This is a genomic window from Streptomyces sp. NEAU-sy36, from assembly GCF_013423905.1.
Classification (GTDB): domain Bacteria; phylum Actinomycetota; class Actinomycetes; order Streptomycetales; family Streptomycetaceae; genus Streptomyces; species Streptomyces misionensis.
Genome location: NZ_CP058977.1, coordinates 226034 through 680641 on the forward strand (window position 1 = coordinate 226034; position 454608 = coordinate 680641).

Here is a 454608-nt window from a genome sequence, read left to right on the forward strand (position 1 = left end):
GCGCGTCGAGGTCGCGCACCGCCCCGACGGACTGCACCTGGAGATCGTCAACTCCCGCCCACGGGAAGCGGTCGCGCCCTCGCCGGGCGCCGGGCACGGGCTGCTCGGCATGCGCGAGCGGGCCGCGATGCTCGGCGGCCGGGTCACCGCCGCCGCGACCCCGCAGGGCGGCTTCGCGGTCACGGCCTTCCTCCCCGGCGGCGGCACCCGGCCCGACGGCACTCCGCCCGACGGGCCGTCCCCGGCCCCCTTGTCCACGACAGGAGAACAGACCCCATGACAAGCGGCGCCGGCACCATCCGCGTACTCATCGCCGACGACCAGGAGATGGTGCGGCAGGGCTTCACCGTGCTGCTCGACGCGCAGCCCGGCATCGAGGTGGTCGGGCAGGCGGTGGACGGCCGCGACGCCATCGCCAAGTCCGCCGAACTCGGCCCGGACGTCGTACTGATGGACATCCGGATGCCCGAACTCGGCGGTATCCAGGCCACCGAGCACATAGCGATGGCCCAACCGGGCGTCAGGGTCCTGGTGCTGACCACCTTCGACCTGGACGAGTACGTGTACGACGCGCTGCGCGCGGGTGCCTCCGGGTTCCTCCTCAAGGACGCCTCCGCCGACAAACTGGCCGAGGCGGTACGGGTGGTGGCCGGCGGCGACGCCCTGCTCGCGCCCGGTGTCACCCGGCGCCTCATCGCCGAGTTCTCCCGGCTGGACGGCGGCCGCCGCTCCCCGCTGCGCCGGCGCGTCGGCGAGCTGACCGAGCGGGAGACCGAGGTGCTGGCGCTGATCGCGCAGGGGCTCAGCAACGTGGAGATCGCCGGGCGGCTGGTGGTGGCCGAGCAGACCGTGAAGACGCACGTGGGCCGCATCCTGGTGAAGCTGGGGCTGCGCGACCGCACCCAGGCCGCGATCTTCGCCTACGAGTCCGGACTGGTCCGCCCCGGCACCCGGTGAGCCCCCGTCCCGAAGGCCGCGTGTAGTACCTGAGACGGACCCCGCGGAACCCCTCTCCAAGCTGACGACCGGCCCCGGTCCGCCGCCTACCGTTTTCCCCGTGACCGAGACGACGCACACCCACCCGACCCCGCCGGCCGGGGCCGGCCGGCCGCGCAGCCCGGAGTTCCGGCTGGCGGCCGACGCCCTCGCCGGGCTGCGGCAGGACCTGTTCCACGGGGCCTTCGCCTACCGCCCGCTGCCCCGCCTCGGCCCCGGCAGCCGGCTGGTGCGCGGCCGCTCGGGCCGGATGCGGGAGTACGCCGCCTGGGCCCCGCACGGCCTGGTGGCCTTCCTCGGCCTGGTGGCCATGTGGCTGGGCATGCTGCGCAGCGACATCTCCGGAGCGCCGACCCTGCTGTGCGGGCTGCTGACCCTGGTGCCGGTCCTGCTGACCCTGGTGCGGCCGGCCGGAGCCTTCTGGCTGTCCCTCGCCGCGTCCCTGGTCAGCGGGGTGGTCAGCGAGGACTACTGGGGCGGGATATGGACGCCGGGCACCTTCTTCTCCCACCTGGTGGTGCTCACCGTCGTGGCCGTCCGCACCCGCCCGCGCACCGCGGCCTGGATGTGGGTGCTGACCGGGGTGTACGGCGCCTTCGCCGCCAGCCTCCTCGCCCGGGTGGACGGCCGCAGCCAGGTCGCCCAGATGCAGCTGCTGTCCGCGCTGGTCCTGCTGGTGGTCGCCGTACGGCAGACCCGCAGGCAGGCCGCGGAGGAGGTCACCGCGCAGCAGTCGGTGACCGAGCACGAGCGCTCGCGCCGCACGCTGCTGGAGGAGCGCACGACCATCGCGCGCGAGCTGCACGACGTGGTCGCCCACCACATGTCCGTGGTGGCCATCCAGGCGGAGGCCGCACCGTACCGGGTGGAGAACCCGCCGCCGGAGCTGGAGAAGGCGTTCGCCACCATCCGGGAGAACGCGGTGGCGGCCCTGACCGAGCTGCGCCGGGTCCTCGGGGTCGTCCGCGCCGAGGACTACGAGGCCCCTGACGCCCCGCAGCCCACCCTCGCCGACCTCGACGCGCTGCTCGCCAACGTCCGGGAGGCCGGTCTCGACGTGACGAAGGCGGTGACCGGCGCGGTGCGCGGACTGCCGCCGGGCGTGGAGCTGTCCGCCTACCGCATCGTGCAGGAGGCGCTGAGCAACACCCTGCGGCACGCGCCCGGGGCGAGCGCCCGGGTGGAGATCGGCTACGTCCTCGGCGGCCTGGGCCTGCGCGTCGTCAATGGCCCGCCGCCCGCGCCGAGCCTGGTGAAGCCGTCGCCGGGCGCGGGGCACGGGCTCACCGGAATGCGGGAGCGTGTCACCATGCTGGACGGCGAGATGACGACGGCCCGGACGGACGAGGGAGGCTACGAGGTGACGGTCTTCCTCCCGGTCCCGGCCCCGGAGACCGAGGGCGGCGCATGACGATCCGCGTACTGGTCGCGGACGACCAGATGATGGTCCGCGAGGGGTTCTCCGTCCTGCTGAACGCGATGCCGGACATCGAGGTCGTCGGCGAGGCCGTCAACGGCCGGGAGGCGGTGGACCGGGTGCGCCAACTCGCCCCGGACGTCGTCCTGATGGACATCCGCATGCCCGAACTGAACGGCATCGAGGCGACCCGCGAGATCGTGGCGGCGGACGCCGCGGCCAAGGTGCTGGTGCTCACCACCTTCGACCTGGACGAGTACGTCTACCAGGCGCTGCGCGCGGGTGCCTCCGGGTTTCTCCTCAAGGACGCCTCGGCCCGTCAACTCGCCGACGGCGTAAGGGTGGTGGCGGCCGGTGAGGCGCTCCTCGCGCCCTCGGTCACCAAGCGCCTGATCTCCGAGTTCTCCCGCCTCCCGGAGGCCAGGCACCCGCTGGCCGTCGCCCACACGGCCTACGGCGACCTCACCGAGCGCGAGACCGAGGTCCTGGTCCTCATCGCCCAGGGCCTGTCCAACGCGGAGATCGCCGAACGCCTGGTGGTCGCCGAGTCCACCACCAAGACCCATGTCAGCCGCATCCTCGTCAAACTCGGCCTGCGCGACCGCACCCAGGCCGCGGTCTTCGCGTACGAGGCCCGCCTGGTGACACCCGGCTGACGCGCGCCCCTGGTCAGAACGCGCCCCGCGGGTTAGCGTCCCCGCATGTCAGGGCCACACGACCTCGCTTTCGACCCCTGGGACCCCGCGTTCCTCGCCGACCCCTACCCGGCCTACGCCGAACTGCGTGCGCGCGGCCGGGTGGTCCGGTACGAACCGAGCGACCAGTGGCTGGTGCCGCACCACGCGGACGTCTCGGCGCTGCTGCGGGACCGGCGGCTGGGGCGGACGTACCGGCACCGGTTCTCGCACGAGGAGTTCGGCAGGCAGGCGCCCCCGCCGGAGCACGAGCCGTTCCACACCCTCAACGACCACGGGATGCTCGATCTGGAGCCGCCGGACCACACCCGCATCCGGCGCCTGGTGTCGAAGGCGTTCACCCCGCGCACGGTGGAGCGGCTGAAGCCGTACGTGGAGGACCTGGCGAACGAGCTGGTGGCGGGGCTCGTCCGGGACGGCGGCGGGGACCTGCTGGCGGACGTGGCGGAGCCGCTGCCGGTGGCGGTGATCGCCGAGATGCTGGGCATCCCCGAGGCGGACCGGGGGCAGCTGCGGCCCTGGTCGGCGGCGATCTGCGGGATGTACGAGCTGAACCCGTCGGAGCAGACCGCGGCGGAGGCGGTCCGCGCCTCGCTGGAGTTCTCCGAGTACCTGCGGGAACTGATCGCGCAGCGCCGCGAGCACCCCGGCGAGGATCTGGTCTCCGGGCTGATCGCCGCGCACGACGAGGGCGACCGGCTGACCGAGCAGGAGATGATCTCCACCGCCGTACTTCTGCTCAACGCCGGTCACGAGGCCACCGTCAACGCCACGGTCAACGGCTGGTGGGCGCTGTTCCGCAACCCCGGCCAGCTCGCCGCCCTGCGCGCCGACCACTCCCTGGTGCCGACCGCGGTCGAGGAGCTGATGCGCTACGACACCCCGCTCCAGCTCTTCGAGCGCTGGGTCCTGGACGACATCGAGATCGACGGCACCACGATCCCGCGCGGCGCCGAGATCGCCATGCTCTTCGGTTCCGCCAACCACGACCCGGCCGTCTTCGCCGACCCCGGCCGCCTCGACCTCACCCGCCGGGACAACCCCCACATCTCCTTCAGCGCCGGCCTCCACTACTGCATCGGCGCCCCCCTGGCCCGCATCGAGCTGGCCGCCTCCATGACCGCCCTGCTCCGCCAGGCACCCACCCTCGCCCTGGCGGCGGAACCGGTCCGCAAACCGAACTTCGTGATCCGGGGCCTTCAGGGGCTGCGCGTGGAGGTGCGCTGATCACCCGTCCGGCTGAGCGGCGGCCGTTTTGGCATATGCCTCCCGGCGGCTCAGCGCCCCCGCGCGCCGACCGGCAGCACCAGCGTCCACGCCCCCTCGACCGCCCGCCAGGCCCGCCCCCGCACCGGGCCCCGCACCACCGCGTCCGCCCGGTAGTGGAAGTCGGGCCCGCTGACCCTGACCGCGCGCCCGGACGCCCGCAGGTGACCCCCGGCCGGCCGCCGGACCTCCACCTCGGCCAGACCGCCGGCCGGCCTGAGCGAGACCGACTCCACCGGCTGGTCCAGTTCCACCACCGTCTCCCCGTCCACCTCCACCCGCAGCCGGGCCGGTCCGGGCGCGGGTATCGCGGCCAGGCGGGGCGGGCGCGGGCTCAGGGTGCGGACCAGGGAGCGGTACCAGGGGCGTCCGGCCGCCGCCACCGGCTCCGGCACCGCCGCCCGCACCGGTGCCGGGGGCACGGTCAGCCCGGTCAGCACCAGCCCGTCCGCGTCGTCGGCCAGCAGGTCGAGGCGGCGCTCCTCGCCGTCCAGGACCGCCCGCGCCGCCGCCACGGCCCCCGTCGGCACGCCCAGGGACTCCGCCAGCGCCAGCCGTTCCCCCACCGGGACCATCGACAGCGCGCATCCGGCCAGTTCCCGTTCCCGGTGCAGCAGGGTCACCGCGCGCACCAGGGCGCGGTCGTCGCCCACCACCACGGGGCGCCTGGCACCCCGACGGCCCAGTGCCCGGGCGAATTCCGCCGGGCCCTCCGGGAGACAGACCTTGGCCGCCGCACCCGCGCTGAGCACGTCTTTCGCGATCCGTACGGACTCCCCGTCCGCTTGTCGGGCCGCCGGATCGATGATCACCAGCAGCTGTTCGGACGTCGCGAAAGTCGCCACCTCGGTCCTGCCTCGCTTCCTCGGGTAGCATCTTTGTGCAAGAGCCCCTTGCGCTATTGCGCCAGGGGCTTCGTCTATTCCGGGGCATCCGGTCCGACGGTTGTGCGGCCAACGACGGTCGCGGTGGCACGCGGCGGTGAACCTTACGCCCACGCCCCTGACCTTGGACATGCCCCGCCCGGAAGGGGTGTACGCGCGTGCCCGCACTTGTGCTGCTCGGTGCTCAGTGGGGTGACGAGGGCAAGGGGAAGGCCACCGACCTGCTCGGTGGATCAGTGGACTATGTGGTGCGATACCAGGGCGGCAACAACGCCGGCCACACGGTCGTCGTCGGCGACCAGAAGTACGCACTCCACCTCCTCCCTTCCGGCATCCTCTCTCCCGGATGTACGCCGGTCATCGGCAACGGTGTCGTCGTCGACCCGTCGGTCCTGCTCTCCGAGCTGAGCGGTCTGAACGAGCGCGGCGTCGACACCTCCAAGCTCCTCATCAGCGGCAACGCCCACGTCATCACGCCGTACAACGTGACGGTCGACAAGGTGACGGAACGCTTCCTCGGCAAGCGGAAGATCGGCACCACCGGGCGCGGCATCGGCCCGACCTACGCCGACAAGATCAACCGCGTGGGCATCCGGGTCCAGGACCTGTACGACGAGTCGATCCTCCAGCAGAAGGTGGAGGCGGCCCTCGACGTCAAGAACCAGATCCTCACCAAGCTCTACAACCGCCGCGCCATCGCCGCCGACCAGGTGGTCGAGGAGCTGCTGGGCTACGCCGAGCAGATCAAGCCGTACGTCGCCGACACGGTCCTGATCCTCAACCAGGCCCTGGAGGACGACAAGGTCGTGCTGTTCGAGGGCGGCCAGGGCACCCTGCTCGACATCGACCACGGCACGTACCCCTTCGTCACCTCCTCCAACCCGACCGCCGGCGGCGCCTGCACCGGCGCCGGCGTGGGCCCGACGAAGATCAGCCGGGTCATCGGCATCCTCAAGGCGTACACCACCCGCGTCGGCGCCGGCCCGTTCCCGACCGAGCTGTTCGACGAGGACGGCGAGGCGCTGCGCCGGATCGGCGGCGAGCGCGGTGTGACCACCGGCCGTGACCGCCGCTGCGGCTGGTTCGACGCGGTGATCGCGCGGTACGCGACCCGGGTGAACGGCCTGACCGACTTCTTCCTCACCAAGCTGGACGTGCTCACCGGCTGGGAGCAGATCCCGGTCTGCGTCGCGTACGAGATCGACGGCAAGCGGGTCGAGGAACTGCCGTACTCCCAGACCGACTTCCACCACGCGAAGCCCGTCTACGAGAACCTGCCGGGCTGGAGCGAGGACATCACGAAGGCCAAGTCCTTCTCCGACCTCCCGAAGAACGCCCAGAACTACGTCAAGGCGCTGGAGGAGATGTCCGGCGCCCCGATCTCCGCGATCGGCGTGGGTCCGGGCCGGGACGAGACGATCGAGGTCAACTCCTTCCTGTAAGCCGGAGGAAGGCTCCGGTTCACCGTGCGGCAGCGCCCGCCGGTCCGCCTCCACGCGGACCCGGCGGGCGCTGCCGTGTTCCGGCCCGGATGACCCATCCTTGACCTGGACATGGTCATTTACTGGTTTGCGGCGATGAGGGGCGCGAGCACGATCTACGCGGGTAGCCTCCGCCTTTGGAACGCCCCTCCGCCCGCACCAACTCCAGTCTCAGGAGCCTTGAATGACCCACAGTCGCATGAACCGCCGGGAGTTCGTGAAGAAGTCGGCCGTGACCGGCGCCGCCGTCGCGGCGGCGGGCGCGGTCTCCGGCGGTACCGCCGAGGCGGCCGACCGCGGTCACCACCCCGAAAAGGCTCCGCGCACCTGGTCGTTCTCCATCCTGGGCACCACCGACCTGCACGGCCACGTCTTCGACTGGGACTACTACGCCGACGCCCCCTACACCGACAAGGCCGGCAACTCGGTGGGCGTGGCCCGTGTCGCCACCCTCATCAAGCAGCAGCGCGAGGCCAAGGGCGAGCACCGGGTGCTGCTCGTCGACGCCGGCGACATCATCCAGGGCACCTCCCTGGCCTACTACTTCGCCCGCGTCGACCCGATCACCGGAACCGACGGCAAGCGCGGCCCCAGGCACCCGATGGCCACCGCCATGAACCACATGCGCTACGACGCCGCCGCGCTCGGCAACCACGAGTTCAACTACGGCATCGACACCCTGCGCAAGTTCGAGTCCCAGTGCGACTTCCCGCTGCTCGGCGCCAACGCCCTGCACGCCACGTCGCTGCGCCCGGCCTTCGAGCCGTACACCGTCAAGCGCATCGAGGTCCCCGGCGCCCCCGACATCAAGGTCGGCATCCTCGGCCTGACCAACCCCGGCATCGCGATCTGGGACAAGGACAACGTCGGCGGCAAGCTGGTCTTCCCGGGCCTCGTCGAGCAGGCGAAGAAGTACGTGCCCCGGCTGCGCGCCCTCGGCTGTGACGTCGTCTTCCTGACCGACCACTCCGGCCTGGACGGCTCCTCCTCCTGGGGCGACGAGCTGCCCTACGTCGAGAACGCCTCCAACCTGGTCGCCGAGCAGGTCCCGGGCATCGACGCGATCCTCGTGGGCCACACCCACGTCGAGGTGCCGTCGTACACCGTCAAGAACGAGCAGACCGGCGAGGACGTGCTGCTGTCCGAGCCGTACTGCTGGGGCTACCGCCTCAGCGTCTTCGACTTCGAGCTCGAACTCCGCCACGGCCAGTGGAAGGTGACGGGCAAGAAGGCGCAGACCCTCAACCCCAACGGCGTGGCCGAGGACCCGGAGATCAAGAAGCTCCTGGAGGCCGACCACGAGCTGGTCGTGAAGTACGTCAACACGCCCGTCGGCACCTGCACGGCGGACCTCTCGGCGGCGGACTCCTGCTGGAAGGACGTCCCGATCATGGACTTCATCCACAAGGTCCAGATGGAGACGGTCAAGACGGGCCTGTCGGCCGCCGACGCCGCCCTCCCGCTGATCTCGGTGGCCGCGCCGTTCAGCCGCACCGCCGAGATCCCGCAGGGCAACGTCACCATCAAGGACATCGCCGGGCTCTACATCTACGACAACACCCTGTACGGAAAGAAGCTCACGGGCGCCCAGCTGAAGGACTACCTGGAGTACGCGGCGAAGTACTACCACCAGGTGCCGGCGGGCACGAAGGTCGACACCGCCACGCTGACGAACGCCAACAGCTTCTGGGACTACATGTACGACACGGCGGCCGGCGTCGACTACGAGATCGACATCGCCCAGCCGGAGGGCTCCCGCATCAAGAACCTCTCCTACGACGGCGCCCCCGTCGCCGCCGACCAGGTCTTCGTCGTGGCCGTCAACAACTACCGGGCCAACGGCGGTTCCGGCTACCCGCACATCGCCTCGGCGGAGATCGCCTACAGCTCCACCAACGAGATCCGGCAGCTGATGATCGACTACGTCACCGCCACCAAGTCCCTCGACCCGGCCGACTTCGCGGTCACCAACTGGAAGCTGACCCAGGACGGCACGCCGGTCTTCTGACGTGCGCCGGCCTTCGCGCGTCCACTCCCGGCCCGGCCCGGCCGCGGGGTGGGCGCCGGGCCGGTCCGGCGGCGGTGGGGCTCAGCTGAAGACGATCATCGAGCCCTGGGCCAGCGACCGGGTCGTGGCCGCGTGCAGGCCCAGCCAGACGTGGCGCTCGCGGGCGAAGGGGCTGGGGTCGTAGGGCGTCGGGGCGGCCGGCTCCTCCAGCTCCGTGGGAGCCGTCGGCGGAGCCGGGGGCGCCGGCGGGTTGGCCGGGTCGATGCCGATGCCCGGGGCGATGTACTGGAGCTCGCGCAGCAGCGCCTGGGAGGAGCCCAATGGCCCGCCACCCGCGAGGAGTTCGTCGTTGGACAGGGGGTGCGGGAAGTCCACCGGGACGTACGCGCCCGCGTGGTCGTAGTGCCACACCAGATGTGACTGCTGGGCCGTGGACTCGAACATCTCCAGCAACTGCTCGTAGTCGCCGCCCAGTTCGTCCACCGGGGTGACCGGCAGACCGCAGGCCTGGAGCAGATAGGCGCGGCGCAGGAAGTGCAGGGCGTCGTAGTCGAAGCCGGCGACCGGGGCGACCTCGCCGGACAGCCCCGGCATGTACTGGTACACCGGCACCGGCGGCAGCCCGGCCGCGGCCAACGCGTCGTTGTAGTGCGCGAGTTCCTCGGCGAACGGGTTGTCCGGGGTGTGGCACAACACGTCCACGAGCGGTACCAGCCACAGGTCACAGGCCAAAGAGAGCTCCTCGCATCGGCGGCCGCGCGGACACGCACGGCGGCAGGTGGTCTGGGAAGCGTAATCGGTGCGCCACGCCTCCCATACCCCCACGTCCCTCAGCTGTCGGACAGATCCTCCAGCAACGCCAGCGAGTGCGCGTTCGCCGCCGCCACCGTCGTCCGCGCCGTCTCCGTGTCCCGCCGGGCCAGCGCCTCGACCAGCTCCGTGTGCCCGGCCCACAGCCGGCCGCGCAGCGTGGGCAGACGGCGCAGGTGCTGGACCGCGCAGACCCAGGCCTGGACCCGCAGCCGGTGCAGGAAGTCGCCGAGGTAGGGGTTGCCGAACAAGGCGCCCAGCTCGCGCCAGAAGCGCAGGTCGTAGCCGATCAGCACGGTGAGGTCGCCCGCGGTGGCGGCACGCTGGGCCTCCTCGCCGCGGCGGCGCACCGTGGCCAGGGTCGCGGCGGTGCGCGCGTCCTCGGCCGGGGCGGCGAAGGCGGGGTGACCGGCCGCGAGGGCCTGGAACATGCCGTCCGTGACCAGGTTGCGGGCCTCGATCATGTACCGGTAGTCCGCGAGGGAGTACTCGGGCACGCGGAAGCCGCGGTGCTGGTCGGCCTCCAGGATGCCCTGCGCGGACAGGTCCACCAGCGCCTCGCGGACGGGGGTGGCGGAGACGCCGTACTGCTCGGCGATCTCCTTCACGGTGAACGCCCGGCCCGGTCGCAGCCGCCCCGCCAGCACCTCGTCACGGAGCGCGTCCGCGATCTGCTGCCGCAGGGTGCTGCGGGTGACGGCGGTGCCATTGCCGGGCATGGCCGGTCTCTCCTCACGCGTACGGGTGACGTGCTCGCACGTTTGACCAATTCTTACGGGTCTTACGAGCACGTCACCTTACGCGTTCGGCCGGGGCCCACGGCAGCTTTGGACCGTCACACCGTGTACTCGTCGGCGACGGCCAGCGCGGCGTCGAGGGCGGCCAGGCCCTCCTTCAGCTCGGCCTCGCCGATGTTGCACGGCGGCACCACATGGGTGCGGTTCATGTTCACGAAAGGCCACAGACCGTGCTTCTTGGCGGCGGCGGCGAACGCGGCCATCGGCGCGTTCGCCTCGCCGGCCGCGTTGTACGGCACCAGCGGTTCGCGGGTCTCCCGGTCCTTGACCAGCTCCAGCGCCCAGAACATGCCGGTGCCGCGGACCTCGCCCACGCTCGGATGGCGGGCCGCCAGGTCGGCGAGGCCGGGGGCCAGCACCGTCTCGCCGAGCCGCTTGGCGTTCTCCACCACGCCCTCCTCGGCCATCACGTTGATCGTGGCGACGGCGGCGGCGCAGGCCAGCGGGTGCCCGGAGTAGGTCAGGCCGCCCGGGTAGGGACGCTTGCCGAAGGTCTCGGCGATCTCCTGGGAGATGGCGACGCCGCCGAGCGGGACGTAGCCGGAGTTCACGCCCTTGGCGAAGGTCATCAGGTCCGGGGTGACGTCGAACAGATCGGCCGCGAACCACTCGCCGGTACGGCCGAATCCGGCCATGACCTCGTCCAGGATGAAGACGATGCCGTACTTGTCGCACAGCTCGCGCACCCCGGCGAGGTAACCGGGCGGCGGCACCATGATCCCGGCCGTGCCCGGGATGGTCTCCAGGATGATCGCGGCGATCGTGCCGGGGCCCTCGAAGGCGATCGTCGTCTCCAGGTGCTCCAGCGCCCGTGCGGCCTCCTGCTCCTGCGTCTCGGCGTAGAAGCGCGAGCGGTACAGGAAGGGCGCCCAGAAGCGCACGACACCGCTGGTGCCGCTGTCGGAGGGCCAGCGGCGCGGGTCGCCGGTGATGTTCACGGCCTGCTGGGTGCCGCCGTGGTACGAGCGGTAGGCCGAGAGCACCTTGGGGCGGCCGGTGTGCAGCCGGGCCATGCGCACCGCGTGCTCCACGGCGTCGGCGCCGGCGTTGGTGAAGAAGATCTTGTCCAGGTCGCCGGGGGTGCGCTCGGCGATCAGCCGGGCCGCCTCCGAACGCGCCTCGATGGCGAACGCGGGCGCGAACGTCGTCATCTTCGCGGCCTGCTCCTGGATGGCCGCGACGACCTTGGGGTGCTGGTAGCCGATGTTGGTGTAGACGAGCCCGCTGGTGAAGTCCAGGTACCGCGTGCCGTCGTAGTCCCAGAAGTACGACCCCTCGGCGCCGGCGACGGCGAGCGGGTCGATGAGGTCCTGCGCGGACCAGGAGTGGAAGACGTGCGCGCGGTCCGCGGCCTTCACTGCGGCGCCGGCTCCGGAATTGGGCTGAGGGGTCATGCGGGCGAGCGTAAATGTCCGCGATGCGGAAGCGGTATCGGCGTCCTGTTCCGTGGGCGGGCGCAATCCACGACAGGTTGTCGACATCGGGCGCCGTGTCCTGTTACGGAACCGTGGAGAGCGAGGCTCCGACGCGCCCGGGGACGCGATTATTCTCGGGCCCGTTGCACAGCCGACGGGGTGGGAAGGGCGGGCGGTCATGGAGGAACTCGGGCCTGGGGATCCGCTGGAGATCGGGGGGTACCGGCTGCTGGCCAGGCTCGGTTCGGGAGGCATGGGTCAGGTCTACCTCGCCCGGTCGGAGCGGGGCCGCACGGTCGCCGTGAAACTGGTCCGCGAGGAGCTGGCCGCGCGCGAGGAGTTCCGGGCCCGCTTCCGGCGGGAGGTGGCGGCCGCGCGGCGGGTCGGCGGGTACTGGACGGCGCCGGTCCTGGACGCGGACACCGAGGCGGCGGTGCCGTGGGTGGCCACCGGGTACGTGGCCGGGCCCAGCCTGCGGCACGTCGTCGGGCACGAGCACGGCGCGCTGCCCGAGCGGTCGGTGCGGATCCTCGCGGCCGGGCTGGCCCACGCGCTCAAGGACATCCACGCGGCCGGGATCGTGCACCGGGACCTGAAGCCGTCGAACGTGCTGGTCACCATCGACGGGCCGCGCGTGATCGACTTCGGCATCGCCCGCGCGCTGGAGACGACCGGCGCGGGCGGCGAGCACCTCACCGTCACCGGCTCGCTGGTCGGCTCACCCGGGTTCATGGCACCCGAGCAGGTACGCGGGGACCGGGTCACCCCGGCCTGCGACGTGTTCTCGCTGGGCTCGGTGCTGGCCTACGCGGCGACCGGGCGGATGCCGTTCGGGAACGCCGGCGGCGGCATCCACGCGCTGATGTTCCGCATCGCCCGGGAGGAGCCCGACCTCGCGGGCGTGCCGGAGGGGATCGCCGACCTGGTCCGCGGCTGTCTGCGCAAGGACCCGGCGGCCCGGCCCTCCCTGGACGACCTGCTGGACCGCACCGGCGCGCAGGACACGGTGCACGGCGGCCGCTCCCGCGACCCCTGGCTGCCCGGGTCCCTGGTGGCCCAGCTGGGGCGGCACGCGGTGGAGCTGCTGGAGGTCGAGGAGCCGGCGGGGGCCAGGACGGGGACCGGCGCCGCCGGGCCGGAGTCCGCGCCCGGTGGCGCGGGCGGGCCGGACGCGTCGCCGGAGCACGCCGCCGTCCTGGACGGGGGAGAGCCGGCCACGGAGGGCGGGGGCGCCGAGCGGCTGGCGACCGTGGTGCCGGGCCGGCCGGCCCCGCCGGGGTGGCCGGCCGCCCCCGGGACGTACGGCCACCCCCAGCAGCACCCCCAGCAGGGCGCGCGGCCCCCGTACTTCGCGCCGGACGCCCCCGAGCCCGTCGGCCGGACCGGGTATCAGGGCCCGCCGTACCAGCCGTACCAGCCGTACGGGACCGAGCCCGGGGAGCCCGAGCGGCGCAGCGGGCGGTCGACCGCGCTGCTCGTCGTGATCGCGCTGGTCGTCGCGCTCGGGGCCGGCGGTTCGGTGTACGCGCTGCTGAACAGCGGCACCGACGGCAAGGACGGCGGTACGGCCGCGCCCGCCCCCGTGTCCGGCTCCGTGTCGCCCACCGGCTCGGGCGAGCGCGGCCCGGGTCCCGGCTCGGCCTCCCCCTCCGCGGGCGGCGCGGTCCCGGACGCCTACCTCGGCACCTGGCGCGCGACCATCGACAACGCCGCCGGCACCAGCACCCGCCGGCTCACCATCCGCCAGGGCGGGGTGGGCGACAGCGTGCTGACCCTGGTCGCGGACGGGCCGGACTACCACTGCGTCTTCGCCGCCCCGCTGAGCCAGGCGCCGCTCGGCCGGGGGCCGCTGGAGATCGGGCCGTCCACCGTGACCAGTGGTGAACCCGCCTCCTCCTGCACCCCGGGCGACGCGACCGAGGTCAGCCTGCTGCCCGACGGGCGGCTGCGGCGGGTGCAGCAGGGCGGCGGCGAAAGCCTGACGTACGCGAGGCAGTGAAGGCGCCCAACCGCCTTGTGCGCCAAGGTGGTTGAACGTCCGGCGAACTTCCGCGGACGTGTCCGGTTCGTGCCCTTGCGCGCGCGTACCGTGGCTTCCCCATCCGGCTCCGGGGAGTTGCGGGGGCACCCACATGGAGTGGCTGAGCGCGGAGAACGTCGTCGCCGTCGGTACGGCGCTGCTGGGCATCGTCGCGTCCGCGGGCATGGTCTGGTACGAGCGGCGGGTGCCCCGGCGCAAGCGGATCGGCTACCGCGTCCAGATGGACAACGCCATAGGCGACGACGTGCGGTCGGGGCGGGCCAACCGGCGGCTCGGGCTGTTCGACGAGGTGCCGGGCATGTCGGACGCCACGCTGGTGCTGCTGCGCATCGAGAACGACGGCTCGCTGGGCATCGACCGCGCCGACTACACCGGTCCCGAGGACCACGGCCTGACCGCGGTGTTCACCGACCGGACCGTGCGCGGGGTCTCGGTGACCCAGCCGAGCGACACCGGCCATCTGATGGACCACTTCACCGGGGAGCACGGCTTCGGCTACGAGGGCAACACCCTGCGCATCCCTCCCGTGCCGCTCAACAAGGGCGACCACTTCAAGCTGCTGGTGCTGCTGACCGGCGGGGACGTGGGGCGCGGGATACGGCTGATCGGCGGCATCCGGGACGGCGAGGTGCACCCCAACCGCAGCGCCACCCCGGACGACAAGCCGCCGCTGTTCAGCCGGGCCTCGCGCGGCATCACCATCATGCTCACGGTGTGCGTGGTGACCCTGGCCGCGATCGTGGTGGCCCGCGACGACACCCCGCCGCCGATCGGCTGCGAGAAGGGCACGCTGACCGTGGTCGGGTCCACGGCGTTCGAGCCGGTGGCGCAGGAGGCGGCGAAGAAGTACGAGCAGGACTGCCAGGGCTCCGTCATCACCGTCGACGCCCATGGATCGACCGCCGGGACACGGGAGTTGGCGGCCGAGGGGGCCGCGCGCAAGGGCAAGGGGGCGCCGCCCGTCGTCGCCCTCTCGGACGGGCCCCGGCCCGGTGATCTGTCCCGGCTGCGGGAGAACCGGGTCGCGTTGTCGGTGTTCGCGCTCGTCGTCAACGACGACGTGGGGCTGCGGAACCTGTCCACGGCGGACGTGCGCCGCCTGTACCGGGGGGAGATCGCCAACTGGGCGCAGCTGGGCGGGCGTTCGCTGCCGGTGCGCCTGGTCAGCCGGGACGCCGACTCCGGGACGCGGCAGGTGTTCCAGCGGCGGGTGCTGGGACAGGGCGAGATGGCGAACACGTCCGTCGACTGTGTGCACACGGACTATCCGTCGGCGCCGGTGGCGCGGTGCGAACTGGACTCCACCCACCAGGTGCTGACCGAGGTCGCGCGGCTGCCCGGCGCGATCGGCTACAGCGAGCTGAACTCGGCGACCGGGGCGAAGGGGCTGCGCGTGCTCGCCCTGGACGGGGACGCGCCGTCGGTGGACGCGATCGAGCACGACCACAGCCGGTACCCCTACCGGGAGATCGAGTACGCCTACACCTACGGCCGCCCGCCCGCCGACTCCCTCGCCTCCAGCTTCCTGACGTACCTGACCCGGGGGAACGGCCAGGACGTCATCCGCACGCACGGACACGTGCCGTGCTGGACCCCGGAGGGCCTGAAGCTCTGTGCCTAGGGCCTCTCGTCTGGATCATGCCGGGCTCGCGGGGTCTGGCACGCACATCTGCGGCGTTGTCGTCGGTCGCCAACGCTCCGCGTTGACTCCCTCCTCCGCCTTGCATCTGCACGCACCAGACCCCGCTCCTTGATCCGGCCTGATCCAAACGAAAGACCCTAGGGGCGGTGCGGTCCGCCGCCCCGCGCGGGTGACCCGTTCCGGTCCCGGCTCAGCGGGGCTCCGGGGGCCGCTGCCGCGGCATGTTCGGGCGCGCCCCGCCCACCGGCGGCAGCGGGAACCGGCCGCCGTGGCCGCCCGCCTCCTGCCGGGGCACGCACCCCACCACCCCCTGGAGCCCCATCGGCGCCGCGCCCGCGCGGAACGACCCCATCCAGTCGGCCGTCTCCACCCGCACCAGTTCCGTCACGTCCTCCGAGAACCGCCGCAGCAGCACCACGCACCGCTCCGCCGCCTCGCTCGCCGTCCCCTCCGCCGGGCCCAGCACCTCCCGCATGCCCTCCGCCGCCCAGTCGAACTGGAGCGCCTGCAAGCGCCGCTGCACCGCCTGCGCCGTCGCCACGTCCCGCATCCAGCCGGACGTCACCCCGAAGTACCGGTCGACACCGGCGCAGGCGGCCGCCAGCAGCAGCGCCAGGCACCCCCAGCGGGCCGCGCCGGCCGTGATCCCGGTCAGGTCCAGCAGCGGCAGGGCCACCCCGGTCACCGCGCCCGCCGCCGCCCCGGCCCGCAGCACCCGCGCCCCGCGCCGCTTCCACAGCCGGTCCCGCAGGTACCAGTCCGCCGTGCGCAGCGCGCCGTGCTCCACCCAGCGGTACAACTCGTCCAGCCGCTCGCCGGGTTCGCCCCAGTCGCCGGGCGGCAGGGCCCGGCCGGTCAGATCGCCCGGCCGGGGACCGGGCGCGCCCTCGCCCCGCCCGTCCTGAGGCGGCCCCTCGGGCTGCATCTCCGGCTGACCCACCCGGCACTCCCTACTGATCACGACCGGTCACGTGGCGTGACATTCCCTGGCGACGTGCGTCACCCTTCCTACCGCCCAACGGGTGGCCCGGTCGGGACTTTCCCTGCTTTTCCGCCCGGAAGAGGGCCTTGATCAGGTATAGATCCGTCGTCTCCCTCACTCGAAAGAGTGGCGGCGCGAGGGCCGCCTGGACCACGTAGGCTCGTGCCAAGGAGAAAGACGTAGAGGAGCTGATCGTGATCCCCGGTGGTGGCCAGCCCAACATGCAGCAGTTGCTCCAGCAGGCGCAGAAGATGCAGCAGGACCTGCAGCGGGCGCAGCAGGAACTGGCGGAGACGGAGGTCGACGGGCAGGCGGGCGGCGGCCTGGTGCGGGCCACCGTGACCGGCGCCGGCGAGCTGCGCGGACTGAAGATCGACCCCAAGGCGGTGGACCCGGAGGACACCGAGACCCTCGCCGACCTGATCGTGGCGGCCGTGCAGGCGGCCAACGAGAATGCGCAGGCGCTCCAGCAGCAGAAGCTCGGCCCGCTGGCGCAGGGCCTGGGCGGCGGCACGGGCATCCCCGGTCTGCCGTTCTGAGGCCGTCCCCACTAGCGTACGTACCGAAAGGTCTCCAGGAAGGGCAGTCCGTTGTACGAAGGCGTGGTCCAGGACCTCATCGACGAGCTGGGGCGGCTGCCCGGCGTCGGTCCCAAGAGCGCGCAGCGGATCGCCTTCCACGTGCTTCAGGCCGAGCCGACGGACGTGAAGCGGCTCGCGCAGGCGCTCCTGGAGGTCAAGGCGAAGGTCCGCTTCTGCGCGACGTGCGGCAACGTCGCGCAGGAGGAGCTGTGCAACATCTGCCGTGACCCGCGCCGCGACCCCTCCGTGATCTGCGTCGTGGAGGAGCCCAAGGACGTCGTCGCGATCGAGCGCACCCGCGAGTTCCGCGGCCGCTACCACGTGCTCGGCGGCGCCATCAGCCCGATCGAGGGCGTGGGACCCGACGACCTGCGTATACGGGAACTTCTCGCGCGGTTGGCCGACGGGTCGGTCACGGAGTTGATCCTGGCCACCGATCCGAATCTCGAAGGCGAGGCGACGGCCACGTACCTCGCCCGCATGATCAAGTCCATGGGCCTGAAGGTCACCCGCCTGGCCAGCGGCCTCCCGGTGGGTGGCGACCTGGAATACGCGGACGAGGTCACCCTCGGCCGCGCCTTCGAGGGGAGAAGACTCCTAGATGTCTGACGCCACGCTGCACGCCACGTCGCAGGACCCCGACGACTTCGCGGTCCAGATCGCGGACCAGGTCGAGAGCTTCCTGGTCGCCGTCACGGAGGTGGCCAAGGGCGACGAGCCCGGCTCGGCCGTCCCGTTCCTCCTCCTGGAGGTCTCCCAGCTGCTGCTGGCCGGCGGCCGGCTAGGCGCCCACGAGGACATCGTCCCCGACGAGCGCTACGAGCCCGACCCGGGGCCGGAGGCCGACGTGGACGCCCTGCGCGAGAACTTCGCCCGGCTGCTGGAGCCGGTCGACGTCTACTCCGAGGTCTTCGACCCCTACGAGCCCCGCAAGGCCCCGGTGCCGGCCCGGATCTCGGACGACCTCGCCGACGTCATCACGGACCTGCGCCACGGTATGGCCCACTACCGCGCGGGCCGCACCACCGAGGCGCTGTGGTGGTGGCAGTTCTCCTACTTCTCCAACTGGGGCTCGACGGCCTCCGCGGTGCTGCGCGCCCTCCAGTCGGTGCTCATCCACGTCCGGCTCAACCAGCCCCTGGAGGAGCTGGACGGACTGGACACCGACCAGACCCCGATGGGCGACGAGACCCTGGAGTTCGAGGCGGGCCGCGTCATGGCCGAGGAGATCGGCGGCCCGCTGGGCATCCGGCCGGGGATGTGAGCCGGCCGGGCCGCGGCCCCGGGCTGTGACCCGGGGCACGTTTCGCGTGGCCCGGCGCGGGGCGGGCAGGAGGCCCTGCGGAAGCGGGCGCCCGGGGCCCCATCGGCGGATGTCTCACCATGCGGCAGCAGGGTGGTGGATTTCGGGCGCTCGTTAGACTGAGCCGACACAAACGAACCGAGCGAGGAGCGCACGTGGGCCTTGTCGTGCAGAAGTACGGAGGCTCCTCCGTAGCCGATGCCGAAGGCATCAAGCGCGTCGCCAAGCGGATCGTGGAAGCGAAGAAGAACGGCAACCAGGTTGTCGTCGTCGTTTCCGCGATGGGCGACACGACGGACGAGCTGATCGATCTCGCCGCGCAGGTTTCTCCGATGCCTGCCGGGCGTGAATTCGACATGCTGCTGACCGCCGGAGAGCGTATCTCCATGGCGCTGCTGGCCATGGCGATCAAAAACCTGGGTCACGAGGCCCAGTCCTTCACCGGCAGCCAGGCCGGCGTCATCACCGACTCGGTCCACAACAAGGCCCGGATCATCGACGTCACGCCCGGCCGCATCCGGACCGCGCTGGACGAGGGCAACATCGCGATCGTCGCCGGTTTCCAGGGCGTCAGCGCCGACAAGAAGGACATCACCACCCTCGGCCGCGGTGGTTCGGACACCACGGCCGTGGCCCTCGCCGCCGCCCTCGACGCCGAGGTCTGCGAGATCTACACCGACGTCGACGGCGTGTTCACCGCCGACCCGCGCGTGGTGAAGAAGGCCAGGAAGATCGACTGGATCTCCTTTGAGGACATGCTGGAGCTCGCGGCATCCGGCTCCAAGGTGCTGCTCCACCGCTGTGTGGAGTACGCCCGCCGCTACAACATCCCGATCCACGTCCGCTCCAGCTTCAGCGGGTTGCAGGGCACGTGGGTCAGCAGTGAGCCGATTGGGGACAAGAAGGTGGAGCAGGCCATCATCTCCGGTGTCGCGCACGACACCTCCGAGGCCAAGATCACGGTCGTCGGCGTGCCGGACAAGCCGGGTGAGGCCGCCTCGATCTTCCGGGCCATCGCCGACGCCCAGATCAACATCGACATGGTCGTGCAGAACGTGTCCGCCGCCTCCACCGGCCTGACGGACATCTCCTTCACGCTGCCGAAGAGCGAGGGCCGCAAGGCCATCGACGCCCTGGAGAAGAGCCGCGGCGGCATCGGCTTCGACTCGCTGCGCTACGACGACCAGATCGGCAAGATCTCGCTGGTCGGCGCGGGCATGAAGACCAACCCGGGCGTCACCGCCGCCTTCTTCGAGGCGCTGTCCGACGCGGGCGTGAACATCGAGCTGATCTCCACCTCCGAGATCCGCATCTCCGTGGTCACCCGCAAGGACGACGTGCCGGAGGCCGTGCGCGCCGTGCACACCGCCTTCGGGCTGGACTCCGACACCGACGAGGCCGTCGTCTACGGAGGCACCGGCCGATGACCGCCAAGCCGACGCTCGCGGTCGTGGGAGCGACCGGAGCCGTCGGCCGGGTCATGCTCCAGATCCTGTCCCAGCGCGCGGACGTCTGGGGCGAGATCCGTCTGTTCGCCTCCCCCCGCTCGGCCGGCCGCAAGCTGTCCGTGCGCGGGGAGGAGGTCGAGGTGGCGGCCCTGACCGAGGACTCCTTCGCCGGGGTGGACATCGCCCTGTTCGACGTGCCGGAGCCGGTCGCCGCCGAATGGGCGCCCCTCGCCGTCGCGCGCGGCGCGGTGGTCGTCGACAACTCCGGCGCCTTCCGCGCCGACCCCGACGTCCCCCTGGTGGTGCCCGAGGTCAACGCCCACCGGGTGCGCAACCGCCCGCACGGCATCGTCGCCAACCCCGGCGCCACCACCCTCACCATGATCGTCGCGCTGGCCGCGCTGCACGCCGAGTACGGGCTGCGCGAGCTGGTGGTGTCGTCGTACCAGGCGGTGAGCGGGGCCGGGCGGGCCGGTGTGGAGACGCTGCGGGCCCAGCTGTCCCTGGTCGCCGGCACCGAGCTGGGCACCGCGCCCGGTGACGTACGGCGGGCCGTGGGCGAGCGGACCGGCCCGTTCCCCGAGCCGGTCGCGCTGAACGTCGTGCCGTGGGCCGGTACGGCGGCCGAGGACGGCTGGTCCTCGGAGGAACTGCGGGTGCGCGACGAGACCCGCCGGATCCTCTCCCTGCCCGGGCTGCCGGTCTCGGTGACCTGTGTCCGGGTGCCGGTGGTCACCACCCACTCGCTCACCGTCCACGCCCGCTTCCAGGGCGAGACCGGTGTCGCCGGGGCCCGCGAGATCCTCGCCACCGCGCCCGGCGTGGTGCTGTGCGACGACCCGGCGGCCGGCGAGTTCCCCACCCCCGCCGACGTGGTGGGCACCGATCCCGCCTGGGTGGGCCGGCTGCGGCGGGCGCTGGACGACCCGACCGCGCTCGAACTCTTCGTCTGCGGCGACAATTTGCGCAAAGGTGCCGCACTGAACCTCGTACAGATCGCGGAGCTCGTCGCCCGGGAGTCCGCCGGGTGACGCGTGATGCCGCTTTGTAGGATCTGTGTGAGAAATATGGTCGGTTCCATGGTCGAAACCGCTTGAGCCGTCCCTCTCGGCGACAGAAGATGTGCCTCCCCGCCCTCCGCAACCGCGCGCAGGGCGGGGAGCGTCTTTGCGGTCACTCTTCGGGGCGAGGGGTGAGGGGCGTGGGGACGCCGCGAACGGACCGGGTGCGGGGATGCCCGTCCATATCGGACATAGGGGAAGAGCGGGACGCATGACGGCACTTGAGGCACCGCCGGCTGTCGCACATGTGACGCCCGGCACGTACAACCCTGACGGGGGCAGACGTGTCCAACTGGCGTGGCAGAGGTACTCGAACTCACCGCGGCCCGCGGCACGGCGGCCCTTCGGCCGCCGCGTGCGGCACTGCGGCCCCGTACGCCCGGCGGCATGCCGGTGATCGCGCCCATGCCCGCCGCGCGGCCCGCCCGCATACCCGGTCAGCGAGACGGCGCTGAGGACACCACCGCGGGCACGGCCACCGAGGCCGTCGCCGGCACCACCGTCGACCATCTCACCGAGACCTACCGGGCGCACTACCGCTCCCTGCTCGGTCTCGCCGCGCTCCTCCTCGACGACACCGCCTCCTGCGAGGACGTCGTCCAGGAGGCGTTCATCCGCGTCCACTCGGCGCGCAAACGCGTCCGCGACCCGCAGAAGACCCTCGCCTACCTCCGGCAGACGGTGGTCAACCTCTCCCGCTCCACGCTGCGCCGGCGCATCCTCGGCCTGAAGCTCCTCTCCAAGCCGATGCCGGACATGGCGAGCGCGGAGGAGGGCGCGTACGACCAGCTGGAGCGCCGCGACCTCATCAAGGCGATGAAGGGGCTGCAGCGCCGCCAGCGGGAGGTGCTGGTCCTGCGCTACTTCGCGGACATGACCGAGGCCCAGGTCGCCGAGACGCTCGGCATCTCCCTGGGCTCGGTGAAGGCGTACGGCTCGCGCGGGATCGCCGCGCTGCGGGTGGCCATGGAGCAACCCGTATGAACGAGGGACTGCACCGCGACGCCACCACCACACGTCATCGCACGCTGGGAACGAAACTGTGAACCACGGCCCCGACGACAGGAACACCGAGGGGCTCGCTCCGGCCGCGGACGACGTCCAGGGGCCGCGGGACTCCTTCGGTGAGGGCGAGGGCTCCGGCGGACCGGACGGCGGCCCGGAGTCCGGGGAACCGGCTCCGGCGCTCGGCGGACCCGGGTCGGACGAGGCGGTGCTGCGACTGCTGCTGCACTCCGCGGTCGACGGCATCGAGCCGCGCACCGGCTCCCTGGAGCACCTGCGCCGGGCGGTGCCCGCGCGGCGGGCCCGCAAGCGTCAGGCCGCCGTCGGCATGGCCGCGGCCGCCCTGTTCTTCGGTACGGCCATCCCGGCCCTCGTCCATGTCTCCGGCTCCGGCGGCAGCGACCCCGACACCGCGATGGCCGGCCAGTCCTCGCAGGCCAAGTCCGGCACCGGGCACGGCCGGGACAAGGGCGGCGAGACGAGCGGCGGCAAGGGCGCCGACGGCCGGCCGGCCCAGCCCGGCAAGGAGCCGGGCAAGCCCGGGGAGAAGGGCAAGGCCGGCGGCGCGGGCGCGGGTTCGGCCGCGGGCGCCGATCCGTCGGCCACCCTGGCCGCGGGCGTCCCGGTGTGCACGGCGGCCCAGCTGGGCTCCGCCACGGGCAGCACGGACGCGCCGGACTCCGCGGGGGTCGTCTACGGCACGTTCCACGTCACCAACGTCTCCGCGAGCGCCTGTACGGTCGACGGCGCGGGCACGGTGGGCGCGAGCGCGCAGGGAGCCGCGGAACCGGCGAAGATCATCGTCGTGCGGCATGCGGCGGGGGACGCGGCGACCGGGCTGCCCGACCCCTCGCAGGAGGTGAGCGGGCTGGTCCTCCAGCCGGGTTCGGCGTACGAGGAGAAGTTCGCCTTCGTGCCCTCCGAGACCTGTCCCACGGGCGGCGGCTCGACCGGCGGCCCGGCCGGCGGGGGCGCGACCCCCGACCCGACGCCGACCGCGACGGACGGCTCCGCCGACACCGGCGGCCCCTCCGGCGCCACCACCCAGCTGGGCTCCGGGGACACCCCGCCCAACGGCAACATCCTGCTCACCCACACCGCCCAGGCCGGCTCCCCGACGGCGTCCACCGTGGTGACGGGGGAGTGCGCGGGGACCGTGTACTACACGGGGCTGCTGGCCGGGTCGTAGCATCCGGGCCCGCCCGGCCGCGAGCGGCGAAGCTGGCTCAGCCGGCGGAGGACACCGTGACCGGCGCCGCGTCCTCCTCGGGCACCAGGCCCAGCTCGGCGTCCCGCGCGGCCTCGATCTCGCGCCGCAGCAGCCGGAACCACATGAACACCGTGAACCCGGCGAAGACGAACCACTCGCCGGTGTACCCCAGGTTCTGGAACGCCTTCAGGTCCAGCCCGGTGCCGTCGGGGGCCGCCGCCGGCACCGCCTTCATCCCCGCGTCGGCCTTGTCCAGCGTCACCCACGCGTCGTAGAGGCGGTACGGCACGAGGTTGACCAGCGAGGCCGAGCTGATCGCCGCCGTCTGCCCCGCCGGCAGCCCGCCCTGCGCGCTCACCCCGTTGTCCCCCGGCGTCTCGGACGCCTGCAGCGCGCCGGTGACGGTGACCTCGCCCCGCGGCGGCGCGGGCGCCTTCGCCGCGTCGGCCTTGCCCGGCAGCCATCCGCGCACCACCGGCAGCGCCTTGCCGGTGCCGGTGCGCAGCAGCGTCAGGACGTAGAACCCGTCCTTGTCGTCGAGCTGCCGGCCGGGCACGAGCAGCTGCGTCCCGTACTGTCCGTGCGCGGTCACCCGCCGCCCGGACGTCGCCTTGTCCACCGGCAGCATCGAGTCCAGCGGACGTGCCGCCTCGGAGCTGTCGGAGGCTGCCTGCCGGTTCGCGGCGTGCTCCTCCTGCACCCGCCCCTCGAACCGGCTCAGCTGCCAGGACCCCATGAAGATGCAGAAGGGGATGGCGAGCAGCACGAAGACGTTGATGCCCCACCAGCGCGGAGTCAGCAGAAACCGGTACACGCCCTCCACGGTACGGCGCCCGCCCCGCCGCCCGGACCGCAGGGTCAGTCCTTGACGGCCTTCAGCGAGTAGATCAGCGGGAGCCGCGGGTGGTCCGCGGGGAAGCGGTGGTAGCCGTCGCGCACCTCGAAGTTCTCGAAGCGCGGGAAGAGCGAGACGTCGTGCTCGTGCAGGAACTCCAGGCGCAGTCCGGTCGCGGCGAGCGCCGAGACGACGTCCCCGAGCGTGTGCTGCCACTCCACGCTGCGGTTGTGCACGGTGACGGCCTCCCGGTCGGCGTAGGTGCCGGGTTCGTCGTACACCTGTGCGTCCCGGGAGAAGTAGTCGCGCACCACCCGGCTGCCGGTCGCGTCGTCCAGGGCCTCGGTGATCGGGTGGAACTCGGCGAGGTAGAGGAAGCCGCCCGGCGCCACCAGGGACGCGGCGGTCTCGGCCCACCGCCGGATGTCCGGCAGCCAGCACAGCGCGCCGAGCCCGGTGTACACGATGTCGTACGACGCCTCGGGCACGGCCCGGACCGCGTCGTACACGTCGCCGGTGACGAAGGCCGCGCGCTCGGGCCCGTACCCCAGGTCGGCCGCGAGCGAGCGGGCCGCCTCGACGGCGGGCCCGGAGAAGTCCAGGCCGACGACGCGGGCGGCACCGCGGTGCGCCCAGGAGAGGGTGTCGAGGCCGAGGTGGCACTGGAGGTGCAGCAGGCTCCTGCCGGTGACGTCGCCGACCTCGGCGGTCTCGAAGTCCCGCGGCACGTCCGGGCGGGCGCGGAAGCCGTCCAGGTCGTAGTAGTCGCTGTCCACGTGGACGGGCACCCGCTCGTCCCACATGGCCCGGTTGTCCTCCCGCCAGCCCTCGGGCGCGGATGTGGACGGCGTCTGTGCGGTCATGCGCGGAAAGTTATCCACAGGCTGTGCCCACCCGCCACACAATTGTCCGCGCGGCCAGGCAGTATGGGCGCATGACTGGGGCGATGAGTGAGAGCAGGACGCCGGACACCTCGGGTATGCCGGACTGGGAGAAGCGCTTCCGCGCGCCGCGCGTGTCGCTGCCCGACTGGGCGGAGGACGCACCGCACCGCTCGCTGTTCGTGTCGAACGCGACGGGCACGTACGAGCTGTACGCGTGGGACCGCGCGACGGGCGAGCAGCGCCAGGCCACGGCCCGGCCGAACGGCACGACGAGCGGCGTGCTCTCCCCGGACGGCGCCTGGATCTGGTGGTTCGACGACAAGGACGGCGACGAGTTCGGCGTCTGGCGCCGCCAGCCCTTCGCCGGCGGCGCGGACGAACCGGCCGTCCCGGGCCTCGCCCCCTCCTACCCGGCCGGCCTCGCCCTGGCCCGCGACGGCCGCACCGCGGTCGTGGGCCGCTCCACGGACGAGGACGGCACGACGATCCACCTGGCCCGCGCGGGCGAGGAGCCGGTGGAGATCTACCGGCACCGCGAGTCCGCGGGCGTGGGCGACATCTCCCACGACGGCTCGCTGCTCGTCATCGAGCACACCGAGCACGGCGACGCGATGCACGCGGCGCTGCGCGTGCTGCGCCCGGACGGCACCCCGGTCGCCGAGCTGGACGACACCAAGGGCGGCACCGAGGAGCTGGGCCTGGAGGTGCTGGGCTTCGCGCCGGTGGAGGGCGACAACCGGCTGCTCGTCGGGCACCAGCGCCGAGGCCGCTGGGAGCCGCTGGTGTGGGACGTGGTGTCCGGGGAGGAGACGGACCTCGCGCTGGAGCTGCCCGGTGACGTGGCCGCGGAGTGGTACCCGGACGGCTCGGGCCTGCTGATCGTGCACAGCTTCGAGGCCCGCAGCGAGCTGTTCCGCTACGACCTGGCGAGCCGTGAGCTGACCCGTGTCCCGACCCCGCCCGGCTCGGTCTCCGGGGCGACGGCCCGCCCGGACGGCAGCGTGGAGTACCTGTGGTCGTCGGCCGCCGAGCCGCCGGCGGTGCGGTCCACCTCCGGCGGGGTGGTCCTGGACCCGCCGGGGATGGCGTGCCCGCCGTCGGTTCCGGTGGAGGACGTGTGGGTGGAGGGCCCCGGCGGCCGCGTCCACGCCCTGATCCAGAGGCCGGCGGGGGCCACCGGCCCCCTGCCCACCGTCTTCGACCTGCACGGCGGCCCGACGTGGCACGACAGCGACTCCTTCGCCGCGGGCCCGGCCGCCTGGGTCGACCACGGGTACGCGGTGATCCGCGTCAACTACCGCGGCTCGACCGGATACGGCCGCGCGTGGACGGACGCGCTCAAGCACCGGGTCGGCCTGATCGAGCTGGAGGACGTGGCGGCCGTCCGGGACTGGGCGGTCTCCTCCGGCCTGGCGGACCCCGCCCGCCTGGTCCTCACCGGCGCCTCCTGGGGCGGCTACCTCACCCTCCTCGGCCTCGGCACCCAGCCGCAGGCGTGGGCGGTCGGCATCGCGGTCGTCCCGGTCGCGGACTACGTCACGGCCTACCACGACGAGATGGAGGCCCTGAAGGCCATGGACCGCACCCTGCTGGGCGGCACCCCGGAGGAGGTCCCGGAGCGCTTCGAGGCGTCCTCCCCGCTCACCTACGTCGACCGGGTCGAGGCCCCCGTCTACATCTCGGCGGGCGTCAACGACCCCCGCTGCCCCATCCGGCAGATCGACAACTACGTCAAGCGTCTCGAATCCCGCGGCGCCACCCACGAGGTCTACCGCTACGACGCCGGCCACGGCTCCCTGGTCGCCGACGAGCGCATCAAGCAGGTCTCCCTGGAACTGGACTTCGCCAAGAGGCACCTCCCGGCGTAGCCGCCCCACCCGGCCGGAGCACCACCGAACGGGCCCGCCCGCCGCGCCGGCGGCGGGCCCTGGGCCGCCCGTCGTGTCACGCGTCCGGTCGGACGACACCCAGGATCGGCATCGAGCCCGCCCCCGCGACCGTCACCGTGCGGCCCGGGCGGGGGGCCTGGATGATCGCGCCGTCGCCTATGTAGAGGGCGACATGGCTGGCGTCGTCGAAGTAGATGACGAGGTCGCCGGGGCGCATGTCCTTCACCGCGATGTGCTTGAGCTGCTTCCACTGCTCCTGCGAGGTGCGCGGGATGGGACGGCCGGCCGCGGCCCACGCCTGGGAGGTCAGGCCCGAGCAGTCGAAGGAGTCCGGGCCCGCGGCGCCCCACACGTACGGCTTGCCGATCTGGGCGGTGGCGAACGCCACGGCCTTCTCGCCCTCGGCGGACGCCGTGCCGTGGATCTTCTTGAGGATGCCGGTGTCCAGCCAGGCGGTCTGCGCCTTGAGCGCGGCCTGCTGCTCCAGCTGGGCGAGCCGCTCCTTCTGCTTCTTCTCCAGCGACGACTCCAGCTTCTTCGCGGCGTCGATCTGCTGCTGGATCTTCTTCTTGGCGTCGGCCTTGGCCCTGCGGTCCGCGTCCAGCTTCTTCCACTGGGCGGCGGCGTCGTTCGCGTAGTCCTGCAACTGCTGCTGGGTGTCGGACAGTTCGCCGATCAGATGGTTGGCCGCCTGCTGCCCCTGGAGGACCAGGCCGGCGCCGTCCAGGACCTGTCCCGGGTCGTCGCTGAGCAGGAACTGGGCCGTGGGCGGCAGCCCGCCGCCGCGGTACTGCTCCCGGGCCGCCGCGCCCGCCTGGTCCTTGAGCTTCGCCAGCTTCTGCTGCCCGGCCACGATCCTCTCGGCCAGCGCGGCGATCTCGGCGGACTGCTTCTTCGCCTTCTCCTCGGCCGCGTTGTACGCGTCGGTGGCGACGGCCGCGTCGTGGTAGAGCGTGTCGAGCTTCTGCCGGACCTGTTCGAGGTCCTTGTCCGGCACGGGAGTTGGGCTGGGGCCGGGCGCGCCGGCACCCGGTGGCGGTGCCGGGGCGGCGAACGCCGCACCGGGCGCCGCGAGCACGGTCACCGCGCAGACCACGGTCAGGGCGGCCGCGAGCAGACCACGCTTGCCCGTACCCATACCTACCCCCCAGCTGATTTACCGTCAGTAACATACGGATGCCTGAGGGATCGTGCCACGGCCGCGCGCAAAGCGACAGAGGCCGTGAGGAAAGTCGGACTTTCCCCCATGCCTCGAACGCCCCGGCCGCCACGACGACCACCCCGCCCGTGTGACGAACGGCGCCCGGGGATCGTTCCGTTGACGGCCACCCGAAAGGGTGGTTTCAGTTCCGGGGCGCCAACGCCTCCCACGCCACGGTCACTTCGCCCTGCCGCCAGCGGCCCGGCGCGTCGGTCACCGGCCAGTCGCCGGTGAGGGAACGCACCGCACGCATCCAGCGCTGGCGCGCCCCGTACGAGGCGTACGGCGCGGCCCCCGCCCAGGCGCGGTCGAAGTCGCGCAGGAACGCGTGCACCGGTTCACCGGGCACATTGCGGTGGATCAGCGCCTTCGGCAGCCGTTCGGCGAGGTCGGAGGGGCGCTCCAGCGAGCCGAGACGGGTGGCGAAGGTGACCGTCCGGGGCCCCTCGGGGCCGAGCGCCACCCACACGTGCCGCCGCCCGATCTCGTCGCACGTCCCCTCGACCAGCAGCCCGCCGCGCGAGCCGCCGCCCGCGGGGGCCAGCCGCGCGCACAGCCGCTCCCAGACGGCGGCGACCTCGGCCTCGTCGTACTGCCGCAGCACGTTCGCGGCCCGGATCAGCGTCGGGCGCCCGGGCACCGGCACCTCGAAGCCGCCGTGCCGGAAGACCAGCCCGTCCCGCTCGTAGGGCCGGGCCGCCGTCACCCGCTCCGGTTCGATCTCGACGCCGACGACCCGGGTGCGCGGGGCGACGGTGCGCAGCCGGCCGAGCAGCTCGACGGCGGTCCACGGAGCGGCGCCGTAGCCGAGGTCGACCACGACCGGTTCGCCGGCCCGGCGCAGCTCGGCGCCGTGCGCCGCGGCGATCCAGCGGTCCATGCGGCGCAGCCGGTTCGGGTTGGTCGTCCCGCGCGTCACGGTGCCCACGACGGGCGCCCCGCCGCCCGGGCGCAGCCGGGAGCGGGGGAGGGTGGTGCGGGAGGCCATGCGTACGAGGGTAAGGGGCGCGGCCGGCCGGACGGAGTCGAGCCCGCGAAGGTAATGATTCGGTAAAGCCGCTTGTTCCGGAAATGGCCGGCGCCCCCGCCGCTGTTGCACCACCGTGGAGGGCGCGGGCGAGTCCTCCTGACGGCATGCCCACAAGGAGGACCGCCACGTGAGCCAGTACACCGGCAGGCTCGTGCGCCGCTCCCCGTCCGCCGCTCCCCGGCTCCGGCTGCACCGCAGGCCCCGCCGGGTGGCCATGCTCTCCGTCCACACCTCACCGCTGCACCAGCCCGGCACCGGCGACGCGGGCGGCATGAACGTCTACATCGTGGAGCTGGCCCAGCGGCTGGCCGCGCTCGGCATCGAGGTCGAGGTCTTCACCCGGGCCACGGCCGGCGACCTGCCCCCCGCCGTCCAGCTCGCCCCCGGCGTCCTGGTCCGGCACGTCGACGCGGGGCCGTACGAGGGGCTGGCCAAGGAGGAGCTGCCCGCCCAGCTGTGCGCCTTCACCCACGGGGTGATGCAGGCATGGGCCGGCCACCGCCCCGGCTACTACGACCTCGTGCACTCCCACTACTGGCTCTCCGGCCACGTCGGCTGGCTCGCCGCCCAGCGCTGGGGCGTGCCCCTGGTGCACGCCATGCACACCATGGCCAAGGTCAAGAACGCCAACCTGGCCGCCGGCGACCGTCCCGAGCCCGCCGCCCGGGTCATCGGCGAGATGCAGATCGTCGCCGCCGCGGACCGGCTGATCGCCAACACCGCCGAGGAGGCCGGCGAACTCGCCCGGCACTACGAGGCCGACCCCGCCAAGGTCGCCGTCGTCCACCCCGGCGTGAACCTGGAGCGCTTCCGCCCCGCCGACGGCCGGGCCGCCGCCCGCGCCCGCCTCGGCCTGCCGCCGGACGCCCTGATCCCGGTCTTCGCGGGCCGCATACAGCCCCTGAAGGCCCCGGACGTGCTGCTGCGCGCGGTGGCCGTCCTCCTCGACGAGCGCCCCGAGCTGCGCTCCCGCATCCTCGTCCCGGTGGTCGGCGGCCCCAGCGGCAGCGGCCTCGCCAAGCCCGAGGGACTCCAGAAGCTCGCCGCCCGGCTCGGCATCGCGGACGTCGTGCGGTTCCGTCCGCCGGTCGGCCAGGAACAGCTCGCGGACTGGTTCCGGGCCGCCTCCGTGCTGGTCATGCCGTCGTACAGCGAGTCCTTCGGGCTGGTCGCCATCGAGGCGCAGGCGGCCGGCACCCCGGTGCTCGCCGCCTCGGTCGGCGGACTGCCCGTGGCCGTGCGCGACGGCGAGACCGGCTTCCTGGTCGACGGGCACGAACCGGCCGACTACGCCCGCGTGCTCGGCCGGTTCGCCGACGAGCCCGCCCTCACCGCGCGCATGGGCGAGGCCGCCGCCCGGCACGCCCGGCGCTTCGGCTGGGACGCGGCGGCCGCGGCGACCGCCGACGTCTACACGGCCGCGACCCAGTCGCACCGCCGTCGCGTACGCTCCCATCATGGGTGATGTCGAGAAGGCCGGACAGGTGATCGAGGCCGTCCTCCAGGACGCCGAACTGGAGTGGGAGCGTCCCGAGCCCGGGAACTACGTGGTCAAGCTGCCCGGCACGCGCAAGCTGTCCACCACGGTCTCCTTCCTCGTCGGCCGGCACTCCCTCTCCCTCAACGCCTTCGTCGTCCGCCACCCCGACGAGAACGAGGCGGGCGTCCACCGCTGGCTGCTGGAGCGCAACCTCAAGCTGTACGGCGTGAGTTACGCCGTCGACCGGCTCGGCGACGTCTACGTCACCGCGCGCCTGCCGCTCGCCGCCGTCACCCCCGAGGAGATCGACCGCCTCCTCGGCCAGGTCCTGGAGGCGGCCGACGGCGCCTTCAACACCCTTCTGGAGCTGGGTTTCGCCACCTCCATCCGCAAGGAGTACGCCTGGCGCGTCTCCCGCGGCGAACCCACCCGCAACCTGGACGCCTTCAAGCACCTGATCGACCGCCCGGCCGAGTGACCCCCGGCGGTGACGCGCCGCGGCGCGCCCCGCGCCGGTAGCGGCCCGGCGGCACCCCGACCAACTTCCTGAAGTGCCGGGTGAGATGGGCCTGGTCGTAGAAGCCGGTCAGGGCCGCGACCTCGCCCGGCGGCAGCCCGTCCAGCAGCAGCCGGCGGGCCCGGCCGACCCGGCGGGACATCAGGTACTGGTGCGGGGCGATGCCGTACGCGCCGCTGAACGCCCGGACGAGATGGGCGGGATGGGCGTGCAGCAGCGCCGCCGCCTCGGCCAGGGCGACGCCGTCGACGAGCCGCGCGTCCAGCAACTCCCGCAAGCGGCGCGCGAGCCGGGGGTCGCGCCGGGGCCGCGGCGGATCCGTGCAGTGGCGCAGGTGGTCCCGCAGCCGCTCGCCGACCAGGGTCAGCCTGCTCTCCGCCTCCAGCTCGTCGCCGGGGCGGGCCAGGGCCGAGTGCAGCTGTCCGACGCGCCGGCGCAGCACGGGATCGCGCAGATCGGGCCCGTCGACGGCGGCCCCGATCAGCTCCTCGCCCAGCCGGCTGCTGTCGAGGTACACCACCCGCTTGCGGAAGCCGCCCGGGGTCGCCGGGGAGCCGTTGTGCGGCACGTGCGGCGGCAGCAGGCTGACCGTGTCCAGCGGGGTGCCGTGCTCATGACGGTCCAGGTCGTAGCGGACCGCCCCGTCGTCCACGATCAGCAGCGTCCAGGCGTCGTGGACGTGCATCGGGTAGGCGTACTCGGTGAAATGGGCGTGGAACACCTCGGTGACGCCCGGCACGCGGGGGCGCCACGCGTTCACTTCCTCCCCCGGGACCTCGCTCGCGGCCCTGCTCACGGCCATGCAAACAACGTACAAGACGGCGCCGGGCGGCGGTCGGCAGTCTCGACCCATGAGTTCCCTGAGCGCCGAACCCGTCCGTTTCGACACCAAGATCGCCGTGCTGCTGCGCGCGGACCTGGCCCCCTGGCAGCGCCTGAACGTCACCGCGTTCCTGGTCAGCGGCCTGGGCGCGACCCTGCCCGAGGTGGTGGGGGAGCCGTACGAGGACGCGGACGGGGTGACGTACCTGCCCATGTTCCGGCAGCCGGTGCTGGTCTTCGAGGGCGAGAAGGAGACCCTGCGCGCGGCGCACGAGCGGGCCCTCGGCCGGACCCTGCCCTGCGCGGTGTTCACGGCGGACCTGTTCGCCACCGGCAACGACCGCGACAACCGCGCGGCCGTACGCGCCGTGCCGACGGCCGATCTGGACCTGGTCGGGCTGGCCGTGTACGGCCCGCGCAACGGCGTGGACAAGGTGCTGAAGGGGGCGCGCATGCACCCGTGACACGCGCCCCGGCGGGACGTGCCCGTGCCGGCCGCCGCGCCCCGGCGGGACGGGCCGGCCGGACCCCCGTACCGGCCGCCGCCCCGCTGTCGGCCGGTCAGCCGAACATGCCCGGCCGGTAGTCGCCCGCCGGCTGCCGGACGATGACGTTCAGCCGGTTGTAGAGGTTGATCATCGCGATCAGGCCGACGAGGGCGGCGAGCTGCTCCTCGTCGTAGTGCTTCGCGGCCTCCGTCCAGGCCTCGTCGGTCACCCCGCCGGCCGCGTCCGCGATCCGCGTGCCCTGTTCCACCAGCTCCAGCGCGGCACGCTCGGCCTCGGTGAACACCGTGGCCTCGCGCCACGCCGCGACCAGGTGGAGCCGCTGGGTGCTCTCGCCGGCGGCCTCGGCGTCCTTGGTGTGCATGTCGGTGCAGAACCCGCAGCCGTTGATCTGGCTGGCGCGGAGTTTCACCAGCTCCTGGGTGGCGTGCGGCACGGTGGAGTCCGTGAGCACCTTGCCCGCCGAGTTGATGTACTTGAAGAACTTGGCGCCGACGGGGCTGGTCATCAGGTTCAGACGAGCATCCATGGTTGGTGCGCTCCTGTGGTGTGGTCGGTGCTGGCTACACCTCATTGACGGGAGCGGGCCGGGGAATGTGACAGCGCCGTATGTGACCCGTGCCACTTTTCACCCGGTCGGGCGCGGGGCGCCGGCTGCCGGGCTCGGGGCGTCAGGCGCTGGGCTCGGGGGCGGGTGCCGCCGCGCCTTCGGCGAGGGCGCCGCCGCGGGCACCGGCCTCGTCCGTACGGTCGTCCGTGCGCAGCCCCCGCATCAGCAGCCCGTAGCCGAGCCCGGCGGCGGTGCCCACGACGGCGCACGTCCCCCACAGCCACTCGGCCCCGAACCGGTCGATGACCTGCCCGGACATCAGCGGCGCGACCAGCGCGGCGACGGACCAGGACAGGCTGTACATGCCCTGGTAGCGCCCGCGTCCGTGCACGGGGGAGAGCCGTACGACGAGCCCGGTCTGGGTCGGCGCGTTGACGATCTCGGCGAGGGTCCACACGCACACCGTGGCCATGAAGGCGCCGACCGACCCGGCGAACGCGGTGAGCCCGAAGCCGTACCCCGCGAGCAGCGAGGAGAGGACCAGCAGGCTGCGCGGGTCGCGGTGCTCGATGAACCGGGTGACGGGGATCTGGAGGGCGACGATCAGGACGCCGTTGACGGCGATGGCGAGGCCGTAGTCCGCGGGCGAGAACCCGGCCCGGCCCATGGCCACCGGCAGCGCCACCGAGCCCTGCTGGAAGATCAGGGCGACCAGGAAGGACAGCCCGACCACGGCCATGTACCGGCCGTCGCGCAGCACGGTGCCCAGGCTGACCCCGGCCTCGGCGCCGGCCCCGGACCGCTTGGCCGGAGCGTCCGGCCGGGACTCGGGGACCTTCAGGAAGACGACGAGGGCGCAGGCGGCCGTCATCCCGGCCTCGATCAGGAACCCGGCGAGATAGCTGAACTCGGCGATGAAGCCGGCGGCCGCGGAGGAGACGGCGAAACCGAGGTTGATGGCCCAGTAGTTGAGCGAGAAGGCCCGCACCCGGTCCTCGGGCCGCACGATGTCGGCCATCATCGCCTGCACCGCGGGCCGGGAGGCGTTGGAGGCCATGCCGACGAGGAAGGCGACGCCGGCGATGGCGACCGGACCGGTCATGAACCCGAGCAGCGCGACGAAGACGGCGGTGGCCGACTGGGCGACGAGCAGGGTGGGCCGCCGACCGAGCCGGTCGGCCATGACCCCGCCGCCGAGCGCGGAGACGACCCCGCCCAGTCCGTGCAGCGCGGCGACGAGACCGGCGTACGAGGCGGAGTACCCGCGGTCGAGGGTGAGGTAGAGGGCCATGAAGGTGGCCACGAAGGCGCCGAGCCGGTTGACGAGGGTGCTGGTCCACAGCCACCAGAACTCACGGGGAAGCCCGGAGACGGCTTCCCGGGCAGCACGTCCGAGACGGGCGGCGGGCATGAGGGGACCCCCTGAAGTTGTAAGTGGCCGACAGCGCAAGCACAACTTACATAGGGGGTCTGACAGTGACCACTCGATTAACAGATGCCGTCAACGATCCACCCACTGGTCGGCCGCGTCGCCGCCCACGGGGCGTGGATTACGCTCTGAGGCATGGCCGACGCACCGTACAAGCTGATCCTCCTCCGCCACGGCGAGAGCGAGTGGAACGCGAAGAACCTGTTCACCGGCTGGGTGGACGTCAACCTGAACGAGAAGGGCGAGAAGGAGGCAGTCCGCGGCGGCGAGCTCCTGAAGGACGCCGACCTGCTGCCCGACGTGGTCCACACGTCCCTCCAGAAGCGTGCGATCCGCACCGCCCAGCTGGCCCTGGAGGCCGCCGATCGCCACTGGATCCCGGTCCACCGCAGCTGGCGCCTGAACGAGCGCCACTACGGCGCCCTCCAGGGCAAGGACAAGGCGGCGACGCTGGCGGAGTTCGGCGAGGAGCAGTTCATGCTCTGGCGCCGCTCCTACGACACCCCGCCGCCCCCGCTCGCCGAGGACTCGGAGTTCTCCCAGTTCGACGACGCCCGCTACGCGACCCTCCCGCCGGAGCTGCGCCCGCGGACCGAGTGCCTGAAGGACGTCGTCGTCCGCATGCTCCCCTACTGGTACGACGCGATCGTCCCCGACCTCCTGTCCGGCCGCACGGTCCTCGTCGCCGCCCACGGCAACTCCCTGCGCGCCCTGGTCAAGCACCTGGACGGCATCTCCGACGCCGACATCGCGGGCCTGAACATCCCCACGGGCATCCCCCTCTACTACGAACTCGACTCCTCCTTCAAGCCCGTCACCCCGGGCGGCAAGTACCTCGACCCGGAGGCCGCCGCGGCCGCCATCGAGGCGGTCAAGAACCAGGGCAAGAAGAAGTAAGCGCCTACGAGTAAGCCCCCTGCCTGCGGGTTCGCCGCGGGGAGGGGGCTTTTCTCTTGCTCTGGGCCGTCTGTGGGCCGCAGGTGCTGGAGGGGGCCGTCCGGGCGGTCTCGAAGACGGCGGCCACGGCCTTGCGGGTGCGCCGGCGGCCCGAGTGCCTCAGATACGCGGTGAGGGCCGGGGGCCGGCTTGCCCAGGATTCCCGGAAGAAGTGAGCGGAGCCCGCCGCTGGACAGGTGATCTCTGCGCGGGGGCGCCTGTCTCACAACGGCCAGGCATCGGCCATCACGAAGGAGACCACCGTTCCCCCGAAGCGGCTGGGCCCCGAGTGCCATGACTCGGCGATGGAGTCGACCAGGAGCAGTCCGCGCCCGTGCGCGTCCTCGGCGTCGGGCCGGCGCAGGCGAACATTCGCCGGGAAGCCGGGATTGTGCACCGCCACCCGCAGCGAGGTGCCATCCCGGAACCACTCCACCCGCACACGCCACTCCCCCTCCGACCGCCCGTAGAGGATCGCGTTGGTCACCAGCTCCGAGATCATCAGCGTGCAGTCGTCGACCGAACAGGCCGGGTTGTACGGAGCGATGAGCTTCCGGAACCAGCGCCGGGCCCGGGGTACGGACTCCGGAGTCGGATCCAGGATCATCGCTCCCAACCGCGGCGAGCCCTCGCAGGGATAGCGGTCGATCACGTAGGTCATCCGCGCTCACTCCTTGCCGCTGCCGTCGCAGTCGAGGCAGCGCCGCTTCGACGTGGCACGGGTGCGGTCATTGGCGGCGGCGAGGGCCACCGATGTGCGCGAACCAACACGCCCCCAGTCGCGCCCACGACATCCCCGGCAAGCTAAGTGCGCGCCCTGATCCGGCCGCCGACTGATCACGCCCGTACCCCTTCCGTAAGTGGCCTTAGCCAGTTACTGGATAGTGGCATTAGCCACTTGCGGCGCGCAAGCCGTTCACGCGAACTACCCCCCAGTCAGGCGAGGGGGTACCCCTGCTCGAACGCCCAGCGGTGCGGCGGGTAGGTCGCCTCGGAGAACTCCAGGGGCCGGTCCTGGAGGTCGTAGACCACGTGGTGGACGACCAACACAGCCGAGCCTGCGTCCAGTTGGAGTGCGACCGCTTCTTCGTCGGTGGCGGTCCGGGCGCACATGCGGTCTTCGGCGTAACTGCCCTTCCGGCCCGTCATGTTCTCGACGTACATCAGCGTCCCTTCCTGGATCCGCTCGGGCTCCAGGAGCTTGGGCGCACGCTGGCCGACCTCCGGCGCGAACCAGGATGTGGACAGGGTGATCGGCCCGTCCTGGTTGTTCGTGACCCGCCGGCGGTGCACCGCCCGACGATCCTTCGACAGGCCCAGGGCCTCAGCGACATGATCGGGCGCATCCAACCACCCGGTGGATGTGATCACCGCGTACTCACCGGGCGTGTAGATCTTCCCGGTCTGCCGAGCGCGGCCGTACAACTCCCGTGCGCGACGGTTCACTTCGAGGCTGCGCACGTAGGTTCCCGACCCCTGGCGCTTCTCGACGAGTCCCTGATGACTCAGCGCCTCCAGCGACCGGGCCGCAGTAGGCCGCGACACCTTCCAGTCCGCAGCCAGCTGCCGTTCCGACGGAACCTCGTCCCCCGCTCGCAGGTCACCCCGAAGGATCTGATCACGGATGTAGTGCGCGATCTGGAGATACTTCGGCTGAGCCTCCTCGATCTGCGGCATGTCCCCTCCTCGTAAAAGTGGCTATGGCCTCCGGCCACTATAGGGTGAATGGCCAATACCAGAGCCCGTAATGTGGAGCACATGACGCGGTTGATCGTCGCAGCAGGGGGAGGGGGCGACGCTGTCGCCGCCGCAATGCTCCACGCCGCCCTGTACGGCGACGAGGGCCAGGCGGTGATCCTCACCTACGCCTGGGACCGTCTCCTGGTCGACCCGGTCCCGGGCCCCCGCGGAGCCGACAACTTCACCGGGCTCGAACCTCTCACCCGCTCCGTCCGGTCGGTGCCGGCCACCGCCGAGCCGATCCCACCGGCAGGCTCCACACTCCCCCGACTCGCGGCAGCGCTCCCGCACACCTTCGCCTTGCTCGACCCTCACCACGGCGCCGAGGGCATCGCACGGCAGATGGAGGAACTGGTCGACCACCTGACCCCCACGTCGATCGACCTGCTGGACGTCGGCGGCGACATCCTCGCCCAGGGCGACGAACCCACCCTGAAGAGCCCACTCGCCGACGCGCTCACCCTCGCCGCCTGCTGCCAGGTCAACGCCCCGATCCGACTGCTGATCGCAGGCCCAGGACTGGACGGCGAGATCCCACCCGCCGATCTACGCCCGTTGCTGGGACCTCTTGTCCACACCTTCACTTCCAGAGATGTGGAGACGATCAGCAGCGTCCTGGAGTGGCACCCCTCCGAGGCAACCGCGATGCTCGCCGCGACGGCCCGAGGAGTCCGCGGCATCTGCGAAGTGCGCGACGCCGGCCTCCCCGTCCCCCTCACCGACGAGGGAGCCACCGTCCACGAAGTCGACCTGGACGAAGCGGTCAGCCGCAACGCCCTGGCGCGCGCCGTCATGACGACCGCCGCCCTGGACGAAGCCGAGGCGTACAGCCGGGAGATCTGCGGCTTCTCGGAGATCGACTACGAACGCAACAAGGCAACCTGGCTCAACGGGCCGGCACCGGCGAAGCTGGAACCCGACGACGTACTGTCCCGGCTCGACCAGTTCCAGCGCGAGGCCCAAGCCCGCGGAATCACCCACACAACCTTCCGCCGCATCACCGAGGCCCTGAACCTCAGCGGCTCCCAACGCGAAGAGCTACGCCAACTCCTCATCAGCAGCCGCCCGGAGCAGTACGCAGCTCCCTTGTGGCGCATCCCAGCCGAGGACTGAGTTACAACCTTCTCTACGGGTTCAAGGCGGCTCGCTCCGCTCACCGCCGGCCGGGCCTGCGCTCCTGTCTCCGCCCCGCTCCAGCCCGGCCAGCGCCCGGGCCGCGCGCACAGTGATCCCTGCTTGCCGTAAGGGCAAACTTGCACGCTCCCGATGTGCCGCGAGATAGCGAGTCTCTATTACTCGTTCGAACGGCGAGCCAGTCCGCTTATTTATTCCGGAGCCCAGCCCAGCTCTCGACTGTAGTTCCGAAGTTTCCTGAGACAGTAAGCCGCGATATTTCCCCGATTTTTAGCGACCATGAAGTCGCTAGCCCGCCAGGTGTACTCCAGACAAATGGCCTCCTTCTCAAAGTTGAGGGAGTTGTCTGGAATTAGAGGGCAGAAGTCCAGCTTCTTTTCTGCCGTGGTCGTGTAACTGAGACCTTGCGCAGAGGCGAATGCGGTCAACGCCTCAGCTAGAGCATAGTTCAGCGCCTTGTCGCGACCGGCGGTGAAGCCAGACTCGGCGAGGTATTGAAAGGCGAGGAGTGACGTTGTGGTCGGCGTTCCCTTGGTCTCCAAAATCGCTTTGGACTGCCCTAGCAAGTACTTACCAAGGTCGCAACGCTCAATATTCCTTGTCACTACTGAATCGCCAGGGAGGCGCACTCCGAGGCTGTTCAGATTTTCCTTAACTTCCTCTGGTCCATATCGGCGCAAGATGCCGACAGACGCACTGGGGGGTAGGCTAAAAGCTCTCGCATCCAGTCGGACGATCGTGCTGGTTAGTAGGCCTCGCCTGGCCTTCCACCACTTCCCAACCTCGCTGTCAGGCGAAGAATCCAGCAGGGCGCTGCCGTCAAGGAGTCCGAACTGATTACTGCTGGTCAAGTGCGTAAGGATTCCTGCATCGGAACTTTCGCTGGCAAAAACGATGGCAAGTCGCAACGACTTTCGCATCTCCCTGCGTATGCTGGTAACAAGTTTGGCGAAGTCGTCAGAGATTTCCCTAAGAAATCCACCTAGGGACGTGAATCCACTTGGATCGTAGCTGCTTGGCTCAACTCCCAGATCTTCAAGCGAATCGATAGAGTTTACGAGGCGGAGGGTCGTTTTTGCGATCTCTTGCCACGTCTCCCGGGGTGGGCCAGAGATGGCCACGGGGAGATCGATGGGGGGCTTTCCTGCGATATCGCTGTAGGCCCGAGACATGGCTTCCGAGAGTTCCCTTTGAGTGTCCGGCCACAGGATGAGGGCCTTGGAACCACCTTCGGGGTGGCGCAAGAAACGTTTGATCTCCGCCAACTCCTCTCCTGAGGGTGGACTCCCCTCGCGATGGTCGATATTGATGGGGACGATACGCTTATCGTTCACTGCAAACTTACTCAAATGATGCGCAGTTTCACGCTGCAGTGCATCGGCGTTAACGCTCCCGGAGAAAAGGATGGTCGGCAGGAAGAGGCCGGGAAGAAACTTGTCTAGATTGTTTGCAAGGGTTGTCTTGCCAGTTCCCGAAGGGGCGTAGATGGGAAGAAATAGTCCTTCCCCACGCGCCATTAGCCCACGCGCCGCATCTTCTAGAAGATTCTGGGTCTCGACTTCAGGTGTCACGAGTAGCGAAGCGAGTTCCGCCCCGAGGTGCGAGGCCAGCGCTTCGTAGCGAGCAGGGAAAATGAGTTGCTCTAGCAGATGCAGGCCTGGACTCGCGTTCACGTACAACTCCCGCTTGACGCATTGTGTGTTGAGCGTGGCAGGGGTCAAGTATGTCCTCAGGTGCCCCCTGGCGTCAGACCGGTGATCGGATTGGCACTCGGTGACGCCAACTCGACACTGCGGGCCAAGACGGGAGGTGAGCGCGACGGGTGGGCCGAGGCACCGTTACGCCGGGCCAGCCGCCATGATGCTCTGGCCGACGACATCGGCAGCGTGGCTGAGGCCGGTGAGGGTGCAGCGAGGTATACGCGTGCGTGGTCGCTCCGTGCACCTACCATCGGGGCTGACTGTCGTCGGCTGAGGTTCGGGCTGGGTGCGTCGAAGGTGCCGGCCGCCAGTCGAGCGCGCCGAAGCTGGGCCGTCTCTGGGCCGTCCGAGGCCACTCAACAATGACCAACGACGACCACCAGACGCACGGGCCAACCGTCTCTGAGCAGCGAAAACGCAGGTCACCAAGATCCCCGGCAAGACCCAGGGCAAGAAGAAGTAACCGCGCACGAATGAGCCCCCTGCCTACGGCTTCTTCGGACGGCCCAGCTTCGGTGCACGCTGCTGACGGCCGGCACTTCCCGCTGGGGGCATCTCGCTGCCTCTGGCCCTCGCGGCGAAGGGGCCGTGCACTCTCCCGGCTCCGGTGTCTGCCCGCACTCCGCACTTCCCTGGACACAACCCTTTCAACGCCCCCGTGCCCGCGCCCCTCCACCCCCCGTGCGAGACTCCCTGCCTGGTCAGAGGAGGGGCAAGGGCGTGGAGAAGTCCGAGGCGGGGCAGCTGCTGGAGCGGGCCCGCGAGATGTGGGAGGCGCAGGAGTGGCTGCGTTCGGCCGAGTTGTACGAGCAGGTCCTCGCCCGCTATCCGGACGAGGGCCCCAGCGCGGAGTGGTGGTACGACGCGGCACTGGCGCACAAGTTCCTGCGCAACTGGGCAAAGGCGTACGAACTCGGCCGTGAGGCTGCCGCCCGATCGCCGCGCGGCGAGCAGGACCCGGCGTTCTGGAACCTGGGATCGCCGCCACGATCCAGCGGGACTGGGCGACCGCACGTGACGCCTGGGAGGGCTTCGGGATACCCATGCCGGAGGGCGAGGGCGAGATCAACGGCGCCTTCGGTCCGGCATGCGTACGGCTGGACACCGGTGGCGAGCGCGAGGTGGTCTGGATCCAGCGGCTCTGCCCGACGCGCGGACGGGTGATGAACGTCCCGGCCACGAAGGGCCGTCGGTTCGGCGAGATCGTCGTGCACGACGGGGAGCCGAACGGCGAGCGGACGTACAACGGGCGGCGCGTCGCCGTCTTCGACGAACTGCTGCTCTTCGAGGCTTCCTCGCTGCCGACGCTGCACACGACCGTGCACGCGGCGGACGCATCCGACGTCGACGCCCTGGTGGACTCGTTCTTCGCGCGCGACTTCGGCGCCGAGCCGGCGAGCGGCTTCCACATGCTGTGCGCATGCTGCAGCGAGGGCCGGGTCGACTACGACGAGACCGGCGTGCGGACGCACAGCGGCTCGCAGACCGTCTGGCTGGCCGCCCCCGAGGCCGAGGCCCGGGAACTGCTGGACGCGTGGGCGGCGGGCGGCGAACGCGGCTGGGAGGGACTGGAGCTGTTCGGCTGAGCTCCCAAAAGTGAGCGGCATACGCGGCGAACGGCCGCCCCCGGGCGGTGAGACCCGGGCGGCGGCCGTTCAGGGGCGGTGCGTCAGTTGGAGAAGTACAGGTACTTCCACGAGCCGTACGTCGTCGTGTTGACGTTGTCGCCCGAGGAGTTGTTGATGTACGACGAGCGCATGCGGGCCTTGATGCCGGAGGTGCCGGGGGCGCCCAGGCTCACGGCCGACTTGCCGTTCGAGGCCAGCTTGAAGTACTCCGGGCTGCCGTCGGCGGTGTACCACTTGCCGCCGTAGTAGACCTGGAGGTCCATGCGCTGCATGCGGCCCGGGTAGTACGTCATGGTCGTGGTGAGCAGCGGGTCGGTGTTCTTGTGGAACCAGTAGTACGTCGTCGACCCGATCTTGGCCGTCTTGTAGTACTTCGTCACCGCGGTGGAGGTCTTCACCTTGGCGTAGCCGGTGGACTTGACCGTCCTCGGCTTGTAGCGGGAGTCGCCCTTGAAGACCGCGGTGACGTCCGTGTCGCGGGTCATGTCGACCGTCGCGGAGATGTTCCCGTGGGAGTCGACCTTCCCGGACTTCAGCAGCTTGTTGGGCTTGTCGCCGCCGTAGGGGTTGGCCCAGATCTCGACCGTGCGGTTCTTGTAGGTCGTCCCGAGGTGCGCCGTGAACTTCACGTCGGCGCCGTAGGAGTAGACCTTGCCGTTGTTGTTCAGGCTCAGCGAGGCCGTGGCGCGGGAGACGTCGACCTTGTCGGACGCGGTGACCGCGGAGTGCGCGGCGTCGCCCGCGTAGGTCACCTTGTAGGTGACCGTGCCGCCGGCGGACGGGGTGTCGGTGAAGGAGTACGTGCCGTCGGTGCGCACCGTGACCGCGGGCAGTGCCTTGCCGCTCGGGGAGTCCAGGTCGACCCGGGTGACCTGGAGCTTCGCGCCGGTCGGCAGCGGGACCGTCGCGGACAGCCGGCCGGTGACGGTGAGCTGCTTGGCGCGGGTCGCGCTCGACGGGGCGTTGACCGTCAGGGTCGGGTTGTTCAGCGCCGGGCCGGTGAGCACCTTGAGGGTGTAGCCGGCGTTCTGGGCGGGCGAGCCGACCAGCGCGAAGATCCGGGAGTCGTCCGGCGCCCAGGCGAGATCCGCCGTGCTGGACGTGCCCTCGTCGTAGGTGCGCAGCGGCAGGGTGGCGCCCGGCTGGTACGTCATGATCTTGCCGCCGTTGACCTGGGCGACGAGTCCGTTGGAGGCGACGTCGGCGAACTGGCCGCTCGGGTAGGAGCCGGCGGCCTTGAACGTGCCGTCCGCGTAGGCGTCCCGGTCCCGGCCGTTGACCAGCACCTGCTTGCCGCCGGGCACCAGGTCGATGTCCCCGATGCCGTTGTTCAGCGAGTAGTCGCCGTTGTGCCAGGCGACCAGGGCGGCCTTGCCGCTGGAGACGTCGAGCACGGCCATCGAGTCCGAGGACAGCCCGGTCTCGGCGACGCCGAGGATGCCCGGCTGGGTCGGGTCGGTGTCCAGCAGGGCCTGACCCCAGATGCCCACCGAGGTGCCCTCGGTCGGGAACTGCTCCAGCGACACCGGGTCGGTGCCGCTCGCCGGGTCCACCGAGGGGTCGACGGAACCGAGGTCGCCGTCCCACTGGTCGCCGTAGGAGAACCAGACCTTGCCGCCGCTGAACGCGACGTAACGCGGGCCGGTGTTGGTGGCGACGGTGTAGCGGGCCTTGACGGTGAGCGTGTTCGCGTCGATGGCCCAGATCTCGTGGATCTGCGGGGCGGCCGCGTACACGGTCGCCCCGTCGTCCGAGACCGCGAGGTCGCTGACGCCGGTGACCCCGGCGACCGAACCGAGGACGGCACCGGAGTAGTCGGTGGCCGTGACGGTGCCGTTCGTGCTGTCGCCGACGAACACCCGCTGCGCGGCTCCGTCCACCGCGAGGCCGCCGGGCGAGGTGACATGGGCGGCCGGAGCGGCCGAGGCGGTGCCGGCCGCGCCGAGGCTCAGCGCCGCCGAGCCGAAGAGGACCGCGAGCGCCGTCGCGGTCGAGATGCTGCGCATACGCACAGTGCTGCTACCCCCACAAGGAAACCCGGTGCGTCACCGGGGAGATGAGTGCGCCGCGCAGCACCCGGGCACGACCGCCGTTTCACGGTGATGCGCGGGGCGCGGCTGCTGGAGGCAGCGTATGGCATGGCTGTGACAATTGTGGAGGGGGTTTCCCGTGTGGGGAGATCCCCTGCAGGCGCGGGCCCGTCGAAGGACGCGCGGGAGCGCGGACTTCGCGAGCGCCGACCGGGCGGATACGGGTCGGCACGGGCGACACGGGCGACACGGGCGACACGGGCGACACGGGTCGAGCGGGCCGGTGCGGAGCCCGTCCGCACCGGCCCGCTCGCCGACCGTCCTACGACGAAGCCGCCGTAGAACCGTCCTACGACGAAGCCGCCATGGAACCGCTCCACGACGACGCGGTAGCAGGCCGTCCTACGACGATGCCGTCGTCAGCCGCACTGGCAGGGGCCGCCCGACTGGCAGCCGCAGCCGCAGCCGGAGCCGCAGCCGCACGCGGCGACCAGCGGCAGGCTCCTGATCTCGGCGACCTGTTCGGTCTCGCGCTCCTGCGTGGGGTCGGGGGTGGTGCTGGGGGAGTCGGTCATGGGTCCCTCCTAGACGCCGGGGCCAGGTGGCGGGGGCAAGACTGCCCTCACCCATCTCATGCCCGCGCCCCCGGGCGCATCAACGGCGCACGGAGGCGCCCCCGGCCGGTCCTCAGTCCGGCACCGCCGGGCGGACCCGGCCGGGTCACGCCCCTTCGACGCCCGTCACCGGCTGGATGTCCGACTGGAGTTCGTCCGCGTGCTCGCCGGTGACCAGGTAGACGACGCGCTTGGCGACGGCGACGGCGTGGTCGGCGTAGCGCTCGTAGTAGCGGCCGAGGAGGGTGACGTCGACGGCCGTCTCGATGCCGTGCTTCCAGCGGTCGTCGATGAGGTGCTGGAAGAGGGTGCGGTGCAGCAGGTCCATCTCGTCGTCGTCCTGCTCCAGCTGGAGCGCGAGGTCGACGTCCTTGGTCACGATGACCTCCGCGGCCTTGGCCATCAGGCGCTGCGCGAGCTGGCCCATCTCCAGGATGGTCGCGTGCAGGTCCTGCGGGACGGCCCGCGCGGGAAAGCGCAGCCGGGCCAGCTTCGCCACGTGCTGGGCCAGGTCGCCGGAGCGCTCCAAATCGGCCGACATGCGCAGCGACGTGACGACGATCCGCAGATCGGTGGCCACCGGCTGCTGGCGGGCCAGCAGGGCTATGGCCCGGGCCTCAAGGTCGTGCTGGAGTTCGTCGACCTTCTGGTCCGCCTCGATCACGCTTTCGGCGAGCTTCAGGTCGGCGTCCAGCATGGCGGTCGTGGCGCGTCCGATGGCCGAGCCGACCAGCCGGGCCATCTCCACCAGACCGTCGCCGATCGAGTCCAGTTCCTCGTGGTACGCGTCCCGCATCAGGGTTCCCTCTCGTACGTGTGCTTGGGGGGTTCGGGGTCGTTGTCCGGGGGCCCGGCGGCAAAACCGGCGGCGCGAACCCCACGCTCCCACGTTCCGCCCCGTACGCGTCCGTTTCCGGCTTCCCAAATGAACCGGTACTGGCTCCAAGGTGAACTCTGGGCGACGAGTGTTCGAGGTCGCACCCTCACGGCTGTGGGCACGTCCTGCCCCATGCCTAACCTGGACGCATGGACGTGAACGCGGCGGTCGCCGCAGCGGCAGCGATCGCCGGAGTGCTCACCGGCGTCATCGCCATGCTGGCGTTCCGCTGGAGCGAACGCGACCAGAAGCGACCGACCAGGACTTCCTTGCACACAGATCCCGTACTCCCGCCCGGCGTGGACACCGTTCTCTCGGTGCTGCGCTCCTCCGCCGTCGTCCTCGACGAGGCCGACGCCGTCGTCAAGGCCAGCTCCGCCGCCTACGCCCTCGGGCTGGTGCGCGGCGGCAAGCTGTCCATCGAGCCGATGCTCCAGATGGCCAGGGACACGCGAAGAGACGGCGAGATACGCCAGGTCGAGCTGGATCTGCCCCGGCGCGGCAGCGGACGCGGCGAGGCCCTCGCCGTCTCCGCGCGCGTGGCGCCGCTCGGGTCCCGCCTGGTCCTGCTGCTGGTCGAGGACCTGACCGAGGCCCGGAGGATCGAGGCCGTACGACGCGACTTCGTGGCCAATGTGAGCCACGAGCTGAAGACGCCGGTCGGCGCCCTGTCCCTGCTGTCCGAGGCCGTCATGGACGCCTCCGACGACCCCGAGGCCGTGGAGCGCTTCGCGGGCCGCATGCAGATCGAGGCGACCCGGCTGACCAACCTGGTGCAGGAGCTCATCGACCTGTCCCGGGTGCAGAACGACGACCCCCTGGAGGACGCCGAGTCCGTCCAGGTGGACGAGCTGGTCGCCGAGGCCGTCGACCGCTGCCGGCACCAGGCGGGCACCAAGCAGATCACCATGGCCGCCGGAGGCACCGCGGACCTGCACGTCTGGGGCAACCGGGGGCAGCTGGCCGCCGCCCTCGGCAATCTGGTCGAGAACGCCGTGAACTACTCGCCGGCCCGCACCCGCGTCGGCATCGCCGCCCGCCGGGTGAGCGCGCCCGGCGGTGACATGATCGAGCTGGCCGTGACCGACCAGGGCATCGGCATCTCGGACAAGGACAAGGAGCGCATCTTCGAGCGCTTCTACCGCGTCGACCCGGCCCGCTCCCGGGCCACCGGCGGCACCGGCCTGGGTCTCGCCATCGTCAAGCACGTGGTCGCCTCGCACGGCGGGGAGGTCACGGTCTGGAGCGCCGAGGGCCAGGGTTCCACCTTCACCCTCAGACTGCCGGAGGCGGGCGCGGCCCGCGACCGCGCGCAGCACCACGAGCCCGGCCTCGACGAAGAGGCCGGCGGTCCCACCGAGTCATCCCCGTACGAACCGCTTCCCGCCCCGGAGGTCCTTCCGTGACCCGAGTGCTCGTCGTCGAGGACGAGGAGTCCTTCTCCGACGCCCTGTCGTACATGCTCCGCAAGGAGGGCTTCGAGGTCGCCGTCGCGGCGACCGGCCCCGACGGCCTCGACGAGTTCGAGCGCAACGGCGCCGACCTCGTCCTGCTCGACCTGATGCTGCCGGGGCTGCCCGGCACCGAGGTCTGCCGCCAGCTGCGCGGCCGTTCCAACGTCCCCGTGATCATGGTGACCGCGAAGGACAGCGAGATCGACAAGGTCGTCGGTCTGGAGATAGGGGCGGACGACTACGTCACCAAGCCCTTCTCCTCCCGTGAGCTGGTCGCCCGTATCCGCGCGGTGCTGCGCCGGCGCGGGGAGCCGGAGGAGGTCACCCCGGCAGCGCTGGAGGCCGGTCCGGTCCGCATGGACGTGGACCGGCACGTGGTGACCGTCGGCGGCTCCAAGGTCGACCTGCCGCTGAAGGAGTTCGACCTGCTGGAGATGCTGCTGCGCAACGCCGGCCGGGTGCTGACCCGGATGCAGCTCATCGACCGGGTCTGGGGCGCCGACTACGTGGGCGACACCAAGACCCTGGACGTGCACGTCAAGCGGCTGCGCGCCAAGATCGAGCCGGACCCGGGCGCGCCGCGCTACCTGGTGACGGTGCGCGGCCTCGGCTACAAGTTCGAGCCGTAGGCCGCGGGCCGTCGCCGTACGGCGACCAGCGGTACGCCGAAGGGCGGCCCCCCGGTGCGGGGGGCCGCCCTTCGGCTTGGCCGTACGACCGCTCAGTGGCCCGCGGCCGACTGCGACGCGGAGTCGCTCGGGGTCACGTCGGTGCCCGCGCCGGCCGTGGCGGTGTCGCTCGCGGTGGCCGACGGGTTCGCGGTGCCGTGCTTGCCGGGCTTGGCGCTGCCCGAGGCGGTGGCGCCGGGGGCCGGGGAACCGGTGGCCGCGGGCGCGGGCATCTGGTTCGGGCCCCACTTGTCGAAGTAGCTGGTGGCCGGGACCACGAAGGCGTTCAGGCTCACCGCGCCCGTCTTGCTGAAGGTGAAGGTGACCTTCTGGGCGTTGCCGTCCTGGACGCTGCCGCGGCCGCCGGGGATCTCGGCGGAGGCGTTGCCCGGGCCGCCGAGCATCAGGGAGCCGTGGGCCGGCACGGTCAGGCTCTGGCCCTTGGCCGGGGTGAGCTTCACGGTGTCGCTGGTGCCCGGGATGGTGACCGACTGGAGGGTCTGGTCGGTGGCGCCCTGGTTGAACAGCCGCGCCGAGACCACGGCCGGACCGGTCGCCTTCGGGTCGGGCTGGGTGACGATCACGGCGTTCTGGATCTTGATGTCGCCGACGGTGGTCGCCGCGTTGTCCGGCTTGATCTGCAGGGTCTGCGAGTCGTTGCCGGCGCCGCAGGCGGCGAGTGAGGCGATCGAGAAGACAATGGCAGAGGCGGCGAGGGCGCCGCGTCGAAGGCTGCTGCTCACGGCGGCGGCAACTCCTTGAACGCAGGGGCGGCTTCCTTGTAAAGCCGCCCTAAGTGTCTGTCCGGCGGCCCCAGGTTACCGAGCCGTTCCGGCGCGGCCGCACCCGACCCTCCCCCTGGCGTCCGGCATCCCGCCAGGTGGGGGTACCCGGCGTCGCCCTCGGCACGCCGGTCACTCCTGTCACAAGTGGCTCATCAGCCACTTTGCCGAGGCCGGGTACGCCATTCGTATAACCGGGCGCAAAATTTCCGTGAAGGAATGCGTGATCAACCCTGATATTGATCACGGCATCACCCGTCCGGCGGCCCTCGATCAATTTCGGAAACGGCCCGCACCGCCCCCTGGCCACCGAACGGAGTAGCGGAAGTCGTACGCTTGGAACCGGACAAATCGGGACGTTCATCCACTTGGAGTGGGCGCGCAAGGTGTGTAACGTACGCGTTTCTCCCCGTCCGGACAGCCCCTCCCACCTGCGAATTCCCGCCTTCCGAGGCCCCGCGCAGCACGTTCCGGTTGCACTTGTCAAGCCCCGAGATATGCCCTGACCTGCGAAAACGCCATTCAGAAGACGCCGTATCCGTGTTACCCTGGATAGCCACGGAAGGGGTACCTGTCACATGACGTTCAAGGTTGGCGACACCGTGGTCTATCCCCATCACGGGGCCGCGCTGATCGAGGCCATCGAAACTCGCCAGATCAAAGGCGTGGACAAGACCTACTTGGTGCTGAAGGTCGCCCAGGGTGACCTGACGGTACGTGTGCCAGCGGACAATGCGGAGTTCGTCGGCGTGCGTGATGTGGTCGGTCAGGACGGACTGGACCGGGTCTTCGAGGTGCTGCGCGCGCCGTACGCCGAGGAGCCCACGAACTGGTCCCGTCGCTACAAGGCAAACCTGGAGAAGCTCGCCTCCGGCGATGTCATCAAGGTCGCGGAAGTCGTGCGTGACCTGTGGCGTCGTGAGCGCGAGCGCGGACTGTCCGCCGGTGAGAAGCGCATGCTCGCCAAGGCCCGCCAGATCCTGGTGAGCGAGCTCGCCCTCGCGGAGAACACGAACGAGGACAAGGCCGAGGCCCTGCTCGACGAGGTGCTCGCCTCCTGACGTGCCCGCGCCGTGGGTGGCGAAGGCAGGCCGGCTGACCGGCTGACCCGCCTGCGCCCCGCACACTCGTAGCACGCAGCACAGCGAAAATGCCGCGGTGCCCGATGACACTGAACCTGTCGCCGGGCGCTGCGGCATGTTTCGTCCCCGCGGCGCCTACGTGCCGTACACGGGAAGCCCCCCGAAAAGGAAGCAGGCCCCCCGATACTCGGTGTGCCGGGCCCGGGTGGATGGCTCGACCAGGGTCACGGAAAGGGTCCGGTCAAGGCGTCGCGCCCGGCACTCCTCCAGGCCATACCCAACTAGGTCGAGCACACAAACCTGACAGGAACCGATGTCTGACGAATCGCGTCCCTCGCCCGCGCAACCGCCCCTCGCGCCCGCCCGCACCCCCGTCGCCGCCGTGATTCCCGCCGCCGGCCGGGGCGTACGGCTCGGCCCCGGCGCCCCCAAGGCGCTGCGCGCGCTGAACGGCACGCCCATGCTCATCCACGCGGTCCGCGCGCTGGCCGCCTCCCGCCATGTCTCCCTGGTCATCGTCGTGGCCCCGCCGGACGGTTCCGCCGAGGTCAAGTCCCTGCTCGACGCGCACGCGCTGCCCGGGGGCACGCCCGGCGGCGGCCGGGGGAGCACCGACTTCGTGGTGGTGCCCGGCGGGGAGAGCCGCCAGGAATCGGTCCGGCTGGGGCTCGCCGCCCTGCCGCCCGAGTACGGCGTCGTCCTCGTCCACGACGCGGCCCGCCCCCTGGTCCCGGTCGACACGGTCGACGCCGTCATCGAGGCCGTGCGCGACGGCGCCCCCGCCGTGGTGCCCGCGCTGCCGCTGGCCGACACCGTCAAGGAGGTCGAACCGGCCACCGAGCCTGGTGCGCCCGAGCCGGTCGTCGCCACGCCCGAACGGGCCCGGCTGCGCGCCGTCCAGACGCCCCAGGGCTTCGACCGCGCGACCCTGCTGCGCGCCCACGAGACCGTGACCGACGACGTGACCGACGACGCCGGCATGGTGGAGAAGCTGGGCCTGCCCGTGGTGACCGTGCCCGGCCACGAGGAGGCGTTCAAGGTGACCCGCCCGCTCGACCTGGTCCTCGCCGAGGCGGTCCTGGCCCGCAGGAGGCTGAACGATGGCTTCTGAGACCACTCCGATGCTTCCCCAGGTCGGCATCGGCACCGACATCCACGCCTTCGAGGAGGGCCGCGAGCTGTGGTGCGCCGGCCTGAAGTGGGAGGGCGAGGGACCGGGACTCGCCGGGCACTCCGACGCGGACGTGGTCGCGCACGCCGCCTGCAACGCCCTCTTCTCCGCGGCCGGCCTCGGCGACCTGGGGCAGCACTTCGGCACCGGACGGCCCGAGTGGTCCGGCGCGTCCGGGGTCACGCTGCTCACCGAGGCCGCCCGGATCGTGCGCGCGGCGGGCTTCACCATCGGCAATGTCGCCGTCCAGGTGATCGGCCCCCGGCCGAAGATCGGCAAGCGCCGGGACGAGGCGCAGAAGATCCTCTCCGAGGCGGCCGGCGCACCGGTCTCCGTCTCCGGCGCCACGACGGACGGCCTCGGCTTCCCGGGGCGCGACGAGGGGCTGATGGCGGTGGCGACGGCGCTGGTCGCGAGGGTGGCCTGAACCCCGCGCCCTCCTGGTGCGGGTGAGCCGAGCGCGTGCGAGGGTACCCGGAGAGTCACGTCCACGGCTTTCCGGAGGTACCCATGCCCGCCGCCCTGTCCGACCGGCTCAAGTCCCTGCTCGACGGCAAGGTGTTCATCGTCGTCGGCACCGTCCAGCCCGACGGCAGTCCCCAGATGTCCCCGGTCTGGGTGAAGCGGGACGGCGACGACCTCCTCTTCTCCACCACGGTCGACCGCCGCAAGAAGAAGAACCTCGACCGCGACCCCCGCGTCACGGTGACCGTCATGGACCCCGAACAGCCCTACGAGTACGCCGAGATCCGCGGCACCGCCGAGACGACCGCCGACGGCGCGCAGGACCTCATCGACGAACTGAGCCTCAAGTACACGGGCAAGAAGTACGCCGAGTTCAACCCGGACTCGGTGCACGACGCCGATCGGGTGGTGGTGCGGATCACCCCGCGCAAGGTCGTCGGCCGCCTCTGAGAGGCGACGCGCGGATACGCCGGCGAGGAGCGCGCGGCGCGGTAAAGAGGGGAAGGGGCGTGAGGCACTGGCCCGCGCCCACTACCCTGGAGTGGTGACTATTCGCCTGTACGACACCAGCGCCCGGCAGATCCGTGATTTCACCCCGGTCAACCCGGGTTGTGTCTCGATCTACCTGTGTGGCGCCACCGTGCAGGCGGCCCCCCACATCGGGCACATCCGCTCGGGCCTCAACTTCGACATCATGCGCCGCTGGTTCGAGTACCGCGGCTACGCGGTGACGTTCGTCAGGAACGTCACCGACATCGACGACAAGATCATCGCCAAGGCCCACGAGCAGGACCGCCCGTGGTGGTCCATCGGCTACGCAAACGAGCGCGCCTTCAACGACGGCTACACGGCCCTGGGCTGCCTGCCCCCGACCTACGAGCCGCGCGCCACCGGTCACGTGACCGAGATGGTCGAGATGATGCGCACCCTCATCGAGCGCGGCCACGCCTACGAGGCCGACGGCAGCGTCTACTTCGACGTCCGCTCCTGGCCCTCCTACCTGGAGCTGTCCAAGCAGGACCTGGACGAGATGCGCCAGCCCGCCGAGGAGGGCATCACCGGCAAGCGCGACCCCCGCGACTTCGCCATGTGGAAGGCCACCAAGCCGGGCGAGCCCGACTGGGAGACCCCGTGGGGCCGCGGCCGCCCCGGCTGGCACCTGGAGTGCTCGGCGATGGCCCACAAGTACCTGGGCTCCGTCTTCGACATCCACGGCGGCGGCCTGGACCTGATCTTCCCGCACCACGAGAACGAGATCGCGCAGGCCAAGGCCTTCGGCGACGAGTTCGCCCGCTACTGGGTGCACAACGCCTGGGTCACCATGAGCGGCGAGAAGATGTCGAAGTCGCTCGGCAACAGCGTCCTGGTCTCCGAGATGGTCAAGCAGTGGCGCCCCATCGTGCTCCGCTACTACCTGGGCACCCCGCACTACCGCTCGACCATCGAGTACAGCGAGGACGCCCTGCGCGAGGCCGAGTCCGCCTTCGCCCGCATCGAGGGCTTCGTGCAGCGGGTCACCGAGCTGGCCGGCAAGACCGTGGAGCCCGCCGCCGAGGTCCCGCCCGCCTTCGCCGAGGCGATGGACGACGACCTGGGCGTCCCGCAGGCCCTCGCCGTGGTGCACACCACCGTCCGCCAGGGCAACAGCGCGCTGGCCGCCGACGACAAGGACGCCGCGGTCGCCCGCCTCGCCGAGGTGCGCGCCATGCTCGGCGTCCTCGGCCTGGACCCGCTCGACCCCCGGTGGGCCGGCGAGTCCGACCAGAGCGAGGACCTGCACGGCGTGGTCGACAGCCTCGTACGGCTCGTCCTCGACCAGCGCGAGTCCGCCCGCGCCCGCAAGGACTGGGCCACCGCCGACGCCATCCGCGACCAGCTCGCCCAGGCCGGCCTCGCCATCGAGGACAGCCCGCAGGGCCCGCGCTGGACGCTGGGCGCGCGCTAGCCGCCGGGCCGCCCGGCCCTTGATCGATTGTGCCGCCCGGCCCCCCGGGCGGCACACTGCATAAGACGTACGTACGAACCAAGCTCACGGAACGGATGACTCATGGCCGCGAACAACCGCCGCATGTCCGGCAAGAAGGGCGCGCAGGTCGGCAGTGGCGGCCAGCGGCGCCGGGGCCTGGAGGGCAAGGGCCCGACCCCGCCCGCCGAGATGCGCAAGGGGCACGCCAAGCAGCGTGCCGCCGCGGCCAAGGCCCGGCGCGCGCTGGGCGGCCGCCCGCAGCAGCGCAGGGGCGGCGGCCGGTCCACGTCCGAGCTGGTCGTCGGCCGTAACCCGGTGGTCGAGGCGCTGCGCGAGGGCGTGCCCGCGAACACGCTGTACGTGCAGCAGTTCATCGACAACGACGAGCGCGTCCGCGAGGCCCTCCAGCTCGCCGCCGAGCGCGGCAACATCAACCTGATGGAGGCCCCGCGCCCCGAGCTGGACCGGATGACCAACGGCCTGAACCACCAGGGCCTGGTCCTCCAGGTCCCGCCGTACGAGTACGCGCACCCGGAGGACCTGCTCGACGCCGCCGCCGACGGGGGCGAGGACCCGCTGGTCGTGGCGCTCGACGGGGTCACCGACCCGCGCAACCTCGGCGCGGTCGTCCGCTCCGTCTCCGCCTTCGGCGGGCACGGCGTGGTCGTGCCCGAGCGCCGCTCGGCCGGTATGACCGCGGGCGCCTGGAAGACCTCCGCCGGCACCGCCGCCCGCACCCCGGTGGCCCGCGCCACCAACCTCACCCGGGCGCTGGAGCAGTACAAGAAGGCCGGGCTCACGGTGGTCGGTCTGGCCGCGGACGGCGAGGCCGAACTCGGCGATCTGGACGCCCTCCAGGGCCCGGTCGTGATCGTGGTCGGCAGCGAGGGCAAGGGCCTGTCCCGGCTGGTCGGCGAGACCTGCGACTTCCGGGTGCGCATCCCGATGCCGGGCGGCGCCGAGTCCCTCAACGCCGGTGTGGCCGCGGGCATCGTGCTGTACGAGGCCGCCCGCCGACGCGCCTGAACACCCGTCCGGAACTTCACCCTTACGCGGGAATTCCGGCGTCCATATGGCGTGCGACGCTGCTTTGACGGGGCCCGGACACATCCGGCCGGTCAAAGCAGTGTCCTAACTCCACGTCACTCGGTTAGATGAGTGTGGACACCAGAACACCCCGCACACCCACGGGGGACCGCTCGTCGGGATTCGACGACGCTCCCGCGCTGAGCATGGTGAAGGTGCCGAGCGATCCGGCGCAGGTCATCGTCAACCACGCCAGCTTCCGCGTGCAGCTGGGCGCGTCGGCCCGGCGCACCCGGTCGCCGCGGATCGCCCGTCACCTCAGCACCGGCCAGGACACCGCCCGGATGCCCGTCGCGGCCCCGGCGGGCAGGGCCGGCGCCGGCCGTCGCCGTCCCCTCGTGTGGAGCGGCAAGTCCGCCCCCGACGACACCGGCGCCCACCGGCTCCTCCAGGCCGTGCGGGGCAGCATCGTCGGCCACGCCGACGAGCCCGACACCGGCGCCACCCGGGTCATCCCGCGCGTCGGCACCACCGACTACGACGACGCCTACGACGCGCTCGGCGAGACCGTCGAGACCCCCGTCGTCGGCCACCAGCGCACCGCGGCCGACGACGGCGGCACCCGCCTGCTGCCCCATATGCGCACCGGCTCCTACGACCAACAGCCGTACGTCCGGCCCGGATTCAGGTCCGACGACGAGTACGACGAGTACGACGGGTACGACGAGGACACCGGGTCCCACCCGCTCGCCGAGGAGTACGACCCCGACGCCCCGCGCTCCGCCAAGCGGGCCGCCGACGATCCGGGCAGGCACGCCTACTACCCCGGCCGCCGGATGAACCTCGGCGTGGTGCTGCTCCCACTGCGCATCTTCCTGGGCTTCATCTCCATCTACGCCGGCATGGGCAAGCTGTGCGACCCCGTCTACTTCGACGGCGGCAAGCGCGGTTCCATGGTCACCTGGCTCAACACGCTGCACCCCTGGGACGTCGCCGAGCCGCTGCGCCAGGTCGCCCTGCACCACCCGGTCGGCTCGGGCCTCGTGATCGCGTTCCTCCAGGTCGTGGTGGGCGTACTGACGATCCTCGGCTGCTGGCAGCGGGTCGCCGCGGTGGTCGGCGCGCTGCTGTCGGCCGCGCTGATCGTCACCGTCAGCTGGAAGACCGTCCCGGCGTACGACGCCCCCGACATCATCTATCTGGCCGCCTGGTCCCCGCTGATCATCGCCGGTGCCCCCGTCTACTCGGTGGACGGCCGGCTCGCGGGCAGCGCCTGGCGGCGGCTCGGCCCGCGCGCCGACATCTGGGAGCTGCGCCGCTACGTGCTGCGCCGCGGCGCACTGATCACCGCGCTCACCGTCGGTCTCACCCTGCTGGTCGGCTCGCTGCTCGGCGGCGCGGTCCGCGACTCCAGCCGGGTGGTCGTCCCCGGCCCCGGCGAGGCCCCCCGCAACAACGTCCCCGGCTCCCCGCTCCCGGGCGAGCCCGGCACCCGGCAGAAGCACACCCCCTCGGCCCCCGCCTCCCCCTCGGGCGGCGCCACGACCGGCGCGAGCCCGTCCGGCGCGGCCGGCACCCCGGGCGCGACGCACAGCGCGGGCGGTACGACGACCACGCCCAGCCAGACACAGGGCACCACGGGCCAGCTCCCGCCCCGCCAGTCCGCGCCCACCGGCGGCGCCCCCAGCACCACGGCCGGCCCCACCAGCACGGGCGGCACCGCCACCTCCGGTGGCACCTCCCCGGGCGGTGCCACCACTTCCGGCGGCGGCTCCACCGGCGAACCGGGCCTGGTCGGCGGCCTGTTGGGCTGAGGTGACGCCACGGAAGAGGGCCCCCGCACCTGCCCGGTGCGGGGGCCCTGTCCTGTACGGCGCGCGCTCGGTGCTAACGGCCCAGCCCGGCCAACTCCTTGGCCGCCTCGGTCAGATCCTTCGCCGTGTCGATGGCCCGCCAGTACGCCCCCTGCGGCAGCGGGAACCCGGCGAGCTTCCGCGTCCGGGCGAGACCCGGGAACGTGGTGCGCTCGTGGTCGCCCCGCTCGGGCAGCAGCGCGGTGAACTCCGGTGAGAACACGTACACACCGGCGTTGATCTCGAACGTGGACGGCGGCGCCTCGATGAAGTCGGTGATGTGGCCGAAGCCGTCGGTCTTCACCGCGCCCCAGGGGATGCGGGGCCGGGCCAGCGCCAGGGTCGCCACGGCGTCCCGCTCGGTGTGGAAGTCGGCCATGTCCCGCAGCGAGAAGCGGGTCCAGATGTCGCCGTTGGTGGCGTACCAGGGCCGGTCGGGGCGGGGGAGGTGCGCGGCGGCGAACTTGAGTCCGCCGCCGCGGCCGAGGGGCTCGGTCTCCACGACGGTGCGCACGGAGACCGGCAGCTGGGCCGAGTCCAGCCAGTCCTGGAGGACGTCGGCGAGGTGGCCGCAGGAGACCACCACGTCCGTCACACCCTCCTCGGCGAGCCAGGTGAGCTGGTGGCCGATGATCGGGGTGCCCGTGCCGGGGATCTCGACCATCGGCTTGGGCCGGTCGTCGGTGTACGGACGCAGCCGGGAGCCCTGGCCGCCGGCCAGGATCACGGCTTGGGTGGGGCGCGACGCGGCGTTCGGATGGGTCATGAACCGCACTGTACGTGGCGCCCCGGGCGGGGTTCAGCCGCGTGCGGCCAGCACCCCGGTGGCGAAGGAGGTGTCGCACACCGGGCGGGCGTACGACTGGGCGCGGGAGGCGCCGTAGATGCGCACCGCGGCCTTGCCGAGGGCGCGGGCGATGGCGGAGCAGTGCCGGGCGAGCGACGGGCGGCCGTTGACGGCCTCTTGGAGGTGGGTGAGGACCACGCCGGGGTTCTTCTCGTGCAGCTCGCTCATCAGGCGGTCCCGCAGCACGTCCTCGGGGGCGTGGGCGACCGCCTTGGGGGCGGCCTCCGCCGAGATGACGTCCGAGGCGGTGAGCACGGAGCTGGCGGGGCTTCCCGTCCAGTTGACCCGGGTGACCGCGAGGGTTCCCGAGAGCACCAGGACGACGGGCAGGACGAGGGCGAGGGAGCGGCCGACCCGGCGGGCAGGGCCCCGGTGGCTGCGTCGCGTCTGAGTGGTGATGGAGTGCTTCACGCGTGTGAGGGTAGCGGTCGGTAATGCCACCGGGACGTTCAGTCACTCTTACGGGGGATGAGAAACGACGGTTTTCGGGGTAGGGGGTTGACGGCCACGCCCGGAACGATCATGCGAAGAGGGCCCAGCGGCGCACCGCGGGGCCCTCTCGTCGGACGGTGCTCAGTCGGACAGCCGCTCGCCGGTGGAGGTGGAGAAGACGTGCGTCTCGCCGGGCCGCGGCACGACGTGCAGCGTGGCGCCCTTCTCCGGCACCTGGCGGCCGGGCACGCGCACGACCAGCTCCTTCGACTCGCCGCCGAGGTCGGCGCTGCCGTAGACGTAGCCGTCGGCGCCCAGCTCCTCGACCACGTTCACCGAGACGGCGAGGCCGGCCGGGGCGTCGGCGGTGTCCTTGCTGAGGGCGCTCGCCGCGCCGCCGTTGTGCTCGACCACGTCGAAGTGCTCCGGGCGCACGCCGACGGTCACCGTACGGTCACCCTTGTCGGTGGCGGCCTTGAGGGCGTCCCGGTTGACGGGCACCACGCTGTTGCCGAACTTCACGCCGCCGTCGGTGATCGGGACCTCGACCAGGTTCATGGCCGGGGAGCCGATGAAGCCGGCGACGAAGAGGTTCGCGGGCTTGTCGTACATGTTGCGCGGGGTGTCGATCTGCTGGAGCAGACCGTCCTTGAGGACCGCCACGCGGTCGCCCATCGTCATGGCCTCGACCTGGTCGTGGGTGACGTAGACGGTGGTGATGCCGAGCCGTCGCTGGAGCGAGGCGATCTGGGTGCGGGTCGAGACACGGAGCTTGGCGTCCAGGTTGGACAGCGGCTCGTCCATGAGGAAGACCTGCGGTTCGCGCACGATCGCGCGGCCCATCGCGACACGCTGGCGCTGACCGCCGGAGAGTGCCTTGGGCTTGCGGTCCAGGTACTCGGTGAGGTCGAGGATCTTCGCGGCCTCCTCGACCTTCTGCCGGATCTCCGCCTTGTTGACACCGGCGATCTTGAGCGCGAAGCCCATGTTGTCGGCGACCGTCATGTGCGGGTACAGGGCGTAGTTCTGGAACACCATGGCGATGTCCCGGTCCTTGGGCGGCAGGTGGGTGACGTCGCGGTCGCCGATGCGGATGGCGCCGCCGTTGACGTCCTCCAGGCCCGCGAGCATCCGCAGCGAGGTGGACTTCCCGCAACCCGACGGGCCGACCAGGACGAGGAACTCGCCGTCCTCGATCGCGATGTCGAGCTTGTCGACGGCGGGCTTGGTGGAACCCGGGTAGATCCGGGTCGCCTGGTCGAACGTGACAGTGGCCATGGTGAATGGGCCCCCTTCTACCGGCAGGAACGTGCCGGACGATCCGTTGTAGGAAGGTGGTTGGCGTAGTCCACGTGAGTGAACTGAACCGAGACGGTACCCGGCGATCACCGGTCTGTCAGTACATGGGCGACTGTGAACTTCGGGGAAATTTTCGACAGGCCCACGAGGCGACGTGGGTACACTGCACAGGCAGGTCCGCACAGACGCGGACCAGGCCTCCTTAGCTCAGCTGGTCAGAGCGCCGCTCTTGTAAAGCGAAGGTCGTCGGTTCGAATCCGACAGGGGGCTCTTGGTTTGAACAGCGCGAACGCCCCGGCCGATGATCGGTCCGGGGCGTTCGACATCTACGGGTGACATCAACGCGGGCGGTCACTCACGCTCGACACGGCGCCTGAGCAGGCGATCCATGTGGCTGATGGCCTCGCGCTGCGTGTCCGACGCCACGTGCGTGTAGACGTCCATGGTGATGCTGATCTGGCTGTGCCCCGACGAGCACGCATGTCTGCGAACCGTCAGTGCAGGTGATCGCCGCACCAGCGCAAGGCCAGCCGGGCATCCAAGTTGCTTCGGGACGAAGCGGTCGCTCCGTTAAGGTGCGCGGCATGACCGACGACGCCCCGGCCTGTCCCGCGTGCAGCCAGCCCATGAGGTCCGGCGGGTTCGTCCTCTCCCAACGGAGGAACGACGGCCGGCGGACCTGCCGGGCGCTATGGATGTGTACCGGTCGGCATGTCTGGTGGCGCTGGGCCGACCAGCCCGACGCGCCTTTGGAGGTCTGCCCGGTACCGGGACTGTTCCGCTGACATCAAATGCTGACATCAGCGACCCCGGACGGTTGCAACACGCAGCAGGCGGTCATGGCACCGGTGCACGAGGCGGGCCTCCGGCCAGGCCGGGGAGAGATCGAACTTGCGAAGCGAAGGTCGTCGGTTCGAGTCCGGCAGGGGGCTCCGCTGAGGCCGAGGCCCAGGTCAGAGCGTTACTGACCTGGGCCTTTCCGGGATTCGTGGGAACCGGACGGGCCGGGTCTTCCTGGATAGGGCGCGCGGCTCAGGTGACGGCGGCTACCCCGTCGCAGACCGGCCGGCCGGACTGTACCGCGAGCACCTCGTAGCTGCGTGTCCCGTTCGTGCCGGTGGGGCGGAGGTGGAGGGAGCACGGGGTGTCGGGGACCGTGTAGCCCGTGAACCTGCTGGAGAAGTGCGTCACCCGGGCGCCGCCGGTCTGGTCGCGCACCAGCTCCAGCAGGGCTTCGGCGAGGGTCATCCCGGGGATGTGGTCCACCGGCGCGCCCCGGAAGGTCAGCTGGTCCGGCCGTGGACGGAACTCCCGGGCGGACGACCCGGTCCATGGCGGCGCGTCCGGCGCCGCCTCCCCCGGCGTGCCGCGGACGAACCGGTACACGGCCGGGGAGAGGAACGCGAAGTCCACCTGTCCGGTGCCCAGCGAGCGGTCGTCGGTGCGGACCTCGCCCCTGAAGCCCGCGCCGACCAGCTGTCCGCGGCGCAGGTCGGGGCCGAGGCAGTCGAGGCCGATGGTGATCGGGGTGCCCGGCGGCAGGGCGAGCGGGCCGGTCTCCGCGGGCGCGCAGGACACGGACCGGAAGACGCAATGATGGCCCCGGGGCACCCGGTACGCCTCGTGGGCGACCGCCAGGGCCGCGAGCCGTACCGCGTGCGCCAGGACGAGCGGCTGGTCGCCGCTGTCGTAGCGGGCTTCGATCTCGAAGCGGTGCCCGGCCCGTCGCCGCCAGCCGGCCGGGGTCAGGCCGGACGCCGGGTCTGCCAGGTCGTCGGGGATCGCGTGGACCGTGGTCGCCGGCCGCTGCTCGTCGCTCGTGACGGACATGCCGTCCTCCTCTCGTCCTCAGTGCCCGCGTCGCCGCAGCGACGCGTCGGCGAGTTCCGGTGGGCTCCAGCCGCCGTCCTCCGGGTTGAGGGTGCGACCCGGCGGGACGATCTCGTCGATCCGGTCGAGGACGTCCCGGGGGAGCCGTACGTCGGCCGCCCCCAGCTGGCTCTCCAGTTGTTCCATCGTGCGGGGCCCGACGATCGCCGAGGTCACGCCGGGATGCTCCAGGACGAAGGCGAGGGCGAGATGGATCAGGCTGAGGCCCGACTCCTCGGCCAGCACGGCCAGTCGCTCCACCGCGTCGAGCTTGCGCTGGTTCGCCTCGGTCGACATGTCGTACCGCTTGCCCCAGCGGCCGGCCCGCCCGGTCCGGGCGATCTCCTGGCCCTTGCGGTAGCGGCCGGTGAGCCAGCCGCCGGCCAGCGGGCTCCATGTGGCCGTGCCGATGCCGTACCTGAGACAGGTGGGCAGCACGTCCGTCTCGATCTCGCGGGCGAGCAGCGAGTACGGGGGCTGTTCGCAGACGAAGCGTTCCCGGTGGCGGCGTTCGGCGGTCCACTGGGCCTCGACGATCTGGTGGGCGGGGAACGTCGAGCTGCCGAAGTAGCGGATCTTCCCGGCCCGTACGAGGTCCGTGAGCGCGCCGAGGGTCTCGTCGATGTCCGTGTGCGGGTCGGGCCGGTGCACCTGGTAGAGGTCGATCCACTCGGTGCCCAGGCGGCGCAGGCTGTTGTCCACCGCCTGGTGGATCCAACGCCGCGAGTTTCCGCGCGAGTTGGGGTCGACGCCCATCGGGGAGTGCACCTTGGTCGCCAGGATCACCCGGTCCCTGCGGCCGGACATCGACAGGGCCTTGCCGACGATCTCCTCGGACTCGCCGCGGGAGTAGGAGTCGGCCGTGTCGATGTAGTTGATGCCCGCTTCGAGTGCGCGGTGGATGATGCGGACGGAGTCGTCGGCGCTCTTGTTGCCCCAGGAACCGAACATGAGGGTGCCCAGGCAGAGGCTGCTGACGCGGACGCCGGTGGTGCCCAGGTGGCGGAACTTCATGCGGTGACCGCCTCCTGTGCCGTCCAGCCGGCCACCCGGGCCGCGACGTGGCCGGGCCAGTCGTAGAGGAAGTAGTGGCCACCGGTGAGGTGTTCGACCTCGACCGGGCCCGTGGTGTACGCCGACCAGCCGGGCAGCCGGTCGGGGTGCGTCATCTCGTCCTCGCGGCCCGCCAGGACGTGCACGGGCACGTCGATGAGGGGCGGCGGGTCGGTCGGGGTGTAGGCGTGCACCATGGCCTGGTCGTTGCGGATGATGTGCAGGAAGCCGTCGGCCATGGCGCGGCTGAGTCCCTTGGGGACTCCGCCCACGGAGCGCAGTTCCGCGAAGAGTTCGTCGTCGGGCAGCTTGGCCACCCGCTTGCCCCACTCGGTCTGCAGGTGCGGTGGGTTGCGGCCGGACACGATCAGGGTGTGCGGGGTGGGCAGGCCGGCGCGTTCGAGGTGGTGGACCATCTCGTAGGCGATCAGGGCGCCCATGCAGTGGCCGAGCAGGAAGAACCGGTCCGTGTCGAGCCGGTCGAGGAGCAGTCCGGCCAGGTCGGCGGCGGCCTGCGGCACCTGGGTGGCGAAGTCCTCCGAGCGGCGGGTGCCGCGCCCGGCGGGTTCGAGGGGGACCACGTCGATGTGGTCGGGGAACGTGCGCTGCCAGGGCCGGAAGACTCCGGCGGAGCCTCCGGCGTGGGGCACGCAGAACAGCTGGGTGCGGGGTGCGGTCACGGTGTCGCTCCTTTGCCTGCTGGTCCGGTTCACTTGTGCTGGACGGTCGCGGAGACGGGAACGACCGTGATCTCGGCGGGGCGTTCGCTGCGCAGCAGCAGCGGTCGCAGCGCCTCGTGGACCATGTCGTCGGTGACCAGGACCGGTTCGGAGGCGTGCACTTCGAGGTCGATGCGTGTCTCGCCGTCCGCGCCCCGGCTGACCCGGGGAATCGCGCGGGCGACACCGGGGATGGTCTGCGCGGCCTGCCGGACGGTGAAGAGGGAGACCTTCTCGCCGCGGACCACCACGAAGTCGGAGAGCCGGCCCTCGTAGTACAGGTAGCCGTCGTCGTCGCTCCGGAACAGGTCGCCGGTGGCGATCAGACCCGGCTCCAGGAGCGGTTGGCGCGCGGCGGGGCCGACCTTGCGCAGCAGTGCCGTGTCGGTGGCCACCAGGAGTTCCCCGACGCCGTCCGGCCCGGGTTCGCGGATCGTGGCGCCGACCCCGGCGAGCGGCAGGCCCACCGAGGCGTGGCGGTGCGCGGGTTCGGCGTGGGCGGCCAGCGTGGCCACCCGGGGCCCGGCCTCGGTGAGGCCGTAGGTGACGTACAGCTCGCCCGTGGGGTTGAGCGAGAGAAGACCGGCGACGTGCACCGGGTCCATCCGGTCGCCGCCGACCGCGAGCGACCGCAGCGGGGACGGCAGCCGCTCCCCCGTCTCCACCAACTGGCGTGCGATGGTGGGGGTGATGGAGGACGAGGTCACACCGTGCCGGACGACGGCCGAACGGTAGCCGGCCGGGTTGAACGGCGGTCCGGAGATGACGAGCCCGGCCCCGGTCACCAGGGCGGTCAGGGCCTGGGCGACGATCGCGTACGAGTAGTAGAGCGGCAGCGTGATCAGCAGCCGGTCGTCGGCCCGCGTGCCCACCGCCGCGGCGTGCCGGCGCGCGTTGCGCAGGAGCGAGTCGACCCGGTGCAGACAGGCGCTGAACATGCCCGAGGTGCCCGAGGTGAGCATCAGCGCGTGGCCCGGCGCGTACGCTCCCTGCGGCCCGCCGGCCGGCAGGAGCACGGCCTGCTGCTCGCCGACCTGGTGCACCCGGTCGGCGCCGTAGCGGGACGGGTCGACGCGTGCGGCGACGAGTGCCCCGGCGCGCAGATGTCCGGCCAGCGCGTTGACGCGGGCGGACGGGGTCGAGGGGGCGACGGAGATCGGGACGCAGCCGCCGAGGAGGACGGCGAAGTACTGCTTGAGCAGGTGGGTGCCGTTGGCGAGGGCGATGACCACGGGGGTCCCCTCGCGCAGACCGAGGCGCGCGAAGTCGGCCGCGACGGCGTCGAAGTCGGGGCCGTCGGGCACGTCGCCGGGCCGGCCGAGGTCGAGGGTACGGGCGAGCAGCGAGACGACGTCGTCCCGGCTGATGCCCAGGTCCACGGCGGAAGGTCGGGTGAGCATGGGAGAGGACACCTCGTTCAGCTGGCCGCGGCGACGGTCGTGGGGACCGGTGCCGCGAGGCGGGCGAGCGCGGACTCCGTGTGCGGCTCGGGAGCGCGGACGGACTGCAGTACGGCGCACCGGACGGCGTGGGTGTCACCGTCCTGCCGGTGGGTGCCGAGCAGGACGAAGCGGGCGCTGCCCCGGCCGAACCAGCCGGCGGCCACGTCCAGGGCCGCGCGCAGGGCCGCGGCCGGCGGCATGGAGAGGGTGAGCGTCGGCCCGCGGAACCCCTGCCGGATGCAGGCGAGTCCGGCGAGCGAGCCCGGGTTGGCGCCGGCGAACTTCAACGGCGACAGCCTTCCCCGGGGCGTGGCCCGGGCGATGAGGCGCATGGTGTCGAGCGTGCACACCTCGCTGATCGCGATCATGCCGACCAAGTCGCCGATCTCGGACAGGTCGCCGATCTCCGTCAGGCCGGTGCGGCAGTCCCGTGCGGCGGCCTCGGCGGCCTCGGCCATCAGCCAGGCCAAGGGGTCGGCGAACAAGGACGAGCCGTTGCGGGAGTGGCGCTCCGGCGCGTCGGTGACGATCTCCGCGTACCCGACAGGGGCCAGGGCGGCCGGCGTACGGGAATCAGTCATCGTCGCCTCCTGGCACGGAGAAGAGCAGCGCGGTGTTGAAGCCGCCGAAGCCCAGCGTCAGGCTGAGTCCCGAGCCCGGAGGTACCGGACTCGGCGCGCCGACCGGCAGGGGCAGGGGGAAGTCCTCCATCGGGGTCTCCAGGCCCTGGACGGCGGGTACCTCGCGGTCGGTGAGGGCTTTGATCAGGGTGATGGCCTCTATCGTCCCGCAGGCGCCGAGGCTGTGGCCCAGCGCGCCCTTGGTGCCGTAGACGACGGGGCCGCGCGGGCCGGCGCCGAACAGCGCCCGCAGGCTGGTGGCCTCCACGGCGTCGTTGACGGGGGTGCCGGTGCCGTGCGCGCTCACCACGGCGATGTCGTCGGTGCTCAGGCCGCTGCCGGTCAGGGCCCGTTCCACGGCCAGGCAGACGCTGCGGCCGCTGGGGTCGGGGGCGGTCATGCCGGCGGCGTCGTTCGCGGAGCCCGCGCCGCGCAGTACGGCGTGCACCCGTGCGGACCGGCGTCGGGCGTGCGCCGCGGACTCCAGGACGAGGACGCCTGCACCCTCGCCGAGGACCATGCCGTTGTGCCTGGTGTCGAACGCGCGCAGGGCCTCGGCGCTCATCGTGCCGAGCAGGGAGTGGCCCAGCCGCTTGGCGGCGGTGACGACGTCGACACCGACACAGACGCAGACCTCGCGGTGCCCCGAGCGGATCAGCTCGGCGCCCGTCAGGACGGCGTCGGACCCGGCGGAACAGGCGGTCGTGACACACAGCGGCGTGCCGGGGAAGCCGATGTGGTCGGCCGTGCGGCGGGCCCAGTCGTAGAGGGAGGGGACGTCGGGATCGTCGAGGTTTCCCGCGTAACTCGTCCCGAGGATCAACTCGGTGTCCGGGCCGCCCGGTGGAATTCCGGCGTCGGCCAGCGCCGCCCGCGCGGCACGTACGGCGAGTTCCTGCTGTCGGAGGTGCGGGTCAGCGGATAGCGGAACGGTCGGCACCATGGCTGCCAGCGGACTTCGGACGGGAATTTCGGAAGGTGTGTCGGCAATTCCCGACTTTCCTTCGAGCAGCTGTTTCCATACGTCGTCCACGGAATTCCCGAGAGGTGTCTCCCAGCCGATTCCGGTGACGTACGGCTCCAGCGTGGCGGTGTCGGCCACATCGCTCCATTCGTGTCTCACGCGCCGTTCGGCGCTGTCCGAGGCATCGGTCAAGCGGTGGCTGCTGCTGCCTTCAGGCTGTCTACCAGCGAGGTCAGGGACGCGACGCTGGCGAAGTGCTCCGGGGTGAAGTCGTCGTCGGAGATGGCGACGTCGAAGGCCTCCTCAAGCTGGACGCGCAGTTCGACGAAGCCGAGGGAGTCCACCCCCAGTACGTCCCGCAGGCTGTCCTGCTCGCCTATCTGCTCGACCGGGACCTCTACGTAGATGTCCGAGACGAGTATCTTCTTGATGGTGTCGGATGCAGACAAGGGTGTTTCCTTTCAGCGTTCTCCGAAGTTGTTCAAAGCCTACGAGCCGGTTATTTCCTGAGGGTTTCCGAAAAGCTCGGAGGTGATTACTTCGAGGAAGTCCGGCGCTGCGAAAGCGCGGCACCGGCCAGGATCACCACGGCCCCCACGGGCTGGTGCCAGTTCAGCGTCTCGCCCAGCACGACGACGCCGGCGACGGTGGAGACGATGGGGACGAGGTACGTCACCATGGACGCCACGGTGGCGCCCGCGTCCCGCACCAGCCCGTACTGGATCAGGAACGCGACCCCCGTGCCCACGGCGCCGAGGGTGAGCAGGGACAGCGACTGGGCGAGCGGGAACGCGTGCGGGAACGACGTCAGGAACGGAGTGACCAGGGCCAGTTCGACGGCGCCCGCGGTCAGCTGGGCGGCGGACAGCGACACGCTGGAGTGCCCGGAGTCGGTGAGGAAGCGGCGGACGTACACCCAGCCGGCGCCCATGCTCAGCGCGGCCGCCAGGGCCAGGCCCGCGCCCAGCGGGTCGCCGACGTCGGCGCCGTTCCAGATGCCGAAGACCACGAGGACACCGAGGAAGCCGATGGCCATGCCGGCCAGCCGGTTCCGGTTGGGCCGCTCGCTCGGCAGCGCGGTCATCGCCACGAGCAGGGTGAACAGCGGTGTCGTGGCGTTGCAGATCCCGGCGAGCGCGGAGGTGATGCGCTGCTCGGAGTAGGCGAAGAGGGTGAACGGCAGGGCGTTCAGCAGGAAGCCGGCGGCGGCGAGATGCAGCCACAGCGTCGGCCGGCGGGGCAGGGTGTCCCGTTTGACCACCAGCACGGCCAGCAGCGCGACGGCCCCGAACGCGACCCGTCCCAGGGCGACCTGGAGCGGCGCGAACACCTCTCCGCTGATCTTGACGAAGAGGAAACTGAGGCCCCAGACCAGGGCCAGGAGCAGGAAGCGGATGCGCCAGTCGAGGCCGGGGCGGTGACCGGCGGAAGGTGAACCCGGGGACGGGTCGGCGCCCCCGGTCTCGGTTGCGCTCTCGGCCGTGTCGTAGGCCGCGCGTTCGGTCGCGGAGGAGGCTGATTCCATGACCACCACTCTGGAATCAAGGGAAGCCCACGACAAGCGAGGTTTTGTGAGCTCAGTTTGTAGCATGCATTCACCATGCTGAACCTGGATCGACTCCGCAGCCTGCAGGCCGTGGCCGCCCACGGCTCGGTCAGCGGGGCGGCCGCGGTGCTGCATCTGACGCCCTCGGCCGTCTCCCAGCACCTGCGCAAGCTCGAACAGGAAACCGGCCACCAACTGGTCACCCGCACCGGCCGCGGGGTGGAACTCACGGCCACCGCACTGCTGTTGGCGAAGCGTGCCCGGCACATCCTGGCCCTGGTCGACGAGACCGAGGCCGAACTCCAGTCGTACAACGACCATCCCGTGGGCCGGCTGACGCTGGGCGCCTTCCCCACCGCGGCGCGCGGTGTGGTGCCGCGGGCCCTGCGGCTCCTCGCCGAGCGGGCGTCCCAACTGGAGGTGCGGGTACGGGAGGTGGACCACGACTCCCCGCTGCCACAGGTGGAGCGCGGCGAGCTGGACGTCGGCATCGTCCAGGACTGGGAGCACATGCCGATCTCCTGGCCCGGGAAGCTGAGCAGGCGCCTGCTCATGGTGGACACGGCGAGGGTGGCGCTGCCCGCGGACCACGCCCTGACCGACCGTCCCGCCGTACGCATCAGCGAACTCCTCGACGCGTCCTGGATCAGTCGGCCCCAGCGCTCGACCTGCCACGAATGGCTCATGCACACCATGCGGGAGCAGGGCGCCGAACCCCGTATCACCCACGTGGTGGCCGAACATCCCACCCAGATCGCCCTGGTCTCCGCCGGCGTGGGCCTCGCGATGGTCCCCAGCCTGGGCCTGGGCCACCTCCCGACGGACGTGGTGGCCCTGCCGGTCGAACCCGCGCTCACCCGCAGGATCTACGCGGTGTGGCGGCGGGAGGCGGCGGTGCGACCGGCGGTACGGGTCGTGGTCGAGGCGTTGACGGAGATCGGGAGGGAACTGACGGCTTGACACCCGTCCACCGTGGCCGGTGGTCTCCTCCTCGAACCACCCGGAGGGCCGGCTCGACCAGGGTGGCGAGCCGGGGCGCTTCACCTTCGGCGCCGACGGTGCGAGCGGCGTCGTGGGCTTCGGACCGGCGCGGGACCGCCCATCGGGCCGCCCCGCGCCGTTTCCGTGCTGGTCAGCCCGTGCGCAGGACCGCCTTCAGGGCCTCCCTCAGGGCCGTCTCCGGGTCGGGGACCGCGGCGTCCGCGCGCCAGGCGACGAAGCCGTCCGGGCGGACGAGTACGGCGCCGTCGGCGGTGACGCCGTGCAGTGCGGCCCAGTCGGTGCCCTCGGTGTCGTACATCAGGTCGGCGTCGGCGCCCGGGCCGATGCGGTAGGCGTCCAGGCGGACGCCGTCCGTGGCGGCGACGCGCCGGGCGGCGTCGTACCAGCCCGCGTCGTCGGGGGCGTCGGTGAGCAGCACCATGGAGCGCTCGTAGAGGTCGAGGGTGGACAGCCGCCGGGCGGCCTGGCGCAGCCACAGGTGGGGGGCGCGGGTGCCGGGGCGGCCGGTGAGGGCGACGTTGTCGGGGATGATCGGCGCCGAGGGGTCGGTGCCGAGGGCGGCGCCCTGCGGGTAGTGGTAGCCGAGGACGACGTTGAGGATGCCGCCGCGCTTGGCGCCGCCGACGCCGGGGGCCGGGGCGAAGCCGGGGTGGCTGTGCTCGACGGAGCGGGCGGAGGCGCGGGCGCTGGTGGCGACGGCGACCGGGCGGCGCTCCGAGCCGTAGGTGTCGAGGAGGGCGGGGGAGGCCCAGCCGTCGAGGACGGCGGCGAGCTTCCAGGCGAGGTTGTGGGCGTCCTGGATGCCGGTGTTGGAGCCGAAGGCGCCGGTGGGGGACATCTCGTGGGCGGAGTCGCCGGCGAGGAAGACCCGGCCGGACGAGTAGGAGTCGGCGACCCGTTCGGCGGCACGCCAGGACGCCATCCCGGTGATTCTCACGTCCAGGCCGGGCACGCCGACGGCGGCGGCGATGTGCCGCTGGAGCCGCTCCTCGGTGAACTCCTCCAGGGTTTCGCCGAGTTCGGGGTGCCAGGGGGCGTGGAAGACCCAGCGCTCCTTGTTGTCGACGGGGAGCAGGGCGCCGTCGGCGTCCGGATGGGTGAGGTAGCAGCAGATGAAGCGGCGGTCGCCGACGACGTCGGCCAGCCGGGTGGAGTCGAAGGTGACGCTGACGTTGGCGAACAGGTCGCCGGGGCCGCTCTGGCCGATGCCGAGGGCGCGGCGGACGGGGCTGCGGGGGCCGTCCGCGGCGACGAGGTAGTCCGCCCGGACGGTGTAGCGCTCGTCGGTGGAGCGGTCGCGGACGACCGCGGTCACCCCGTCGGCGTCCTGTTCGAAGGACTCCATCTCGTGGTGGTAGCGCAGGTCGCCGCCGAGTTCGCGGGCGCTGTCCACCAGCACCGGTTCGAGGTCGTTCTGGCTGCACAGGCACCAGGCGGTGGGGCTGAACTTCTTCAGGCCGCCGCCGGGGTCGATCTCCCGGAACAGCCACTCCCCGGCGTCGCCGACGAGGGTCGGGGTCTGCAGGATGCCGTGGTTGTCGGCGAGCAGTGAGGCCGCCGCCTTGATGTCCGGCTCGATGCCGGCCACCCGGAACAGCTCCATCGTCCGGACGTTGTTGCCCCGCCCGCGGGGGTGGTGGGAGGTCCCGGCGTGCCGCTCGACGAGCAGATGGCGTACGCCGAGGCGGCCCAGGAACAGGGATGTGGACAGGCCCACCAGAGAGCCGCCCACGATGAGGACGGGGACCCGGTGGTCGGCTGTGTGATGCATCGAGGCCTCCAGAGCAGGGGTGCGTACGAGCGCCTGTCCCTTTCATGCCCGCTATCCACATGATTGGGGCCATTTGCGCCCTGGATCACCCACGTGGTTCCTACGAGTCGCGGGCTCACGGACAGCGGCACAGGATCAAGAAGCGCTGACGTCGCGTCACGGCGGTGACCGGCGCACCCGAGAACCCCCGCCAAGGAGATGTCCGCACCATGACCACCACCTCTGAACGTCTGTCAGAAGCGCCGGCACGGGACGTGTCGCGTGTCTCCCAGTCCGTGTTCGACGGCTCGCGGCTCCGGGTCGTTCTGCTGGTCGACGTCTACGAAGGCGCGCAGCAGCAGTTCCTGGAGGCGTACGAGCAGCTCTGCAACCAGGTTGCGTCCGTGCCCGGCCATGTCAGCGACCAACTCTGCCAGTCCATCGAGAATCCATCCCAATGGCTCATCACCAGCGAGTGGGAGAGTGCCCCGCCGTTCCTCACCTGGGTGAACAGCGAGGAGCACGTGCGGATGGTGGAGCCGCTGCACTCCTGCGTGCGCAACACCCGCTCGCTGCGCTTCCACATCGTCCGCGAGACGGGACGGGCGTACGCGGGCGACGCGCCCGCCCGGGGCCGGCTGCAGAGCGAGGTGCGCATCGGTGACGGGGTGATCCGGCACGCGCTGACCTTCACCGTGAAGCCCGGCACCGAGGACAAGGTCGCCAGGCTGCTCGCCGACTACGCCCCGCCGGAGCCGCGGGTGGACGACTCCACGCGGCTGCTGCGCACCTCGCTGTTCATGCACGGCAACCGGGTGGTGCGCGCCATCGAGGTGCGCGGCGACCTGATGGCCGCCCTGCGCCACGTGGCGCGCTCGCCCGAGGTGCGGGCCGTGGAGGAGGCCATCAACCCCTATCTGGAGCAGGACCGGGACCTGGACGACCAGGAGTCGGCGCGGCTGTTCTTCACTCGGGCGGCGCTGCCCGCCGTCCACCACGTGATGGCGGACGACCGGCCCGAGGGCACCCGCCGGGCCCTGTACTACCCGGCCCGGCCGGGGTGCGGGATGAAGCTCGCGGAGCTGCTGGCCAAGGCGGACTCGGCGGACGCGGACGACCCGGCGAGCCGCGTGCTGCGCAGCACGCTCTTCGAGCGCGAGGACGTCGTGGTGCGGCTGGTGGACCTCGCCGACGAGGGCGCGGACGTGGACCCGCTGCCCGGGGACGCCGCCCTGGCCGCCGGGCTGCGCGAGCTGCTGGCCGGTGAGGCCGCCCCGATGGAGCTGGTCACCGACCGCCGTTCGCCCACCGTCTGACCCCCCGGCCACCCCACGAGCCCCCAGAAGCCCGATCACACCACCGGAGGACTGTCGTGATCCAACCCCGTCCGAGAATCGTGGACCTCAGCGAGGTCGAGCCCAACACGCGGCGCGGCGGTGATCTGCGCGCCATGCTCACCCCGGCCACGGTCGGCTCCACCAGCGGCTTCATGGGCGTGGCCATCGTGCAGCCCGGCGACCGCATCGGTGAGCACTACCACCCCTACTCCGAGGAGTTCGTCTACGTCGTCTGCGGCCAGCTGGAGGTCGACCTGGACGGCGAGCCGCACGTGCTGCGCCCGGAGCAGGGGCTGATGATCCCCATCGGCATGCGGCACCGGTTCCGCAACGTCGGCAAGGTGGAGGCGCGGATCGTCTTCCACCTGGGTCCGCTGGCGCCGCGCCCGCAGCTCGGGCACGTCGACACCGAGGAGACGCCGGCGGCCGAACCGGCGGGTGCGGGTGCCGACGGGGGAGGGGTCCGGTCATGAACCGGCGCGTGGCGGTCACCGGCATAGGCATCGTCGCCCCGGGCGGCATCGGTGTACCCGCGTTCTGGGATCTGCTCGCCACCGGCCGGACCGCGACGCGGGGCATCACCTTCTTCGACCCCTCCCAGCTGCGCTCGCGGATCGCGGCCGAGTGCGACTTCGATCCGGCGGCGCACGGTCTGGACGCCGAGCAGGTGGAGCGGTCGGACCGGTACATCCAGTTCGCCCTGGTCGCGGGCGAGGAGGCGGTCCGCGACTCGGGGCTGGACCTCCGGCGGGAGGACCCGTGGCGGGTCGCGGTGTCGGTGGGCACCGCGGTCGGCGGCACCACCCGCCTGGAGAACGACTACGTGCTGGTCAGCCATGGCGGCGAGCGCTGGGACGTGGACCCCGAGCGGGCCCGGCCGCAGCTGCACCGGGCCTTCACCCCGGCAACGGCGGCCTCCGCGGTGGCGGAACGTTTCGGCGCCCAGGGTCCGGTGCAGACCGTCTCCACCGGCTGCACCTCGGGTCTGGACGCCGTCGGCTACGCCTTCCACACCGTCCAGGAGGGCCGGGCCGACATCTGCATAGCCGGTGCGTCGGACTCGCCCATATCCCCGATCACCATGGCGTGCTTCGACGCGATCAAGGCCACCTCGCCGAACAACGACGACCCCGCGCACGCCTCCAGGCCCTTCGACAACAACCGTGACGGCTTCGTCATGGGCGAGGGCGGCGCGGTGCTCGTCCTGGAGGAGCTGGAGCACGCCCGGGCCCGCGGCGCGCACGTCTACTGCGAGCTCGGCGGCTACGCCACCTTCGGCAACGCCTACCACATGACCGGTCTGACCAAGGAGGGCCTGGAGATGGCGCGGGCCATCTCCACCGCCCTCGACCAGGCCCGGCTCGACCCCACTGCGATCGACTACGTCAACGCGCACGGCTCCGGCACCCGGCAGAACGACCGCCACGAGACGGCGGCGGTCAAGCGGGCGCTCGGGCAGCACGCCTACGACACCCCGATGAGCTCCATCAAGTCCATGGTGGGCCACTCGCTCGGGGCGATCGGCGCCATCGAACTGGTCGCCTGCGTGCTGGCGCTGGCCAAGCAGGCCGTGCCGCCGACCGCGAACTACGAGACCCCCGACCCCGAGTGCGACCTCGACTACGTGCCGCGTACCGCCCGCGAACGGAAGCTGACCAGCGTGCTCTCCGTGGGCAGCGGGTTCGGCGGCTTCCAGTCCGCGGTGATCCTGACCCGGCCGAGGGAGTGAGGACACGATGAGCGAACCCCAGGACCGGCGCGCGGCCGTCACCGGCATCGGCGTGGTCGCGCCCAACGGCATCAGCACCGACACCTTCTGGAAGGCCACCCACGAGGGCCTGAGCGTCCTGGACCGGGTGACCCGCGAGGGCTGCGAACACCTGCCGCTGAAGGTGGCCGGCGAGGTCCGCGCCTTCGAGGCGGCGGACACCATCGAGGAGCGTTTCCTCGTCCAGACCGACCGGTTCACCCACTACGCCATGGCGGCGGCCGACTTCGCGCTCGGCGACGCCCGGCTCGGCCCGGCCGACACCGCCGAGTCGCCGTACTCGATCGGTGTGGTGACCGCCGCCGGATCCGGCGGCGGCGAGTTCGGCCAGCGCGAACTGCAGCGGCTGTGGGGCAAGGGCAGCCGGTTCGTGGGGCCGTACCAGTCCATCGCCTGGTTCTACGCCGCGAGCACCGGCCAGGTCTCCATCCGCCGCGGCTTCAAGGGCCCCTGTTCGGTCGTCGCCTCCGACGAGGCCGGCGGTCTGGACGCCCTCGCGCACGCGGCCCGGGCGGTGCGGCGGGGCACCGACGCGATCGTGGCCGGGTCCACCGAGGCGCCGCTCGCGCCGTACTCGGTGGTCTGCCAGCTCGGCTACGAGGAGCTGAGCCGGGAGAGCGACCCGGCCCGCGCCTACCGGCCGTTCACCGACGCGGCGTGCGGGTTCGTGCCCGCCGAGGGCGGCGCGATGCTCGTGGTGGAGGCCGCCGCCGCGGCCCGGGAGCGCGGCGCCGACATCCGGGCCTTCGTGGCCGGGCACGGGGCCACCTTCACCGGCGCCGCCCGCTGGGCGGAGTCCCGCGCGGGCCTCGCCCAGGCCATCCGGCAGGCGCTGGCCGAGGCGGAGTGCGCGCCCGAGGAGGTCGACGTGGTCTTCGCCGACGCCCTCGGGGTGCCGGCGGCGGACCGGGCGGAGGCGCTGGCGATCGCCGACGCCCTCGGCGCGCACGGCACGCGGGTGCCGGTCACCGCGCCGAAGACCGGTACCGGCCGGGGCTACTGCGCGGCCCCGGTGCTGGACACCGCCGCGGCCGTGCTCGCGATGGAGCACGGACTGATCCCGCCGACCCCGAACGTGCACGACGTCTGCCACGACCTCGACCTCGTCACCGGCCGCGCCCGCGCCGCCGAGTCCCGCACGGCGCTGGTCCTCAGCCGCGGCCTCATGGGGTCGAACTCGGCGCTGGTGCTGCGGCACCCCGCCGCCCGGTGAACAACGCGGTCCACCGGGCGGCCGGCCACGGCAACGGCGCAGAGAGCACAGCAAAGGAGAAGAACGACATGTCCAAGATCACCGTCGAAGAACTCGCAGCGCTCATGAAGAAGGCGGCCGGCGTCACCGTCAGCCCCGAGCAGCTCCACGACAAGCCGGACACCGGCTTCGACGCCCTCGGCGTCGACTCGCTGGGCCTGCTCGGCATCGTCGGTGAGCTGGAGAACGAGCACGGCACGCCGATGCCGGTGGACGCCGAGCGCTGCAAGACCCCCCAGCAGTTCCTCAACCTCGTCAACAACACGCTGATGGCAGGAGCCTGACATGGCAGGACACACCCAGAACGAGATCACCATCGCGGCCCCGCTCGACCTGGTCTGGGACATGACCAACGATCTGGAGCGCTGGCCCCAGCTCTTCAGCGAGTACGCCGCGGTCGAGGTGCTCAAGCGGGAGGGCGAGAAGACCACCTTCCGGCTCACCATGCACCCGGACGAGAACGGCACCGTCTGGAGCTGGGTCTCCGAGCGCGAGCCCGACCGCGCCACCCGCACCGTCAGGGCCCGCCGGGTGGAGACCGGTCCGTTCGCCCACATGGACATCCACTGGGCCTACGAGGAGGTCCCGGCCGGCACCCGCATGGTGTGGACGCAGGACTTCGCGATGAAGCCCGAGGCGCCGGTCGACGACGAGTGGATGACCGACAACATCAACAAGAACTCCAAGGTCCAGATGGCCCTGATCCGCGACAAGATCGAGAAGGCCGCCGCCGGGCACCGGCCCGCCCCGGCGCTCGCCGACTGAGCCACGAGGAGGACCGAAGGCAACGAGGAGAGGACGAACACCGTGCACCAGGCCCTGATCGTCGCCCGGATGGCCCCGGGTTCAGCCCCCGACATCGCCAAGATCTTCGAGGAGTCCGACCGCGGGGAACTGCCCCGCCTCGTGGGCGTCACCCGGCGCAGCCTCTTCCAGTTCGGCGATGTGTACATGCACCTCATCGAGTCCGAGCGCGAACCGGGCCCGGCCATCGCCAAGGTCACCGAACACCCCGAGTTCAGGGACGTCAGCGAGCGGCTGACGGCGTACGTCAGCGCGTACGACCCGGAGACCTGGCGGTCTCCCAAGGACGCGATGGCGCACCGCTTCTACGTCTGGGAGCGCCCCTGAGCGCGACTGTCCACCGGACGGCCGTCGGCCGCCGGGCCCGCGGCGAAGCGGGCCCGGCGGCCGACGGCCCGGGTGTGTCCGTCACCCCTGCACGTGGCACTCGAAGGCGTGCAGGTACGGGTTGACGGGCCGGATGGTGTCCACGGTGAGAGAGGCCGCGGTGAGCCGGCGCACCATGCTGTCGGTGGTGTGCTTGGCCCCGCCGACGTTGAGGAGCAGCAGCAGGTCCATCGCGGTGCTGAACCGCATCGACGGGGTGTCGTCGACCAGGTTCTCGATGACCACGACCCGGGTCCCGGGCCCGCCCGCCTGGACGACGTTGTGCAGCAGCCGGGCCGTGCTCTCGTCGTCCCACTCCAGGATGTTCTTGATGATGTAGACGTCCGCGCGGACCGGGATCGCCTCCCGGACGTCGCCCGGCACGATCTGGGCGCGGTCGGCGAGGTCGCCGCCCTCGCGCAGCCTCGGCAGCGCGTTCTCCACCACCCGGGGCAGGTCCAGCAGACTGCCGTGCATCCGCGGGTACTTGTCCAGCAGGCAGGCCACCACGTGTCCCTGGCCGCCGCCGAGATCGGCGACGGAATCGGCGCCGGACAGGTCGAGCAGGGCCGCGACCTCGCGCGCCGACTGCTCGCTGGAGCGGGTCATGGCCCGGTTGAAGACGTCCGCGGACTCGGGGGCGTCCTCGTTGAGGTAGGTGAAGAACTCCTTGCCGTACAGGCCCTCCACCACGTTGCGGCCGGTGCGCACCGCCTCGTCCAGCTTGGGCCACGCGGCCCAGGTCCACGGCTCGGTGCACCACAGCGCGATGGCGCGCAGGCTGTTCGGGTCGTCCTCGCGCAGCAGCCGGGACATCTCGGTGTGCGCGAAGGTGCCGTCGGGCCGCTCGGTGAAGACGCCGTAGCAGGTCAGGGCGCGCAGCATGCGGCGCAGCGGCTTGGGTTCGGTGCGCACCGCGGCCGCGAGGGCCTCGGCGGACATCGGGGTGTCCCCGAGCGCGTCGGGCACGCCCAGCCGGGCGGCGGCGCGGACCGCGGCGGACAGGGCCGCCCCGAACACGAGCTCGCGCAGCCGCATCGGCGGGGGCGGGGCGGTGGGGGCCTGAGGGGTGGTCTGGTTCGGCGGTGCCGTCTCGGCGGTGGTCATCTGCCGGCTTCCTTCGTTCTTCGGTCTGCGTCGGTCCAGCAGGGGCAGTGGTCGGGCGGTCAGCACAGGCCCGAGGGCTTGGAGGCGCGGCAGGCGTTGTGCTGGAAGGTGTTGCCCTTGCCCTTGGTCTCGGTGTTGACGAGGTCGGCGGGCCCGTTGCCGTCCAGCGAGTTGTCGCTGATGCGGTTGTCGTCGTTGGTGACGCCGACGAAGCTCTTGAAGAGCACGATGCCGCCGGACAGCGGGGACCTGCCCGTGTTGCCGACGACCCGGTTGCCGTCCACCACGGTCTTCTCGGTGCCGGTCAGCACGATGCCGGAGCCCTGGATCGCAGGCAGCCGGTCGGTCTTCGGGCAGGACTTGTTGTTCCTGCTCACGTCGTTGTACGCGACCTCCAGGGCACCGGCCTTGGGTCTGTTCTCGTCACCGACGACGAACACACCGGCGCAGTTGCCGGTGATGTAGTTCTCGGCGACGGCGAGGTTGCGCAGGCGGCGCACGGTGACGCCGATCCGGTTGTTCTCCAGCCGGTTGCGCTCGACCACCGTCCGCCGGGTGTCGAGGGCGCCGGCCTCCTCGGTGATGGTGTTGGCGAGGAAGACGCCCGCGTCGCCGTTGCCCTGGGCGTAGTTGCCGAAGATGTGGCCGCGCACGGAGCGCTCCTGGGCGATGCCCCACACCGCGTTCTTCACGGCCTGGACGCCGCGCACGGTCATGCCGTCGGTCGCCATGCCGAACACCCCGGCGCGGGCGAAGCCGGTCACCCGCAGATCGGCGACGGTGACGCCCTCGACGTTCTTCTTCTTGGTGCCGATCACGCAGATGCCGTTGCCGCCCTCGGCGCAGCTCTTGGTCGCCTTGGTGTTCGCCTGCGGCGCCTTGCCCGCGACCGTCCTCACGGCCGGCTCGATCACCGTGCGGCCGCCCAGGCCGCGCAGGGTGACCCGGGGCGTGTTGATCGTGACGCTCTCCTTGTAGGTACCGGGGAGCACCAGCACGGTGTCACCGGGCTGCGCGCGGTTCACCGCCTGCTGGATCGATTCGCCCTGGCGGACCACCAGGGTCTGGTGGGCGGCCGCCGCGGGGGCGGCGCCGAGTCCCGCGCCGATCAGTGCTGCGACGGCGCTCGCGGCATAAGCGATGTGACATCTCTTCATACCAGGTACGTTATGACCCAATAATCCTTATTTGTACGGATAGGCCATCCGGCGGCGTGTCAGCGGAAGGGGCCGCATACTGGCGACGTGAGCCGGGTCAAGCCCTTGCGCCGTGGACTCGGGGCGGTCGCGCGGTACGTCCGCGGCGCCCCGGGCACCTACGTCTGGCTGGCCGTCCTGTTCGTCACGACCGTCGCGGTGCACCGCATGTCGCCGGGGTTCGAGCAGCACTTTCTGCGCCGCAGGTCGACCAACATCCACGAGCTGTCGCGCACCCCGCTGCGGGTGCTGGTCACCAGCGCGATGTGGATCGACGGCGGGCGGTGGCTGCCGTACGCCGTGCTGTACACGGTCTTCCACGCACCGGCCGAGCGGTGGCTCGGCACCGCCCGCTGGCTCGCGGTGTGCGCCTGTGCGCACGTGCTGGCGTCCCTGGTCAGCGAGGGCCTGCTGCTGAAGGCGATCAAGGACGGCATCGCGCCGCACTCGGCGGTCAACACCCTGGACATCGGCGTCAGTTACGCGCTGGCCGGCGTCGTCGCCGTCCTCACCTACCGGATCGCCCCGCCCTGGCGCTACGGCTATCTCGCCGTCGTCCTCGCCGTCTTCACCCTTCCGCTGGCCGGGTCGCCGACCTTCACCGACGTCGGGCACTTCCTGGCGATGCTGATCGGCCTGGCCTGCTACCCGCTCACCACGAGCCGCGCGAAAGCACGGAATCCGAAGGAGACACCGACCACTCCCACGGGTTAGGTTCCCGGCCATGAGCAGCTCGGTGAGCAGTGTCGTGAACGGTGGCATCTCCTTCTGGTACGCGGACGACGGCCTCCCGGCGGTACGGGAACCGCTGTCCGGGGACGCCACGGCCGACGTGGTGATCGTCGGCGGCGGATACACCGGTCTGTGGACCGCCTACTACCTGAAGAAGGCCGCGCCCTTCCTGCGGATCACCGTCCTGGAGCAGAAGTTCTGCGGTTACGGCGCCTCGGGCCGCAACGGCGGCTGGCTGTACAACGGCGTCGCGGGCCGCGACCGGTACGCCAGGCTGCACGGGCGGGAGGCCGCGGTACGGCTCCAGAAGGCGATGAACGACACCGTGGACGAGGTGATCGCGGTCGCCGAGGCGGAGGGCATCGACGCGGACCTGCACAAGGGCGGCGTCCTGGAGGTGGCCACCACCCCCGCCCAGCTGGCCCGGCTGAAGGCGTTCCACGAGCACGAGCTGTCGTACGGCGAGAAGGACCGCGAGCTGTACGGCGCCCGGGAGACGGCCGAGCGGATCCGGATCGCGGACGCCGTCGGCTCCACCTGGACCCCGCACGGCGCCCGGCTGCACCCGGTGAAGCTGGTGAAGGGTCTGGCGGCGGCGGTGGCCGCGCTCGGGGTGACGATCCACGAGTCGACCCCGGTGACGGAGATCCGCCCCAAGCACGCCGTCACCCCCTACGGCACCGTCCGCGCGCCCTACGTCCTGCGCTGCACCGAGGGCTTCACCGCCTCCCTCAAGGGCCAGAAGCGGACGTGGCTGCCGATGAACTCCTCGATGATCGCCACCGAGCCGCTGAGCGAGGAGCAGTGGGCGGCGATCGGCTGGGACGGCCGGGAGACGCTGGGCGACATGGCGCACGCCTACATGTACGCGCAGCGCACCGCCGACGGCCGGATCGCGCTCGGCGGGCGCGGGGTGCCGTACCGCTTCGGCTCCCGCACGGACAACGACGGCCGCACCCAGCGGGCGACCGTCGAGGCGCTGCGGGACGTCCTGGTGCGCTTCTTCCCGTCCCTGGCCGGTGTCGCGGTCACCCACGCCTGGTCCGGCGTCCTCGGCGTGCCCCGCGACTGGTGCGCCACGGTCACCCTGGACCGCTCCACCGGCCTCGGCTGGGCGGGCGGCTACGTCGGCTCCGGCGTCGCCACCACCAACCTCGCCGCCCGCACCCTGCGCGACCTGGTCCAGCAGGACTCCGGGCAGGGCGGCCGCACCGAACTGACCGACCTGCCCTGGGTCGGCCACAAGGTCCGCAAGTGGGAACCCGAACCCTTCCGCTGGCTCGGCGTCCAGGGCATGTACGCCACCTACCACACGGCCGACCACCGCGAGCGCCTCCACCCCGCCGGCGAATCCTCCCGCCTGGCCAGGGCCGCGGACTGGGTGGCGGGGCGCCACTGAGAGGGCGGGACGGCCCGCGGCCGGCCGTGGAGTCAGGCGACCGGTTCGGACACCGGGGTCTTCGGCCGGCGGCCGTGCTTGGGGGCCCGGGCGGTGACCAGCAGACCGGCGACCAGGCCGGCCAGGAGCATGATGGCGGCGGCCCAGCCGATGGCGACGGTGTAGCCGTGGACGACGCCGGCCGCGACCGTGGCCGGCCGGTGCGGGCGGGCGGCGATGTAGGCGGCGGCGCTGGTGGTGGCGAGGGTGTTGAGCAGGGCCGTACCGATCGAGCCGCCCACCTGCTGCGCGGTGTTGACGGTCGCGGAGGTGACCCCCGAGTCGCGCGGCGCGACCCCCGCCGTGGCCGTGGCGAACACCGGCATGAACGTCAGCCCCATGCCCAGCCCCAGCAGCAGCAGGGACGGCAGGATCTCCCCGGCGTAGGAGGAACGGACGGTCAGCCGGGTCAGCAGCAGCAGGCCGCTCGCCGCCAGCAGCATGCCCGGCACCATCAGCAGCCGCGGCGGCACGTGGTGCAGCAGCCGCGCGGAGATCTGGGTGGACCCGGTGACGATCGCCGCGGTCATCGGCAGGAAGGCCAGCCCCGTGCGCACCGGCGAGTAGCGCAGGATGACCTGGAGGTAGTAGGTCATGAACAGGAACAGCCCGAACATGCCGATCACCGCGAGCATCATCGTCAGGAAGCAGCCCGCCCGGTCCCGGTCCCGCAGGATGTGCAGCGGCAGCAGCGGGCTCGGCGCCCGGGCCTGCCACCACACGAACGCCGCGAGCAGCAGCGCTCCCGCCCCGAGCAGCCCGAGCACCAGCGGGTCCGTCCAGCCGCGCGGCTCCGCCTCGCTGAAGCCGTAGACGATCGCGACCAGGCCGCCGCAGCCGAGCACCGCACCGGGCACGTCGAGGCGGACGTCGTCGTGCCCCGGCCGGTCGTGCAGCAGGGCGAACGCGCCGAAGACCGCGAGCGCGGCGATGGGCACGTTGACGTACAGGCACCAGCGCCAGGTGAGGTACTCGGTGAGCACCCCGCCGACGATCAGCCCGATCGCCGAGCCGCTGCCGGCCAGCGCGCCGTAGACGCCGAACGCCTTGCCGCGCTCGCGCGGGTCGGTGAACGTCGTGGTCAGCAGGGACAGCGCGGAGGGCGCGAGCACCGCCGCGAAGACGCCTTGCAGCGCGCGGGCGCCGAAGAGCATCCCCGAGCCGGTGGCCGCGCCGCCGAACGCGGAGGCGACGGCGAAGCCCACGAGCCCGATCACGAAGGTGCGTTTTCGGCCCATGAGATCGGCGACCCGGCCGCCGAGCAGCAGCAGACCGCCGAAGGCCAGCGTGTAGGCGGTGATCACCCACTGCCGGTTGCCGTCGGACATGTGCAGGGCACGCTGGGCGGAGGGGAGCGCGATGTTCACGATCGTGGCGTCCAGGACCACCATCAGCTGGGCGAGGGCGATGACGACCAGCCCCCACCAGCGGTGCGGATCCGTACCCTCCGCGGCGGCCCGGGACTCACCCGTTCGGCCGAGACTCATCTGGCCAGAAGACCATGAATCGGTACGTACCGCATCCGGGTGCGGGCTCGGGGCCTCAGGGCTCCAGCACCACCTTCCCGACGGTGCCGCGGTTCTCCAGCGCCCGGTGCGCGGCAGCCGCCGCCGCGAGCGGGAAGCGGGTGACGGCGGGCCGCAGCCGCCCCCGCGCGGCCTGTGCGAGCGCCCGCTCCTCCAGCGCCCGCAGCCCCCCGCCCCGCCGCACGAGCTCCGGCCCGAGCACCGTCTCGGAGACGCCCTCCACGACGTACCCCCGCCCGTCGCCGATGCCCTCCGCCGACCAGCCGAAGACCAGGTGCCGGCCGCCCGGCCCGAGCAGCGCCACGGCCTCCCGGGCGACCGCGCCGCCCACCCCGTCGTAGACGATCGTCGCGGCTCGTCCGCCGAGTCCCGCCCGCACCTCGGCGGCCCAGCCGGGCGCGGTGTAGTCGACGGCGAGCGCGGCGCCGTCCGCCCGTACCCGCCGCGTCTTCGCCGGGCCGCCCGCGAGTCCGACCACGGTCGCCCCGGCCGCCACCGCGTACTGCACCAGCAGCGTGCCGATGCCGCCCGCGGCCGCCGGTACGACCACCACGTCGTCCGGCCCCGGTTCGGCGCACCCCGCGACGCCCAGGGCGGTGCGGCCGGTGCCGATCATCGCGACGGCCGCCGCGAAGTCCAGCGGCTCCGGGACCTCGTGCAGCCGCCCGGCGTCGGTGACGGCCAGTTCGGCGTACCCGCCGGGCGCGAAGCCCAGGTGGGCGACCACGCGCTTGCCGAGCCACGTCGCGGCCACCCCCTCGCCGAGCGCGTCCACCACGCCCGCCACCTCCCGGCCGGGCACGGTCGGCAGGGCGGGCCGCTCCGGCAGCGGGCCGCGGTGCCCCGCGCGCAGCGCCGTGTCGAGCAGGTGCACCCCGGCCGCGGCGACCGCGATCCGCACCTGCCCCGGGCCCGGGACCGGATCCTCGGCCTCCTCGTAGGTCAGGTTCTCGGCCGGACCGAAGGCGTACAGGCGTACGGCGTGCATGGGGACCCCCAGGTGAGCGACTGCCGCAACTCTCCGACCTGAAGCGCGGTTGAGGTCAAGGGCCGGCCGTGGCGGTGTTCGCGCGGGCCGGGGCCGTTGTCGGTGGCGGGGTGCAGCATGGACCGCATGGCGAGGGAAACGACCGGCGGCAGCCGGATGCGGCGCGGGGCACGGCGGCCGGAGCTGCGCCTGCCGCCGCTGGAACCGTGGGACGGCGGCCCGCTGGAGGCCGACGGCGACTACGACGGACTGGAACTGGGGGACGCGGATCTGAGCGGGCAGGACGCGGCGGGCGCCCGGTTCATGGACTGCGCGCTGCGCGGCTGCGCGCTGGACGGGACCCGGCTGCGCCACGCCCGCGTCCTGGACTGCGTGCTCACCGCTCCCCGCGGGGTCGGCACCGATCTCGCCGAGGCCACCCTGCGCGACGTCGAACTGACCGAGCCCCGGCTCGGCGGCACCCAGCTGCACGGCGCCGTGCTGGAGCGGGTCGTGGTGCGCGGCGGCAAGCTCGACTTCCTGAACCTGCGCACGGCCCGCCTGCGGGACGTGGTCTTCGAGTCCTGCGTGCTGGTCGAGCCGGACTTCGCGGGCGCCCGCCTGGAGCGGGTGGAGTTCGTGGACTGCGCGCTGAAGGGGGCGGATTTCGGCGGGGCCACCCTCAAGGACGTGGATCTGCGCGGTGCCGCGCCGCTGGAGATCGCCCGGGGCCTCGAACGGTTGTCCGGCGCGGTGATCAGCACCGGGCAACTACTGGATCTCGCACCGGCGTTGGCGGCTGCCGTCGGGATCCGCGTGGAGTAGCCGGCTAGGGTCTTTCGTTTGGATCAGGCGCGAGCCCGGCATGATCCAGACGAGAGCCCTAGGAGACGCGGGGGAAGCGGGCCTGCAGGGTCCAGACCGCCGGGTTGTCGCCCAGCTCCTCGTGGAGATCGACGAGGTCGGCGATCAGGTCGTGCAGGAAGTCCCGCGCCTCACGGCGGAGTTCGGCGTGCGAGAAGGACAGCGGGGGCTCCTCCAGGGGCTGCCAGTCGGCGGTGATGTCGACCCACCCGAAGCGGCGCTCGAAGAGCATCCGGTCGGTGGACTCGGTGAAGTCCAGCTCCGCCCGCTGCGGCCGGGCGGCGCGGGAGCCCATCGGGTCCCGGTCCAGGCGTTCCACGATGTCGCACAGCGCCCACGCGAAGTCCAGCACCGGCACCCATCCCCAGGCGGTGGACAGCTCCCGGTCCGTCTTCGTGTCCGCGAGGTACACGTCCCCGCAGAACAGGTCGTGCCGCAGCGCGTGGACGTCCGCGCGGCGGTAGTCGGTCTGCGGCGGGTCCGGGAAGCGGTTGGAGAGGGCATAGCCGATATCGAGCACCCACCGATGGTGTCACGCCGCCTGGCCTGTCCCCGCCCCTAAGATCGCTGACATGTCCAGATCCGTACGTGCCGTGCCGGCCACCGCGGCCGTGCTGGCCCTCGTCCTCACCGGCACCGCGTGCGAGGGCGGGGTGCACGGCACCCCGGGCGGCTCCGGTCTGCGCGACCCGTACTTCCCGAGGGCGGGCAACGGCGGCTACGACGTGGACCACTACGCCCTCACCCTCGACTACACCCCCGCCACCCGCCGGCTCACCGGCACCGCGGTGATCACCGCCCGTGCCACCAAGGACCTGTCGGCCTTCGACCTGGACCTCTCCGGGCTGCGCGTGGACTCGGTCGGCGTCGACGGCCGGGACGCCCGTTTCAACCGCGCCGGGCAGAAGCTCACCGTCCGCCCGCACGACGACCTGCGCGAGGGCCACACCTTCCGGACGACGGTGCGCTACTCCGGCGTCCCGCGCACCCTCACCGATCCCGACGGCTCCGAGGAGGGCTGGCTGCCCACCGCCGACGGCGCCCTCGGCCTCGGCGAGCCGGTCGGCTCCATGGCCTGGTTCCCCGGCAACGACCACCCCTCCGACAAGGCCACGTACGACATCACCGTCACCGTGCCGCAGGGCCTCCAGGCCGTCTGCAACGGTGAGTTGGCGAGCCAGTCCACCCACGGCGGCCGTACGGCCTACCACTGGCACACCGCCCAGCCCATGGCCGGCTACGTCGCCACCGTCGCCATCGGCCACTTCGTCGTCACCCGCAGCGAGGGGCCCGGCGGACTGCCCGTCCTCACCGCCGTCGACCCCGGCCAGGTCAGGGCGAGCGCGGCGGTTCTCGCGCAACTGCCCGGCATCGTCAAGTGGGAGGAGGACACCTTCGGCCCCTACCCCTTCTCCTCCGTCGGCGCGATCATCACCCGCCCCGGCGCCGCCGGTTACGCCCTGGAGACCCAGAACCGGCCCGTCTTCCCCGGCGCCCCCGAGACCGGCACCCTCGTGCACGAACTGGCCCACCAGTGGTACGGCGACTCGGTCACCCCGAAGTCATGGCGCGACATGTGGCTCAACGAGGGCTTCGCCACCTACGCCCAGTGGCTGTGGCAGGAGGACCACGGCGGGGACAGCGCCCAGCGGACCTTCCTCGACTACTACCACCGCGACGACGACACCCTCTGGGCCTTCCCGCCCGCGCGGCCGTCGAGCGCGGAGCACATCTCGGGCACGCCCGTCTACCAGCGCGGCGCCATGGTCCTGCACAAGATCCGCCAGAAGGTCGGCGACAAGGCCTTCTTCGCCTTCCTGCGCGCCTGGCCCGCGGCCCACCGCCACGGCAACGCGAGCACGGCGGATTTCACGGCCTACGTCCAAAAACGTTTCCCTGGCGTGGACTTCAGCGAGATCTGGCGGGACTGGCTGTACGGGGAGGGGAAGCCGGCGCACCCGTAGCGCACGCCCCCTCACCTGCCCCCGGCCGACGCCCACGCCTCCAGCATCCGGGCCAGCCCGCGCGGCCACACCGGCTCCCGCGCCCGCGCCAGCTCCCGCGGCGACCACCAGTGCCAGGCGAGGACGCCCTCGGCCGCGAGGTCCGCGCCGCCCGGCTCGCGCCGCGGTCCCCGCGTGACGTAGACGTGCTCGTGCTGACGGACGGGCACGCCCGCGCGGGTGAAGTCGTTCTCCCAGGTGCACAGCAGGGTGCCCGGTGACAGATCGGTCCAGCCCGTCTCCTCCGCCAGCTCCCGCAGGGCGCCCTCGCGCGGCCCCTCGCCCGCCTCCAGGCCGCCGCCCGGCAGAGCCCAGTGGATGCCCGCCTCGGCGTTGTCGTAGCGGAACAGCAGCACCGCGCCGTCCGGGTCCACGACGGCGATCCGGGCCGCCGGCCGCAGGGCGCGCAGCGGCTTGCGCAGGACGGCGCAGGGACGGCCGAGGGCGCGGTCGGCGCGACGGTCGAGCAGGCCGTAGCCGAGCGAGGTCCAAAAGGCCAGCCCCGCCGGGTTGTTGTCGAGCACGGCGAGCCGCACGGCGGCGGCACCCCGTGTGCGCAGCCGGTCCTCCAGTCGCTCGGCGAGGGCGCGGCCGTACCCCTTGCCGTGCTCGGCCCCGTGCACCAGCAGCAGCCCGATCCAGGGGTCCGGGTCGGCCGGGTCGGGATGCCGGGCGAGCGTGATCGCCAGCCCGAGGAGCCGTCCGTCGCCGGCACGGGCGAGCAGCACCTCGGCTCCCGGGACGGCCAGTTCCCCGGTCAGGGCCTCGGCGACCTGGTGCGGCCGGATGTCGTCCGGGTCGGGGAAGTCGCCGGTGAGGCGGTGGAAGGCGCTGTTCGACGCGTACAGCGCGGTGAGTTCGGACAGCAAAGGGCCCGGGATGTCCTGGCCGGGGGAGAGGGGCGCGAGGATCATCGGGGCAACCTACCCCCGCGCTCGCGCGCCCGCGCCGGAATTTCCGCCCTCCCCGGCGGTCCGCCGGGGAGGTGCGAGAACGGCTGCCTCAGACGTTGACGCCGAAGTCCTGGGCGATGCCGACCAGGCCCGAGGCGTAACCCTGGCCCACCGCGCGGAACTTCCACTCCGCGCCGTTGCGGTACAACTCGCCGAAGACCATCGCGGTCTCGGTGGCGGCGTCCTCGGACAGGTCGTAGCGGGCGATCTCGGCGCCGCCGGCCTGGTTGACGATGCGGATGTAGGCGTTGCGGACCTGGCCGAAGTTCTGGCCGCGGTTCTCGGCGTCGTAGATGGAGACCGGGAAGACGACCTTGTCGATGTCGGCGGGCAGGGCGGCCAGGTTGACGTTGATCGCCTCGTCGTCGCCCGCGCCCTCGCCCGTGCGGTTGTCGCCGGTGTGGACGATGGTGTTGTCCGGGGTCTGCTTGTTGTTGAAGAAGACGAAGTGGGCGTCCGAGTAGACCTTGCCCTGCGCGTTGACCGCGATCGCGGAGGCGTCCAGGTCGAAGTCCGTGCCCGTGGTGGTGCGGACGTCCCAGCCGAGGCCCACGGTGACGGCGGTCAGGCCCGGAGCCTCCTTGGTGAGCGAGACGTTGCCACCCTTGGACAGGCTTACAGCCATGTGGGGTCCTTCCTAAGACGTGAAATGCGTGCCGACGAAGCTACCGTCACCCGGGACAACGCGGAGGGGGACCCTGATGGTTCCGCACCCCTTTACCTTTTTTACCCGCACATCTCCACGGTCCGGGAAATCCGGGTGACGCGCACGGGCCCGGACCGGGAACATGGAAGGCATGTCCGGTCCTTACCTCGTCCGCGGCTCCGTCTCGCTCCCCGAGGCCGAGCTGATGTGGCGTTTCTCCAGGTCGTCGGGGCCCGGCGGGCAGCATGTGAACACCAGTGACTCCCAGGTGGAGCTGCGCTTCGACCTGGCGGCCACCGAGGCGCTGCCGCCGGTGTGGAAGGAGCGGGCCCTGCAGCGGCTGGCCGGCCGGCTGGTCGACGGGGTGGTGACCGTACGGGCATCCGAGCACCGTTCCCAGTGGCGCAACCGCGAGGCCGCCGCCGTACGCCTCGCCGCGCTCCTCGCGGAGGCGACCGCGCCCCCGCCCAAGCCGCGCAAGCCCACCCGGATCCCGCGCGGCATCAACGAGCGCCGGCTGCGGGACAAGAAGCAGCGCGCGCAGACCAAGCGCGGGCGCTCGGGCCGGGACTGGGGGTAGGGCCGGCTGTCCCATCCGCCGCCCCGGAGCGCCGACACGCACCGCGCCCTCGGTCTCGGCGGCCGAGCCCGGGGGGCCGGCCGACCACCGTGGTCGGGCGGGTCCGCCTCGACGTGCCGCGCTCGCGCCGCGCCCGGGGCGAACAGCCGCTGGAGAGCCGGCGGCCGGGCCCCCCGGCCGAGCCGGACCCCGCGCAGGACGCGCTGCTCGCCGACTCGGCGGGAGCGGCGCTGCTCGTCGTCCTCGACACGCCGGGGACCGCGGAGCGGCCGGCGTTCGTGCTGCACGACCTGTCCGGGGTGCCGTTCGAGGAGGTCGGCCGGATCGTCGGGCGCGGCCCCGCCGCCGCGCGCCAACGCTCCGCGTTGACTCCCTCCTCCGCCTTGCATCTGCACGCACCAGACCCCGCTCCCTGATCCGGCCTGATCCAACGAAAGACCCTAGGCCTTTTCGCCGTCCGGCCCGTCCTCCAGCCCGAGCACTCCGACCACCTGGCCCCCGCTCGTCTCCCCGGTCTTGCGGAAGCCCAGGCGGAGGTAGAACTCCTCGGGGCCGTCCGGGCCCGGGTGCCACGTCACGTACAGATCGGACCCGCCCCGGCGCCGGATCTCCGCGCCGACCGCCGCGACCGCGAAGCGCCCGTACCCGCGGCCCTGTTCGTCCGCCGCGATGTTCAGCCGCCACAGGCCGGAGCGGCGCACGCTCCCGTCGCCGTACCAGTCGATGTCGAGGAAGGCCATGAGGAACCCGACCGGCCGGGAGCCGTCGAGGATCAGGCGGGGCCAGGCCACCCCGGCGGGGTGGACGTACGCCTCGGCGAGCGAGCGCTCGACCGGCTCGACGGCGTGTTCCTGGTCGGGCCGGACACGGATGCCGAGGGCGGCCTCGAAGTTGCGGGGCGTGATCTCTTCCAGCTGCGGTGCCATCCGCGCACCCTAGGCGGTGGGGCGGCCGCGCCACCACGGAAATTCGCGGCGCCTCAGCCCAACTGCCGGTAGCGGCCGCGGAAGTACGTCAGCGGCCCGCCCTCCGCGCTCGGCACCCGCGCCGTCAGCACCCGGCCGATGACCAGCGTGTGGTCCCCGGCCGCCACCCGCTGCTCGGTCCGGCACTCCAGCGTGGCGAGCGCGCCGCCCACCAGCGGGGCGTTCGTGGCCTCGCCGCGCGTGTAGGGGATGTCCTCGAAGAGCAGCCGGTCGCTGATGCGGCCCCGCATGGCGAAGCGGCCCGCGATGTGCCGCTGGCTCTGGGCGAGCACCGACACCGCCCACAGCGGCTGCTCGGCGAGCAGGTCGTCCATCCGCGAGCCCTCCCGCAGGCTGACCAGGACCAGCGGCGGGTCGAGGGAGACGGACATGAAGGCGGTCGCGGTCATGCCGACGTCCTCCACGTCCGGTGCGGCCGGGTCGTCCGGATCGAGCGGCGGTTCCTGCGCGGTGACCAGGACCACACCGGCGGCCAGTCGGGACAGCGCGGCCCGGAACTCGTCGTTGCTCACCCCCTCAGCATGCCCGGAAGCCGTGGGAGTGGTGGGGGAAGGCGTCTTCAGCACGCCGGAAACGCTAGTCTGCGGCTCGCGGGCACCGCATCGGGCCTCCGCCCGAGCCGGGTCCTAGGACCAGCGGCGGACGGACACCCCGCGGAACCACACCGCACATGACCGCGGTACCGGCAATGGGTGAACACGGGAAGAACGCGGAAACACTGCCCAATTGTTCACGTTTTGCTGTGACTTGAGTCACAAGGCGCAGGAATTGTTGACCCTGTGTACCGGGTGGGCAGCGCGCTGTGATTCAGTGGCGGTGAAACTGCTGGAGCAACCACGAGGCGCCGAAGACGACGACCCTTGATTCGCTGCGAGGTCTCGGGGGGAGGGCGAGCATGGAGACCGAGTCGGAGCCGTACGTCCGTCTTGCGTCCCTGCGGCAGCTGCACCAGGTCATGGCGGACATGAACACGGCACGCAGCCTGGCGGACACCTTGCAGACCGTGGCCGACGGCGCGGTGAACGCCCTGGGCTACGAGATGGCGTGCGTGAACCTCGTGCGCCCCGACGGCGACCTCGTCGTGGCCGCCTTCTCCGGCAACTCCGCCGCCGAGGCCCTGATCACCGGCCGGGTCGGCTCCCGCGACGCCTGGGACCGCCGCCTGGGCATGGGCGAGCGCTGGGGCGACCTCGTCTTCATACCGCACACCGAGGGCTGGGTGCTGGACGACGACGACGTGCCCCAGTGGTTCACCGACGGGCCCGCGCCGCGCTTCGAGGACGAGTGGCACCCCTCCGACCGGCTCTTCGCCCCCATGTACACCCCGGGCGTGCAGGGCTCCACCTGCGGCGAACTGCTCGGCGTCATATCCGTGGACCGCCCGCGCAACGGCCGTCTGCCCGGCGCCTGGGGCCGCGAGGCCCTCCAGATGTACGCCTTCCAGGCCGCCATCGCGATCAGCAACGCCCGGCTGCGCTCCAACATGCAGCGCGCCCTGGTCCGCCTGGAGCGCGAGCAGCAGGCGCTGCGGGCCAGCGAGGAGAGTTTCCGGCAGGCCTTCGAGTACGCGCCGTCCGGCATGGCCATCGCCGAGATGGGCGGCGAACAGCACGGCCGCATCCTGCGCACCAACGACGCCCTGTGCCGGCTGCTGGGCCGGCCGGCCTCCGCGATGCGCCGCTACGCCTTCTCCGATCTCGTCCACCCCGAGGACATCGGCACCCTGCTGCGCACCTCGGCGGAGGGCGGCCGCGCCGAGCTGCGCCTCGGCCGCCGGGACGGGTCGTACGTCTGGGTGTCGCTGCGCAACAGCGTGGTCGCGGACGCCGCCGACGGGCCCCGCTTCCTGCTCACCCACGTCGAGGACATAGAGGAGCGCAAGCGCCGCGAGCTCCAGCTCGCCCACCGCGCCTCGCACGACTCGCTGACCGGCCTGCCGAACTCCGCCGAGCTGCGGTCACGGCTCTCCGCCCGGCTGTGCCGCCGCCCGGCGCACGCCGGCGCCCTGGAGTCCCTGGACGCCGCCTACGGGCATCCCGCGTACGACGGCCCCGCGGGGCACGGCTTCGACTTCGCGCCGGGCGCGGAGGTGTACGACGCCTACGACCACCATGTGCACACCGTGGCCCCCGAGGGCGACCAGGACGACGGCACCAAGGGCCTCGCGGTCCTCTTCTGCGACCTGGACGGCTTCAAGTCGATCAACGACCGGTTCGGTCACAACGCGGGCGACGCGGTGCTGATCGAGGTCGCCCGGAGGCTGTCCCAGGGCGTGCGCGACGGCGACACGGTGGCCCGGCTCGGCGGCGACGAGTTCGTGATCCTCGCCGACGGCCTCGGCCGCGCCGACGCCGAGGACCTGGCCGTACGGCTGCGCAACGAGATCATCCAGCCGATCCGGGCCGAGGGGCGGGCGGTCCGGGTGGGCGCCAGCTTCGGCATCGGCTGGGCCCACTGCGGGATGACCGCCGACGAGGTCCTGAAGTCGGCCGACGAGCGGATGTACGTAGAGAAACGATCTCGTCCCAAACAACATCGACGTGCGGGATGAACCGCAGGTCAGCGAGTTGATGCGGTCTAGGTCACCCGTTTGGCTCAGACGGTGGGGGTAGGCTCGCCTTTCCAGCCATGACCGCATCCGTTCGCACCTGTTGAGGAGTACCAAGGGATGACGCCCGGCGACAACGGCGCGAGCACGCCCGAGGAAGACGACCCGTTCGGCTATCTGTACGCAGACGGCCAGGCCCGAGGGGCGCAGCCGCCGTCCGGCGGCTACGGCTACCCGAACTCGGTCAGCAGGGTGCGCACGGTCGGCGAGCGTCAGTACGGCCAGCAGCAGCCGCCCTACGTCCCGCCGCAGGGCGCCTACGGCCAGCCGAACGCCCACTACCAGGCCCCCGAGACGCTCCCCGGCGCCACCCCGCCCGGCAGCCGTCCCCCGGCTCCCCGGTCCGGGCCCGGCCGCCGCGGCCCCAACACCAAGGGCCTGCTGATCGGCGCGATCGCGGTGGTCGCCGCGGTGGTCGTCGGCATCAGCATCGCCATGTTCAACGGCAACCCGGACGACAAGAACTCCGACGACCAGGCAGGCGCCACCCCGGCCCAGTCCCAGAGCGCGGACCCGACCCCGACGAGCAGCGCCTCCAGCGGCCAGCTGCCGAAGGTCGACGCGGCGGACAGCTCCGTGCAGCTGTCGGGCGGTGCCGCGCCGGCCACGGAGGTCCAGGGCGCGCAGGGCGCGGGCGGCAAGTACGTGGGCGGCCTGAACCAGGTCGGCGCCTCCGCCACCTGGAGCGTGGACGTCCCCTCGGACGGCGCCTACACCCTCTTCACCCGGTACAGCGCGACCGGTGAGGACCAGTCGATGACGGTCACCGTCAACGGCAAGGAGTTCGGCAGCAAGCTCGGGCTGAAGAACTGGCGGCACGCCGCCGACGGCGACTTCGCCCAGGGCTGGACCCGCTCCTACGTGTGGCCCACCCTCAAGAAGGGCAACAACATCATCTCCATCTCCTGCCAGCCGGGCGACAAGTGCAACGTCCTGCTGGACCAGCTCTGGATCAAGAAGGGCCAGGTCACCGGCTGACCGGGCGCGGCGGGGCCGTCAGGGCGCGCTGAGCACCGTGGTCACCGGCACCCGCGCCCGCAGCTCCTCGTACACCGCGGGGTCGAACTCGCCCGCCGCGGGCGCCCGTACGGTCGCCGCCGACAGGGCCACCGCCCGGGACAGCCGGTCCGGCCAGGGGAGCCGTTCGACCAGGCCCGACAGCAGGGCGGCCACCGCCGAGTCGCCCGCGCCGGTCGGGTTGCCGTGCACCCGCGACGGCGGGCTCGCGCGCCAGTGGCCGTCGGGGGTGGCGGCGAGCAGGCCGTCCGGGCCCAGGGAGGCGACCACCGCGTGGGCGCCGCGGCGGCGGGCGTCCCGGGTGGCGCGCAACGGATCGTGGGAGCCGGTGAGTTCGGCCAGTTCGTCGACGTTCGGCTTGATGATGTCGGGGCGGGCCGCCACCCCACGGCGCAGCGGTTCGCCGCTGGTGTCCAGCAGGACCGGCACGCCGAAGGACCGCGCGGTGCGGACGAGGCCCGCGTACGCCCCCACGGGCACCCCGGGCGGCAGGCTCCCGCACAGCGCCACCGCCGAGGCGCCGGCCAGCAGGCCCTCGTAGCGGTCGAGGAACGTGCCCCACTCGGCGGGCGCGATCTGCGGGCCCGGCTCGTTCAGCTGGGTGGTGTCGCCGGAGCGTTCGTCCACCACCGCGATGGTGCGCCGCGTCGCCCCCGCCACCGCCACCAGCGCGTCGGTGAGGCCCCGGGTGCCGACGAGCCGGTCGCGTACCGCCCGGCCGGTGCCGCCGCCCGCGAACCCGGTGACCGTCACCTCGTGCCCGAGCGCGGCGAGCACCCGGCCCACGTTCACGCCCTTGCCGCCCGGGCGCTCGATGACCTCCGAGACCCGGTGCGAGGCGTGCGGGCGCAGCGACCGCACCCGGTAGGTGATGTCGAGAGCGGTGTTCAGCGTGACCGTGAGGATCACCCGGGCTGCCTCCCTCGAAGCCGGCGTTCCGGCGCCGCCTGACGTTTCCGGGGCCCGATCATGCCAAACAGACGGCGACCGGCCCAGTCGCGGGACGGTCGCCGGCACCGGGGAAGCCGGGCGTATCAGGCCAGTTGGGGAGCTACGACCCACGCACCGCGGCGCATCACGCCCTTCACCGCGAAGTCCGCGTCCAGCAGCACCAGGTCCGCGTCCTTGCCCGGCTCCAGGGAGCCGACCCGGTCGGAGAGGCCCAGCAGCCGGGCCGGGTTGGCGCACAGGGCCTTCACCGTGTCCTCGACCGACAGCCCGTCCACGGTCACCGCGCGCCGGAACGCCCGGTCGAGCGTGAGCGTCGAGCCGGCGATCGAACCCCCCTCCACCAGCCGCGCCACGCCCTCGCTGACCTCGACCTCCAGCGGGCCGAGCATGTAGCGGCCGTCGCCCTGGCCCGCCGCGTCCATCGCGTCGGTGATGAACGCGACCCGGTCCGCGCCCGCGTGGTGGAAGGCCAGCTCCAGGGCGGCGGGGTGCAGATGCGTGCCGTCGTTGATCAGCTCGACCGTCACCCGCTCGTCCTCCAGCAGCGCGGCGACGGGGCCGGGGGCGCGGTGGCCGAGGGCGGGCATCGCGTTGAACAGGTGGGTGGCGACCGTGGCGCCGGCCTCGATGGCCTCCACCGTCTGCTCGTACGTCGCGTCCGTGTGCCCGATCGCCGCGATCACCCCGTGCTCGGCGAGCAGCCGCACCGAGTCGATGCCGCCGGGCAGCTCCGCGGCGAGGGTGAGCATCCGCGCCTGGCCGCGCGCCGCGTCGATCAGTTTGCGGACCTCGGCGGGCTCCGGGTCGCGCAGCAGCGCCTCGGAGTGGGCGCCCTTGCGGCACGGCGAGATGAACGGCCCCTCGAAGTGGATCCCCGCGATCTCCCCCTGCTCGGCCAGCTCGCTGAGCAGCCCCGCCTGCCGTACCAGCAGGTCCATCTCGTCGGTGACGGTGGAGGCGACCAGGGTGGTGGTGCCGTGCTCGCGGTGGGTGCGGACCGCGGTGAGGATCTGCTCGGCGGTCCCGGAGAAGGAGGCGCCGCCGCCGCCGTGGTTGTGGATGTCGACGAAGCCGGGGACCAGCCAGTGGCCGCTCACGTCGACGACCTCGGCGCCGGCCGGGGCGGCGGCGGTGATGCGCGTGCCGTCGACGGCCACCTGGCCGCCGTGCACCGTTCCGGTGGGCAGGACCACGTTCGCGCCGGTGAGCAGCCGGGGCCGCGGGGCGCTGTCGGGGGCCGGAGTTTCCCGCTCGTTGGCCATCAGGTGCTTACCTCCGGAGTCGTAGGGATGGTGCCGGTCAGCAGGTCCCGCGCGAGCAGCCCCGCGCCCAGGCAGCCGGCGTTGTCGCCGAGGGCGGCGGGCACGATGGACGGCAGTTTCTGGAAGGTGACCCGGCGGCGGACGGCGTCCCGCAGGGGCTGGAACAACACTTCCCCCGCCTCGGCGAGCCCGCCACCGATGATCAGCGTGCGCGGGTCCAGCAGGGTGAGCGCGGTGACCAGCCCGTCGGCGAGCGCGTCCACCGCGGTCCGCCAGACCCGGCCGGCCTCCGGGTCGCCGGCCGCGACGGCCCGTGCGCAGTCGGCCGCGTCGGCGTCCGGGTTCCCGCCGGCCGCCGCCCAGGCCTCGCTGACGGCGGCCGCGGAGGCGTACCGCTCCAGGCAGCCGCGCTGCCCGCACGGGCAGGGCGCGCCGCCGGGCCGCACGACGACGTGCCCGATCTCGCCCGCGAAGCCGTGCGCGCCCGACTCCACCCGGCCGTCGATCCCGATCGCGCCCGCGATGCCGGTGCCGAGCGGCACGAACAGGAAGCGGTCGGCGCCCCGGCCCGCGCCGATCCGGCCCTCCGCGAGGCCGCCGGTGCGCACGTCGTGGCCGAGCGCGACGGGCACCCCGAGCCGCTCGGCGAGCAGCGCGCGCAGGGGCACGTCCTGCCAGCCGAGGTTGGCGGAGTAGACGGCGGTGCCGTGCTCCTCGTCCACGATGCCGGGCACCGCGATACCGGCCGCGGCGGCCGGGGTGCCGTAGCGCTCGGCGCCGTACGCGCGCAGTTCGGCGGCGAAGTCGAGGATGCCCGCCACCACCGTGTCGGGGCCGCGTTCGCGGCCGGTGGCGCGGCGGGCGCGGTGCAGCAGGGCGCCGTCGTCCCCGACGAGGGCGGCCTTCATCCCGGTACCGCCCACGTCCAGGGCGATGACATGTCTCACGGGGACAGTGTGGCCCGGTGACCCATGAGAGGTCTAGTCCACTCGCGTGGTGTAGACCTTAGGATTCCATCTATCGAACAGTCGGACAGCAGGGTTGGGACTTTGACGGTGCGTCGGCGTACGGCAGGAATGATCGCGGTGGTGTCCGCCATGGGCATGACCGCGCTCCTCGGCGGCTGCGGGAGCACGGGCTCCTCCGACGTGACCCTCAGACTCGTCGCCGCCGACTACGGCGACTCGCCCGCCAACAGCTCCAAGAAGTACTGGGACTCGCTGGTCAAGGCGTACGAGGCGACGCACTCGGGGGTGAAGGTCGAGGTCAGCGTCTACTCCTGGAACGACGTCGACCGCAAGGTCAAGGAGATGGTCGACGCCGGCCACGCGCCCGACCTCGCGCAGATCGGCGCCTACGCCGACTACGCGGCCGCGGGCAAGCTCTACGCGGCCTCGGACCTGCTCTCCATCCGCACCCAGGCGGACTTCCTGTCCCAGCTGGCCGACGCCGGCCAGTGGAACCACACGCAGTACGGCATACCGTTCGCCGCCTCCACGCGGGTGCTCTTCTACAACAAGACGATGTTCGAGAGCGCCGGACTCACCCCGCCCAGCAGCTGGGACCAGCTGGCGGCCGACGCCAAGGTGCTCAAGGACAAGGGCGTGAAGTACCCCTTCGCGCTGCCGCTGGGCCCCGAGGAGGCGCAGGCGGAGACCATGCAGTGGATGCTGTCCGGCGGCGACGGCGGCTCCGGCGGCACCGGGTACACCGACGACATCGGCACGTACACGATCGACTCCCAGCAGAACGTCTCCACCTTCACCTGGCTCAAGGACGACCTGGTCGACAAGGGCCTGACCGGCCCGGTGGCGCCCGGGAAGCTCAACCGGGCGCAGGCCTTCGCCGCGTTCGCCGACGGCCAGGTCGGCATGGTCAACGGGCACCCCACGCTGATCCAGCAGGCCGAGCAGAAGGGCGTGCGGTTCGGGATGGTGCCGACGCCGAGCCGCGGCGGACGGGCCCGGTCGTCGGTGGGCGTCACCGACTGGATGATGGCGTTCAAGCAGAACGGCCACGCCGAGCAGGCCGGTGACTTCCTGAACTACGTCTACAGCGAGAAGAACGTCCTCGACTTCTCCCGCACCTACGGTCTGCTGCCGGTCACCAGCTCCGCCTCCAACGCCATGAGCGCGTCGGACGCGGCGCCCGACAAGGCCCTGCACCCCTTCCTCGACGAGCTGGCCACGTCCGAGCTGTATCCCGTGGGCAAGACGTCCTGGGCGGCGGTCAGCGCGGCCGTGAAGCAGAACATCGGGCAGGCGGTCGCCCCCGGCGGCAACCCCGCGGGCGTCCTGACCCGCCTCCAGGCGACGGCCACCGCGGCGGACAGCGCCGCCAGCGCGAACTGAGCTACGGTTCCGGTATGGAACTGGGCGACCGCGAGCGGGCCATCCTCGCGCTGGAACGCCGGGGCTTCACGGGCCCCGGCGCCAAGGAACGCGCCATCCGCGAGCAGCTCCACCTCTCCCCGGTCCGCTACTACCAGCTCCTCAACGCCCTCCTGGACGACGAACGCGCCCTCGCCCACGACCCGGTCACGGTCAACCGGCTGCGCCGGGTCCGCGACACCCACCGGGCGGAACGCTGAGCCCGGCCGGCACCGGCCGCTCACACCGGGGAGGACGCCCACAGGAGTGATGGCGGCCCCCGCTGGATAGTGTCGGTACATGGACCCTCTGCCGACCCCAGCCACCCAGGCCGGCCGGGACGGGCTGGCCGCGTTGCTGGCCAAGCCCCGCACCGCGGTGATCGGCCTGGACTTCGACGGCACCCTCGCCCCCATCGTCGCCGACCCCGAACAGGCCCGCGCCCACCCGGACGCCGTCCCCGCGCTCGCCGCCCTCGCCCCCAAGGTCGCCCACGTCGCCGTGATCACCGGCCGCCCCGCGGGCGTCGCGGTCCGCCACGGCGGCTTCGCCGGCGTCCCGGGCCTCGCCCACCTCACCGTCCTCGGGCACTACGGCGCCGAGCGCTGGGACGCCGTCACCGGCACCGTCTCCGCCCCCGCCCCGCACCCCGGCGTCGCCGCCGTCCGCGCCGAACTGCCCGGCGTCCTCGACCGGGCCGGCGCCTGGCAGGGCACGTGGATCGAGGAGAAGGGCCGCGCGGTCGCGGTGCACACCCGCCGCGCAGCCGACCCGGAGGCCGCCTACGAGGCGCTGCGCGGGCCCCTCACCGACCTCGCCACCCGGCACGGACTGATCGTCGAGCCCGGCCGGATGGTGCTGGAGCTGCGCCCGCCCGGCATGGACAAGGGCGTCGCCCTGAGCGAGTACGTCCGCGAGACCGGCGCCGAGGCCGTCCTCTACGCCGGCGACGACCTCGGCGACCTCCCCGCCTTCGCCGCCATCGAGAAGCTCCGCTCCGAGGGCCTGCCCGGCCTGCTGGTGTGCAGCGGCAGCTCGGAGGTCGCCGAACTGGCCGAGAAGGCCGACCTGGTGGTCGACGGCCCCGAGGGCGTCGTACGGCTCCTCGGGGCGCTGGCGGGTCAGCTCGACTGATCCGTCAGGGCGTGCAGCTGGTCCAGGAACCACTGGGCCGGCGGCAGCGCCGTGGCCGCCGCGGCCAGCCGCTTCGACCGCTCCGCCCGCTCACCGTCCGGCATGCTCAGCGCCGCGTGCAGCGCCTGCGCCGTGCCCGTGATGTCGTACGGGTTCACCACCAGGGCGTCCTCGCCCAGCTCCGCGTACGCCCCCGCCTCCCGCGACAGCACCAGCGCACAGCCCTCGTCGGAGACGACCGGCACCTCCTTGGCGACCAGGTTCATGCCGTCCCGGATGGGGTTGACCAGCGCCACGTCGGCGAGCCGGTACGCGGCCAGCGAGCGGGCGAAGTCGTCCTTCACATGGAGCACCACCGGCGTCCAGCCGTCCGTGCCGTAGCGCTCGTTGATCTCCTCGGCGACCCGGCGCACCTGTGCCGTGTACTCCCGGTAGACGGCGAGGTCCTGCCGGGACGGGTACGCGAACGCCACGTGGACGACCCGCTCGCGCCACTCGGGGTGCGCGTCCAGCAGCTGCCGGTACGCCAGCAGTCCGCGCACGATGTTCTTGGACAGCTCGGTGCGGTCCACCCGGACGATCGTCCGGCGGCCCTCGCCGATCTCCGCCCGCAGCGCCGCCATCCGCTCGTCCACGTCCGCCTCGTGCGAGCGGGCGCGCAGGAAGTCGGCGTCCGCGCCGAGCCCGTGCACCCCGATCCGGGTGCCGGTGGGAATCCCGGGCCCCAGCACCGCGTGGCAGCACTCGGTGAACGCGTCCGCCCACCGCTGCGTGAGGAACGCCGCCCGGTCCGCGCCCAGGATGCCGGTCAGCAGCTCGGCCGCGATGTCGTCCGGGAGCAGCCGGAAGTACTCCGCCGGGGCCCACGGCGTGTGCGAGAAGTGGCCGATGCGCAGGTCGGGGCGGAGCCGGCGGAGCATCCGCGGGGCGAGCGCCAGGTGGTAGTCCTGGATCAGCACCGCCGCGCCCTCGGCCGCCTCCTGGGCCAGCGCCTCGGCGAACGCTTGGTTGTAGGCCTCGTACGCCGCCCACTGCCGCCGGAATCCGGCGTCGAAGACGGGCTCCAGCGGCGTCTGGTAGAGCATGTGGTGCACGAACCAGAGCACCGAGTTGGCGATGCCGTTGTACGCGTCGGCGAAGACCTCCGCGTCGATGTCCAGCATCCGCACCCGCTGCCCGCCGGTGTCCGCGACCGGCAGCAGCCCGCCGTCCGCGCGCCGGACCGCCTCCCGGTCGCCGTCGCCCAGCGCGGCGCACACCCACACCGCGTTCGCCTCCGGCCCGATGGCCGAAAGGCCCGAGACCAGACCGCCGCCGCCCCGTTTGGGACGCAGCACCCCGCCCTCGCCGACCGTGTACGAAACCGGGCCGCGATTGGACGCGACCAGCACCTCAGCACCGTGCGTGGAAGCCATGGTCCTCAACCTAGCCCGGCCCGGAAACACTCAAACGTACGGACCGTCCCGGAAAGCGGCCCTGAACAGCCCTACCTCCGGTTTCACGCCACCCGGCGGTGGGCGTACTCGGCGATCTCGGTCATCGGCGGGCGCTCCTCGGTGTCCACCGAGTAGGTGCGCGGCTCGAAGCCCGTCACCCCCCGCTCGAACTGGGTGAGCGAGGGCCGCACCAGATGGCCCCGCGCCAGCCGCAGCTGGGCGGTGCGGTAGATGGCCGCCGCCATCCGGCCGAGCGCCTGCCCGTCCTGGTGCCGGTGCTTGCGCACCCCCACGTCCACCTGGGCCAGCGCGTCCAGGCCCACCAGGTGCAGGGCGTCCACCAGCATGCCCAGCTCCACCCCGTACCCCACCGGGAACGGCAGCCGCTCCAGCAGCGAGCGCCGGGCCGCGTACTCCCCGCCCAGCGGCTGCACGAACCCGGCCAGCTGCGGCCAGTGCATGTTCAGCAGCGGGCGCGCCATCAGCTCGGTGACCCGGCCGCCCTGCCCCGCCGACCCGGCGAGCGGCCGGTCGTACATCGCCTTGACCAGCTGCACGTCCGGTTCGGTGAGCAGCGGGCCGACGATCCCGGTGACGAAGTCGGCCGAGAACTCCCGCAGGTCCGCGTCGACGAAGCAGATGACGTCCCCGCCGGCGACGAGCAGCGAGCGCCACAGCACCTCGCCCTTGCCCGGTACGGCGGGTATCCGGGGCAGGATCGCGTCGCGGTGCACCACCCGCGCGCCCGCCGCGGCCGCCACCTCGGAGGTGCGGTCGGTCGACCCGGAGTCGATCACCAGCACCTCGTCGACCAGCGGTACCCGCTCCACCAGCTCGCGCCGGATCACGGCGACGATCTCGCCGACGGTCTCCTCCTCGTTGAGCGCGGGCAGCACCACGCTGACCGTCTGGCCCGTGCGCTGCTTGGCCGCCAGGAGCTGGTGCATCGGCCGATCGTGCACGGACCAGGAGCGGTCGCTCAGCCAGCGCTCGACTTCTTCCAGCACGGTCCCGGGCTCCTCACGGTTGTCTCGCGGTACGGACGACTATCTCAACTGTCCAGGCCTTCGGTTACAGTCTTGAACAACGCCGATGACCATCGCATGTCGGGGGTCCACGCGCGCCGACAACCGCATACACAACCGAATACCGCTCATCCAGAGGGGCAGAGGGACACGGCCCGATGAAGCCCCGGCAACCCTCCAGCCGGTTCTCGTCTTCGAACAGCGAGGCTCCCGGCTAGGGAAGGTGCCAAATCCGTCTCGCGGCGAGATGCGTCGTGAGGAAGATGAGGAGAAAGGGCCTCGCCTCCCATGGCTGTGCAGACAGTTGCCACCACCGGCAGTTCCACCGTCGACCTCGGCCCCGCCGCCGCCCTGAGCTGTCGGGAATGCGGCCACCGCGTCCCGCTCGGCCCGGTCTTCGCCTGCGAGGAGTGTTTCGGGCCGCTGGAGATCGCCTACGACTTCTCCGCCTACGACACCGAGGAACTGCGGGCGCGCATCGAAAGCGGCCCCGCCAACATCTGGCGCTACGCCCCGCTGCTGCCCGTCCCGGCGAACGTGGCCGACAAGCCGAACATCAACCCCGGCTGGACCAAGCTCGTCAAGGCCGACAACCTCGCCCGCGAACTCGGCGTCACCGGTGGCCTGTACGTCAAGGACGACTCCGGCAACCCGACCCACTCCTTCAAGGACCGGGTGGTCGCCCAGGCGCTGGAGGCCGCGCGCGCCTTCGGCTTCACCACCCTGTCCTGCTCCTCCACCGGCAACCTGGCCGGCGCCGTCGGCGCCGCCGCCGCCCGCGCCGGCCTGCGCTCCTGCGTGTTCATCCCGCACGACCTGGAGCAGGGCAAGGTCGTCATGGCCGCGGTCTACGGCGGCGAGCTGGTCGGCATCGAGGGCAACTACGACGACGTGAACCGCTTCTGCTCCGAGCTGATCGGCGACCCGGCCGGCGAGGGCTGGGGCTTCGTCAACGTCAATCTGCGCCCCTACTACGCGGAGGGCTCCAAGACCCTGGCGTACGAGATCTGCGAGCAGCTCGGCTGGCGGCTGCCCGACCAGATCGTGGTCCCGATCGCCTCCGGCTCCCAGCTCACCAAGATCGACAAGGGGCTCCAGGAGCTGATCGGGCTGGGGCTCGTGGAGGACCGGCCGTACAAGATCTTCGGCGCGCAGGCCGAGGGCTGCTCGCCGGTGTCGACCGCCTTCAAGGCGGGCCACGACGTGGTGCGGCCGCAGAAGCCGGACACCATCGCCAAGTCCCTCGCCATCGGCAACCCGGCCGACGGGCCCTACGTCCTGGACATCGCCCGGCGCACCGGCGGCGCCGTGGAGGACGTGACGGACGAGCAGGTCGTCGACGCGATCAAGCTGCTGGCCCGGACCGAGGGCATCTTCGCCGAGACCGCGGGCGGGGTGACCGTCGGCGTGACGAAGAAGCTGATCGACGGCGGCGTCCTCGACCCGGCGAAGACCACCGTCGTCCTCAACACCGGCGACGGTCTGAAGACCCTGGACGCGGTGGCCGGCACCGGCCTGACCGCCACCATCCGCCCGACCCTGGACTCCTTCCGAGAGGCTGGCCTCGCATGAGCGTGACCGTTCGCATCCCCACCATCCTGCGCACCTACACCGGCGGCCGGGCCGAGGTCGCCGCCGAGGGCGCCACCCTCGCCGAGGTCATCGAGGACCTGGAGAAGAACCACACCGGGATCGCCGCCCGCGTCCTGGACGACCAGGGCAAGCTGCGCCGGTTCGTGAACGTCTACGTCAACGACGACGACGTCCGCTTCGAGCAGGGCCTGCAGACCGTCACCCCGGACGGCGCGGGCATCTCGATCATCCCGGCGGTCGCCGGCGGCTGCTGACCGAATGACCGATCATTACCTTCGGTAAGGACGGTTACGGAAGGTTCATCGGATTGCCCTCTCCGTGAGAGAAGCGGAGGGGGCAATTCTGTGTGATTGAGCGCGGTACAGTTGGGGAACACGCCCCGGATCACCGAGGGGAAGCCCTCGATTCCTCACCGCGAGCCCGATAAGAAGTAGCCAAAGTGCACGGGTTTTTCGCGGCTTTTGTGTTGTTTTAAGGGGCCCGACTTGCCCTGAACTCTGGTGAATTCTCCCCACATTCCGGATCGGTCGCGTCCAGAATTCTCGTCCAATTGACCTGTTGCAGACGGCAGTTGGACAGATACATTCAGCCGCGGTCGACGCGTTCCGGCGCACGCCCCCGACCGATTGGGGGGTGAGGTCTGACCCGGGTCCGCGAAGTGTGGATCTGTGCAAGGGCCAGTAATAGGGGAGTTAGGCATGGCTCAGGGCACCGTCAAGTGGTTCAACGCGGAGAAGGGGTACGGCTTCATCGCGGTCGACGGTGGTGCGGACGTCTTCGTCCACTACAGCGCCATTCAGATGGACGGCTACCGCACCCTGGAGGAGGGCCAGCGGGTCGAGTTCGAGATCTCGCAGGGTCAGAAGGGTCCGCAGGCCGACATGGTTCGCGTCACCGCCTGAACGTTTCTCGACCGCAGGGCCCGCACCTCGCACGAGGTGCGGGCCCTGCGGCATGTCCGGCGGCCGGTGCGTTCGCCCGGGGCTGACGGCGGGCCCGTACCCGCCAAGGCGCTTGCACTCGACCATGCCGAGTGCTAATCATTGCGTTAGCACTCTGAAGGTGAGAGTGACAAAGAAGGACCGGGTCGGTGAGGCCCGCAGGCCAGGTGGGGCAAGGAACCGCAGGCCGGCGAGCCGTCCGTCGCGGGCGCGGGCGCGGTCCGAAGGAATCACCCCCAGTCCTGGAGGGACCACTTCACATGGCCAAGATCATCGCGTTCGACGAGGAGGCGCGGCGCGGCCTCGAGCGCGGCATGAACCAGCTCGCGGACGCCGTCAAGGTGACGCTCGGCCCCAAGGGTCGCAACGTCGTCCTCGAGAAGAAGTGGGGCGCCCCCACGATCACCAACGATGGTGTCTCCATCGCCAAGGAGATCGAGCTCGAGGACCCGTACGAGAAGATCGGCGCCGAGCTGGTCAAGGAAGTCGCCAAGAAGACGGACGACGTCGCCGGTGACGGTACGACCACCGCGACCGTGCTCGCCCAGGCCCTGGTCAAGGAAGGCCTGCGCAACGTCGCCGCCGGCGCCAACCCGATGGCTCTGAAGCGCGGTATCGAGAAGGCCGTCGAGGCCGTCTCCGCCGCCCTCCTGGAGCAGGCGAAGGACGTCGAGACCAAGGAGCAGATCGCCTCCACCGCGTCCATCTCCGCCGCCGACACCCAGATCGGCGAGCTGATCGCCGAGGCCATGGACAAGGTCGGCAAGGAAGGCGTCATCACCGTCGAGGAGAGCAACACCTTCGGTCTGGAGCTGGAGCTCACCGAGGGCATGCGCTTCGACAAGGGCTACATCTCCGCCTACTTCGCGACCGACATGGAGCGCATGGAGGCGTCGCTCGAGGACCCGTACATCCTCATCGCGAACTCCAAGATCGGCTCCGTCAAGGACCTGCTCCCGCTCCTGGAGAAGGTCATGCAGTCGGGCAAGCCGCTGCTGATCATCGCCGAGGACGTCGAGGGCGAGGCCCTGTCGACCCTGGTCGTCAACAAGATCCGCGGCACCTTCAAGTCCGTCGCCGTCAAGGCCCCGGGCTTCGGTGACCGCCGCAAGGCCATGCTCGGCGACATCGCCATCCTCACGGGCGGCGAGGTCATCTCCGAGGAGGTCGGCCTCAAGCTGGAGAACGCGACCCTGGACCTCCTGGGCCGCGCCCGCAAGGTCGTCATCACCAAGGACGAGACCACCATCGTCGACGGTGCCGGCTCCTCCGAGCAGGTCAACGGCCGCGTCAACCAGATCCGCGCCGAGATCGAGAACAGCGACTCCGACTACGACCGCGAGAAGCTCCAGGAGCGCCTGGCCAAGCTCGCGGGCGGCGTCGCGGTCATCAAGGCCGGTGCCGCCACCGAGGTGGAGCTCAAGGAGCGCAAGCACCGCATCGAGGACGCCGTGCGCAACGCCAAGGCGGCCGTCGAGGAGGGCATCGTCGCCGGTGGTGGCGTGGCCCTGCTCCAGGCCTCCCAGGTCTTCGAGAAGCTGGAGCTGGAGGGTGACGAGGCGACCGGCGCCAACGCCGTGCGCATCGCCCTGGAGGCCCCGCTGAAGCAGATCGCCGTCAACGCCGGCCTTGAGGGCGGTGTCGTGGTGGAGAAGGTGCGCAACCTGACCCCGGGCCACGGCCTGAACGCCGCGACCGGCGAGTACGTCGACCTGGTCGCCGAGGGCATCATCGACCCGGCGAAGGTGACCCGTTCCGCGCTGCAGAACGCCGCCTCCATCGCCGCGCTGTTCCTCACCACCGAGGCCGTCATCGCCGACAAGCCGGAGAAGGCCGCCGCGGCCGCTCCGGGCGGCATGCCGGGCGGTGACATGGACTTCTGATCGGCTCCGGCTGATCGAGTGGTTCCCGCCGAGGGCGGCATTTCCTGTCGGACGACAGGAAATGCCGCCCTCGGGCGTGTCCGGGGTCACAACGCGTGGCCACCGGCGGGGGAATGCGGGCCGTCGCGCGACCGCTTACTTAAGGGTCTACAACAATGCACGTTCACATACCGGTTGGTCAGAAGCCTTAGGAGTCCCCCACGTGACCGTCGACACGCCCGCCGCCTCCCGCGCGGCCCAGATCCTCTCCCGCCCCGTCACCCTCAACGGCCTCACCGTGCCCAACCGGATCGCGATGGCGCCGATGACCCGGATGTTCTCCCCGGGCGGCGTCCCCGGCGAGGACGTGCGCTCGTACTACGCGCGCCGCGCCGCCGCCGGCGTCGGCCTGATCGTCACCGAGGGCACCTACGTGGGCCACGAGTCGGCCGGGCAGAGCGACCGGATCCCGCGGTTCTCCGGCGAGGAGCAGCTCGCGGGCTGGGCGAAGGTCGCCGAGGACGTGCACGCGGCGGGCGGCACCATCGTGCCGCAGCTGTGGCACATCGGCATGGTGCGCAAGCAGGGCGAGCCGCCGTTCGCCGACGCGCCCGCCGTCGGCCCCTCCGGCATCCGCCTGGACGGCACCGAGGGCCAGGGCAAGGCGATGACCCGGCAGGACCTCGACGACGTCATCGGCGCGTTCGCCGAGGCCGCCGCGGCCGCCGAGCGCATCGGCTTCGACGGCGTCGAGCTGCACGGCGCCCACGGCTACCTCATCGACCAGTTCCTGTGGGAGCGCACCAACCGCCGCACCGACGCGTACGGCGGCGACCCGGTCGCCCGCACCAGGTTCGCGGCGGAGCTCGTGGCCGCCGTGCGCGAGGCGGTCTCCCCGGAGTTCCCGGTGATCTTCCGCTACTCGCAGTGGAAGTCCGACAACTACGACGCCCGCCTGGCCGAGACCCCGGAGGAGCTGGAGGCCGTCCTGACCCCGCTCGCCGCGGCCGGCGTCGACGTCTTCCACGCCTCCACCCGCCGCTACTGGCTCCCCGAGTTCGACGGCTCCGACCTCAACCTCGCGGGCTGGACCAAGAAGCTCACCGGCAAGCAGACCATCACCGTCGGCTCGGTCGGCCTCGACGGCGACTTCACCGGCGCCTTCCGTGGCGAGGGCTCCCCGGTCAAGGCCATCGACAACCTCCTCGACCGGCTGGAGGCCGACGAGTTCGACATGGTCGCGGTCGGCCGCGCGCTGCTCCAGGACCCGCAGTGGGCGGCCAAGGTGCTCGCCGGGCGCTTCGACGAGCTGCGGCCGTACGACGCGGCGTCGCTGAAGACGCTCAGCTGAGGAACCCTCGACCGAGCAGCCCGCAACGGAGGACGCCCCCGGCCGAGGAAGCCCCTCGGCCGGGGCGGTCCGGACGGGGGCGCTAGAGGTTGTTCATCGGCTCGATGTCGACGCGCACCGGCGTCCCCCACACGCGCAGCACCTCGTAGTCGGTGAACTCGTGCACCAGCCGGTAGGCCATGGCGGGCCGCGCGCCGCGCCGTTGCGCGGCGAGATAGGCCTCGGCCTCCCGCCGGTCCCGCCGGGGGGTGCCGCACAGCTGCCACTCCTGCCCGTTCCACAGCTCCGGCAGCCACCGCTGCTGGGGCTGCGGGCGGTCCTCCCGGACGCCGTACCGCGAGGGCGCCGAGGCGGCCGGCTGCGCCGGGCCCGGCCGTCCCTGGTACTCCGAGCGGCGGGCCGCCCGGCGCCGGGTCTCGCACAGCAGGCACAGATCGGGCGCGCTCTCGTCCACCGGCCCCTGCGGGTGCTCGGCGCACCGGGTGGCCGGCGCGTTGGTGCCGGCGCTCTCCTCCAGCAGATCCAGCGCCCTGCGCAGATCCGCCCTGATCTCCTGGAGCCGTCCGTCGGGGGTGTCGGCGGCCAGCGCCTCTCCGTGCTCCCCGAGCACCCGAAGGGCCCGGCCGAGGGCGGCCAGCTGGGCGTGGTTCATGGCGGTTCCCGGTCGATAGGCGGCATCCGTGGGTCCTCCCAGTGTCCAGGACGAGGGCCCGCCGTGGTGGACTGGGGCGTGGTGACTTCGAGCAGACGACTGGCCGACGTGCTGGGGCGGGTCAACGACACCTACCCCTGGGATCACAACGCGCACTTCCACCCCTGGCTGCTGCGGCGGTTGCCACGCCGCTTCGGACGGGCCCTCGACGTGGGATGCGGGGCCGGGGAGCTGGCACGGGCGCTGGCCGGGCGGGCGGAGCGGGTGACCGCGGTCGACACCGATCCGGAGATCCTGGAGCGCGCGCGGGAGTCCGGCGGGGCCGTGGCCAATGTCGAGTACATCCTCGGCGCCGCCCCCGACGGGCTGCCGCCCGGCCCCTACGACGTCATCACCTGTGTCGCCGTACTGCACCACCTCCCCTTCACCGAGGCCCTCACCCGGTTCCGGCGGGAGCTGGCCCCCGGCGGGACGCTGGTCGTCGTGGGGTGTGCGCGGGACGAGGACGTGCGGGGGGTGGTCTCCCTGGCGCTCAACCCGCTGTTCGGCCTGGTGAAGAACCGCGGTCGGGCGGCCGTCCGGCGGCCCGTGGGCATGACCGCGCCCACCCGGCAGCCCGGGATGACCTTCTCGGAGATCGCCGGACAGGCCCGTCGGCTGCTGCCCGGAGCCCGGCTGCGGCGGCGGTTCTTCTGGCGGTACACCCTTGTGTGGCAGGCCCCCTGAGCGCCTCGTCGCGGCCGCCAGGCCGAAGAGGTACGTCGTGAGGAAGCCGACCGCGTAGCCGCCGCCCGCGTGGACCGCCGCCGTCGGGCCCGGGCCCCGGTTGCCCGCGAGCGGCGGGAAGCGGGCCCAGCCGGACGGGCCGATCGCGGTCGCGTCGACCCTGGTGCCGAGCATCGCGAAGCAACCGATGAACGCCTCGCCCGCCGCGCCGCCCGCGCGGCCAGCACCCCGAGCCCTCCGAACGCCGTCACCTTCGCCACCCCCGGGTGGACGACGACCGCCGCGACCGCCGCGCCCAGCACCGGCGTGCCGCCGAACTCCCGGGCGGTCTGGTAGCCGACGAGGACCGCGGTCAGCGCCATGAAGGCCCCGGCCACCGTGGACAGCGCCGGGGTCAGGCCGGGGAGCGGGCCGGTATTTCAGGAGCACGCCGTTCAGGCCCGCGAGGGCGCCGCGGCCGGTCAGGGCGGGGACCAGGGGACGAAGGCGTCGGCGACGCGGCGCAGGGCCGCCCCGGGGTGGGCGCAGGTCTGTGCGCCGTCCGCGCCGCCATCTGAGGGGTGACCGCCTCCACCACCCCCGGGCCCCGCACGATCTGGCAGGCACCCCCGTCCGCCACCACCCTCAGCACCCCGGGCACCGCCCGCGGCCCCGTGTCGTCCACGGGGCCGCGTCCGCGAGGGACAGCCGCAGCCGGGTCGTGCGGTGCGGGGCCGCCAGGACGTCGGCGGGGCCGCCGGCATGGGGGAGGGCGGCGGTCGCGGCGGAGGCGGGGGCCTGGTGCGCCCCCGGGCGTGCGGGTCAGCCGCTCGCCCGGGCGAGCGCGGCGCGCAGATGGCCGCCGGAGTCCTCCAGAAGACGGGCGGCCGTCGGGCCGTCCACGTCGGCGAGCAGGGTGAGGATCGCGTTCTTGACCTCGCCGCCGGACTCGGTCAGGGCCCGCTCGATCTCCTCGTCGCCCGCGCCCGTGGCCAGCGCGACGATGCGCCGGGAGCGGGCGCGCAGCTTGGCGTTGGAGGCGCGGACGTCGACCATCAGGTTCCCGTAGGTCTTGCCGAGCCGGATCATCGTGATCGTCGACAGCATGTTCAGCACGAGTTTCTGCGCCGTGCCCGCCTTCAGCCGGGTGGAGCCGGTGATCAGCTCCGGGCCCACCACGACCTCGATGCCGTACTCGGCGGCGGCCGCCAGCGCGCTGTGCTCGTTGCAGGCCAGGCCGATGGTCAGGGCGCCCTGGGCGCGGGCGTGTTCGACGGCGCCGACGGCGTAGGGGGTGCGCCCGGAGGCGGAGACGCCCACCACCGTGTCGTCGGCGGTGAGCTTGAGGGCGTCGAGGTCGGCGCGGGCCAGCTCCGCGGAGTCCTCCGCGCCCTCGACGGAGCTGACCAGCGCCCCGGGGCCGCCCGCGATCAGGCCGACGACCTGGGCCGGGTCGGTGTTGAAGGTGGGCGGGCACTCGGAGGCGTCCAGGACGCCGAGCCGCCCGGCGGTCCCCGCGCCGGCGTAGATCAGCCGGCCGCCGCGTGCCATCCGCTCGGCGACGGCGTCGATGGCGGCGGCGATGTCCGGCAGCCGGGCGGCGACGGCGGCGGGCACGCCGCTGTCCTCGCCGTTCATCAGGCGGGCGATGTCGAGGGTGGGCAGCCGGTCGATGTCGGCGAGTTCGGGGCGGAAGGCCTCGGTGGTCAGCGAGGCCAGCTGGCTGCGCAGGTCTTGGGTGGTCATGGGAGCGGCTCTCTCGGTCTCGGATGCCGGTTCGGGTGCTGGTTTTCCCCCGTGCGGTCGCTCACCTGGAGGCGGAGCGGTGCCGGTGCGCCAGCGCCTCGTACGACGCGGCCAGCGCGGGCGCCGCCGTCTCGTACGTGCGCTGGGCCACTCCCACGAACAGGCAGTCCACCACGAGCAGTTGGCTGGTGCGCGAGGACATCGCGGCCGGCCGCAGCTCGGTCTCCCGTGAGGTGGACGTGGTCAGCACGTGGTCGGCGTACTGGGTGACCGGTGAGTCGGGGCGGCCGGTGATCGCCACCGTCGTCGCCCCGCGTTCGAAGGCGACCCGCAGCGGCTCGATGACGTCCCCCGTCGAGCCGGAGTGGGTGATCGCGATGGCCACGTCACCCGAACGGAGCTGGACGGCGTTGGTCACCGCGAGATGCGGATCGCTGTGCGCGTGCGCTATGAGCCCTATGCGCAGCAGCTTCTGGGTGAGGTCCTGGGCCACGAGCCCGGACGCGCCTATCCCGTACACATCGGTGCGGCGGGCGCCGGCGAGCGCGGTGACGGCCGCGCCGAGCTGGCCGGTGTCGAGCCCGGCCGCGGTGTCGGCGAGGGTCTGCTGCTCCTCGTAGGCCAGCTTGGCGACGACGTCGGCGATGGGGTCGTCCACGGCGATGTCGGTGGTGATGGCGGGCGCGCGCCCGGACTGCTGCTGGGCGGCCAGGCCCGCGAGGGCGAGGCGCAGGTCCCGGTAGCCGGGGTAGCCGAGCAGGCGGGCGGTGCGCACGACCGTGGCCTCGCTGGTGCCGGTCAGTTCGGCGAGGCCGGTGACCGTGAGGGCGGCGCAGCCGGCCGGGTCGCCGGCGACGGCCTCGGCGACGCGCTGCATGGACCGGGTCATCGACGGAGCGAGGGTGCGCACCTTGGCGGCGAGCGAGCCCACGGGACTGCCGAAACTTTCCTTCACGTCCTGGGTCACCTCTGAAAGATATTTTCGGTTCGGTGTCCGGGTCAAGAGTGCGCACAATGGGTCGTATGGAGCCCATCAGTCCCCTTGAACAGGCCCTGCACGCGGCCCGCGCCCTGGTCCTCGCCGATCTGGTCGCCGGCCGGGTCGCGGAGGCCGACGTGGTGTCGCTGGTCGAGGACTCCGTGGCGCAGCGCCGCTGGTGGGTCGAGCAGTGGCCGGACGGCGTGCGCTACGTGGCCGGCCTGGTCGCACAGGACGTGCAGGACGCGCTGCTGGAGCGGTACGGCCGCTGGCCGCTGTGCCCGGCCTGCGGCTCGGGCGACCCGCACGCGCTGGACGTGGAGCCGGAGCTGGGCCCCGACCCGCACTGGGTGTGCCACAAGGCGGGTGTGAAGGTCGCGGCGGTGGGTTCGCTCGCCTCGGCCTTCGGCGGGGCGCCGTCCGCGTGAGGCGTCCGTGACGGTGTACATCGACCCGCCCACCTGGCCGGGGCACGGCCGCCTGTGGTCCCACCTGGTGAGCGATGTGTCGTACGACGAACTGCGCCTGTTCGCCGACGGGCTGGGGGTGCCCCGGCGGGCCTTCGAACGCGACCACTACGACCTGCCGGCGCACCGGTACGCCGACGCGGTGGCGGCCGGCGCGGTGGAGGTCAGCAGCCGCGAAGTGGTGCGGCTGCTGCGGGCGTCGGGGCTGCGGCGGCCCAAGGGGCTGGTGCGGCGGGGGATCTCGTAGGCGCCCCGGGCCCGCACCGGCCCGCGTTCACGCGTGCAGCCCGTAGGCCAGGAGCCGGTCGTCGAGCGCGCCCAGCGGCTCGAACCCGGCGCGCGTGAGGACGTTCTGGGAGGCGGCGTTGTCCTTCCGGGCCCGCGCGTACAGCGTCCGTACGTCGTCGCGGGCCAGCGCCCATCCGGCCAGTGCGCGCAGCGCCTCCGTGGCGTACCCCCGGCCGCGGGCGTCCTCGACCAGGTTGTAGCCGATCTCCACCCGCCCGTCCTCGTCCGGGGCGCCGTGGAAGCCGAGGGCGCCGACCGCGCGGCCGTCCTCGGCGCGGACGAGGACGAAGGAGGTGAACTCGGGCCGGTGGACACCGGCTTCGTACGCCTTCACCAGCATCCGGGCGGCGTCCCGGGTGCCCTCCTCGGGGCCGTCGCCGAGCCAGTCGAAGCCGCCGTCGCCGCCGAGGGCGAGATCGCGGGCGGCGGCCGGGCGGACGCCGGTGAGGGTGAGGCGCTCGGTGGACAGGACGAGGTTGTTGTACCAGCGCCATCCGGTGACCGGGTCCCGGCCGGGCAGCTCGCCGCGGCCGGTCGCCCACAGCAGGGTCGGCCAGGGCTCCGGGCCGGGCTGGACGTGCGGGAAGATCGTTGTCAGGACCGACTCGGCGAGTTCGGCGGGCGGCTCGTAGGCCAGACCGAGGCCCTCGGCCATGTCGTGGGTGTGGAGCAGGACTTCGGCGACGCCCATCGCGGCGAAGCCGTGGCGGTCGGCGGCGCGGAACGGGTAGGGGTGGAAGGCGCGGACGTCCGGCGGCGCGGTGGCCACGGCGGCGGCGAGCAGCGCGCCGGTGGCCTCCAGGACCTGGAGCAGTCCCGCGTTGCCGGTGCCCTCGTCCGGCTTCAGCTCGAAGGGTATGTAGGCGTCCCGTGCGCGTCCGGCCAGGTTGGCGGCGTACGCCACGAGGTCGTCCGCGACGTGCACGGCGGTGGTGTGGCAGTCCCACTCCACCCGCCCGGCCCGCACGCCGTGCCAGTCCCGCCCCACCGCCTCCCGCAGTACGGCCACACACCCGGCCACGGCCTCGTTCACCTGGTCGCCGCTCATCGCTCGCATGGCCGCACCCTAGAGGGCGGCCACGGTCAGGGCGAGAGCATTTCCAGTTCGGCGGCGAGGTTGTAGCGGGCCGTGGCCTCCCAGTGCTCCCGGCCGTACGGCGTGCGGAACAGCCGCGGCAGGGCCAGGAGTTGGCGCAGGATGTCGGAACGCCCCTGGTGGAAGGCGTCGTTGGGGACGAAGTGGTACTCCTCGCGGACCTCGGCGGTGTAGACGGCGTACGCCGACGGGGGCGCGGCGAGGATCGCCAGGTCGGCGTCGCACAGCACCTGGCCGTCGCGGTCGTCGTCGGCCGGGTCGTGCGTGACGGTCAGCCGCACGAGCCGGGCCACCTCGGCGGTCTTCGCCTGCGGCACCCCCGCCTCCGGCAGGGCCCGCTCGGCCAGCCGCGCCGACCGCTCCTCGTTCTCCGAGCGCTCCGGCAGATAGACGGCGTCGTGGAACCAGGCGGCCAGCCGTACGACGTCCGGATCGGCCGCGTACCGCGCCAGCGTGTCGACGTGGTCGAGGACCGCGGTCAGGTGCGCGAGCGTGTGGTAGCGGCGCTGGGGCTCCTGCCAGCGGGCGAGGAGGTTGTCGGCGTAGGGCGCGGGGTCCGGCCCGCCGCCCGGGGCGCGGGCCGCCTCCAGGGCGCGGGCGAAGCGGGTGCGGAGGGCGTCGAGGTCGGCCATGGGCCCATTCTCGCGTTCGGGCGGTGCGGGCGGGGGATGGCACCCTAGCTTGGGCGCATGACTGATCTGCGCGAGGGACGGGATCCCGAACTGCCCGGGCGGCTGCTGACGATCGAGCGGGACGCCCTGATACCGCTGCTGCGTGCCCGGCCCGCCGCCGACTTCGCCCTGCCGGTGCCCGCGTGTCCGGGCTGGACCGTGCGGGATGTGCTGGCCCACTGTTCCGCCGTGCTGAGCCGGGTGGTGGAGCGGCGGTTCGAGAAGGGGGTGTTCTCGCCGGAGGCCAACGACCGGGACATCGCCGAGCGCGCCGCATGGACCGACGGCCAGGTGGTGGACGAGCTGGAACGCGGGATGACCGAGGCCGGCGCGGTGCTCGCACGCGGGGACGGGCGTCTGGACGCCGTCGCCCTCGGCGAGTGGGTGCACGCGGGGGACGTCCGGGAGGTGCTCGGCGCGCCGGGCGCGTACGCGGGCGCGGGCCTGCCGTACGCCCTCGATCTGCTGGCCCGGTACACCCGTGTGCTGGACCACGTGCCCCTCCACGCCGACCTGGACGAACTGGACGAGCCGCTGCGGCTGGGCGCCACCGCCCCGGGTGCCCCGCCCGCGCGCTACATCGGCGACGCCCCCACCCTCGTACGGCTCTACTCGGGCCGTTCGGTCGACGGCCGCGGGTACGAGCTGGCGGGCGCGACGGTGGCGGAGCTGAACGTGTTCGGCTGAGCGGCGGCCGGGCGGTTTCCCGGTGGCGTACTGGCGCCTTCCCGTCGGCGTACCCTTAAATTGGACTAGACCTTTAGTCGGATCTTTGGCCGCGATGAATGGGGTGCCATGAGCAAGCGTGCAGTCCTGGAGGTGATCGCCCTCGACATCGAGGACGCGGTCGCCGCCCAGGCCGGGGGTGCGGATCGCCTGGAGCTGGTCACCGAGATGGCGGCCGACGGGCTCACCCCGTCCGCCGCCACCGTCGCCGGCATTCGCGCCGCCGTGGACATCGAGCTGCGCGTGATGCTCCGCCTGGCGGACGGGTTCGCGGCCGGTGCCGTGGAGCGGCTGCTCCGCGTGGCGGACGAGATGCGGTCGGCGGGCGCCGACCAGTTCGTGCTCGGCTTCCTCGACGCGGACGGCGCGGTGGACCTGGCCGCCGTGGAGCGGGTCGTCGCCGCGCTGGACGGCTGCCGGTGGACCTTCCACCGCGCCATCGACCGCGCCGCCGACCGCGACGCCCTGCGCAAGCAGCTCGCCGATCTGCCCGGCCTCGACACCTACCTCACCGCAGGCTCCGCCACCGGCGTGGACGAGGGGCTGCCCACCCTGCTCGCCGAGTTCGGCCGCCAGGGCGAACCCGGCTACGACCAGACCATCCTCGTCGGCGGCGGGCTGCGCCTGGACCACGTCCCGCCCCTGCTCGCCGCCGGCCTCGACGCCTTCCACATCGGCGGCGCGGCCCGCCCCCAGGGCTGGCGCGGACCGGTGTCCGAGGCATCCGTCAAGGAGTGGCGCCGGGTCCTGGACGGAGCGGCCGGCTAGGACCTCACCGGGCACCGGGCACCGGGCCCGGGACGCGCCGCGTGAGCCCTGCCCCGACGCGGGCCGCCCCGCCCCCGGCCGGGAGACCAGTACGGGAGCGGGGCGGTCAGGGTGCGCCGGGCGGTCGTCAGTCGACGTCCACCGGGCCGTCGTCCGACTTCTTGTTCTTGCCCGAGTGCAGCTGGAGCAGGCTGTTGTTCCGGTTCTCCTCGGTGCGGTGGCCGTCGGACTCCTGGCTGCCGAGGTTCTGCCGGACGGAGTCCAGGATGGTCAGGCCCTGGGAGACCAGGCCGGCCGCGATCTCGCCGAGGCCGTCCGCGCCGTTCAGGACGTTGACGTTGGCGCCGGACAGACCGCCGGCCGCCTCCTTCACGATCTGCGGCAGCTGGTCGATCAGCATCCGGTCCAGCGCGACCCGGTCGTACGAGGCCGCCGCCTCCGCCTGGATCTTCATCCGCTGGGCCTCCGCCGCCGCGAGGATGCGCACCCGCTCCGCCTCCGCCTCGGCCGGCTTCACGACCTCCGCCACCAGCTGCTTCTGCCGCAGCAGCGCCTGCCGCTCGGCCAACTCGGTCTGCGCGTCCAGCACCTCCCGCTGCGCGTGCGCCTGCGCCAGCGGACCGGCCTGCGCCGCCTGCGCCTGCGCACGGTCCACCTCGGCCGAGTACTCGGCCTTGACGACGGCGGTCTGCCGGGCGTACTCCGCCTGCCGGCGGGCCGCCTCCTGCTCCGCCTCCACCGCCGCCTGTGTGGCCTGCGCCTGCGCGATCTGCGCCTGGCGCTGGATGGCCGCCTTGTGCGGGGCGGACATCGCGTCGATGTAGCCGGTGTCGCCGTCGTCGATCGACTGGATCTGGAGCGAGTCCACGATCAGGCCGATCTTGGCCATCTCGGTCTTGGAGGTGTCCAGCACCTCCGCGGCCAGCTTCTGCCGTTCGGTGACGATCTCCTCGACGGTCATCGAGCCGATGATCGCGCGCAGGTGGCCGGCGAAGATCCGGCCGGTGAGCACCGACATCTGGTCCTGGTCGGAGAGGAAGCGCTGGCCCGCGTTGATGATGCTCTCGTGGTCGTTGCCGACCTTGAAGGCGATGACCGCGCGCACGTGCAGGGCGATGCCCTGCTTGGTCACACAGGTCTCGGTGACCTCCGACTCGCACATCGCGAGGGAGAGGAAGCGGGTCTTGCGGAAGAACGGCACCACGAACTTGCCGTGGCCCGTCACCACTCGGAACGGCGCGCCCCCCAGTCCCCGTCGCCCGCCCGAGATCAGCATCGCCTCGTCGGGCGCGGGTACGCGGTATCCGAACATTTTCTCGTACTCCTCAGCAGGCGTCGGCGGCGCCGCCGCCGAGCGCGTCCAATGGATCGGCCCACTCGATGACGCCGACCGCGCGAGAACCCCGTGATTCGATCACGAGGACCGTCGCGCCCGGCGGAAGGGGCTCCTCCGACCAGGCGAGGAACGTCTCGGAACCGCCTCTGACCCGGACCAGGATCTCGCCCGGTCCCGCGGAGCCACGCGTTCCGATGAGGACCTTCCCCGTGCAGCCGATCACGGCCTCGTCCTGCGGCATCACCGGCCGTCCTCCCTCGCCCTGGCCTCAGGATTCCGACGATAGCCCCAGTCGGGCCGGGGACCAACGGGTGGGAGGGAACGGCCGTGTACCGGTCTAGACGAGTTGCTCCGGCAGGGGTGCCGCATGGGTCACGACCAGTCCGGAGACCGCTCGGGTGAGGGCCACGTACAGGCGCCGCAGCCCGGTCCGCTCGTCCGGTTCGCCGTCCACCACGGCCTGCGGCTCGTCGAGCACCACGTAGTCGTACTCCAGGCCCTTGGCGAGCGAGGCCGGCACCAGGGTCAGCCGGGTCTCGCGGGTGGTCTCCTCGCCCGGCGCCAGGTACCCGATGCCCGCCGCCGTCAGCGCCTCGGCCAGCGCCGGGATCCGGGCATCGGCGGCGATCAGTCCCGTCGAGCCCTCGTTGCGCAGCAACTCATCGCAGGCCGCGACGACTTGCTCCGTGGTGTCGATCGGGCGGACCTCGAAGAAGCCCGGGTTCTCACGGACGGAGGCGACCGGGGTCAGACCGGGCGCGATGTGCGGGAGCAGCCGGGAGGCGTACGTGATGACGTCGGTCGGCACACGGAAACCGGCCGTCAACTCCTCGATGACACCGTCCGGTTTGCCCAGGTGGGCCAGCGCCTCGTGCCAACTCCGCGTCGCCCAGGGCGTCGTGCCCTGCGCCAGGTCGCCCAGCACGGTGGCGCTGCCCGTGGTGCAGCGGCGGCCCACCGCGCGGTACTGCATCGGGGAGAGGTCCTGCGCCTCGTCCAGGACCACGTGCCCGAGCGAGTGCGTGCGCTGGATCAGGTCGGCCGCCTCGTCGATCAGCACCGCGTCCGCGGCCGACCACTTGGCCGACTTCACGCTGCGCGCGGGCTTGGCCCACAGGATCGTCTTCTGCTCGTCCTCGTCCAGGACGCCCTCGGCGTGCTCGGCGAGGAACTCCGGCTCGCAGAGCAGCCGCAGCACCAGCTTCGCCGGGTCGACGGCCGGCCAGATCGCCTTCACGGCCGCCTTCACCGCGCTGTTGCGCGCCACCGCGTCCTGCACCCGGTCGTCCGGTGCCTCGCCGGCCCGCTCCATCTGCACCAGCACCGCGTGCGCGATCCGCTGCGGCAGGGCCTCGCGGGCGGCGCCGTACCGGATGTCCCGGTCCAGCAACTGCCGGACCAGCTCCTCCAGTTCGTACGCCGGAACCCGCCAGCGCCGCGACCCGCGCACGACCACCACGGGCTCGGTCGGCATGGTCACGTACGAGTACAGGGCCCGGCGCAGCACCTCGGCCATCCGGGCGTCGCCCTTGACCACCGCGGCGGCCGCCTCGTCGGTGCCGCGCACCTCCACCTGCGCCACCAGGTCGTCCACGGTGGCCTGCTGCACGGACAGCTCGCCGAGGGCCGGCAGCACCTGTTCGATGTAGTGCAGGAACGACTTGTTCGGGCCGATGACCAGGGTGCCGGTGCGGGCGAGGCGCTCCCGGTGCGCGTACAGCAGGTACGCCACGCGGTGCAGGCCGACGGCGGTCTTACCGGTGCCGGGACCGCCCTGGACGCAGACCGTGCCGCCCAGCCCGCTGCGGACGATCTCGTCCTGCTCGGGCTGGATGGTGGCGACGATGTCGCGCATCGGGCCGACGCGCGGGCGCTCGATCTCCTGCTGGAGCAGCTTGCTGGTGGTGGCCGCCTCGGCGGGGTCGGACAGCCGCTCGTCCTCGTACGCGGTCAGGTCGCCGCCGGTGTAGCCGAAGCGGCGGCGCAGCCCGATGTCCATCGGGTCCTTCTTCGAGGCCCGGTAGAACGGCTGGGAGACCGGGGCGCGCCAGTCGATGACCATGGGGTCGCCGTCGGCGTCGTGCACGTGCCGCCGCCCGATGTAGAACTGCTCGCCCTGCGCGCCCTCGGCCTGCTCCGCCCCCGGTGCGTGCAGGTAGTCGAGCCGGCCGAAGAACAGCGGGGTGTCGCTGAGGTCGGCCAGCGCCTTGATGCGGTCGTCGATCTGGCGGCTGAGCACTTCGGCGTTGACCCAGTTGGCGGTGACGTCCCGGATGTCCAGCGCCTCCACGTCCTCCCGCATGGCGCGCAGGGCGGCGCGGGATTCGGCGAGGTGCGAGCGCTCGCGGGAGAGGGGGTCGACGGCCTGGTCGTGGGCGGACGTGGACAAGGGGGTGCCTCCGGTGGTCCTGCTACGGGCGGTACGACGGTGACGAGGTCGTGCGGGACGACGTGCCGTCCGGTTTCCGGCCGGACGGCGGCACTCCGGGGAGGGGAGGCGGGCAAGGGGGAGGATTGTAGTGAGGCGCCGTGGCGAACGCCAATGAATATCCCGCGGCCGGTCCGGCCGGTCCGCGGGCCGCCGCGGACGGCGCCGGGCCTGCGTCAGTCCTCCCGGTCCGGCTCCCACAGCCGCACCAGGGCCCCGTCCCCGGAGACCGTGTACCAGGCGCCGTCCCCCGCCGGGCGGGCGGGCCCGGAGACGGGAACGGGGTAGGAGATCTCGCCGCGAAGGGGCATCTCACGCGCGTCGACCAGCCAGTGGCGGGCGCCGCCGTACCGGGCGTCGCACTCGGAGGTCCCGGCGATCAGGGTGTCCTCGTCGACGAAGGCCGCGTCGTGGTCCCAGTGAACCCGGCCCTCGCCGGTGCTCCCCGGGTGGTCCGGCACGGTGCCCTGGGCGTCCAGTTCGCGCAGCACCGAGCCGTCCTCCGTCCGGTGGAGGGCGAGGGACCACTGCCCGGTGTCGACGGTCAGCAGGCGCCGGCCGGACGGGCTCGCCGCGAGGAGGATCCGCTCGACGCCGATGCGCTCGGCGGCCAGCCGCCGCCCGTCCCAGTGTCCCCACAGCACGGGCGACCCCTCCTCGCCCTCGCCGACGCTCAGCCCCATCCGCGCGGGGTCCGGGCGCGGGGTGTGCTCCGATCCGGACGCCACGGTCATGGTCCGCGCACGCCCCGGCACCCTGCCGTCCGCGGCGTCCAGGACCACCCACGGTTCCTCGTCGCCGGCCGAGGACGCGTCCAGGTCGACGGCCACCACCTCGGTGTCGCCTCGCTGTACGAGGAGCCTGCGCCCGGGCAGGTGCAGCACCCGCGGAGCCTGTGCGGCCGCGGGGTCCAGCGGAGCGGCGACGGTGGTGACGAGACGAGCGGCGATGGTCACCGTTTCCCTAGGGGACGGGTGCGGGCCGGAGTAGGGGCGGGGTCCACCCGGGGGCGTAGGCGGCGGCTCGGGGAATTGGGCCTGTGGGCCGATACCCCCGCGAGGCGGACGGTTCCACCATGGAGACATGAGCGCAGCAACCGTTTCCCCCTCCTCCGCCCGGCCCCCGGCCGGGGCCACGGCCGTGGACGGCGCCCCGCGTCACCTCCTCGGCAGCGCCCTGCGCGCCCTGAAGGTGTTCGCCGAGGCGGCGTTCGGCGTGGTGATCCTCGGCGAGTACGGCGAAGAGGCTGGCATACGCCGGGCGTGACGGCGCCCGCCCCCGTGCCGGTCAGCCCTCCGTCTCCGACAGCAGTTCGTCGGCGTCCATGATCCGGTAGGCGTAGCCCTGCTCGGCCAGGAAGCGCTGGCGGTGGGCGGCGAAGTCCTGGTCGATGGTGTCGCGGGCGACGACCGAGTAGAAGTGGGCCTGGTGGCCGTCGGCCTTGGGCCGCAGCACCCGGCCGAGCCGCTGGGCCTCCTCCTGGCGGGAGCCGAAGGTGCCGGACACCTGGATGGCGACCGTGGCCTCGGGCAGGTCGATGGAGAAGTTGGCGACCTTGGACACCACCAGCACGTTGATCTCGCCCTCGCGGAAGGCGTCGAACAGCTTCTCGCGCTGGGCGTTGGAGGTCTCGCCCTTGATGACCGGGGCGTTCAAGTGCTCGCCCAGTTCGTCGAGTTGATCGATGTACTGGCCGATGACGAGGACCTGCTGGCCCGCGAACCGGCGGACGATCGCCTCCGTGACCTTCCGCTTGGTGTCCGTGGTGGCGCAGAAGCGGTACTTCTCCTCCGTCTCGGCCGTGGCGTACGCCAGCCGCTCGGACTCCGTCAGGTTCACCCGGACCTCGACGCAGTCGGCGGGCGCGATGTAGCCCTGCGCCTCGATCTCCTTCCAGGGCGCGTCGAACCGCTTGGGCCCGATCAGGGAGAACACGTCCGACTCGCGGCCGTCCTCGCGCACCAGCGTGGCGGTCAGCCCCAGCCGCCGCCGTGCCTGGAGATCGGCGGTGAACTTGAAGACGGGAGCCGGCAGCAGATGCACCTCGTCGTAGACGATCAGACCCCAGTCCCGGGAGTCGAACAGCTCCAGGTGCGGATAGACGCCCTTCCGCCGGGTGGTCAGCACCTGGTAGGTCGCGATGGTGACCGGGCGGATCTCCTTGCGGGTGCCGCTGTACTCGCCGATCTCGTCCTCGGTCAGCGACGTCCGCTTCACCAGCTCGTGCTTCCACTGCCGGGCGGAGACGGTGTTGGTGACCAGGATGAGCGTGGTCGACTTCGCCTCGGCCATGGAGGCCGCGCCCACCAGCGTCTTGCCCGCGCCACAGGGCAGGACGACGACACCACTGCCGCCGTGCCAGAAGTTCTCCACCGCCTGCCGCTGGTACGGCCGCAGCGCCCAGCCGTCCTCGTGCAGCTCGATGGGGTGCGCCTCGCCGTCCACGTAACCGGCGAGGTCCTCGGCCGGCCAGCCGAGCTTCAGCAGCGTCTGCTTGATCTGCCCGCGCTCGGAGGGGTGGACCACCACGGTGTCGGGGTCGATCCGGGCACCGACCAGCGGGGCGATCCGCTTGGACTTCAGCACCTCCTCCAGCACCGGCCGGTCCGTGGTCGTCAGGACCAGTCCGTGCGCGGGGTGCTTGGAGAGGGTGAGGCGGCCGTAGCGGTCCATCGTCTCGGCGATGTCCACCAGCAGCGCGTGCGGCACCGGATAGCGGCTGTACTGCACCAGCGCGTCCACGACCTGCTCCGCGTCGTGCCCCGCGGCCCGCGCGTTCCACAGGCCGAGCGGTGTCACCCGGTAGGTGTGGATGTGCTCGGGGCCCGCTCCAGCTCGGCGAACGGCGCGATGGCCCGGCGGCAGTCGTCGGCGCGCTCGTGGTCGACTTCCAGGAGCAGGGTCTTGTCGGACTGGACGATCAGTGGACCATTCACGCGCGGTACACCCTTTCCACTACGGCCTCCCACTACGGCCAAACGTCCAGTGTGCCCCATCCGGCGGCGATCACGGAGGGCCGCGGGCGCCACGCGGGCCCGGGTGCCGGTCCAGGCTCACTCCCCGGCGAGTTCCGCCACCCCCGTGATGCGGTGCAGCGGGTAGGTGCGCACCTCGTCGGCCGTGTGGTCGTACGCGGTCACGAAGCCGCCCTCCACCCGGACCGGGGCGATGACGCGCTGGCTGGCGGCGCCCTCGGCGTTGACGTAGCCGATCCACAGGGACTCCCCGGTGAGCACCGCGGCCTGCACGGTGGCGAGGGTCTCGGCGGAGGAGGTGCGGGGCAGCTCGCCGGCCGCCGGGTCGGCCCCGGCCGGTTTGCGGGGGGCAGTGGCGGCCAGGTCGCCGGCCCGGATGGCGCGGATCGCGGCCGTGAGCAGGGTGGCGTCGGGCGTCGGCGGTCCCTCCGGCACCGGCTCCGGCGCGGTGCGGGGCGGGGTGCGGTGGGCGTGCGCGCGGGCGATCAGGACATCGCCCTCGGCGGACTCGGCGGCGGGCGCGAAGCCCATCGCGCGCAGTCCCTCCAGCAGGGCGGCCGGGTCGGTCTGCGCGGCCAGCACGGTGGGGGCGAGGCGGCGCAGGCGCAGGGCGGCGGCGCGCTTGTCGGCGAGGATCTCGTTCAGCAGGGCGTCGTCGTCACAGCGGACGTACGCCGAGGCGGCGCCCACCCGCAGATGGCCGTGTCTGCGGGCCACGTCGTCGATCAGGTAGGCGAGCGGCTGCGGGACCGGGGTGCGCGAGTGCCGGGCGAGGAAGTCGTGCAGGTCGGCGGCGGTCCGCCCGGCGTCCAGCGCGCGCCGCACCGACCCCGGGGTGAACCGGTACACGGTCGCGCCGCCCTTGGACTCCACGTCCGCGAGCACCCCGAGCGTCTCGGCGAGCGGCCGCTCCAGCGGGCCCGGCGCCACCGCGGTCAGATCCGCCTGGAGCAGTACGTGGTCCAGGGGCTCGGGCAGCAGCGGCGCGAGGACGCGGGCCGCGGCCGCGGCGGCGGTGGCCTGCTCGGCGGGGGAGAGAAGGGCGGGCGGCGGGGGCTGCGGCGTCGTGCGGTGGTGGACGGGGAGCTTGTCCCCGGGGCCGCTGGGCTCGCCCGTCCCGGCCGGGCCGCCCGCGTCGGCGGTACCGGCGGGGCCGCCCGGTGCCGGTGCCCCCAGCAGGGCCCGGCCGTGGGCGGACAGGGCGCCCCGGCCCGTGACCCCCAGCAGTTCCGCCTCCGAGAGGGTCCAGCGGGCGAGGCGGGCGCGGAGGTCCTCGGTGCCGCCCTCCGTGCCGGTCCGGGCGGTGGACGCGGCACCGCGCAGGGGGCGTTCCCAGCGCAGCCGGGCGAGGACCGAGTCCGGGTCGGGGGCGGTGCCCGCGGGCAGTCCGGCCAGCAGGGTCAGCACCCGGTGCCGCACCTCGGGCGCGGCCGAGCGGTCCAGGCCCGGGCCGAGCGCGGAGAGTGTCCGGTCCTTCGCGTCCCGGCCACCGACCAGACCGGACGTCCGGGTGCCCGTCAGCCAGGCCTGGGCGAGCCGCGCCCAGCGCTCGGCCGGTGGCCGCTCCAGCCACTCGTCGTAGAAGGGGGTGGCGGCATAGCGTTCGTCGGCCTCGCCGTCGGAGGCCAGCAGGCCCGCCGCGTAGGCGAGTTCGACCCAGAACGCGGCGACCGGCTCGGGCGCGTCCAGGGCGATGGCGGTCCGCTTCAGATCGCGCACGCTCAGGCCCCCGGCCCGCAGCACCGCGGGCCCGCCCTCGTTCCAGTCCGCCAGCAGCTCCTCGACGGTGGCGAGGGCGGTGTGGGCCTGCCCGGCGGCCGTAGCGTCCACAACCTGTGGACGGTGGGCGGCGGCCGGCTCCACCGCCGGCGGCAGCGGCTCGGGCTCGCGGTGGGCGCGGCCCGCGCGCAGATGCAGGGCCACCTCGCGGGGCAGTACGACGGTGCCCGGAGCGGTCGGCAGCAGCAGCCCCCGGTCCAGCAGCCAGCGCAGATGGGCGGCCGGTTCCGGGGTGACCTGCCCGTACGGCGGCCCCCACACCAGCCGGGACAGCACCTCCCGGGAGGCGTCCGGGGCCCCGGCGAGCAGCCGGGACATCTTCTTCCGGTCGGTGAACAGGGCGGTCAGCGCGGCCACCGCCGACACCGAGTCGTGTGTCGAGGCCAGCCCCGCGGTGGTCACGATCTCCTGGATCCGCCCCGGGGACATGCCCGAGGTGGCCTCCGACACGGTGGGCCCCAGACCGGTCGGCGAGGGGTGCTGCGCGGAGGGCGCGAGCAGTTCGCGGGCGGTGCGCACCAGGCGCAGCCGTTCGTCGTCGCCCCACACCAGCGCCTGTTCGCGCAGCGTGCCGAGGGCGCGGGGCAGCGCGGCGGCCACCGTCTCGTCCCCGGCGTCCCCGGCCATCAGCCCGAGCAGGGTGGGGTAAGGGGCTGGGTCCGGGGCCACGGCCAGCGCCTGTGCGGTCTGGAGCGCGAACCGGTCCAGCCGCTCCAGCGCCCGCAGCACCGAGGCCCGGGTGCCGGCCCGGGTGGCCAGCTGGGTCAGATCGGTGGGGACGGGCGTGATGAGGTCCGGGCGGCTGCGCAGCAGCGCGGCCAGGGAGGCGTCGTCCCTGGCGCGGAGGGCCTCCGCGAGGGACCGAGGGGCTGGGTTGGCCTCTTGGCTCATCCGGCCAACGGTAGCGGGTTGTCCGCGGCGGTTCAGCCGTGGCGGGGGCGGCCCGGCTCTGCGCTACCGTCCTCACGGGGTTTCAGTCGGCGTCACCCCGGAGGGATTCCGTGGGCATCGAAAGCGACAAGGTCGTCTACGAGTACCTGAGCCGCGTCGGGGACATCGCGCAGCAGCGGCAGCTGCCGTCGTCCGCCCGGATGCGGCTGGTGTCGGAACTGCGCAACGAGATCGACCGCGACCGGGCCAGGGCCACGGTGGACAGTCCCGCCGCCGTCCGCCGCATCCTGGACCGGCTGGGCACCCCGGACGAGGTGGTCCGGGCCGCGGGCGGCTCCGGCGGCACCGGCACGGCCGGGCCGCCGGCCGCCGTACCGGCGCAGCCCGCGGCCCCCGAGCGGGCGGCGCGCCCCGCGGCGGCCGAGGAACAGCTCCCGAAGCTGCTGCGCCGGGTCGTGCCCCGGCCCCGCTCCACCGAGCCCCCGGCCGCGCCGGAGCCGTCCGTGCCGAAGGACGCCCCGTCCCCGCCGCACACCGCCCCCGCGCACGAACTGGGGGACACCGCCCTGCCGCCCGACTGGTGGCGGGTGGCCGACGGCCCCTTCGCCGGCGCCGGGCGTGGCGCGCTCCCGGAGACCGACGAGGTGCCGGGTTTCGTCGGCGGCGTGGAGATCCCCGATCTGCTCAAGCGGCCCCCGCACGAGACGGAGCGGGCGCGCGAGCCGGAGAAGGAGGCGGAGGAGGAACCCGGGGAGAAGGCCGCCGAGGCCGCCCCCGCCCGCCGCTTCGGCCTGTTCCCGCGCCGCGCCCCCGCCCCGGCGGACGACGCCCCGGCCCGCCGTCTCCTCCCGGGCCCCGCGGGCGGCTGGACCAACCCGCTCCTCCTGCTGGCCGCCGCCGCGCTGGTCGTCGGCGCCGTGCTCGGCAACTGGTTCGCGCTGCTGGCGGGCTGGGCGGTCGCCTACACCTCGCGGCGGCTGTCCCCCGCCGAGGCCAAGTGGGCGGTCCTGGTCCTGCCCGGCACCGCCGCCGCGGCGGGCCTGGTGTGGCTGTGGGGACGGCAGAGCGGCCGCTGGGGCGACCCGATCGCCCACGGCCAGATGGGCGACGCCGTCTCCCAGACCTGGCCGTGGGTGGTGCGCGGCGCGGCCGTCGCCTCGGCGCTGTACCTGGTGTGGCGCTCACAGCGCCGCGGCTGATCGCCCCGGCGGGGGACGCGGGTCACGGGAACGGAGGATGGGGAGCGCCCCGGCCACCTGGCACCATGTTCCCCATGGCCTCCCTCACCGTCGGCTTCGACCTCGACATGACCCTCATCGACTCCCGGTCGGGCATCCGCGCGTGCTACCTGGCGCTGGCGGAGCGCACGGGGACGTACATCGACGCCGATCTGGCGGTCACCCGGCTCGGCCCGCCGCTGACGGACGAACTGGTGAACTGGTTCCCGGCCGAGGAGGTGCCGGCCGTGGCGGAGCTGTACCGGGAGATGTACGCGTCGATAGCCATCGCGGCGACGCCCGCCATGCCCGGCGCGCGTGAGGCCCTCGCCGCGGTGCGCGCGGCCGGCGGCCGGACCATGGTGGTCACCGCCAAGTACCGGCCCAACGCCGAGCTGCACCTGACCCACCTGGGCATGGAGCCGGACGTCGTCGTGGGCGACCTGTGGGCCGAACAGAAGGCCGAGGCGCTGCGCGAGCACGGCGCGGGGGTCTACGTGGGCGACCACATCGGGGACGTGCGCGGGGCGCGTACCGCGGGCGCGCTGTCGGTCGCCGTGGCGACCGGCCCCTGCCCGGCGGACGAGCTGCGCGCGGCCGGGGCGGACGTCGTCCTCACGGACCTGTCCGCCTTCCCGCAGTGGCTGGCCGGCTACCGCGACGGTCAGCGGGAGGCCGCGGCCTCCCGCGCCTGACGCCGCCCGGCGGCGACCGACCGCAGCACGCCCGCGCCGGCCACGAGGAAACCGACGCCCATGAGCATGCTCAGGCCGTACATGTAGGTCGGAAACGGCTTGCTTCCGATGAACAGCGGGATCACGGTGACCAGGGCGGCCAGGGCACCGATGAAGAACACGATGGCACCGGCGCGGATCAGTCCGTCACCGGGCCCGGCGGAATTCGCTTGGGTTTTGTCACGCACCGGACCAGGGTAGTTCCTGCGCGAGAGAACGACCGGGGGACGTCTTGTCACCGGGTCCAAGACCATTAGCCTTGGTAGCAGCGGGTCACGGACGACCCGCTCTAGTGCTATCAAGAGCCGTTTCCGAAGCAGTTTTCCCGACGAGTACGAGGACGAGGACAGACGTGCCTACCGGCAAGGTCAAGTGGTTCAACAGCGAGAAGGGCTTCGGCTTTCTCTCCCGCGACGACGGCGGTGACGTCTTCGTCCATTCCTCGGTTCTCCCCGCCGGAGTCGATGCGCTCAAGCCGGGACAGCGTGTGGAGTTCGGCGTGGTCGCCGGTCAGCGCGGCGATCAGGCGCTTTCGGTGATCGTGCTCGACCCGACGCCCTCCGTGGCCGCCGCCCAGCGCAAGAAGCCCGACGAGCTGGCCTCGATCGTGCAGGACCTGACGACCCTCCTCGAGAACATCACCCCGATGCTGGAGAAGGGCCGTTATCCCGAAAAGACCTCCGGCAAGAAGATCGCCGGCCTGCTCCGCGCGGTCGCCGACCAGCTGGACGTCTGACCCCGCCGGTTCGTCCGGCTCCCGTCAGGGGAACGCGAGCGCGTCCGGGCCGAGGGGCGGTACCAGCCCCTCGGCCGCCGCACGGGTGAGCAGCCCGCGGATCGCCGCGTAGCCGTCCTCGCCGAGGTCGGCGGTGAACTCGTTGACGTACAGCCCGATGTGCTGGTCGGCCACGGCCGGGTCCATCTCCTGGGCGTGCGCCATCACGTACGGCCGGGAGACCTCCGGATCGTCCCAGGCGGCCCGCACGGAGGCGCGCACCGAGTCGGCGAGCCGGGTCAGCGCCTCGGCGCCCAGCGACCGCTTGGCCACGATCGCGCCCAGCGGGATCGGCAGCCCGGTGGTCCGCTCCCAGTGCTCGCCCATGTCGGCGAGCTTGTGCAGCCCGTAGTTCCGGTAGGTGAAGCGGGCCTCGTGGATCACCAGCCCGGCGTCCACCTTGCCGTCCCGCACGGCCGGCATGATCTCGTGGAACGGCATGACCACGATCTCGCCGACGCCGCCCGCCCGTCGCCCACCACCACCCTCAACCGAGGGCCCTGCGGGCCCGCTCCTTTCGATTCCGACCGTGTCGGCCGCCCACAGCCGGAACAGCAGATAGGCCGTCGACTTCTCGCTGGGCACCGCGACCGTACGGCCCGTCAGGTCGGCGCCGGCCTCCTTCGTGAGCACCAGCGGCCCGCAGCCCCGGCCGAGCGCGCCCCCGCACGGCAGCAGCGCGTACTCGTCGAGGACGTACGGCAGGACGGCGTACGACACCTTCAGCACGTCGAACTCGCCGCGCTCGGCCATGCCGTTGGTGATGTCGATGTCGGCGAAGGTGACGTCCAGCGCGGGCGCGCCGGGGACGCGGCCGTGGGCGAGGGCGTCGAAGACGAAGGTGTCGTTGGGGCAGGGCGAGTACGCGATCTGCAACTGCTCACTGGTCATGCGGTTTCCAACTCTCCAATGCGGGCGCGAGCTTCCCGAAGGCCGCGGTGAGGGCGGCGAGGGCGTCGCCGATGCGCCAGGCGGCGCGGTCGCGGGGGCCGACCGGGTTGGAGACCGCGCGGATCTCCAGCACCGGCACGCCCTGGGCGGCGGCGGCCTCGGCGACGCCGAAGCCCTCCATGCCCTCGGCGAGCGCGCGGGGGTGCCGGGCGCGCAGCGCGGCGGCGCGGTCGGCGGTGCCGGTCACGGTGGACACGGTCAGCGCCGTGCCGGTACGGGCTCCGGTGGCTTCGGCCACGGCCCGTACGAGTGATTCCGGCGGGTGGTGGGTGACGGTCCCGAAACCGAGTTCGGTGACCGGCACAAAGCCGTCGGCGGTCTCGGCACCCAGGTCGGCCACGGTGATGGCGTCGGCGACGACGAGCGAGCCGAGCGGCGCCCCGGGCGCGAAACCGCCGCCGATCCCGGCCGAGACGACCAGGTCGTAGGGGGCGCCGTCGAGGGCGGCCGCGGTCAGCGCGGCGGCGGTGGAGGCGGCGGCCCGGGCCGGTCCGACCCCGGCGGCGAGCAGATCGACCACGGCGGTGGCCGGGGAACCGGCGGCGGTGGCCGTACGGCGGAGCACCGCGCCCGGGAGCGGCAGCTCCTGGGCCGGTTCGGGGAACGCCTGTGCCACCGCGTCCCGTTCGGCCGGGACCGCGGTGGCCACGAGGACACGTGCGGACGTGGTGATCAGGCCTTCTTCTTCACCTTGAAGGACCACACGCCCTGGGTCGCCTTGGAGCCCATCTGGATCACCACGGAGTTGGTGTCGCCGCCGGTGTTGTACCGGCTGTTGAAGAACGCGTCGCTCGGCAGCGTGCGGTACGTCGAGGTGTTGTAGTTGATGAACGGCTGACCGTTGATCAGCATGGCCCACCCGGCGTCCGCGATCTTCGGGTCCACGCCGATGCGCAGGGTGTCGACGTCGCTGAGCGAGATCGCCTTGGCCTCGTCGACCTTCTTGGCGCAGGTCTTCAGCGAGGCGGCGGTCAGGTTCTTGCCGTCGTTGTAGCAGAGGGCCTCGGAGTGGACCGTGTCCCCGCCGACGGTGAGCGACGCGACGGGGGTCGGCTTGGAGCAGCCCGACAGGACGAGCAGTCCGGCGGAAACGGCGCCGGCGGCGGCGACGGCGCGGCGGCGTCGCACAACGGATTGCAGCGTGGTCATGGCCGAAGGCTATCGGGCGCCCGGAGCCGTCCGGCCACGTGGGGTGCGGCGTGCCCGGTTCGTTACGCCAGTCGTGTCCGCGACAACCCGGCCGTGTCCGGGTCGTCACCCCCCGTCACCTCGCCCGCCGCTTTCACGCCATCCGGGCCCGGCCGCCGTGGCGCGCCGAGTGGACCAGGCCGCGCAGCGTGCTCAGCCAGCCGACGGCCACGAACGCGGCGCCGACCAGCAGCCCGACCGTGCCGTTGAGCGGCATCACGATGCCGACCGCGCCGCCGAACACCCACGCCATCTGCAGCAGCGTCTCCGAGCGGGCGAACGCCGAACTGCGCACCAGTTCCGGCACGTCCCGCTGGATCAGCGCGTCCAGCGCCAGCTTGGCCAGCGCCTGCGCGAACCCGGCGGCGGCGGCGAGACAGGTCACCAGGACGGCCCCGAAGAAGAGCGCGGCCACGATCGCCGCGCCCAGGACCACCGCGATGACCGTCACGATGATGATCTCCGGGGCGCGTGATCTCAGCCACGCCCCCACCGCCGTGCCCAGCGCGTTGCCCGTACCGGCCGCGACGCCCACCAGCCCCAGCGAGACCGCCGCGCTCTGGCCGGTCAGCGGGTGCTCGCGCAGCAGGAAGGCGAGGAAGAAGATCAGGAAGCCGGACAGGCAGCGCAGGGCGGCGTTGGCGGCCAGGGCGTGCGTCACGGTGGCCCCCACGGCCCGCAGCACCGGCCGCTTCCCCTGCCGCTTGCGGGACGGCCCCCGCGGCGGGCCGGCCGCGAGCAGCGCCACGTCCTCGCCCCGCGCCGAGTCCACCTTGGGCGGCAGCGAGAAGGACAGCGCGGTACCGCCCACGAAGATCAGGAAGGCGCCGTACAGCGGCCAGGGGTCGCCGAGCCGGTGCAGCCCCGCCGCGATCGGCGCGGCCACCCCGGTGGCGAGCAGCCCGGCCAGCGTCACCCGGGAGTTCGCCTTCACCAGCGAGAACCGGGGCGGCAGCAGCCGCGGTACGACGGCGCTGCGCACCACGCCGTACGCCTTGGAGGCGACCAGCACGCCGAGCGCGGCGGGATACAGCCCCAGGCTGCCGGTCGCCACCGCGCCCGAGATCACCAGCGCGAGCAGCGCCCGTGCCAGCATGGCCGCCGCCATCGCGGCCCGCCGCCCGTGCGGCAGCCGGTCCAGCAGCGGGCCGATGACGGGGGCGAGCACGGTGAACGGCGCCATGGTGATCGCCAGGTACAGCGCGACCCGCCCGCGCGCCTCGTCGGTCGGCACCGAGAAGAACACCGTGGAGGCCAGCGCCACGGTGATCATGACGTCCCCGGCGCCGTTCACGGCGTGCAGCTCGATCAGCTTGCCGAGGCCCGACTCACCAGCGCCGTGCGCGTGCGTGGCCCGGCGGATGCCGCGCGCGGCACCGGTGACGGGGAGGTGCAGGGCACGCCCGACGGACCGGACGGCGCCGCCTCCCCGGCGGACACCGCCACCCCGAACCCCACGCTTGTCCGCGGTCGCCACGAGGTTCATAGTGCCCCGAGAACCCTCCGGATAGTGCGGATACGGCACGTATGGCGGCGAACCGCACCCGCCGGACCGGCGAGAGGGGCGGGCCGGGTGGGGGAGAATGCCGTCGAGCGGCAACGAATCCTGTTCGGTGTAGCGTGCGTATCTCAGCCATAACGCAGAATGGATGGCAGAGGTGCGCCCAGCGCGCGGATGCAGACGTCGATGCGGTCCTGAGGTCCGCTCCGTCGGCCAACCCCGCCGGAGGCAGCCGCCTTGACGAGACGGCGTAGGAGAGAAGCGATACCTGTGAGCGCAGCGACAACGCGAAGCCGCACCCCCGACCGTCTGTGCGCCGAGGCGGTCGACCTCGCCCGGGGCGCCGCGGAGGAGGCGGCCGCGCCCGGTGTGGTCGGCGAGCACACCGGACTCGTCTCCGAGGGCGACCGTGTTGTCACGCACTTCTTCGAGTGCCAGGAGCTGGGCTACCGGGGCTGGCGCTGGGCCGTCACCGTGGCCCGCGCCTCCCGCGCCAAGATCGTCACGCTGGACGAGGTGGTGCTGCTGCCCGGCCCCGACGCCCTGCTCGCGCCCGAGTGGGTGCCGTGGAGCGAGCGGCTGCGTCCGGGCGACCTCGGCCCCGGCGACCTGCTCCCCACCGACCAGGACGACCTGCGCCTGGAGCCCGGCTACACCGGCGAGGAACAGCCGCCGCCCAACTCGGTGATGTCCGAGGAGATGGCCGAACTGGCGGACGCCGAGGACGCCGACGTCACCCCGGGCGCGCCCGCGGCCCAGCCGACGGCTCCCTCGCGCGGCTCGATCGCCGCGGTGGCCGAGGAACTGGGCATGCGCCGGGCCCGCGTCCTGTCCCGGTACGGCCTGCACAGCGCGGCCGACCGCTGGGAGGAGGCGTTCGGCCCGAAGACGCCGATGGCCCAGGCGGCCCCGGCCACCTGCATGACCTGCGGCTTCCTGACGCCCATCGGCGGCTCCCTCGGCCAGGCCTTCGGCGTCTGCGCCAACGAGTTCGCCCCGGCCGACGGCCGGGTGGTCTCCCTCGCCTACGGCTGCGGCGGCCACTCCGAGGCGGCGGTCATGCCCAAGCCCCCGCAGCCCGCCCCGCCGGTCGTCGACGAGACCCGCGTCGAACCCTTCCCGCTGCACCCGGCCCGCGACTCCGGTTCGGTCCCGGAGGCGCCGGACGAGGAGACCGCCGAACTGGGCCACTCCTGACCGTGGTCCGGCTCGCACGGGACGCCGACCTGCCCGCCTTCCTCGCCCTGGCGGCCGAGGTGGAGCACTGGTTCGGCCCGATGGTGGACGACCCCGGCTTCACCGACGCCGTGCGGCGGGGCATCGCCGGTGCCACGGCCCTGGTCGCCGACGGGCCCGGCCCGCTCGGCGCCCTCCTGTTCGGCGGCACCGCCCCGGTCCACAAGGTGCACTGGCTGGTCGTCAGCGAACGGGCCCGGGGCACGGGTGTGGGCCGCGCCCTGCTGGCCGAGTCGCTGCGGCGGTTCGTGCGGCCCCCGGCCACCGTGGAGGTCGTCACCTTCGGCCCGGACCACCCCGGAGCGGTGACGAGCGGCGCCCGCGCCTTCTACACGGCCCTCGGCTTCACCCCGGGCGAGCCGGCCGCCCCCGGCCCGGAGGGCGGCTCCCGGCAGGTCTACCGCCTGCGGGTGTCCTGACCCGGCGGGCACCGCCGCGAAGCGCCCCGCACCGGACCGTCGATGTCGGCGGCGCGCTGTACCTTCTTCCTCACGTCGACGAGGAGTGTGAACGTGAGCAGCAAGTACGTGCGGCCGGCGGCCGAGGGTGCCGATCCCTTCGGGACGGCCCGGCTGCGTCGCGGCGTCCTCGACGCCTGGGCCACCAGCCCCGCGCGGTTCCGCGAGGACGCCAACGCGGAGGAGGACCTGGTCCTGGGCGGCTACCGCGACCGTCTGGTGATCGAGCTGGCGCAGAACGCGGCCGACGCCGCCGCGCGTTCGGGGGCCCCGGGCCGTCTGCGCCTCACCCTGCGCGACAACGTCCTGGTCGCGGCCAACACCGGCGCCCCGCTGGACGCGGCGGGCGTCGAGTCCCTCTCCACCCTGCGCGCCTCCGCCAAGCGGGACGCCGAGTCCACGCACGGCGCGGTGGGCCGGTTCGGCGTCGGCTTCGCCGCCGTCCTCTCGGTGACGGACGAGCCCGCGCTCGTCGGCCGGCACGGCGGGGTGCGCTGGTCCCTCGACGAGGCCCGGGAGCTGGCCGCCGACACCGCCCGGCACAGTCCCGGACTCGGTGACGAGGTCCGCCGGCGCGCGGGCCACGTCCCCCTGCTGCGGCTGCCGTTCGCCGCCGAGGGCACCGCCCCCGACCCGTACGACACCGCCGTCATCCTGCCGCTGCGCGACGCGGCCGCCGCCGACCTCGCCGAGCGGCTGCTGAACGCCGTGGACGACGCGCTGCTGCTGACCCTCCCCGGTCTGGAGGAGGTCGTCGTCGAGGTGAACGGCGACGCGCCCCGCACCCTCCGCCGCCGCACCGAGGGCGCCGTCACCGTCGTCGAGGACTCCCGCGAGGGCACCACCCGGTGGCGGACCACCAGCGCCCACGGCCCCCTCGACCCCGGACTCCTCGCCGACCGGCCGGTGGAGGAGCGGCTGCGCCCCCACTGGTCGGTGACCTGGGCCGTCCCGGAGGACGACGAGGGCCGCCCGCTGCGGCCCCGCACGGCCCCCGTGGTGCACGCCCCCACCCCCAGCGACGAACCCCTGGGCGTCCCCGCCCTGCTCATCGCCTCCTTCCCCCTCGACACCACCCGCCGGCACACCGCGCCCGGCCCCCTCACCGACTTCCTGGTGCAGCGGGCCGCCGACGCCTACGCCGCGCTGCTCGCCGGGTGGCGGCCGGTGACGGAGGGCGCCGTCGACCTCGTACCCGGGCCGCTGGGCAAGGGCGAGCTGGACGGGGCGCTGCGCGAGGCCCTGCTGGAACGGCTGCCCCGCACCGCCTTCCTGCCGCCCGCGCTGCCCGGCGCGGACGGCGCCGAGGGCGAGGACGAGCTGCCTGCGGCGCTGCGGCCCCGGGACGCGGAGATCGTGGAGGGCGCGGGCGCCGACACCGTGCGGGTGCTCGCCGAGGTGCTGCCCACCCTGCTGCCCGCCGGCCTGGAGCGCCGCGCCGAGCTGCGCGTGCTCGGGGTGGCCCGGCTCCCGCTCGCCGACGCCATCGACCGGCTGGCCGGCCTGGAGAAGGACCCCGACTGGTGGTGGCGGCTCTACGACAGCCTCGCCGGCATCGACCCGGACCGGCTGTCCGGGCTGCCCGTGCCGCTGGCCGACGGCCGGACCACGATCGGCCCGCGGCAGGTGCTGCTGCCCACCCCCGACGGCGCCCGGATCGACGTGGACGTGCTCGGCCGGCTCGGGCTGAAGGTCGCCCACGAGGACGCCACGCATCCCCTGCTGGAGAAGCTGGGCGCGCTGCCCGCCACCCCGCGCGCGGTGCTCACCACCCCGCAGGTGCGGGCCGCCGTCGCCGCCTCGCTGGACGAGGAGGGCGGCCTCGCCTGGGAGGAGGACGCCCCGGACGCCGAGGAACTGGCCGACACCGTCCTCGGGTTGGTGCGCGACGCGGGTCTGGAGCCCGGTGACGAGCCCTGGCTCGGCGCCCTCGCGCTGCCCGACGAGGACGGCGAACTCGTCCCCGCGGGCGAGCTGGTGTACCCGGGCAGCCCCTTCGCCCGGGTGATCCGCGAGGGCGAACTGCCCACGGTGGCCCGCGAACTGGCCGAGCGGTGGGGCGAACAGCCGCTCACCGCCTGCGGGGTGCTCGCCGGCTTCGCCCTGGTGCGCGCCACCGACGTCGTCCTCGACCCGGACGAACTGGAGCCCCGCGAGGGCGACTTCGCCGAACCGGACGACGCCGGGCTGCTGGACGCGGTGGACGTGTGGTGCGAGGACGTCCTCGACCGCTTCCCGGACAGCCCCGTGCCGCCGGTCGCCACCGAACTCGTCGCCGTGCGCGACCTCGACCTGGTGGCCGACGACCACTGGCCCGAGGCCCTCTCCCTGCTCGCCCGGCCACCGTTGCGGGACGCGCTGACCCAGCCGGTGCGCGTCCTGCTGCCCGACGGCACCCACGAGGTCGTCCGGTCGTACACCGCGTGGTGGCTGCGCGGGCACCCGGTCCTCGACGGACGGCGCCCCGCCGGGCTGCGGGCCGCGGGCGGCGACCCGCTGCTGCGCGGGCTGTACGACGAGGCCGACGCCACCGGATTCGAGGACGAGCAGGTGTTGCGGGCGCTCGGGGTGCGGACCTCGGTCGACGCCCTCCTGGACGAGCCGGGCGGCGCCGCCGAGCTGCTGGACCGCCTCGCCGACCCGGACCGCCCGGTGACCGCTGCCCAACTGCACGGCCTGTACGGAGCGTTGGCGGAACTCGACCCGGAACAGGTGACACTGCCCGATGAGTTGCGGGCCGTGCCCGACGGACGGGTGACGGTCGTGGACGCCGCGGACGCCGTGGTGGTCGACTCGCCGGACCTGCTGCCCTTCACCTCCGGTGTGCCCCTGCTGCCCGTACGGCCGTCCCGGGCCGCCGAGTTGGCGGAGCTGCTCCAGGTGCGCCGGCTCAGCGAGTCCGTCACCGGCGAGGTGCACTCCGAGGGCACCGAGCACGACGTGCCGGAGCCGGTGCGGGTGCTGCTCGGACCGCGCACGCCCGAGACGTACGTCGAACACGGCGAACTGGTCGTGGACGGCGTCGAGATCGACTGGCGGCTGACCGGCGACGGGGTGCTGCACGCCGCCACCCTGGAGGGGGTCGCCGCGGGCCTCGCCTGGGCGGCGGGGCAGTGGCCGCGCCGGTTCGAGGTGGCGGCCCTGCTGGAGGACCCGTCCCGCACCGAGGAGTTGGCCCGGGACCGCTGGTTCGACTGATCCGCCGAGACCGGTTCCAAACGGCCTTCAGAACTCTCTTACAGTTTCTTCAGATTGCGTACAACCGTTCCCCTGCGTGCCGAGTCTGACGAGTCGGAGTCGCACCCGACTCCCTCAATCTACGTACGCAGGGGAACCGCACATGCGCATTCGTGCCACCGTGGCCGCCGTCTCCGGCGCCCTGGCCCTCTCCGCCCTCGCCCTGCCCGCGGCCCACGCCGCCGACCAGACGCGAGTGCCCGCGGAGAACTCCGTGAGCAAGGTCGCCCACACCGCCCACCAGGGCCGTTCGTCGTTCGCCGCCGTCGCCTCGGGCACGCCGTACCAGCTGAACGCCACCTTCTCCAACGTGAAGGTGAACAACGGCAAGAACATCGCCGTCGGCACCACCAACGTGGTCAAGGTGCCGGTGTCCTTCACGCTGACGCACGGCACGGACGTCAAGATCCACGCGAAGGACTTCTTCGCGGCCGTCGAGCTGTACCGCGGGACCTCCTTCGAGGACTCGATCTGGTTCTACGACAGCACCAACGGGTCCTGCACGGACTCCTCCGCGACCGTCGCGAACTGCAAGGCCACCGTCTCCATCGACCCGGCCGAGCTGCTCAGCGAGGACGCCGGCAGCTGGAAGGCCGCCGCCTACGCGGTCGCCTTCAACGGCCAGGACCCGGCCAACCCGGACCTGGACAAGGTCGGCGTGGCCGTGAAGGACCCGACCAACTCCTTCAAGCTCCAGCGCAACTCCACGCTGACGGTCAACGCCAGCCCGGAGCCGGTTAAGAAGGGCAAGACCATCACCGTCGTGGGCAAGCTGTCCCGCGCCAACTGGGACGACGGCAAGTACCACGGCTACACCGGCCAGCCGGTCAAGCTGCAGTTCCGCAAGAAGAACTCCAGCACCTACACCACCCTGAAGACCATCAAGACGGACTCCACGGGCAACCTGAAGACGACGACCAAGGCCACGGTCGACGGCTACTTCCGGTACTCCTTCGCGGGCACCTCGACCACCCCGGCGGTCAGCGCCGCGGGTGACTACGTCGACGTGAAGTAACCCCTCGCCGGAGCGGACCCGGCCCGGCCCCGGTGGCGCACCCCGCCACCGGGGCCTCGGTCTGTGCGGGACAAGGTAACGGACTCACAAAGAATGGCCGGTTCGCGCTCTTGCCGTACAACTCATCCCCGGTCTCGTGGATCTGATCACCCGAGTCGACCGACTCCACGATCACTTCTCCCTCCGAGGGAACGTACATGCGCATACGTGCCACCGCGGCCGCCGTTCTCGGCGCCCTGGCGCTCTCCGCCCTCGCCGTGCCCACCGCCCAGGCGGCCGGCACGACGGCCCCCAACGTCACCTTCTCGAAGATGAAGGTGAACGCCGGCAAGGCCATCACCGTCGGGGCCACCTCCACGGTCAAGGTCAAGGTGACCTACACCGTCACGCACCCCAGCACCGTCTCCATGTCCGGGATCGCCACCGGCCCGGTGCTCTACCGCGGCACCTCGGCTAAGGCCGCCGACAACGAGTTCATCAGCGACGACCCGGGCACCTGCACCAAGGTCGACTCCACGACCGTGAACTGCTCGGCCACCATCGCCGTCACGGCCGCCGACCTGTACAACTCCGACGCCGGCACGTGGAAGGAGGGCGGTCTCGCCGTCAACACCTCCGGCGGCACGAAGTGGCAGGACGGCCTGGGCACCGTCCCGGTCCGCCGCACCGCCAAGCTCACCGCCGACGCCACCCCCGAGCCGGTCAAGAAGGGCAAGACGCTCACCGTCACCGGCAAGCTGACCCGCGCCGACTGGCAGAAGGGCACCTACGTCGGCTTCGGCGGCCAGTCCGTCAAGCTCCAGTTCCGCAAGGCGGGCACCAGCACCTACACCACCCTCAAGACGATCACCTCGTCCTCGACGGGCGCGCTGAAGACCACGGTCACGGCCGGCTCCGACGGCTACTACCGCTACAGCTTCGCGGGCACCTCCACCACCTCGTCCGTCTCCGCCGCGGGCGACTACGTCGACGTGCAGTGAGCAGCTTCTAGCCGGGAAAGCGGCGGGCGACCCACTTCCACAGGAACTCCAGGGCGGCCGCCGCCACCACCGAGATCGCCACCGCCGTCCACGGCATGGCGAGGCCGACCAGCTTCAGCGCGAAGAAGTCCTGGAGCGCCGGTACGACGAGCACCAGCAGGAAGGCCACGGCCATCGCGGCCACCAGCGTCACCCGCCACCAGGTGTAGGGGCGGGCGATGATCGCCAGCACCCACATGGAGATCAGGAACAGGGTGAGCGTGGCGGCGCTGGTCTCCGCCTCCAGCTGTCCGGAGCCGGAGCCCGCGTAGTGGTGCCGGGCGATCAGGTACGTCACGAAGGTCGCCACGCCGGCCACCACACCGCCCGGGATCGAGTACCGCATCACCCGGTGCACGAAGTGCGGTCTCGCCCGCTCCTTGTTGGGCGCCAGGGCCAGGAAGAAGGCCGGGACCCCGATGGTGAGGGTGGAGAGCATGGTCAGATGGCGGGGCAGGAAGGGGTACTCCACCCGCCAGCACACCACCAGCACCGCGAGCAGCACCGAGTAGACCGTCTTCACCAGGAACAGCGTCGCCACCCGCGTGATGTTGCCGATCACCCGGCGGCCCTCGGCGACCACCGACGGCAGGCTCGCGAAGCTGTTGTCCAGCAGCACGATCTGCGCCACCGCCCGGGTCGCCTCCGAGCCGGAGCCCATGGCCACGCCGATGTCCGCGTCCTTCAGCGCGAGCACGTCGTTCACGCCGTCCCCGGTCATCGCCACCGTGTGCCCGTGCGACTGGAGCGCGCCCACCATGTCCCGCTTCTGCTGCGGGGTGACCCGCCCGAAGACGGTCCCCGCGTCCAGCGCGTCCGCCATCGCGGCCCGGTCCTGCGGCAGCCGCCGCGCGTCCGTCGCCGTACCGTCCAGGCCCAGCTTGGCCGCGACCGCGCCGACCGAGACGGCGTTGTCCCCCGAGATGACCTTGGTCCGCACCCGCTGGTCGGCGAAGTAGCGCAGGGTGTCGGCCGCGTCGGGCCGCAGCCGCTGTTCGAGGACGACCAGGGCGGTGGGGCGGGCGTCCCGCGCGGGCGCGGCGTCGTCCAGGTCGCGCTGCGCCCGGGCCAGCAGCAGCACCCGCAGCCCCTGCTCGTTGAGGCGCTCGGTCTCGGCCAGCGCCGGGTCGCCGGCGCCGAGGAGGACGTCCGGGGCACCGAGCAGCCAGGTGCTGGTCTCGCCGTCGCCCTCGCTGAACGAGGCCCCGCTGTACTTGCGGGCGGAGGAGAAGGGGAGCGACTCGACGCAGCGCCACTCGTCGTTGTCGGGACAGGCGTCGATGATCGCCTGGAGGGAGGCGTTGGGCCGCGGATCGGACTCGCCGAGCGCGCCGAGCACCTTGCGCACGTACCCCTCGTCGGCGCCGTTCAGCGGGCGCAGCTCCGTGACGTCCATGCCGCCCTCGGTGAGGGTGCCGGTCTTGTCCAGGCAGACGGTGTCCACGCGGGCGAGGCCCTCGATGGCCGGCAGTTCCTGGACGAGGCACTGCTTGCGGCCGAGCCGGATGACACCGATCGCGAAGGCGACCGAGGTGAGCAGCACCAGCCCCTCCGGGACCATCGGGACGATGCCGCCGACGGTGCGGGCCACGGCCGCCTTGAGGTCGTCGTTCTTCACCACGAGCTGGGTGACGACCAGGCCGATCGCCGCCGGGACCATCATCCAGGTGACGTACTTGAGGATGGTGGAGATGCCGGTGCGCAGCTCGGAGTGGACGAGGGTGAAGCGGGACGCCTCCTCGGCCAGTTGGACGGCATAGGCCTCCCGGCCCACCTTGGTCGCGGTGAAGGCGCCGCCGCCCGCGACGACGAAGCTGCCGGACATCACCGGGTCGCCGGGGCGCTTGACCACCGGGTCGGCCTCGCCGGTGAGCAGGGACTCGTCGATCTCCAGCCCGTCCGCCTCGGCGCACACCCCGTCCACGACGACCTTGTCGCCTGGCCCGATCTCGACGAGGTCGTCCAGCACCAGCTCGTCGGTGGCGATCTCGACGGCCGTGCCGTCCCGGCGCACGGTCGGCCGGGCCTCCCCGATCACCGCGAGCGAGTCGAGGGTCTGCTTGGCCCGCCACTCCTGGAGGATGCCGATGCCGGTGTTGGCGAGGATCACGAAGCCGAAGAGGCTGTCCTGGATCGGCGCGACGAACAGGGTGATCACCCACAGCACGCCGATGATCGCGTTGAACCGGGTGAAGACGTTCGCCCGGACGATCTCGCCGAACGAGCGGCTGCTGCGCACGGGCACGTCGTTGATCTGGCCACGCGCGCGCCGCTCCGCCACCTCCGCGCCGGTCAGCCCCGTGGCCCGGGTCCGGGGCAGGGCCACCGGGTGTACCGGATCGAGCTCGGCGCCGGCGTCTATATGGCTCATATATCCGACGTTACGTGGCCTTTGCCCGCGCGCCCACCCGACCCTGGTCCCCGGGCCGGGGTCAGTCGGCCGATGCCGAACGGGACCTCTTGATGGCGGCGTCCCGCTTGCGCACGTACCAGATGCCGATCAGCCCGAGCCCGCCGCCGGTCAGGCACGTCCACAGCCACCACAGATGGCCGTGGTCCTGGAACCAGCCGTAGAAGGGGAGCTGGACGAGGAACAGCACGAACCAGATGATCGTGCCGCCGGTGATGGTGGCGACCACGGGCCCCTCCAGGGGCTCGGGCGCCTCGTGCTGGGGGATCCACTTGGCCATGCCGCACAGCTTACGAGGCGATCGGGCGGCCACCTGGTCCGACCGGGTGGGCACCGAATCTACGCGCGGAGATAGCGATCTAGTGACTCAGACGTTCATACTGAAACCGTTTGTCCTTGACCGCTTCTAATCGTATGAAACTCCAACGGGGCTCGGGGGAACCCTGTCGGTGATGAGGTCCCGCATGTCCACCTCGGCAGCTGCCAAGGTCCCCACCCCCGAGAAGCCGGGCGGTCCGACGCCCGCCGGAGGCTCCGTCGACCGCTACTTCAAGATCTCCGAGCGCGGCAGTTCCATCGCGCGGGAGTTCCGGGGCGGTCTGGCCACCTTCTTCGCGATGGCCTACATCATCGTGCTGAACCCGATCATTCTGGGCAGCGCGAAGGACATGTACGGTCACCATCTGGACAATGCCCAGCTGGTGACGGCGACCGCGCTGACGGCCGCCTTCAGCACCCTGCTGATGGGTGTCATCGGCAACGTCCCGATCGCCATGGCCGCCGGTCTCGGCGTGAACTCGGTCGTCGCGCTCCAGCTGGCCCCCCGGATGACCTGGCCGGACGCGATGGGCATGGTCGTCCTGGCCGGTTTCGTGGTGATGCTGCTGGTCGCCACGGGCCTGCGCGAACGCGTGATGAACGCCGTGCCGTTCGGCCTGCGCAAGGCGATCTCGATCGGCATCGGCCTGTTCATCATGCTGATCGGCCTGGTCGACTCCGGCTTCGTCAGCCGTATCCCGGACGTCGCCCAGACCACCGTCCCGCTCCAGCTCGGCACCGGCGGTCACCTCACCGGCTGGCCGGTCCTGATCTTCATCCTGGGCGCGCTGCTCACCTTCGTGCTGATCGTGCGCAAGGTGCCGGGCGCGATCCTGATCTCCATCGTCGGCATGACCGTCCTCGCGGTGGTCATCAACCTGGTCGCCAAGGTCCCGTCCTGGGGCCTGACGGTGCCGAAGTGGCCCGGCAACCCGGTCGCCACCCCCGACTTCGGCCTGGTCGGCCAGGTCAGCCTGTTCGGCGGTTTCTCCAAGGTCGGCGTGCTGACCGGCATCCTGTTCGTCTTCACCGTCCTGCTGTCGTGCTTCTTCGACGCGATGGGCACGATCATGGGCATCAGCGACGAGGCCAGGCTGACCGACGCCCAGGGCTACATGCCGGGCATCAACCGGGTGCTGTTCGTGGACGGCCTCGCGGTCGCGGCGGGCGGCGCCAGCTCCTCCTCGGCCACCACCGCCTTCGTGGAGTCCACGGCCGGCGTCGGCGAGGGCGCCCGCACGGGCCTCGCGAACGTGGTCACCGGCGGTCTGTTCGCCGTGTCGCTCTTCCTCACCCCGATCGCCACGATGGTGCCGTCCCAGGCGGCCACCCCGGCGCTGATCGCGGTCGGCTTCCTGATCATGTCGAACTCGGTCAAGGAGATCGACTGGGCCGACTACACGATCTCCATCCCGGCGTTCGTGACGATGCTGATGATGCCGTTCACCTACTCCATCACCAACGGCATCGGCATGGGCTTCATCACCTTCACGATCCTGCGCCTGGCCGCGGGCCGCGCCCGGGAGATCCCGGTGCCGATGTACGTCGTCTCGGCGGTCTTCGCCTTCTACTACCTGATGCCGGCCCTGGGTCTGACCTGAGCCGACCCGTTCCACGGCGTCCTCAGGTGACGCCGTAGAACTTCTCCGTCTCCTCGACGGCGGTCTGGAACCGCTGGTCGAAGTCGTCACGAATGAGCGTGCGGACCACGTAGTCCTGCACGCTCATTCCTCTTTTCGCCGCGTGCCGCCGGAGCCGTTCGAGCAGCTCCCCGTCTATGCGCAGGCTCAGCACAGTGGTCCCCATGGGTACGAGGGTCGCCACAGCCGCTCTCCCGGCGCGTCGCTTTCCGACACCGGCTCACCCATACGGGTGATCGTCGGGTTTCAGTGGCCGGGATCACGGGCACCGGGGTGTGTCCCATTGGTCTTTAGTTAGAGTAATGAGTTACTCTAAAGAACATGCCGGACCTCACCCATGGCGACGACGCTGCCGCCGTGAACGCTCTCCGCTCCGCCGTGATGCGGCTGTCCCGCCGGGTCAAGCACCAGCGGGTCGACGAGTCGCTGAGCCCCACCGAGATGTCGGTGCTCGGCACGCTGTCCCGCTGCGGCTCGGCCACGCCGGGCGAGCTGGCCCGCAAGGAGCACGTCCAGCCGCCGTCGATGACCCGCATCGTCGCGCTGCTCGAAGCCAAGGGCCTGGTCCGGCTGGAGCCGCACCCGGAGGACCGGCGCCAGAAGGTCGTCACTCAGACCGAGCAGGCCGAGACCATGCTCGAAGAGAGCCGCCGCAAGCGCAACGCGTTCCTGGCGAACCTCGCCGACGGTCTCGACGAGGAGGAGTGGGCCAAGCTGCGCGCCGCCGCCCCCGTGCTGGAAAAGCTCGCACACCTGTAAGCAAGCCCCTGAAGGAGGCGACCCTGTTGAGTACGGGATCCGGAACACCTTCCGCCCCCGCACCCACCGCCCCTACTACCCCCGCCCGCAAGTCCTCGATGTTCAGCTCGTTGAAGGTCAGGAACTACCGCCTGTTCTTCATCGGCCAGGTCGTCTCCAACACGGGGACCTGGATGCAGCGCATCGCCCAGGACTGGCTCGTCCTCAGTCTCACCGGCTCCTCCGCGGCCGTCGGCATCACGACGGCCCTGCAGTTCCTGCCGATGCTCCTGTTCGGTCTCTACGGCGGGGTCCTGGTCGACCGGCTGCCCAAGCGCCCCGCGCTCCTGGTCACCCAGTCCTCGATGGCCCTCAGCGGCCTCGCGCTCGCCGCGCTGACGCTCACCGGTCACGTCCAGGTCTGGCACGTCTACCTCGCCGCGTTCTTCGTGGGACTCGCCACGGTGGTCGACAACCCCGCCCGGCAGTCGTTCGTCTCCGAGATGGTCGGCCCCGACCAGCTGCACAACGCGGTCAGCCTGAACTCCGCGAACTTCCAGTCCGCGCGCCTCGTCGGCCCCGCCGTCGCCGGCCTCATGATCACCGGTGTGGGCACCGGCTGGGCGTTCCTCGCCAACGGCCTGTCCTTCGCCGCGCCGATCACCAGCCTGCTGCTGATGCGCGCCCGTGAGCTCTTCCCGGTCAAGCGGACCCCGCGGGCCAAGGGCCAGCTGCGGGAGGGCCTCCAGTACGTCGCGGGCCGCCCGGAGCTGATCTGGCCCGTCGTCCTGGTCGGCTTCATCGGCACCTTCGGCTTCAACTTCCCGGTGTGGCTCTCCGCCTTCGCGGACAACGTGTTCCACGTGGGCGCCGGCGGCTACAGCCTGCTGAACACCCTGATGGCCCTGGGCTCCCTCGGCGGCGCCCTGCTGGCCGCCCGCCGCGGCTCGGCCCGGATGCGGCTGCTGATCCTCGCCGCGCTCACCTTCGGGGTGCTGGAGGTCGTGGCCTCCCTCGCCCCCGCGTACTGGCTGTTCGCCGTGCTCATGGTGCCGATCGGGATCTGCGGCCTCACGGTCAACGTCACCGCGAACACCACCGTGCAGATGGCCACCGACCCCGCCATGCGCGGCCGGGTGATGTCCCTGTTCATGATGGTCTTCATGGGCGGCACCCCGCTCGGCGCCCCGGTGATCGGCTGGATCACCGACACCTACGGCGCCCGGGCCGGCTTCGCCCTCGGCGGTGTCGTCTCCGCCCTCGCGGCCGGCACCATCGGTCTGATCCTCGCCCGCGTCGGCGGCCTGCGGCTGTCGGTCGGCTGGCACGGGGGACACCCGCGCCTGCGGTTCGTCCAGCGCAAGCGCGAGGAGCTCGCCACGGCGGTGTGACCGTCCCCGGAGGGTGCGGCTACCGCACCCTCCGGGCCAGCACCTGCCCCGGCCAGCCGTCCTGGCTGAAGGACTCGGTGCGCACGAACCCCTGGCGCTCGTAGTAGGCGACCAGCTTGCCGTCGTCGCCCGCGTAGCAGTCCACCCGCAGCAGCGAGATCCCCGCCCGCAGGGTCGCCTCGGCCGCGTGGGCGAGCAGCGCGGCACCGGCGCCCCGCCCCTTGAACCGCGGTTCGGCGGCGAGCAGATGGATGTACCGCTCGGGCTCGCCGGCGGGCTCCACATAGGAGCCGGGCGCGTCGGTGAGCGTCAGGGTGGCGGCCGGCACCCCGTCCAGCTCGGCGATGTACGGCGTGCCCGCGGCGGCGTACCGGTGCACCTGTGCCACGGCCCGGGGATTCGCCGACCAGGGTCCGGTGCCCCACTGCCCGGTACGGCCCTCGGCGACCAGCCACCGCACGGCGCCGTCCAGCAGGCCGAGGATCAGGGGAGCGTCGTCGGGGCCGCCTTCGCGGATGGTGAGCGTCATGGCGTTGATCCTGCCCACGCGCCCGGGACGCGATGTGCGGCCCGCGATCTCTCCGGGATGTCTCGGGGATGCCCCGGTGGACGCGTCGGGGGTCGTCTCCGGGACCGCTGCGGGACACATCGGGGTCGCCGCCGGGACGTCTCTGGGATGGTGAGGGCATGAGACTCTTCGCCGCCGTACTGCCGCCGCAGGAGATCGCCGCCGAACTCGCCGTCGAGGTCGACCGGTTGCGGCGGCTGCCGGGCGCCGACGGGCTGCGCTGGACGGGCCGCCCCGGCTGGCACTTCACCCTCGCCTTCTACGGCGAGGTCGCCGACGACCTCCTGCCCGGTCTGTCGGACCGCCTCGCCCGCGCGGCCCACCGCACCGCCCCCTTCCGGCTGGCCCTGGCCGGCGGCGGCCAGTTCGGTCACGGCCGCGCCCTGTGGGCCGGGGCCTCGGGCGACGTGGCCGCCCTGCGCCTGCTCGCCGACCGGGCGGAGGCGGCGGGCCGCAAGGCCGGGGTGCCGATGGGGGAGCATCGCCGCTACCAGGCCCACCTGACGCTGGCCCGCGGCCGGGAGGCGGCGGACGTACGGCCGTACGTCGAGCTGCTGCGCGCGTTCGCGGGCCGGAGCTGGACCGTGACCGAGCTGGCCCTGGTGCGCAGCAACCTGCCGACGTCGGGGGTGCGGGGCGAGCAGCCGCGGTACGAGGCGGTCGGGCGCTGGGAGTGCGGGGCGTCCGGTTAGGCTCGATGCGTGGACCCGAAAACCCGGAACCGGATCATGGCCGGTGCGCTCGTGCTGATGTTGGTGGTCGTTGCCGTGGCGGCGGCGGTGCGGTAGGGGCCGGGGAACCGCGGCCCGCGCCGGCCGCGGCCGGTCGTGGCCGACCGTGCGGTTCCCCGCCCCTCGCGGGCGTTCGCCCGCCCGCCCGGGGTCACCAGGCGAAGGCCTCCGGGGACGGGCCCGGGCCCGGGAAGATCTCGTCCAGGCCGGCGAGGAGTTCCCCGCTCAGTTCCAGCTCCACCGCGCGCAGCGCCGACTCCAGCTGCTCGGCCGTGCGCGGGCCGACGATCGGGCCCGTGACCCCGGGACGGGTGAGCAGCCAGGCCAGCGCGGCCTCGCCGGGCTCCACGCCGTGCTTGTCGAGCAGGTCCTCGTAGGACTGGATCTGCGCGCGGGCCGCAGGGTTCGCGAGGGTGTCGGCGGCGCGGCCGGAGGCACGGCGCCCGCCCTGCACCTCCTTCTTGATCACACCGCCGAGCAGTCCGCCGTGCAGCGGGGACCAGGGGATGACCCCGAGGCCGTACTCCTGCGCGGCCGGGATGACCTCCATCTCGGCGCGGCGCTCGGCGAGGTTGTACAGGCACTGCTCGCTGACGAGGCCGATGGTGCCGCCGCGGCGGGCGGCGGTCTCGTTGGCCTGGGCGATCTTGTAGCCGGGGAAGTTGGAGGAACCGGCGTAGAGGATCTTGCCCTGCTGGACGAGGGTGTCGATCGCCTGCCAGATCTCGTCGAAGGGGGTGTTCCGGTCGACGTGGTGGAACTGGTAGAGGTCGATGTGGTCGGTCTGCAACCGCTTCAGGCTGGCGTCCACCGCGCGCCGGATGTTCAGCGCGGAGAGCTTGTCGTGGTTGGGCCAGGCCTCGCCGTCGCCGGCCATGTTGCCGTAGACCTTGGTGGCGAGGACGACCTTGTCGCGGCGGTCGCCGCCCTTGGCGAACCAGTTGCCGATGATGGCCTCGGTGCGCCCCTTGTTCTCGCCCCAGCCGTAGACGTTGGCGGTGTCGAAGAAGTTGATGCCCGCGTCCAGCGCCGCGTCCATGATCGCGTGGCTGTCGGCTTCGTCCGTCTGCGGCCCGAAGTTCATCGTCCCGAGAACCAGTCGGCTGACCTTGAGTCCGGTGCGTCCAAGCTGCGTGTACTTCATGGTCACCAAGCCAACGGCTTGGAGTGCGCTCCAGGCAAGGGCGGGTGGCCATTCGCGGGGGAACAGGTGCAGCCGCGCGGTACGGCGATACGCACGGTGACGAGGAGACGCCGTAAATCGGTCAAACCGTTCCGGCCGCGTACCTCTGCCCGACTCCCCACGCCTCCCGCATCGCCCCGGCGAACGCCTCCGCGATCCGCTGCTCGCCGCTCGCGTTGGGGTGGGTGCCGTCGTAGGTGTCGACGTGGATGTCGTACGCGGCGGGCCGGGACGCCAGCAGGATCGGCGACCGGGGCTCGTCCAGGTCGGCGGCCGCCTTGGCGAGGAGGACGTTGAAGAGGTCCACCTGTTCGGCGAAGGGTGCGTCCGTCTCGGCGCGGACGTTGGGGATCACCGGCAGCAGCACCATGCGCACGCGCGGGTCGGCGTCCCGGGCGGCGGCGATGAAGGCCCGGACGTTCTCGGCGGTCTGCTCGGCGTTGGTGTAGAAGCCGAGGTCTATCAGGCCCAGCGAGACGAGCAGGACGTCCGGCCGGCACTCCCGCACCGCCCCGCCGATCAGCGGGGCCATGTGCAGCCAGCCCTCGCCCCAGCCCGCGAGGTGGGCGCGGGGGAAATCGGGGTCGGCGTAGTCGAGGGACGTCGGCGTGCCGGACTGCTTGTCGTACAGCGTCTCGCGCGGGCCGACGAGCGTGACGTCGGGGTCGTGCGTACGGCGAAGGAGCTGCCACAGCCGGTGACGCCATGTGTGTTCGCCCGCGCTCCCGATCGTCATGGAGTCGCCCACGGGCATGAACCTGAGCATCCGCTCATCATGGACGATCACGGCCGCGGGGTGCGATGCGGGGCCGTGTGAGGCCCGCCACGTGCGGGCGCGGGCGGCCCGGGCGGAGGGCCGAACGCCCGGCAGGAATGGCAGTCTTGGCCCATGCGCCGACCGTTCGCCCTGCTCGCCGCCGTCCTGCTGGCCGGCGCCTGCGCGTTGCCCGCCTCCGCCGCCGAGGGGGCCGGCGACCAGGGGTTCACCCTCAAGGACCCGAGGATCGCCGAGTCCAGCGGGCTCGCCGCCTCCCGTCTGCACCCCGGCGTCTACTGGACGCACAACGACAGCGGCGACGGGCCGTACATCTACGCCGTCGACAGCCGGACCGGGCGGACCGTGGCCCGCGTGACGCTGCGGGGCGTCGGCTCCCCGCGTGACGTCGAGGCGATCTCCATCGGGCCGCACGACGAGATCTACGTCGGGGACATCGGCGACAACTTCGACGGGCGCTGGCCCTATGTCTGGATCTACCGGCTGCCCGAGCCGAAGGTGCTCAAGGACCAGACGATCACGGCAACCCAGTACGTGGTGAAGTACGCCGACGGGCCGCGCAACGCCGAGTCGATGGTCGTGCACCCGAAGACCGGGCGCGTCTACATCATCGACAAGAAGGAGAACGGCGGCCACCTCTACGAGGGCCCGGCCACCCTGTCCGCCACGGGCAGCAACGTCTTCAAGCCCATCGCCCCGATCGACCTGTGGGCCACCGACGCGGCGTTCTCCCCCGACGGCCGGCAGCTCGCCGTGCGCGGCTACCTCGGCGGCATCTACTACGCCTGGAACGACGGCCACATCAAACGGGCCGGCACCCTCGACGTCCCCCTCCAGGGCCAGGGCGAGGGCGTCACCTACTCCGACGACGGCACGAAGCTGCTGTACAGCAGTGAGGGCGCCGACAGCGCGGTGGTCGCCAAGGACGCCCCCGACCACCCCGGCGGCGGCTCCCCGTCGACGGGGAACGGTTCGTCCGGCACCCACACCACCGGAGACAAGAGCCTCCCCCTCGGCGCGGCCGCGATCGCCGTCGTACTGGTGGCCCTGGTGGCGGTGGGAAGGCTGCGGCGCCGCGGGAGGCGACGGGAAGCTCCGTCGTGGAGGGGGCGTGGCGGAAGGCGCATGCCGACGGTGGGGCCAAAGGGGAAACGGGGCGGGCAGGGCGCGTAAGGCGAAGGGCGCCCAGCCGTGCCGGGCGCCCTTCGTCGTCGAATCCGAGAGGTCAGAGCTTCTCGATCACGTAGTCGACGCACGTGGTCAGTGCCTCGACGTCCGCCGGGTCGATCGCCGGGAACATGGCGATGCGCAGCTGGTTGCGGCCGAGCTTGCGGTAGGGCTCGGTGTCCACGATGCCGTTCGCGCGCAGGACCTTGGCCACGGCGGCGGCGTCGATCTCGTCGGTGAAGTCGATGGTGCCGATGACCTGGGACCGCTTGGCCGGGTCGGTGACGAACGGGGTCGCGTACTTCGACTCCTCGGCCCAGTTGTAGAGGCGGGTGGCGGAGTCCTTCGTGCGGGCCGTCGCCCAGTCCAGGCCGCCCTGGCCGTTGAGCCATTCCAGCTGCTGGTTCAGCAGGAAGAGCGTGGCGAGGGCCGGGGTGTTGTACGTCTGGTTCTTGCGGGAGTTGTCGATCGCCGTGGGGAGCGAGAAGAACTCGGGGATGTGCCGGCCGGACGCGTGGACGCGTTCGGCGCGCTCGATCGCGGCGGGGGAGAAGACGCCGATCCACAGGCCGCCGTCGGAGGCGAAGGACTTCTGCGGGGCGAAGTAGTAGACGTCGGTCTCGGCGACGTCCACCGGCAGGCCGCCCGCGCCGGAGGTGGCGTCGACCAGGACGAGGGAGCCCTCGTCGGCGCCGGTCACCCGGCGGATGGGCATGGCGACACCGGTGGAGGTCTCGTTGTGGGTGAAGGCGTAGACGTCGACGCCCGCCTCGGCGTTCGGCTCGGGGTGCGTGCCGGGGTCGGCGGTGATCACGGTCGGCTCGGCGAGCCAGGGCGCGAGCTTGGCCGCCTTGGCGAACTTGGAGGAGAACTCGCCGAAGGTGAGGTGCTGGGACTTGTTGTCGATCAGTCCGTGGGTGGCGATGTCCCAGAAGGCGGTGGAGCCGCCGTTGCCGAGGACCACCTCGTAGCCCTCGGGCAGGGAGAACAGCTCGGAGATCCCCTCGCGGACCTTCCCCACCAGGTTCTTCACGGGCGCCTGGCGGTGGGAGGTGCCGAGCAGGGAGCTTCCGGTGGCGGCGAGGGCGTCCAGCGCCTCGGTCCGCACCTTGGAGGGGCCCGCACCGAAGCGTCCGTCGGCGGGCTTGATGTCAGCGGGAATCTGGATGTCGGCCACGTCTGGGAGGGTATCGGCTGGGCGAAACGGGACGGAACCGTGTCCGTCGGATGAGACGAGATCGCCAGGACACGGACTTGTCGGGTCGTACGACGATCAGGCCGAGCCTGTGGACAACTTCCGGTGACGGTCGGTGATCGGATGCATCCTGGACGCATGACGGATCACTCGGGTCTCGAAGCGGAACTGCGCGGGTGCGTCCGGGGCGAAATCGGCTTCGACGCCACCGCCCGGGCGCTCGTGACGATGGACGCGTCCAACTACCGGCGCGTCCCGGCGGGAGTGGTGGCCCCCCGGGACGCGGACGACGTGGCGGCGGTCCTCGGCGTGTGCCGGGCGCGCGGCGTGCCGGTGGTGGCCCGCGGCGGAGGCACGTCGATCGCCGGTCAGGCGACCGGTACAGGCGTCGTACTGGATTTCACCCGCCATATGAACGGCCTGCTGGAACTGGACCCGGGCACCCGCACCGCCGTCGTGCAGCCCGGCCTCGTCCTCGACCGCCTCCAGCGTGCCGCCGCCCCGCACGGCCTGCGCTTCGGCCCCGACCCGTCCACCCACAGCCGCTGCACCCTCGGCGGGATGATCGGCAACAACTCCTGCGGCTCCCACTCGGTCGCCTGGGGAACCACCGCGGACAACGTGCGGGAACTGTCCGTCCTCACCGCGCGCGGCCGGCGGCTGCGGCTCGGCCGGGCCTGGGCGGGCGCCCCCGAGGGGCTGCGCGAGCTGGCGCAGGGCGAGTTCGCCCGGCTGCGCACCGGCTTCCCCGACCTGCCCCGGCGCATCTCCGGGTACGCGCTGGACGCGCTGCTCCCCGAGAAGGGCGCCGACGTGGCCCGTTCCTTCTGCGGCTCCGAGGGCACCCTCGGCATCCTCACCGAGGCGGTCGTCCGCCTGGTCGAGGCACCCCGCGCCCACGCCCTGGCGGTGCTGGGGTACGGCGACGAGGGGGCCGCCGCCGAGGCCGCCGCCGGCCTGCTGCCCCACGGCCCGCTCACGGTCGAGGGCATGGCCGCCGACCTGGTCCCGTCGGGCGCGGGACTGCCCCGGGGCGGCGCCTGGCTCTTCGTGGAGACGGGCGGCGCGTCCAGGGCGGAGGCCCGGGCCCGTGCGGAGGCGATCGTCCGCGCGGCCGACGTGGTCGACTCCCTCGTGGTGACCGACCCCGCCGCCCAGCGGACCCTGTGGCGCATCCGCGAGGACGCGAGCGGCACGGCGACACGGATGCCGGACGGCTCCGAGGCCTGGCCCGGCTGGGAGGACTGCGCGGTGCCGCCCGCCCGGCTCGGCGCCTATCTGCGCGACTTCCGCGCCCTGCTGACGTCCCATGACCTGCGCGGTACCCCGTACGGCCACTTCGGCGACGGCTGTATCCACGTCCGCATCGACTTCGACCTGCTCACCGCCGGCGGCATCGGCCGCTTCCGGCGCTTCTCGGAGGAACTGGCCGACCTGGTGGTGGCCCACGGCGGCTCGCTGTCCGGGGAGCACGGCGACGGCCAGGCCCGCGCCGAACTGCTGCCGCGCATGTACGGGGCCGAGACCGTCCGGCTCTTCGAGCGCGCCAAGGCCGTCTGGGACCCCGACGACCTGCTCAACCCCGGCATGCTGGTCCGCCCGGCCCCGCTGGACGCCAACCTGCGCTTCTCGGTGCTGCCGAGGGAACCCGTCGAGGTGGCCTTCGGCTACCCGGCCGACGGCGGCGACTTCCGGGCGGCCGTCCGCCGCTGCGTCGGCGTCGCCAAGTGCCGTACGGCCACGGCGGCGGGACCCGCCGTGATGTGCCCGTCGTTCCGCGCGACCGGCGAGGAGGAGCACTCCACCCGGGGCCGCGCCCGGCTGCTGCACGAGATGCTGGCGGGGGAGCTGGTCACCGACGGCTGGCGCTCCGCCGAGGTCCGCGACGCCCTCGACCTCTGCCTCTCCTGCAAGGGCTGCCGCACGGACTGCCCGGTCGGCGTCGACATGGCCACCTACAAGGCCGAGTTCCTGCACCACCACTACGCGGGCCGCCGGCGCCCCGCCTCCCACCACAGCATGGGCCGGCTGCCCGAGTGGCTGCGCTGGGTCGCCCGCACCCGCACGGCCCCCCTCTTCAACGCGCTGGCCTCCGTCCCGCCCCTGGCCGCCGCCGCGAAACGGCTCGGCGGCATCGCCCCCGAGCGCCGGCTGCCCCGCCTCGCGTCGCGGACCTTCACCGGCTGGTGGCGGCGCCGCGGGCCCGTCTCCCGGTCCGGTGACCTGGTGGTGCTCTGGCCGGACACCTTCACCGAGCACCTGTCCCCCTCGGTCGGCCGGGCCGCCGTCCGGGTCCTGGAGGCCGCCGGGCTCAGGGTGGCCCTGCCGCCGACGCTGCTGCCCGGCCGGGGCGGCATCGCCCGCGGCGGCCGGCCCGTCTCGGCCGCCGCCCTGCTCACCGTCCGCCGGGCCCGGGTCTGCTGCGGTCTGACCTACCTCTCCACCGGCCAGCTCGACCGCGCCCGCACCGTGCTGCGGCGCACGCTGGACCTGATGGAGCCGGTGCTGGCGGCGGGCGTGCCGGTCGTCGTCCTGGAACCCAGCTGCGCGGCGGCCCTGCGCACCGACCTCCCGGAACTCCTGCACGACGACCCGCGCGCCCCCCGGCTCGCCTCGGCCGTGCGCACCTTCGCCGAGGCCCTGGAACAGCACGCGCCGCACTGGGCCCCGCCCGCCGTCGACCGCCCCGTCGCCGGCCAGACCCACTGCCACCAGCACGCGGTCCTCGGCGACGCCCCGGACCGCGCGCTGCGCGCCGCCGCGGGCCTGACCGGTGAACTCTCCGGCGGCTGCTGCGGCCTGGCGGGCGACTTCGGCTTCCGCAAGGGCCACTTCGAGGTCTCCCGGGCCTGCGCGGAGGACCAGCTGCTGCCCTCGATACGCGAGGCGTCCGAGGACACCGTGATCCTGGCCGACGGCTTCTCCTGCCGCACCCAGCTGGAGCAACTGGCCGGGACCCGCGGCCGGCACCTGGCGGAGGTGCTGGCCGAGGCGCTGGACGAAGACACGAGGCGCGCGGAGGAAGGGAAGTGACGGCCCGGCAGCCGGACGCTGTTTCCATAGGGTGAGGTGATCCGCGCACCGTGAAGGAGCCACGTCCATGAGCGTCACCGTCCGTCCGGTCACCCGGGCCGAACACCTCGCCTTCGTGGCGGCCCGCCCCTCGGCCAGCCATCTCCAGCTGCCGTCCTGGGGAGACGTGAAGAGCGACTGGCAGGCGGAGAGCCTGGGCTGGTTCGAGGCGGACGGGCGGCTCGTCGGGGTGGGGCTGGTGCTGCTCAGACCGCTGCCCGGGCTCAAGCGGTACCTGGCCTATCTGCCCGAGGGCCCGGTCATCGACTGGGACACGCCCGACCTGGAGCGGCTGCTGGAGCCGATGCTGGCCCATCTCAAGCGCCGGGGCGCCTTCTCGGTGAAGATGGGGCCGCCGGTGGTCGTGCGGCGGTGGAGTCCGGACGCGGTCAAGGCCGCCATCGCCGACCCGGGGGCGCACCGGCTGCGGGACGTGCCGCCGACCTCGCAGGAGCCGGCCGGGCTCGCCCTCGTCGACCGGCTGCGCCGGATGGGCTGGCGGCAGACCGAGCCCGGCGGCGAGGACGGCTTCGCCGCGGGACAGCCCCGCTACGTCTGCCAGGTCCCGTTCGCCGGGCGGTCCCTGGAGGACATCCACCGCGGGCTCAACCAGCAGTGGCGGCGCAACATCAAGAAGGCCGAGAAGGCCGGGGTGAAGGTCGTCCGGGGCGGTTACGACGACCTGCCGGTCTTCCACGGCCTCTACGCGGAGACCGCGGAGCGGGACCGCTTCGTCCCGCGCCCGCTGTCGTACTTCCAGCGCATGTGGACGGCGCTCACCACCGAGGACCCCGACCGGATGCGGCTGTACCTCGCCCACCACGACGGCGAGGTGCTCGCCGCGGCCACGATGCTGGTCGTCGGCGGCCACGTCTGGTACTCCTACGGCGCCTCCACCAGCCGCAAGCGCGAGGTGCAGCCCAACAACGCGATGCAGTGGCGGATGATGTGCGACGCCCATGAGCTGGGCGCCCACGTCTACGACTTCCGGGGCATCACCGACACCCTGGAGGAGTCCAACCACCTCCTCGGCCTGCTCCGTTTCAAGGTGGGCGCGGGCGGCGGGGCCGCGGAGTACGCGGGCGAGTGGGACTTCCCGCTGAACCGGCTGCTGCACAAGGCGCTGGACATGTATATGACGCGCCGCTGAAGGCGACCGCCGGGCAGGCGGCCCGGCATGCGAGAAGGGCCCATCTCACCATCCAGGACAGGCCCATGGCCGGTTCACACCCCTGACGGAGGTCCACTACCCTGGACTCGGTAGTACAGGGAGCTGTACATGATCTGATCCGAGCACCAGGACCGCCGTGAGCACCGTCAACACCCCCAGCGCCTCCTCCGCGTCGTCCGCGAAGACACCCGTTCCCCCGCGGGCCCCGGGTCGTCTCGGCTCGCTCGGCCCGGTCGGGCTGGTGCTGGCCGGCTGCGTCTCGGTGCAGTTCGGCGGCGCCCTCGCGGTGACCCTGATGCCGAGGGCCGGCGCGCTCGGCGTGGTGACCCTCCGGCTGTTCGCGGCGGCCGTGGTCCTCCTCCTGGTCTGCCGCCCCCGGCTGCGCGGCCACTCGCGCGCCGACTGGGGCACGGTGATCGCCTTCGGTGTCGTCATGGGCGGCATGAACGGCCTCTTCTACGAGGCCGTGGCGCGCATCCCGCTCGGTGCCGCCGTCACCCTTGAGGTCCTCGGCCCGCTGACCCTCTCGGTGCTGACCTCCCGCCGCGCGATCAACGCGCTGTGGGCGGCCCTGGCGCTGGGCGGGGTGTTCCTGCTGGGCGGCGGGGGCTTCGGCGGCGTGGACCCGGTGGGCGTGGTCTTCGCGCTGGCCGCGGGCGCGATGTGGGCGGGGTACATCGTCTTCAGCGCCCGCACGGGACGCCGCTTCCCGCAGGCGGACGGCCTGGCACTGGCCATGGCGGTCGCGGCCCTGCTGATCCTGCCGCTGGGTCTGGCCACTTCCGGCAGCCGTCTGTTCGACCCCGCGACCCTGGGCCTCGGCTCGGCGGTGGCCCTCCTGTCCTCGGTCCTGCCCTACACCCTCGAACTGCTGGCCCTGCGCCGCCTGCCCGCCGCCACCTTCGCCATCCTGATGAGCCTGGAACCCGCCCTCGCCGCCGCGGCCGGTTTCCTCATCCTCGGGCAGGCCCTCTCGCCCGCCGAGGCCGCCGCGATCGCCCTGGTCATCGCGGCCAGCATCGGCGCGGTCCGCACCCAGGTCTCCCGCGTCAAGACCCCGCCCCCGGCCCCGGAGGCGTGAGCCCGGGCCGCCCGGAAATTGTCCGGAAGGGGCGGTGACCTGGCCGTTCAACCGGCGGCGCGGATGTGTACGTTGGCAGGGAGCGTCCGCGTCGCGCCCAGGGGCGGCGGTTATAGGTAGGGGAAACGAACGCATGGCACGTGTCGCCGTCATCACCGCGCCCAACATCGGCTACCGCAACACCGGAATGCTGACCGTCGACCTGGCCTTCGAGACCATGCGGCGGCGGATGGGGGGCGGGATCGAGGCGAACTGGTACACGCTGCACGCGCCGGAGACCGTGGCGCTGCGGCCGGGGGCGCGCGGGCACGCGTTCCCGTTCCGGTTCCGGTCGCTGATCGACGAGGTCGACGACCTGCGCGAGCACGACGCCGTGGTGTTCTGGGGCGACTTCCTGCACGCCCGGCACTACCTCGCCCAGGACGCCACCAACCGGCTGCTCGACTTCGGGTTCGCCGAGGACCGGGGCGCCGCCCGGGCCCTGCTCAACCGGACGCTGCTGCTGGCCGACCAGCCCGACGAACTGCTGTCGCGCACCCTCAGCTACGGCGGCACGATCCTGCACAACACGCAGTCCGACTACGAGGACAAGGAGTACGGCCCGCTGTTCACGCGGCTGATGACGCGCAGCCGCCGGGTCTGGGTGCGCGACCCGCTGTCCGCGGTCAAGCTCGCGCGACTGCGCGGGGACCGTACGACGGACCACTTCGGCTCCGACGCCGCCCTGCTGAACCGCCCCGGCGATCTCGGCCACCTCCCGGTCACGCCCTGGTCCCAGGACCTCCCGGAGGGTGGTGCCATCGGGGTGTTCCTCGGCGCCAGGACCGAGATCCCCGACTGGCTGCCCGGCTTCTGCCAGGGGCTCGCCGAGCGGTTCGGCGCGCCCCTGGAATGGGTCCCGTGGTTCGACCGGGACGTCCCCCCGCGGGTCGAGCACATCGCGCGGCGCCCCGGTGACCCCACCGTCGGCGACCTGATCGGCGTGCTGCCCCGCTACCGCCTCGTCGTCACCGACACCTACCACCTCGCCGTCAACGCGTGGGGTGCCGGCACCCCGGTGGTCTGCGTCGGCGCCCCCGAGCCGGTGCCGACGACCGACGACGACTACCTGACGCTCAGCGATGTGAAGAAGCACGTCTTCCACATGGCGTACGACGCCGCCGACTTCTACCTCTCCACCGTCCCGGACAGCCCCGAGGGGCACGCGCGCCGGGCCGACCGGATCGTCCGCCTCGTGGAGGGCGGGGGCGCCGCCGCCGTGGCCGCGCGGATCCGGGAGCACGCCGACCACTCCGCGCACTCGTTCACCGAGACCCTGGCCGCCCTGCTGTCCTGAACGACCGGCCACCGGCCCCGCGCCCGCGGGCTCCCAAAAATCATGCAAGCACGCTTGATTGTTTCCTGGGGCACTGCCATGCTCCCCCCATGGCCGACCCGACGCCCGTCATCGACGACCTGCGTGCCGAGAGTGCGCAACTCGACCGGTTGGTGGCCCGGTTGGCGCCCGAGCAGTGGGCGCTGCCGACCCCCGCGCCCCACTGGACCGTCGCCCACCAGATCGCCCACCTCGCCTGGACCGACCGCGCGGCGCTGGCCGCGGTGACCGACGCCGGCGCCTTCCAGGCCCTGGCGGAGAAGGCGCTCGCCGCGATCGACTCCTTCGTGGACGAGGGCGCGCAGGAGGGGGCCGGACTGGCGTCCGGGGAACTCCTCGCGACCTGGCGGGCGGGGCGCGACGCCCTCGACCGGGCCCTGCGCGCCGCCGCCCCCGGCACCCGGTTCCCCTGGTTCGGACCGCCCATGGCCGCCGCCTCCATGGCCACCGCCCGCCTGATGGAGACCTGGGCCCACGGCCTGGACGTCGCCGAGGCGCTCGGTGTCACCCCCGCCCCCACCGACCGCATCCGGCACATCGTCCGGCTCGGCGTGCGGACCCGGGACTTCGCCTACGGCGTGCGCCGGCTCACCCCGCCCGCCGAGGAGTTCCACGTCCGGCTCACCGCGCCGTCCGGCCAGGTGTGGGCGTACGGCCCCGAGGACGCCGCCCAGCGCGTCACCGGCCCCGCCCTCGACTTCTGCCTCCTCGTCACCCAGCGCGCGCACCGCGACGACCTCGCGCTGACCGCCGAGGGCCCGGACGCGGACCGCTGGCTGGACATCGCCCAGGCCTTCGCGGGACCGCCCGGCAGCGGCCGCCCGCCGAAGGGAGCCGCCCGGTGAACCCCTTGCGCATAGGCAACTTCTCCGGCTTCTACGGCGACCGGTCCGACGCCCTGCGCGAGATGCTCACCGGCGGCGAACTCGACGTCCTCACCGGCGACTACCTCGCCGAACTCACCATGCTGATCCTCGCCCGCGACCGGCTGAAGGACCCCTCGGCCGGGTACGCCCGCACCTTCCTGCGCCAGCTGGAGGACTGCCTCGGCCTCGCCCGGGAGCGCGGGGTGCGCATCGTCACCAACGCGGGCGGCCTCAACCCGGCCGGACTCGCCGAGCGCATAGGGGAGTTGGCGCACAAACTCGGCATCCCCCTGCGCGTCGCCCAGGTGACCGGCGACGATCTGACCGCCGCCCACCCCGGCGCCCTCGCCGCCCACGCCTACCTCGGCGGGTTCGGGATCGCCGAGTGCCTGCGGGCCGGCGCGGACGTCGTGGTCACCGGGCGGGTGACCGACGCGGCCCTCGTCACCGGGCCCGCCGCCGCCCACTTCGGCTGGGGACCGGGGCAGTACGACGAACTGGCCGGGGCCGTCGTCGCCGGACACGTCCTGGAGTGCGGGACGCAGGCGACCGGCGGGAACTACGCGTTCTTCCGGGAGGGGGACGTGCGGCGGCCCGGCTTCCCGCTCGCCGAGATCCACGCGGACGGCAGCAGCGTCATCACCAAGCACCCCGGCACCGGCGGCTTCGTGGACGTCGGCACGGTCACCGCCCAACTGCTCTACGAGACCGCGGGCGCCCGGTACGCGGGGCCCGATGTCACCGCCCGGCTGGACAGCGTCCGGCTGCGCCGGGACGGACCGGACCGGGTGCGGATCGAGGGGGTGCGCGGGGAGGCGCCGCCGCCGACGCTCAAGGTCGGGGTCAACCGGCTCGGCGGCTTCCGCAACGAGGTCGTCTTCGTCCTCACCGGCCTCGACATCGAGGCCAAGGCCGAGCTGGTGCGCGGCCAGCTGACGGACCACCTGGCCGGCTCGCCGCCCGCCGAGGTCCGCTGGGAGCTGGTGCGCACCGACCGGCCGGACGCCGGCACCGAGGAGACCGCCAGCGCCCTGCTGCGGCTCGTCGTACGGGACCCGGACCAGCGGGTCGTGGGGCGGGCGCTGAGCGGGGCGGCGGTGGAGCTGGCGCTGGCCAGCTATCCCGGGTTCCACGTGGCGGCCCCGCCCGGCAAGGGGGACCCCTACGGGATCTTCGAGGACGTGTACGTGCCCCGGGACGCCGTGACCCACACGGCCGTCCTGCCCGGCCCGGACGGGGTCCGGACCGTCGCGCCGCCGCCCGGGACCCGGCCCCTCCAGGCCGTGCCGCCCCCGCCGCCGCCCGAGCCCCTCCCGCCCGGCCCGGCCCGGCGCGCGCCCCTCGGGACCGTCGCCGGGGCCCGCAGCGGGGACAAGGGCGGGAACGCCAACGTGGGGGTGTGGGTCCGTACCGACGAGGCATGGCGCTGGCTCGCCCACGAGCTGACCGTCGAGAGGTTCCGGGAACTGCTCCCGGAGAGCCGCGAACTGCCGGTCACCCGGCACGTGCTGCCGAATCTGCGCGCCCTGAACTTCGTCGTCGAGGGCATCCTCGGCGCCGGTGTCGCCTCCCGGCACCGCTTCGATCCGCAGGCCAAGGCGCTCGGCGAATGGCTGCGCTCCCGCCACCTGGACATCCCGGAGGTGCTGCTGTGACCTTCCTGACCTCGGCCCTGGACCCGGCCGGCCCCGCCTACCGGGCCAACCGCGAGGCCATGCTCGCCAAACTCGCCGAGCTGGAGGGCGAGCACGCCAAGGCGCTCGCGGGCGGCGGCGAGAAGTACGTGCGACGGCACCGCGAGCGGGGGAAGCTGCTCGCCCGGGAGCGGATCGAGCTGCTGCTCGACCCGGACACGCCGTTCCTGGAGCTGTCGCCGCTGGCCGCCTGGGGGAGCGAGTACACCGTCGGCGCCTCGCTCGTCACCGGGATCGGGGTGGTCGAGGGCGTGGAGTGCCTGATCACCGCCAACGACCCGACCGTGCGCGGCGGCGCCAGCAACCCGTGGACCCTGCGGAAGGCCCTGCGCGCCAACGACATCGCCCTCGCCAACCGGCTGCCCTGCATCAGCCTGGTGGAGTCCGGCGGCGCCGACCTGCCGTCGCAGAAGGAGATCTTCATCCCGGGCGGCGCCCTGTTCCGGGACCTCACCCGGCTGTCCGCCGCCGGCATCCCGACCGTGGCCGTCGTCTTCGGCAACTCCACCGCCGGGGGCGCCTACGTCCCCGGCATGTCCGACCACGTGATCATGGTCAAGGAACGGGCCAAGGTGTTCCTCGGCGGGCCGCCGCTGGTGCGGATGGCCACCGGGGAGGAGAGCGACGACGAGTCCCTGGGCGGCGCCGAGATGCACGCCCGCCGCTCCGGGCTCGCCGACCACTTCGCCGTGGACGAGGAGGACGCCCTGCGGCAGGCGCGGCGGGTGGTGGCCCGGCTCAACCACCGCAAGGCGTACGGCGATCCGGGACCCGCCGAGCCGCCCCAGCACGACCCCGAGGAGCTGCTGGGGATCGTCCCCGGCGACCTCAGGACACCCTTCGACCCGCGCGAGGTCGTCGCCCGGATCGTGGACGCCTCCGACTTCGACGAGTTCAAACCGCTGTACGGCACCAGCCTGGTGACCGGCTGGGCGGCCCTGCACGGCTATCCCGTCGGCATCCTCGCCAACGCCCGAGGCGTCCTGTTCAGCGAGGAGTCGCAGAAGGCCGCCCAGTTCATCCAGCTCGCCAACCAGCGGGACATCCCGCTGCTGTTCCTGCACAACACCACCGGCTACATGGTCGGCAGGGAGTACGAGCAGGGCGGCATCATCAAACACGGCGCCATGATGATCAACGCGGTCAGCAACAGCCGCGTCCCGCATCTGTCCGTGCTCATGGGCGCGTCCTACGGCGCCGGGCACTACGGCATGTGCGGCCGCGCCTACGACCCGCGCTTCCTGTTCGCCTGGCCCAGCGCCAAGTCCGCCGTCATGGGGCCGCAGCAGCTGGCGGGCGTGCTGTCGATCGTCGCCCGGCAGTCGGCGGCGGTGAAGGGGCAGCCGTACGACGAGGACGCGGACGCGGCCCTGCGCGCCATGGTGGAGCAGCAGATCGAGTCGGAGTCGCTGCCCCTGTTCCTGTCCGGGCGGCTGTACGACGACGGCGTCATCGACCCGCGCGACACCCGCACCGTCCTCGGCCTGTGTCTCTCCGCCATCCACACCGCCCCCTACGAGGGCGCGCGCGGCGGCTTCGGCGTCTTCCGGATGTGAGGTCCATGATCCAGACTCTGCTGGTCGCCAACCGGGGCGAGATCGCCTGCCGGATCTTCCGCACCTGCGCCGACCTCGGCATCCGTACGGTCGCCGTGTTCTCGGACGCCGACGAGCACGCCCTGCACACCCGGCTGGCGGACACGGCGGTGCGGCTGCCGGGCGCGGCGCCCGCCGACACGTATCTGCGCGGCGACCTGATCGTGCGGGCCGCCCTGGCGGCCGGCGCGGACGCCGTGCACCCCGGCTACGGCTTCCTCTCCGAGCACCCCGGCTTCGCCCGCGACGTCCTGGCCGCCGGCCTGACCTGGATCGGGCCGTCCCCGGAGGCCGTCGAGGCCATGGCGTCCAAGACGCGCGCCAAGGCGCTGATGGGCCTGGAACCCCTGGGGGAGGTCACCCAGGGGGACCTCCCGGTGCTGGTGAAGGCGGCGGCGGGCGGCGGGGGGCGCGGAATGCGCGTCGTGCGCCGCCTGGACGAGCTGCCCGCCGCTCTGGAGGGAGCGCGCGCGGAGGCGGCGAGCGCGTTCGGGGACGGCGAGGTCTTCGTGGAGCCGTACATCGAGCACGGCCGCCACATCGAGGTGCAGATCCTCGCCGACACCCACGGCACCGTGTGGGCGCTCGGCACCCGCGACTGCTCCCTCCAGCGCCGCCACCAGAAGGTCGTCGAGGAGGCCCCGGCGCCCGGGCTGCCCGAGCGGCTCGCGAACGAGCTGCGCGCGCTGGCCGTGCGCGCCGCCCGCTCCGTCTCCTACGTCGGCGCCGGCACCGTCGAGTTCCTGGTCGCCGACGGCCGCGCGCACTTCCTGGAGATGAACACCCGCCTCCAGGTCGAACACCCGGTGACCGAGGCGGTGTTCGGGATCGACCTGGTCGCCGAGCAGATCCGGATCGCCGAGGGCCGCGCCCTGGAGAAGGACCCGCCCCGCCCGCGCGGGCACGCGATCGAGGCCCGCCTCTACGCCGAGGACCCCGCCCGCGACTGGGCCCCGCAGACCGGCACCCTGCACCGCCTCGCCGTGCCGCCGGGCGTCCGCCTCGACACCGGCTACACCGACGGCGACACCATCGGCGTCCACTACGACCCGATGCTGGCCAAGGCCGTGGCCCACGCCCCCACCAGGGCGGAGGCGATCCGGCGGCTCGCGGGCGCCCTGGAGGCGGCGGTGCTGCACGGCCCGGTCACCAACCGCGACCTCCTCGTGCGCTCCCTGCGGCACGAGGAGTTCACCGGCGGCCGCATGGACACCGGCTTCTACGACCGCCACCTTCCCGCACTCACCGCGGCCGCCCCCGACCCGCACGCCCCGCTCGCCGCCGCCCTCGCCGACGCCCACGGCCGCTCCCGCTTCGGCGGCTGGCGCAACCTGCCCGCCCGGCCGCAGAGCAAGCGGTACGAGGTGGCGGGCCGGGAGGTGGAGGTCCGCTACCGGCACACGAGAGGGGGCCTGGCCGCCGACGGGGTACGGGTCGTGCGCGTCGACGCGAGCACGGTCGTACTCGAAGCGGACGGCGTCCGGCGGACGTACGAGGTGGCCCGGTACGGGGACCAGGTGTACGTCGACGGCACCCGGCTGACGGCGCTGCCGCGCTTCCCCGACCCGGCCGCCCAGCTCGCCCCGGGCTCCCTGCTCGCCCCCATGCCCGGCACGGTCGTACGCATCGCCGAGGGCCTGGCGGAGGGGGCGGCCGTGGCGGCCGGCCAGCCCCTGATCTGGCTGGAGGCGATGAAGATGCAGCACCAGATCTCGGCCCCCGCCGCGGGCGTCCTCGCCGCGCTGCACGCCGAGCCGGGACAGCAGGTGGAGCCCGGCCTGCTGCTGGCGGTGGTGCGACCGGAGTAAGCGGCGCGACGCACCACGCGAGCAACCACCCACCACCCGCACGCGGAGGAAGCGCATGACCACCCTCATCGAATCCGAAGAGCACAAGGCACTCCGATCGGCGGTGTCCGCCCTCGGCACCCGCTACGGCCGCGACTACCTCACCCGCACCGTCGCCGCGGGCAAGCCCCTCACCGAACTCTGGTCCGAGGCCGGCAAGCTCGGCTACCTCGGCGTCAACCTGCCGGAGGCCTACGGCGGCGGGGGCGGCGGCATCACCGAACTCGCCATCGTGCTCGAAGAACTGGGCGCCGCGGGATCGCCGCTGCTCATGCTCGTCGTCTCCCCCGCCATCTGCGGCACCGTGATCTCCCGCTTCGGCACCGAGGCGCAGAAGCGGGACTGGCTGCCGGGACTCGCCGACGGCTCCCGGCTGATGGCCTTCGGCATCACGGAGCCCGACGCCGGCTCCAACAGCCACCGCATCACCACCACGGCCCGCCGCGACGGCACCGACTGGCTGCTCACCGGCCGCAAGGTCTTCATCTCCGGGGTGGACATGGCCGACGCGGTGCTGATCGTCGGCCGCACCGAGGACGCCCGCACCGGACGGCTCAAGCCCTGCCTGTTCATCGTGCCGACGGACGCGCCCGGCTTCCAGAAGCGGCCGATCGACATGGAACTGAGCGCCGCCGAGAAGCAGTTCGAGCTGGTGCTGGACGACGTGCGGCTGCCCGCCGACGCGCTCGTGGGCGACGAGGACGCGGGGCTGCTCCAGCTGTTCGCCGGGCTCAACCCGGAACGCATCATGACGGCCGCGTTCGCCGTCGGAATGGGCCGGTACGCCCTCGCCAGGGCCGTCGAGTACGCCCGCGACCGCACCGTCTGGAACACGCCCATCGGCGCCCACCAGGCCATCGCCCACCCCCTCGCGCAGGCGCACATCGAGCTGGAGACGGCCCGGCTGATGATGCAGAAGGCGGCCCACCTGTACGACGCGGGCGACGACGTCGGCGCGGGCGAGGCCGCCAACATGGCCAAGTACGCGGCCGGCGAGGCATGTGTGCGGGCCGTCGACCAGGCCGTGCACACCCTCGGCGGCAACGGGCTCACCCGCGAGTTCGGGCTCGCCTCGCTGATAACGGCCGCGCGCGTGGCGCGTATCGCCCCGGTCAGCCGGGAGATGATCCTCAACTACGTCTCCCACCAGACCCTGGGGCTGCCCAAGTCGTACTGACGCGCGGCCGTCCGAAGAAGCCGTCACCCGTACGTCACCGAGCGCGTCGCGCCCCGCGGACGCGTTCGGCGGGCCGCCCTCATGGCCGCCGTGCCGCGCGCCGCCTCCGGAAAGATCCCGCGTCGACAGCTCAGGGAGCAGGCATGACCGAACCGATCGGACGCGCGCGGACCCGCGGCGTCGAGACCCTCAGCCTGGACGCCGCAGACCGGCGCAACGCGCTGTCCGCGAGCCTCGTCGCCGCGCTCGCCGACGCGCTGGCCGACTGCGGCAAGGACCCGGACGTACGGGCCGTCGTCCTCACCCACACCGGCAACACCTTCTCGGCCGGCGCCGACCTGCGCGAACCACCGCCCCCGCGGGCGCTGGTCGGGCTGCTGCGGCAACTGGTCGAACTGCCCAAACCGGTGGTCGCCCGGGTCACCGGACACGTCCGGGCGGGCGGCCTCGGACTGCTGGCCGCCTGCGACATGGCCGTCGCCTCCCGCGCCGCCACCTTCGCCTTCACCGAGGTCCGCATCGGCGTGGCCCCGGCGGTGATCTCGCTGCCCCTGCTGCCGCGCACCGACCCGCGCGCCCTCGCCCGCCACTACCTCACCGGGGAGCGCTTCGGGTCCGACGAGGCGGTGCGCACCGGGCTGCTCACCGCCGCGGCGGACGACGTGGACGAGGCCCTGGCCCCCGTCCTGGACGGGCTGCGCCGCTCCGCGCCCGAGGCCCTGGCGGAGACGAAACGGCTGCTCACGGCTAGGGTGCTGGAGACGTTCGACCGGGACGCGGCGGAGCTGACCGCGCTCTCGGCCCGGCTGTTCGCCTCCGGCCAGGCGCGGGAGGGGATGACGGCCTTCCTGGAGAAACGGGATCCGGCATGGGTGGTGTGACCAGATGAGGACGACGGCCGACCGCGACCGTCTGCCCAAGCAGGACCGCAGCCGGGCCACCCGGCAGCGGCTCCTGGAGGCAGCCGTCGCCTGTCTCGCCGAACACGGCTGGGCGGGCTCCACCGTCGCCGTCGTCGCCGAACGCGCCGGGGTCTCCCGGGGCGCCGCCCAGCACCACTTCCCCACCCGCGAGGACCTGTTCACCGCGGCCGTCGAGTACGTCGCCGAGGAACGCTCCAGCGCGCTGCGCGCCCTGTTCCCCGAGGGTGCGGCGGGCGACCGGCGGGCCGTCGTCACCGCCCTGGTCGACCTCTACACCGGCCCCCTCTTCCGGGCCGCCCTCCAGCTGTGGGTGGCCGCCTCCAACGAGGAGCAACTGCGCGGTCGGGTCACCGAGTTGGAGGCCCGCGTCGGCCGCGAGACGCACCGCATCGCCGTCGACCTGCTCGGCGCCGACGAGTCCCGCCCCGGCGTCCGCGAAACCGTCCAGGGCCTGCTCGACATGGCCCGCGGCCTCGGCCTCGCCAACGTCCTGACCGACGACACGGCGCGCCGGGAGCGGGTGGTGGCGCAGTGGGCGCGGCTGGTCGACGGCGCGCTCGGCTGAGGCGCGAAAGCGGCGGCGCCGGCCGTTACCGCCCCGGGCATGGGGGACTCCAGACGATCGTCGATCTCGACGCGGGGGCGGCCGACGCGCCGCGGTGCTGGTGTGGGGCAACCTCTGAACGGTGAACGGTGAGCGGTGAGCCAGTGAGCCGGGCCACACGCGGATCCCGGTGCGCGCAGTACCCTGTGCGCATGCTTCCGATGCTCGTTCGCCGCCGCCACGTGGACTACGTGCGCGTCACGAGCACGGGCTGTCGGCGCCACCGCGCCTGACCAGCCCCGAATCCTCCTTCACCACTTCCTTTTCCGGCACGCGGGGCCGCCTACCCTGACGCGGCCGAACCGTGCCCCGTACACCCTGCGGACACACCATGACTTCGCACCACGCGACCACCGCGACGTACGACCAACTGCCCGTGATCGACCTCTCGGCCGCGGACCGCGGCCCCCGGGAGCGGGCCCTGCTGCACGACCGGCTGCACGCCGCCGCGCACGACGTCGGCTTCTTCCAGCTGGTCGGGCATGGCGTGCCGGCCGCCGAGAAGGACGCGCTGCTCACCGCCATGCGCGCCTTCTTCGCCCTCCCCGAGGCCGACCGGCTGGCCCTGGACAACGTCAACTCCCCGCACTTCCGCGGCTACACGCGCACCGGCGACGAGCGCACCGGCGGCGCCCGCGACTGGCGCGACCAGCTCGACATAGGCGCCGAACGCCCCGCCCGCGTCCCCGGTCCCGGCGAGCCGCCGTACTGGTGGCTCCAGGGCCCCAACCAGTGGCCCGCCGCGCTGCCCGAGCTGCGCACCGCGGCCCTCGCCTGGATCGACCGGCTCGGCGCGGTCGCCCGGCGGCTGCTGCACGAACTGCTGACCGCCATCGGCGCCCCGGCCGACTTCTACGACCCGGTCTTCGGCGACGAGGCCCACCCGCAGCTCAAGCTGGTCCGCTACCCCGGCAGCGCGGGCGACGGCACCGACCAGGGTGTCGGCGCCCACAAGGACTACGGTTTCCTCACCCTGCTCCTCCAGGACACCGTCGGCGGCCTCCAGGTGCAGCGCGAGGACGGCCGCTTCCACGACGTACCGCCCATCGAGGACGCGTTCGTCGTCAACCTCGGCGAGCTCCTGGAGGTCGCCACCAACGGCTACCTCCTCGCCACCAACCACCGGGTGGTCAGCCCGCCCGGAGCGACGGAGCGCTTCTCCGTGCCGTTCTTCTACAACCCCCGCCTGGACGCCAGGGTCGCCCCCCTGCCCTTCCCCTACGCGCCCGAAGCCCCCGGCGTCACCACCGACCCGACGAACCCGCTGTTCGCCGAGTACGGCTACAACGAGCTCAAGGGCAAGCTGCGGGCGCATCCGCTGGTGGCCGAGCGGCACCACTCCGCCCTGCTCACCCCGGCCTGACCGGCCCCCGAGGGGCGCGGGCGGCCACCACCGGTCCGCGCCCCGGGCGGCCCGCTCAGCGGGCGATGTCCGCGTACCCCTCGATGTCCTGCGGACGGCGCGCCCCCGGCCCCACGTACCGCGCCGAAGGCCGCACCAGGCGGCCGGTCCGCTTCTGCTCCAGGATGTGCGCCGACCACCCCGCGGTACGGGCACAGGTGAACATCGAGGTGAACATGTGCGCCGGAACCTCGGCGAAGTCCAGCATGATCGCCGCCCAGAACTCCACGTTCGTGGCCAGCACCCGGTCGGGCCGGCGGTTGTGCAGCTCCTCCAGCGCGGCCTTCTCCAGCGCCTCCGCCACCTCGAACCGCGGCGCCCCCAGCTCCCGCGCCGTGCGCCGCAGGACGCGCGCCCGCGGGTCCTCGGCCCGGTAGACGCGGTGCCCGAAGCCCATCAGCCGCTCGCCCCGGTCCAGGGCCCGCCTGACGTAACCCGCCGCGTCCCCGGTGCGCTCGATCTCCTCGATCATCCCCAGCACCCGGGACGGCGCGCCGCCGTGCAGCGGGCCGGACATGGCGCCGACGGCACCGGACAGGGCGGCGGCGACGTCCGCGCCGGTGGAGGCGATGACCCGGGCGGTGAAGGTGGACGCGTTCATGCCGTGCTCCGCGGCGGAGGTCCAGTACGCGTCGACCGCGGCGACGTGCCGGGGGTCCGGCTCGCCCCGCCAGCGGATCATGAACCGCTCCACGACCGTCTTCGCCTTGTCGATCTCCCGCTGCGGCACCATCGCCAGCCCCTGCCCGCGCGCGGACTGGGCGACGTAGGACAGCGCCATGACCGCGGCCCGCGCCAGGTCCTCACGCGCCTGCTCCGCGTCGATGTCGAGCAGCGGCTTCAGGCCCCACACGGGGGCGAGCATGGCCAGCGCCGACTGGACGTCCACGCGGATGTCGCCGGAGTGCACCGGGATGGGGAACGGCTCGGCGGGCGGCAGGCCGGGGTTGAAGGCGCCGTCGACCAGCAGCCCCCACACGTTGCCGAAGGAGACGTGGCCGACCAGGTCCTCGATGTCGACGCCCCGGTAGCGCAGGGCGCCGCCCTCCTTGTCCGGCTCGGCGATCTCCGTCTCGAACGCTACGACTCCTTCGAGCCCGGGTACGAACTCGGACATCAGCGGCTCCTCGTGATGGGTCGGGCGCGGCTCGGAACCAGCACGATAACCCCGCGTGCCACGCTTGGGGAGACTTGACGACACTCAGTGCCACGGTCGGGAGATACGGCAAGATGACCGCGTGACCGACCGCGAACCACTCCTGGATCCCGTCCTCGATCCCGCCGCCATGCGCAAGCAGTACCGGGCCGAAGGACTCACCGAACAGGACCTCGCCACCCACCCCATGGACCAGTTCGCACGCTGGTTCGAGGACGCGGCCCGAGCGGCCCTGCACGGCACGCTCTACGAGCCCAACGCCATGGTCGTCTCCACCGCGGACGCCGAGGGGCGCCCCAGCTCACGCACGGTCCTGATGAAGAAGTTCGACACCGAGGGATTCGTCTTCTACACCAACTACGACTCCCGCAAGGGCCGCGATCTGACGGCGAACCCGCGCGTCTGCCTGCTCTTCCCCTGGCATCCGCTGGCCCGGCAGGTCATCGTCGCCGGCCCGGTCCGGCGCACCGGGCGCGACGAGACCACCGCGTACTTCCGCAGCCGCCCGCACGGCTCCCAGCTGGGCGCCTGGGCCAGCGCCCAGTCCTCGGTGATCGCCTCGCGCGCCGAACTGGACACTGCCTACGCCGAGTTGGCGGCGCGCTACCCCGAGGGCGAACAGGTCCCGGTGCCACCGCACTGGGGCGGCTTCCGGGTCACCCCGGAGACGGTCGAGTTCTGGCAGGGCCGGGAGAACCGGCTCCACGACCGGCTGCGCTACACCGCCCGCCCGGACGGCACCTGGGGGGTCGAGCGCCTCAGCCCCTGAGGGGCCGGGAGACGCAGACGACCCGCGGGCTGGGTTCCTCCGGGGAGGAGCCGGCCGGACGTACCGGCAGCCCGCGGGTCGGGTGACTGCTTGGGATTGGGCCGGCTGCACGCGTCGTTCACGTGCTGGTCCGGCACCGCACAGAGTGTGGTGACGAGCCGCTAGCCCGCAGCCACCTCACGCGTCCGGTTCTCATACATCTGCCGAACCACCTCCCTTCTCGTGTGCTCCACACCTTAGGAACCGACCGCCCCGGACTCAACCGCTTTTTTTCGGTAGCGTCCGCGCATGGATCTTCGGATGGCGCCGGTCGGGGACGACGGCATGCTGGAGCGGTGGCGGCACGTGCACAACGTGGTGGTACCGCCCGCCGCGATGTCCCTGGCGGACGCCCGCGGGCGGCGGGCGCGCAACCGGCTGGCCATCGCCTGCCTCGGGAGCGAGCTGGTGGGCTGTTCGACCGTGCGGCCCCCGGCGGGAGCGGAGCGGGTCGCCACCGTGATCGCCCGGGTGCTGCCGGAGTTCCGGGGGCGGGGGTTCGGCACGGCGGTCTACGCGGAGGCGCTGGAGCACGCGCGTGCGCTCGGGGCGGCGGCCGTCGAGACCTGCGTGCTCGCGGCGAACACGGACGGGCTGCGGTTCGCCCGGCTGCGCGGCTTCGACGAGATCGACCGGTACACGCTGGACGGGGACCCGGCGGTCTGGGTCGACCTGCGGCTTCGGGCCGCGGAAGCGGGGAATTGATTCACTCCATCTTGGGGGAACAGGATGTGGGCTGCGTCACGTTCGAGTTGAATGAGGGGCAGTGAGCGGAACAGGCGTCTTCACGTGCGCCGATGCAGCGTCCAGGGGGTCCAGGTGAGTGCTTCCCGGCGGAGTGGGGCCACCGATGAGCTGGGGCCGGACGAGCCCGGCGAGTCGGGTGAGCCCGGTGGGTCCGATCTTCTTGCCGCACTGCTCGACGGCATGGACGCGGCCCTGTGCGCCTTCGACGCGGAGGGCGTCGTCACCCACTGGAACCGCGAGGCCGAGCGGATCCTCGGCTGGAGCGCCGCCGAGGCCGTCGGGCGGCACGGCTTCGCCGGATGGGCCGTGCGCCGCGCCGACGCGGAGGAGGTGCAGGCCCGGCTGCTGTCGGCGATGCGGGCACCCGGGCGGCAGGTGCACGAGTTCGCGCTGCTGACCAAGGACGGCGGGCGGGTCCTGGTGCGCACCCAGTCCGCCGCCGTACGGGGCCCCGACGGGGAGCCCGCCGGGGTGTACTGCGCCTTCAGCGAGGTGCACGCGCAGATCGACCTGGAGCGGTCGATCGCGCTCAGCGAGGCCCTGTTCGAGGACGCCGAGTGGGGCGTGGTGCTGGTCGACGCGGATCTGCGGCCGGCCGTGGTCAACGCGCACGCCGCGCGGGCCCTGGGCATCGGGCGCACCTCCGCGCTCGGGCGGCCGCTGGGCGAGCTGTTCGCGCAGGGGGTGGAGGAGCTGGAGGCCGCGCTCACCCATGTCCTCGCCGAGGGCGCGCCGCCCGCGCCCGCCGAGACGTGGGTGACCCTGCGCACCGCGAAGGGCGGGGAGGAGCAGCGGCGGTGCTGGCGCAACGCCTTCCTGCCGCTGACCTCGCCGCTCGCCGAGGAGCCGGTGCCGCTCGGGGTGGGCTGGCTCTTCCGGGACATCACCGAGGCCAAGCGGGGCGAGCAGGAGGCGGCGCTGCTGCGGTTCCGCACCAACCAGCTGCACCGCGCGGGCCGTGCCGCCGCCGAGTGCGAGGACCCGCTGGAGGCGGCCACCGTCCACCTCGACTTCGCCCTCGCCGGGTTCGCCGACCACGCGCTGATCGACCGGGTGGCGCCGACCGCGGGCGCCGGCGGGGCGGTCCGTCTGGTCCGGCTCGCCGCCACGCCCGCCGGGGCGCCGGGGCCCTGTGTGCTCACCGGGGCCGCCGGGCTGCCCGTGCGCTACGAGCCGGGGCATCCGGCGCTGAGCTGCGTGGAGCGCACCGGGTGCGTGCGGGCGGAGGCCGGGTCGGTGCCGGCCGAACTGGCCCGGGAGTGGGCGCTGCGCCGGCAGTGGCCCGGCGACGCGGTGCACGCGCTGTGCGCGGTGCTGCGCAGCCGGGGCCGCACCCTGGGGGTCGTGACCTTCCTGCGCGGCGCCGCCCGTACCCCCTTCGAGCGCTCCGACGCGGCCTACGCCGAGGACGTGGCGCTGCGGATAGCGGCGGCACTGGACCTGGCGGGGGAGCGGTAGGCGCGGGCCGCGCGGCCCGCGCCGGCGGTCAGCGGCGGTAGAAGATCCGGTCGCCGTACCGGTCCATCACCCGGTTGTTCCAGTCGTGGCCGCCGTCCACGTTGCCGGAGCGCAGCAGCGGCGGCTCGATGCCGCGGTCGGCGAGGAGGGCGGCGGTGGTGGCCATGACGGCCTGCATCAGGGCCGTGGTGACCACGGTGGAGGCGGGGGCGAAGGGGGCCGGGATGGTGTCGAGGGTGAGTTCCGCGTCGCCGACCGCGATCTTGGAGTCGAGGACCAGGTCGCAGTGGTCCTTCAGGAAGGTGCCGGAGGAGTGCCGGGACGTCGTCTGCGCCGCGTAGGCGACCGAGGTCACGCCGATCACCTTGACGCCGAGGGCGCGGGCGCGCTGGGCCATCTCCACGGGCAGGGCGTTGCGGCCCGACAGGGAGATGATCACGAGGGCGTCGCCCGCGCGGAGCGGGGAGGTGTCGAGGACGGCGCTCGCGAGGCCGTCGACGCGCTCCAGGGCGGAGCCGAGGGTGGCGGGGGTGACGTCCACGCCCACGACGCCGGGGACGGCGAGCAGGTTCATCAGCGCGAGGCCGCCGGCCCGGTAGACGACGTCCTGGGCCGCGAGCGAGGAGTGGCCGGCGCCGAAGGCGAACAGGCGGCCGCCGTCCGCGACGGTGTCGGCGAGGAGCGCGGCGGCGGCCCCGATCGACCCGGCCTCCTCCTCGCGGAGCCGTTGCAGGAGGTTGATGGCGGCGTCGAAGAACAGGTCGGCAGGCGTGCCGTCGCTCATGCGGTGCCCCTTCGCAGCGTCTGTGTCGCGGATCACCGTGCGGTCTGGACCAGTGCGGTGTCAATACGGCGACGCGGTTCGCCGCGTGCGGTCGCGCCGCCGCGGGCCGGACGGCGCTCGCGGGGCCGTGCCGGTCCGCGGCCGCGCCGTCGCGGGCCCGGCCGCCCGCGGCGCGCCCGCACCCGGCCGTTCGGCCGCCCGCCCGAACCCGCCCGTTGTCCCCGCTGCCGCCCGCTTGTCAGTGGGATCCGGCAGAATTGGTGCCAGGGCCAGCGCACGCGCCGGGTGCCGGCAGAGGTAATCGAGGGGCACGTATGTCCGGACTGATCGACACCACGGAGATGTATCTCCGCACCATCCTCGAACTGGAGGAGGAAGGCGTCGTCCCCATGCGCGCCCGCATCGCGGAGCGGCTGGACCAGAGCGGGCCGACGGTGAGCCAGACGGTGGCGCGGATGGAGCGTGACGGCCTGGTCTCCGTGGCCAGCGACCGCCATCTGGAGCTGACCGACGAGGGCCGCAGGCTGGCCACCCGGGTGATGCGCAAGCACCGGCTGGCCGAGTGCCTGCTGGTCGATGTGATCGGCCTGGAGTGGGAGCAGGTGCACGCGGAGGCCTGCCGCTGGGAGCACGTGATGAGCGAGGCCGTGGAGCGCCGTGTCATGGAGCTGCTGCGGCACCCGACCGAGTCGCCGTACGGCAACCCGATCCCGGGCCTGGAGGAGCTGGGCGAGAAGGACGGCGCCGACCCGTTCCTGGACGAGAGCATGGTCTCGCTGGCCGACCTGGACGCGGGCACGGACGGCAAGACGGTCGTCGTGCGCCGTATCGGCGAGCCCATCCAGATGGACGCCCAGCTGATGTACACGCTGCGGCGGGCCGGGGTGCAGCCCGGCTCGGTGGTGAGCGTGACCGAGTCGGCCGGTGGCGTGCTGGTGGGCAGCGGCGGCGAGGCCGCCGAGCTGGCGGCCGACATCGCCTCCCATGTGTTCGTCGCCAAGCGCTGAGAAGGGAAAGGGCCCCGGCGCCTGACGGCGCCGGGGCCTGTCCTCCCCATCGCTGACCCGGAGCCCCGAGCTCTCAGGGTCAGTCCCCCTCGGACCGTTTTTCCCCGAGCGGTCCGCCTCCCGCCTGAAAGATCCCCTCGGTGGCGGCGATCATGCCTCACGGCATGTCACTCGAAGGAGGGGTGTTGTCCGCAGGGGCAGCATTTTCGAATACTTATTCGATAGTCTGCGTGATCACACGGGGGAATCGGACACCGCGGGCGAAGCTGGGGGTGCCAGGCCCATGGCACGGCGTATCGATGTGACGGGAGCGGGCGGCGTGCGCCTGGCGGCGTGGGAGTACGCCGACCCGCCCAAGGAGACCGAAGCCCTGCGGGCGGCTCCCGGTGTGCTCTTCCTGCACGGACTCACCGGCCGCGCCTCCCACTGGGCCGCCGTCGCCCGCCGGCTCGCCGGGCGGTACCGCGCCGTGGCCCTCGACCAGCGCGGCCACGGCCGCAGCGAGAAGCCCCCGCAGGCCGCCGCCCACAGCCGGGCCGCCCACGTGGAGGACGCGGCGGCCGCCATCGAACAGCTCGGCCTCGGCCCCGCCCTCGTCGTCGGGCACGGCATGGGCGCCCTGACCGCCTGGCAGCTCGCCGCCGAACGCCCCGAGCTGGTGCGCGGCCTGGTCAGCTGTGACATGCGGGCCGCCGCGCTCGGTGCGGCCTCGCAGCGCGAGTGGGCGCAGTGGCTGCGGTCCTGGCCCGTCCCCTTCGCCACCCTCGCCGACGTCCGCCGGTGGTTCGGCGAGGACGACCCCCGGGTGGAGCGCCCCGACCCGGCCCGCGGGGCGTTCTACGCCGAGGTGATGCGGGAGGGCGAGGACGGCTGGCGGCCGGTCTTCGAACCCGAGCAGATGCTCCGCTCCCGGGAGACCTGGGTGTACGACGCCCACTGGGACGACCTGGCCCGGGTCCACTGCCCCGCGCTGATCGTGCGCGGGCTCGACGGCGAGCTGGGCCGGGCCGAGGCCCAGGAGATGGTCCGGGTGCTGCCCCAGGGCGCGTACGCCGAGATACCCGACGCGGGCCACTACGCCCACTACGCCCACCCGGAGGCCTGGCACTCGGCCGTCGAGCCCTTCCTGGACCGGATCACGGGCGACCGGGCGGCCGGCGGCTGATCACCCCTTGCTGACCGCGGTCAGGATCTCCGGCAGCCGCGCCGCGGTGCGCGGGGCGGCCAGCCGCAGTCCGAGCAGAGCGAGCCCGGCGCCGTACACCGCGCCGGCCGGCAGCAGCAGCCAGGACCGCCCGCCGCCGCCCAGCCACAGCACGAGCGCGATGACGGGGGAGCAGAGCGCGGCGGAGCAGGCCATGCCGCCGAAGATCGCGATCCAGGCGATGCCCGCCTGCCCGGGGGCGACGTTGCGGTGGCCCTCCTGCGGGATGGAGTACGGGAACCGCGCCGAGGCGTACGCCCCGGTCGCCAGCATCGCCCCGAGCAGCGCGAGGGACAGCCCCAGCACCCGCGGCAGCATGGCCCAGGCGTCCATCAGGGCGACGGTCAGCACGGTGACGAGGGTGGCGTACGGCAGCGTGATCAGCAGCAGGGCGAGGGCCCGGCCGCGCAGCTCCTCGTACGCGTCCCGGGGCGAGCGGATGGTCTGGGCGACCATCCAGAAGGCCGAGGTGTCCTGCCCGAACTGGTTGTTCATCTGGAGGCCCAGCATCCCGGCGGCGAAGCACGCGAAGTAGATCGAGCCGGTGTGCTGGATCGCGTAGAAGACCGGGAGGAGCAGCCCGACCGCCAGCGAGGTCACCCAGGCGGCCTTGGTCTTCGGATCACGCCAGATGTAGCGCAGGGTGCGCTCCATGACCGCGCCGGTGCGCCCGCCGGGCAGCAGCCGCGCGAGCCCGCGGGCGCGGCGCCGGGCGGCACGGGCGTCGTCGGCGGCCTGGAGCGTGGAACCGTCCGGCGCGGCCATCAGCTTGGTCAGGCTCCGCGCCCACACCGCGACCAGCACCACCAACCCGGCCGCGGTCACCGCGAGTTGGGCGGCCGCGACGCCGTACGACCCCTCGCTCGCCGTGCGCACCGCCGCCACCGCCGACGCGGGCGGCACCCAGGACAGCACGTCCGCGACCGGCCGCAGCCGCCCCAGACCGCCCGAACCGAGGCTGCGGGCACCGAAGTTGACCAGCTGGGTGCCGATGGCGATCACCAGACCGCTGAGCACGGCCAGATCGCGGCCCCTCCTGCTGGTGAGCAGCCGTACGTTGGCGACGGCCACGGTCCGGGCCAGCGCCACGCACACCAGCAGCGCGAGGACGAGGGCGAGGACCGCGACGGCCCACCCCGCCGCGCCCCGCGCCGGCACCAGCACGCAACCGGCCAGCAGCAGCACGCTGACCAGCGGGCCGATACCGACCAGGGAGGCCACGAGCAGCGAGCGCACCAGCGGACCGGGCCGCAGCGGCAGCATCACCAGCCGTGTCGGGTCCAGCGTCTCGTCGCCGGTCGGGAAGAACAGTGGCAGGAACGCCCAGCCGAGGGCCAGCACCCCGGTGCCGACCACGGAGACCGTGTACCCGTGCGGCTGGCCGCGCAGCACGATCATGCCCGGCAACTGCGCCAGGGCGAACAGCAGCGCGAAGACGGTGGAGGTGACGAACGCGTCGCGCCGGCCCTTCGACTGCCGCAGCCCGTTCCGCAGCAGGGACAGCTTGAGGCGCACGACGGTGGTGGTGAGGTCGGTCATCGGCCGACCCCGCCGCCCAGCCAGTCCAGCTCGGACCCGGCGTCCCGGCCGTTCGCCCCGACCAGCTCCAGGAACGCGTCCTGGAGCCGGGGGTGCGCGCCGCGCACCTCGGCGAGCGGGCCGGTGGCGCGGATGCGGCCGGCCGCCATCACCGCGACCCAGTCGCACAGCGACTCGACCAGCTCCATCACGTGGGAGGAGAAGACGACGGTGGCGCCGGAGGCCGTGTACCGCTCCAGGACGCCCCGGATGGTCTGCGCGGACACCGGGTCGACGCCCTCGAACGGCTCGTCCAGGAACAGCACTTCGGGATTGTGCAGCAGGGCCGCCGCGAGACCGATCTTCTTGCGCATGCCGGTCGAGTAGTCGACCACCAGCTTGTGCTGGGAGCCCGCCAGGTCGAGCACGTCCAGCAGCTGGGTGGCCCGCTTGTCCACCTCGGCGCCCGGGAGCCCGCGCAACCGGCCGGTGTAGCCGAGCAGTTCGCGCCCCGACAGCCGCTCGAACAGCCGCAGCCCCTCGGGCAGCACCCCGATCCGCGCCTTCACCGCCACCGGGTCGCGCCACACGTCGTGCCCGACGACCTCCACGGTGCCCTCGTCGGGCCGCAGCAGCCCGGTCACCATGGACAGCGTCGTGGTCTTGCCGGCCCCGTTCGGCCCGACCAGCCCGATGAACTTCCCCGCCGGCAGCTCCAGATCGATCCCCCCGACAGCCACCTGCTGCCCGAACCGCTTCCAGAGCCCCCGTATGCAAACCGCCGCATTGGTCATGCCTGAAGCCTAGGCACGCCCGCCGGGCCGGGGGAGCGGCCCGGCGGAAGCCGCGTGCGGGCCGTGGGTCAGCGGTCCCGGCCGCAGGCGTACGCCAGTGCCGAGATCAGTTCCTCCGCGTCCGGCAGCCACCGGTTGGCCGGGGTCGGCCGCCGCGCCCACTGCACCGCGCCCCGCGCCCCGACCCGCGTCGGCGGCGCGGCCAGGTACGCCCCCTCGCCCAGCGTCAGCAGGTCCAGCGACGCGGGCGCCCATCCCAGCTTGCGCACCAGTTCCGGCACCTTCAGCGCGCCGCCCGGCAGCACGAAGAACTGCATCCGCCGGTCGGGGGAGAGGGCGACCGGACCCAGCGTGAGCGCCATCCGCTCCATCCGGGCGAGCGCCAGGAAGCCCGCGCTCTCCGGCACGGACAGCGCGTCGAAGGTGCGGCCCGTCGGCAGCAGCACGGAGGCCGTCGGCTGCTTCTGCCACAGCCGGCGCACGACGGTCGCGCTGCCGGTCGCCTGGGTCGCCCAGTCGGGGCGCGCGGGGTGTGCGCCCGGCGCAGGGCAGGAGGCGTCGCCGCACGAGCACCGCGGCATGCCGGCGACGGGCTCCAGCCAGGTGCCCGGGAACACGTCCCAGTGCCGCTCCTCCGCGTACCGCACGGCGGCTTCCTGCGGTGATTCCCCGCGCTGCTGCGGAATCTGCCCGGCAATCTGTCTGTCTTCGGCGGCCGCGATCGTCTCTTCCACGCTCCACTCAACTCCCGCGTCCACCTGGAGTTACGGCTCCTGCCCCGGCGGGGGAGGAGCACCGCTTTCCCGGCCGGGCGCATGGGTGCATCCGCGGGGGCGCGTGGTAGGGGGCAGGGCGTGAGTTGGGTAGCCAGGGGTGGGGTTGGCATCAGCCGGTACCCGGCAAACCGCACATGTCACGCATTGACGGTATGTCAGCTGGGCAGTGATCTTTCCGCAATGGTCACGCTCCAGGGGTTCGCAGGGGGTAGCACATGGCCGCAAGGCCTCTCGTGGCGAGGCAGCCGAACGAACGGTTGCAGGCACTCATCCAGGAAGCGGGGTGCTCCAACGCCGGGCTGGCCCGGCGGGTCAACATGTGCGGCGCCGAGCACGGCCTCGACCTGCGCTACGACAAGACGTCCGTCGCCCGCTGGCTGCGCGGCCAGCAGCCCCGGGGCCGCGCCCCGGCGATCATCGCGGAGGCACTCGGCCGCAAGCTCGGCCGCACGGTCACGATCGACGAGATCGGCATGGCCAACGGCAAGAACCTCGCCTCGGGGGTCGGCCTCCAGTTCTCGCCGACGGTGCTGGGCGCCATCGAGCAGGTCTGCGAGCTGTGGCGCAGCGACGTGGGGCGCCGGGACTTCCTCTCCGGGTCCTCCGTCGCCGCCTCCGCGCTGGTCGAGCCCAGCCGCGACTGGCTGATCTCCGCGCCGGACGCCCAGGTGGCCCGGCAGGCGGGCCCGCGCGTGGGCCAGGCCGACGTGGCCGCCGTGCGGTCCATGACACAGGCGCTGACCGACCTGGACCACCAGTTCGGCAGCGGACATGTGCGCCCGGTCCTGGTGCACTACCTCAACAGCGTGGTCTCCGGACTGCTCGCCGGCTCCTACCGGGAGTCGACCGGTCGCGAACTCTTCGCCGCCGTGGCCCGGTTGACCGAGCTGGCCGGATACATGGCCGTGGACACCGGCCAACCCGGGCTGGCCCAGCGGTACTACATCCAGTCGCTGCGGCTCGCGCAGGCCGCCGGTGACCGCGGGTACGGCGGTTACGTGCTCGCCGCGTCCATGAGCCACCTCGCCGCGCAGCTCGGCAACCCGCGCGAGATCGCCCAGTTGGCGCGGGCCGCGCAGGAGGGGGCGCGCGGGCAGGTGACGCCGCGCGTGGAGGCGATGTTCCACGCGGCCGAGGCCCGCGGGCACGCCCTGCTCGGTGACGCGCGCGCCGCGGACGCCGCCACCGGGCGGGCGATCGCGTCGATGGAGCGGTGCGACGCAGGCTCCGGGGACGACCCGGTGTGGATCCGGCACTTCGACGAGGCCTACCTGGCCGACGAGTTGGCGCACTGCCACCGCGATCTCGGGCAGGCCGAGCAGGCCGCGCGCTGTGCGGAGCAGTCGCTGGCCGGACACCCCGAGTCCCGGGCCCGCAGGCGCGCGATCGGCTATGTGCTGCTCGCCACCGCGCAGGTGCAGCAGCGGGAGGTCGAACAGGCCTGCGCCACCGGCATGAAGGCGGTGGAACTGCTGGAGACACTGCGCTCCAACCGGGGCGCGGAGTACCTGGACGACCTCCAGCAGCGGCTCGAACCCTTCCGGGACGAGGCGGTGGTGAGGGAGTTCGGGGCGCGCCTCGAACTCCAGCAGGCCGCGTGAACACCGGCCCCGCGCCCGGGTGAACGTGTGGCGAACGCCACCCGGGAATGCGACCGGGGTCATATACAGCGTCGCGCGGGACGGTTCCGTTACTGCCGTGGCAGAAGGGGAGGAAGCGGACTGAGCTGCGTGGCACCCGGCTCCGGGGACCCGGTAGCGTGAGCCGACGATTCACAAGGTCCCCCATTGGTAGGAGTCCCGGTGACGCAGAGTGGACAGGGCGAGGAGCACTCGGCGCAGCCCGCGCACGAAGGCATCGTGCTGCCCTCCGACGGAGGAGAGCCCCTGCTGCCGGGCACGCACGCCACGCCCGCCGGCGGCCAGGCCTGGGGCGGATCCTGGGGGCCCGGGCAGCAGGCGCCCCAGGCGGGACAGCCGGGCCAGGGCTGGCCCCCGGCGGCCGCCCAGCAGTGGACCGACCACGGGGCCCCGGCGCAGCAGCCCCCGGCCGGCGCCGGACCGCTGCCCCCGGAGGGCGCGCCGGCCCCGTCGTACGGTGGTCAGCAGCCGGGGTACGGGTACCCCCAGCACCAGCAGCCCCAGCACCACCAGCAGCCCCAGCACCACCAGCAGCCGCAGTACCCGGCGCCCGGCCAGGCCGCGGCGCCGCTGCCGCCCGCGGCGCAGGGCGACCACCAGGCCCCCGGCGCCCTGCCCCCGATGGCCGACGGCGCCACCCAGTACCTGCCGCCGGTGCCGGCGGCCCCCGCCGACGAGGGCGCCACGCAGTACATACCGCCGGTGACCGGGGGCGCGCTGCCGTCCCCGTCGGCCGGCGAGGAGACCCGCTACCTGGGCCTGACGGACAAGCGGCCGTCGCCGGACGCCGAGGCCACCCAGTACATCCCGCCGTACCAGGAGCAGGGCCGGGCGCCGGGCCAGGCGCCGGGCCAGGGCGGGGACCGGCAGCCGCCCGCCGAGTTCGACAACCTCTTCCGCAACGGCCCGGCCGGCGGGGACGGCCCGGCCGGGGCCACCGCGCAGCTGCCGCGGGTCGAGCAGCCGGACGCCTACCCGCCGCCGTACGCCTCGCCCCAGACGGCGTACTCCGCGCGGCCCGGGCGCGAGGACGGACAGGACGAGCGGCCGCGGCGCAAGCCGTCGAAGGTGCCGCTGATCGCGGCCGTCGGCGTCGGCATCGTCGTGGTCGGCGTGGGCGCGGGCGCGCTGCTCAGCAGCGGCGGCGGCTCGGACAGCTCGGACGACAACAAGACGGTCGCCGCCACCTCCGCGGCCCCGCAGAGCTCGGCGCCGGCCGTCGATCCGGCGCGGGCGCAGGCGGTCGAGCTGGACAAGCTGCTCGCCGACAGCGGCAGCAGCCGGGCCACGGTGATCAAGTCGGTGGCCGACGTCAAGCAGTGCGCGAGCCTGGACCAGGCCGCCTCCTCGCTGCGCGGCGCGGCCGGGCAGCGCGGCCAGCTGGTCACCCGGCTCGGCAAGCTCAGCGTGGACAAGCTGCCGGACAACGCCGCCCTGACGGACGCCCTCACCAAGGCCTGGCAGGCGTCGGCGTCGGCCGACAACCACTACGCGGCCTGGGCCGACCAGGTCAAGGGCGGCGGCAAGCGGACCTGCCACAAGGGCCACGCCAAGGTCACCGACGAGGCGCAGGCCGGCAACCGCGCGAGCGGCACCGCCAGCCAGCAGAAGACCAAGGCGGCGGCGCTGTGGAACGCCATCGCCCAGAAGTACGGCCTGACCCAGCGCCAGCCGACCCAGCTCTGAGTCGGCCGGGGACGCGGGCGTGCGTCACCGCACGTCCGCGTTCTCCAGGGTGCCGGTCATGTCCGTGGTGCCGTCGATCCCGCCGACGCTCTTGCCGGCCGCGACCAGCTCGCCGCCGCGCACCACCTGGAGGGTGACGTCGGCGTTGACCATCCGCGGGAAGCCGACCGAGGCCAGCTTGCCCTCGTAGGGCCAGTTCAGGGTGGGGGTGAGACCCCCGGTGGAGACCCGCAGACCGCCGTCCAGCGTCTTGCGCACGGAGTCGGCGCTCACCTCGCCACCGCCGATCTTGTCCAGGACGGCCTTGAAGACGGTGTAGGCGATCCAGGTGGTCTGCACCCCGGCGTCCGCGGGATCGATGCGGTTGTCGTCGAAGGCCTCCTCGCTGATCACCCGCTTCATCGGCTTCCAGCGCGGGTCGGAGGCAGGCGGGTACCAGCCGGTGACGTACGCCCCCTCGTACGGCCCCGACGCCCCGCCGGTGGAGTTGATCATCGTCTGGTCGACGCTGCCCAGCACGGTGCCCAGGCGCACCGCCGGGAAGTCTGCGCGGACCCGGCGGAAGGAGTCCATGAAGGTGTCCGTGCGGTCCCCGAGCGCGGGCACCACACAGCCCTTGCGGAGCGTGTCGCCGCTCGCGAACCGCAGCGCCCGGCCGGACTGGTCGTCGTACCCGGTGAGGTCCTCGGCGACCAGCTGGTCGCCCGCCTCGGGATGGCCGGCCGCCTTCAGCCCCGAGTCGAGCATGGCGGGCAGCTGGTCGCCGGCGATGCTGTCCGGCCGGACCAGGGCGACCCGGCCGCAGCTCGTGCCGAGCGCCCGGCCGAGACCGGCGAGCAGGGCGGGCTGCCCGCCGTTGACCGGGTACGACATCGCGCCGGTGAACTCGTCGTCGGTGACGCCGTAGCCGCCGATGTAGGGGATGCCGGCACTCTCCAGCGGGGCGAGGAACGAGTCGCCGAACTGGCTGTAGGAGCCCACGACCGCGACCACGTTCTCGGCCACCGCGCGCCGGGCGCACTTGGCGGCGGCCACGCTGTCGTTGTGGTCGTTGCAGGTCAGGACCTCCAGCTTGCGGCCGTTCAGGCCGCCGTGGGAGTTGATCCACTTGGCGTAGGCGAGGGCCATCGCGGGCATGCCCGGCTTGTTGGTGGCGCCGGTGTCCTGCGGTGCCCAGGTCATGACCTTGACGGTGTCCCCCGCGTCGCCCGTGACCGAGGGCAGGATCCCGCAGCCGGCGGTGAGCGACGCGCACAGGGCCATCGCGCCCAGGGACAGGGCGGCGGCCCTGCCGGGGCGGGAGGACGGGGTGGCGGGGGAGGGGGACGTGCTGGTGGTGCGGGGCCTGCCGGTCATGGACCCGCACGATTCCCTCACACCGCTAACCCGGGAGTGATCCACGGTCGACGGAAGGTGACGCCGGGGTGAATTACAGGGGCCGCTGAAACTCCGGGCGCGCGGAACGTACGATCGGTGACCGTGCAAGGTTCGGAGAACTCTTCCCGTCGCGGCCGTCGCTCCTCCACCATGGGCGGCATGCCCCTGAACGACATGCCGTGGTGGCGCTGGCGCACACATGTGCGTTCCGCACTGCACATGCTCTCCGACCCCGTCTTCCAGCGGGACGTCTGGCTGGCCGGTGTGGACGGCTACGGCGACGTCACCGACGCCGTGTACCGGCTGGTGGAGGACACCTGGCTGGACAACTGGTCCGCGGAGAAGTACGTCGGCACCATCTTCCGGGACTCGCAGGAGGCGGCGCTCGTCGACACCGCCGTGCTGCGGGTGCTGCGGATCATGCACCAGGTCGGTCCGGACGCCCCGGTCGCCGCCTACCTCGACCACCAGGGCTGGCCGGAGGCGGTGCGCGCGGCGCGGGACGCCCACATACGGCTCGCGGCGAGCGACGGCGACGATCCGGACGCCCCGCCGAAGAGCCTCGAAGTGCTGCGGATCATGACCAGGTCCGCTTAGCGGACGCCGGTCCGCGGCCGGGGAGCGGTGTGGGATTCTTTAGTGCATGAATGAGCAGCCCGCGCCCGCCGCCCCGGCCGACCAGTACGTCCTCACCCTGTCCTGCCCGGACAAGCAGGGCATCGTGCACGCGGTGTCCAGCTATCTGTTCATGACCGGTTGCAACATCGAGGACAGCCAGCAGTTCGGCGACCACGACACGGGCCTGTTCTTCATGCGCGTCCACTTCACGGCCGAGGCGCCGGTCACCGTGGACAAGCTGCGCGCGAGCTTCGCCGCGGTCGGCGACTCCTTCCACATGGACTGGCAGATCCACCGGGCCGACGCGAAGATGCGCGTGCTGCTGATGGTGAGCAAGTTCGGGCACTGCCTGAACGACCTGCTGTTCCGGGCGCGCAGCGGCGCGCTGCCGGTGGAGATCGTCGGCGTGGTCTCCAACCACACCGAGTTCGAGGAGCTGGTCGGCTCCTACAACATCCCCTTCCACCACATTCCGGTCACCAAGGACACCAAGGCGGAGGGCGAGGCGAAGCTGCTCGACATCGTCCGCGAGGAGCAGGTCGAGCTGGTGGTCCTCGCCCGGTACATGCAGGTCCTCTCGGACGACCTGTGCAAGCGGCTCAGCGGCCGGATCATCAACATCCACCACTCCTTCCTGCCGAGCTTCAAGGGCGCCAAGCCGTACCACCAGGCGCACGCCCGCGGTGTCAAGCTGATCGGCGCCACCGCGCACTATGTGACGGCCGACCTCGACGAGGGGCCGATCATCGAGCAGGAGGTCGAGCGCGTCCGCCACGACGTCACCCCGGACCAGCTGGTGGCCATCGGCCGGGACGTGGAGTGCCAGGCGCTGGCCCGTGCGGTGAAGTGGCACGCGGAGCGCAGGATCCTGCTGAACGGGCGGCGCACGGTCGTCTTCGCCTGAGCCGTCGGGCCGCCTGCCCCGGCTCACTGCTCGGCGATGGTGAAGTAGCGCGCGAACGCGGGTACGACGTCCCGCTCGCCGATCCCCCCGTCCCCGTCCGCGTCCAGCGCGGCGGCGACGGGATGGGCGACCTCCTCCGGCACCTGGCACACCCGCAGCACGCGCACGGCCTCCGCGACCGTGACCCGGCCGTCCCCGTCGGCGTCCGCGACGGCCAGGGCCGCGTGCAGGAAGGGGCGGGCGATCTCGGCGAACCGCTCGGGGTTGTCGCGCAGCCGCTTGACCGCTCCGCTGACGAACTCCTGCCGGGTGATGCGCTGGTCGCCGTCACGGTCCGCGATCCCGGCCATGCCCTGCCAGAACGCCTCGGCGCCGGCGTACAGCGCCTGACCCTTCGCGGAGCGGGCGGGCACGGCGAACTCGGCGAGCAGCGCCTTGGCCACCGCGTTGAAGTCCTCGCGGGCGATGAAGCCGTTGCCGTCCTGGTCGAAGGTGGCGAACCGGGCTGCGATCCGGCGCTCGTACTCGGTGCTGACCATGTCGTTCGGGCCGCCTTACGTGTGCGTGGGGGGTGATCCACGGAGCGTACGACGCGCGTGACGGCAAGGTGACGGAAAACCGATGGTTATGCCAAGTCCGGGGGAATTCGGCGCCAAGAGTGTGGTCTTGTCGCAAAATCCGGCGCGTGAGCGTATTCACGGGCCCCGCGGGTTCTGGGCTCACGCGGAAAGGGGCCCCGCCTCCTCCGTCGTGGCGGAGTCGAGGTCCGGGTGGACGTCGAAGAGGCGGCGCACGCCGAGTGCGCCGAGGACGCGGTTGACGTGCGAGCCGTCCTCGGCGCCCCGGTCGGGCAGGATCAGCCGCAGCCGGCCGTGGCAGGAGCGGATCAGCCGACGGGCGGCGACCAGCACGCCGACCCCGCTGGAGTCGCAGAAGAAGACGTCGGAGAGGTCCACGACGAGGCTGTGGTGGCCGTCGGCCACCACGTCGTGCACCCGTTGGCGCAGCACCGGCGACGTCATGAGGTCCAGCTCGCCGCGCACGTGGAGCACGGCCCATTCGCCTGTTTCGACGCCGGTCACATTGAATGCCACGGCCCAGCCCCTCCGCTCGCCGGTTCTCCCGGAACCGCCCGGAAACGGAACCAGTTCCTACGTTTCATTCCGCGCGGCTGCCCAGCCGCGTTTCCCTGAAACTCAATGCGGTAAACAGCACACGATCACTCAGGGGCTTGTTCCGGTCACTACCGATCTACTTTGATCAAATTCGCAGGAGTTGCGTGTGAAGGAAATGTGAAGGGGGCACTATCACCTGCGGCGCGCCGGGGGGCGCACTTTGGCACAAAGAAGCATGCGTCGTGCATCGTGCCGACTACATTCGGGACGACGGCCGACAGGTCCGGCAGGCCGGACGACGGGCGAGGGGAGGGGACCCCATGGCCAAGAAGGACGCACCACCGCGCTGGGACCGGAAGATGCAGCAGCGGCTCGCCCGGGGCGAGGCGGCCGCTCTGGGCGAGGCCTACGACCGGTTCGCCTCCCTGGTGCACAGCCTGGCCCACCGCGTCCTCGACGACGACAAGGCCGCCGACGGCGTCACCCGCGAGGTCTTCGCGCACATCTGGGAGCACCCCGAGACCTACGATCCCCGGCAGAGCCCGCTGCGCACCTGGATCGCGGACGTCACCCACCGGCTCGCCGTCCAGCGGCTGCGGGACCGCGAGGAGGGGCGCCGGCAGGAGGCCGACCGGGACCCCGGCGAGCCGCCGGCGCACGAGGAACTGGAACACAGGGTGCGCCACGCCTCCGTGGCCGCCCGCGCCGACTACATCGTCCACTCCATGCCCCTGCCGTTGCGCCGCGCCCTCGAACTGGCCTACTTCCAGCGCCGCGACTACCGCCAGACGGCGGCCGACCTCGGCGTCACCGAGGACGAGGCCCGCCGCCGGCTCCGCCTCGGCCTCCAGCTCCTCGCCACGGCCCACGACACGGGCACGCCTCCGGGCCGCGGCGGTGCGGTGTGAGCGGCGCGGAGGATTGCCGGGCGGGCCTCGGCGAGCCGCGCGAGCGGCGGATACCGATGCCCCGCACGGCCGTCGAGGACGGCGGGTGCGCGCCGCCCGGACGCCCCGGCGAGGTGCCGCCGCTCGACCTGCCGCACGACGTGCTGAAATCGCTGCTCGGCGCGTGGGCGCTGGCCGCCTGCTCGACGGCGGAGACCGCGGCGGTGGAGCACCACCTGGGCGACTGCGGCGGCTGCGCCGACGAGGCCCGCCGACTGCGCGAGGCCGTCGGTCTGCTGCACCAGCCCGAGACCCTCGACCTGGACCCGGCGCTGCGCACCCGCGTCCTGCGCTCCTGCCTGGACCGCCGCCCGCCGCGCATCCCGGTGCCCGAGTGGGCGGCGCCGTACGACGCGGAGACCGCCCGCCTGGACGCGCTGCTCCAGGACTTCGGGGACGCGGAGTGGCACGCTCCGGTGCCGCTGCGCTGGTTCGAGGACGACACCCAGGCGGGCCGTCGTACGACCGTCGCCGGGGTGATCGCGCACCTGCTGTCGGTGGACGGGCTGATCGCGGCGGCGCTCGGCCTGGAGGATCCGCTGGCGGACCTCGCGAGTCCGGCGGGCCCGGCCGCGCGCACGGAGGCGTTCTGGCGCGCCACCCCCTGCCCGCCGACCCGCGCGGTGCGGGAGCCCTGGCGGGAGCAGAGCCACGGCCTGGTGCGCACGGTCTCCTTCACCGGCGGCAGCGCGGGCGGGCTCACCGTGTCCTACGGCGACTTCGAACTCCCGCTGCACGACGCGATGCTGGAACGCGCCTTCGGCTGCTGGGTGCACGCGGAGGACATCGCGGTCGCGGTGGACTACCCGTACCGGCCCCCGGCCCCGCGCCATCTGCACAAGATGATCGACCTGGCCGCCCGCCTGCTGCCGGGCGCCCTCGCCGAACGCCGCCGGGCCGGCCTGTCCGCCCCGCCCGGCGGCGCGCGCCACCTGGTCCCCGCCGGCGCCCCGGGCCGCAGCCTGCGCCTGGAGATCGAGGGCGCCGCGGGCGGTGAGTGGCTGATCCCCCTCGACTCCCCGGCCGCGGCGGGCTCCGCCGACCACGAGGTCGCCCATGTCGCCCTGGACGGCGTCGAGTTCTGCCACCTGGCCGCCGGCCACCTCTCCCCCGAGGAAGCCGCCGCCGGTCAGCTGGGCGACCGCGAGGCGATCAGGGACGTGCTCTTCGCGACGGCGTCACTGAGCCGGATGTGAGCGGGGCGGTCCCACCGCTGCCCGGTTCCACCCCCACGCGAGCACGGTCCGTGCCGCGCGCGGTCCCGGCACGGCGACGGGGTGCGGAGAGTGAGGAGCCGCCCGCGGCCGCCCCGCTCGCGTTACCGGCCCGGCACCCGCCCGGAGCGGCCATGCGACCAAAGCATTGGCCCAAGATGTCGCGGATCGTGGCGTGCAGAAATCACAGAGCGTCGATATCGGGTTGTGTCCTGGACGGGGGCTCGTCACGGCCCGCAGTCGGCCGGCGCTCCGGTACCTTGTGTGGGATGCGAGTGGCAGCGAGCGCGGGCGGTGCCGGCGGTGCCCGTGGGGCGGCGCCGGAAAACGCGGTGCGCGCCGCTTCTCGCGGGGCGGACCGGGCCGCGGCCTCCGTCTGTTCGACTCCCCGGCGCGAGCGTCGCACAGTATGCCCTACGCGTACTCCTTCGCGAGGGAATATGCCCGAAGCGCTTGTTGGGGTGACTGTACGTCAACCATGCTGTGCTGCAAGGAAATCACGTTCCGTGACCCTTGCTCGGGCTGTTGTCCAGGCCATGCAGAAAATGGCTACGATCGTGGCCCTCGTGATCGTCGTCACGGCTGACGCCGGGACGGTTCGATGGCGCGGGGCCGTGGTATCGCCGGTTCGGATGGTGTGAGCGGTGCAGGTGCTTCAAGTGCAGCTGGAGATCCGGCCCGACCCCGCGGAAGTGGGGCGCGCCAGGAAGTGGGCCCGGTCGCGGCTCGACGGGCTGGGCATAGCGGCCGACGAGCCGCTGGCCGAGACCCTCGTCCTGCTCGTGTCCGAGCTGGTCACCAACGCCGTGGTGCACACCGGCCGCCCGGCGGTGCTGCGGCTCTCGCTGCCGGGCGCGCGCACCGTCGCCGCCCCTTCGCCGACCGTGCGGGTGGAGGTCACCGACACCTGCTCGCGCGCGCCCGTGCCGCGCTGCGTCGGCCAGGACGCCACCGGCGGCCGGGGCCTGGCCCTCGTGGACTGCCTCGCCGACCGCTGGGGCTGGAGCCGTGAGGGCGCCGGCAAGAGCATCTGGTGCGAGGTGGACCGCTGCGGGCAGAGCGACGGTGGTGCCGCGGTGGCGTACGGCGGGGGGCCGGCCGGCTACGAGGACTTCGCCTTCGAAGCGGTGTGACCCCGCCGGCCGCGCGGATGCGCCGGCCCTGAGGCGCTGCCGGGTCGCCTCGCCGGGTGCTCCTCGCGCCGGACGGTGGTGTGCGCGTGCGGCGAGGGCAGGCCGCTGCGTCTCCCGGCCGGGACGCACCGGAAGGCCGCGACCGGTGCAACCGGCGATCCCGTCGTCCGGCGAACGGCTCGGGCGACCCAGGCGAGCGGGAACGCGCACCGCCCGCTTTCTCCACAGGCTGTGGACGACTCCTCCGGTTTCCGGTTCCGGCCCCGGAGCACTCGGGCGGGCGACTACCGGGGCGCGAGCGTCCGGAACGTCCGCCGGTAGGCCGTCGGCGTCACCCCCAGCGCCTGCTGGAGGTGCTGCCGCATCGACTGGGCGGTGCCGAAGCCCGCCTCCTGCGCCACCTGGTCCATGGACAGGTCGGTGGTCTCCAGCAACTGCCGTGCCCGCTCGACCCGTTGGCGAGTGAGCCACTGCCCGGGGCTGATGCCGACCTCCTCGCGGAAGCGGCGGGTGAAGGTGCGCACCGACATGGCCTCCTGCCCGGCCAGGTCGCGCAGCTGGATCGGCTCGTGCAGCCGGCGCAGCGCCCAGGCGCGCGCGGCGGCCGTGGTGGCGAGCTGCGGCTCGGGCAGCGGGCGCTCTATGTACTGGGCCTGGCCGCCGTCGCGGTACGGGGGGACGACCGTGCGCCGGGCCACGTCGTTGGCGACCGCGGTGCCGAAGTCGCGGCGGATCATGTGCAGGCACAGATCGATCCCGGCGGCCACCCCGGCCGAGGTCAGCACGTCCCCGTCGTCGATGAACAGCACGTCCGCGTCCACCTTGATCCGCGGGAACATCCGCTGGAAGCGGTCGGCGTCGGCCCAGTGGGTGGTCGCCGGGCGCCCGTCGAGGCGGCCGGCGGCGGCGAGGACGTACACGCCCGTGCAGATGGAGGCGAGCCGGGTGCCCGGCCGGATCAGGGCGAGCGCGGCGGCCAGTTCCCCGGTCAGCCGGCCCTCCTCGTAGAGCGGGCCGAGTTCGTACGACGCGGGGACGATCACCGTGTCGGCGCGGGCCAGCGCCTCCGGGCCGTACGGCGCGTGGATGCTGAAGTCGGCGTCCGTCTCCACCTCGCCCGGCGGCCGCACCGAACAGGTGAAGACCTCGTACAGATGCCGGCCCCGCTCGTCCCGGGCGCGGCCGAAGAAGCGGTGCGGGATGCCCAGTTCGAAGGGGAGCAGGCCGTCCAGGGCGAGGACGGCGACCCGGTGCGCGCGGAACGTCTCGGATGCGGCCATGGCCCGATCCTAGCGAAGGCTGTCCTTCGGGCCACTCGATGCGAGGGAGGCCGGGCCCGACGCTTTATGACGTGACTCAGACAAACCGAGACGCAGCCACAGTCGCCGACCCGGCCGCGGCCCCCGGCGCGGCCGCCGCCCCCGCCCCCGCCTCACCCGAGCCGGATCGCCGGACCCGCCCGAGGGTGCACCGCGCCTGGTTCGTCGCCGCCGTCACCTTCGTCACGATCACCGGCGCGGCCGCCTTCCGCTCCCTGCCCGGCCTGCTGATCGACCCGCTGCACCAGGAGTTCGGCTGGTCGCGCGGCACGATCGGCGCGGCCGTCTCCCTCAACCTCGCGCTCTACGGCCTCACCGCGCCCTTCGCGGCCGCGCTGATGGACCGCTTCGGCATCCGGCGGGTCGTCGCCCTCGCGCTGCTCGTGATCAGCCTGGGCTCCGGGCTGACCGTGTGGATGACGGCCGCCTGGCAGCTGTGGCTGTGCTGGGGGCTGCTGGTCGGGCTCGGCACGGGGTCGATGGCGCTGGCGTTCGCCGCGACGGTCACCAACCGCTGGTTCACCGAGCGGCGCGGCCTGGTCAGCGGCATCCTGACCGCCGCGTCCGCCTCCGGTCAGCTGGTCTTCCTGCCGCTGCTGTCCTGGATGGTCGAGCACCACGGCTGGCGCCCCGCCGCCGTGACGGTCGCCCTCGCCGCCCTCGCGGTGGTCCCGCTCGTCTGGCTGCTGCTGCGCGACCACCCCGCCGACGTCGGTCAGAAGCCGTACGGCGCACCGGAGTTCATACCCCGGCCGCCCGCCGCCACCGGCGCCGCCCGCCGCACCCTCGGGGTCCTGTCCACCGCGGTGCGCACCGGCACCTTCTGGCTGCTCGCCGGCACCTTCGCGATCTGCGGCGCCTCCACCAACGGCCTGGTGCAGACCCACTTCGTGCCCGCCGAGCACGACCACGGCATGCCGGTGACCACGGCGGCCTCGCTGCTCGCGGTGATCGGCGTGTTCGACGTCGTCGGCACCATCGCCTCCGGCTGGTTCACCGACCGCTTCGAGCCCCGCCGCCTGCTGGCGCTCTACTACGCCCTGCGCGGGCTCTCCCTCGTCTTCCTGCCGATGCTGCTGGCCCCCTCGGTGCACCCGCCGATGATCTTCTTCATCGTCTTCTACGGCCTCGACTGGGTGGCCACCGTCCCGCCCACCCTCGCCCTGTGCCGGGAGCAGTACGGCGACGACAGCGCCATCGTCTTCGGCTGGGTGCTCGCCTCCCACCAGGTCGGCGCGGCCGTCGTCGCCTACCTCGGCGGTGTGGCCCGCGACGCCTTCGGCTCCTACGACCTCGTCTGGTACGCCTCCGGCACGCTGTGCGCGGCCGCGGCGCTGATGTCACTCGTCATCCGCAGGAGGCCCGCACCGCTGCCGGCCGTCTGACCGGCGGCCGCCCAGCCCTTCTCCCGGCCGGGCAGCGGTGCGCCGGCCAGGAAGGCGCGGCAGGCGGCGGCGCGCGTCGGACATGCCCGCTGACCGGCGCGGTGTCCTGCCGTGGAGGCAGGCGGTGCGCCAGGTCGTGGACGGGTGGCCATCACGTCATCACGGTGCGGTCAGGGCCGGGTGCGCGACCGGGCCACCGCCTTCGCGATCCGTCCCGCGTCCCGCGCCAGCTCGCGCAGCATCCCGCTGATCGGGTTGGTGAACCCGGTGAAGTACAGGCCCGGTGCCCGTGCGGGCGTCCGGCCGCCGCGCGCCACGGGCCGCCCGCGCTCGTCCAGCACCCCCAGGTGCCCCACCAGCCCTTCGAGCCCCCGTGTGTACCCGGTCGCCGCGATCACCGCGTCCGGCGCGATCCGGGTGCCGTCGGCGAGGACCACCTTGCCGTCCTCGAACGCCTCCACGGCCGCCACCACCTCCACCTTCCCCCGGCGCACCGCGTCCACCAGGCCGACGTCCTGCACGGGGATCGCGCCCTGCCGCACCCTGCTGTACAGCCCGGTGTCCGGGCGGGGCAGCCCCCGCGCGGACAGGTCCGGCAACAGCCGGGCCTGCTGCCGGGCGAGCAGGTCCACGAGGCGCACCGGCAGCCGCCGTACCAGCACGGCCGAGTACTGCGCGGGCCAGCCCAGGGTGGAGCGGCGCACGATGTGCGGCGCGGTGCGCACCGCGAGCCGCACCCGCGCCGCGCCGCCCTCCACCAGGTCCACGGCTATCTCCGCCCCGGTGTTGCCGACGCCGACGACCAGCACGTCCCGCCCGGCGTACGGCTTCGCGTTGCGGTAGGCGCCCGCGTGCAGGAACTCCCCCTCGTACGTCTCCCGGCCCGGCCAGTCGGGGACGCGCGGGGTGTGGTTGTAACCGGTGGCGACGACCACCGCGGCGCCGGTCAGCTCGCGGCCGCCGGAGGCGCGCAGCAGCCAGCCGGTGCCGTCCCCGGTGCGTTCGATCCGGTGCACGGTCACCCCGGTGACGATCTCCAGTTCGTGGTGCTCCGCGTACTTCTCCAGGTAGCGCACCACGTCGTCGCGGGCGACCCAGCGGCCGAACCGGCGGGGGATGCGCAGGCCGGGCAGGGCGGACAGCCGGCGGGTGGTGTGCAGCCGGAGCCGGTCGTAGTGGCCCCGCCAGGAGGCGGCGACCCGGTCGGACTTCTCCAGGACGACCGCCCGTACGCCGTGCTCCCGCAGCGCGTACGCGGCGGCCAGGCCGCCCGGACCGGCGCCTATGACGTACACCGGGCGGTCGGCGGGGGCCGGGGAGGGAGGTGTGGGGGCGGGGCGGGAGTCGGTCATGTGCGGGAGCGTAATCAGACGCCCGGTTGATGGGTCTCGGTCAAGACCGGAATTGGTTGCGGATTGATCACGGGTGTGCGCGCGGTGTATGCGGACGGTGTGCAAGGGGTCGGCGGGTGAAGGTACCTGACGGAACGTCAAGGCCGGTGTGCTGCCGACCGGGGGAGCGGGCAGGGTAATCCGGTTTTCCGGGCGGCCGGTCGAGCCGAGCATGGGGCCATGCACACCGAGTCCTGGCAACTGACCGATGACCTCGACGACTTCCTCGCCCGTGCGGGCGGGTTCCTGCGCTCCCGCCCCGCGTTGCACACCGTGCCACTGACGGTGACCGACACGCTCCGCAGACACGGGCAGCGGTACCACGGCGCCGACGCGCCCCTCTTCGGCACCCTGACGGCGGCGGACGGCTCGGTGGTCGCGGCACTGTTCCGCACGCCCCCCCTCCGGCCTCTACCTCACCCCGGTCACCGCCCGGCAGGCCGACGCGCTGGCCGAGCGACTGGCCGGCCTCGGCCACCGGCTCCCCGAGGCGTGCGCCGAGCGGGACTCGGCGGCGGAGTTCGCCCGGGCGTGGCAGCGGCGGACCGGCGTCACCGCGCGGGTGCGCCGTCGTGAACGGCTCTACCGCCTCGGGGACCTGACGCCGCCCAGCCCCGCGCCGCGCGGCCGCCCGAGGGTCGCCGGACCCGCTGACCGGGAGCTGCTGATCCGCTGGTACGGGGAGTTCGCGCGGGCCATCGGCGAGAGCGCGGGCCGGGACGCGGGGGCGTGGGCCGACGCCCGCCTCTCCTACGGCGGTGTCACCCTGTGGGAGGCCGCCGACGGCACGCCGCTCGCGATGGCCGGGGCGACCCGGGAGATCGCCGGGCAGGTGCGCGTCGCCCCCGTCTACACCCCGCCCGGGCTGCGCGGACGCGGATACGCCGGGGCGGTCACCGCCGAGGTGAGCCGGGCCGCGCGGGCCGCCGGGGCGCCCGAGGTGCTCCTCTTCACCGACCTGGCGAACCCCACCAGCAACGCCCTCTACCAGCGGCTCGGCTACCGCGAGGTCGCGGACTTCACGGTGTGGGGCTTCGGGGCGTGAACGGACCGGCCGCGGGCGCGCTCCCCTACGGCCACAGCAGCCCCCTGCTCCAGCCGAACCCCGTGCTGCGGTACTCCAGACGGATGTGCGCGCGGTCGGCGGCGCCCTGGAAGAACTCGACGGTGTCCGGGCGCAGACGGTAGAGGGTCCAGGTGGGGGCGGGCACCGACGGGTTCTCCCGGGCCCTGGTCCACGCGGCGGCCGAGGCGTCACGCAGCTCGTCCGCCGAGGCCAGCTCCTCGCTCTGCCGCCCGGTCAGCGCCGCCGCCAGCGCGCCCGTCGAGCGGGCGTGCAGATCCGCCTGGCTCTCCTCGTACGGCGCGGGCGCCACCGGCCCGCGCACCCGCACCTGCCGGCCCAGCACCGGCCAGTAGAAGGCCAGGGCGGCGTACGGGCGCGCCTCCAGCGCCCGGCCCTTGCGGCTGGTGGCGTGTGTGGCGAAGGACCAGCCGTCCGGGTCGGCGCCGTGGAGCATCACGATCCGCACGTCCGGCCGCCCCTCCTCGTCCACCGTGGCCAGCGACATGGTGTGCGGCTCCGGCTGCCCCGCCGTCACGGCCTGCGCGAACCAGTCGGTGAACAGCGGCAGCGGGGTGGGCGGGGCGGTGTCGGGGTCGAAGGCGGGCAGCGTCGTCGTGCCCGCGTCCCACACTCGCAGTGACCTCAGCAGCGCCGGGAGATCAGTTCCCATTCCCCCATCGTCACATCCGTGCCGCCGCGCTCACAGCCGGCCCGGATCACGCGTCCCCGCCCGGCCGGGCGCCGGCGTCCCCCCGGGACGCGACACGACCCCTGCGCGTTCTCCCCTAGAGGGTCGCCAGCCGCTCCACCAGGAGGAGCGCGCCGATGCCCAGCATGGCCGCCCCCGAGGTGCGGGCGACCGCGCGGGCCGCCGCCGGGCGGGCGGCGAGCAGGACGCGGGCGAGCGCGCCCACGGCGAGGTAGACGACCGCGCAGCACGCCATGTGCAGCACGCCGAGCGTCGCCGTCTGCGCGGGGACGGGCAGATGGGCGCCGCGCAGGGTGAGGAACTGGGGCAGCACGGAGAGGTAGAGCAGCAGGCCCTTCGGGTTCAGGCCGCTGATCGTGGCCCCGCGCAGAAAGGGCCGCCCCTCAACCGGGGCGGCCGTGCCCGCCGCCGGGGTCGCCGGGCGGCGCAGCACGCCCCAGCCCAGCCAGAGCAGATAGCCCGCGCCCGCCACCGTCAGCGCCGTCAGCAGCGTCGGTGAACTCGCCACCAGCACCGCGAGACCGGCCGTCGCCAGGGCCGTGTGCAGCGCGTATCCGCAGACCAGGCCCGCCACCGCGCGCGGGACCCGGGCGCCGCGCAGGGCGGTCGCGATGACGTACGCCCAGTCGGCGCCCGGCACGCACACCAGCAGCAGGTCCACGACGAGGAAGGAGAAGAGCAGTCCCGAGTCCATGAAGGGGACATTAGGCGCGATCGGCCCGAAAGTGTTCCCGAAAATTGCCCTTGATCCGCCATCGCGAGCAAGAATCTTCTTCATGGACGACATTGACCGGAAGATCCTTGCCGAGCTGCAACAGGACGGGCGGCTGACCGTGACGGAGCTGGCCGCGCGGGTGCGGCTCAGCGTCTCGCCCTGCCACCGGCGGCTGCGTGAGCTGGAGCGTTCCGGTGCCATCCAGGGCTACCGGGCGGTGGTGGACGCGACGGCGCTCGGGCTGAACTTCGAGGCGCTGGTCTTCGTGTCCATGCGCCAGGAGGACCGCGCCACCATCGCCGAGTTCGAGCGGGCCGTCGGCGAACTCGACCATGTCCTGGACGCCCAGCGGCTGTTCGGCGAACCGGACTACCTGCTGCGGGTCGCCACGGCCGACCTCGCCGCCTTCCAGCGGCTGTACGACGACCGGCTCGCGACGCTGCCGGGCGTGCAGCGGCTGACCTCCACGCTGGTGATGAAGCACGTCGTACGGGACCGCCCGCTGCCCTCCTGACGCCTTCGGCAAGCACGGCGGGCGGTGGCTCACCCGAGGTGAACCACCGCCCACGAGACAGGACTTGGTGCAGTGAAGGAGATAAGGGAGCGTACCGGTACCTACCGAGGGGAAGAGGAGCGGGCTACTTCGACGGCTTGCGGCCGGTCACGCCCAGGTGGACCAAGAGGGCGAGATTGGGCTTGAGTTCGGCCTGCTTCACGCCCCAGGAGGAGAAGCCCTTCTGGTGGGCGGCCACCGCGGCGAGCATCGCGACGAGCGAACCGGCCACCGCCGCGGGGTTCACGTCCTTGTCGACGCGGCCCTTGGTCTGGAGTTCCGTGATCGAGTCCGCGAGGGAGCCGTTCACCGAGTTGAGGATCTTCATGCGGATCTTGTAGAACCGTTTGTCCCCTTCGGCGGCGCCGAGGTCGACCACGCGCAGGATCGCGTCGTGCCTCCTCCAGAAGTCCAGGAAGCCGTCCACGAGTTCCTGCGAGGTCTGCCATCCGGACTTGCCCGCCCAGGACCGCCCTTCGAGCAGCTCGGTCAATCCGGCGCCCTCGGCCGCCATTTGCTCGGCGATCTCCAGGACGGCGCCCTCGACGTCCGGGAAGTACTGGTAGAAGGTCGCGGGCGAAGTGCCCGCCTTCCGGGCGACATCGATGACCTTGACGTCCCGGTAGGGGGAGGAGCTGAGCATCTCGCTGAGGCAGTCGAGCAGCTTCTGCCGGGTCGCCTGCCCACGCCGACCGGCCACGCGGCCGTCGACGGTACGCACTTGTCCTGTCATGCCGTCAGCTTACCGAGGGGTGCTGAGAGCGCGATTCGGCCGAGTGCAAATGGGGTGCACGGGTGTATCGGCGGTGCTGTGCCTGGTCTGCGCGGTGCGCGCCGCCCGGTTACTTTGACGACATGGCCGAAAACAGGGCATCCGCGAACGAAGAGCCACACGGGGGTCAGAGCGGCGTACCGGGGGGCCGGGAGCACCCCGGACCGGAGGCGGGACGAGAGGAGTCGGACGCCGGGAAGTCGCCCGGGGCACCCACCGGAGGGGACCCTTCTTCCGAAGGGTCCGCAGAAGGGGACCGGCTCGCCGACACCCAGGAGATGCCGCGGCCCGACACGGAGGAGATCCCGCGCGTGGGCACCGGCCCCCGGCAGCCGCCGCCCGCCGCGAAGCCGGCCGCCCCGGCCCCCTACCGGGAGGGCACCCCCTGCTGGATCGAGGCCCAGCTGCCGGACCTCGAAGCGGGCAAGCGCTTCTACGGGGAGCTCTTCGGATGGAGCTTCGAGGAGGGGCACGGCGGCTCGGTGTGGGCGCGGCTCGGCGGGGAGCCGGTCGCCGCGCTGGAGCGCAAGACGGACGGGCGGATGCCCACCGTGTGGACGGTGTACTTCGCCACCCCGGACGCCCAGACCCTCGGCCGGCGGATCGTCGCGGCCGGCGGGCAGCTGGTCGTGGCCCCCTACCCGGTGGGCGACCTCGGCCGGGCCGCGCTCGCCGCCGACCCCGAGGGCGCGGTGTTCGGGCTCTGGCAGGCCCGCCGGCACCCCGGCTTCGGCCGCCGCCACGAGCCGGGCACGTTCGCCTGGGCCGAGCTGTACACCCGTGACACCACCGGCGCCAACACCTTCTACGGCGGCCTCTTCCACCACGCCCTGTTCGCCCCCGGCGCCGAGCCCGACTTCGGCCGCGCCGACGTCACCGACGTCTTCCCCGCCGAGATGCCCCCGCACGTCCTCGCCCACTTCCGGGTCACCGACCTCGACGACGCGCTCGCCGCCGTACGGCGGCTCGGCGGCCGGGTGCAGGCGGCACCGTTCGCGACGTCGTACGGACGGGTGGCCGTCGTCACCGACAATCAAGGGGCGTCGTTCGCACTGCTGCGACGGTGAGCGGAGCCGGTTGCTCCGGAAATGATCCTGGAGTGTCCGTGATGGAAAGGAGACATCCCGATTTGTCGCCGGGTTCGCAACCGGCCGTCCGGCCAGGAAGAATCGGGGTGCGACCGCCGTGGCGGTGCGGTGGTGAGACGCTGCGCTGCGGTCGCGTACCAATGGGGTGGCACGGCCAGTACGGGGAGGTGGCAGGCAAGTGGATCAGCTGACGCAGCACGATCCGCGGCGGATCGGGCCGTTCGAGGTGCTGGGCCGGCTGGGTGCCGGCGGCATGGGGCTGGTCTATCTCGCGCGCTCGGCGTCCGGCCGGCGGGTGGCGATCAAGACGGTGCGCACCGAGCTGGCCGAGGACCAGCTCTTCCGGGTCCGCTTCACCCGTGAGGTGGAGGCGGCCCGCGCGGTCTCCGGCTTCTACACGGCGGCCGTGGTCGACGCCGATCCGCGCGCAGCGGTGCCCTGGCTGGCCACCGCGTACGTCCCCGCGCCCTCCCTTGAGGAGATAGTGAACGACTGCGGGCCGCTGCCGGCGCAGGCCGTGCGCTGGCTCGCCGCGGGTGTCGCCGAGGCCCTCCAGTCGATCCACGGCGCCGGGCTGGTCCACCGTGACCTCAAGCCGTCCAACGTGCTGGTGGTCGAGGACGGCCCCCGGGTGATCGACTTCGGCATCGCCTCCGGTGTCTCGAACACCCGACTGACGATGACGAACGTCGCCGTCGGCACCCCCGCCTACATGTCCCCCGAGCAGGCCAAGGACTCCCGCAGCGTCACCGGCGCCAGCGATGTCTTCTCCCTCGGCTCCATGCTGGTCTTCGCGGCCACGGGCCACCCGCCCTTCCACGGCGCCAACCCGGTCGAGACCGTCTTCATGCTGCTGCGCGAGGGTCCGGACCTCACCGGCCTGCCCGACGAGCTGCGCCCGCTCATCGAGCTGTGCATGCAGATGGACGCCTCCGCCCGGCCCACCCCGGCGGACCTCCAGGCGCAGCTCGCACCCCATCTGTACGGCTCCGGCTCCGACGACAGCGGCACCGCCTCCGCCTGGCTGCCCGAGAAGGCCGTGGCCCTGATCGAGGCGCGCCGCGGCGGACGCCCCGCCGCCAAGCCCGCCCCGGCGACGACCGGCGCCGGGCCGCGCGCCGCCGTCCGCCCGACCGTTCCGCCGCCGCCCCCGTACGACCCCCCGGTCCCCCCGGCCCCGTCCGTCGCGCCGGCCCAGGGCCCCGCCTCGTTCGCCGCACCGGCCGCCGCCCCCGACACCGGTCCGGTGCGGCTGGCCGGCGCCCCGGTGCCGATCGGTCCCGGCCCCCGGGTCGCCGACGCCCGCGCCGCCGCCGTCAAGGCGCCCCCGCCGGAGGCCGGACTGGTCGCCAACTGGACCCGCCCGCGCCCCGGACCGGCCGGCGCCGACCCCGCCGTGCCGGCCGCCCCGCCCGGCCCCCCGGAGCCGAGCGGCTGGCGCCCCTGGCGGTTCCGGATGTCCAACGACGTCTGGGGCACCCCGTCCGTCGACGGCGACCTCGTCTACGTCACCTCCTTCGAGGTGCACGCCCTCGACGTGGCCACCGGCCGGCGCCGGTTCAAGACGCGGGACGTGGCCTGGTCCATGGCGGTCGCGGACGGCCGGGTGCACGCCTCCGACGGCCCCACCCTGTTCGCGCTGGACGCCCGGGACGGCACCGAACTGTGGCGGCTGTCCACGGACGCCTGGGTGTACTCGCTCAAGGCCGACCGCGGCACCGTCGTCACCGGCACCCGGGGCGGCGGCGTCCAGGCGTGGGAGGCGGCGACCGGGCAGAAGCTCTGGGAGATCGCCGGCTGCCAGACCGACTTCGAGTCCCCGGAGGCCGGTCCGCTCGTCCACGACGGCACGGTCTACGTCTGGCAGGACGCCCGGCTGCGCGCCCTCGACGCCCGCACCGGCGAGGAGCGCTGGTCGTACCCGATCGGCGACGCGGCCTCCTGCGGCGGCGTCCCGGTGCGCCTGACCCCGGCCCCCGACGGCCACGTCTACATCGCCGCGGGCAGCCGCGTCCTCGCCGTCGAGGCGGCCGGCGGCAGGGTGCGCTGGCACTTCGAGGCCCCCGCGGTCTTCCTCGGCCCGCCCGCCTTCGCCCCCGGACCGGCCGTCACCGGCGGCGGCGTCTACCTCGCCGACTACCTCGGCACGGTCTACGCCCTCGACGCCGCCGACGGCCGCGACCGCTGGCGCATCGCGACCGAGGCCCGCACCTCCGTCGAACCGGTCCTGGTGGCCGCCGGGCACGTGCACGTCGGCAGCGGCAAGGGCCTCTACACCCTGGACGCGGTCACCGGCACCCCCAAGTGGCGCTTCCAGGCGGGCGGCGACGTGGTGGGCGCCCCCGCGGTGGCGGAGGGCCGGATCCACTTCGGCTCCACCGACCACCTGCTCTACACCCTCAAGGCCGACGACGGCCGGCTGCGCTGGAAGCTGGCCACCGGCGGCGAGATCACCGGCTCCCCGGTGGTCAAGGACGGGGTGGTGTACGCGTGCAGCAAGGACCGCTGCGTGTACGCGCTGGACGCGGAGAAGGGCACGGGGACGGCTCGTACCGCGTGACGGCGGATCGTGCGACGGCCGTCGCACCGGTTGTCACGGAAGGGCTCCGGACGGCGGCCGTCCCAGGGCCGACGCTACCCGGGGTGCCGGAACCCCGCCACGCGGTGAACGCCGCTGGACAGGGTGGCCGGCATGCCCGTGCCGACATGGACGCGCAGGTCGAGGTCACCAACCCGACCGACCGCGAGGGCACGTTCACGGCGCGGGTGGACTTCGTGGCCGAGGACGACCTCACGATCTCCTTCGGCAGCAGGGACGTCCCGGTCCCCGCGCAGGGCACGAAGACCGTCGAGGTCCCCTTCGGCGAGGACGCCGGCCTTCACTCACTCGACCACTGCGAGGCCCAGCCGGACGCGTATCCCGCGGACCGAGGCGCAGGGGGCGCGACACACGTCGGCCGCGACGGCTCCCCCTCCGCGCCGCCGCGGCCGATCCCCCTGTGCGGCCCCCCGTCGGGCCGGTCCCCCCGTGGTCTGTCGTCAGGCCGGCTCGGACGTGATGTGCACGTTGTCCGGGCTGAAGGTGCCGTCGTTCTCGGCGTCGGTGATGTGGACGTTGCCGGCCGGAGTCATGGTGTTGGCCTTGGCGTCGGTGATGTGGACGTTGCCGGCCGGGACCGCGGTGTTGTCCTTGGCGTCCGTGATGTGGACGTTCCCGTCCGGGGCGACGGTGTTCTCGTCCTTCGTGGCGTCGCTCATGGTGCTTCCTCCCCAGTGGTGCTGGACTCGATTTGCGGAGCTCGCCCGGCCGTCCCCCGTTGAAACAACGGCCGGACGAGCTCACTGATCGCCCAACCTTAGATGGGTCCTGTGGGCGATCTCACCGGCGGTCCGCCTGCCCCCCGACGCGACGGATCGACAGGACGAGAGTGCCGCGGGGCGATAAACGAACGATGAACGCCCCGGCCGTACGGCCTCCGGCTCACGCCACGGTCGTTCCTTCGAGCAGCGACCGGACCGAGTCGGCCTCCGGCGTACCGAGCGACTCGTGGATGGACAGCGCCTCCTGCCAGCACACCCGGGCGCGCCCCGACTGCCCTATACCGTCGAGTGCCCGGCCCAGCACGGTGAGCACGTTGCCCCGCCGCCACTCGCCGCCGATCCCCCGCAGGACGGTCAGCGCGGCTTCGGCGTTGGCCGAGGCCTGGGCGGGGCGCTCGGCCGTGAGGTCGAGTTCCGCGAGCCGGAACAGCGTCATGCCCTCCCACAGCCGCTGGCGGCTCTCCCGGAAGACCTCCAGTGCCTCCGGCAGCCGCTCGGCGGCCTCCAGGTGGCGGCCGTTCTGGGTGAGGGCCATGCCGAGGGCGTAGCGGCCGTTGGCGCTCTTCACGGCATGGCCCAGGGCCTCGTACATGTCGACGCCCTGCTGGGCCAGTTCCACCGCGCTCTGGGGCCGGCCGGTCACCACGTGGATGCGGGAGAGGTTGCACAGGACGCTGGCCTCGCCGGCGCGGTCCTCACAGTTGCGGAAGTCCGCGAGCGCCTGCTTGAGGTGCGTTTCCGCGTCGTCGTACCGACGGCGGTAGAAGGCCATGGCCCCCCGGATGTTGGCCGCCCAGCAGCGGGCCAGCGGGTCGCTGCAGGAGGCGCCGAGGCGCAGTGACTCCTGCGCCGACTCGTCGGCCTCCGTGAACCGGCCGGACAGCTGGTGCGCGTTGGCCAGGACGACCGACGCCCGCACCTGCGCGGCGCCGTCCCCGCTCGCCCGGGCCGCGTCGAGCAGAGCGAGGGCGGCGGCGTCGTACTCCCGTGAGTTGGCGCCGGACTCGGTCAGGTCGACGGCGGTCCACAGCAGGTCGATGGCGCGCGGCAGGGTGTCCGCCCGCGCGAACTGGCGCACGCACGCCAGCAGCGAGACCGCCTCGGCGTACAGCCAGTCCTGCGCCTGGTGCCGGTCCCGGAACCGCAGTCCGGGGTACTCGGTCGGCCGCAGGTGGTCCACCACCCGGTCCCCGGGCCGCTCCATCGCGTACACCTGCGCCGCCGTCGCCAGATAGAAGTCCAGCAACCGCGACATCGCCGCCCCCCTCCCGCTCGCCGGCCGCTCGTCGCGTTCGGCGCACGCGCGGGCGTAGAGGCGGACCAGGTCGTGGAAGCGGTAGCGGCCGGGGGCAGCGGATTCCAGGAGGGAGGTGTCGACGAGGGACTCCAGGAGGTCTTCCGTGTCCTCCGGCGGCAGGTCCAGGACCGCGGCCGCGGCCGGCAGGGAGATGTCGGGGCCGTCGGCCAGGCCCAGCAGGCGGAAGGCGCGGGCCTGGGCGGGGTCGAGCTGGCCGTAGCCGAGTTCGAAGGTGGCCTTCACCGCCAGGTCCCCGGCCTGCAACTCGTCCAGCCGGCGGCGCTCGTCGGCGAGCTTGGCGGCGAGGACCGAGACCGTCCAGGTGCGCCGGGCCGCGAGGCGGGAGGCGGCGATGCGGATGGCCAGCGGGAGGAAACCGCAGGCGGCGACCACGTCGAGGGCGGCCTCCCGTTCGGGCGTCACCCGCTCCGCGCCGACGATCCGGGTGAACAGGGCCAGCGCCTCGTCGGGGGACATGACGTCCAGGTCGACCAGGTGCGCCCCGGCCAGCCCCACCATCCGCATGCGGGACGTCACGAGGGCCGCGCAGCCCTCCGTGCCGGGCAGCAGCGGGCGCACCTGTGCCGCGTCCTTGGCGTTGTCCAGGAGGACCAGGACGCGGCGGCCGTCCAGCACCGAGCGGTAGAGGGCCGCGCGTTCCTCCAGGGAGTCCGGGATCGCGGAGTCCGCCGTGCCCAGCGCGCGCAGGAAGGAGCCGAGGACGGTCTCCGGTTCCGCCGGGCGGTGGCCGGCGCCCTGGAGGTCGACGTAGAGCTGGCCGTCCGGGAAGGAGGAGCGGGCCCGGTGGGCGACGTGCACCGCGAGCGTGGTCTTGCCGACGCCGCCGATGCCGGCCATCGCGGAGACCGCCATGACGCTGCCCTCCGTCTCGGTGGCCGACGCCAGCACCGCGCTCAGCTCGTCCACGAAGGCGGCCCGGCCGGTGAAGTCCGGCACCGAGGCGGGCAGTTGCGCCGGGCGCACGGGCGCCGCGGGCGGCTCGGCGACCGGCGCGGAGGGCTCCGCGAGCGCCGGGTCGGCCTGGAGGATGCGCTGCTGGAGCTCGCGCAGCCCGGGGCGCGGGTCCACGCCCAGTTCCTCGGCGAGCAGACGGCGCGTGTCGGCGTACACCGCCAGCGCCTCGGCCTGCCGGCCGCTGCGGTACAGCGCCAGCATCAGCAGCTCGCGCAGCCGCTCCCGCAGGGGGTGCGCGGCGGTGAGCGCGGTCAGCTCGGAGACGGCCTCCGCGTGGCAGCCCTGCTCCAGGTCCATGTCCAGGCGGGACTCCAGCAGTCCGAGCCGCCACTCCTCCAGGCGGACGCGCTGCGTCTCGGCGTAGGGGCCGGGCACGCCTGCGAGGGGCTCGCCGTCCCACAGGTCCAGCGCCTCGTTGAGCAGGGCACGGGCTCGGCTCAGATCGCCGGTGCCGCGCGCCTTCTCCGCCTCCGCGCCGAGGTCCTGCGCCCGTACGAGGTCCAGCGCGCCCTCGCCGAGCCCGCGCACCGCGTAGCCGCCGGACTCGGTGACCAGGACGCCGGAGCCCAGCACCTTGCGCAGCCGGGACGCGTACGTGCGGACCGCCGCCAGCGCCTGGGACGGCGGTTCGGGGCCCCACAGCGCGTCGATCAGCTCCGCCGCCGTGGCCGTACGGCCCTCGCGCAGCAGCAGGGCGGCCAGCAGGGCCCGCTGCTGGGGGGAGCCCGTGCTCAGGGCTTCCTCACCGCGCCAGGCCCGCACCGGACCGAGCACGCCGAACCTCAGCGCCCCCGGCTCCGCACCTGTCGCGGAGCCGGGTCGCCGCTGCTCGGGTACTCGCGGCCGACCGTCCATGCGTTCGCCCCCTCGGCATCACAGACAACCCCGTCAGTTTGCCTTGTTCCGGGTGGTTGCGTCAGCCGTGGGAGACGCCGATCACAGGCCGCCGCACGGCAGTCCACAAACCTCTCACACGCTCTTCGCACGCGCGTGACCCCGCCGGGCGGTTGACGCGGCGTCAGACGGGTGTTCCCGCGGGTGTGCGCAGCCCTGTGCGCGGACAGCGAGGTGCAGGTCATCACCCGGCCGAGGCGATCAGTCCGCCAGATCCACCCGCACGGTCAGCAGATCCGTGCCGAACGCGCGCACCGCCGCGCTGTTGAACCGGGGCAGGGAACGCAGCCGGGCGCGTGGGTCGTCGTCGGGCAGCAGCCGGGCGACGCCCCGGTACCAGCGCCCGCCGACGCGCACCCGCACCCGGGGGTCGGCCTGGATGTTCCGGACGTACTGCGACCCGTACCCGTACTCGGAGACCAGCCAGAACGACCCCCCGACCCGCCGTCCCCCGACCGGTGTCCGCCGGGGCTTCCCGGAAACCCGCCCGGTGGTCTCCAGCAGCGTCTGGAACGGCAGCCGCCGGTTGACCGGGTTGGCGACGTACCGCTGGAAGCGGGTGACGAGGCGCTGCTTGCGTCCCGCGGTTCCTGGCATCCGCGTCCTCCTCCTGTTCCCGGCGGTCGTCCGGGCGACGCCGGCGTGTCGGCCCCGTGCGGGGCCCGTGACGCCCCGGTGGCGGCCCGACTGCCGTGTGGCCGCCGCGTGTTAGCCTCCCCCGCGATCAGGGTCTTCGCAACGGGGGAGCGGGATGGGCGCGTCTTCGGACGGCTACACGGTCGGATCCGGCATGTCCGGGCAGGCGGGCGCGCTGGACGACGCGGGCGACGAGGCCGGGCGCATCCACCGGGCCGTCCAGCCCCCCTGTGCCACACCCAGGACACCCTCGGCGGGCCCGAAGCCGCCGCGGCGTTCGACGCGTTCGCCGCGGCCTGGCTGGACGAGGCCGCCACGCTGGAGTCCGCGCTGCACGAACTGGCCGGCAAGGTACGGCTGGCCAAACGGGCGTACCACGGCGGCGACCACACGGCCGCGGAGCGCGCCGCGAGCGTGACCGTGGGCCGTCCGTCGGCCCTGACGGGCTACTGAGGGCGGTCCGACGACCGGAATCCTGGGCATGCCCGCCGACTTCCTCGCTCCGCTCGGCGCCCCGTCCGGCCGCCGCTCCTGGCTGGCCGGGCGGCCGGACAACCCATGGGGCCAGACCACATGGGTGAGCGAGGACGACTTCGTCGACGGAGGCATGGCGAAGGCCAGCGACAACCGACTGCCCGACGCCTACACCGTCCATCTGCCACAGGACTGAGAACATTGCGACCGACGACAGCACGCGTACCGCTCCTCGGCACGGCCGCCACCCTGCTCTGCCTGTTCGCCCTCATCGGCTGCGGCGGCGGGGACGACGGCACCGGCTCGGCCGCCACGCCCAGCCCGTCGGCCACCACCAAGCCCACCCGCGAGCCCACCGCGGGTTCCGAGGCCGCCCGGTACGGCCTCGACCACCCGGCCGTCACCGTGGCACCGGGCGAGGAGTTCTCCCTCACCGTCCCGTCGGCCGCGACCCTCGGCCAACACTGGTACCTCGCCCGCCCGGAACCGGACGCGGCCGTGCTGGCCTACCGGGGCACGCGGGAGTCGGGCGGCGACAGCGACGTCATCGGCAGCACGAGCGGCACCCGGTCCTTCGACTTCACCGCCCGCGCCGAGGGCAGGACCTCGGTACGCCTCCTCTACTGCCCCCTGTACACCTGCACCGGCCCCGGCCCGGACGACCGCTCCACCCTGACGCCCAGCGGCGCCCCGTCCGCCTCCCCGTCGCCCTACCCCACCCTGACCGCCCGCCCGCGCGCCCAGGCCGGCTACTACGTCTTCACCGTCACCGTCCGCTGACCCGGACCACCCGGACCGGAACCGAGGCCCCATGTCCCCGACACCCGAAAGCCGCACCGACGACGAGGTCCTGGCGGAGACCGACGTCGCCGTGCTGCTGCGCCACGGCCTGGGCCAGGAGGCCCTGCGGGCGACGCTGTTCGGCGACGGGGCCATCGCCGCAGCGGTCGCTCTCGACCGGCTCGGCGTGCTGCCGCGCTCGCTGGTGTTCCTCGCCGAGATCGTCCGCTCCGGCGGCCTCGCCTACGCCGCCGCGCTGCCCGAGCCGTTGCCAGACCCGGAGGCGGCCCGCCTGGTGGGGGAGTGGCTGGCCGGGGCCGCGGGGACCGCGAACGGCCCGGAGGCCGAGTCCTGGGCCGTCCGCCGGCTGGCCGCGGTCGCCGAGATCATCGGTCTGCGCCGGGCCGCCCGCCGCCCTCGCCCAGGAAGATCGGATTCGTGAACGCCGCCAGCGCCCCCGGCACCGGGCCGAGCGCCGTTTCGTGGCGGACCTCGGCGCGCACATAGGCCGCGTAGGCGGGCGTGGTGCGCCACTCCACCGAGCCCGTGCCCGACACCGGCAGGGGATCGCTGGTGAGGAGGGTGCCCTGGTCGGTGACGAGGCGCAGCGAGCAGCGGGGGGCGCCGGAGACGTCGAGGCGGACGGTGACCGGGGTGTCGGCGGACACCGGCAGGCGCTCGCCGAGGCCGGCCCGCAGACCGCGGCCGCCCGTCGCCGTGAGGGAGACGGTGACGTGACTGGACTCGGCCACGTATGAACGGCCCGCCCGGATGCCCTCCTGCACGGCCTCGCGGGTCAGGTCGTCGGCGAGGACGACCGTCTGGGGCAGGCCGACCGAGTCCGGGTCGCGGTGGGCGTCGCTGTTGCCCATCGCCGGGAGCCAGTCCCGGCCCGCGCGCACCGAGGCGACCAGCAGGTTGTCCCACTCCGCCAGCGTCACCTCGTCGTCCGGCGTGTAGGGGCCGTTCCACACCTCCACGGCGTCCGCCTCGGCGAAGCCGAACTTCCAGCCGCAGCCGACACAGGTGGCGTGCGGGTGCGCCGGCACCACCAGGCCGCCGGCGCGGCGGATGTCACGGGCGAAGCGGGCCCACCGGTTGTCCCGGGCCCGGTAGCGCCAGTCGACGAACGTGCCGGGGTCGGTACCGAGTGCCAGCACGTGCCCGTTGCGGGTGGTGATCTCCTCGCCGAGCATGATCAGCAGGTCGTCGCCCGCCTGGTCCGCCCAGTGCGGGTGGGCCGAGTGGGTGTTGTGGTCGGAGGAGTTGATGAAGTCCAGGCCCGCGGCGCGGGCGAGGGCCGCGATCTCGGCCGGGGTCCGGCGGCCGTCGGAGTACCAGGAGTGCAGGTGGCAGTCGCCCCGGTACCAGTCCCGGCCCCGGCCGCGCGCCCGGGAGGGCGGGTACACCGGCCGGGGGGTCGTGCCCGGCTCGCCGTAGGTCAGTGTGATCGTCAGCTCGTACGACAGTCCCTGGGGCGCCACCGTGTAGGGGCCGAGCGCGATGTGCCAGGTGCCCTCGCGCACCGGGCCGGGGAGGTAGCCGGGGGTCGCGTCGTCGGCGCGCACGAAGAACTCCGTGCGGGCGCCGCCCGACCAGCCCCGGAAGCCCCGGCCGCCCAGCTCGGTGCCGTGCTGGTCGAAGAGGCCGATGTCGAGCGCGTTGCCCGGGGTGCCGGCCGGGACCGAAGGTCTGTCGTAGGTGTAGGAGACCTTGAACTCGCGCACTCCGGAGGGGACTTCCACCGGCACGTACACATAGTCGGGGGAGCCGGGCGGCAGGGTGCCGCGTACCGTCCGGGTCTCCTGGCGCCCGCCGTCCGCCGCTGCGAAGCTCACGGGTCCCAACGTAAGGGCAGCGGCGGCACCCGTCACGAACAACGCGCGCCTGCCGAGCCCCCGGGCCTGATCGTGCGTGTCGTCACACATGGCGCCCATTCTCCGGTCGTCCGGTGAACCGCGTTGGAAAACAAGGGGGTTGGCGGCGGTCGCGGCTCGGTACGGATGGGGCATGCGCCTCTCCGTCACGATCTTCCTCACCGACGAGACCGTCACCCCGGTCCGACTCGCCCGCGAACTCGAACAGCGCGGGTTCGCCGGCCTCTACCTCCCCGAGCACACCCACATCCCCGTGGAGCGCACCACCCCCAACCCCTCCGGCGGCGAGCTGCCGCGCGCCTACGGCCGTACCCTCGACCCCTTCGTCGCGCTCGCCCAGGCCGCCGCCGTCACCGAGCGGCTCGGCCTCGGCACCGGGGTCACCCTCCTCGCCCAGCACGATCCGATCGCGCTGGCCAAGCGGATCGCCACCCTCGACCACCTCTCCGGCGGCCGCTTCACCCTCGGCGTCGGCTACGGCTGGAACGTGGAGGAGGCGGCGGACCACGGCGTCGAGTGGCGCACCCGCAGGGAGCTGGTCCGCGACCGGCTGGCGCTGATGCGGGCGCTGTGGGAGCGGGAGCCGACGGCGTACCGGGGGACGTACGGGAGCGTGCGCGCCAGCTTCGCCCATCCCAAGCCGGCCCAGCCGCCGCGCGGACCGGTCACCGGCCCGCGCACACTGCTCGGCGGGGCGCCCTCGGCCACGGTGTTCGCGCAGCTCGCCGAGTACGCCGACGGCTGGCTGCCGATCGGCGGCCGGGGCCTGGCCGAGGCCCTGCCGCGGCTGCGCGCCGTCTGGGCCGACGCGGGCCGCGACCCGGCCGCCCTCCAGGTCGTGCCGTACGCCGTCCTGCCGACCGCGGGCAAGCTGGAGCGGTTCGCCGGGCTGGGCGTCCGCGAGGTGGTGGCGCAACTGCCGTCGGCGGGGGAGCGGGAGGTGCTGCGGACGCTGGACGAGTACGCGAGCTTCCTCTAGCCCCGGCCACCGGTGATCACCGCGAACGTATCGTGGAGATATGACGACTTCCGCGACCTCCGGAACCGGCCCCACCGAGAACTCCATGCGTCGCGCCCTCAAACGCGCCCGGGACGGCGTCGCCCTCGACGTCGCCGAGGCGGCGGTGCTGCTCCAGGCGCGCGGCGAGGCGCTGACCGACCTCGCCGCATCCGCCGCCCGGGTGCGCGACGCGGGGCTCGAACAGGCGGGCCGGCCCGGTGTCATCACGTACTCGAAGAGCGTCTTCATCCCCCTCACCCGGCTGTGCCGCGACAAGTGCCACTACTGCACCTTCGTCACCGTCCCCGGCAAGCTGCGCCGCGCCGGGCACGGCATGTTCATGTCCCCGGACGAGGTGCTGGACATCGCCCGCAAGGGCGCGGCCCTCGGCTGCAAGGAAGCCCTGATCACCCTCGGCGACAAGCCCGAGGACCGCTGGCCGGAGGCGCGCGAGTGGCTGGACGCGCACGGCTACGACGACACCATCGCCTACGTCCGCGCCATCTCCATCCGCATCCTGGAGGAGACCGGGCTGCTGCCCCACCTCAACCCGGGCGTCATGAGCTGGACCGACTTCCAGCGGCTGAAGCCGGTCGCGCCGAGCATGGGCATGATGCTGGAGACCACCGCGACCCGCCTGTGGTCCGAGCCCGGCCGCCCGCACCACGGCTCCCCGGACAAGGAACCGGCCGTACGGCTGCGGGTGCTGGAGGACGCGGGCCGCTCCTCGGTGCCCTTCACCTCCGGGCTGCTGATCGGCATCGGGGAGACGTACGAGGAGCGCGCGGAGTCCCTCTTCGCGCTGCGCAAGGTCTCCCGCGCCTACCACGGCATCCAGGAACTGATCATCCAGAACTTCCGCGCCAAGCCGGACACGGCGATGCGCGGCATGCCGGACGCCGAACTGGACGAGCTGGTCGCCACGGTGGCCGTCGCCCGGCACATCATGGGCCCCGCCGCCTGCCTCCAGGCCCCGCCGAACCTGGTCGACTCCGAGTACGAGCGGCTGATCGGCGCCGGCATCGACGACTGGGGCGGGGTCTCCCCGCTGACCATCGACCACGTCAACCCCGAGCGCCCCTGGCCGCAGATCGAGGAGCTGGCCGAGCGCTCCCGGGCGGCCGGCTTCGAACTGCGTGAACGCCTCTGCGTCTACCCGGAGTTCGTCCGGCGCGGCGAGCCCTGGCTGGACCCGCGGCTGCGCCCGCACGTCGCCGCGCTGGCCGACCCGGAGACCGGTCTCGCCCGCCCCGACGCGCTGCCCGAGGGGCTGCCGTGGCAGGAGCCGGAGGACACCTTCACGCCCACCGGCCGTACCGATCTGCACCGCACCATCGACACCGAGGGCCGGACGGCCGACCGCCGCGAGGACTACGACGAGGTGTACGGCGACTGGGAGGCGCTGCGCGAGGCGGCGGCCCCCGGCATGGCGCCGGAGCGCATCGACACCGACGTACGGCAGGCGCTGCGCACGGCCGCCGACGACCCGACCCGGCTGACCGACGCCGAGGCGCTGGCCCTGCTGCACGCGGACGGGCGGGCGCTGGACGCGCTGTGCCGGATCGCCGACGACGTGCGCAAGTCGGCGGTCGGCGACGACGTGACGTACATCGTCACCCGCAACATCAACTTCACCAACGTCTGCTACACCGGCTGCCGCTTCTGCGCCTTCGCGCAGCGCCGCACCGACGCCGACGCCTACACCCTCTCCCTGGAGCAGGTGGCCGACCGCGCCCAGCAGGCGTGGGACGTCGGCGCGGTCGAGGTGTGCATGCAGGGCGGCATCCACCCCGACCTGCCCGGCACGGCGTACTTCGACATCGCGAAGGCGGTCAAGGAGCGCGTCCCCGGCATGCACGTGCACGCCTTCTCCCCGATGGAGGTCGTGAACGGCGCAACCCGCACCGGCATGTCGATCCGGGAGTGGCTGACGGCGGCCAAGGAGGCGGGCCTGGACACCATCCCCGGCACCGCCGCGGAGATCCTGGACGACGAGGTCCGCTGGGTCCTCACCAAGGGCAAGCTGCCGACGGCCACCTGGATCGAGGTCGTCAGGACCGCCCACGAACTGGGCATCCGTTCCTCCTCCACGATGATGTACGGCCATGTCGACCAGCCCCGGCACTGGCTCGGCCACCTGCGCACCCTGGCCGGCATCCAGCGGGAGACCGGCGGCTTCACCGAGTTCGTCACCCTGCCCTTCATCCACACCAACGCGCCCGTCTACCTGGCCGGCATCGCCCGCCCCGGCCCGACCACCCGCGACAACCGGGCGGTCACCGCCATGGCCCGCCTGCTGCTGCACCCCTGGATCCCCAACATCCAGACAAGCTGGGTCAAACTGGGCACCGAGGGGGCGGCGGAGATGCTCCGCTCCGGCGCCAACGACCTGGGCGGCACCCTGATGGAGGAGACGATCTCGCGGATGGCGGGCTCGTCGTACGGCTCGTACAAGTCGGTGCGCGACCTGGTGGCCGTGGCCGAGGCGGCCGGCCGCCCGGCGAAGCCCCGCGACACGCTCTACGGCGAGGTGCCCGAGGAGCGCCGGCGCGCGGCGGCGGCCTCCGACGGTCACCTCCCGGAGCTGCTGCCGGTGCTCGACTGAGCTGCCGGTACTCGGCCGGGGGCGGACTGAGTACGATGATCCGACCCCCGGTCCGAGTGGGGGACCCATAGCGGAGGAGATGCGTACCCGTGGCTGCCCGACTGCCCTCCTGGGCCTGGGTCACCGGTCTGACGGTGGGGGCGACCGTGGCCGTCGTCGCGCTCGCCGTACAGGCGGACCACGGGCCGCACCCCACGGCCGCGACGGTGAAGCCGAGCACCACGGCGTCGGCGAGCACCCACGGCTCGGCCAAGCCGAAGCCGCCGGCGGGCCCGCCGGCGCTGCCGGCGGGCTCGGGAGACGGCCGCAGGATCGTGTACTCGCTCGGGGCGAAGCGGCTGTGGCTGGTCGACGCCAGCGGCAAGGAGACAAGGACGTTCGAGGTGTGGCCGGGCACGGTGACCCTGCCACCCGGCCACTACTCGATCATCAAGCGCACCCAGTCCATCACCGGCTCGGACGGCGTCCCGATCGAGCACATCATGTACGTCGCCATGGTCGACGGCGTGAACGTGGCCTTCTCCAACGCCCTGGACGGCTCCTCGCCGCCCCCTGCGCAGGGGAAGAAACTGGGCGGTATCCGCATGCGCAAACAGGACGGCGCCGCCCTGTGGGCCTTCGGTGATCAGGGCACGAGCGTCGTGGTGGTCAAGTAGTCGGAGATTCCTTGCCCGTCGGCAGATGGTTGACGATCAACGCCACCCCGCTGAGCAGGAAGACACGGGTGGCGGAATCCTCCCCGTTCCAGGCCTTCGCCTGCCACATCGCGAACCACTCGCCGCCGATCGCGATGAACCCGGCGCCGAAGAGCAGCAGCAGCATCAGCAGCCCGTACGTCGAGATGCGCCGCGCGAACGCGTCGTCGCGCCGCGCCGCCCACAGGTACGTCCCCCAGATCAGGACCAGCGCGGCCACCGTCTCCCACGCGATGATCAGGACGTACGCGGTGTCCTGGAGCGCGCTGCTGGTGATCGCGCGCCACATCAGATCGTGGTCTTTGAACGTCGAGTCCATCGCCAGCACATGCCGCACGAACTGCTGGTTCGTGCCGAAGTCCGTGATGTTGCCGAACGCGACGAGGGTGATGTAGAGCGCGAGTATCCCGGTGAGCACGCCGGCCGCCAGTCTGAGGCCGGAGTGCCGGGTGTTGTCAGTGGTGATCATGGCTGGATTCTCCCCGACGAACTCGGCGCTCTCCTATACGCATTGAGCCAGAATGGAGCCGGGTGACCCGCCGCCGCCCGACGGTTGACCCGTGACCCCGCCCTCGACAAACTACCCGCCATGTCCACCCCCCACCGTCTCGTCGAGGACGGTGTCCGCCGCTGGGGCCGTCTGCCGGAGCGGCCCGTCGTCGCCGATCCGCTCGCCGCGTACACGGGTCTCACCCGCCACCTGAAACGCCTGCGGCTCAAGGAGTGGGTCGGCTTCACGCTGCTGCACCCCGACTGGTACTCCTCCCTGATCGTCCAGGACGCGCACTACCTCGCCGGCTCCGAGATCTACGCCTACGACCGGGCGGGCGGAGTGCTCCACCAGCACGCGGCCAACGCGCCCGGCGGCAGCCCGACGCTGCCCGCCGAACTCCTGGATGGGGTCTGCCGTTTCGAGCGGGACGGCTACCGGATCGCCTATGCCTTCCACGCGCCGTCCGCGCGGCACCGGATCGAGGTGGACATCGCCGCGACGCCGAAGGCCCCTGCCATCCGCGGCGAACTGGAACTCGACGCCGGGGCGGCCACGGCACCGCTCTCGGTGAGCTCCCGGCTGCCGGGCGGCAGCATGTACACGTACAAGGCCGCGTTCCCCGCCCGCGGGGTACTGCGCGTCGGGGACGCGGAGATCGTCTTCGACCCGGCACGCGACCTGGCGGTACTCGACGAGCACCGCTCACTGCTGCCGTACCGGACCCGATGGCTCTGGGGCACCTTCGCGACCCCCACCGGCGCCGGCCCGGTCGGGGCCAACTTCGCGGCCCGGCCGGAACTGCCCGGTGAGCCCGAGGAGTCCGGCCTGTGGACACCGGGCCGGTGCGAACCCCTCGGCGACGTGTCCTTCCGGCCCGACTCCACCGACCCGTCGGCCGCCTGGCACATCACCTCCCGGGACGGCCGCCTCGACGTCGTCTTCCAGCCGGAGGGCCGCAAGTCGGTGAAACACGACCTCGGCCTCTTCGCGATCGACTACTACCAGCTCTTCGGCCGCTACCGCGGCGTACTGCGCGGCACGGAGGGCGACTTCGAGATCAAGGACGTGCACGGGGTCTGCGAGAGCATGAGGGCGCGTCTGTAGGACACGGTGCGGCGGCGTCACGCTGTCGGCACGTGGGGATCCACCCGGTAGACGATCTTCCCGTCGTACTCGGCGAAACCGAGGGACTTGTAGAAGGCCCGTGCCCCCGGGTTGTCGCGGTCGGTCATCCACTCCAGCCGGCTGCATCCGGGGCGGGCGGCGGCCAGCGAGCCGAGTGCCGACATGAGGCGCTCCCCGACACCTCGTCGGCGAAGGGTGTCGCGGACGTACAGCTCCTTCAGGAACAGGGAGTGCGAGGCGCCCGCGGCCGGCCAGAGGAAGGAGTAGGCGGCGAGGCCGACGATGTCTCCGGCGCCGTCCTCCACGACCAGGGCGCAGGCCATCGGCGGAGTTCCGAACAGAGCCTCCTCCACCTGGGAGAGGCGCTCTTCCAGCGGCTGGATGTCGGAGTCGGCGGCCCCGTAGAACCGTTCGATCTCCTCGATCAGTTCGGCCAGGGCGGGAACGTCCCGCTTCTCCGCGGGACGGATCGTCTCGGTCATCCGGGCCTCCTGTCGCTCTTCGGTCATTCGTTCACACCCACTCGGTATCGCCTCCGGGCGGCGCGGCCCCGGGGTGCCAGCCGTGCCGCCGGAGTGAGCTCTGTACATGCCGGATCAGGTACTCCAGGTCCGCGCAGTAGACGGACGGGTTGCGGTATCCGGCGGCGGTGCTGAAGCGGTGCGGGAGATAGCCTCCGCCACAGACCGCCACGAGCGGGCATGTGCGGCACTTCGCGGCGAGCGCGTCCTCGCCGTACCGGCGATGCGACAGCTTCGGGTGCGACAGTGCCTCGTCGAACGAGTGGTGGAAGACATCGAGGCCGAGCCGGGAAGCCCCCTCCTCGACCGATCGCAGGGTGTCCAGGCCTTCCACCGAACCGTCGGATTCGATCACGACACCGGCTTGAGGGGCCAGGCCGAGCGTTTCCACCGAGCCGCGCACGCCGGAACTCAGGGCCACGATGTCCTCCAGCATGCGGATGCTGTGTCGTTGTTCGGGCCGGCTGAGCCAGGTGTCGTAGACCCTGCACATCCACCGCCCGTACTCGGGTACCTCCGTGTCACCACGGTACGGGGGGTCGTCGTGGGTCGCGTGCGGCAGTCCGAAGTCGATTACGGGCGGTTCGAATGCGGCCAGATAGTCGTGCACGGCCACGGGATCGTTCGCCGGATCCACCACGGCGAGCAACCCCGCGAACAGATGCGGCCGGGTTCGGAGCAGTTCGATACCCCGTACGGTGGCGGCCGTGCTCGACCGGCCGCCGTGGGTCAGCCGGTGCCGGTCGTTCGTGTCGGGGGGCCCGTCGAGGCTGACCCCCACCGTCACGCCGTACCTCTCGAAGAGGTCGAGCCAGGCGGGGGACAGCAGTGTTCCGTTGGTCTGGAGCTCGAAGCAGACCGTCGTCCGGTCCGGTATGCCGTCACGGACCGCGCCCAGCAGGGCGGCGAGGTGCGGGACACCGGCCAGCAGTGGCTCCCCGCCGTGCAGGACGACATGAACGGTGCGCAATTCATGCGCGGCGACGTGCTCGGCGATCCGCCGGGCAGCCGCCCGGGCGACAGCCAGGCTCATCCGGGCGGGCAGGCGCCGTGCCGCCTGGTCCTTGGAGTTGAAGACGAAGCAGTAGTCACAGTCGATGTTGCAGCGGTTGGCGACCTTGAGAATGAACGTCCCGAAGGGCACGGGAGCTTCGGGACGTGTCATCGAGCGGGTGCGCTCACAGGGACCAGGGCCAGGTGAGAGAGGCCGCGTGCGCGCCGTCGCCGGCCCGGTCGGCGGAGGTCTGTTCGGCCTCCAGCCGCAGCCTGACACGGGCGGCCACCCGTTCCAGGACACGGGCCTCGGGAACCGCGGGGTGCTCGTCCGGTGCAGTATCGGTCGTGAGTGACGACATGCGGCAGCACTCCTTGCGAGCAACGGACCGGGTCCGGGCAACGTAACAGCGCCAACCGCCTTGCCGTAACGGATATTTCAGCCATGCTCGGCCGTACGGTCGCAGCGGTCGACGCCTTCCGTCGCCCGCGCCTCCTCCAGTGGGCTGCCGATGTCCCGCGCGAGGGCCAGCGCACGCCGGAAATGGTCACGGGCGGTGTCTGGGGCGGTGTCGGCGAGCAACGTCCCCCAGTTGTTGAGTACTTCGGCTTCGCCGTACCGGTTGCCGAGCGCACGGAGGATCTCCAGGCTGCGCGCGAACGCGTCGGTGGCGGCAGCCGGGTCGCCGAGCATCCCACGTGCCACGCCCAGCTCGCTCAGCGCGGCGGCCTCACCCCCGCGGCTGCCGAGTTCCCGGAAGGTGGCCAGCGCTTCCTCCGACTGGGAAAGCGCCGCAGCGGCATTCCCGGATGCCCGCTCCACCACGCCCAGCAGAAGGACGCTGTTCGCCCTGCCGTACCGGTCGCCGAGCTCGGTGAAGTAGGTCAGGGCCTGGCGGTGTGCTGCCCGCGCCCCTTCCGGATCCCCGGTGAGGCGCCGCACCACGCCCTGCTCGTTGAGGGCGTACGCCTGGTGTTCGCGGTCGTCCAGGTCGACGTAGATGTCGAACGCCTGCCGGTGGTGGTGCGCGGCCCGGTCGTAGGCGCCCAGGAGGCGGTGCACGACACCCAGGTCACGGAGCGAGTTCGCCTCCCCGTAGCGGTCGCCCAGTTCCCGGTAGATCGCCAGGGCCTCGCTCTGCGTCTCCATCGCGGCGTCGAAGCGGCTCGTCTGCCGCCAGACCATGCCGAGATCGGCGAGCGCGTTCGCCTGACCGAGCCGGTACCCCAGCCGGCGGTAGAGGCCGAGCGCATCGGTCTGGGCGCGCGCCGCGTCCTCGTTGTCGGCGGTCAGGTACCAGACGATGCCCAGCTGGTTCAGAGCGTCCGCCTTGCCGCGCAGGTCCCCGACGGCGTCGTAGTGCGAAACCGCCTCGTCCAGGGCCGCGACGGCGTCCGGGTAGGCGGCCATGAAGCGCCGCACCACCCCCAGTTCGGCGAGGGCGTCTGCCAGTGCCTGTTCGTCGCCGGTCCGGCGGGCTGCCTCGGCCGCGGTCCGGTGCAGCCCGACGGCCTGGTCCCAGGGTCCGGCCTGGCGGAGGAAGGGAGCCATGGCCACGGCCATCCGGATGACGGTGTCGTACAGAGAGAGACCGTGCGCACGCCGGATGCAGGCCAGTATGTTCGCGCGTTCGTTCTCCAGCCAGCTCAGCGCGTCCACCCGCGATGTGAGGGCCGGGGTCTCCAGCCGCCGGGCCCCATCAGGAGGCGGCGGCACCATGGCGCCGCTGCGGACGAGGTGCTCGTTGGCGACGGCGAGTGCGCAGAGGTAGTACGCGCACACGCGCTGGACGGCCTGGAGGTGGTCCATGTCGTCTCCCTCGACGGCGAGACCGCGGGCGTAGTCGCGCAGGAGGTCGTGCAATCGGTAGCGGCTCCCAGGATGCTCCTCGATCAGGTGGTCGTCATAGAGACCGTCCAGGTGCCGGCGGGCCTCGGCGACCGAGACCTCACCGAGGGCCGCACCGGCGTACGCGTCGAGATCGGTGCCCGGGTAACAGCCGAGCCGCCGGAAGAAGCGCCGCCGCTCCGGAGGGAGATCCCGGTGGGAGAGGTCGAAGGCCGCGGTGATGGCGCGCTCCCCGGAACGCAGTTCGCCCAGCCGGTCCTGGGCCGCCACCAACCGCTCGTACAGATCGCGGGCGCTCCAGGAGGGATGGTGGCGCAGCCGGGCCGCGAGCAGTGAGATCCCCAGGGGGAGGTAACCACACAGTCGCACCAGCTCGTCCAGCACGCCGTGGTCCAGCTCGTCGGCCGACCGGGCGCTGAGCCGTACGAACAGCTCCACCGCGTGCCGCGGCGGCAGCGCGTCGACCGGCAGGATCACCTCTTCGTGTCCGGCAAGCCGCTTCCGGCTGGTCACCAGCACCAGACAGCCGCCCCCGCCGGGCAGCAGCGGCTCCAACTGCCGGTATCCGGCGGCGTTGTCGAGAATGAGCAGCGCCTTCTTGTCCGCCAGCCTGCTTCGCCACATGGCGGCGCGTGCTTCCGTGACCGCGCCGATGTCGTCGCCCACGGGGATCTGGTGCGTCGGCACCCCCGCCGCGGTGAGCAGGGCGGCCAGTGCCTCGCCGGGCTGTACGGGGGTGCGGCCGGGCGTGTGCCCGTTGAGGTTGACGAAGAGCTGCCCGTCCGGGAAACGCGCGGACAGGATGTGGGCGGCGTGCACGGCGAGGGCCGTCTTGCCCACGCCCGGCATACCGTCGATCAGATGGACGGGCAGTGCCGAACCGGCCTCCTGCGCGGCATGTACGGAGTCTCGCAGCGCGGCGAGTTCGGCCGATCGGTCGGTGAAGGCCGTGGTGTCACGCGGAAGCGACCGCAGGACGAGCGCGGCATCGGGCGGATCGGCGGTGTTGCCGGTGTGTGCCGGGGGCTCACCGTCCCGCCGCCCGGAGCGTCGGTCGTCCAGCACGGCCAGCATGGCCGCCAGTCCGGCGGTGACGGCTCCGAGGATGACGAACGACAACCAGGGGCGGACCTGTAACCAGCGCAGCCAGGGTGGCCAACGTGACTGAGCCGAAACGACGTTGGTCACGAGGCCTGCCAGCGTCGTCGTGACCACGCCGACGACGGCGACCGCGGCGAGCGCCGCACCCCGCCTGATCCTCATGTGCCCCCCGAACCCCGTCCCAGCCCGAGAGGCAAGCGGACCAGCCGTCGAGGACCCGGGTCAAGGCCGTGTCCCCCGTCGCGGTGATCCGGCCTGATCTCACCCCTCCTCCCCCGTCCCCGTCACCACCGGCCGCACCCTCGTCAGCAGCAGGTCGAGGAAATGGTCCGGGTGGCGGAAGGAGGCGAAGTGGGAGGCGTCGGGGATGAGGGCGAAGTCCTTGACCGGGGCGGTGAGGGCGTCGTGGAAGCGGCGGGCCGGGGCCGGTGGGGTGAGGACGTCGTCGGCGCCCTGGAAGAGGAAGACCGGGAGGTCGAACGCGGTGCCCTCGGCGTATTCGTCCAACGACATGGCCTGGGGTCCGAGTTGTTCGGAGAAGGTCATGCCCTTCAGGTAGGCGCGCAGGTCGCGCAGGGTGTGGAGGGGGGAGAACCAGAGGGAGCGGACGACGACCGTCTTCATGGTGTCGTAGGTCAGCGGGTCGGTCGTGACCACGGTCTTCGCGTAGCGGGACCACTCCTCGGGGGACCAGGCGGTGTGGTCCGGGCCGAGCGCGGTGAGCCGGGACAGCGGCTTGCGCCTGCCCGACCGGCGCAGGCGGGTGAGCAGGGCGTCGTACGCGGAACTGTCCCGGCCGCCCGCGATGATGTTCTGGTCCGTGCCGACGTACGCCGAGTAGCGCTCTGGGTGGTCCCGGGCCAGGCGGAGACCGGTGACGGTGCCGAAGCTGTTGGCGAGCAGCAGCACCTTCGGCACGCCGAGGCGGGCGCGGATGTGGTCGGTGAGTTCGAGGGCGTCCGCGTAGAGGCGGGACAGGGTCAACTCGCCCTGGCCCGAGGGTCCGTGGGCCGAGAAGGTCTTGCCGGCGCCGCGCATGTCCCAGCGGACGATCGTGAAGTGGCGTTCCCAGGCGCGGGTGCGCGGGATGTGGATCAGGTTGGAGGCGCCGGGGCCCCCGTGGATCTCCAGGATCACCGGGTTGGACCGGTCCTCGCCGCGGACCGAGACCCACTGGTCGATGCCGCCGATGGGGACGAACGAGGATTCGTCGATGCCGTGCGAGGCGGAGATGCGCAGGGTCTTGGCGAGGGCGCGGCGCCTGAGGGCGCGATAGGTCAGCAGCACAGTGTTCCCCCTAAACTGTTTATGCCGTCAGCTGTTGCGGTGGGTTTACGGTATATACAGTCGGCGGGCGGGGTCAACCGCCTTGGCGGGCAAGGGATTCGGAGGGTTTCGTGGTCGTGCGGAGCAAGGAACAGCCGGACGGGGAGCGAGACCCCCGGGTGACGCTCGCGCTGCTGTGGGGCGAGCAGGAGCGGCCCACCCGCGGGCCGAAGCCGAAGCTGAACCCGCGGCGCATCGCCGCCGCCGCGGCCGAACTGGCCGATCGCGAGGGGCTGGACGCCGTCTCCATGAGCAGGGTCGCCGCCGGGTTCGGCGTCTCCGCCATGGCCCTGTACCGGTACGTCCCCGGCAAGACCGAACTGGTCGAGCTGATGGTGGATTCGGTGCTGGGGGAGGGGCCCGATCTGTCGGGGGTCCGGGAGGGGGACTGGCGGGCCGGCGTCCGGGAGTGGACCCGCCAGTGCGCGCGCGTCTACGCCACCCATCCCTGGCTGCTCACCGCCACCGCCATGCGCCGCGGGCTCCTCGGCCCCGGCCAGCTGGGCTGGCTGGACGCGGCACTCGCCGTACTGGAGCCGACCGGGCTCGACGGCATCCGACGGCACCACACCTTCCTGCTGCTGATCGGGCTCGTCCGCAACGTCGCGCAGCAGCGCCGCGACTACGAGGCGGAGCAGGACGCCGAGTGGGACCGCCTCTCCGCCGGCCTCCTCGCCCGCCACGCCGACCGGTTCCCGGCCCTCACCAAGGTGATCGCCGAGGGTGCGTTCCAGCCGGACGGCATCGATCCGCTCGAATTCGGGCTCGACCGGATTCTGGACGGGGTCGAAGCGGTCATCGACGGGCGTGAATGACCCGTGAGGGTCGCTTTGAGTCGCTGAACGGGCCGTACCCGGTCGATTAGAGTGCCACCGTCGTACGGGCGGGCGGTGCCGGAGGAGGGTCTGGGTGGCGACGACGACCGGTGCCGTCTGGGGCCGAGCCGAGCAGCAGGACTTCCGCAGCCGGGTGCGCGGCACCCTGCTGGGCGCAGCGGTGGGCGACGCGCTGGGCGGGCCCGTCGACACGCTCACGCTGGAGGAGATCCGCGCCGCGCACGGTCCCGAGGGCCTGCTCGACCTCACCGTGGGGCACGGCCGGCGCGGCACGGTCACCCACCACACCCAGCTGACACTGTTCACCGTGGACGGGCTGATCCGGGCCCAGGTGCGCCGCGACACCGGCGCCTGGCACCCGCCGACCGATCTGCACCGCGCGTATCTGCGCTGGGCCGCCACCCAGCGGGACTGGGGCCCCGACGAGCGCCGCGAGGAGGACGGCTGGCTGGCGCGCGAGGAGTGGCTGTACGCCCGCCGCGGGCCGACCCGACCGCTGCTCATCGGCTTCGGCGACGACCGGATGGGCACGCTGGAGCGGCCCAAGAACCCCGGTGCGCAGGGGCCAGAGGCCGTGGCCCGCTCGGCGCCCTTCGGGCTGCTGGTCGGCTGGGAGCCCCAGCTCGTGGTCCAGCTCGCCGTGGAGTGCGCGGCGCAGACCCACGGCCACCCCGTCGCCTGTCTGTCGGCGGGCGCGTACGCCGTGATCGTGCACGGCCTCGCCCGCGGCGAGAGCCTGGACGGCGCCGTCCAGCAGGCCCTCGCCCTGCTCGCCGTCCGCCCCGGCCACCAGCCGGTCTCCGACGCCCTCCAGCACGCGCTCGGCACGGTGCGGCAGGGGATGCCGAACCCGGCGCGGGTGGAGGAGCTGACGGGCGAGGGCACCGCGGACGGGCTGCTCGCGGCCGCCGTCTACTGCGCCCTGGTCGGCGAGGACGTACGGCACGGCCTGTGCCTCGCGGTCAACCAGAGCGGCCCCTCCGCCGCGGCCGGCGCCCTCACCGGCGGCCTCCTCGGCGCCCTGCACGGCGAGACCGCCCTCCCCCCGGCCTGGCTCGCCGAACTGGAGGGCCGCCCCACCCTCCTCGAACTCGCCGACGACTTCGCCATGGAGATGACCCAGGGACCCGCCCTGCACGGGCCCGCCGGGTCGTCGCCGGGGTGGCTCGCGCGGTACCCGCGATAGCCCCGGCGGCGCGCGTCACTTCAGGGCATCGGGGCACGGCGTGCCGCGCGGCAGCTGGTACGGGGCCGCCAGGTGGTACGTGCCCGGGTGCGGGGCGATCAGCATGGTCCACTTGTCGCCGTTGGCGTCCTCGGGGGTCTCCATCAGACAGCCGTTGACGTTGCGGTACTTCTTCTCCGCGCCCGGCGCCGAGGGGACCGCCTGGGGGGCCTTCAGGCTCTTGCCGTGGGCGTCGACCACGCTGAGCCAGGGCGAGTAGGGGATCCGGATCAGGATCCGCCCGGCCTCGCGCACCTCCAGCGTCATCTCGCCCTGCTCGGCCCGGTCCACCACCGCGTTCGGCTCGGCCAGCGGCGTCGGGTCGGTCACCCGGAACAGCTGCCAGTTGGCGTCGCCCCAGATCTGCGTCAGATACGGCATCCCGCGCCGCAGCAGCTCCCGCTCGCGCTCGCCGCCGTCGCCGTCCGGGTTGTCCCGGGGCAGCACCACGAAGTGCACGGCCCACCGCTGGAGCCACTCGTGGTAGTTCGCCGAGTTGAGGGTGTCGTCGTAGAAGAGCGGGTTGCGCTCCATGTCGGCCTGCCGGTTCCAGCCGCGCGCCAGGTTGACGTACGGCGCGAGCGCGGAGGCCTCGCGGTGCGAGCGCGCCGGGACCACCTCGACGCGGCCCCGCTCGGCGCCGACCTTCTGGAGCTGGTTGACCAGCGGGGCCAGCTCGTGGGCCCAGGACGCGGCCGGGGTCGTGTGGATCATGTCGTCCACCGACTTGTAGCCGATCCAGCCGACGAAGCCGAGGAAGGCCACCACGGTCGCGTACCACTTGCGCGACCTCGGCACCGTGAACGGCAGCGCCGCGATCAGCGTCGCACCCGCGAACAGCATCGGCAGCCGCGAGATGTTCGAGCCGATCTGCGAGCTGACCACCCACACCGCCACGACCGAGAAGCTGTAGACGGCCGCCGTCAGCCGGACGGTGACCCACTTCCGCGGCACCAGGAACAGGCACAGCAGGCCGTACAGCAGCGGCAGGCTCACCGAGCCGATGGTCATCGGCTGGGTGCCGGAGAAGGGGAAGAGGAAGTACGACGCGGCCACCACCGCCGCGGGAGCGAGCCCCAGCGCCCACGCGCCCGGCCGCCGCTTCTGGAGGAACAGCGCGACCGCGACCAGGCCGACGAACAGCCCGGAGACCGGCGAGGCCATGGTGGACAGGCCGGCCAGCGGGGCGGCCACGGCGGCCTTCGCCCAGCGTCTGTGCCGCCACCGGTACGGCCAGCAGAACACGGCCGCCACCGCGCCGAGCGCGAACATCGTGCCGAGCCCGAACGTCACCCGCCCCGACATCGCGTTGCACAGCAGCGCGAAGACCCCGGCGAGCGCGGCCCACAGCGGGTTCTTCACCGCCCGGCTGCGGATCAGGATCAGCGTCAGCAGGCCCGCCGACACCGTCCCGGAGATCATCATGGTCGTACGGACGCCGAGGACGGCCATCAGGTACGGCGAGACCACGCTGTACGACACCGGGTGCATGCCCCCGTACCAGGCGAGGTTGTACGCCGAGTCCGGGTGCCGGCCGACGAACTCCGCCCAGGCGTCCTGCGCGGCGAGATCGCCACCGCTGTTCGCGAACGTGAAGAACCAGACGATGTGCAGGACGCCCGCGAGCGCGGTGACCCACAGGACCGGGTGGCGCAGCATGCGGGCGCGCAGGGGGTCCAGGGGCGCGAGGAGGCGCGCGAGGGCGCTCCCCGGCCGGGTGGCGCCGTCCGAGGGCGCTCCGGCGCCGCCGGCTCGCTTACCGCCGTCCTTGCCCGTGCCCGAGCCCGCGCCGCCGACCGCTCCGGCACGGCCGTCTACTCCCGCACGGCCGTCCGCTCCGGCGCGGTCCCGCGCTCGGTCGCGTCTGTGCGCGCCGGTGTCCGCGTCAGGCGTGGACAGGCGTATTCGTGGGCCGGATCCCGGGCCCGGTTCGGCGTCGTCGGCGCGTGTCGGCTCCGCAGTGGCCACCTGAAGGCACTCCCCGTGTCCCGTCTTCTGTTCTCGGCCGTTTCCCTCGGTGTCCCCGGCCGCTTCTCGTCCAGTTCGCGGCCCTGTCCCGGGAACCGGCGACCTGCCCCGATTCGTGACGCTAGCACGCACCCCGCCACGGGGCTCCCGGGTGGGGCGCCGTGACGGGGTGCGTGGGCGGGCCGTGGGGTGGTGCGATGGCGTGCTCAGCCCAGGCGGGTGAGCTTCGCGCCGAAGCCCGGCTCGGTCAGGTCCCGGGCGAGGGCCACCGGGACCTTCACCCCGGCCGTCGTGCCGTCGCCCACGGTGAGCGTGCCGACCTCGGTGCCGGCCTTCGCCGTGTGCGGAACGGTGCCGGAGCTGAAGGACAGGTTGACCTTCAGGCCGGACCAGCCGACCGCGGTGACGTCCCGGGTGACCACGATCGGGGTGTGGCCGCCGAGCCGGTCGTCCACGTAGCCGACCACGTCGCCCTTCTTCAGGATCTGCGCCGAGGTCAGCGCGTGCTCGGCGCCGAGCAGCGCCGTCTTGCTGACCTCGTTGACCGTGTCCAGGATCGAGGGCTTGTGCTGGCCGAGGATCGCGCCGACGACGGTGACCGTCTGCCCGCCGACCTTCTTGCGGGCGGCGAACAGCAGGTTGCCGCCGGCCGCGGTGGTGGTGCCGGTCTTGATGCCGATCGCGCCGACCCAGTAGGGCAGCGAGTTGTAGTTCGGCCAGTTGTGGCCGGTCGGGTCGGTCCAGCTGGCGGCGCTGGTGATGGCGACCAGGGCCGGCTGCTTGACCACCGCGCGGCCGAGCCGCACCTGGTCGTGGGCGGTGGAGACGGTGGTCTCCTTCAGGCCCGAGGGGTCGGTGTACGTCGTACCGGTCATCCCCAGCTCCTTGGCGGTGGCGTTCATCTTCTTCACGAACGCCGCCTCCGAGCCCGCGTCCCAGCGGGCCAGCAGCCGGGCGATGTTGTTGGCGGAGGGGATCATCACGGCCGACAGGGCCTGCTTCTCGGTGAGGTGGTCACCGGCCTTGACGGTGTTGAGGGTGGACTCGCCGCTCTTGCTGTAACCGCCCTCCTTCTCCGCCGTCGGGTCCACCTTGATCTTCGGGCCCTCCTGGCCCGGCTTGAGCGGGTGGTCGCGCAGGATGATGTACGCCGTCATGGTCTTGGCGACCGAGCCGATGGCGACGGGCGTCTGCTTGCCGAAGTCGCCCATGGTGCCGAGGCCGTCCACGTCCATCCAGCCCTGGCCCTCGTTCGGCCACGGCAGGTCCACCCGGCCGCCGTCGAAGGTGTAGCTGTCCTTCCCGGTGAGCGCGAGGGTGGGGGACGGGAGCGGGCGCAGGGCCTGTACGACCGCGAAGATGATCACCAGCAGCAGGACCAGCGGGGTCCAGATCTTGACCCTCCGCACGAGGGTGCGGACCGGGGTCTCCGGAGGCGGCGGCGTGTTGGTCAGCTCGGCGAGGAGGTCCAGCGGCGGCTTCGGGGGCAGCGGCTGCTGGGTGGTGCGCTCGGGGCCGACCTGGGGGACGGCGGTGGTCTTCTCGTCGGCGGGCTTCGCCTCCGCCTTGACGTCGTCCTTCAGCGCGACGAACTTGCTGGTGCGCTCGGCATCGGTCTCGGCGGGCCGGTCCTTGCCGCCGACCTTGAGCATGGTGGTGGGCTGGTCGATCTGGCCGGGCTTCGGCTTGACGGCCTTGAAGGCGGTGGTCGGCTGGTCGACGCCCGCGGCGGGGGCGGACGCGGCCTCGGCGGCGGCCCCGGCCTTCTTCGCGCCCGCACCGCCCGCGGCCGGCTTCCGCGGCTCCTTGCCGCCGTCACCGTCACCGTCGGAGTCGGAGTCGGCGTCGGCGTCGGCGTCGTCCTCGGCTTGGGCGGGGCTCGCCTCGGCGTCCGCGTCGTCGTTCTTGGTGCCGCTCTTGGCGTCGCTCCCGCGGTCGCTCTCGGCGTCGGCGGCGGTGTCCGCGTCCGCGTCGGCCTTCGCGGCGTCGTTCTTCGCGGGGGCGTCGGCGTCGGTGCTCGCCTTCACGTCCGCGTCGTCGTCCTCGGCCTCCGCGGTGCCCGCCGCGTCCGCCTCGGCCGCCTTCCCGTCGCGCTGCTCGGCCTCCTGGCCGTCGACGGTCTCCGCGTCCTTCGCGTCCTGCGAGTCTGTCGCGTCCGTCGCGTCCTTCGAGTCCTTGGACTCCGCCCCGGCCACGTCCTCGGCCTTCGCGCCGGACTCGTCGCCCGCGTCCTCCTCCGACGCGGCGTCAGCGTCCTCGGCGGCCCCGGAAGTCGGAGCCGCGCCCTTGGGACCGGTGTCCGCCTCCGCGTCGTCGTCCTCGGCCCCGGCGCCCGCCTGCGCCGTACCCTCGGCCTCCTCGGGCCCGCCGGTGTCCTTCCCGGACCCCTTCCCGTCCTCCGTGGCCTCGTCCGCGCCCTCGGCGGCGGCCCCCGCCGCGTCCTTCCCGGCCCCGTCCGCCCCGTCCGCCTCGTCCGCGTCCTTCGCGCCCGCGCCCGAGTCCTTCCCGGCCCCGTCCGCGTCCCGGACCCACGAGGAGACCGCGCGGTTCAGCGCGGTGTCCTCTTCGAGCGGCTCGGCGGCGCGGACCGAGAGAACCTTCGTCGCGGTGTCCGCGCCGCCGTTCGAGGAATCCTTTTCCCCGGCTTCCCGGGCGACCGCGAGGCGCGGATCACGCGCCTCGGGAACCGAACCCGCGCTCCCCGACGTCGCTCCTGCCGACGACTGACGCTGCTTCGACCTGTCGGGGGACTCGCCCGCCACCGATGCCTCCTCCATGCGCCGCACGCCCACGCGCGCGCCCTGTCCGAACCATGTACCAGTGTCCTGTGTGAGGGCTTGGCCCCTGTGGTAGACGAGAACGACATACCTACCGGTTCCCTCACGAACCGGTCACGCACCCTCGACAGACCAATGTGAGAGGGGTCACCCTGTCATTCATCCACGCGGGGAGGCATGGATGGGCAGGAGCCGCAGAACACTTCCGGAGGAGCTTCTGCTGCTGGCACTGGACCCGGCCACGGGTACCACTGCGCAGCCGCAGTCGCTCGACCTCGGTCTGGCCGGTGCACAGCTAGTGGAGCTGGCGCTGGCCGGACGGATAGCCCCAGACGGGGATCGTATCGCCGTGGTGGTGCCACGGCCGACAGGAGATCCAACTCTGGACTGCGCGTTGGAGTTGCTGCGAAGGCGCGGCGCTCCGGTACGCGCCGTCCACTGGATCGGCGGGCCCCGGCTGGGGCTGCGCCAGACGTACCTCTCGCACCTGGAGCGGTGTGGCATGGTCGCCGCCGTGCCCGGCCAGATGTGCGGGGTGCTGCCGACGACGCGGTACCAGGCGACCGACACCGCCATCAGCCGGGAGATCCGTGCCCGGCTGGACTCCGCGATCCGCACCGGCGTACCGCCGGACCCGCGGACCGCGGCGCTCGCCGCCCTGGCGCACGCCGTCGGGCTGGGCAAGCACCTGTACCCGGGGAACGAGGGCCGATCGTCCCGCTCCCGGCTGCGGGACCTGATCCGGCACGACCCGATGGGCGGGCTCGTCGCGCACGCCGTGATGGACGTGCAGAACGGCGCGGCCGCGCCGCCGCGCCGTGGCCCGGCCGCACCGGGCCGGCCGGCCGCGCCCGGTGCCCGCTCCGCGCCCGAACCCGCGCACGGGGTGCCGATGCAGCCGCGCCACGGTTCCATGGCGCGCGCCGTGGCGCACTGAGGCCGTAACGCCCGCGCCCACGAACCCGGTTCGGGAGCCGCCCGGCCGGGCGGGGTGGCGGGACCCTGTGGTCCCGTCCCCCGCTCGGCCGCGATCCCGTCCCCGGCGCACCTCGCGAACTGACGCCCGAACCGACGCGTACACGTGCCGCATATCCAGCATTTCCCAGCGGTGACAAGCGCGTTGGTGGCAATCTGCTCAGCAGCAGATACGGAAAGTGTCAGTACAGGCAGCAGCCGGAGGTGCACGTCCTGTGGCGTCCAATGTCAATCCCACCGTCAGGCGGCGCCGGCTGGGCCAGGAGCTGCGCAGACTGCGCGAGCAGAAGGGCATGACGGCCGAGGAGGTCGCCGAGCGCCTGCTCGTGTCGCAGTCGAAGATCAGCCGCCTGGAGAACGGCCGCCGCAGCATCAGCCAGCGCGACGTGCGCGATCTGTGCGGGGTCTACGAGGTCGAGGACCAGCGGATCGTCGACTCGCTGATGGAGATGGCCCGGGACTCCCGGCAGCAGGGCTGGTGGCACACCTTCGGGGACATTCCGTACAGCGTCTACATCGGCCTGGAGACCGACGCCGAGTCGCTGCGGGTCTACGAACCCCAGATCGTGACCGGCCTGTTGCAGACCCCGGCCTACGCCGAGGCGCTGGTGCGCGGCGCGCTGCCGGAGACGTCGAGCGCGGAGATCGAGAAGCGCGTCCGGGTGCGCATGCGCCGCCAGGACCGGATCAACGACCCCGCCAACCCGCTGCGCCTGTGGGTGGTGCTGGACGAGGCGGCGCTGCACCGGGTCGTCGGCAGCAGGCTGGTGATGCGCGAACAGCTGGAGCGGCTGCTGGAACTGGCGGACCTGCCCCATGTCACCGTGCAGGTGCTGCCGTTCGAGGTGGGTGCCCACCCGGGCCTCAACGGCCAGTACGCGATCCTGGAGTTCACCGACACGGCCGACTCCAGCGTGGTCTACCTGGAGGGCGTCACCAGCGACCTCTACCTGGAGAAGGCGCAGGACGTGCAGAAGTACGCGGTGATGTACGAGCACCTGCGGGCGCAGTCCCTCAACGTGGAGGCGTCCCGGCAGCTCATCGACAGGATGGCGAAGGAGTACGCGCAGTAGGCCCCGCCACGGCGGCGCGTGATCCTACACGGTGAGTGCGCCTGTGTGGAAGGAAGCCCTGGAATATGCCATCCGGTCGAGTGAACGGCCCCTCCCGTCCCGGGAGTTGCCCGGTAGCGTCGATCACGCCAATCGGTCATCGCGGTTGGCGCGAACCGCACTACCGCAACTCGCACACAGGAGTGGACATGGCATTGATTCAGGGCGCTTCCGAGACGTGGATGAAGTCCTCCTACTCCGCGGGCAACGGCGCCTGCGTGGAGGTCAAGTCGCCCGCCACGGCCGAGCTCGCCGTCCGCGACTCCAAGGTCACCGAGGGCCCGGTCCTGGCCTTCCCGGCCGACGCGTGGAACGCCTTCGTGGCCTCGGTGAAGGCGTAAGGGGCTCGCCCCTGACCCTCGTTCCGAGCACCACAACCGCACATGCACCACCCAAGAGCCCTCTCGACCAGTCGCCGTCCTTGCCGAGAGGGCTCGCTCGTGCTCCGGCTCAGCGGGCCCGCACCGGGAACGCCACGTCACACACCGGGTCCTCGGGTCCCGCCGCCGCCCAGTCCGCGAAGTAGATTTCGCGGCAGGAGCCGGCCGTCTCCAGGCCCTCCCGGGCCAGCCACTCCTCGACCGCCTCGAACGCGGCGAGGATCTGCGGATGCGCCACCTGCGCCTTGGTGATCCGGGTGTACGCCAGCCGGGCCGCCGGCTCCACCCGCACCCGGGTCTCCCGGACCCGGCCCCGCCGCTCCACCCAGGCCCGCGCCGCCGCCTCGTCGGCCACCGGCACACAGGTCTCGGCGGGTCCGTCGCTCTCCATCGACACCTCGGCGTGATAGACGACGAACGGCGCCCCGGCGACACCCCCGCACTCCCGGGCGGCCGCCTCCAGCCGGCCCAGCGACGCGCCGATCCACGCCGGCAGCTCGTCCGCCAGCGTGTGCCGCGTCTCGGTGATCACCACCTGCGCCGGCACGTCCACCGTCTCGATCACGAACTTCCCGTACATCTCGGAGCTCCTCCCCGACAGTCGTCCACGGAGGTACTCGACGAGGGTCCGCTGCCCGGCCACCCGGGACTCCACGTCCGCCCAGTAGGCGGCCAGCAGTCCGGCCGCCTCGGCGCCCTCGGCCCCGACCACCTCGGCGATCCGGGCCAGTGGCATGTCCAGCTGCCGCAACAGGGCCACCAGACGGGCGCGTTCGACCTGATCGACGCGGTAGTAGCGGTAGCCGCTCGCCTCGTCGACGTACGCCGGGGCGAGCAGACCGAGCCGGTCGTACAGCCGCAGGGCCTTCGCGGACAGCCGGGCCCGCGCGGCGAACGCGCCGATGGTGAGCGGTTCCTCGTGCACCGTGTCATCCTCCGTCACCGGGCGGGTTCCTTCCCGCCCGGCGACAGGGACGCTCCGCCCTGCCCCAGGGGCAAGGTCAAGGGGCGGCGGTCAGCCGAGCTGCGCCTCGATCGCTGCGACGACCTCCGCCGACTCCGGCTCGGTCTGCGGCGAGAACCGGGCGACGACCTCGCCGTCCCGGCCGATCAGGAACTTCTCGAAGTTCCAGCGGATGTCGCCGCTGTGGCCCTCGGCGTCCGCGAAGCCGACGAGGCGCCGGTACAGCGGGTGCCGGCCCTCGCCGTTCACCTCCACCTTCTCGGTGAGCGGGAAGGTCACGCCGTACGTCGCCGAGCAGAACTCGGCGATCTCCTCGGCCGTGCCGGGCTCCTGCCCGAGGAACTGGTTGCACGGCACGCCGAGCACGGTGAAACCGCGTGCGGAGTACCGCTCCTGGAGCTTCTCCAGGCCGGTGTACTGCGGGGTCAGGCCGCACTTGGAGGCCACGTTCACGATCAGCACGGCCTTGCCCGCGTACTGCGGCAGGTTCGCGGCGCCGCCGGTGAGGGCGCCGATCTCGACATCGAGCACGGTGTGGTCAGCAGTCGTCATGGGCGTGATGGTATGCGCCCCGCGCCCGAAGCGGCGGCGTCGACCAGTACGTCCCCCGCCGCCGTACGGCCGTACAGCACCGCCCGCCCGGCCCGCCGCCGCGTCACCAGCCCCGCCTCCCGCAGCACCTTCAGATGGCGGCCCACCGAGCCCAGCCCCTGCCCGGTCACCGCCGTCAGCTGGGTGGTGGTCAGGGGTGAGTCGAGGAGCACCAGGACGCCCGCGCGGGCCGGGCCGAGGAGCGCGCCGAGGCCCGCCGGGACGGCCCGGTCGCCGGTGCCGGCGAGCACCCCGGCGCAGGGGTAGATCACCGCGTACCGCTCGCCGTCGTCCCAGGACACCCAGCCGTGCCGCTGCGGGGTCACCGGCACGAAGACCATCTCGGCGCCGGATATCTCGCGGGGCGGGTACTCGTGCCGGTTGATCTGGAACCGGTTCTGCCCGAGCCACCGGGTGCGGCCCGGCCGCAGCGAGTCCAGCACGCTCGCCCAGCCGGCCCGGCCGGCCTGCGCCGTCCGCGCCAGCACGTCCGCCTCCAGCACCCGCCGCTGTCGCGCCCAGTACGGCCGTACGGTCTCCTCCCACACCCACTCCAGCAGGGCGGCCGCCCGCTCGGGCAGGTCGTCGCGGTCCAGCGCGGCGGGCAGCGGCCCGGCGAGGGAGGTCCGCAGATGCGCCCGGGCCAGCTCCGGTGCGACCGAACGCACCCGGGCCACCTCGCGCGCGAACTCCTCGTCCGCGCGCGGCGTCGGCGTCAGGAAGTCCGCGATCCACTCCCGGCCCAGTCCCGCCCGCACCAGCCTGCCCGTCACCGGCTCGGACGCCAGCAGCGCGCGGTAGCCGGGCAGGTGCTCGCGCAGCCACTCCCGCTCCCCGGGATGCGCCGCGTCGCCCGCGTGCAGCAGCTTCAGCCGCGCGAACGTCTCCGCGAGCGGCGAGACGACGAACCTGCTGCGCGCGAGCGTGTCCGCGTTGAGTTGCCACCAGCCCACGGTCCCCCCGGTGCCTGTCGTCGGCCTTTCGCGCTGCCGCGAAACACTAACCGGTCCGCGCCCGCCCGCCCGAGACTCCCGGTATGCCCAGTTACGGATCCCTGTTCCGCGCCCCGGAGTTCACCCCGCTCTTCCTCGGTACGGCCGCGCAGACCGCCGCCCAGACCGTCGGCGGGCTCGCCCTCGGCACCCTCGTCTACCGGGCCACCGGCTCCCCGCTGCTGTCGGCGGTGAGCATGTTCGGCCCCTCGCTCGCCCAAGTCCTCGGCGCCACCGTCCTGTTGTCGGGCGCCGACCGGCTGCCGCCGCGTACGGCCCTGTCCGCGATCGCGCTCGTCTTCGCGGCCGGCACTGCGCTCCAGGCGCTGCCGGGACTGCCGGTCGGCGCGGTCTTCGCGCTGCTGCTGGTACTGGGCCTGGTGGCCTCGCTGGGCGGCGGGGTCCGCTGGGGACTGCTCAACGAGATCCTCGCCAAGGACGGCTATCTGCCCGGGCGTTCGCTGTTCAACATGATGAGCGGCCTGACGCAGATCGCCGGGTTCGCCACCGGCGGCGCGCTGCTGGCCGCGCTGTCGCCCCGCGTCTGCCTCCTCCTGTCGGCGGCCCTGTACCTGGCGGCGGCGGCCGTCCAGCGCCTCGGCCTCTCCGCCCGGCCGCCCCGCACCGCGGGCCGCCCGTCCGCCGCGGCCACCTGGCGCGCCAACGCCGAGCTGTGGTCGTCCCGTTCGCGCCGCCTCACCTATCTGGGGCTGTGGATCCCCAACGGCCTGGTGGTCGGCTGCGAGTCCCTGTACGTGTCGTACGCCCCGCACGCCGCCGGGACCCTGTTCGCCTGCGGGGCGTTCGGGATGTTCGCCGGGGACGTGACGGTGGGCCGGCTGCTGCCGCCCCGGGTGCGGCGCGGGCTCGCCACGCCGCTGCTGCTCGTCCTCGCGGTGCCGTACCTGGCGTTCGGCGCGCACCCGTCGCCGCCGGTCGCGGCGGTGTGCGTGACCATCGCCTCCGTCGGCTTCGGCGCGAGCCTCGTGCAGCAGGAGCTGCTGATGGAGCGGACCCCGGGCGAACTCGCCGGGCAGGCACTCGGGCTGCACTCCTCCGGGATGCTGACCATGCAGGGCGTGAGCGCGGCTCTGGCCGGCGCGGTGGCGCAGCTGACCTCGCCCGCCACCGCGATGGCGGTGATGGCGGCGGGCTCGGTGTGCGTGACGCTGGCGCTGGCCGCGGCGGGCCGCCGTGCCCGCCTGGACGCCCCTATGCGGGCGGCGGCAGCGACTGCTCGGCCCAGATGACCTTGCCGGTGGGCGTGTAGCGGGTGCCCCAGCGGTGGGTCATCTGGGCGATGATGTACAGCCCCCGGCCCCCTTCGTCGTCGCTCGCCGCGTGCCGCAGATTCGGGGTGGTGTGCCCGGTGTCGGAGACCTCGCAGGTCAGGGTGCGGTCGCGGATCAGGCGCACCTGGATGGGGCCGCCGACGTAACGGATGGCGTTGGTGACGAGTTCGCTGACGATGACCTCGGTGGTGAACGCCAGCTCGGCCAGGCCCCAGTCGTCCAGCTGCTTGCTCACACTGCTGCGCAGCGCTGCGACCGCGGCGGGATCGGCGGCCGGCTCCCACTGGGCGAGCCGGGTGCGGTCGAGCAGCCGGGTACGGGCCAGGAGCAGCGTCGCGTCCTCGTCCACCGCCCCCGGCAGCAGGGCGCCCACCGCCCGCTCGCACAGCTGGTCCAGCGGCGCCCCCCGGCCGGCGAGGACGTCGGCGAGCCGCCGTACCCCCGCGTCCTGCCGGTCGGCCGTCTGGAGCAGGCCGCCGGTGAACAGGGCCAGCAGGGTGCCCGGGGCGAGCCGCAGCTCGGTGGTCCGGTACGGCAGGCCGCCGACGCCGAGCGGCGGCCCCGGCGGCACGTCGAGGCCCCGGGCCACCCCCGTGTCCCCGTCCACCGCCACCGGCGGCGGGCCGCCCGCCCGCGCCATGCTGCACCAGCCGGAGACGGGGTCGTACACCGCGTACAGGCAGGTCACCATGGACTCGTCGGCGGGCGGCGGGGTGCGGCCCGGGACGTGCCCCGGCACGGGGGCGCGTTCGCGCGCGCTCTGCTCGGCGAGGTCGTCCAGCCGGGTGAGGACCTCGTCCGGGGCCAGGTCGAGCCGGGCGAGGACCCGCAGGCCGGTGCGCAGCCGGCCCATGGTGGCGGCGGCGGGCAGCCCGTGCCCGAGCACGTCCCCGACGACCAGCCCCACCCGGGCCCCGGACAGCGGGATCACGTCGTACCAGTCGCCGCCCACCCCCGAACCGTTGTCCGCGGGCAGATAGCGGCTCGCCGTGTCACAGGCCGTCTGCGGCAGCAGCCTGCCCGGCAGCAGGCTGCGCTGGAGCTTGAGGGCGGCGCTGTGGCCCCGGGTGACCACCGGCAGCAGCAGGAAGCCGACCAGAAGCGCGCCGAGCCCGAGGACGGTCACCCCGCCGGTCGGCCCGATCAGCGGCAGGTCGACGGTGCCGGCGCCGTACCCCGGCCGGGCGTAGACGACGAAGGCGGCGTACAGGAACAGCGCGGCCATGATCAGCCCGCCGAGCCCCGGCATCAGGCCCTTGCAGATCAGGTCCCGGGGGCTGCGGGTGAGGACCTTGCGGTGGTGCCAGAGGCAGGCGAACCCGGTCAGCCCGTACTGGAACGCGATCGCGAGGCCCACCGAGTCGACCGTGTCGGCGAGCACGTTGTGGCTGAACGACGTCAGCAGCACCAGCAGCGCGACGGAGGCGGCGCCCATGCCGAGCGTGGCCCAGGTCGGGGTGAGGAACCGGCGGTGCACCCGCGCGAACCGGGCCGGCACCGCCTTGTGCACCGCCATCGAGAAGACGGTCCTGGCCATCGGCAGGATGGTGGTCTGGGCGGAGGCCAGTGCCGAGGTCAGCACCATCAGGATCAGCAGCCGGGCCAGCAGCAGCCCCGCGTCGTGACTGCCGAAGACGGCCTCGCCGAGACCCGAGAACACATCGTCCGAACGGTCCCTGTTGCCGAGCCCGATGCCGGTGGAACCGACGCCCGCGAACGCCTGCGCCGAGGTGGCGACCAGCCCGTACAGGACCAGCAGCAGCACGGGGGACAGGACCGCGGCGCGCCCGGGGACGCGGGTGCTGTCCACGGTCTCCTCGTTGACCGACACGGCGGTGTCCCAGCCCCAGTAGATGAAGACGCCCGCGAGCAGCCCCGAGGTCAGGGCCCGGGCGGAGGACACCTCGAAGGGGTTGAACCAGGAGGCGGAGACGTGGATCGCGGTCGGCGGCGGATCACCGTACACCCGTACCAGCGCGGCGACGGCGAACAGCAGCAGCACGGCGACCTCCAGGCACAGCAGCCAGCGCTGTACGACGGCGGAGACGTGGATGCCGACGTAGCAGATCCCGGTGAGCACACCGATCCACACGATCCCGGCGACGGTGACCCACAGCCGGCTCTCGCCGAGTTCACGCAGGCCCACCAGCCGGTATCCGTAGGCACCGGCGACCGTGGCGAGGTTCGCCATCACGATGATGTTGGCGACGATCAGCCCCCACCCGCCCATCCACCCGGTGCGCGGCCCGAAGGCCCTGGTCGCCCAGGTGAAGGTGGTGCCGCAGTCCGCGTTGCCCGCGTTCAGCTCCCGGAAGGCGTACGCGATCAGCAGCATCGGCACGAACGCCAGCATGGTCACGACCGGCGCCTGCGGCCCGACCCCCGCCACGATGATCCCCAGCGTGGCCGCGAGGCTGTACGCCGGTCCGGCCGACGCCAGCGCCATGGCGACCGAGGAGAACATCCCCAGGGAGTTTCCGCGCAGCCCCTTGCGTCCGGCCTCGGACCCCGGAGCGGGCCGGCTCCCGGACACGGCACCGCTCCCGAAAAGCCTCACATTCGATTCCAACGCGGGGCCGACGGGGGTGCAAATACAGAGGAGCGGTGCCGTCCCCGTCCGGTCCCCCACCCTCCCCGTCCCGGTCGCGGGAGCGGACCACGTGGGGCAGCATGAACCTGCCGATAGTGAGGCGATCACGGATCAACCGGACATCGACGGGTTGGCGGAAGGGAACGGATGCCATGGGTAGCGGCGTGTCGAGGGGCGGACGACGGCTGCGGTACCGGGGCGCGAGCGCTGCCGCGGCGGTACTGGCCACCGCGCTCACCCTGACGCTGGCGGCCTGTGGCGGCGGCGGCAACAACCAGGGCGGCGGCGCGACGTTCACCCCCCGCCCCACGGCCCCCGCCACCGAGTCCTTCACGGGCACCCCGCCCTCCCCGCTGTCCTCGGCCGCCTCCTCCGCCATCGCCTCGGCCCGCGCGTCGGCCTCGGCCGCGGCCGCCTCCGCGTCGGCACGGGCCGACGAGTTCGAGGCCTCGGTCGCCGCCCGCACCGAACAGGCGAACCAGCAGGCACACCAGCGGCTCGCGAAGGTACAGGGCCGGGGCAACGCCGCCTCCGACGTTTCCCTCAGCGGCATCCCCCGCTCCGAGGTCGGCGACCTCCAGGCCGCCCACGTCAACATCCACAACTCCTCGGACCGCACCGCGAACTTCGCCGTCCAGATCGACTTCCGCGACGCACAGGGCAAGGTCGTGGAGACCCGCTACGTCGGCGCGGAGAACGTCCGCGCCGGCCAGACGGTCCACCCCTACGCCATCAGCCACCAGCCCCCGGAGCCACGGCTGACGGCGGTGGTGGCGAAGGCGGAGCGGTACTGACGGTCACTGGTCGCGGTCGTAGACCGCGTCCCCGGCCAAGGGGAGCCCGAGCTCGCGGAAGCGGTGGGCGACCTCGGGCAGGGGGCGTTCGTTGAGGACGGCGGTCTGGAAGACGCGGTACAGGTCGACCGTGGTCTCCTTGTCCAGCCATCGGTACCCGTTCTCGCGGTCTCTGAGCATCCGCAGATCGTCGTACTCGATTCTCTCGAACCGGTCCGCATCGTCCGCCACCCGCAGGCCGAGTGCCTCGAACCGGGAGGCCACCTCAGAGGGGCGACACCGCAACTGGGCGGCCGCCTGGAACACATGGCTCAACGGCACTGGCACCGCATCGTCCAGCCAAGGCGCCAAGTGGTCGACATCGTTGCTGAGGATGGCCGAATCATCCACTCCGACGGCCTCGGGCACCACCCTTCCGGCGGTGAGCCGCAGTCCGAGGGCCGCGAGCCGGGCCGCCACGTCCCGCGGACTGCGCTTGGTCCGCTCCGCCGCCGCCAGCACATGCCCCAACGGCACCGGTTTGCTCCCGTGGAGCCAAGGCGGACACCGGTCCAGCTCTTCGCTGCTGATCAAGAGGTCGTCGGGTTCGACGACGTCCGGCAGCACGGTGCCCTTCGGAAGGCGCAGCCCGAGTTCTCCGAGCCTGGCCACGACCTGCGCGGGACGGCGCTTCGTCCGCTCGGCCGCTGCCAGCACATGCCCTGGCGAAAGCGGCTTCGTGAAGCTCACCCACTCCTTCTTGCGAGCGGATCCATCGACGACAAGCAGGTCGAGATCTCCGGGGTCCACGGCCTCGGGCACCACGGCACCCTCGTGCAGACGCAGGCCGAGCTGCTCCAGCCTGGCGGCCACCTCCCGCGGGGCCCATGCCAGGGTGTGGGCGACCACGAGCACGTGCGCCAGGGGCACCGGTCTGTTGCCGCTCCACCACGTGGGCAGATTGGAGATGCCGCCTCGGCGCAGGATGATCAGGTCTTCCGGCTCCACGAACGCGGGCGGCACGGCTTCTCCCTGCAGGCGCAGCCCGAGTTCCGTGAGCCGGGCCACCACATCCGCAGGCCTGCGCTTTCGTCTCTGTGCCACGGACAGCACGCGTCCCAGGGGCACCTGGTCACCCGTATCCAGCCAGGGCGGCACCCCCAGGGCCGGCCCCCCGCCGAGGAGGTGCGAGTCACCGGGCTCGGCGGTCTCGGGCAGCACGGTTCCCTCGGCGAGCCGCAGCCCGAGTTCCCCGAGTCTGGCCGCCACCTGGGCGGGTCGGCGCTTCGTTCGCTCGGCCGCCACCATCACATGCCCCAGGGGAACCGGGTCGGTGCCCAGCCACGGCGGATTCCCGTCGACATCGCGGCTGAGAATGAGCAGATCGGATGTCACGACCTCCTCGGGCAGCACGGTACCGGCCGGCAGCCGGAAGCCGAGTTCCACGAGCCTGTCCGCCGCCTCGCGCGGACTGCAACCCACTATGTGCGCGAACTCCAGCACGTGCCCCAAGGGCACGGGCGTCCCGGGATCGAGCCAATCGTCCGAGTAGTGCAGCCTCGCGAAGTGTTCCGGACCCTCGGAAGGGTCCGAGATCCTCAGCAGACCGGTGTCGGTGGGCCTCGCGCGCACCACCGCCTCGGAGGCCGTGAGCGTCACTCCGGGAAACGCCCCTGCCGCGACCCCGGCTCTGATCCGCCACTCGACGACGGGCCGCGGAACACTCGCCATGGTCCGCTCCGCCCAGATCGCGCCGGACAGGATCTGCGCGTCGGGAGGGAAGCACCCCACCGCGGTGATGTCCAGCTCGTGCCCGCCTGTCTCCCAGGGGGCGTACCGGCAGGCCACCGCCGCCTCGGCGATCGCGTCCGCCAGCGCGGGATGGTGGCCGACCAGTTCCGACAACCAGCCGTGGCCGAAGACCGTGGACCGCGGCCGCAGCAGCGCCGGGACCTCCTCGTGCAGGCGTCGCAGGACATACGCCGTGTCGTCGCTCAGCGCGCGTCTGCGGTCGACGGTCAGCTTCGGCGTCTGCTTCCCGGTGAGGTTGACCACGGCTCCGAACAGCGGAACACCGATCCACACCCCGTCCGCGAGGACACCGCCATGCGTGTTCGTCCACCACACGTCCGGACGGCTCGCGGCGCTGACCACGGTGTCGGGAAAGCGCGACGCGTTGCCGTCGTGCGGATCGTCGCCGCCCAGCGGCGCCACCGGCGACAGCACGTCCGGCTCCCACTCGTACCGGGTCTCCGCGTCCTCGGCGACCACCGCGTACTCGGAGATCCACAGCAGCCGCCGCAGCAGGTCCGTGCACGACGGGACCTTGGCGGAGGGGCGGAGGTACAGGCGTACGGTCGTCTGCGCCTCGTGCCCCCGTCCCAGGTCCCGGATGCGGAAGAGGGACCCCGGCCCGGCGATGTCCACCTGGAGGCGCCGGCCGGGGTGTCCCTCGCGGTCCATGCGGCAGGTGGTCACCGAGATGTCGTCGGCGATCATGAAGTAACTGAGCACGCCGATGCCGAACCGGCTGTTGGGGTGGATCTCGATGCCCGCCTTGCGCCACTCGGCCTGTTCGTCGAGGTACTCGGGGAGGTCGGCGAAGCTCATGCCGGCGTGCGAGAAGACCTCCCGCAGCTCGCGTTCCCCCATCCCGATGCCGTTGTCCGTGCACTCGATGTACGCGCGTCCGCTGCCGTCGACATCCTGTCTGAACGTGATGCGCCCCGACCAGTCGGGCAGCTCGGGGTGGCGCCGCCGCAGGTACGCGGTGCGGGCCTGCCGGTAGCGGCAGGCGTCCAGGGCGTTCTGGTACAGCTCCCGGACCGCCAGCGCCGGATCGCCGTACAACTGCTCGCCCATGAGCAGTTCCTGGATGCGGTCGTCGGCGAGCCGGAAGCGCAGATCGGTCGACTCGTACGCGGGCTTTCCCGCGGCGTCGACGGCCGGCCGCACCTGGTCGGCGGTGGCGTGCGCGGGCAGGTCCTGAAGCGGCTCCAGCTGGGGTTCGCCGCCGGCCTGGATGTCGACCGCGCCGAGCAGCGCGTCCAAGGCGGCGGCCTGCTGGCGCAGGGCCAGGCCGATCGCCGGATGGTGGCAGTCCGCGTTGAGCACCCGGGTGCGGCCGTGCTGGTGCCAGCGCGCCGACTTCAGGGTCCGGTGAAGTTCCTCCATGTCCACCGAGTAGCTGATGCCCAGGTGTTCCACGACGACGTCCGGCAGCAGGATCGGGTCGATCGCCAGATGGTGCGCCACCGTCAGCAGGACGACCAGCAGCTGCTCCCGGACCTGCTGTTCCACCTCGGCGCCGCCGGCCAGCTGACGCCTTGGCCGGATGGTGGTGGAGTCGAAGGAGGTGCGCAGCGAGCGCAGCAGCATCGGCAGGGTGCCCAGCTCGAACAGCTCGGTGATCAGCGCGCGGTCGTCGTCGCCCGGGACGTCCTCCAGCAGGTTCTCGACCGGGCCGATCAGGCTGTTCAGCAGCTCGTCCTCGAATCCGCCGGGCTTGCGGGCCAGCCAGCGGCGGAACAGCCACCAGGCGATGCCGGCCGCGTGGTCGTCCCCGCGGGGCGGCCGGGCCGCGAGGACGGCGCGGCGCGTCAGCCGCTGCCGGTTGTGGAAGAACTGCTCGTAGCTCGCGCGGGCCGCGCTCGGATGGGCGACATGGCCGAGGTTCGTCGGTCCGACCTCCAGCGCCCGCACCGCGGCGTGGTTGGCGCAGGCCACGTAGAGATAGGGCACGGTGACCAGCAGGACGGCCTCGGCCGGGGACAGGGCCAGTTTCTCCGGATTGAGGACCTTCGTCAGCAGCCAGCCCACCCCACCGGCCATCCGCTCGGTGAAACCGGTCGGCCGCCAGGGGTCCTCGGCCAGCAGGGCCTCGTCCCGGGCCGACTGCCGCGCGACCCTGGCGACGAGGGCCATGGCGGCCGCGTGCATGGCCTCGGCACCGTCGGCGTCGCCGACCTGGTGCCACGCCGGATGCTTGCGGGCCGCCTTCACCCAGCCGTGCTCGCCCGCGTCCCCGTGGGCGGTGCGGTCGGGGCGGACGAAGACGACGAAGTCGTCGGTCTCCGTCTCGGTGCGCACCCTGATCTGCTGGCGGTACAGCCCGTGCTCGGCCGTCAGCGTGTCCGTCGCGCTCTGCAGCCGGTCCTTGAGCTCGCGCAGCGTGCTCGGGCCCGTCTCGTCCGCCACCACGGTGCTGAGGGCACGGGAGAAGATGCTGAAGGTGCTGTTGCCCGCACGGGTGTAGTGGGCGCGCTCCCCCGGCGAGCAGGCGTACACATGGCAGTAGTGGCGCTCGCCGACCCGTCTGACCCGCATGTTGGACCAGCCGACGGTGTTGCCGACCGACATCGCGCCCTGGTCGACCCCCTCGCGGCAGGCGTCGACGAACACGATCACGTCACCCGCGTGGCTGCGTTCGACGTAGTGGCTGAAGTCGAGCGAGAGGCACTTGCCGCGGAAGTCGTGGGACGCCAGCCGCGCTCCCTTGGGGACGAGGTAGTCCTTGCCGCCGTGGTGGATTCCGTGACCGCTGAGGTAGAGCAGAAGCGTCTGTCCCTCGGCGGCGCTCTGGAAGAACGCCTCGACGGCGTCGTCGATGCTCTCCCGGTCGGTCTCGCCGATGTCGTGTACGTGTACCTGGTACCCGACGGCGGTCAGCGCCTCCGTCAGTTCCGCCACGTCGTCCTTGACGAAGGGCAGATCGGTGATGCCGGGGTCGCGGTAGGCCGGCACCCCGATCAGCAAGGCACGGTACGAGCCGTTCATCGCGCTCTCCGGAGGGTCAGGAGCCGAAGGTCAGCGTGATCGCGCCCTTGGCGCCGACCTGCGCCGAGGTTCCCACGACGGCGATGCCCCCGGTCGCGGTGATCTCGAAGGAGACCTGTGCCTGCTGGAGCCGCATGCCGTTCTCGGGCACGGTGAGGTTGGCGAGCACCTCTTGCAGGGCGTCCACCGTGCGCTGGAGGTTCTCGCGCAGGACCGTGGTGGGGATCCGCCGGACCGAGGTGTCCTCGCCCCGGTTGCCGAAGATGCCCATGTCGCCCGAGCCGGGGGCGGGTTGGGTGCCGTCGAGCGACACCAGTACGTCGAGCCCCTCCATACCGGCGTTCCGCTCGGCACCGACGACCTCGGCCGACTCGAACATGGCTCCCCCTGGTGTCCCGAGCATGGAAATCGCAACATCATAGAGCAGCGGATCGCCCGACGGTCATCTACTGACTGGTACTCAACTGCGCTGGCTCGACGACGACTTCGCACGCACCGGGACCTGATCACCCTCTCCGCCCACCCGGCCGCCGCAGGTTGCGCGGTGCAGGCGCCCACCTGCCCTGGTCGGAAGGCGTGGCCGCCATCGGCGGTGCCGCCCCCGACCCGGACTCGGGCGTCCACGAGACCGGCACCGACCTCTGCCCGTGGTACCAGCGGCCGTCCGAGGTGCGCGTCTGGGTCGGCTGCCGGTTCCCCGGCTTCCGACGGACTACGGCGCGCCTGCCCCGACGGGGCGGGCGCGCCGTCCGTATGCGCGTCTCAGATCCGCCCGCCGGTCAGACGGGTGATCGGGCCGTGCGTGCGGCGCCCCGCACGGTGACCCGCCAGGTACGACGTGGCACCCAGCGCGGACAGGCCCGCACCCACCCCGGCGGCGAGCAGCTTGCGCTGGGCGATCACCGTCCATGCCGTCCGGGCGAGGGTCACGGCCTGCCCCGAGGCGGCGACGACGGCCTGGCGGCCGGCCTGGACCCGCTCGGCCGCGCCCCGTACCACCGCGCTGCCCGCCTCGGCCGTGCGCTCGCCCGCGCCGCGAGCCGCCGACGCCACGTCACCGGACTTCTCGGCCGCCTTGTCCGCCGCCTGCGACGCGGGGGCGGTCACCTTGGCCGTGGCCTGCCGGGCCTTGGCGGACGTACTCCCGTTGTTTGCGGAATCTCGATTCGTGCCGCTCTTCGCTTGGCTCATGGACTTCGCGTTGCCGCTCGCGCGGTCGGCAAACACGCTCCGCAAGGAAGGTGTCCGTGTCCGTGTCCGGCCCTGGCCCCGGTCCGCTGCGCCGCGCGGCCCGGTGCCGGACGATGGACTGGTGCCGTGCGGTCGGGCCGACGTGGTGAGGAGGCGCGGTATGGCGAAACCGGTCGTCGTGGGGGTCGATGGTTCACCGTCCAGCCTGGAGGCGGTCGAGACGGCGGCGCGCGAGGCGGCGCTGAGCGGGGTCGGGCTGCGGCTGGTCCATGCCTTCGGGTGGTCGTCGATCCATCCCCCGCACGGCGGGCCGCCCTGGAACCGGGCCGAGGCGGGGGTGCGCGAGCTGGTGGACGGCACGCTGGTCGAAGCCGAACTACGGGCGCACCGGATCGCGCCGGACACCGACATCTACCGAGAGGTCACCGTCGGGGAGCCGGTGGTGGTGCTGGAGATCGAGTCCCGTACCGCCTCGCTCGTCGTGGTGGGCAGCCGCGGGCTGGGCGCGTTCGGCGGCCTGCTCCTCGGCTCCACCGCCGTACATCTGGCCGCGTACGGCCGCTGCCCGGTGCTGGTGGTGCGGGGCAGGCCGGACCCGGCCGGTCCGGTGCTGCTGGCGGTGGACGGCTCACCGGCGGGCGAACGCGCCGTCGAGTTCGCCTTCGCCGAGGCGTCGGTGCGCGGCGCGGACCTGCTGGCCCTGCACGTATGGAACGCCTGGAGCGAGCGGTTGCCCGAGGGGCCGGACGACCAGCCGCGCATCGTGGTCGACATCGACCGGCTCCGCGAGGAGGAGCAGCGGCTGCTGGACGAGACCCTGTCCCCGTGGCGGACGCGCTACCCCCGGGTCGCGGTGGAACGACGCCTGGTGCGGTCCCGGATCCGCCCGGCGCTGATCGAGGCGAGCCGCGACGCGCAGCTGGTCGTGGCCGGCGCGCGCGGCCGCGGCGGCTTCAGCGGCCTGCTGCTCGGCTCGGTCAGCCAGGCCCTGCTCCAGCACGCGCACTGCCCGGTCGCCGTGGTCCGCGGCGGCGAGTGATCACCGCGGCCTGTCCGGCGGGTGGCGGCCCGCAAAGTTTTCCACACCCCTGTGGACAACGTGCCGGTACGGTGACTGCCCGCAATGGGCGTGGCAATGGACGCGGCACCCGGCAGGATCAATGCCATGGACTACCGACATGCCGTTGCGGCCGATGCCCCGGCCATGGCCGAACTCTTCGCGGCGAACCACTATGACGCGCTGACGGAGCAAGAGCGTGCGACGCAGGGCTTCGTACAAGGGAGCCTCGACGCCGATGCACTGCGGTCGATGGCCGAGAACGGCAGCCTGCTCGTCGCGGACGACGACGGACGCCTGGCCGGCCTGCTCGGGCTGGTCTCCCCGGAGAACCTGCCCAGCCCGCCCCCGCCGACCCGGGCACTGCTGGCCGCGCAGGACTCACTGGAATGGCAGGGGCGCCCGCTCCGCTTCACCCCCTTCCTGCTCTACGGCCCCGTGGTGGTCGCCACCGACTACCGCGGGCAGGGAGTGGCCCGGGGGCTGTTCGACACGGCACTCCAGGCAGCCTCGGGCCGAGCCGATGTGATGGTCGCCTTCATAGAACTGGCCAACCGGACATCGTGGAAAGTCCACGTGGACGGCTTCGGAATGACCCCGCTGGGCGAGTTCACCATCGGCGACCGCGCTTATGGCGTGGTCGGCGCAGCCATCCGCCCGATGGCGATACCGGGCACCTGAGTCGAGCATCCAGCCGAGGAGCGCGTGCAGGGCCTTCTCCTGCGACACGGTCAACGTCTGGTAGTGCCCTGCGGGAACGCTGTCGCGGTGTTCCAACCGGTAGGTGTCGTTCCGGCGGAACCGGACCTGGGCGGAACCGGACCTGGACGTACCCGTCGCCCTCGCGCTCCAGAGTGCGCAAGCCGTACAGAACGCGTGCTGCCGGCCCAGAACCGAGAGGGCTTGCGTGCAATCGCTACCGCGGCTCGCCTGCGCGCAATCTTCCGAAAACTCACGGCGCCGCTGTGCCATCCCGCGCATTCTTGGCGCCCACCACCCATGGACACCGGAGGTGGCATGGCGCTCAGGCTCATCGGCGCCACCAGCGACGACGGAGACTGCCCTACCCTGCCCTCGCGGCCTGCTCACCTGGTACGCGCCGAAGGCCGAGGCCGCGAAGGTGGAGCCGTTCTCGTCTATCGCGCACCTCTTCCGCGAGTTCCGGCACACCGCATGGTGTCTGGAGACGCGCCGCGGGTACGCCACCGAACGCCGCAGCCCAAGGTGGATACGCTGGCAGGAAGGGAGAGGACATCGCCGCCGACCCAGCCAACGCGTGGCGGGAAGACGTCGCAGAGCAGACGGCCGCGGGAAAGCGGTTCGAGCGCGTGCGCCTGATCGATGATCCGCCTACCGAAGGGCAGCGGTCAGAACCATGAGCGCAGGTCGTGACGAGTTGCTCTTCACCGCACCGCAGGGCGGACCGCTGACGGCGCGGTCCTTCGGGCCGGCGGTTGTGAAGCCCGGGCTGGGTCACCTCAAGGTCACCCCGCGCAAGCTGTGGCACGTGGCGGCCTCGCTCGCCATCGCCGGCGGGGCGGACGTGAACCTCGTGCAGACGATGCTGGGCCACAAGTCAGCGACGCCGCGCATGTCGTCAGGTGATCTCAAGACTAACTACCGGTAATAAGAAGCGAGTTGCGACGCGCATGCGTTTACGGCACTATCGCTGACTAGGCCGGATAGGCGGCCTGTCCCGGCACTGCGCTGCCCCATCTGCAGGGCCAACCGAGGGGCGAAGAAGCCAGCGCTGCACCTGTCGTGGTCGACATCTGCTCTTGCGCGCCCGGGAACGGGCGTACTGATCAGTTTTCGAGTGTTTAGGGGTGGCAGCACTCGAGGACGGATCGCGCTATGGCCGCTGGTGGTCGTCTCACGCATCTTGCTCGCACCCGAAGCAGCTACTCGGGGGAGCCGTTCCAATACGCCTCAGAGGCGCTTCGGGCTCATCGTCAAGTTTCGTTCCTCCCGGTTGCGTACGGCGAACAAGCACTCCTCGAAGCTCAGGTGATGAAGGAGCTCGGCCGCGGAGGGGAGTGGTGGGCACACCCGGTGGGAATTGCCGGCGTGCGTCTGATGCCCGGGCAATCCGTCGTGGTCCTGGATAGTCACAGCGGGTCCCGCCCTGGCCGGGATATCCCGATGGCCGAGTACGCGTTGGCGCATCTGCTTCCGTCGGCAGATCCTGGCGTCCAGGTCGGTGGTGTGATGCGGCTACGCGTCCTGGGTATTCGCAAGGCGGACCTTCACCTTCAACTGGCGCAAACCGACAGCCGATTGGTGCTGAGGGGAGCCCCGGGCACTCGTTGGCGCTCCTTGCTCGCACAGCGAAGACGTGAACTGGGAGAGGGTGGCTTTGCGCCCTTGTGGGATGAGATTGAGCCATCACCTTACGAGCTGGAGGACGAGCGCAAGTTCGCCTCACTCGTGCAGACGGAGCGGGATCTGGCATGGCTCGGCTCAGGGCTCCTTCGCCGCATCGCGATCTTCCAGAACTTCAGCACTGCTTACTCGACTCGATCCTGGATCACCGGCGACGAGTGGATCTTCGAGCTGGATACGCATCGCGACGTACCTCTCGCGCATGACGTCTTTCTCGACCGCCTCATGGACGATGTCTGGGGCTTGCCGCTGAGGATCACGCGTCGCCACTGCGCCTGCAGCCTGCAGGGGACAGCACGGCGGGGTTATCAGTGCACGTTCTACCTGGAGCACCAGCGTCCCGATGTGCCAGGGGTCATGCAGGTCCGCTTTCGGTGGGGTGACCCTGTTTACGGCGACGATGCGCGACAGAGGCTGGAAGACCTCAACGCCGATCGAGAGTGGCTCGACAGAGTGCTGCCACGCCGGATTGGTCAGCCCAGCGGCCCGGCGGTGCGGGAAGGCGGTTCCCGATGAGCTGGGACAGCCTTGCCCTGTTGATCCTGGCTCTGTCAGGTGTCCTGAGTCTGCTGCTGTCGCAGGTGCGCGATGTCTTGGCGAAGACGGCAGAGGTCATCCATGCGTGGCGCGAAGTTCAGCAGAGCCTGCGGGCAGAAAGTAGGGCCCGAAACCGGCGTGATTCGCCATGCGATTGAGGCCGCTGATCGCCGGCGAGCCGTGGCGGCGTGAGCAACGAGACCTGCTTCGCCCCGGCATCGAGCCGCTGAGGCCGTGACCACATCGACGAAGGTGCAGCATGACGTGTGCGTGATCCGTGCCGGGGAAGGGTAGCCAAGGGCCGCAAACCAGCCAGGCCAGCTGCGCGCTCAGTGGTCTTCATGACAGGCCGGTCTATCGCCTCGGCAGCGGCGTCCGGGGCAAGCTGCTCAATCTCCTCGGGTACGTCCAGCTCGTCGACGATGAAGAGCCGACCACCGACGAGACGGATGGTCGGCTTCCAGCCGAGACGGGTGTCGGCCTCGCGGGCAGTGCGCGGCGCACATCCTCGAGTTCGCCCATCCTGCCAAGGCGTCGCCGCTCTGGATCAGCTGCCCGTAGTACCCCTCGTACTGGGGCTTGAGCGCATCGTCGACTCCAGGCGGTCGACCAGTTTTTCGTACCGCCGCCGGGCCAGCTCGTCGTTCGCGGGCACCGCCGACCCCTCCTCACCTTCTGTGCGCACCCCAGGTGTGCCATATGTGCTCCAAGATCGAAGCCCTGCCGTCCGCTAGGACGGCAGGGCTTCTGCGACTTCTCTGTGCCCCCGGCAGGATTCGAACCTGCGACACCCGCTTTAGGAGAGCGGTGCTCTATCCCCTGAGCTACGAAGGCGGAGATGTATGGGCAAAGGTGTGGAAATCCACCCGCATCGGGCGGATTCCGACCCCTGAAGGTCCCAGGCATCCACAGGGTGCGTCACCGGAGTGGTGCACCGCCCATAGTCTAGCGGTTGCAGCACCGCACTGAGGTGTCATGCCCTGCTGTCGTGTGGCCCCGCCGATGGTGCAGAGCCGCGCTGGCTGGGCCGGATGACCGTTTCGTGCGGTGACGTGCACCGATCGGCCCCGTGACCACCGTTTCCGACGGGTGCTGCCAAGAGCACTAGAGTCCTCGGCTCAGACATACCCGGTAGATGAGCAGAGCGCGTTGGCTCCGTACGCGGGGATCCGTCGGAGGCGGTGTGTCTCATCCAGTGTGGGGAACCCGGATTCGCTGTCCTGGCGGAATGATTTGGCAGGGGGCTTCAAGCAGCGACGTGTCAACCGTTACCTCGCACCGGGGACTACACGCTTGACATTTGAAGTGGATTACACATGGAGGACCACCAGGGCAATTCGCGTGCGATGCTTTCCCGAGTCATGTCCGAGTAGTCGGGCGGAACGTCGCTGATTCCGTCCACCTCTAGAACATAGAATTCTGCCTGCGTACCCGCAAGGTCTAGTTGTGCGTCAGGGAAGAAAAAGAACCTCTCGCGAAATGAATCGACATTCCGATCGGGCAGGCTGGATACTACTGTCCGAGCCACGAGAGGAACTTGGGCAGGCGAACACTTCCATTCGAAATACCTCAACCCTCGCACGACAAGTAGTGCGGCATTTCCGACGTCGAATTGTAGCGAGGTGCGCAGTTCGAAGAGGAGTGCAGCCGTCGAGGACAGATGACCCACGCGGGAGTCAAGCAATTGGGCTTCTTGTAGGGTGTCGACCTCCCTCAGCGGATCAGGGTCGGCAACCTTGACGGATTTCGGGAGTTCGCGCCTCGCTATAGCGAGACTGTTCACTGAGATCATGGAATCGGGATATGATTGTAAGGATCAGCTTTGCTGACGGTCTGGCCGGTTAGTGGATTAACTGACTGCCCAGCTTTGTTCATGTAGACCACGTATCCGTTCGGGTACTGATACTTCCCTGTTGTTACCGGATCCATGACCCGCACTTGTGTGACCCGGGGATCGAGATCCTTGGTGCCGGCCGGGATATCGTAAGCCCAGCCCTTCCCTGTCGCTACCGGCGTACCAGTTGCCCCCTTGGGGAGAGGCAGCGTTTCCCCGGCAGGTCCCGTCACTGATGCTATGCCGCACGGTGTCAGTCCGAGCGGGTCTGACGTCGACAGAGGCGAAGTCACGTAGGCGTGATGGTTGGGAGCGGGTTCCAGACCCAGAGGGTCGGGGCTGATGTACCGGGCGGTCTCCGGGTCGTAGTAACGGGAGTGGTTGTAGTTCAGGCCGGTTTCCGCATCGGCGTACTGCCCAGGGAAGCGAAGCGGGCATTCCACGGCTGTCCCGTCGGCTGCCCCTGTGGGGAACTCGGTTCCCCACAGCGTGGTGCGACGCTGCCATGCCACCTCGCCGTCAGCGGTGACCAGTTCGGTAGGAGTACCTACGAGATCGGTGAGGGTCGCGTGGAAGCGTGTGGTGCGGTCCGCGTTTGTCTCCCCGGCGAGCTGAGCCAGGAAGGACGTTCCCGGAGTGCGTGTGCGAGACCAGTGATCGGTCTGGGTGAGAGGCCGGTGCGTGCCTGGCGCGTAGGCCCAGGTGGTGGCCCGCCCATCCGTCCCGGTCTGCTCTGCGAGCCGGGTCTCGTCCCAGCTGAAATCAGTTGCCGAAGCTGCGCGACCTCCGGTGGCCTCGCGACGCTTGGAGATACGGCGCCCGAGTGGGTCGTAGGTGTAGTGCCAGCGCTCCTCGTCCGGAGTAACTACTGCAGTGAGGCGGTCTTCAGCGTTCCAGGTGTAAGCCCATGTGCGGGTCTGGCCGTTGAGTAGTTTGCGGGTCTTGCGGACCAGGCGGCCCTGGCGGTCGTATTCGTATCCGGTGCGGCCCGCGGTGCGCAGGAGCGTGCCTGTGAAGGTGCGGTCGTCGGCCTCTGGACGGCCTGGACCCGTGGCGCGCGTGAGGTTACCGGTGGTGTCGTACGCGTAGGTCTCCGACCAGCCGAGTGCACGGACTGCGGTGGTCCGGCCGGCCGCATCGAGGTCGAAGCGACGGGTGCCGGAGGTGAGCTCGCGGATCTCAGTGATGTAGCCGTCAGGGCGATAGGCGTAGCTACGGTGCTGGAGAAGAACTTCCGCGTGCCGGGCCGAGGAAGGGGAGCGCAGGGTCTGGGTGGTGAGGCGATCGTTGGCATCCCATGTCTGGCTGAGAGTCACGCCATCACCGATGCGGCACTGGGTCTCGCGCCCCGCAGCGTCATAAGCGAAAGACAGTGAACCATGCTCCGAGTGGAGTCCGGCGAGGCGGCCCGCTGGGTCGTACGTCCAATCGGAGGCCAAGCCGGTGGGGGTAATGCGACGGGTGCGCTGCCCCAGGGCGTCGTAGGAAAAGGCCATGGTACGGCCATTGACACTGTCGGACAGCAGTCGGCCCAATGCGTCGAATTCCAGTACGACTTCGGCATCCGCGTTGACGGCGCGGCTCAGAGTGCCCCTGGGACTATAGGCGTACGTGGTGATGTCGCCGGTTCCAGTACGCTGTTCAACGACTCGGCCCAGGGAGTCCCGGGTGTAGAGGAGGGTTTCGTTCGCCCCGTTAGTGCGGGCAGTGAGGCGACCTGCCGCATCGTGGGTGTAGGTGATGCTGCGGCCGTTGAAATCGGTCTCAGCGGTCAGGCGGCCTGCCGCATCGTAGGTGTAACTCCAGCTTTGCCCTGTCGGGTTGGTGACGGTCGTTAAGCGTAGTTCGGTGTCGTAAGCGAATTCGTAGTGGGCGCCGTCGGGATCGGTGCGGCTAGCGGGGACATCGAACGGGCCAGGAGTGTGTTGAGTGGTGTTTCCCGCTGGGTCGGTATGAGTGAGGAGGTTACCCTCACCATCCCAGGTCCACTTCTCCCGCGTGCCGTCGGGGAGCTCACGCCAGGCGGGTTTACCCTCGACGGTCCAGCCGGTCCGTGTCACATGGCCAAGCGGGTCGGTGACTTCGGTGATGCGCCCGTAGACGTCCCGTAGAAATGTGGTCGTGTAACCGAGTTCGTCGGTAACTGCGATGGGGAGCCCGGCAAAGTTACAGGACGTGGTCCGGGTATTGCCCAACGCGTTCGTGATCGCCGTGGGACGGCCCGCATCGTCGTACGCGTACCGTGTCTCGGCACCGAGCGGGTCGACGGTCGTCAGCCGGTTGCCCCGCTCGTCGTACGTGTGCCGCCAGACCGCACCCCCCGGCTCGACTACCTCGGTTGGCAAGCCGAGGGCGTTGTATGTCGCCTGGGCCACCGTGTCGTCGGGGAGAACCACTTCGGTGAGGTTGCCTGAGGCGTCGTAGGTGTACCGCGTGGTGTGGCCCAGTGGGTCCGTCACCGCGAGCGGGCGGGCGCCGTACTCGTCCCACTCCGTACGGGTGACGTGCCCCAGCGGGTCCGTCTCCTCCACCACCAAGCCCTCGGTGTTGTACCGGTGGGCCGAGACACGGCCTTGCGAGTCCGTGTACGTCGTCGTGCGGGCCGTGTCGTCGTAGGTGAGGGTGCCGGAGAGGATGCCGTCGATGCCCTCGGTGCGGATCACCCGGCCGCGGTCGTCGTAGATGTACGAGAACCAGGTGCCGTTGCGGTCGGTCCAGCGGGTGACGCGGCCTTCGGTGTCGTAGGTGAAGCGCAGGGGTTCGCCGCTGGAGTTGATTACTTCGGTGAGGTTGCCGGTGGTGTCGTAGCCGTAGCGCATCACCACCGTGCCCTCGTCGGGCGCGGTGCCCGGGCGGTAGCGGGAGGGAGGGTCGTCCAGTAGGCGCAGGGCGGTGATGCGGGGGCCCTGGGTGTCGACGGCGACGTAGTAGCCGCCGGAGTGGCGGATGCCGAACGGGATGCCCTCGTCGTCGCGTTCGATGTCGACGCGGTTGCCGTTGCGGTCGGACCAGGAGTCCAGGGCCAGGTGGAAGACGCCGAAGGAGGGTGAGGGCACGGGGGCGGCGAAGGTGCGGGTCACACCCGTCGCCGGGTCGGTGACCGTCATCGCGCCGTCCGGTTTGCCGTCCCACTCCAGCGGCCAGCGCGGGCCCTTCACCGGCATGGTCGGCACGCCCGGTTCCGGTACCGGGTAGACCAGGCGCATGCCGTCGGCCGCGGCGAAGACCACTCCCTCGCCGTCGATCTGGAGGCACTCGTCCAGGGTGGAGGCCCAGGTCGGGCCGAAGCAGACACCGCCTCGGTAGGAAGACAGGTGGGTGCGGGTGAACTCCAGCGGCAGGGTGCCCGGCAGGGCAAGGTCCGTCTGGGTCATCAGCATGGCGCCGGTCGCCACGTCGATCGGCTCGCCCACACACGGTGTGCGTTCGGCGTTGCGGGCCGCCGGGCCCAGGTCGACCAGGTCCGGGCGGAGCGACGGCGGACGCAGCAGCAGCGGGGTGGTGTCGGTGAGGCCGCCTTCCATGCTCGCCTTCAGCACGCCGCCGCCCGCCCCGAGCGCGCCGCCGAAGATCATGCCGTCCTTGGCGGCCTGGTTCACCTCGTCCAGGCTGAAGCCGTGCTGCAACCCCGTCGCCATCTGCAACGGCTGGGCCACGGCGAGGTCCACGGTCACCGATTCGACCCCGCCGAACGCGACGCCGACGAAGGCACCTCCGATGATGTCGGCCACCACGGCGGAGACCCCGACACCTACCGTGGCGCCGAACTCGATGACCGCGTCCGCCGCCGCTGCCGCCGCGCCCGAGGCGATGCCCGCGGTCATGATGGCCAACGCCACACCACCAGCGATCACGGCCGCGTCGATGGCGATCCGCGTCCAGAGCTTGTTGATCGCGTCGTCGATGGCGTCGGCGAACTTGTCCAGCGCGCCCGCCATGTCCCGCGAGGACTTGGCGAGATCACTCAGCCAGCCCCCGTCCTCACCCGTGGCGTAGCGGCCCCAGAACTTGCGGAACGCCTCGATCGACTCACCCGTGTTGTTGTGGATGATCCCGGACGCGCTGCGGTGCACCGGGGAACGGACGTCGTCCACGGAGTCGGCGAACGCACGCCAGGCTTTCGCGGCGTCCCGCAGCTTGCCCGAGTCGGCCTCCGGCCACCACAAGCCCAGGTCGAGAAGGATGTGGCGGGCCTTGTCCTCAATGCTCACCGGTACCGTCGCTCTGCTTGCCGGTTTTCACTTCCGTGAACATGCCGGCGATGAGTTCGTCGTTGTCCACGTGTCCGTCCGCCATGTCGGCCATGGCTTCGTGAATGCTCGTCAGGCCGAGTACCAGGATGCCCGCCGCACTCTCGATCTTCTTCTGGTGCGGCTTGTAGACGCCACCGAACTTGTCACCTTGTTCGTCATGGCCCCAGGGCTCACCCAAGCCGTCCAAAGTCTGGATGAGCGTGGTCAGCGCCTTGCTCAGATCGATGGCGCCCTGCTGGAAGGCCGGCGCCGCCGCCTTGATGTCGGCGGTCTTGATGTCCAGGACCTTGCCGGGAATCTTGCCGTCGCCCATCGCTGTCGCCTTCCCCAGTCAGCAGCTGCGGATCCGACCATAGGGCGACAGGTTCAAGGAATACCCACGCCAGGGTTATTGGGGAGTAACGCCCCTCCTGTCGGGCATGACTTCAGGCCAAGGCATTAACCGGTGTCGGCAGGTACGCGATCTTGGGTGCCATGAACCTCGGATGCCCGTAGCCCTTGCGACGAGGCCCGTGTGAGCTGCAACGCCTGACTTCGACTGTGTCCTAGCGGATCGGCGTGGGGTGCGGGTCGGCTGTCAGGCCGCGGTGGGCAGGGCGGGGGATGCCAGCAGGGTTCGGTAGCGGGCGGCCTCGGCCGCCAGGTCGGCGTCGGTGAGGGTGCGGGTGCCGTGGACCACGAAGGGCGGGGGGAAGTCCATGCCGCACAGGTTGGCCGTCGCCTCCAGTGGGCGCAGCAGTTCCCGGACGGTGAAGCGGTTGTAGCCCCCGGGGCCGTACGAGGAGGCGGGGCCGCCCGTCGTCGTCACCACCTGAAGGGTGCGGCCCCGCAGCGCGGTGCCCTCGCTGCCGTAGGCGAAGCCGTGTTCCAGGACGTCGTCCAGCCAGCGCTTGAGCAGCGGCGGGACCGAGTACCAGTAGAACGGGAACTGGAGGACGATCCGCCGGTGCGCGGTGAGCAGCCGCTGTTCGGCCGGTACGTCGATGACACCGTCGGGATGGGCGCGGTACAGGTCGTGCACCCGGACGCCGGGTACGTCCCGCGCCGCCCGTGCCAGGGCCGCGCCGACGCGTGAGGGCTGCTCGCCCTCGCCGGCGCCGTCCCGGTCCGGGTGTGCCCACACCACCAGCGTGCCGAACCCGTTCATGACTGTCTCCTCCGTACGGCCGGGGCGGCGTGCGGCCGTGGTCCGCGCGGACCCGGCCACGACGGCCGCCGTCGTGTCCTCGGCGGCCGCCGGCGGCACCCGGCGCGCCGGCGGCCGCCACCAGTGTCGGTACGGAGGGTCCCGTACCAGGAGTCGTTCGGGCCGGTTGCGGCCTACCTGGCCAACTGGGGCAAGTCGTGACGGCCGGAGGCGTGTGGTTCGGATGGGGCTTCGCGGGGTTGTGCGGGGGCCCCGCCTGGGGGCGGATTCCTTTGCGGTAGGGATCGGGGGGCTGAGGGGGAGTGGAGTGCGGTCGTGGGGGCGGACCGGGAGGATTCGAGGCCGTGCTTCGTGCGGCGCCCTCGTTGCCGTCGGCTGGTCTCGGTGTGGCAGGAGGGGGCCGTGGGCGGGCCGGGCCGGTGCCGCCGCGGTGAGGATCGGGGCGTGCCGGGACGGCACGGATCGTTCTCCGCGGGACCGGCGGCCCGGCCCCGCCCCTCCTCCCCAGGGACATTTCCCCTCCGGCGACCCCACTCCGGTCGATCCCGGCCGCCGCGAGCGGCGCGGCCGGGATCGCGACGGGGCCGGGGGCACCTGAGCCGAAGGGGGAGCGTGCCGCCGTAGCCCCGGCCCGCCGGTCTAGCCCGCCGCCCTGTCCAGCGCCTTCGCCAGCAGGGCCGGTTCCGGGACGCCGTGGAAGCCGTCCAGGCGTTCGCCCGCGACGGAGATCACCGGGACGCCGGTGATGGCCTCCCGGTCGCGGGCGTGGTCCAGGGCGTCGAGGTGGCGGCGGGTGTAGCGCGGGGAGAGGACGGCGTCGCGGAAGTTGCCGGGGTCCAGGCCGGCGTCGGCGGCCAGGCGGGTCAGCTCGACCGGGTCGGAGATGTCCCGCCACTGGTAGTAGTACGCGGTGAACAGCCGGTCGTTGTAGGCCTGTCCGGCCCCGCAGTCCAGCGCGTACTGGTAGCCGACGAAGGCCAGGCGCGCCCGGCGCAGCGGGTTCTGCGGCGCTCCGGCGAGCGGCACCTCGTAGCGGGCGGCGAGCGGGGTGACCAGCCGGTTCCAGGCGCCCGGCGGGTACTCCCCGGCCTCCTCGACGCAGTGCGGGTTGGTCTCGAACGGATGCCAGACGCAGGTGACGTCGCGCCCGGCCACGGCCTCGGTCAGCAGTTTCCGCGCGATCAGGCTGAACGGACAGATGTAGTCGAACCACACGTGCACGGTGACGCTCACGGCACACCTCCCTGGGGCCGGGCAGTCCCTCTGCCGGGCCGCGACGGTACGCGCCCCGTCGTGGGACCGGTGTTCCGCGCGCGGGGCCGCGCACCCGCACGTGAGCATGCGGTCTGTCCTCGTCGCCGTCCCAGTCGAACGGGCATTCCCGTGCCCAGAGTCGGGAGATAGCAGAGTCTCGCGGAGCCGCGGTGCGCACTTTTAATTCGTTCTTGAGGGTATTATTTTTTGGATGTCTTCGCTCCTGCGATGACGCACCACAGAGCAACCGGCGTCCAGCAAGCTGACCTGGAGGGGACGTGCTTGACGAGCACCTGCACCACACCGTGTCAGTGCCACCGTCGTCCGTGTGGACGGCTCGGCTCCCGGGTGCGCCGCACGGGCCGGGCCGCCCGCTCACGGTCGCGGACTTCACCGAGGAGGTCTTCGCTCATCTGCCACGGGCCGACCAGCGCCGCTGGGCCGAGGTCTACCTCGCCGGCCTGCTCACCACCCGGGGCAAGAAATCCATCCGCAACCTCGCCCTGACCGTTCCCCGGTCGGCGACGGCGGCCCAGTCGCTCCAGCAGTTCATCAACTCCAGCCCCTGGCCGTGGGATCCGGCGCGGCGCGCGATCGCCGCCCAGGTGGTGGCCCGGATGCCGGTGGCGGCCTGGGCGACCGGGATCGCGGTCATCCCCAAGCGCGGCGAGCACTCGGTGGGCGTCCACCGCCGGTTCGTGCCGGAGGCCGGCCGGACCGTCAACTGCCAGCTGGGCATCGGGCTGTTCCTGTCCTCGGGCGACATGAGCGTGCCGGTCGACTGGCGGCTGCTGCTGGACGACCGCTGGTGCGGCGACGAGCGGTTGCGTTCCCGGGCCCGGCTGCCGCTGTCCGCGGCGGCCGAGCCGGTGAGCCGGCATGTGCTCGGCATGGTCGACGCGCTCGCCGGGACCGGTCTCACACCGCCCGCGCCGGTCGTCGCCGACCTGCGCTGCACCCCGGAGGCGGGCCCCCTGGTGGCCGGGCTCGCCGCGCGCGGCCTGGACTTCGTGGTCGAGCTGCACCCCAGCCAGGCCGTGCTCCCCGCCGCGCCCGCCGCGGCGCGCGGCACCGAACAGCCCCGGCCGCTGCCCGTCGGTGAGTACGCCGGGCGGGGCGAGCGCGCCCGGCCGCCGCAGGTGATCTCGGCGGGCCGGGCGGACGGCCCGGTGCGCCACCTCGTGGTCCATTCCGGGCTGGTGCGGCTGCCCGTACCGCCCGAGCCGGGGCGCACCGCGCCGCAGCCGGTGTACCGCCTGCTGACCCAGTGGTCGGCCGCCGAACGCCGGCCGATCCGCTTCTGGCTGACCGCGCCGACGGACAGACGCGCCGACGAGGTCCTCTCCCTGGTGCGGCACTCGGTGCGCACGCAGGCCTCGTTGAAGTCCCTGGAGCGGGACTTCGGGCTGCTGGACTTCGAGGGCCGGTCCTTCCCGGGCTGGCACCACCACATGACGATGGTCACCGCGGCGTACGCCCTGCACCGCCTCGGCGGTGTGCCCGCGGACATCGTCGAGCCCGCGGACATCGTGGAACCCGCGGCGGCCGACGGCCGCAGGCTGGCGTGACGGTTCGTGGGGCCGATGGACCGGTGGTGGCGGCGGGCCGGCGGGGGGTCAGTCGCGTGCGGCCGGAGCCAGGACGGGCAGTGCCTGGATGATCTCCTCCGTCCGCTCCACGATGTCCGACCAGCCGTGCTGTACGCCGGAGATGTGCTGCGCACCGAAGAGCGCGGAGCGCAGCACGCGGGCCAGCGCCTCGGGGTCGGCCTCCGGCGGCAGCGCGCCGTTGGCGCGGCACTCCGTCAGCAGTTCGGCCAGCACCTGGGTGAAGCCGACGTAGGGCGTGGGCAGTTCGGACTCGATGGCCCACTGCTGGATCTGCAGTCGGCTGCCGGCCTGGGTGAGCGGGTCCTCGCGGAAGGAGCGGGCGGTGTGCCGCAGCAGTTCCACGACCTTGCGCGCCGGGGTCGCGTCGGTGTCGAGCACCGGGCGCACGGACGCGAGGAGCGCGGTGTAGAACTGCTCGGCCACGGAGACCGCGACGGCCTCCTTGTTGGCGAAGTGGAAGTAGACGGCGCCCTTGGTCACGCCGGCCTGTTCGGCGATGTCCAGGATCGTCACGGACGGGTAGTCCCGCTGCGCGAAGACCTCCGCCGCCGCCTTCAGGATGGTGTTCCGGGTGCGAACGGCCCGGTCCTGCTTGAGGCGGGGCTCCTGGCGGCGGGTGCCGGTCCTGCGGGTGGCGGGAAGCGGGGGTGCCTGGTCCTTCGTCATGTGCGTCCTTCGTCCTCGGGGCGCGCTCCGAGAGTCCTTGCACCCCCTCCTGCCTGGGGAGACGGCGACTCCGGGAAACGACTGCTTGCTAAATACCTTCTCAACGGTATATTTTCTTCAGCGAAGTTGATCTGTGCCTTCGGGCTTCTCGGAGTCAACCTTCTTCTTCCAGGGGGACCATGATGCGCCAGCGTACGTCCGCGACAGCAAGTCCCTTGACGGCCACCTCGGCCATTTCCGCAGGGGCCGTCGCGTCAACGCAGGCACTTCACTACGCACAGGCTATCCCACGCACCCTCGTCCACCGCGCCTCCGTCGCCGAAGTCTTCCTCACCGACGCGGCCGCGGACGGGCCCGACCGTCTCCTGGTCGCCGCCCAGTGGCCCCGGGATCACGCCCTGTACCACCCCGACGCGGACGGCACCAGCGATCCGCTGCTGTTCGCCGAGTCCATCCGCCAGACCCTGCTGTACGTGGGGCACGGCCGGCTCGGCATACCGCTCGGCCACCGCTTCGTCGGCCAGAACACCGGCTTCGAGATCTGGGACCGGGAGCCGCTGCGGGTCAAGGGCGCGCCCGTCCCGGTGGTCCTGGAGACCACCTGGGACTACGACGGCAGCCGGGCGCCCAAGCGGTACGACGTACGGCTGGAGATGGCGCTGTCGGTGGACGGCGTGCGGTGCGGGCGCGGCCACATCGAGGCCTGTGTGGTGGACGAACGGCGGTACCGGCTGCTGCGCCGCCGGGCGGAGCGGCCCGCGGCCGGGCCGTCCGGGCAGCCGGAGGCGGCGCGGCTGATGCCGCACCGCGTGGGCCGGCTGCGCGCCAAGGACTGCGTGCTCGCGCCCGGGGGCGGCCCCGACGAGTGGTGGCTCAGACTCGATCTGAACCACGCGATCCTGTTCGACCACCCCACCGATCACATCCCGCAGGCCGTGATGCTGGAGGGCTTCCGCCAGCTCGGGCACCTCTACGTCCACGAGAACGGGCAGGGCGCCCCGGACGCCACGCTCTACGGCCTCGTCGGCGCGCGGGTGGACTGTCTGGCCTTCGGCGAGCTGGACATGCCGACCCGGCTGTCCGTGACGCGGGCCGAGTCCGCGAACGACGGCACCCGCGAACTCGTCATCAGCGCCGTCCAGGGTGAACGGCGCATCGCCGAGGCGGTGTTGAATTGGGCCCCGGCGCGGGTGGCCGCGCGCGCCGCCGAACCGGTACTGCAACTCGTCTGAACCGCTTACGGCCCGGTGCCGCCCGGCATGGCACTGGGCCGGACGGGCGTGCCCCGACGGGCTCGCGGCCACAGCGCCTTGGGGGAGTCCGCCGGCTCGCGCCGGAAACTCCGGCCGGCGCGCCCCGAGGGGCTCGGCCGCCGCGCCGGCCACACCGGTCGTGACGGACCGCGCGGGGTCGCGCCGGCCGTGGTGCGCGGTCCGCTCCGGAGCCGGGTCTCGTGGACCTTCCCGGGCCGCGCCCTCCTGGCCGGTCAGGCACCGGCCCGCTGCCGGGCGCCGTCCCGTCTTCCGATACCGCCCGCCCCGGGGCGCCGGTCCGCGCCGGTGCCCCGGCAACTGCCGCACCCTAGGCCGCCGTTCGCGTGGGCGGCAGGGCGCGGACGAGGATGTCCCACAGGATGCCGAGCCGGGTCGGCAGGTCACCGCCGTCGCGGGCGTAGTCCGTGCAGTGGGCGCCGAACAGCACCACCACGACGAGATCGGCCACCGGCTCCGGCGGCAGGGCGGGGTCCACCTGACCGGCCTGCTGGGCGCTGAGCACCAGTTCCAGGGCGCGCCCGTGCACACCGTCCATCAGCCGGGGCGGCTTGGCGGCGCCCTGGGCGGTCTCGGTCACCAGGCGCAGGGCGGCTCTCATGCGCACGTCCCGGCGGATGCGTACGGCCAGCGCCAGCAGCAGGGACCGCAGCCGGTCCAGCGGCGGGCCGCACTCCGCGCAGGCGCCGCCGAGCAGATGGTCGGTGGCCACCTCCAGATGGTCCACGAGCGCCGTCGCGAGCGCCCGCTTCGAGGGGAAGTGGCCGTAGAGGGCTCCCTTGGTCATTCCGGTGCGCTCGGCGATGCGCTGGAGATTGGCCTCCGCGTACCCGTGTTGTGCGAACTCCTGCGCGGCGGCGTTCAGGACCTGTTCATAGGTACGCAGGGCACGTGGCTGCTTCGCCATGCGTGACTCCGTAAGTCGTCAGGCGGCCCGGGGGCCGGAGTCGAAGGGTGCGGGAGCCCCAAAAAACATACCGTCTTGTTGGAATGAGACAAGGGAGGAGCCCGCTCCCGCCGCGACTTGGGCAGTTCCCCGCGGCCGACCAAGCCCTACGCCCCCTCCGGAGCCCGCTCGGCCTTCTCCAGCAGCGCCACGATGTCGTCGTAGCCGTACCTGCGGGCCATCCCGAGCGGGGTCAGCCCGTCCCAGCCGGCCAGGTCGGTGCGCACGCCTGCCTCCAGGAGCACGCGGACCGTCTCGGTGTGGCCGTGCCACACGGCGTCGTGCAGCGCGGTGTAGCCGTTGTAGGGGCCCTGGGCGTCCAGCTCCACCCGGCCGTCCGCGACCAGTTCCCGCATCACCTCGGGGCGGCCCATGTACGCCGCCTTGTGCGCGGGCGTCGCCTTCATCAGGTGGTCGACCACCGTCGGGTCGGCGCCGTGCGCGAGCAGCGCCGCCACCACCGCGAGGTGCCCCTCGCGGGAGGCGTCGAGCAGCGCGGTGTGGCCGTCGGGCGCCTTCACGTCGGCGTCGGCGCCCGCGGCGAGCGCCGCGCGGGCCCCGGCCGCGTCCCCGGACAGCGCCGCCAGCCGCAGCGCGGCCCCGGCCGCCCGGGCGCGGCGGGCCCGGGCCGCCTCGATCAGGCGGACGTACACCGACTGGTCCTCCTCGCACACCAGCGGGCCCAGCTCGTCCGCCCGGTACCCGGCGTGCGCCCGCACATCGGGGTTCGCGCCCCGGGCCAGCAGCAGCTCCACGACCGGCGGATGCTTGTACCAGACCGCGTCGATCAACGGCGTGTGCCCCGTGGTCGGCGCCTGCGCGTCCACGAACGCCCCGTGGTCCAGCAGCAGCCGCACGACGTCGACGCAGCCGCCCTGCGCCGCCTTGTGCAGCGGGGAGGTCCCCATCCGGACGTCCGGCAGCAGCGGGTCCGCGCCCGCGGTCAGCAGCAGCTCGGTCAGCTGGGTCCGGCCCAGCGCCGCCGCCCGGCTCAGGGCGGGGTAGCCCAGCGGGTCCCGGGCGTTCGGGTCCGCGCCGGCGTACAGCGCGTCCGCGGCGCCGGGCAGGTCGCCCTCCCGCACCGCCCGGTGCAGCGCCTGTTCGGCGGCACCGGGGTGTCCGGACTCCGGATGCAGCGTCCGCTTGTTCGACATGAGCCCTCCGCGTCGGTGTCGTGTTCGGTCGGGGCGTGCGCCCGATCACCTCACCACGGGGCGCCCGAACCGGCCCCCGCACGCCCCAACCCCGGGGTCACTGACGGGACTTGGACCAGTCGCATCGGATTGCCCGGACCGGCTTGGTGAACCGTGCCCCGCGGGCGTTTTCTCGGTTGCGGACGTCACGTGGCCGGGCACGGACGCCGCCCCCCAGCACCGCGACAGACCCATCCCTCAGCACCACCCCTCCACCTCGACCGCCGGACACCAGTCCGCCTCACCCGAAGGGGTTCCCATGCTCGAGAAGGCCGGCACCGAGCGACCACCCGCGGCAGCGGGTCAGTCCCGGCTGCCCTCGCTCACCGGCGCCCGCTTTCTGGCGGCCCTCGGCGTCTTCGCCTACCACCTCTCACGTGAGGGCGTCTTCGCCGATCCCGGCGTCGACAAGGCCCTGCGGTACTGGGCGTCGGCCGCCGGGGCCGTCGGCGTCTCCTTCTTCTTCGTGCTCAGCGGCTTCGTGCTGACCTGGTCGGCCCGGCCCGGCCAGCGCGCGCGCACCTTCTGGCGCCGCCGCGTCGCCAAGATCTACCCCAACCACCTGGCCACCTTCGTCCTGGTCGCCGTCGTCACCTGGAGCACCGGCGTCGTCGTCAGCGCCTACCAGGCACCGCCCGCGCTCACCGACCCCTCCTCCTGGCTGCCCAACCTGCTCCTGCTGCAGAGCTGGTCGCCGGACGCGCGCATCTTCATGACCGGCAACCCGGTCAGCTGGTCGCTCTCCTGCGAGCTGCTCTTCTACCTGTCCTTCCCGCTGCTGCACCGCGCCCTGCTGCGCCTGGACAGCCGCCGGCTCTGGGCGGTCGTGGGCGTCTGCACCGCCGTCGTCCTGCTGCTGCCGGCGCTGGCCGGGCTGCTGCCCGAGCGGCCGCAGCTGCCGTTCGCGCCCATCGGCGAGGCGCGGTACTGGTTCGTCTACGCCTTCCCGCTCACGCGCGCCGTGGAGTTCCTGCTCGGCATGGCCGCGGCCCGGCTCGTCCTGGCCGGCCGCTGGGTGCGCGTCCCGGCGAGCGCCGCGCTGCCGCTGCTCGCCGCCGGGTACGTGCTCGCGCTGCACCTGCCCGTGCTGTACGCGCAGGCCGCCGCCACCGTCATCCCGCTGACGCTGCTGATCGGCGCGCTCGCCCGCCGCGACGCCGACGGGCGCGGCAGCGCGCTGTCCGGGCGGACCTTCGTCTGGCTGGGCGAGGTCTCCTTCGCGTTCTACATGGTGCACCGCCTGGTGCTCATCTACGGACACCACCTGCTCGGGTACGGGCGCGGCTGGGCGCTGCCGCAGGCGCTCGCCCTCACCGCCGCCGCGTTCGCACTCGCCCTGCTGGGCTCCTGGCTGCTGTACCGGGCCGTGGAGATCCCGGCGATGCGCAAGTTCGGCCGGACCCCGGCCACCGCACCGGCCGTGCCGCGGCCCCGGGCCGAGGTGCGGCCCCGTGTTCCAGAGAGGAATCCATGAGTACGACCGACTCCACCCCACGGTCCGTGCCCGCCGCCGGTGAGTCCGGCGGCGGGCAACTGCCCGATCCCAAGCGGTGGCTGGCCCTCGGGATGCTGCTGCTCGCCACGTTCATGGGCATGCTCGACGTGTTCATCGTGAACGTGGCGGCGCCGTCCATCCAGTCCTCGCTCGGCGCCTCCTTCGGCCAGATCCAGTTCGTCGTCGCCGGGTACGTCCTGGCGTACGCGGTGGGTCTGGTCACCGGCGGGCGCATCGGCGACGCCCTGGGACGCCGCCGGGTGTTCCTCATCGGGCTCATCGCCTTCGGCGCCACCTCGCTCCTGTGCGCGGTGGCGCCCAGTGCTGCCGCGCTCATCGCGTTCCGCGTCGTCCAGGGCCTGGCCGCGGCGCTGATGCTGCCGCAGGTGCTCGCCATCCTCCAGGTGGTCTTCCCGGCCGAGGAACGCGCCAAGGCGCTCGGCCTGTACGGTGCCACGATCGGCCTCGGCTCCATCGCGGGCCAGATCGTCGGCGGCGCGCTGATCAAGCTGGACCTGGCCGGCTGGGACTGGCGCTCCGTGTTCCTGGTGAACGTGCCGGTCACCGTGATCGCCGCGCTCGGCGCCGCCGCCTCGGTGCGCGAGGTGCGCGGCAGCAGCCGGGCCCGCATCGACTACCTCGGCGTCCTGCTGCTCGCCGCCGCCCTGCTGCTGTTGCTGTGGCCGCTGGTCGTCGGCGCCGACAACGGCTGGCCGGCCTGGGGCTGGGGCGCGCTGGCCGGGGCCGTGGTGTGCTTCGCGCTGTTCATGCTGTGGGAGCGGCGCATCGCCCGGGTCTCGGACGCCGGGCACGCGCTGCTGCCGCCGCGGCTGTTCGGGCACCCCGGCTTCGCGAAGGGCCTGCCGACGGCGCTGGTGTTCTACAGCGGCAACGCCGGGCTGTTCCTGATCCTGTCCTACTTCCTCCAGGACGGTCTGAAGCTGTCCCCGCTGGCCTCCGGTGTGGTGTTCCTGCCGCTGGGCGCGGCCTTCGCGCTGGCCTCGCTGCAGGGCAAGAAGCTGGTGGCGCGCTGGGGCAGCGCGGTGCTCGTGCTGGCCGCCGTGGTGATGGCCGCGGGCCTGGTGCTGGTCCGGCTGCCCGTGGGCTCCGGCTCGGCCGCCCACCAGGCGGCGCTGGTCACTCCGGGGCTGCTGCTGTGCGGTCTGGGGCAGGGCCTGATCGCGCCCTCCCTGATCGGCCTCGTGCTCGGCGGGGTGGCCCAGGAGGACGCCGGCGCGGCCTCCGGCGGACTGCTCACCGCCACGCAGATCGCCAACGCCCTCGGCTACACCGTCGTCGGCGGCATCTTCAACGCCCTGCGCGGCGACGGCACCTACGGCTCCGCGTTCCAGGACACCCTGTGGCTGCTGTGCGCCCTCGCGCTGGCCGCCGGGGCGCTGCTGTGGTGGCTGCGGCCCCGGCAGCAGGCCGCGGCGAACTGAGCGGGCGGGGCGGTCGGCGAGAATTCCCGGCAATTTGCCGTGAGTTCTTTGCCGACTGCCCCAAGTCTCCTCGGAGAAACGGAGAACGATGGCGCGGCCCGCGCGTCCGGAGTTTCATGGAATTCGTCAGCCCGCCTTTATGGAAAGGGGATCCGGATGCACGTCGCCGCCGTTCCGGAGAACATTCTGGAAACCATCAAGGAGTTCGGCCCGCCGGACATCGCCATCGCCGAGGAGGACCAGACCTGGGTCCCCTTCGACGAGCGGGCGTCCTGGAAGCCGCTCCGGTTCGACCTGAGCACCGGCATGTGGGTGGTCATCACCCGGGTCAAGGGCGCCGGCGTCATCAGCCGCCACCAGCACACCGGCCCGGTGTCCGCGTACACCTTGCAGGGCTCCTGGTACTACCCGGAGCACGACTGGGTGGCGCGGCCCGGCACCTTCGTCTTCGAGCCGCCGGGCGACGTCCACACCCTCACCACGGACGACCCGGAGGGAATGACGACGCTCTTCATCATGAACGGCGTCATGCGCTTCCTCGACGACAAGGACCAGCTGATCGACCAGCACGACTGCTACTACTACCTCGACCAGTACGTGCGCTACTGCCGGTCGCAGGGCTTCGAACCGGATTCCCGGCTCTTCCACTGAAATCCCGGAAAGAAACTCACCGGACACATCCCGAGGAGAATTCAGATGACCGTGGCACAGGAGAAGACCGAACTCACCGCGCAGGACGTGATCGACGTCGCCACCGAGTGGTTCCGCGCCCTCGACCGGCACGACACGCTGGAGGAGGTCACGCCCTTCCTGGCCTCGCAGGGGCTGCGCATGGTCTTCCCGGAGATCACCGTGCGCAACCTGGACGACTTCCGCACCTGGTACGACAACGTCCTCAACCTGTTCTTCGACGAGACCCACGAGCTGACCCGCACGGAGGTGCGGCGGATCTCGGCGACCGAGGCCGAGATCTCGCTGACCGTCAACTGGCAGACCAAGACCTGGACCCCGCCCGCCGCACACAGCGTGTGGAAGGGCTTCGACGCCGACCAGACCTGGACCGTGGTGCTGGAGAACGGCCGGCCCAAGATCCGGGAGTACAGCGTCGACAAGATCACCCCCATGCCGGGGTCGCCCGGCCTGTGATCCACCACAGCGGCCGGACCACCCGCCGGTGCGGAGCCCACCAGGGCCCCGCACCGGCTCTTGGCATGTGCCGGTGCCCCGCGTGCCGGCACCCGACGGAAAGGAGCACCACCGCGTGCGCATTGGACTGACCGTCTCCCGCTTCACCTGGCCCGGCGGGCCGGAGAAGCTCGCGGAGACCTTTTCGGACATCGCCCGGGACGCCGACGAGGGCGGCATCGCCGGGCTGTGGGTCATGGACCACTTCTTCCAGATCGGCCTCAACGGCCCGCCCGAGCTGGAGATGCCGGAGGCCTACTCGCTGCTGGCCTACGCCGCCGCCATCACCCGGCGGATCACCCTCGGCACCCTCGTCACGGGCGTCACGCACCGCCGTCCGGCCGTGCTGGTGAAGACGGTCACCACCCTCGACGTGCTCTCCGGGGGCCGCGCCTGGCTCGGCGTGGGCGCCGGCTGGTTCGAGGAGGAGGCCCGCGGCCTCGGCCTGCCCTTCCCGGCGCTGAAGGAGCGGTTCGCCGAGCTGGAGGACACCCTGCGGATCGCCCACCACATGTGGTCCGGCGACACCGGCCCCTACCGCAGCGCGCGCCACCACCTGGAGCGGCCCCTCAACTCGCCCGCCCCGCTGAGCCGTCCGCATCCGCGGATCCTGGTCGGCGGGGGAGGGGAGCGGCGCACGCTGCCGCTGGTGGCCCGGTACGCCGACGCCTGCAACCTGCCCGACGGGCCGGACCTGCCGGACAAGCTGCGGCTGCTGCGCGAGCTGTGCGAGAAGGAGGGCCGGGACTTCGGCTCGCTCACCAAGTCGGTGCTCAGCCGGCTGCCGGTGTCGGGCGAGGACGGTTCGGTGGAGCGCGCGGTCCGCCGCTGCGCCGAACTGGCCGCGCAGGGCGCCGAGTACGTCGTCACCTCGCTGCCGGACGTGCACGAGCCGGCGGCGCGCGCCCGCCTCGCCGAGGTGGCCGCGCGGGTCGCCGACCTGTAGCGGCGGCGCGGACGCACGACGAAGGGGAGACCGGGACGGTTCCGGTCTCCCCTTCGTCCGCGGCGGACGGGGATCAGGCGGCCACGGGCTCGGCGTCGCCGACGTCCACCAGGCCGCGCACCACGTCCTGCTGCGCCCGGGCGTACGCCGCGTGCGTGCCGACGTCCTCCCAGTAGCCCTCCGCGACATGGCCGTACACCGGGAGGCCCTCGGCGAGCAGCCGCGGGAAGACGTCCCGGGCCCAGTCGGCCGGCCCGGTCCCGCTCACGTACCGCAGGACCTCCGGCTGCATCACGTAGATGCCGGTGCTCGCGGTGCGGGAGAACGCCTCGCCCGGCCCGGGCTTCTCCAGGAACCGCTCGATGCGCCCGTCCGGGCCCAGCGTGGCGATGCCGAACTGGCTCGGGTCGGCCACCTCGGTCAGGCACACCGTGACCAGCGCCCGCCGCTCGCGGTGCCGCCGCACCAGCTCGGTCAGGTCGACGTCGGTCAGGGCGTCCCCGGAGATCACCAGGAACGGTTCCCCGCCCAGCAGTCCCTCGGCGGCCTTGACGCTGCCCGCGGTGCCCAGCGGCCGGTCCTCGTGGACGTAGGACAGCGACATCCCGAGCCGGGTGCCGTCGCCGTACTCCCGCTCGATCAGCTCGGCCAGGTAGTGGACGGTGACCACGGTCTCCTCGATGCCGTGCCGGCGCAGCAGGCGCAGCACGTGCTCCATGATCGGGCGCCCGCCCACCGGCAGCAGCGGCTTCGGCAGGTGCTCGGTCAGCGGGCGCAGCCGGGAGCCCTGGCCGCCCGCCATCAGCACGGCCCTCATGCGGCGGCCCGCTCGTCGAAGTCGGGCAGTTCCTCCGTGACCGTGACGGCCCGGTCGAAGCCGCCCGCCCGCAGCACGCGCAGCACGTCCTCGCCCGCCCCGTCCAGCACGATCTCCGCGCCGCGCGCCATCCGCTGCTGCGCGAACGCCAGGCAGCGCACTCCGCCCGGGGACAGCGAGGTCAGCTCCCGCATCCGCAGCACCAGCACGCTCACCGGCCGCTGGAGCGCCTGGTCGATCAGCCGGCGCAGGGACGGCACGTGCCGGTCGGCGAGGTCACCGCTCAGATGCACGGTGACGGTGGAGCCGCTGTAGCCGAGATAGGCGTCGAACGCCATGTCAGTACCTTTCCGTGAGATCGGTCGATGAGGACAAGGGCCGGGCCGCGAGTACGGCGACCGCGTGCGCGGCCAGCGGCAGCCGGTCCCCGACGGGGCCGGGAGCGGGGGCGAGCTCCCGCCCCGGAGGCAGCCCGGTGTCGGCGAACAGGTGCCACCGGGTGCCCTCGGGGGCGTCCGGCAGCTCCGCCTTGCCGTCCTGGGCACGGCAGTTGACGGCGACCAGGACGTGGTCCCCGGGCGCGTGGGCGAGGTGGACGACCACTCCGTCGTGGGTGGTGCCGAAGCGGCGGCGCGGATGGTCCGGCCGGGTCAGCGCCGGGTGCGCGCGGCGGAAGGCCAGCGCCGCCCGTACGAGGCCGGTCAGGCCGGTGTGCCGCGCGGCGGCCGCCCAGTCGAGCCAGCTGACCTCGTTGTCCTGGCAGTAGGCGTTGTTGTTGCCGCGCTGGGTGCGTCCGCACTCGTCGCCCGCGAGCAGCATGGGCACTCCCTGCGCGGTGAGGAGCAGCAGCAGCGCCCCGCGCACCAGCCGGTCCCGCAGCGCGCGCACGGCCGGGTCGTCGGTGGGGCCCTCGTGCCCGGCGTTGAACGCGGAGTCGTCGGGCGGGCCGTCGGTGTTGCCCTGCCCGTTGGCCTCGTTGTGCCGCCGCTCGTAGGCCGTCCAGTCGGCCAGCGGCAGGCCGTCGTGGCAGGCGACGAGGTTGACGCTCGCGGCCGTGCCGTACCCGGCGTACAGGTCGGGCGAGCCGGCCAGCCGTTCCGCCAGGTCGCCGACGGCCTCCGGGCGTCCGGCCAGGGCGCGCCGCACCGTGTGCTGGAAGCGGGTGTTCCACTCCATCCAGCGGCCCCAGCGCGGGAAGCGGCCCAGCAGGTCGAGACCGGCCGCGTCGAACGGCTCGGCGATCAGCTTCCGGTCGGCCAGCACCGGGTCGGCGGCGATCGCCTCCAGCAGCGGCGGCACGTCCAGCGGGGCGCCGCCCGGGCCGCGCGCCAGGATCGGGGCCATGTCGAACCGGAAGCCGTCCACGCGGTACTCGCTGGCCCAGTGCCGCAGGCTGTCCAGGATCATCCGGCGGGTGCGCGGATGGTTGGCGTTGACCGTGTTGCCGGTCCCGGTCAGGTTGGCGTAGGTGCCGTCGGCGGCGCGCACGTACGCGGCGTCCTCGTCCAGGCCGCGCCAGCCCAGCACGGGCCCCTGTCGGCCGCCCTCGCCGGTGTGGTTGTAGACCACGTCGAGGATCACCTCGATGCCCGCCCGGTGCAGCTCCCGCACCAGCGTCTTCAGCTCCCGCGCCGGGCCGTCCCCGTACCGGTCGGCGGCGTAGGCGGCCTTCGGCGCGAAGAACGACACCGGGTGGTAGCCCCAGTAGTTCGGCAGCGGCCGGCCCGTGGCGGGGTCGCTGAACGGGTTGTCGGTGTCGTCGAACTCGAACACCGGCATCAGCTCGACGCAGTTGACGCCCAGCTCCCGCAGATAGGGGATCTTCTCGGTGAGGCCCGCGTACGTGCCCGGGTGCGCGACCCGTGACGAGGGGTGCCGGGTGAAGCCGCGCACGTGCAGCTCGTAGACGACCAGTTCCTCGCGCGGGATGCGCGGCCGGGTCACGCCCTGCCAGTCGAAGCCGTCGTCCGCGGCGATCCGGCACCGGTACGCCGGGCGCCGCCCCCATGTCTCGCCGCCGGCCAGGGAGACGGCGTAGGGGTCGAGCAGCAGCGGCCCCTTCGCCCAGCCCTCGGGCAGCCCGCCGGCCGCGGACTCCGCGCGGTAGGCGTAGTGCACGGCGGCCGGGTCCAGACCGGCGACGGTCATGGTGAACACGCGCCCGCACCGGAACGCCTCCGGGAACGGCACCTCGGCCAGCGGCGTGCCGGTGCCCGCGTCCAGCAGCACCAGCCACATGCGGTCGGCGTCCGCGCCGTACACGGTGAAGGTGACCCCGCGGCCGGTGACCCGCGCGCCGAAGCGCAGCGGATCACCGGGCAGCACCGACAGGCGCAGCGCGGCCGGGTGCACGCCCGCCGCCGCCACGTCCGCGCCGGTCCGGGCCGTGTCCGTCACGTCCGTCCCGGTCACGTCCGCTCCACGGGCGTCAGCCGGGCCTTCACCCGGAGCCGGTGCTCGCTCCGCGGCAGCCGGACGGTCATCGCCTCCGCGTCGAAGTCGGCGTGCGGCGCGCCGTCCACGGTGACGTGGTCCAGGACGACCCGGCCGGGCGGCAGGATGTCCGGTGCCACCCGCAGCAGCCCGCCGTCGAAGTCGGCGTCCGGGCGCGGCGCGAACCACAGGTCCAGCGGCTCGCGGTGGATCAGCAGCCGCAGGTAGACCTCGGCGAGGTAGCACAGCTCGGCCTTGTGGTACATGGCCATGGCGTGGCTGCCCTTGAGCCGCTCGTTGCCGACCGCGAAGGGCAGTCCCTGCGCCAGCACCGTGAAGTGCACCCCGCCCTCGTCGTGGTCGAGGAAGAAGGCGTTGTAGAAGGCGGAGGCCTCCCGGGCGTGCCGCAGGAACTCCTCGTCGCCGGTGTGCCCCGCCAGGATCAGGTAGGCGAGGATCGCCTGCTCCTGCTGCCACCAGGTCTTGCGGTCGTGCCAGACGAAGGCGTGCCGGCCGTTCTCCGCCTCCCGCTGGAGCACGTCGTACCAGCCGCCGCGCTGTCCGTCGCGGCCCACCGCGGGCATGCTCCGGGCGAGTTGGTCGGCCAGCTGCCGGTACTCCCGCTTGGGCAGGGTGCCCGCCATCCGGGTCAGGTTCCAGGCGATCTTCAGGTTGTGCCCGACGACCGCCCGGTTCTGCTGCCAGCCCCAGGTGTGGTCGGGCGTCCAGTCCGCGTGGAAGCGCTCGTTGACGAAGGGGCTGCCGCCGGGCGTGCGGTCCGGCATGTACGTGACGATCATGTCGAAGGTGTGCTCCAGCATCCGCCGGAAGCGCTCGTCGCCGGTCGCCAGGTAGAGGTTGATCAGGTAGGCGGGGGCGTGGTCGCCGACCGAGTTCCAGTTCTTGCGCGAGTGGTTGGGGCCGAGGGCGTCGTCGTGCGGGCTCAGCGACACCGGGTCGATGTGCGAGTAGTAGCCGCCCAGCCGCCGGTCCCGGAAGAACCGTTCGAACAGGGCGACGGTGTCCTCCATGTCCCGGCGGATCACCGGATTGCCGGTGAGCCGGTAGGTCTGGGCGAGCCCGACCAGCGCGTAGATCTGCTCGTAGGCGGGGATCGCCCGGTAGTCGTCGCCGAACTCCGAGGCGAACAGCTTGCGTTCGCGGGTCCCGGAGACGTCGACGCCGTGGTACCAGTACACGAGGTTCTCCGCCTCGTCGCGGAAGAGCATGTGGTCGTGCAGGTACTGCGAGCCGCGCTCGGCGACCTCCAGGAAGTCCTCGTCGCCGGTGAGCGCGTAGGCGCTCGCCATGCCGTAGACGAGGCGGGAGATGGTGTCGGTCTCCTGGATGTGCTGCTCGGTCTTGTGGCCGCTGGCGCGGATCTCGGTGCGGTAGTCGGCGAAGTCGACAGGCCCGTCACCGAACTGGGACCGGCGGTAGAACCGGGCGAGCCGGCGCAGCTGCTCGGTCCACCAGCCGGCCTCCTCGTAGGGGTGGTCGGCGGGGGTCTCGGCGGTGAAGACGAGCTTGTCCGCCTGGAAGTACAGGCCGTCCGGGTCGGGGTAGACGGGACCGTAGGAGAAGACGAACGCGCCGGGCACCAGCAGTTCGTCGATGCGGCCGGTGACGTCGTGGTACGGCTCCTGCAGATTGCGCAGCAGCTGCGCGGACGTGGTGTCGGTGAGGTGGACGGCGACCTCGCGGTCGTCGAGGGTCTTGACGGTGAACCGACGTCCGCCCTGGCGCCCGGTGACATAGCCGGCGGTGGTGTCGGAGAAGGAGAAGGGCACTTCGGCGGGCATGGCGGCCTCCTGTGGTCTGCTGCGGGGTCCGGCGCCGGCCTCAGGCGGCGATGACGTCGCTGGGCAGGGACAGCCGTTCGATCACGGTCCGGGCCAGCAGGTGGCAGTGGTCGACCGTGCGGGTGCTGATCAGGTCGCGGTCGACGGCGACGTCCTGGTTGACGTAGATCCCGCCCATGTTGCGGACGTCCGCGACGATGTTGTTGTGACAGGTGACCGGACGGCCCCGGATCAACTCGGGGGCAGCGGACAGCAGTTGCAGTCCGTGGCAGGAGAACGCCTTGACCAGCGACGGCAGCCGGAAGGCGCGGCGCATCAGCTCCAGCGCGGGCGGTACGGCGTCGACGTCCTCGCTGTAGCGCAGCCGGTCGGCGACCCCGCCCGAGGGCACGATCAGCGCGGCGAAGTGCAGCAGTTCGTGGTAGTCCAGCTCCTCCAGGTCGCCGTCGACGGTCAGCGGCGCCTGGTACTCGTGGCCGGCGAAGGTGAGCGAAGGCTGCCCCCACAGCCGGGTGAGCAGGCTGACCTCGGCGCCCTCCTCCGCGAAGCGCCGCTGGTAGTAGGCGAGTTCGTCCTCGACGTAGTCGGCCTCCAGCAGGATGCCGATGCGCTTGCCGGAGAGCCTTCCGGTCTTGAGGGGTATGACGGTTCCCATGCGATGTCCCGGTTCTTCTCGAAAGGGCTGGAGAGCTACTCGGTGATCAGGTCCACCAGGAACGGCCCGTCGTGGGTGAGCAGGCGGCGCACCGCGCACTCGACCTGCTCGGGCCGCTCCACCCGCATGCCCTCGACACCGAGGGAGCGGGCCAGGTCGGCGAAGCGGATGTCGGGGTGGGACAGGTCGAACGCCGCCGGATGGGCGTGCGGGTCGAGGCCCTGCTCGCGCCAGTACTGCTCGATGTTCAGGTCGAGGAGCCGGTAGCGGCGGTTGTTGCAGATCACGAAGCCAGCGCCGATGCGGTGGCGGGCCGCCGTCCACAGCGCCTGGATCGTGTACATGCTGCCGCCGTCGCCGGTGAAGCCGATCACCTTCAGGTCCGGGCGGGCCAGCTTCATGCCCAGCGCGCCGGGGATGCCGACGCCGAGCGATCCGCCGCGGGTCTGGAGGAACCGGCCGGGCACCCGGGGCGGCAGGTGCCGCGCCAGCGGACCCGAGGCGGTCAGCGCCTCGTCGAAGTAGGCGAGGTGCTCCGGCGCCTGCCGCGCCAGTTCGCGGGCGAAGTGCTCCATCGGCGTGTCCGGCGCCGCGGCCGGGGCCGGCCGGGGCGGGACCGCCGCCGGCACCGCGCCGCGGGCGCGCAGCTCGGCGGCGAGCGCCGCCAGCGTGGGCTTCGGGTCGGCCGCCAGGCCCAGGTCGACGGGATGGTTCTTGGCGATCTCGTAGGAGTCCAGGTCGACGTGCACGATCCGGGCGTCCTTGCGGAAGGGGTTGTCCAGCCGCGGGAACACCTCGGGGAACACGTACGTGCCCACGATCAGCACGCTGTCGGCGTCCCGCACGACGGCCGCGCTGTCCTCGCCGAACATGTGGCCCAGCTGGCCCGCGTACAGCGGGTGCGTGGTGTCCATGTTCACCTCGGAGTGGTTCACTCCCCACACCGGGGCGCCCAGCAGCTCGGCCACGTCGGTCAGTTCGCGCTGCGCTCCGGACGCGGCGACGCCGTCGCCCATCAGGATCAGCGGGTGCTCGCCCTCCCGCAGCAGCTGCGCGGCCCGCGCCACCTCGGCCGGGTCGGCCGCGGTCCGGGTGGAGGGCACCACCGTGGGCACCGCCTCCTCGGTGGTGATCTGGTCCAGCACATCGGCCGGCAGCACCACCAGGACCGGCCCGCGCGGCGGGGTCATGGCGATCTTCACGGCCCGGCGCAGCACCCGGAGCACCGAGCCGGGGTCCACCACGCGGGTGGCGTACTTGGTGACCGGCTCCGCCATCGCGACGAGGTCGGCGGCCATCTGCGCGTCCATCGCGTCGTAGCGCACGCCGGCCTCGCCCACCAGCGTGACCAGCGGGGAGCCACCCCTCTTGGCCTGGTAGAGCAGGCCGATGCCGTTGCCGAGGCCCACCCCGCTGTGCAGCTGGACCACGGCCGGGCGCTGCGCGGCGCGGGCGTAGCCGTCGGCCATGGCGACCGCGACGCCCTCGTGCAGGGTGAGTACGTACTCGGTGGCACTGGAGTCCGTGAGATCGAGGAAACCCTGTTCAACCGTGCCGGGGTTGCCGAACATGTGGGTGATGCCGTCGGCCGCGAGCTGCTCGAACAGGGCGGCCTTGCCTGGCCTTGCGGGCATGAGGAGGCTCCTCTGCAAGGGGAGGGAGAGGGATCTTCGTGCTGGGGGGGAGGGACTTCGCGTCCGGGGACGGGAGCACCGCGGGACCCGTCCCCGGACGCGGATGTGGCCGGGCGCGGACGCCGGGGCGCTACCAGCCGTAGCGGCGCAGGTCCTCCTCCAGGACCTTGACCAGGAGTTCGCCGGAGAGCGAGGAGTCCGGGGTGGACCGGGCGGTGATGAACGGGAAGTCCACGATCACCGAGGTCTCCTTGCCCACGTTGCCGTGGAAGGCGCCGTCCGGGCCGGTGGCGTCGCGCAGGATGTACTCCAGCGGGTACGGCGGCGGGCCCATGTTGAACTCGACGCCGAGGAAGCCGGTGCCGTCCTTGTAGTCGTACTCCTTGGGGTGGCCGGTGACGTGCTTGCCCCACAGCAGGCTGCGGCGGGACTCCCAGTCGCGGGCGAAGGCCAGGGTCGCCACGCCGTAGCACTCGGCCAGCACCGGCTTGTCGGCGGCGACGAAGGCGAGCACCACCTCGTGCAGCCGCTCGTTGTTGGCCAGGTCCACGATGGGACCGCTGCCGCCGACGATGACCAGGGCGTCGAAGTCCGAGACCAGCTCGTCGGTGGCGGAGGTCAGCCGGCGGTGGTACTCCTCCAGCTCCCGCAGGTGGTTGAGGGCGCTGTCGTAGGGCCGCTCCGGGATCAGGTCGGCCAGGCTCAGCGGGTTGTCGAGCCGGTCGGAGTCGTCCACGGCACGCGCCTTGCGGGCCATGTCCCGGGTGGTGACCGAGCGGCCGAGCGGCGGGTCGACGTACTCGGAGTCCAGGCTCGGCGGCAGCGCGTGCGCCCGCTTTCCGGTGGGCGTCATGAACGTGGTGCGGTAACCGCGGGCGTCGAAGGCCTCCAGCGGGCCGACGAGTTCCTCGCCCCAGTACCCGTATTCGGAGAGCACCACGAGGATGCGTTTGGACACGGAATTCTCCTTCGGAAAAGGTTGCCGTGTGTCTGACGTGGTGTGACATCGATCAGTGAAGCCGTACGCCGAGTGGCCCGGCAACGCTCCCGGACCGGTGCCGGGCAACTGTGCGGACTTGCCTCAGTAGACGAGCCGCGCGCCCGGGTCGGGGCTGGTCGGCGACTCGTCCAACTTTCCTCTGCGGCGGGCGGTGCCGGGGAAATCCTTGTCGGCCGAATTACCGCCGGGCAACGCTTCATTCCGCAGTTGCCGACGCACATCTGGAGGAAGCGTTGGACGGTCGAATAGCAATCGAGGACGTACGGCCGGCGGTCGGCCGCGGGGCGTTCCCCGCCAAGGCCGTGACGGGCGAACCGGTGTCGGTGCGGGCCACGGTGTGGCACGAGGGACACGGGGTGCTCGGGGCGGAGGTGGTGCTGCGCGGCCCTTCGGGACCGCCGCGCACGGTACCGCTGCGCCTCGCGGACGCGGGACTGGACCTGTGGACGGCGACGGTGGCGGCCGATGCGCCGGGCCCCTGGACCTTCCAGGTCGTGGCGTGGCGCGATCCGTGGGCCACCTGGACCGCGGGGCTGCGCGCCAAGCTGGACGCGGGCCTGACCGACCTGGACAACGAACTGGAGGAGGGCGCCCGGCTGCTGGACCGCGCCGCGGGCCCGGCGGGCGACGGCACCGGGCGGCCCGGGGAGCCGGCCGGCCCGGCCCGGCTGCTGCGCTCGGCCGCCGCCACGCTGCGTTCCGCCGGACGCCCGCCCGCCGCACGCGCCGAGGCCGCGCTGTCCGGCTCCGTGCAGGCGGCGATGGCCGGGGCCGCGCCGCGCGAACTGGTCACGCACGGGCCCGTGCAGCGGCTGCGGGTGGACCGGCCGCGGGCGCGGTACGGCAGCTGGTACGAGTTCTTCCCGCGCTCCACCGGCGGCCGGCGCGCCGACGGGACCCCCGTGCACGGCACCCTGCGCACCGCCGTCCGGGAACTGCCCAGGATCGCCGCCATGGGGTTCGACGTGGTCTATCTGCCGCCCGTGCACCCCATCGGCACCGTCCACCGCAAGGGCCGCGACAACGCGCTGACCGCCGCGCCCGGTGACGTCGGCTCACCGTGGGCGGTCGGCTCCGCCGACGGCGGCCACGACGCGGTCCACCCGGACCTCGGCACGGTCGAGGACTTCGTCCACTTCGTCGCCCGGGCCCGCGCGCACGGCCTGGAGGTCGCGCTCGACCTGGCGCTGCAGTGCGCGCCCGACCACCCCTGGGTGACCGAGCACCCGGAGTGGTTCAGCCACCGCCCGGACGGTTCGATCGCCTATGCCGAGAACCCGCCGAAGAAGTACCAGGACATCTATCCCCTCGACTTCGACAACGCCCCGGAATCCCTCTACGCGGAAATCCTGCGCATCGTAAGGCTGTGGATCGACCGCGGTGTGCGCATCTTCCGCGTCGACAATCCGCACACGAAACCGGTGGCGTTCTGGAGTCGTCTCATCGACGAGATCGGCCGGGAATTCCCCGATGTCTTCTTCCTGGCCGAGGCATTCACCCGGCCGGCCGTTCTCAAGGGGCTGGCCCGCCGTGGATTCGCCCAGTCGTACACCTACTTCACCTGGCGCGAGACAAAGCAGGAACTCACCGAATACCTTGAGGAACTGGTCGCCGACAGTGACTTCCTGCGCCCCAACTTCTTCGTGAACACCCCGGACATCCTGCCCGTGCACCTCCAGACCGGGGGGCCCGGAGCGTTCGCCGTGCGGGCCGCGCTCGCCGCGACGCTGTCACCGTCCTGGGGCGTGTACGCGGGGTACGAGCTGTACGAGGGCGAGCCGCTGCGCGCCACCGGGGACTGCGAGGAGTACGCCCGCTCGGAGAAGTACGAGCTGCGTCCCCGCGACTGGGCAGCCGCCCGCGCCGCCGGCCGCTCCCTGGAGCCCTGGCTCACCCTCCTCAACTCCGTGCGCCGCGCCCACCCCGCGCTCCAGCAGCTGCGCACCCTGCGCTTCCACGCCACGGACAACGACGCCCTCATCGCCTACTCCAAGACCGACCCTGCCACCGGCGACACCGTGCTGTGCGTGGTCGGCCTGACGCCGGACGCCCCCGAGAAGGGGACGGTCACCCTCGACGCCGAGGGCCCGCGGCTCCCCGACGGACCGGTCACCGACGCCGTCACGGGCGAACGCCTCGTCCTCACCCCGCGGTTCTCCGTCGCGACCGATCCCCTGTCGACCCCCGCCCGCATCCTCACCTGGAGCCAGAAGTGACCATCGACCACACCCCCGACTGGTTCAAGCGGGCCGTCTTCTACGAGGTGCTCGTCCGCTCCTTCCACGACAGCGACGGCGACGGCGTCGGCGACATCCGGGGCCTGCGGGCCAAGCTGGACTACCTCCAGTGGCTCGGCGTGGACTGCCTGTGGCTGCCGCCCTTCTTCAAGTCGCCGCTGAAGGACGGCGGTTACGACGTCTCCGGCTACCGCGAGGTGCTGCCGGAGTTCGGCACCGTCGAGGACTTCCGGGAACTCCTCCAGGAGGCGCACGCCCGCGGCATCCGCGTCATCATCGACATGGTCATGAACCACACCAGCGACCAGCACCCGTGGTTCCAGGAGTCGCGCAAGGACCCCGAAGGGCCCTACGGCGACTACTACATGTGGGCCGACGACGACAAGGGCTACCCGGACGCGCGGATCATCTTCGTCGACACCGAGACGTCCAACTGGGCGTACGACCCGGTGCGCGGCCAGTACTACTTCCACCGCTTCTTCTCCCACCAGCCGGACCTCAACTACGAGAACCCGCGGGTGCAGGAGGAGATGCTCGGCCATCTGCGCCACTGGCTGGACCTCGGCGTCGACGGGTTCCGGCTGGACGCGGTGCCGTACCTGTACGCGCAGGAGGGCACCAACTGCGAGAACCTGCCCGCCACCCACGCCTTCCTCAAGCGGGCCCGGCACCTCGTGGACACCGAGTACCCCGGCCGGGTGCTGCTGGCGGAGGCCAACCAGTGGCCGGAGGACGTCGTCGACTACTTCGGCGACTACGAGCGCGGCGGCGACGAGTGCCACATGGCCTTCCACTTCCCGCTGATGCCCCGCCTGTTCATGGCGGTGCGGCAGGGCTCGCGCTACCCCGTCTCGGAGATCCTCGCCTCCACCCCCAAGATCCCCGCCGGCTGCCAGTGGGGCATCTTCCTGCGCAACCACGACGAGCTGACCCTGGAGATGGTCACCGACGAGGAGCGCGACTACATGTACGCGGAGTACGCCAAGGACCCGCGGATGCGCGCCAACATCGGCATCCGGCGCCGGCTCGCCCCGCTGCTCGACAACGACCGCAAGCAGATGGAGCTGTTCACCGCGCTGCTGCTGTCCCTGCCCGGCTCGCCGATCCTCTACTACGGCGACGAGATCGGCATGGGCGACAACATCTGGCTCGGCGACCGCGACAGCGTGCGCACCCCGATGCAGTGGACCCCGGACCGCAACGCCGGGTTCTCCACGGCCGACCCGGGCCGGCTGACCCTGCCCGCGGTCATGGACCCGGTGTACGGCTACCAGACCGTCAACGTAGAGAGCCAGCTGGAGGCACCCTCCTCGCTGCTGCACTGGACCCGGGAGATGCTCGCCGGCCGCCGCAGGCACGCTGCCTTCGGGCTCGGCGAGTTCGCCGAGATCGAGGCCGACAACCCGGCCGTCTTCGCGTTCGTCCGCCACTACACGGCCCCCGACGGCACCCGCTCCCAGGTGCTGTGCGTGAACAACCTCTCCCGCCATCCGCAGCCCGTGGAACTCGACCTGCGCGGCTACGCGGGGATCACCCCCGTCGAGGTGCGCGGCGGCGCCCGCTACCCCGTCATCGGGTCCGCGCCCTACCGGCTGAGCATCGGCGGGCACGGCTTCTACTGGTTCTGCATCTGCCCCGACGAGGACCGGAGGCCGGTGTGAGCGACGCCGTCCTCGCGGACGCACCCCCGATCGACACCGCGCGCCTGGAACGGGCGCTCACCGCCTGGCTGCCCGGCCAGCGCTGGTACGCCGGCAAGGACCGGCCGCTGCGCACGGCCCGCGTCGTGGAGGTCGGCGCGGTCACCCCGCACGGGATGATCCTGCTGGTGGAGGCGGAGTACGCCGACGGCGGGCCCGGACAGCTCTACCAGGTGCCCATCGCCGTCCACCCGGCGCGGCGGCCGCCGGACGGCGGCCACGTCATCGCCGTACAGGACGACGAGAGCGTCATCGAGGGCATGAGCGACGGAACCCTCGTACGGGAGCTGCTGCACCTGGTGGCCGGGGAGCGCGAGCATCCCCGGCTCGCCTTCCGCAGCGAGCCGCGCTGCGCCGCCTGGCCACCGCCCGGCCGGGTGGCCGGGTGCCGGCCGCTCGGCGTGGAGCAGAGCAACACCTCGGTGGTCGCCGACGAGCGCTATGTGCTGAAGGTCTTCCGTCAGCTGCACACCGGCACCAACCCCGAGCTGGAGCTGACCCGCGCCCTGCGGGCCGCCGGCAACCCGCACACCGCGCCGCTGTACGGCGCGGTCGAGACCGAACTGTCCGACGGCCCGGTCACGCTCGCCGTGGTCCAGGGCTTCCTGCCCGGCGCCGCCGACGGCTGGACGCGCGCCCTGGCCGCCGTGCGCGAGGGCCGGGACTTCGCGGAGCAGGCGTACGCCATGGGCGGCGCGGTGGCCGCGGTGCACCGGGACCTGGCCGCGCGGCTCGGCTCCCGCCCGATGGACGAGGAGCACCGCACGGAGCTGGGCGAGGCCTTCCGCACCCGGCTGGAACAGGCCCTCGCGCACGTGCCCGAACTGGCGCCGTACGCCGAGGACCTGCGCGCGGCCTACGCGGACCTCGCGGACCTGCCGCCCGGGCCCACCGTCCAGCGGGTCCACGGCGATCTGCACCTCGGCCAGCTGCTGTGCACCGGCACCCGCTGGACGGTGATCGACTTCGAGGGCGAGCCGTCCTGTGCGATGTCCCTGCGGGCCGAACGCCACTCGCCGCTGCGCGACGTGGCCGGCATGCTGCGCTCCTTCGACTACGCGGCCGCCCACGGCGCCGCCCCCGGCTGGGCGCGGGCGAGCCGCGGCGCCTTCTGCCGCGGCTACGCCGACACCTCGGGCACCGACCCGCACGCCCAGGAGGCGCTGCTGCGCGCCTACACCCTGGACAAGGCGGTCTACGAGACGGCCTATGAACGCCGCAACCGCCCCGACTGGATGCACATCCCGCTCGCGGCGATCGCCCGGCTGACGGGACGGGACCCGGCCGCGCGGCCCGGGGGGCCCGCCTCCTAGGCGGCGGTCAGGCGGGCGCGCAGCACCGGGTCGTCGCCCACCTGCACCGGGTGGCCCACCTCCGTCATCATCGGCAGGTCCGAGACGTGGTCGCCGTACGCGTAGCAGTGGGCCGGGCGGACGTCCGGGTACTCGGCCAGCAGCGCGCGGACGGCCTCGCGCTTGGCCTCGCCGATCATGGGCCCGCCGAGAAGCGCGCCGGTGTAGACGCCCCGGTGCACCCGGGGCGTACTGCACAGCACCCGGCGGGCGCCCACCTGCTCGGCCAGCGGCGCGAGCACGGCCGGGAAGGAACCGGAGACCAGCACCACGTACGCGCCGCGCCGCACGTGGTCGCGCAGGGCGGCCAGCGTCGGCTCGACGTAGAAGCCGGGGCCGGCGGCCCGGGCGGCGAACCACCGCGCCGCCCGGGCGTGCACCGCAGCGGCCGGTTCGCCCCGCCAGGCCCGGTAGAAGCGGCGGTTGGCCTCGGCCCGGGAGGCGCCCCGGGCCAGGAGGCGGGCCAGGTCGGCACGGACCCGCGCGGCCTTCAGGGCGCCCCGGCGGCCGTAGCGGTCCGGGAAGTAGTGGTCCAGGAAGTCGAGCATGCTCTTGGCGTTGACGAGCGTCTCGTCCACGTCGCTGAAGACCAGATAGGCCGGTCGCGCGCCGCTCATCCCACCGTCACCGCCGCATAGGCCCGCGCGGCGGCGCCGGTGCGCAGGGCGCCGTGCGCGGCGACCGTGTGCACGTCCCGCCAGCAGCGCTGGAGGGGGTCGGTGCCGCCCCGGGCCGCGCCGCCCCCGGCCCGCAGCAGCCGGTCGACGGCGGTGACCAGCGTCTCCACGCCGTAGGCGGCGTCCCGGCGGTTGCGGGCGACGGCCGCCGCGTCGGTGGGACCCGTGTCCGCCCGGCCGATGGCCCGGCGCCACAGCAACGCGACGGAGTCGATCTCCGTGGCGGAGCGGGCGAGCGCGTCGGCCGCGGCGCCGTCGGGCGGGGAGGCTGCGGGCATCCGTTCGGTGAAGGCGGCGAGGGCGTGCCGTGCGGCGCCGAGGGCCGGCGCCGCGAACAGCAGCGGGCCCGGCAGGTGGGCCGGGACGGTGTGGCAGCGGGGGCCCGGCCCCGGCGAGCCGTCGAGCAGCGCGGCGAACGGCGCCGTGCGGTGATCGGGCACCAGGACCTCCCGCACGCTGACGGCATGGCTGCCGGTGGCCCTGAGCCCGGTGCCGTCCCAGGTGTCGTGCACGGTGACGGCCGTACGGGGCACGGCGAAGGCCCGTACGTCGCCGGGCCGTTCACCGGCCGGGGCGGCCAGCAGCAGCCAGTCGGACCACTCGGCGCCGCTCGCCATCGACCAGCGGCCGGTCAGCCGCCAGCCGCCCGGAGCGCGCTCGGCGCGGCCCGCCGGGGGCAGGATGGCCGCCGCGATCCGGGTGCCGGGGGAGCGGGCCCAGATCTCGGCCCGGCCCTCTTCGGGGAGGCGGGCCGCGTAGCGGGCGTGGACCGCCCACAGGGTGCCGCACCAGGCGGCGGAGGGGCAGCCCTCGGCGACGGCGACGGCCGCGTCGAACAGTTCGGTGAAGGTGCCGTGTGCGCCGTCCGGGCGGCCGGGGGAGAAGTGCCGTGCGAAGCCGGCCACGTCCAGCGCGGCGAGCGTCGCGTCGCTCAACCCGCCTTGTTCGTCGGCCTGTCGGGCGTACCGGGCGGACACCGCGGCGGCGTGGGCGACCTCGGCGGGGCGGAGCGTGGCCTGCTGCCGGGTCGTGGTCGGGGTTCGGTCAGCCAGGGCGAGAGCGTGCACGTACCGACTCCTTAGCCGTGGGAGAGACGTGGAGCGGCGCGGACGGCACCGCCCGCCGAAATATACCTACGCACATGAATTTTTTGAGATGCGTTTTCGGTCATGGTCTCGGCGCCGTTTCCCGGATAAAATACCGTCAAGAAGGTCTTCTTATTTCTCGCGGGTTGCGCCCGCACAGGAAGCGAGGCAGCGATGGGCACGGACGACACGGTGGCCGGTTCCCGGCGGACCGCGGCCGCCGCCGTGCGGGGCCGCCCCCGCCAGGAGCGGGCGCTGCGCACCCGGGAGCTGGTGCTCCAGGCCGCCGCGCGGGCCTTCGCCGACGGCGGGTTCCCCGATGTGACCGTGCTGGACATCGCCGAGTACGCCGGGATGACCAAGGGCGCGGTCTACTTCCACTACTCCGGCAAGGAGGAGCTGGCCGCGGCCGTCTCGCAGGGCTTCTACGCCAAGCTGCGGGAGCTGGCCGAGGCGACCGAGGCCCTCGGTCTGCCGCCGCGCGAACGGGTCGTGGAGTACCTGATGCGCACCGCGGTCGCCTTCCGGGACGACGTGGTCATCCAGGCGGGCGCCCGGCTCCAGATCGAGCACTCGCAGATCGGCTCCGCGCTGCCGGTGCCGTATCACGAGTACACCGACATCCTGGCCCGCTGGTTGCTGGAGGACGCCCGGGACGGCCGCCCGCCGCAGGCGCTCGCCCGCGTGCTCGTCTCCGCGGTCTTCGGCGCCCAGCACATCTCGTGGATCCTCGACGGACGGGCCGACATCGTGGAGCGGATCGAGGAGATCGTGGCCGCGACGCTCGTCGTCTGACCTCGCGCCGGGCGGCGGACGGGGTCAGGTGCGGGTGACCCGGACCCGGTAGTCGCCGTCGTCGTCCACGCCCGTCACCCGCACCTCGATCCCGTGGCGCGGGTCCTTGAAGGTCTCCCCGGGAGTGAAGGGTGCGTCGGAGAGTTCGGCCTGCACGTTGGGGCTGCGGGTGCAGCCGCCGGTGTCGCGGTGCGAGTCGTACACGGTGACCGGGCCGCGGCCGGTGTCGACCGTGGCGTCCACCTTGTAGACGAGGACACCGGGACAGCAGACCACCTCGTCGTTGCCGCCCTGGGCGCGCACCTCCAGGGCGTAGGCGGTGTGGCCGTCGACCGGGATGATCACCAGTTTGCCGCCGCCCGTCCGGTGGAGCGGGGTCAGGGAGTACTCGACGCTGCCCGGCCGGGCGGCGCAGCCGACCTGGGTGCCGTCCAGCCAGCCCAGCTTCCACTTGTCCCAGCCGAGCATGTCGTTGTTGGCGCCCCAGTCCTCGCTCATGATGCTCCAGTGCCCCACCGAGCCCCCGCCGTCCTGGGTGTACAGGTCGGGCAGGCCGAAGGTGTGGCCGTTCTCGTGCGGCAGCACCCGGAAGCCGGTGCGCGGGAAGGAGCCGGAGCCGTCGTCCTGGCGGGAGTAGATGAAGGAGGCGTTGGAGACCGGCACCCCGTCGGCCACCGGGGCGTCCCCGTTCCCCGCGAAGGTCACCGACAGCACCGTGTCCAGCGCGGGCGGGCCGGCGTTCGGGGTGATCAGCACGTTGAGCAGGTCGTACGAGCGGAAGTCGACCTTGGGATCGGCCGCGGCGACGATGTCCTGCACCAGCTGCCGGTAGCCCGGCTCGAAGGGCGCGCCGCGCTCTATGCCGTACGAGGCGAACGGCTTCGGCATCCGCAGCCAGCCGGTGACCGGTGTCTCGGCCCGGTAGTCCAGGCGGCCGTAGGAGGAGGTGCGGAACCAGTCCTCGGTGCGCGGGAAGAACTCGTGGAAGCGGTCCATCGCGCTGCCCGGCCCGGGGGCGTCGGAGAAGTCGACCATAAGGGTCAGGGCGTGCACGGTGCCGGTGGAGCGGGCGTAGCCGTGCCGGGTGGGCACGCCCTCGGACATCTGCACGTCCGGGCCGCCGTGGATCATGCAGGGCGAGAAGGCGGCGGAGCGGGCCAGGCCGACCGGCCCGGCGGCGGAGGGCGCCGTGAGGCGGGCGGTCCCGGCCGAGGTGCTGATCGCGAGGGTCAGCGCGGTCACCGCGGCGAGGGCGGCCGTCCGGCGCGAGCGTATGCGCCGCGTGCCTATGCCGGCCGGGTCCGGGTCGGGTATGCGGCGGGACTGCGGCTGCGGCTGCATGCATGGACCCCTTCGCTCCACGGCAGCCCCCGGTCTCCGGCTGCGCCCTTGCGATCACCCTGTGTCGGTGACCCGGCGGGCGCGCGCTGGGCGAGACCGATCGTGCGAAGGGCGGGACCGATCGTGGGAAGCGGGGTACGCGGCGGGGTGAATCACGGGGCCAGAAAGGGTGTGTCCCAGGTCACACGCTTTCTTCCCGGGGCCGGAAATAAGTGGGGACCCTCTCCCCGTTTGGAAGTGTGTCCGCCCGAAACGGGGAGCGCGTCCCCGGATCGGCCGGCCCGAAGAACTTCGACATCCGAGGAGTACGCCGTGACGACCGCGACCCGTTCCGCGCCGCGCAAGGTGACCCGGCCCCGCGCCGACGCCCTGCGCAACCGCGAGCGGATCGTCACCGCCGCCCGGGAGATGTTCGTCGAGCACGGCCCCGATGTGCCGCTGGACGAGATCGCCCGCCGGGCCGGCGTCGGCAACGCCACGCTGTACCGCAACTTCCCCGACCGCGACGCCCTCGTCCGCGAGGTCGTCTGCTCCGTGATGGACCGCACGGCCGAGGCGGCCGAGCGCGCCCTGGCGGAGACCGGGGACGCCTTCACCGCGCTGGAGCACTTCGTGCACACCGCCGCCGACGAGCGGATCAGTGCCCTGTGTCCGATGGTCTCCAGCACCTTCGACCGGCATCACCCCGACCTGGTGGCCTCCCGCGAGCGTGTCGAAAGCCTCGTGGAGGAGGTCATGGGCCGGGCGGTGGCGGCCGGTCAACTCCGGCCCGACGTGGGCGTCTTCGATCTGCTGGTCGCCGTCGCCCAGCTGAGCCGGCCCCCGGCCGGCACGGACTGCCTGCGCGGTGACCGGTTCGTCCACCGCCACCTCCAGATCTTCCTCGACGGCCTGCGGGCCCCCGCCCGCTCGGCCCTGCCGGGCCATGCCGTCACCGTCGAGGAGCTGCGTCAGTCCTGCCCGACCGCGTAGCTCCGCGCGACCCGACTTACGTTCACTGTCCCGACACCTTCCGTTCTCTGTCGATTTCTCGTCATTTTTCCGTCACGACGTCCTGATGTCCGTCGTCTCGAAGTCCCGAAGTGGGTACCCCCATGTCCGAAGCCGTCAAGGCTCCCGGCCTCGCCGCGCGCAGCGGTGACGCCAACCGCTGGAAGGCGCTCGTCTTCATCGCGCTCGCCCAGCTGATGGTCGTCCTCGACTCCACCATCGTGAACATCGCCCTGCCGTCGGCCCAGAAGGACCTCGGCATATCCGACGGCAACCGGCAGTGGGTCGTCACGGCCTACGCGCTCGCCTTCGGCGGTCTGCTGCTCTTCGGCGGCCGGATCGCCGACAAGTGGGGCCGCCGGCGAGCCTTCCTCACCGGTCTGGTCGGTTTCGCCCTCGCCTCCGCGCTCGGCGGTCTGGCCACCTCCGGCCCGATGATGTTCGGCGCCCGTGCCCTCCAGGGCGTCTTCGGCGCGCTGCTGGCCCCGGCCGCGCTGTCCCTGCTGGCCGTGATGTTCACGGACGCCCGGGAGCGCGCCAAGGCGTTCGGCATCTACGGCGCCATCGCGGGCGGCGGCGGTGCCGTCGGCCTGATCCTCGGCGGTTTCCTCACCGAGTACCTGGACTGGCGCTGGACGTTCTTCGTCAACGTGCCGTTCGCCATCGTCGCCGCGCTCGGCGCCACCTTCGTCATCCGGGAGCCGGAGGGCGGCCGCAACCGCTCCCCGCTCGACATCCCCGGCGTGGTGCTGTCCACCCTCGGCCTGGTCGCGCTGGTCTACGGCTTCACGCGCGCCGAGTCCGACGGCTGGGGCGACGCCGTGACCGTGTCCATGTTCGTCGCGTCCGCGGTGCTGCTGCTGGCGTTCGTGCTGGTCGAGTCGCGGGTCAAGGCCCCGCTGCTGCCGCTGCGCGTGGTCCGCGACCGCACCCGCGGCGGCATCTACCTCTCCCTCGGCCTCGCCATCATCGGCATGTTCGGCCTGTTCCTCTTCCTGACCTACTACCTGCAGATCGTGAAGGGCTACACGCCGGTCAAGACGGGCTTCGCGTTCCTGCCGATGGTGGCCGGCATGATCACCGGCTCCACCCAGATCGGCACCCGGCTGATGACCCGGGTCCGGGCCCGGCTGCTGATGGGCCCCGGCTTCCTGGTGGCCGGCCTCGGCATGCTGCTGCTGACCCAGCTGGAGATCGGCTCCTCGTACGTCACCCTGCTGCTGCCCGCGATGGTGCTGCTCGGCCTCGGCATGGGCACGGCCTTCATGCCGGCGATGTCCATGGCCACCCAGGGCGTCCAGCCCCGGGACGCCGGTGTCGCCTCCGCGATGGTCAACACCTCGCAGCAGGTGGGCGGCGCGATCGGCACCGCCCTGCTGAACACGATCGCCGCGTCCGCGAAGACGTCGTACTTCAAGGACCACATCGGCGGCGCCGTCACCAAGCCGCAGCAGCAGCTGGTCGGACTGCAGAGCATGGTGCACGGCTACACCTCGGCGATCGCCTTCGCCGTCGGCATCCTCGGGGTCGCCGCGCTGATCGCCTTCACCTTCGTCAACGCCGGCCGTCCGGGCTCCACCACGGTGGCCTCCGGCACGGGCGTCGAGGACGAGGTGCCGGTGCCGGTGGTGGCCCACTGAACACGGCGCGGAGCCAACGCCTCTTGAAGAGCTAGCGCAGCCAGGGCAGGTCCGCGCCCGCCTCGTCCGGCTGCAGGCCCTCGGCGACGATCTCCATGATCTCGCCGAGGGCCTTCTGCTGTTCCGGGCTGAGCCGGTCGAACAGGGCCTGGCGTACGGCGGTGACATGGCCCGGCGCGGTACGGCCGAGCACCGCGGCGCCCTCCTCGGTGAGCACCGCCAGCTGGCCGCGCTTGTCGGAGGGGCAGTTCTCCCGGCGCACCCAGCCGCTCTTCTCCAGCCGGGCGACGGCGTGCGACAGCCGGGAGCGGGTGATCTTCGCCTTCATCGCCAGCTCCGTCATCCGCAGCCGGCGCCGCGGTGCCTCGGCGAGGGTGACGAGGAGGCCGTAGTAGACGTGCGGCATGCCCGCGTCACGCTGCAACTGCCGGTCGAGGTGGTCCTCCAGCAGGGTGGTGGCGTGCAGGTACGCGCGCCAGACGCGCTGTTCCTCGGCGGTGAGCCAGCGGTGTGCCGTGTCGGCGGAGTCCGGTGCCGTGTTCATGCACCCACTTTACGAAGGGCCTTTTTGAAACTTGAATCAGTGGGGCGTACGGTGGTAACCAGAACTTGAGAGTTAAAGCATCAGGAAGTGTCCGGCCCGTCCAGACGATGGTCCGCCGGAACGACCGGGAGCCGCCGTCATGTCCGTCGCCACCCCCGCCGCCGGCCGGGAGCGCATGCCCGCCCTGTACCTCAGCCACGGCGCGCCGCCGCTCGCCGACGACCCGGTGTGGCCCGGCCAGCTCGCCGACTGGGCCGCGGCGCTGCCCCGCCCGAAGGCGATCCTCGTCGTCTCCGCCCACTGGGAGGAGGCGCCGCTCGCCCTCGGCGCCGTCGAGACCGTCCCGCTGGTGTACGACTTCTGGGGCTTCCCCGAGCACTACTACCGGGTCCGGTACGCCGCCCCCGGCGCGCCCGCGCTCGCCGAGTCCGTGCGCAAGCTGCTGCGCGCCCCCGGCACCCCCGTCCAGGACGTCCCGGACCGGGGCCTGGACCACGGCGCCTACGTTCCCCTCGTCGAGATGTACCCGGACGCCGACATCCCCGTGCTCCAGGTGTCCATGCCCACCCTCGACCCGGTACGGCTGATGGAGATCGGCCGCAGGCTCGCCCCGCTGCGCGACGAGGGCGTGCTGATCGTCGGCTCCGGCTTCTTCACCCACAACCTCGCCGCCCTGCGTCACACCGGCCCGGGCGTCCCCGCCTGGTCCGCCGAGTTCGACGACTGGGGCCGGCGCGCCCTCGCCGACCGCGACTGGGACGCCCTCCTCGACTTCTCCGCCAAGGCCCCGGCCGGCCGCTACGCCCACCCCCGCACCGAACACTTCGCCCCGCTCTTCGTCACCATGGGCGCGGCGGACGCCGGCGGCGGGCTGGACGCCCACAGGTCGGTGATCGACGGCTTCTGGATGGGCCTGGCCAAGCGGTCGGTGCAGTTCGGATAGGCCCGGACCGGCCCCGGCGGCCGTGCGGACGGACCCCGCTACAGCTCCTTCTCGAACCAGGCCACGTCCCAGTAGCGGCCGAACTTGCGGCCCACCTCGCGGAAGGTGCCGACGGGCCGGAAGCCGAAGCGCGCGTGCAGCCGCACGGAGGCCTCGTTCGGCTGGGTGATCCCGGCGTAGGCGCGGTGCAGGTCCTCGCCGGACAGGGCCGTGAAGAGGGCGTCGTAGAGCAGGGTGCCGATGCCGCGCCGGCCCGCGCCGGGGGCGAGGTACACCGAGGTCTCCACGGACGTCGCGTAGGCGGGCCGCGCGCGGTGCGGGCCGGAGGTGGCGTACCCGAGGACCCGCGGGGCACTGGTGTCCGGTGCGGCCTCCGTGGCAACCATCAGGCGGTGCGGGCCGTCTTCCGGGTGGGAGAGCAGCCAGGGGCGGCGCTCCCCCGGAGTGAGGGCCACGGTGTCGAACGTGACGGGTGTCGTGCGGACGTAGTGGTTGTAGATCTCCGTGAGGGCGTCGAGGTCCCCCTCGACTCCCGGCCTGACCTGCACCTCTGTGGGCACGAACGTCCCCTCCCCTCGCGTGCGGCGGAACAGGGTACTGCATGATCAGAAAAATTGATGGGCGGGTTGGGAATTCTGTCCGGATTCCAGTCGTTGTTTCCATCGGATGCAGGGCACTCAGGGGAGAGTCCAGGACAGGTCCCCGAGTGCCGAGCGTTCAGCAGGACCACCCGCCAGCCCACCATCGCAAGGGAGCACGCATGGCAACCCGTGCCGTCGCCCGTCGTCAGTCCGCCTCCGGCGAGACGGCCGACTCGGCAAGCAGGCTTCGCGCTCATGGCGGCGAGATCGCGGACCGCGACCTGGTCGGCATGTACCTCGACGAGATCGCGCGTACGCCGCTGCTCGATGCCGCAAAGGAGGTCGAGCTGTCCCAGACCATCGAGGCGGGTGTGTTCGCGCGGCAGGTCCTCGACGGGTTCGAGGAGACGGCCTCGGACGCCACCCGCGAGGAGCTCCAGGCCCTGGTCGACGCGGGTGAGCGGGCCAAGGACGTCTTCATCCGCTCCAACCTCCGCCTGGTCGTGGCCGTCGCCCGGCGCTACCCGCGCAGCGGCCTGCCCCTGCTCGACCTGATCCAGGAGGGCAACGCCGGCCTGGTGCGCGCCGTGGAGAAGTTCGACTACCGCAAGGGCTTCAAGTTCTCCACGTACGCCACCTGGTGGATCCGCCAGGCGATCACCCGCTCCATAGCCGACCAGTCGCGCACCATCCGGCTCCCCGTCCACCTGGTGGAGGAGCTGGGCCGCATCCGCCGGGTGCAGCGCGAGTTCAACCGGGAGCACGGCCGCGACCCGGAGCCCGCGGAGATCGCCGCGGAGCTGGGCTCGACGCCCGAGCGCGTCACCGACGTCCTCGACTGGGCCCGCGACCCGGTCTCCCTGAACATGTCGGTGGACGACGAGGGCGAGACCCAGTTCGGCGACCTGCTGGAGGACACCTCGGCGGTCAGCCCCGAGCAGTCCGTCCTCACCCTGCTGCGCAGCGAGGAACTGGACGACCTGATCGGCCGGCTGGACCAGCGCACCGCGTCCATCATCAAGATGCGGTACGGCATCGAGGACGGCCGCGAGCGCACCCTGACCGAGGTCGGCAAGGAGCACGGCCTGACCCGCGAGCGCATCCGCCAGATCGAGAAGCACGCCCTGCTCGAACTGAAGAAGCTGGCCCGCGACACCGGCTTCGACGCGGCGGCCTGACCCGTCCGGGCGCCTGAGCCCACGGCGGCACCCCGAGCCGTGGGGCGGGGCAGCGTACGCCCGGTGGCGAAAGACGGCGCAAACACGGCGCCCGGCCGCCGCTTCAACTCCCGGGCCCGAGGGAACAACCCTTCCGGGTCCGGAAGCGGGCCCCTCGAACGGCCGCACTCCCCACAGAGCACCTTCCGCACGAACGCACCGCCCGAACGCACCGCCCGAACCGCACCCCACGCACCACCCGGCCGACCCCCACGCGAGCCACGTCCCGACGCACATCCCCCCCCCGGCGTTGGGACTTCCCAGAGCCGGGCTCCGGCGCCCACACCCCCCCCGGGCGCCGGAGCCCGGCTCCTTTTGCGCCCGGTGCGCGTTCGCGCCGCCGCCGTGCGGTGTGACGCGGTGCCCTGGGAACCGGGCGACCGGCTTGTAACGGCGTTTCCGCGCCATGGAACGGGAGACGGCCACCGTGCCCGGACCCCGCCCGGGGGCTTTCGCTGCGGGAGCGGCCCGGACCGTGTGACGCTGGGGGAGCGGCCCGGTGCGGGGACGCGGGAGTGCGCGAGGCGGCGTGTTCGGGAGCGCCGCGACGGCCCGGGGCACGGCAGGCGGCGGCCCACCCCGTACCTGAACCCCGGGGTGAACCGCCGGATGGCAGATTCTGCCACACCGACATAGCCTGCCGAGATGAGCACCACCCCCCGCCCCACCCCGCCGTACCCCTCCCTCACCGAGCGCCGCAAGGCCGAGACCCGGATGGAGATCGCGCGGGCGGCGGCCGCCCTCTTCGTCCGCCAGGGCCTGCGGGCCACCCGCGCCGAGGACATCGCCCGCCAGGCGGGCATCGCCCCGCGCACGTTCTACCGCTACTTCGCCACCAAGGAGGAGGCGGTCGCGCCCCTGTACGCCGCCGGTGCCCAGCGCTGGGCGGAGGCGGTGCGTACCGCCCCGGCCTGCCTCTCCGTCCCGCAGGCCCTGGAGCACGCCGTCGAGCACACCCTCCTGCCCGGCGTGGGCGTCTCCGCGGCCTCCTGGGAGTGGGTGCGCACCCTGATCCGGCTGACCGACACCAGCCCCGCCCTGCGCAGGGTCTGGGCCGAGGTGGGCCAGACCTCGGAGGACGCGCTGGCGGAGATCCTGGCACGACGGCTGTCCTCTCCCGCGTGGTCCGAGCCGGCGCGGGACACGGCTGCCGGCGGGGAAGCGGCAACCGGCGGGGAAGCGGCGACCGGCGGGGGAGCGGCCACCGGTGAGGAGGCGGCTGCCGGTGAGGGGGAGGCCGCCGGCGAGGAGGCGGTGCCGACCGAAGCGCCCGTCCCGGTGATCACCCCCGATCTGCGCTTCGCCGCGGCGGTGGCCGGCAGCGCCGTCCGCGTGGCCGTGAAGTCCTGGGCCGCCACCGCGTCCCCGCCCGCCGGCCCGGACGGCCCCGCCGCCCTGGCCCTGCGCAACCTCAGGGCCCTGGACGCCTTCGCCTGGAACGGGGAACGCTAGGGCCTGCCTTCCGGCCCGTGCCGGGGCGGTCGGGGACTTGCCTCCCGGACGTCCGCACCAGGGCCGTGCGGACCGGCCGGGCCGTCCTCCGGGGCTCCGCCGCCCGCCCGGCTCAGCCGGCTCCCCAACTCCCTTACCGCCGTGGTCAGTCCCTCCGGGGCCCGCACCGTGAACTCGTACCCGGTCAGCGCCAGCCGGGCCGCCAGCCACTCGGCCGGGCCACTGGCGTCGCCCCGCAGGACACAGCCGCCCCCGCCGTCGTCCACGGGCGTTCCCAGCCACGCCCGGACCCGCTCGGCGACCTCCTCGGCCGGTGCGGCGAACCGCACCTCGAACGCATAGGTCTCCGGGCCCCCTTGGATGGACCGCCGCAGGTACTCGGCGGCGCCACCGGCCGGGAACTCCCGTGCCGCGAAGCGGACTCCGGTGGCGAACGGCTCGCTCAGCCGGTCCACCCGGAACGTGCGCCAGCCGACGCGGTCGAGGTCGTAGGCGACCAGGTACCACCGGCGCCCCGCCGACATCAGCCGGTACGGCTCGGTCAGCCGGCGGGAGTCGCCGCCGTCCTTGTCGCGGTAGGCGAACCGCAGCCGCTCCCGGCCCGCCACCGCCCCGGCCAGCGCGGTCAGCGTCTGTGGCGCGATGCTCGTGCCGTCCTCGCCGGGCAGCGGGGTGATCGCCGCCTGGAGCGTGGCGACCCGCCGACGCAGCCGGGCCGGCAGCACCTGCTCCAGCTTGGCGAGTGCCCGTACCGACGCCTCTTCCACCCCGGACACGGCGTGCGCCGCGCCGGCCCGCAGCCCCACCGCGATGGCGACGGCCTCCTCGTCGTCCAGCAGCAGCGGCGGCATCGCCTTTCCCGCGACCAGCCGGTACCCGCCGTCCGCGCCCTTGGACGCCTCCACCGGGTAGCCCAGCTCCCGCAGCCGGTCGATGTCGCGCCGCACGGTACGACGGGACACCCCGAGCCGCTCCGCCAGCTCACCGCCGGGCCACTCGCGGGGCGTCTGGAGGAGGGAGAGCAGCTGCAACAGCCGTGCCGGGGTGGCGGTCGTCATGCGTACGAGAATGCCGCACCGCCGGGCCGCCGTCCGGCCCCGCGGCGGCCCGCGTGCGCTTCGTCCCGCTCGTCCCCTTTGGTGCGGTGAGTGTTGTTCACGGCACCTGCGAGATACATCACGGTCCGGGGCCGTAGGGCCGTGTGTGGTGTGTACTGGAAGGCATGCCCGTGCATCTCTCGACGATCCAGCTGGCAGCCGCGGCCATCCTCACCGTCGCCGGTGTGGTCTGGGCGATCGGCGTCCTGCGTCTGCTGCGCCGGTATCGGGCACAGGCGATGCGCGAACTCGCGGCCCCCCGGCTGCCGTTCCTCCCGGCCCAGCCGGGAACCGGCCCCCTGCGGGAGGCGGTGGAGCTGACCCCGGCCGAACAGGACGCCTTCGCCGGACTGATACGGCAGCTCGGCCACCGCTGACCCGTCCGGCCTCCCGGACCGGCCGCCGCAGCAGCCTGGAAGACCCTAGCCCTGTCGGGCCGCGCGCCGTTCCATCGCGGAGCGGGCCGCCTCCTCCGACGTGTACACCTCGCACATGTGGCGCCCGTCCGGCGTCGCCGTGTGCTCGACCTCCCACAGGGAAGCCTCGCTGCCGTCCGGCAGCAGGAACGCGTGCTCGTAGAGCACATAGCTCACTCCCGACCGGCCCACCCGGCCCGGGCGGCCGAACGCCTGGGTGATCTCGTGGGCCGTCGCCGTGGCCAGCAGGGCCGCCGTGCGGGCGTCGGGGCGGTCCGGGTTCTCCGCGCGGCGCAGCAGCCGGCGGACGTGGTCGGCGCAGTCGCCGGAGGCGAACACGTGCCGGGGCGTGGGCACCGCCCACAGCCAGATCGGCGCGGGCAGCTCCAGCTCGGGGGCGTCCGGCGCCAGTCCGAGGCGCGCGGTGGCCGCCCCCAGCTCCTCCTCGTCCGCGTACACCTCGTGCTCCGGGGCACCGCCCGGGGTGGTGTTGTGCGCCAGCTCCCACAGCGTGACGGCCGAACCGTCGGCGAGCAGCCAGGTGTGCCGGTACGTCTCCCGGTGCAGCCCGGCGCTGTGGTGCGCCGAGTGCAGCGAACTGTCGTGGGCCAGCGCGCAGTCGAGGCGCCGGATCACCTCGTCGGGCAGCTCGAAGGAGTTCAGGGCACGGCCGAGGAGCCGCGCGAGGTGCTCCTCGGGAGACTCGGGCGACTCGGCTGGTTCGTACGCTGCCGTCTCGTACGGAACGCTCAAGGCATCTCCCGGCGTTGCTGCATGTCACCTTGTGGGTGCATACCGTAGCCCCTCGGTCGGACATCATGTCCCGGGATTGAGGAAAACGAACACCGGGAAAACGCGCGGGCCGCGCGAGAAGTTCCCGCGCGGCCCCACGTGAGGTCAAAAGTCGCCGCTCAGGCGGCACTTCCGGCGGTCCAGGCGCTCCAGGACATGTTCCAGCCGTTGAGGCCGTTGTCCGGGGAGACGGTGGAGTCGGGGGAGTTCTTCACGATGACGACGTCGCCGACGAGCGAGTTGTCGAAGAACCACTTCGCGGGGGTGTCGCCCTGCGCGCCCTGCACGTCCGCGAGGCCGACGCAGCCGTGGCTGGTGCCTTGGCGGCCGAAGGGCGGGTTGCCGCGGTTGTACCAGTAGTTGCCGTGGATGAAGGTGCCCGAGGTGGTCAGCCGCATCGCGTGCGGCACGTCCGGGATGTCGTACTCCCCGCCGAAGCCGACCGTCGAGCCGTTCATCCGGGTCTGGGTGAACTTCTCGGAGATCACCATCTGCCCGTTGTACGTGGTGTGCTGCGGGCTGCCCGCGGAGATCGGCACCGTCTTGAGCGTCTGGCCGTCCCGCACCACGGTCATGGTCTCGGTGTTGACGTCGACCGTGGAGACCTGGGAGCGCCCGACGGTGAAGGAGACGGTCTTCTTCTGCACGCCGTAGACGCCCTGGGCGCCCTGCACTCCGTCCAGGTCGATGTTCATCGTGACCTTGGAGCCGGCCTTCCAGTACTCCTGCGGCCGGAAGTCCAGACGGCGGTCGCCGAACCAGTGCCCGACCACCTGCTGGCCGCTGCTGGAGTTGACCGTGATGTGCGACTGCACGGCCTTCTTGTCGGTGATCGACTTGTCGAAGGTGAACGACACCGGCATGCCCACGCCGACCGTGGAGCCGTTGTCCGGCGTGTAGGTGCCGATGAAGCTGTTCGCGGAACTCACCGTGGTGAAGATGGCGTTGGCCGCCGCCGGGCGCCCGTCGGCGTCCTTGGCGGTCGCGGCTATCTGGTACTTCGTGCCGCGCTCCAGCTGCTGCTTCGGCTTCCAGCTGTGACCGTCCGTGGATATCGCCCCCGGCACGGTCTGCCCGGACCCGGCCACGGTCATCTTCACGTCCGTCAGCCTGCCGTCGCTGACCTTCACGCCGGTCGCGTTGATGGACGCGTCCGTGGCGCCGTCCTTCGCCGATATCGCTATCTTCGCCGTCGAGGTCTTGGGGGAGTCCTTGCCGCCGCTGTTGGAGGCGTTGGCGTCGCCGCCGCAGGCGGTCAGGGTGAGGGCGCCGACCATCAGGGCGGCACAGGCCACCAGTGCGCGCCGCGCTGTAATGTCCGGCGTTGTCACGGGCTGCTCCAGGTTCGTGTGATGTGAGTGATCCGTTCCAGCGTCAATAAAGAGCGCGCAAACCCTCGCTGAGGTTCCCGCCGACGCCCCGGATCGGCATGACGTGACGAAACCGCGACAATCCCCGTCCTCACCAGGTCTCTACGGGTGCCCGTACAACTCCCCGTAGGACGGCCACGTCCCGCCGGGTCCGTCCACCGACTCGGCCGCGCGCACGGCCCGTACGATCGCCCGGGTCACCAGGTCCGCGCCCGCGGCGAGCAGTTCGTTGAGGGCCAACGGGTGCGCGTCCAGCGGGCGGGCACCGGTGGCCAGGGCGAAGACCGTGTCGCCGTCGTGCAGCAGATGGACCGGGCGCACGGCGCGGGCGATGCCGTCGTGGGCGGTGCCCGCCAGCTTCTGGGCCTGGGCCTTGGACAGGTCCGCGTCGGTCGCGACCACCGCGAGCGTCGTGTTCAGCGGCGGCGGCGTGCTGCCGGCCCCCGCCTCCGCCAGCCGCCGCCGCGCCGCCTCGTGCACGTGCCGCTCCGGGTAGGCGACCCGGCCCTCGTACAACTCCCCGTACAGCACCCCCGTCTTCGGATCCAGCACCGAGCCCGCGGCGTTGGCCACCACCAGCGCGGCCACCGTGATCCCCGAGCCGAGCACCGTGCTCGCGGTGCCCACCCCGCCCTTGAGCAGGCCGGCCGCCGCCCCGGTGCCGGCCCCCACGCAGCCCTGCGGCACCGGGGCGCCCGGCGCGGTCGCGGCCGCCGCCTCCACCGCGGCGCGTCCCGTCGCGGCGTCCGGCCGGGCGCGGAAGTCGCCGCCGCGCCCCAGGTCGAAGACGCACGCGGCGGGCACCACCGGCACGACGTGCGCCGGGTCCGTCCCCACCGGCACGCCCCGCCCGCGCTCCTCCAGCCAGGCCATCACCCCGGACGCCGCGTCGAGCCCGTAGGCGCTGCCCCCGGTGAGCACGATCGCGTCGATCCGCTGGACCATGTTGCGCGGATCGAGGGCGTCGGTCTCCTTGGTGCCGGGCCCGCCCCCGCGCACGTCCACGGCGGCGACGGCGCCGCCCTCCGGGGCCAGTACGACCGTGGTCCCGGTGAGCCGGCCGTTCCCGGTGCGGGTGGCGTGCCCCACCCGCACCCCGGCGACGTCGGTCAGTGCGTCGACTGTCATGCCGGCCAGTCTGGCCCACTCCCGGCCGGCGCCGAAGGGGTCAGCCGGCCGGTGTCGTGGCGGTCGCCGCGCGTCGCCCGCGCTCCGTGCGCGCCGTCAGCGTCACCCCGGCCGCCACCGCCGCCGCGCAGACCAGACCCGCCGCGAGCACCGCCCGCTCGCCGAGGAAGGTGCAGCAGAGCACCAGCAGGGCCGCGACCGGCAGCACCAGTTGCTGGGCGACGCCCACCTTGAAGTGCCGGGCGTGCAGCACCCAGACGGCGAGCAGGTACAGCGCCGTGGGCAGGGTCACCGCCGCCGAGGCGGCCGTCGCGGAGAGGTGCGAGGAGCCGACGGCCTGCTCCACGGACACCTCCAGGCCCGCGCCGATCGCCGCCGCCGACGCGAAGATCAGGTAGTGGCCGTAGCCCCACAGGAACGCCCGCTTGCTGGAGCGCAGATGGCCGTGGATGGGCACCACGAAGTAGATCCACCAGGCGGAGAAGACGATCAGGAGCCCGCCCCCCGCGATCGGCACCAGCTCGCCCAGGGCGGAGTGCCTGTCCACGGCCGACTTCACCGCGACCGTGGCCGCGGAGATCGTCTCGCCGAGCACGATGATCGTGAACAGGCCGTACCGCTCGGCGATGTGGTGCGGATGCCAGGACGTCTCGTGACGGCGCTCGGCGAACAGCGGCACGCACATCTCCAGGATTGCCATCACCAGGAACACCCAGGGACGGGCCGGCTGCGGCAGCACGACCAGGCCCAGCCAGCCGATCTGGCACAGCAGCACGCCGCCCGCGTACCGCAGCGTGGCCTGGCGCTCGGTGCCCCCGGCCGTGCGCGCCGCTCTCAGCCACTGGGTGGCCATCGCCACCCGCATGATCGCGTAGCCGAGCCATACCGCCAGGAACTCGTGCCGCTGGAAGCCCTGGGAGACACCGGCGGCCAGCACCAGGACGCCGGCGATCTGCACCAGCGTGACGACCCGGTAGGGCACGTCGTCGTTGTCGTACGCCGAGGCGAACCAGGAGAAGTTCATCCAGGCCCACCAGATGGCGAAGAACAGCATGGCGTAGTCGAGGACCCCGGTGCCCGGGTGCCCGTTGCCGATGGCGTGCACCAACTGCACGCCCGCCTGTGCGATCGCCACGACGAAGCACAGGTCGAAGAAGAGCTCCAGCGGAGAGGAGACCCGGTGGGCCTCGTCACGCCCGCGCGCGGTGAGCCGTTTCACGGGGGCGGAGGGGTGCGGGGCGCCGGGGGAGGCGTGGGCCGGGGTGGAACTGGACGTCATGGGTCCCAGCACAGCAGAAATCCGGGCCACCGGCTGGTGAAGGGCCCCACAAGCGGCCGGGGGGCCTCCGGGGCGGGGGTCGTACCCTGGACGCATGAGCGACGCCCCCGTATCCGAGCCGCGTGACCCGAAGCCCGCGCTGGTCTTCGATGACCCGCTGGACCAGCAGTCCTCGGACGACACCGACCGCGGCTGGGGCGAGCGGCCGGACGGCGACAGCGCGTCCGACCTCAAGCGCTTCCTCGACGAGAAGCCGCCGCACCACATCTGAGCCGGCGGCGGACACCGGTCTAACGCTTGTCGTCGTGCCCCGCAGCGCGCTGGGCCAGCAGCGCGTCGCGGATCTCCTTGAGGACCTCCAGCTCGGTCACCTCGACGATCTCCTTCGTGCCCTCCCGCGCGGCCTTGCGGTCCGCCTGGCGGGCCAGGTACTTCGACATCGGCAGGACCATCAGGAAGTACACGACGGTCGCGGTGATCAGGAAGGACAGCGCCGCGCCGAGGACGGAGCCCCACATCAGCTGGATGCCGTGCGTCCCGTGGCACGAGCCGCTCAGGCACGTGCTGTAGTTGTCCAGGTTCTGCGTGCCGATCGCACCGACCAGCGGGTTGATGATCCCCTTCACCAGCGCGTTCACGATGTTCGTGAAGGCGGCGCCGATGACCACCGCCACGGCCAGGTCGATGACGTTGCCGCGCATCAAGAAGGCCTTGAAGCCCTGCCAGACGCTCGGTTCCTTCTTCGCGCTCACCTCTGGGACGCTCCTCGTGTACACAAGTTGTGGAACAAAACGCTCCGCAACCTACGGCACGGTGCCGCCATCCTGTCCAATTCTGTCCCTCGAACGAGCGACTTGACGGCGAGTCGTCAAGCAGTGGACCGCCCCGGTTCAGCACAGCGTCACCGCCAGTCGCGCCGTGGCGCCCGCACCGACGAGCGCCGTCGCCGTGGCGCGCGGCACCGTCAGCACGATCAGCGCGCCGCCCTCGGCCACGCCGTCCGGCGGCCGCGGCACCCCCGTCACCCGCGCTCCGCGCGCGAGCACCCGGGCACCGCTCCCGGCCGCCGCGTCCTGCGCGGCCACGACGTCCACCCGGTCACCGGGGCGCAGCAGCCGGACCGTGTCCGCGTCCGCGATCCGCACGGGGGCCGCCACCAGTTCCGCCGGGCGCTGCCGGTGCGGTGCGGCCGCCGGGTGTCCGCGCGCGTATCCGGTGGGCGGCGCCGCGGCGGGGCGGTCCGCCGGAGCGCGCGGCCCCGCCGCCACCAGCGCCGCCGCGGTCACCGCGAGGCCGGCCGCCACCGCCCGCCCCCGGTGCCGTACCAGGCGCTGCACCCGGTACCTCCCGCCGCGCACCCGCACCGGGGCGAACGGCGGCACCTCGCAGGTCGCGGGCGCGTCCGTGCCCAGGGGCCGCGGCAGCCGCGGAAAAGGCGACTGCCCGGCGGGCGGGGACGGGGGAGGTGGGGGCGGAGGCGGCGAAGGCAGCGGGGACGAGGACGGGGAAGGCCAGGGCGGCAGGGACGTGGGCAGGGAGGACGACGGCTGGGCGGACAAGGGGGTGGGCATCGGGATCACCGCCTGCGACGAGGAATTCGGCTTGCGCTGCCACGATGACGCCTCGCGCCGAATCCCGCCGGAGCCTGTGGACCGCAGGTCGCCTGTGGACAACTCGCCCACCCGAACGAGCCGTTCCGCTCCCGCTGCGGAGCCCCGCCCACGCACCGGTCACGGCACTCCACCGACGTCGCCGGTCCGCTGGGGCCCTCCGCGTACGCCCCTCGGTCCGCTACGGCACCCCGCTCCCGCTACAGCGACCCCGCCCCCGCTACGGCAGCTCGAAGCCCGGATTCATCCCGCCGAGCGCGTGCGTGCACAGGCAGTCGCGCGCCCCGTTCTCCGGCAGCGCGGCCACCGCGTCGAAGAGCACCCCGCGCAGCCGCTCCACATTGGCCGCGAACACCCGCAGCACCTCCTCGTGGGAGACGCCCTCGCCGGTCTCGGCGCCCGCGTCGAGGTCGGTGACCAGGGTCAGGGAGGTGTAGCACAGCTCCAGTTCGCGGGCGAGGGCCGCTTCGGGATGGCCGGTCATGCCCACGACCGACCAGCCCTGCGCCTGGTGCCACAGCGACTCGGCGCGCGTGGAGAAGCGGGGTCCCTCGACCACGACCAGCGTGCCGCCGTCCACCGGTTCCCAGTCCCGGCCCCGGGCGGCCTTGAGCGCGACGGCCCGCCCGGTGGGGCAGTAGGGGTCGGCCAGGGAGACGTGCACGACGTTCGGCACCGTGCCGTCGGGCAGCGGCAGCCCGTCGAAGTAGGACTGCGCCCGGGACTTGGTGCGGTCGACGAACTGGTCCGGCACCAGCAGGGTGCCCGGCCCGTACTCGGGGCGCAGGCCGCCCACCGCGGAGGGGCCGAGCACCTGGCGCACGCCGAGGGAGCGCAACGCCCACAGGTTGGCGCGGTAGTTGATGCGGTGCGGCGGCAGATGGTGGCCGCGGCCGTGCCGGGGCAGGAAGGCGACCCGCCGGCCGGCGATCTCGCCGATGAAGAGGGAGTCGCTGGGCGGCCCGTAGGGGGTGTCCACCCGGACCTCGGTCACGTCCTCGAGGAACGAGTAGAAGCCCGAGCCGCCGATTACGCCGATCTCTGCGTTCGCCATGGCCAAGACATTAGCTGGCCGCGCGCCCGCGCAGCAGGGGGTTCCACAACGGCCTCCGTGCCCCGGCCGGGGGACGCCGAGGGCCCCGCCGTCGTGTGACAGCGGGGCCGGCGTCGAGCGGAATGCCTCAGGCGGCGGAGGTGCCGGTCGAGCTGGACGCCGACGACGCCGAGGACGACTTCGAGTCGGACGACGTCGAGGAGCCGGACGTCGACGAGGAGCCGGACGACTTCGCCGCCGGGCTGCTGCTCGACGTGGAGCCGCGGGAATCGTTGCGGTAGAAGCCGGAGCCCTTGAAGACGATGCCGACCGCGGAGAACACCTTCTTCAGGCGGCCACCACAGCTGGGGCACTCGGTCAGGGCGTCGTCGGTGAACTTCTGCACCGCCTCGAGGCCCTCGCCGCACTCGGTGCACTGGTACTGGTAGGTCGGCACTGTCTTCCTCCTGGCACTCTCACTCAATGAGTGCTAACGACGCTCCATAGTGACGCATTCCCGGGGATCAGTCCACCGTGACCGGCGTGCGGTGACCGACGCCACGCGCCACCTCCTGGCTCTCCCGGCGTCCGGCGAGCCGCGAGCGCAGTGCGAGCAGGGTCACCAGGGCGAGCACCGTGCCGCCCATCGGCACCAGGAATCCCGAGCCGTCCCACAGCCGGTCCTCCAGCTGCCCGGCCACCGTGACCGCGGCCGCCTGGCCCAGCGCCACCGCGCCGGTCAGCCAGGTGAAGGCCTCGGTGCGCGCGCCCGCCGGCACCAGCTTGTCGACCAGTGTGTAGCCGGTGATCAGCGACGGCGCGATGCACATGCCGACCAGCAGGCCGAGCGCGCCGAGCAGCGGCACGGAGTGCGCCGTCCACAGCGCGGAGGCGGCCACCGCGAGCGCCGTGTAGCCGACGACCAGGCGGCGCTGGGGGGCCGCCTTCCAGGCGATGGCGCCGCAGACGATGCCGGACAGCATGTTGCCGGCGGCGAACACGCCGTACAGGACGCCGTTCAGGCCGGGTTCGCCGATCGACTGGGTGAAGGCGGCCAGGGAGACCTGCATGCCGCCGAAGACCGAGCCGATGCCGAGGAAGGTCACGACCAGCACGCGCACCCCGGGCACGCGCAGCGCGGAGCCGTGGTCCTCGCGGGTGTGCCCGTCCCGCGCGGTCACCCGCGGCTGGGTGCTCTTCTGCGCCGCGAACAGCAGACCGCCGACGAGGGTCAGGCCGGCCTCGGTGAGCAGGCCGGCCGCCGGGTCGACGGCGGTGCACAGCGCGGTCGCCAGCAGGGGCCCGAAGACGAAGGTCAGCTCGTCGGTGACGGACTCGAACGCGGCGGCGGTGGCCATCAGGGGCGTGCCCTGGAGCTTCACGCCCCAGCGCGCCCGGACCATGGGGCCGACCTGCGGCACCGAGGCGCCGGTCGGCACGGCCGCCACGAAGAGCGCCCACAGGGGGGCGTGCGCCAGCGCGAGCGCGGTCAGGGACAGCCCGGACAGCGCGTGTACCAGGACGCCGGGGAGCAGCACGGCGCGCTGGCCGTAACGGTCGGCCAGGCGCCCGCTGTAGGGCGCGAACAGCGCCATGGAGACGCCGGTGACGGCCGCGGCGGCGCCCGCGGCGCCGTACGAGCCGGTGGTGTGCTGCACCAGCAGCACGATGGAGAGGGTGAGCATCGCGAACGGCTGCCGCGCCGCGAAACCGGGGAGCAGGAAGGTCCACGCGCCACGGGTGCGCAGCAGTGGTCCGTATCCCGGGCGGGAGGACGCCGTCGAGGTCTTCGCCGATTCGTCGGTGACCGTGGATCCCACGGCCCGTGCCTTTCCGCCGCCTGGTAGCGCGCGGGCCCCGTGCGGGTCCGGTCGCCGAGAGCTGTCCTCTTGCGCGGACTGCGGTAGATGCCGGCGCCACGCAGAGGTGGGGTCGTCCCGGCCGCCATACGGTCGCGCCAGCTCTGCGTCAGGCAGAGTTGGTTCGATCAGGGTGCGCCCTCATCGTACAGGCGTCACCGTTTTCCGGTCCCCGAGCCGCCGGCCTGCGCCCCGTCCGTGCCCAGCCAGCTCGCCAGCTTGCCGCCGTGGGCGACCGCGCGCAGCCGTCGCTCCGCCGCGTCGCGCACCGGATCGGTGGCGACCACCAGGAGTTCGTCGCCGCGCCGCAGCACCGTGCTGGGCAGCGGAACGAACGATTTTCCTTCCCGGACGACGAGGGTGACCGCGGAGCCCGACGGCAGCCGCAGCTCGGCGATCTCCACGCCGTGCATCCGCGACTCCTCCGGGATGGTCACGGACAGCAGGTGCCCGCGCAGCCGCTCCAGGGGCGCCGACTCGATGCCGAGGTCGGCGGCCTCGCCCTTCTCGCCGAGCCGCAGCTTGCGCGCCAGCCAGGGCAGGGTCGGTCCCTGCACCAGGGTGTAGACGACGACCAGGACGAAGACGATGTTGAAGATGCTCCGGCTGCCCTCGACGCCGTTCACCATGGGGATCGTCGCCAGGATGATGGGCACGGCGCCGCGCAGCCCGGCCCAGGACATCAGGGTCTGCTCCTGCCAGGGCACCCGGAACGGCGTCAGGCTGAGCACCACGCTGAGCGGGCGGGCCACCATGGTCAGCACCAGCCCGATCACCAGGGCGGGCACGACGTCGTCGCCCAGTTCGTGCGGGGTGACCAGCAGGCCGAGCAGGACGAACATGCCGATCTGGGCGATCCAGCCGAGTCCCTCGGCGAAGCCGCGGGTGGCAGGCCAGTGCGGGAGCTTGGCGTTGCCGAGCACCATCGAGGCCAGGTAGACCGCGAGGAAGCCGCTGCCGTGCCCCAGGGCGCCGGCCGCGTACGCCGAGATGGCGATGGCCATGACGGCGATCGGGTAGAGGCCGGAGGCGGGCAGCGCCACGTGCCTGAGCCCCCAGGAGCCGGCGAAGCCCACCGCGAGCCCGACGGCCGCGCCTATGGCCAGCTCCAGGGCTATCTCGCCCAGCAGCAGGTACCAGTGCTCGACCGGTCCGGCCGTGGAGAAGGCGACGACCAGGATGACCACCGGGGCGTCGTTGAAGCCGGACTCCGCCTCCAGGGTGCCGGTCACCCGGGACGGCAGCGGGATCCTGCGCAGCACGGAGAAGACGGCCGCCGCGTCCGTCGAGGAGACCACCGCGCCGACGATGAGGGCCTGCCGCCAGTCCAGCCCGACCAGATAGTGCGCGCCCGCCGCGGTGACCCCGACACTGACCGCGACGCCCCCGGTGGCGAGGACGGAGGCGGACGACAGGACCGGCCGGATCTCCTTCCATTTCGTGCCGAGACCGCCCTCGGCGAGGATCACGACCAGGGCCGCGTAACCCATGACCTGCGTCACGGCGGCGCTGTCGAAGCGGATGTGGCCCAGGCCGTCCTGGCCCATGACGACGCCGATCCCCAGGTAGACGAGCAGGCTGGGGAGCCCGCTGCGCGAGGAGATCCGCACCGCCGCGACGGCGACGAGCAGGACGAGGGAGCAGACGAGCAGGAGCTGGTTGAGGTGGTGAACAGTCAGCGGCGCTTCCCTTCCTTGGCCCGGGCGCGGGGACGCGCGGACGGCGCGAACACAAGATCCGAGGCTGCGGCGGACCGCATCCAAGTACTTCGTTACCTTACCTAATTCTTGACGCTTTCTTGACGTTCTCCAGAGATGACCGAACGCTGGTGCGCGTTCGTTCCCGACTCCGCGTCAAGGCGCACGGGGTCCTGCGCCTATGGTTGCTCCAGCGCTCATTCAAAGTCACAGCCCGACCTGCCGCTCGCGTTAGGACAGCAAGGACAGCGATGCCCCCGAACACCACCGCCACAACGGGTGACACCGCCACCACCGGTGCCGCGCCCGCCAAGTCCGGCAGGAAGAAGGGGCGAAGAGCCCGACTGCTCGTACTGCTGCTGGTCATGGCCGTCATCGCAGGCATCGCCTACGGCGGGTACTGGTCGGTCAGCACGGTGCGCGCCTCCCTGCCGCAGACCACCGGAACGATCAAGCTCGACGGTCTGTCGGGTCCGGTCGACGTCAAGCGGGACGCCAACGGCATCCCGCAGATCTACGCGTCCTCGGACGCGGACCTGTTCATGGCGCAGGGCTACGTCCAGGCGCAGGACCGGTTCTACGAGATGGACGTGCGCCGGCACATGACCGCCGGACGCCTGTCGGAGATGTTCGGCAAGAGCCAGGTCGGGAACGACGAGTTCCTGCGCACCATGGGCTGGGACCGGGTGGCGAAGCAGGAGTACGACACCAAGCTGTCGGCCGCCACCAAGCGGTACCTGGACGCCTACTCCAAGGGCGTCAACGCCTACCTGAAGGGCAAGGACGGCAAGGACATCTCCCTGGAGTACGCCGCCCTCAACCTGACCAACGACTACAAGCCCGAGCAGTGGACCCCGGTCGACTCGGTCTCCTGGCTGAAGGCGATGGCGTGGGACCTGCGCGGCAACATGCAGGACGAGATCGACCGCGCTCTGATGACGAGCCGGCTCGGCCCGCAGCAGATCCGGGACCTTTACCCGGACTACCCCTACAGCCGCAACAAGCCGATCGTGCAGGAAGGCCAGTACAGCGCGCTGACCAAGAGCTTCGAGCAGAGCGTCGGAGCGGGCACGCCCGTCGGCACGGGCACGGCGGGCACGGGGACCACGGGCACGACCGGCACGACCGGCACGACCGGCACGACCGGTACGACGGGCACGACGGGCACGACCGGCACCGGCACGACCGGCGCCACGGGCTCGTCCACGGGCACCACGGGCACCACGGGCACGACCGGCACCGGAACCTCGGCCGGCACCGGTTCGGGCCTCACGAGCCAGCTGGGGGGCCTCTACAACGCCCTGGACAACCTCCCGACCGCCGTCGGCGTGAACGGCCAGGGCATCGGCTCCAACTCCTGGGTCGTCGCCGGGAAGTACACCATCACCGGCAAGCCGCTGCTGGCCAACGACCCGCACCTGGAGGCGTCCCTGCCGGGCGTCTGGTACCAGATGGGCCTGCACTGCCGGACCGTGTCGGCCAAGTGCCAGTACGACGTCACCGGTTACACGTTTGCCGGGATGCCCGGTGTGGTCATCGGTCACAACGGCGACATCGCCTGGGGCATGACCAACTCCGGGGTGGACGTCTCCGACCTCTACCTGGAGAAGGTCACCGCGGGCGGCTACCAGTACGGCGGCAAGGTGCGGCCCTTCAAGACCCGCGAGGAGACCATCAAGGTCGCCGGCGGCGCCCCGAAGAAGATCGTGGTGCGGCAGACCCAGGACGGGATGCCGCTGCTGTCCGACCGCGACGACGAACTGGTCCAGGTCGGCAAGAAGGCCACGGTCAACACCGCGGCCCCGGACCGCGGCGACGGCTACGGCATCGCCCTGCGGTGGACCGCGCTCGACCCCGGCACCTCCATGGACGCCGTGTTCGCGCTCGACAAGGCGGCCGGCTGGACCGACTTCCGCGCCGCGGCCGCCAAGTTCGACGTCCCCTCGCAGAACCTGATCTACGCCGACACCCACGGCCACATCGGCTACACGCTGCCCGGCAAGATCCCCACGCGCTCCACCGCCGACGACGGCTCCGTGCCCGCGCCGGGCTGGGACCCGCAGTACCGCTGGACCGGCTTCATCCAGCAGGACGAGCTGCCGTACGAGCTCGATCCCAAGCGCGGCTACATCGTCACCGCCAACCAGGCCGTGGTCGACAAGGACAAGTACCCGTACACCCTGACCACCGACTGGGGCTACGGCACCCGCAGCCAGCGGATCACCGACCTGATCGAGTCCAAGATCAAGGGCGGCGGCAAGATCTCCACCGACGACATGCGGCAGATGCAGCTGGACGACAGCAGCGAGATCGCCAAGCTGCTGGTGCCGAAGCTGCTGAAGATCAACCTGGACGACAAGAACGTGCGCGACGCGCAGAAGCTGCTGGAGGGCTGGGACTACACCCAGGACTCGGACTCGGCGGCCGCCGCGTACTTCAACGCCGTCTGGCGCAACATCCTCAAGCTCGCCTTCGGCAACAAGCTCCCCAAGGAGCTGCGGGTCAAGGGCCAGTGCCTGTGGGTCGACAAGATCGACAGCACCGGTCCGGTGGACGACGACACCAAGGTGCGCGAGTGCGGCCAGCGCGCCGACGACCAGGCGCAGCCGGACGGCGGCGACCGCTGGTTCGAGGTCGTGCGCAACCTGATGAACAAGCCGGACAGCGACTGGTGGAAGACCCCCAAGGCGGGCACCCGCCCGCCGGCCGCCAACATGGACCAGCTCTTCGCCCGCGCCATGATCGACGCCCGCTGGGAGCTGACCGCCAAGCTCGGCAAGGACATCGACACCTGGAACTGGGGCCGGCTGCACCGCCTGTTCCTGAAGAACCAGACGCTCGGCACCGACGGCCCGAAGGCGCTCCAGTACCTGCTCAACCGCGGTCCCTGGAAGCTCAACGGCGGCGAGGCCGCGGTGGACGCGACCGGCTGGAACGCGGCCGGCGGCTACAACGTCGTCTGGGTGCCGTCGATGCGGATGGTGGTCAACCTCGCCGATCTCGACAAGTCCAAGTGGATCAACCTGACCGGCGCCTCCGGGCACGCCTTCAGCGCCCACTACACGGACCAGACGGACAAGTGGTCCAAGGGTGAACTGCTGCCCTGGTCGTACTCCGCCAAGGCGGTCGACAAGAGCACGAGCGACACGCTGGTCCTCCAGCCGTAGCCGCCACGATCACCCCGGAACGGCCCTCCGCGCGCGCGTGGAGGGCCGTTCCCGTGTCCACCGGCTACCGGCCGAAGCGGCGCACCCGGGACGGCGTCACCACCGCGTGCACCGGCCGGTCGTGCGCCTCGGCCGGGACCCGGTCGAGGACCTCCGTGTCGTACAGCAGCACCACCAGCCGGGGACGGGCCCCGGCGCGCTCCAGCCGGGCCAGCACCCGGTCGTACGAGCCGCCGCCGCGCCCCAGCCGCATCCCGCGCGCGTCCACCGCGAGCCCGGGCAGCAGGACCACGTCCGCGCCCGTCACGGCCCCGGGGCCGAGCCGCGCGCCCGACGGCTCGAACAGGGCCATCTTCCCGCCGTGTTGCACCCGTGCCAGGGACTCCTGGCCGGTGTACTCGCCCCAGTCGAGATCGTTGTCGGGCAGCAGCACGGGCAGCAGGACCCGCGTCCCCCGCGCGCGCAGCGCGTCCAGCAGCGCGCCCGTGCCGGGCTCGGAGCCCACCGACACGTACGCGGCGACCGTGCGCGCCCGCGCCAGCTCGGGCAGCTCCAGGGCGCGCGCGGCCAGCGCCCGGCCCGATTCCCGCACGTCATCCTCGGGCAACCCGCTCCTCACCGAGAGGAGGTCTCGCCGCAACTTCCGCTTGTCAGAGTCGTCCGCGCGTCCGTCGTTTTCCACGGGTCCTTCTCGTGCCCTTTCCTGATTTCCGTCGGCGAAGGGGCGGCCGAGTTGATCTCCGGATTGCCCCTAAAGTCACCGGTTAAGGTGGCGGGCATGACTCAGTCGCACCCCAGGATCAGCAAGGCTGTCATTCCGGCGGCAGGCCTTGGTACCCGGTTCCTTCCGGCCACCAAGGCCACTCCCAAGGAGATGCTGCCGGTCGTCGACAAGCCGGCGATCCAGTACGTGGTCGAGGAGGCCGTGTCGGCGGGGCTCGACGATGTCCTCATGATCACCGGTCGTAACAAGCGTCCCCTGGAGGACCACTTCGACCGCAACTACGAGCTGGAATCCGCCCTGGAGAAGAAGGGCGACGAGGAACGGCTCGCCAAGGTGCGGCAGTCCAGCGACCTGGCGACCATGCACTACGTCCGCCAGGGCGACCCCAAGGGCCTCGGCCACGCCGTGCTGTGCGCCGCTCCGCACGTCGGCCGCGAGCCCTTCGCCGTCCTCCTCGGCGACGACCTGATCGACCCGCGCGACCCCCTGCTGCGCCGCATGATCGACACCCAGGAGCGGCACGGCGGCAGCGTCGTCGCCCTCATGGAGGTCGCGCCCGAGCAGATCCACCTGTACGGCTGCGCGGCCGTGGAGGCCACCGGCGAGGACGGCGTGGTCCGGGTGACCGGGCTGGTGGAGAAGCCGGACGCGGCGGACGCCCCGTCCAACTACGCGATCATCGGCCGCTACGTCCTCGACCCGCACGTCTTCGACATACTGCGCACCACCGAGCCGGGCCGCGGCGGCGAGATCCAGCTGACCGACGCCCTCCAGCAGCTGGCCGACGACGAGAAGGTCGGCGGCCCGGTGCACGGCGTCGTCTTCCAGGGCCGCCGTTACGACACCGGAGACCGTGGCGACTATCTGCGTGCCATTGTCAGACTCGCATGCGAACGTGAAGACCTGGGCCCCGACTTCCGGGCCTGGCTCCGCAGTTACGTAGCCGAGGAGATGCAGCAGAGTTGACCAGCGCCGCGCCCCGCCCCACCGGCGAAGACGACCTGTGGTCGGTGGACGAGCACCTGGAGGACATCCTCTCCAGCGTCCACCCCCTGGAGCCCATCGAACTCCAACTGCTGGACGCCCAGGGCTGTGTCCTGGTCGAGGACGTCACCGTGCCGGTGTCGCTGCCGCCGTTCGACAACAGCTCCATGGACGGCTACGCGGTACGGGTCGCGGACGTGGAAGGGGCCGGCGAGGAGTTCCCGGCCGTCCTGGAGGTCGTCGGGGACGTCGCGGCGGGCGCGGACGACCCGGTGCGGGTCGGCCCCGGCCAGGCCGCCCGGATCATGACCGGCGCCCCGCTGCCGCCCGGCGCCGAGGCCGTCGTCCCCGTCGAGTGGACCGACGGCGGGCTCGGCGAGGGCCCGGCCACCGGCATGCGGGCGCGCAGCCTCGCCCCCGAGGGCGCCGAGGGCCAGGTGCGCGTGCACCGGCCCGTGGCGGCGCGTGCGCACGTACGGGCCGAGGGCAGCGACGTGAAGGCCGGGGACCGCGCCCTGGAGGCCGGTACGATCCTCGGCCCGCCGCAGATCGCGCTGCTCGCCGCGATCGGCCGCGGCACGGTGAAGGTGCGTCCCCGCCCCCGCGTGGTCGTCGTCTCCACCGGCAGCGAACTCGTCCAGCCCGGCGAGTCGCTGGGCGGCGGGCGGATCTACGACTCCAACAGCTTCGCCCTCACCGCCGCCGCGCGGGACGCGGGCGCCCTCGCCTACCGGGTGGGCGCCGTCGCCGACGACGCCGAGACCCTGCGCTCCACCATCGAGGACCAGCTGATCCGCGCCGACCTGCTGGTCACCACGGGCGGGGTGAGCGTCGGGGCGTACGACGTGGTCAAGGAGGCGCTGGCGGACATCGGCGACGAGGACGTGGCGGGCAGCGGCATCGAGTTCCGCAAGCTGGCCATGCAGCCCGGCAAGCCCCAGGGCTTCGGCGCCATCGGCCCCGACCACACGCCCCTGCTGGCGCTGCCCGGCAACCCCGTGTCGTCCTACGTCTCCTTCGAGCTGTTCGTGCGTCCCGCGATCCGCGCCCTGATGGGCCTCACCGACCTGCACCGGCCGCGCGTACGGGCCACGCTGAAGGCGGACGAGGCGCTGCGCTCCCCGAAGGGCCGCCGGCAGTTCCTGCGCGGCCGGTACGCCGACGGGGAGGTGACCCCGGTGGGCGGCGCGGGCTCCCATCTGGTCGCGGCGCTGGCCCAGGCGGACGCGCTGATCGTCGTACCCGAGGACGTGGAGTCGGTCGAGCCCGGCACCGAGGTGGAGGTCGTGGTGCTCGGCTGAGGCGCCTCCTGGTCAGCTGTGCGGGGCTACTTGGCGGTACCGTGTCGCGCACAACAGGCCCGCGCACCGCACGGCGACGGGCCCGGACCGGGAGCGCCGTACAGCATGACCGAACCGTCCCGGGGGCAGACCCCCCGATCCCCCGCACAGGACCGTCTGACGCACCTCGACGCGGCCGGCGCGGCCCGCATGGTCGACGTCTCGGAGAAGGACGTGACCGCGCGCACCGCACGCGCCTGCGGCCGCGTCCTGGTCTCGCCCCGCGTGGTCGAGCTGCTGCGCGGCGAGGGGGTGCCCAAGGGGGACGCGCTGGCCACCGCGCGGATCGCGGGCATCATGGGGGCCAAGCGCACCCCGGACCTGATCCCGCTGTGCCACCCGCTGGCGCTGTCGGGTGTGAAACTGGACCTGTCGGTCACGGACGACGCCGTCGAGATCACGGCCACCGTGAAGACCACGGACCGCACGGGCGTCGAGATGGAGGCCCTCACCGCGGTGACGGTCGCCGCGCTCACGGTGATCGACATGGTCAAGGCGGTCGACAAGGGAGCGGTCATCACGGACGTACGGGTCGAGGAGAAGACGGGCGGCAAGTCGGGCGACTGGAGCCGGTCATGAGCTACCGCGCGCTGGTGGTCACCGCCTCCAACCGGGCCGCCGCGGGAGTCTACGAGGACAAGGGCGGCCCGCTGATCGCCGACGGCCTCGCGCGCCTGGGCTTCACGGTGGACGGCCCCCGGGTCGTCCCGGACGGGGAACCGGTCGAGGCGGCCCTGCGCGAGGGAGTGGCCGCCGGGTACGACGCGATCGTCACCACCGGCGGCACCGGCCTCACCCCGACCGACCGCACCCCCGAGGCGACCCGCGCGGTGCTCGACCACGAGGTGCCGGGCATCGCCGAGGCGATCCGGGCCTTCGGCCTCGCCAAGGTGCCGACGGCGGCGCTCTCCCGGGGCGTGGCCGGGGTGGCCGGGCGCACCCTGATCGTCAATCTGCCGGGTTCCACGGGCGGTGTGAAGGACGGCCTGGCCGTCCTGGAGCCCCTGCTGACCCACGCCGTCGACCAGATCCGCGGCGGCGACCATCCCAGACCCAGCAGTGGGGGTGCGAGCTGAACGGCTCCATCTGGCCGGTCGTGCTGGCGGACGGCGACGTCGTCCTCCGCCCGATAAAGCTGCGCGACCAGGGGGCCTGGCGCGAGGTGAACCGGCGCAACCGGGACTGGCTGCGCCCCTGGGAGGCCACGATCCCGCCGCCCACCCCGAGCGGTCCGGTCGCGCACCGGCCGACCTACCGGCAGATGGTCCGGCATCTGCGCCGCGAGGCCAACGCCGGCCGGATGCTGCCCTTCGTCATCGAGTACCAGGGGCGGCTCGTCGGGCAGTTGACGGTGGCCGGGATCACCTGGGGGTCGATGTGCTCGGGGCACATCGGCTACTGGGTGGACGAGGCGGTGGCCGGGCGCGGGGTGATGCCGACGGCCGTGGCGCTGGCGGTGGACCACTGCTTCCGCAGCGTGGGGCTGCACCGCATCGAGGTGTGCATTCGCCCGGAGAACCGGCCCAGCCGGCGGGTGGTGGAGAAACTCGGATTCCGCGAGGAGGGGCTGCGCCCGCGTTATCTGCACATCGACGGCGCCTGGCGCGACCACCTGGTCTTCGCGCTCACCGCCGAGGAGGTGCCGGACGGGCTGCTCGGACGCTGGCGGCGGGCGCGCTCGGCCGCGCGGGGACAACGGAATCCGCAGAACAGTAATTGAATATATGTTCGAAATTGATCGGTGCCTGACCGTCTCTGCGGCTTTGAATTACCTCGTGCGAGCGGTCCGCTGATCGCATCGGTCGCAAAAAATGCTGGAAATATCAGCCAGATCGTGCGACACACCGGCCCAATTGGCCGATCCCCTCGGCCAAATCCCTCTACGGTGTGAGGCGTGAGCAGCAGCGGCCTCATCTACGCAGTCATTGTCGGGGCCTGGGCCGCCTACTTGGTGCCGATGTGGCTCCGTAGGCAGGACGAGCTGAACGAGGCCCGTCCGACGGAACGCTTCAGCACCGCCATCCGGCTGCTGTCCGGACGGGCGGGTATGGAGCGCCGGTACGCCAAGGACCTGCGGGCGCGCTCCACCCAGGAGGGGGAGCCGGACGCCGTCGACCCGGACGCCGTCACCGACTCGGTGGACGTCCGGGCCTTCGCCATGCCTCCGACCCGCCGTCAGATCCCCCTGGACACCGGCCCCGAGACGCCCCGGAGCGCGGAACCGGACCGGGACCAGGACCCCGCCCGGCAGCACGCACCGGCGCCCGGACGCACACCCTCGGCGCAGGCCGCCGCAGCGCGCGCCCGGCGCTCCAAGGTGCTCGCGCGCCGCCGGCGCACCACCGTGCTGCTCTTCCTCGCCTTCACCCTCGGCGCGATCGTCGCCGCCGTCGGCGGCCTCGCCTTCCTCTGGGCACCCGGCGTACCCGCCGTGCTCCTGAGCGCGTACATCGCCTATCTGCGCACCCAGGAACGCCGCCGCTTCGCCTACCAGATGGACCGCCGCCGCGCCGAGGTCGCCGCCCAGCGGCTGCGCGAGCGCCAGCCGCGCCGACGGGCGCCCTCGCCCGAGGCGGCCCGCGCCGCCGACGAACCGGAGGAGGCCACAGGGACCGACACGGACCCCGGCCTCCTCGCGCTCGCCGCGGACCGGCGCGCCCTCGTGGAACAGACCGACCACGCCGAATGGGTCGACCAGCAGCGCGAGCGGCAGCAGCGCCCGGGACGCGGGGACAGCTGGGAGCCGGTACCGGTGCCGCTGCCCACCTATGTGACCGCCCCCGTCGCACCCCGGGCCACCTCCGGCGTCGACCTCGGCGGCCCCGACACCTGGAGCTCGGCCCGCTCCAGCGCCGTCGCCCCGGAGGTCGAGGCGGGCCACGCGCCCGCCGAGGAGGACGAGCCGGCGTCCGCCGCCGGTGACCGGCCGGCCGACGGCCGCAGCGACGCGCGCCGCGCCGCCTCCGCGCGCCGGGCACGCGAGCGCGGCCGCACCCCGCTCTTCGACCAGTACGAGGACGGCGACCGCCCGCGCGCCGCCAACGAGTGACGGCCGCCACACTCCGAAAGCCGCCCCTGACCAGTCGGGGAACGGATTTCCAAGCACCCCGATCGGGATGCTAGAGTTTCACTCGTTGCAAGGGCCTGTGGCGCAGTCCGGTAGCGCACCTCGTTCGCATCGAGGGGGCCAGGGGTTCAAATCCCCTCAGGTCCACGCAGCATGAAGCCCCGGTCGGTTCTCACCGACCGGGGCTTCAGCGCGTCTACAGGAGCTTGGCGTAGCAGAGGCTCTCCGCGTGGAAGCGGTAGTAGCCGAACTTGGCGCACGGCTCGTAACCGCTGGAGGTGTACAGGGCGACGGCCTCCGGCTGCTTGGTGCCGGTCTCCAGGACCATCCGGACGCGGCCGGCCGCGCGGGCGTCCTCCTCCAGGGCGGCCAGTATTCGTCTGGCCAGCCCCCGGCCGCGCATCTGCTCGATCACGAACATGCGCTTCAGCTCGGCGTCACCGTCCGCGTAACCCTCGTCGTTGCGGTCCTGGCTGCGCCAGCCGCCGGTGGCCACCGGGCGGTCGGCCTCGTCGTACGCGATCAGATACAGCCCCCGGGGCGGGAGGAAGTCCTCCGGGGTGAGGACCGTTGCGTCGCCGTCGTCGCCGTAGCGCTCGGCGTACTCGGCCTGGACCACGTCGTTGAGCTTGATGGCGTCGGGATGGTCGAAACGGACGCGGCGGAGGTTCATGCTGGGCATCGCGCTTTCCTGCGGAGGGACCCCTCGGTGGTGAGGGCTCCGTCCAGTGTGCCGGTATCGTGCCCGGGTGCTGACTGTGACCTCGGTGAACGTGAACGGGCTGCGGGCCGCCGCCAGGAGGGGCTTCGTCCAGTGGCTGGCCGCGACGGAGGCGGACGTCGTCTGCCTCCAGGAGGTGCGCGCCGAGCCGCACCAGCTGCCCGAGGAGGCCGGACGGCCCGCGGGCTGGCACGTGGTGCACGCCCCGGCCGCGGCCAAGGGCCGTGCGGGCGTCTCGCTCTACACCCGGCGCGAGCCCGACCGGATCAGGGTCGGCTTCGGCTCCGCCGAGTTCGACGGCAGCGGCCGCTACGTCGAGGCCGACCTGCCCGGCGTCACCGTGGTCTCCCTCTACCTGCCCTCCGGCGAGGTCGGCACCGAGCGTCAGGACGAGAAGGTCCGGTTCATGGGAGAGTTCCTCGCCCACCTCAAGCGGCTGCGCGAGCGGGCCGCCGCCGAGGGCCGCGAGGTGCTCGTCTGCGGCGACTGGAACATCGCCCACCGTGAGGCCGACCTCAAGAACTGGCGCGGCAACACCAAGAACTCCGGCTTCCTCCCCGAGGAGCGCGCCTGGCTCGACCAGGTCCTCGACCCGGCGGACGGCGGCTACGTCGACGTCGTCCGCACCCTGCACCCGGACACCGAGGGCCCCTACACATGGTGGTCGTACCGGGGACGGGCCTTTGACAACGATGCGGGATGGCGGATCGACTACCACTGTGCCACGCCCGGCCTCGCCGCCCGCGCCCTCAAGGCCCGGGTGGAGCGCGCCGCCTCGCACGCCGAGCGCTGGTCCGACCACGCTCCGGTAACCGTGGTCTACGGCCCCTGAGCCGGGTTCACTCCCGCTTGCTCAGCCTCCGGTCCAGGGCCAGGGACAGTTCGGCGTCGACCACGCTGCGGGCCAGGGGGCGCAGGCGGTGCAGGTCTTCTTCGGGGGCGTGGCGCAGGACCATGGTGGTGAACAGGTCGGCCAGGGCCTCGGCGTGTTCGCGGACGCGTTCGCCGGCGGCCAGGACCTCGGCGAGCGGGATGCCCTCGCGGACCAGGGCGGAGGAGACGTCCAGCAGCCGGCGGCTGATGTGCACGATCTCCTCGCCGTCGGTGCCCAGGTAGCCCGCCTTCAGCGCGGCGGCCAGGTTCTCCGGGGTGACCTGGCCCTCGAAGCGGGCGGCCAGTTCCTCCGGGGTGAGGCGGATTGGTTCCTCCTCGGTCGGGGTGCCCACGCCGAGCAGGTCGGCGACGTCCCGGCCCTGGTCGAGGGCCTCGGCGAGTTCCGCGATGCCGGTCAAAGTGTGGCCGCGTTCCAGCAGTGCGCCGATGGTGCGCAGCCGGGCCAGGTGGTGGTCGTCGTACCAGGCGAGACGGCCCTCGCGGCGGGGCGGGGGCAGCAGCTTGCGCTCGCGGTAGAAGCGCAGTGTGCGCACGGTGATGCCGGCCAGCCGCGCCAGTTCCTCCGTGCGGTACTCGCGCGGGCCCTGACGGGGTGCCTCCGGGTGTTCTGCGTCTCCTGCCACGTCCGAAGCCTATGGTGTACCGCCGGTAACTTTCCTTCCCGCGCCCCCTACCGCTCGGTACGGAGCTGTTCTACAGTCCCATCGTGCCAGTGTTCACTGGCAGCATTTCTAGGTGAGGCGTGGAGGCTTCGGGATGGCCGAGCACGAGCATGTGAGGGTGGCGGTGATCGGGTCCGGCTTCGGCGGGCTGGGCGCCGCGGTGCGGCTGCGCCGCGAGGGGATCACCGACTTCGTCGTCCTGGAACGGGCCGGCAGCGTCGGAGGCACCTGGCGGGACAACAGTTATCCCGGGTGCGCCTGTGACGTGCCCTCCCATCTGTACTCCTTCTCCTTCGCACCCAACCCCGAGTGGCCCCGCACCTTCTCCGGGCAGCGGCACATCCGCGCCTACCTGGAGCACGTCACCGATGTGTTCGGACTGCGCCGGCACCTCCGCTTCGACTCCGAGGTGAAGCTGCTGAGCTGGGACCGCGAGGAGCTGCGCTGGCACATCGAGACCACGCGCGGATCGCTGACCGCCGACGTCGTGGTCTCCGCCACCGGCCCGCTGTCCGACCCGAAGACCCCGGACATCCCGGGCCTGGACTCCTTCCCCGGCAAGGTGTTCCACTCCGCGCGCTGGGACCACGACTACGACCTGCGCGGCAAGCGCGTGGCCATGGTCGGCACCGGCGCCTCCGCCATCCAGATCGTGCCCGCCATCCAGTCCCAGGTGGGCAGGCTCACCCTCTTCCAGCGCACCCCGCCGTGGGTGATGCCCCGCGTGGACCGTGCCATCAGCCCGGCCGAGCGCTGGCTGCACCGCTCGCTGCCGCTGACCACCCAGCTGCGGCGCGGGCTGCTGTGGGGCATCCGCGAACTCCAGGTGCAGGCCTTCACCAAGCACCCCGACGAACTCGGCCTGGTCGAGCAGCTCGCCAAGCGGCATCTGGCGCGCGCCGTCAAGGACCCGGCGCTGCGTGCCAAGCTCACCCCGGACTACCGCATCGGCTGCAAGCGCATCCTGCTGTCCAACACCTACTACCCGGCGCTGACCAGGCCCAATGTGGACGTGGTCGACAGCGGGCTCAGCGAGATCCGCGGCTCCACGGTGATCGCCGCCGACGGCACCGAGACCGAGGTCGACGCGATCATCTTCGGCACGGGCTTCCACGTCACGGACATGCCGATCGCCGAGCGGGTGGTCGGCGCGGAGGGCATCACGCTCGCCGAGTCCTGGAAGGACGGCATGAAGGCGCTGCGCGGCGCCACGGCCGCCGGCTTCCCGAACTTCATGACGGTCATCGGGCCCAACACCGGCCTCGGCAACTCCTCCATGATCCTGATGATCGAGTCCCAGCTGAACTACATGGCCGACTATCTGCGCCAGCTGGACGTGCTCGGCGGCCGCACCGCCCTGGACGCCCGGCCGGAGGCGGTCGCGGCCTGGAACCACAAGGTGCAGGAGCGCATGCGGCGCACCGTGTGGAACACCGGCGGCTGCACCAGCTGGTACCTCGACGCGAGCGGCCGCAACACCACCGTCTGGCCCGGTACGACCGGCGAGTTCCGGCGGGTGACCCGGCACGTGGACCTCGGCGAGTACGAGGTGGTCCGCCCCGCGGCGGCCCGGGAGACCCCCGAAGGCGGGAAGTCCGGCGAGCCGGCGGGCTCTTCGAAGAGCGGGCGGAACAGCGAGGTCGCCGCGTGAGCCGGATCACGGCCGTCACCTCCGGCCCGTACGCCCCGCCCGCCCCCGCCCGTGAACTCGCCGTCCCCTCCACCGACGGCGCCCGGCTGCACGTCGAGGTGCACGGTCCGCAGGACGCGCCCCCGGTCGTCCTGCTGCACGGCTGGACCTGCTCGACCGCCTTCTGGGCGGCGCAGCTGCGGGACCTGGCGGCCGACCACCGGGTGATCGTGTACGACCAGCGGGGCCACGGGCGCAGTCCGCTGAGCCCGGTGTGCACCACCCGGGCGCTCGCCGACGACCTGGAGGCGGTGCTCGCCGCGACGCTCGCGGACGGCGAACAGGCCCTGGTCGTCGGGCACTCCATGGGCGGCATGACGATCATGGCCGCCGCCGAGCGTCCCCGGCTGCGCGCCCACGCCGCCGCCGTCCTGCTGTGCAGCACCGGCAGTTCCCGGCTGGTCGCCGAGGCCCGGGTGCTGCCGCTGCGCGAGGGGCCGGTGCGTGCCTGGCTCAGCGGGCGCGTGCTCGGCTCGCGCGTCCCGTTCGGGCCGGTCACCCCGGTCGCCAAGCGCATCCTGAAGTACGGGACCATGGGCGCGCGTTCGACGCCGCAGATGGTGGAGGCCTGCGCCCGGATCGTGCACGCCTGCCCGACGCCCGCGCGGCACGCCTGGTCCCAGGTGCTGGCCACGCTCGATCTCGACCACGGCATACGGGCGTTGAGCATGCCCACCGCGATCGTGCACGGCGCGGCCGACCGGCTCGTGCCCCCGGTGCACGCCCACGCCATGGCCGCCGGGCTGCCGAACTGCGTCGGCCTGACCGAACTGCCCGGCATCGGGCACATGACCCCGGTCGAGGAGCCCGAACGGGTCACGGGCCGCATCCGGGAACTCGTCACCACGTATGTCACGGGGGCCGGCGAGCCCGCTCCCGCGCGGATCAAGGAGGGCGCATGAGCAGGGTCGGTCTGGAGGGGCAGGTCGCGGTCGTCACCGGAGCGGCGCGCGGTGTCGGCGAGTTGCTGGCGCGCAAGCTCTCGGCGCGCGGCGCGAAGGTGGCCCTGGTCGGGCTGGAGGAGGAGGTCCTCAAGGAGGTCTCCGGCCGGCTGCACAGCGAGAGTGCCCACTGGTACGCCGACGTCACCGACCACGAGGCGATGAGCCGGGTGGCGCGGGAGGTGAAGGAGCGGTTCGGCAAGGTCGACATCGTGGTCGCCAACGCCGGTGTGGCGACGGGCGGTCCGTTCGTCGACTCGGACCCGGAGGCGTGGCGGCGGGTGATCGAGGTGAATCTGATCGGTTCCGCGGTGACGGCCCGTGCGTTCCTGCCGGTGCTGGTCGAAAGCCGCGGCTACCTCCTCCAGATCGCCTCGCTGGCCGCGATCACGCCGGCGCCGATGATGACGGCGTACTGCGCCTCCAAGTCCGGTGTGGAGGCGTTCGCGCACAGTCTGCGGGCCGAGGTCGGCTACCAGGGCGTGCGGGTCGGTGTCGGCTATCTGTCGTGGACCGACACGGACATGGTGCGCGGCGCCGACCAGGACGACGTGATGCGGGAGTTGCGGCAGCGGCTGCCGTGGCCGTCCAACAAGACGTATCCGCTGGGCCCCGCGGTGGACCGGCTCGTCGCGGGCATCGAGCGGCGTTCCTCGCACGTGTACGCGCAGTGGTGGCTGCGCGGGATGCAGAGCGTGCGCGGGTATCTCCCGGCGCTCATCGGGTCGGTGGGGCAGCGGGAGATGAAGCGGTTCGCGCCCCGGCTGGAGGGGATGCGGTCCGGGCTGGTGGGTGCGGGCGGTGCGGCGGACGAGGCCGCGCGTGTCACGCACCGTCACTGATCCACATGCGGAGCGTGGTCGGCCGTGTGAATCTGGTCGTGGCCCCGCAAGGGGCCGATCCCCACTCTCATCACCACAGGAGTGAACCCCCATGGGTATGAAGGACCAGCAGGGCCAGGCCGGCCAGCACAAGGGCAAGGGCAAGATGGACCAGGCGCGCGAGCGGGCCGGTCAGCGGGGCCAGCAGCAGCCGCAGCCCGGCCGTGGCCGCCAGGACATGGACGACACGGAGATGCAGGACCGGCTCGACCACGACTACGACGCGTAGTCGGGGCGTTCGGCTTCGGCCGGGTGCGCGGGGTGCCCTTCCTCCGGGGGGCACCCCGCGTGCGTCGGTGGTCCCTTCGGACCGCTCACGTCCTCCTGGGCGGGAGCTTCGGGCGGGTGCGGTCGGGCACCTCGCTGTAGTCCGGAGGGATCGCGGCCGGGTTGGACTCCAGGAGTTCGAGGGCGAGTTGAACCGCGTCGTCGAGCTGGGCGTGCCGGCCCTCCGCCCAGTCCAGGGGGGTGCGCAGGATCTCCAGGTCGGGGGCGACGCCGTGGTTCTCCACGGACCAGCCGTAGGCGTCGAACCAGGCGGCGTTCATGGGGACGGTGATGACGGTGCCGTCGCCGAGGCGGTGGCGGCCGGTCATGCCGACCACGCCGCCCCAGGTGCGCTGACCCACCACCGGGCCCAGCTTGAGGAGTTTGAACGCGGCCGTGATCATGTCGCCGTCGGAGGAGGTCGCCTCGTCGGCCAGTGCCACCACCGGGCCCCGGGGCGCGTTGGAGGTGTACGACACCGGCTGGGCGTTGCGGGTCAGGTCCCAGCCGAGGATGGTCCGGGTCAGCTTCTCGATGACGAGTTCGCTGATGTGGCCGCCCGCGTTGCCGCGCACGTCCACGATCAGCGCGGGGCGGGACACCTCCATGCGCAGATCGCGGTTGAACTGGGCCCAGCCCGAGCCGCCCATGTCGGGGATGTGCAGGTAGCCGCACTTGCCGCCGCTCAGCTCGCGCACCACGGCCCGGCGTTTGGCCACCCAGTCCTGGTAGCGCAGCGGCCGGTCGTCGACGAGCGGGACGATGGCGACGCGGCGGGGCGGCCCGGTGCCCTCGGCGGGGGCGAACGTCAGCTCCACCGTCGTACCGCCCGCGCCGGCCAGCAGCGGGAAGGGGCCCCTGACCGGGTCGACCGGGCGGCCGTCGACATGGGTGAGCACCGCGCCCTCGCGGATGCCGGTGCCGGCCAGCGGTGAGCGGGCCTTGGAGTCGGAGGAGTCGCCGGGCAGGATGCGGCGGATGGTCCAGCCGGCTTCCCGGGGCACCAGGTTGGCGCCGAGCAGGCCCTGCCAGCGCTGGTAGTGGGGCGGGCCCTCGTTGCGCCGGGAGGCGGTGACGTAGGCGTGCGAGGTGCCGAGTTCGCCCAGGACCTCGCGGAGCAGATCGGCGAACTCGTCCGGGGAGGCGACCCGTTCGACCAGCGGGCGGTACTGGTCGAGCACCGCGTCCCAGTCGATGCCGCTCATGCCGGGGTCCCAGAAGTAGGCGCGGATGAGCCGGCCGGCCTCGTCGTACGACTGCCGCCACTCGGCGGGCGGGTCCACCTCGTGCAGGATGCGGCGCAGGTCGATCCAGACGTTGGTGTCGCCGTCGCCGATCTCGGTGGAGGGCACCGCGCGCAGCTCGCCCTCGTCCACCACGACCAGCCGGGTGCCGTCGCCGCTGACCGCGAACCAGTCGAGGTGGCCGACGAGTTCGGACTTCTTCGCCTTGGTGATGTTGAAGTACTCCAGCGTCGGGCGGCCGCTGATGTCGGCCGGGTTGACGAAGGTCTCGCCGAGCGCGCCGGAGATCGGCCAGCGCAGCCAGACCAGGCCGCCGCCCGCGACCGGGTACAGCGAGGAGTACTTGGAGGCGATCACCGGGAACGGGGTGACCCGGCTGGCCAGGCCCTCGACCTCCACCATGACCGTGCCCGCCTCGCCGGCCTCCTCGTCCTCCAGCGGGTCGAGCCCGCCCGCCGCCGGCCGGCCCTCGGGGTTGAGGGCGAAGGGGGAGGGGGTCGCCGAGGACAGCGGCACCAGGTAGGGGCGGCTGCCGAGCGGGAAGGACAGGTCGCCGGTGTGCACGTCGTACACGGGGTCGAAGCCGCGCCAGGACAGGAAGGCCAGATAGCGGCCGTCGCGGGTGAAGACGGGGGTCTCGTCCTCGAAGCGGCCGTCGGTGACGTCCACGATCAGCCGGTCCTTGATCCGGGCCAGCTTGATCTGGCGCAGCGAGCGGCCGATGCCTGGGTGCGACCAGGTGAGCCAGGAGCCGTCGGGGGAGAAGGCGAGGTCGCGCACCGGTCCGTTGACGGAGCGGATCAGTTCGGTGACCGCGCCCTCCTCGGTCTCCGCGCCGACGCCGGTGCCGGGTGCCTCCGGGACCCCGGCGCCCGGCTCCTCGGGCACGTCGATCAGCAGCAGGCGGCCGTCGTGGGAGGCGACGGCGAGGCGTTCGCCGGCCGGGTCGGACACCATCTCCAGGACCCGGCCGAGGGCGCCGGAGGCGAGCCGGCGCGGCGGGCGGTCGCCGGTGGCCCGGGGCAGCTGGGCGATCTCCACCGCGTCCGCGCCCCCGGCGTCGGTCACATAGGCCACCTGCCCCATCGAGCCGAGCATCTCCGGCAGCCGGACCCGCACCCCGGGGGTGTCGGCGATGGTGCGGGCCGGCCCGTCGCGGTGGGTGAGCCAGTACAGGCTGCCGCGCACCACGACCGCGCTGGCCCGGCCGGTCTCGTCCACCGAGATGCCGTCCACGTTCTGCGCGGCCGGCACCTGGTAGCGGCGGCGGCCCGCGGCGGGGCCGGCGAGGCGGATGTCGAGCCTGCGCGGGGTGCCGTTCGGGGAGAAGTCGTCCACCAGCCACAGGTCGCCCGCGCACTGGTAGACCACCCGGGTGCCGTCGCTCGCGGCGTGCCGGGCGTAGAAGGCGTCGTGGTCGGTGTGGCGGCGCAGGTCAGTGCCGTCGTAGGCGCAGGAGTAGAGGTTGCCGACGCCCTCGTGGTCGGAGAGGAAGGCGACCCGGCCGGCGACGTACATGGGGCTGGCCAGGTGGCCCTCGATGTCCGGCAGCAGCCGTCTGCCGTGCAGCCACAGCCGGCCCATGGCGCCGCCCCGGTAGCGCTTCCAGGAGGCCGGTTCGTGCGGCGGGGTGCCGGTGAGCAGCAGGGTCCTGCGTTCGCCCGCGAGGTCGGCGACCTGGATGTCGGTGACCGGGCCCCAGGGCAGCCGGCCGCCCGGGTCGCCTTCGGTGGTCACCTTGTAGGCCCAGGTGAAGTAGGAGAAGGGCTGCCCGTGGGAGGCCACCGCGAGGATGTCGCCGTCCGGGGTCCAGCCGCACACCTCGGTGTCGGTGCTGCCCCAGTACGTCAGCTGCCGCGTGGGGCCGCCGGTGACGTCGACGAGATGGATCTCGGGGACCAGGCTGCGCCAGTTCGTGTAGGCGATCCGGCTCCCGTCGGGGGAGAAGCGGGGGTGGCCGGTCTTCGTGCGGTCGGCGGTGAGCCGCCAGGCACGGCCCGGGGCGTCGAGGGGGGCCAGCCAGAGGTCGTCCTCGGCCACGAAGCAGAGCAGGTCGCCGCTGAGGTGGGGGAAGCGCAGATAGCTCACCACCCCATGCTTTTCCGCCCGCTGGAGGCGGGCAACTCGTGCGGCCTTCTTATGTGTTCCTCACGTTCGTGACGGACCCCACGTACGAAACCGTTTCGTTTCGCAGAACGGGGAGGGTATCTTCGTCACGTACGAAGACGTACACATGAAGATGTACGTACGAGAAGGAAGTTCCGGAGCGGAAGGGTGAGCGGCATGACCGAGACCGTCGCGGCGGCACGGCGCAGCCGGATCACCCCCGAGCGCGAGGCCGAGCTGTACGAGGCCGTGCTCGACCTGCTCCGGGAGGTCGGCTACGACGCCCTCACCATGGACGCCGTCGCCGCCCGCACCCGGTCCAGCAAGGCCACGCTCTACCGCCAGTGGGGCGGCAAGGCCCAGCTGGTGGTCAAGGCGCTGCGGCACTCCAAGCGCGGCCACCCGGAGGACATCGACACCGGTTCCCTCCGCGGTGACCTGCACGCCCTCGTGGCGATGGAGGACGACTGCACCATGGCGCAGAACTCCGCCCTGATGCGGGGCATCGCCATGGCGATCCACCACAACGAGGACCTGCGCGACGCCTTCAAGGAGCAGATCGTCGACGTGGAGATCCTCAGCGGCCGGCGGATGCTCCAGCGGGCCATCGACCGGGGCGAGGTCCGTCCGGACTGTCCGGCGATCGACTTCATGGTGCACATGATGGTCGGGGGCTTCGCCACCCGGACCCTGCTGGAGGACCAGCCGCCCACCCGGGCCTTCCTCACCTCGTACATCGACGCCGTGGTCCTCCCCGCCCTCGGCGCCTGACCCTCTCCGACACCCCTCTCCCCGGCAAGCCCACCACCTGACGTCACCGCTCACGTCGTCGGGCTGATCGCCCCTGCCCTGATGAACCCCACGACCTGACCGGGAGTACGCCCCCGTGGCCACGTTCCTGTACCGACTCGGCCGACTCGCCTTCAGGCGACGGCACTTCGTCGCCCTGATATGGGTGGCGCTGCTCACCCTCGCCGGGGTGGGCGCCGCCTCCGCGCCGGCCGCCGGCAACAGTTCCTTCTCCATCCCAGGCACCGAGGCCCAGAAGGCCTTCGACCTGCTGGAACAGCGCTTCCCCGGGATGAGCGCCGACGGCGCCACCGCACGGGTCGTCTTCAAGGCGCCGGCCGGCGAGAAGATGACCGACAAGCCCAACAAGGCCGCCGTCGAGAAGACGGTGCGCGAGCTGGGGCACGGCTCGGAGGTCGCCTCCGTCGCCGACCCGTACGCCGGGCACACCATCAGCCGGGACGGCTCCATCGCCTACACCTCGGTGAAGTACAAGGTCTCCGGCATGGAGCTGGAGGACTCCTCCCGGGACGCCCTGACGAAGGCCGCGCAGGACGCGCGGGACGCGGGGCTGACCGTCGAGATCGGCGGTGACGCGCTCAACTCCATGCCCGAGACCGGCTCCGGCGAGGTGATCGGCATCGCGATCGCCGCCGTCGTCCTCGTCATCACCTTCGGCTCCCTGCTCGCGGCCGGGCTGCCGCTGCTGACCGCGATCATCGGCGTCGGCATCGGCGTCTCCGCGATCACCGCGCTCGCCAACGTCCTCGACCTGGGCAGCACCACCTCCACCCTGGCGACGATGATCGGCCTCGCCGTCGGCATCGACTACGCCCTGTTCATCGTCTCCCGCTACCGCGCGGAACTCGCCGAGGGCCGCGAGCGCGAGGAGGCGGCGGGCCGCGCCGTCGGCACCGCCGGCTCCGCGGTGGTCTTCGCGGGCCTGACCGTCGTCATCGCCCTGGTCGGACTGTCCGTCGTCAACATCCCGATGCTGACGAAGATGGGCGTCGCGGCGGCGGGCACGGTCGCCATCGCCGTACTGATCGCGCTCACCATGATCCCCGCGCTGCTCGGCTACGTCGGCCGCAGGATCAAGCCGGCCGGCGAGAAGAGCAAGCTGCTCGGCGGCGGCCGTCCGGCGAAGAAGCCCGGCCGCCCCAACATGGGCACCCGCTGGGCGAGCTTCGTGGTCCGCCGCCCCGTCGCCGTGCTCCTCCTCGGTGTGATCGGCCTCGGCGCGGCCGCGGTCCCGGTCTCCTCCCTGGAGCTGGGCCTGCCCGACGACGGCTCCCAGCCCACCTCCACCACCCAGCGCCGCGCCTACGACCTGCTGTCCGAGGGCTTCGGCGCCGGCTTCAACGGGCCCCTGATGGTCGTGGTCGACGCCAAGGGCAGCGCGCACCCCAAGACGGCCTTCACCGAGGTCGGCAAGGAGATCAAGGGCCTCAAGGACGTCGTCGCGGTCACCCCGGCCACGCCCAACAAGGCCGGCGACACCGCGGTCATCTCCGTGGTCCCCAAGTCCAAGCCGTCCTCGAAGTCCACCGAGGACCTGGTGCACGCGATCCGCGACAAGGCCGAGGCCACCGCCGCGAAGGCGGACGCCAAGCTCCTGGTGACGGGCTCGACGGCGATGAACATCGACGTCTCCCAGCGCCTGAACGACGCGCTGCTGCCGTACCTCGCCCTGGTGGTCGGCCTCGCCTTCCTCCTGCTGATCGTGGTCTTCCGCTCGGTCCTCGTCCCGCTGAAGGCGGCCCTCGGCTTCCTGCTCAGCGTGCTCGCGGCGCTCGGCGCGGTCGTCGCGGTCTTCCAGTGGGGCTGGCTGTCCGGCCTGCTCAACGTGCAGCAGACCGGTCCGGTCATGTCGATGATGCCGATCTTCATGGTGGGCGTGGTCTTCGGCCTCGCGATGGACTACGAGGTGTTCCTCGTGACCCGGATGCGGGAGGCGTACGTCCACGGCGAGAAGCCGACCCAGGCCGTGGTGACCGGCTTCCGGCACGGCGCCCGTGTCGTCACCGCCGCCGCCGTCATCATGATCGCCGTCTTCTCCGGCTTCATCGGCTCCAGCGAGTCGATGATCAAGATGATCGGCTTCGGCCTCGCCATCGCCGTCTTCTTCGACGCGTTCATCGTCCGCATGGCGATCGTCCCGGCGGTGCTCGCCCTGCTGGGCAAGCGCGCCTGGTGGCTGCCGAAGTGGCTCGACCGGATGCTGCCCAATGTGGACGTCGAGGGCGAGGGCCTGCGCACGGAGTCCACCGCGGACGGCACGGAGGACGAGCGGGAGCTGGTACGCGCGTGACGTACCGCTTCTGAACGAAGCGGCCGGTGAGGGTGCCCGTGGGGACGGGGTCTGCACCCTCACCGGCTTTTCGCCGTCCGGACGTCCTCGCACCGGCCGCCCGTCCTCGCTACCGTTCCCCCATGACGACAGCCGCCACCGACACCGACGGAACGGGAGCGCACCCGCGTTTCGCGCAGGCGCTGAGGGAACTGGGCCTCGAAGAGGTGCTCGGGCGGGCCCGGAGATTCCCGGAGGGGACCCGGACCGCCGTGGAGGCCGCCGCGGCGGTCGGCTGCGAGCTGAACCAGATCTGCAAGTCGCTGGTGTTCGCGGCCGACGGGGTGCCGGTCCTGGTGCTGATGGACGGGGCCTCCCGCGTCGACGTGGAGCGGGTGCGCGAGGAACTGGGCGCGCGCAAGGTCGGCCGGGCCGACGCGCAGGCGGTGCGGGAGGTCACCGGGTACGCCATCGGCGGCGTGCCGCCCTTCGGGCACCGCACCCGCACCCGGGTGCTCGCCGACCGTTCGCTGCTCGCCCACGACGTGGTCTGGGCCGCCGCCGGGACGCCGTACGCCGTCTTCCCCATCGGGCCGGAAGAGCTCGTCGCCCACGCCGGGGCCACACTGGTGGACGTGCGCGAGCAGCAGGCGTGACGCCGCGTACGACGGCGGCCGTCCCGTTCGCATACGCGCCGGGTGAGAGCCCGTCGCCGCACCACCCGCCGCGGCGGGACAGGCTGGAGACACACAGCGACTTCAGGGAGCGTCAATGAGCGACAAGCCGACCGTCGGCGTCCTGGGCACCGGCATCATGGGCGCGGCGATGGCCCGCAATCTGTGCCGCGCCGGGCTGGAGGTACGGGCCTGGAACCGCACCCGGGAGAAGGCCGAACCCCTCGCCGCCGACGGCGCCCGGGTCACGGACACCCCCGCCGAGGCCGTCGAGGGCGCCGATGTCGTCCTGACGATGCTGTACGACGGCAACACCGTGCTGGACGTGATGCGCGAGGCCGCACCGGCGCTGCGGCAGGGCGCGGCGTGGGCGCAGTCCACCACCGCCGGGACCGAACTGATCACCGACCTGGCCGCCTTCGCCCGCGAGCACGGGCTGCTCTTCTACGACGCCCCGGTCCTCGGCACCAAGGAGCCCGCCGAGGCCGGGAAGCTCACCGTGCTGGCCGCCGGGCCCGAGGAGGGGCGCGCGGCGGTCGGGCCGGTGTTCGACGCGGTGGGCGCCAAGACCCTGTGGACCGGCGAGGACGGCGGCGCGGGCAGCGCCAGCCGGCTGAAGCTGGTCGCCAACAGCTGGGTGCTCGCGGTCACCGCGGCCACCGGCGAGACGCTGGCCCTCGCCAAGGGCCTCGGCGTCGACCCGGCGCACTTCTTCGAGCTGATCGACGGCGGCCCGCTCGACATGGGCTACCTGCGGGCCAAGTCCAAGGTGCTGCTGGACGGCGAGCTGACCCCGCCGTCGTTCGCGGTGACCACCGCCGAGAAGGACGCCCGGCTGATCGTGGCGGCGGGCCGGGGCAGCGGGGTGCGCCTGGACGTGGCCGAGGCCACCGCCGAACGGCTCGCCCGCGCCGCCGCCCGGGGACACGCCGACGAGGACATGGCCGCCGCGTACTTCGCCAGCTTCGACGGCGAGGACTGAGCCGGCCGCCGAGATGACGCGACCCGTGGCCCGGAGGCACCCTGGAGACAGCCGGAACGAGAGTCTCCCGGAGGTGGCCGACATGACACAGACCATGCAGCAGACGCGGACCATGAGCCACCCCGCTGTCGGGTGGCATGTCGAGCTGGAGTTCGAGGAGGACGGTCAGCACACGCGTGCGGCGGCCCTGGTGCGGTTGCCCGACGGCTCCGAGATCCGGGGACACGGGCACGCCAGCCGCCACCACGTCGACAACGACCAGCCCAGGGTCGGCGAGGAGATCGCCGGGGCCCGCGCCCTCAACCAGATCGCCATGCAGCTGCTGGACAAGGCCCACGGCGAGATCGACGCGGACTCCGGGCGCACCTCGCACCCGATCCACGTGTGAGCCCGGTCAGCTCCCGAGCGCCGTACGCAGCGCCCGCACCAGCGACTGCGCCCGCGGGTCCGCCGTCACGCTCGCGCGCAGGCCGTTCGTGACATAGCCGAAGGCGATGCCCGACTCCGGGTCGGCGAAGCCGAGGGAACCGCCGCGGCCCGGGTGGCCGAAGGAGCCGGGGGACAGCAGCGGCGAGGCGCTGCCGTGCAGCATGTAGCCGAGGCCGAACCGGGTGTTCACCACGAGCACCCGGTCCGGTCCCGCGGACCGTTCGGAGCGGGCCAGTTCCGTCGTCGCGGGGGCGAACAGACGGGTGCCGCCGTCCAGGTCGCCGATGAGCGAGGCGTAGACGCGGGCCAGGCCGTCGGCGGTGGCGATGCCGTTGGAGGCGGGCAGGGACGCGGCGCGGTAGGCGGGGTCGTTCTCGTCCGGCATCGGGGTGATCGCGGCGAAGGCGCGGCGGGTCAGCGAGTCCGGGTCGGCGTAGGCCTCGGTCACGGCCCGCTTGGGCCGCAGCCTCAGCCCGCCCGACTCCTGCGGGGCCTCGATGTCCCCGACCCGGCCCGCCCGGCCCTGCTCCGCCTCGGGCAGCCCGAGCCAGACGTCCGCGCCGACGGGACGGGCGATCTCGTCCGCGATCCACTCGCCGACCGGGCGCCCGGTGACGCGCCGCACCAGTTCCCCGGTGAGCCAGCTGTAGGTCTGGGCGTGGTAGCCGTGGTCGGTGCCCGGCTCCCACACCGGCGCCTGCGCGGCGACGGCCGCCGCGCCGAGGTCCGGGTCGGCGGCCTCGGCCGGGGTCAGCGGTCGGTCCAGCACCGGCACGCCCGCGCGGTGCGCGAGCAGCTCCCGTACCCGGGTGCGCTCCTTGCCCGCCGCCTTGAATTCGGGCCAGTACGCGCCGACCGGCGCGTCCAGGTCCAGTTCACCGCGCTGGTGCAGCAGCAGGAGGGCGGCGGCGGCCACGCCCTTGGTCGCCGAGCGCACGATCTGGGCGGTGCCGCGCCGCCAGGGCGCGGTCCCGTCGACGTCCTTGGTGCCCGCCCACAGGTCGACCACCTTGTGCCCGTCGCGGTAGACGGCGACGGCGGCGCCGCGCTCCCCGAGCCGGGCGAAGTTCGCCGCGAAGGCATCCCTGACCGGCTCGAAGCCCTCGGCCACCGTGCCGTGCACGTCCGTCTCGTCCGCCCCCATGTTCCGGGTTCCCTTCCACGCTCGCCTGCGACAGTGGGTGCAACAGCGGGCGCGGGCCTGCGATTCCTTGGCGGAAGCCGGTGTCCGTAATCGTTGCCTTTGTCACCCGCGGGTGGTCCGCGCCACCGAGCGCGGGTCGAAGCCGAACGGCAGCTCCAGCCGGTGCGCCCGCATCAGCTCCTCGTCGGACAGCAGGTCCCCCGTCGGCCCGTCGGCCGCGATCACGCCGTCGCTGAGGATCAGCGAGCGCGGACACAGCTCCAGGGCGTACGGCAGATCGTGCGTGACCATGAGGACGGTCACGTCCAGCGAGCGCAGGATGTCGGCCAGCTCGCGCCGGGAGGCGGGGTCGAGGTTGGAGGACGGCTCGTCCAGGACCAGGATCTCCGGCTCCATGGCGAGCACGGTGGCCACGGCGACGCGCCGCCGCTGCCCGAAGGAGAGGTGGTGCGGCGGCCGGTCGGCGAACTCCGCCATGCCGACCCGCTCCAGGGCGTGCCGTACGCGCTCCTCCAGCGCGGCGCCCCTGATCCCGGCGGCGGCCGGCCCGAACGCCACGTCCTCGCGCACCGTCGGCATGAACAGCTGGTCGTCCGGGTCCTGGAAGACGATGCCGACCTTCTGCCGGACGGCGGCCATGTGCTGTTTGCCGACGGGCAGCCCGGCGACGGTCACCGAGCCGGTGCCGCCGCCGAGGATGCCGTTGAGGTGCAGCACCAGGGTGGTCTTGCCGGCGCCGTTGGGGCCGAGCAGCGCGACCCGTTCGCCGCGACCGAGGGTGAAGTCCACGCCGAACAGGGCCTGGTGGCCGTCGGGGTAGGCGAAGGCGAGGCCGGAGACCTCCAGCGAAGCGGTGGGCGTACTCACAGGATCCATCCCAACAGGCAGACGACGAGGGCCGAGCAGGGCAGCGCGAGGGCGAGGCGCCACTGCGCCGGGGACGCGGCCGCCTCATCGACGACCGGCATCGAGCCGGTGTACCCGCGGCTCACCATGGCCAGGTGGACGCGCTCCCCGCGCTCGTAGGAGCGGATGAACAGCGCGCCCGCGGACTTGGCGAGCACGCCCCAGTGCCGCACGCCCCGCGCCTCGAAGCCGCGGGAGGCGCGGGCGATCCGCATCCGGCGCATCTCGTCGGTGATGACGTCGCCGTAGCGAATCATGAAGCCGGCGATCTGCACCAGCAGGGGCGGCAGCTTCAACCGCTCCAGGCCGAGCAGGAGTTGGCGCAGCTCGGTGGTGGCCGCGAGGAGGACGGAGGCGGCGACGCCGAGGGTGCCCTTGGCGAGCACGTTCCAGGCGCCCCACAGTCCGTTGACGCTCAGCGAGAGGCCGAGCACGTGCACCCGGTCGCCCTGCGCGACGAACGGCATCAGCACCGCGAACGCGACGAAGGGCACCTCGATCAGCAGCCGCTTGAGCAGGAAGGCGGCGGGCACCCGGGCGAGCCGGGCCGCCGCCGCGAGCAGCACGGCGTACACCGCGAACGCCCACATCGCCTCGCGCGGGGTGGAGACCACGACCAGCACGAAGAGGAAGGCGGCGGCCAGCTTGGTGTGCGGCGGCAGGGCGTGCACGGGCGAGGTGCCGTGCCGGTAGAGCCGGTGCGCGTGTCCAGCGCCCATGTCACAGACCGGTGTTGGCGGGCGAGACGTCCGCGTCGCGGCGCCTGCGCAGGGCCCAGAACACCGCGCTGCCCGCCACCACGGTGACCCCGACGCCGATCACGCCCGCGAGCCCGCCGGACAGGCGCGCGTCGGAGACGTCCTTGACGCCGTAGTCGGCGAGCGGCGAGTCGGCCGAGGCGTGCTCCTTCTCCTTGGTGTCGATGCCCTTGTCGTGCGCGACCTTCTCCAGGCCGTCCGGGTCGGCGGAGGCGTAGAAGCTGACGAAACCGGCGAGCACCAGGGAGGCGACCAGGCCGGTCAGCCACACCGTGCGCCGCGAGGTGCGCGCCGCCGCGGGCACGGCGACGGGCTCGGGCGCGTCCACCAGCTCGCCGTTCACCCGCAGCCGGAGCCGCCTGCGCAGCCCGCGGGCCCCGTGCACCAGGTCCGGGCGTACGGCGATCACGGCGCCGACGGTGAGCGCGGTGATCACCGCCTCGCCGATGCCGATCAGCACGTGGACGCCGATCATCGCGGTGGCGACCTTGCCGATGGAGACGTCGGTGGTGCCGCCGATCGCGTAGATCAGGGTGAAGGCGACGGCGGCGGCCGGCACCGACACCAGCGCGGCGGCGAAGGAGGCGACGGTCACCGAGCGCCGCTTGCGGGGCAGCACGGCGAGCAGGCCGCGGAAGACGGCGTACGACACCACGGTGGTGACCAGCGCCATGTCCGTGATGTTCACGCCGAGCGCGGTCAGCCCGCCGTCCGCGAACAGCACGCCCTGCATCAGCAGCACCACCGACACGCACAGCACGCCGGTGTACGGGCCGACCAGGATGGCGGCGAGCGCGCCGCCCAGCAGATGGCCGCTGGTGCCGGCCGCGACGGGGAAGTTGAGCATCTGGACGGCGAAGATGAACGCCGCCACCAGTCCGGCCAGCGGGGCCGTTCTCTCCTCCCCGAGTTCGCGGCGGGCACCGCGCAGGCTCACCGCGAGGGCGCCGGCGGCGACCACCCCGGTGACGGCGGAGGTGGGGGCGTCGATGAATCCGTCAGGTACATGCACCGTTTGATTTTAGAGGCTTGTTGCGAACCTTTTGCAAGTACCAGGGCGTCGCCTGCCCATCCGGTGGGACGGCGCCGTCCCCGGAAGCGCCCCGGGGAAAATGTGCGACATTGGAGAGCAAGCGGATGAACAGCTTTCGCATAGGTCACTCAGTGTGAAAGGGCGTTCCGATGTCTGTGATCGAACAGTACGCACGCGCCCATGTCGTGACGGACGACGAGGACCCGGGGGCCGTCCCGGTACTGCTGCGGTACGACCCCGACCACGACCCGCGCTCCGTGCGGATCGGCCTTCCGGGCACCCACGAGTGGACCTTCTCCCGTGCCCTGCTGGAGCGCGGGCTGCGGGCGCCGGCCGAGAGCGGCGCCGTCCGGGTGTGGCCCTGCGGCCGGGTCCAGGCGGTCGTGGAGTTCCACTCCGACAGCGGTGTCGACGTGCTCCAGTTCGACACCAAGGCGCTGGTCAGGTTCCTGCGCCGGACCTACACCGCCGAGCCCGTGCACCACTAGGGTCGTTCGTTTGGCCGTCCGGTCAGCCGCCCATCCGCAGCAGGTCCGCCACGATCGGACCGGCCGTGTCGCCGCCGTGGCCGCCGGCCTGCACCACGCCCGCGGCCGCCAGGTCGCCCCGGTAGGCGGTGAACCAGCCGTTCGGCTTCTTCTGCCCGTCGACCTCGGCCGAGCCGGTCTTCGCGCCGTAGTCCGGGCCGAGACCCGCCATCGCCTTGGCGGCCGTGCCGTAGTCCGCCGTGAACTTCATGACCTCTTTGAGCTGGGAGCGGGTCTTGGCGGACATGGTGCGCGAGGCCGTCGCCAGGGCGCGGTGGTCGACCTCGGGGGAGACCAGGTACGGCTGGTGGAAGCGGCCCGACTGCACGGTGGCCGCCACCGAGGCCATGTTCAGGGGGTTCATGCGCACCCCGCCCTGGCCGATCAGCGAGGCGCCCATCTGCGCGCCGCTCTGCACCGGGACCGAGCCGTCGAAGGAGGGCACCCCGATGGCCCAGTTGTCCATGCCGAGGCCGTAGACCTGCTGGGCCTCCTCGGTCAGGTCGCTGTCGGACAGCTTGGGCGCGAAATCGATGAAGGCGTTGTTGCAGGAGGCGCCGAAGGAATCCTTGAACGTGCCCTTCTTGATCTCGGAGTCGGCGTCGTTGTGGAACGTCCAGCCCGCGAGCTTGTACGTCTTGGGGCAGGGGTGCGAGGCGTCGGCGGTGACCAGCTTCTTCTCGAACAGCATGGTCGACGTCACGATCTTCATCGTGGAGCCGGGCGCGAGGGAGCCCTGGAAGCCGACGTTGAAGCCGTGCTCGCTGTTGGCGACCGCGAGGATCTCGCCGGTGGACGGGCGCAGGACGACCACGGAGGCGCGCGCCCGCTTGCCGACCTGGCGCTCGGCCTCCGCCTGGAGCGTCGGGCTCAGCGTGGTCCTCACGGTGCCCGGGGTGCCCTGGCTCAGTGTCACCAGCGTCTTGTCGGACAGCCCGGCCTTCTGCGACGCCTTGCCGCGCACCACGCGCAGCTCCACGCCCGCCGTGCCGCCGGCCGTCTTGCCGTACTTCTCCCGCAGCCCGTCCAGAACGGTGCCCAGCGACGGGTACGCGGCGGCCGTCAGCTCGCCGCCGTTGCGGTCCAGGGCCTTGACGGGCGGGGTGCCCGCGTGACCGGTGACGAGCGTGTCGCCGTCCTTCAGGTCCGGATGGACGACGGAGGCGTGCCAGCCGACCAGCGGCTTGCCGTCGCTCGTCCGCCGTACGACGGTGAGCGAACTGGTGTACGCGAGCGGCTTGTCCACGCCCTTGTACGAGACCGTCGCCTTGACGGAGAACGGCACCTTGGCGCCCTCGGCCGGACCCGGGGTGAGGGTGACGTCCTTGAGGTGGGCGTCCTTGGAGTAGCCGGTGAGCAGGGCGCCGGCCGCCGACGGGTCGTCGGTGGCGGCCGCCGCGTCGGCGACCTTGCCCTGCTGCCAGGAGTCCAGGAAACGGGTGGCGACGGTGTGCACCTTGGCCGCGCTCGGCGGGCCGGTCCTGATGTGCCGCTCGCCGGCCGTGGAGGTGGACGCGCCGGCCGCGGAACCGCCGTCGTACACCGCGTAGACGGTCAGCGCGGCGCCGCAGACGGCCAGGGCGACCACCCCGCCGACGACACCGGGACCGGCCGTGCGCCGCTCGGCGACCCGTCTTCTCTTCCCCACAGCCTCTGCATCCTCCGCGCTCGCCCAGGGTCCCCCGCGGCCCCTCGCCTCCCCAACGACGGCACTCACCCTAAAGTCCCGATCGCGGCGGGTGACGTCCCCGGTCGTTTCGTAGCACGGTTGCGACAATGGGACCGGCTCAGCCGAGGACGGCGCGGAACCCCTCGACGGTACGGCGGCGGAAGGTGAGGAACGCCAGCCAGGAACCGTCGGCGTAGTGCACCCGGAAGCGTGCCATCAGCTGGAGCCGGGGCCGGCGTTCGACCCGCGCCACCCAGGACCGCGGCACCTCCCACACCGGGGTGCCGTCCAGCGGCTTGACCAGCCCGACCCGCTGGTCGGTGACGCGCAGCAGCAGGGCACCGGAGGTGCGCGGCATCTGCGACGCCACACTGCCCTGCGCCCCGCCGCTCGCCCCGACGCGGCCCATCACCTGGTTGGCGACGACCCCGCCGATGTTCACGCCGACCCCTTTGGCACTCTTGGCCGGGACGACGGAGGCGTACGTCAGCAACCGCTCGCCGGGCGCGAGTCCACTGCGTGCGGCACGCTCACGGAGTTCGGACATGCCCATGATCATAGACCGGGGTGGCCTCGATACGGCCCCTTTCCGGGGGATCGGAAGCGTCCACCGTGCACAGCGGCTACGTCAGGTCGGATCGGTGGACAAATGCCAATGCGTGCTTCCGTGCCGCGTATACCTGCTGCAGAAGCGATTGCACCGAACCGGGCAGGCGACCGACGAAGGCCACGCGTGCCCGTTCGCTGAGCAGCCGCACATGGGAGGCGCTGTCGCAGAGTCTGTCGGCAGCCGCCACGGCGTGTTGGCGCGCGTCAAGAGTCTTCGCGCCGGTTCCCCGTGCTGCGAGGGCCTGGACCGAAGCGATGGCGTCGGAGGGATTCTGTGCCTGGAACCCTTTTCTCGCCATGCACTGGTGCCACATCCGGAGTGCGGACTTGTACGACCGGTCCGACGCCAGGAAAGCGTGGAACATCCTGGTGACGTCTTGAGGTACGAGCTTGTCCTGCAATGCTTTGCGGACACTCCCGTAGATGCGTGCCCGGACTTCGCCGACACATCCTCCTCTCGTGTAGGTGCCACGCGCGCCACTGGGCAGCGTGAGCGACCCGGCATCCCCCGGGTCCCCGTTGAGGGCCACGAGATATCTCTGTCGGGCCGCCTTCGGCAGCTGCCTGACGTAGCGGTCCTCCGGCGGCACGAACGGCTGACTGCCGGCCGCCCTCGTTCGTGGTGTGCCGGCACCGGTACGGGGCATCAGCGCTTGCACGTCATAGGTGGCGGGGCCACTGCCCGTGACGTCCTCCGTGACCGCGCCGGCGACAGGTTCGTGGCCCAGCCGTGTGACCAGGTAGCGGTAGCCCTTGCGGTGCATGCAGCGCTGGTCCAGCAGCTCCTCGGCCCGGAACAGTTCCCAGCGTTGCCGCCGTCCGTCGGTGTCGGTGACGAGGAGCGCACCGGCCGCCTGTAGCACCGCGGACCGGTGGACGGGCGGGTCCCGGTGCGGCTGGTCGGACCGCTCCGTCCGATGCGTCGTGCAGCCGGAGACCATGGCCAGCAGTGCGAGGACCGCGACCACACCGCGGATCGCCGAGCAGCGCGGCCCGGTGCCCGTGCCGCGCCGTCGTTCCGGATGTCCCTCCGCCATCAGCAGGCGGAAGTCCAGAAGTTGGCGCTGATCGAGTCGTTGAACGAGTCGGACGTACCCGGCCAGACGTAACCGGAGAAGTCGCTCAGGGACCACCCGCGAGGCAGACAGGCGGCGTCGCCGCCCCCGCCGACGAGTTGCCGCACGGAAACGCCCATGCCCGACGTCCCGTTGTTGAACCCGGACGAGGCGCAGTTGTTCCACGTGCCCGACGAACAGGACGAGTGCGAGAATTTCGTCCAGTCCGAGTTGTCGCCGGCGAACTTACCCGGCCCGTCCGAGTAATTGGCGTCCTTCCAGACGCAGAAGTCTCCAGCCGGGCAGTCCGACTTGGCGCTGGGCGTCACCGCGCTGTGCGCCGACGTGGCGGGCTGCGGCTCCGCCGCAAAAGTCGAGGTCGCGCCGAAGAACGCCAGGGCGGCGGTTGAGAGCGTGATCGCAGCCAATGAGTAACGTGCTCTCATCTCTGATTCCTCCAGTAGTCGAGTTCTGCTGGATTCGGTCCGACTGAGCGTGCACATGACCCTAGTCACGCGGATTGCGCCTGTGAGGCTCCGATTTGGACGGCCGGAAACACCCATGCTTGTGGGAAGCGCTCACCATGGCCGTTCCCGGAACGGGTAGCCAGGCGGCTGCCGTGACGCAGGTGAAGGGAGCGGCGAGCACGGTGGTTTCACTCCGCGCCACCGCCACCCGGAACCCATCGGGGCCCGGCGGCTCGATCGATAGGGGGCGGGGGCAAGAGCATGCGGCAGGCGCGGTGAAGTAGCGGCCCCAGAGGAGGGCGCAAGCGCGGGATCCGCGCTGTGATCCCCGTTCCGCCATGTTGATCGCGTACCTCAGATCTCCCTCAGATCAACTGCGTTCACTTGCCAAGATCAAGCGGCATGGTTGAGTGTTCGGTGTATGCCATCTCCCGGGTGGTGAAAGGGAGAACGCTACTGGTCGCACTGTGATCGGGGGGAGGTGTCGCCTCATGGCGATCACACGGCGATTCGCCTGCTTGGCCGTCTGTGTTCTTGCCGCCATTCCAGGGGTGGTCGGCTGTAGCTCAGACCATCACGATGGCGCTGCGGCATCCACACCTGCCCAGCGCACTGCTCCACTGGCGACCCCGTCATCGGGCAGCCCCACTCCTGATCCTCACAGCCCCACCGTCCGTAAGGCCCCGGAGATCAACTCGGACGGCATCGTTCCCCTGGCCGGCGAAACCGCGGTCAAGGGAAAATCCGTCTATCCGATTCCGGGCGGGATCAAGGCGGGCAAGACCTTGGCCATTGCGATCAATTGCCAAGGCCCGGGTCGACTGACCGTCCAGGTGCAGCCAACCGACATCACCTTCCCGCTGTTGTGCGAAAGGGATGAGGTGCTGCCCACGATGAACGAAATCCACATGTCGAAGAACCATCCGACCGGTTCACTGCGCTTCACTTCGGAGCCCAACGTCACGTGGTCGTTCGCGGTCGGTTGGGACCCCCACCCGCCCAAGCAGGAATAAGTCGCTGGAAACCAGGCCCGCCACCTCGGCTGGCTGGGTCGCAGCCGCCGTGCGGCGGGAACTCCAGGAGCGGACCGGAGCCGTTCAGCGGCTGGCAGGCATCTGCCCGGCTACACCCACGTATCCAGCCACATCCTCGCCCGCCACTGGTCGATCGGGATCGCCGTGCCGGTGTACAGGGGCCAGAAGTAGATGAAGTTCCAGGCGATCAGCAGGACCAGGACGCCGGCCGAGGTGGCGCCGACCACGCGGCGGGTGTCGCCGGAGCCCGGTGGGCCGATGATCGCGCCGATCAGCATCGCCACCGCCAGGCACAGGAACGGCACGAAGACGATCGCGTAGAAGAAGAAGATCGTCCGCTCCTGGTAGAGGAACCAGGGCAGATAGCCGGCCGCGATGCCGCAGGCGATGGCGCCCGCCCGCCAGTCGCGGCGGAACGCCCAGCGCCACAGGATGTAGACGATCGCACCGCAGGCGGCCCACCACAGCAGCGGGGTGCCCAGGGCCAGCACCTCACGGGCGCACTTCTGGCCCGCGTCGGCCGGGCAGCCGTCGGCGCCGGGGGAGGGGGACTCGTAGAAGTAGGACACCGGACGGCCCAGCACCAGCCAGCTCCACGGGTTGGACTGGTAGGTGTGCGGGGAGTCCAGGTGCAGGTGGAACTCGTACACCTCGTGCTCGTAGTGCCACAGGCTGCGCACCCAGTCCGGCAGGAAGGTCCAGCTGCCGCCCCGGCCGTCGGTGATCGCCCAGTTGCGGAAGTAGCCGCCGCTGCCGTCCGTGGGGGAGAGGATCCAGCCCAGCCAGGACAGCACGTAGACCGCGATGGCCACCGGGACCGTCGCCAGGAAGGCGAGCCCGGTGTCGTACTTCAGGACCGCCCGATACGGGTGACGCGCCCCGGCCACCTTGCGGGCGCCGACGTCCCACAGCACCGTCAGCACACAGAACGCGACCATGACGTACAGGCCGTTCCACTTCGTGCCCGCGGCCAGGCCCAGCATCAGCCCGGCCGCCCAGCGCCAGGGCCGCAGGCCCAGCCGGAGGGTGTCGCCGATCCGCTCGTCCGGGCGGACCCGGCCGTCCGGGTCGGCGGGCAGCGCGGCGGCCAGTCTGGCCCGTGCCCGGTCCCGGTCCAGCAGCAGACAGCCGAACGCGGCCAGCACGAAGAACATCAGCACGCCGTCGAGCAGCGAGGTGCGGCTCATCACGAAGTGCAGCCCGTCCACCGCCATCAGCGCGCCCGCCAGGCAGCCGAGGAACGTCGAGCGGAACATCCGGCGCCCGATCCGGCACAGCATCAGCACGCTCAGCGTGCCGAGCAGCGCGGTCATGAACCGCCAGCCGAACGGGTCGAAGCCGAACATCAGCTCGCCCAGCCCGATCACGTACTTGCCGACCGGCGGGTGCACCACGTAGGCGGCGTCCGACGGGATCGCGAGATGGCCGTGCGTCTGGAGGACCAGGTCGTTGGCGTTCTTGTCCCAGTTGACCTCGAAACCGCGGTGGACCAGCGCCCACGCGTCCTTGGCGTAGTACGTCTCGTCGAATATCACCGCCCGCGGGCTGCCCAGGTTCCAGAACCGCATCAGGCCCGCCACCAGCGTCACCAGCAGCGGCCCGCCCCAGCCCGACCAGCGGGTGATCCGCTCGGCCAGCACGGGCGGCAGGCCGAGCGACCGCCACAGCCGGGGACTCGGCTGCGTGTACGGCGGCACCAGCCGGTCGCGTACGTCGCCCGCGGGCGCGCCCTTCGCCGGGGTGTACCCGAATCGGCGCAGCCGCTGCTGCCACGGCGGCCGGGTGTCGTGCGGCGCCTGGCCCTGCCGGAGGTCCATGGAGGACGCGGTACTGGTCACCGCGCCATCGTAGGGAACCGGGCTGTGGGAGTCCCGTGCATGCGCGGCGCGGGCCGCGAAGCGGTCGTTTTCCTCCGGCTTCCGGACCCCTGCGAGGATGGGGGCGTGACTGGAACCCTTGTCCTCGCAGGAACCCCCATTGGCGACGTCGCGGACGCGCCGCCCCGGCTTGCCGAGGAGCTGTCCGGCGCGGACGTGGTCGCCGCCGAGGACACCCGGCGGCTGCGCCGGCTCACCCAGGCCCTCGGCGTCACGCCCCGGGGCCGGGTGGTGTCGTACTTCGAGGGCAACGAGTCCGCGCGCACCCCCGAGCTGGTCGAGGAGCTGCTCGGCGGGGCGCGGGTGCTGCTGGTCACGGACGCCGGCATGCCGTCGGTCTCCGACCCCGGGTACCGGCTGGTCGCCGCCGCGGTGGAGAAGGACATCCGGGTGACCGCGGTGCCCGGGCCCTCCGCCGTGCTCACCGCGCTCGCCCTGTCCGGTCTGCCGGTGGACCGGTTCTGCTTCGAGGGCTTCCTGCCGCGCAAGGCGGGCGAGCGGCTGTCCCGGCTGCGGGAGGTCGCGGCCGAGCGGCGCACGCTGGTCTACTTCGAGGCCCCGCACCGGCTCGACGACACCCTCGCCGCGATGGCGGAGGTCTTCGGCGCCGAGCGGCGGGCCGCGGTGTGCCGGGAGCTGACCAAGACGTACGAGGAGGTCCGCCGCGGCCCGCTGGCCGAGCTGGCGGACTGGGCCGCGCAGGGAGTGCGCGGTGAGATCACGGTGGTGGTCGAGGGCGCTCCGGAGACCGGCCCGCAGGAGCTGGACGCGGAGGAACTGGTGCGCCGGGTGCGGGTGCGCGAGGAGGCCGGCGAACGCCGCAAAGAGGCGATCGCGGCAGTGGCGGTGGAGGCGGGACTGCCCAAGAGGGTCGTCTTCGACGCGGTCGTCGCAGCGAAGCGTTCGGCCGGTTGAGGGACGCTTGATCCGGAAGCGGCGCCAGGTAAAAAGTGCCCTCTGAGCAGGGGACATCTCTGGTGAGCGAGCAGGCCACGAGGCGGTAAAGGGCTGTCGCCGAAAGCAAAGCGGAAAGGCCCGGACGGGGCCTTTCCGGCAAGGACGGATCAAATCGCCTCCAACACTCGACAGCCCTGCTGCATTCGCGTCGGCGAAGGCGTCCACTGGTCGGAGAGACCCCGCACAGGGGGCTTGTCCAGCGGACAAGAGGAGCTGGCATGAGTGAGATCGCAGGGCAGACCGGCCTTCGCGGTACGGCCACGGCCGTCGTCCACGAGTCGTATTCCTTCGCCTGCATGAGGTGCGGGCACGGCTGGGAGCAGTCGTACGCGATAGAGCACCACACGGACGCCGACGGGCACGAGTTCGTGGTGTACGTGGCCGACGGCCGGATCGTGCCGTCGCCGCTGCGCCGGCCCAGCTGCCAGAACTGCGACGGCCACGTGGTGCGCATCATGCGCGCCGGGCAGGTCTCGTCGGTGCGCGGCGCGCAGGCGCACCACCCGCACATCGCGCCGCAGGCGGGCCCCGTCGAGGTGCCGCCGGTGCCCGCCGCGGGCGAGGGAGCCGCCGCGGCCGCGGACCACCACTGGCACCTGTCCGACCTGCTGCACCCTTTCCAGCGCAAGGCGGGCTGAGCCCGGGGCGGGGACCCGGGGGTGTGCGCCTTCCGTAGGATCGGGGCATGCCTTCGAACGCCGGCCGCAGCTCATCGGGCGACAAGAACGCGGCACCGCCGCCGCCCGCACCCCTGGGGGTTCCCGTCGCCGACTCCCACACCCACCTCGACATGCAGTCGGGCACGGTGGCGGGGGCGCTGGCGAAGGCCGCCTCGGTCGGGGTGACCACGGTCGTCCAGGTCGGCTGCGACGTCGACGGCTCCCGGTGGGCCGCCGAGACCGCGCGGGCGCACGAGAACGTGCACGCCGCCGTCGCCCTGCACCCCAACGAGGCCCCGCGCATCGTGCACGGCGACCCGGACGGCTGGTCCCGGCAGGGTGCCCGCGGGCCGGGCGGCTTCGGCGCGCTGGACGAGGCGCTCGCCGAGATCGACCGGCTCGCCGCGCTGCCCCACGTCAGGGGCGTCGGCGAGACCGGCCTCGACCACTTCCGCACCGGCCCCGAGGGCAAGGAGGCGCAGGAGCGGTCCTTCCGCGCCCACATCGAGATCGCCAAGCGGCACGGCAAGGCCCTCGTCATCCACGACCGCGAGGCCCACGCCGACGTGCTGCGGGTGCTGAAGGAGGAGGGCGCCCCCGAGCGCACCGTCTTCCACTGCTACTCCGGCGACGTCGAGATGGCCGGGATCTGCGCCCGCGAGGGCTACTACATGTCGTTCGCCGGCAACGTCACCTTCAAGAACGCCCAGAACCTGCGCGACGCCCTCGCCGTCGCCCCGCTGGAACTGGTCCTCGTGGAGACCGACGCGCCCTTTCTGACCCCGGCGCCGTACCGCGGACGGCCCAACGCGCCCTACCTCGTTCCGGTCACCGTGCGCGCGATGGCCGCGGTGCGCGGCATCGACGAAGACACGCTGGCGACGGCCCTGAACGCGAACACCGCCCGCGCCTTCGACTACCCGCTGTAGTCCGCCTTTCGCTACGCAGGGTAGCCGGTCCGCTTTGGAGAGTGACGGGGGCTCCGCTAGGTTCTGCCCCCGATCCGGACCTTTCGGCCCCTCTGGAGCGTGTCGGCGTGAGCAGCAACCACCGGTCCAAGACCCGTGCGGCATACGGGCCGTCGCCCGCGCAGGGCGGCGGGCGCGGCGCGCGCCGGCGCCGGGCACGGGCCGCCGAGCGCCCGGACTCCGTCGTACGGCGGCTGCTGCCGCAGGCGCTGGTGGTGGCGTGCCTGGCCGGCGGCACCACCGCGTTCGTCGCCGAGGACCGGGCGATCCGGCTCAGTGTCGACGGCCGGCCGCGCGTCCTGCACACCTTCGCCGACGACGTGCACGCGCTGCTCGCCGAGGAGGGCGTGCGGGTGGGCGAGCACGATCTGGTGGCGCCCTCCCCCGACACTCCGCTCGCCGGCGGCGACGCGATCGCGGTGCGCTACGGCCGCCCCGTGCGGCTCACCCTGGACGGCCGGCGGCACGAGGTGTGGACGACGGCGCACACGGTGGACGGAGCACTGCGGGAGCTGGGGGTGCGCGCCGAGGGCGCGTATCTGTCGGCCTCGCGCTCCCAGACCATCGGCCGCGCCGGCCTCGCGCTCGACGTGCGCACGGAACGGCAGTTCACGGTCATGGCGGACGGCCGCGCCCGCACCATCCGCACCAACGCGGCGACCGTGGCCGAGGCGGTCCGGGAGGCCGGGGTCACCCTGCGCGGCCAGGACGTCCTCTCCGTTCCCGCCGACGGCTTTCCGCGGGACGGGCAGACGGTGACCGTGCTGCGGGTGAGCGGCAGCCGCGAGGTGCGCGAGGAGCAGATCCCCTTCCGGACCGAGCGCACCTACGACGCCACGCTGCCGCGGGGCACCGAGGTCGTCGCGCGTCCCGGGCGCCCCGGGCTGCGCCGGATCACCTATCTCCTGCGCACGGTCAACGGGGTGCGGCAGCGGCCCCGCCGGGAGGGGGCGGAGGTGGTGCGCCGGCCGCGCGAGCAGGTGGTGCGCGTCGGCACGAAGGCGCTGCCGCGCTCCGCGGCGGGGGCCGACGGGCTGAACTGGCACGGGCTCGCGATGTGCGAGTCGGGCGGCGACCCGCACGCGGTGGACGCCTCGGGCACGTACGGCGGGCTCTACCAGTTCGACACGCACACCTGGCACGCCCTCGGCGGGTCCGGCAGACCGCAGGACGCGCCGGAGGCCGAGCAGACCTACCGGGCGAAGAAGCTGTACGTGCGGCGGGGGGAGAGTCCCTGGCCGCACTGCGGGGAGAGGCTGCACGGCTGAGCGGGGGCGGGGCGGGCGGGGGGGGGGGGGGTGACGCGGCCGGCCCGGCAGGAAGCCGCGCGCTCGTACGGCCGGGAGGGCCGCGGGGCGCCTGAGTCGTGCGGGACGCCCTGGCGAGGCGGCCTCCCGCGGCCCCGTACCCTTGTCCCGTGAGCAGCCCCGCCCCCGACTCCCTCCTCGGCCCCGCCGACATCCGCGAACTCGCGGCAGCGCTCGGTGTCCGTCCCACCAAGCAGCGCGGCCAGAACTTCGTGATCGACGCCAACACGGTCCGCCGCATCGTGCGCACCGCCGAGGTCCGCCCCGACGACACCGTCGTGGAGGTCGGCCCGGGGCTCGGCTCGCTCACCCTCGCGCTGCTGGAGGCCGCCGACCGGGTCACCGCCGTCGAGATCGACGACGTGCTCGCCGCCGCCCTCCCCGCGACCGTCGCGGCCCGCATGCCCGCCCGCGCCGACCGCTTCGCGCTCGTCCACTCCGACGCGATGCACGTCACCGAGCTGCCGGGCCCCGCCCCGACCGCCCTGGTCGCGAACCTGCCCTACAACGTCGCCGTCCCCGTGCTGCTGCACATGCTCGACACCTTCCCGAGCATCGAGCGCACCCTGGTGATGGTGCAGTCCGAGGTCGCCGACCGCCTCGCCGCCGCCCCCGGCTCGAAGGTGTACGGCGTGCCGTCCGTGAAGGCCAACTGGTACGCCGAGGTCAAGCGGGCCGGCGCCATCGGCCGCAACGTCTTCTGGCCCGCGCCGAACGTCGACAGCGGGCTGGTCTCCCTCGTACGGCGCACCGAGCCGATCCGGACGACGGCGACGAAGCGCCAGGTCTTCGCGGTGGTCGACGCCGCCTTCGCGCAGCGCCGCAAGACCCTGCGGGCCGCGCTCGCCGGCTGGGCCGGTTCCGCGGCCGCCGCCGAGGCCGCCCTGGTCGCCGCCGGTGTCTCCCCGCAGGCCCGCGGCGAGTCGCTGACGGTCGAGGAGTTCGCCCGCATCGCCGAGCACGCCCAGCAGGGCGCGTAGCGCCGACACCCCGTACCGAGCCCAAGGAGCGCAGTGAGCGTCACGGTCCGTGTCCCCGCCAAGGTCAACGTCCAGCTCGCGGTGGGCGCGGCCCGCCCCGACGGGTTCCACGACCTCGCCAACGTCTTCCTCGCCGTCGGCCTGTACGACGAGGTCACCGTCGCCCCGGCCGACGAGCTGCGCGTCAGCTGCGCGGGCCCGGACGCCGCGCAGGTGCCGCTGGACCGGACCAACCTCGCCGCCCGCGCGGCCCTCGCGCTCGCCGCGCGCCGGGGCATCGAGCCGAACGTGCACGTGCACATCGCCAAGGACATCCCGGTCGCCGGCGGCATGGCGGGCGGCAGCGCGGACGGCGCGGGCGCGCTGCTCGCCTGCGACGCGCTGTGGGGCACCGGGGCCTCCCGTGCCGAACTGCTCGACATCTGCGCCGAGTTGGGCAGCGATGTGCCGTTCAGCCTGGTCGGCGGGGCCGCGCTCGGCATCGGGCGCGGGGAGCGGCTGACCGCCCTGGAGGTGGGCGGCACCTTCCACTGGGTGTTCGCGATGGCCGAGCGGGGACTGTCCACGCCGGCCGTCTTCCGGGAGTTCGACCGGCTGGCCGAGGGCCGGGCGGTCCCCGAGCCGGTGGCCTCGCAGGACCTGCTGGACGCACTGGCGAAGGGCGACGCCGACGCGCTGGCGGCGGCCGTCTCCAACGACCTCCAGCCCGCCGCTCTCTCCCTCTTCCCGGAACTCGCCGACACCCTGGCCGCGGGCCGCGCCGCGGGTTCCCTCGCCGCCCTGGTCTCCGGCTCCGGTCCCACGACGGCGTTCCTCACCCGGGACGCCGAGGCCGCGGAGCGGGTCGCGACGGCCCTGCGGGACTCCGGCACCTGCCGCACGGTACGGACGGCGGCGGGACCGGTGCCGGGGGCGACGGTCCTGTAGGGCCCCGCGGCCCGCGTCCTCCGTGGCGGACGCCCGCTTCGATCGGATCATCACAAAGCGTGACGATCCCCTCGCGCGTCACCAACCACCCCGGAGGGCCTACGCTAGAAGGCTGACCCACGCGGCGGAGCCGCGAGTGGATACAGCCCCGTGCGCAGGAGTGAAATGGCCGTCAACCTGGTCAATGTCGAGAACGTCAGCAAGGTCTACGGCACCCGTGCCCTGCTGGACGGCGTCTCGCTCGGTGTGTCGGAGGGGGACCGGATCGGGGTCGTCGGACGCAACGGCGACGGCAAGACCACCCTGATCCGGATGCTCGCCAAGCTGGAGGAGGCCGACACCGGGCGGGTCACCCACTCCGGCGGGCTGCGGCTCGGCGTGCTCACCCAGCACGACTCCCTCGACCCCGCCGCCACCGTCCGCCACGAGGTCATCGGCGACATGGCCGACCACGAGTGGGCCGGCAACGCCAAGGTCCGGGACGTGCTGACCGGCCTGTTCGGCGGCCTCGACCTGCCGGGCTTCCCCAAGGGCCTGGACACCGTCATCGGCCCGCTGTCCGGTGGCGAGCGGCGCCGGATCGCGCTGGCCAAGCTGCTCATCGAGGAACCGGACCTGATCGTCCTGGACGAGCCCACCAACCACCTCGACGTCGAGGGCATCGCCTGGCTCGCCCGGCACCTCCAGAACCGCCGCTCGGCCCTGGTCTGCGTGACCCACGACCGGTGGTTCCTGGACCAGGTCTGCACCCGCATGTGGGACGTGCAGCGCGGTGACGTGTACGAGTACGAGGGCGGCTACTCCGACTACGTCTTCGCCCGCGCCGAGCGCGAGCGGATCGCCGCCACCGAAGAGGTCAAGCGGCAGAACCTGATCCGCAAGGAGCTGGCCTGGCTGCGCCGCGGCGCCCCCGCCCGCACCTCCAAGCCCCGCTTCCGGGTGGAGGCCGCCAACGAGCTGATCGCCGACGTGCCGCCGCCCCGCGACAGCAGCGAGCTGATGAAGTTCGCCTCCTCCCGCCTCGGCAAGACGGTCTTCGACCTGGAGGACATCACCGTCCAGGCCGGGCCGAAGGTGCTGCTCAAGCACGTGACCTGGCAGCTCGGCCCCGGCGACCGGATCGGTCTGGTCGGTGTCAACGGCGCCGGCAAGACCTCGCTCCTGCGCGCCATGGCCGCCGCCGCCCGCAGCGAGGGCGAGGAGCAGCCGGCCGGCGGCCGGATCAACGTCGGCCGGACGGTCAAGCTCGCCTACCTCTCCCAGGAGGTCGCCGAACTCGACCCCACCTGGCGGGTGCTGGAGGCCGTGCAGCGGGTCCGCGAGCGCGTCGACCTCGGCAAGGGGCGCGAGATGACCGCCGGGCAGCTGTGCGAGACCTTCGGGTTCAACAAGGAGAAGCAGTGGACGCCGGTCGGCGACCTCTCCGGCGGTGAGCGGCGCCGGCTCCAGCTGCTGCGGCTGCTGATGGACGAGCCCAACGTGCTCTTCCTGGACGAGCCCACCAACGACCTCGACATCGAGACCCTGACCCAGCTGGAGGACGTCCTCGACGGCTGGCCCGGCTCGATGATCGTCATCTCCCACGACCGGTTCTTCGTGGAGCGCACCACGGACCGGGTGTTCGCCCTGCTCGGCGACGGCACCCTGCGGATGCTGCCGCGCGGCATCGACGAGTACCTGGAGCGGCGCCGGCAGATGGAGGAGGCGGTCGCCCAGCAGAGCGCCGCCTCGGCGCCCAAGCCGGCCGCCACCGAGAAGAGCGCCGCCGACCAGCGCGCCGCCAAGAAGGAACTCCAGAAGATCGAGCGGCAGTTGGACAAGGTCTCCGAGAAGGAGACCAAGCTGCACGCCCAGATCGCCGAGCACGCCACCGACTTCGCGAAGGTGGCCGAACTCGACGCCCGGCTGCGGGAACTCGCCGGTGAGCGCGAGGAACTGGAGCTGCGCTGGCTGGAACTGGCGGAGGACGCGTAGCGCGCCCGCCATGAATCGGCCAGCGCCCCGGACGGCGGGCGGGGGGTGGCGCGTGCGCCCCGTGAAGGGGGCGTGAAGGCGCGTAACGGCGGCATCACGGGCCGGTTCTCCCTTGGGAACAGGGAGCGATCCGGCCCGTTCCGCTGTCCGTACCGGGTGATAGAAAGATGCGTCTGAGAACCGTCTGCACAACGACCTTGGGTCCGTCGAGAACCTCAGGGCGTGGCTAAAAATCAGTGAACGAGGGGGAAGAGCGCTGATGACTCAGCCGCCCGACCAGTCGCCCGACGGCGGCTTCGGAGCACCGCGGGACCCGAGAGATCCGAGAGATCCGAGAGACCCGAGAGAACCCGGAGACCCGGGGGCCTCTGAACTGCCTCCGCAGGGCGGCACGCCGGCCCCGCCGCAACCGGCCGCCCCGCCGCCGACGATGCTCGACAAGCCGTCCGCGCCCCCGCCGGCCGCCCCCGCGGCCCCGCCAGCGCCGCCCCAGGCCCCGCCGCAGCCCGGTTACGGCCACCCGCAGCAACCCGGCCCGTACAACGCCTCCGGCGCCCCCGGCCCCTACGGCACCCCTACGGCCCCCGGCCCCTACAGCGCCCCTACGGCCCCCGGCCCCTACAGCGCCCCGACGGCTCCCGGCCCCTACGGCCACCCGCAGCAGCCCCAGCAGCCGGGCCCCTACGCGCAGCAGCCGCAGCCCGGTTACGGGTATCCGCAGCAGCCGCCGTACCCGGGCGCCCCCGGCACCGCTCCCGGTGCCCCCTTCCCGGGGCAGGGCGGCGGCGCGGGCAGGAAGAAGACGGCGCTGATCGTCGGCGCCGCGGTGGCCGCGCTGGCCCTCATAGGCGGCACCGTCTACGCCGTCACCAGCGGCGGCGACGGTGACAAGAAGCCCGTGGCCGGACACGGCAGCGCCGAACCGGCCACGTCCGGTGCTCCCTCGCCGTCCTCTTCCGCCTCCGGCGGGGACGACCCGGAGAACCTCAACGAGGGCCGCGCGCCCGGCGAGGCCAAGGTGCTCTGGTACAAGCCGGCGCCGGACGCCCCGGGCGGGGGCGCCGACGCACCCGGCATGTGGATCGCCGGCGACACCGTGGTGAAGGCGGCGTACAAGCAGGTCTTCGCGTACGACGCGGACAACGGCAGCTCCCCGTGGGGCCCCGTCGACCTCCCGCAGAAGATCTGCTCGGTCACCCCGCAGAAGTCGGCGGACGACAAGGTCGTCGTGGCGTACATGAGCGGACCCGGCGACAACGCCAAGTGCAACCGGCTCCAGCAGCTCGACCTGCGCACCGGCAAGAAGGGCTGGAGCGGCCAGGTCGCCGACGGCGGGCTCTTCGACAGTGCGCTCAACATCGAACTCAGCGTCAGCGGCGGCATCTTGATGGTCGGCCGCTCGGAGTCGGGCACGGCGTACGCCATCGACAGCGGCAAGAAGCTGTACGACAAGAAGCGCTACGGCGACTCCTGCTTCCCGACCGCCTTCGCGGGCGGCTCCGGCCGGCTGGTCCAGGTGGCGTCCTGCGGCGCCGGCACCGGCACCGAGCACGACGAGATCCAGGAACTCGACCCGGCCACCGGCAAGGTGAAGTGGACCCAGCCGGTCAAGAAGGGCTGGCAGGCCAGCCGGGTGTACTCGATGGACCCGCTGGTCGTCTATCTGACCAACGAGAGCAAGAAGACGTGGAACATCTCCACCTTCACCAAGGACGGCAGGTTCCGCTCCGAGGTCAAGGTGGACGAGAAGTTCGCCCCCACCTGCGGCTGGGCGATCCTCGCCCGCGATCTCCAGGGCTGCCGGGGTGTCGCGGCCGACGCCGACACGCTCTACCTGCCCACGAGCACGACCGCGAGCGCCAACGAGATCGTGGCGATCAGCCTCGCCGACGGCAAGGCGAAGTGGCGGGCCAAGTCCCCGACGGACGAGCCGATGTCCCCGATGAGGACCGAGGGCGGCAAGCTCATCGCGTACGTGCAGCCGTCGTACGACGCGGGCGGGCAGGTCGTGTCGATCCCGACCACCGGCGCCTCGCACACCACCACGAAGCTGCTGCAGAACCCGCGGGGCACCGCGCAGATCGAGGACACCTTCTACGACGGCGTCGTGGACTGGTCCGACGGGCGGTTCGTCATCTCGGCCGGCCGGCTGAACGGCAGCGACCAGGCGAAGGAGAAGCTGATCATGGCCTTCGGCAACTGAGCCCGGCCCGCCTCCCGTTCCGTCCGCCGTCCGGCCTTCCGAGTGTCACCGAGGTACCCGAGTCATGACCCAGCCGCCTCCGCCCCCGCCGAACCAGCCCCCGAACCAGCCCCCGCAGCCGGGCGGCTTCGGCCCGCCGACCCCGCCGGTCCCGCAGCCCCCGCAGGGCACCCCGGCCCAGCCGCCCCTGCCCCCGCAGCAGCCGCAGCCCGGGTACGGCTACCCGGGGCCCGCCCAGCCGCCGCAGCCCCAGCCGGGCTACGGCTACCCCGCCGCGCCCCCGAACCCGTACGGGCAGCAGCCCGCCGCCCCGTACGGGGCGCAGCCGCAGAACCCGTACGCCATGCCCACCCAGCCCGTGCAGGGGCCCCCGCAGCCGGGCTACGGCTATCCGGGCCAGCCCCCGACCATGCCGATGCACCCGCAGGGCGGCCCGGGCGGCAAGCGGAACAACACCGTGCTGTACATCGTCATCGCGGCGGTCGTCGTCATCGCGCTGATCGTGGTCGGCGGCATCGTGTACGCCGTTTCCGGTGACGACGGCAAGAAGCAGGACACCGCCTCCTCCGGCGGCACCTCCGGTGGCCAGGACAAGGGATCCGGCGGTACCACCGGCGGCAAGGAGAAGGCGCCGGCGAACACCGCGGCCAAGGTCCTCTTCCAGGTGCCGACGCCCACCGTGCAGGACACCGTCAGCACCTCGGGTTCCTGGCTGACCGACAAGGTGTACGCCAAGACCGGCGTGGACGAGATCGTCGGCTACGACCCCGTGAAGGGCGGCAAGCTGTGGACGGTCAAGCTGCCCGGCCCGGTCTGCGCGGCCAGCCGGCACATGACCGACGACGACAAGACCGCGATCACGTACCAGCCGACGAACAAGAAGTACGACGGTTGCACCGACATCGCCGCGATCGACCTGGACACGGGCAAGCAGCTGTGGACGCGCACCGTCAAGTCCGGTGACTACCCGGTCAACTACCAGAACGTGACGGTTGCCCAGCACACCGTCGCGCTCGGCGACAGCAACGGCGGCGCCGCCTTCGACATCGACTCCGGCAAGCCGCTGTGGCAGCCGAAGCCGGCCGAGGACTGCTACGACGCGGGCTACGGCGGCGGCGCGAAGCTGGTCGCGGTGCGCAGCTGCGGCGACTCCGACAACACCCGACTGTCGATCCAGACCATCGACCCGGAGTCCGGGAAGGTGATCTCCGAGTACCGGATGGACCCGGGCATCGAGTACGCCTCGGTGGTCTCCACCGACCCGCTGGTGGTGGCCGCCGACGTCGGCGACAGCGCGGGCGACGGCAGCGGCATCTCGGACTACTTCTCCATCGACAACAAGACCGGCAAGCTGCTCGCCCGGATCTCCGCGCCCGGCAAGACCTACGGGGGCCGCTGCGACGGCATCACCCGGATCGAGGACTGCAAGGAGATCGCCGTCGGCAACGGCAAGCTGTACGTGCCGACCGAGGAGCACGACGGCAGCGGCGCCTACAGCACCACCAACGAGATCGTCGCCTTCGACCTGGCCACCGGCAGGCCCACCGGCCAGCGCGCAGAGGCCGGGGACGGCTACCTGCTGTCCCCGCTGCGCATGGACGGCGGCAATCTGCTCGCCTACAAGAAGCCGCCGTACGACAAGGGCGGACAGGTCGTCAGCATCGACGGCGCCACCTTCAAGGAGACCAAGCTCCTGGAGAACCCGGCGCAGGAGAGTGTGCGGCGCGCGGAGAGCAGCATGCTGCCGGACTACGCGGAGATCCTCTTCGGGCACGGCCGGCTGTACATGTCCGACGTCTTCGTGGACAAGGCGGACCCGGGGGACGACCGGCAGTACCTGGCGCTGGCCTTCGGCACGGACGGCTGACCCCCGCAGAGAACCACCCGAACGGGTGTGGCGGTGAGCGGTGCCCCGGATGTAATCGATCCGGGGCACTTCTGCTCTCCAGAGGCAGCGCCGCGCCGAACGAGCGTGTAGCTTCCGGGACATGAAGGGGCGGGGTGCCGGGGGGCCCTCTGTCCAACGGGCCGGTGGACGTCCATAGTGGGGCATCCATGGGCGGGACTGGGGGGTTGCTCTATGGCGGTGCGGCTCATGGTCGTGGACGACCATCGCCTGCTCGCGGAGGCGCTGGCATCGGCGCTGAAACTGCGCGGGCACCGGGTGCTCGCGTCGGCCGCGCCCGCCGCGGGCGCCGCGGACCTGGTGATCGCGCGGGCGCCGGAGGTGTGCCTGCTGGGTACGGCGGCGCCGGCCGAGCCGGGCGCGTTCGACCCGGTGGTGAAGATCAAGCGGGAGCGGCCGCAGGTGGCGGTGGTGGTGCTCGGCCCGGTGCCGTCGCCGCGCGGGATCGCCGCGGCGTTCGCGGCCGGGGCGTCGGGGTACGTACGGCACGACGAGCGGATCGAGGGCGTCGAGCGCGCGCTCCTGAAGGCGCGGGCGGGGGAGGCGGCGGTGGCCCCCCAGCTGCTCCAGGAGGCGTTCGCGGAACTGCTGAACCCCGCCGCCCAGCCGGACGACGAGGCCCAGCGGCTGCTGAGCGTGCTGACACCGCGCGAGGTGGAGGTCCTCGTCCGTGTCGCCGACGGCGAGGACACCCGGGTCATCGCCTCCGGCATGCGCATAGCGCCGAGCACGGCCCGCACCCATGTCCAGCGGGTGCTGATGAAGCTCGGGGTGGGCTCGCGGCTGGAGGCGGCGGCGCTGGCCGCCCGCACCGGGCTCCTGGACCGGGCGGGCGGCCGGCGCGCCCCGTGAGGGGGCGGCGCCGGTGCGGTGTTACTCCTCCCGCTCCTGCGGCGGCACCGTCGGCCTGAGCTTGAGCCACACCAGGAAGAAGAGGCCCAGCACCAGCATCCCGATCCCGGTCCACAGGTTGATGTTGACGCCCTGGGCCTTGTCGATCGCGGCCTGCGAGTCCGTCAGGCCGGTGACGGTGACGATGACGCCGTAGACCACGAAGAGCCCGCCGATGATGCGGCGCAGGTCGAAGATGCGGGCCGCGGTCGCCGACTTGGTCTCCAGTTCGGAGACCTCCCGCGCGACATCGCCCTCGGTGTAGTGGTGTTCGGGGTTCTCGGACATGTTCCCTCGATCCTCCCGCGTCAGAACGAGAACGGGATGTAGCAGACGGCGGCCAGCACGACCGCGCCCCAGCCCAGCAGCGCCGGCCTGCGGTACCAGGCGTCGTCACCGGGCGCCGGCGGCTCGGACATGCCGGGGGAGCGCGTGCCGTAGACCAGTCCCTGGAGTTCCTGGGCCGGCTTCGGCTTGGTGAACAGCGACACCAGGACCATCACGACCGCGCCGGCGACGAACCCCGCGATCGCCGAGACGAAGTTGGCGCCCTGGTCGGTGGGGATGGAGATGATCCCCTTCTTGTAGAGGACGAAGTAGTTGACCATCGCGGTGACGGTGCCCGCGAGCAGGCCCCAGAAGCCGGACTTGACCGACGCCCGCTTCCAGAACATGCCGATGATGAAGACGACGAACATCGGCACGTTGAAGAACGAGAACAGCGTCTGGAGGTAGGACATGATGTTCGAGAACGACGACGCGAGGAACGCCGTGCCCACGGACGCGCAGACCCCGATCACGGTGATCCACCGGCCGAACCGGACGTAGTACGCGTCCTCCCGTCCGCGCACCACGTACTTGGCCCAGATGTCGGTGGTGAACACGGTGTTGAAGGACGACACGTTGGCCGCCATGCCGGCCATGAACGCGGCGAGCAGACCGGTGACCGCGATGCCGAGCACGCCGTTGGGCAGCAGCTCCTGCATCAGGTAGGGGATGGCGTCGTTGTACTGCAGGCCCGAGCCGCTGGTGCCGATCTTGGGCACGAGCGCGGCGGCGACCAGGCCCGGGATCATCACCAGGAAGACGATGAAGATCTTCGGGTAGGCGGCGATCAGCGGGGTGCGCCGTCCGGCGGAGAGGTTCTTCGCGGACAGGGCGCGCTGCACCTCGGCGAAGTTGGTGGTCCAGTAGCCGAAGGACAGCACGAAGCCGAGGCCGAGGACGATGGTCAGCCAGTTGGCGCCGAGCGGGTTGCCGCTGCCGATCCCGGTGCCGCCCCACGCGGTGGTGAAGTTGTGGCCGTGGGTCGCGCCGAGCTTGTCGGTCAGTCCGCCCCAGCCGCCGACCTTGCGCAGGCCGAGGATCGTGATGGGGATGAGGGCGGCGAGGATCACGAAGAACTGCAGCACCTCGTTGTAGATCGCCGAGGAGAGACCGCCCAGGGTGATGTACGCCAGCACGAAGGCGCCGGCGACCACGATGGCCACCCACTGCGGCCAGCCCAGCAGCGCCTCGACCACGATCGCGAGGGCGTAGAGGTTGACCCCGGCGATCAGGATGGCGGCGAACGCGAACAGGATCGAACTGAGCAGGTGGGCTGCCTTGTCGAAGCGCAGCAGCAGGAACTCGGGGACCGAGCGGACCTTGCTGCCGTAGTAGAAGGGCATCATCACCAGGCCCAGGAAGACCATGGCGGGGATGGCGCCGATCCAGTACCAGTGCACCGTGTAGGCGCCGTACTGGGCGCTGTTGGCGGCCATGCCGAGGATCTCGGTGGCCGCCAGGTTCGCCGAGATGAAGGCGAGGCCGGTGATCCAGGCGGGCAGCGAGCGTCCGGAGAGGAAGAAGTCCAGGCTGGTCTTCACCGACCGGCGGGCGGCGAAGCCGATCCCGAGCACGACGACGAAGTAGATGGCCAGGATCGTGTAGTCAAGCCAGTTGGTGGGGAGCCGTAGCCCGGCCGCCGCCAGATACGTATGCGCGTATGTGGGGGTTTCCATGTGAACTCGCTTCGTTGCGCGAACTGATCAGAGCGGAACCTACGCCCCTGTGTTTAGAAAATGAACACTTCTGGTGATGATCTTTGTTTGATTGTGATGAACTGATTCTGTGTCGGGTTGTGGTCTGTTATGTTTGATTGTGTTGAGGGATGAGTGGGCTGACCAAGGAGTCCAGCGTGAAGAAGACCCCGACCCGGCTGGCCGACGGTCGCGAACTGATCTACTACGACCTGCGGGACGACGGCGTGCGCGACGCGGTCGACCGACGCCCCCTGGACCGCACGGCCACCACCTCGGAGATCCGCCGTGACCCGCTGCTCGGCGACCGGGTCGCCGTCGCTTCCCACCGCCAGGGCCGCACCTACCACCCGCCGGCCGACCAGTGCCCGCTGTGCCCGACCCGGGGCGAGCGGCTCAGCGAGGTCCCGGACTCCTCCTACGACGTGGTCGTCTTCGAGAACCGCTTCCCCTCCCTCGCCGGTGACTCCGGGCGCTGCGAGGTCGTCTGCTTCACCTCCGACCACGACGCGTCCTTCGCCGATCTGACCCCCGAGCAGGCGCGCCTGGTGCTGGACGCGTGGACCGACCGCACCGCGGAACTGTCCCGGCTGCCCTCCGTGGAGCAGGTGTTCTGCTTCGAGAACCGGGGCGCCGAGATCGGCGTGACGCTCGGCCACCCGCACGGACAGATCTACGCCTACCCCTTCACCACCCCCCGCACCGCGCTGATGCTCCGCTCGCTCGCCGCCCACCGGGAGGCGAACGGCGGGGAGAACCTGTTCGACGCCGTACTGCGGCGGGAACTCGCCGGCGAGCGGGTCGTCCTCGACGGCGAGCACTGGGCCGCCTTCGTGCCGTACGCGGCGCACTGGCCCTACGAGGTGCACCTGTACCCCAAGCGCCGGGTTCCCGACCTGCTCGCGCTGGACGAGGCGGCCCGCGCGGAGTTCCCGCACGTCTACCTGGAGCTGCTGCGGCGCTTCGACCGCATCTTCGGCGAGGGGGAGCCGCCGACGCCGTACATCTCCGCCTGGCACCAGGCGCCGTTCGGGGAGCTGCCCGGCTTCGACGGCGTGACGCGGGACGATTTCGCGCTCCACCTCGAGCTTTTCACCATCCGCCGCACTTCCGGCAAGCTGAAGTTCCTCGCGGGTTCCGAGTCCGGCATGAGCGTGTTCATCAACGATGTGCCGCCGGAACGCGCGGCCGAGCGACTGCGAGAGGTAGCGACTTCATGAAGTACCTGGTGACGGGTGGCGCGGGTTACGTCGGCGGCGTGGTGGCCCGGCATCTGCTGGAGGCCGGGCACGAGGTCACCGTCCTCGACAACCTCTCCACCGGCTTCCGCGCCGGTGTCCCGGCCGGCGCCGCCTTCGTCGAGGGCGACGTCCGCGACGCCGCCAAGTGGCTCGACCCCTCCTACGACGGTGTGCTGCACTTCGCCGCGTCCTCCCAGGTCGGCGAGTCCGTGGTGAAGCCGGAGAAGTACTGGGACAACAACGTCGCCGGCAGCATGGCCCTGCTCGGCGCGATGCGCGAGGCGGGGGTGCGCACCCTGGTCTTCTCCTCCACGGCCGCCACCTACGGCGAGCCCGACCAGGTCCCGATCACCGAGACCGCCCCGACCCGGCCCACCAACCCCTACGGGGCCTCCAAGCTCGCCGTCGACCACATGATCACCAGCGAGGCGAACGCCCACGGCCTGGCGGCGGTCTCCCTGCGCTACTTCAACGTGGCCGGGGCCTACGGCGTCCACGGCGAGCGGCACGACCCCGAGTCCCACCTGATCCCGCTGGTCCTCCAGGTCGCCCAGGGCCGTCGCGACGCCATCTCGGTGTACGGCGACGACTACCCCACCCCCGACGGCACCTGCGTCCGTGACTACATCCACGTCGCGGACCTGGCCGAGGCCCATCTGCTGGCGCTGACGGCGGCCCGGCCGGGCGAGCACCTGATCTGCAACCTGGGCAACGGCAACGGCTTCTCGGTCCGCCAGGTCATCGAGACCGTCCGCGAGGTCACCGGGCACCCGATCCCCGAGGTGATCGCCCCGCGCCGCGGCGGCGACCCCGCGGTCCTGGTCGCCGCCGCGGACACCGCCCGCGAGAAACTGGGCTGGAACCCGACCCGCGCGGATCTCGCGGGCATCGTCGCGGACGCCTGGGAGTTCGCGCAGCACCTCTCGAAGGAGGACTAGTGGGGGCACAGCAGGTCGCCGAGCGCTTCACCGAGCTGTACGGGGCGCGCCCGGAGGGGGTGTGGGCGGCGCCGGGCAGGGTCAACCTGATCGGCGAGCACACCGACTACAACGACGGCTTCGTCATGCCGTTCGCACTGCCGCACCAGGCGGTCGCGGCGGTCTCCCGCCGGGACGACGGCCTGCTGCGCCTGCACTCGGCGGACATGGAGGGCGGCGTCGCCGAACTGCGCCTGGACGCGCTCGCCCCCGGCACCGACAGCGACTGGACGGCGTACCCGGCCGGTGTCGTCTGGGCGCTGCGCGAGGCCGGCCACGAGCTGACCGGCGCGGACGTCCACCTGTCCTCGACCGTCCCCGCGGGCGCGGGCCTGTCCTCCTCCGCCGCCCTGGAGGTGGTGACCGCCCTCGCGCTGAGCGATCTGCACGGGCTCGGCCTGCCGCGCTGGCGGCTGGCCCGCCTGTGCCAGCGCGCGGAGAACGTCTACGTCGGCGCGCCGACCGGCATCATGGACCAGACCGCGTCCGCGTGCTGCGAGCAGGGCAACGCCCTCTTCCTCGACACCCGCGACCTGTCCCAGTGGCAGATCCCCTTCGACCTCGCGGCCGAGGGCCTGCGCCTGCTGGTGGTCGACACCCAGGTCAAGCACGCCCACAGCGGCGGCGAGTACGGCAGGCGCCGGGCCGGCTGCGAGAAGGGCGCGGCCCTGCTGGGCGTCGACGCCCTGCGCGACATCCCCTACGACGGCCTGGACGCGGCGCTCGCGCGGCTGGGCGACGAGGAGGAGGTCCGCCGCCTGGTCCGGCACGTGGTGACGGAGAACCACCGGGTGGAACGCACGATCGCCCTGCTCCGGTCCGGTGACACCCGCGCCATCGGGCCGGTCCTCACCGAGGGCCACGTCTCCCTGCGCGACGACTTCCGGGTCTCCTGCCCGGAGCTGGACCTGGTCGTGGACACCGCCCTCGCGCACGGCGCGCTGGGCGCCCGGATGACCGGCGGCGGCTTCGGCGGCTCGGCCGTCGTCCTCACCGGTTCCGCGGAGGTCCCTTCCCTGACCAAGGCCCTGGAAGAGGCGTTCACCGCGGCGGAGTTCACCTCGCCGCGGGTGTTCGAGGCGGTGCCGTCGGCGGGAGCGCGCCGGCTGCTGTGAGGGCCGCCGCGGGGCGCGGGCCGGGGGCGGCCCGCCGTCAGACCAGGCGCTTCACCAGCGTGTACTCGGTGACGCCCGGCGGGTAGTCGGGGATCGCGCAGACCACCTCGTAGCCGTTTCTGCCGTAGAACCCCGGGGCCTGGAAGTCCCAGGTCTCCAGGCGGGAGGCCGTGCACCCGCGGTCGGCGGCGAGGTGCTCGGCCTGGGTGAGGAGGTGGGTGCCCAGGCCCGTGCCGCGGTGGCGGGCGTCGACCCAGAGGAGGGCGACGTGCAGCCAGGTGGTCCAGGTGTGGCCCACCAGCCCGCCCGCCAGGGCGCCGGAGGGTTCCAGTGCCCAGACGTGGAGCGGGTACTCGCGTTCGGCGGGGGTGTTGCGCAGGGCCGCGAGGACCGGGGACGCCGCCGTGTTGGTGTCCCGCAGTCGGGCATGGAGCAGATCGCGTCGCGCCTTGTCGACTTCCGCCTCAATACGAAACATGCGGCACACCATAAACGCGCCCGGCGGCCAGTTCTGTAAATCTCCTTCCGCTGCGTGCCGGTATCCGTACGCTGAGATACAGCGCCGGTGGGGGCCGGCGCCGTTCAGGGGGTTCAGTGGTTCGTATCCGAGTCCTGGTCGTGGACGACCACCGCATCTTCGCCGAGTCGCTCGCCGCCGCCCTGGCCGCCGAGCCCGACGTCGAGGTCTTCGCCGCCGGCAGCGGCCCGGCCGCGCTGCGCTGCCTGGAGCGGGCGGCCGCCGAGGGCCGCCGCTACGACGTCCTGCTCGTCGACGCCGACCTGGGCGGCCGGCCCGCCGTCGGGCGCCCCACGGTGCCCGTGCGGGCGGCGGACGAGGACGGCCTGGTCGACGGCATCTCCCTGGTCGCCGGGGTGCGCACCGCCCACCCCGCCGTGCGCACCGTCGTCCTCGCGGAGAAGGACGACCCCCGCCGCGCCGCCCTCGCCCTGGGGGCCGGCGCCTCCGGCTGGGTCGCCAAGGACTGCTCGCTGTCGCGGCTGCTCGCGGTGATCCGGGGCGTGCTGCGGGGCGAGACGCATCTGCCGCCCGCCCTGCTGACCGGCGTCCTCAAGGAGCTGACCGCCGCGCGCAAGCACCGCAGCGAGAGCGAACGCCTGGTGGAGTCCCTGACCCCCAGGGAGCGGGAGGTGCTGCGGTGCATGGTCGCCGGTCTGGGCCGCAAGGCCGTCGCCGAGCGGCTGTACCTGTCCCCGCACACCGTGCGCACCCATATGCAGAACGTCCTGGGCAAGCTGGGCGTCCACTCCACGCTGGCCGCCGTCGCCCTGGCCCGCCGAGCCGGGGTGGGGCCGGCGGACCTAACCGGGGATGTTGTCGAACGGGGCGGTCAGCTGGCGTAGCAGACCGGCCAGTTCCGCCCGCTGCGCCCGCGACAGCTCACCGAGGATGGCCCGCTCCTGCTCCAGCAGTCCCGCGAGCGACTCGTCCGCGCGGTCGCGGCCGGTGTCGGTCAGCCGCACCAGCACGCCCCGCCGGTCGCTCGGGTCGGGCAGCCGCTCGACCAGGCCCTTCTTCGCCAGCCGGTCGATCCGGTTGGTCATGGTGCCGGAGGTGACGAGGGTCTGGGTCAGCAGCTGGCCGGGGGAGAGCTGGTACGGCGTGCCCGCGCGCCGCAGCGCGGTCAGCACGTCGAACTCCCAGGGCTCCAGCTGGTGCTCGGCGAACGCGAGCCGGCGTGCGCGGTCCAGGTGCCGGGCGAGCCGGCTCACCCGGCTGAGCACTTCCAGCGGCTCCACGTCGAGGTCCGGGCGCTCCCGGCGCCACGCTGCGACCAGCCGATCGACCTCGTCCTCCATGAGATCAGTGTAGTGGTTGTGTCGATGTGAAGTCTCTTGGTGTCGAGTTTCTTTTCTTCAAGCGTCTTGACGTCAAGATAAATTGGGCGGGAAGGTGGACCACATGACGACACCGATCTGGGACCCCGCGCAGTACCTCCGTCACGCGGGGCACCGCGCCCGCCCCTTCGCCGACCTCCTCGCCCGCGTCCCCGCCCTGCCCGGCGACCGGCCCCGCATCGCCGACCTCGGCTGCGGCCCCGGCAACGTCACCGCGATGCTCGCCGACCGCTGGCCCACGGCGCACATCACCGGCTACGACAACTCGCCCGAGATGCTGGACCGCGCCCACACCGAGCACGAGGGCCCCACGGCCGGCGGCGGCCGCCTGGACTTCGCCCACGCCGACGCGCGGGTGTGGAGGCCGCAGGAGCCGTACGACCTGATCGTCAGCAACGCCACCTTGCAGTGGGTGCCGGGCCATCTCGACCGCTTCGCCGACTGGACCGCCGCGCTGCGGCCCGGCGCGGTCTTCGCCTTCCAGGTGCCGGACAACATCGACGCCCCGCTGCACGCCCTCATGCGCGAACTGGCCGGCACCCCGCGCTGGCGGGACCGCCTCGCCGGCCTGCTGCGCCGCACCGACTCCGTGCACACCCCGGAGGCCTACCTGGACCGGCTCGCCCGCCTCGGCCTCGCCCCCGACGTCTGGCAGACCACCTACCTGCACGTCCTGGAGGGCGAGGACCCGGTCCTCGACTGGGTGAAGGGCACCGGCCTGCGGCCCGCGCTGACCGCCCTCGGCGACGACCCCGAGGCGCGGGACGCGTTCCTGACCGAGTACCGGGACCTGCTGCGCGCGGCCTACCCGAGCGCCCCCTACGGCACGGTGCTGCCCTTCCGCCGCCTGTTCGCCGTCGCCGTCAAGGGAGAGTGACGATGCTCGTCGCGCTCGATCACGTGCAGTTGGCGGCACCGCCCGGCTCGGAGGACGCTCTGCGGGCCTACTACACCGGTGCCCTCGGCCTGACCGAGGTGCCCAAGCCGCCCGCCCTCGCGGCCCGCGGCGGCTGCTGGTTCGAGTCCGGCACCGTCCGGCTCCACCTCGGCATCGACCCAGGCTTCCGCCCCGCGGACAAGGCCCACCCGGGCCTGCGGGTCCACGGCATCGACGCCTGGGCGGCCCGGCTCGTCGCCCATGGCGCACCCGTGACCTGGGACGAAAGCCTTCCCGGTCACCGGCGCTTCTACTCGCGCGACCCCGTCGGCAACCGCCTGGAATTCCTCCAGCCGCGGTGACCGGTCACCGCGGCGGACGGCGATCACCCACGCGGCCGGCGTCGCACCGCCTCGCGGCCTACGACTTGCGGTGGCCTATCAGCCGCGGCCGCTGCTCCAGCCCGTCCAGGCCGTGCCACGCCAGGTTCACCAGGTGCGCGGCGACCTCCGCCTTCTTCGGGCGGCGCACGTCCAGCCACCACTGGCCGGTCAGGGCGACCATGCCCACCAGCGCCTGCGCGTACAGCGGGGCCAGCTTGGGATCAAAGCCGCGGGACTTGAACTCGCGGCCCAGGATGTCCTCCACCTGCGTGGCGATGTCGGAGATCAGCGACGCGAACGATCCGGTCGACTGCGGGATCGGCGAGTCCCGCACCAGGATGCGGAAGCCGTCCGTGTACTCCTCGATGTAGTCGAGGAGCGCGAATGCCGCCTGCTCGCACAGCTCCCGCGGATGGCCCGCCGTCAGCGAACCGGTCACCATCTCCAGCAGCCGCCGCATCTCGCGGTCGACCACCACCGCGTACAGCCCCTCCTTGCCGCCGAAGTGCTCGTACACCACCGGCTTGGACACCCCGGCCTTCGCCGCGATCTCCTCCACCGACGTGCCCTCGAAACCCTTCGCCGCGAAGAGCGTGCGACCGATCTCCAGCAACTGCTGGCGGCGCTCGGCACCGGTCATACGAGTCCGGCGGGCCCGCCGCTGCTTGTCATTTCCTGGATTGCTGCTGGAATCGGTCGCCACGGCGTCAATCATGCCGCCTCGGCGGCCTGCCTCCGGCGCCGGGAGCCGCCATCCGCGTCGTCGCGACGGGAATCGATACGCGAGCGTGACGGCCAGCGCACGTCGTACGCCCAGCCCAGCCGCTCGAAGATCCGGATGAACCGGGCCGAGGAGTCGATCTGCCCGCGCATCACCCCGTGCCGCGCCGACGTCGGGTCGGCATGGTGCAGGTTGTGCCAGGACTCACCGCACGACAGCACCGCCAGCCACCACACGTTGCCCGAACGGTCGCGCGACTTGAACGGCCGCCGGCCCACCGCGTGGCAGATCGAGTTGATCGACCAGGTCACATGGTGCAGCAGCGCCACCCGGACGAGTGAACCCCAGAAGAACGCGGTGGCGGCGCCCTGCCAGGACATGGTCACCAGCCCGCCGATCAGCGCGGGCGCCAGCAGCGACACCGCCGTCCACAGCACGAACTGGCGGGAGATCGCCCGCAGCGCCGGGTCCTTGATCAGATCCGGCGCGTACTTCTCCTGCGGGGTCTGCTCCTCGTCGAACATCCAGCCGATGTGCGCCCACCACAGGCCCTTCATCAGCGCCGGAACCGTCTCGCCGTACTTCCACGGCGAGTGCGGATCACCCTCCGCGTCGGAGAACTTGTGGTGCTTGCGGTGATCGGCCACCCAGCGCACCAGCGGGCCCTCGACCGCCAGCGACCCCATGATCGCCAGCGCGATCCGCAGCGGCCGCTTCGCCTTGAACGAACCGTGGGTGAAATACCGGTGGAAACCGATCGTGATGCCGTGGCACCCCAGGAAGTAGAAGAACACCAGCAGGCCCAGATCGAGCCAGCTCACCCCCCAGCCCCAGGCCAGCGGCACGGCGGCCACCAGCGCCAGGAACGGCAGGGTGATGAAGAGCAGCAGCGTGATCTGTTCGATCGAACGCTTCTTCTCACCGCCCAGCGTGGCGGAGGAAATCGGGGTCTCGGGGGCCTTCCGGGCCTCGTCGATCACATCGGAGTGTGAGGTCATGCGCGTCCCCTGTGGGGTCGAGGGTCGGGGGTGGATGCCGGGCCGCCGGAACCGGGCGTGCGGCACCGGCACGTCCCTACGGTTCCGTAACCTACGGCGACGTAAGTATGGCAGCGTGTCGAGCGGCGGCAAGAGCCCGAGCGTCTGCGCGTCCCCATCGACACCTATCCTTGGAATCGGTCGGACAGCGCGGTCCGCTGAAGTTTCCTTCCCGGACGCTCCGGCCCGTATGCGGCACCAGGCCGCGCGGCAGACGGCCGGGTACCTCCCCGAGACGCTTCAACACTGCAAGGAGCCGCACCTGTGAGCAGTGCCGACGACCAGACCACCACGACCGGCAGCGAACTGCGCGCCGACATCCGCCGCCTGGGTGACCTCCTCGGAGAGACCCTCGTACGGCAGGAAGGCCCCGAACTCCTCGAACTGGTCGAGAAGGTCCGCCGCCTCACCCGCGAGGACGGCGAGGCCGCCGCCGAGCTGCTGCGCGGCACCGAACTGGAGACCGCCGCCAAGCTCGTACGCGCCTTCTCCACCTACTTCCACCTCGCCAACGTCACCGAACAGGTGCACCGCGGCCGCGAGCTGCGCGCCCGGCGCGCCGCCGAGGGCGGCCTCATCGCCCGGACGGCCGACCGCCTCAAGGACGCCGACCCCGAGCACCTGCGGACCACCGTCCAGAACCTCAACGTGCGGCCCGTCTTCACCGCACACCCCACCGAGGCCGCACGCCGTTCCGTCCTCAACAAGCTGCGGCGCATCGCCGCCCTCCTGGACACCCCCGTCCTGGACTCCGACCGCCGCCGCACCGACGTCCGCCTCGCCGAGAACATCGACCTGGTCTGGCAGACGGACGAGCTGCGCGTCGTACGGCCCGAACCCGCCGACGAGGCCCGCAACGCCATCTACTACCTGGACGAGCTGCACGCCGGCGCCGTCGGCGACGTCCTGGAGGACCTCACCGCGGAACTCGAACGCGTCGGCGTCCACCTCCCCGACGACACCCGCCCCCTCAGCTTCGGCACCTGGATCGGCGGCGACCGCGACGGCAACCCCAACGTCACCCCCCAGGTCACCTGGGACGTCCTCATCCTCCAGCACGAGCACGGCATCAACGACGCCCTGGAGATGATCGACGAACTGCGCGGACTGCTCTCCAACTCCATCCGCTACACCGGAGCCACCGAGGAACTCCTCGACTCCCTGCGCGCCGACCTCGACCGGCTGCCCGAGATCAGCCCCCGCTACAAGCGCCTCAACGCCGAAGAGCCCTACCGCCTCAAGGCCACCTGCATCCGGCAGAAGCTGGAGAACACCAAGCAGCGCCTCGCCAAGGGCACCCCCCACGAGGACGGCCGCGACTACCTCGGCACCGGCGAACTCCTCGCCGACCTGCGGATCATCCAGGCCTCCCTGCGTCAGCACCGCGGCGGCCTCTTCGCCGACGGCCGCCTCGGCCGCACCATCCGCACCCTCGCCGCCTTCGGCCTCCAGCTCGCCACCATGGACGTCCGCGAACACGCCGACGCCCACCACCACGCCCTCGGCCAGCTCTTCGACCGGCTCGGCGAGGAATCCTGGCGCTACGCCGACATGCCCCGCGAGTACCGCACCAAGCTCCTCGCCAAGGAACTGCGCAGCCGCCGGCCCCTCGCCCCCACCCCGGCCCCCGTCGACGCCGCCGGCGCCAAGACCCTCGGCGTCTTCGAAACCGTCAAGAAGGCCCTCGACGTCTTCGGCCCCGAAGTCGTCGAGTCCTACATCATCTCCATGTGCCAGGGCGCCGACGACGTCTTCGCCGCCGCCGTCCTCGCCCGCGAGGCCGGCCTCGTCGACCTGCACGCCGGCTGGGCCAAGATCGGCATCGTCCCCCTCCTGGAGACCACCGACGAACTGCGCGCCGCGGACACCATCCTGGAGGACATGCTCTCCGACCCGTCCTACCGGCGCCTGGTCGCGCTGCGCGGCGACGTCCAGGAGGTCATGCTCGGCTACTCCGACTCCTCCAAGTTCGGCGGCATCACCACCAGCCAGTGGGAGATCCACCGCGCCCAGCGCCGGCTGCGCGACGTCGCCCACCGCTACGGCGTACGCCTGCGTCTCTTCCACGGCCGCGGCGGCACCGTCGGCCGCGGCGGCGGCCCCTCCCACGACGCCATCCTCGCCCAGCCCTGGGGCACCCTCGAAGGCGAGATCAAGGTCACCGAACAGGGCGAGGTCATCTCCGACAAGTACCTGATCCCCTCCCTCGCCCGGGAGAACCTGGAACTCACCGTCGCCGCCACCCTCCAGGCCTCCGCCCTGCACACCGCCCCCCGCCAGTCCGACGAGGCCCTCGCCCGCTGGGACGCCGCCATGGACGTCGTCTCCGACGCCGCCCACGCCGCCTACCGCAGGCTCGTCGAGGACCCCGACCTGCCGACCTACTTCCTCGCCTCCACGCCGGTCGACCAGCTCGCCGACCTGCACCTCGGCTCACGGCCCTCCCGCCGCCCCGGCTCCGGCGTCTCCCTCGACGGCCTGCGCGCCATCCCGTGGGTGTTCGGCTGGACCCAGTCCCGGCAGATCGTCCCCGGCTGGTTCGGCGTCGGCTCCGGTCTCAAGGCCCTGCGCGAAGCCGGCCTGGACACCGTCCTCGCCGAGATGCACGAACAGTGGCACTTCTTCCGCAACTTCATCTCCAACGTGGAGATGACCCTCGCCAAGACCGACCTCAGAATCGCCCGGCACTACGTCGACACCCTCGTGCCCGACGAGCTGAAGCACGTCTTCGACACCATCCGCGCCGAACACGAACTCACCGTCCGCGAAGTCCTGCGCGTCACCGGCGAGGACGAACTCCTCGACGCCCAGCCCGTCCTGAAGCAGACCTTCGCCATCCGCGACGCCTACCTCGACCCCATCTCCTACCTCCAGGTCGCCCTCCTCAAGCGCCAGCGCGACGAGGCCGCGGCCGGCGGCGAACCCGACCCGCTGCTCGCCCGCGCCCTGCTCCTCACCGTCAACGGCGTGGCCGCCGGCCTGCGCAACACCGGCTGAACCGGCCCCCGCGAAAGAAGGTGCCCCCGAGGTCCTGCGACCCGGGGGCACCCTCTTCCCGCTTTCCTCACCGCACCGCGACGAACGCCGCCGTCAGCAGCCCGAGCCCCGACAGACCCAGCACCCACGCCGCCCGCGTCAGCCGCATCCCGCCCGCGACCACCACCGACGCCAGCAGCAGCGCCCCACCGAGCGGCACCCACGCGTACAGGATCCCCGCCAGGCCGGAACGCAGCGCCTGCGCCGTACCCGGCTTCAGCACCACCGCGTACGTCCGCCCCTTGCGCACCGCCACCGACTCCGGGATCTCCACCCGCGCCCGGGCCCGCGCCCCCGCCGACGTCGGCGTGAACGGCCCGCCGCAGACACCGCCCGCACAGGCCACCACCCTCACCGTGCCCTGCTCCCGCCCCTTGGGCAGCAGCACATGCTGCGCGCTCCCCCAGGAGCCCCACAGCCCCGCGAACACGATCAGCGCGGCGAGCGCGCCCATCGCCGCGACCCGCCCGAACCGCAACGCGGACACGGACGCCTGGACAGCGGAACGGGTGGCGATGGCAGGCATGGCCGGGATCATTGGCCATACCCGTACGACCGGTCAACTCGCCCGACCGCCAAGGACGGACAAGTCCTGAGTTGTGCTCAGGAGTTGTACGCGCTCTGCGCCCGCTCCAGCCCCTCCGTCACCAGACACTCCACCGCGTCCGCCGCCCGGTCCACGAAGTAGTCCAGCTCCTTGCGCTCGGTCGAGGAGAAGTCCTTCAGCACGAAGTCCGCCACCTGCATACGGCCCGGCGGCCGGCCGATCCCGAACCGCACCCGGTGGTAGTCCGCGCCCATCGCCTTCGTCATCGACTTCAGACCGTTGTGCCCGTTGTCCCCGCCGCCCAGCTTCAGCCGCAGCGTCCCGTAGTCGATGTCCAGCTCGTCGTGCACCGCGACGATGTTCGCCACCGGCACCTTGTAGAAGTCCTTCAGCGCGTTCACCGGGCCACCGGACAGGTTCATGAAGGACATCGGCTTCGCCAGGATCACCCGGCGGTTCGCCGGCCCCGCCGGACCGATCCGCCCCTCCAGCACCTGCGCCTGCGCCTTGCCCGCCCGCTTGAACTTCCCCCCGATCCGCTCCGCGAGCAGATCCGCCACCATGAAGCCGACATTGTGCCGGTTCATGGCGTACTCCGGCCCGGGATTGCCGAGCCCGACGATCAACCAGGGGCCACTGGTCGGAGTGGTCACGTCCATGTCTCCTCGAAATGCGCGACAGCCGCTGCCTCCCGAGGAAGCAGCGGCTGTGTACCGCTGTGGACAGCCGTGCTGTTACGGCCGACGGCGCCGGGCACCTACCGACGAGGGCCCGGCTCCGGCACGGCGCAACCGCCGGTCAGGCTCAGGCCTCCGCGGCCTCTTCGCCCTCGGCGGCCTCTTCACCCGCGGTCTCCTCGGCCTGCGCCTGCAGGACCTGGAGCACGACCGCGTCCTCCTCGACGGCCAGGGAGACGCCGCTCGGCAGCGTGATGTCCTTGGCGTGGACGGAGGCACCGGCCTCCAGACCCTCGATGGAGACGGTGACCGACTCCGGGATGTGGGTGGCCTCGGCCTCGACCGGCAGCGCGGACAGGACGTGCTCCAGCAGGTTGCCGCCCGGGGCCAGCTCGCCCTCGGTGTGCACCGGGATCTCGACCGTGACCTTCTCGCCGCGCTTGACCAGCAGCAGGTCGACGTGCTCCAGGAAGCCCTTCAGCGGGTCACGCTGCACGGCCTTCGGGATGGCCAGCTCGTTGGTCTTGCCGTCGATGTCCAGCGAGATCAGGACGTTCGGCGTACGCAGCGCCAGCAGCAGCTCGTGGCCCGGCAGGGTCAGGTGCAGCGGCTCGGTGCCGTGGCCGTACAGAACGCCCGGAACCTTGTTCTCACGGCGGATGCGGCGGGCCGCACCCTTGCCGAACTCGGCGCGGGACTCGGCGGCGATCTTCACCTCGGACATGTGGATCACTCCTCGTAGTAACTCGGAACGGACGTGGTCACCCGGCCACGAACGGCCTGCTACGAAGAGCGCGTCGATAACGGACCGCCGTACACAGAAGTACGGCCTCCCTCGCCGAGCAACTCGCACAGTTTACTCGGACCGGGAGGCCGTACCCAAAAGGATCTTCGGCTAGCCGGGACGGCCGACCTGAAGAAACCTCACTGCTCGTCGAAGAGGCTGGTCACCGAACCGTCCTCGAAGACCTCACGCACCGCGCTCGCGATCGTCGGAGCGATCGACAGCACCGTGATCTTGTCCAGATCCCGGCCCAGCTCCGCCGGCGTCGGCAGCGTGTTCGTGAACACGAACTCGCTCACCCGCGAGTTCTTCAGCCGGTCCGCCGCCGGACCCGACAGCACACCGTGCGTCGCCGTCACGATGACGTCCTCCGCACCGTGCGCGAACAACGCGTCGGCCGCGGCGCAGATCGTGCCACCCGTGTCGATCATGTCGTCCACCAGGACGCACACCCGGCCCTCGACCTCACCCACGACCTCGTGGACGGTCACCTGGTTCGCCACGTCCTTGTCACGCCGCTTGTGCACGATCGCCAGCGGCGCACCCAGCCGGTCACACCACCGGTCCGCCACCCGCACCCGGCCCGCGTCCGGCGAGACCACCGTCAGCTTGTTCCGGTCCACCTGCTCGCCCACGTAGTCCGCCAGCAGCGGCAGCGCGAAGAGGTGATCCACCGGACCGTCGAAGAAGCCCTGGATCTGGTCCGTGTGCAGATCCACGGTCAGAATCCGGTCGGCACCCGCCGTCTTCATCAGATCCGCGATCAGACGCGCCGAAATCGGTTCACGACCCCGGTGCTTCTTGTCCTGCCGCGCGTAACCGTAGAACGGCACGATCACCGTGATGGAACGAGCCGACGCACGCTTCAGCGCGTCGATCATGATCAGCTGCTCCATGATCCACTTGTTGATCGGAGCCGTGTGGCTCTGGATCAGGAAGCAGTCCGCACCACGAGCCGACTCCTGGTAACGCACGTAGATCTCACCGTTGGCGAAATCGAAGGCCTTCGTCGGGACGACCCCGACACCCAGCTGCTGGGCGACCTCCTCGGCAAGCTCGGGGTGGGCGCGGCCGGAGAAGAACATCATCTTCTTCTCGCCGGTCGTCTTGATCCCGGTCACAGCACTGTCTCCTCAGAGGTTGTCTCAGCCAGGCGGCTGCTCGAACGACCTCCCGTCCGAGCGTGAGAGGCCGAATCAGCTGGTAGGGGTGTGGGTGCACCTGCGCGGATGTGCACTTATCACGGTACGCCGAGTTTGGCGCACTCGTTTCCGGTCAGTCCTCGTTCCCGCCCGGCCGGGACGCCTCCTCGGCCGCCTTCGCCGCCGCACTCCCCGGCCGCTTCCGAGCCACCCAGCCCTCGATATTCCGCTGCTGACCACGGGCCACGGCCAGCGAACCGGGCGGCACGTCCTTCGTGATCACGGAACCCGCGGCGGTGTAGGCACCGTCCCCGACCGTGACAGGCGCCACAAACATGTTGTCCGAACCCGTCCGGCAATGCGACCCGATCGTGGTGTGGTGCTTGTCCTGACCGTCGTAGTTCACGAACACGCTCGCCGCACCGATGTTGGTGTACTCACCGATCGTCGCGTCACCCACGTACGACAGGTGCGGCACCTTCGTGCCCTCGCCGATCCGCGCGTTCTTCGTCTCGACGTACGTCCCGATCTTGCCCTTGGCGCCCAGCCGCGTTCCCGGCCGCAGATACGCGTAGGGCCCCACACTCGCCTCGGCGCCCACCACGGCCCCGTCCGACACGGTGTTGTCCACCCGCGCCCCGGCACCCACCTTCGTGTCCTTCAGGCGGCTGTTGGGCCCGACCTCCGCACCCTCCGCGAGATGCGTGGCACCCGTCAGCTGCGTACCGGGATGCACCACCGCGTCCCGCTCGAAGGTCACGGTCACATCCACCCACGTGGTGGCCGGGTCCACGACGGTGACCCCGTCCAGCATCGCCCGCGTCAGCAACCGGTCGTTGAGGATCCGGCGCGCCTCGGCCAGCTGCACCCGGTTGTTGATCCCCGCGATCTCCCGGTGGTCACCGGCCACCGAGGCACCGACCCGGTGCCCGGCCTCGCGCAGGATCCCCAGCACGTCCGTGAGGTACTCCTCACCCTGGCTGTTGTTCTTGCGCACCTTCGTCAGCGCGTCCGCCAGCAGCCGGCCGTCGAACGCGAACACCCCGCTGTTGATCTCCCGGATCGCCCGCTGGGCCTCGCTCGCGTCCTTGTGCTCCACGATCGCCGTCACCGCGCCCGACGCCTCGTCCCGCACGATCCGGCCGTACCCGGTCGCGTCCGGGACCTCGGCGGTCAGCACGGTCACGGCGTTGCCGTCGGCGTGGTGCGTCTCGGCGAGCCGCCGCAGGGTCTCGGCGGTCAGCAGCGGGGTGTCCCCGCAGACGACGACCACGGTGCCGGCGACGGCGCCCCCGAGCTCTTCGAGACCCATCCGCACGGCGTGTCCGGTGCCGTTCTGCTGCTCCTGCACGGCGGTGCGGACGGCGGGGTCGATCTCCGTCAGGTGCGCGGTGACCTGCTCACGGGCGTGGCCGACGACGACGACCAGGTTCTCGGGCTGCAACTCGCGGGCGGCGGCGAGCACATGGCCCACGAGGGAGCGGCCGCAGATCTGGTGCAGCACCTTGGGTGTGGCCGACTTCATACGGGTGCCCTCACCCGCTGCGAGAACGACGACGGCTGCCGGGCGGATGGCACTCACAGGGTTGCCCTTCGGCTCTGGATGGGTGGGGAACAGCCGCAGGATACCGGGGCGGGTTTCGGGGGGTATGAGTGCGGGCCCTGACGGGGCGTTTGCCGGTCAGGGCCCGAACCGAGGTTTTGTGTGCCGTGAGCTCCCGGGGAAGGAATCGAACCCTCATTCAAGAGACCAAAACTCTTTGTCCTGCCATTAGACGACCCGGGATGGTATGCCTACTATGTCCGATTTTCTAGATCGGTTGCAGGTGCAGTGCCTACTATGCCGTACCAGGCGCCCTCCATGCGACGGTACGGATCGGCGCTTTGCCGGACGGGGCTCCCGGTCCGTCGGCTTGTTGATGGCCGTTCACGCGAGGCGCACAGTCCGGGTGGAATGTGGGATTCCGGGATCGAACGGATGGAGTCCACCAGTTCGAGGAATAGGGGGAGGTTTCGAGCGAGGTGGGGTGTGGGGTGTGGTGTGTGCAGGTAGGTGAAAGTCACCGGAAAAGCCCCGCTCCGCGCCCGTAGGCTGGAAGCATGACCATGACGGGGGAAGAGCACTCCAGGGCGCTGACCGGCCCTTGGTGGTGGCCGCGGCGGCGCAGCGCGGTGTTCGACGGCGCGCTCGCCGTGGCGTCGGCCGCGGAGTGCGGTGCGGAGGGGCTGGGGTTCGCCCGGGACGCGGGGATCCCGGTCTGGGCGGGGGTGCTGTTCGGCGTGGCGGCCGGTGCCGTGCTGCTGGTGCGGCGCAGGTGGCCGGTCGTGGTGGTGCTGGTGGCGATCGCGGTGACCCCGGCGCAGATGGGTTTCCTGCTGGGCATCGTGGGCCTATACACGCTGGCGGCGGCCGAGGTGCCGCGGCGGATCATCGGGGTGCTGGCGGGTATGTCGCTGGCGGGTACGGCGGCGGTGACGTTCGTCCGGGTCCGGCAGGACCTGGCGCGCGGTGATCTGACCCTGGGCGACTGGTTCGTGCCGTTCGCGGCGGTGGCGACGGCGCTGGGGCTGACGGCTCCGCCGGTGTTGCTGGGGTTGTACGTGGGGGCGCGGCGCCGGTTGATGGAGAGTCTGCGGGAGCGGGCGGACAGTCTGGAGCGGGAGCTTCAGCTGCTCGCGGAGCGGGCGGAGGAGCGGGCCGAGTGGGCGCGCAACGAGGAGCGGACGCGGATCGCGCGGGAGATGCACGACGTGGTCGCGCACCGGGTGAGTCTGATGGTGGTGCACGCGGCGGCGTTGCAGGCGGTGGCGCGGAAGGATCCGGAGAAGGCGGTGCGCAACGCGGCGCTGGTGGGGGACATGGGCCGGCAGGCGTTGACGGAGTTGCGGGAGATGCTCGGGGTGCTGCGGGCGGGGGAGGACGTGGTCCGGCGGCCGGCGGCGGTGCCGTTGGCGGCGGTGGGCGAGGCGGCCGCGGCGGCGGCTTCGCGGGTGGCCGAGGAGGTGGCCGAGGGGCCGTGTCTGTCGGAGCTTGAGGAGTTGCTGGGGCAGTCGGCGGCGGCGGGGATGGTCGTGGATCTGTCGGTGGAGGGTGAGGTGCGGTCGTATGCGGCGGAGGTGGAGCAGACGGCGTACCGGGTGGTGCAGGAGGCGTTGACGAACGTGCACAAGCATGCGGCGGGGGCGAAGACGCATGTGCGGTTGGCGCATCGGGCGTCGGAGATCGCGATGCAGGTGGAGAACGAGCCGCCGCCGGAGCCGGGGTCGGCGTCGGCGGCGGGGCTGCCGTCGGGTGGCAATGGTCTGGTGGGGATGCGGGAGCGGGTGCTGGCGCTGGGCGGGGTGTTCGTGTCGGGGCCGACGGACGCGGGTGGTTTCCGGGTGTCGGCGGTGATTCCGGCGGTGTAGCGGCTCGGTGGCGGGGGTCAGCCGGCGGCGAGGCGTACGGGTGTTATGCCGGTGATGAGGGTGGTCAGGGCGTGGTCGATGTCGGGGCCGATGTACCAGTCGCCGGTGTGGTCGAGGGCGTAGACGCGGCCTTGGGTGTCGATGGCGAGGACGGCGGCGGTGTCGGTCTCGGTGCCGAGGGGGCACAGTTCGGTGCCGAGGGCGCGGCCGAGGTCGCCGAGGGTGCGGGCGTGGTGGAGGCCCTGGAGGGGGTCGAGGTGGAGGGTGGCGGGGGCGATCTGGCGGCCGGGGCCGCCGGGGGTGATGTGCAGGTCGCCGAATTCGGCCCAGGCCTCGACGGCGGCGGGGAAGACGGTGTGCCGGTGCCCTGCGGGTGAGGTGTGGTCGCGCAGGGTGTCGGCCCAGATCTCGGCCTGTTTTATGTCCCAGCGTCCGGGTTCCCAGCCGGCGTTGCGCAGGCTGGCGTCGACGGGGACGGGGAAGCGCGTGGTGGAGGTGCGGTCCGGGTGCATCTGCCGTTCGTTCGTCGTGCGGATGGGGTGGTGCGTGGGCGTCAGTTGGCGGTGGGGTCGACGATGCGGACGCCGAAGTGTGCGGCGAGGGCGGTGCAGGCGCGGCAGGGGGTGGCGAAGCTGCCGTGGAGCGGGTCGCCGTCCTCGCGTATGCGGCGGGCGGTGAGTTTGGCGTGCTTGAGGGCTTTGCGGGCTTCGCCGTTGGTCATGGGCCTGCGGGAGGCGCGTTTGCTGCGGGTGGCGTCGGCGGCGGTGAGGTGCCGGGAGATGAGGATGGTCTCGGCGCAGCGGCCGGTGAAGCGGTCGCGTTGGGCGCTGGGGAGGGTGTCGAGGAATTCCTGGACGAGGGGGTGCAGGGCGGGGGGTTCCTCGCCGCGGGCGGCGGTGCCGGTGAGGGTGGTGCCGTGGACGGAGAGGGCGGCGGCGACGGTGGGCAGGATGCCGTCGCGGCGGTGCCGGAGGGTGGGAGCGGGTGGTGCCTCGGTGCCGCTCCAGTCGATGCGCGGGTCGCCGGCGCGCACGTCGGTACCTCCGGTCTGCAAGGTATTCATGTTGGCGTTTCCCTCCCCGGGTGTCCCCCGAAGGACACAGGGTGCCAAATGCCGTGGGTCGCGTGGAAGCTGGGGCGGCGCGACACGCCCGTGGGGGGTGGGGTTCGTCACGGTGGGGTGACGGCTGGTCACGGAGGTGGTCGGGGTGCGGGGGTGTGGGGTTGTGGAGGGCCGGTGACCGGGGTTCGGGTACCGCTTAGGCTGTCGGCATCCGTGATGGACACCGCCGTTCAGGCCTAAGAGAACGCCTCAGGGGGCAACCGCCATGACGACAGGTCGGCTCGGGCTGGGGGCACCTCCCGGCCGCCAGGCGCCGGGAGGGGCCGTGCCGCCGAACGCGGCGTATGCCGGGCAGGTGGTGCACTTCCCGGATCCGGTGCGGGCGGCGCGTCATCCGGGGGGTGTACGGGTGGACGAGCGGGGTTTCCCGGATTTCTCGCCGTATGCGCGGGTGGCGGTGGAGATCGCGGAGCCGCCGGAGGGTTTCGGTGTCGACGAGTTGCGGTTGACGGACTATGTGTCGGCGAACGCGGCGTTGGCGGCGGCGGGGCACGAGTTGTGGGACACGGTGCCGGACGTGGCGACGCCGCACGGCTGGACGTGGCATCACGTGGCGGGTTCACGGCGGCTGGAGTTGGTTCCGGTCGAGGTGAAGGCGTTGCTGCGGCATCACGGTGGGGTGGCGACGGCTCCGGTGGACCACGGGAAGCGGGGTACGCGGCCGTTGCAGGAGACGCGGCCGGCGCATTTCGGCCTGCCGAAGTCGGGTGTGGCGGTGTCCGAGGCGCAGGTGCAGGGGGTCGAGGAGGATCTGGGGTACCGGTTGCCGGGTGCCTACCGTGACTTCCTGAAGGCGGCGGGTGGTTGTGCTCCGGTGGGTACGGCGTTGGACGCCGAGTTGGGGTTGTTGCTGGACCAGCCGTTCTTCACGGTGCGGGACGAGGCCGCGGTCAATGACCTGGTCTATGTGAACAAGTGTCTGCGTGACCATCTGACGAAGGACTACCTCGGGGTGGCGTTCGTGCAGGGCGGGTTGCTCGCGGTGAAGGTGAAGGGCGAGCGGCTGGGTTCGGTGTGGTTCTGCGCGTACGACGATGTGCGGGACGTCGATCCGTCGTGGCCGCCGGCCGAGCGGGTGGAGCGTCTGCTGCTGCCGTGCGGTGAGGACTTCGATGCCTTTCTGTCCCGTCTGGCGGGCAGTCCGCCGGAGTTGGAGACGGTGGCGAACCTGATGGTGGACGGCGGTTTCGCGCGTGTCGTCCCGGTGTCTTCCGGCGCGGTGGGGGAGTGAGCTTTCGGCGATGGTGACGTACGCGCAGGCGCAGGAGCGCGCCGAGGAGTGGATCAACGGGGACGTGCCCGTGTACCAGCACCGCGAGGTGCGGGTGCGGGAGTTCGAGCTGGGTTTCGTGGTGTGGGGCGAGGACCGGGCGGAGGGGCCGCGCTCGGATGCGGGGTCGCAGCGGTTGGTGATCGCCCGGGACAGCGGGGAGGCGACGTTGTGGCCCGCGTTGCCGGTGGGTGAGGTGATCCGCCGGTACGAGGAGGAGTACGGGGGGCCCGACGGTCCGCGGGACGCGGTGCCGGCGCCGGCACCGGCGCGAGTGGATCTGAATCAGACGTCGTTCCTGTTGACGCCTCCGGAGTGGTTGCAGGAGGCGGCGGACAAGCTGGGGATCGGGGAGCGGCGGCCGCAGGGGGCGGCTTCGGATTCCGGTGATCTCGCCGATTCCGGTGACTCCGGTGAGCCTGCCGAGTCCGTCGGTTCTCCGGGGGGTCCGGCCCCGGCCGGGGTGCCCGAGGGGGCGACGCCGTGGGCGGGTACGGACACGAACGGGGGCGCGGGTGAGGACGACGACCGTTCGGTGCCGTTGCCCGCGACGGTGTTCGCGCCGCCGCTGAGCGATGCCGACGACGGTGCGCCGAGGCCGCCGGCCGTGGCGCCGGACGCGAAGACGGCGTTGATGGCGGGTGGCAGCCAGTTGCCTCGTACGGCGCTGGCCCCGGCGCTCGACACCTCGAACGGTCCGGACACGCGGGGCGGTTCGGCCGTGCCGGGCGCCCCGCAGGGGAGCACGCCGCCTCCGGTGCCGGGTGCTTCGCCGGGTGGTGCTCCGCTGCCGCCGCCCGTGCCGGGTGGTCCGCAGAGTGTGGCTCCGATGCCGCCGCCCGTGCCGGGTGCCCCGCAGGGCAGTGTGCCGCCTCCGCCTCCGCCGCCGGGTGCTCCCGTGTACGGCTATCCGGCGCCGGCGGGGCCCGGTGTCCCCGCGCCGGGTGGTGCGCCCGCGCCGGGTGCTCCGGTGTACGGCTATCCGCAGGGTCCCGGCACCCCGCCCGCGCCCGTTCCCGGGGGTCCGGGGGTGCCGCCGGGCAGTGCTCCGCCGCCGTACGGTCATCCGCAGGCGCCGGGCGCCCCGGACGCGTCTCGGCCGCCGGCCGGTGCGGGTGCCGCCGAGCGTCCGCTCGCGCCGAACGCCGGGGACATCGCGGACGCCGCGACGAGCAAGGCCGCGCCGCCGCCGAAGAAGGGGCGCGGCGGGGTGGGTGCGCCGCCCCCGCCGCCGGGTGCCCCGGGTACGCCGGGCGCGCGCCCGGGGAGTGTGCCGACGCCGCCCGCGCCGGGCGCGTCGTCGGGCGGGTATGTGCCGACGCGTCTGGTGTCCGCGCTCGGGCCCGAGGGGCAGGACGGCGCGGACGGGGCGCAGGAGCCGGGCGTGCCGGGCGTCCCGCACGCCCCCCAGCAGCCGGCGACGCCTCCCGCCGACGTACACCACGCGGCCACGATGCTGGCCGACCCCGCCGCGATGGGCCCCGGTGCCCCGAAGCCGCCGGCGGCGCCGGGGATGCCGGGCGCGCCCGGTGCTCCGGGTGCGCAGGGCGGCCCGGGTGCCCCGGGTGCCCCCGGCGTGCCCGCGCCGCCCGCTGCGCCCGTGGCTCCCGGCACGCCCCCCGCTCCCGGGGCGCCACAGCCCCCCGGTGCCGTGCACCACGCGGAGACCATGCTGGCCGCGCCTCCCCCGGGTGGTCCCGGCATGCCTTCGCCGCCCCCCGGGCCCGGTGCGCCGGGCATGCCGCCGGGGCCGTCCGGCGCACCCGGTGTCCCCGGTCCGCCGCCGCCCGTGCCCGCCGCGCCGATGCCCCCGGGCGCCGTGCCGCCTCCGGGTGGCCGTCTGCCGGGGCAGCCGCCGGCGTACGGGTATCCGCAGCCGCCCGCCGGGCAGCCGACGGTGGGTCCGGGCTACCAGGCCGTCCTGCGCTACCGGGCGCAGGACGGTTCGGAGCAGCAGCTGATCCGGCGTTCCGCGCCGGGTACGCCGCATCCGGAGTGGCAGATCTTCCACGAGCTGCGCTCGATGAACGTGCCGCCGGACCAGGTGCTGGAGCTGCACACGGAGCTGGAGTCCTGCGAGCTGCCGGGTGCCTACTGCGCGCGGATGATCCGGGAGCAGTGGCCGCAGGCGCGGATCACGAGCATCGCGCCGTACGGCACGGACCACGCGAGCCGTCAGGAGGGCATGCAGCAACTGCTGGCCCACCAGGGCGAGTTGCACCAGGTGGCGGACGGACCCGCGCGCCCCGCGCCGGTGCGTGCGCCGTTGCCGCCGGTGCAGGTGGCGCCCCCGGTGCCGCCGGAGGGCGTGGCGCAGGAACTGGCGGCGGCGTTCGGGCCGGGGGTCTTCCGGTTCGAGCAGCAGGCGGTGTCCCGGCAGGGGGTGCCGCCGGTCGTGGCGCACACCCTGGTGGTGGCCGGACTGCCGTTGGACATGGGCCCGTTCTTCTGGGCGCAGGCGCAGCCGGGCCGGCCGGTGCCGACGCTGGCGGAGCTGGCGGCCGAGCGCGGGGTGCGGCCGGCGCCGGACGCGGGGTCGTACCTGGTGATGGGCACGGACTTCGGCAAGGCGCTCTGTGTGCAGTACGGGACGGCGCACATCGTGGCGGTGCCGGTGGAGGCCGGGCCGGGCGGTGCGCCGGTGCCGCCGCAGTTCGTGAACACCGGGCTGCCGGAGTTCGTGCGCGCTCTGGCGCTGCTGGGCCGGATGTGGCGGCTGCGGTACGGGCTGAACCAGGAGCAGGCGGGCCGCTGGACCGTCGACTTCCAGGCGCAGCTGGCCGCGCTCGACCCGGCGGCGCTCGGTTCGCCGGAGAGCTGGTGGTCGGTGCTGCTGGAGCAGATGTGGGACGGCCTGCTGTAGTGCGGGACCGTACGAGGACGCCGGTCGGCGGCGCGGAGGAGGGCGCGCGGGAGAACCGGTAGCCGCCGGTCGGGAGCCCTTGGGCCGGGACGGGCGATGTCGCGCCCGTGACGTGGCTGCGGAGTGTCGCGTTATGAACACTTCCGCCGGATCCGTCACGATGTGCGCGAAGTCGTCCTGTCGGTCGGTCCGCCGGAGAGGGGTTCCCAGGGTGAGCAGCGCATGGATGCCGCCGGGCGGCTTCACGACCGTCCGGGGGCGTGGCTACCGCCCCGACCAGGTCGACGCGTACCTGGAGGCGCTGTCCGAGGGCCGGGACGCCGCGTGGGAACGCGCCGCGCGGCTGACCGTGCTGGCCAAGGACATGGCGGCGGACCTCGCGCGGCTGAAGGAGGTCGTCGCGCGCCTGGCGCCGCAGGAGTACGAGACGCTCGCGGAGGGCGCGCGGAACCTGTACCGGCTCGCGCTGGAGGAGGCGGAGCAGCTGCGCGAGCGCGCGCGGTGCGAGGCGCGGGAACGGGTCGCGCGGGCCGAGGCGGACGCCGAGGAAGTGCGCCGGGCGGCGGGGGAGACGGCGCACGCGCTGCGCGCGGAGGCCGACGAGCACGCCCGCGGGCTCCTCGACGCCGCGCGTGCCGAGGCCGACGCCATCCGCGTCGATGCCCGCCGGGCGGTGAAGGAGGGGCGCGGCGCGTCCCTGGCGGCGTTGCGCGAGGCGCGGCGGCACACCGCCGCGCTGCTGGCCGAGCAGACCCGGCAGCAGGCCGAGCGCCTGGCCGGGATCGAGCGCGAGGAGGCCGAACGGGTGGCCGCCCTTAACGCCCGGCACGCCGGACTGGAGGCCCGCGCCGAGGCCGAGGTGGCCGCCGCCGAACGGGCGCTGGCCGAGGCCGGGGAGTACGCCCGCCGCTGCGAGGAGGAGGCCCGCACGCGCGCGGCCGGCATCGTCGCCGACGCCCGCGCCCGGGCCGGCCGCATCGCCCAGGAGACGGAACGGGTGCTGCGTGCGCACAGCGAGGCATGGGACGACGTGCAGGCCCACATGGACCACGTCCGCAGCAAGCTGATGATGCTGACGGGCCGGGCGGCCCTGGACTAGGGCCGCCCGGCGGCCGGGAACACCCCGGACGGTCGTCCTTCGTCCGCGTCCGGAGGTGGAGACGGCCCCGGCCTCGGCTCCACCCGGCGGTGGAGTTCCCCTAGGGGGTCCTCCGGAGAACGGCTCGGGGCGGGTTCGTCCCGGCGGAGGACGAGACGGCGCCGGGGTGGTCCTTAGCCTGGCTTTACGCCGCTGGGGGGCGGCTGGCACGACCGGGAGGGTGGGGTTTTCCCCCTCGTGAAGACGGGGCTTCGCACCAGCGCGTGCGCCCCGCCGAACCGCGAGACTCGTCGACGTACCCAGAACACACACGCCTCGGAACCGGGGCGGCACACGAACTTGCCGACCGACATAGGAGAAATACCGTGACATCGGCTGTGACAATTCCCAGGCACGGGGGCACTGGAGAGCGTACGGCCGTTGCCGCACGGGCGCGGCAGGTCGTGAAGGCGTACGGGTCCGGCGAGACCCGGGTCGTCGCCCTGGACCACGTCGACGTGGACATCGCCAGAGGCCGCTTCACCGCGATCATGGGGCCCTCGGGCTCCGGCAAGTCCACGCTGATGCACTGCCTCGCGGGCCTGGACACGGTGACGAGCGGTCAGATCCACCTGGACGAGACCGAGATCACCGGCCTGAAGGACAAGAAGCTCACCCAGCTGCGCCGGGACCGGATCGGTTTCATCTTCCAGGCGTTCAACCTGCTGCCGACGCTCAACGCCCTCGAGAACATCACGCTGCCCATGGACATAGCCGGCCGCAAGCCCGACCGGGCGTGGCTGGACCGGGTCGTGGAGACCGTCGGCCTCGCCGGCCGGCTCAAGCACCGGCCGACCCAGCTCTCCGGCGGCCAGCAGCAGCGCGTCGCCGTGGCCCGCGCGCTCGCCGCCCGCCCGGAGATCATCTTCGGTGACGAGCCGACCGGCAACCTCGACTCCCGCGCCGGCGCCGAGGTGCTGGGCTTCCTGCGCCGCTCGGTGGACGAGCTGGGCCAGACCATCGTGATGGTCACCCACGACCCCGTCGCCGCCTCCTACGCGGACCGCGTGCTGTACCTGGCCGACGGCCGCATCGTGGACGAGATGCACCAGCCGACGGCCGAGCAGGTCCTGGACCGCATGAAGGACTTCGACTCCCGGGGCCGTACGTCATGACCGTCCTGAAGACTTCCCTGCGCAACTTCTTCGCGCACAAGGGCCGCATGGCGCTCTCGGCGGTCGCGGTCCTGCTGTCGGTCGCCTTCGTGTGCGGCACCCTGGTGTTCACCGACACCATGAACACCACCTTCGACAAGCTGTTCCAGGCGACCTCCTCGGACGTCACGGTCAGCGCCGGCGGTGCCTCCGACACCGGGCAGACGACCTCCCGCACCGGCAAGCCGCCGGTCATGCCGGCCTCCGTCCTCGGCACCGTCCGGGGCGTCGAGGGCGTGCGTTCGGCCGAGGGCACGGTGTTCTCCACCTCGGTGACCGTGATCGACGCCAAGAAGGACAAGCTGTCGCCGAGCAGCGGCGGGCCCACCATCGTCGGCAGCTGGAACGGCAACGACGCCCGCACCATGAAGATCACCACCGGTGCGGCGCCCAAGGGCCCGGACCAGGTGATGGTGGACAAGGACACCGCCGACAAGCACCACCTGAGGCTGGGCGACGACATCGGCATGATCTCGGTGGTCGGCACGCACCACGCCCGTGTGAGCGGCATCGCCGCCTTCCAGGTGACCAACCCCGGGGCTGCCGTCTTCTACCTGGACACGAAGACCGCCCAGCAGACCCTGATCGGCCGCACCGGCGTCTACACCGACGTCAATGTCACCGCCGCCAAGGGCGTGCCGGACGACCGGCTGAAGAAGGACGTCGCGGCCGCGCTCGGCCACGGCTACAAGGTGCGCACCGCCAAGGAGGTCACCGACGCCAACCAGAAGAGCGTCGAGAGCTTCCTGAACGTCATGAAGTACGCGATGCTCGGCTTCGCCGGGATCGCCTTCCTGGTCGGCATCTTCCTGATCATCAACACCTTCTCCATGCTGGTCGCCCAGCGCACCCGGGAGATCGGCCTGATGCGCGCCATCGGCTCCTCCCGCAAGCAGGTCAACCGCTCGGTGCTGATCGAGGCGCTGCTGCTCGGCCTGGTCGGCTCGGTGCTCGGTGTCGGCGCGGGCGTCGGCATCGCGGTCGGCCTGATGAAGCTGATGAGCGGCATGGGCATGGAGCTGTCCACCGACGACCTGACCGTCGCCTGGACCACGCCCGCGCTGGGTCTGCTGCTGGGTGTCGTGGTCACCGTGCTGGCGGCCTACCTGCCCGCCCGGCGGGCCGGCAAGGTCTCCCCGATGGCCGCGCTGCGCGACGCCGGTTCCCCGGCCGACGCCAAGGCCGGCGCCGTGCGCGCCGTCCTCGGCCTGCTGCTCACCGGTGCGGGCGTGGCCTGCCTGTACGTCGCCGCCACCGCCGACCAGGCCAAGACCGGCTCGGGCTGGCTGGGCCTGGGCGTGCTGTGCACCCTCGTCGGGTTCGTGGTCGTCGGTCCGCTGCTCGCGGCCGGCCTGGTCCGGGTCCTCGGCGTGGTGCTGCTGCGGGTCTTCGGGCCGGTCGGGCGGATGGCCGAGCGCAACGCGCTGCGCAACCCGCGCCGCACCGGTGCCACCGGCGCCGCCCTGATGATCGGCCTCGCCCTGGTGGCCTGCCTCTCGGTGGTCGGCTCCTCCATGGTGGCCTCCGCCACCGACCAGCTGGACAAGACCGTCGGCACGGACTTCATCGTCCAGGGCGACCAGGAGTTCGCCTTCGTCAAGCCGCAGATGGTGCGGCAGATCAAGGCCACGCCCGGCCTGGAGCGGGTCACCGAGTACAAGATCCTCGATGCGACCCTGACCACTCCGGACGGCAAGGTCGTCAAGAACGGGACGATCAACGCGGCCGACGCCACCTATGCCGAGGACGTGCGCACCAAGACGGTCGCCGGCAACCTCGCCGACGCCTACCGGCCGGACTCCATGTCCGTCTTCGAGGGCTTCGCCAAGGAACACGGGATCAAGGTCGGTTCCACGGTCACGGTCGCCTTCAAGGGCGGCAGTGCCGCCCGGCTCACGGTCCGCGCCATCACCAGTGACGAGGTCGTGATCGACAAGGGCGCGATGTACGCGGCCATCCCCACCGTCGCGAAGTACGTACCGGCCGACCGGATGCCGCTGGACCAGCTCGTGTTCGCCACCGCCAAGGACGGGCGGCAGGCCGCCGCCTACGCGTCGCTGAAGCGGACCGTGCACGCCGACCCGGCGCTGAACGTGCGCGACCAGACCGACTTCAAGAAGGCGCTGAAGGACCAGATCGGCCAGCTGCTCAACATGATCTACGGCCTGCTGGCCCTCGCGATCATCGTCGCGGTCCTCGGTGTGGTGAACACCCTGGCCCTGTCGGTGGTGGAGCGGACCCGGGAGATCGGCCTGATGCGGGCCATCGGCCTCTCCCGCCGCCAGCTGCGCCGCATGATCCGCCTGGAGTCGGTGGTGATCGCCGTCTTCGGCGCCCTGCTCGGCCTCGGCCTCGGCATGGGCTGGGGCGCGACCGCCCAGAAGCTCCTCGCCCTCCAGGGACTGAAGGTCCTGGACATCCCCTGGCCGACGATCACCGCGGTCTTCGTCGGCTCCGCCTTCGTGGGCCTGTTCGCCGCCCTGATCCCCGCCTTCCGGGCGGGCCGGATGAACGTGCTGAACGCCATCGCCACGGATTAGCCGCGCACCGGCCGCCGGCCGGTCGCGAGGCCCGCCGCATACGGGGGTTGCGGGGGTGCACCCGGTGCCGGGAAGTCCCGAGGGGCTTCCCGGCACCGGGTTTCCGCCGTCCCCGGGCATGCCGGGGGACGGGGGCCCGGGCACCGGTTGTCCACAGGCTCCGACGGCCGTCCCGGCGGCGTCGTACGCTGGACACTCGTTGCCCACCCCTGGACGGAAAGCCCCATGAGCCTGCACGGTCTGCTCGACGCCGTCGTCAAGGACCCCGCCCTCGCGGAAGCGATCACGGCGGCCGCGGACGGCAACCGCATGCACGTCGACCTCGTCGGTCCCCCGGCGGCCCGGCCCTTCTCGGTCGCCGCCCTGGCCCGCGAGACCGGCCGCACCGTGCTCGCGGTCACGGCGACCGGCCGCGAGGCGGAGGACCTGGCGGCGGCGCTGCGCTCGCTGCTGCCGCCGGAGGGCATCGTGGAGTACCCCTCCTGGGAGACGCTGCCGCACGAGCGCCTCAGCCCCCGCAGCGACACCGTCGGCCGGCGCCTCGCCGTGCTGCGCCGCCTCGCCCACCCCCGGGCCGACGACCCCGAGACCGGCCCGGTCTCCGTCGTCGTGGCACCCGTGCGATCCGTGCTCCAGCCGCAGGTCAAGGGCCTGGGCGACCTGGAGCCCGTGTCCCTGCGCACCGGTCAGAACGCCGATCTGAACGATGTGGTGGACGCCCTCGCGGCCGCCGCCTACGCGCGGGTCGAGCTGGTCGAGAAGCGCGGCGAGTTCGCCGTGCGCGGCGGCATCCTGGACGTGTTCCCGCCCACCGAGGAACACCCCCTGCGCATCGAGTTCTGGGGCGACGACGTCGAGGAGATCCGCTACTTCAAGGTCGCCGACCAGCGCTCCCTGGAGATCGCCGAGCACGGCCTGTGGGCGCCGCCCTGCCGCGAGCTGCTGCTCACCGACGAGGTGCGCGAACGCGCGCGGACCCTCGCCGAGGAACACCCCGAGCTGGGCGAACTCCTCAACAAGATCGCCGAGGGCATCGCGGTCGAGGGCATGGAGTCCCTCGCCCCGGTCCTGGTGGACGACATGGAGCTGCTGCTCGACGTGCTGCCCCAGGGCTCGATGGCCGTGGTCTGCGACCCCGAGCGGGTCCGCACCCGCGCCGCCGACCTGGTGGCCACCAGCCAGGAGTTCCTCCAGGCGTCGTGGGCGGCCACCGCCGGTGGCGGCGAGGCCCCGATCGACGTCGGCGCGGCCTCCCTGTGGTCCATCGCCGACGTCCGCGACCGGGCGCGCGAGCTGGACATGATGTGGTGGTCCGTGTCGCCCTTCGCGGCCGGTGAAGAACTCGACGCGGACACCCTGAAGCTGGGCATGCACGCGCCCGACACCTACCGCGGCGACACCGCCAGAGCCCTCGCCGACACCAAGGGCTGGCTCGCCGACGGCTGGCGCGCGGTGTTCGTCACCGAGGGCCACGGCCCGGCCGCCCGCACCGTCGAAGTGCTCGGCAACGAGGGCATCGCGGCCCGCATGGACGCCGACCTCGGCGAGCTGAGCCCGTCCGTCGTGCACGTCTCCTGCGGCTCGATCGAGTACGGCTTCGTCGACCCGGGGCTCAAGCTCGCCGTGCTCACCGAGACCGACCTGTCCGGGCAGCGCACCGCGAGCCGTGACGGCGCCCGGATGCCCGCCCGCCGCCGCAAGACCATCGACCCGCTCACCCTGGAGGCGGGCGACTACATCGTCCACGAACAGCACGGCGTGGGCCGCTACATCGAGATGGTGCAGCGCACCGTGCAGGGCGCCACCCGCGAGTACCTGGTGGTGGAGTACGCCCCCGCCAAGCGCGGCCAGCCCGGCGACCGCCTCTACATCCCCACCGACCAGCTGGAGCAGATCACCAAGTACGTCGGCGGCGAGGCGCCCACCCTGCACCGCCTGGGCGGCGCGGACTGGACGAAGACCAAGGCGCGCGCCAAGAAGGCGGTCAAGGAGATCGCCGCCGACCTGATCAAGCTCTACAGCGCCCGCATGGCCGCCCCCGGCCACGCCTTCGGCGCCGACACGCCCTGGCAGCGCGAGCTGGAGGACGCCTTCCCCTACGCGGAGACCCCGGACCAGCTCACCACCATCGCCGAGGTCAAGGACGACATGGAGAAGTCGGTCCCGATGGACCGCCTGATCTGCGGCGACGTCGGCTACGGCAAGACCGAGATCGCGGTGCGCGCCGCCTTCAAGGCCGTACAGGACGGCAAGCAGGTCGCGGTCCTCGTGCCGACGACGCTGCTGGTGCAGCAGCACTTCGGGACGTTCTCCGAGCGGTACGCGCAGTTCCCGGTGAACGTGCGGGCGCTGTCCCGGTTCCAGACCGACACCGAGGCCAAGGCCGTCCTGGAGGGCCTGCGCGAGGGCTCGGTGGACGTCGTGATCGGCACCCACCGGCTGTTCTCCTCCCAGACCAAGTTCAAGGACCTCGGCCTGGTCATCGTCGACGAGGAGCAGCGCTTCGGCGTTGAGCACAAGGAGCAGCTGAAGAAGCTGCGCGCCAACGTCGACGTGCTCACCATGTCGGCCACGCCCATCCCGCGCACCCTGGAGATGGCGGTGACCGGCATCCGCGAGATGTCCACCATCACCACGCCGCCGGAGGAGCGCCACCCGGTGCTCACCTTCGTCGGGCCGTACGAGGAGAAGCAGATCGGCGCGGCCGTCCGCCGCGAGCTGCTGCGCGAGGGACAGGTCTTCTACATCCACAACCGGGTCGAGTCCATCGACCGTGCGGCGGCCCGGCTGCGCGACATCGTCCCCGAGGCACGCATCGCCACCGCGCACGGCCAGATGTCGGAGGCGGCGCTCGAACAGGTCGTCGTCGACTTCTGGGAGAAGAAGTTCGACGTGCTGGTCTCCACGACCATCGTGGAGTCCGGCATCGACATCTCCAACGCCAACACCCTGATCGTGGAGCGCGGCGACACCTTCGGCCTCTCCCAGCTGCACCAGCTGCGCGGGCGCGTGGGCCGCGGCCGGGAGCGCGGTTACGCCTACTTCCTCTACCCGCCGGAGAAGCCGCTCACCGAGACCGCCCACGAGCGCCTGGCGACCATCGCCCAGCACACCGAGATGGGCGCGGGCATGTACGTGGCCATGAAGGACCTGGAGATCCGCGGCGCGGGCAACCTGCTCGGCGGCGAGCAGTCCGGGCACATCGCGGGCGTCGGCTTCGACCTGTACGTCCGCATGGTCGGCGAGGCGGTGGCGGACTACCGGCGGCAGCTGGAAGCCGGAGAGGCAGGGGTGGAAGAGGCCCCGCTGGAGGTCAAGATCGAGCTGCCGGTCGACGCGCACGTCCCGCACGACTACGCGCCCGGCGAGCGGCTGCGCCTCCAGGCCTACCGCGCCATCGCCTCCGCCGGCTCCGAGGAGGACATCAAGGCCGTCCGCGAGGAACTCACCGACCGCTACGGCAAGTTGCCCGAGCCTGTGGAGAACCTGCTGCTGGTGGCCGGGCTGCGGATGCTCGCGCGGGCCTGCGGCGTCGGCGAGATCGTCCTCCAGGGCACCAACATCCGCTTCGCGCCGGTGGAGTTGCGCGAGTCGCAGGAGCTGCGGCTCAAGCGGCTCTACCCCGGCACGGTCATCAAGCCGGCCGTGCACCAGGTGCTGGTGCCCCGCCCGAAGACCGCGAAGGTGGGCGGCAAGCCGCTGGTCGGCCGTGAACTGCTGGCCTGGGTCGGGGAGTTCCTCGCCTCGATCCTGGGCGCGTGATCCGCGCCGCTTTCGGCGGCCGGAGGGTGTGATCCGGCGCACGGCCCCCGCGGCCGTGCGCCGCCCCTTGAGCGCCAAATGCCCCGCTCCGCGCCGTACTTGCCCCTGAATCCATCCTTTGCGGCCCATCTGGTGCCCGGAAACGGGCAGTTAACGTGGTGGCGGAACGATCCGCCCCGCTTCCGGGGGCGGATCAGGGCGAGCGAGGGGGGCGCAGCGTGACGCGTCTGAAGAGCGGTGCGGTCGGTGCGGTGGTCGTACTGGCCGCGGTGGCCGGCTGCAAGTCCGGGCAGAGCACGGGGGCCGCGGGGCCCGAGGAGAAGGGCGGCGGGGGCGCGGTGCTGACCGCGGCCGACGCGCTGCCCGTCAAGGGCCGTGCGCCGAAGACCGGTTACTCCCGCGACCGGTTCGGCAGCGCCTGGGCGGACACGGACTCCAACTCCTGCGACACGCGGGACGACATCCTCAAGCGGGACCTGAAGGACGTGAAGTTCACCGGCGGCACCTGCAAGGTCACCTACGGCCTGCTGGACCCCGACCCCTACTCCGGCAAGGAGATCACCTACCGGCGCGGGCGCAGCCAGGTCGACATCGACCATGTCGTCGCCCTGTCGGACGCCTGGCAGAAGGGCGCCAAGTACTGGGACGCGAGCAAGCGCATCGCGCTGGCCAACGACCCGCTCAACCTCATCGCGGTCGACGCGAGCGCCAACCGCGGCAAGGGCGACGGCGACGCGGCCACCTGGCTCCCGCCGGACACCGCCTACCGCTGCACCTATGTGGCCACGCAGGTGGCGGTGAAGAAGAAGTACGGCCTGTGGGTGACCTCCGCCGAGAAGGCCGCGATGAAGAAGGTGCTGGCCGGCTGCCCGAACCAGAAGCTCCCCTCCGGCGGCAACCCGACCGAGGCCCCCTCGCGCTTCACGGCCCGCTGAGCCGCTGGCCCGCTGAGCCGCTGGGCCGTTGAGCCCGCTGGGCCGTTGAGCCCGCTGGGCCGTTGGGCCCGGCGAGGCCGCCGGCCCGGCGGCCGGTGCCGGTCAGCGGCCGGCGTAGTGCCCGCGGGGCGCGGGCGCGGGGCGGCCCGCCTTCTCCCAGGAGACGAAGGTGTTGGTGCGCGCGTGGACGAACGCCTTCACCGGGTCGCCGGAGTACGTCCACGGCACGGCGCCGACGTAGCCGCCGATCGCCCGGAACTGCTCCACCGCCTCCGCGTACCGCTTCTTCTGGAACAGCAGCTTCGCCAGCAGGTGCCGGACCACCGGCAGCCGGTGGTGCCCGGCGGGCACCCGGTCCACGGCGTCCAGGGTGGCGTCGATGGCCGAGTCGACGAACGGCTGGGCGTAGACCGGCTCCGCGGGCTCGCGCACCGCGTGCTCGTACACCGCGTACAGGCGCAGCACGGGCAGCAGGCTGTCCGGCGGGGCGGCGGCCGCGGCCTGCTCGGCGAACGCGTACATCAGCTCGTGCGAGCCGCGCCACTTGGCGCACCAGTACTGCAGGGCGCCGGTGTGGGCGCCGAAGTGGTGCGGGTCGCGTGCGGTGATCTCGGCCCACAGCGCCCGGAACTCCTCGTGGGACCAGCCGAGTCCGAGCGCGATGGTGATCTGCGCGATCCAGGGGCAGGGGTCCTCGGGCGCCATCAGCGCGGCCTCCCGGCAGGCGGGCAGCGCCTCGGCCAGCAGCCGGTGGAAGCCCTCGAACTGCTCCGCCGTGGTGTGCTTCGCCAGCTTGCCGCCGCGGACCTTGCCCGCCAGCGTGACGAGCGCGTCGGCGTGCACGAGCGCGGCGGACGGATCGTCGGGGCGCTCGGTTCTCCATGCCCTGACCCAGGTGTCGTCCTCGGCGGCGGCGTGCACGAGGATGCCGGTCCGGTACCAGCGCAGGTCCCAGTCGCGGCCGGCGTCCGCGAGGTAGGCGGCGGCCCGCCGCCAGTCACCGGCGAGCGCGGCCGCCGCCACCGCGTCGGCCTCGGGGTCGGGGCCCGCGTACCGGGCGTCGAGCCGGTCGCCGGGCACCAGCCCGTACGCGGCGGCGTCGATGGTGACCGGCTTCTTGGCCCGGCGGGCGCGTGCCTTGCGGGCGTTGCGCGGAATGGTGACGGCCGCATAGCCGAGGGCGGCGGTGCCGGCGATGCCGATCAGGGGATTCATACCGGGTCCTTCTGGGTGGGTCCGGCCGGGGAGGCGGCCGGAGATGCTGGTCGCGGGCCGTCGGGCCCGGCGCGGAGCAGCAGGGTACGCAGTGCTGTCATGGCCAGGACACCCGCATCCACCCGGGCCGACGCCGGGCCGAGCCGCTCCGCGCACCGGAGGGACACCGCCCGCCGCGCCGGCGGTCCCGACCGGCTCCCACCGGCGGCCCCGGCGTCCGGCGCGGCGGGCAGGGCCGGACGCCGGGGCCGCGCGGAAGGCGGCGGACCCGCGCCGCGCGGCGGCCCCGGGTGCTACTTCAGCCGGGAGAGGACCGTCGTCGTCAGCTTCTTGGCGCTGGCGGCGCCGTTGTCGCTGCCGGCCGTGGACATCACGGTGACCACGGCGCCGCCGGAGCGGGCCGCGATGAGCGTGGTGCCGTTCTGCCAGGTGCCGCTCGTCAGGGTCAGCGTGTAGGCCTCGTCGCCGAGCCCGGCGGTGGACTTGCCGGTGACCTTCACCGTGGCGTGCGTGTCGCTGTCCGTGAAGGCGGCGCACGCGGTGGCGACGGAGGCGAACTCCTTCATGACGTCCGCCGCGGTGGTGCCCTGGAATTCGTCGATCTCCTGGGCCAGGTCCTGCGTCTGGTCCTTGATGGCGTAGTCGTTCTGCGCGAACGACACCCCGCCCTTGTAGCCGGTCGCCTGGATCCAGGAGGTGCCCAGCAGCCGGGTGCAGTCGGTCTTCGCGGTGCTCTTGGCCTCCGGGTCGAGGAACCGGGAGCCGCTGTCCGCCGAGTTGTCGGCCTGGAGGGCGAAGCCGGCCGGGAAGGCCGACGCGGGCGCCAGCGCCTTCTTCAGCTGCGTCCCGGTGGCGAGGCCGGCGTTGGGGTCCTTCGCCTTGGCCGGCTTGGTGCTCGCGGTGGAACCGGTGTCCGAGGAACCGGAGGAGCAGGCGGTGAGGGCCAGGGGCAGGGCCGCCGCGACGGCGAGCAGGGAGGCGGCGCGGGACGAGAGACGCATGACAGTCCTTCAGGGCTGGTGGAACGGAGACGTGCGTACGGCGGGGAGCCGTACCGCGTTCCGGCGGGGAGCCGGAACGCGTGGGTGGGCGGAGCGGTTTCGGGAGGCTCAGGGCTTCTCGGGGGCCGCCGTGCGGCCGGCCGGCTGCTCCGTGCCGTGTGGCGTGAGCCCGGTGGCCGGTGACGGGCCCGTGGCGCCGCCGTGACCCCCGTCGCGGGCGACGCGGTCGGCGTGCGCCGACATGGTGCCGATGACCGCCACCCCCACGACGGCGCTCAGCGTGAGCCTGGCCTTCATGCCCATGGCGCTATCCCTCCCCGGAGCGGCGGCCTCCCCCTCCGGTGACCGCTCGTTCGCTGGATCAATAAGAGCAGAGCTTGTGAACCGAGTCAACACGGTTCACTGAGGCAGGAGATGGCCACGGCGTGAATAGGTGGATCTTGTGTACGCCGGTATGCTCGGCGCCGGACCAGACGAGGGGAGCGGCCGGTGCAGGACCAAGCGACAGAGGTGACCGCCGCCGGTATCGCGCGGCTCGCCGGGGTGGGCCGGGCCGCCGTCAGCAACTGGCGCCGCAGGCACGCCGACTTCCCCAAGCCGGTCGGCGGCACCGAGTCCAGCCCCTCCTTCGCGCTCGCCGAGGTCGAGGCATGGCTGCGCAAGCAGGGGAAACTCGCCGAAGTCCCGTTGCGGGAAAGGGTCTGGCAGCAGCTCGCCGGCCACCCGGAGGGCCCGCTCACGGCCCTGGTGCACGCCGGCTGCGCACTGCTGCTGATCCACGAACGCCCCACGGTCTGGCTCGCGGCGAGCGCCGGTTCGGACGAGCACCTGGCCCGGCTGCTGCCGGGTGCGCTGGAGCAGGTGCTGCCCCCGCGCCTCGTCGGCCCCCTCGCCCCGGCCCTGCCGGGCGGCGCGGCGGCGGATTCGCCGTCCGCTGTGAACACGCCGGGCACCCGGGGAGCGGACGGCGCGCCGGTGCCCGCGGCTGTGAACAGCGCGGCGGTGACACCGGGTGTGAACGACGCGGCGGCGGCACCCGGCGTGCACGCCCCGCTCGCGTTCCTGCCCTCGGTGCCCCTCCTGCGCGGCGTGGCCGAGCTGGCCGCCGAGGCCGGGGCGCGGCAGACCTTCGAGTTCCTGCTGGGCCGGCACCTGGACGCCAACCCCCGCCAGTACACGCTCACCCCCGCCGAACTCGCCGCCCTCATGGCCGACCTGGCCGGCCCGGCCCGCCGTGTCCTGGACCCCGCCTGCGGCACCGGCGCCCTGCTGCGCGCCGTCGACACCCGTCCCGACCAGGAGCTGTACGCCCAGGACAGCGCCCCCGACCTCGCCGCGCTCACCGCGCTGCGCCTCGCGCTGCACTCGCGCGCCGGTGTGGCCACAACCGCCGGGGACACCCTGCGCGCCGACGCCTTCCCGGAACTGCGGGCCGACGCCGTGCTGTGCCACCCGCCGTTCAACGAGCGCAACTGGGGCCATGACGAACTCGCCTACGACCCCCGCTGGGAGTACGGCTTCCCGGCGCGCACCGAGTCCGAGCTGGCCTGGGTGCAGCACGCCCTGGCCCGGCTCGCCGACGGCGGCACGGCGGTGCTGCTGATGCCCCCGGCCGCCGCCTCCCGCCGCTCCGGGCGCCGCATCCGCGCCGACCTGCTGCGCCGGGGCGCGCTGCGGGCGGTGCTGGCGCTGCCGGTCGGGGCGGCGCCGCCGTACAACATCCCGCTGCACGTGTGGGTGCTGCGCCGGCCCGAGCGGACCCCGGTGTCGCCCGAGGTGCTGCTCATGGACACCGGCAGGTTCGCCGGGGAGGGCCGCGGCGGACCGGACTGGACGGCGGTGCGCGAGGCCGTGCTGGACGCCTGGCGGGCCTTCGGGCGCGCGGACCGGCCGGTGGAGCGGCCGGGGCTCGCCCGTTCGGTGCCGGTCATCGAACTCCTCGACGACGACGTCGACCTGGCGCCCGCCCGGCATCTGCCGCCGCCCGCCGCGGCCGGCGGCGCGGAACAGCTCGCGGTGGTGCGCGAACGCCTCGGCGAGACCCTGCGCCGGACCGTCGAGCTGACCCCGCCGCCCGCCGCGACGGCCCCGCCGGTGCGCAGGCCGCTCACCACCGTCGGCGAACTGGCGCGCGGCGGCGCGCTGGTGCTGCGCACCGGCGGGAACGGCGGCCACGCGCGGCTGCCGGTGCTCACCGACGCGGACGTGCTCGCCGGAACGGCGCCCTCGGGGGCGCTGCCCGAGAGCGACGAGGAGGCCGTGCTGACCGAGCCGGGCGACGTCGTCGTACCGGTGCTCGGCGGCGGCTCGGTGGCCCGTGTGATCGAGGAGGAGGCGGCCGGTGCCGTCCTGGGGCGCAACCTCGTGCTGCTGCGCCCCGACCGCACGGCGCTCGACCCCTGGTTCCTCGCCGGCTTCCTGCGCGGCACCGCCAACAACCGGCAGGCCAGCAGCTACGCCTCCACCGCGACCCGGCTGGACGTGCGCCGACTCCAGCTGCCCCGGTTGCCGCTGGACGAACAGCGGCGCTACGGAGCCCGGTTCCGCGCCCTGGACGAGTTCGAACGGGCGCTGCGGCACACGAGCCGGCTCGGGGAGCAGCTGATGCGCGGGATGTACGACGGCCTCACCGACGGCACCGTCGCCCCGGACTGACCCCTGACAACGGTTCGGTAGACCCCGGACACGTTGTCGGCGCCGGGCCATATGCTCGACCCGCACGCCCACTTCAGGCAATCAGGAGCAGTCATGCAAGGCCACGGCTACGGACCGCCGGCGCAGCGGCCGCCGCACCCCGCGGTGCTGGTCCTGCTGCGCGTGCTGTTCGTCGCGATCGGCATCCTCAGCATGGGCTTCCTGGCCTGGGTGATGCAGCTGCGGCTGGCCGCCGTCACCCGCAGGCCCCTGGACTGGGCCCTGTTCGTGGGTGCGCTGCTGCTCGACGGCCTCAGCCTGGTGCTGGTGGGCAGCGAGCCCGGCGACGACATCACCACCGCACGCGGCTACACGGGCCTGTACCTGCTGCTGGCCACCCTGGTGGCGGTGACCGTGTACTACCTGGTCGCGGAGATACGCCACTACGCCCGACGGAACCAGGCGTTCCGTGCCCAGCGGGGCATACCGGCGCAGCAGTTGCCCGCGCAGGGCGCCCCGGCCTACGGCTACCCGGGCCCCGCGGCCCCCTACGTCCCGCCCGCCGCACCCGTGGTGCCCGGCGCCCCCGCCGCCCCGCCGGTGTCGCCGCACACCCCGGTACCCGGGCCCCCGCTCCCGCACCGCCCGGCGCCCGCCCGCATCGACCAGGTGCGGGCCGAGCTGGACGAGCTCAGCGACTACCTGCGCAAGCAGGACGGGCAGCACGAGGGCGGAAGGTGACCGTGGCGACCGGACGCCTCGTCGCCGACCGGTACGAACTGTCCACCCTCATCGGCCAGGGCGGCATGGGCCAGGTGTGGACGGCGTACGACCGGCGGCTGGACCGGCGCGTGGCCGTGAAGCTGCTGCGCCCCGACAAGGTGGCGGGCCAGGAGGCCGACGAACTGCGCCGCCGGTTCGAGCGCGAGTGCCGGGTGACCGCACAGGTCGACCACCCCGGCCTGGTCACCGTGCACGACGCGGGCAGCGAGGGCGAGGAGCTGTTCCTCGTCATGCAGTACGTCGACGGCGCCGACCTCGCCGACCACCTCGCCGAGCACGACCCGTACCCCTGGCCGTGGGCCGTCGCGGTGGCCGCGCAACTGTGCGCCGTGCTCAGCGCCGTGCACGCCGTGCCGATCGTCCACCGCGACCTCAAGCCGCGCAATGTGATGGTGAAGCAGGACGGCCTGGTCACCGTGCTGGACCTGGGCGTGGCCTCCGTCATGGACACCGACACCACCCGCCTCACCCACACCGGGTCCCCGATCGGCTCGCCCGCCTACATGGCGCCCGAGCAGGCGATGGGCGGCGCGGTCGGCCCGTACACCGACCTGTACGCGCTCGGGGTGCTGCTGCACGAACTGCTCAGCGGCGACGTGCCGTTCCGCGGGTCCACCGCGCTCGGCGTGCTGCACCGGCACCTGTACGAGCCCCCGCTGCCCGTGCGCCGGATCCGCCCCGAGGTCCCGGAGGCGCTGGAGACCCTGGTGCTGCGGCTGCTCGCCAAGGACCCGCAGCACCGGCCGGCCTCCGCGCAGGAGGTCTACGAGCACCTGGCGCCCCTGCTGCCCACGCGCGGCACCCCCACCGGTGCGCCCCTGGACCCCACGCGCCCCTTCGTGCGTCCACACGCCCCCTGGCCGGACCGCGCACGCACGCCCGCGCCCCAGCCCGCCCCCGCCGCCCCGGCCTCCGCGGCGACCGGGAAACCGGATGTCGCCGCCGCCGTCGACGAGGTCAAACGGCTGCTCGGGGAGGGCCGCATCACCCAGGCCGTCGACATCCTGGGCGCGATCCTGCCCGCCGCGGCCGAACAGCACGGCGAGCACTCCCCGGTCGTCCGCACCCTGCGCAAGCAGTACGCGGCGACTCTCATGGACGACGGCCAGTACCGGCGCGCACTGCCCGAACTGCGCCGGCTCGCCGACGAACGCGCCGCCGAGGCGGGCCAGGCCGACCCCGCCTCGCTGCGCTTCCGCCACGACGCCGCCCAGTGCCTCGAACAACTGGGGGAACCCGCCGCGGCGCTCGCCGAGTACCGCGCCCTGCTGCCGTACTACGAGAACCAGTACGCCTTCGGCGATCCGCAGCAGGCCCACGAGGTCCGTCGGCGCATCGGCCACCTGCTGCTCGCGCTCGGCGACCGGGCCGCTGCCCACGAGACCCTCGCCCGCCTGGTGCTGGACGTGGAACGCCTCGGCGGCCCCGGCCACCCGATGGCCGTCGAGATCCGCCGCACCCTGCACTGGCTGGGACAGGTGCGCGGCTAGGGTCTTTCGTCGGGATCAGGCCCCGAGAGCCCGGCATGATCCGAACGAGAGGCCCTGGATTCATCCAGCCGTACAGACATCGAACGACACACCGAAAACCATCAGGGGTGGGAATCATGGCCGGACACCGGCAGTCCAAGAAGCGCAGATACATCGCCTGGTCGGCGGCGGGCGTCGTCGTGGTCGCGGGCGCCGGCCTCGCCGCGCAGACCTCCATGGCGGCCACCACCTGGCCCGCGCAGAAGACGTTCACCGGGCGGGCGTTCGACACCTGCGCCGCGCCCTCGCTCTCCACCATGAAGGCCTGGCACACCGGCTTCTACGGCGCCGCCGCCGTCTATGTGGGCGGCAAGAACCGCGGCTGCGCCCAGCCCAACCTCACCGCCTCCTGGGTCAAGTCCGTCAGCTCCCTCGGCTGGAAGCTCATTCCTCTCTACGTCGGCGCCCAGCCGCCCTGCCAGTCCGGCGCCAACCCGGAGAAGATGACCAGCTCCAACGCCGCCACCCTCGGCACCCAGGACGCCAATGACGCCGTCGCGAAGGCCGCCGCCCTCGGCATGAAGGCGGGCAGCGCGATCTACCTCGACATGGAGGCGTACGACGTCACGAACAAGGCGTGCAACACGGCCGTGCTGACCTATGTGCGCGCCTTCGACAAGCAGCTGCGCGCCAAGACGTACCGGGCCGGCTACTACGGCTTCACCAGCTCCAGCGCCAAGGCGATCGCCACCGCGACCGACAAGACGGACCTGCCGGGCAACCTCTGGTACGCGCTGTGGGACAAGCAGAACACCACCACCGCGGACTGGCCGTGGGGCGCCACGCAGTTCACCGGGCACAGCCGCGCCCACCAGTACATGGTGAACAGCAAGGAGACGCACGGCGGCGTCACGCTCACCGTGGACCGCGACGCGTGGGACGCGCCGGTGGCCATCACGGGCTGAGGCCGCGGCGGCGCGACGGTGCCCGAAGTCGCGGTGAATCGTTGGTCGAATGGGTTGGCCGGAGCAGTGCCGCTGCCTACCATCGATCACCGCAAGACCTTGTGCACCGTCGCACAATCTCCCCTTGGAGGTTTCCTTGCACCGCCGCCGTCGCACCGCGCTCGTCCTCACCGCCGCGATCGCCGCCGCGGCCCCCCTCCTGACCGCCTGCGGAAACGACGCGCACCCGGGCGCGGCGGCCGTCGTCGGAGGAGAGCGGATCACCGTCGCGCAGTTGCAGAACCGGGTCGACGCGGTCCGCGCGGCCCAGCGGGCCGCGGTGTCCGACCCGGCCCAGTACCAGCAGGTGCTCGCCGAGACCAGCAGCCTCACCCGCGACACCCTGCACAACATGGTCCTCGACCGGGTGATCCACCGGGCCGCCCAGGACCAGGGCGTCACGGTCACCCGCAAGGACACCCAGCAGCTGCGCGCCAGCCTGGAGCAGCAGGCGGGAGGAGCCAAGGGCCTGCGGAACGCCTGGCTCCAGAAGTACGGCATCGCCCCCGCGTACCTGGACGACAACCTGCGCCTCCAGCTGGAGGCGCAGAAGGTCGCCGCCCGGCTCGGCACCGACACCTCTCAGCCCGCCTTCTGGAAGGCCCTCTCGCGGGCCTCCGAGGAGCTGCACATCGACATCAACCCGCGCTACGGCACCTGGGACGTGCAGAAGAGCGGCCGGGCGGACGCGAAGACGCCCTGGGTGCGGGAGGTGACGGCGCCCTCGGGAGGCGCGCCGGTGACCGCGTAGGGCGGGGCGGTCCCCAGGCCGCGGGCATACGATCACACGACCCCCGCGGCCCTGTGGACAACCGAATCCGCTCGTCGCCGCCGTGGGTTACGTTCGGAGCGTGAACGCATCGAGTCCCGCCCCCGGCCGCATCGTCCTGCTCACCACCAGCCACCGTGTCGCCCCCGGCCTGCTGTCCTGGCCCGCCTGGCAGGCCCTGCGCGCCGCCGACGCCGTGCTGTGCGCGGACGGCGCCCACCCGCAGCTGCCGTATCTGCGGGAGGCGGGCATAGCGGTGGCCGAGGCGGCGCCCACGGCGCAGGAGCTGGTCGACGCCTGCGCCGGCGGGCGGACCGTCGTGGTCGTGGCGACGGGGGAGGGCGAGCCCGCGCTCACCGACGGACTGGCCCGGCTGGCCGGCACCGGCCGGATCCGCATGCCGGAGCTGGAGCTGCTGCCCGCCTCCTACGACCTGCCCGGCGCCCGGCTGCTGGACCTCGTCCAGGTCATGGACCGCATCCGCGCCGAGTGCCCCTGGTCCTCCCGGCAGACCCACGAGGGCCTGGCCAAGTACGGCATCGAGGAGGCGTACGAACTGGTCGAGGCGATCGAGGCGGGCGACCGCGAGGAGCTGCGCGAGGAACTGGGCGACGTCCTCCTCCAGGTCGTCTTCCACGCCCGGATCGCCGAGGAGCACCCCGAGGCGCCGTTCTCGATCGACGACGTGGCGGGCGGCATCGTCGCCAAGCTGATCCACCGCCATCCGCACGTCTTCGGCGAGGAGACGGCCGAGACCCCGGAGGAGGTCAAGGCGCACTGGCTGCGCACCAAGGCGGAGGAGAAGCGGCGCACCTCGGTCACCGAGGGCATCCCCCTCGGCCAGCCCGGCCTGGCCCTCGCCGCCAAGCTGGCCTCCCGCGCCCGCACCGCCGGGCTGGACGTCCCCCTGCCCCAGGGCGAGGGCGTCGGCTACGAGCTGCTGGCCCTCGCCGCCCGCGCCGAGTCCGCCGGCACCGACCCGGAGACGGCCCTGCGCGCGGCGGCCCGCACCTACCGGGACGCGATACGGAGGGCCGAGGGAGTGGACCCGCGGGAGGGCGAGGACCTGTCCTGAGCGCTCCGGCCGGGCCGGCCCGGCCGCTCCCGCCAAGGCGCGGACACCGGTGAAGGCGGGGCCCCGGGCCGGCGGTGGTACGCCGCCCGGGCGGGCCGGATACCGTCGAGGAGTGACCGACCAGCTTCGCCCCGACGACACCGCTCCCGCCGCCCCCGAACTCTTCACCTGGGAGTTCGCCGCCGACCCCTACCCCGCGTACGCCTGGCTGCGCGAGCACGCGCCGGTGCGCCGGACGCGGCTGCCCAGCGGGGTCGAGGCATGGCTGGTCACCCGGTACGCGGACGCCCGGCAGGCGCTGGCGGACCAGCGGCTGAGCAAGAACCCGGCCCATCACGACGAGCCCGAGCACGCCAAGGGCAAGACCGGCATCCCGGGCGAGCGCAAGGCCGAGCTGATGACGCACCTGCTGAACATCGACCCGCCGGACCACACCCGGCTGCGCCGGCTGGTCAGCAAGGCGTTCACGCCCCGCCGCGTCGCCGAGTTCGCCCCCCGGGTGCAGGAGCTGACCGACCGGCTCATCGACCGCTTCGCGCACGCCGGCAGCGCCGACCTCATCCACGAGTTCGCCTTCCCGCTCCCCATCTACGCCATCTGCGACCTGCTCGGCGTCCCGCGCGAGGACCAGGACGACTTCCGGGACTGGGCGGGCATGATGATCCGGCACGGCGGCGGGCCGCGGGGCGGGGTGGCGCGGTCGGTGAAGAAGATGCGCGGCTACCTCGCCGAGCTGATCCACAAGAAGCGCGAGGCGCTGCCCGCCGAGCCCGCGCCCGGCGAGGACCTGATCTCCGCCCTCATCCGCGCCTCCGACCACGGTGAGCACCTCACCGAGAACGAGGTCGCGGCGATGGCCTTCATCCTTCTCTTCGCCGGCTTCGAGACCACCGTCAACCTCATCGGCAACGGCACCTACGCCCTGCTCACCCACCCCGATCAGCGCGACCGCCTCCAGGGCGCCCTCGCCCGCGGCGACGACGAGCTGCTGGCGACCGGGGTGGAGGAACTGCTGCGCTACGACGGCCCGGTGGAACTGGCCACCTGGCGGTTCGCCACCGAACCCCTCACCATCGGCGGCCAGCGGATCGAGCCCGGCGACCCGGTGCTCGTCGTACTGGCCGCCGCCGACCGGGACCCGGAACGGTTCGCCGACCCGGACGTACTGGACCTCGGCCGCCGGGACAACCAGCACCTCGGCTACGGCCACGGCATCCACTACTGCCTCGGCGCCCCGCTCGCCCGGCTGGAGGGCCAGAGCGCGCTGGCCACCCTCTTCACCCGGCTGCCCGACCTGCGGCTGGCCGCCGACCCGGCCGACCTGCGCTGGCGCGGCGGGCTCATCATGCGCGGTCTGCGCACCCTGCCCGTGGAGTTCACGCCGCCGGGAGGCCGATGACGCGGACCGAAACGGAGGGGTCCGTTCCGTTCCGGGAGAAGGGTGTGTGACGGAGCGAAGGGTGAACGCCCCACGCTGTGATCTTCGCGTGATCCGCGCGGCATGAACTTGTGACAAGTGATCGAGTGCGGCTACGTTCACCCCTCAGCGTGGCGAACCGGCACCACCCGCCGCGCCGGCCCCCGCAGTCGCACGAAAGGCTTCCGCATGATCTCCGGGAACGGTCGTCACCGCCGCCCCCGTCAGGCTCCGGCCCTCCTCGTCGCGGCCGGCGTGACCGGCTCCGCCATCGCCATCCCGCTGCTCGGCGCCGCGAGCGCCCACGCGGCCGACGGCACCACCTGGGACAAGGTCGCCGGTTGCGAGAGCGGCGGCTCCTGGAGCGCCGACACCGGCAACGGCTACTACGGCGGCCTCCAGATATCCCAGGACGACTGGATCCACTACGGCGGCACCCAGTACGCCTCCAGCGCCGACCAGGCCAGCCGCTCGCAGCAGATCGCCGTGGCCGAGAAGATCCTCGCCGACAAGGGCACCCTGCCCTGGGCCACCTGCGCCCTGCTGTCCGGGCTGACCCCCAACTCCGGCTCGGTGGACGTCGATCCGGGCGTCGGCGGCAAGGGCCAGGACGAGGGCACGACCGACCCCTCCGGCCTGCCCGACGCGTCGACGCCCTCCGGCACCCCGGGCGGCGGCCAGGACGCCACCCCGAGCGGATCCGGCAAGGGTTCCGGCGGCGGCACCCACGACGGCACCGGCAGCGCCTCCTCCGCCGACCCGTCCACCGCCCCGTCCTCCGGCACCGGCACCGGCAAGCACACCGGCAAGCACGCGGCCCCGCACCCGGGCGCCTCCCACGGCTCCGGCGGCGCCGGCGATACCGGCGGCGGCCCCGCCCCGGACCCCACCGCCCCCTCGGCACCCGCGGGCACGGTCACGCCCGCCCCGACCACCGGCGACCCGGACAATTCCCGCCAGGACGTCGGCTCTTGGAACCTGGTCGACACCGGAGCCCTCGGCGGCGGACGGCACCGCGGCGGCACCGCGGACGAAAGCACGGCGACCGGACAGGACGGCACCGACTCCGGGCGGCACGCCTCCCGCGAACCGGACACGTACACCGTCCGCGACGGCGACTCGCTGAGCACCATCGCCGACTCCCTTGACGTGCACGGCGGATGGCACGCGCTCTACGCCGTGAACAAGAAGGTCGTGGGCGCCGACCCGAATCACATCACCGCCGGTCAGACCCTGAAAGTCGGTGACGAAACGGACGCCCGCTAGGGCGAGTTGACGCCCCACTTGATCGTCAAATGTCCGGTTTGGTGAAAGTGTGGGATGAGTCTCAGAAGCCCTGATCGTCTTTGAAATTCCGCGGATCACGTGGCTACGGTCGAGGCCGCTCGTCACCACGAGCCCCGGCGGCCGCAACGCCTAATCCTGCCAGCGGCTGCCCGGGAACAGTCGTCGCGTCAAGCGCCGCAGGCAGGAGCGGGGGACCCAAGGTAAGCGCCGGGCCCGGCAGTTGATGCCGGACCGGCTTGGGGTGAAGCCACGCCTCCCAGGGGAGGGGTGGCCGGGCAACTCAACCGGCCCGAACCCGACAGCTCACCTCGCAGGCGTCGGTGAGGGGATCGTTCCATGCTGTTTTCCGGCAAGGGCAAGCACCGTCGTCCGTCCAAGGCCGTTCGCGCCGTCACGCTCGCCGGTGTCACCGGTGCCGCCGTCGCCGCCCCGCTGATGGCGGCCGGCAACGCCTCCGCCGCCACCGCCTCCCAGTGGGACGCGGTCGCCCAGTGCGAGTCCGGCGGCAACTGGTCCATCAACACCGGCAACGGCTACTACGGCGGTCTGCAGTTCTCCGCCTCCACCTGGGCCGCGTACGGCGGCACCGCCTACGCCCCCACCGCCGACAAGGCCGGCAAGGCGCAGCAGATAGCCGTCGCCGAGAAGGTGCTGGCCGCGCAGGGCAAGGGCGCCTGGCCGGTCTGCGGCACGGGCCTGTCGGGCACCCCGTACAACGGCTCCGCGTCCGGCTCCGGCTCCTCCTCGTCGCACACGGGCACCTCCACCCGCTCCGGCGACGAGCAGGCCGCCACCCGCTCCACCCAGCGCACGGCCCCGTCCACCACGGGCAAGTCCACGGGCGGCTCCACCGGCTCCTCCGCGAGCGGCGCGGGCAAGACCGTCACCACCCCGACCGGCAAGAAGGTCAAGAAGGGCGACGGCGAGTACAAGGTCGTCACCGGTGACACCCTCAGCACCATCGCGGCGAAGCACCACGTGGCCGGCGGCTGGCACAAGCTGTTCGAGCTGAACAAGGACATCGTCGACAACGCCGACCTCATCTACCCGGGCCAGCAGCTGCACCTGAAGTGACCCCCGGCGGCTGACGGCCCCGCCCGGCGGGCCCGCCCCCAAGGGTCCGCCCCCGTCCCCACGGGCTCCCCGCCCCGGCGCGTTCTCCCCCGTACGCGCCGGGGCGGGGTCGTTCGTTTCCCCACTCTTCAACCGGGTCTCATCCGGCAACCCCTTTGTTCCGCGGGTGAACAATGGGTACCGTCTGCATGTCCCTCCCGTCCACGGGACGGTCGGTCGGTGGCCGACGACCCCTGGACGGTTAGGCTCTAGTCGCAAGGCACAGCCGTAAGGCAGACCGCCCCGCACTTCCAGCGTCACATCCAAGAAGGAGATGCTCGTGCCGTCCATCGACGTCGTCGTAGCCCGGGAAATCCTGGACTCCCGAGGCAACCCCACGGTCGAGGTCGAGGTCGGCCTCGACGACGGCAGCACCGGCCGTGCCGCCGTCCCGTCCGGCGCCTCCACCGGCGCCTTCGAGGCCATCGAGCTGCGCGACGGTGACCCCAACCGTTACCAGGGCAAGGGCGTCGAGAAGGCCGTCCTCGCCGTCATCGAGCAGATCGGCCCGGAGCTGGTCGGCTACGACGCCACCGAGCAGCGGCTGATCGACCAGGCCATGTTCGACCTGGACGCCACCGACAACAAGGGCTCGCTCGGCGCCAACGCCATCCTCGGCGTCTCCCTGGCCGTCGCGCACGCCGCCTCCGAGGCGTCCGACCTGCCGCTCTTCCGCTACCTGGGCGGCCCCAACGCGCACCTGCTGCCGGTGCCGATGATGAACATCCTGAACGGCGGCTCGCACGCCGACTCCAACGTGGACATCCAGGAGTTCATGATCGCCCCGATCGGCGCGGAGTCCTTCTCCGAGGCGCTGCGCTGGGGTGCCGAGGTCTACCACACCCTGAAGAAGGTCCTGAAGAACAAGGGCCTGGCCACCGGCCTCGGCGACGAGGGCGGCTTCGCGCCGAACCTGGGCTCCAACCGCGAGGCCCTGGACCTCATCCTGGAGGCCATCAAGGAGGCCGGCTACGCCCCCGGCGAGCAGATCGCCCTGGCGCTCGACGTCGCCGCCTCCGAGTTCTACAAGGACGGCAAGTACCTCTTCGAGGGCAAGGAGCGCTCCGCCGCCGAGATGACGGAGTACTACGAGGAGCTGGTGGCGGCCTACCCGCTGGTCTCCATCGAGGACCCGCTGTTCGAGGACGACTGGGCCGGCTGGAAGGTCATCACCGACAAGCTCGGCGACAAGGTCCAGCTGGTCGGCGACGACCTGTTCGTCACCAACCCCGAGCGCCTCGCCCGCGGCATCGAGGAGGGCACCGCCAACGCCCTGCTGGTCAAGGTCAACCAGATCGGCTCGCTGACCGAGACCCTGGACGCCGTCGAGCTGGCCCAGCGCAACGGCTTCAAGTGCATGATGTCGCACCGCTCCGGCGAGACCGAGGACGTCACCATCGCCGACCTGGCCGTCGCCACCAACTGCGGCCAGATCAAGACCGGCGCCCCGGCCCGCTCCGAGCGCGTCGCCAAGTACAACCAGCTGCTGCGCATCGAGGAGATCCTGGACGACGCCGCGGTGTACGCCGGCCGCAGCGCCTTCCCGCGCTTCAAGGGCTGATCCACCCGGCCGGTCCCGACCCGCTCCGGGCCGGGACTTGGCCAGTCGTACGTACGTCCCCGTACCCGGTCCCGTACCGTGTCCGGGGACGTACGCACGTGTGAAAGGGGAGGCGGAGAGCCGACATGGCCGTCAAGGACCGGGACCGTTTCTCCACCACGACCAGACTGCGGCTGCTGGGCGAGCAGACGGCGGCCCGGGTCTACCGCTCGCAGACCAAACGGCAGGCCCGCCGCTCGCGGCTGACCGGCCGGGCGGCGCTGCTCGCGCTGGTGCTGTGCTCGCTGGTCGTCGCCCTGGCCTACCCGATGCGGCAGTACGTCTCCCAGCGCGCCCAGATCTCCGATCTCCAGCGGCAGGAGACCGAGGCCCGGCAACGCGTCGAACAGCTGCGCGACCTCAAGGCCCGCTGGCAGGACGACGCCTACGCCGAGCAGCAGATCCGCAAGCGGCTGCACTATGTGAAGCCCGGCGAGACCGGGTACGTGGTCATCGATCCGGGCGCGGCCCGGCAGTCCCGCGCCGACCTGAGGGCCGCCCACCGGCCCTGGTACACCAACATCTGGGACGGGGTCGACAAGTCCGACGCCTCCGACCAGTGACCGGCCCCGTGCCGGTGACCCACAGAAAGCCAGTCTGAAAGCAGTCATGGAAACCCCTCCGCCGCCCACTCCGCGCACCGAGCCCACCGACGCGGACGTCGAGGCGTTCAAGCAGCAGCTGGGCCGACCCCCGCGGGGCCTGCGGGCCATCGCACACCGCTGCCCGTGCGGCCAGCCGGACGTCGTGGAGACGGCGCCCCGCCTGCCCGACGGCACGCCCTTCCCGACGCTGTACTACCTGACGTGCCCCAAGGCCGCCTCGGCCATCGGCACGCTGGAGGCGAACGGCGTGATGAAGGAGATGACCGAGCGCCTCCAGAGCGACCCGGAGCTGGCCGCCGCCTACCGGGCCGCGCACGAGGACTACATCCGGCGCCGGGACGAGATCGAGGTCCTGCGGGACTTCCCGAGCGCCGGCGGCATGCCGGACCGGGTGAAGTGCCTGCACGTCCTGGTCGCCCACTCGCTGGCCGCGGGCCCGGGCGTCAACCCGCTCGGCGACGAGGCGCTCGCGATGCTGCCCGAGTGGTGGCGCAAGGGCGCGTGCGTGACGTCCGAGCGGGAACCGAAGGGGGAAGCGCAGTGACCCGTGTCGCCGCCGTCGACTGCGGTACGAACTCCATCCGGCTGCTGGTCGCGGACGCGGACCCGGCGACGGGCGAACTGGTCGACCTGGACCGCCGGATGACGATCGTGCGGCTCGGCCAGGGCGTCGACCGCACGGGCCGGCTCGCCCCCGAGGCGCTGGAGCGGACCTTCGCCGCCTGCCGCGACTACGCGGAGATCATCAAGAAGCACGGCGCCGAGCGGCTGCGCTTCGTCGCCACCTCAGCCTCCCGCGACGCCGAGAACCGCGACGAGTTCGTGCGCGGGGTGCTGGACATCCTCGGCGTGGAGCCGGAGGTCATCACCGGCGACCAGGAGGCCGAGTTCTCCTTCACCGGCGCGACCAAGGAGCTGACCGGCCGCGAGGACCTCGCCCGGCCCTATCTGGTGGTGGACATCGGCGGCGGCTCCACCGAGTTCGTCGTCGGCGAGGACCAGGTGCGGGCCGCGCGCTCGGTGGACGTGGGCTGTGTGCGGATGACGGAACGGCACCTGGTGCACGGCGGCGAGGTCTCCGACCCGCCCACCGAGGAGCAGATCGCCGCGATAAGGGCCGACATCGAGGCCGCCCTGGACCTCGCGGAGCGGACGGTGCCGCTGCGCGAGGCGCGCACCCTGGTGGGCCTGGCCGGCTCGGTCACCACCGTCTCGGCGATCGCGCAGGACCTGCCCGAGTACGACTCCGCGCGCATCCACCACTCCCGCGTCTCCCTGGCCCGGGTCCGCGAGATCACCGACCGCCTCCTGCACTCCACCCACGCCGAACGCGCCACCATCCCGTCCATGCACCCGGGCCGCGTCGACGTCATCGGCGCGGGCTCCCTCGTCCTCCTGGCGATCATGGAGCGCATCGGTGCCCAGGAGGTCGTGGTGTCGGAGCACGACATCCTCGACGGCATCGGGTGGTCCTTGGCCTGACCGCCTCCCGGCCGCGGCACACGCCCCGCCCCTGGCGCTCGGGCGGTGGCGCAGGCCACTTTGTTACTGGTGGGTAGCGTCCGGCTGAGCAGGTCGGATAACGTTTGAGCGACTTCGAGGGGCCCTCGCGGGCCCCTCGTCGGCATCCCGGCGGAAACCTTCGTGAAGTTCTTCACAAGGAAATGGGTCCCGACCGGTGCCCGAAGGGGGCCGGTTGGCCCTTCCGGGGGGTCAAAACCCGTTTGAACATGTTCAGATGACGCGCGCAAAGATGGCCGGAAGGGGGTGTTCCAGAGGCCGTCCCGGAGTCTTCGCGATCATCTCGCGGACCCGGACGGGCAGCTCACACGGCCTTGACAACGGTACGAACCGCCGCGCGGTTCCCCCGGGTCCGCATGACCTGCGTCACGCGGGTCGCGGAGTTTAACACAGCCCCTCCAGAAGCTTGTGAAGGGGCGCACGAGCCACCCCCCTGGGGCGGGTGGATACTCGATGCCATGAGCACCACGGAGCGTCCCAGGATCCTCGTAGTAGGCGGTGGGTACGTAGGCCTGTACGCAGCTCGGCGCATCCTCAAGAAGATGCGCTACGGCGAGGCGACCGTCACGGTCGTCGACCCCCGGTCGTACATGACCTACCAGCCCTTCCTCCCCGAAGCCGCCGCCGGCAGCATCTCCCCTCGCCACGTCGTCGTCCCGCTGCGACGCGTGCTGCCGAAGGCGGAGATCCTCACCGGTCGGGTCACCACCATCGACCAGGACCGCAAGGTCGCCACGATCGCCCCGCTGGTGGGCGAGGCGTACGAGCTGCCGTTCGACTACCTGGTCATCGCCATGGGCGCGGTCTCCCGCACCTTCCCGATCCCCGGCCTCGCCGAGCAGGGCATCGGCATGAAGGGCATCGAGGAGTCCATCGGCCTGCGCAACCACGTCCTGGAGCAGCTGGACAAGGCCGACTCCACGACCGACGAGGAGATCCGCCGCAAGGCGCTCACCTTCGTCTTCATCGGCGGTGGCTTCGCGGGTGCGGAGACCATCGGCGAGGTCGAGGACATGGCCCGGGACGCCGCCAAGTACTACCGCAACGTCTCCCGCGAGGACATGCGGTTCATCCTCGTCGACGCCGCCGACAAGATCCTTCCCGAGGTCGGCCCCAAGCTCGGCCAGTACGGCAAGGAGCACCTGGAGAGCCGTGGCGTGGAGATCTACCTCTCCACCTCCATGGACTCCTGCGTCGACGGCCACGTGGTGCTGAAGAACGGCCTGGAGGTCGACTCCAACACCATCGTGTGGACGGCCGGCGTCAAGCCGAACCCGGCCCTCGCCCGCTTCGGTCTCCCGCTCGGCCCGCGCGGCCACGTGGACACCGCCGCCACCCTCCAGGTGCAGGGCACGGACTACATCTGGGCCGCCGGCGACAACGCCCAGGTCCCGGACCTCGTCGGCCGCAAGGCGGGCAACGAGAACGCCTGGTGCCCGCCGAACGCCCAGCACGCGCTGCGCCAGGCCAAGGTCCTCGGCGACAACGTGGTCTCCGGCATGCGGGGCTTCCCGCAGAAGGAGTACGAGCACGCCAACAAGGGTGCGGTCGCCGGTCTCGGCCTGCACAAGGGCGTGGCGATGATCGTCATGGGCAAGATGAAGATCAAGCTCAAGGGCCGCCTCGCCTGGTACATGCACCGCGGCTACCACGGTCTGGCCATGCCGACCTGGAACCGCAAGATCCGCATCTTCGCCGACTGGACGCTCGGCATGTTCCTCAAGCGCGAGGTCGTGTCCCTGGGCGCCATGGAGAACCCCCGCGAGGAGTTCTACGAGGCCGCCAAGCCCGCGCCGGTCGCCGCCGCGAAGACCGAGGCCAAGGCTTCCTGACCCGAGGCACTCGCCGGACCATCCGAAAGACCTCCCGCCATCCGTGGTGCGGGAGGTCTTTCGACGTTCCCGGGGGCCCATCTGGGTGGCCACTGCAACTTTTTGCCCACCCGTAACTCCATTGCGGGACTGTGCAAGACGACCGACGGTGTTTACGTGGTAACCGGCATCCGGGATCGTCGTCTTGGAGGTGTGCGTCATGGCCGACGCCGCGTCGCGGCTGAACAGTCTTGCCGAGCAGTTGCTGGGGGCTCCGCTCCCGGTACGGCTGCGGGCCTGGGACGGATCACAGGCCGGGCCGCCCGGCGCTCCCACGCTCGTCGTGCGCAACCGGCGCGCCCTGCGCCGCATCCTGTTCAAGCCGGGCGAGTTGGGCCTGGCCCGCGCCTGGGTAGCCGGTGACCTCGACATCGAGGGCGACCTGTACACGGCGCTGGACAGCATGGCCGCGCTGATCTGGGAGCGCGGGGAGGACGGCCGCACCCTCCTCCAGGCCGCGCGCGACCCCGCCGTCCGCGCCGCCGCCCGCGAGCTGGTCAAGCTCGCCGGCCCGCCGATCCCGCCCGCGCCGCCGCGCGAGGAGGTCCGCAGACACCGCCATCTGCACACCCGCGGCAGCGACAAACGCGCCATCAGCCACCACTACGACGTCGGCAACGACTTCTACGAGCTGGTCCTCGGCCCCTCGATGGTGTACTCCTGCGCCTACTGGGAGTCCTTCGGGAAGGACGCCACCCTGGAGGACGCCCAGCGCGACAAGCTCGAACTGGTCTGCCGGAAGCTCGGTCTGAAGGAGGGCCAGCGGCTGCTGGACGTCGGCTGCGGCTGGGGCTCCATGGCCCTGCACGCGGCCCGGGAGCACGGGGTGAGCGTCGTCGGGGTCACCCTCTCCCAGGAGCAGGCCGCGTACGCCCGCAAGCGCGTCGCCGACGAGGGACTGACCGACCGGGTGGAGATCAGGGTCCAGGACTACCGGGACGTCACCGACGGCCCCTTCGACGCGATCTCCTCCATCGGCATGGCCGAGCACGTCGGCGCCGAACGCTACCTGGAGTACGCCCGTCGGCTGTACGACCTGCTCACGCCCGGCGGCCGGCTGCTCAACCACCAGATCGCCCGCCGCCCGCAGCGCGACGAATCCGCCTACAACGTGGACGAGTTCATCGACGCCTACGTCTTCCCGGACGGTGAACTCGCCCCCATCGGCACCACGGTCACCCAGCTGGAGCGCGCCGGGTTCGAGGTGCGCGACGTCCACGCCCTGCGCGAGCACTACGCCCGCACGCTGCGCCAGTGGGTGGCCAACCTGGAGGCCGGCTGGGACCGCGCCGTGCGCCTGACCAGCCCTGGCCGGGCCCGGGTCTGGCGGCTCTACATGGCCGCTTCGGCGCTCGCCTTCGAACACAACCGCATCGGCGTCAACCAGGTCCTCGCGGTCCGCACCCCGGAGTCGGGCGCCTCCGGGCTCCCGCCGCGCACCCGCACCTGGCAGGGCTGAACCGCCCGGCACGACGAAGGGGCCCCGCGTGAGCGGGGCCCCTTTTCCGGTGTCGTACGGCCTCCCGGTTACTCGGCCTTGATGGCCGCCAGCACGTTCAGCCGGGCCGCGCGGCGGGCCGGCCACAGCGCGGCCAGCACGCCGACCACGCCCGCGAGCACCAGGAAGACCACCAGCCGGCCCCAGGGCAGGACCAGTTCGTACGTCGGCATCTTGGTGCCCACCAGCTGACCGGCCGCCCAGCCGAAGAACACGCCCAGCCCGATGCCGAGCACGCCGCCGAAGAGGGAGATCACCAGGGACTCCAGGCGGACCATCCGCTTGATGCCCCTGCGGTCCAGGCCGATCGCGCGGAGCATGCCGATCTCCTGGGAGCGCTCGAACACCGACATCGCCAGGGTGTTGACGACGCCGAGCACCGCGACGATCACCGCCATGCCGAGCAGGCCGTAGACCATGTTCAGCATCAGGGTGAAGACCTGCGCGATGTCGTCGGACAGGTCCTTCTTGTCCTGGATCTTGATCGCCGGGTTGGTGCCCAGGGCCTTCGCCAGCCGGTCCTTGGTCGCGGTGGACGCGCCGTCGGCCGTCTTGACCATGACCTGCATGTCGGCGGGGTGGCTCAGGTGCGGGGTGAGCACCGCGTCGTCGAGCATGATGCCGCGGATCATGTCGTTGCCGTCGTAGATCCCGGCGACGGTCAGGGGCTGCGCCTTGCCGTCCTCGAAGTGGGCGGTCAGCCGCGAACCGGGCGTCCAGCCGTACTCCTTGGCCCGCTCCTTGTCCACGACGATCCGCGTGCCGCTCACCGTGAAGCTGCCCTGGTCCACCTTCAGGTCCGTCAGCTTCGCGATGGACGCGCCGTCGACACCGGTCAGGAACTCGGTCTTGCCGTCGATGCGGGACTCGGCGTTGCGCAGCGGGCTGCTGGCGGTCACCCCGTCGGTGGCGGCGAGCTTCTTCGCCACGCCGGGGGAGAGCGGGGATCCGTTGGCCATCGAGACGACGTAGTCGGCGCGGATCGCCGAGGCGGCCATCTTGTCGATCGCGTGCTGGAGGCTGCCCGCCATCACCGTCATGCCGGTGATCAGGGTCAGGCCGATCATCAGCGCCGAGGCGGTGGCCGCCGTACGGCGCGGGTTGCGCACCGAGTTCTGGCGGGCCAGCTTGCCCGCGATGCCGAACGCGCGCATCAGCGGGGCGGCGGCCGCGATCAGCGGACGTGACAGCAGCGGCGTCAGCACGAACACACCGATGATCAGCAGTACGGCGCCGAGCCCCATCGGGGCCTGGCCGGAGTCGCCGTCCATCGTGGTGGCGGCGAGGATCACCGTCACACCGGCCGCCGTGAACAGCGCGCCGATCGTGTTGCGCAGCACCAGCGACTTGGTGGTCGCCTTGGCGTGCACGCTGTTCATCGCCGCGACCGGCGGGATCTTCGCGGCCCGGCGGGCGGGCAGCCAGGCGGCCAGCATGGTGATGACGACGCCGACCACGAGGGCGGCGGCCACCGTACCGGGGCTGATCACCAGCGGTCCGTCGGGCATGTTCCCGCCGAAGGAGCCGACCAGGGCGCGCAGGCCCGCGCCGATCCCGATGCCGGCGAGCAGACCGGCCGTGCCGGCGACCGCGCCGACCACGAACGCCTCGATCAGCACCGAGCGGGTGACCTGGCGGCGGGAGGCGCCGACGGCGCGCAGCAGGGCCAGTTCCTTGGTGCGCTGGGCGACCAGCATGGTGAAGGTGTTGGCGATGATGAAGGTGCCGACGAACAGGGCGATGCCCGCGAACACCAGCAGGCCCGTCTTCATGCTGCTCATGCTGTCGGCGATCATCTTCGCCTGGTCGTCGGCGAGCTTCCTGCCGGTGGTGGTCTCCACCTGGTGGGCGGGCAGCGCGCGGTCCAGCTGGGCCTTGAGTGCCGTCTGGCCGGTGCCGGGCTTCGCCTTGACGTCGATCTCGTCGTAGGTGCCGTGCTTGCCGAACAGCGCCTGCGCCGTGGGCGTGTCGAACAGCGCGAGGCTGCCGCCCGCGGTCACGTTGCCGTCGTCGGTGGTGAAGATGCCGGCGACGGTCGGGGTGAGCACGGGCCCGTCGACCGAGAGCCGCACGGTGTCGCCGACCTTGTAGCCGGCCCGCTCGGCGGACTTGGAGTCGAGGAGCACCTCGTTCCTGCCGTGCGGGGCGTGCCCGGCGACCAGCGGGTAGCGGGCGTCCTCGGCCCCCCAGTAGTTCCCGCCGCGGGACTGCCAGTCGCCGCCGACGAGCTTGCCGTGCTTGTCGGCGACGGCGGTGAAGCCGCCGACGACGCCGGTGGCGGAGGCGGCGCCGGGGACCTTGCCGGCCGTGTCGAGCATGGCCTGGGTGAGGTCCGGCAGCTTGCCGACCTTGTCGCCCTCGGAGTCCTGGTACTTGGGCCGTACGGCGACGTCGACCTGGTCGAAGCCCTTGGCGGAGCTGTTCTGGAAGGCGTCGGAGACGGTGTTGGTGAAGACGAGGGTCCCGGAGACGAAGGCCACGCCGAGCATGACGGCGAGCACCGTCATCAGCAGCCGGGCCTTGTGCGCGAGGACGTTGCGCAGGGCGGTGCGGAACATCAGCTGGTACGGCCCTTCGCGTCGAACTGCTTCATGGTGTCGAGCACGGACTCGGCGGTCGGGCCGTACATCTCGTCCACGATCCGCCCGTCGGCGAGGAAGATCACGCGGTCCGCGTAGGCCGCGGCCACAGGGTCGTGGGTCACCATGACCACCGTCTGGCCCAGCTCGCGCACGGAGTTGCGCAGGAAGCCGAGGACCTCGGCGCCGGAGCGCGAGTCCAGGTTGCCGGTCGGTTCGTCACCGAAGATGATCTCCGGCTTGGAGGCGAGGGCGCGGGCCACGGCGACGCGCTGCTGCTGGCCGCCGGACAGCTGGGAGGGCCGGTGGCCGAGCCGCCCGGACAGCCCCACCATCTGGATGACCTGGTCCAGCCACGCCTTGTCGGGCTTGCGGCCCGCGATGTCCATCGGCAGCGTGATGTTCTCCAGCGCGGTCAGCGTCGGCAGCAGGTTGAAGGCCTGGAAGATGAAGCCGATCTTGTCCCGGCGCAACTTGGTGAGCTGCTTGTCCTTGAGCGCGCCCAGCTCGGTCTCGCCGATCCGCACGGAACCGGAGGAGAAGGTGTCCAGGCCGGCCACGCAGTGCATCAGCGTGGACTTGCCGGAGCCGGACGGGCCCATGATCGCGGTGAACTCGGCCTGCCCGAAGTCGACGGAGACCTTGTCCAGGGCGACCACCCGGGTCTCACCCTGCCCGTAGATCTTCGACAGCTCCGTGGCGCGTGCGGCCACGGCGGTGGCCGTGCGTGCGGTGGGTGTGGTGGTCACGGGACGGTGCTCCTCGGGACGACGTGTTCATGGGGACCGCTCCATCGTCCCGTCCCGCGGGGCCCGGGTAGTCAGCCGCTGTTCCGGTTCCCGGGGGCGACTCGGGGCGGACCACGGGGGTGCCGTGTCATACCTGGGGAGGACCCCCGACCCTGAGCCGCCGGGGCCGCAGCCCTCCCGTCCGCCGTGACCGGGCGGTCTCCAGAACAGGTGGGGCGCCCTTCTTCGGGCGGTGAAATTCCGTCATTTCACATACAGGTGCACGTGCGCCACGTCACGCTACAGGCAGGTGCGGACGACCGGTTCCGTGGTCTGATGCACCCTCAGACGTCAATAAAATAAGACAACATCGGCCCGCCACTCCGCTGTCCGGGGGATGCGTCCCGATAGGCTCGGACCTCGAAGCGGAGCCCATGGCCTGCCCGGATGGTGGAATGCAGACACGGCGAGCTTAAACCTCGCTGCCCCTTCGCGGGCGTGCCGGTTCAAGTCCGGCTCCGGGCACCACTCACTTCTCGCGCTCGGCCGGTGACAGGTTCGTCAGGGAAGACGATCACCCATGGCCGGGGCGCCCTCCTCCGCGTAGCGTGTGGACCGACACGGCAGGGGAAAGATCCTCCTCAGGTAGCATGATCGATCCTTTGCCAATCCATTACGCTTGAGCCAAGGCTGCGCACGGCAGCCATGGAGGAGTGAGATGAGGAGCAGCAACCCGGTCTTCTCGCGACGGGGGTTCAGCCGCGACAACGGCTACGCCGGCTTCAACACCGCAGCGCAGGCCGGGTACGCAGGGGCCAACCCGTACGCGCAGAACCCCTACGCGCAGAACCCCTACGCGCAGAACCCGTACGCGCAGGACCCGTACACGCCGGCCGGTCACGCGCCGTCCGACGCCGAGTACGGCGCCCCGCCGCAGGCCCCGGCCGGCACCGGCCGGATGACGATGGACGACGTCGTCGTCCGCTCGGCCATGACGCTCGGCACCGTCGTGGTGGGTGCCGTCCTCGCCTGGGCGCTGCTGCCGGTCTCGCCCACGAGCTACGGCCTGGCCGTCGGCTCCGCGCTGATCGCGTTCGTCCTGGCGATGGTCCAGAACTTCAAGCGCACCCCGGCGCCCGCGCTGATCCTCGGCTACGCGGCCTTCGAGGGCATCTTCCTCGGCGTCATCAGCGAGATGTACAACAGCCGCTGGCAGGGCGCCCCCTTCCAGGCGGTGCTCGGCACCATGGCGGTCTCCGGCGCCACCCTGCTCGTCTACAAGGCGGGCTGGATCCGGGTCACGGCCCGTTACGCCCGCATCGGCCTCGCCATCGCGATGGCCTTCCTGGTCGTCATGGCGGTCAACCTGCTGCTGGTCGTGTTCGGCGTCGCCGAGGACGGCGGCCTGCGCAGCTTCGGCCCGATCGGCGCGGTCGTCGGCATCATCGCGATCCTGCTCGGCGCGTTCTTCCTGACGCTCGACTTCAAGCAGATCCAGGACGGCATCGCCTACGGCGCCCCGCGCAACGAGTCCTGGCTCGCGGCGTTCGGTCTCACCGTCACCCTGGTCTGGATCTACCTGGAGATGCTGCGGCTGGTGGCGATCTTCACCAACAACGACTAGCGCGCACCGCGCTGGTGAGAGGGGCCCCGGGCGCACGCCCGGGGCCCTTTGCCGTCGGCGGACGCCTCAGCGCAGCTTGCGGGCCGCCCGGCGCAGGTCGTACTCGTGCACGATGGCCTTCGCGTGGCCGTAGGCCAGGTCGTACTCCTGGCGGAGCCAGCCGACCTTCTCCTCGAAGCGGACCAGGGCGGGGCCTTCCTCGACGGTGCGCAGCCAGTCGGAGACCTCACGGCCGGTGCAGTGCGGGATGCGGGCGAGCAGGTTGCGATGGGTCTCCTCGGAGAACGGTTGGGACATCGGCACCTCCGAAAGCAAAGGGGCTGTGAGCCGGTCCTTCACTGCACCGTGCCCGAGCGTTCGCCTCTTGGCAACAGTGCGGCGCGTTACGCTCGGCGCGTGGTTGATACGACGCCCCTGAACCAAGCCGTGGATCACTTCGCCGACCGGTTGCGCGCGGCACCGCAGAGCAGGCTCCAGCGCGGCGCCGCCGCGGAGGCGCTGGCGCTGGCCAGGGAACTGGCCCGGCGGGCCCAGGCCGTCGAGGAACCGGGGAGCGAGCCCCGGGAGATGCCGGACGCGGGGATGTTCGCGGCGGCCGATCAGATCCTGGTCGCGGCCCACGACTTGGCGCTGGTGCTGAAGAGTGACGACGAGGTCGGCGAGGCAGTCCGGCTGGTGGAGGAGGCGCGGGGCCGGGCGGGGGTCTGAGCCGGGGGCCGGGGCCCCGCCCCGCGGACCCGCAGCGGTCTACAGGGACGCGATGACGCGGTCCGCCAGGATGTAGATCGTCTCCGCGCCGCAGGCGAAGGTGAGGGTGTAGGCGCCGGAGATGCCCGATCCGCCGAGCAGACAGGGGGCGTCGCCCGCCTCCACGGCCCGCGCCAGCCGTTCGGCCGTCTCGCGGTGGCCGGGGGTCATGCACAGCGTGGTGCCGTCGGCGAAGACGTAGACGTCGAGGGTGCCCAGCGGTCCGGGGCGGACGTCGGACAGCTCGATCCGCTCGGCGGCCAGCTGCTCCAGCGTGGCGGCCGTGCGCTCGTGGTCGGCCGCGGCCGACCGCTCCGGGACGAAGTCCGGGTGCGAGGGGTGCCGGCGGCGGGCCGCGGCCAGCTCGGGGGACTCCCCGGCGAACTCGTCGGTGTCCGCGGTCGGCTCCGCCACCGGCTCCAGGCCGGCGAAGTCGGACTCCCGGGGCAGGAACGGCTCGTGGTCGGGCAGGCCGAGCACCGAGGGCGCGTCGGAGGCGTCGCGGGCCTCCTGCGCGGCCCAGAAAGCACGCGCCTCGGCGAGTTCCCGCTCCCGCTCCTCGGCGAGCGCCTCGGCCACGGCCGCGCGTATCCGGTCGGTGTCGGCGTGGCTGCGGGCGTGCGGCAGCAGCGCGTGCATGGCGGCTGACTGGTTCTCCGCGAGCTGGGCCTGCAACTGCGTGAGCTGCCTGCGCAGCTTCAGCACGGTGCGCAGGACGGCGACGCCCACGGCGCCCGTGGCGGCCGTGGTGAGCAGCAGGGCGATGGGCATGGCGCTCACTGACGTACTCCCAGGTTCAAAGTCGACCCCCGACTTCCTACATCAGCTTGAAGGGCGGACTATCCAGCTGTCAGTGCGTAACGTCACGAAACGGACAGTTCTTTGGGTCCGCGGGCGCGTCGGACGGTGTGCCGGTCCGTGCTGACCTGCGCCGATGCCCGGGGCGGGGGAGATAGGTCACATCCTGGGGGAGATTGGATCACAGAAAGGCCCAGAACCCGGCGGTTTCCGGGGTTCTGGGCCGATCCCTGACATGAAGTGCCCGATTCGCTACGGACGGTTGGCCGCGCGGGCGGCGCCGGTCAGCTGAGGCGCTCGATGACCATGGCCATGCCCTGGCCGCCGCCGACGCACATCGTCTCCAGGCCGAACTGCTTGTCGTGCCACTGGAGGGAGTTGATCAGCGTGCCGGTGATCCGGGCGCCGGTCATGCCGAAGGGGTGGCCGACGGCGATGGCGCCGCCGTTGACGTTCAGCTTGTCGAGGTCGATGCCGAGCTCCCGGTAGGAGGGGATGACCTGGGCGGCGAACGCCTCGTTGATCTCGACCAGGTCGATGTCGTCCACGGTCAGTCCGGCCCGGCGCAGCGCCTGCTTGCTGGCCTCGACCGGGCCGAGGCCCATGATCTCGGGGGAGAGCGCGGAGACGCCGGTGGAGACGATCCGGGCGAGCGGGGTCAGGCCCAGCTCGCGGGCCTTGGTGTCGCTCATGATCACGAGGGCGGCGGCGCCGTCGTTGAGCGGGCAGCAGTTGCCGGCGGTGACCAGGCCGTCGGGGCGGAAGACCGGCTTCAGCCCGGCGACGCCCTCCATGGTGACGCCGGCGCGCGGGCCGTCGTCCTTGCTGACGACGGTGCCGTCGGGGAGCGTCACCGGGGTGATCTCGCGCTCCCAGAAGCCGTCCTTGATGGCCTGCTCGGCGAGGTTCTGCGAGCGGACGCCGAACTCGTCCATCTCCTGGCGGGTGATGCCCTTCCAGCGCGCCAGGTTCTCGGCGGTCTGGCCCATCGCGATGTAGGCGTCGGGGATCAGCCCGTCCTCGCGCGGGTCGTGCCAGGTGGTGCCCTCCTGCTGGGCGACCGCGGCGGTGCGGGCCTCGGCCTCGGCGAACAGCGGGTTGTGCGTGTCCGGCAGGCCGTCGGAGCTGCCCTTGGCGAAGCGGGAGACCGTCTCGACACCGGCCGAGATGAAGACGTCGCCCTCGCCGGCCTTGATGGCGTGCAGGGCCATCCGGGAGGTCTGCAGGGAGGAGGAGCAGTAGCGGGTGATGGTGCAGCCGGGCAGGTGGTCCATGCCCATCTGCACGGCGACGATGCGGCCGAGGTTGTGGCCCTGCTCGCCGCCGGGCAGACCGCAGCCGAGCATCAGGTCGTCGATGTCCCTCGGGTCCAGCTCGGGAATCTTCGCGAGGGCGGCCTGGATGATCGTGGCGGTGAGGTCGTCGGGGCGCAGGTCCTTGAGGGACCCCTTGCCGGCGCGGCCGATGGGGGAGCGGGCGGTCGAGACGATGACGGCTTCGGGCATCACGGCTCCAGTGAGCGGGATTTCGGGCAGGACCGGTTTGGAAGTTACCCGCACGTATGAACCAGGTCACCGGGGTTGCGGTGTGACACTGGCCGCAGTTTTCTAAGCGCTTGCTTGGTCGGGTCGGCCGCTCGGGTGTCCCCGGCCCTTCCAGTGCAGCACGGCCGCGCGGACTCCGGTAGGCCGGTCAGGCCGACGGGGTCACCGGTTCGGCCTCCGGGACGCGGCGGCGGCGCCGTCGCTTGAGGAGCGCCCAGGGTCCGCGCGGGCCCGTCGGCATCGCCGCCGTGACCTCCGTGCCGGCCTCGGACGCCGCCTCCGCCGCGGCCCGGGCCACCGGCAGGAAGCCCTCACGGCGCATCACGTCCGGCCGCTCCTCCTCGGCCGGCCACAGGCCCAGCGCCGCGCACACCGTGGGCAGGACCGCCATCGCCGCCGTGGCGTAGCCCTCGGCCGAGGGATGGAAGTTGTCCGGTCCGAACAGCTCCCGCGGGTTCGCCGCGAACTCGGGCCCCAGCAGATCACCCAGGGACACGGTGCGTCCCCCCTGCTCCACCACCCCGATCGTCTGCGCCGCCGCCAGCTGCCGGGACGCCCGCCGGGCCAGCCAGCGCAGCGGCTGCTGCACCGGCTCGATCGTGCCGAGGTCGGGGCAGGTGCCGACCACCACCTCCGCACCGGCGGTGCGCAGCCGCCGCACCGCCGCCGACAGGTATCGCACCGACCGCGTGAACGGCATCCGGTGCGTCACGTCGTTGGCGCCGATCATGATCACGCAGACGTCCGGCGCGGGCCGTGGCGAGGACAGCACCAGGGCCACCTGCCGGTCCAGATCGTCGGACTGGGCACCCGGCAGCGCGACGTTCCACAGCTCCACCGGGTGTTCCGCCACCGCCGCGAGCCCCGAGGCCAGCAGCGCGCCCGGCGTCTGGCCCGCCCGGTGCACGCCCTGCCCGGCGGCCGTGGAGTCGCCGAGCATCACCAGCCGCAGCGGCGGCTCACCGCCGGTGTCGTAGGAGTGGCCGTACACCCCGTCCGCCACCGGCACCCGTCCGCTGCTGCCGTTGCCCACATGGCGCCGGGCCAGCCGTACCTCCGCGAGGACCAGTCCGACGGCCGCCGCCCCCACCAGTCCGGCCCCGCCCCCGCCGTACGCCGCTCCGGCCGCGATCCGCCGGGCCGCCCGCGCCCTCGACATGCTTGTCATGCGCTGCCGCCACCTCCTCCTAGCCCTCCACCCACTCCTTGCCCCGTACAGGGCGTGCGCCAATCTCGACGGTGAGTGAAGGACCGCGCGAGCCGGGCGCCTGGCCTTAGGCTGGCGGCACCACTAGGACCACACTTTTTGCAGCGACCGGAGACAACGGTGCGATTCCACGACTCGATGATCAGCCTCGTCGGCGACACCCCGCTGGTGAAGCTCAACAACGTGACCAAGGGCATCCAGGCGACCGTCCTGGCCAAGGTGGAGTACTTCAACCCGGGCGGTTCCGTGAAGGACCGCATCGCCCTGCGCATGATCGAGGCCGCCGAGGAGAGCGGGGAGCTCAAGCCGGGCGGCACCATCGTGGAGCCGACCAGCGGCAACACCGGGGTGGGCCTGGCCATCGTGGCCCAGCAGAAGGGCTACAAGTGCATCTTCGTGTGCCCCGACAAGGTGAGCACCGACAAGATCAACGTGCTGCGTGCCTACGGCGCCGAGGTCGTCGTCTGCCCGACCGCGGTCGACCCCGAGCACCCGGACTCGTACTACAACGTCTCCGACCGGCTGGTGCGCGAGACCCCGGGCGCCTGGAAGCCCGACCAGTACTCCAACCCGAACAACCCGCTGTCGCACTACCACTCCACCGGTCCGGAGCTGTGGGACCAGACCGAGGGCAAGATCACCCACTTCGTGGCGGGCGTCGGCACCGGCGGCACCATCTCCGGCACCGGCCGCTACCTGAAGGACGCCAGCCAGGGCAAGGTGAAGGTGATCGGCGCCGACCCCGAGGGCTCGGTGTACTCGGGCGGCTCGGGGCGCCCGTACCTGATCGAGGGCGTCGGTGAGGACTTCTGGCCGACCGCCTACGACCGCACCGTCGCCGACGAGATCGTGGCCGTCTCCGACAAGGACGCCTTCCAGATGACCCGCCGCCTCGCCAAGGAGGAGGGCCTGCTGGTGGGCGGCTCCTGCGGCATGGCCGTGGTCGCCGCGCTGCGGGTCGCCGAGCGGCTCGGCCCGGACGACGTGGTCGTGGTGCTGCTGCCGGACAGCGGCCGCGGCTACCTCTCGAAGATCTTCAACGACGAGTGGATGGCCGACTACGGCTTCCTGGAGGACGAGGGTCCGAGCGCCCGCGTCGCCGACGTGCTGAACGACAAGGCGGGCGCCACCATCCCCTCCCTCGTGCACATGCACCCGGAGGAGACCGTCGGCCAGGCCATCGAGGTGCTGCGCGAGTACGGCGTCTCCCAGATGCCCGTCGTCAAGCCGGGCGCCGGTCACCCGGACGTGATGGCCGCCGAGGTCGTCGGCTCGGTCGTGGAGCGCGAGCTGCTCGACGCCCTGTTCTCCAAGCGCGCCTCCCTGGAGGACCCGCTGGAGAAGCACATGTCGGCCCCGCTGCCGCAGGTCGGCTCCGGTGAGCCGGTCGGCGACCTGATGCAGGTGCTGGGCGCGGCGGACGCGGCGATCGTCCTGGTCGAGGGCAAGCCGACCGGTGTGGTCAGCCGCCAGGACCTGCTGGCGTTCCTGGCCAAGGGCGGCGGCAAGTAGTCCGAACCCCACGGGCCCCCTTCCGGGTGGGAGGGGGCCCGTTGTGTTACGCCCAAGCACGAGGCGCCCGTCGGCCGAACACCCGAGGACATCGAGTGCTGCGTGAACAGGCCCAATCCCCTGGGTGCGGGCCGCACCGTCGTCGAGGGACACCCCGGGCGGTGCGACCGGCAGTGCGTCGCCCCGTGGCGAACTTCGGGTGACCACGGCCGTTCCGGCCGCCGCGGAACTGGTACGAGGGCGTCATGTGTACGCAGCACCCGCTTAACACGCGTACGGCACATTGGTGGGTGTCGGCAGGACGGAAGGACATCTCCCGGGCCTCGCACCCCGGGTGAGCTCCCCGTACCGGCCGGCGCGCGAACGGCGTCAGGACCTCCGGAGCGGCTCCCGGACCTCCATGGACGCCCTTGGACGCAGCCTGGCCTGACCCGGCCCGCGTCCCTCGCGGGGACCGCCGTCGTCCCGCCCCCCGGTAACGGGGGTGCGGCGGTCCCCGCGCCACTCCTCCCGCGGTGCGTGGACCGGTCGGCTCAGTCGTCCGTGCCGGAGCGACCGCGTCCCCGGAGCAGCTCCGGGTTGAGCCGTACCGCCTGCGCCGCGTTGACGCCGACGATGCCTATCCAGGTGACGACCATCCCGGCGAGTCCCGCCAGGGCGGCGCCGATCGCGGACAGCGGGATGGCCAGGACCAGGGTGAGCAGGGCGAAGCCGTAGCGTTCGCCCCAGGAGTCGGCGGCCGTCCTGGGCCGCCGGTCGCCGCGCGCGGCCGCCATCTGCTGCTCGGCCAGCTGCCGCCGCACCCGTCGGTCCACCGCGCCGTCCAGCCGCTGCTCGACCTTCTCCAGGAAGGACTCGACCAGGGCGGAGTCGTAGTCGTCGCCCAGGTCCCTGCGGGCCCGGACGGTGGCGTCGAGGTCCTTCCGCAGCTCGGCGTCGCTGCGGAGATCGGCGTCCTGCGGGTCACGTGCGCTCATGGCCCCACCCTAGGGAGCCGCAAGGCCCCGGCGCACTGGGGAAAGCCCCCCTGTCGGGGTGGTGGGGACCACCCCGGGAACCCTTAGGGCAACAGGGACACCAGCCCCGAAGCGGCGTCGAGGCGGGCGGCCGCCACGTGGGCGGCGGCGAAGGCGGGATCGGCGCGGATCGCGTCCCGCACCCAGGCCGTGTGGGCGCGCAGGGTGTGCTCGGCCCAGTCGCCGGGCCGGCCCCGGGTGCGGCGGGCAGCCGGGGCGATCTCGTCCACCAGCAGTTCCAGATGGCCCGGCACCGGGGCCCCGGTGCGCAGCCGCTCCAGCGTGGCGGCCACGGCGGCACAGCGGTCGTGCCCGAGCACCAGCACGAGCGGGACGCCCAGCTCCTGCACGCCGTACTGGACGGCGCCGAGCACGGCCTCGTCCAGCACCTGCCCGGCCGTACGGCTGACCAGCAGCGCACCGAGCGGCTGGTCGAAGACCAGCTCCGGCGGGACGGGGGCGTCCACACAGCCGACGACCACCGCGCGCGGACCGCGCCCGGCCGGGCGGCCCCGGCGGCGCGGACAGCCGTCCGCGTAGCGGGCGTTGCCGGCGAGGAGTTCGTCCAGCACGGCGGCGGCGGTGTGCGGCGGCGGCGCGCCCGTGCGGGACGGCACGGACAGCGCGGGGCAGGGGGGACGGGGAGCGGGCGCGGCCGGCGTCCGTAAGGTCCGGTGGGGGGTGGCCATGACGCTTCCTCGGTGTCGTGCCAGTAGTGCTCACCGTAGGCGCCCGAACCATCACTCTGGGTGGCGATTTAACGACGCTTGGGTGTTTCCTCGCCGGGCCGTCGCCGCCCCGATACCGTCTCTTGAACGGCCTCGCAGGCGGGCTCCGGTACGCCCCGCACCCCGCCGCGGCGGACCGCCGCGACGTACTCGGAGATGGCGTCCCGGCTGCGGACCAGGCACTCGATGCGCCGGCTCATCCGGTCCAGCTCGCGCTCCAGCGTTGCCATCGTCTCGGGGGTCGCGTCCGTGACGTGGATCGCCCGGGGCTGCTTCAGACAGGGCAGGATCTGCTTGATGACGCGGGTCGGCAGCCCGGAGTCGAGCAGCCCCCGGATCTGCAGCACCCGGTCCACGCTGTGCTCGGGATAGTCCCGGTAGCCGTTGGCCGAGCGGTCCGGCACGAGCAGTCCCTGCTCCTCGTAGTAGCGCAGCATCCGGCGTGGTGTGCCGGTGCGTTCGGCCAGTTCCCCGATGCGCATGAGACGCCTCCCCGAGCCGACTTGACCCTCACATAAATGTGAGGGTTCAACGCTACAGGCATGACGACCTCCCAGGCATCACCACGCACCGGCGCGCCCACCGCGCGGTCCGCCGCACTGCCCGTCTCCCCGCTGCTGGCCCTGTGCACGGCCGCCTTCCTGAGCATCCTCACCGAGGCCCTGCCCGCCGGCGTGCTGCCGGAGATGGCCCGCGACCTCTCCGTCGGCGAGGCCGCGGCGGGCCAGACGCTGACGGTCTACGCGATCGCCACGGGCCTGTCGGCGATCCCCGTCTCCCTGGCCACGGCGGGCTGGCGCCGCAAGCGGCTGATGCTGCTCGCGGTCCTGACGTTCGCCGTCGCCAACGCCGTCACCGCGCTGTCCGCGGACTACCTGCTGACCATGGCCGTCCGGCTGGCCGCCGGGGTCGCCGCGGCCGTGGTGTGGGCCGAACTCGTCGGCTACGCGCGTCGGCTGGCGCCGCCGCGGCTGGCGGGCCGGGCCATCGCGATCACCATGGCCGGCGTCCCGCTCGCCCTCTCTCTGGGCATCCCGATCGGCACCTTCCTGGGCGGACTGCTGGGCTGGCGGCCCACCTTCGGTCTGGTGGCCGTGGTCTCGCTGCTGCTGCTCGGCTGGATCGCCCGCGCGGTGCCGGACTTCCCCGGGCGGCGGCCCGGCGAGCGGCCGCCGGTGCGCGGGGCGCTCAGGCTCCCGGGCGTGGTCCCGGTGCTGTTCGTGGTGGCCGCGTACGTGTTGGCGCACAACATCCTCTACACCTACATCGCCGCTTTCCTGGACCGGCACGGCATGGGGGGCTCCCGGGACCTCGTCCTGCTGGTCTTCGGCATCGCCTCGGTGGTGAGCATCCTCGTCACCGGCGCCCTGGTCGACCGTCGGCTGCGCGGCCTGACCATCGCCAGCGCCGCCCTGTTCCTGGTGGCGGCCGGCCTGCTGGCGGTGCTCGCCGGAAGCGCCGTGGCGGTCTACGGCTCCATGGTGCTGTGGGGCCTGGGGTGGGGTGGCCTGTCCACCCTGCTCCAGACCGCGGTCACCGACGCGGGCGGCGACCGGGGCCAGGCCCTGCTGGTCACCACCTGGAACTCGGCCATGGCCGCGGGCGGCGCGGCCGGCGGCCTCCTGCTGCGGGCCTTCGGCGCCGGGTCCTTCCCGTGGACGGTGCTGATCCTGCTTGCCCCCGTGCTCGCCGTCGTTCTCGCCGCCCGCGCGCACGGCTTCCCGGCGGGGCGGCCGGGGGTGGATTGAGGGGCAGGGGAGAGCGCGGGCCCCGGGCCGCGTTGTATAAAGGTATACAACGCAACCTTTTCTGAATATCAGCCCGTGTTCGGCACGGCCTCGGCGCTGTACTCTCCCGGGGCGTCGAGGACATCCGAGGGGGAGTACATGATGAGCGTGACCGACAGCCCGGCCAACCGGTTGCAGGCGCTCTTCGAGGGCCACCGGCTCACGCCGACCCAGCGCCGCATCGCGCACAGCATGGTGCGGCGCGCCGCCGACGTGCCCTTCCTGTCCAGCGTGGAGCTGGCCGAACTGGCCGGGGTCAGCCAGCCGTCGGTGACGCGGTTCGCGGTGGCCCTCGGGTTCGACGGGTATCCCGCGCTGCGCAAGCACCTGCGCGAGGTGGTGCCCGCCGAGCCCGCCCCCGAGAACGGCGTGCACAACGAGTACCAGCTGGCCGTCGAGGCCGAGATCGAGAACCTGCGGCACCTCGCCGAACTGCTCGCCGACCCGCGCCCGGTGCGGGAGGCCGGCCGCGTCCTCGCCGCCTCCCGCCCGCTGCCGGTGCTCGGGCTGCGCGCCGCCGCCTCCCAGGCGTACGGGTTCGCCTACTTCGCCGCCAAGGTCCACCCGGACGTCCGGCTGCTGGAGGAGGGCGGCACGATGATCCAGGACCGCATCGACGCCGCCGTCCGCGCCGGCGCCAGCGCGCTGCTGTGCTTCGCGCTGCCCCGGCACCCGCGCGAGGTGGTCGACACCCTCGCCTACGCCCAGGAGGTCGGCCTGACCGTCGTCACGGTCGCCGACTCCGCGTTCGCGCCCGTCGCCAAGCACTCCGACCTGCTGCTGCCCGCCGCCGTCGGCACCGGGCTGGCCTTCGACACCGCGTGCGCGCCGATGCTGCTGGGCCGGGTGCTGCTGGAGGCGGTCTGCGACCATCTGCCGGACGCGCAGGCCCGCCTGGAGGAGTTCGACGCCAAGGCCGCCGCGCGGGGGCTCTTCGTGGAGTGACCCAGCCGCCGGGGCGGCACGCGGCCGCGTCCTCTCAGCTCCGTCTCACGTTCGCGCGCTAAGGTCCCGGCCGACTGTGGAGACACGTGACACGGGAGGCCGACGTGGCGCGCGCGGGACGCGAAGGACGCGGTGGACAGGGACTGGCCCGGGTGGCCGTCGTCGTACGGGCGGGGGCCGCTCCGCTGTGGTGGCTCGGCGTGGCCGCCGCGGCGATCGGCGCCGCACCACAGGGACTGACGGGGCGCCGGATCGGTGTGTTCGCGGGGGCCGCGCTGTTCGTCGTCGGCGCCGCGGTGGTCTCGCTGGTCCGCCGCGGGCGGTACGCCGCCCTCGTCCGCTCGGTGGTTCGCGCGGGCAGGTACGACGTCCTCCAGGACCGGGCGGTGACGGTGCGCGCCTGGCGCCGCGGGCACCGCTGGTGGCTGCTGCTGGCCTGGGCCGTCGCGCTCGGCTCCGCCTTCGCCGTGCCGGTGGCCGGCGGACTGCTGCTGGCCGGGTGCGGCACCGGGCTGCGGCTGAAGGCCGCCTGGCTCGGCCGGCGCGAACAGGCCCTGGACACCCTGCTCTGGGTGCGCGTCGACTGGCTCGACCGGCGCGGCGGCGGCCCGGCGGGCAAGGCCGTCAAGGGCCTGCGCGGCACGGGCGTCGCGGCCGGCGACGCGGCCCCCGGCGGGGCCCGCCGCCGTACCGCGGCCCTCGTCTGAGCGGGGGTCAGACCTCCAGCTCCTCCTCGATCCGCTTCAGCTGGTGTCGGGCCATCGCCAGGTTGGCCCGGGAGGAGTCCAGGACCAGGTAGAGGAACAGGCCGTTGCCGCCGCGCCCCTTGAGCAGGCGGATGAGGTGGTACTGGTCGCTGAGCGTGATGAGGATGTCCTCGATCTCGCTGTTGATGCCCAGCATCTCCATCGTGCGCATCTTGGCGCGGATCACGTCGGTGTTGCCGGCCGCGGCCACGTTCAGGTCGAAGGTCTTGCTGCCGCCCATCGTGCCCAGCGCCATCCCGCTGGTGTAGTCGACGAGCGCGACGCCGGTGGCGCCCTCGATCGAGGTCAGCGCCTCTTTGAGGGCGGTCTCGGTGTTGGCCATGTCGGGTCCTCTCAACTGTCGGTTGTGGTGGGTGCGGTGGTGGTGCGCGGCGTGCGCGTGGTCCGGGTGCGCGCGGGCGCGGGAGTCGCGGACCGGCGCGCGGGGGCGGCTTGGGCGGCGGCCTCGGCGGCGTCCAGCAGTTCGCCGATGAGGGCGCCCGAGCGGCGGCCCTCCAGGTGCAGCCGGCCGACGTTGACCCGGTCCTGGGCGAGCAGGGTCAGTACGGCGCTGCGGCCGGCCGCGTAGGTGGCGACGTAGCCGCGCTCGCCGCGCACCAGCAGCTCCCGCAGGCCGCCGTTGCCGGTGGCGTCGGCGACCCGCACGGAGACCCCGAGCGCGGCCGCGGTGAGCGCCGCCAGGCCGTCCGGATCGACACCGGGCGTGTCGTGGGCGACGACGAGGCCGTCGACGCCCGCCGCGAGCGCGCCGGTCAGCTGGGGCACCCGGGTGCGCAGCCGGTGCAGCTCCTCCAGGACGGTGCGCAGGTCGTCCTCGGACACCATCAGCTCTCTCCTCTCGGCGGGGCGTGGCCGTTCAAAGCGCCTCCAGCGCATCCCTGAGCCTCTTCAGCAGCGCGATGTCGGGGTCGGTGACCGGGGGTACGAGCGGGGGCGGCGGCAGGTCCCGGACCTGCCCGGGTGCCGCCTCGGGCGCCGCCGGTGCGGGTGCGAGGTGCCCGGCCGCCGCCAGCCGGCGGACGTCGACCAGCGTGTGGAACGCCTGCCGGCCCAGCTCCCGGGCGATGTCGGTGGCCGTACGGGTGCCGTCCACGCGGTCCAGGACGGCGCGTTGGCGGGGGGTGACGGGGGCGGGGCGGGAGGGCCCGGACGCCCGCGGGCCGACGGGGGCCGGGCCGACGGGGGCCGGGGCGGCGGTGAGGGCGGGGCCGGCCGTCCGGGGGCCGGGGGCCGCGCGGATCAGGGGCGCGGTGTCGGCGGCCGGGTCGGGCCACAGTCGGTGCAGTTGCAGCCGGCGCCGCAGGGTCTCGTGTTCCAGCGCGACCACCGGGACCGAGGGCAGCGGGCCGGTGCGGGGCGCGCCGTCGTAGCGGAACCTGCCCGGTGTGCTGCTCGGCGCCAGGGTGAAGTACCCGGCGTCGTACAGCGCGTCCAGATGGCACAGCTCCAGCGCGCCCGCGGGTAACAACCCGGAGTCCAGCAGGAGTTCGGCCGCGTGCAGCGGGCCCTCGGCCGCGGCGGCGGCCCGCTGCCAGGCGGCGGACGCCAGGGTGCCGTGGGCCGTGAGGAGCACGTCGAGCCCGGGGGCGAGGGGGCTCTCGGCGTACACCACCCGGCCCTCGGCGAGATGCAGGGCGCCGTACTCGCGGACCAGGATCCCGGTGGCCCGCTCCTCGGCGAGCCGGGTCAGCATCGGGGACAGGGCGCGCGGGGCCGACTTGTCCCGCACGGGCAGCGGTGGTGTACGGACCATGGTCATCCCAGCACCAGGCGGGCGGCCATCTCGCCGAGCCGGATCCGGGCGAGCGCGAGATTGCCCTCCGCGCGCCCCAGCCACAGGTGCAGGAACACGCTGCTGTCGAACGACGTGTCCACGAACCGCAGCAGGTGGTAGCTGTCGGCATTGCTGACGATCACGTCCTCCACGGGCGGCCGGTCCTCGCCGCGGGCGGTGAAGGTGCCGTGCTCGGCGGCGATCCGGGCCAGTTCGGCGGCCTCGGCCGCGGCCGCCTCGTGGTCCCCGCCGGGCGCCTCGCCGACGGTGCCGAGCGCGAGGCCGCTCGTCCAGTCCACCAGCGCGGCACCCCGGGCACCGGGCAATCGCATCGCTTCCAGCAGGCACTCGTCGATTCCGGGCACCGCGTGGCTCCCCTCCCGCCTGGGACTCCGGCTGAGTGACCCCGACACTACGCAACGTGTGGGGGAGGGGTGAGCCGTTTGGCATTTTCCAGTGGAACATGCGTCCGGCGTACTAGTGTTGGCCAACCGACCCCTGAGTCACCGGAGTTAATCCATTTGTTCGAGGCCGATAGGGGCGCGTCAACGGCGCTCGGGCGCTCGGAGGGCGGCGAGCGCGGACGCGTGCGCCCCTCCGGACTCCGCGACCACCTCCGCGACCGTCTGCGGCTCCCGCACGGTGGCGAAGGCGACGCCGCCCGCGCCGTCCGGCACGAAGCCGTAGATCCCGGGCCGGACCAGGGAGTTGTAGGCGTAGTGGTGCGCGAAGTAGTACGCGCCCGTGTCCAGCGCCGCCGCGTAGTCGCCCTGTTCCAGCGGGGGCAGCGCGCGCCCCTCGGCCAGCAGGTCGCCCGAGAAGCAGGCCGGTCCCGCCACGTCCTGCACCACCTCGGGCCCCGGCTTCGGCCGGCCTTCCGCGTCGTACGCGGCCAGCCGCAGCGGCCACGCCCCCGGGGCGTACACCGTCCGCGTCGCCACCTGCACGCCCGCGTGCGTCACCGCGATCCGCCGCCCGCCCGAGCGCTTGGCGTACTCCACCCGCGCCACCACCGTGCCGTGCTTGGCCAGCAGCGACCGCCCGAACTCGGTCACCAGTCCGTACCGCCCCGCGCGCAGCCCCGGCACCTGCTCGGCCAGCAGCCGCGCGTACTGCGCGTACGTCGGCGCCGTCGCCTCGCCCGCGAAGTTCACCGGCAGCCCGCCGCCGATGTCCAGCGTGTCGACCTGCCGCCGCCCCACCCGCGCGTTGATCTCCTCGGCCAGCGCGAAGGTCTCCGCCACGCCCCGCGCCAGCAGCGCCAGCGGAATCCCCTGTGAGCCGGTGTGCGCGTGCAGCCGGGTCAGCCACGGCCGCCGCGCGTACGCCTGTACGACCCACTCGCGCGCCCCCTCGTCGCGCAGCGCCACCCCGAACTTCGAGGTCTCGGTCGCCGTGGACGTCGCCCCGATGCTGCCGCCGCCGATCTGCGGGTTGACCCGGATGCCCAGCGGGGAACGGGTGGGCGCGCAGTCCACCAGGGCGTCCAGCCGGGCCAGCTCCTGCGGGTTGTCCGCGTTCACCGCGATGCCGAGCGCCAGCGCCTCGCGCAGCTCCGCCGGGGTCTTGGCCGGCGAGTCCAGCACCGTGTGCGCCACCGGCACGCCGGCCGCGCGGGCGAGGGCCAGCTCGCCGGGGCTCGCCACCTCGGCGCCGATGCCCGCCTCGTGCAGCAGCCGCAGCACCGGTACCAGCGGGGTGGCCTTCACGGCGAACGCGTGCAGCACCGGGGTGCCCGGGGCCAGCACCGCCTCGAACGCCGCCCGCAGCGCCGCCGCCGACTCCCGGATGCCGGTGACGTCGAGCAGCCCCACCACGGCCGCGTCCGGTCCCAGCAGGCCCTGCGCCACCGCGGCCCGCACCGCGTCGTCCCGCCGCGCGGCCCGCCGCCCCGCCTCGGCCTCGGCCGTCACCTCGTCCACGACCTCGTGGTCCACCGCGTCTCCCTCCTGTCGGCCGTCAGGTGGTTCCAGCCAAACACCCGGGACGCGCGGATGGGGACGCCCCGATGTATTGACTAGTTCTATTCAGACAGCCAGGATGTGAATAGACGTAGCAACAGCAGGAGGCAGAGATGTCGGGACCCCGCCCCGTACGAGCACCGCGCGGCACGGAACTCAGCGCCCTGGGCTGGCAGCAGGAGGCCGCCCTGCGCATGCTCCAGAACAACCTCGATCCCGAGGTGGCCGAGCACCCCGACAAGCTCGTCGTCTACGGCGGCACCGGCAAGGCCGCCCGTGACTGGCGCTCCTTCGACGCGATGGTGCGCACGCTGCGCACGCTCAAGCAGGACGAGACCATGCTGGTCCAGTCCGGCCGCCCGGTCGGCGTGATGCAGACCCACGAGTGGGCCCCGCGCGTCCTCATCGCCAACTCCAACCTGGTCGGCGACTGGGCCAACTGGGAGGAGTTCCGCCGCCTGGAGGCCCTCGGCCTGACCATGTACGGCCAGATGACCGCCGGCTCCTGGATCTACATCGGCACCCAGGGCATCCTCCAGGGCACCTACGAGACCTTCGCCGCCGTCGCCGCGAAGAAGTTCGGCGGCACCCTCGCCGGGACCATCACCCTCACCGCCGGCCTCGGCGGCATGGGCGGCGCCCAGCCGCTCGCCGTCACCATGAACGACGGCGTCGCCATCTGCATCGACTGCGACCCGCGCGCCATCGACCGCCGCATCGAGCACCGCTACCTGGACGTGCGGGCCGACAGCCTCGACCACGCGCTCCAGCTCGCGACGGAGGCCCGCGACGCGCGCCGCCCGCTGTCCATCGGCGTCCTCGGCAACGCGGCCGAGCTGGTCCCGCAGCTGCTGGCGATGAACGCGCCCATCGACATCGTCACCGACCAGACCTCGGCCCACGACCCGCTGTCCTACCTGCCGGTCGGCGTCGCCTTCGAGGACATGGCCGACGCCGCGGCGAAGGACCCGGCCGGGTTCACCACCCGGGCCCGCGAGTCGATGGCCAGGCACGTCGAGGCGATGGTCGGCTTCCTGGACGCGGGCGCCGAGGTCTTCGACTACGGCAACTCGATCCGCGGCGAGGCCCAGCTCGCCGGGTACGACCGCGCCTTCGCCTTCCCCGGCTTCGTGCCCGCCTACATCCGGCCGCTGTTCTGCGAGGGCAAGGGCCCCTTCCGCTGGGCCGCGCTGTCCGGCGACCCGGCGGACATCGCCAAGACCGACAAGGCGATCCTCGACCTCTTCCCGGAGAACGAGTCCCTCGCCCGCTGGATCAAGATGGCCGGCGAGCGCGTGCACTTCCAGGGCCTGCCCGCCCGTATCTGCTGGCTCGGCTACGGCGAGCGGGACAAGGCCGGCGAGCGGTTCAACGACATGGTGGCCTCCGGCGAGCTTGCCGCGCCGCTCGCCATCGGCCGCGACCACCTCGACTGCGGCTCCGTCGCCTCGCCGTACCGCGAGACCGAGGCGATGCTCGACGGGTCCGACGCGATCGCCGACTGGCCGCTGCTGAACGCCATGGTCAACGTGGCCTCGGGCGCGTCCTGGGTGTCCATCCACCACGGCGGCGGCGTGGGGATGGGCCGCTCCATCCACGCCGGCCAGGTCACCGTCGCCGACGGCACCAAGCTCGGCGGCGAGAAGATCCGGCGCGTGCTCACCAACGACCCCGGCATGGGCGTCATCCGGCACGTGGACGCCGGGTACGACATCGCCGAGTCCGTCGCCCAGGAGCGGGGGGTCCGGGTGCCGATGCGCGAGGGTGGCGACGCGTGAGCCGCGCTCCGGGCGGGCACGGCGACGGTGCGGCGGGGGCCGGGGCCCCGTCGCCCGGGGCGGGTGCGGGTGCGGCCGCGCCCGCCCGCCCGCGGCCGGTCCGCGGTGCCTCGTTCCACGAGATGTGGGCCGAGCTGCTCCCCATCGGGCGCGACGCCGGCTCGGGCGGATACCGCCGCTTCGCCTGGACCGGGCCCGACGCCGAATGCCGGGCCTGGTTCAGGCAGCAGGCCGAGGACCGCGGCCTGGTCCACGAGGTGGACCGGAACGGCAACCAGTGGGCCTGGCTGGGGGACCCGGCCGCCGGGGACGCCGTGGTCACCGGGTCGCACCTGGACTCCGTGCCGGACGGAGGGGCCTTCGACGGGCCCCTCGGGGTCGTGTCCTCCTTCGCCGCCCTGGACGAACTGCTCGGCAGGGGAGTGCGGTTCACCCGGCCGCTCGCCATCGTCAACTTCGGTGACGAGGAGGGTGCCCGGTTCGGGCTGGCCTGTGTCGGATCGCGGCTGACCGCGGGCGCGCTGAGGGTGGAGGACGCGCACCGGCTCACCGACGGGGACGGGATCACCCTGCCCCGGGCCATGGCGGCCGCCGGGTACGACCCCGAGGCCATCGGCCCGGACCCGGAACGCCTCGCCCGGATCGGCGCGTTCGTGGAACTCCACGTCGAGCAGGGCCGCGCGCTGGACCTGTCCGGCGACCGGATCGGCATCGCCAGCGCCATCTGGCCGCACGGCCGCTGGCGGTTCGACTTCCGGGGCGAGGCCAACCACGCGGGCACCACCCGGCTGGCCGACCGCCGCGACCCGATGCTGTCGTACGCCGAGACCGTGCTCGCCGCGCGGCGCGAGGCCGAACTCGCCGGCGCCGTCGCCACCTTCGGCAAGATCGCGGTGGACCCCAACGGCGTCAACGCGATCCCCTCGCGGGTGCGCGGCTGGCTCGACTCCCGCGCCGCCGACCAGGCGACGCTGGACACGGTGGTCTCCGGTATCGAGAAGGCGGCCCGGGAGTACGCGGACGCGCACGGCGTGGACCTGGACGTCGTACGGGAGTCCTTCACGCCCGTCGTGGAGTTCGACCACGCGCTGCGCGACGAGCTGGGCCGCATCCTCGGCCGGGACACCGATCTGACGGTGCCCGTCCTCGGCACCGGCGCGGGACACGACGCCGGAATCCTCTCGGGGAGCATCCCCACCGCCATGCTGTTCGTGCGCAACCCCACCGGTGTCTCGCACTCCCCGGCCGAGTTCGCGGCCGAGGACGACTGCGTGGCCGGGGTGGGCGCGCTCGCCGACGTACTGGAAGGGCTGGCCTGCAGGTGACCAAGGCGACCTACTGGCTGGAACACGCCTGGCTCGGCGACCGTGTCGAGCCGGGGGTCCTGGTCGAGACCGACGGCGGGCGGATCGGTGCCGTGCGCACCGGGACGCCCGCCCCGCCGCCCGGCGCCGAGGTGCTGCGCGGGCTCACCCTGCCGGGCCTGGCCAACGCGCACAGCCACGCCTTCCACCGGGCGCTGCGCGGCACCGTCCAGGTCGGCTCCGGCACCTTCTGGACCTGGCGCGAGGTGATGTACTCCGTCGCCGACCGGCTCACCCCGGAGCGCTACCACGCGCTCGCCCGCGCGGTGTACGCCGAGATGGCGCTGGCCGGCATCACCTGTGTCGGCGAGTTCCACTACGTGCACCACGCCCCCGGCGGCACCCCCTACGCCGACCCCAACGCCATGGGCGAGGCGCTGATCGCGGCCGCCGCCGAGGCCGGCATCCGGATCACCCTCCTCGACACCTGTTATCTCTCCGCGGGCTTCGGCGAGGCGCCCAACACGCACCAGCTGCGGTTCTCCGACGGCACCGCCGAGGCATGGGCGGAACGCTGTTCAGCTCTCAAGGAACGGGATCACGCACGGATCGGGGCGGCGATCCACTCGGTGCGGGCCGTGCCCGCCGGCCAGTTGGCGACCGTGGCCCGCTGGGCGCAGGAGCGGCGGGCGCCCCTGCACGTGCACCTGTCGGAGCAGACCGCCGAGAACGACGCCTGCCTCGCCGCGCACGGCCGCACACCCACCCGGCTGCTCGCCGACCACGGCGTCCTCGGGCCGCGCACCACCGGGGTGCACAACACGCACCTCACCGACGAGGACATCGCGCTGCTCGGCGGCTCGGCGACCGGCACCTGCATGTGCCCGACGACCGAGCGGGACCTGGCCGACGGCATCGGCCCGGCCGTCGCCCTGCAACGGGCCGGCTCCCCGCTCTCCCTCGGCTCCGACAGCCACGCCGTCATCGACCTGCTCGAAGAGGCGCGGGCGATGGAGCTGAACGAGCGGCTGCGCACCCGCACCCGGGGCCACTGGACGGCCGCCGCCCTGCTGCGGGCCGCCACCGCCGACGGCCACGCCGCCCTCGGCTGGCACGAGGCCGGCACCATCGAGCCGGGCGCGCTCGCCGACCTGACGACGATCGCCCTGGACTCGGTCAGAACAGCGGGCCCCGCGCCGCGGCTGGGCGCCGAGACGGCCGTATTCGCGGCGGGCGCGGCGGACGTACGGCATACGGTCGTGGGCGGCCGGCACGTCGTACGCGACGGGGCGCACACGCGCGTGGCGGACGTGCCGCAGGCCCTCGCGCGGGCGGTCGAGGCCCTCCGCTCCTGACACCCACCCACGAGGACACCATGAGCAGCAGCACCGTCATCACCAACATCGCCGCACTGGTCACCAACGACCCCTCCCTCGGTGACAACTCCCCTCTCGGTCTGATCCAGGACGCGGCCGTCGTCATCGACGGCGACCGCGTCGCGTGGACCGGTGAGTCAAGGAAAGCACCCGCCACTGACAACCGGGTCGACGCGGGCGGCAGGGCGGCGCTGCCCGGCTTCGTGGACTCCCACTCGCATCTGGTCTTCGCCGGGGACCGCACCCAGGAGTTCAACGCCCGGATGTCCGGCCGCTCCTACTCGGCGGGCGGCATCCGCACCACCGTCGCCGCCACCCGGGCCGCGAGCGACGCGGAGCTGGAGGCCAACCTCACCCACTACCTGGCCGAGGCGCTGCGCCAGGGCACCACCACCTTCGAGACCAAGTCCGGCTACGGCCTGACCGTCGAGGACGAGGCCCGCGCCCTGCGCCTGGCCGCGAGGCACACCGACGAGGTGACGTACCTCGGCGCGCACATCGTCTCCCCCGACTACGCAGACGACCCGGCGGCCTACGTCGCCCTGGTCACCGGCGAGATGCTGGACGCCTGCGCGCCGCACGCCCGCTGGATCGACGTCTTCTGCGAGAAGGGCGCCTTCGACGGCGACCAGGCCCGCGCGATCCTCACCGCCGGCAAGGCGAAGGGCCTGCACCCGCGCATCCACGCCAACCAGCTGTCCTACGGCCCCGGCGTGCAGCTCGCCGTCGAGCTGGACGCGGCCAGCGCCGACCACTGCACCCACCTCACCGACGCGGACGTCGACGCCCTGGCGAGCGGCGGCACGGTCGCCACGCTGCTGCCCGGCGCCGAGTTCTCCACCCGCGCCGCGTGGCCGGACGCCCGCCGGCTGCTGGACGCGGGGGTCACCGTCGCCCTGTCCACGGACTGCAACCCGGGCTCCTCCTTCACCTCCTCCGTGCCCTTCTGCATCGCCCTCGCCGTCCGCGACATGGGGATGACCCCGGACGAGGCGGTCTGGTCGGCCACGGCGGGCGGCGCCGCGGCCCTGCGCCGCACCGACGTCGGCCGCCTCGCCCCCGGCGCCCGCGCCGATCTGACGCTCCTCGACGCCCCCAGCCACGTCCACCTCGCCTACCGGCCGGGCGTGCCGCTGGTCAGCGGGGTGTGGCGGGCCGGCGTCCGCGTGGTCTGAGCCCGCGGCCGGACCCCGGCCGCACCCGTACACGCCGAAGCGGCCCGGTCTCCTCGACCAGGCCGCTTCGGCGTGTGTGCTGCTGAGGGACCGTGGTCCGGGAGGTCACTCCTCCACCGTCAGTCCCTTGCGCAGCCGTACCAGCGTGCGGGACAGCAGCCGGGACACGTGCATCTGGGAGATGCCGAGCTCCTCGCCGATCTCCGACTGGGTCATGTTGGCCACGAAGCGCAGCGAGAGGATCTTGCGGTCGCGCGCGGGCAGCCCGGCGATCAGGGGCTTGAGGGACTCGATGTACTCGATCCCCTCGATCCCGTGGTCCTCGTACCCGATGCGGTCCGCGAGCGCGCCCTCGGTCTCGTCCTCCTCGGGCTGGGCGTCCAGCGAGGAGGCGGTGTAGGCGTTCGAGGCCGCCATGCCCTCGACCACCTCTTCGCTGGTGATGCCGAGGCGCTCGGCCAGCTCCGCGACGGTCGGTGCGCGGTCCAGCTGCTGGGCCAGCTCGTCCCCGGCCTTCGCCAGGTCCAGGCGCAGCTCCTGGAGCCGGCGCGGCACGCGCACGGACCACGAGGTGTCGCGGAAGAAGCGCTTGATCTCGCCGATGATGGTTGGCATCGCGAAGGTGGGGAACTCGACGCCGCGCGCGAGCTCGAAGCGGTCGATCGCCTTGATCAGGCCGATGGTGCCGACCTGGATGATGTCCTCCATCGGCTCGCTGCGGGAGCGGAAGCGGGAGGCGGCGAACTTGACCAGCGCGAGGTTCAGCTCGACGAGGGTGTTGCGGACGTACGCGTACTCGTACGTCCCTTCCTCCAGCGTCTCCAGACGCTCGAAGAGGGTCTTGGACAGGGCCCGTGCGTCGACGGGACCGATCTCGTCGTAAGGGGGGATCTCCGGGAGCCCCTCGAAGGGGTCGTGGAGATCGATGGGATGGTCCAGTTGTTCCGGTGGGGGTGTCGACGTCGCGGTCGGGGTAGGCGAGGCGTCGAGCCGGGGTGACATGGGTGTCCTCCATCGTTCTCGGCATCAGGCTGCCGAAGCCGTTGCGTGCACTGCGGAGTGCGGCGCCTCCAAAGCCGGCGTGTAGGGGTAGGTGTCCTTACTAGCCCTATCGGCTTTCCTGAAGCGATCGCAAGTGCGTTCTGTTTGCCTATGTCCGGTTATGTGAGGTTGTTCGGGTGTCGGAGTGCCCTGGGAAGGCGTAATGTTCGAGGGCATCAGCAGCCACGACCTCGGGAGAGAGACGGCATGGACCACGGGACGGTCGGCAGCGCACAGTCGGGCCGGCTTCTGGTGGAGGTGCGTGAAGAGGGCGCCAGCGCCGTTGTCACACCGGCGGGTGAGCTCGACCACCACACCGCCGATCTGCTGCGGGAGCCCCTCGACGACCTCCTCGGCAAGGGATTCTCACGGCTCGTGGTGGACTGCTCGCGCCTCGACTTCTGCGACTCCACGGGGCTGAACGTCCTGCTCGGGGCCCGGCTCAAGGCGGAGGCCGCCGGCGGCGGGGTCCACCTGGCCGGAATGCGGCCCGTCGTCGCCCGCGTGTTCGAGATCACCGGGGCCGAGGCGGTCTTCACCGTCCACGACTCCGTGGCGGACGCGCTGGCCGGGGAGGGCGGCGGCACCGACTGAGCCCGCGACCCCGCGTGGCCGGGTGTGCCGGTACGGCTGGTGACCATCCACTTCTCATGAACCCCAGACATCTCGCCGATCCCACACAAGACGGTGGTGTTCAGGCGCCCGGGTCGGGCAGGAGAAAAGCTGACGACCACCGGCCGCCGGGCCGCCGTCACCGCGCCGCCGCGGGTGTGACGCACCCGCGGGTGTGCGACGGCCCCGATCGGGCAGGAACCTGCCCGGACGACCGCGAACCGGCGGCCGGACGGCGAGTGCGGGCGACGGTCCGCACGGCGGACGGACGGCGATCGGCGGATCGTCGGCCTGTCGCGGCCACGGCCGGGCACACGGGCACGGAAGGTGGACGACGGGCGGACGGGACTGATGTGCGGATGACGGGACGTACGGCCGGGCGTTGGTGCCGACGGCGGGCGGACCGACCGGTACCGGGCGGTGCCGGACTTTTCAATCGTGAACTGGTGATTCGGTGAGGTGAAGCGCTGATGAGCACCACCCGGCCCTACTCGCCGGGCGACCGCGGCCCGGAGCCGAGCGGCGCTTCCGGGGCGTCCGAGGAGGACACGCCGTCCGGCGCGCCCTCCGTCATGGGCGCGACCGTGTCGTCCGTGCCGCCGTCCGCGACCGACGCCGGCGTCGCCGGGGCGTCGTCCGGGCGGCAGGTCCGCAGGCTGGAGTTGCGGGGGGAGAGCGGTGTCGTGCCGCTCGCCCGCGACTTCACCCGGCAGGCGCTGTACGCCTGGGGCTGGCTGCCCGCCGCGGCCGCCGACCGGCGTGCCGCGGCCGAGGACGTCCTGCTCGTGGTCTCCGAACTCGTCACCAACGCCTGTCTGCACGCCGAGGGCCCCGACGAGCTGGTCCTCACCTGCGACAACAAGGTGATCCGTCTGGAGGTCACCGACCGCGGCGCCGGCCAGCCGGCCCCCCGCAACCCGCACCGCGCCGGACGTCCCGGCGGCCACGGCATGTTCATCGTCCAGCGCCTGTGCCTGGACTGGGGCGTCCTGCGCAGCCCCGGACGGCCCGGCAAGACGGTGTGGGCGGAGCTGGGCGCCCCGGCCTGAGCCGGGCCCGTCACGCACCGGCTCCCGCCCCGAACGGACCCGGCGCCCCCTGTGACGCGTCTTCCCCTCCCGTGACCCCGGGCGTGCCCCGACGGCGGAACCGATGTGCCGTCAGGGCGCACCGGGGCCGGCTCCCTGCCGCCGTCGGCCGCTCCGGCGGCCTAGGCCGACGTGGAGAACGGCCGGCGACCCGGACGGCACCGCACGCCCCGTAAGACCGGCAAGGCCACCCTCACCGCGGGCACGCCCTCGGTACGACGACCCGCGCCCCGGCCGGCACGGGCGCCTCCGGCAGTGCCCGCGGTGCCCGCAGAAAGCGGAGAGGGCCGCCGCACCCACCCGGGTGCGGCGGCCCTCTCCGTCGAGGACATGGCGGCTAGCGCACGTCGCCCATCATCTTCTTCACCTTGTTGCGGTACATCCACACCGCCACACCGGCGACGACGGCCAGCACCGCCTCCAGGGCCACGAAGCCCTTCTTGTCGAGGTTGACCCCGCCGACCGCCGGGTTGGACAGCAGCGCGGTGACGGAGTCGCCCGCGGTGACCGCGAGGAACCAGACGCCCATCATCTGGGAGGCGTACTTCTTCGGCGCCATCTTCGTCGTCACGGACAGACCCACCGGCGACAGCGTCAGCTCACCGACGGTCTGCAGGAAGTAGATGCCGACCAGCCACAGCGCGGCGGCCTTGTGACCGTCCTGCGCGATGGACAGCGGGGCGAGGAAGACGAAGAAGGACGCGCCGACCAGGACCAGGCCGGAGGAGAACTTCACGATCGTGCTCGGCTCCTTGCCGCGCCGGTTCAGCGCGAGCCAGAGCCAGGCGAAGACCGGCGCCAGGGCCATGATCATGACCGGGTTGACCGACTGGTACCAGGAGACCGGGAAGTTCCAGCCGAGGATCGTGTTCTTGGCCGAGTCGGACGCGAACAGCGACAGGGTCGAACCACCCTGGTCGTAGATCATCCAGAAGACCGCGGCGGCGACGAAGAACCAGATGTACGCCCGGACCTTCGTGCGCTCCTCGCCGTCGAGGTCCTTGTCCCGCAGGATCCGCGCGATGACCAGGATCGGCACGATCAGGCCGATGAGGGTCAGCGGGATCAGCGCCCAGTTGAGGGTGAAGTGACCGGTGAAGCCGACGATGCCGTAGAAGACCGCGGCGACGACGAGCCAGATCAGGCCCTTGCGCAGGGTGGCGGACTTCTCCTGGGCCGTCATCGGCGTCGGGACGACCTTGCTCTGCTCGCTCAGGTGGCGGCCGCCGAGCAGGTACTGGACCAGGCCCAGCGCCATGCCGAGCGCGGCCAGCGCGAAGCCGAGGTGCCAGTTGACGTTCTCACCGATGGTGCCGATGACCAGCGGTGCGACGAAGGCGCCCAGGTTGATGCCGATGTAGAAGAGGGTGAAACCACCGTCGCGGCGTCCGTCGTTCGGGCCGTCGTACAGGTGGCCGACCATGGTCGAGATGTTGGCCTTGAGCAGGCCGGAACCGATGGCGACCAGCACCAGGCCGACGAAGAAGCTCGCGGCGGCCGGCACGGCCAGGCACAGATGGCCCAGCATGATGATCAGACCGGCGGCCGCGACCGTCTTGCGGGGGCCGAGGAGCCGGTCGGCGACCCAGCCGCCGGGCAGCGCGAGCAGGTACACGAGCGACAGGTAGACGGCGTAGATCGCCGTCGCCGTGCCCGCACTCAGGTGCAGGCCACCCGGAGCCACCAGGTACAGCGGGAGCAGGGCCCTCATGCCGTAGTAGGAGAAGCGCTCCCACATCTCGGTCATGAAGAGGGTGGCCAGGCCGCGGGGGTGGCCGAAGAAGGTCTTCTCGGTGCCGGGGGTGCCCGGGTGGACCGAGTCCTTCGTCAGGCTGGACGCCATGGTCGTTCCTTGCTGGTCGGGACGCGCGGTGGAGCGTTGCGCGCCCGGTGGGGGGTGTCGGCCGGCACCGGCAGGGTCGGCCGCCCGCCCCCAACGCCCGGGGGGAGTCCACTCCGGATCACGAAGTGGTGGACGGCGACCACCGGGATCCACGCTCCGTGACGCGACGGTGCGTTCGGAGCCCGGCCAGAGGTCATTCCTTTCAAGGCCGGTCGGTGCCCGACCGGCCCGCACACAACAAAGACCTTCAGCGACAAGCCCGCCGAAGGTCTCCGGATGTACTACAGGCGTTCACGTCACTCTACGTCAGGACAGTGCCGGATATGGAAGGACTTGAGACGCGGATCACAGGTGTCGGTGGAACCACGCGACCGAATTCGAAGGTCCCTTCTACGATCGCATCCCACAGGTGATGGTCCGTACCACCGGCCACCCCAGGTAAGAATCCCTGGAACCGATCACACCCCAGCACCGCACGCGGGCGGTCTACCATCACCTCATGACCCGTGTACTGCTCGCCGAGGACGACGCGTCCATCTCGGAGCCGCTGGCCCGCGCCCTGCGCCGGGAAGGTTACGAGGTCGAGGTGCGCGAGGACGGACCCACCGCGCTCGACGCCGGAATGCAGGGCGGTGTCGACCTGGTCGTACTGGACCTGGGCCTGCCCGGCATGGACGGCCTGGAGGTCGCCCGCCGGCTGCGCTCCGACGGCCACACCGTGCCGATCCTCATCCTGACCGCGCGGGCCGACGAGGTGGACACCGTCGTCGGCCTGGACGCGGGCGCCGACGACTACGTCACCAAGCCCTTCCGGCTCGCCGAACTGCTCGCCCGCGTACGGGCGCTGCTGCGGCGCGGTGCCGCCGAGCCGCAGCAGCCTCCGGCCACGCACGGCGTGCGCATCGACGTCGAGTCGCACCGCGCGTGGATGGGCGACGAGGAACTCCAGCTCACCGCCAAGGAGTTCGACCTGCTGCGCGTCCTGGTGCGGGACGCCGGCCGGGTGGTCACGCGCGACCAGCTGATGCGCGAGGTCTGGGACACCACCTGGTGGTCGTCCACCAAGACCCTCGACATGCACATCTCCTGGCTGCGCAAGAAGCTCGGCGACGACGCGGCCAACCCCCGCTACATCGCCACGGTCCGAGGCGTGGGCTTCCGCTTCGAGAAGAGCTGAGCCCCGCACCGGGGCCGGCGGTCACTCCAGGTAACGGAACATGCGTCGACGTCTCATCCAGTCCACCCTCGCCGTCGTCCTCGTGGTGATCGCCGTGTTCGGCGTCTCCCTGGTGATCGTCGAGAGCCGCACGATCAGCAACAGCGCCCAGGAGCGGGTGGAGTCCGAGGCGGTGCGGCTGGCCAGCATCGTGGACAGCCGGATCCTGGCCTCGGAGCACGTCGACACCGACGCGCTGCGCAACCCGGTCAGCAAGGACCAGTACGCGGTGATCCGCGTGCCCGGCCGGCCGCCGATCGAGATCGGCACCCGGCCCGTGGGCGACGTCATCCACGCCACGCAGCACGGCGAGGAGGGCGAGACGGTCACCGTGCAGGAGCCGCGCTCCGCGGTGACCCGCGAGGTCGGCCGCACCCTGCTGATCATCGGCCTGGTGGCGCTGCTCGCGGTGGTCGCCGCCGTCCTGCTCGCGGTACGGCAGGCCAACCGGCTCGCCTCCCCGCTGACCGACCTCGCCGAGACCGCCGAGCGGCTGGGCTCCGGCGACCCGCGCCCGCGGCACAAGCGGTACGGCGTGCCCGAGCTGGACCGGGTCGCCGATGTGCTGGACTCCTCCGCCGAGCGGATCGCCCGCATGCTGACCGCCGAGCGGCGGCTGGCCGCCGACGCCTCCCACCAGCTGCGCACCCCGCTCACCGCGCTGTCGATGCGGCTGGAGGAGATCACCCTCACCGATGACCCGGACATCGTGAAGGAGGAGGCGAACGTCGCGCTCACGCAGGTCGAGCGGCTGACCGACGTGGTCGAGCGGCTGCTGACGAACTCCCGCGACCCGCGTACCGGCTCCGCCGTCACCTTCGACCTGGACGAGGTCATCCAGCAGCAGCTCGCCGAGTGGCGGCCCGCCTACCGCGGCGTGGGCCGGGCCATCGTCTCCTCCGGCAAGCGGCACCTCCAGGCCGTGGGCACGCCGGGCGCGGTCGCCCAGGTGCTGGCCGCGCTGATCGAGAACTCGCTGATGCACGGTGGCGGCACCGTCGCCCTGCGTACCCGGGTCACCGGCAACCAGGCCGTGGTCGAGGTGACGGACGAGGGGCCCGGGGTGCCGGCCGACCTGGGGGCGCGGATCTTCGAGCGGACCATCAGCGGCCGCAACTCCACGGGCATCGGCCTCGCCGTCGCCCGGGACCTCGCCGAGGCCGACGGCGGCCGGCTGGAGCTGCTCCAGTCCCAGCCCCCGGTGTTCGGCCTGTTCCTGTCCCGCACGCCCCCGGCGCACCGGGCGGACGACGAGGAGTACCCGACCGTCCGCTGAGCCGCGCCCGCGGCTACGGGACCCGCTGGGTCTTCGGCTCGGGCCCGGCGGGCGTCCGGCGGGACTCGGCCGCCAGGATCGACTCCGCCTCCTGCGCGGGCAGCGCGCGGAACACCCAGGTGCGGTACGACCAGAACCGGAACAGGGTGGCGATGCCGATGCCGAGGAACTTGAAGACGTTGCTCTCCAGGGGGGTGTCCCAGTGGAGGCCGTAGGTGGCCAGGAAGAGCACGCCGTTCTCGATCACCAGACCGATCGCGCTGAAGAACAGGAAGAGCGTGAGTTCCTTCGTCCGGCCGCTGCGGTCACGGTCCCGGTACGTCCAGTAGCGGAAGCCGACGTAGTTGAACGCGATGGCGACCACGGTCGCGATGATGCTGGCGCGCACCACCGGAAGGTCCGACACATGCCGGACCAGATTGAAAACGCCCAGATTGACCAGGACTCCGGCGCCGCCGACGGCGCCGAACTTGGCCACCTCGCCCACGAGCCGTTGCAGCCCCGAGGAACGCTGTTCCATGGCGTTGCAGCTCCCGTCGGTAGGTTTCGTCAACTCCGCCATGCTATCGGCGCGAACGGCCCAACGCCTGAGGACGAGGCCAGGGCGGGGAAACAGGTCGGAAAGAGACCGGAAAGCGGTGGGTAAGAGCCCGGAACGGACCGGAGACGGACCGGTAGGGGGCCGGGATCGGACCGCGCGCGGAGGGACGGCATCCGGCCGCCTTGCCGTGGCCGATACGCTGTAGGTGTGACGTTCCCGGTAGTCGGCATGGTCGGCGGGGGGCAGCTCGCGCGTATGACGCACGAAGCGGGCATCCCGTTGGGCATCAGGTTCAAGCTCCTCAGTGACACTCCCCAGGATTCCGCGGCGCAGGTCGTGAGCGATGTCGTCATCGGCGACTATCGCGATCTCGACACGCTGCGCGAGTTCGCGCGCGGATGCGACGTGATCACCTTCGATCACGAACACGTACCCACCGAGCACCTCAGGGCCCTGGAGGCGGACGGCATCCCCGTGCGCCCGGGGCCCGACGCGCTGGTGCACGCCCAGGACAAGGGCGCGATGCGGGCGCGGCTCGACGCGATCGGCATCCCGTGCCCACGGCACCGGATCGTCGCCGATCCGGAGGACGTGGTGCGGTTCGCGGGCGAGGGCGACGGCTTCCCCGTCGTCCTGAAGACCGTCCGCGGCGGCTACGACGGCAAGGGCGTCTGGGTGGTGGAGACCGCCGAGGAGGCCGCCGAGCCGTTCCGGGCGGGTGTCCCGGTCCTCGCCGAGGAGAAGGTCGACTACGTCCGCGAGCTGGCCGCCAACGTCGTCCGCTCCCCGCACGGCCAGGCCGTCGCCTACCCGGTGGTGGAGTCCCGGCAGGTGAACGGGGTGTGCGACACCGTGATCGCCCCGGCCCCCGACCTGGACGAGGAGCTGGCCCTGGAGGCCGAGCAGATGGCCCTCACCATCGCCAAGGAGCTGGGCGTCGTCGGGCACCTCGCCGTCGAGCTGTTCCAGACCCGCGACGGCCGCATCCTCGTCAACGAGCTGGCGATGCGCCCGCACAACTCCGGCCACTGGTCCATGGACGGCGCGATCACCTCGCAGTTCGCCAACCACGTCCGCGCCGTCCTCGACCTGCCGCTCGGCGATCCGCGTCCGCGCGCCCCGTGGACGGTGATGGTCAACGTGCTGGGCGGCGACTACCCGGACATGTACTCCGCGTACTTGCACTGCATGGCCCGCGACCCCAAGCTCAAGATCCACATGTACGGCAAGGACGTGAAGCCCGGCCGCAAGGTCGGACATGTCAACACCTACGGCGACGACCTGGACGACGTGCTGGAGCGCGCCCGTCACGCAGCCGGCTACCTGAGAGGCACGATCACCGAATGAGCCCTGCCCTCCCGTCCTCCCCGCTGGTCGGCATCGTCATGGGGTCGGACTCCGACTGGCCCGTCATGGAGGCCGCCGCCAAGGCCCTGGACGAGTTCGAGATCGCGTACGAGGTCGACGTCGTCTCGGCGCACCGGATGCCCCGCGAGATGATCACGTACGGCGAGCAGGCGGCCGACCGCGGGCTCAAGGCGATCATCGCCGGGGCCGGGGGCGCCGCCCATCTGCCGGGCATGCTGGCCTCGGTCACCCCGCTGCCGGTCATCGGCGTGCCGGTGCCGCTGAAGTACCTCGACGGCATGGACTCCCTGCTGTCGATCGTGCAGATGCCGGCCGGCGTCCCGGTCGCCACGGTCTCCGTGGCCGGTGCCCGCAACGCCGGGCTGCTCGCGGCCCGGATGCTCGCCGCGCACGACGAGGACCTGCTGCACCGCATGCGCGACTTCCAGCACGACCTCAACGAGCAGGCCACCGAGAAGGGCAAGCGGCTGCGCGCCAAGGTCGAGGGCGCCGGCGGCTTCGGGTTCGGGAAGTGAGCGGCGTGGCGAACCTGGACGAGGCCCGTGCCCTGCTGCGCGAGTTCCCGGTGGTCGACGGCCACAACGACCTGCCGTGGGCGCTGCGTGAGAAGTCGGGGTACGACCTGGACCGGCTCGACATCGCCGGGCACCAGCACGAGCACCTGCACACCGACATCCCCCGGCTGCGCGCGGGCGGTGTCGGTGCCCAGTACTGGTCGGTCTACGTCCCGGCCGAGCAGCCGGACCCGGTCGCCGCGACGCTGGAACAGATCGACTGCGTGCGGCAGTTGCTGGACCGCTACCAGGCGGACCTGGCGCCCGCGCTGACCGCCGCCGACATGGAGGCGGCGCGCGGCGAGGGCCGTATCGCCTCCCTGATGGGCGCCGAGGGCGGGCACTCCATCGCCAACTCCCTCGGCACGCTGCGCGCTCTGCACGCGCTCGGCGTGCGCTACATGACCCTCACCCACAACTCCAATGTGGACTGGGCGGATTCGGCGACCGACACGCCGAAGGCGAACGGCCTGACCGCGTTCGGCCGCGAGGTCGTGCGCGAGATGAACCGGATCGGCATGCTGGTCGACCTCTCGCACGTGGCGCCCTCGACCATGCGCGACGCGCTGGACGCGACCTCCGCGCCGGTGATCTTCTCGCACTCCTCCGCCCGCGCGGTCTGCGACCACCCCCGCAACATCCCGGACGACGTGCTGGAGCGGCTGCCCGCCAACGGCGGCATGGCGATGGTGACGTTCGTGCCGAAGTTCGTGCTCCAGGCGGCCGTGGACTGGACGGCCGCGGCCGACGAGAACATGCGCGCCCACGGCCTGCACCACCTGGACACCAGCGCCGAGGCGATGAAGATCCACCGCGCCTTCGAGGAGCGCACCCCGCGCCCCGTCGCCACGGTGTCGGTGGTCGCCGACCACCTGGACCACATGCGCGAGGTCGCCGGCATCGACCACCTCGGCATCGGCGGCGACTACGACGGCACGGCCTTCACCCCGGACGGCCTCGACGACGTCTCCGGCTACCCGAACCTCCTCGCGGAGCTGCTGGAGCGCGGCTGGTCCAGGGCGGACCTGGCCAAGCTCACCTGGCAGAACGCGGTGCGGGTGCTGGGCGCGGCGGAGGACGTCGCCCGCGACCTCCGGTCGCGGCGCGGCCCGTCCCACGCCACGATCGAGTCGCTCGACGGCTGACGCGCGACGAGAAGGCGGGGCGGCCGGTACGGCCGCCCCGCCTTTTTCTTCGTCTTTTTCCGGCTTGCGCGCGCGGCCGCTAGGCGTGCTCGATCCGGCACAGGCAGAACGGATGCCCGGCCGGGTCGGCGTACACCTGGAAGTCCTTCTTCTCCCGGTCCTCCAGGTCCAGCGGGCGGGCGCCGAGCGCCAGGACCTTCTCGTGGGCGGCGTCGATCTCCGCCCAGGTGCTGCCGGCGTCGAAGTCGAGGTGCAGCTGCTGGCCGTTGTGGTCGGCGCGGGGCCACTCCGGCGGTGTGTGGTCCGGGGCGAGCTGGAAGCCCAGCCGGGGGCCGTCCGGGATCTGGAGGACCACCCAGTCGTCGGACTCGGCCTGCGGGGTGCCCCCGGCCACCGCCGCGTAGAAGGCGGCCAGGGCATGCGGGTCGCGGCAGTCGAGCACGATGTTGCGGAAACGGGCGACGGACGCCATTCGACTCCTCCTGTGGGTAGGTCAGCAGGCGCAGAGACAGAACGGGTGCCCCGCCGGATCGGCGTACACCCGGAAGGAACGGGAGCGGTCGTCGGTGTCCAGGGGCTTCGCCCCCAGCTTGAGGACCCCTTCCTCCGCCGCGTCCAGGTCCGGCACGTCCAGGTCCAGGTGGAACTGCTGCGACCGCTCCTCGGAGGGCCACTGCGGCGGGGTGTGACCGGCGGCCCGCTGGAAGGCCAGCAGCTGCCCGCCGGGCACCGACAGTTCCACCCAGTCGTCCTCCTCGCGCCCCACCGTGCCGCCGAGCACCTCGGCGTAGAAGCGGGCCAGCGCGCCGGGATCGGGACAGTCCAGGACCACCACACCGAGCTTGGCGAGAGCCATGACGACCTCCTTCTGTTACCCGTAGAGGCGGGTAACCGGTAACGGTTACCCCATGCTCCCGGACTGGCGGTAACGTCGCAACCATGAATGACAGATCGGCGGCTCCCGGTGGCCTTGCCCTGGTCGAGTCCCTGGTCAACACGGTGGACCTGGAGAGCGGCGTCGACGCGCTGGACACCGAGGAGGGCCGCGAGCGCTTCGGGATCGCCGAGGACGGCCTGGCCGAGGCGCGGGAGCTGCGCGAGTCGCTGCGGGCCGCGCTGCTCGCCCACGCCGGGCATCCGCCGCACCGGGCGGTCACTCCGCTCGGCGAGCTGCTGGCCCGCGCGCCGCTGTACGTCGCCGTGGACGGGCGGGACGGCTCGGCGGCCCTCGCCCCGGCCGAGGACGCCCCGCTGCCGTCCCGGATCGCCGCGGCCGTCGCCGGGGCACTGGTGGCCGGCACCTGGATGCGGCTGAAGGCGTGCGAGGCCGAGACCTGCCACTGGGCGTACTACGACCGCAGCCCCGCCGGGCGCGGCCGCTGGTGCTCGATGCGGGTCTGCGGGGCGCGCGCCAAGATGCGGCGCTACCGGGCCAAGGGGGCCTGACCCACAGGGAGCTGGGGCAAAATGCGGGGCGGCACCGGTTCGGCCGACTGAGCCTCGGCCGAACCGGCGCCGCCCCGGTGCGTCGTCTTCGCCGGTCAGGCGGTCGGGCGGCCCATCGCCCGGTACGTCCAGCCCGCCCGGCGCCACAGCTCCGGGTCGAGGGTGTTGCGCCCGTCCAGGAGCACCCGGGCCGACGCCACCTCGCCCAGCGCGGCCGGGTCCAGCTCGCGGAACTCCCGCCACTCGGTCAGGTGCAGCACGACGTCCGCGCCGCGCACGGCCTCCAGCGCCGAGCCGGCGTAGCCGAGCGTGGGGAAGACCCTGCGGGCGTTGTCCATGCCCTTCGGGTCGTACACGGTCACCTGACCGCCCTGGAGGTGTATCTGGCCGGCCACGTTCAGCGCGGGCGAGTCACGGACGTCGTCCGAGTCGGGCTTGAAGGTGGCACCGAGCACGGCCACCCGCTTGCCGAGGAAGGAGCCGCCGCCCAGCGCCTCCCGGGCCATCTCCACCATCTGGCCGCGCCGGCGCATGTTGATGGAGTCGATCTCCCGCAGGAAGGTCAGCGCCTGGTCCGCGCCCAGCTCGCCGGCGCGGGCCATGAACGCCCGGATGTCCTTGGGCAGGCAGCCGCCGCCGAAGCCGATCCCGGCGCGCAGGAACTTGCGCCCGATCCGGTCGTCGTGGCCGATGGCCTCCGCCAGCTTGGCCACGTCGCCGCCGGCCGCCTCGCAGACCTCCGCCATCGCGTTGATGAAGGAGATCTTGGTGGCGAGGAAGGAGTTCGCGGCGGTCTTCACCAGTTCGGCGGTGGGGAAGTCGGTGACCACGAAGGGGGTGCCCTCCTCCACCGGCGTCGCGTACACCTCGCGCAGCAGCTTCTCCGCGCGCTCGCTGCGCACGCCCACCACGATCCGGTCCGGGTGCAGGGTGTCCTCGACGGCGAAGCCCTCGCGCAGGAACTCCGGGTTCCAGGCCAGCTCGGCGTCGCCGCCCGCCGGGGCGTGCTCGGCGAGGTAGGCGGCGAGCCGGTCGGCCGAGCCCACCGGCACCGTGGACTTGCCGACCACCAGGGCCGGGCCGCGCAGATGCGGGGCGAGGGAGGCGACGGCGGAGTCGACGTACGACATGTCGCAGGCGTACTCGCCGTGCTTCTGCGGGGTGTTCACGCAGACGAAGTGCACATCGCCGAAGGCACCGGCCTCGGCCCAGTCGGTGGTGAACCGCAGCCGCCCGGTGGACCCCTCGAAACCGGCCACGTGCCGGCGCAGCAGTTCCTCGAGACCCGGCTCGTACATCGGGGTCTCGCCGCGCTCCAGCATGGCGATCTTCTCGGGCACGACATCCAGGCCCAGCACCTCGAATCCCAGCTCGGCCATGGCCGCGGCGTGCGTGGCGCCGAGATAGCCGGTGCCGATCACTGTGATCTTCAGGCTCATGGATGCACTCCAGCTCGGGGATTGTCTCGTGCGGGCCCGAGCATAGCGGTGCCGCTCGGCGGGCAGCTTTCCCGCTGTCGCCAAGCTCACGTAGGCGACCCGGGGCGGGAGCCCTAAAATTCGAGTTACTTAACGGTAATTAGCGTCTGTAATGTGCCACCATCACTGCGTCTTTGGAGCGTGAGAGACCTTGGCCGGATCGGCTGACTTCGACCTGTACCGCCCGTCCGAGGAGCACGACATGCTCCGCGACGCCGTCCGCTCCCTGGTCGAGGCGAAGATCGCGCCGTACGCCGCGGCGGTGGACGAGGAGGCACGCTTCCCGCAGGAGGCCCTCGACGCCCTGGTCGCCAACGACCTGCACGCCGTGCACGTCCCCGAGGAGTACGGCGGCTCCGGCGCCGACGCCCTCGCCACGGTCATCGTGATCGAGGAGGTGGCCCGCGCCTGCGTCTCCTCCTCCCTGATCCCCGCGGTGAACAAGCTCGGCTCGCTCCCGGTGATCCTCTCCGGCTCCGAGGAGCTGAAGAAGAAGTACCTGGGCCCGCTGGCCAAGGGCGACGCGATGTTCTCGTACTGCCTCTCCGAGCCGGAGGCGGGCTCGGACGCGGCCGGCATGAAGACCAAGGCGGTCCGCGACGGCGACCACTGGATCCTCAACGGCGTCAAGCGCTGGATCACCAACGCGGGCGTCTCCGAGTACTACACCGTCATGGCGGTGACCGACCCGGCCAAGCGCTCCAAGGGCATCTCCGCCTTCGTGGTCGAGAAGTCCGACGAGGGCGTCTCCTTCGGCGCCCCCGAGAAGAAGCTCGGCATCAAGGGCTCGCCGACCCGTGAGGTCTACTTCGACAACGTCCGCATCCCCGCCGACCGCATGATCGGCGAGGAGGGCACCGGCTTCGCCACGGCGATGAAGACCCTGGACCACACCCGCATCACCATCGCCGCCCAGGCGCTCGGTGTCGCCCAGGGCGCCCTCGACTACGCCAAGGGCTACGTCCAGGAGCGCAAGCAGTTCGGCAAGGCGATCGCCGACTTCCAGGGCATCCAGTTCATGCTCGCGGACATGTCCATGAAGATCTCGGCGGCCCGCGCCCTGACCTACCAGGCCGCCGCCGCTTCCGAGCGCGGCGACTCCGACCTCACCTACCTGGGCGCCGCGGCCAAGTGCTTCGCCTCCGACGTCGCCATGGAGGTCACCACCGACGCCGTCCAGCTCCTCGGCGGCTACGGCTACACCCGCGACTACCCGGTCGAGCGCATGATGCGCGACGCCAAGATCACGCAGATCTACGAGGGCACCAACCAGGTCCAGCGCATCGTGATGGCGCGGAACCTGCCGTAACGGCCCTCCGGCTCGTCACCGAGGCCCCCGGCCGCCGCCGGGGGCCTCTTCGCGTCCCGGCCTTACGACCGGTCGGTCACATGCGGGGCGGCGCCGGGCGGCGTAGGACGGAAGCACACGGGACCCGAGCCCGGGTCCCCCCGCTCCCGAGGAGGAGCCATGGCCCAGCCCGGAACCACCATGCCCGCCATGACCAAGCAGATGCAGGACTGCATCGAGGCCTGCATGAACTGCCACAGCATCTGCGAGGAGACCATGAGCTCCTGCATGCAGCAGGGCGGGCAGGCGCAAATGCAGATCATGCGGGCGCTCATGGACTGCTCGGAGACGACCAGGATGTGCGCCGACATGATGATGCGCCGCTCGCCGATGTCGGGCGAGATGTGCGCGATGTGCGCCAAGGCGTGCGACATGTGCGCCGAGGCGTGTATGGCCATGCCCGACGACCCGCAGCTGATGCGCTGCGCGCAGGCGTGTCGCCGCTGTGCCGAGATGTGCCGCGCGATGGCGGGCGTCCGGATGTGAGCTGAACCGCCGAGCGGCGTTCGGGGACGGCCCGCCGGGGTGCCCTCGAACGCCGCCGGCAGCGCGCCTAGGTGTGTTGTCCCGGGACGTTGGTGACACGCGGGCTGGGTGCTTGAACAGGTGAGGGCCTTCTGGGTTCGGTGTGGATTGCGAAGTCTGCACCGACGTCCAGGAGGCCCTCGTGTCCCACCGTAATGCCCCGCTGACCCCGACCGGCAGGCTGCGGCTGGCCCGGTGTGTCGTGGACGACGGCTGGCCGCTGCGCAGGGCCGCGGAACGCTTCCAGGTCAGCCACACCACCGCCGCCCGCTGGGCAGGCCGCTACCGGCAGCTGGGCGCCGAAGGCATGCACGACCGCTCCAGCCGCCCGCACCGTCAACCCCACCGGACCCCGGCCGCCATCGAGGCACAGGTCGTGCGGCTGCGGCGCGAACACCGCATCGGCCCGCTGCGACTCGCGGCCCGAACCGGTATCGCCACCTCTACCGCCCACCGCATCCTGGTCCGGCACGGCCTGCCGGCTCTGGCCGCCTGCGACCGGTCCACCGGCGAGCCCGTGCGCCGCTACGAACGGGCCCGGCCCGGCGAACTGGTCCACATCGACGTCAAGAAACTCGGCCGCATCCCCGACGGCGGCGGCCACAAATTCCTCGGCCGCGCGGCCGGCCGGGCCAACCAGGACCGCCGCAGCGGCACCGGATACGCCTACCTGCACACCGCCCTGGACGACCACACCCGCCTGGCCTACACCGAAGACCTGCCCGACGAAAAGGCCGCGACCTGCGCCGCCTTCCTCACCCGGGCAACGGCCTGGTTCGCCCAGCGGGGCGTCACCGTCGAACGCGTCCTGACGGACAACGCCTGGGCCTACACGAAGAACACCTGGCGCGACACCTGCCGCGAGCTGGGCATCAGGCCCCGCTGGACCAGGCCCTGGCGACCGCAGACCAACGGCAAGGTCGAACGCTTCCACCGCACCCTGCTCGACGAGTGGGCCTACATCCGGCCCTACACCTCAGACGCCGAACGGCAGGCCGCGTTTCCCGACTGGCTGGACTGGTACAACTACCACCGACCCCACACCGGCATCAGCGGTTACCCACCAGCCAGCCGCGTCACCAACCTGTCCGAACAGCACACCTAGGGCCTCTCGTCTGGATCACGCCGGGCTCGCGGGGTCTGGCACGCACATCTGCGGCGTTGTCGTCGGTCGCCAACTCCCCCACGCTCGGCTTCGCTCGCGCGGGGGCACCCCCATCGCGTTGACTCCCTCCTCCGCCTTGCATCTGCACGCACCAGACCCCGCTCCCTGATCCGGCCTGATCCAAACGAAAGACCCTAGCCGTTGGTGACGGTGATCTTCTGGTCGTTGTTCAGCTCGTCCACCAGGGTCTTCACCTTCGCCTTGTCCCAGACGAGGTTGCCGCCCACGGAGCCCGATATCGGCATGTTCAGCGAGGTGCCGTCACCGCCGTTGACGCCCTTCATCGCCCAGAACATCGAGGCCAGGTCCCACAGGGACATGTCCTTGTCCACGATCAGCGAGTCCAGGCCCGCGCCCATGGTCGGGTAGAGCCGGAACGGGTTGAGGACCGTCGACGGCGTGGCCACCTGGTGGGCCAGGGCCGCCAGGAACTTCTGCTGGTTCTTGGTCCGCTGGAGGTCGGAGGCGGCGAACGCGTGCCGGGTGCGGACGAAGGCGAGCGCCTGCTGCCCGTTCAGGGTCTGCTTGCCGGCCTGGAAGTCGGCGCCGGACCACTTGTCCTTGAAGCCCTTGTCGATGTCGATCTGGACCCCGCCGACCGCGTCCACGATGTTGGCGAAGCCCTGGAAGCCGATCTCGACGTAGTGGTCGATGTGCAGCCCGGTGTTGTACTCGATCGTGCGCACCAGCAGCGTCGGGCCGTCCTCGGCGTAGGCCGCGTTCAGCTTCTCCTGGCGGCCGGTGGCGGGGTAGACCTTCCCGGACGTCGAGCCCTTGTACGAGGGGATCTCCACGTTCGAGTCGCGCGGCAGCGAGATCAGCGTGTCGCCGCTGTCGCCGACGTGCAGGATCATCATCGAGTCGGTGCGCTTGCCCTCGGCGGCACCGGTGTGCAGCTTCTTCTCGTCCGCCTTGGTCATGCCCTCGCGGCTGTCCGAGCCGACGATCAGGTAGTTGGTGCCCGAGCCCGGCTGCGGCCGGTCGATCACCGTGGACAGGTCGACCTCGCGGCGCAGCTTGGAGTCGGCCCAGAAGTAGGTCGCGACCGATGTGACGACGACCACGGTGGCCAGCGTGATCGCCGTCCACTTGATCCGCCGGCGCCAGTTCGGCGCGCGGCGCGGGCCGGGACCCGGCGCGCCGCCCGGCCCTCGGCCGCCGGGGCCGCCGTAGACCTGGCCGGTGTTGTAGCCGCTGTCGTACCCGCCGTCGTACCCGCCGCCGTCCACGTACGACGGCTGCTGCGGAACGCCGGCCCCCTGCGGCGGCGCCGCAGGGCCGCGCCGCACCTGACGCATCACGCGGGCGCCCTCCGGCTGTGCGCCGGAGCTGCCGCGTCCGTAACGGGGGCCGCGATCGTCGTCGGACCATCCCTCGGGCCAGTCATTCATGCGGACCAGTGTGCAGGGCGCCGCCGTACGGCTTACAAGGGATGTCGGAAAATAAGGGCGCCGCTGTTGCGAAGCTGACACAAATTCCGCGAATGTCACTTCGGCATAAGGTAGAGCGCATGACAGACCAGGCCACGGACTCGGAAGCAGTGGAACCGGACATCCCGGGCAAGCCCACCTCCGCCTCGCGCACCACGCTGAGCCACATCATGACCCACAGCGACACCAACCTGCTGGGCACGGTGCACGGCGGGGTGATCATGAAGCTGGTGGACGACGCGGCGGGCGCGGTCGCCGGACGGCACTCCGGCGGTCCCGCCGTCACCGCGTCCATGGACGAGATGGCGTTCCTCGAACCGGTCCGCGTCGGTGACCTGGTCCATGTGAAGGCGCAGGTCAACTGGACCGGCCGGACCTCCATGGAGGTCGGCGTACGGGTCCTTGCCGAGCGCTGGAACGAGTCCGCCCCGGCCACCCAGGTCGGCTCGGCCTACCTCGTCTTCGCGGCCGTGGACGCCGACGGCAAGCCGCGCCCGGTGCCGCCGGTGATACCCGAGACCGACCGCGACCGCCGCCGCTACCAGGAGGCGCAGATCCGCCGCACCCACCGGCTGGCCCGCCGCCGCGCCATCCGCGAGCTGCGCGAGCAGCGGGCCGCGGAGGGCCTCCAGGACTGAGCGCCCGGTGCCGTCCCGGTGGTGTGCTCAGGCGTCGCCCGAGCACACCACCTCGTTGCCCCGCACCACGCTCTGGTCCGGACGCCCCGGGTCCTCGAAACGCACCGCCCGCACGCCCCGGAAGCCGGCCCCGGCGGTCACCGTCAGCACCGGCCCCTGCCCCGGCGCCGCGCGCAGCTCGCTGCCCGGCAGGGCCGCGGCCAGGGCGTGGGCGGAGCGGTCCCAGCGGGGGTCGTAGGTGATGAGCGTGGCCGCCGACCGGGCGGGCGCCGTCACCGGCCGGTGGGTGGTGGCGAAGCCGGTCGCCGCCAGCTCGGTGTCGATCCGCTTGGCCAGCCCCGAGGTGGTGGTGCCGTTCGCCACCTGGACCCGGACCTGCCGGGGGTCCACGTCGACGGGCGCCGCGGCGGGGGCCGTGGCGTGGTGCGCCGCCGTGAGCGGCTTGTCGTCGCGCAGCGCCGCGAACAGCCGGGCGGACCGGGCCGGGTCCCACTTCAGGGTCTCGCCGACGCCCTTGACCTGGTAGTTCAGCTGTCCGATGGGGACGGTGGCGAACTCCGAGGACGAGGGCGAGAAGTTCCGCATCGCGCGGCCGAGGTCGAGCAGCTCGTCGGTGCCGAAGCCCTTGTCGGCACGGACCGAGCCCAGCACCGCCCGGGTCACGTCCCTGAACCGCATCGGGTTCAGCAGCACCCCGGACGAGGTGGCCTTCTCGATCAGCGCCGCCAGGAACCGCTGCTGCCGCTTCATCCGGCCCAGGTCGCTCGCCCCGTCCAGGTGCCGTGAGCGCACGTACTGGAGCGCCTGGCCGCCCAGCAGGGTGTGCGTGCCGGGCGCGAGGTCGAGCCCGCTGTAGGTGTCCTTCAGCGGCGTCGCCGTACAGATCCGGACCCCGCCGAGGACGTCCACGGTCCGCATGAAGCTGGTGAAGTCCACCTCCAGGTAGTGGTCGATCTTCACCCGGGTCATGTCCTCGACCGTGCGCACGGTCAGCTGGGGGCCGCCCTCGGCGTAGGCCGCGTTCAGCTTCAGCGGGTGCGGGCCGAGCTGCCGGCCGGTGCTCGGGTCGAGGTGGGCGGGCACCTCGGCGTAGGAGTCGCGCGGCAGACTCACCACCGTGGCCCGCTCCCGGTCGGCCGAGATGTGCACGATCATCATCGTGTCGGTGCAGTGGCAGGGCTGTCCGCCCAGGTGGAACGCGCGCCGCTGCCGATCGGTGATCTTGTCCCGGCCGTCGGTGCCGACCAGCAGGATGTTCATGCCGTGGCCCGCCTGCGGCCGGTTCTTCATGTCCTTGAAGGCGTCCACCCGGGCGATGCCCGCGTCCAGGCTGGTGACCACCGCGTGCCCGATGCCGGCGGAGGCGAGCACGACCACCGACAGGGTGGTCATCGCCCGCATGGCCCAGCGCGGGCGCCGTCGTCGGCGTACGGGCCGCACCGGTCGCTCGGGCGGGGGCGGCACCCGGCGGGGCGGCTGCGGGCGGCGCTGGGGACGCGCCGGGGACCGGGGCGGGCTGGCCAAGGGACACCTCCGGACGAGGCCGTACGTGGGATCCGTGAGCACAGTAGGCCGATACGATCTCCATCCCGCGTCACGGCCCCGGCGGCGCGCACCGCTGTCCCCCGTTCGCGGTAACGTGAGCGTCCTATGAACGCCAAGCCCGACGTGCGGTTCCCCGCCGTATCCGTGATCATGCCCGTCCTCAACGAGGAACGGCATCTGCGCGGGGCCGTCCAAGCGATCCTCGCGCAGGAGTACGCCGGCGAGATGGAGGTCGTGATCGCCCTCGGTCCGTCCACGGACCGAACGGACGAGATCGCCGCCGAGCTGGTCGCCGAAGACCCCCGCGTGCACACCGTGCCGAATCCGACCGGCCGCACCCCCGCGGCGCTGAACGCGGCGATCAAGGCCTCCCGGCACCCGATCGTGGTCCGCGTCGACGGCCACGGCATGCTCTCGCCGAACTACATCGCCACCGCCGTGCGGCTCCTGGAGGAGACCGGCGCGCAGAACGTCGGCGGCATCATGCACGCCGAGGGCGAGAACGACTGGGAGCACGCGGTCGCCGCCGCGATGACCTCGAAGATCGGCGTCGGCAACGCGGCGTTCCACACCGGTGGCCAGGCCGGCCCCGCCGAGACCGTCTACCTCGGCGTCTTCCGGCGCGAGGCGCTGGAGCAACAGGGCGGCTACAACGAGGAGTTCATCCGCGCCCAGGACTGGGAGCTGAACTTCCGCATCCGCGAGGCGGGCGGTCTGATCTGGTTCTCACCCGAGCTGAAGGTCTCCTACCGCCCCCGCCCCTCGGTGCGCGCCCTCGCCAAGCAGTACAAGGACTACGGCCGCTGGCGCCATGTCGTCGCCCGCTACCACTCCGGCTCCATCAACCTGCGCTACCTCGCCCCGCCGACCGCGGTGTGCGCCATCGCCGCGGGCCTGGTGGTCGGCGTGGCCGTCACCCCCTGGGCGCTGGTGATCCCCGGCGGCTACCTGGCCGCGATCGCCGCGGGTTCCGTCCCCGCGGGCAGGGGCCTGCCGGCCAGGGCCCGGCTCCAGATCCCCGTCGCCCTCGCCACCATGCACATGTCCTGGGGCTGGGGCTTCCTGACCAGCCCCAAGTCGCTGGCCAAGCGGGTCATCGCCTCGCGCCGGCCCGCGGTGCGCGGCGCCTGACGAAGAGCCGGGGCCCCTTCCCGCGAGGGTGCCCCGGCCGCCTCACCACTGGTACGGCTTGTACACGTCCATGCAGTCCGTGTCCGCGCCGTTGATGGCGTCGGCGTTGGACGGGATGTCGCCGGCCTTCGGCTTGGACTGCTTGGGGAAGACGGTGCCGCTGCGCCAGTCGGCGCCCACCACGACCGTGACACCGGAGACCCCGGTGGACTTGCGCACCGCGCTCGCCGGGATGCCCAGCGCCTTGGCCACGCCCTGAGCGTCGCCCTCCAGGTCCGCGCTCGGGTACTCGACGACCGTCTTGTCCTCGGACAGCGACCCCGAGGCGTCGGCCGTCGCCCTGCCGAAGCCCTGCGCCACGAGTGCCTGCGCGACGGTCCTGGCCCGCCCCGGCGCCGCGGCCTGCGAGGAGGAGCCGGTGGCGTTGCGCACCAGCACCCCGAGCCGGGACGGGTCGGTGGAGGGCGTCTGCGCCGGCTCCGGCTTGTCCGCGACCGGCTTCGAGGACCCCTTGCCGCCGTTCTTGTCGAGCGGGACGTCGTCGCGCAGCATCTCGAACAGCCGGTCCGCGTCCGCCTGGTCGGGCACGACGTGGTTGTCGGGGTCCCGCGGGTCCGGGAGGTTGGGCATCGTCACGCTGGTGATGCGGTTGGTCGGCACCGACTTCATCTCCATGGCGAGGTCGTACAGCTCCTTGACCGTGCCGATCTCCTCGGAGACCTTGAGGGACTTGGTGGCCGAGTCGGCCAGGTCCATCAGGCGCCCGCTGTCGGTGAAGATGTTCTGCGACTTGAGCGTGCGGATCATGGAGTTCAGGTACATGTGCTGGGCGCGCGCCCGCATCAGGTCGCTGCCCCAGGCGTGCCGGGTGCGCAGCCACTGGAGCGCCTGCACGCCCTTGACCTTGTGCGTCCCGGCCGTCAGCTTCAGCCCGGAGCCACCGCGCTGGGCCGCGGTCGGGCGGTCCCAGACGTTCTGCTTCACACAGACGTCGACACCGCCGATGGCGTCCGCCATCTTCACCACGCCCGCGAAGTCGATCGTCATCCAGTGGTCGATGTAGACCCCGGTGAGGTTCTCCCAGGTGGCCAGCGTGCAGCCGGCGCCGCCCCGGCCCAGGGTGGTGTTGATGATGTCGTTCGTCGGGGGGTAGACCTTGCCGGTGTCGGGGTCCGTGCACTTGGGGATGGCGACCCGGGTGTCCCGGGGGATGCTCACCATGGCCGCGCTCTTGCGGTCGGCGGATATGTGGATGAGCATCTGCACGTCCGCGAGCGGGGGATCGCCGACGCTGCTCCGGCTGCCGCCCAGCTTGAGGTTCTCGGCGGAGTTGCGGCTGTCCGAACCGAGCAACAGGATGTTCAACGGGGTCTGTCCGGCCGCGTTCGGGGCGGTCTTGCGCGCCTTGGCGTCACCGCTGCTGCGCTCGCCCTTGCGTATGTTGCCGTTCAGGTGCTGGTAGTAGAGGTAACCCGCGCCCGCGGTCCCGAGTATGACCACCGCCAGCACCGTCGCCGACCAGCGCAGCGCGCGCCGTCCCCGGCGTGGCCGGTCCTTCCCGGGACCCCCCGTGCGCCGCCCGCCCCCGTGCCGTCCGGCACTGTCCGACGGGCTCGCCGTCCGCGGTGTGAGCGCCATCGTGTCGTCCACTTCGGCAGCGTCACCCCGCACTTCGCTCTGCGCCAATCTCCCTGCCCTCCCCGCCCCTTGCGCCATGCGACGGGCCCGTCCCGCGTCGAGTGGTTAGACGCACGACGGGCCCGCAGGGTTACCTATGAGGCGCACTTAACCTCGCCGGCCGTTGACTTGTCGACCTTCGGCGCCTTCTGCGGGGCGGTCAGCGGGATGCCCGCGCCCTTGAAGTCCTTGCTCAGGGTCAGGGTCATCGCGGGCAGCCCCTGGGAGTTGACGACGCTCTTGCCCGGCTTGAGCGCCGAGCCCGGCAGCCCCATCAGCGCGGCCAACTCGCGTGCCTGGTCGGCCTGTTCGGGGCCGTACTCCAAGGTGGTCTTCGTCAGCTGCGCCGGGGCGTCGCCCGCGTTCTCCGACTTCGGCACGCCCTCGGTGTTCTGCAGCCAGGTGAGGACCGCCTGGGCGCTGCCGGTGGCGGCACCGCCGTTGAGGATGCGCACCCGCACGTCGCCCGGCGCGGACCTGCTGCCCTTGAGCCGGGCGTTCTGGGCGTCCTTGGCGGCCTTCTGCTTGCGCTTCACGTCGGTGAACGAGACGTCGTTCTGTATCGCCTGGAAGACCGGTGGGGCCTCCGACTGGTTGAGGACGACGGTCACGGGGACCTTCTCGGCGGGGTTGTCCACCACCGGCACCGTGGTGAAGGTGATGTTCTTCGGCGGCACCTTCTTCAGCTCCAGCGCCATGTCCTTCAGCGTGCTGATGTTGTCGATGCCGGTGTCGACGGTGAGCGCCTTGGTGGCCGCCTCCGCGAGGTCCATCAGCTTCGACGGGTTGGTGAGCGTGTCGCTGGAGGACATCTTGCGCATCAGCGAGCCCAGGAACTGCTGCTGGACCTTGATGCGGTCGAGGTCGCCGTGGTTGCCGAAGCTGTGCCGGGTGCGCACGAAGGCGAGCGCCTGCTCGCCCTGCACCCAGGACTTGCCCGCCGGCAGCTTGAGGTGGGAATCCGGGTCGCTCACGGGGTGGGTGACACACACCTGTACGCCGTTCACGGCGGTGGTCAGGGTCTTCACCGCGTTGAAGTCCGCCATCATGAAGTGGTCCACGTGTATGCCGGTGACCTCTTCGACCGTGCGCATGGTGCAGCCCGGGTCGCGGCCGTCCTGGCCGAGGCTGGTGTTGAAGCGCACGTTCTCCGAGCCGGGGACCACCTTGGTCGAGCCGTCGGGCTGTTTCGTCGGGCAGTCCGGGACGTTCACGATCAGGTCGCGCGGGATGCTCAGCGCGGTCGCGTTGCTGCGGTCCTTCGAGACGTGCAGCAGGATGTTGGTGTCCGCGTGCCCGACGCTGCCCTTGTCGCCGTAGCCCTCGTTGCCCTTGCCGGTCCGCCGGTCGGTGCCGATGATCAGCAGGTTGAAAGCCTCGTCCTTGCTGAAGCCCTTGGAGCCCGCGTCGCCGACGTCGGTGGAACTGATGTTCCCCTCAAGGTGCTTGAGGTACAGGTACCCGGCGGCGCCCGCGGCGACCAGCACGAAGGCGGTGCCGCCCGCGGTCCACGCGAGGACCTTCTTGACCTTCGACTTCTTCTTCGCCGGCCGCCGGCCGCGGCGCCCCGGCGCCGGCTCGGGCTCGGCGCCCTTGCGGCGGGAGGAGCGCGGCGGAGGGACGTCCCCGGCGCGCGCCTTGTCACCGGCGCGGCCCTGCTCGGCGGCGCGCCCCTTGTCCGAGGCGCGCGTCCCGCCCCGGGCGCGGGTCGCGGTTCCGGCGCGCGCGCCGCCCTCGGCACGAGCGCCGTCCTCCGCCCCCACTTGGCTCATCTCACGGGTCTCGCCCGGCGCCATGTCGTTACGGCGCCGCCGCCCGCCGCCGTTCTCGGTGGACGGCCGGCGCGGACCGGGTACCGATTGCGTTCCGGAAGGGGGCAGTCGCAGTTCGTATTCGCCGGTGTTCGGATTGAGCACCCACTGGTCTGCGGGATCGATGTTGTCCGCCCGCCCACGGCCTTGCGCGTCCACGGTTGTCCGAATCCTCCGTCGGGGCCACGCGGCGCCTTCCCCCTCAAAGGCGCTCGGGTCTCGGTGAAACAGTGCACGACCCCAGGTCGGACCTCGTGGCCACGTGCACCGGATCGCTCACACTATCCGCCCAGTTCAGCGTCAAGCGACGCCGGTGACAAATTCGTCGTCCCTACAACTGGGCAATCCGCCTCATTTTCTGAACGGAAGTCCGTTCCCTTGGCGAATGCCTTACTCGCAGCCGTGCTCCGCGGCCGTGTTCCCGGTGAAGACGGGCGCCGCGGAGGGGTCGCCCTTTGTGCCTTTTTGCGCCCCCTGCCGAGGCTTCGGGGCATCGTCGGCGACCGCCACCGGCCGGTCCGCGCGCAGCCGGGCGAACAGCTTCTCGGCGGCGGGCTCCACGAGTTGGTCACGATCGGCGTCGCGGACGTACGACTCCCTCGGCACCGTCAGGAACCGCACGTGTTCGGTGGGGATGTCGCGCAGCGCGCGCACCAACCGGTACAGATCGACCGGGTCCGCCAGACCGGGGTCGGTGGTGAGGGACGAGGTGGCCGCGTTCAACACGGCGTACAGCCGCAGCGGGTTGAGCAGTACGTCGATGCCGCGCAGCCTGGTGACCAGGGCGCCGAGGAAGCGCTGCTGCCGCCGCATCCGCTCGGTGTCGCTGCCGTCGCCCACCGACTCCCGGGCCCGCACGTAGCCGAGGGCCCGCTCCCCGTCGAGGGTGACCGGGCCCGCGGGCAGCCGCAGTCGGGCCGCCTTGTCGTCGATGGGCTCCTTCAGGCAGACCCGCACCCCGTCGACGGCGTCCACCAGGTCCTTGAACCCGCTGAAGTCCACGATCACGTGGTGGTCCACGCGGATGCCCGTCAGCTTCTCCACGGTTCGGATCGTGCAGGCCGAACCGCCCAGCTCGAAGGCCTGGTTGAGCATCGTGAACACCGGCTCGCCGCGGCTGCCGTCGGTCCGCAGGCAGCCGGGAACCGACACCATCAGGTCCCGGGGCAGGGACACGGCGGTGGCGCTGCGCCGGTCCGCGGCCAGGTGCAGCAGGATCGTGGTGTCCGACCGCTGGCTGCCCAGGTCCCGCCCGTAGCGGGCGTTGCCGCTCCCGGCCCGGGTGTCGGAGCCGATCAGCAGGATGTTCCGGGCGTCCGGCACCAGGTCCGGGGGCCGCTCGCGCGCGTGCCGGGCGAGTTCGGCGGCGGCCGCGTCATCGGCCCGGATGTTGTCACCGAGCTTGTCGTAGACCGCCCACCCGGCCCCGGCGGCCGCCACGGCCAGCGCCACGGCCCCGCACCCCGCCGCCGCGCCCCACCGCCGGCGCCGCCGCCGGGCGATCCCCCGCCCGCTCGCGGACGAGCCGGCCCCGGGGCCGGGCGGCGTACGGGCGGAGTCGGTCACGGCGCGGAGTCCCCGAAGCGGTAGGAGCGGCGGTACTCCTACGACGATGGGGCGCGCGGGCCGGTCGGGCGCCCTGGGCTACGCCGAGCGGGGGAGCCTGCGTACCGCGGTCACCTTCTCGCTCTCGATCCGCCTGGCCAGCGCCTCCTCGTCCAGCCGGTCCAGGTGGCGGCAGAGCACCACGGAACCACCGCCGGCCAGCGGCGCGTACAGGCCCGCGCTCAGCCCCTCCCAGGTGTCGTACGGCAGCCCCGACAGCAGCCGCGAACC

The 454608-nt window shown here is 72.4% G+C and carries 406 protein-coding genes, 6 tRNA genes, 5 pseudogenes and 2 riboswitches (2 of these 419 only partly in view); of the genes and pseudogenes, 229 read left to right on the forward strand and 188 right to left on the reverse strand.

Annotated elements, in window-relative coordinates:
- From HZZ00_RS01030 to HZZ00_RS01050, 5 genes are all read left to right on the forward strand, one after another.
- Positions 1 to 280 carry the final stretch of a sensor histidine kinase gene (locus tag HZZ00_RS01030; protein ID WP_257585592.1) on the forward strand. It extends 1118 nt beyond the left edge of the window, so the window shows 280 of its 1398 coding nt (coding positions 1119-1398); its start codon lies off the left edge, out of view; the stop codon is at positions 278 to 280.
- A complete protein-coding gene (locus HZZ00_RS01035; RefSeq protein WP_180330443.1) occupies positions 277 to 957 on the forward strand; it encodes a response regulator transcription factor in 681 nt (226 codons plus the stop codon). Before HZZ00_RS01030 ends, HZZ00_RS01035 begins: the two co-directional genes overlap by 4 nt.
- Positions 958 to 1057: 100 nt before the next feature.
- A complete protein-coding gene (locus tag HZZ00_RS01040; protein ID WP_180330444.1) occupies positions 1058 to 2407 on the forward strand; it encodes a sensor histidine kinase in 1350 nt (449 codons plus the stop codon).
- Positions 2404 to 3069, forward strand: coding sequence for a response regulator transcription factor (locus HZZ00_RS01045; protein WP_180330445.1), 666 nt, complete (start codon positions 2404 to 2406; stop codon positions 3067 to 3069). The genes HZZ00_RS01040 and HZZ00_RS01045 overlap by 4 nt, the downstream gene beginning before the upstream one ends.
- A gap of 45 nt (positions 3070 to 3114) precedes the next feature.
- On the forward strand, positions 3115 to 4335 hold the full coding sequence (locus HZZ00_RS01050; RefSeq protein WP_180330446.1) for a cytochrome P450: 1221 nt from the start codon (positions 3115 to 3117) through the stop codon (positions 4333 to 4335).
- Positions 4336 to 4385: 50 nt separating this feature from the next.
- On the opposite strand, the gene HZZ00_RS01055 is transcribed toward HZZ00_RS01050, so the two are convergent.
- Positions 4386 to 5219, reverse strand: coding sequence for a diacylglycerol kinase (locus tag HZZ00_RS01055; protein WP_180330447.1), 834 nt, complete (start codon positions 5217 to 5219; stop codon positions 4386 to 4388).
- A gap of 197 nt (positions 5220 to 5416) precedes the next feature.
- Between HZZ00_RS01055 and HZZ00_RS01060 the strand changes: the two genes are divergently transcribed.
- Positions 5417 to 6700, forward strand: a complete 1284-nt coding sequence (locus HZZ00_RS01060; RefSeq protein WP_070024163.1) for an adenylosuccinate synthase — start codon at positions 5417 to 5419, stop codon at positions 6698 to 6700.
- A gap of 223 nt (positions 6701 to 6923) precedes the next feature.
- Positions 6924 to 8747 carry a bifunctional UDP-sugar hydrolase/5'-nucleotidase gene (locus HZZ00_RS01065; RefSeq protein WP_180330448.1) on the forward strand — a complete coding sequence of 608 codons (1824 nt, stop codon included), beginning with the start codon at positions 6924 to 6926 and terminating at the stop codon, positions 8745 to 8747.
- A gap of 81 nt (positions 8748 to 8828) precedes the next feature.
- On the opposite strand, the gene HZZ00_RS01070 is transcribed toward HZZ00_RS01065, so the two are convergent.
- The 3 genes from HZZ00_RS01070 to HZZ00_RS01080 form a co-directional block, all read right to left on the reverse strand.
- Positions 8829 to 9479 carry a hypothetical protein gene (locus HZZ00_RS01070; protein WP_070024159.1) on the reverse strand — a complete coding sequence of 217 codons (651 nt, stop codon included), beginning with the start codon at positions 9477 to 9479 and terminating at the stop codon, positions 8829 to 8831.
- 98 nt (positions 9480 to 9577) lie between these two features.
- Positions 9578 to 10276, reverse strand: a complete 699-nt coding sequence (locus HZZ00_RS01075; protein ID WP_074992660.1) for a GntR family transcriptional regulator — start codon at positions 10274 to 10276, stop codon at positions 9578 to 9580.
- Between the two features lie 116 nt (positions 10277 to 10392).
- The gene (locus HZZ00_RS01080; RefSeq protein ID WP_180330449.1) at positions 10393 to 11748 is read right to left on the reverse strand and encodes an aspartate aminotransferase family protein; all 1356 of its coding nucleotides are present in this window, start codon (positions 11746 to 11748) and stop codon (positions 10393 to 10395) included.
- A gap of 199 nt (positions 11749 to 11947) precedes the next feature.
- Between HZZ00_RS01080 and HZZ00_RS01085 the strand changes: the two genes are divergently transcribed.
- Together HZZ00_RS01085 and HZZ00_RS01090 are read left to right on the forward strand one after the other, a co-directional pair.
- Complete coding sequence (locus HZZ00_RS01085) at positions 11948 to 13768, forward strand: serine/threonine-protein kinase (RefSeq protein WP_180330450.1); 1821 nt, start codon at positions 11948 to 11950, stop codon at positions 13766 to 13768.
- 133 nt (positions 13769 to 13901) lie between these two features.
- The gene (locus HZZ00_RS01090) at positions 13902 to 15431 is read left to right on the forward strand and encodes a substrate-binding domain-containing protein (protein WP_180330451.1); all 1530 of its coding nucleotides are present in this window, start codon (positions 13902 to 13904) and stop codon (positions 15429 to 15431) included.
- Positions 15432 to 15642: 211 nt separating this feature from the next.
- Here HZZ00_RS01090 and HZZ00_RS01095 read toward each other — a convergent pair whose 3' ends face one another.
- Positions 15643 to 16392, reverse strand: coding sequence for an SLATT domain-containing protein (locus HZZ00_RS01095; RefSeq protein ID WP_180330452.1), 750 nt, complete (start codon positions 16390 to 16392; stop codon positions 15643 to 15645).
- A 236-nt stretch (positions 16393 to 16628) separates the two neighbouring features.
- Between HZZ00_RS01095 and HZZ00_RS01100 the strand changes: the two genes are divergently transcribed.
- From HZZ00_RS01100 to HZZ00_RS01130, 7 genes are all read left to right on the forward strand, one after another.
- A complete protein-coding gene (locus HZZ00_RS01100; RefSeq protein WP_070024151.1) occupies positions 16629 to 16973 on the forward strand; it encodes a YbaB/EbfC family nucleoid-associated protein in 345 nt (114 codons plus the stop codon).
- Between the two features lie 51 nt (positions 16974 to 17024).
- Positions 17025 to 17624, forward strand: coding sequence for a recombination mediator RecR (recR, locus tag HZZ00_RS01105; RefSeq protein ID WP_180330453.1), 600 nt, complete (start codon positions 17025 to 17027; stop codon positions 17622 to 17624).
- A complete protein-coding gene (locus HZZ00_RS01110) occupies positions 17617 to 18279 on the forward strand; it encodes a DUF5063 domain-containing protein (protein ID WP_180330454.1) in 663 nt (220 codons plus the stop codon). The genes recR and HZZ00_RS01110 overlap by 8 nt, the downstream gene beginning before the upstream one ends.
- Before the next feature lie 194 nt (positions 18280 to 18473).
- Positions 18474 to 19745 (forward strand): aspartate kinase, encoded by a 1272-nt coding sequence (locus HZZ00_RS01115; protein WP_180330455.1) that lies wholly within the window; start codon positions 18474 to 18476, stop codon positions 19743 to 19745.
- Positions 19742 to 20797 (forward strand): aspartate-semialdehyde dehydrogenase, encoded by a 1056-nt coding sequence (locus tag HZZ00_RS01120; protein WP_180330456.1) that lies wholly within the window; start codon positions 19742 to 19744, stop codon positions 20795 to 20797. The genes HZZ00_RS01115 and HZZ00_RS01120 overlap by 4 nt, the downstream gene beginning before the upstream one ends.
- Positions 20798 to 21124: 327 nt before the next feature.
- Complete coding sequence (locus tag HZZ00_RS01125; RefSeq protein ID WP_180330457.1) at positions 21125 to 21811, forward strand: SigE family RNA polymerase sigma factor; 687 nt, start codon at positions 21125 to 21127, stop codon at positions 21809 to 21811.
- 58 nt (positions 21812 to 21869) lie between these two features.
- On the forward strand, positions 21870 to 23021 hold the full coding sequence (locus HZZ00_RS01130; protein WP_180330458.1) for a hypothetical protein: 1152 nt from the start codon (positions 21870 to 21872) through the stop codon (positions 23019 to 23021).
- Positions 23022 to 23058: 37 nt separating this feature from the next.
- Here the strand turns inward: HZZ00_RS01130 and HZZ00_RS01135 are convergent, their stop codons facing one another.
- Positions 23059 to 23856, reverse strand: coding sequence for an SURF1 family protein (locus HZZ00_RS01135; protein ID WP_180330459.1), 798 nt, complete (start codon positions 23854 to 23856; stop codon positions 23059 to 23061).
- 44 nt (positions 23857 to 23900) lie between these two features.
- The gene (locus HZZ00_RS01140) at positions 23901 to 24740 is read right to left on the reverse strand and encodes a bifunctional 2-polyprenyl-6-hydroxyphenol methylase/3-demethylubiquinol 3-O-methyltransferase UbiG (RefSeq protein WP_257585594.1); all 840 of its coding nucleotides are present in this window, start codon (positions 24738 to 24740) and stop codon (positions 23901 to 23903) included.
- An 83-nt stretch (positions 24741 to 24823) separates the two neighbouring features.
- Here HZZ00_RS01140 and HZZ00_RS01145 point away from each other — a divergent pair, with 83 nt between their 5' ends.
- Positions 24824 to 26629 carry a prolyl oligopeptidase family serine peptidase gene (locus tag HZZ00_RS01145; RefSeq protein ID WP_180330460.1) on the forward strand — a complete coding sequence of 602 codons (1806 nt, stop codon included), beginning with the start codon at positions 24824 to 24826 and terminating at the stop codon, positions 26627 to 26629.
- A 76-nt stretch (positions 26630 to 26705) separates the two neighbouring features.
- On the opposite strand, the gene HZZ00_RS01150 is transcribed toward HZZ00_RS01145, so the two are convergent.
- Together HZZ00_RS01150 and HZZ00_RS01155 are read right to left on the reverse strand one after the other, a co-directional pair.
- On the reverse strand, positions 26706 to 27788 hold the full coding sequence (locus HZZ00_RS01150) for a C40 family peptidase (protein ID WP_180330461.1): 1083 nt from the start codon (positions 27786 to 27788) through the stop codon (positions 26706 to 26708).
- Between the two features lie 205 nt (positions 27789 to 27993).
- Positions 27994 to 28839 (reverse strand): class I SAM-dependent methyltransferase, encoded by an 846-nt coding sequence (locus tag HZZ00_RS01155; RefSeq protein WP_180330462.1) that lies wholly within the window; start codon positions 28837 to 28839, stop codon positions 27994 to 27996.
- A gap of 169 nt (positions 28840 to 29008) precedes the next feature.
- On the opposite strand from HZZ00_RS01155, the gene mshA reads away from it, so the two are divergent.
- Positions 29009 to 30346 (forward strand): D-inositol-3-phosphate glycosyltransferase, encoded by a 1338-nt coding sequence (gene mshA / locus HZZ00_RS01160; RefSeq protein WP_180330463.1) that lies wholly within the window; start codon positions 29009 to 29011, stop codon positions 30344 to 30346.
- Positions 30339 to 30839 (forward strand): YbjN domain-containing protein, encoded by a 501-nt coding sequence (locus tag HZZ00_RS01165; RefSeq protein WP_180330464.1) that lies wholly within the window; start codon positions 30339 to 30341, stop codon positions 30837 to 30839. The genes mshA and HZZ00_RS01165 overlap by 8 nt, the downstream gene beginning before the upstream one ends.
- Here HZZ00_RS01165 and HZZ00_RS01170 read toward each other — a convergent pair.
- A complete protein-coding gene (locus HZZ00_RS01170; RefSeq protein ID WP_257585595.1) occupies positions 30808 to 31680 on the reverse strand; it encodes an AraC family transcriptional regulator in 873 nt (290 codons plus the stop codon). The genes HZZ00_RS01165 and HZZ00_RS01170 overlap by 32 nt on opposite strands.
- Here HZZ00_RS01170 and HZZ00_RS01175 point away from each other — a divergent pair.
- Positions 31679 to 32164, forward strand: coding sequence for a DUF2000 domain-containing protein (locus HZZ00_RS01175; RefSeq protein ID WP_180330466.1), 486 nt, complete (start codon positions 31679 to 31681; stop codon positions 32162 to 32164). The two genes, HZZ00_RS01170 and HZZ00_RS01175, sit on opposite strands and share 2 nt — an antisense overlap.
- A 97-nt stretch (positions 32165 to 32261) precedes the next feature.
- Here HZZ00_RS01175 and HZZ00_RS01180 read toward each other — a convergent pair whose 3' ends face one another.
- Positions 32262 to 32735, reverse strand: coding sequence for a carboxymuconolactone decarboxylase family protein (locus HZZ00_RS01180; protein WP_180330467.1), 474 nt, complete (start codon positions 32733 to 32735; stop codon positions 32262 to 32264).
- Between the two features lie 142 nt (positions 32736 to 32877).
- The gene (locus HZZ00_RS01185; protein WP_180330468.1) at positions 32878 to 34167 is read right to left on the reverse strand and encodes an MFS transporter; all 1290 of its coding nucleotides are present in this window, start codon (positions 34165 to 34167) and stop codon (positions 32878 to 32880) included.
- Positions 34168 to 34320: 153 nt separating this feature from the next.
- Between HZZ00_RS01185 and HZZ00_RS01190 the strand changes: the two genes are divergently transcribed.
- Complete coding sequence (locus HZZ00_RS01190) at positions 34321 to 35082, forward strand: phosphoglyceromutase (RefSeq protein ID WP_180330469.1); 762 nt, start codon at positions 34321 to 34323, stop codon at positions 35080 to 35082.
- Between the two features lie 262 nt (positions 35083 to 35344).
- Here HZZ00_RS01190 and HZZ00_RS01195 read toward each other — a convergent pair whose 3' ends face one another.
- Complete coding sequence (locus HZZ00_RS01195) at positions 35345 to 35782, reverse strand: ATP-binding protein (RefSeq protein WP_180330470.1); 438 nt, start codon at positions 35780 to 35782, stop codon at positions 35345 to 35347.
- A gap of 275 nt (positions 35783 to 36057) precedes the next feature.
- Positions 36058 to 36798, reverse strand: coding sequence for a GntR family transcriptional regulator (locus tag HZZ00_RS01200; protein WP_180330471.1), 741 nt, complete (start codon positions 36796 to 36798; stop codon positions 36058 to 36060).
- A 135-nt stretch (positions 36799 to 36933) separates the two neighbouring features.
- Here HZZ00_RS01200 and HZZ00_RS01205 point away from each other — a divergent pair, with 135 nt between their 5' ends.
- Positions 36934 to 37974, forward strand: coding sequence for a DUF1152 domain-containing protein (locus HZZ00_RS01205; RefSeq protein WP_257586048.1), 1041 nt, complete (start codon positions 36934 to 36936; stop codon positions 37972 to 37974).
- 212 nt (positions 37975 to 38186) lie between these two features.
- Here the strand turns inward: HZZ00_RS01205 and HZZ00_RS01210 are convergent, their stop codons facing one another.
- The gene (locus HZZ00_RS01210) at positions 38187 to 39566 is read right to left on the reverse strand and encodes a hypothetical protein (protein WP_180330473.1); all 1380 of its coding nucleotides are present in this window, start codon (positions 39564 to 39566) and stop codon (positions 38187 to 38189) included.
- Between the two features lie 1172 nt (positions 39567 to 40738).
- Between HZZ00_RS01210 and HZZ00_RS38165 the strand changes: the two genes are divergently transcribed.
- Positions 40739 to 41281: a hypothetical protein gene (locus tag HZZ00_RS38165; protein ID WP_257585596.1), complete on the forward strand. Its 543-nt coding sequence runs from the start codon at positions 40739 to 40741 to the stop codon at positions 41279 to 41281.
- Positions 41282 to 41364: 83 nt separating this feature from the next.
- Here the strand turns inward: HZZ00_RS38165 and HZZ00_RS01220 are convergent, their stop codons facing one another.
- From HZZ00_RS01220 to phoU, 3 genes are all read right to left on the reverse strand, one after another.
- Complete coding sequence (locus HZZ00_RS01220; RefSeq protein WP_180330474.1) at positions 41365 to 43329, reverse strand: YncE family protein; 1965 nt, start codon at positions 43327 to 43329, stop codon at positions 41365 to 41367.
- A 443-nt stretch (positions 43330 to 43772) separates the two neighbouring features.
- Positions 43773 to 43928: a hypothetical protein gene (locus tag HZZ00_RS01225; RefSeq protein WP_167381417.1), complete on the reverse strand. Its 156-nt coding sequence runs from the start codon at positions 43926 to 43928 to the stop codon at positions 43773 to 43775.
- A 145-nt stretch (positions 43929 to 44073) separates the two neighbouring features.
- Positions 44074 to 44763 (reverse strand): phosphate signaling complex protein PhoU, encoded by a 690-nt coding sequence (gene phoU, locus HZZ00_RS01230; protein WP_180330475.1) that lies wholly within the window; start codon positions 44761 to 44763, stop codon positions 44074 to 44076.
- Positions 44764 to 44993: 230 nt separating this feature from the next.
- On the opposite strand from phoU, the gene HZZ00_RS01235 reads away from it, so the two are divergent.
- On the forward strand, positions 44994 to 46250 hold the full coding sequence (locus HZZ00_RS01235; protein WP_180330476.1) for a cell wall metabolism sensor histidine kinase WalK: 1257 nt from the start codon (positions 44994 to 44996) through the stop codon (positions 46248 to 46250).
- Entirely contained in the window at positions 46247 to 46927 is a 681-nt protein-coding gene (locus HZZ00_RS01240; RefSeq protein ID WP_014673455.1) for a response regulator transcription factor, read from the forward strand. Before HZZ00_RS01235 ends, HZZ00_RS01240 begins: the two co-directional genes overlap by 4 nt.
- 92 nt (positions 46928 to 47019) lie before the next feature.
- On the opposite strand, the gene HZZ00_RS01245 is transcribed toward HZZ00_RS01240, so the two are convergent.
- The gene (locus HZZ00_RS01245; protein WP_180330477.1) at positions 47020 to 47709 is read right to left on the reverse strand and encodes a DUF461 domain-containing protein; all 690 of its coding nucleotides are present in this window, start codon (positions 47707 to 47709) and stop codon (positions 47020 to 47022) included.
- 617 nt (positions 47710 to 48326) lie between these two features.
- Here HZZ00_RS01245 and HZZ00_RS01250 point away from each other — a divergent pair.
- From HZZ00_RS01250 to HZZ00_RS01280, 7 genes are all read left to right on the forward strand, one after another.
- A complete protein-coding gene (locus tag HZZ00_RS01250) occupies positions 48327 to 48809 on the forward strand; it encodes a CarD family transcriptional regulator (RefSeq protein WP_003953493.1) in 483 nt (160 codons plus the stop codon).
- 334 nt (positions 48810 to 49143) lie between these two features.
- A complete protein-coding gene (gene ispD, locus HZZ00_RS01255) occupies positions 49144 to 49941 on the forward strand; it encodes a 2-C-methyl-D-erythritol 4-phosphate cytidylyltransferase (protein ID WP_180330478.1) in 798 nt (265 codons plus the stop codon).
- The gene (gene ispF, locus HZZ00_RS01260; RefSeq protein ID WP_180330479.1) at positions 49931 to 50428 is read left to right on the forward strand and encodes a 2-C-methyl-D-erythritol 2,4-cyclodiphosphate synthase; all 498 of its coding nucleotides are present in this window, start codon (positions 49931 to 49933) and stop codon (positions 50426 to 50428) included. Before ispD ends, ispF begins: the two co-directional genes overlap by 11 nt.
- A gap of 83 nt (positions 50429 to 50511) precedes the next feature.
- Positions 50512 to 50916 (forward strand): PPOX class F420-dependent oxidoreductase, encoded by a 405-nt coding sequence (locus HZZ00_RS01265; protein WP_180330480.1) that lies wholly within the window; start codon positions 50512 to 50514, stop codon positions 50914 to 50916.
- A gap of 94 nt (positions 50917 to 51010) precedes the next feature.
- Positions 51011 to 52411 carry a cysteine--tRNA ligase gene (gene cysS, locus HZZ00_RS01270; RefSeq protein WP_180330481.1) on the forward strand — a complete coding sequence of 467 codons (1401 nt, stop codon included), beginning with the start codon at positions 51011 to 51013 and terminating at the stop codon, positions 52409 to 52411.
- A gap of 102 nt (positions 52412 to 52513) precedes the next feature.
- Positions 52514 to 53458, forward strand: coding sequence for a 23S rRNA (guanosine(2251)-2'-O)-methyltransferase RlmB (gene rlmB / locus HZZ00_RS01275; RefSeq protein ID WP_180330482.1), 945 nt, complete (start codon positions 52514 to 52516; stop codon positions 53456 to 53458).
- 128 nt (positions 53459 to 53586) lie between these two features.
- Entirely contained in the window at positions 53587 to 55272 is a 1686-nt protein-coding gene (locus tag HZZ00_RS01280) for a DoxX family membrane protein (RefSeq protein WP_180330483.1), read from the forward strand.
- 73 nt (positions 55273 to 55345) lie between these two features.
- Here the strand turns inward: HZZ00_RS01280 and HZZ00_RS01285 are convergent, their stop codons facing one another.
- From HZZ00_RS01285 to HZZ00_RS01295, 3 genes are all read right to left on the reverse strand, one after another.
- Positions 55346 to 56077, reverse strand: a complete 732-nt coding sequence (locus HZZ00_RS01285) for a nucleotidyltransferase family protein (protein ID WP_180330484.1) — start codon at positions 56075 to 56077, stop codon at positions 55346 to 55348.
- Positions 56078 to 56110: 33 nt separating this feature from the next.
- Positions 56111 to 56569 carry a hypothetical protein gene (locus tag HZZ00_RS01290; RefSeq protein WP_180330485.1) on the reverse strand — a complete coding sequence of 153 codons (459 nt, stop codon included), beginning with the start codon at positions 56567 to 56569 and terminating at the stop codon, positions 56111 to 56113.
- Positions 56570 to 56731: 162 nt separating this feature from the next.
- Entirely contained in the window at positions 56732 to 57868 is a 1137-nt protein-coding gene (locus HZZ00_RS01295) for an ABC transporter ATP-binding protein (protein WP_180330486.1), read from the reverse strand.
- Between the two features lie 217 nt (positions 57869 to 58085).
- Here HZZ00_RS01295 and HZZ00_RS01300 point away from each other — a divergent pair.
- A tRNA-Thr gene (locus tag HZZ00_RS01300) sits at positions 58086 to 58159 on the forward strand.
- Positions 58160 to 58240: 81 nt separating this feature from the next.
- Here HZZ00_RS01300 and HZZ00_RS38170 read toward each other — a convergent pair.
- Positions 58241 to 58420 (reverse strand): annotated as a pseudogene (locus HZZ00_RS38170) (site-specific integrase); the annotation flags it as partial.
- A 337-nt stretch (positions 58421 to 58757) separates the two neighbouring features.
- Here HZZ00_RS38170 and HZZ00_RS01305 point away from each other — a divergent pair.
- Positions 58758 to 58821: transfer RNA gene (locus HZZ00_RS01305), tRNA-Ser, on the forward strand.
- 100 nt (positions 58822 to 58921) lie between these two features.
- Here the strand turns inward: HZZ00_RS01305 and HZZ00_RS01310 are convergent.
- From HZZ00_RS01310 to HZZ00_RS01345, 8 genes are all read right to left on the reverse strand, one after another.
- The gene (locus tag HZZ00_RS01310) at positions 58922 to 59719 is read right to left on the reverse strand and encodes an AfsA-related hotdog domain-containing protein (RefSeq protein ID WP_180330487.1); all 798 of its coding nucleotides are present in this window, start codon (positions 59717 to 59719) and stop codon (positions 58922 to 58924) included.
- A gap of 18 nt (positions 59720 to 59737) precedes the next feature.
- A complete protein-coding gene (locus HZZ00_RS01315) occupies positions 59738 to 60772 on the reverse strand; it encodes an aldo/keto reductase (protein WP_180330488.1) in 1035 nt (344 codons plus the stop codon).
- On the reverse strand, positions 60769 to 61491 hold the full coding sequence (locus HZZ00_RS01320) for a thioesterase II family protein (protein WP_180330489.1): 723 nt from the start codon (positions 61489 to 61491) through the stop codon (positions 60769 to 60771). Before HZZ00_RS01320 ends, HZZ00_RS01315 begins: the two co-directional genes overlap by 4 nt.
- A gap of 29 nt (positions 61492 to 61520) precedes the next feature.
- Complete coding sequence (locus tag HZZ00_RS01325; RefSeq protein WP_180330490.1) at positions 61521 to 62930, reverse strand: class I adenylate-forming enzyme family protein; 1410 nt, start codon at positions 62928 to 62930, stop codon at positions 61521 to 61523.
- Positions 62931 to 62947: 17 nt separating this feature from the next.
- On the reverse strand, positions 62948 to 63553 hold the full coding sequence (locus tag HZZ00_RS01330; protein WP_180330491.1) for a hypothetical protein: 606 nt from the start codon (positions 63551 to 63553) through the stop codon (positions 62948 to 62950).
- Entirely contained in the window at positions 63546 to 64715 is a 1170-nt protein-coding gene (locus tag HZZ00_RS01335) for a beta-ketoacyl synthase N-terminal-like domain-containing protein (RefSeq protein ID WP_306856147.1), read from the reverse strand. The genes HZZ00_RS01330 and HZZ00_RS01335 overlap by 8 nt, the downstream gene beginning before the upstream one ends.
- Before the next feature lie 29 nt (positions 64716 to 64744).
- Positions 64745 to 65005: an acyl carrier protein gene (locus HZZ00_RS01340; RefSeq protein ID WP_180330492.1), complete on the reverse strand. Its 261-nt coding sequence runs from the start codon at positions 65003 to 65005 to the stop codon at positions 64745 to 64747.
- 86 nt (positions 65006 to 65091) lie between these two features.
- On the reverse strand, positions 65092 to 66081 hold the full coding sequence (locus HZZ00_RS01345) for a DMT family transporter (protein ID WP_180330493.1): 990 nt from the start codon (positions 66079 to 66081) through the stop codon (positions 65092 to 65094).
- 75 nt (positions 66082 to 66156) lie between these two features.
- On the opposite strand from HZZ00_RS01345, the gene HZZ00_RS01350 reads away from it, so the two are divergent.
- Positions 66157 to 67062 carry a LysR family transcriptional regulator gene (locus HZZ00_RS01350; RefSeq protein ID WP_180330494.1) on the forward strand — a complete coding sequence of 302 codons (906 nt, stop codon included), beginning with the start codon at positions 66157 to 66159 and terminating at the stop codon, positions 67060 to 67062.
- Positions 67063 to 67234: 172 nt separating this feature from the next.
- Here HZZ00_RS01350 and HZZ00_RS01355 read toward each other — a convergent pair whose 3' ends face one another.
- Entirely contained in the window at positions 67235 to 68875 is a 1641-nt protein-coding gene (locus HZZ00_RS01355) for an FAD-dependent monooxygenase (RefSeq protein ID WP_180330495.1), read from the reverse strand.
- Positions 68876 to 69084: 209 nt separating this feature from the next.
- Here HZZ00_RS01355 and HZZ00_RS01360 point away from each other — a divergent pair, with 209 nt between their 5' ends.
- The 7 genes from HZZ00_RS01360 to HZZ00_RS01390 all read left to right on the forward strand — a co-directional run bounded on the left by HZZ00_RS01360 (position 69085) and on the right by HZZ00_RS01390 (position 74342).
- Positions 69085 to 70170, forward strand: a complete 1086-nt coding sequence (locus tag HZZ00_RS01360) for a SchA/CurD-like domain-containing protein (protein ID WP_180330496.1) — start codon at positions 69085 to 69087, stop codon at positions 70168 to 70170.
- A 56-nt stretch (positions 70171 to 70226) separates the two neighbouring features.
- Positions 70227 to 70664 carry a cupin domain-containing protein gene (locus tag HZZ00_RS01365; RefSeq protein WP_070024074.1) on the forward strand — a complete coding sequence of 146 codons (438 nt, stop codon included), beginning with the start codon at positions 70227 to 70229 and terminating at the stop codon, positions 70662 to 70664.
- Complete coding sequence (locus HZZ00_RS01370) at positions 70661 to 71920, forward strand: beta-ketoacyl synthase (RefSeq protein ID WP_180330497.1); 1260 nt, start codon at positions 70661 to 70663, stop codon at positions 71918 to 71920. Before HZZ00_RS01365 ends, HZZ00_RS01370 begins: the two co-directional genes overlap by 4 nt.
- A gap of 7 nt (positions 71921 to 71927) precedes the next feature.
- Positions 71928 to 73172, forward strand: a complete 1245-nt coding sequence (locus HZZ00_RS01375; protein WP_180330498.1) for a ketosynthase chain-length factor — start codon at positions 71928 to 71930, stop codon at positions 73170 to 73172.
- 68 nt (positions 73173 to 73240) lie between these two features.
- Positions 73241 to 73495 carry an acyl carrier protein gene (locus HZZ00_RS01380; RefSeq protein WP_070024068.1) on the forward strand — a complete coding sequence of 85 codons (255 nt, stop codon included), beginning with the start codon at positions 73241 to 73243 and terminating at the stop codon, positions 73493 to 73495.
- A gap of 1 nt (position 73496) precedes the next feature.
- Complete coding sequence (locus tag HZZ00_RS01385) at positions 73497 to 73976, forward strand: SRPBCC family protein (protein ID WP_180330499.1); 480 nt, start codon at positions 73497 to 73499, stop codon at positions 73974 to 73976.
- 42 nt (positions 73977 to 74018) lie between these two features.
- A complete protein-coding gene (locus HZZ00_RS01390; protein WP_070024064.1) occupies positions 74019 to 74342 on the forward strand; it encodes a TcmI family type II polyketide cyclase in 324 nt (107 codons plus the stop codon).
- Positions 74343 to 74423: 81 nt separating this feature from the next.
- On the opposite strand, the gene HZZ00_RS01395 is transcribed toward HZZ00_RS01390, so the two are convergent.
- Both HZZ00_RS01395 and HZZ00_RS01400 read right to left on the reverse strand, forming a co-directional pair.
- Positions 74424 to 75419, reverse strand: a complete 996-nt coding sequence (locus HZZ00_RS01395; RefSeq protein ID WP_180333341.1) for a methyltransferase — start codon at positions 75417 to 75419, stop codon at positions 74424 to 74426.
- A 128-nt stretch (positions 75420 to 75547) separates the two neighbouring features.
- Positions 75548 to 76645 carry a nitrous oxide reductase family maturation protein NosD gene (locus HZZ00_RS01400; protein WP_180330500.1) on the reverse strand — a complete coding sequence of 366 codons (1098 nt, stop codon included), beginning with the start codon at positions 76643 to 76645 and terminating at the stop codon, positions 75548 to 75550.
- A gap of 87 nt (positions 76646 to 76732) precedes the next feature.
- Between HZZ00_RS01400 and HZZ00_RS01405 the strand changes: the two genes are divergently transcribed.
- Together HZZ00_RS01405 and HZZ00_RS01410 are read left to right on the forward strand one after the other, a co-directional pair.
- Positions 76733 to 77398 carry a rhomboid-like protein gene (locus HZZ00_RS01405; protein ID WP_180330501.1) on the forward strand — a complete coding sequence of 222 codons (666 nt, stop codon included), beginning with the start codon at positions 76733 to 76735 and terminating at the stop codon, positions 77396 to 77398.
- Positions 77399 to 77408: 10 nt separating this feature from the next.
- Entirely contained in the window at positions 77409 to 78815 is a 1407-nt protein-coding gene (locus HZZ00_RS01410) for an FAD-binding oxidoreductase (RefSeq protein ID WP_180330502.1), read from the forward strand.
- Between the two features lie 32 nt (positions 78816 to 78847).
- On the opposite strand, the gene HZZ00_RS01415 is transcribed toward HZZ00_RS01410, so the two are convergent.
- Entirely contained in the window at positions 78848 to 80341 is a 1494-nt protein-coding gene (locus HZZ00_RS01415) for an MFS transporter (protein ID WP_180330503.1), read from the reverse strand.
- 55 nt (positions 80342 to 80396) lie between these two features.
- Positions 80397 to 81368: a zinc-binding dehydrogenase gene (locus HZZ00_RS01420; RefSeq protein WP_180330504.1), complete on the reverse strand. Its 972-nt coding sequence runs from the start codon at positions 81366 to 81368 to the stop codon at positions 80397 to 80399.
- Positions 81369 to 81494: 126 nt separating this feature from the next.
- On the opposite strand from HZZ00_RS01420, the gene HZZ00_RS01425 reads away from it, so the two are divergent.
- Positions 81495 to 82172: a pentapeptide repeat-containing protein gene (locus HZZ00_RS01425; RefSeq protein ID WP_180330505.1), complete on the forward strand. Its 678-nt coding sequence runs from the start codon at positions 81495 to 81497 to the stop codon at positions 82170 to 82172.
- A 58-nt stretch (positions 82173 to 82230) separates the two neighbouring features.
- Here HZZ00_RS01425 and HZZ00_RS01430 read toward each other — a convergent pair whose 3' ends face one another.
- Positions 82231 to 82731, reverse strand: a complete 501-nt coding sequence (locus HZZ00_RS01430; protein WP_070024053.1) for a hypothetical protein — start codon at positions 82729 to 82731, stop codon at positions 82231 to 82233.
- A 52-nt stretch (positions 82732 to 82783) separates the two neighbouring features.
- Here HZZ00_RS01430 and HZZ00_RS01435 point away from each other — a divergent pair, with 52 nt between their 5' ends.
- Entirely contained in the window at positions 82784 to 84175 is a 1392-nt protein-coding gene (locus tag HZZ00_RS01435; RefSeq protein ID WP_180330506.1) for a M1 family metallopeptidase, read from the forward strand.
- A gap of 11 nt (positions 84176 to 84186) precedes the next feature.
- On the opposite strand, the gene HZZ00_RS01440 is transcribed toward HZZ00_RS01435, so the two are convergent.
- Together HZZ00_RS01440 and HZZ00_RS01445 are read right to left on the reverse strand one after the other, a co-directional pair.
- Complete coding sequence (locus HZZ00_RS01440) at positions 84187 to 85128, reverse strand: bifunctional GNAT family N-acetyltransferase/NUDIX hydrolase (RefSeq protein ID WP_180330507.1); 942 nt, start codon at positions 85126 to 85128, stop codon at positions 84187 to 84189.
- An 88-nt stretch (positions 85129 to 85216) separates the two neighbouring features.
- Positions 85217 to 85792, reverse strand: coding sequence for a TerD family protein (locus HZZ00_RS01445; protein WP_180330508.1), 576 nt, complete (start codon positions 85790 to 85792; stop codon positions 85217 to 85219).
- Positions 85793 to 85955: 163 nt separating this feature from the next.
- Between HZZ00_RS01445 and arfB the strand changes: the two genes are divergently transcribed.
- Positions 85956 to 86393, forward strand: a complete 438-nt coding sequence (gene arfB / locus HZZ00_RS01450) for an alternative ribosome rescue aminoacyl-tRNA hydrolase ArfB (RefSeq protein ID WP_070024047.1) — start codon at positions 85956 to 85958, stop codon at positions 86391 to 86393.
- Positions 86394 to 86482: 89 nt separating this feature from the next.
- On the forward strand, positions 86483 to 86809 hold the full coding sequence (locus HZZ00_RS01455) for a hypothetical protein (RefSeq protein ID WP_306856149.1): 327 nt from the start codon (positions 86483 to 86485) through the stop codon (positions 86807 to 86809).
- A gap of 24 nt (positions 86810 to 86833) precedes the next feature.
- Here the strand turns inward: HZZ00_RS01455 and HZZ00_RS01460 are convergent, their stop codons facing one another.
- Positions 86834 to 87319 carry a GNAT family N-acetyltransferase gene (locus HZZ00_RS01460; protein WP_180330509.1) on the reverse strand — a complete coding sequence of 162 codons (486 nt, stop codon included), beginning with the start codon at positions 87317 to 87319 and terminating at the stop codon, positions 86834 to 86836.
- Positions 87320 to 87372: 53 nt separating this feature from the next.
- The gene (locus HZZ00_RS01465) at positions 87373 to 87945 is read right to left on the reverse strand and encodes a flavin reductase family protein (protein ID WP_180330510.1); all 573 of its coding nucleotides are present in this window, start codon (positions 87943 to 87945) and stop codon (positions 87373 to 87375) included.
- 329 nt (positions 87946 to 88274) lie between these two features.
- On the opposite strand from HZZ00_RS01465, the gene cdgB reads away from it, so the two are divergent.
- Together cdgB and HZZ00_RS01475 are read left to right on the forward strand one after the other, a co-directional pair.
- Positions 88275 to 89930, forward strand: coding sequence for a diguanylate cyclase CdgB (gene cdgB, locus HZZ00_RS01470; RefSeq protein ID WP_180330511.1), 1656 nt, complete (start codon positions 88275 to 88277; stop codon positions 89928 to 89930).
- A gap of 117 nt (positions 89931 to 90047) precedes the next feature.
- Complete coding sequence (locus HZZ00_RS01475) at positions 90048 to 90965, forward strand: carbohydrate-binding protein (RefSeq protein ID WP_180330512.1); 918 nt, start codon at positions 90048 to 90050, stop codon at positions 90963 to 90965.
- Positions 90966 to 90983: 18 nt separating this feature from the next.
- Here HZZ00_RS01475 and HZZ00_RS01480 read toward each other — a convergent pair whose 3' ends face one another.
- The 3 genes from HZZ00_RS01480 to HZZ00_RS01490 form a co-directional block, all read right to left on the reverse strand.
- The gene (locus HZZ00_RS01480) at positions 90984 to 91913 is read right to left on the reverse strand and encodes a 1-phosphofructokinase family hexose kinase (RefSeq protein ID WP_180330513.1); all 930 of its coding nucleotides are present in this window, start codon (positions 91911 to 91913) and stop codon (positions 90984 to 90986) included.
- Between the two features lie 125 nt (positions 91914 to 92038).
- Positions 92039 to 93217 (reverse strand): N-acetylglucosamine-6-phosphate deacetylase, encoded by a 1179-nt coding sequence (gene nagA, locus HZZ00_RS01485; RefSeq protein ID WP_180330514.1) that lies wholly within the window; start codon positions 93215 to 93217, stop codon positions 92039 to 92041.
- The gene (locus tag HZZ00_RS01490; protein WP_180330515.1) at positions 93217 to 94164 is read right to left on the reverse strand and encodes an ROK family protein; all 948 of its coding nucleotides are present in this window, start codon (positions 94162 to 94164) and stop codon (positions 93217 to 93219) included. Before HZZ00_RS01490 ends, nagA begins: the two co-directional genes overlap by 1 nt.
- Positions 94165 to 94302: 138 nt before the next feature.
- Here HZZ00_RS01490 and HZZ00_RS01495 point away from each other — a divergent pair, with 138 nt between their 5' ends.
- The 3 genes from HZZ00_RS01495 (at position 94303) to otsB (ending at position 96720) form a co-directional block, all read left to right on the forward strand.
- Complete coding sequence (locus HZZ00_RS01495) at positions 94303 to 95568, forward strand: ABC transporter substrate-binding protein (RefSeq protein ID WP_257586049.1); 1266 nt, start codon at positions 94303 to 94305, stop codon at positions 95566 to 95568.
- A 14-nt stretch (positions 95569 to 95582) separates the two neighbouring features.
- Complete coding sequence (locus HZZ00_RS01500) at positions 95583 to 95807, forward strand: DUF3263 domain-containing protein (RefSeq protein ID WP_180330516.1); 225 nt, start codon at positions 95583 to 95585, stop codon at positions 95805 to 95807.
- A 79-nt stretch (positions 95808 to 95886) separates the two neighbouring features.
- Positions 95887 to 96720 carry a trehalose-phosphatase gene (otsB, locus tag HZZ00_RS01505; RefSeq protein ID WP_180330517.1) on the forward strand — a complete coding sequence of 278 codons (834 nt, stop codon included), beginning with the start codon at positions 95887 to 95889 and terminating at the stop codon, positions 96718 to 96720.
- Here otsB and HZZ00_RS01510 read toward each other — a convergent pair.
- Together HZZ00_RS01510 and HZZ00_RS01515 are read right to left on the reverse strand one after the other, a co-directional pair.
- Positions 96708 to 98135: a trehalose-6-phosphate synthase gene (locus tag HZZ00_RS01510; protein ID WP_180330518.1), complete on the reverse strand. Its 1428-nt coding sequence runs from the start codon at positions 98133 to 98135 to the stop codon at positions 96708 to 96710. The genes otsB and HZZ00_RS01510 overlap by 13 nt on opposite strands.
- An 83-nt stretch (positions 98136 to 98218) precedes the next feature.
- Positions 98219 to 99163 (reverse strand): glucosyl-3-phosphoglycerate synthase, encoded by a 945-nt coding sequence (locus HZZ00_RS01515; RefSeq protein WP_180330519.1) that lies wholly within the window; start codon positions 99161 to 99163, stop codon positions 98219 to 98221.
- Positions 99164 to 99306: 143 nt separating this feature from the next.
- A riboswitch (SAM riboswitch) is annotated at positions 99307 to 99451 on the forward strand.
- A gap of 18 nt (positions 99452 to 99469) precedes the next feature.
- Between HZZ00_RS01515 and thrC the strand changes: the two genes are divergently transcribed.
- The 5 genes from thrC to HZZ00_RS01540 all read left to right on the forward strand — a co-directional run bounded on the left by thrC (position 99470) and on the right by HZZ00_RS01540 (position 104928).
- Complete coding sequence (thrC, locus tag HZZ00_RS01520) at positions 99470 to 100753, forward strand: threonine synthase (protein ID WP_180330520.1); 1284 nt, start codon at positions 99470 to 99472, stop codon at positions 100751 to 100753.
- Entirely contained in the window at positions 100750 to 101028 is a 279-nt protein-coding gene (locus HZZ00_RS01525) for a MoaD/ThiS family protein (RefSeq protein ID WP_070024021.1), read from the forward strand. The genes thrC and HZZ00_RS01525 overlap by 4 nt, the downstream gene beginning before the upstream one ends.
- A 444-nt stretch (positions 101029 to 101472) precedes the next feature.
- The gene (locus HZZ00_RS01530; RefSeq protein ID WP_004986573.1) at positions 101473 to 101676 is read left to right on the forward strand and encodes a cold-shock protein; all 204 of its coding nucleotides are present in this window, start codon (positions 101473 to 101475) and stop codon (positions 101674 to 101676) included.
- Positions 101677 to 101975: 299 nt separating this feature from the next.
- Entirely contained in the window at positions 101976 to 103598 is a 1623-nt protein-coding gene (groL, locus tag HZZ00_RS01535) for a chaperonin GroEL (RefSeq protein WP_037653355.1), read from the forward strand.
- Between the two features lie 202 nt (positions 103599 to 103800).
- Positions 103801 to 104928, forward strand: coding sequence for an NADH:flavin oxidoreductase (locus HZZ00_RS01540; RefSeq protein ID WP_180330521.1), 1128 nt, complete (start codon positions 103801 to 103803; stop codon positions 104926 to 104928).
- An 82-nt stretch (positions 104929 to 105010) separates the two neighbouring features.
- Here the strand turns inward: HZZ00_RS01540 and HZZ00_RS01545 are convergent, their stop codons facing one another.
- A complete protein-coding gene (locus tag HZZ00_RS01545) occupies positions 105011 to 105580 on the reverse strand; it encodes a hypothetical protein (RefSeq protein ID WP_180330522.1) in 570 nt (189 codons plus the stop codon).
- 78 nt (positions 105581 to 105658) lie between these two features.
- On the opposite strand from HZZ00_RS01545, the gene HZZ00_RS01550 reads away from it, so the two are divergent.
- Positions 105659 to 106306 (forward strand): bifunctional 2-polyprenyl-6-hydroxyphenol methylase/3-demethylubiquinol 3-O-methyltransferase UbiG, encoded by a 648-nt coding sequence (locus HZZ00_RS01550; RefSeq protein WP_180330523.1) that lies wholly within the window; start codon positions 105659 to 105661, stop codon positions 106304 to 106306.
- Between the two features lie 801 nt (positions 106307 to 107107).
- Here HZZ00_RS01550 and murQ read toward each other — a convergent pair.
- Together murQ and HZZ00_RS01560 are read right to left on the reverse strand one after the other, a co-directional pair.
- Positions 107108 to 108031 carry an N-acetylmuramic acid 6-phosphate etherase gene (gene murQ / locus HZZ00_RS01555; RefSeq protein WP_180330524.1) on the reverse strand — a complete coding sequence of 308 codons (924 nt, stop codon included), beginning with the start codon at positions 108029 to 108031 and terminating at the stop codon, positions 107108 to 107110.
- A gap of 61 nt (positions 108032 to 108092) precedes the next feature.
- Entirely contained in the window at positions 108093 to 108998 is a 906-nt protein-coding gene (locus HZZ00_RS01560) for a MurR/RpiR family transcriptional regulator (protein ID WP_180330525.1), read from the reverse strand.
- A gap of 56 nt (positions 108999 to 109054) precedes the next feature.
- Here HZZ00_RS01560 and HZZ00_RS01565 point away from each other — a divergent pair, with 56 nt between their 5' ends.
- Together HZZ00_RS01565 and HZZ00_RS01570 are read left to right on the forward strand one after the other, a co-directional pair.
- Entirely contained in the window at positions 109055 to 109438 is a 384-nt protein-coding gene (locus HZZ00_RS01565; RefSeq protein WP_070024007.1) for a hypothetical protein, read from the forward strand.
- A gap of 7 nt (positions 109439 to 109445) precedes the next feature.
- Complete coding sequence (locus HZZ00_RS01570; RefSeq protein WP_146466870.1) at positions 109446 to 109724, forward strand: DUF4031 domain-containing protein; 279 nt, start codon at positions 109446 to 109448, stop codon at positions 109722 to 109724.
- Positions 109725 to 109751: 27 nt separating this feature from the next.
- Here HZZ00_RS01570 and HZZ00_RS01575 read toward each other — a convergent pair whose 3' ends face one another.
- Entirely contained in the window at positions 109752 to 110822 is a 1071-nt protein-coding gene (locus HZZ00_RS01575) for a GNAT family N-acetyltransferase (RefSeq protein WP_257585604.1), read from the reverse strand.
- 26 nt (positions 110823 to 110848) lie between these two features.
- Positions 110849 to 111493, reverse strand: a complete 645-nt coding sequence (locus HZZ00_RS01580) for a hypothetical protein (RefSeq protein WP_180330526.1) — start codon at positions 111491 to 111493, stop codon at positions 110849 to 110851.
- Between the two features lie 57 nt (positions 111494 to 111550).
- On the opposite strand from HZZ00_RS01580, the gene HZZ00_RS01585 reads away from it, so the two are divergent.
- Complete coding sequence (locus HZZ00_RS01585) at positions 111551 to 112219, forward strand: maleylpyruvate isomerase family mycothiol-dependent enzyme (protein ID WP_180330527.1); 669 nt, start codon at positions 111551 to 111553, stop codon at positions 112217 to 112219.
- A 108-nt stretch (positions 112220 to 112327) separates the two neighbouring features.
- Complete coding sequence (locus HZZ00_RS01590; protein ID WP_180330528.1) at positions 112328 to 113026, forward strand: copper homeostasis protein CutC; 699 nt, start codon at positions 112328 to 112330, stop codon at positions 113024 to 113026.
- Between the two features lie 127 nt (positions 113027 to 113153).
- On the opposite strand, the gene HZZ00_RS01595 is transcribed toward HZZ00_RS01590, so the two are convergent.
- From HZZ00_RS01595 to HZZ00_RS01610, 4 genes are all read right to left on the reverse strand, one after another.
- Positions 113154 to 114338 carry a flotillin family protein gene (locus HZZ00_RS01595; RefSeq protein WP_180330529.1) on the reverse strand — a complete coding sequence of 395 codons (1185 nt, stop codon included), beginning with the start codon at positions 114336 to 114338 and terminating at the stop codon, positions 113154 to 113156.
- Positions 114339 to 114351: 13 nt separating this feature from the next.
- On the reverse strand, positions 114352 to 114603 hold the full coding sequence (locus HZZ00_RS01600; protein WP_070024484.1) for a hypothetical protein: 252 nt from the start codon (positions 114601 to 114603) through the stop codon (positions 114352 to 114354).
- A 96-nt stretch (positions 114604 to 114699) separates the two neighbouring features.
- Positions 114700 to 116751, reverse strand: coding sequence for a UvrD-helicase domain-containing protein (locus HZZ00_RS01605; protein ID WP_180330530.1), 2052 nt, complete (start codon positions 116749 to 116751; stop codon positions 114700 to 114702).
- 215 nt (positions 116752 to 116966) lie between these two features.
- Positions 116967 to 117746 (reverse strand): hypothetical protein, encoded by a 780-nt coding sequence (locus HZZ00_RS01610; RefSeq protein WP_180330531.1) that lies wholly within the window; start codon positions 117744 to 117746, stop codon positions 116967 to 116969.
- 127 nt (positions 117747 to 117873) lie between these two features.
- Between HZZ00_RS01610 and HZZ00_RS01615 the strand changes: the two genes are divergently transcribed.
- A complete protein-coding gene (locus HZZ00_RS01615; protein WP_180330532.1) occupies positions 117874 to 118056 on the forward strand; it encodes a hypothetical protein in 183 nt (60 codons plus the stop codon).
- A 21-nt stretch (positions 118057 to 118077) separates the two neighbouring features.
- On the opposite strand, the pseudogene HZZ00_RS01620 reads toward HZZ00_RS01615, so the two are convergent.
- Positions 118078 to 119726: pseudogene (locus HZZ00_RS01620) on the reverse strand (DNA repair helicase XPB).
- Positions 119727 to 119843: 117 nt separating this feature from the next.
- The gene (locus HZZ00_RS01625) at positions 119844 to 122435 is read right to left on the reverse strand and encodes a helicase C-terminal domain-containing protein (protein WP_180330533.1); all 2592 of its coding nucleotides are present in this window, start codon (positions 122433 to 122435) and stop codon (positions 119844 to 119846) included.
- A 110-nt stretch (positions 122436 to 122545) separates the two neighbouring features.
- Between HZZ00_RS01625 and HZZ00_RS01630 the strand changes: the two genes are divergently transcribed.
- Both HZZ00_RS01630 and HZZ00_RS01635 read left to right on the forward strand, forming a co-directional pair.
- On the forward strand, positions 122546 to 123634 hold the full coding sequence (locus HZZ00_RS01630) for a hypothetical protein (RefSeq protein ID WP_180330534.1): 1089 nt from the start codon (positions 122546 to 122548) through the stop codon (positions 123632 to 123634).
- Positions 123635 to 123699: 65 nt separating this feature from the next.
- Positions 123700 to 124347 carry an HAD family hydrolase gene (locus tag HZZ00_RS01635; protein WP_180330535.1) on the forward strand — a complete coding sequence of 216 codons (648 nt, stop codon included), beginning with the start codon at positions 123700 to 123702 and terminating at the stop codon, positions 124345 to 124347.
- Here the strand turns inward: HZZ00_RS01635 and HZZ00_RS01640 are convergent.
- Positions 124317 to 124574, reverse strand: coding sequence for a hypothetical protein (locus HZZ00_RS01640; RefSeq protein WP_180330536.1), 258 nt, complete (start codon positions 124572 to 124574; stop codon positions 124317 to 124319). The two genes, HZZ00_RS01635 and HZZ00_RS01640, sit on opposite strands and share 31 nt — an antisense overlap.
- Positions 124575 to 124738: 164 nt before the next feature.
- On the opposite strand from HZZ00_RS01640, the gene HZZ00_RS39005 reads away from it, so the two are divergent.
- Positions 124739 to 125122, forward strand: coding sequence for a cold-shock protein (locus HZZ00_RS39005; RefSeq protein WP_180330537.1), 384 nt, complete (start codon positions 124739 to 124741; stop codon positions 125120 to 125122).
- 24 nt (positions 125123 to 125146) lie between these two features.
- Here the strand turns inward: HZZ00_RS39005 and HZZ00_RS01650 are convergent, their stop codons facing one another.
- The 4 genes from HZZ00_RS01650 to HZZ00_RS01665 all read right to left on the reverse strand — a co-directional run bounded on the left by HZZ00_RS01650 (position 125147) and on the right by HZZ00_RS01665 (position 128786).
- Positions 125147 to 126052: a 1,4-dihydroxy-6-naphthoate synthase gene (locus tag HZZ00_RS01650; RefSeq protein WP_180330538.1), complete on the reverse strand. Its 906-nt coding sequence runs from the start codon at positions 126050 to 126052 to the stop codon at positions 125147 to 125149.
- A complete protein-coding gene (locus HZZ00_RS01655; RefSeq protein WP_180330539.1) occupies positions 126042 to 126761 on the reverse strand; it encodes a futalosine hydrolase in 720 nt (239 codons plus the stop codon). Before HZZ00_RS01655 ends, HZZ00_RS01650 begins: the two co-directional genes overlap by 11 nt.
- Before the next feature lie 23 nt (positions 126762 to 126784).
- A complete protein-coding gene (locus HZZ00_RS01660; protein ID WP_180330540.1) occupies positions 126785 to 127261 on the reverse strand; it encodes a DUF2771 domain-containing protein in 477 nt (158 codons plus the stop codon).
- A gap of 133 nt (positions 127262 to 127394) precedes the next feature.
- Positions 127395 to 128786 carry an MFS transporter gene (locus HZZ00_RS01665; RefSeq protein WP_180330541.1) on the reverse strand — a complete coding sequence of 464 codons (1392 nt, stop codon included), beginning with the start codon at positions 128784 to 128786 and terminating at the stop codon, positions 127395 to 127397.
- Positions 128787 to 129071: 285 nt separating this feature from the next.
- On the opposite strand from HZZ00_RS01665, the gene HZZ00_RS01670 reads away from it, so the two are divergent.
- From HZZ00_RS01670 to HZZ00_RS01690, 5 genes are all read left to right on the forward strand, one after another.
- Positions 129072 to 129998, forward strand: coding sequence for a DUF3027 domain-containing protein (locus tag HZZ00_RS01670; RefSeq protein ID WP_180330542.1), 927 nt, complete (start codon positions 129072 to 129074; stop codon positions 129996 to 129998).
- Positions 129995 to 130456 carry a GNAT family N-acetyltransferase gene (locus HZZ00_RS01675; protein ID WP_180333344.1) on the forward strand — a complete coding sequence of 154 codons (462 nt, stop codon included), beginning with the start codon at positions 129995 to 129997 and terminating at the stop codon, positions 130454 to 130456. Before HZZ00_RS01670 ends, HZZ00_RS01675 begins: the two co-directional genes overlap by 4 nt.
- Before the next feature lie 42 nt (positions 130457 to 130498).
- Entirely contained in the window at positions 130499 to 133693 is a 3195-nt protein-coding gene (locus HZZ00_RS01680; protein WP_180330543.1) for a sacsin N-terminal ATP-binding-like domain-containing protein, read from the forward strand.
- Between the two features lie 142 nt (positions 133694 to 133835).
- On the forward strand, positions 133836 to 134747 hold the full coding sequence (locus HZZ00_RS01685; protein ID WP_180330544.1) for a hypothetical protein: 912 nt from the start codon (positions 133836 to 133838) through the stop codon (positions 134745 to 134747).
- Between the two features lie 197 nt (positions 134748 to 134944).
- Positions 134945 to 135727, forward strand: a complete 783-nt coding sequence (locus HZZ00_RS01690) for a DUF5707 domain-containing protein (RefSeq protein ID WP_180330545.1) — start codon at positions 134945 to 134947, stop codon at positions 135725 to 135727.
- A 7-nt stretch (positions 135728 to 135734) separates the two neighbouring features.
- Here HZZ00_RS01690 and HZZ00_RS01695 read toward each other — a convergent pair whose 3' ends face one another.
- Positions 135735 to 138137, reverse strand: a complete 2403-nt coding sequence (locus HZZ00_RS01695; RefSeq protein ID WP_180330546.1) for an HAD-IC family P-type ATPase — start codon at positions 138135 to 138137, stop codon at positions 135735 to 135737.
- A 61-nt stretch (positions 138138 to 138198) separates the two neighbouring features.
- Complete coding sequence (locus HZZ00_RS01700) at positions 138199 to 138456, reverse strand: DUF2530 domain-containing protein (protein WP_180330547.1); 258 nt, start codon at positions 138454 to 138456, stop codon at positions 138199 to 138201.
- A 184-nt stretch (positions 138457 to 138640) separates the two neighbouring features.
- Between HZZ00_RS01700 and HZZ00_RS01705 the strand changes: the two genes are divergently transcribed.
- Positions 138641 to 140095 carry an NCS2 family permease gene (locus tag HZZ00_RS01705; RefSeq protein WP_180330548.1) on the forward strand — a complete coding sequence of 485 codons (1455 nt, stop codon included), beginning with the start codon at positions 138641 to 138643 and terminating at the stop codon, positions 140093 to 140095.
- 22 nt (positions 140096 to 140117) lie between these two features.
- Here the strand turns inward: HZZ00_RS01705 and HZZ00_RS01710 are convergent, their stop codons facing one another.
- Positions 140118 to 140300, reverse strand: a complete 183-nt coding sequence (locus tag HZZ00_RS01710; protein ID WP_070024482.1) for a ribbon-helix-helix protein, CopG family — start codon at positions 140298 to 140300, stop codon at positions 140118 to 140120.
- 155 nt (positions 140301 to 140455) lie between these two features.
- Here HZZ00_RS01710 and HZZ00_RS01715 point away from each other — a divergent pair, with 155 nt between their 5' ends.
- Together HZZ00_RS01715 and HZZ00_RS01720 are read left to right on the forward strand one after the other, a co-directional pair.
- Positions 140456 to 140893, forward strand: a complete 438-nt coding sequence (locus HZZ00_RS01715; RefSeq protein ID WP_070023960.1) for a MarR family winged helix-turn-helix transcriptional regulator — start codon at positions 140456 to 140458, stop codon at positions 140891 to 140893.
- Positions 140894 to 140919: 26 nt separating this feature from the next.
- Positions 140920 to 142263 (forward strand): MFS transporter, encoded by a 1344-nt coding sequence (locus tag HZZ00_RS01720; RefSeq protein WP_257585607.1) that lies wholly within the window; start codon positions 140920 to 140922, stop codon positions 142261 to 142263.
- A 19-nt stretch (positions 142264 to 142282) separates the two neighbouring features.
- On the opposite strand, the gene HZZ00_RS01725 is transcribed toward HZZ00_RS01720, so the two are convergent.
- Complete coding sequence (locus HZZ00_RS01725) at positions 142283 to 142792, reverse strand: GNAT family N-acetyltransferase (protein ID WP_180330550.1); 510 nt, start codon at positions 142790 to 142792, stop codon at positions 142283 to 142285.
- 158 nt (positions 142793 to 142950) lie between these two features.
- Between HZZ00_RS01725 and thpR the strand changes: the two genes are divergently transcribed.
- Complete coding sequence (gene thpR / locus HZZ00_RS01730) at positions 142951 to 143523, forward strand: RNA 2',3'-cyclic phosphodiesterase (RefSeq protein WP_180330551.1); 573 nt, start codon at positions 142951 to 142953, stop codon at positions 143521 to 143523.
- Positions 143524 to 143713: 190 nt separating this feature from the next.
- Here thpR and HZZ00_RS01735 read toward each other — a convergent pair whose 3' ends face one another.
- Positions 143714 to 144706: an aldo/keto reductase gene (locus tag HZZ00_RS01735; protein WP_180330552.1), complete on the reverse strand. Its 993-nt coding sequence runs from the start codon at positions 144704 to 144706 to the stop codon at positions 143714 to 143716.
- A 121-nt stretch (positions 144707 to 144827) separates the two neighbouring features.
- On the reverse strand, positions 144828 to 145511 hold the full coding sequence (locus HZZ00_RS01740) for an SGNH/GDSL hydrolase family protein (protein WP_180330553.1): 684 nt from the start codon (positions 145509 to 145511) through the stop codon (positions 144828 to 144830).
- 123 nt (positions 145512 to 145634) lie between these two features.
- On the opposite strand from HZZ00_RS01740, the gene HZZ00_RS01745 reads away from it, so the two are divergent.
- Complete coding sequence (locus HZZ00_RS01745; RefSeq protein WP_257585608.1) at positions 145635 to 146693, forward strand: WD40 repeat domain-containing protein; 1059 nt, start codon at positions 145635 to 145637, stop codon at positions 146691 to 146693.
- A gap of 52 nt (positions 146694 to 146745) precedes the next feature.
- Here the strand turns inward: HZZ00_RS01745 and serC are convergent, their stop codons facing one another.
- A complete protein-coding gene (gene serC, locus HZZ00_RS01750) occupies positions 146746 to 147864 on the reverse strand; it encodes a phosphoserine transaminase (RefSeq protein ID WP_180330554.1) in 1119 nt (372 codons plus the stop codon).
- A gap of 156 nt (positions 147865 to 148020) precedes the next feature.
- Between serC and HZZ00_RS01755 the strand changes: the two genes are divergently transcribed.
- The 12 genes from HZZ00_RS01755 (at position 148021) to HZZ00_RS01810 (ending at position 164650) form a co-directional block, all read left to right on the forward strand.
- Positions 148021 to 150915 carry an FAD-binding and (Fe-S)-binding domain-containing protein gene (locus tag HZZ00_RS01755; RefSeq protein WP_180330555.1) on the forward strand — a complete coding sequence of 965 codons (2895 nt, stop codon included), beginning with the start codon at positions 148021 to 148023 and terminating at the stop codon, positions 150913 to 150915.
- A gap of 67 nt (positions 150916 to 150982) precedes the next feature.
- The gene (locus HZZ00_RS01760; RefSeq protein ID WP_180330556.1) at positions 150983 to 152104 is read left to right on the forward strand and encodes a peptidoglycan bridge formation glycyltransferase FemA/FemB family protein; all 1122 of its coding nucleotides are present in this window, start codon (positions 150983 to 150985) and stop codon (positions 152102 to 152104) included.
- A gap of 157 nt (positions 152105 to 152261) precedes the next feature.
- Positions 152262 to 153206: a DMT family transporter gene (locus HZZ00_RS01765; RefSeq protein WP_180330557.1), complete on the forward strand. Its 945-nt coding sequence runs from the start codon at positions 152262 to 152264 to the stop codon at positions 153204 to 153206.
- 133 nt (positions 153207 to 153339) lie between these two features.
- Entirely contained in the window at positions 153340 to 154542 is a 1203-nt protein-coding gene (locus tag HZZ00_RS01770) for a polysaccharide pyruvyl transferase family protein (RefSeq protein WP_180330558.1), read from the forward strand.
- A gap of 89 nt (positions 154543 to 154631) precedes the next feature.
- Positions 154632 to 155426: a TIGR03084 family metal-binding protein gene (locus HZZ00_RS01775; protein WP_180330559.1), complete on the forward strand. Its 795-nt coding sequence runs from the start codon at positions 154632 to 154634 to the stop codon at positions 155424 to 155426.
- Complete coding sequence (locus tag HZZ00_RS01780; protein WP_180330560.1) at positions 155423 to 157102, forward strand: acyclic terpene utilization AtuA family protein; 1680 nt, start codon at positions 155423 to 155425, stop codon at positions 157100 to 157102. The genes HZZ00_RS01775 and HZZ00_RS01780 overlap by 4 nt, the downstream gene beginning before the upstream one ends.
- Positions 157099 to 158697, forward strand: a complete 1599-nt coding sequence (locus tag HZZ00_RS01785; RefSeq protein ID WP_180330561.1) for an acyl-CoA carboxylase subunit beta — start codon at positions 157099 to 157101, stop codon at positions 158695 to 158697. The genes HZZ00_RS01780 and HZZ00_RS01785 overlap by 4 nt, the downstream gene beginning before the upstream one ends.
- A gap of 5 nt (positions 158698 to 158702) precedes the next feature.
- Positions 158703 to 160544, forward strand: a complete 1842-nt coding sequence (locus HZZ00_RS01790; protein ID WP_180330562.1) for a biotin carboxylase N-terminal domain-containing protein — start codon at positions 158703 to 158705, stop codon at positions 160542 to 160544.
- Positions 160545 to 160599: 55 nt separating this feature from the next.
- A complete protein-coding gene (locus HZZ00_RS01795) occupies positions 160600 to 161760 on the forward strand; it encodes an acyl-CoA dehydrogenase family protein (RefSeq protein ID WP_180330563.1) in 1161 nt (386 codons plus the stop codon).
- A 143-nt stretch (positions 161761 to 161903) separates the two neighbouring features.
- Positions 161904 to 162641 (forward strand): enoyl-CoA hydratase family protein, encoded by a 738-nt coding sequence (locus tag HZZ00_RS01800; protein WP_180330564.1) that lies wholly within the window; start codon positions 161904 to 161906, stop codon positions 162639 to 162641.
- Between the two features lie 4 nt (positions 162642 to 162645).
- Positions 162646 to 163248, forward strand: coding sequence for a TetR/AcrR family transcriptional regulator (locus tag HZZ00_RS01805; RefSeq protein ID WP_180330565.1), 603 nt, complete (start codon positions 162646 to 162648; stop codon positions 163246 to 163248).
- Positions 163249 to 163618: 370 nt separating this feature from the next.
- Positions 163619 to 164650 (forward strand): isopenicillin N synthase family oxygenase, encoded by a 1032-nt coding sequence (locus HZZ00_RS01810; protein ID WP_180330566.1) that lies wholly within the window; start codon positions 163619 to 163621, stop codon positions 164648 to 164650.
- 55 nt (positions 164651 to 164705) lie between these two features.
- Here HZZ00_RS01810 and HZZ00_RS01815 read toward each other — a convergent pair whose 3' ends face one another.
- Positions 164706 to 165806, reverse strand: coding sequence for a citrate synthase 2 (locus tag HZZ00_RS01815; RefSeq protein ID WP_180330567.1), 1101 nt, complete (start codon positions 165804 to 165806; stop codon positions 164706 to 164708).
- A gap of 121 nt (positions 165807 to 165927) precedes the next feature.
- Between HZZ00_RS01815 and pdxH the strand changes: the two genes are divergently transcribed.
- The 3 genes from pdxH (at position 165928) to HZZ00_RS01830 (ending at position 168858) form a co-directional block, all read left to right on the forward strand.
- Positions 165928 to 166614 (forward strand): pyridoxamine 5'-phosphate oxidase, encoded by a 687-nt coding sequence (gene pdxH / locus HZZ00_RS01820; RefSeq protein ID WP_180330568.1) that lies wholly within the window; start codon positions 165928 to 165930, stop codon positions 166612 to 166614.
- 288 nt (positions 166615 to 166902) lie between these two features.
- Positions 166903 to 167358 (forward strand): GNAT family N-acetyltransferase, encoded by a 456-nt coding sequence (locus HZZ00_RS01825; protein ID WP_257585610.1) that lies wholly within the window; start codon positions 166903 to 166905, stop codon positions 167356 to 167358.
- Positions 167359 to 167472: 114 nt separating this feature from the next.
- On the forward strand, positions 167473 to 168858 hold the full coding sequence (locus HZZ00_RS01830; RefSeq protein ID WP_180330569.1) for a PAS domain-containing protein: 1386 nt from the start codon (positions 167473 to 167475) through the stop codon (positions 168856 to 168858).
- 28 nt (positions 168859 to 168886) lie between these two features.
- Here the strand turns inward: HZZ00_RS01830 and HZZ00_RS01835 are convergent, their stop codons facing one another.
- Positions 168887 to 169642, reverse strand: coding sequence for an SIS domain-containing protein (locus HZZ00_RS01835; RefSeq protein ID WP_180330570.1), 756 nt, complete (start codon positions 169640 to 169642; stop codon positions 168887 to 168889).
- Between the two features lie 314 nt (positions 169643 to 169956).
- On the opposite strand from HZZ00_RS01835, the gene HZZ00_RS01840 reads away from it, so the two are divergent.
- Together HZZ00_RS01840 and HZZ00_RS01845 are read left to right on the forward strand one after the other, a co-directional pair.
- Positions 169957 to 170649 (forward strand): metal-dependent transcriptional regulator, encoded by a 693-nt coding sequence (locus tag HZZ00_RS01840; protein ID WP_180330571.1) that lies wholly within the window; start codon positions 169957 to 169959, stop codon positions 170647 to 170649.
- Positions 170650 to 170932: 283 nt separating this feature from the next.
- The gene (locus HZZ00_RS01845) at positions 170933 to 171814 is read left to right on the forward strand and encodes an alpha/beta fold hydrolase (RefSeq protein ID WP_180330572.1); all 882 of its coding nucleotides are present in this window, start codon (positions 170933 to 170935) and stop codon (positions 171812 to 171814) included.
- Here HZZ00_RS01845 and HZZ00_RS01850 read toward each other — a convergent pair whose 3' ends face one another.
- The 3 genes from HZZ00_RS01850 to HZZ00_RS01860 form a co-directional block, all read right to left on the reverse strand.
- A complete protein-coding gene (locus HZZ00_RS01850; RefSeq protein WP_180330573.1) occupies positions 171815 to 173392 on the reverse strand; it encodes a transporter in 1578 nt (525 codons plus the stop codon).
- Positions 173389 to 174165 carry an ABC transporter ATP-binding protein gene (locus HZZ00_RS01855; RefSeq protein WP_180330574.1) on the reverse strand — a complete coding sequence of 259 codons (777 nt, stop codon included), beginning with the start codon at positions 174163 to 174165 and terminating at the stop codon, positions 173389 to 173391. The genes HZZ00_RS01850 and HZZ00_RS01855 overlap by 4 nt, the downstream gene beginning before the upstream one ends.
- 68 nt (positions 174166 to 174233) lie before the next feature.
- On the reverse strand, positions 174234 to 174899 hold the full coding sequence (locus HZZ00_RS01860) for a bifunctional DNA primase/polymerase (RefSeq protein WP_180330575.1): 666 nt from the start codon (positions 174897 to 174899) through the stop codon (positions 174234 to 174236).
- A 257-nt stretch (positions 174900 to 175156) separates the two neighbouring features.
- Between HZZ00_RS01860 and HZZ00_RS01865 the strand changes: the two genes are divergently transcribed.
- Positions 175157 to 176542: a transcriptional regulator gene (locus tag HZZ00_RS01865; protein WP_070023893.1), complete on the forward strand. Its 1386-nt coding sequence runs from the start codon at positions 175157 to 175159 to the stop codon at positions 176540 to 176542.
- 201 nt (positions 176543 to 176743) lie between these two features.
- On the forward strand, positions 176744 to 178267 hold the full coding sequence (locus HZZ00_RS38180) for a hypothetical protein (RefSeq protein ID WP_257585611.1): 1524 nt from the start codon (positions 176744 to 176746) through the stop codon (positions 178265 to 178267).
- Between the two features lie 24 nt (positions 178268 to 178291).
- On the opposite strand, the gene HZZ00_RS01875 is transcribed toward HZZ00_RS38180, so the two are convergent.
- Entirely contained in the window at positions 178292 to 179623 is a 1332-nt protein-coding gene (locus tag HZZ00_RS01875) for an ABC transporter substrate-binding protein (RefSeq protein ID WP_180330576.1), read from the reverse strand.
- Between the two features lie 117 nt (positions 179624 to 179740).
- Here HZZ00_RS01875 and HZZ00_RS01880 point away from each other — a divergent pair, with 117 nt between their 5' ends.
- Both HZZ00_RS01880 and purU read left to right on the forward strand, forming a co-directional pair.
- Positions 179741 to 180241, forward strand: a complete 501-nt coding sequence (locus HZZ00_RS01880) for a hypothetical protein (RefSeq protein ID WP_180330577.1) — start codon at positions 179741 to 179743, stop codon at positions 180239 to 180241.
- 46 nt (positions 180242 to 180287) lie between these two features.
- Complete coding sequence (purU, locus tag HZZ00_RS01885; protein WP_180330578.1) at positions 180288 to 181166, forward strand: formyltetrahydrofolate deformylase; 879 nt, start codon at positions 180288 to 180290, stop codon at positions 181164 to 181166.
- A gap of 23 nt (positions 181167 to 181189) precedes the next feature.
- Here purU and HZZ00_RS01890 read toward each other — a convergent pair whose 3' ends face one another.
- Together HZZ00_RS01890 and HZZ00_RS01895 are read right to left on the reverse strand one after the other, a co-directional pair.
- On the reverse strand, positions 181190 to 181705 hold the full coding sequence (locus HZZ00_RS01890; protein WP_180330579.1) for an EF-hand domain-containing protein: 516 nt from the start codon (positions 181703 to 181705) through the stop codon (positions 181190 to 181192).
- 180 nt (positions 181706 to 181885) lie between these two features.
- A complete protein-coding gene (locus HZZ00_RS01895; protein ID WP_180330580.1) occupies positions 181886 to 182260 on the reverse strand; it encodes an STAS domain-containing protein in 375 nt (124 codons plus the stop codon).
- 341 nt (positions 182261 to 182601) lie between these two features.
- Here HZZ00_RS01895 and HZZ00_RS01900 point away from each other — a divergent pair, with 341 nt between their 5' ends.
- From HZZ00_RS01900 to HZZ00_RS01910, 3 genes are all read left to right on the forward strand, one after another.
- On the forward strand, positions 182602 to 183189 hold the full coding sequence (locus HZZ00_RS01900) for a sigma-70 family RNA polymerase sigma factor (RefSeq protein WP_180330581.1): 588 nt from the start codon (positions 182602 to 182604) through the stop codon (positions 183187 to 183189).
- A 56-nt stretch (positions 183190 to 183245) separates the two neighbouring features.
- Positions 183246 to 184424 (forward strand): MDMPI N domain containing protein, encoded by a 1179-nt coding sequence (locus HZZ00_RS01905; protein ID WP_180333346.1) that lies wholly within the window; start codon positions 183246 to 183248, stop codon positions 184422 to 184424.
- A gap of 677 nt (positions 184425 to 185101) precedes the next feature.
- Entirely contained in the window at positions 185102 to 185575 is a 474-nt protein-coding gene (locus tag HZZ00_RS01910) for an ATP-binding protein (protein WP_180333347.1), read from the forward strand.
- 284 nt (positions 185576 to 185859) lie between these two features.
- Here the strand turns inward: HZZ00_RS01910 and HZZ00_RS01915 are convergent, their stop codons facing one another.
- Positions 185860 to 186855: a GlxA family transcriptional regulator gene (locus HZZ00_RS01915; protein WP_180330582.1), complete on the reverse strand. Its 996-nt coding sequence runs from the start codon at positions 186853 to 186855 to the stop codon at positions 185860 to 185862.
- Positions 186856 to 186926: 71 nt separating this feature from the next.
- Here HZZ00_RS01915 and HZZ00_RS01920 point away from each other — a divergent pair, with 71 nt between their 5' ends.
- On the forward strand, positions 186927 to 188279 hold the full coding sequence (locus tag HZZ00_RS01920) for an MFS transporter (RefSeq protein WP_257585613.1): 1353 nt from the start codon (positions 186927 to 186929) through the stop codon (positions 188277 to 188279).
- Between the two features lie 170 nt (positions 188280 to 188449).
- On the opposite strand, the gene HZZ00_RS01925 is transcribed toward HZZ00_RS01920, so the two are convergent.
- On the reverse strand, positions 188450 to 189631 hold the full coding sequence (locus HZZ00_RS01925) for an NAD(P)/FAD-dependent oxidoreductase (protein ID WP_180330583.1): 1182 nt from the start codon (positions 189629 to 189631) through the stop codon (positions 188450 to 188452).
- Between the two features lie 219 nt (positions 189632 to 189850).
- Here HZZ00_RS01925 and HZZ00_RS01930 point away from each other — a divergent pair.
- A pseudogene (locus tag HZZ00_RS01930) lies at positions 189851 to 190715 on the forward strand (GNAT family N-acetyltransferase).
- A 25-nt stretch (positions 190716 to 190740) separates the two neighbouring features.
- On the opposite strand, the gene HZZ00_RS01935 reads toward HZZ00_RS01930, so the two are convergent.
- On the reverse strand, positions 190741 to 191406 hold the full coding sequence (locus tag HZZ00_RS01935; protein WP_180330584.1) for a pyridoxal 5'-phosphate synthase: 666 nt from the start codon (positions 191404 to 191406) through the stop codon (positions 190741 to 190743).
- A 115-nt stretch (positions 191407 to 191521) separates the two neighbouring features.
- The gene (locus tag HZZ00_RS01940; RefSeq protein WP_180330585.1) at positions 191522 to 192139 is read right to left on the reverse strand and encodes a LysE family translocator; all 618 of its coding nucleotides are present in this window, start codon (positions 192137 to 192139) and stop codon (positions 191522 to 191524) included.
- Positions 192140 to 192221: 82 nt separating this feature from the next.
- Here HZZ00_RS01940 and HZZ00_RS01945 point away from each other — a divergent pair, with 82 nt between their 5' ends.
- Positions 192222 to 192674, forward strand: a complete 453-nt coding sequence (locus tag HZZ00_RS01945; RefSeq protein ID WP_180330586.1) for an Lrp/AsnC family transcriptional regulator — start codon at positions 192222 to 192224, stop codon at positions 192672 to 192674.
- A gap of 124 nt (positions 192675 to 192798) precedes the next feature.
- Here HZZ00_RS01945 and HZZ00_RS01950 read toward each other — a convergent pair whose 3' ends face one another.
- Entirely contained in the window at positions 192799 to 193434 is a 636-nt protein-coding gene (locus HZZ00_RS01950) for a TetR family transcriptional regulator (protein ID WP_180333349.1), read from the reverse strand.
- A gap of 443 nt (positions 193435 to 193877) precedes the next feature.
- Here HZZ00_RS01950 and HZZ00_RS01955 point away from each other — a divergent pair, with 443 nt between their 5' ends.
- Together HZZ00_RS01955 and HZZ00_RS01960 are read left to right on the forward strand one after the other, a co-directional pair.
- Positions 193878 to 194552 carry a VOC family protein gene (locus HZZ00_RS01955; RefSeq protein ID WP_257585904.1) on the forward strand — a complete coding sequence of 225 codons (675 nt, stop codon included), beginning with the start codon at positions 193878 to 193880 and terminating at the stop codon, positions 194550 to 194552.
- Positions 194553 to 194751: 199 nt separating this feature from the next.
- A complete protein-coding gene (locus HZZ00_RS01960; protein ID WP_180330588.1) occupies positions 194752 to 197133 on the forward strand; it encodes a PQQ-binding-like beta-propeller repeat protein in 2382 nt (793 codons plus the stop codon).
- 479 nt (positions 197134 to 197612) lie between these two features.
- On the opposite strand, the gene HZZ00_RS01965 is transcribed toward HZZ00_RS01960, so the two are convergent.
- From HZZ00_RS01965 to HZZ00_RS01975, 3 genes are all read right to left on the reverse strand, one after another.
- On the reverse strand, positions 197613 to 197831 hold the full coding sequence (locus HZZ00_RS01965; protein ID WP_070023859.1) for a hypothetical protein: 219 nt from the start codon (positions 197829 to 197831) through the stop codon (positions 197613 to 197615).
- Positions 197832 to 198054: 223 nt separating this feature from the next.
- Positions 198055 to 201021, reverse strand: a complete 2967-nt coding sequence (locus HZZ00_RS01970) for an AfsR/SARP family transcriptional regulator (RefSeq protein WP_180330589.1) — start codon at positions 201019 to 201021, stop codon at positions 198055 to 198057.
- A 240-nt stretch (positions 201022 to 201261) separates the two neighbouring features.
- Positions 201262 to 201657, reverse strand: a complete 396-nt coding sequence (locus HZZ00_RS01975; RefSeq protein WP_180330590.1) for a nitroreductase/quinone reductase family protein — start codon at positions 201655 to 201657, stop codon at positions 201262 to 201264.
- A 108-nt stretch (positions 201658 to 201765) separates the two neighbouring features.
- On the opposite strand from HZZ00_RS01975, the gene HZZ00_RS01980 reads away from it, so the two are divergent.
- Genes HZZ00_RS01980 through HZZ00_RS01995 form a run of 4 tightly spaced genes read left to right on the forward strand, consistent with a single transcriptional unit; the run spans position 201766 to position 203392 of the window.
- On the forward strand, positions 201766 to 202149 hold the full coding sequence (locus HZZ00_RS01980) for a hypothetical protein (protein WP_180330591.1): 384 nt from the start codon (positions 201766 to 201768) through the stop codon (positions 202147 to 202149).
- A 28-nt stretch (positions 202150 to 202177) separates the two neighbouring features.
- A complete protein-coding gene (locus HZZ00_RS01985) occupies positions 202178 to 202366 on the forward strand; it encodes a hypothetical protein (RefSeq protein WP_180327579.1) in 189 nt (62 codons plus the stop codon).
- Positions 202367 to 202371: 5 nt separating this feature from the next.
- Positions 202372 to 202950 carry a protease inhibitor I42 family protein gene (locus HZZ00_RS01990; RefSeq protein WP_180330592.1) on the forward strand — a complete coding sequence of 193 codons (579 nt, stop codon included), beginning with the start codon at positions 202372 to 202374 and terminating at the stop codon, positions 202948 to 202950.
- 31 nt (positions 202951 to 202981) lie between these two features.
- The gene (locus tag HZZ00_RS01995) at positions 202982 to 203392 is read left to right on the forward strand and encodes a hypothetical protein (protein ID WP_180330593.1); all 411 of its coding nucleotides are present in this window, start codon (positions 202982 to 202984) and stop codon (positions 203390 to 203392) included.
- On the opposite strand, the gene HZZ00_RS02000 is transcribed toward HZZ00_RS01995, so the two are convergent.
- Positions 203337 to 204878, reverse strand: a complete 1542-nt coding sequence (locus tag HZZ00_RS02000) for a CehA/McbA family metallohydrolase (RefSeq protein WP_180330594.1) — start codon at positions 204876 to 204878, stop codon at positions 203337 to 203339. The two genes, HZZ00_RS01995 and HZZ00_RS02000, sit on opposite strands and share 56 nt — an antisense overlap.
- A gap of 82 nt (positions 204879 to 204960) precedes the next feature.
- Between HZZ00_RS02000 and HZZ00_RS02005 the strand changes: the two genes are divergently transcribed.
- The 3 genes from HZZ00_RS02005 to HZZ00_RS02015 all read left to right on the forward strand — a co-directional run bounded on the left by HZZ00_RS02005 (position 204961) and on the right by HZZ00_RS02015 (position 209088).
- Entirely contained in the window at positions 204961 to 205806 is an 846-nt protein-coding gene (locus tag HZZ00_RS02005) for an LLM class F420-dependent oxidoreductase (RefSeq protein ID WP_180330595.1), read from the forward strand.
- Between the two features lie 40 nt (positions 205807 to 205846).
- Positions 205847 to 208432: a bifunctional FO biosynthesis protein CofGH gene (locus HZZ00_RS02010; protein WP_180330596.1), complete on the forward strand. Its 2586-nt coding sequence runs from the start codon at positions 205847 to 205849 to the stop codon at positions 208430 to 208432.
- Positions 208433 to 208521: 89 nt separating this feature from the next.
- A complete protein-coding gene (locus tag HZZ00_RS02015; protein ID WP_180330597.1) occupies positions 208522 to 209088 on the forward strand; it encodes a L,D-transpeptidase in 567 nt (188 codons plus the stop codon).
- On the opposite strand, the gene HZZ00_RS02020 is transcribed toward HZZ00_RS02015, so the two are convergent.
- Positions 209081 to 209596 (reverse strand): DUF2165 domain-containing protein, encoded by a 516-nt coding sequence (locus HZZ00_RS02020; RefSeq protein ID WP_180330598.1) that lies wholly within the window; start codon positions 209594 to 209596, stop codon positions 209081 to 209083. The genes HZZ00_RS02015 and HZZ00_RS02020 overlap by 8 nt on opposite strands.
- 120 nt (positions 209597 to 209716) lie before the next feature.
- Between HZZ00_RS02020 and HZZ00_RS02025 the strand changes: the two genes are divergently transcribed.
- Complete coding sequence (locus tag HZZ00_RS02025) at positions 209717 to 210724, forward strand: DUF2804 domain-containing protein (RefSeq protein WP_180330599.1); 1008 nt, start codon at positions 209717 to 209719, stop codon at positions 210722 to 210724.
- A 17-nt stretch (positions 210725 to 210741) separates the two neighbouring features.
- On the opposite strand, the gene haaN is transcribed toward HZZ00_RS02025, so the two are convergent.
- From haaN to HZZ00_RS02050, 5 genes are all read right to left on the reverse strand, one after another.
- A complete protein-coding gene (haaN, locus tag HZZ00_RS02030; protein ID WP_180330600.1) occupies positions 210742 to 211227 on the reverse strand; it encodes a cyclophane-containing RiPP N-acetyltransferase HaaN in 486 nt (161 codons plus the stop codon).
- 31 nt (positions 211228 to 211258) lie between these two features.
- Complete coding sequence (locus tag HZZ00_RS02035) at positions 211259 to 212410, reverse strand: FxsB family cyclophane-forming radical SAM/SPASM peptide maturase (RefSeq protein WP_257585615.1); 1152 nt, start codon at positions 212408 to 212410, stop codon at positions 211259 to 211261.
- Between the two features lie 34 nt (positions 212411 to 212444).
- Complete coding sequence (haaA, locus tag HZZ00_RS02040; RefSeq protein ID WP_180330602.1) at positions 212445 to 212621, reverse strand: HaaA family cyclophane-containing RiPP peptide; 177 nt, start codon at positions 212619 to 212621, stop codon at positions 212445 to 212447.
- A 77-nt stretch (positions 212622 to 212698) separates the two neighbouring features.
- Positions 212699 to 215371: a cyclophane-containing RiPP biosynthesis TPR protein HaaT gene (haaT, locus tag HZZ00_RS02045; RefSeq protein WP_180330603.1), complete on the reverse strand. Its 2673-nt coding sequence runs from the start codon at positions 215369 to 215371 to the stop codon at positions 212699 to 212701.
- Between the two features lie 99 nt (positions 215372 to 215470).
- On the reverse strand, positions 215471 to 216496 hold the full coding sequence (locus tag HZZ00_RS02050) for an alpha/beta fold hydrolase (protein WP_257585616.1): 1026 nt from the start codon (positions 216494 to 216496) through the stop codon (positions 215471 to 215473).
- 116 nt (positions 216497 to 216612) lie between these two features.
- Here HZZ00_RS02050 and HZZ00_RS02055 point away from each other — a divergent pair, with 116 nt between their 5' ends.
- Both HZZ00_RS02055 and HZZ00_RS02060 read left to right on the forward strand, forming a co-directional pair.
- Entirely contained in the window at positions 216613 to 217350 is a 738-nt protein-coding gene (locus HZZ00_RS02055) for a TetR/AcrR family transcriptional regulator (protein ID WP_257585617.1), read from the forward strand.
- Positions 217351 to 217444: 94 nt separating this feature from the next.
- Complete coding sequence (locus HZZ00_RS02060) at positions 217445 to 218557, forward strand: ADP-ribosylglycohydrolase family protein (RefSeq protein WP_070023830.1); 1113 nt, start codon at positions 217445 to 217447, stop codon at positions 218555 to 218557.
- Positions 218558 to 218572: 15 nt separating this feature from the next.
- Here HZZ00_RS02060 and HZZ00_RS02065 read toward each other — a convergent pair whose 3' ends face one another.
- Entirely contained in the window at positions 218573 to 220564 is a 1992-nt protein-coding gene (locus tag HZZ00_RS02065; protein WP_180330605.1) for an MFS transporter, read from the reverse strand.
- Positions 220565 to 220770: 206 nt separating this feature from the next.
- On the reverse strand, positions 220771 to 223326 hold the full coding sequence (locus HZZ00_RS02070) for a D-alanyl-D-alanine carboxypeptidase (protein ID WP_257585618.1): 2556 nt from the start codon (positions 223324 to 223326) through the stop codon (positions 220771 to 220773).
- 196 nt (positions 223327 to 223522) lie between these two features.
- On the opposite strand from HZZ00_RS02070, the gene HZZ00_RS02075 reads away from it, so the two are divergent.
- From HZZ00_RS02075 to HZZ00_RS02085, 3 genes are all read left to right on the forward strand, one after another.
- Positions 223523 to 224278, forward strand: coding sequence for a GPP34 family phosphoprotein (locus HZZ00_RS02075; RefSeq protein ID WP_180330606.1), 756 nt, complete (start codon positions 223523 to 223525; stop codon positions 224276 to 224278).
- 253 nt (positions 224279 to 224531) lie between these two features.
- Entirely contained in the window at positions 224532 to 225389 is an 858-nt protein-coding gene (locus tag HZZ00_RS02080; RefSeq protein WP_180330607.1) for a helix-turn-helix transcriptional regulator, read from the forward strand.
- 188 nt (positions 225390 to 225577) lie between these two features.
- A complete protein-coding gene (locus HZZ00_RS02085; RefSeq protein ID WP_070023822.1) occupies positions 225578 to 225769 on the forward strand; it encodes a DUF397 domain-containing protein in 192 nt (63 codons plus the stop codon).
- 109 nt (positions 225770 to 225878) lie between these two features.
- Here the strand turns inward: HZZ00_RS02085 and HZZ00_RS02090 are convergent, their stop codons facing one another.
- The 3 genes from HZZ00_RS02090 to HZZ00_RS02100 form a co-directional block, all read right to left on the reverse strand.
- Positions 225879 to 226751 (reverse strand): MerR family transcriptional regulator, encoded by an 873-nt coding sequence (locus tag HZZ00_RS02090; RefSeq protein WP_180330608.1) that lies wholly within the window; start codon positions 226749 to 226751, stop codon positions 225879 to 225881.
- A 72-nt stretch (positions 226752 to 226823) separates the two neighbouring features.
- Positions 226824 to 227324: a glutathione peroxidase gene (locus tag HZZ00_RS02095; protein WP_180330609.1), complete on the reverse strand. Its 501-nt coding sequence runs from the start codon at positions 227322 to 227324 to the stop codon at positions 226824 to 226826.
- A complete protein-coding gene (locus HZZ00_RS02100) occupies positions 227321 to 228316 on the reverse strand; it encodes a helix-turn-helix transcriptional regulator (protein WP_180330610.1) in 996 nt (331 codons plus the stop codon). Before HZZ00_RS02100 ends, HZZ00_RS02095 begins: the two co-directional genes overlap by 4 nt.
- Positions 228317 to 228399: 83 nt before the next feature.
- Here HZZ00_RS02100 and HZZ00_RS02105 point away from each other — a divergent pair, with 83 nt between their 5' ends.
- Entirely contained in the window at positions 228400 to 229605 is a 1206-nt protein-coding gene (locus tag HZZ00_RS02105) for an MFS transporter (RefSeq protein ID WP_180330611.1), read from the forward strand.
- Here the strand turns inward: HZZ00_RS02105 and HZZ00_RS38185 are convergent.
- The gene (locus tag HZZ00_RS38185; protein WP_257585620.1) at positions 229568 to 232180 is read right to left on the reverse strand and encodes an amino acid permease; all 2613 of its coding nucleotides are present in this window, start codon (positions 232178 to 232180) and stop codon (positions 229568 to 229570) included. The genes HZZ00_RS02105 and HZZ00_RS38185 overlap by 38 nt on opposite strands.
- A gap of 209 nt (positions 232181 to 232389) precedes the next feature.
- Here HZZ00_RS38185 and HZZ00_RS02115 point away from each other — a divergent pair, with 209 nt between their 5' ends.
- Positions 232390 to 233031: a hypothetical protein gene (locus tag HZZ00_RS02115; RefSeq protein WP_180330612.1), complete on the forward strand. Its 642-nt coding sequence runs from the start codon at positions 232390 to 232392 to the stop codon at positions 233029 to 233031.
- Between the two features lie 3 nt (positions 233032 to 233034).
- Here the strand turns inward: HZZ00_RS02115 and HZZ00_RS02120 are convergent, their stop codons facing one another.
- The 3 genes from HZZ00_RS02120 to HZZ00_RS02130 form a co-directional block, all read right to left on the reverse strand.
- The gene (locus HZZ00_RS02120; RefSeq protein WP_180330613.1) at positions 233035 to 237786 is read right to left on the reverse strand and encodes a caspase family protein; all 4752 of its coding nucleotides are present in this window, start codon (positions 237784 to 237786) and stop codon (positions 233035 to 233037) included.
- 16 nt (positions 237787 to 237802) lie between these two features.
- The gene (locus HZZ00_RS02125; protein ID WP_070023809.1) at positions 237803 to 238165 is read right to left on the reverse strand and encodes a hypothetical protein; all 363 of its coding nucleotides are present in this window, start codon (positions 238163 to 238165) and stop codon (positions 237803 to 237805) included.
- 383 nt (positions 238166 to 238548) lie between these two features.
- Positions 238549 to 238977 carry a hypothetical protein gene (locus HZZ00_RS02130; RefSeq protein ID WP_180330615.1) on the reverse strand — a complete coding sequence of 143 codons (429 nt, stop codon included), beginning with the start codon at positions 238975 to 238977 and terminating at the stop codon, positions 238549 to 238551.
- Positions 238978 to 239137: 160 nt separating this feature from the next.
- On the opposite strand from HZZ00_RS02130, the gene HZZ00_RS02135 reads away from it, so the two are divergent.
- The 6 genes and pseudogenes from HZZ00_RS02135 (at position 239138) to HZZ00_RS02150 (ending at position 242932) form a co-directional block, all read left to right on the forward strand.
- Positions 239138 to 240016 carry a universal stress protein gene (locus HZZ00_RS02135; protein ID WP_180330616.1) on the forward strand — a complete coding sequence of 293 codons (879 nt, stop codon included), beginning with the start codon at positions 239138 to 239140 and terminating at the stop codon, positions 240014 to 240016.
- 126 nt (positions 240017 to 240142) lie between these two features.
- Positions 240143 to 240715 (forward strand): GNAT family N-acetyltransferase, encoded by a 573-nt coding sequence (locus tag HZZ00_RS02140; RefSeq protein WP_180330617.1) that lies wholly within the window; start codon positions 240143 to 240145, stop codon positions 240713 to 240715.
- 439 nt (positions 240716 to 241154) lie between these two features.
- Positions 241155 to 241229, forward strand: a pseudogene (locus tag HZZ00_RS39145) (hypothetical protein); the annotation flags it as partial.
- A gap of 58 nt (positions 241230 to 241287) precedes the next feature.
- Positions 241288 to 241413, forward strand: a complete 126-nt coding sequence (locus HZZ00_RS39150) for a DUF6879 family protein (protein WP_374028539.1) — start codon at positions 241288 to 241290, stop codon at positions 241411 to 241413.
- Positions 241410 to 241661 carry a hypothetical protein gene (locus tag HZZ00_RS02145; RefSeq protein ID WP_257585621.1) on the forward strand — a complete coding sequence of 84 codons (252 nt, stop codon included), beginning with the start codon at positions 241410 to 241412 and terminating at the stop codon, positions 241659 to 241661. The genes HZZ00_RS39150 and HZZ00_RS02145 overlap by 4 nt, the downstream gene beginning before the upstream one ends.
- A gap of 383 nt (positions 241662 to 242044) precedes the next feature.
- Positions 242045 to 242932: a hypothetical protein gene (locus tag HZZ00_RS02150; protein ID WP_180330618.1), complete on the forward strand. Its 888-nt coding sequence runs from the start codon at positions 242045 to 242047 to the stop codon at positions 242930 to 242932.
- Positions 242933 to 243714: 782 nt separating this feature from the next.
- Here HZZ00_RS02150 and HZZ00_RS02155 read toward each other — a convergent pair.
- From HZZ00_RS02155 to HZZ00_RS02175, 5 genes are all read right to left on the reverse strand, one after another.
- Positions 243715 to 243787, reverse strand: a tRNA-Arg gene (locus HZZ00_RS02155).
- Between the two features lie 954 nt (positions 243788 to 244741).
- Positions 244742 to 248998: a DUF6531 domain-containing protein gene (locus HZZ00_RS02160; RefSeq protein WP_180330619.1), complete on the reverse strand. Its 4257-nt coding sequence runs from the start codon at positions 248996 to 248998 to the stop codon at positions 244742 to 244744.
- Positions 248988 to 249353, reverse strand: coding sequence for a hypothetical protein (locus tag HZZ00_RS02165; protein WP_180330098.1), 366 nt, complete (start codon positions 249351 to 249353; stop codon positions 248988 to 248990). Before HZZ00_RS02165 ends, HZZ00_RS02160 begins: the two co-directional genes overlap by 11 nt.
- A 264-nt stretch (positions 249354 to 249617) precedes the next feature.
- Positions 249618 to 250187 (reverse strand): NAD(P)H-dependent oxidoreductase, encoded by a 570-nt coding sequence (locus HZZ00_RS02170; RefSeq protein WP_180330620.1) that lies wholly within the window; start codon positions 250185 to 250187, stop codon positions 249618 to 249620.
- 639 nt (positions 250188 to 250826) lie between these two features.
- Entirely contained in the window at positions 250827 to 251420 is a 594-nt protein-coding gene (locus tag HZZ00_RS02175) for a DsbA family protein (RefSeq protein WP_180330621.1), read from the reverse strand.
- Positions 251421 to 251719: 299 nt separating this feature from the next.
- On the opposite strand from HZZ00_RS02175, the gene HZZ00_RS02180 reads away from it, so the two are divergent.
- A complete protein-coding gene (locus tag HZZ00_RS02180; protein WP_257585622.1) occupies positions 251720 to 253009 on the forward strand; it encodes a transposase in 1290 nt (429 codons plus the stop codon).
- 48 nt (positions 253010 to 253057) lie between these two features.
- Here HZZ00_RS02180 and HZZ00_RS02185 read toward each other — a convergent pair whose 3' ends face one another.
- The gene (locus HZZ00_RS02185; RefSeq protein ID WP_180330622.1) at positions 253058 to 253717 is read right to left on the reverse strand and encodes a ScbR family autoregulator-binding transcription factor; all 660 of its coding nucleotides are present in this window, start codon (positions 253715 to 253717) and stop codon (positions 253058 to 253060) included.
- A 215-nt stretch (positions 253718 to 253932) separates the two neighbouring features.
- Between HZZ00_RS02185 and HZZ00_RS02190 the strand changes: the two genes are divergently transcribed.
- Positions 253933 to 254949: a ScbA/BarX family gamma-butyrolactone biosynthesis protein gene (locus tag HZZ00_RS02190; protein ID WP_257585623.1), complete on the forward strand. Its 1017-nt coding sequence runs from the start codon at positions 253933 to 253935 to the stop codon at positions 254947 to 254949.
- A gap of 349 nt (positions 254950 to 255298) precedes the next feature.
- On the opposite strand, the gene HZZ00_RS02195 is transcribed toward HZZ00_RS02190, so the two are convergent.
- Together HZZ00_RS02195 and HZZ00_RS02200 are read right to left on the reverse strand one after the other, a co-directional pair.
- Complete coding sequence (locus HZZ00_RS02195) at positions 255299 to 255895, reverse strand: TetR/AcrR family transcriptional regulator (RefSeq protein WP_180330623.1); 597 nt, start codon at positions 255893 to 255895, stop codon at positions 255299 to 255301.
- Between the two features lie 146 nt (positions 255896 to 256041).
- Positions 256042 to 257088, reverse strand: coding sequence for an ankyrin repeat domain-containing protein (locus HZZ00_RS02200; protein ID WP_180330624.1), 1047 nt, complete (start codon positions 257086 to 257088; stop codon positions 256042 to 256044).
- 298 nt (positions 257089 to 257386) lie between these two features.
- On the opposite strand from HZZ00_RS02200, the gene HZZ00_RS02205 reads away from it, so the two are divergent.
- The 5 genes from HZZ00_RS02205 (at position 257387) to HZZ00_RS02225 (ending at position 262195) form a co-directional block, all read left to right on the forward strand.
- The gene (locus HZZ00_RS02205) at positions 257387 to 258601 is read left to right on the forward strand and encodes an acyltransferase (RefSeq protein WP_180330625.1); all 1215 of its coding nucleotides are present in this window, start codon (positions 257387 to 257389) and stop codon (positions 258599 to 258601) included.
- Positions 258598 to 260064, forward strand: coding sequence for an MFS transporter (locus HZZ00_RS02210; protein ID WP_180330626.1), 1467 nt, complete (start codon positions 258598 to 258600; stop codon positions 260062 to 260064). Before HZZ00_RS02205 ends, HZZ00_RS02210 begins: the two co-directional genes overlap by 4 nt.
- Before the next feature lie 156 nt (positions 260065 to 260220).
- Positions 260221 to 260715 (forward strand): 2,4'-dihydroxyacetophenone dioxygenase family protein, encoded by a 495-nt coding sequence (locus tag HZZ00_RS02215; RefSeq protein WP_070023788.1) that lies wholly within the window; start codon positions 260221 to 260223, stop codon positions 260713 to 260715.
- Between the two features lie 45 nt (positions 260716 to 260760).
- Positions 260761 to 261210, forward strand: coding sequence for a nuclear transport factor 2 family protein (locus tag HZZ00_RS02220; RefSeq protein ID WP_180330627.1), 450 nt, complete (start codon positions 260761 to 260763; stop codon positions 261208 to 261210).
- A gap of 115 nt (positions 261211 to 261325) precedes the next feature.
- Positions 261326 to 262195, forward strand: a complete 870-nt coding sequence (locus HZZ00_RS02225) for a TIGR03560 family F420-dependent LLM class oxidoreductase (RefSeq protein ID WP_180330628.1) — start codon at positions 261326 to 261328, stop codon at positions 262193 to 262195.
- 100 nt (positions 262196 to 262295) lie between these two features.
- On the opposite strand, the pseudogene HZZ00_RS02230 reads toward HZZ00_RS02225, so the two are convergent.
- From HZZ00_RS02230 to HZZ00_RS02260, 7 genes and pseudogenes are all read right to left on the reverse strand, one after another.
- A pseudogene (locus tag HZZ00_RS02230) lies at positions 262296 to 263012 on the reverse strand (NDP-sugar synthase); the annotation flags it as partial.
- Positions 263009 to 263350, reverse strand: a complete 342-nt coding sequence (locus HZZ00_RS02235; protein WP_180330630.1) for an STAS domain-containing protein — start codon at positions 263348 to 263350, stop codon at positions 263009 to 263011. The pseudogene HZZ00_RS02230 and the gene HZZ00_RS02235, both read right to left, overlap by 4 nt.
- A gap of 1 nt (position 263351) precedes the next feature.
- Positions 263352 to 265424 carry a glycogen-debranching protein gene (locus HZZ00_RS02240; RefSeq protein WP_257585624.1) on the reverse strand — a complete coding sequence of 691 codons (2073 nt, stop codon included), beginning with the start codon at positions 265422 to 265424 and terminating at the stop codon, positions 263352 to 263354.
- Entirely contained in the window at positions 265421 to 267247 is a 1827-nt protein-coding gene (locus HZZ00_RS02245; protein WP_180330631.1) for an AGE family epimerase/isomerase, read from the reverse strand. Before HZZ00_RS02245 ends, HZZ00_RS02240 begins: the two co-directional genes overlap by 4 nt.
- Before the next feature lie 40 nt (positions 267248 to 267287).
- Complete coding sequence (locus HZZ00_RS02250; RefSeq protein WP_070023782.1) at positions 267288 to 267902, reverse strand: DJ-1/PfpI family protein; 615 nt, start codon at positions 267900 to 267902, stop codon at positions 267288 to 267290.
- 35 nt (positions 267903 to 267937) lie between these two features.
- Positions 267938 to 269536, reverse strand: coding sequence for a thiamine pyrophosphate-binding protein (locus HZZ00_RS02255; protein WP_180330632.1), 1599 nt, complete (start codon positions 269534 to 269536; stop codon positions 267938 to 267940).
- 130 nt (positions 269537 to 269666) lie between these two features.
- Positions 269667 to 270494, reverse strand: coding sequence for a type 1 glutamine amidotransferase domain-containing protein (locus HZZ00_RS02260; RefSeq protein WP_180330633.1), 828 nt, complete (start codon positions 270492 to 270494; stop codon positions 269667 to 269669).
- A 275-nt stretch (positions 270495 to 270769) separates the two neighbouring features.
- On the opposite strand from HZZ00_RS02260, the gene HZZ00_RS02265 reads away from it, so the two are divergent.
- Genes HZZ00_RS02265 through HZZ00_RS02275 form a run of 3 tightly spaced genes read left to right on the forward strand, consistent with a single transcriptional unit; the run spans position 270770 to position 275786 of the window.
- The gene (locus HZZ00_RS02265) at positions 270770 to 272752 is read left to right on the forward strand and encodes an alpha-1,4-glucan--maltose-1-phosphate maltosyltransferase (RefSeq protein ID WP_180330634.1); all 1983 of its coding nucleotides are present in this window, start codon (positions 270770 to 270772) and stop codon (positions 272750 to 272752) included.
- Positions 272749 to 274434 (forward strand): maltose alpha-D-glucosyltransferase, encoded by a 1686-nt coding sequence (gene treS / locus HZZ00_RS02270; protein WP_374028510.1) that lies wholly within the window; start codon positions 272749 to 272751, stop codon positions 274432 to 274434. The genes HZZ00_RS02265 and treS overlap by 4 nt, the downstream gene beginning before the upstream one ends.
- On the forward strand, positions 274431 to 275786 hold the full coding sequence (locus HZZ00_RS02275) for a phosphotransferase (protein ID WP_180330635.1): 1356 nt from the start codon (positions 274431 to 274433) through the stop codon (positions 275784 to 275786). The genes treS and HZZ00_RS02275 overlap by 4 nt, the downstream gene beginning before the upstream one ends.
- On the opposite strand, the gene HZZ00_RS02280 is transcribed toward HZZ00_RS02275, so the two are convergent.
- Positions 275783 to 276442, reverse strand: coding sequence for an HAD-IB family hydrolase (locus HZZ00_RS02280; protein ID WP_180330636.1), 660 nt, complete (start codon positions 276440 to 276442; stop codon positions 275783 to 275785). The two genes, HZZ00_RS02275 and HZZ00_RS02280, sit on opposite strands and share 4 nt — an antisense overlap.
- Positions 276439 to 277569: an oxidoreductase gene (locus HZZ00_RS02285; protein WP_257585626.1), complete on the reverse strand. Its 1131-nt coding sequence runs from the start codon at positions 277567 to 277569 to the stop codon at positions 276439 to 276441. The genes HZZ00_RS02280 and HZZ00_RS02285 overlap by 4 nt, the downstream gene beginning before the upstream one ends.
- Positions 277570 to 277761: 192 nt before the next feature.
- Here HZZ00_RS02285 and HZZ00_RS02290 point away from each other — a divergent pair, with 192 nt between their 5' ends.
- A complete protein-coding gene (locus tag HZZ00_RS02290; protein WP_180330637.1) occupies positions 277762 to 278382 on the forward strand; it encodes a ScbR family autoregulator-binding transcription factor in 621 nt (206 codons plus the stop codon).
- A gap of 24 nt (positions 278383 to 278406) precedes the next feature.
- Here the strand turns inward: HZZ00_RS02290 and HZZ00_RS02295 are convergent, their stop codons facing one another.
- Complete coding sequence (locus tag HZZ00_RS02295) at positions 278407 to 279723, reverse strand: M6 family metalloprotease domain-containing protein (protein ID WP_180330638.1); 1317 nt, start codon at positions 279721 to 279723, stop codon at positions 278407 to 278409.
- A gap of 312 nt (positions 279724 to 280035) precedes the next feature.
- Between HZZ00_RS02295 and HZZ00_RS02300 the strand changes: the two genes are divergently transcribed.
- Positions 280036 to 280695 carry a TetR/AcrR family transcriptional regulator gene (locus HZZ00_RS02300; RefSeq protein WP_180330639.1) on the forward strand — a complete coding sequence of 220 codons (660 nt, stop codon included), beginning with the start codon at positions 280036 to 280038 and terminating at the stop codon, positions 280693 to 280695.
- A gap of 122 nt (positions 280696 to 280817) precedes the next feature.
- Positions 280818 to 282353, forward strand: coding sequence for an MFS transporter (locus HZZ00_RS02305; RefSeq protein ID WP_180330640.1), 1536 nt, complete (start codon positions 280818 to 280820; stop codon positions 282351 to 282353).
- A gap of 31 nt (positions 282354 to 282384) precedes the next feature.
- Here HZZ00_RS02305 and HZZ00_RS02310 read toward each other — a convergent pair whose 3' ends face one another.
- On the reverse strand, positions 282385 to 282897 hold the full coding sequence (locus HZZ00_RS02310) for a MarR family winged helix-turn-helix transcriptional regulator (RefSeq protein WP_070023773.1): 513 nt from the start codon (positions 282895 to 282897) through the stop codon (positions 282385 to 282387).
- Positions 282898 to 283036: 139 nt separating this feature from the next.
- Here HZZ00_RS02310 and HZZ00_RS02315 point away from each other — a divergent pair, with 139 nt between their 5' ends.
- The gene (locus HZZ00_RS02315; protein WP_374028511.1) at positions 283037 to 283840 is read left to right on the forward strand and encodes a dioxygenase; all 804 of its coding nucleotides are present in this window, start codon (positions 283037 to 283039) and stop codon (positions 283838 to 283840) included.
- A gap of 38 nt (positions 283841 to 283878) precedes the next feature.
- On the opposite strand, the gene HZZ00_RS02320 is transcribed toward HZZ00_RS02315, so the two are convergent.
- Entirely contained in the window at positions 283879 to 284400 is a 522-nt protein-coding gene (locus HZZ00_RS02320; RefSeq protein ID WP_257585627.1) for a GNAT family N-acetyltransferase, read from the reverse strand.
- Between the two features lie 200 nt (positions 284401 to 284600).
- On the opposite strand from HZZ00_RS02320, the gene HZZ00_RS02325 reads away from it, so the two are divergent.
- Both HZZ00_RS02325 and HZZ00_RS02330 read left to right on the forward strand, forming a co-directional pair.
- On the forward strand, positions 284601 to 285599 hold the full coding sequence (locus HZZ00_RS02325; RefSeq protein WP_180330641.1) for an RNA polymerase sigma factor RpoD/SigA: 999 nt from the start codon (positions 284601 to 284603) through the stop codon (positions 285597 to 285599).
- Positions 285600 to 286283: 684 nt separating this feature from the next.
- Positions 286284 to 287090: a TetR/AcrR family transcriptional regulator gene (locus HZZ00_RS02330; RefSeq protein WP_257585628.1), complete on the forward strand. Its 807-nt coding sequence runs from the start codon at positions 286284 to 286286 to the stop codon at positions 287088 to 287090.
- On the opposite strand, the gene HZZ00_RS02335 is transcribed toward HZZ00_RS02330, so the two are convergent.
- Entirely contained in the window at positions 287087 to 288148 is a 1062-nt protein-coding gene (locus tag HZZ00_RS02335) for a YafY family protein (RefSeq protein ID WP_180330642.1), read from the reverse strand. The genes HZZ00_RS02330 and HZZ00_RS02335 overlap by 4 nt on opposite strands.
- 164 nt (positions 288149 to 288312) lie before the next feature.
- On the opposite strand from HZZ00_RS02335, the gene HZZ00_RS02340 reads away from it, so the two are divergent.
- Positions 288313 to 288564, forward strand: coding sequence for a hypothetical protein (locus HZZ00_RS02340; protein WP_180330643.1), 252 nt, complete (start codon positions 288313 to 288315; stop codon positions 288562 to 288564).
- A 45-nt stretch (positions 288565 to 288609) separates the two neighbouring features.
- Here HZZ00_RS02340 and HZZ00_RS02345 read toward each other — a convergent pair whose 3' ends face one another.
- The 4 genes from HZZ00_RS02345 to HZZ00_RS02360 all read right to left on the reverse strand — a co-directional run bounded on the left by HZZ00_RS02345 (position 288610) and on the right by HZZ00_RS02360 (position 293172).
- Positions 288610 to 289356 carry a DUF6227 family protein gene (locus HZZ00_RS02345; RefSeq protein ID WP_180330644.1) on the reverse strand — a complete coding sequence of 249 codons (747 nt, stop codon included), beginning with the start codon at positions 289354 to 289356 and terminating at the stop codon, positions 288610 to 288612.
- A 158-nt stretch (positions 289357 to 289514) separates the two neighbouring features.
- The gene (locus HZZ00_RS02350) at positions 289515 to 290726 is read right to left on the reverse strand and encodes an Ig-like domain-containing protein (protein ID WP_180330645.1); all 1212 of its coding nucleotides are present in this window, start codon (positions 290724 to 290726) and stop codon (positions 289515 to 289517) included.
- A gap of 141 nt (positions 290727 to 290867) precedes the next feature.
- Entirely contained in the window at positions 290868 to 291893 is a 1026-nt protein-coding gene (locus HZZ00_RS02355) for a P1 family peptidase (protein ID WP_180330646.1), read from the reverse strand.
- 40 nt (positions 291894 to 291933) lie between these two features.
- Complete coding sequence (locus HZZ00_RS02360; RefSeq protein WP_180330647.1) at positions 291934 to 293172, reverse strand: low temperature requirement protein A; 1239 nt, start codon at positions 293170 to 293172, stop codon at positions 291934 to 291936.
- Between the two features lie 94 nt (positions 293173 to 293266).
- Here HZZ00_RS02360 and HZZ00_RS02365 point away from each other — a divergent pair, with 94 nt between their 5' ends.
- A complete protein-coding gene (locus HZZ00_RS02365) occupies positions 293267 to 293443 on the forward strand; it encodes a hypothetical protein (RefSeq protein ID WP_180330648.1) in 177 nt (58 codons plus the stop codon).
- A 19-nt stretch (positions 293444 to 293462) separates the two neighbouring features.
- Here the strand turns inward: HZZ00_RS02365 and mscL are convergent, their stop codons facing one another.
- From mscL to HZZ00_RS02395, 6 genes are all read right to left on the reverse strand, one after another.
- Complete coding sequence (gene mscL / locus HZZ00_RS02370) at positions 293463 to 293924, reverse strand: large conductance mechanosensitive channel protein MscL (RefSeq protein ID WP_180330649.1); 462 nt, start codon at positions 293922 to 293924, stop codon at positions 293463 to 293465.
- A gap of 138 nt (positions 293925 to 294062) precedes the next feature.
- Positions 294063 to 294596 (reverse strand): hypothetical protein, encoded by a 534-nt coding sequence (locus HZZ00_RS02375; protein WP_180333359.1) that lies wholly within the window; start codon positions 294594 to 294596, stop codon positions 294063 to 294065.
- 406 nt (positions 294597 to 295002) lie between these two features.
- Positions 295003 to 295836: an S-methyl-5'-thioadenosine phosphorylase gene (locus HZZ00_RS02380; RefSeq protein WP_180330650.1), complete on the reverse strand. Its 834-nt coding sequence runs from the start codon at positions 295834 to 295836 to the stop codon at positions 295003 to 295005.
- Between the two features lie 127 nt (positions 295837 to 295963).
- Positions 295964 to 296272: an FmdB family zinc ribbon protein gene (locus HZZ00_RS02385; RefSeq protein WP_180330651.1), complete on the reverse strand. Its 309-nt coding sequence runs from the start codon at positions 296270 to 296272 to the stop codon at positions 295964 to 295966.
- 67 nt (positions 296273 to 296339) lie between these two features.
- Entirely contained in the window at positions 296340 to 297635 is a 1296-nt protein-coding gene (locus HZZ00_RS02390; RefSeq protein WP_180330652.1) for an MFS transporter, read from the reverse strand.
- A gap of 194 nt (positions 297636 to 297829) precedes the next feature.
- On the reverse strand, positions 297830 to 299437 hold the full coding sequence (locus HZZ00_RS02395; RefSeq protein ID WP_180330653.1) for a potassium/proton antiporter: 1608 nt from the start codon (positions 299435 to 299437) through the stop codon (positions 297830 to 297832).
- Positions 299438 to 299622: 185 nt separating this feature from the next.
- Here HZZ00_RS02395 and HZZ00_RS02400 point away from each other — a divergent pair, with 185 nt between their 5' ends.
- Complete coding sequence (locus tag HZZ00_RS02400) at positions 299623 to 302538, forward strand: penicillin acylase family protein (RefSeq protein ID WP_180330654.1); 2916 nt, start codon at positions 299623 to 299625, stop codon at positions 302536 to 302538.
- 64 nt (positions 302539 to 302602) lie between these two features.
- On the opposite strand, the gene HZZ00_RS02405 is transcribed toward HZZ00_RS02400, so the two are convergent.
- Positions 302603 to 303178: a 5-formyltetrahydrofolate cyclo-ligase gene (locus HZZ00_RS02405; RefSeq protein ID WP_374028540.1), complete on the reverse strand. Its 576-nt coding sequence runs from the start codon at positions 303176 to 303178 to the stop codon at positions 302603 to 302605.
- A gap of 138 nt (positions 303179 to 303316) precedes the next feature.
- Here HZZ00_RS02405 and galU point away from each other — a divergent pair, with 138 nt between their 5' ends.
- The 7 genes from galU to HZZ00_RS02440 all read left to right on the forward strand — a co-directional run bounded on the left by galU (position 303317) and on the right by HZZ00_RS02440 (position 308800).
- Complete coding sequence (galU, locus tag HZZ00_RS02410) at positions 303317 to 304228, forward strand: UTP--glucose-1-phosphate uridylyltransferase GalU (protein ID WP_180330656.1); 912 nt, start codon at positions 303317 to 303319, stop codon at positions 304226 to 304228.
- On the forward strand, positions 304225 to 305547 hold the full coding sequence (gene glp, locus HZZ00_RS02415; protein ID WP_180330657.1) for a gephyrin-like molybdotransferase Glp: 1323 nt from the start codon (positions 304225 to 304227) through the stop codon (positions 305545 to 305547). The genes galU and glp overlap by 4 nt, the downstream gene beginning before the upstream one ends.
- Before the next feature lie 105 nt (positions 305548 to 305652).
- Positions 305653 to 306165, forward strand: coding sequence for a cyclic pyranopterin monophosphate synthase MoaC (moaC, locus tag HZZ00_RS02420; protein ID WP_180330658.1), 513 nt, complete (start codon positions 305653 to 305655; stop codon positions 306163 to 306165).
- The gene (locus HZZ00_RS02425; RefSeq protein ID WP_074992531.1) at positions 306162 to 306662 is read left to right on the forward strand and encodes a molybdenum cofactor biosynthesis protein B; all 501 of its coding nucleotides are present in this window, start codon (positions 306162 to 306164) and stop codon (positions 306660 to 306662) included. The genes moaC and HZZ00_RS02425 overlap by 4 nt, the downstream gene beginning before the upstream one ends.
- A 20-nt stretch (positions 306663 to 306682) precedes the next feature.
- On the forward strand, positions 306683 to 307306 hold the full coding sequence (locus HZZ00_RS02430) for a GNAT family N-acetyltransferase (protein WP_070023752.1): 624 nt from the start codon (positions 306683 to 306685) through the stop codon (positions 307304 to 307306).
- Positions 307307 to 307480: 174 nt separating this feature from the next.
- Entirely contained in the window at positions 307481 to 308635 is a 1155-nt protein-coding gene (gene glpR, locus HZZ00_RS02435; protein ID WP_180330659.1) for a gephyrin-like molybdotransferase receptor GlpR, read from the forward strand.
- Positions 308636 to 308726: 91 nt separating this feature from the next.
- Positions 308727 to 308800 (forward strand) — tRNA-Ala (locus tag HZZ00_RS02440).
- Positions 308801 to 308849: 49 nt separating this feature from the next.
- Here the strand turns inward: HZZ00_RS02440 and HZZ00_RS02445 are convergent.
- A complete protein-coding gene (locus tag HZZ00_RS02445; protein WP_180333360.1) occupies positions 308850 to 309326 on the reverse strand; it encodes a GNAT family N-acetyltransferase in 477 nt (158 codons plus the stop codon).
- Positions 309327 to 309402: 76 nt separating this feature from the next.
- Here HZZ00_RS02445 and HZZ00_RS02450 point away from each other — a divergent pair, with 76 nt between their 5' ends.
- Positions 309403 to 310206, forward strand: a complete 804-nt coding sequence (locus HZZ00_RS02450; protein WP_180330660.1) for an exodeoxyribonuclease III — start codon at positions 309403 to 309405, stop codon at positions 310204 to 310206.
- A 7-nt stretch (positions 310207 to 310213) separates the two neighbouring features.
- Here the strand turns inward: HZZ00_RS02450 and HZZ00_RS02455 are convergent, their stop codons facing one another.
- Complete coding sequence (locus tag HZZ00_RS02455; protein ID WP_180330661.1) at positions 310214 to 310891, reverse strand: MerR family transcriptional regulator; 678 nt, start codon at positions 310889 to 310891, stop codon at positions 310214 to 310216.
- A gap of 133 nt (positions 310892 to 311024) precedes the next feature.
- Between HZZ00_RS02455 and HZZ00_RS02460 the strand changes: the two genes are divergently transcribed.
- The 4 genes from HZZ00_RS02460 to HZZ00_RS02475 all read left to right on the forward strand — a co-directional run bounded on the left by HZZ00_RS02460 (position 311025) and on the right by HZZ00_RS02475 (position 314671).
- Positions 311025 to 312581 carry an NAD(P)/FAD-dependent oxidoreductase gene (locus HZZ00_RS02460; protein WP_180330662.1) on the forward strand — a complete coding sequence of 519 codons (1557 nt, stop codon included), beginning with the start codon at positions 311025 to 311027 and terminating at the stop codon, positions 312579 to 312581.
- A complete protein-coding gene (locus HZZ00_RS02465; protein ID WP_180330663.1) occupies positions 312578 to 313522 on the forward strand; it encodes an alpha/beta fold hydrolase in 945 nt (314 codons plus the stop codon). Before HZZ00_RS02460 ends, HZZ00_RS02465 begins: the two co-directional genes overlap by 4 nt.
- The gene (locus HZZ00_RS02470) at positions 313519 to 314403 is read left to right on the forward strand and encodes an SDR family oxidoreductase (protein ID WP_180330664.1); all 885 of its coding nucleotides are present in this window, start codon (positions 313519 to 313521) and stop codon (positions 314401 to 314403) included. Before HZZ00_RS02465 ends, HZZ00_RS02470 begins: the two co-directional genes overlap by 4 nt.
- A gap of 91 nt (positions 314404 to 314494) precedes the next feature.
- Positions 314495 to 314671, forward strand: coding sequence for a hypothetical protein (locus HZZ00_RS02475; protein ID WP_180330665.1), 177 nt, complete (start codon positions 314495 to 314497; stop codon positions 314669 to 314671).
- Positions 314672 to 314756: 85 nt separating this feature from the next.
- Here HZZ00_RS02475 and HZZ00_RS02480 read toward each other — a convergent pair whose 3' ends face one another.
- Positions 314757 to 318041: a S41 family peptidase gene (locus tag HZZ00_RS02480; protein WP_180330666.1), complete on the reverse strand. Its 3285-nt coding sequence runs from the start codon at positions 318039 to 318041 to the stop codon at positions 314757 to 314759.
- 195 nt (positions 318042 to 318236) lie between these two features.
- On the opposite strand from HZZ00_RS02480, the gene HZZ00_RS02485 reads away from it, so the two are divergent.
- From HZZ00_RS02485 to HZZ00_RS02505, 5 genes are all read left to right on the forward strand, one after another.
- Positions 318237 to 318830 (forward strand): TetR/AcrR family transcriptional regulator, encoded by a 594-nt coding sequence (locus HZZ00_RS02485; protein ID WP_180330667.1) that lies wholly within the window; start codon positions 318237 to 318239, stop codon positions 318828 to 318830.
- 115 nt (positions 318831 to 318945) lie between these two features.
- Positions 318946 to 321159, forward strand: coding sequence for an MMPL family transporter (locus HZZ00_RS02490; RefSeq protein ID WP_180330668.1), 2214 nt, complete (start codon positions 318946 to 318948; stop codon positions 321157 to 321159).
- 122 nt (positions 321160 to 321281) lie between these two features.
- The gene (locus HZZ00_RS02495; RefSeq protein ID WP_180330669.1) at positions 321282 to 321794 is read left to right on the forward strand and encodes a YbaK/EbsC family protein; all 513 of its coding nucleotides are present in this window, start codon (positions 321282 to 321284) and stop codon (positions 321792 to 321794) included.
- A gap of 115 nt (positions 321795 to 321909) precedes the next feature.
- Positions 321910 to 322794: an NAD(P)-dependent oxidoreductase gene (locus HZZ00_RS02500; protein ID WP_180330670.1), complete on the forward strand. Its 885-nt coding sequence runs from the start codon at positions 321910 to 321912 to the stop codon at positions 322792 to 322794.
- Between the two features lie 112 nt (positions 322795 to 322906).
- A complete protein-coding gene (locus HZZ00_RS02505) occupies positions 322907 to 323182 on the forward strand; it encodes a DUF1876 domain-containing protein (RefSeq protein WP_180333361.1) in 276 nt (91 codons plus the stop codon).
- Between the two features lie 6 nt (positions 323183 to 323188).
- On the opposite strand, the gene HZZ00_RS02510 is transcribed toward HZZ00_RS02505, so the two are convergent.
- From HZZ00_RS02510 to HZZ00_RS02525, 4 genes are all read right to left on the reverse strand, one after another.
- Positions 323189 to 324367: a serine hydrolase domain-containing protein gene (locus tag HZZ00_RS02510; protein WP_180330671.1), complete on the reverse strand. Its 1179-nt coding sequence runs from the start codon at positions 324365 to 324367 to the stop codon at positions 323189 to 323191.
- A 102-nt stretch (positions 324368 to 324469) separates the two neighbouring features.
- Positions 324470 to 325243: an energy-coupling factor ABC transporter ATP-binding protein gene (locus HZZ00_RS02515; RefSeq protein WP_180330672.1), complete on the reverse strand. Its 774-nt coding sequence runs from the start codon at positions 325241 to 325243 to the stop codon at positions 324470 to 324472.
- Positions 325231 to 325992 carry a cobalt ECF transporter T component CbiQ gene (gene cbiQ / locus HZZ00_RS02520; RefSeq protein WP_180330673.1) on the reverse strand — a complete coding sequence of 254 codons (762 nt, stop codon included), beginning with the start codon at positions 325990 to 325992 and terminating at the stop codon, positions 325231 to 325233. The genes HZZ00_RS02515 and cbiQ overlap by 13 nt, the downstream gene beginning before the upstream one ends.
- Before the next feature lies 1 nt (position 325993).
- Positions 325994 to 327043: an energy-coupling factor ABC transporter permease gene (locus HZZ00_RS02525; RefSeq protein ID WP_180330674.1), complete on the reverse strand. Its 1050-nt coding sequence runs from the start codon at positions 327041 to 327043 to the stop codon at positions 325994 to 325996.
- Positions 327044 to 327213: 170 nt separating this feature from the next.
- Here HZZ00_RS02525 and HZZ00_RS02530 point away from each other — a divergent pair, with 170 nt between their 5' ends.
- Positions 327214 to 327552, forward strand: coding sequence for an SsgA family sporulation/cell division regulator (locus HZZ00_RS02530; RefSeq protein WP_180330675.1), 339 nt, complete (start codon positions 327214 to 327216; stop codon positions 327550 to 327552).
- A gap of 22 nt (positions 327553 to 327574) precedes the next feature.
- Here the strand turns inward: HZZ00_RS02530 and HZZ00_RS02535 are convergent, their stop codons facing one another.
- The 4 genes from HZZ00_RS02535 to HZZ00_RS02550 form a co-directional block, all read right to left on the reverse strand.
- A complete protein-coding gene (locus tag HZZ00_RS02535) occupies positions 327575 to 329239 on the reverse strand; it encodes a penicillin-binding transpeptidase domain-containing protein (RefSeq protein ID WP_180330676.1) in 1665 nt (554 codons plus the stop codon).
- Positions 329240 to 329378: 139 nt separating this feature from the next.
- A complete protein-coding gene (locus HZZ00_RS02540; protein WP_180330677.1) occupies positions 329379 to 329807 on the reverse strand; it encodes a hypothetical protein in 429 nt (142 codons plus the stop codon).
- Positions 329808 to 329883: 76 nt separating this feature from the next.
- Positions 329884 to 330906: a hypothetical protein gene (locus HZZ00_RS02545; protein WP_180330678.1), complete on the reverse strand. Its 1023-nt coding sequence runs from the start codon at positions 330904 to 330906 to the stop codon at positions 329884 to 329886.
- Entirely contained in the window at positions 330906 to 331370 is a 465-nt protein-coding gene (locus HZZ00_RS02550) for a peptidase inhibitor family I36 protein (RefSeq protein ID WP_180330679.1), read from the reverse strand. The genes HZZ00_RS02545 and HZZ00_RS02550 overlap by 1 nt, the downstream gene beginning before the upstream one ends.
- Positions 331371 to 331882: 512 nt before the next feature.
- On the opposite strand from HZZ00_RS02550, the gene HZZ00_RS02555 reads away from it, so the two are divergent.
- On the forward strand, positions 331883 to 332404 hold the full coding sequence (locus HZZ00_RS02555; protein ID WP_180330680.1) for a hypothetical protein: 522 nt from the start codon (positions 331883 to 331885) through the stop codon (positions 332402 to 332404).
- A gap of 110 nt (positions 332405 to 332514) precedes the next feature.
- On the opposite strand, the gene HZZ00_RS02560 is transcribed toward HZZ00_RS02555, so the two are convergent.
- Positions 332515 to 334263 carry a dolichyl-phosphate-mannose--protein mannosyltransferase gene (locus HZZ00_RS02560; RefSeq protein ID WP_180330681.1) on the reverse strand — a complete coding sequence of 583 codons (1749 nt, stop codon included), beginning with the start codon at positions 334261 to 334263 and terminating at the stop codon, positions 332515 to 332517.
- 105 nt (positions 334264 to 334368) lie between these two features.
- On the opposite strand from HZZ00_RS02560, the gene rsmI reads away from it, so the two are divergent.
- The 10 genes from rsmI (at position 334369) to HZZ00_RS02610 (ending at position 347035) form a co-directional block, all read left to right on the forward strand.
- Positions 334369 to 335217, forward strand: coding sequence for a 16S rRNA (cytidine(1402)-2'-O)-methyltransferase (gene rsmI / locus HZZ00_RS02565; RefSeq protein WP_180330682.1), 849 nt, complete (start codon positions 334369 to 334371; stop codon positions 335215 to 335217).
- A gap of 260 nt (positions 335218 to 335477) precedes the next feature.
- Positions 335478 to 335897: a hypothetical protein gene (locus HZZ00_RS02570; RefSeq protein WP_180330683.1), complete on the forward strand. Its 420-nt coding sequence runs from the start codon at positions 335478 to 335480 to the stop codon at positions 335895 to 335897.
- Between the two features lie 47 nt (positions 335898 to 335944).
- Positions 335945 to 336847, forward strand: coding sequence for a TatD family hydrolase (locus tag HZZ00_RS02575; RefSeq protein ID WP_180330684.1), 903 nt, complete (start codon positions 335945 to 335947; stop codon positions 336845 to 336847).
- A 41-nt stretch (positions 336848 to 336888) separates the two neighbouring features.
- Entirely contained in the window at positions 336889 to 338154 is a 1266-nt protein-coding gene (locus HZZ00_RS02580) for a resuscitation-promoting factor (RefSeq protein WP_180330685.1), read from the forward strand.
- Positions 338155 to 338303: 149 nt separating this feature from the next.
- Positions 338304 to 339173, forward strand: a complete 870-nt coding sequence (gene rsmA, locus HZZ00_RS02585) for a 16S rRNA (adenine(1518)-N(6)/adenine(1519)-N(6))-dimethyltransferase RsmA (protein WP_070023731.1) — start codon at positions 338304 to 338306, stop codon at positions 339171 to 339173.
- 33 nt (positions 339174 to 339206) lie between these two features.
- The gene (locus tag HZZ00_RS02590; protein WP_180330686.1) at positions 339207 to 340100 is read left to right on the forward strand and encodes a 4-(cytidine 5'-diphospho)-2-C-methyl-D-erythritol kinase; all 894 of its coding nucleotides are present in this window, start codon (positions 339207 to 339209) and stop codon (positions 340098 to 340100) included.
- A gap of 165 nt (positions 340101 to 340265) precedes the next feature.
- Complete coding sequence (locus HZZ00_RS02595) at positions 340266 to 342074, forward strand: ABC-F family ATP-binding cassette domain-containing protein (protein WP_180330687.1); 1809 nt, start codon at positions 340266 to 340268, stop codon at positions 342072 to 342074.
- Between the two features lie 259 nt (positions 342075 to 342333).
- Positions 342334 to 344277 carry a PQQ-binding-like beta-propeller repeat protein gene (locus tag HZZ00_RS02600; RefSeq protein WP_180330688.1) on the forward strand — a complete coding sequence of 648 codons (1944 nt, stop codon included), beginning with the start codon at positions 342334 to 342336 and terminating at the stop codon, positions 344275 to 344277.
- A gap of 64 nt (positions 344278 to 344341) precedes the next feature.
- On the forward strand, positions 344342 to 346144 hold the full coding sequence (locus HZZ00_RS02605) for a PQQ-binding-like beta-propeller repeat protein (RefSeq protein WP_180330689.1): 1803 nt from the start codon (positions 344342 to 344344) through the stop codon (positions 346142 to 346144).
- Positions 346145 to 346357: 213 nt separating this feature from the next.
- On the forward strand, positions 346358 to 347035 hold the full coding sequence (locus HZZ00_RS02610; protein WP_180330690.1) for a LuxR C-terminal-related transcriptional regulator: 678 nt from the start codon (positions 346358 to 346360) through the stop codon (positions 347033 to 347035).
- A 21-nt stretch (positions 347036 to 347056) separates the two neighbouring features.
- Here the strand turns inward: HZZ00_RS02610 and HZZ00_RS02615 are convergent, their stop codons facing one another.
- A complete protein-coding gene (locus HZZ00_RS02615; protein ID WP_180330691.1) occupies positions 347057 to 347362 on the reverse strand; it encodes a hypothetical protein in 306 nt (101 codons plus the stop codon).
- Between the two features lie 20 nt (positions 347363 to 347382).
- Positions 347383 to 349077 (reverse strand): sodium:solute symporter family protein, encoded by a 1695-nt coding sequence (locus HZZ00_RS02620; protein ID WP_180330692.1) that lies wholly within the window; start codon positions 349075 to 349077, stop codon positions 347383 to 347385.
- Between the two features lie 176 nt (positions 349078 to 349253).
- Between HZZ00_RS02620 and galT the strand changes: the two genes are divergently transcribed.
- The 3 genes from galT to galK are packed head-to-tail and all read left to right on the forward strand — an operon-like array spanning position 349254 to position 352428.
- Positions 349254 to 350315 (forward strand): galactose-1-phosphate uridylyltransferase, encoded by a 1062-nt coding sequence (gene galT / locus HZZ00_RS02625; RefSeq protein ID WP_180330693.1) that lies wholly within the window; start codon positions 349254 to 349256, stop codon positions 350313 to 350315.
- The gene (gene galE / locus HZZ00_RS02630) at positions 350312 to 351274 is read left to right on the forward strand and encodes a UDP-glucose 4-epimerase GalE (protein WP_180330694.1); all 963 of its coding nucleotides are present in this window, start codon (positions 350312 to 350314) and stop codon (positions 351272 to 351274) included. The genes galT and galE overlap by 4 nt, the downstream gene beginning before the upstream one ends.
- Positions 351274 to 352428: a galactokinase gene (gene galK / locus HZZ00_RS02635; RefSeq protein WP_180330695.1), complete on the forward strand. Its 1155-nt coding sequence runs from the start codon at positions 351274 to 351276 to the stop codon at positions 352426 to 352428. The genes galE and galK overlap by 1 nt, the downstream gene beginning before the upstream one ends.
- A gap of 37 nt (positions 352429 to 352465) precedes the next feature.
- Here the strand turns inward: galK and HZZ00_RS02640 are convergent, their stop codons facing one another.
- A complete protein-coding gene (locus HZZ00_RS02640) occupies positions 352466 to 352906 on the reverse strand; it encodes an N-acetyltransferase (RefSeq protein ID WP_180330696.1) in 441 nt (146 codons plus the stop codon).
- A gap of 116 nt (positions 352907 to 353022) precedes the next feature.
- Here HZZ00_RS02640 and HZZ00_RS02645 point away from each other — a divergent pair, with 116 nt between their 5' ends.
- Positions 353023 to 353790: a response regulator transcription factor gene (locus HZZ00_RS02645; protein WP_180330697.1), complete on the forward strand. Its 768-nt coding sequence runs from the start codon at positions 353023 to 353025 to the stop codon at positions 353788 to 353790.
- Here the strand turns inward: HZZ00_RS02645 and tamR are convergent.
- Positions 353749 to 354246 (reverse strand): MarR family transcriptional regulator TamR, encoded by a 498-nt coding sequence (tamR, locus tag HZZ00_RS02650; protein ID WP_070023719.1) that lies wholly within the window; start codon positions 354244 to 354246, stop codon positions 353749 to 353751. The genes HZZ00_RS02645 and tamR overlap by 42 nt on opposite strands.
- A 103-nt stretch (positions 354247 to 354349) precedes the next feature.
- Here tamR and HZZ00_RS02655 point away from each other — a divergent pair, with 103 nt between their 5' ends.
- Together HZZ00_RS02655 and HZZ00_RS02660 are read left to right on the forward strand one after the other, a co-directional pair.
- Positions 354350 to 355162 (forward strand): trans-aconitate 2-methyltransferase, encoded by an 813-nt coding sequence (locus HZZ00_RS02655; RefSeq protein WP_180330698.1) that lies wholly within the window; start codon positions 354350 to 354352, stop codon positions 355160 to 355162.
- Positions 355163 to 355164: 2 nt separating this feature from the next.
- Positions 355165 to 355524, forward strand: a complete 360-nt coding sequence (locus tag HZZ00_RS02660; RefSeq protein WP_180330699.1) for a VOC family protein — start codon at positions 355165 to 355167, stop codon at positions 355522 to 355524.
- 58 nt (positions 355525 to 355582) lie between these two features.
- Here HZZ00_RS02660 and HZZ00_RS02665 read toward each other — a convergent pair whose 3' ends face one another.
- On the reverse strand, positions 355583 to 356260 hold the full coding sequence (locus HZZ00_RS02665) for a TetR/AcrR family transcriptional regulator (protein WP_180330700.1): 678 nt from the start codon (positions 356258 to 356260) through the stop codon (positions 355583 to 355585).
- Positions 356257 to 357264, reverse strand: coding sequence for a fatty acid desaturase (locus HZZ00_RS02670; RefSeq protein WP_180330701.1), 1008 nt, complete (start codon positions 357262 to 357264; stop codon positions 356257 to 356259). The genes HZZ00_RS02665 and HZZ00_RS02670 overlap by 4 nt, the downstream gene beginning before the upstream one ends.
- Before the next feature lie 303 nt (positions 357265 to 357567).
- On the opposite strand from HZZ00_RS02670, the gene ppc reads away from it, so the two are divergent.
- Positions 357568 to 360300 carry a phosphoenolpyruvate carboxylase gene (ppc, locus tag HZZ00_RS02675; RefSeq protein WP_180330702.1) on the forward strand — a complete coding sequence of 911 codons (2733 nt, stop codon included), beginning with the start codon at positions 357568 to 357570 and terminating at the stop codon, positions 360298 to 360300.
- A gap of 67 nt (positions 360301 to 360367) precedes the next feature.
- Here ppc and HZZ00_RS02680 read toward each other — a convergent pair whose 3' ends face one another.
- From HZZ00_RS02680 to HZZ00_RS02705, 6 genes are all read right to left on the reverse strand, one after another.
- On the reverse strand, positions 360368 to 360877 hold the full coding sequence (locus HZZ00_RS02680; RefSeq protein WP_180330703.1) for a hypothetical protein: 510 nt from the start codon (positions 360875 to 360877) through the stop codon (positions 360368 to 360370).
- A gap of 65 nt (positions 360878 to 360942) precedes the next feature.
- Positions 360943 to 361545, reverse strand: coding sequence for an aminoacyl-tRNA hydrolase (gene pth / locus HZZ00_RS02685; protein WP_070023713.1), 603 nt, complete (start codon positions 361543 to 361545; stop codon positions 360943 to 360945).
- A gap of 145 nt (positions 361546 to 361690) precedes the next feature.
- Positions 361691 to 362287 carry a 50S ribosomal protein L25/general stress protein Ctc gene (locus HZZ00_RS02690; RefSeq protein ID WP_180330704.1) on the reverse strand — a complete coding sequence of 199 codons (597 nt, stop codon included), beginning with the start codon at positions 362285 to 362287 and terminating at the stop codon, positions 361691 to 361693.
- Between the two features lie 200 nt (positions 362288 to 362487).
- Positions 362488 to 363468: a ribose-phosphate diphosphokinase gene (locus HZZ00_RS02695; protein ID WP_180330705.1), complete on the reverse strand. Its 981-nt coding sequence runs from the start codon at positions 363466 to 363468 to the stop codon at positions 362488 to 362490.
- 154 nt (positions 363469 to 363622) lie between these two features.
- A complete protein-coding gene (glmU, locus tag HZZ00_RS02700; RefSeq protein ID WP_180330706.1) occupies positions 363623 to 365071 on the reverse strand; it encodes a bifunctional UDP-N-acetylglucosamine diphosphorylase/glucosamine-1-phosphate N-acetyltransferase GlmU in 1449 nt (482 codons plus the stop codon).
- A 133-nt stretch (positions 365072 to 365204) separates the two neighbouring features.
- Positions 365205 to 365275, reverse strand: a tRNA-Gln gene (locus tag HZZ00_RS02705).
- Positions 365276 to 365589: 314 nt separating this feature from the next.
- Between HZZ00_RS02705 and HZZ00_RS02710 the strand changes: the two genes are divergently transcribed.
- Complete coding sequence (locus HZZ00_RS02710; protein WP_180330707.1) at positions 365590 to 366897, forward strand: sensor histidine kinase; 1308 nt, start codon at positions 365590 to 365592, stop codon at positions 366895 to 366897.
- A gap of 17 nt (positions 366898 to 366914) precedes the next feature.
- On the opposite strand, the gene HZZ00_RS02715 is transcribed toward HZZ00_RS02710, so the two are convergent.
- Together HZZ00_RS02715 and HZZ00_RS02720 are read right to left on the reverse strand one after the other, a co-directional pair.
- The gene (locus HZZ00_RS02715) at positions 366915 to 367409 is read right to left on the reverse strand and encodes an SUKH-3 domain-containing protein (RefSeq protein WP_180330708.1); all 495 of its coding nucleotides are present in this window, start codon (positions 367407 to 367409) and stop codon (positions 366915 to 366917) included.
- Between the two features lie 41 nt (positions 367410 to 367450).
- Positions 367451 to 367960: a YwqJ-related putative deaminase gene (locus HZZ00_RS02720; RefSeq protein WP_180330709.1), complete on the reverse strand. Its 510-nt coding sequence runs from the start codon at positions 367958 to 367960 to the stop codon at positions 367451 to 367453.
- Between the two features lie 265 nt (positions 367961 to 368225).
- Between HZZ00_RS02720 and HZZ00_RS02725 the strand changes: the two genes are divergently transcribed.
- From HZZ00_RS02725 to HZZ00_RS02755, 7 genes are all read left to right on the forward strand, one after another.
- On the forward strand, positions 368226 to 369251 hold the full coding sequence (locus tag HZZ00_RS02725) for an SMI1/KNR4 family protein (RefSeq protein WP_180330710.1): 1026 nt from the start codon (positions 368226 to 368228) through the stop codon (positions 369249 to 369251).
- 10 nt (positions 369252 to 369261) lie between these two features.
- Positions 369262 to 372153 (forward strand): SUKH-4 family immunity protein, encoded by a 2892-nt coding sequence (locus HZZ00_RS02730; protein WP_180330711.1) that lies wholly within the window; start codon positions 369262 to 369264, stop codon positions 372151 to 372153.
- A gap of 226 nt (positions 372154 to 372379) precedes the next feature.
- Positions 372380 to 373252 carry a DivIVA domain-containing protein gene (locus HZZ00_RS02735; RefSeq protein ID WP_180333362.1) on the forward strand — a complete coding sequence of 291 codons (873 nt, stop codon included), beginning with the start codon at positions 372380 to 372382 and terminating at the stop codon, positions 373250 to 373252.
- 365 nt (positions 373253 to 373617) lie between these two features.
- Positions 373618 to 374406, forward strand: coding sequence for an ABC transporter ATP-binding protein (locus HZZ00_RS02740; RefSeq protein ID WP_180330712.1), 789 nt, complete (start codon positions 373618 to 373620; stop codon positions 374404 to 374406).
- The gene (locus HZZ00_RS02745) at positions 374403 to 376985 is read left to right on the forward strand and encodes an ABC transporter permease (RefSeq protein ID WP_180330713.1); all 2583 of its coding nucleotides are present in this window, start codon (positions 374403 to 374405) and stop codon (positions 376983 to 376985) included. The genes HZZ00_RS02740 and HZZ00_RS02745 overlap by 4 nt, the downstream gene beginning before the upstream one ends.
- 225 nt (positions 376986 to 377210) lie before the next feature.
- On the forward strand, positions 377211 to 380747 hold the full coding sequence (mfd, locus tag HZZ00_RS02750) for a transcription-repair coupling factor (RefSeq protein ID WP_180330714.1): 3537 nt from the start codon (positions 377211 to 377213) through the stop codon (positions 380745 to 380747).
- A gap of 218 nt (positions 380748 to 380965) precedes the next feature.
- Positions 380966 to 381682: an HNH endonuclease family protein gene (locus tag HZZ00_RS02755; protein ID WP_180330715.1), complete on the forward strand. Its 717-nt coding sequence runs from the start codon at positions 380966 to 380968 to the stop codon at positions 381680 to 381682.
- A 102-nt stretch (positions 381683 to 381784) separates the two neighbouring features.
- On the opposite strand, the gene HZZ00_RS02760 is transcribed toward HZZ00_RS02755, so the two are convergent.
- The 3 genes from HZZ00_RS02760 to HZZ00_RS02770 form a co-directional block, all read right to left on the reverse strand.
- Positions 381785 to 382897, reverse strand: coding sequence for a hypothetical protein (locus HZZ00_RS02760; RefSeq protein WP_180330716.1), 1113 nt, complete (start codon positions 382895 to 382897; stop codon positions 381785 to 381787).
- Between the two features lie 293 nt (positions 382898 to 383190).
- Complete coding sequence (locus tag HZZ00_RS02765; protein ID WP_180330717.1) at positions 383191 to 383898, reverse strand: hypothetical protein; 708 nt, start codon at positions 383896 to 383898, stop codon at positions 383191 to 383193.
- Between the two features lie 108 nt (positions 383899 to 384006).
- A complete protein-coding gene (locus tag HZZ00_RS02770; protein ID WP_180330718.1) occupies positions 384007 to 384201 on the reverse strand; it encodes a hypothetical protein in 195 nt (64 codons plus the stop codon).
- 186 nt (positions 384202 to 384387) lie between these two features.
- Here HZZ00_RS02770 and HZZ00_RS02775 point away from each other — a divergent pair, with 186 nt between their 5' ends.
- The 15 genes from HZZ00_RS02775 (at position 384388) to HZZ00_RS02845 (ending at position 402505) form a co-directional block, all read left to right on the forward strand.
- Positions 384388 to 386553: an N-6 DNA methylase gene (locus HZZ00_RS02775; protein WP_180330719.1), complete on the forward strand. Its 2166-nt coding sequence runs from the start codon at positions 384388 to 384390 to the stop codon at positions 386551 to 386553.
- Between the two features lie 93 nt (positions 386554 to 386646).
- Positions 386647 to 387273, forward strand: a complete 627-nt coding sequence (locus HZZ00_RS02780; protein ID WP_180330720.1) for a hypothetical protein — start codon at positions 386647 to 386649, stop codon at positions 387271 to 387273.
- 65 nt (positions 387274 to 387338) lie between these two features.
- A complete protein-coding gene (locus HZZ00_RS02785) occupies positions 387339 to 388805 on the forward strand; it encodes a serine/threonine-protein kinase (RefSeq protein WP_257585907.1) in 1467 nt (488 codons plus the stop codon).
- Positions 388806 to 388921: 116 nt separating this feature from the next.
- Complete coding sequence (locus HZZ00_RS02790) at positions 388922 to 389749, forward strand: glycoside hydrolase domain-containing protein (protein WP_180330722.1); 828 nt, start codon at positions 388922 to 388924, stop codon at positions 389747 to 389749.
- 136 nt (positions 389750 to 389885) lie between these two features.
- A complete protein-coding gene (locus tag HZZ00_RS02795; RefSeq protein ID WP_180333363.1) occupies positions 389886 to 390539 on the forward strand; it encodes a SurA N-terminal domain-containing protein in 654 nt (217 codons plus the stop codon).
- A gap of 100 nt (positions 390540 to 390639) precedes the next feature.
- A complete protein-coding gene (locus HZZ00_RS02800; RefSeq protein WP_070023690.1) occupies positions 390640 to 391632 on the forward strand; it encodes a nucleoside triphosphate pyrophosphohydrolase in 993 nt (330 codons plus the stop codon).
- Between the two features lie 112 nt (positions 391633 to 391744).
- Positions 391745 to 393031 carry a cytochrome P450 gene (locus HZZ00_RS02805; protein ID WP_180330723.1) on the forward strand — a complete coding sequence of 429 codons (1287 nt, stop codon included), beginning with the start codon at positions 391745 to 391747 and terminating at the stop codon, positions 393029 to 393031.
- A gap of 207 nt (positions 393032 to 393238) precedes the next feature.
- Positions 393239 to 394315, forward strand: coding sequence for a transglycosylase family protein (locus tag HZZ00_RS02810; RefSeq protein ID WP_180330724.1), 1077 nt, complete (start codon positions 393239 to 393241; stop codon positions 394313 to 394315).
- Between the two features lie 183 nt (positions 394316 to 394498).
- Positions 394499 to 394668, forward strand: a riboswitch (cyclic di-AMP (ydaO/yuaA leader).
- A gap of 4 nt (positions 394669 to 394672) precedes the next feature.
- Entirely contained in the window at positions 394673 to 395410 is a 738-nt protein-coding gene (locus tag HZZ00_RS02815) for a transglycosylase family protein (protein ID WP_180330725.1), read from the forward strand.
- Between the two features lie 319 nt (positions 395411 to 395729).
- Positions 395730 to 397010 (forward strand): phosphopyruvate hydratase, encoded by a 1281-nt coding sequence (gene eno / locus HZZ00_RS02820; protein WP_177329902.1) that lies wholly within the window; start codon positions 395730 to 395732, stop codon positions 397008 to 397010.
- A gap of 125 nt (positions 397011 to 397135) precedes the next feature.
- Positions 397136 to 397612 carry a septum formation initiator family protein gene (locus tag HZZ00_RS02825; RefSeq protein WP_070023674.1) on the forward strand — a complete coding sequence of 159 codons (477 nt, stop codon included), beginning with the start codon at positions 397136 to 397138 and terminating at the stop codon, positions 397610 to 397612.
- 46 nt (positions 397613 to 397658) lie between these two features.
- Positions 397659 to 398198, forward strand: a complete 540-nt coding sequence (locus HZZ00_RS02830; protein WP_180330726.1) for a DUF501 domain-containing protein — start codon at positions 397659 to 397661, stop codon at positions 398196 to 398198.
- Entirely contained in the window at positions 398195 to 399136 is a 942-nt protein-coding gene (locus HZZ00_RS02835; RefSeq protein WP_180330727.1) for a Ppx/GppA phosphatase family protein, read from the forward strand. Before HZZ00_RS02830 ends, HZZ00_RS02835 begins: the two co-directional genes overlap by 4 nt.
- Before the next feature lie 497 nt (positions 399137 to 399633).
- Positions 399634 to 401007, forward strand: coding sequence for an NAD(P)/FAD-dependent oxidoreductase (locus HZZ00_RS02840; RefSeq protein ID WP_071828484.1), 1374 nt, complete (start codon positions 399634 to 399636; stop codon positions 401005 to 401007).
- Between the two features lie 199 nt (positions 401008 to 401206).
- A complete protein-coding gene (locus tag HZZ00_RS02845; protein WP_180330728.1) occupies positions 401207 to 402505 on the forward strand; it encodes a cyclopropane-fatty-acyl-phospholipid synthase family protein in 1299 nt (432 codons plus the stop codon).
- Between the two features lie 68 nt (positions 402506 to 402573).
- Here the strand turns inward: HZZ00_RS02845 and HZZ00_RS02850 are convergent, their stop codons facing one another.
- Complete coding sequence (locus HZZ00_RS02850; protein WP_180330729.1) at positions 402574 to 405102, reverse strand: ABC transporter permease; 2529 nt, start codon at positions 405100 to 405102, stop codon at positions 402574 to 402576.
- The gene (locus HZZ00_RS02855) at positions 405102 to 405872 is read right to left on the reverse strand and encodes an ABC transporter ATP-binding protein (protein ID WP_180330730.1); all 771 of its coding nucleotides are present in this window, start codon (positions 405870 to 405872) and stop codon (positions 405102 to 405104) included. The genes HZZ00_RS02850 and HZZ00_RS02855 overlap by 1 nt, the downstream gene beginning before the upstream one ends.
- A gap of 420 nt (positions 405873 to 406292) precedes the next feature.
- Between HZZ00_RS02855 and HZZ00_RS02860 the strand changes: the two genes are divergently transcribed.
- Positions 406293 to 406379 (forward strand) — tRNA-Leu (locus tag HZZ00_RS02860).
- Between the two features lie 190 nt (positions 406380 to 406569).
- Entirely contained in the window at positions 406570 to 407475 is a 906-nt protein-coding gene (locus HZZ00_RS02865) for a Bax inhibitor-1/YccA family protein (protein WP_180330731.1), read from the forward strand.
- A gap of 66 nt (positions 407476 to 407541) precedes the next feature.
- Here HZZ00_RS02865 and HZZ00_RS02870 read toward each other — a convergent pair whose 3' ends face one another.
- A complete protein-coding gene (locus HZZ00_RS02870) occupies positions 407542 to 407772 on the reverse strand; it encodes a DUF4287 domain-containing protein (protein ID WP_180330732.1) in 231 nt (76 codons plus the stop codon).
- A gap of 99 nt (positions 407773 to 407871) precedes the next feature.
- Between HZZ00_RS02870 and HZZ00_RS02875 the strand changes: the two genes are divergently transcribed.
- The gene (locus HZZ00_RS02875; protein ID WP_244174868.1) at positions 407872 to 408183 is read left to right on the forward strand and encodes a hypothetical protein; all 312 of its coding nucleotides are present in this window, start codon (positions 407872 to 407874) and stop codon (positions 408181 to 408183) included.
- A 39-nt stretch (positions 408184 to 408222) separates the two neighbouring features.
- Here the strand turns inward: HZZ00_RS02875 and HZZ00_RS02880 are convergent, their stop codons facing one another.
- From HZZ00_RS02880 to HZZ00_RS02890, 3 genes are all read right to left on the reverse strand, one after another.
- The gene (locus tag HZZ00_RS02880; protein ID WP_070023656.1) at positions 408223 to 409002 is read right to left on the reverse strand and encodes a hypothetical protein; all 780 of its coding nucleotides are present in this window, start codon (positions 409000 to 409002) and stop codon (positions 408223 to 408225) included.
- Between the two features lie 302 nt (positions 409003 to 409304).
- Complete coding sequence (locus HZZ00_RS02885) at positions 409305 to 410525, reverse strand: acetyl-CoA C-acetyltransferase (RefSeq protein ID WP_070023654.1); 1221 nt, start codon at positions 410523 to 410525, stop codon at positions 409305 to 409307.
- A 187-nt stretch (positions 410526 to 410712) separates the two neighbouring features.
- Positions 410713 to 411732 carry an SGNH/GDSL hydrolase family protein gene (locus HZZ00_RS02890; protein WP_180330733.1) on the reverse strand — a complete coding sequence of 340 codons (1020 nt, stop codon included), beginning with the start codon at positions 411730 to 411732 and terminating at the stop codon, positions 410713 to 410715.
- Between the two features lie 159 nt (positions 411733 to 411891).
- Between HZZ00_RS02890 and HZZ00_RS02895 the strand changes: the two genes are divergently transcribed.
- Positions 411892 to 413283, forward strand: coding sequence for a cystathionine beta-synthase (locus HZZ00_RS02895; RefSeq protein WP_180330734.1), 1392 nt, complete (start codon positions 411892 to 411894; stop codon positions 413281 to 413283).
- 533 nt (positions 413284 to 413816) lie between these two features.
- Here HZZ00_RS02895 and HZZ00_RS02900 read toward each other — a convergent pair.
- From HZZ00_RS02900 to HZZ00_RS02910, 3 genes are all read right to left on the reverse strand, one after another.
- A complete protein-coding gene (locus HZZ00_RS02900) occupies positions 413817 to 414260 on the reverse strand; it encodes a hypothetical protein (protein WP_180330735.1) in 444 nt (147 codons plus the stop codon).
- An 83-nt stretch (positions 414261 to 414343) separates the two neighbouring features.
- Entirely contained in the window at positions 414344 to 414916 is a 573-nt protein-coding gene (locus tag HZZ00_RS02905; RefSeq protein ID WP_257585635.1) for a carbonic anhydrase, read from the reverse strand.
- A gap of 140 nt (positions 414917 to 415056) precedes the next feature.
- Positions 415057 to 415509 carry a MerR family transcriptional regulator gene (locus HZZ00_RS02910; RefSeq protein WP_180330737.1) on the reverse strand — a complete coding sequence of 151 codons (453 nt, stop codon included), beginning with the start codon at positions 415507 to 415509 and terminating at the stop codon, positions 415057 to 415059.
- Between the two features lie 60 nt (positions 415510 to 415569).
- On the opposite strand from HZZ00_RS02910, the gene HZZ00_RS02915 reads away from it, so the two are divergent.
- The 3 genes from HZZ00_RS02915 to HZZ00_RS02925 all read left to right on the forward strand — a co-directional run bounded on the left by HZZ00_RS02915 (position 415570) and on the right by HZZ00_RS02925 (position 418466).
- Positions 415570 to 416775 carry an MFS transporter gene (locus tag HZZ00_RS02915; RefSeq protein WP_180330738.1) on the forward strand — a complete coding sequence of 402 codons (1206 nt, stop codon included), beginning with the start codon at positions 415570 to 415572 and terminating at the stop codon, positions 416773 to 416775.
- 138 nt (positions 416776 to 416913) lie between these two features.
- Positions 416914 to 417759: a MurR/RpiR family transcriptional regulator gene (locus HZZ00_RS02920; protein ID WP_180330739.1), complete on the forward strand. Its 846-nt coding sequence runs from the start codon at positions 416914 to 416916 to the stop codon at positions 417757 to 417759.
- Between the two features lie 152 nt (positions 417760 to 417911).
- A complete protein-coding gene (locus tag HZZ00_RS02925; RefSeq protein WP_180333364.1) occupies positions 417912 to 418466 on the forward strand; it encodes a hypothetical protein in 555 nt (184 codons plus the stop codon).
- 7 nt (positions 418467 to 418473) lie between these two features.
- Here the strand turns inward: HZZ00_RS02925 and HZZ00_RS02930 are convergent, their stop codons facing one another.
- From HZZ00_RS02930 to HZZ00_RS02950, 5 genes are all read right to left on the reverse strand, one after another.
- Positions 418474 to 418848: a hypothetical protein gene (locus tag HZZ00_RS02930; RefSeq protein WP_180330740.1), complete on the reverse strand. Its 375-nt coding sequence runs from the start codon at positions 418846 to 418848 to the stop codon at positions 418474 to 418476.
- A gap of 11 nt (positions 418849 to 418859) precedes the next feature.
- Positions 418860 to 419351 (reverse strand): roadblock/LC7 domain-containing protein, encoded by a 492-nt coding sequence (locus HZZ00_RS02935; protein WP_180330741.1) that lies wholly within the window; start codon positions 419349 to 419351, stop codon positions 418860 to 418862.
- Between the two features lie 31 nt (positions 419352 to 419382).
- Entirely contained in the window at positions 419383 to 420285 is a 903-nt protein-coding gene (locus HZZ00_RS02940) for a transcriptional regulator (protein ID WP_180330742.1), read from the reverse strand.
- Positions 420282 to 420665, reverse strand: coding sequence for a hypothetical protein (locus HZZ00_RS02945; RefSeq protein ID WP_070023630.1), 384 nt, complete (start codon positions 420663 to 420665; stop codon positions 420282 to 420284). Before HZZ00_RS02945 ends, HZZ00_RS02940 begins: the two co-directional genes overlap by 4 nt.
- Positions 420666 to 420845: 180 nt before the next feature.
- Positions 420846 to 422237 carry a diaminopimelate decarboxylase gene (locus HZZ00_RS02950; protein WP_180330743.1) on the reverse strand — a complete coding sequence of 464 codons (1392 nt, stop codon included), beginning with the start codon at positions 422235 to 422237 and terminating at the stop codon, positions 420846 to 420848.
- A 137-nt stretch (positions 422238 to 422374) separates the two neighbouring features.
- Between HZZ00_RS02950 and hutU the strand changes: the two genes are divergently transcribed.
- The 4 genes from hutU (at position 422375) to hutI (ending at position 427894) form a co-directional block, all read left to right on the forward strand.
- Positions 422375 to 424039, forward strand: a complete 1665-nt coding sequence (gene hutU / locus HZZ00_RS02955) for a urocanate hydratase (protein WP_070023628.1) — start codon at positions 422375 to 422377, stop codon at positions 424037 to 424039.
- A gap of 122 nt (positions 424040 to 424161) precedes the next feature.
- The gene (locus tag HZZ00_RS02960) at positions 424162 to 425364 is read left to right on the forward strand and encodes an allantoate amidohydrolase (RefSeq protein WP_180333365.1); all 1203 of its coding nucleotides are present in this window, start codon (positions 424162 to 424164) and stop codon (positions 425362 to 425364) included.
- Positions 425361 to 426698 carry a formimidoylglutamate deiminase gene (locus tag HZZ00_RS02965; protein WP_180330744.1) on the forward strand — a complete coding sequence of 446 codons (1338 nt, stop codon included), beginning with the start codon at positions 425361 to 425363 and terminating at the stop codon, positions 426696 to 426698. Before HZZ00_RS02960 ends, HZZ00_RS02965 begins: the two co-directional genes overlap by 4 nt.
- 20 nt (positions 426699 to 426718) lie before the next feature.
- Positions 426719 to 427894 (forward strand): imidazolonepropionase, encoded by a 1176-nt coding sequence (gene hutI, locus HZZ00_RS02970; RefSeq protein ID WP_180330745.1) that lies wholly within the window; start codon positions 426719 to 426721, stop codon positions 427892 to 427894.
- A 105-nt stretch (positions 427895 to 427999) separates the two neighbouring features.
- On the opposite strand, the gene HZZ00_RS02975 is transcribed toward hutI, so the two are convergent.
- Positions 428000 to 428896, reverse strand: coding sequence for an RNA polymerase sigma factor SigF (locus HZZ00_RS02975; RefSeq protein ID WP_180330746.1), 897 nt, complete (start codon positions 428894 to 428896; stop codon positions 428000 to 428002).
- Between the two features lie 246 nt (positions 428897 to 429142).
- Between HZZ00_RS02975 and HZZ00_RS02980 the strand changes: the two genes are divergently transcribed.
- Both HZZ00_RS02980 and HZZ00_RS02985 read left to right on the forward strand, forming a co-directional pair.
- The gene (locus HZZ00_RS02980; protein WP_180330747.1) at positions 429143 to 429529 is read left to right on the forward strand and encodes an STAS domain-containing protein; all 387 of its coding nucleotides are present in this window, start codon (positions 429143 to 429145) and stop codon (positions 429527 to 429529) included.
- A gap of 488 nt (positions 429530 to 430017) precedes the next feature.
- A complete protein-coding gene (locus tag HZZ00_RS02985) occupies positions 430018 to 430596 on the forward strand; it encodes an ATP-binding protein (protein WP_180330748.1) in 579 nt (192 codons plus the stop codon).
- Positions 430597 to 430972: 376 nt separating this feature from the next.
- Here HZZ00_RS02985 and HZZ00_RS02990 read toward each other — a convergent pair whose 3' ends face one another.
- Entirely contained in the window at positions 430973 to 432478 is a 1506-nt protein-coding gene (locus tag HZZ00_RS02990; protein WP_180330749.1) for a peptide MFS transporter, read from the reverse strand.
- A gap of 499 nt (positions 432479 to 432977) precedes the next feature.
- Between HZZ00_RS02990 and HZZ00_RS02995 the strand changes: the two genes are divergently transcribed.
- Entirely contained in the window at positions 432978 to 433655 is a 678-nt protein-coding gene (locus HZZ00_RS02995) for a response regulator transcription factor (RefSeq protein WP_070023613.1), read from the forward strand.
- A gap of 40 nt (positions 433656 to 433695) precedes the next feature.
- A complete protein-coding gene (locus HZZ00_RS03000) occupies positions 433696 to 434970 on the forward strand; it encodes a HAMP domain-containing histidine kinase (RefSeq protein ID WP_180330750.1) in 1275 nt (424 codons plus the stop codon).
- 13 nt (positions 434971 to 434983) lie between these two features.
- Here HZZ00_RS03000 and HZZ00_RS03005 read toward each other — a convergent pair whose 3' ends face one another.
- Positions 434984 to 435490, reverse strand: a complete 507-nt coding sequence (locus tag HZZ00_RS03005; RefSeq protein WP_180333366.1) for a GtrA family protein — start codon at positions 435488 to 435490, stop codon at positions 434984 to 434986.
- Positions 435491 to 435718: 228 nt separating this feature from the next.
- Here HZZ00_RS03005 and HZZ00_RS03010 point away from each other — a divergent pair, with 228 nt between their 5' ends.
- Genes HZZ00_RS03010 through HZZ00_RS03020 form a run of 3 tightly spaced genes read left to right on the forward strand, consistent with a single transcriptional unit; the run spans position 435719 to position 438578 of the window.
- Positions 435719 to 436858 carry a 5-(carboxyamino)imidazole ribonucleotide synthase gene (locus tag HZZ00_RS03010; RefSeq protein WP_180330751.1) on the forward strand — a complete coding sequence of 380 codons (1140 nt, stop codon included), beginning with the start codon at positions 435719 to 435721 and terminating at the stop codon, positions 436856 to 436858.
- Positions 436855 to 437394 carry a 5-(carboxyamino)imidazole ribonucleotide mutase gene (gene purE / locus HZZ00_RS03015; RefSeq protein WP_070023606.1) on the forward strand — a complete coding sequence of 180 codons (540 nt, stop codon included), beginning with the start codon at positions 436855 to 436857 and terminating at the stop codon, positions 437392 to 437394. Before HZZ00_RS03010 ends, purE begins: the two co-directional genes overlap by 4 nt.
- A gap of 5 nt (positions 437395 to 437399) precedes the next feature.
- On the forward strand, positions 437400 to 438578 hold the full coding sequence (locus tag HZZ00_RS03020) for a dipeptidase (protein WP_180330752.1): 1179 nt from the start codon (positions 437400 to 437402) through the stop codon (positions 438576 to 438578).
- A 79-nt stretch (positions 438579 to 438657) separates the two neighbouring features.
- Here HZZ00_RS03020 and HZZ00_RS03025 read toward each other — a convergent pair whose 3' ends face one another.
- Positions 438658 to 439050, reverse strand: coding sequence for a VOC family protein (locus HZZ00_RS03025; RefSeq protein WP_180330753.1), 393 nt, complete (start codon positions 439048 to 439050; stop codon positions 438658 to 438660).
- 21 nt (positions 439051 to 439071) lie between these two features.
- A complete protein-coding gene (locus HZZ00_RS03030) occupies positions 439072 to 439434 on the reverse strand; it encodes a VOC family protein (RefSeq protein WP_180330754.1) in 363 nt (120 codons plus the stop codon).
- Between the two features lie 83 nt (positions 439435 to 439517).
- Here HZZ00_RS03030 and HZZ00_RS03035 point away from each other — a divergent pair, with 83 nt between their 5' ends.
- The gene (locus tag HZZ00_RS03035) at positions 439518 to 440024 is read left to right on the forward strand and encodes a CGNR zinc finger domain-containing protein (protein WP_180330755.1); all 507 of its coding nucleotides are present in this window, start codon (positions 439518 to 439520) and stop codon (positions 440022 to 440024) included.
- Between the two features lie 95 nt (positions 440025 to 440119).
- Here the strand turns inward: HZZ00_RS03035 and HZZ00_RS03040 are convergent, their stop codons facing one another.
- A complete protein-coding gene (locus HZZ00_RS03040) occupies positions 440120 to 441463 on the reverse strand; it encodes a UDP-glucose/GDP-mannose dehydrogenase family protein (protein WP_180330756.1) in 1344 nt (447 codons plus the stop codon).
- A 241-nt stretch (positions 441464 to 441704) separates the two neighbouring features.
- On the opposite strand from HZZ00_RS03040, the gene HZZ00_RS03045 reads away from it, so the two are divergent.
- From HZZ00_RS03045 to HZZ00_RS03055, 3 genes are all read left to right on the forward strand, one after another.
- Positions 441705 to 442811: an acyl-CoA dehydrogenase family protein gene (locus tag HZZ00_RS03045; RefSeq protein ID WP_071828499.1), complete on the forward strand. Its 1107-nt coding sequence runs from the start codon at positions 441705 to 441707 to the stop codon at positions 442809 to 442811.
- 159 nt (positions 442812 to 442970) lie between these two features.
- Entirely contained in the window at positions 442971 to 443336 is a 366-nt protein-coding gene (locus HZZ00_RS03050) for a four-helix bundle copper-binding protein (RefSeq protein WP_070023593.1), read from the forward strand.
- 181 nt (positions 443337 to 443517) lie between these two features.
- Positions 443518 to 444480, forward strand: coding sequence for an IS481 family transposase (locus HZZ00_RS03055; RefSeq protein WP_180328369.1), 963 nt, complete (start codon positions 443518 to 443520; stop codon positions 444478 to 444480).
- Between the two features lie 194 nt (positions 444481 to 444674).
- Here HZZ00_RS03055 and HZZ00_RS03060 read toward each other — a convergent pair whose 3' ends face one another.
- Positions 444675 to 445931 carry an LCP family protein gene (locus HZZ00_RS03060; protein WP_180330757.1) on the reverse strand — a complete coding sequence of 419 codons (1257 nt, stop codon included), beginning with the start codon at positions 445929 to 445931 and terminating at the stop codon, positions 444675 to 444677.
- Between the two features lie 119 nt (positions 445932 to 446050).
- Here HZZ00_RS03060 and HZZ00_RS03065 point away from each other — a divergent pair, with 119 nt between their 5' ends.
- Positions 446051 to 446608 (forward strand): acyl-CoA thioesterase, encoded by a 558-nt coding sequence (locus tag HZZ00_RS03065; RefSeq protein WP_257585637.1) that lies wholly within the window; start codon positions 446051 to 446053, stop codon positions 446606 to 446608.
- Positions 446609 to 446635: 27 nt separating this feature from the next.
- Here the strand turns inward: HZZ00_RS03065 and HZZ00_RS03070 are convergent, their stop codons facing one another.
- Positions 446636 to 448009: an LCP family protein gene (locus HZZ00_RS03070; RefSeq protein WP_180333367.1), complete on the reverse strand. Its 1374-nt coding sequence runs from the start codon at positions 448007 to 448009 to the stop codon at positions 446636 to 446638.
- 249 nt (positions 448010 to 448258) lie between these two features.
- On the opposite strand from HZZ00_RS03070, the gene HZZ00_RS03075 reads away from it, so the two are divergent.
- Positions 448259 to 449284 carry a glycosyltransferase family 2 protein gene (locus HZZ00_RS03075; protein WP_180330759.1) on the forward strand — a complete coding sequence of 342 codons (1026 nt, stop codon included), beginning with the start codon at positions 448259 to 448261 and terminating at the stop codon, positions 449282 to 449284.
- Positions 449285 to 449326: 42 nt separating this feature from the next.
- Here the strand turns inward: HZZ00_RS03075 and HZZ00_RS03080 are convergent, their stop codons facing one another.
- The 4 genes from HZZ00_RS03080 to HZZ00_RS03095 form a co-directional block, all read right to left on the reverse strand.
- Positions 449327 to 450922 carry an LCP family protein gene (locus HZZ00_RS03080; protein WP_180333368.1) on the reverse strand — a complete coding sequence of 532 codons (1596 nt, stop codon included), beginning with the start codon at positions 450920 to 450922 and terminating at the stop codon, positions 449327 to 449329.
- A 134-nt stretch (positions 450923 to 451056) separates the two neighbouring features.
- A complete protein-coding gene (locus tag HZZ00_RS03085; RefSeq protein WP_180330760.1) occupies positions 451057 to 452931 on the reverse strand; it encodes an LCP family protein in 1875 nt (624 codons plus the stop codon).
- A gap of 231 nt (positions 452932 to 453162) precedes the next feature.
- Positions 453163 to 454338 carry an LCP family protein gene (locus HZZ00_RS03090; protein ID WP_180330761.1) on the reverse strand — a complete coding sequence of 392 codons (1176 nt, stop codon included), beginning with the start codon at positions 454336 to 454338 and terminating at the stop codon, positions 453163 to 453165.
- Positions 454339 to 454416: 78 nt separating this feature from the next.
- Positions 454417 to 454608: the 3' end of a TIGR03089 family protein gene (locus HZZ00_RS03095; RefSeq protein WP_180330762.1), read on the reverse strand. 570 nt of this gene lie beyond the right edge of the window; 192 of the gene's 762 nt are visible here — the last part of the coding sequence; the start codon falls outside the window, past its right edge — the gene reads right to left on this strand; it ends in the stop codon at positions 454417 to 454419.

Excerpts from the sequence above, each read along its gene's own strand:
- HZZ00_RS01345 (WP_180330493.1), bottom strand. The coding sequence starts at position 66,081 with ATGGAATCAGCCTCCTCCGCGACCGAACGCGCGGCCTACGACACGGCC.
- HZZ00_RS02290 (WP_180330637.1), top strand. The coding sequence starts at position 277,762 with ATGGGCACGGACGACACGGTGGCCGGTTCCCGGCGGACCGCGGCCGCC.
- HZZ00_RS02195 (WP_180330623.1), bottom strand. The coding sequence starts at position 255,895 with ATGGCGAAGCAGCCACGTGCCCTGCGTACCTATGAACAGGTCCTGAAC.
- HZZ00_RS02305 (WP_180330640.1), top strand. The coding sequence starts at position 280,818 with ATGTCCGAAGCCGTCAAGGCTCCCGGCCTCGCCGCGCGCAGCGGTGAC.
- HZZ00_RS02095 (WP_180330609.1), bottom strand. The coding sequence starts at position 227,324 with ATGACGACTGCTGACCACACCGTGCTCGATGTCGAGATCGGCGCCCTC.
- ispF (WP_180330479.1), top strand. The coding sequence starts at position 49,931 with ATGGCTTCTGAGACCACTCCGATGCTTCCCCAGGTCGGCATCGGCACC.
- HZZ00_RS01925 (WP_180330583.1), bottom strand. The coding sequence starts at position 189,631 with ATGACCGACTCCCGCCCCGCCCCCACACCTCCCTCCCCGGCCCCCGCC.
- HZZ00_RS01790 (WP_180330562.1), top strand. The coding sequence starts at position 158,703 with ATGATCCAGACTCTGCTGGTCGCCAACCGGGGCGAGATCGCCTGCCGG.
- HZZ00_RS02250 (WP_070023782.1), bottom strand. The coding sequence starts at position 267,902 with ATGGGAACCGTCATACCCCTCAAGACCGGAAGGCTCTCCGGCAAGCGC.
- HZZ00_RS02995 (WP_070023613.1), top strand. The coding sequence starts at position 432,978 with ATGACCCGTGTACTGCTCGCCGAGGACGACGCGTCCATCTCGGAGCCG.
- HZZ00_RS02000 (WP_180330594.1), bottom strand. The coding sequence starts at position 204,878 with ATGTGTGACGACACGCACGATCAGGCCCGGGGGCTCGGCAGGCGCGCG.
- moaC (WP_180330658.1), top strand. The coding sequence starts at position 305,653 with ATGACCGAACCGTCCCGGGGGCAGACCCCCCGATCCCCCGCACAGGAC.
- HZZ00_RS01380 (WP_070024068.1), top strand. The coding sequence starts at position 73,241 with ATGTCCAAGATCACCGTCGAAGAACTCGCAGCGCTCATGAAGAAGGCG.
- HZZ00_RS02575 (WP_180330684.1), top strand. The coding sequence starts at position 335,945 with ATGCCTTCGAACGCCGGCCGCAGCTCATCGGGCGACAAGAACGCGGCA.
- HZZ00_RS03035 (WP_180330755.1), top strand. The coding sequence starts at position 439,518 with ATGAATGACAGATCGGCGGCTCCCGGTGGCCTTGCCCTGGTCGAGTCC.
- HZZ00_RS01715 (WP_070023960.1), top strand. The coding sequence starts at position 140,456 with ATGCCGGACCTCACCCATGGCGACGACGCTGCCGCCGTGAACGCTCTC.
- HZZ00_RS02910 (WP_180330737.1), bottom strand. The coding sequence starts at position 415,509 with ATGCGCATCGGGGAACTGGCCGAACGCACCGGCACACCACGCCGGATG.
- HZZ00_RS02115 (WP_180330612.1), top strand. The coding sequence starts at position 232,390 with ATGGGTAGCGGCGTGTCGAGGGGCGGACGACGGCTGCGGTACCGGGGC.
- HZZ00_RS03030 (WP_180330754.1), bottom strand. The coding sequence starts at position 439,434 with ATGGCTCTCGCCAAGCTCGGTGTGGTGGTCCTGGACTGTCCCGATCCC.
- HZZ00_RS01850 (WP_180330573.1), bottom strand. The coding sequence starts at position 173,392 with ATGACCGACCTCACCACCACCGTCGTGCGCCTCAAGCTGTCCCTGCTG.
- thpR (WP_180330551.1), top strand. The coding sequence starts at position 142,951 with ATGAGACTCTTCGCCGCCGTACTGCCGCCGCAGGAGATCGCCGCCGAA.
- HZZ00_RS01600 (WP_070024484.1), bottom strand. The coding sequence starts at position 114,603 with ATGCCGCAGGACGAGGCCGTGATCGGCTGCACGGGGAAGGTCCTCATC.
- galE (WP_180330694.1), top strand. The coding sequence starts at position 350,312 with ATGAAGTACCTGGTGACGGGTGGCGCGGGTTACGTCGGCGGCGTGGTG.
- HZZ00_RS01900 (WP_180330581.1), top strand. The coding sequence starts at position 182,602 with ATGGCCAAGAAGGACGCACCACCGCGCTGGGACCGGAAGATGCAGCAG.
- HZZ00_RS01420 (WP_180330504.1), bottom strand. The coding sequence starts at position 81,368 with ATGCACGCCGTACGCCTGTACGCCTTCGGTCCGGCCGAGAACCTGACC.
- HZZ00_RS01760 (WP_180330556.1), top strand. The coding sequence starts at position 150,983 with ATGAGCGTCACCGTCCGTCCGGTCACCCGGGCCGAACACCTCGCCTTC.
- HZZ00_RS01155 (WP_180330462.1), bottom strand. The coding sequence starts at position 28,839 with ATGGCCTCCCGCACCACCCTCCCCCGCTCCCGGCTGCGCCCGGGCGGC.
- HZZ00_RS01770 (WP_180330558.1), top strand. The coding sequence starts at position 153,340 with ATGGCACGTGTCGCCGTCATCACCGCGCCCAACATCGGCTACCGCAAC.
- HZZ00_RS01985 (WP_180327579.1), top strand. The coding sequence starts at position 202,178 with ATGCCCGCCGACTTCCTCGCTCCGCTCGGCGCCCCGTCCGGCCGCCGC.
- HZZ00_RS01500 (WP_180330516.1), top strand. The coding sequence starts at position 95,583 with ATGGAACTGGGCGACCGCGAGCGGGCCATCCTCGCGCTGGAACGCCGG.
- HZZ00_RS01315 (WP_180330488.1), bottom strand. The coding sequence starts at position 60,772 with ATGAAGTTCCGCCACCTGGGCACCACCGGCGTCCGCGTCAGCAGCCTC.
- HZZ00_RS02255 (WP_180330632.1), bottom strand. The coding sequence starts at position 269,536 with ATGCCCGCAAGGCCAGGCAAGGCCGCCCTGTTCGAGCAGCTCGCGGCC.
- HZZ00_RS01170 (WP_257585595.1), bottom strand. The coding sequence starts at position 31,680 with ATGGCCGTGAGCAGGGCCGCGAGCGAGGTCCCGGGGGAGGAAGTGAAC.
- HZZ00_RS02990 (WP_180330749.1), bottom strand. The coding sequence starts at position 432,478 with ATGGCGTCCAGCCTGACGAAGGACTCGGTCCACCCGGGCACCCCCGGC.
- phoU (WP_180330475.1), bottom strand. The coding sequence starts at position 44,763 with ATGCGGGACGCGTACCACGAGGAACTGGACTCGATCGGCGACGGTCTG.
- HZZ00_RS02845 (WP_180330728.1), top strand. The coding sequence starts at position 401,207 with ATGGCCGACGCCGCGTCGCGGCTGAACAGTCTTGCCGAGCAGTTGCTG.
- HZZ00_RS02555 (WP_180330680.1), top strand. The coding sequence starts at position 331,883 with ATGGCGATCACACGGCGATTCGCCTGCTTGGCCGTCTGTGTTCTTGCC.
- HZZ00_RS02220 (WP_180330627.1), top strand. The coding sequence starts at position 260,761 with ATGACCGTGGCACAGGAGAAGACCGAACTCACCGCGCAGGACGTGATC.
- HZZ00_RS02850 (WP_180330729.1), bottom strand. The coding sequence starts at position 405,102 with ATGTTCCGCACCGCCCTGCGCAACGTCCTCGCGCACAAGGCCCGGCTG.
- HZZ00_RS02865 (WP_180330731.1), top strand. The coding sequence starts at position 406,570 with ATGAGGAGCAGCAACCCGGTCTTCTCGCGACGGGGGTTCAGCCGCGAC.
- purE (WP_070023606.1), top strand. The coding sequence starts at position 436,855 with ATGAGCCCTGCCCTCCCGTCCTCCCCGCTGGTCGGCATCGTCATGGGG.
- HZZ00_RS01235 (WP_180330476.1), top strand. The coding sequence starts at position 44,994 with ATGGACGTGAACGCGGCGGTCGCCGCAGCGGCAGCGATCGCCGGAGTG.
- HZZ00_RS01440 (WP_180330507.1), bottom strand. The coding sequence starts at position 85,128 with ATGATCCTCGCGCCCCTCTCCCCCGGCCAGGACATCCCGGGCCCTTTG.
- HZZ00_RS02335 (WP_180330642.1), bottom strand. The coding sequence starts at position 288,148 with ATGACGACCGCCACCCCGGCACGGCTGTTGCAGCTGCTCTCCCTCCTC.
- HZZ00_RS01940 (WP_180330585.1), bottom strand. The coding sequence starts at position 192,139 with ATGGACTCGGGACTGCTCTTCTCCTTCCTCGTCGTGGACCTGCTGCTG.
- cdgB (WP_180330511.1), top strand. The coding sequence starts at position 88,275 with ATGGAGACCGAGTCGGAGCCGTACGTCCGTCTTGCGTCCCTGCGGCAG.
- HZZ00_RS02130 (WP_180330615.1), bottom strand. The coding sequence starts at position 238,977 with ATGAGCCAAGCGAAGAGCGGCACGAATCGAGATTCCGCAAACAACGGG.
- HZZ00_RS01865 (WP_070023893.1), top strand. The coding sequence starts at position 175,157 with ATGGCCGCAAGGCCTCTCGTGGCGAGGCAGCCGAACGAACGGTTGCAG.
- HZZ00_RS02915 (WP_180330738.1), top strand. The coding sequence starts at position 415,570 with ATGACGACCTCCCAGGCATCACCACGCACCGGCGCGCCCACCGCGCGG.
- HZZ00_RS01065 (WP_180330448.1), top strand. The coding sequence starts at position 6,924 with ATGACCCACAGTCGCATGAACCGCCGGGAGTTCGTGAAGAAGTCGGCC.
- HZZ00_RS02425 (WP_074992531.1), top strand. The coding sequence starts at position 306,162 with ATGAGCTACCGCGCGCTGGTGGTCACCGCCTCCAACCGGGCCGCCGCG.
- HZZ00_RS02815 (WP_180330725.1), top strand. The coding sequence starts at position 394,673 with ATGCTGTTTTCCGGCAAGGGCAAGCACCGTCGTCCGTCCAAGGCCGTT.
- HZZ00_RS02890 (WP_180330733.1), bottom strand. The coding sequence starts at position 411,732 with ATGACAAGCATGTCGAGGGCGCGGGCGGCCCGGCGGATCGCGGCCGGA.
- HZZ00_RS02975 (WP_180330746.1), bottom strand. The coding sequence starts at position 428,896 with ATGTCACCCCGGCTCGACGCCTCGCCTACCCCGACCGCGACGTCGACA.
- HZZ00_RS02510 (WP_180330671.1), bottom strand. The coding sequence starts at position 324,367 with ATGGGGGCGGACGAGACGGACGTGCACGGCACGGTGGCCGAGGGCTTC.
- HZZ00_RS02205 (WP_180330625.1), top strand. The coding sequence starts at position 257,387 with ATGCTCGAGAAGGCCGGCACCGAGCGACCACCCGCGGCAGCGGGTCAG.
- HZZ00_RS02315 (WP_374028511.1), top strand. The coding sequence starts at position 283,037 with ATGTCCGTCGCCACCCCCGCCGCCGGCCGGGAGCGCATGCCCGCCCTG.
- HZZ00_RS01145 (WP_180330460.1), top strand. The coding sequence starts at position 24,824 with ATGAGTGAGAGCAGGACGCCGGACACCTCGGGTATGCCGGACTGGGAG.
- HZZ00_RS01705 (WP_180330548.1), top strand. The coding sequence starts at position 138,641 with ATGTCCACCTCGGCAGCTGCCAAGGTCCCCACCCCCGAGAAGCCGGGC.
- HZZ00_RS02470 (WP_180330664.1), top strand. The coding sequence starts at position 313,519 with ATGAGCAGGGTCGGTCTGGAGGGGCAGGTCGCGGTCGTCACCGGAGCG.
- HZZ00_RS01970 (WP_180330589.1), bottom strand. The coding sequence starts at position 201,021 with ATGGACGGTCGGCCGCGAGTACCCGAGCAGCGGCGACCCGGCTCCGCG.
- HZZ00_RS01800 (WP_180330564.1), top strand. The coding sequence starts at position 161,904 with ATGACCGAACCGATCGGACGCGCGCGGACCCGCGGCGTCGAGACCCTC.
- HZZ00_RS01045 (WP_180330445.1), top strand. The coding sequence starts at position 2,404 with ATGACGATCCGCGTACTGGTCGCGGACGACCAGATGATGGTCCGCGAG.
- HZZ00_RS01310 (WP_180330487.1), bottom strand. The coding sequence starts at position 59,719 with ATGTCCGTCACGAGCGACGAGCAGCGGCCGGCGACCACGGTCCACGCG.
- HZZ00_RS01665 (WP_180330541.1), bottom strand. The coding sequence starts at position 128,786 with ATGAACCTCGTGGCGACCGCGGACAAGCGTGGGGTTCGGGGTGGCGGT.
- HZZ00_RS02870 (WP_180330732.1), bottom strand. The coding sequence starts at position 407,772 with ATGTCCCAACCGTTCTCCGAGGAGACCCATCGCAACCTGCTCGCCCGC.
- HZZ00_RS01725 (WP_180330550.1), bottom strand. The coding sequence starts at position 142,792 with ATGACGCTCACCATCCGCGAAGGCGGCCCCGACGACGCTCCCCTGATC.
- HZZ00_RS01615 (WP_180330532.1), top strand. The coding sequence starts at position 117,874 with ATGAGCGCAGCAACCGTTTCCCCCTCCTCCGCCCGGCCCCCGGCCGGG.
- HZZ00_RS02025 (WP_180330599.1), top strand. The coding sequence starts at position 209,717 with ATGTCCACCCCCCACCGTCTCGTCGAGGACGGTGTCCGCCGCTGGGGC.
- HZZ00_RS02185 (WP_180330622.1), bottom strand. The coding sequence starts at position 253,717 with ATGACGAAGGACCAGGCACCCCCGCTTCCCGCCACCCGCAGGACCGGC.
- HZZ00_RS02670 (WP_180330701.1), bottom strand. The coding sequence starts at position 357,264 with ATGACCTCACACTCCGATGTGATCGACGAGGCCCGGAAGGCCCCCGAG.
- HZZ00_RS02400 (WP_180330654.1), top strand. The coding sequence starts at position 299,623 with ATGCCCCCGAACACCACCGCCACAACGGGTGACACCGCCACCACCGGT.
- hutI (WP_180330745.1), top strand. The coding sequence starts at position 426,719 with ATGAGCAGCAGCACCGTCATCACCAACATCGCCGCACTGGTCACCAAC.
- HZZ00_RS02760 (WP_180330716.1), bottom strand. The coding sequence starts at position 382,897 with ATGAATCCCCTGATCGGCATCGCCGGCACCGCCGCCCTCGGCTATGCG.
- HZZ00_RS01590 (WP_180330528.1), top strand. The coding sequence starts at position 112,328 with ATGAGCAAGCGTGCAGTCCTGGAGGTGATCGCCCTCGACATCGAGGAC.
- HZZ00_RS01355 (WP_180330495.1), bottom strand. The coding sequence starts at position 68,875 with ATGCATCACACAGCCGACCACCGGGTCCCCGTCCTCATCGTGGGCGGC.
- thrC (WP_180330520.1), top strand. The coding sequence starts at position 99,470 with ATGGCTGTGCAGACAGTTGCCACCACCGGCAGTTCCACCGTCGACCTC.
- HZZ00_RS02330 (WP_257585628.1), top strand. The coding sequence starts at position 286,284 with ATGAGCACCACCCCCCGCCCCACCCCGCCGTACCCCTCCCTCACCGAG.
- HZZ00_RS02980 (WP_180330747.1), top strand. The coding sequence starts at position 429,143 with ATGGACCACGGGACGGTCGGCAGCGCACAGTCGGGCCGGCTTCTGGTG.
- HZZ00_RS01660 (WP_180330540.1), bottom strand. The coding sequence starts at position 127,261 with ATGACCACGCTGCAATCCGTTGTGCGACGCCGCCGCGCCGTCGCCGCC.
- HZZ00_RS02325 (WP_180330641.1), top strand. The coding sequence starts at position 284,601 with ATGGCAACCCGTGCCGTCGCCCGTCGTCAGTCCGCCTCCGGCGAGACG.
- HZZ00_RS01085 (WP_180330450.1), top strand. The coding sequence starts at position 11,948 with ATGGAGGAACTCGGGCCTGGGGATCCGCTGGAGATCGGGGGGTACCGG.
- HZZ00_RS02085 (WP_070023822.1), top strand. The coding sequence starts at position 225,578 with ATGGCATTGATTCAGGGCGCTTCCGAGACGTGGATGAAGTCCTCCTAC.
- HZZ00_RS02710 (WP_180330707.1), top strand. The coding sequence starts at position 365,590 with ATGACCATGACGGGGGAAGAGCACTCCAGGGCGCTGACCGGCCCTTGG.
- HZZ00_RS02765 (WP_180330717.1), bottom strand. The coding sequence starts at position 383,898 with ATGCGTCTCTCGTCCCGCGCCGCCTCCCTGCTCGCCGTCGCGGCGGCC.
- HZZ00_RS02500 (WP_180330670.1), top strand. The coding sequence starts at position 321,910 with ATGAGCGACAAGCCGACCGTCGGCGTCCTGGGCACCGGCATCATGGGC.
- HZZ00_RS02210 (WP_180330626.1), top strand. The coding sequence starts at position 258,598 with ATGAGTACGACCGACTCCACCCCACGGTCCGTGCCCGCCGCCGGTGAG.
- nagA (WP_180330514.1), bottom strand. The coding sequence starts at position 93,217 with ATGGCCAACGAGCGGGAAACTCCGGCCCCCGACAGCGCCCCGCGGCCC.
- HZZ00_RS01840 (WP_180330571.1), top strand. The coding sequence starts at position 169,957 with ATGTCCGGACTGATCGACACCACGGAGATGTATCTCCGCACCATCCTC.
- HZZ00_RS38165 (WP_257585596.1), top strand. The coding sequence starts at position 40,739 with ATGCCGGAGGGCGAGGGCGAGATCAACGGCGCCTTCGGTCCGGCATGC.
- HZZ00_RS03050 (WP_070023593.1), top strand. The coding sequence starts at position 442,971 with ATGGCCCAGCCCGGAACCACCATGCCCGCCATGACCAAGCAGATGCAG.
- HZZ00_RS01180 (WP_180330467.1), bottom strand. The coding sequence starts at position 32,735 with ATGGATGCTCGTCTGAACCTGATGACCAGCCCCGTCGGCGCCAAGTTC.
- HZZ00_RS01965 (WP_070023859.1), bottom strand. The coding sequence starts at position 197,831 with ATGAGCGACGCCACGAAGGACGAGAACACCGTCGCCCCGGACGGGAAC.
- HZZ00_RS02720 (WP_180330709.1), bottom strand. The coding sequence starts at position 367,960 with ATGAATACCTTGCAGACCGGAGGTACCGACGTGCGCGCCGGCGACCCG.
- HZZ00_RS01685 (WP_180330544.1), top strand. The coding sequence starts at position 133,836 with ATGCGCATTCGTGCCACCGTGGCCGCCGTCTCCGGCGCCCTGGCCCTC.
- HZZ00_RS02010 (WP_180330596.1), top strand. The coding sequence starts at position 205,847 with ATGACGACTTCCGCGACCTCCGGAACCGGCCCCACCGAGAACTCCATG.
- HZZ00_RS02460 (WP_180330662.1), top strand. The coding sequence starts at position 311,025 with ATGGCCGAGCACGAGCATGTGAGGGTGGCGGTGATCGGGTCCGGCTTC.
- HZZ00_RS01875 (WP_180330576.1), bottom strand. The coding sequence starts at position 179,623 with ATGACCGGCAGGCCCCGCACCACCAGCACGTCCCCCTCCCCCGCCACC.
- HZZ00_RS02640 (WP_180330696.1), bottom strand. The coding sequence starts at position 352,906 with ATGTTTCGTATTGAGGCGGAAGTCGACAAGGCGCGACGCGATCTGCTC.
- HZZ00_RS01835 (WP_180330570.1), bottom strand. The coding sequence starts at position 169,642 with ATGAGCGACGGCACGCCTGCCGACCTGTTCTTCGACGCCGCCATCAAC.
- HZZ00_RS02020 (WP_180330598.1), bottom strand. The coding sequence starts at position 209,596 with ATGATCACCACTGACAACACCCGGCACTCCGGCCTCAGACTGGCGGCC.
- HZZ00_RS02135 (WP_180330616.1), top strand. The coding sequence starts at position 239,138 with ATGGCGAAACCGGTCGTCGTGGGGGTCGATGGTTCACCGTCCAGCCTG.
- HZZ00_RS02825 (WP_070023674.1), top strand. The coding sequence starts at position 397,136 with ATGGCCGTCAAGGACCGGGACCGTTTCTCCACCACGACCAGACTGCGG.
- HZZ00_RS02360 (WP_180330647.1), bottom strand. The coding sequence starts at position 293,172 with ATGACGTCCAGTTCCACCCCGGCCCACGCCTCCCCCGGCGCCCCGCAC.
- cbiQ (WP_180330673.1), bottom strand. The coding sequence starts at position 325,992 with ATGGGCGCTGGACACGCGCACCGGCTCTACCGGCACGGCACCTCGCCC.
- ispD (WP_180330478.1), top strand. The coding sequence starts at position 49,144 with ATGTCTGACGAATCGCGTCCCTCGCCCGCGCAACCGCCCCTCGCGCCC.
- HZZ00_RS02120 (WP_180330613.1), bottom strand. The coding sequence starts at position 237,786 with ATGAACGGCTCGTACCGTGCCTTGCTGATCGGGGTGCCGGCCTACCGC.
- HZZ00_RS02140 (WP_180330617.1), top strand. The coding sequence starts at position 240,143 with ATGGACTACCGACATGCCGTTGCGGCCGATGCCCCGGCCATGGCCGAA.
- HZZ00_RS01150 (WP_180330461.1), bottom strand. The coding sequence starts at position 27,788 with ATGGGTACGGGCAAGCGTGGTCTGCTCGCGGCCGCCCTGACCGTGGTC.
- HZZ00_RS02810 (WP_180330724.1), top strand. The coding sequence starts at position 393,239 with ATGATCTCCGGGAACGGTCGTCACCGCCGCCCCCGTCAGGCTCCGGCC.
- HZZ00_RS01175 (WP_180330466.1), top strand. The coding sequence starts at position 31,679 with ATGCAAACAACGTACAAGACGGCGCCGGGCGGCGGTCGGCAGTCTCGA.
- HZZ00_RS02840 (WP_071828484.1), top strand. The coding sequence starts at position 399,634 with ATGAGCACCACGGAGCGTCCCAGGATCCTCGTAGTAGGCGGTGGGTAC.
- HZZ00_RS01360 (WP_180330496.1), top strand. The coding sequence starts at position 69,085 with ATGACCACCACCTCTGAACGTCTGTCAGAAGCGCCGGCACGGGACGTG.
- HZZ00_RS01460 (WP_180330509.1), bottom strand. The coding sequence starts at position 87,319 with ATGGCACCGCAGCTGGAAGAGATCACGCCCCGCAACTTCGAGGCCGCC.
- HZZ00_RS02595 (WP_180330687.1), top strand. The coding sequence starts at position 340,266 with ATGGCCGTCAACCTGGTCAATGTCGAGAACGTCAGCAAGGTCTACGGC.
- HZZ00_RS01680 (WP_180330543.1), top strand. The coding sequence starts at position 130,499 with ATGTCGGCGGCGCGCTGTACCTTCTTCCTCACGTCGACGAGGAGTGTG.
- HZZ00_RS01575 (WP_257585604.1), bottom strand. The coding sequence starts at position 110,822 with ATGCGAGCGATGAGCGGCGACCAGGTGAACGAGGCCGTGGCCGGGTGT.
- HZZ00_RS01805 (WP_180330565.1), top strand. The coding sequence starts at position 162,646 with ATGAGGACGACGGCCGACCGCGACCGTCTGCCCAAGCAGGACCGCAGC.
- murQ (WP_180330524.1), bottom strand. The coding sequence starts at position 108,031 with ATGACCACCCAAGACCTGCGCAGCCAGCTGGCCTCGCTGACCACCGAG.
- HZZ00_RS02935 (WP_180330741.1), bottom strand. The coding sequence starts at position 419,351 with ATGGTGTCCGAGGACGACCTGCGCACCGTCCTGGAGGAGCTGCACCGG.
- HZZ00_RS01745 (WP_257585608.1), top strand. The coding sequence starts at position 145,635 with ATGCGCCGACCGTTCGCCCTGCTCGCCGCCGTCCTGCTGGCCGGCGCC.
- HZZ00_RS02105 (WP_180330611.1), top strand. The coding sequence starts at position 228,400 with ATGCCCAGTTACGGATCCCTGTTCCGCGCCCCGGAGTTCACCCCGCTC.
- HZZ00_RS01265 (WP_180330480.1), top strand. The coding sequence starts at position 50,512 with ATGCCCGCCGCCCTGTCCGACCGGCTCAAGTCCCTGCTCGACGGCAAG.
- arfB (WP_070024047.1), top strand. The coding sequence starts at position 85,956 with ATGGAAGGCATGTCCGGTCCTTACCTCGTCCGCGGCTCCGTCTCGCTC.
- HZZ00_RS01795 (WP_180330563.1), top strand. The coding sequence starts at position 160,600 with ATGACCACCCTCATCGAATCCGAAGAGCACAAGGCACTCCGATCGGCG.
- HZZ00_RS02785 (WP_257585907.1), top strand. The coding sequence starts at position 387,339 with ATGGGCCAGGTGTGGACGGCGTACGACCGGCGGCTGGACCGGCGCGTG.
- HZZ00_RS02125 (WP_070023809.1), bottom strand. The coding sequence starts at position 238,165 with ATGTTCGAGTCGGCCGAGGTCGTCGGTGCCGAGCGGAACGCCGGTATG.
- groL (WP_037653355.1), top strand. The coding sequence starts at position 101,976 with ATGGCCAAGATCATCGCGTTCGACGAGGAGGCGCGGCGCGGCCTCGAG.
- HZZ00_RS02475 (WP_180330665.1), top strand. The coding sequence starts at position 314,495 with ATGGGTATGAAGGACCAGCAGGGCCAGGCCGGCCAGCACAAGGGCAAG.
- HZZ00_RS02790 (WP_180330722.1), top strand. The coding sequence starts at position 388,922 with ATGGCCGGACACCGGCAGTCCAAGAAGCGCAGATACATCGCCTGGTCG.
- HZZ00_RS02485 (WP_180330667.1), top strand. The coding sequence starts at position 318,237 with ATGACCGAGACCGTCGCGGCGGCACGGCGCAGCCGGATCACCCCCGAG.
- HZZ00_RS03005 (WP_180333366.1), bottom strand. The coding sequence starts at position 435,490 with ATGGAACAGCGTTCCTCGGGGCTGCAACGGCTCGTGGGCGAGGTGGCC.
- HZZ00_RS02985 (WP_180330748.1), top strand. The coding sequence starts at position 430,018 with ATGAGCACCACCCGGCCCTACTCGCCGGGCGACCGCGGCCCGGAGCCG.
- HZZ00_RS01890 (WP_180330579.1), bottom strand. The coding sequence starts at position 181,705 with ATGGTCAGCACCGAGTACGAGCGCCGGATCGCAGCCCGGTTCGCCACC.
- HZZ00_RS02280 (WP_180330636.1), bottom strand. The coding sequence starts at position 276,442 with ATGAGCGGCGCGCGACCGGCCTATCTGGTCTTCAGCGACGTGGACGAG.
- HZZ00_RS01395 (WP_180333341.1), bottom strand. The coding sequence starts at position 75,419 with ATGCGGCTGCGCGAGCTCGTGTTCGGGGCGGCCCTGTCCGCCGCGGTC.
- HZZ00_RS02340 (WP_180330643.1), top strand. The coding sequence starts at position 288,313 with ATGCCCGTGCATCTCTCGACGATCCAGCTGGCAGCCGCGGCCATCCTC.
- HZZ00_RS01775 (WP_180330559.1), top strand. The coding sequence starts at position 154,632 with ATGGCCGACCCGACGCCCGTCATCGACGACCTGCGTGCCGAGAGTGCG.
- HZZ00_RS01755 (WP_180330555.1), top strand. The coding sequence starts at position 148,021 with ATGACGGATCACTCGGGTCTCGAAGCGGAACTGCGCGGGTGCGTCCGG.
- HZZ00_RS01530 (WP_004986573.1), top strand. The coding sequence starts at position 101,473 with ATGGCTCAGGGCACCGTCAAGTGGTTCAACGCGGAGAAGGGGTACGGC.
- HZZ00_RS02215 (WP_070023788.1), top strand. The coding sequence starts at position 260,221 with ATGCACGTCGCCGCCGTTCCGGAGAACATTCTGGAAACCATCAAGGAG.
- HZZ00_RS01410 (WP_180330502.1), top strand. The coding sequence starts at position 77,409 with ATGAGCAGCTCGGTGAGCAGTGTCGTGAACGGTGGCATCTCCTTCTGG.
- HZZ00_RS01280 (WP_180330483.1), top strand. The coding sequence starts at position 53,587 with ATGAGTGTGGACACCAGAACACCCCGCACACCCACGGGGGACCGCTCG.
- HZZ00_RS02655 (WP_180330698.1), top strand. The coding sequence starts at position 354,350 with ATGACGACACCGATCTGGGACCCCGCGCAGTACCTCCGTCACGCGGGG.
- HZZ00_RS02495 (WP_180330669.1), top strand. The coding sequence starts at position 321,282 with ATGACGACAGCCGCCACCGACACCGACGGAACGGGAGCGCACCCGCGT.
- HZZ00_RS01050 (WP_180330446.1), top strand. The coding sequence starts at position 3,115 with ATGTCAGGGCCACACGACCTCGCTTTCGACCCCTGGGACCCCGCGTTC.
- HZZ00_RS01185 (WP_180330468.1), bottom strand. The coding sequence starts at position 34,167 with ATGCCCGCCGCCCGTCTCGGACGTGCTGCCCGGGAAGCCGTCTCCGGG.
- rlmB (WP_180330482.1), top strand. The coding sequence starts at position 52,514 with ATGGCCGCGAACAACCGCCGCATGTCCGGCAAGAAGGGCGCGCAGGTC.
- hutU (WP_070023628.1), top strand. The coding sequence starts at position 422,375 with ATGTCGGGACCCCGCCCCGTACGAGCACCGCGCGGCACGGAACTCAGC.
- HZZ00_RS02780 (WP_180330720.1), top strand. The coding sequence starts at position 386,647 with ATGCAAGGCCACGGCTACGGACCGCCGGCGCAGCGGCCGCCGCACCCC.
- HZZ00_RS03065 (WP_257585637.1), top strand. The coding sequence starts at position 446,051 with ATGACAGACCAGGCCACGGACTCGGAAGCAGTGGAACCGGACATCCCG.
- HZZ00_RS01090 (WP_180330451.1), top strand. The coding sequence starts at position 13,902 with ATGGAGTGGCTGAGCGCGGAGAACGTCGTCGCCGTCGGTACGGCGCTG.
- HZZ00_RS01695 (WP_180330546.1), bottom strand. The coding sequence starts at position 138,137 with ATGAGCCATATAGACGCCGGCGCCGAGCTCGATCCGGTACACCCGGTG.
- HZZ00_RS02600 (WP_180330688.1), top strand. The coding sequence starts at position 342,334 with ATGACTCAGCCGCCCGACCAGTCGCCCGACGGCGGCTTCGGAGCACCG.
- HZZ00_RS02885 (WP_070023654.1), bottom strand. The coding sequence starts at position 410,525 with ATGCCCGAAGCCGTCATCGTCTCGACCGCCCGCTCCCCCATCGGCCGC.
- HZZ00_RS01225 (WP_167381417.1), bottom strand. The coding sequence starts at position 43,928 with ATGACCGACTCCCCCAGCACCACCCCCGACCCCACGCAGGAGCGCGAG.
- HZZ00_RS01625 (WP_180330533.1), bottom strand. The coding sequence starts at position 122,435 with ATGAGCCAAGAGGCCAACCCAGCCCCTCGGTCCCTCGCGGAGGCCCTC.
- HZZ00_RS01400 (WP_180330500.1), bottom strand. The coding sequence starts at position 76,645 with ATGAAGAGATGTCACATCGCTTATGCCGCGAGCGCCGTCGCAGCACTG.
- HZZ00_RS03000 (WP_180330750.1), top strand. The coding sequence starts at position 433,696 with ATGCGTCGACGTCTCATCCAGTCCACCCTCGCCGTCGTCCTCGTGGTG.
- HZZ00_RS02355 (WP_180330646.1), bottom strand. The coding sequence starts at position 291,893 with ATGACAGTCGACGCACTGACCGACGTCGCCGGGGTGCGGGTGGGGCAC.
- HZZ00_RS01250 (WP_003953493.1), top strand. The coding sequence starts at position 48,327 with ATGACGTTCAAGGTTGGCGACACCGTGGTCTATCCCCATCACGGGGCC.
- HZZ00_RS01195 (WP_180330470.1), bottom strand. The coding sequence starts at position 35,782 with ATGACCTACGTGATCGACCGCTATCCCTGCGAGGGCTCGCCGCGGTTG.
- HZZ00_RS01525 (WP_070024021.1), top strand. The coding sequence starts at position 100,750 with ATGAGCGTGACCGTTCGCATCCCCACCATCCTGCGCACCTACACCGGC.
- HZZ00_RS02730 (WP_180330711.1), top strand. The coding sequence starts at position 369,262 with ATGGTGACGTACGCGCAGGCGCAGGAGCGCGCCGAGGAGTGGATCAAC.
- HZZ00_RS01710 (WP_070024482.1), bottom strand. The coding sequence starts at position 140,300 with ATGGGGACCACTGTGCTGAGCCTGCGCATAGACGGGGAGCTGCTCGAA.
- HZZ00_RS01325 (WP_180330490.1), bottom strand. The coding sequence starts at position 62,930 with ATGCTCACCCGACCTTCCGCCGTGGACCTGGGCATCAGCCGGGACGAC.
- HZZ00_RS02145 (WP_257585621.1), top strand. The coding sequence starts at position 241,410 with ATGAGCGCAGGTCGTGACGAGTTGCTCTTCACCGCACCGCAGGGCGGA.
- HZZ00_RS01330 (WP_180330491.1), bottom strand. The coding sequence starts at position 63,553 with ATGACTGATTCCCGTACGCCGGCCGCCCTGGCCCCTGTCGGGTACGCG.
- HZZ00_RS01810 (WP_180330566.1), top strand. The coding sequence starts at position 163,619 with ATGACTTCGCACCACGCGACCACCGCGACGTACGACCAACTGCCCGTG.
- haaA (WP_180330602.1), bottom strand. The coding sequence starts at position 212,621 with ATGTCGTCACTCACGACCGATACTGCACCGGACGAGCACCCCGCGGTT.
- HZZ00_RS01110 (WP_180330454.1), top strand. The coding sequence starts at position 17,617 with ATGTCTGACGCCACGCTGCACGCCACGTCGCAGGACCCCGACGACTTC.
- HZZ00_RS01915 (WP_180330582.1), bottom strand. The coding sequence starts at position 186,855 with ATGGCCGCATCCGAGACGTTCCGCGCGCACCGGGTCGCCGTCCTCGCC.
- HZZ00_RS02165 (WP_180330098.1), bottom strand. The coding sequence starts at position 249,353 with ATGGGCGACGGCAAGATTCCCGGCAAGGTCCTGGACATCAAGACCGCC.
- HZZ00_RS02505 (WP_180333361.1), top strand. The coding sequence starts at position 322,907 with ATGAGCCACCCCGCTGTCGGGTGGCATGTCGAGCTGGAGTTCGAGGAG.
- HZZ00_RS02605 (WP_180330689.1), top strand. The coding sequence starts at position 344,342 with ATGACCCAGCCGCCTCCGCCCCCGCCGAACCAGCCCCCGAACCAGCCC.
- HZZ00_RS01445 (WP_180330508.1), bottom strand. The coding sequence starts at position 85,792 with ATGGCTGTAAGCCTGTCCAAGGGTGGCAACGTCTCGCTCACCAAGGAG.
- HZZ00_RS01580 (WP_180330526.1), bottom strand. The coding sequence starts at position 111,493 with ATGGCCGACCTCGACGCCCTCCGCACCCGCTTCGCCCGCGCCCTGGAG.
- HZZ00_RS01370 (WP_180330497.1), top strand. The coding sequence starts at position 70,661 with ATGAACCGGCGCGTGGCGGTCACCGGCATAGGCATCGTCGCCCCGGGC.
- HZZ00_RS03060 (WP_180330757.1), bottom strand. The coding sequence starts at position 445,931 with ATGAATGACTGGCCCGAGGGATGGTCCGACGACGATCGCGGCCCCCGT.
- HZZ00_RS02310 (WP_070023773.1), bottom strand. The coding sequence starts at position 282,897 with ATGAACACGGCACCGGACTCCGCCGACACGGCACACCGCTGGCTCACC.
- HZZ00_RS01635 (WP_180330535.1), top strand. The coding sequence starts at position 123,700 with ATGTTCCCCATGGCCTCCCTCACCGTCGGCTTCGACCTCGACATGACC.
- HZZ00_RS01995 (WP_180330593.1), top strand. The coding sequence starts at position 202,982 with ATGTCCCCGACACCCGAAAGCCGCACCGACGACGAGGTCCTGGCGGAG.
- HZZ00_RS01845 (WP_180330572.1), top strand. The coding sequence starts at position 170,933 with ATGGCACGGCGTATCGATGTGACGGGAGCGGGCGGCGTGCGCCTGGCG.
- HZZ00_RS01855 (WP_180330574.1), bottom strand. The coding sequence starts at position 174,165 with ATGACCAATGCGGCGGTTTGCATACGGGGGCTCTGGAAGCGGTTCGGG.
- mfd (WP_180330714.1), top strand. The coding sequence starts at position 377,211 with ATGAGCCTGCACGGTCTGCTCGACGCCGTCGTCAAGGACCCCGCCCTC.
- HZZ00_RS01350 (WP_180330494.1), top strand. The coding sequence starts at position 66,157 with ATGCTGAACCTGGATCGACTCCGCAGCCTGCAGGCCGTGGCCGCCCAC.
- HZZ00_RS02725 (WP_180330710.1), top strand. The coding sequence starts at position 368,226 with ATGACGACAGGTCGGCTCGGGCTGGGGGCACCTCCCGGCCGCCAGGCG.
- HZZ00_RS02545 (WP_180330678.1), bottom strand. The coding sequence starts at position 330,906 with ATGGCGGAGGGACATCCGGAACGACGGCGCGGCACGGGCACCGGGCCG.
- HZZ00_RS02665 (WP_180330700.1), bottom strand. The coding sequence starts at position 356,260 with ATGATTGACGCCGTGGCGACCGATTCCAGCAGCAATCCAGGAAATGAC.
- HZZ00_RS01080 (WP_180330449.1), bottom strand. The coding sequence starts at position 11,748 with ATGACCCCTCAGCCCAATTCCGGAGCCGGCGCCGCAGTGAAGGCCGCG.
- HZZ00_RS02245 (WP_180330631.1), bottom strand. The coding sequence starts at position 267,247 with ATGCCCGCCGAAGTGCCCTTCTCCTTCTCCGACACCACCGCCGGCTAT.
- haaN (WP_180330600.1), bottom strand. The coding sequence starts at position 211,227 with ATGACCGAGACGATCCGTCCCGCGGAGAAGCGGGACGTTCCCGCCCTG.
- HZZ00_RS01415 (WP_180330503.1), bottom strand. The coding sequence starts at position 80,341 with ATGAGTCTCGGCCGAACGGGTGAGTCCCGGGCCGCCGCGGAGGGTACG.
- HZZ00_RS03070 (WP_180333367.1), bottom strand. The coding sequence starts at position 448,009 with ATGCGGGCGATGACCACCCTGTCGGTGGTCGTGCTCGCCTCCGCCGGC.
- HZZ00_RS02570 (WP_180330683.1), top strand. The coding sequence starts at position 335,478 with ATGAGTGAGATCGCAGGGCAGACCGGCCTTCGCGGTACGGCCACGGCC.
- HZZ00_RS01425 (WP_180330505.1), top strand. The coding sequence starts at position 81,495 with ATGGCGAGGGAAACGACCGGCGGCAGCCGGATGCGGCGCGGGGCACGG.
- HZZ00_RS01735 (WP_180330552.1), bottom strand. The coding sequence starts at position 144,706 with ATGAAGTACACGCAGCTTGGACGCACCGGACTCAAGGTCAGCCGACTG.
- HZZ00_RS01140 (WP_257585594.1), bottom strand. The coding sequence starts at position 24,740 with ATGACCGCACAGACGCCGTCCACATCCGCGCCCGAGGGCTGGCGGGAG.
- HZZ00_RS03025 (WP_180330753.1), bottom strand. The coding sequence starts at position 439,050 with ATGGCGTCCGTCGCCCGTTTCCGCAACATCGTGCTCGACTGCCGCGAC.
- HZZ00_RS01650 (WP_180330538.1), bottom strand. The coding sequence starts at position 126,052 with ATGACCAGTGAGCAGTTGCAGATCGCGTACTCGCCCTGCCCCAACGAC.
- HZZ00_RS02900 (WP_180330735.1), bottom strand. The coding sequence starts at position 414,260 with ATGAGCGCACGTGACCCGCAGGACGCCGATCTCCGCAGCGACGCCGAG.
- HZZ00_RS01385 (WP_180330499.1), top strand. The coding sequence starts at position 73,497 with ATGGCAGGACACACCCAGAACGAGATCACCATCGCGGCCCCGCTCGAC.
- HZZ00_RS02445 (WP_180333360.1), bottom strand. The coding sequence starts at position 309,326 with ATGAACCTCCGCCGCGTCCGTTTCGACCATCCCGACGCCATCAAGCTC.
- HZZ00_RS01945 (WP_180330586.1), top strand. The coding sequence starts at position 192,222 with ATGGACGACATTGACCGGAAGATCCTTGCCGAGCTGCAACAGGACGGG.
- HZZ00_RS03045 (WP_071828499.1), top strand. The coding sequence starts at position 441,705 with ATGCTCCGCGACGCCGTCCGCTCCCTGGTCGAGGCGAAGATCGCGCCG.
- HZZ00_RS01565 (WP_070024007.1), top strand. The coding sequence starts at position 109,055 with ATGGAGCCCATCAGTCCCCTTGAACAGGCCCTGCACGCGGCCCGCGCC.
- HZZ00_RS01120 (WP_180330456.1), top strand. The coding sequence starts at position 19,742 with ATGACCGCCAAGCCGACGCTCGCGGTCGTGGGAGCGACCGGAGCCGTC.
- HZZ00_RS02150 (WP_180330618.1), top strand. The coding sequence starts at position 242,045 with ATGAAGGAGCTCGGCCGCGGAGGGGAGTGGTGGGCACACCCGGTGGGA.
- HZZ00_RS02680 (WP_180330703.1), bottom strand. The coding sequence starts at position 360,877 with ATGATCCCGGCCATGCCTGCCATCGCCACCCGTTCCGCTGTCCAGGCG.
- HZZ00_RS01740 (WP_180330553.1), bottom strand. The coding sequence starts at position 145,511 with ATGCTCAGGTTCATGCCCGTGGGCGACTCCATGACGATCGGGAGCGCG.
- purU (WP_180330578.1), top strand. The coding sequence starts at position 180,288 with ATGAATGAGCAGCCCGCGCCCGCCGCCCCGGCCGACCAGTACGTCCTC.
- HZZ00_RS02735 (WP_180333362.1), top strand. The coding sequence starts at position 372,380 with ATGCCGCCGGGCGGCTTCACGACCGTCCGGGGGCGTGGCTACCGCCCC.
- HZZ00_RS02660 (WP_180330699.1), top strand. The coding sequence starts at position 355,165 with ATGCTCGTCGCGCTCGATCACGTGCAGTTGGCGGCACCGCCCGGCTCG.
- HZZ00_RS03080 (WP_180333368.1), bottom strand. The coding sequence starts at position 450,922 with ATGGCGCTCACACCGCGGACGGCGAGCCCGTCGGACAGTGCCGGACGG.
- HZZ00_RS01190 (WP_180330469.1), top strand. The coding sequence starts at position 34,321 with ATGGCCGACGCACCGTACAAGCTGATCCTCCTCCGCCACGGCGAGAGC.
- HZZ00_RS02715 (WP_180330708.1), bottom strand. The coding sequence starts at position 367,409 with ATGCACCCGGACCGCACCTCCACCACGCGCTTCCCCGTCCCCGTCGAC.
- HZZ00_RS01935 (WP_180330584.1), bottom strand. The coding sequence starts at position 191,406 with ATGGGAACTGATCTCCCGGCGCTGCTGAGGTCACTGCGAGTGTGGGAC.
- HZZ00_RS02930 (WP_180330740.1), bottom strand. The coding sequence starts at position 418,848 with ATGGCCAACACCGAGACCGCCCTCAAAGAGGCGCTGACCTCGATCGAG.
- HZZ00_RS02380 (WP_180330650.1), bottom strand. The coding sequence starts at position 295,836 with ATGGCGAACGCAGAGATCGGCGTAATCGGCGGCTCGGGCTTCTACTCG.
- HZZ00_RS02550 (WP_180330679.1), bottom strand. The coding sequence starts at position 331,370 with ATGAGAGCACGTTACTCATTGGCTGCGATCACGCTCTCAACCGCCGCC.
- HZZ00_RS02295 (WP_180330638.1), bottom strand. The coding sequence starts at position 279,723 with ATGCAGCCGCAGCCGCAGTCCCGCCGCATACCCGACCCGGACCCGGCC.
- HZZ00_RS01585 (WP_180330527.1), top strand. The coding sequence starts at position 111,551 with ATGACTGATCTGCGCGAGGGACGGGATCCCGAACTGCCCGGGCGGCTG.
- HZZ00_RS01545 (WP_180330522.1), bottom strand. The coding sequence starts at position 105,580 with ATGAACCACGCCCAGCTGGCCGCCCTCGGCCGGGCCCTTCGGGTGCTC.
- HZZ00_RS02960 (WP_180333365.1), top strand. The coding sequence starts at position 424,162 with ATGTGGGCCGAGCTGCTCCCCATCGGGCGCGACGCCGGCTCGGGCGGA.
- galU (WP_180330656.1), top strand. The coding sequence starts at position 303,317 with ATGACTCAGTCGCACCCCAGGATCAGCAAGGCTGTCATTCCGGCGGCA.
- HZZ00_RS02075 (WP_180330606.1), top strand. The coding sequence starts at position 223,523 with ATGGGCAGGAGCCGCAGAACACTTCCGGAGGAGCTTCTGCTGCTGGCA.
- HZZ00_RS02170 (WP_180330620.1), bottom strand. The coding sequence starts at position 250,187 with ATGAACGGGTTCGGCACGCTGGTGGTGTGGGCACACCCGGACCGGGAC.
- HZZ00_RS01435 (WP_180330506.1), top strand. The coding sequence starts at position 82,784 with ATGTCCAGATCCGTACGTGCCGTGCCGGCCACCGCGGCCGTGCTGGCC.
- HZZ00_RS01075 (WP_074992660.1), bottom strand. The coding sequence starts at position 10,276 with ATGCCCGGCAATGGCACCGCCGTCACCCGCAGCACCCTGCGGCAGCAG.
- HZZ00_RS01165 (WP_180330464.1), top strand. The coding sequence starts at position 30,339 with ATGGGTGATGTCGAGAAGGCCGGACAGGTGATCGAGGCCGTCCTCCAG.
- HZZ00_RS01595 (WP_180330529.1), bottom strand. The coding sequence starts at position 114,338 with ATGTTCGGATACCGCGTACCCGCGCCCGACGAGGCGATGCTGATCTCG.
- HZZ00_RS02540 (WP_180330677.1), bottom strand. The coding sequence starts at position 329,807 with ATGTCCGAACTCCGTGAGCGTGCCGCACGCAGTGGACTCGCGCCCGGC.
- HZZ00_RS01220 (WP_180330474.1), bottom strand. The coding sequence starts at position 43,329 with ATGCGCAGCATCTCGACCGCGACGGCGCTCGCGGTCCTCTTCGGCTCG.
- HZZ00_RS02200 (WP_180330624.1), bottom strand. The coding sequence starts at position 257,088 with ATGTCGAACAAGCGGACGCTGCATCCGGAGTCCGGACACCCCGGTGCC.
- haaT (WP_180330603.1), bottom strand. The coding sequence starts at position 215,371 with ATGAGGATCAGGCGGGGTGCGGCGCTCGCCGCGGTCGCCGTCGTCGGC.
- HZZ00_RS02690 (WP_180330704.1), bottom strand. The coding sequence starts at position 362,287 with ATGTCCGAGGTGAAGATCGCCGCCGAGTCCCGCGCCGAGTTCGGCAAG.
- HZZ00_RS02770 (WP_180330718.1), bottom strand. The coding sequence starts at position 384,201 with ATGGGCATGAAGGCCAGGCTCACGCTGAGCGCCGTCGTGGGGGTGGCG.
- HZZ00_RS01295 (WP_180330486.1), bottom strand. The coding sequence starts at position 57,868 with ATGGCCACTGTCACGTTCGACCAGGCGACCCGGATCTACCCGGGTTCC.
- HZZ00_RS01825 (WP_257585610.1), top strand. The coding sequence starts at position 166,903 with ATGGATCTTCGGATGGCGCCGGTCGGGGACGACGGCATGCTGGAGCGG.
- HZZ00_RS01200 (WP_180330471.1), bottom strand. The coding sequence starts at position 36,798 with ATGCCGCAGATCGAGGAGGCTCAGCCGAAGTATCTCCAGATCGCGCAC.
- HZZ00_RS01285 (WP_180330484.1), bottom strand. The coding sequence starts at position 56,077 with ATGACCCATCCGAACGCCGCGTCGCGCCCCACCCAAGCCGTGATCCTG.
- HZZ00_RS02235 (WP_180330630.1), bottom strand. The coding sequence starts at position 263,350 with ATGGCGTTCGACGCCTATCTCGGCTACAGCGGCTCCACCGTCACCGTG.
- HZZ00_RS03040 (WP_180330756.1), bottom strand. The coding sequence starts at position 441,463 with ATGAGCCTGAAGATCACAGTGATCGGCACCGGCTATCTCGGCGCCACG.
- HZZ00_RS01700 (WP_180330547.1), bottom strand. The coding sequence starts at position 138,456 with ATGGCCAAGTGGATCCCCCAGCACGAGGCGCCCGAGCCCCTGGAGGGG.
- HZZ00_RS01975 (WP_180330590.1), bottom strand. The coding sequence starts at position 201,657 with ATGCCAGGAACCGCGGGACGCAAGCAGCGCCTCGTCACCCGCTTCCAG.
- HZZ00_RS02940 (WP_180330742.1), bottom strand. The coding sequence starts at position 420,285 with ATGACCATGGTCCGTACACCACCGCTGCCCGTGCGGGACAAGTCGGCC.
- HZZ00_RS02365 (WP_180330648.1), top strand. The coding sequence starts at position 293,267 with ATGAGCGACGCCCCCGTATCCGAGCCGCGTGACCCGAAGCCCGCGCTG.
- HZZ00_RS01510 (WP_180330518.1), bottom strand. The coding sequence starts at position 98,135 with ATGGCTTCCACGCACGGTGCTGAGGTGCTGGTCGCGTCCAATCGCGGC.
- HZZ00_RS01375 (WP_180330498.1), top strand. The coding sequence starts at position 71,928 with ATGAGCGAACCCCAGGACCGGCGCGCGGCCGTCACCGGCATCGGCGTG.
- HZZ00_RS02620 (WP_180330692.1), bottom strand. The coding sequence starts at position 349,077 with ATGGAAACCCCCACATACGCGCATACGTATCTGGCGGCGGCCGGGCTA.
- HZZ00_RS01035 (WP_180330443.1), top strand. The coding sequence starts at position 277 with ATGACAAGCGGCGCCGGCACCATCCGCGTACTCATCGCCGACGACCAG.
- HZZ00_RS01205 (WP_257586048.1), top strand. The coding sequence starts at position 36,934 with ATGCTCCACGCCGCCCTGTACGGCGACGAGGGCCAGGCGGTGATCCTC.
- HZZ00_RS02920 (WP_180330739.1), top strand. The coding sequence starts at position 416,914 with ATGATGAGCGTGACCGACAGCCCGGCCAACCGGTTGCAGGCGCTCTTC.
- HZZ00_RS02610 (WP_180330690.1), top strand. The coding sequence starts at position 346,358 with ATGGCGGTGCGGCTCATGGTCGTGGACGACCATCGCCTGCTCGCGGAG.
- HZZ00_RS01690 (WP_180330545.1), top strand. The coding sequence starts at position 134,945 with ATGCGCATACGTGCCACCGCGGCCGCCGTTCTCGGCGCCCTGGCGCTC.
- HZZ00_RS02745 (WP_180330713.1), top strand. The coding sequence starts at position 374,403 with ATGACCGTCCTGAAGACTTCCCTGCGCAACTTCTTCGCGCACAAGGGC.
- tamR (WP_070023719.1), bottom strand. The coding sequence starts at position 354,246 with ATGGAGGACGAGGTCGATCGGCTGGTCGCAGCGTGGCGCCGGGAGCGC.
- HZZ00_RS01815 (WP_180330567.1), bottom strand. The coding sequence starts at position 165,806 with ATGTCCGAGTTCGTACCCGGGCTCGAAGGAGTCGTAGCGTTCGAGACG.
- HZZ00_RS01905 (WP_180333346.1), top strand. The coding sequence starts at position 183,246 with ATGCCCCGCACGGCCGTCGAGGACGGCGGGTGCGCGCCGCCCGGACGC.
- pth (WP_070023713.1), bottom strand. The coding sequence starts at position 361,545 with ATGGACGTGACCACTCCGACCAGTGGCCCCTGGTTGATCGTCGGGCTC.
- HZZ00_RS02830 (WP_180330726.1), top strand. The coding sequence starts at position 397,659 with ATGGAAACCCCTCCGCCGCCCACTCCGCGCACCGAGCCCACCGACGCG.
- HZZ00_RS03075 (WP_180330759.1), top strand. The coding sequence starts at position 448,259 with ATGAACGCCAAGCCCGACGTGCGGTTCCCCGCCGTATCCGTGATCATG.
- HZZ00_RS01475 (WP_180330512.1), top strand. The coding sequence starts at position 90,048 with ATGACGCCCGGCGACAACGGCGCGAGCACGCCCGAGGAAGACGACCCG.
- HZZ00_RS02615 (WP_180330691.1), bottom strand. The coding sequence starts at position 347,362 with ATGTCCGAGAACCCCGAACACCACTACACCGAGGGCGATGTCGCGCGG.
- HZZ00_RS02005 (WP_180330595.1), top strand. The coding sequence starts at position 204,961 with ATGCGCCTCTCCGTCACGATCTTCCTCACCGACGAGACCGTCACCCCG.
- HZZ00_RS02515 (WP_180330672.1), bottom strand. The coding sequence starts at position 325,243 with ATGGATCCTGTGAGTACGCCCACCGCTTCGCTGGAGGTCTCCGGCCTC.
- HZZ00_RS02530 (WP_180330675.1), top strand. The coding sequence starts at position 327,214 with ATGTCTGTGATCGAACAGTACGCACGCGCCCATGTCGTGACGGACGAC.
- otsB (WP_180330517.1), top strand. The coding sequence starts at position 95,887 with ATGGACCCTCTGCCGACCCCAGCCACCCAGGCCGGCCGGGACGGGCTG.